At 61.9% G+C, this 444297-nt stretch carries 406 protein-coding genes, 5 tRNA genes, 2 pseudogenes and 1 riboswitch (1 of these 414 cut by a window edge); of the genes and pseudogenes, 234 read left to right on the top strand and 179 right to left on the bottom strand.

All coding sequences use genetic code 11. From position 1 onward, the window contains the following. The 8 genes from GJV18_RS18585 to GJV18_RS12485 form a co-directional block, all read left to right on the top strand. Window positions 1–183, top strand: a 183-nt coding sequence (locus GJV18_RS18585) for a hypothetical protein (protein WP_218571995.1), incomplete at its 5' end; no start/stop codon positions are given. Window positions 184–208: 25 nt separating this feature from the next. After that, on the top strand, window positions 209–994 hold the full coding sequence (locus GJV18_RS12515) for a dienelactone hydrolase family protein (protein ID WP_160345896.1): 786 nt from the start codon (window positions 209–211) through the stop codon (window positions 992–994). 82 nt (window positions 995–1076) lie between these two features. Beyond that, window positions 1077–1541 carry a DUF3859 domain-containing protein gene (locus GJV18_RS12510; protein WP_160345894.1) on the top strand — a complete coding sequence of 155 codons (465 nt, stop codon included), beginning with the start codon at window positions 1077–1079 and terminating at the stop codon, window positions 1539–1541. Between the two features lie 128 nt (window positions 1542–1669). Beyond that, complete coding sequence (locus GJV18_RS12505) at window positions 1670–2119, top strand: YcgN family cysteine cluster protein (protein ID WP_160345892.1); 450 nt, start codon at window positions 1670–1672, stop codon at window positions 2117–2119. A 39-nt stretch (window positions 2120–2158) separates the two neighbouring features. Further along, window positions 2159–3385 (top strand): hypothetical protein, encoded by a 1227-nt coding sequence (locus GJV18_RS12500; protein WP_160345890.1) that lies wholly within the window; start codon window positions 2159–2161, stop codon window positions 3383–3385. Between the two features lie 50 nt (window positions 3386–3435). Next, window positions 3436–4320, top strand: coding sequence for a LysR substrate-binding domain-containing protein (locus tag GJV18_RS12495; protein WP_160345888.1), 885 nt, complete (start codon window positions 3436–3438; stop codon window positions 4318–4320). A 97-nt stretch (window positions 4321–4417) separates the two neighbouring features. Continuing rightward, window positions 4418–5527, top strand: coding sequence for an agmatine deiminase (gene aguA / locus GJV18_RS12490; protein ID WP_160345886.1), 1110 nt, complete (start codon window positions 4418–4420; stop codon window positions 5525–5527). A gap of 10 nt (window positions 5528–5537) precedes the next feature. Beyond that, entirely contained in the window at window positions 5538–6623 is a 1086-nt protein-coding gene (locus tag GJV18_RS12485) for an extracellular solute-binding protein (RefSeq protein ID WP_160345884.1), read from the top strand. A gap of 50 nt (window positions 6624–6673) precedes the next feature. On the opposite strand, the gene GJV18_RS12480 is transcribed toward GJV18_RS12485, so the two are convergent. From GJV18_RS12480 to GJV18_RS12460, 5 genes are all read right to left on the bottom strand, one after another. After that, entirely contained in the window at window positions 6674–7144 is a 471-nt protein-coding gene (locus tag GJV18_RS12480; RefSeq protein WP_160345882.1) for an RNA methyltransferase, read from the bottom strand. A gap of 156 nt (window positions 7145–7300) precedes the next feature. Further along, window positions 7301–7669: a YajD family HNH nuclease gene (locus GJV18_RS12475; RefSeq protein ID WP_160345880.1), complete on the bottom strand. Its 369-nt coding sequence runs from the start codon at window positions 7667–7669 to the stop codon at window positions 7301–7303. A 54-nt stretch (window positions 7670–7723) separates the two neighbouring features. Beyond that, the gene (locus GJV18_RS12470; protein WP_160345878.1) at window positions 7724–8197 is read right to left on the bottom strand and encodes a Crp/Fnr family transcriptional regulator; all 474 of its coding nucleotides are present in this window, start codon (window positions 8195–8197) and stop codon (window positions 7724–7726) included. Window positions 8198–8311: 114 nt separating this feature from the next. Beyond that, entirely contained in the window at window positions 8312–9937 is a 1626-nt protein-coding gene (locus tag GJV18_RS12465; RefSeq protein WP_160345876.1) for a methyl-accepting chemotaxis protein, read from the bottom strand. Between the two features lie 164 nt (window positions 9938–10101). After that, window positions 10102–12186, bottom strand: a complete 2085-nt coding sequence (locus GJV18_RS12460; protein WP_160345874.1) for a S9 family peptidase — start codon at window positions 12184–12186, stop codon at window positions 10102–10104. A gap of 146 nt (window positions 12187–12332) precedes the next feature. On the opposite strand from GJV18_RS12460, the gene GJV18_RS12455 reads away from it, so the two are divergent. The 4 genes from GJV18_RS12455 to GJV18_RS12440 are packed head-to-tail and all read left to right on the top strand — an operon-like array spanning window position 12333 to window position 14591. Beyond that, window positions 12333–12803, top strand: coding sequence for an MFS transporter (locus GJV18_RS12455; RefSeq protein WP_160345872.1), 471 nt, complete (start codon window positions 12333–12335; stop codon window positions 12801–12803). A 37-nt stretch (window positions 12804–12840) separates the two neighbouring features. Beyond that, entirely contained in the window at window positions 12841–13284 is a 444-nt protein-coding gene (locus tag GJV18_RS12450; RefSeq protein ID WP_160345871.1) for an HIT family protein, read from the top strand. Continuing rightward, window positions 13277–14065, top strand: a complete 789-nt coding sequence (locus GJV18_RS12445) for a class II glutamine amidotransferase (protein ID WP_160345869.1) — start codon at window positions 13277–13279, stop codon at window positions 14063–14065. The genes GJV18_RS12450 and GJV18_RS12445 overlap by 8 nt, the downstream gene beginning before the upstream one ends. After that, window positions 14058–14591, top strand: a complete 534-nt coding sequence (locus GJV18_RS12440) for a DUF2937 family protein (protein WP_160345867.1) — start codon at window positions 14058–14060, stop codon at window positions 14589–14591. The genes GJV18_RS12445 and GJV18_RS12440 overlap by 8 nt, the downstream gene beginning before the upstream one ends. Before the next feature lie 52 nt (window positions 14592–14643). Here GJV18_RS12440 and GJV18_RS12435 read toward each other — a convergent pair whose 3' ends face one another. The 3 genes from GJV18_RS12435 to GJV18_RS12425 all read right to left on the bottom strand — a co-directional run bounded on the left by GJV18_RS12435 (window position 14644) and on the right by GJV18_RS12425 (window position 17328). Beyond that, on the bottom strand, window positions 14644–15069 hold the full coding sequence (locus GJV18_RS12435) for a GNAT family N-acetyltransferase (RefSeq protein WP_160345865.1): 426 nt from the start codon (window positions 15067–15069) through the stop codon (window positions 14644–14646). Between the two features lie 96 nt (window positions 15070–15165). Further along, entirely contained in the window at window positions 15166–16344 is a 1179-nt protein-coding gene (locus GJV18_RS12430; RefSeq protein WP_160345863.1) for a vWA domain-containing protein, read from the bottom strand. 138 nt (window positions 16345–16482) lie between these two features. Beyond that, complete coding sequence (locus tag GJV18_RS12425) at window positions 16483–17328, bottom strand: AAA family ATPase (protein WP_160345861.1); 846 nt, start codon at window positions 17326–17328, stop codon at window positions 16483–16485. A 213-nt stretch (window positions 17329–17541) separates the two neighbouring features. Here GJV18_RS12425 and cysK point away from each other — a divergent pair, with 213 nt between their 5' ends. Further along, entirely contained in the window at window positions 17542–18516 is a 975-nt protein-coding gene (cysK, locus tag GJV18_RS12420; protein WP_160345859.1) for a cysteine synthase A, read from the top strand. 82 nt (window positions 18517–18598) lie between these two features. Here the strand turns inward: cysK and gliR are convergent, their stop codons facing one another. Further along, complete coding sequence (gene gliR / locus GJV18_RS12415) at window positions 18599–19621, bottom strand: AraC family transcriptional regulator GliR (protein ID WP_160345857.1); 1023 nt, start codon at window positions 19619–19621, stop codon at window positions 18599–18601. Window positions 19622–19759: 138 nt separating this feature from the next. Here gliR and GJV18_RS12410 point away from each other — a divergent pair, with 138 nt between their 5' ends. From GJV18_RS12410 to GJV18_RS12400, 3 genes are all read left to right on the top strand, one after another. Next, window positions 19760–21355, top strand: a complete 1596-nt coding sequence (locus GJV18_RS12410) for an FAD-binding oxidoreductase (RefSeq protein WP_160345855.1) — start codon at window positions 19760–19762, stop codon at window positions 21353–21355. A 2-nt stretch (window positions 21356–21357) separates the two neighbouring features. Further along, entirely contained in the window at window positions 21358–22938 is a 1581-nt protein-coding gene (locus GJV18_RS12405; protein ID WP_160345854.1) for a glycerol-3-phosphate dehydrogenase/oxidase, read from the top strand. 67 nt (window positions 22939–23005) lie between these two features. Continuing rightward, window positions 23006–24565 carry an FGGY-family carbohydrate kinase gene (locus GJV18_RS12400; protein WP_160345852.1) on the top strand — a complete coding sequence of 520 codons (1560 nt, stop codon included), beginning with the start codon at window positions 23006–23008 and terminating at the stop codon, window positions 24563–24565. Window positions 24566–24651: 86 nt separating this feature from the next. Here the strand turns inward: GJV18_RS12400 and GJV18_RS12395 are convergent, their stop codons facing one another. Next, window positions 24652–25350, bottom strand: a complete 699-nt coding sequence (locus GJV18_RS12395; protein ID WP_160345850.1) for a pirin family protein — start codon at window positions 25348–25350, stop codon at window positions 24652–24654. Window positions 25351–25627: 277 nt separating this feature from the next. Here GJV18_RS12395 and GJV18_RS12390 point away from each other — a divergent pair, with 277 nt between their 5' ends. Further along, window positions 25628–26563 (top strand): chemotaxis protein CheV, encoded by a 936-nt coding sequence (locus GJV18_RS12390; RefSeq protein ID WP_160345848.1) that lies wholly within the window; start codon window positions 25628–25630, stop codon window positions 26561–26563. 12 nt (window positions 26564–26575) lie between these two features. Here the strand turns inward: GJV18_RS12390 and GJV18_RS12385 are convergent, their stop codons facing one another. Next, the gene (locus GJV18_RS12385) at window positions 26576–26986 is read right to left on the bottom strand and encodes a DUF1499 domain-containing protein (RefSeq protein WP_218571993.1); all 411 of its coding nucleotides are present in this window, start codon (window positions 26984–26986) and stop codon (window positions 26576–26578) included. A gap of 76 nt (window positions 26987–27062) precedes the next feature. On the opposite strand from GJV18_RS12385, the gene GJV18_RS12380 reads away from it, so the two are divergent. Next, a complete protein-coding gene (locus GJV18_RS12380) occupies window positions 27063–27869 on the top strand; it encodes an MOSC domain-containing protein (protein ID WP_160345845.1) in 807 nt (268 codons plus the stop codon). Window positions 27870–27919: 50 nt separating this feature from the next. Here GJV18_RS12380 and GJV18_RS12375 read toward each other — a convergent pair whose 3' ends face one another. Next, window positions 27920–29845: a transglycosylase SLT domain-containing protein gene (locus GJV18_RS12375; protein ID WP_160345843.1), complete on the bottom strand. Its 1926-nt coding sequence runs from the start codon at window positions 29843–29845 to the stop codon at window positions 27920–27922. Between the two features lie 229 nt (window positions 29846–30074). On the opposite strand from GJV18_RS12375, the gene GJV18_RS12370 reads away from it, so the two are divergent. Both GJV18_RS12370 and GJV18_RS12365 read left to right on the top strand, forming a co-directional pair. Next, a complete protein-coding gene (locus tag GJV18_RS12370) occupies window positions 30075–32000 on the top strand; it encodes an ATP-binding cassette domain-containing protein (RefSeq protein ID WP_160345841.1) in 1926 nt (641 codons plus the stop codon). A gap of 44 nt (window positions 32001–32044) precedes the next feature. After that, window positions 32045–32731, top strand: coding sequence for a DUF6901 family protein (locus GJV18_RS12365; protein ID WP_160345839.1), 687 nt, complete (start codon window positions 32045–32047; stop codon window positions 32729–32731). Between the two features lie 42 nt (window positions 32732–32773). On the opposite strand, the gene GJV18_RS12360 is transcribed toward GJV18_RS12365, so the two are convergent. Beyond that, on the bottom strand, window positions 32774–33214 hold the full coding sequence (locus tag GJV18_RS12360) for a universal stress protein (RefSeq protein WP_160345837.1): 441 nt from the start codon (window positions 33212–33214) through the stop codon (window positions 32774–32776). 87 nt (window positions 33215–33301) lie between these two features. Here GJV18_RS12360 and GJV18_RS12355 point away from each other — a divergent pair, with 87 nt between their 5' ends. Further along, window positions 33302–33739, top strand: coding sequence for a hypothetical protein (locus tag GJV18_RS12355; RefSeq protein WP_160345835.1), 438 nt, complete (start codon window positions 33302–33304; stop codon window positions 33737–33739). A 95-nt stretch (window positions 33740–33834) separates the two neighbouring features. Here the strand turns inward: GJV18_RS12355 and GJV18_RS12350 are convergent, their stop codons facing one another. Continuing rightward, window positions 33835–34650: a hypothetical protein gene (locus GJV18_RS12350; RefSeq protein ID WP_160345833.1), complete on the bottom strand. Its 816-nt coding sequence runs from the start codon at window positions 34648–34650 to the stop codon at window positions 33835–33837. Between the two features lie 478 nt (window positions 34651–35128). Here GJV18_RS12350 and fadB point away from each other — a divergent pair, with 478 nt between their 5' ends. The 6 genes from fadB to GJV18_RS12320 all read left to right on the top strand — a co-directional run bounded on the left by fadB (window position 35129) and on the right by GJV18_RS12320 (window position 42533). Then, on the top strand, window positions 35129–37276 hold the full coding sequence (fadB, locus tag GJV18_RS12345; RefSeq protein ID WP_160345831.1) for a fatty acid oxidation complex subunit alpha FadB: 2148 nt from the start codon (window positions 35129–35131) through the stop codon (window positions 37274–37276). Window positions 37277–37306: 30 nt separating this feature from the next. Then, a complete protein-coding gene (gene fadA / locus GJV18_RS12340; RefSeq protein ID WP_160345829.1) occupies window positions 37307–38482 on the top strand; it encodes an acetyl-CoA C-acyltransferase FadA in 1176 nt (391 codons plus the stop codon). Window positions 38483–38566: 84 nt separating this feature from the next. Beyond that, a complete protein-coding gene (locus tag GJV18_RS12335; protein WP_160345827.1) occupies window positions 38567–38803 on the top strand; it encodes a DUF1653 domain-containing protein in 237 nt (78 codons plus the stop codon). Window positions 38804–38928: 125 nt separating this feature from the next. Next, a complete protein-coding gene (gene topA / locus GJV18_RS12330) occupies window positions 38929–41538 on the top strand; it encodes a type I DNA topoisomerase (protein WP_160345825.1) in 2610 nt (869 codons plus the stop codon). Between the two features lie 79 nt (window positions 41539–41617). Beyond that, on the top strand, window positions 41618–42133 hold the full coding sequence (locus GJV18_RS12325; protein ID WP_160345823.1) for a DUF6586 family protein: 516 nt from the start codon (window positions 41618–41620) through the stop codon (window positions 42131–42133). Between the two features lie 166 nt (window positions 42134–42299). Further along, window positions 42300–42533, top strand: a complete 234-nt coding sequence (locus GJV18_RS12320; RefSeq protein WP_160345821.1) for a hypothetical protein — start codon at window positions 42300–42302, stop codon at window positions 42531–42533. A 92-nt stretch (window positions 42534–42625) separates the two neighbouring features. Here GJV18_RS12320 and sulA read toward each other — a convergent pair whose 3' ends face one another. Together sulA and lexA are read right to left on the bottom strand one after the other, a co-directional pair. After that, window positions 42626–43153: an SOS-induced cell division inhibitor SulA gene (sulA, locus tag GJV18_RS12315; protein WP_160345820.1), complete on the bottom strand. Its 528-nt coding sequence runs from the start codon at window positions 43151–43153 to the stop codon at window positions 42626–42628. Window positions 43154–43163: 10 nt separating this feature from the next. After that, entirely contained in the window at window positions 43164–43775 is a 612-nt protein-coding gene (gene lexA / locus GJV18_RS12310) for a transcriptional repressor LexA (protein WP_160345817.1), read from the bottom strand. A 270-nt stretch (window positions 43776–44045) separates the two neighbouring features. Between lexA and GJV18_RS12305 the strand changes: the two genes are divergently transcribed. From GJV18_RS12305 to GJV18_RS12140, 34 genes are all read left to right on the top strand, one after another. Next, window positions 44046–44753 (top strand): TetR/AcrR family transcriptional regulator, encoded by a 708-nt coding sequence (locus GJV18_RS12305; protein WP_160345815.1) that lies wholly within the window; start codon window positions 44046–44048, stop codon window positions 44751–44753. A gap of 50 nt (window positions 44754–44803) precedes the next feature. Next, window positions 44804–45340: a L,D-transpeptidase gene (locus GJV18_RS12300; RefSeq protein ID WP_160345813.1), complete on the top strand. Its 537-nt coding sequence runs from the start codon at window positions 44804–44806 to the stop codon at window positions 45338–45340. Between the two features lie 14 nt (window positions 45341–45354). Next, entirely contained in the window at window positions 45355–46353 is a 999-nt protein-coding gene (nagZ, locus tag GJV18_RS12295) for a beta-N-acetylhexosaminidase (RefSeq protein WP_160345811.1), read from the top strand. A 10-nt stretch (window positions 46354–46363) separates the two neighbouring features. After that, window positions 46364–47101: an S-methyl-5'-thioinosine phosphorylase gene (locus tag GJV18_RS12290; protein WP_160345809.1), complete on the top strand. Its 738-nt coding sequence runs from the start codon at window positions 46364–46366 to the stop codon at window positions 47099–47101. Between the two features lie 471 nt (window positions 47102–47572). After that, complete coding sequence (ihfB, locus tag GJV18_RS12285; RefSeq protein WP_160345807.1) at window positions 47573–47857, top strand: integration host factor subunit beta; 285 nt, start codon at window positions 47573–47575, stop codon at window positions 47855–47857. A 336-nt stretch (window positions 47858–48193) separates the two neighbouring features. Next, window positions 48194–49990, top strand: a complete 1797-nt coding sequence (locus GJV18_RS12280; RefSeq protein WP_160345805.1) for an ABC transporter ATP-binding protein — start codon at window positions 48194–48196, stop codon at window positions 49988–49990. A 22-nt stretch (window positions 49991–50012) separates the two neighbouring features. Then, window positions 50013–51011 (top strand): UDP-N-acetylglucosamine 4,6-dehydratase (inverting), encoded by a 999-nt coding sequence (gene pseB / locus GJV18_RS12275; protein ID WP_160345803.1) that lies wholly within the window; start codon window positions 50013–50015, stop codon window positions 51009–51011. A gap of 3 nt (window positions 51012–51014) precedes the next feature. Then, entirely contained in the window at window positions 51015–52181 is a 1167-nt protein-coding gene (pseC, locus tag GJV18_RS12270) for a UDP-4-amino-4,6-dideoxy-N-acetyl-beta-L-altrosamine transaminase (RefSeq protein WP_160345801.1), read from the top strand. Continuing rightward, the gene (locus GJV18_RS12265) at window positions 52171–52710 is read left to right on the top strand and encodes a GNAT family N-acetyltransferase (RefSeq protein ID WP_160345799.1); all 540 of its coding nucleotides are present in this window, start codon (window positions 52171–52173) and stop codon (window positions 52708–52710) included. Before pseC ends, GJV18_RS12265 begins: the two co-directional genes overlap by 11 nt. After that, window positions 52697–53572, top strand: coding sequence for an aldo/keto reductase (locus GJV18_RS12260; protein WP_160345797.1), 876 nt, complete (start codon window positions 52697–52699; stop codon window positions 53570–53572). Before GJV18_RS12265 ends, GJV18_RS12260 begins: the two co-directional genes overlap by 14 nt. Beyond that, window positions 53569–55596 (top strand): aminotransferase class III-fold pyridoxal phosphate-dependent enzyme, encoded by a 2028-nt coding sequence (locus GJV18_RS12255; protein ID WP_160345795.1) that lies wholly within the window; start codon window positions 53569–53571, stop codon window positions 55594–55596. The genes GJV18_RS12260 and GJV18_RS12255 overlap by 4 nt, the downstream gene beginning before the upstream one ends. A gap of 5 nt (window positions 55597–55601) precedes the next feature. Continuing rightward, complete coding sequence (gene pseG, locus GJV18_RS12250; RefSeq protein WP_160345793.1) at window positions 55602–56696, top strand: UDP-2,4-diacetamido-2,4,6-trideoxy-beta-L-altropyranose hydrolase; 1095 nt, start codon at window positions 55602–55604, stop codon at window positions 56694–56696. An 8-nt stretch (window positions 56697–56704) separates the two neighbouring features. Continuing rightward, window positions 56705–57226 carry a UDP-4-amino-4,6-dideoxy-N-acetyl-beta-L-altrosamine N-acetyltransferase gene (gene pseH / locus GJV18_RS12245; protein WP_325065253.1) on the top strand — a complete coding sequence of 174 codons (522 nt, stop codon included), beginning with the start codon at window positions 56705–56707 and terminating at the stop codon, window positions 57224–57226. A 2-nt stretch (window positions 57227–57228) separates the two neighbouring features. Then, window positions 57229–58284 carry a pseudaminic acid synthase gene (pseI, locus tag GJV18_RS12240; protein ID WP_160345789.1) on the top strand — a complete coding sequence of 352 codons (1056 nt, stop codon included), beginning with the start codon at window positions 57229–57231 and terminating at the stop codon, window positions 58282–58284. A 59-nt stretch (window positions 58285–58343) separates the two neighbouring features. Beyond that, window positions 58344–59462, top strand: a complete 1119-nt coding sequence (locus tag GJV18_RS12235) for a polysaccharide pyruvyl transferase family protein (RefSeq protein WP_160345787.1) — start codon at window positions 58344–58346, stop codon at window positions 59460–59462. A 2-nt stretch (window positions 59463–59464) separates the two neighbouring features. Beyond that, window positions 59465–60805 (top strand): surface carbohydrate biosynthesis protein, encoded by a 1341-nt coding sequence (locus GJV18_RS12230; protein ID WP_160345785.1) that lies wholly within the window; start codon window positions 59465–59467, stop codon window positions 60803–60805. A 20-nt stretch (window positions 60806–60825) separates the two neighbouring features. Next, window positions 60826–61575 (top strand): glycosyltransferase family 2 protein, encoded by a 750-nt coding sequence (locus tag GJV18_RS12225; protein WP_325065252.1) that lies wholly within the window; start codon window positions 60826–60828, stop codon window positions 61573–61575. An 11-nt stretch (window positions 61576–61586) separates the two neighbouring features. Then, window positions 61587–62444, top strand: coding sequence for a hypothetical protein (locus GJV18_RS12220; RefSeq protein ID WP_160345782.1), 858 nt, complete (start codon window positions 61587–61589; stop codon window positions 62442–62444). Between the two features lie 31 nt (window positions 62445–62475). Then, window positions 62476–63174: a hypothetical protein gene (locus GJV18_RS12215; RefSeq protein ID WP_160345780.1), complete on the top strand. Its 699-nt coding sequence runs from the start codon at window positions 62476–62478 to the stop codon at window positions 63172–63174. Window positions 63175–63181: 7 nt separating this feature from the next. After that, entirely contained in the window at window positions 63182–63889 is a 708-nt protein-coding gene (locus tag GJV18_RS12210; RefSeq protein ID WP_160345778.1) for a ParB N-terminal domain-containing protein, read from the top strand. A 157-nt stretch (window positions 63890–64046) separates the two neighbouring features. Further along, window positions 64047–64844 carry a glycosyltransferase gene (locus tag GJV18_RS12205; protein ID WP_160345776.1) on the top strand — a complete coding sequence of 266 codons (798 nt, stop codon included), beginning with the start codon at window positions 64047–64049 and terminating at the stop codon, window positions 64842–64844. Between the two features lie 20 nt (window positions 64845–64864). Further along, window positions 64865–65875 carry a UDP-glucose 4-epimerase GalE gene (gene galE / locus GJV18_RS12200; protein ID WP_160345774.1) on the top strand — a complete coding sequence of 337 codons (1011 nt, stop codon included), beginning with the start codon at window positions 64865–64867 and terminating at the stop codon, window positions 65873–65875. 69 nt (window positions 65876–65944) lie between these two features. After that, window positions 65945–67084, top strand: a complete 1140-nt coding sequence (locus GJV18_RS12195; RefSeq protein WP_160345772.1) for a glycosyltransferase family 4 protein — start codon at window positions 65945–65947, stop codon at window positions 67082–67084. Then, on the top strand, window positions 67084–67791 hold the full coding sequence (locus tag GJV18_RS12190) for a ParB N-terminal domain-containing protein (protein ID WP_160345770.1): 708 nt from the start codon (window positions 67084–67086) through the stop codon (window positions 67789–67791). Before GJV18_RS12195 ends, GJV18_RS12190 begins: the two co-directional genes overlap by 1 nt. Window positions 67792–67875: 84 nt before the next feature. Continuing rightward, window positions 67876–68472: a hypothetical protein gene (locus GJV18_RS12185; protein WP_160345768.1), complete on the top strand. Its 597-nt coding sequence runs from the start codon at window positions 67876–67878 to the stop codon at window positions 68470–68472. Between the two features lie 88 nt (window positions 68473–68560). After that, the gene (locus GJV18_RS12180; protein ID WP_160345766.1) at window positions 68561–69634 is read left to right on the top strand and encodes a phosphotransferase; all 1074 of its coding nucleotides are present in this window, start codon (window positions 68561–68563) and stop codon (window positions 69632–69634) included. Window positions 69635–69776: 142 nt separating this feature from the next. Next, window positions 69777–71684 carry an acyltransferase family protein gene (locus GJV18_RS12175; RefSeq protein WP_160345764.1) on the top strand — a complete coding sequence of 636 codons (1908 nt, stop codon included), beginning with the start codon at window positions 69777–69779 and terminating at the stop codon, window positions 71682–71684. Continuing rightward, complete coding sequence (locus GJV18_RS12170) at window positions 71681–72787, top strand: glycosyltransferase (RefSeq protein WP_160345762.1); 1107 nt, start codon at window positions 71681–71683, stop codon at window positions 72785–72787. Before GJV18_RS12175 ends, GJV18_RS12170 begins: the two co-directional genes overlap by 4 nt. A 150-nt stretch (window positions 72788–72937) precedes the next feature. Continuing rightward, window positions 72938–74281: a UDP-glucose dehydrogenase family protein gene (locus GJV18_RS12165; protein WP_160346109.1), complete on the top strand. Its 1344-nt coding sequence runs from the start codon at window positions 72938–72940 to the stop codon at window positions 74279–74281. A gap of 16 nt (window positions 74282–74297) precedes the next feature. Next, window positions 74298–75305 carry an NAD-dependent epimerase gene (locus GJV18_RS12160; RefSeq protein WP_160345760.1) on the top strand — a complete coding sequence of 336 codons (1008 nt, stop codon included), beginning with the start codon at window positions 74298–74300 and terminating at the stop codon, window positions 75303–75305. Window positions 75306–75337: 32 nt separating this feature from the next. Beyond that, on the top strand, window positions 75338–76297 hold the full coding sequence (locus GJV18_RS12155; RefSeq protein WP_160345759.1) for an NAD-dependent epimerase/dehydratase family protein: 960 nt from the start codon (window positions 75338–75340) through the stop codon (window positions 76295–76297). Window positions 76298–76359: 62 nt separating this feature from the next. Further along, on the top strand, window positions 76360–76911 hold the full coding sequence (locus GJV18_RS12150; protein ID WP_160345757.1) for a sugar transferase: 552 nt from the start codon (window positions 76360–76362) through the stop codon (window positions 76909–76911). A gap of 87 nt (window positions 76912–76998) precedes the next feature. After that, on the top strand, window positions 76999–78990 hold the full coding sequence (locus tag GJV18_RS12145) for a polysaccharide biosynthesis protein (protein ID WP_160345755.1): 1992 nt from the start codon (window positions 76999–77001) through the stop codon (window positions 78988–78990). Between the two features lie 237 nt (window positions 78991–79227). Next, window positions 79228–79551, top strand: coding sequence for a ComEA family DNA-binding protein (locus GJV18_RS12140; RefSeq protein WP_160345753.1), 324 nt, complete (start codon window positions 79228–79230; stop codon window positions 79549–79551). A gap of 359 nt (window positions 79552–79910) precedes the next feature. Here GJV18_RS12140 and GJV18_RS12135 read toward each other — a convergent pair whose 3' ends face one another. Then, window positions 79911–80312 carry a hypothetical protein gene (locus GJV18_RS12135; RefSeq protein WP_160345751.1) on the bottom strand — a complete coding sequence of 134 codons (402 nt, stop codon included), beginning with the start codon at window positions 80310–80312 and terminating at the stop codon, window positions 79911–79913. A 151-nt stretch (window positions 80313–80463) separates the two neighbouring features. Here GJV18_RS12135 and GJV18_RS12130 point away from each other — a divergent pair, with 151 nt between their 5' ends. The 6 genes from GJV18_RS12130 to GJV18_RS12105 all read left to right on the top strand — a co-directional run bounded on the left by GJV18_RS12130 (window position 80464) and on the right by GJV18_RS12105 (window position 85117). Then, window positions 80464–80862: a hypothetical protein gene (locus tag GJV18_RS12130; RefSeq protein ID WP_160345749.1), complete on the top strand. Its 399-nt coding sequence runs from the start codon at window positions 80464–80466 to the stop codon at window positions 80860–80862. A gap of 82 nt (window positions 80863–80944) precedes the next feature. Beyond that, on the top strand, window positions 80945–81289 hold the full coding sequence (locus GJV18_RS12125) for a hypothetical protein (RefSeq protein WP_233280093.1): 345 nt from the start codon (window positions 80945–80947) through the stop codon (window positions 81287–81289). After that, window positions 81276–82700, top strand: a complete 1425-nt coding sequence (locus GJV18_RS12120; RefSeq protein WP_233280092.1) for a TolC family protein — start codon at window positions 81276–81278, stop codon at window positions 82698–82700. Before GJV18_RS12125 ends, GJV18_RS12120 begins: the two co-directional genes overlap by 14 nt. A 16-nt stretch (window positions 82701–82716) precedes the next feature. After that, window positions 82717–84129, top strand: coding sequence for a multicopper oxidase family protein (locus GJV18_RS12115; protein WP_160345747.1), 1413 nt, complete (start codon window positions 82717–82719; stop codon window positions 84127–84129). 19 nt (window positions 84130–84148) lie between these two features. After that, window positions 84149–84643, top strand: a complete 495-nt coding sequence (locus GJV18_RS12110; protein WP_160345745.1) for a cupredoxin domain-containing protein — start codon at window positions 84149–84151, stop codon at window positions 84641–84643. Between the two features lie 147 nt (window positions 84644–84790). Then, the gene (locus GJV18_RS12105; RefSeq protein WP_160345743.1) at window positions 84791–85117 is read left to right on the top strand and encodes a copper-binding protein; all 327 of its coding nucleotides are present in this window, start codon (window positions 84791–84793) and stop codon (window positions 85115–85117) included. A gap of 215 nt (window positions 85118–85332) precedes the next feature. On the opposite strand, the gene GJV18_RS12100 is transcribed toward GJV18_RS12105, so the two are convergent. Beyond that, window positions 85333–85701 carry a glutaredoxin family protein gene (locus GJV18_RS12100; RefSeq protein ID WP_160345742.1) on the bottom strand — a complete coding sequence of 123 codons (369 nt, stop codon included), beginning with the start codon at window positions 85699–85701 and terminating at the stop codon, window positions 85333–85335. Between the two features lie 125 nt (window positions 85702–85826). Between GJV18_RS12100 and GJV18_RS12095 the strand changes: the two genes are divergently transcribed. Next, on the top strand, window positions 85827–86063 hold the full coding sequence (locus GJV18_RS12095) for a DUF3820 family protein (protein WP_160345740.1): 237 nt from the start codon (window positions 85827–85829) through the stop codon (window positions 86061–86063). A 363-nt stretch (window positions 86064–86426) separates the two neighbouring features. On the opposite strand, the gene GJV18_RS12090 is transcribed toward GJV18_RS12095, so the two are convergent. Then, on the bottom strand, window positions 86427–86966 hold the full coding sequence (locus GJV18_RS12090; RefSeq protein WP_160345738.1) for a CsiV family protein: 540 nt from the start codon (window positions 86964–86966) through the stop codon (window positions 86427–86429). 11 nt (window positions 86967–86977) lie between these two features. After that, the gene (gene mfd, locus GJV18_RS12085) at window positions 86978–90424 is read right to left on the bottom strand and encodes a transcription-repair coupling factor (RefSeq protein WP_160346107.1); all 3447 of its coding nucleotides are present in this window, start codon (window positions 90422–90424) and stop codon (window positions 86978–86980) included. 137 nt (window positions 90425–90561) lie between these two features. On the opposite strand from mfd, the gene GJV18_RS12080 reads away from it, so the two are divergent. Next, a complete protein-coding gene (locus GJV18_RS12080; RefSeq protein ID WP_160345737.1) occupies window positions 90562–92028 on the top strand; it encodes a glyceraldehyde-3-phosphate dehydrogenase in 1467 nt (488 codons plus the stop codon). 134 nt (window positions 92029–92162) lie between these two features. Here the strand turns inward: GJV18_RS12080 and GJV18_RS12075 are convergent, their stop codons facing one another. Beyond that, window positions 92163–92729, bottom strand: coding sequence for a chalcone isomerase family protein (locus GJV18_RS12075; RefSeq protein WP_160345736.1), 567 nt, complete (start codon window positions 92727–92729; stop codon window positions 92163–92165). Between the two features lie 276 nt (window positions 92730–93005). Here GJV18_RS12075 and GJV18_RS12070 point away from each other — a divergent pair, with 276 nt between their 5' ends. From GJV18_RS12070 to GJV18_RS12020, 11 genes are all read left to right on the top strand, one after another. Continuing rightward, window positions 93006–94343, top strand: a complete 1338-nt coding sequence (locus GJV18_RS12070; RefSeq protein WP_160345735.1) for a Na(+)-translocating NADH-quinone reductase subunit A — start codon at window positions 93006–93008, stop codon at window positions 94341–94343. Window positions 94344–94346: 3 nt separating this feature from the next. Further along, complete coding sequence (locus tag GJV18_RS12065; RefSeq protein WP_160345734.1) at window positions 94347–95558, top strand: NADH:ubiquinone reductase (Na(+)-transporting) subunit B; 1212 nt, start codon at window positions 94347–94349, stop codon at window positions 95556–95558. Beyond that, a complete protein-coding gene (locus tag GJV18_RS12060; RefSeq protein ID WP_160345733.1) occupies window positions 95551–96339 on the top strand; it encodes a Na(+)-translocating NADH-quinone reductase subunit C in 789 nt (262 codons plus the stop codon). Before GJV18_RS12065 ends, GJV18_RS12060 begins: the two co-directional genes overlap by 8 nt. Further along, entirely contained in the window at window positions 96336–97010 is a 675-nt protein-coding gene (locus GJV18_RS12055) for an NADH:ubiquinone reductase (Na(+)-transporting) subunit D (RefSeq protein WP_178113436.1), read from the top strand. The genes GJV18_RS12060 and GJV18_RS12055 overlap by 4 nt, the downstream gene beginning before the upstream one ends. After that, window positions 97010–97618, top strand: a complete 609-nt coding sequence (nqrE, locus tag GJV18_RS12050; RefSeq protein ID WP_160345729.1) for an NADH:ubiquinone reductase (Na(+)-transporting) subunit E — start codon at window positions 97010–97012, stop codon at window positions 97616–97618. The genes GJV18_RS12055 and nqrE overlap by 1 nt, the downstream gene beginning before the upstream one ends. A 15-nt stretch (window positions 97619–97633) precedes the next feature. Then, entirely contained in the window at window positions 97634–98860 is a 1227-nt protein-coding gene (nqrF, locus tag GJV18_RS12045) for an NADH:ubiquinone reductase (Na(+)-transporting) subunit F (protein ID WP_160345727.1), read from the top strand. Window positions 98861–98862: 2 nt separating this feature from the next. Next, complete coding sequence (locus tag GJV18_RS12040) at window positions 98863–99888, top strand: FAD:protein FMN transferase (protein WP_160345725.1); 1026 nt, start codon at window positions 98863–98865, stop codon at window positions 99886–99888. Beyond that, on the top strand, window positions 99885–100112 hold the full coding sequence (gene nqrM / locus GJV18_RS12035; RefSeq protein ID WP_160345723.1) for a (Na+)-NQR maturation NqrM: 228 nt from the start codon (window positions 99885–99887) through the stop codon (window positions 100110–100112). Before GJV18_RS12040 ends, nqrM begins: the two co-directional genes overlap by 4 nt. A gap of 121 nt (window positions 100113–100233) precedes the next feature. Then, window positions 100234–101628, top strand: a complete 1395-nt coding sequence (sthA, locus tag GJV18_RS12030; protein WP_160345721.1) for a Si-specific NAD(P)(+) transhydrogenase — start codon at window positions 100234–100236, stop codon at window positions 101626–101628. A gap of 268 nt (window positions 101629–101896) precedes the next feature. Further along, window positions 101897–102634 carry a DUF599 domain-containing protein gene (locus GJV18_RS12025; protein WP_160345719.1) on the top strand — a complete coding sequence of 246 codons (738 nt, stop codon included), beginning with the start codon at window positions 101897–101899 and terminating at the stop codon, window positions 102632–102634. Beyond that, the gene (locus GJV18_RS12020) at window positions 102631–103023 is read left to right on the top strand and encodes an MAPEG family protein (RefSeq protein ID WP_160345717.1); all 393 of its coding nucleotides are present in this window, start codon (window positions 102631–102633) and stop codon (window positions 103021–103023) included. Before GJV18_RS12025 ends, GJV18_RS12020 begins: the two co-directional genes overlap by 4 nt. A 57-nt stretch (window positions 103024–103080) precedes the next feature. Here GJV18_RS12020 and GJV18_RS12015 read toward each other — a convergent pair whose 3' ends face one another. Beyond that, entirely contained in the window at window positions 103081–103557 is a 477-nt protein-coding gene (locus tag GJV18_RS12015; RefSeq protein ID WP_233280091.1) for a hypothetical protein, read from the bottom strand. Between the two features lie 2 nt (window positions 103558–103559). Here GJV18_RS12015 and GJV18_RS12010 point away from each other — a divergent pair, with 2 nt between their 5' ends. The 4 genes from GJV18_RS12010 (at window position 103560) to htpG (ending at window position 107781) form a co-directional block, all read left to right on the top strand. After that, window positions 103560–104036 carry a PaaI family thioesterase gene (locus GJV18_RS12010; RefSeq protein ID WP_160345715.1) on the top strand — a complete coding sequence of 159 codons (477 nt, stop codon included), beginning with the start codon at window positions 103560–103562 and terminating at the stop codon, window positions 104034–104036. Continuing rightward, window positions 104033–104479 carry a PaaI family thioesterase gene (locus tag GJV18_RS12005; RefSeq protein WP_160345714.1) on the top strand — a complete coding sequence of 149 codons (447 nt, stop codon included), beginning with the start codon at window positions 104033–104035 and terminating at the stop codon, window positions 104477–104479. The genes GJV18_RS12010 and GJV18_RS12005 overlap by 4 nt, the downstream gene beginning before the upstream one ends. Window positions 104480–104526: 47 nt before the next feature. Beyond that, window positions 104527–105777, top strand: coding sequence for an MFS transporter (locus tag GJV18_RS12000; RefSeq protein WP_160345713.1), 1251 nt, complete (start codon window positions 104527–104529; stop codon window positions 105775–105777). Between the two features lie 99 nt (window positions 105778–105876). Beyond that, window positions 105877–107781: a molecular chaperone HtpG gene (gene htpG / locus GJV18_RS11995; RefSeq protein ID WP_160345711.1), complete on the top strand. Its 1905-nt coding sequence runs from the start codon at window positions 105877–105879 to the stop codon at window positions 107779–107781. A 68-nt stretch (window positions 107782–107849) separates the two neighbouring features. On the opposite strand, the gene GJV18_RS11990 is transcribed toward htpG, so the two are convergent. Together GJV18_RS11990 and GJV18_RS11985 are read right to left on the bottom strand one after the other, a co-directional pair. Beyond that, the gene (locus tag GJV18_RS11990; protein ID WP_160345709.1) at window positions 107850–108572 is read right to left on the bottom strand and encodes a 1-acylglycerol-3-phosphate O-acyltransferase; all 723 of its coding nucleotides are present in this window, start codon (window positions 108570–108572) and stop codon (window positions 107850–107852) included. A gap of 211 nt (window positions 108573–108783) precedes the next feature. Further along, window positions 108784–109473, bottom strand: a complete 690-nt coding sequence (locus tag GJV18_RS11985) for a crotonase/enoyl-CoA hydratase family protein (protein ID WP_160345707.1) — start codon at window positions 109471–109473, stop codon at window positions 108784–108786. Window positions 109474–109772: 299 nt separating this feature from the next. Here GJV18_RS11985 and GJV18_RS11980 point away from each other — a divergent pair. Further along, window positions 109773–109862 (top strand) — tRNA-Ser (locus GJV18_RS11980). An 84-nt stretch (window positions 109863–109946) separates the two neighbouring features. Here GJV18_RS11980 and GJV18_RS11975 read toward each other — a convergent pair. After that, the gene (locus GJV18_RS11975; RefSeq protein WP_160345705.1) at window positions 109947–110975 is read right to left on the bottom strand and encodes a patatin-like phospholipase family protein; all 1029 of its coding nucleotides are present in this window, start codon (window positions 110973–110975) and stop codon (window positions 109947–109949) included. Between the two features lie 106 nt (window positions 110976–111081). On the opposite strand from GJV18_RS11975, the gene selD reads away from it, so the two are divergent. From selD to GJV18_RS11955, 4 genes are all read left to right on the top strand, one after another. Then, window positions 111082–112116 carry a selenide, water dikinase SelD gene (selD, locus tag GJV18_RS11970; RefSeq protein ID WP_160345703.1) on the top strand — a complete coding sequence of 345 codons (1035 nt, stop codon included), beginning with the start codon at window positions 111082–111084 and terminating at the stop codon, window positions 112114–112116. Continuing rightward, a complete protein-coding gene (mnmH, locus tag GJV18_RS11965; RefSeq protein WP_160345701.1) occupies window positions 112116–113216 on the top strand; it encodes a tRNA 2-selenouridine(34) synthase MnmH in 1101 nt (366 codons plus the stop codon). Before selD ends, mnmH begins: the two co-directional genes overlap by 1 nt. Before the next feature lie 65 nt (window positions 113217–113281). Then, entirely contained in the window at window positions 113282–113560 is a 279-nt protein-coding gene (locus tag GJV18_RS11960) for a hypothetical protein (protein WP_160345699.1), read from the top strand. 3 nt (window positions 113561–113563) lie between these two features. Further along, entirely contained in the window at window positions 113564–114172 is a 609-nt protein-coding gene (locus GJV18_RS11955) for a flavin reductase family protein (RefSeq protein ID WP_160345697.1), read from the top strand. A 3-nt stretch (window positions 114173–114175) separates the two neighbouring features. On the opposite strand, the gene GJV18_RS11950 is transcribed toward GJV18_RS11955, so the two are convergent. Beyond that, window positions 114176–116860, bottom strand: a complete 2685-nt coding sequence (locus tag GJV18_RS11950; protein WP_160345695.1) for a cation-translocating P-type ATPase — start codon at window positions 116858–116860, stop codon at window positions 114176–114178. 174 nt (window positions 116861–117034) lie between these two features. Here GJV18_RS11950 and GJV18_RS11945 point away from each other — a divergent pair, with 174 nt between their 5' ends. The 5 genes from GJV18_RS11945 (at window position 117035) to GJV18_RS11925 (ending at window position 122565) form a co-directional block, all read left to right on the top strand. Continuing rightward, the gene (locus GJV18_RS11945) at window positions 117035–117952 is read left to right on the top strand and encodes an AAA family ATPase (protein ID WP_160345693.1); all 918 of its coding nucleotides are present in this window, start codon (window positions 117035–117037) and stop codon (window positions 117950–117952) included. Next, window positions 117949–118902 (top strand): DUF58 domain-containing protein, encoded by a 954-nt coding sequence (locus tag GJV18_RS11940; RefSeq protein WP_160345691.1) that lies wholly within the window; start codon window positions 117949–117951, stop codon window positions 118900–118902. The genes GJV18_RS11945 and GJV18_RS11940 overlap by 4 nt, the downstream gene beginning before the upstream one ends. Further along, on the top strand, window positions 118899–120899 hold the full coding sequence (locus GJV18_RS11935; RefSeq protein WP_160345689.1) for a transglutaminase TgpA family protein: 2001 nt from the start codon (window positions 118899–118901) through the stop codon (window positions 120897–120899). The genes GJV18_RS11940 and GJV18_RS11935 overlap by 4 nt, the downstream gene beginning before the upstream one ends. Window positions 120900–120918: 19 nt before the next feature. After that, window positions 120919–121683, top strand: coding sequence for a CHAD domain-containing protein (locus GJV18_RS11930; protein WP_160345687.1), 765 nt, complete (start codon window positions 120919–120921; stop codon window positions 121681–121683). Window positions 121684–121767: 84 nt separating this feature from the next. Continuing rightward, window positions 121768–122565 carry an acyl-CoA thioesterase gene (locus GJV18_RS11925; RefSeq protein ID WP_160345685.1) on the top strand — a complete coding sequence of 266 codons (798 nt, stop codon included), beginning with the start codon at window positions 121768–121770 and terminating at the stop codon, window positions 122563–122565. Between the two features lie 77 nt (window positions 122566–122642). Here the strand turns inward: GJV18_RS11925 and GJV18_RS11920 are convergent, their stop codons facing one another. Both GJV18_RS11920 and GJV18_RS11915 read right to left on the bottom strand, forming a co-directional pair. Next, window positions 122643–124124, bottom strand: coding sequence for a methyl-accepting chemotaxis protein (locus GJV18_RS11920; RefSeq protein ID WP_160345683.1), 1482 nt, complete (start codon window positions 124122–124124; stop codon window positions 122643–122645). A gap of 274 nt (window positions 124125–124398) precedes the next feature. Beyond that, on the bottom strand, window positions 124399–125208 hold the full coding sequence (locus GJV18_RS11915; RefSeq protein WP_160345681.1) for a TatD family hydrolase: 810 nt from the start codon (window positions 125206–125208) through the stop codon (window positions 124399–124401). Window positions 125209–125409: 201 nt separating this feature from the next. Between GJV18_RS11915 and GJV18_RS11910 the strand changes: the two genes are divergently transcribed. Then, entirely contained in the window at window positions 125410–126798 is a 1389-nt protein-coding gene (locus GJV18_RS11910; protein WP_160345679.1) for an MltF family protein, read from the top strand. 105 nt (window positions 126799–126903) lie between these two features. Further along, window positions 126904–127338 carry a DoxX family protein gene (locus GJV18_RS11905; RefSeq protein ID WP_160345677.1) on the top strand — a complete coding sequence of 145 codons (435 nt, stop codon included), beginning with the start codon at window positions 126904–126906 and terminating at the stop codon, window positions 127336–127338. Window positions 127339–127390: 52 nt separating this feature from the next. On the opposite strand, the gene GJV18_RS11900 is transcribed toward GJV18_RS11905, so the two are convergent. Both GJV18_RS11900 and GJV18_RS11895 read right to left on the bottom strand, forming a co-directional pair. Next, the gene (locus GJV18_RS11900; protein ID WP_160345675.1) at window positions 127391–128407 is read right to left on the bottom strand and encodes a lipase secretion chaperone; all 1017 of its coding nucleotides are present in this window, start codon (window positions 128405–128407) and stop codon (window positions 127391–127393) included. A 45-nt stretch (window positions 128408–128452) separates the two neighbouring features. Beyond that, window positions 128453–129397, bottom strand: coding sequence for an alpha/beta hydrolase (locus tag GJV18_RS11895; RefSeq protein ID WP_160345673.1), 945 nt, complete (start codon window positions 129395–129397; stop codon window positions 128453–128455). Between the two features lie 556 nt (window positions 129398–129953). Between GJV18_RS11895 and GJV18_RS11890 the strand changes: the two genes are divergently transcribed. Continuing rightward, on the top strand, window positions 129954–130259 hold the full coding sequence (locus tag GJV18_RS11890; protein WP_160345671.1) for a class I SAM-dependent methyltransferase: 306 nt from the start codon (window positions 129954–129956) through the stop codon (window positions 130257–130259). A 20-nt stretch (window positions 130260–130279) separates the two neighbouring features. On the opposite strand, the gene greB is transcribed toward GJV18_RS11890, so the two are convergent. Genes greB through GJV18_RS11875 form a run of 3 tightly spaced genes read right to left on the bottom strand, consistent with a single transcriptional unit; the run spans window position 130280 to window position 133998 of the window. After that, the gene (greB, locus tag GJV18_RS11885; protein ID WP_160345669.1) at window positions 130280–130777 is read right to left on the bottom strand and encodes a transcription elongation factor GreB; all 498 of its coding nucleotides are present in this window, start codon (window positions 130775–130777) and stop codon (window positions 130280–130282) included. 33 nt (window positions 130778–130810) lie between these two features. Next, window positions 130811–133315, bottom strand: a complete 2505-nt coding sequence (locus GJV18_RS11880) for an ABC transporter permease (RefSeq protein WP_160345667.1) — start codon at window positions 133313–133315, stop codon at window positions 130811–130813. Beyond that, window positions 133315–133998 carry an ABC transporter ATP-binding protein gene (locus tag GJV18_RS11875; RefSeq protein WP_160345665.1) on the bottom strand — a complete coding sequence of 228 codons (684 nt, stop codon included), beginning with the start codon at window positions 133996–133998 and terminating at the stop codon, window positions 133315–133317. Before GJV18_RS11875 ends, GJV18_RS11880 begins: the two co-directional genes overlap by 1 nt. 10 nt (window positions 133999–134008) lie before the next feature. Between GJV18_RS11875 and GJV18_RS11870 the strand changes: the two genes are divergently transcribed. The 3 genes from GJV18_RS11870 to GJV18_RS11860 all read left to right on the top strand — a co-directional run bounded on the left by GJV18_RS11870 (window position 134009) and on the right by GJV18_RS11860 (window position 135978). Next, a complete protein-coding gene (locus GJV18_RS11870; protein WP_160345663.1) occupies window positions 134009–134614 on the top strand; it encodes an arylesterase in 606 nt (201 codons plus the stop codon). Between the two features lie 57 nt (window positions 134615–134671). Continuing rightward, complete coding sequence (locus GJV18_RS11865) at window positions 134672–134947, top strand: hypothetical protein (protein ID WP_160345661.1); 276 nt, start codon at window positions 134672–134674, stop codon at window positions 134945–134947. An 80-nt stretch (window positions 134948–135027) separates the two neighbouring features. Then, window positions 135028–135978 (top strand): L,D-transpeptidase family protein, encoded by a 951-nt coding sequence (locus GJV18_RS11860; RefSeq protein WP_178113447.1) that lies wholly within the window; start codon window positions 135028–135030, stop codon window positions 135976–135978. A 107-nt stretch (window positions 135979–136085) separates the two neighbouring features. Here the strand turns inward: GJV18_RS11860 and oprI are convergent, their stop codons facing one another. After that, window positions 136086–136337 carry an outer membrane lipoprotei OprI gene (gene oprI / locus GJV18_RS11855; protein WP_090242095.1) on the bottom strand — a complete coding sequence of 84 codons (252 nt, stop codon included), beginning with the start codon at window positions 136335–136337 and terminating at the stop codon, window positions 136086–136088. A gap of 308 nt (window positions 136338–136645) precedes the next feature. On the opposite strand from oprI, the gene GJV18_RS11850 reads away from it, so the two are divergent. From GJV18_RS11850 to GJV18_RS11840, 3 genes are all read left to right on the top strand, one after another. Continuing rightward, window positions 136646–138028: a GntP family permease gene (locus GJV18_RS11850; RefSeq protein ID WP_160345657.1), complete on the top strand. Its 1383-nt coding sequence runs from the start codon at window positions 136646–136648 to the stop codon at window positions 138026–138028. Window positions 138029–138120: 92 nt separating this feature from the next. Next, window positions 138121–139392 carry a hypothetical protein gene (locus GJV18_RS11845; RefSeq protein ID WP_160345655.1) on the top strand — a complete coding sequence of 424 codons (1272 nt, stop codon included), beginning with the start codon at window positions 138121–138123 and terminating at the stop codon, window positions 139390–139392. 35 nt (window positions 139393–139427) lie between these two features. Further along, window positions 139428–139709, top strand: a complete 282-nt coding sequence (locus tag GJV18_RS11840; RefSeq protein ID WP_160345653.1) for a GNAT family N-acetyltransferase — start codon at window positions 139428–139430, stop codon at window positions 139707–139709. A gap of 51 nt (window positions 139710–139760) precedes the next feature. Here GJV18_RS11840 and GJV18_RS11835 read toward each other — a convergent pair whose 3' ends face one another. Next, entirely contained in the window at window positions 139761–140495 is a 735-nt protein-coding gene (locus tag GJV18_RS11835; RefSeq protein ID WP_160345651.1) for a phosphoadenylyl-sulfate reductase, read from the bottom strand. 188 nt (window positions 140496–140683) lie between these two features. On the opposite strand from GJV18_RS11835, the gene thrH reads away from it, so the two are divergent. Next, window positions 140684–141301 (top strand): bifunctional phosphoserine phosphatase/homoserine phosphotransferase ThrH, encoded by a 618-nt coding sequence (thrH, locus tag GJV18_RS11830; RefSeq protein WP_160345649.1) that lies wholly within the window; start codon window positions 140684–140686, stop codon window positions 141299–141301. A gap of 120 nt (window positions 141302–141421) precedes the next feature. Here thrH and GJV18_RS11825 read toward each other — a convergent pair whose 3' ends face one another. Continuing rightward, window positions 141422–141667: a helix-turn-helix domain-containing protein gene (locus tag GJV18_RS11825; protein ID WP_160345647.1), complete on the bottom strand. Its 246-nt coding sequence runs from the start codon at window positions 141665–141667 to the stop codon at window positions 141422–141424. An 83-nt stretch (window positions 141668–141750) separates the two neighbouring features. Next, window positions 141751–143103, bottom strand: a complete 1353-nt coding sequence (gene pabB, locus GJV18_RS11820) for an aminodeoxychorismate synthase component I (RefSeq protein ID WP_160345645.1) — start codon at window positions 143101–143103, stop codon at window positions 141751–141753. Window positions 143104–143265: 162 nt separating this feature from the next. Between pabB and GJV18_RS11815 the strand changes: the two genes are divergently transcribed. The 7 genes from GJV18_RS11815 (at window position 143266) to GJV18_RS11785 (ending at window position 154070) form a co-directional block, all read left to right on the top strand. Further along, window positions 143266–145980: a LuxR C-terminal-related transcriptional regulator gene (locus GJV18_RS11815; protein ID WP_233280090.1), complete on the top strand. Its 2715-nt coding sequence runs from the start codon at window positions 143266–143268 to the stop codon at window positions 145978–145980. Then, complete coding sequence (locus GJV18_RS11810; protein ID WP_160345641.1) at window positions 145977–148700, top strand: LuxR C-terminal-related transcriptional regulator; 2724 nt, start codon at window positions 145977–145979, stop codon at window positions 148698–148700. Before GJV18_RS11815 ends, GJV18_RS11810 begins: the two co-directional genes overlap by 4 nt. A gap of 213 nt (window positions 148701–148913) precedes the next feature. Continuing rightward, complete coding sequence (locus GJV18_RS11805) at window positions 148914–149348, top strand: DUF6160 family protein (protein WP_160345639.1); 435 nt, start codon at window positions 148914–148916, stop codon at window positions 149346–149348. 163 nt (window positions 149349–149511) lie between these two features. After that, the gene (locus tag GJV18_RS11800) at window positions 149512–150270 is read left to right on the top strand and encodes a C39 family peptidase (RefSeq protein ID WP_160345637.1); all 759 of its coding nucleotides are present in this window, start codon (window positions 149512–149514) and stop codon (window positions 150268–150270) included. A gap of 37 nt (window positions 150271–150307) precedes the next feature. Then, on the top strand, window positions 150308–151312 hold the full coding sequence (locus tag GJV18_RS18660; protein ID WP_407692341.1) for a transporter: 1005 nt from the start codon (window positions 150308–150310) through the stop codon (window positions 151310–151312). 17 nt (window positions 151313–151329) lie between these two features. Further along, complete coding sequence (locus GJV18_RS11790; RefSeq protein WP_160345635.1) at window positions 151330–152922, top strand: outer membrane protein transport protein; 1593 nt, start codon at window positions 151330–151332, stop codon at window positions 152920–152922. A gap of 8 nt (window positions 152923–152930) precedes the next feature. Further along, window positions 152931–154070 carry a MalM family protein gene (locus GJV18_RS11785; RefSeq protein WP_160345633.1) on the top strand — a complete coding sequence of 380 codons (1140 nt, stop codon included), beginning with the start codon at window positions 152931–152933 and terminating at the stop codon, window positions 154068–154070. A gap of 56 nt (window positions 154071–154126) precedes the next feature. On the opposite strand, the gene GJV18_RS11780 is transcribed toward GJV18_RS11785, so the two are convergent. The 3 genes from GJV18_RS11780 to rloA are packed head-to-tail and all read right to left on the bottom strand — an operon-like array spanning window position 154127 to window position 157189. Beyond that, complete coding sequence (locus GJV18_RS11780) at window positions 154127–155113, bottom strand: alpha-L-glutamate ligase-like protein (protein ID WP_160345631.1); 987 nt, start codon at window positions 155111–155113, stop codon at window positions 154127–154129. 4 nt (window positions 155114–155117) lie between these two features. Then, window positions 155118–156644, bottom strand: a complete 1527-nt coding sequence (rloB, locus tag GJV18_RS11775) for an osmotic stress tolerance membrane protein RloB (protein WP_160345629.1) — start codon at window positions 156642–156644, stop codon at window positions 155118–155120. Between the two features lie 5 nt (window positions 156645–156649). Further along, window positions 156650–157189, bottom strand: a complete 540-nt coding sequence (rloA, locus tag GJV18_RS11770) for a retropepsin-like aspartic peptidase RloA (RefSeq protein ID WP_160345627.1) — start codon at window positions 157187–157189, stop codon at window positions 156650–156652. 281 nt (window positions 157190–157470) lie between these two features. On the opposite strand from rloA, the gene GJV18_RS11765 reads away from it, so the two are divergent. The 5 genes from GJV18_RS11765 (at window position 157471) to prpF (ending at window position 164195) form a co-directional block, all read left to right on the top strand. After that, window positions 157471–158208: a GntR family transcriptional regulator gene (locus GJV18_RS11765; protein WP_160345625.1), complete on the top strand. Its 738-nt coding sequence runs from the start codon at window positions 157471–157473 to the stop codon at window positions 158206–158208. Further along, window positions 158205–159089: a methylisocitrate lyase gene (gene prpB, locus GJV18_RS11760; protein ID WP_160345623.1), complete on the top strand. Its 885-nt coding sequence runs from the start codon at window positions 158205–158207 to the stop codon at window positions 159087–159089. The genes GJV18_RS11765 and prpB overlap by 4 nt, the downstream gene beginning before the upstream one ends. Window positions 159090–159121: 32 nt before the next feature. Further along, window positions 159122–160276: a bifunctional 2-methylcitrate synthase/citrate synthase gene (gene prpC, locus GJV18_RS11755; RefSeq protein ID WP_160345621.1), complete on the top strand. Its 1155-nt coding sequence runs from the start codon at window positions 159122–159124 to the stop codon at window positions 160274–160276. A 14-nt stretch (window positions 160277–160290) separates the two neighbouring features. Beyond that, window positions 160291–162900, top strand: coding sequence for a Fe/S-dependent 2-methylisocitrate dehydratase AcnD (gene acnD, locus GJV18_RS11750; protein WP_160346103.1), 2610 nt, complete (start codon window positions 160291–160293; stop codon window positions 162898–162900). A gap of 107 nt (window positions 162901–163007) precedes the next feature. Next, window positions 163008–164195 (top strand): 2-methylaconitate cis-trans isomerase PrpF, encoded by a 1188-nt coding sequence (prpF, locus tag GJV18_RS11745; RefSeq protein WP_160345619.1) that lies wholly within the window; start codon window positions 163008–163010, stop codon window positions 164193–164195. A gap of 67 nt (window positions 164196–164262) precedes the next feature. Here prpF and ppsR read toward each other — a convergent pair whose 3' ends face one another. Beyond that, window positions 164263–165081: a posphoenolpyruvate synthetase regulatory kinase/phosphorylase PpsR gene (gene ppsR / locus GJV18_RS11740; protein WP_160345617.1), complete on the bottom strand. Its 819-nt coding sequence runs from the start codon at window positions 165079–165081 to the stop codon at window positions 164263–164265. Window positions 165082–165258: 177 nt separating this feature from the next. On the opposite strand from ppsR, the gene ppsA reads away from it, so the two are divergent. From ppsA to GJV18_RS11700, 8 genes are all read left to right on the top strand, one after another. Next, on the top strand, window positions 165259–167631 hold the full coding sequence (gene ppsA, locus GJV18_RS11735) for a phosphoenolpyruvate synthase (protein WP_160345615.1): 2373 nt from the start codon (window positions 165259–165261) through the stop codon (window positions 167629–167631). 201 nt (window positions 167632–167832) lie between these two features. Then, entirely contained in the window at window positions 167833–168849 is a 1017-nt protein-coding gene (locus GJV18_RS11730) for an alpha/beta fold hydrolase (protein ID WP_160345613.1), read from the top strand. A 94-nt stretch (window positions 168850–168943) separates the two neighbouring features. Then, a complete protein-coding gene (gene rraA, locus GJV18_RS11725) occupies window positions 168944–169432 on the top strand; it encodes a ribonuclease E activity regulator RraA (protein ID WP_160345611.1) in 489 nt (162 codons plus the stop codon). Between the two features lie 21 nt (window positions 169433–169453). After that, window positions 169454–170434, top strand: a complete 981-nt coding sequence (locus GJV18_RS11720) for a zinc transporter ZntB (RefSeq protein ID WP_160345609.1) — start codon at window positions 169454–169456, stop codon at window positions 170432–170434. A gap of 57 nt (window positions 170435–170491) precedes the next feature. Next, the gene (locus GJV18_RS11715) at window positions 170492–170737 is read left to right on the top strand and encodes a CrfX protein (protein ID WP_160346101.1); all 246 of its coding nucleotides are present in this window, start codon (window positions 170492–170494) and stop codon (window positions 170735–170737) included. A 2-nt stretch (window positions 170738–170739) separates the two neighbouring features. Next, the gene (locus tag GJV18_RS11710; RefSeq protein ID WP_160345607.1) at window positions 170740–171555 is read left to right on the top strand and encodes a mechanosensitive ion channel family protein; all 816 of its coding nucleotides are present in this window, start codon (window positions 170740–170742) and stop codon (window positions 171553–171555) included. A 93-nt stretch (window positions 171556–171648) separates the two neighbouring features. Next, the gene (sigX, locus tag GJV18_RS11705; RefSeq protein ID WP_160345605.1) at window positions 171649–172239 is read left to right on the top strand and encodes an RNA polymerase sigma factor SigX; all 591 of its coding nucleotides are present in this window, start codon (window positions 171649–171651) and stop codon (window positions 172237–172239) included. A 108-nt stretch (window positions 172240–172347) separates the two neighbouring features. Beyond that, window positions 172348–173340 carry an OmpA family protein gene (locus GJV18_RS11700; protein WP_160345603.1) on the top strand — a complete coding sequence of 331 codons (993 nt, stop codon included), beginning with the start codon at window positions 172348–172350 and terminating at the stop codon, window positions 173338–173340. A gap of 154 nt (window positions 173341–173494) precedes the next feature. Here the strand turns inward: GJV18_RS11700 and cobA are convergent, their stop codons facing one another. From cobA to GJV18_RS11645, 12 genes are all read right to left on the bottom strand, one after another. After that, window positions 173495–174232 carry a uroporphyrinogen-III C-methyltransferase gene (gene cobA, locus GJV18_RS11695; protein WP_160345601.1) on the bottom strand — a complete coding sequence of 246 codons (738 nt, stop codon included), beginning with the start codon at window positions 174230–174232 and terminating at the stop codon, window positions 173495–173497. Window positions 174233–174296: 64 nt separating this feature from the next. Next, entirely contained in the window at window positions 174297–177005 is a 2709-nt protein-coding gene (locus GJV18_RS11690) for a nitrate reductase (RefSeq protein WP_160345599.1), read from the bottom strand. 79 nt (window positions 177006–177084) lie between these two features. Further along, complete coding sequence (nirD, locus tag GJV18_RS11685; protein WP_160345597.1) at window positions 177085–177411, bottom strand: nitrite reductase small subunit NirD; 327 nt, start codon at window positions 177409–177411, stop codon at window positions 177085–177087. Further along, complete coding sequence (gene nirB, locus GJV18_RS11680; RefSeq protein ID WP_160345595.1) at window positions 177408–179864, bottom strand: nitrite reductase large subunit NirB; 2457 nt, start codon at window positions 179862–179864, stop codon at window positions 177408–177410. The genes nirD and nirB overlap by 4 nt, the downstream gene beginning before the upstream one ends. Before the next feature lie 328 nt (window positions 179865–180192). After that, a complete protein-coding gene (locus GJV18_RS11675; protein WP_160345593.1) occupies window positions 180193–181860 on the bottom strand; it encodes a bifunctional protein-serine/threonine kinase/phosphatase in 1668 nt (555 codons plus the stop codon). Window positions 181861–182099: 239 nt separating this feature from the next. Continuing rightward, a complete protein-coding gene (locus GJV18_RS11670; protein WP_160345591.1) occupies window positions 182100–183311 on the bottom strand; it encodes a nitrate/nitrite transporter in 1212 nt (403 codons plus the stop codon). A gap of 690 nt (window positions 183312–184001) precedes the next feature. Continuing rightward, window positions 184002–184148 carry a hypothetical protein gene (locus GJV18_RS18530; protein ID WP_178113435.1) on the bottom strand — a complete coding sequence of 49 codons (147 nt, stop codon included), beginning with the start codon at window positions 184146–184148 and terminating at the stop codon, window positions 184002–184004. 152 nt (window positions 184149–184300) lie between these two features. Beyond that, window positions 184301–184744, bottom strand: coding sequence for a thioesterase family protein (locus GJV18_RS11665; protein WP_160345589.1), 444 nt, complete (start codon window positions 184742–184744; stop codon window positions 184301–184303). Between the two features lie 172 nt (window positions 184745–184916). Then, window positions 184917–185711 carry an ABC transporter ATP-binding protein gene (locus tag GJV18_RS11660; RefSeq protein WP_160345587.1) on the bottom strand — a complete coding sequence of 265 codons (795 nt, stop codon included), beginning with the start codon at window positions 185709–185711 and terminating at the stop codon, window positions 184917–184919. 14 nt (window positions 185712–185725) lie between these two features. Further along, the gene (locus GJV18_RS11655; RefSeq protein ID WP_160345585.1) at window positions 185726–186718 is read right to left on the bottom strand and encodes an ABC transporter permease; all 993 of its coding nucleotides are present in this window, start codon (window positions 186716–186718) and stop codon (window positions 185726–185728) included. A gap of 56 nt (window positions 186719–186774) precedes the next feature. Further along, window positions 186775–188139: a CmpA/NrtA family ABC transporter substrate-binding protein gene (locus GJV18_RS11650; RefSeq protein ID WP_160345583.1), complete on the bottom strand. Its 1365-nt coding sequence runs from the start codon at window positions 188137–188139 to the stop codon at window positions 186775–186777. A gap of 405 nt (window positions 188140–188544) precedes the next feature. Beyond that, complete coding sequence (locus GJV18_RS11645) at window positions 188545–188859, bottom strand: transcriptional regulator (RefSeq protein ID WP_160345581.1); 315 nt, start codon at window positions 188857–188859, stop codon at window positions 188545–188547. A 207-nt stretch (window positions 188860–189066) separates the two neighbouring features. On the opposite strand from GJV18_RS11645, the gene GJV18_RS11640 reads away from it, so the two are divergent. Next, window positions 189067–189459 (top strand): hypothetical protein, encoded by a 393-nt coding sequence (locus GJV18_RS11640; RefSeq protein WP_160345579.1) that lies wholly within the window; start codon window positions 189067–189069, stop codon window positions 189457–189459. 165 nt (window positions 189460–189624) lie between these two features. Here the strand turns inward: GJV18_RS11640 and alaC are convergent, their stop codons facing one another. From alaC to GJV18_RS11595, 9 genes are all read right to left on the bottom strand, one after another. Further along, window positions 189625–190851, bottom strand: coding sequence for an alanine transaminase (gene alaC, locus GJV18_RS11635; RefSeq protein ID WP_160345577.1), 1227 nt, complete (start codon window positions 190849–190851; stop codon window positions 189625–189627). A gap of 222 nt (window positions 190852–191073) precedes the next feature. After that, window positions 191074–191652, bottom strand: coding sequence for an ANTAR domain-containing response regulator (locus GJV18_RS11630; RefSeq protein WP_160345575.1), 579 nt, complete (start codon window positions 191650–191652; stop codon window positions 191074–191076). A gap of 1 nt (window position 191653) precedes the next feature. Continuing rightward, window positions 191654–192850 (bottom strand): CmpA/NrtA family ABC transporter substrate-binding protein, encoded by a 1197-nt coding sequence (locus GJV18_RS11625; RefSeq protein ID WP_160345574.1) that lies wholly within the window; start codon window positions 192848–192850, stop codon window positions 191654–191656. Between the two features lie 335 nt (window positions 192851–193185). Then, the gene (gene fabI, locus GJV18_RS11620) at window positions 193186–193980 is read right to left on the bottom strand and encodes an enoyl-ACP reductase FabI (protein ID WP_160345572.1); all 795 of its coding nucleotides are present in this window, start codon (window positions 193978–193980) and stop codon (window positions 193186–193188) included. 22 nt (window positions 193981–194002) lie between these two features. Next, entirely contained in the window at window positions 194003–195619 is a 1617-nt protein-coding gene (locus GJV18_RS11615) for an ABC transporter ATP-binding protein (RefSeq protein WP_160345571.1), read from the bottom strand. A gap of 1 nt (window position 195620) precedes the next feature. Then, the gene (locus tag GJV18_RS11610; protein ID WP_160345569.1) at window positions 195621–196640 is read right to left on the bottom strand and encodes an ABC transporter permease; all 1020 of its coding nucleotides are present in this window, start codon (window positions 196638–196640) and stop codon (window positions 195621–195623) included. 1 nt (window position 196641) lies between these two features. Then, the gene (locus GJV18_RS11605) at window positions 196642–197727 is read right to left on the bottom strand and encodes a microcin C ABC transporter permease YejB (protein WP_160345567.1); all 1086 of its coding nucleotides are present in this window, start codon (window positions 197725–197727) and stop codon (window positions 196642–196644) included. Next, window positions 197727–199592, bottom strand: a complete 1866-nt coding sequence (locus GJV18_RS11600) for an extracellular solute-binding protein (protein ID WP_407692340.1) — start codon at window positions 199590–199592, stop codon at window positions 197727–197729. The genes GJV18_RS11605 and GJV18_RS11600 overlap by 1 nt, the downstream gene beginning before the upstream one ends. Continuing rightward, window positions 199589–201421, bottom strand: coding sequence for an extracellular solute-binding protein (locus GJV18_RS11595; RefSeq protein ID WP_160346098.1), 1833 nt, complete (start codon window positions 201419–201421; stop codon window positions 199589–199591). The genes GJV18_RS11600 and GJV18_RS11595 overlap by 4 nt, the downstream gene beginning before the upstream one ends. A 102-nt stretch (window positions 201422–201523) precedes the next feature. On the opposite strand from GJV18_RS11595, the gene GJV18_RS11590 reads away from it, so the two are divergent. Next, a complete protein-coding gene (locus GJV18_RS11590) occupies window positions 201524–203011 on the top strand; it encodes an HDOD domain-containing protein (RefSeq protein WP_160345565.1) in 1488 nt (495 codons plus the stop codon). Window positions 203012–203017: 6 nt separating this feature from the next. Here GJV18_RS11590 and GJV18_RS11585 read toward each other — a convergent pair whose 3' ends face one another. Both GJV18_RS11585 and gloB read right to left on the bottom strand, forming a co-directional pair. Further along, window positions 203018–204595, bottom strand: a complete 1578-nt coding sequence (locus GJV18_RS11585; RefSeq protein WP_160345563.1) for a lytic transglycosylase domain-containing protein — start codon at window positions 204593–204595, stop codon at window positions 203018–203020. Window positions 204596–204694: 99 nt separating this feature from the next. After that, complete coding sequence (gloB, locus tag GJV18_RS11580; protein ID WP_160345561.1) at window positions 204695–205501, bottom strand: hydroxyacylglutathione hydrolase; 807 nt, start codon at window positions 205499–205501, stop codon at window positions 204695–204697. Window positions 205502–205564: 63 nt separating this feature from the next. On the opposite strand from gloB, the gene GJV18_RS11575 reads away from it, so the two are divergent. The 7 genes from GJV18_RS11575 to nudC all read left to right on the top strand — a co-directional run bounded on the left by GJV18_RS11575 (window position 205565) and on the right by nudC (window position 213560). Beyond that, window positions 205565–206326: a class I SAM-dependent methyltransferase gene (locus tag GJV18_RS11575; protein ID WP_160345559.1), complete on the top strand. Its 762-nt coding sequence runs from the start codon at window positions 205565–205567 to the stop codon at window positions 206324–206326. A gap of 21 nt (window positions 206327–206347) precedes the next feature. Further along, window positions 206348–206800 (top strand): ribonuclease HI, encoded by a 453-nt coding sequence (rnhA, locus tag GJV18_RS11570; protein ID WP_160345557.1) that lies wholly within the window; start codon window positions 206348–206350, stop codon window positions 206798–206800. Beyond that, entirely contained in the window at window positions 206793–207530 is a 738-nt protein-coding gene (gene dnaQ / locus GJV18_RS11565; protein WP_160345555.1) for a DNA polymerase III subunit epsilon, read from the top strand. The genes rnhA and dnaQ overlap by 8 nt, the downstream gene beginning before the upstream one ends. Before the next feature lie 169 nt (window positions 207531–207699). Then, the gene (locus tag GJV18_RS11560; RefSeq protein WP_160345553.1) at window positions 207700–209970 is read left to right on the top strand and encodes an Orn/Lys/Arg family decarboxylase; all 2271 of its coding nucleotides are present in this window, start codon (window positions 207700–207702) and stop codon (window positions 209968–209970) included. 216 nt (window positions 209971–210186) lie between these two features. Beyond that, on the top strand, window positions 210187–210999 hold the full coding sequence (locus GJV18_RS11555) for a crotonase/enoyl-CoA hydratase family protein (RefSeq protein WP_160345552.1): 813 nt from the start codon (window positions 210187–210189) through the stop codon (window positions 210997–210999). Between the two features lie 50 nt (window positions 211000–211049). Continuing rightward, window positions 211050–212729 (top strand): ferrous iron transporter B, encoded by a 1680-nt coding sequence (locus tag GJV18_RS11550; protein ID WP_160345550.1) that lies wholly within the window; start codon window positions 211050–211052, stop codon window positions 212727–212729. Beyond that, window positions 212730–213560 (top strand): NAD(+) diphosphatase, encoded by an 831-nt coding sequence (gene nudC / locus GJV18_RS11545; RefSeq protein WP_160345548.1) that lies wholly within the window; start codon window positions 212730–212732, stop codon window positions 213558–213560. Between the two features lie 5 nt (window positions 213561–213565). Here nudC and GJV18_RS11540 read toward each other — a convergent pair whose 3' ends face one another. Beyond that, the gene (locus tag GJV18_RS11540; RefSeq protein ID WP_160345546.1) at window positions 213566–214354 is read right to left on the bottom strand and encodes a TSUP family transporter; all 789 of its coding nucleotides are present in this window, start codon (window positions 214352–214354) and stop codon (window positions 213566–213568) included. 100 nt (window positions 214355–214454) lie between these two features. Here GJV18_RS11540 and GJV18_RS11535 point away from each other — a divergent pair, with 100 nt between their 5' ends. Next, window positions 214455–215102, top strand: a complete 648-nt coding sequence (locus tag GJV18_RS11535) for a hypothetical protein (RefSeq protein WP_160345544.1) — start codon at window positions 214455–214457, stop codon at window positions 215100–215102. Window positions 215103–215159: 57 nt separating this feature from the next. Here the strand turns inward: GJV18_RS11535 and GJV18_RS11530 are convergent, their stop codons facing one another. The 4 genes from GJV18_RS11530 to GJV18_RS11515 all read right to left on the bottom strand — a co-directional run bounded on the left by GJV18_RS11530 (window position 215160) and on the right by GJV18_RS11515 (window position 218320). Then, window positions 215160–215927 carry an SDR family oxidoreductase gene (locus GJV18_RS11530; protein ID WP_160345542.1) on the bottom strand — a complete coding sequence of 256 codons (768 nt, stop codon included), beginning with the start codon at window positions 215925–215927 and terminating at the stop codon, window positions 215160–215162. Window positions 215928–215963: 36 nt separating this feature from the next. Beyond that, window positions 215964–217031, bottom strand: a complete 1068-nt coding sequence (locus GJV18_RS11525) for a phosphotransferase family protein (protein ID WP_160345540.1) — start codon at window positions 217029–217031, stop codon at window positions 215964–215966. A 208-nt stretch (window positions 217032–217239) separates the two neighbouring features. Next, window positions 217240–217554: an SCP2 sterol-binding domain-containing protein gene (locus GJV18_RS11520; protein WP_160346096.1), complete on the bottom strand. Its 315-nt coding sequence runs from the start codon at window positions 217552–217554 to the stop codon at window positions 217240–217242. Window positions 217555–217609: 55 nt separating this feature from the next. Continuing rightward, window positions 217610–218320 (bottom strand): histidine phosphatase family protein, encoded by a 711-nt coding sequence (locus GJV18_RS11515; RefSeq protein WP_160345539.1) that lies wholly within the window; start codon window positions 218318–218320, stop codon window positions 217610–217612. A 211-nt stretch (window positions 218321–218531) separates the two neighbouring features. Between GJV18_RS11515 and sohB the strand changes: the two genes are divergently transcribed. The 3 genes from sohB to GJV18_RS11500 are packed head-to-tail and all read left to right on the top strand — an operon-like array spanning window position 218532 to window position 221180. Then, window positions 218532–219551, top strand: coding sequence for a protease SohB (gene sohB / locus GJV18_RS11510; RefSeq protein WP_160345537.1), 1020 nt, complete (start codon window positions 218532–218534; stop codon window positions 219549–219551). A 23-nt stretch (window positions 219552–219574) separates the two neighbouring features. Continuing rightward, window positions 219575–220564: a YhdH/YhfP family quinone oxidoreductase gene (locus tag GJV18_RS11505; protein ID WP_160345535.1), complete on the top strand. Its 990-nt coding sequence runs from the start codon at window positions 219575–219577 to the stop codon at window positions 220562–220564. A gap of 34 nt (window positions 220565–220598) precedes the next feature. Next, entirely contained in the window at window positions 220599–221180 is a 582-nt protein-coding gene (locus tag GJV18_RS11500) for a TetR/AcrR family transcriptional regulator (protein ID WP_160345534.1), read from the top strand. Between the two features lie 73 nt (window positions 221181–221253). Here GJV18_RS11500 and GJV18_RS11495 read toward each other — a convergent pair whose 3' ends face one another. Together GJV18_RS11495 and GJV18_RS11490 are read right to left on the bottom strand one after the other, a co-directional pair. Continuing rightward, entirely contained in the window at window positions 221254–221751 is a 498-nt protein-coding gene (locus GJV18_RS11495; protein WP_160345532.1) for a DUF934 domain-containing protein, read from the bottom strand. Further along, the gene (locus tag GJV18_RS11490) at window positions 221735–223393 is read right to left on the bottom strand and encodes a nitrite/sulfite reductase (protein ID WP_160345530.1); all 1659 of its coding nucleotides are present in this window, start codon (window positions 223391–223393) and stop codon (window positions 221735–221737) included. The genes GJV18_RS11495 and GJV18_RS11490 overlap by 17 nt, the downstream gene beginning before the upstream one ends. Before the next feature lie 589 nt (window positions 223394–223982). Here GJV18_RS11490 and GJV18_RS11485 point away from each other — a divergent pair. After that, on the top strand, window positions 223983–224984 hold the full coding sequence (locus GJV18_RS11485) for an ABC transporter substrate-binding protein (protein ID WP_160346094.1): 1002 nt from the start codon (window positions 223983–223985) through the stop codon (window positions 224982–224984). On the opposite strand, the gene GJV18_RS11480 is transcribed toward GJV18_RS11485, so the two are convergent. Then, on the bottom strand, window positions 224981–225202 hold the full coding sequence (locus GJV18_RS11480) for a DUF2970 domain-containing protein (RefSeq protein WP_160345528.1): 222 nt from the start codon (window positions 225200–225202) through the stop codon (window positions 224981–224983). The genes GJV18_RS11485 and GJV18_RS11480 overlap by 4 nt on opposite strands. A 213-nt stretch (window positions 225203–225415) precedes the next feature. Between GJV18_RS11480 and GJV18_RS11475 the strand changes: the two genes are divergently transcribed. Both GJV18_RS11475 and GJV18_RS11470 read left to right on the top strand, forming a co-directional pair. Further along, window positions 225416–225853, top strand: a complete 438-nt coding sequence (locus GJV18_RS11475) for a hotdog fold domain-containing protein (protein WP_160345526.1) — start codon at window positions 225416–225418, stop codon at window positions 225851–225853. 16 nt (window positions 225854–225869) lie between these two features. Continuing rightward, window positions 225870–226373, top strand: a complete 504-nt coding sequence (locus tag GJV18_RS11470; RefSeq protein WP_160345524.1) for a cytochrome C — start codon at window positions 225870–225872, stop codon at window positions 226371–226373. Between the two features lie 9 nt (window positions 226374–226382). Here the strand turns inward: GJV18_RS11470 and GJV18_RS11465 are convergent, their stop codons facing one another. Further along, window positions 226383–227420, bottom strand: coding sequence for an RNA methyltransferase (locus GJV18_RS11465; RefSeq protein WP_160345522.1), 1038 nt, complete (start codon window positions 227418–227420; stop codon window positions 226383–226385). Window positions 227421–227470: 50 nt separating this feature from the next. Further along, the gene (locus GJV18_RS11460; RefSeq protein WP_160345520.1) at window positions 227471–228052 is read right to left on the bottom strand and encodes a hypothetical protein; all 582 of its coding nucleotides are present in this window, start codon (window positions 228050–228052) and stop codon (window positions 227471–227473) included. A 133-nt stretch (window positions 228053–228185) separates the two neighbouring features. Here GJV18_RS11460 and GJV18_RS11455 point away from each other — a divergent pair, with 133 nt between their 5' ends. Next, a complete protein-coding gene (locus GJV18_RS11455; protein ID WP_160345518.1) occupies window positions 228186–228488 on the top strand; it encodes a DUF1883 domain-containing protein in 303 nt (100 codons plus the stop codon). A gap of 103 nt (window positions 228489–228591) precedes the next feature. Here GJV18_RS11455 and metH read toward each other — a convergent pair whose 3' ends face one another. Further along, complete coding sequence (gene metH, locus GJV18_RS11450; RefSeq protein WP_178113433.1) at window positions 228592–232308, bottom strand: methionine synthase; 3717 nt, start codon at window positions 232306–232308, stop codon at window positions 228592–228594. Between the two features lie 166 nt (window positions 232309–232474). Between metH and GJV18_RS11445 the strand changes: the two genes are divergently transcribed. The 4 genes from GJV18_RS11445 to GJV18_RS11435 all read left to right on the top strand — a co-directional run bounded on the left by GJV18_RS11445 (window position 232475) and on the right by GJV18_RS11435 (window position 238894). Further along, window positions 232475–234754, top strand: a complete 2280-nt coding sequence (locus GJV18_RS11445; RefSeq protein WP_160345516.1) for a fatty acid cis/trans isomerase — start codon at window positions 232475–232477, stop codon at window positions 234752–234754. A gap of 85 nt (window positions 234755–234839) precedes the next feature. Next, the gene (gene nfuA, locus GJV18_RS11440; RefSeq protein WP_160345514.1) at window positions 234840–235424 is read left to right on the top strand and encodes a Fe-S biogenesis protein NfuA; all 585 of its coding nucleotides are present in this window, start codon (window positions 234840–234842) and stop codon (window positions 235422–235424) included. 307 nt (window positions 235425–235731) lie between these two features. Further along, window positions 235732–236556, top strand: a complete 825-nt coding sequence (locus GJV18_RS18770) for a hypothetical protein (RefSeq protein WP_325065251.1) — start codon at window positions 235732–235734, stop codon at window positions 236554–236556. Then, window positions 236501–238894, top strand: coding sequence for a putative bifunctional diguanylate cyclase/phosphodiesterase (locus GJV18_RS11435; protein ID WP_325065256.1), 2394 nt, complete (start codon window positions 236501–236503; stop codon window positions 238892–238894). The genes GJV18_RS18770 and GJV18_RS11435 overlap by 56 nt, the downstream gene beginning before the upstream one ends. Before the next feature lie 6 nt (window positions 238895–238900). Here the strand turns inward: GJV18_RS11435 and GJV18_RS18525 are convergent, their stop codons facing one another. The 3 genes from GJV18_RS18525 to xthA form a co-directional block, all read right to left on the bottom strand. Next, complete coding sequence (locus tag GJV18_RS18525) at window positions 238901–239077, bottom strand: hypothetical protein (RefSeq protein WP_178113432.1); 177 nt, start codon at window positions 239075–239077, stop codon at window positions 238901–238903. 62 nt (window positions 239078–239139) lie between these two features. Further along, window positions 239140–240513: a substrate-binding domain-containing protein gene (locus GJV18_RS11430; protein WP_160345510.1), complete on the bottom strand. Its 1374-nt coding sequence runs from the start codon at window positions 240511–240513 to the stop codon at window positions 239140–239142. 197 nt (window positions 240514–240710) lie between these two features. After that, window positions 240711–241523, bottom strand: a complete 813-nt coding sequence (gene xthA, locus GJV18_RS11425; RefSeq protein WP_160345508.1) for an exodeoxyribonuclease III — start codon at window positions 241521–241523, stop codon at window positions 240711–240713. Between the two features lie 144 nt (window positions 241524–241667). On the opposite strand from xthA, the gene GJV18_RS11420 reads away from it, so the two are divergent. The 8 genes from GJV18_RS11420 (at window position 241668) to GJV18_RS11385 (ending at window position 257606) form a co-directional block, all read left to right on the top strand. After that, entirely contained in the window at window positions 241668–242309 is a 642-nt protein-coding gene (locus GJV18_RS11420) for a GNAT family N-acetyltransferase (protein WP_160345506.1), read from the top strand. A gap of 65 nt (window positions 242310–242374) precedes the next feature. Beyond that, window positions 242375–244105 (top strand): autotransporter assembly complex protein TamA, encoded by a 1731-nt coding sequence (locus tag GJV18_RS11415; protein ID WP_160345504.1) that lies wholly within the window; start codon window positions 242375–242377, stop codon window positions 244103–244105. Continuing rightward, on the top strand, window positions 244102–247767 hold the full coding sequence (locus GJV18_RS11410) for a translocation/assembly module TamB domain-containing protein (protein ID WP_160345502.1): 3666 nt from the start codon (window positions 244102–244104) through the stop codon (window positions 247765–247767). The genes GJV18_RS11415 and GJV18_RS11410 overlap by 4 nt, the downstream gene beginning before the upstream one ends. A gap of 187 nt (window positions 247768–247954) precedes the next feature. Further along, window positions 247955–248455: a thiol peroxidase gene (gene tpx / locus GJV18_RS11405; RefSeq protein ID WP_160345500.1), complete on the top strand. Its 501-nt coding sequence runs from the start codon at window positions 247955–247957 to the stop codon at window positions 248453–248455. A 158-nt stretch (window positions 248456–248613) separates the two neighbouring features. After that, entirely contained in the window at window positions 248614–249813 is a 1200-nt protein-coding gene (locus tag GJV18_RS11400) for an MdtA/MuxA family multidrug efflux RND transporter periplasmic adaptor subunit (protein ID WP_160345498.1), read from the top strand. Further along, a complete protein-coding gene (locus GJV18_RS11395; protein WP_160345496.1) occupies window positions 249810–252902 on the top strand; it encodes an MdtB/MuxB family multidrug efflux RND transporter permease subunit in 3093 nt (1030 codons plus the stop codon). The genes GJV18_RS11400 and GJV18_RS11395 overlap by 4 nt, the downstream gene beginning before the upstream one ends. Window positions 252903–253035: 133 nt before the next feature. Continuing rightward, window positions 253036–256140 (top strand): multidrug efflux RND transporter permease subunit, encoded by a 3105-nt coding sequence (locus GJV18_RS11390; protein ID WP_160345494.1) that lies wholly within the window; start codon window positions 253036–253038, stop codon window positions 256138–256140. A gap of 71 nt (window positions 256141–256211) precedes the next feature. Beyond that, the gene (locus GJV18_RS11385; protein WP_233280167.1) at window positions 256212–257606 is read left to right on the top strand and encodes an efflux transporter outer membrane subunit; all 1395 of its coding nucleotides are present in this window, start codon (window positions 256212–256214) and stop codon (window positions 257604–257606) included. Window positions 257607–257776: 170 nt separating this feature from the next. Here GJV18_RS11385 and GJV18_RS11380 read toward each other — a convergent pair whose 3' ends face one another. The 4 genes from GJV18_RS11380 to GJV18_RS11365 form a co-directional block, all read right to left on the bottom strand. Continuing rightward, window positions 257777–258235 (bottom strand): nuclear transport factor 2 family protein, encoded by a 459-nt coding sequence (locus GJV18_RS11380; RefSeq protein WP_160345490.1) that lies wholly within the window; start codon window positions 258233–258235, stop codon window positions 257777–257779. A gap of 14 nt (window positions 258236–258249) precedes the next feature. After that, entirely contained in the window at window positions 258250–258756 is a 507-nt protein-coding gene (locus GJV18_RS11375) for a disulfide bond formation protein B (RefSeq protein ID WP_160345488.1), read from the bottom strand. A gap of 46 nt (window positions 258757–258802) precedes the next feature. Continuing rightward, on the bottom strand, window positions 258803–259327 hold the full coding sequence (locus GJV18_RS11370) for an O-acetyl-ADP-ribose deacetylase (protein ID WP_160345486.1): 525 nt from the start codon (window positions 259325–259327) through the stop codon (window positions 258803–258805). Between the two features lie 152 nt (window positions 259328–259479). Beyond that, window positions 259480–259683, bottom strand: a complete 204-nt coding sequence (locus GJV18_RS11365; RefSeq protein ID WP_160345484.1) for a hypothetical protein — start codon at window positions 259681–259683, stop codon at window positions 259480–259482. Window positions 259684–259946: 263 nt separating this feature from the next. Here GJV18_RS11365 and katG point away from each other — a divergent pair, with 263 nt between their 5' ends. After that, the gene (katG, locus tag GJV18_RS11360; RefSeq protein ID WP_160345482.1) at window positions 259947–262157 is read left to right on the top strand and encodes a catalase/peroxidase HPI; all 2211 of its coding nucleotides are present in this window, start codon (window positions 259947–259949) and stop codon (window positions 262155–262157) included. A gap of 122 nt (window positions 262158–262279) precedes the next feature. Here the strand turns inward: katG and GJV18_RS11355 are convergent, their stop codons facing one another. Continuing rightward, window positions 262280–262777, bottom strand: a complete 498-nt coding sequence (locus GJV18_RS11355; protein ID WP_160345480.1) for a DUF2938 domain-containing protein — start codon at window positions 262775–262777, stop codon at window positions 262280–262282. An 81-nt stretch (window positions 262778–262858) separates the two neighbouring features. Here GJV18_RS11355 and GJV18_RS11350 point away from each other — a divergent pair, with 81 nt between their 5' ends. After that, window positions 262859–263275, top strand: a complete 417-nt coding sequence (locus GJV18_RS11350) for a helix-turn-helix domain-containing protein (protein WP_160345479.1) — start codon at window positions 262859–262861, stop codon at window positions 263273–263275. Window positions 263276–263292: 17 nt separating this feature from the next. Here the strand turns inward: GJV18_RS11350 and GJV18_RS11345 are convergent, their stop codons facing one another. After that, window positions 263293–264291, bottom strand: a complete 999-nt coding sequence (locus GJV18_RS11345; RefSeq protein ID WP_160345477.1) for an LLM class flavin-dependent oxidoreductase — start codon at window positions 264289–264291, stop codon at window positions 263293–263295. A gap of 132 nt (window positions 264292–264423) precedes the next feature. On the opposite strand from GJV18_RS11345, the gene GJV18_RS18930 reads away from it, so the two are divergent. Beyond that, the gene (locus GJV18_RS18930) at window positions 264424–264693 is read left to right on the top strand and encodes a DUF1993 family protein (RefSeq protein WP_160345475.1); all 270 of its coding nucleotides are present in this window, start codon (window positions 264424–264426) and stop codon (window positions 264691–264693) included. Here the strand turns inward: GJV18_RS18930 and GJV18_RS11335 are convergent, their stop codons facing one another. The 4 genes from GJV18_RS11335 to GJV18_RS11320 all read right to left on the bottom strand — a co-directional run bounded on the left by GJV18_RS11335 (window position 264694) and on the right by GJV18_RS11320 (window position 271646). Then, entirely contained in the window at window positions 264694–266082 is a 1389-nt protein-coding gene (locus GJV18_RS11335; RefSeq protein WP_160345473.1) for an efflux transporter outer membrane subunit, read from the bottom strand. It abuts the gene before it with no gap. Beyond that, on the bottom strand, window positions 266079–269258 hold the full coding sequence (locus GJV18_RS11330; RefSeq protein WP_160345471.1) for an efflux RND transporter permease subunit: 3180 nt from the start codon (window positions 269256–269258) through the stop codon (window positions 266079–266081). Before GJV18_RS11330 ends, GJV18_RS11335 begins: the two co-directional genes overlap by 4 nt. An 87-nt stretch (window positions 269259–269345) precedes the next feature. Continuing rightward, complete coding sequence (gene mexE, locus GJV18_RS11325) at window positions 269346–270584, bottom strand: multidrug efflux RND transporter periplasmic adaptor subunit MexE (RefSeq protein WP_160345469.1); 1239 nt, start codon at window positions 270582–270584, stop codon at window positions 269346–269348. Window positions 270585–270731: 147 nt separating this feature from the next. Beyond that, window positions 270732–271646: a LysR family transcriptional regulator gene (locus tag GJV18_RS11320; protein ID WP_160345466.1), complete on the bottom strand. Its 915-nt coding sequence runs from the start codon at window positions 271644–271646 to the stop codon at window positions 270732–270734. A gap of 205 nt (window positions 271647–271851) precedes the next feature. On the opposite strand from GJV18_RS11320, the gene GJV18_RS11315 reads away from it, so the two are divergent. The 5 genes from GJV18_RS11315 (at window position 271852) to GJV18_RS11295 (ending at window position 277897) form a co-directional block, all read left to right on the top strand. After that, entirely contained in the window at window positions 271852–272874 is a 1023-nt protein-coding gene (locus GJV18_RS11315; protein ID WP_160345464.1) for a zinc-dependent alcohol dehydrogenase family protein, read from the top strand. Between the two features lie 162 nt (window positions 272875–273036). Beyond that, a complete protein-coding gene (locus GJV18_RS11310) occupies window positions 273037–273933 on the top strand; it encodes a universal stress protein (RefSeq protein ID WP_160345462.1) in 897 nt (298 codons plus the stop codon). A 28-nt stretch (window positions 273934–273961) separates the two neighbouring features. After that, a complete protein-coding gene (gene fdhF, locus GJV18_RS11305) occupies window positions 273962–276055 on the top strand; it encodes a formate dehydrogenase subunit alpha (RefSeq protein WP_160345460.1) in 2094 nt (697 codons plus the stop codon). After that, window positions 276042–277061, top strand: a complete 1020-nt coding sequence (locus GJV18_RS11300) for a 4Fe-4S dicluster domain-containing protein (protein ID WP_160345458.1) — start codon at window positions 276042–276044, stop codon at window positions 277059–277061. The genes fdhF and GJV18_RS11300 overlap by 14 nt, the downstream gene beginning before the upstream one ends. Next, on the top strand, window positions 277058–277897 hold the full coding sequence (locus GJV18_RS11295; RefSeq protein ID WP_160345457.1) for an FAD/NAD(P)-binding protein: 840 nt from the start codon (window positions 277058–277060) through the stop codon (window positions 277895–277897). Before GJV18_RS11300 ends, GJV18_RS11295 begins: the two co-directional genes overlap by 4 nt. Before the next feature lie 70 nt (window positions 277898–277967). Here the strand turns inward: GJV18_RS11295 and ftsH are convergent. The 5 genes and pseudogenes from ftsH to gorA form a co-directional block, all read right to left on the bottom strand. Further along, window positions 277968–279786 (bottom strand): annotated as a pseudogene (gene ftsH / locus GJV18_RS11290) (ATP-dependent zinc metalloprotease FtsH). A gap of 79 nt (window positions 279787–279865) precedes the next feature. After that, window positions 279866–280738 (bottom strand): vitamin K epoxide reductase family protein, encoded by an 873-nt coding sequence (locus GJV18_RS11285; RefSeq protein ID WP_218571989.1) that lies wholly within the window; start codon window positions 280736–280738, stop codon window positions 279866–279868. Between the two features lie 199 nt (window positions 280739–280937). After that, window positions 280938–281315 (bottom strand): VOC family protein, encoded by a 378-nt coding sequence (locus tag GJV18_RS11280; RefSeq protein WP_160345455.1) that lies wholly within the window; start codon window positions 281313–281315, stop codon window positions 280938–280940. Continuing rightward, window positions 281315–281938, bottom strand: a complete 624-nt coding sequence (locus tag GJV18_RS11275) for a trimeric intracellular cation channel family protein (protein ID WP_160345453.1) — start codon at window positions 281936–281938, stop codon at window positions 281315–281317. Before GJV18_RS11275 ends, GJV18_RS11280 begins: the two co-directional genes overlap by 1 nt. Window positions 281939–281945: 7 nt before the next feature. Next, on the bottom strand, window positions 281946–283304 hold the full coding sequence (gene gorA / locus GJV18_RS11270) for a glutathione-disulfide reductase (protein ID WP_160345452.1): 1359 nt from the start codon (window positions 283302–283304) through the stop codon (window positions 281946–281948). Between the two features lie 89 nt (window positions 283305–283393). On the opposite strand from gorA, the gene GJV18_RS11265 reads away from it, so the two are divergent. Beyond that, window positions 283394–283816 carry a VOC family protein gene (locus tag GJV18_RS11265; protein ID WP_160345450.1) on the top strand — a complete coding sequence of 141 codons (423 nt, stop codon included), beginning with the start codon at window positions 283394–283396 and terminating at the stop codon, window positions 283814–283816. 44 nt (window positions 283817–283860) lie between these two features. Here the strand turns inward: GJV18_RS11265 and galU are convergent, their stop codons facing one another. The 8 genes from galU to GJV18_RS11225 form a co-directional block, all read right to left on the bottom strand. Further along, complete coding sequence (gene galU / locus GJV18_RS11260; protein WP_160345448.1) at window positions 283861–284700, bottom strand: UTP--glucose-1-phosphate uridylyltransferase GalU; 840 nt, start codon at window positions 284698–284700, stop codon at window positions 283861–283863. A gap of 169 nt (window positions 284701–284869) precedes the next feature. Next, window positions 284870–284956, bottom strand: a tRNA-Leu gene (locus GJV18_RS11255). Between the two features lie 393 nt (window positions 284957–285349). Continuing rightward, a tRNA-Cys gene (locus GJV18_RS11250) sits at window positions 285350–285423 on the bottom strand. Between the two features lie 40 nt (window positions 285424–285463). Further along, window positions 285464–285539, bottom strand: a tRNA-Gly gene (locus GJV18_RS11245). A 65-nt stretch (window positions 285540–285604) separates the two neighbouring features. Next, the gene (gene pgsA, locus GJV18_RS11240; protein ID WP_160345446.1) at window positions 285605–286165 is read right to left on the bottom strand and encodes a CDP-diacylglycerol--glycerol-3-phosphate 3-phosphatidyltransferase; all 561 of its coding nucleotides are present in this window, start codon (window positions 286163–286165) and stop codon (window positions 285605–285607) included. 33 nt (window positions 286166–286198) lie between these two features. Beyond that, window positions 286199–288037, bottom strand: coding sequence for an excinuclease ABC subunit UvrC (gene uvrC, locus GJV18_RS11235; RefSeq protein ID WP_160345444.1), 1839 nt, complete (start codon window positions 288035–288037; stop codon window positions 286199–286201). Continuing rightward, window positions 288024–288668 carry a response regulator transcription factor GacA gene (gene gacA, locus GJV18_RS11230; protein WP_160345442.1) on the bottom strand — a complete coding sequence of 215 codons (645 nt, stop codon included), beginning with the start codon at window positions 288666–288668 and terminating at the stop codon, window positions 288024–288026. The genes uvrC and gacA overlap by 14 nt, the downstream gene beginning before the upstream one ends. A gap of 138 nt (window positions 288669–288806) precedes the next feature. Then, a tRNA-Ser gene (locus GJV18_RS11225) sits at window positions 288807–288896 on the bottom strand. Window positions 288897–289028: 132 nt separating this feature from the next. On the opposite strand from GJV18_RS11225, the gene GJV18_RS11220 reads away from it, so the two are divergent. The 7 genes from GJV18_RS11220 (at window position 289029) to GJV18_RS11190 (ending at window position 293334) form a co-directional block, all read left to right on the top strand. Beyond that, window positions 289029–289697, top strand: a complete 669-nt coding sequence (locus tag GJV18_RS11220; protein WP_160345440.1) for a Bax inhibitor-1/YccA family protein — start codon at window positions 289029–289031, stop codon at window positions 289695–289697. Between the two features lie 185 nt (window positions 289698–289882). Next, window positions 289883–290275, top strand: coding sequence for a sulfurtransferase complex subunit TusD (gene tusD, locus GJV18_RS11215; protein WP_160345438.1), 393 nt, complete (start codon window positions 289883–289885; stop codon window positions 290273–290275). Between the two features lies 1 nt (window position 290276). Then, complete coding sequence (tusC, locus tag GJV18_RS11210) at window positions 290277–290636, top strand: sulfurtransferase complex subunit TusC (protein WP_160345436.1); 360 nt, start codon at window positions 290277–290279, stop codon at window positions 290634–290636. Beyond that, complete coding sequence (gene tusB, locus GJV18_RS11205; RefSeq protein ID WP_160345434.1) at window positions 290636–290935, top strand: sulfurtransferase complex subunit TusB; 300 nt, start codon at window positions 290636–290638, stop codon at window positions 290933–290935. Before tusC ends, tusB begins: the two co-directional genes overlap by 1 nt. Then, on the top strand, window positions 290932–291267 hold the full coding sequence (locus GJV18_RS11200) for a TusE/DsrC/DsvC family sulfur relay protein (RefSeq protein WP_160345432.1): 336 nt from the start codon (window positions 290932–290934) through the stop codon (window positions 291265–291267). The genes tusB and GJV18_RS11200 overlap by 4 nt, the downstream gene beginning before the upstream one ends. Next, window positions 291264–292247 carry a glycosyl transferase family protein gene (locus GJV18_RS11195; RefSeq protein ID WP_160345430.1) on the top strand — a complete coding sequence of 328 codons (984 nt, stop codon included), beginning with the start codon at window positions 291264–291266 and terminating at the stop codon, window positions 292245–292247. Before GJV18_RS11200 ends, GJV18_RS11195 begins: the two co-directional genes overlap by 4 nt. An 88-nt stretch (window positions 292248–292335) precedes the next feature. Beyond that, on the top strand, window positions 292336–293334 hold the full coding sequence (locus GJV18_RS11190) for a glutathione S-transferase family protein (RefSeq protein ID WP_160345429.1): 999 nt from the start codon (window positions 292336–292338) through the stop codon (window positions 293332–293334). Window positions 293335–293347: 13 nt separating this feature from the next. On the opposite strand, the gene cysG is transcribed toward GJV18_RS11190, so the two are convergent. The 6 genes from cysG to GJV18_RS11160 form a co-directional block, all read right to left on the bottom strand. Then, the gene (cysG, locus tag GJV18_RS11185) at window positions 293348–294742 is read right to left on the bottom strand and encodes a siroheme synthase CysG (RefSeq protein ID WP_160345427.1); all 1395 of its coding nucleotides are present in this window, start codon (window positions 294740–294742) and stop codon (window positions 293348–293350) included. A gap of 162 nt (window positions 294743–294904) precedes the next feature. Beyond that, window positions 294905–296185, bottom strand: a complete 1281-nt coding sequence (serS, locus tag GJV18_RS11180) for a serine--tRNA ligase (RefSeq protein WP_160345425.1) — start codon at window positions 296183–296185, stop codon at window positions 294905–294907. Between the two features lie 94 nt (window positions 296186–296279). Beyond that, a complete protein-coding gene (gene crcB / locus GJV18_RS11175) occupies window positions 296280–296660 on the bottom strand; it encodes a fluoride efflux transporter CrcB (RefSeq protein ID WP_160345423.1) in 381 nt (126 codons plus the stop codon). Beyond that, entirely contained in the window at window positions 296657–297982 is a 1326-nt protein-coding gene (locus GJV18_RS11170) for a replication-associated recombination protein A (RefSeq protein WP_160345421.1), read from the bottom strand. The genes crcB and GJV18_RS11170 overlap by 4 nt, the downstream gene beginning before the upstream one ends. Window positions 297983–298000: 18 nt before the next feature. Continuing rightward, a complete protein-coding gene (gene lolA, locus GJV18_RS11165) occupies window positions 298001–298627 on the bottom strand; it encodes an outer membrane lipoprotein chaperone LolA (protein WP_160345419.1) in 627 nt (208 codons plus the stop codon). Window positions 298628–298655: 28 nt separating this feature from the next. After that, the gene (locus tag GJV18_RS11160) at window positions 298656–301088 is read right to left on the bottom strand and encodes a DNA translocase FtsK (protein ID WP_160345417.1); all 2433 of its coding nucleotides are present in this window, start codon (window positions 301086–301088) and stop codon (window positions 298656–298658) included. Window positions 301089–301280: 192 nt separating this feature from the next. Between GJV18_RS11160 and trxB the strand changes: the two genes are divergently transcribed. The 4 genes from trxB to infA all read left to right on the top strand — a co-directional run bounded on the left by trxB (window position 301281) and on the right by infA (window position 304056). Continuing rightward, window positions 301281–302231 (top strand): thioredoxin-disulfide reductase, encoded by a 951-nt coding sequence (gene trxB / locus GJV18_RS11155; RefSeq protein ID WP_160345415.1) that lies wholly within the window; start codon window positions 301281–301283, stop codon window positions 302229–302231. Between the two features lie 52 nt (window positions 302232–302283). Then, entirely contained in the window at window positions 302284–302964 is a 681-nt protein-coding gene (gene aat, locus GJV18_RS11150; RefSeq protein ID WP_160345412.1) for a leucyl/phenylalanyl-tRNA--protein transferase, read from the top strand. Between the two features lie 54 nt (window positions 302965–303018). Then, window positions 303019–303726, top strand: a complete 708-nt coding sequence (locus GJV18_RS11145; RefSeq protein ID WP_160345410.1) for an arginyltransferase — start codon at window positions 303019–303021, stop codon at window positions 303724–303726. Window positions 303727–303837: 111 nt separating this feature from the next. Further along, window positions 303838–304056, top strand: coding sequence for a translation initiation factor IF-1 (infA, locus tag GJV18_RS11140; protein WP_002553999.1), 219 nt, complete (start codon window positions 303838–303840; stop codon window positions 304054–304056). 107 nt (window positions 304057–304163) lie between these two features. Here infA and clpA read toward each other — a convergent pair whose 3' ends face one another. Then, window positions 304164–306434, bottom strand: coding sequence for an ATP-dependent Clp protease ATP-binding subunit ClpA (gene clpA, locus GJV18_RS11135; protein WP_160345409.1), 2271 nt, complete (start codon window positions 306432–306434; stop codon window positions 304164–304166). A 29-nt stretch (window positions 306435–306463) separates the two neighbouring features. After that, window positions 306464–306826 (bottom strand): ATP-dependent Clp protease adapter ClpS, encoded by a 363-nt coding sequence (gene clpS, locus GJV18_RS11130; RefSeq protein ID WP_160345407.1) that lies wholly within the window; start codon window positions 306824–306826, stop codon window positions 306464–306466. Between the two features lie 224 nt (window positions 306827–307050). Between clpS and cspD the strand changes: the two genes are divergently transcribed. Further along, window positions 307051–307314 carry a cold shock domain-containing protein CspD gene (gene cspD, locus GJV18_RS11125; protein WP_160345405.1) on the top strand — a complete coding sequence of 88 codons (264 nt, stop codon included), beginning with the start codon at window positions 307051–307053 and terminating at the stop codon, window positions 307312–307314. A gap of 70 nt (window positions 307315–307384) precedes the next feature. Here the strand turns inward: cspD and icd are convergent, their stop codons facing one another. Further along, complete coding sequence (icd, locus tag GJV18_RS11120) at window positions 307385–308641, bottom strand: NADP-dependent isocitrate dehydrogenase (protein WP_160345403.1); 1257 nt, start codon at window positions 308639–308641, stop codon at window positions 307385–307387. A 322-nt stretch (window positions 308642–308963) separates the two neighbouring features. Between icd and GJV18_RS11115 the strand changes: the two genes are divergently transcribed. From GJV18_RS11115 to GJV18_RS11060, 12 genes are all read left to right on the top strand, one after another. Continuing rightward, window positions 308964–309404 carry an NUDIX hydrolase gene (locus GJV18_RS11115; protein WP_160345401.1) on the top strand — a complete coding sequence of 147 codons (441 nt, stop codon included), beginning with the start codon at window positions 308964–308966 and terminating at the stop codon, window positions 309402–309404. A gap of 58 nt (window positions 309405–309462) precedes the next feature. Continuing rightward, window positions 309463–310575 (top strand): tRNA 2-thiouridine(34) synthase MnmA, encoded by a 1113-nt coding sequence (gene mnmA / locus GJV18_RS11110; protein ID WP_160345399.1) that lies wholly within the window; start codon window positions 309463–309465, stop codon window positions 310573–310575. Then, on the top strand, window positions 310572–311192 hold the full coding sequence (gene hflD, locus GJV18_RS11105; RefSeq protein ID WP_160345397.1) for a high frequency lysogenization protein HflD: 621 nt from the start codon (window positions 310572–310574) through the stop codon (window positions 311190–311192). The genes mnmA and hflD overlap by 4 nt, the downstream gene beginning before the upstream one ends. A 1-nt stretch (window position 311193) precedes the next feature. After that, complete coding sequence (locus GJV18_RS11100) at window positions 311194–312054, top strand: DMT family transporter (protein WP_160345396.1); 861 nt, start codon at window positions 311194–311196, stop codon at window positions 312052–312054. A gap of 229 nt (window positions 312055–312283) precedes the next feature. Further along, window positions 312284–313654, top strand: a complete 1371-nt coding sequence (gene purB / locus GJV18_RS11095; RefSeq protein ID WP_160345394.1) for an adenylosuccinate lyase — start codon at window positions 312284–312286, stop codon at window positions 313652–313654. Window positions 313655–313731: 77 nt separating this feature from the next. Beyond that, the gene (locus GJV18_RS11090; RefSeq protein WP_160345392.1) at window positions 313732–314898 is read left to right on the top strand and encodes a ribosomal protein uL16 3-hydroxylase; all 1167 of its coding nucleotides are present in this window, start codon (window positions 313732–313734) and stop codon (window positions 314896–314898) included. Then, window positions 314891–315316: a GNAT family N-acetyltransferase gene (locus GJV18_RS11085; protein ID WP_160345390.1), complete on the top strand. Its 426-nt coding sequence runs from the start codon at window positions 314891–314893 to the stop codon at window positions 315314–315316. Before GJV18_RS11090 ends, GJV18_RS11085 begins: the two co-directional genes overlap by 8 nt. Window positions 315317–315324: 8 nt before the next feature. Next, window positions 315325–315966 carry a DUF7931 domain-containing protein gene (locus tag GJV18_RS11080; protein ID WP_160345388.1) on the top strand — a complete coding sequence of 214 codons (642 nt, stop codon included), beginning with the start codon at window positions 315325–315327 and terminating at the stop codon, window positions 315964–315966. Next, window positions 315963–316772 carry a secretin N-terminal domain-containing protein gene (locus GJV18_RS11075; RefSeq protein ID WP_160345386.1) on the top strand — a complete coding sequence of 270 codons (810 nt, stop codon included), beginning with the start codon at window positions 315963–315965 and terminating at the stop codon, window positions 316770–316772. The genes GJV18_RS11080 and GJV18_RS11075 overlap by 4 nt, the downstream gene beginning before the upstream one ends. A 500-nt stretch (window positions 316773–317272) precedes the next feature. Continuing rightward, window positions 317273–318868 (top strand): isocitrate lyase, encoded by a 1596-nt coding sequence (locus GJV18_RS11070; RefSeq protein WP_160345384.1) that lies wholly within the window; start codon window positions 317273–317275, stop codon window positions 318866–318868. Window positions 318869–319126: 258 nt separating this feature from the next. Continuing rightward, the gene (locus GJV18_RS19000) at window positions 319127–321271 is read left to right on the top strand and encodes a methyl-accepting chemotaxis protein (protein ID WP_160345382.1); all 2145 of its coding nucleotides are present in this window, start codon (window positions 319127–319129) and stop codon (window positions 321269–321271) included. A 99-nt stretch (window positions 321272–321370) separates the two neighbouring features. Beyond that, a complete protein-coding gene (locus GJV18_RS11060; protein WP_160345380.1) occupies window positions 321371–321961 on the top strand; it encodes an NADPH-dependent FMN reductase in 591 nt (196 codons plus the stop codon). A gap of 6 nt (window positions 321962–321967) precedes the next feature. Here the strand turns inward: GJV18_RS11060 and GJV18_RS11055 are convergent, their stop codons facing one another. Genes GJV18_RS11055 through GJV18_RS11040 form a run of 4 tightly spaced genes read right to left on the bottom strand, consistent with a single transcriptional unit; the run spans window position 321968 to window position 324584 of the window. Further along, a complete protein-coding gene (locus tag GJV18_RS11055) occupies window positions 321968–323287 on the bottom strand; it encodes a sensor histidine kinase (protein ID WP_160345378.1) in 1320 nt (439 codons plus the stop codon). Continuing rightward, window positions 323284–323952 carry a response regulator transcription factor gene (locus GJV18_RS11050; RefSeq protein WP_160345376.1) on the bottom strand — a complete coding sequence of 223 codons (669 nt, stop codon included), beginning with the start codon at window positions 323950–323952 and terminating at the stop codon, window positions 323284–323286. Before GJV18_RS11050 ends, GJV18_RS11055 begins: the two co-directional genes overlap by 4 nt. Beyond that, window positions 323953–324231 (bottom strand): PepSY domain-containing protein, encoded by a 279-nt coding sequence (locus GJV18_RS11045; protein ID WP_233280166.1) that lies wholly within the window; start codon window positions 324229–324231, stop codon window positions 323953–323955. Window positions 324232–324278: 47 nt separating this feature from the next. After that, window positions 324279–324584, bottom strand: coding sequence for a PepSY domain-containing protein (locus GJV18_RS11040; RefSeq protein WP_160345372.1), 306 nt, complete (start codon window positions 324582–324584; stop codon window positions 324279–324281). A 179-nt stretch (window positions 324585–324763) separates the two neighbouring features. Between GJV18_RS11040 and GJV18_RS11035 the strand changes: the two genes are divergently transcribed. The 5 genes and pseudogenes from GJV18_RS11035 (at window position 324764) to GJV18_RS18915 (ending at window position 328132) form a co-directional block, all read left to right on the top strand. Next, entirely contained in the window at window positions 324764–325843 is a 1080-nt protein-coding gene (locus tag GJV18_RS11035) for a patatin-like phospholipase family protein (protein WP_160345370.1), read from the top strand. Window positions 325844–325870: 27 nt separating this feature from the next. Continuing rightward, the gene (locus tag GJV18_RS11030) at window positions 325871–326692 is read left to right on the top strand and encodes a hypothetical protein (RefSeq protein WP_160345368.1); all 822 of its coding nucleotides are present in this window, start codon (window positions 325871–325873) and stop codon (window positions 326690–326692) included. Window positions 326693–326877: 185 nt separating this feature from the next. Next, entirely contained in the window at window positions 326878–327147 is a 270-nt protein-coding gene (locus GJV18_RS11025; RefSeq protein WP_160345366.1) for a hypothetical protein, read from the top strand. Window positions 327148–327255: 108 nt separating this feature from the next. After that, a pseudogene (locus GJV18_RS11020) lies at window positions 327256–327496 on the top strand (DUF1272 domain-containing protein). A gap of 369 nt (window positions 327497–327865) precedes the next feature. Then, the gene (locus tag GJV18_RS18915; RefSeq protein WP_407692359.1) at window positions 327866–328132 is read left to right on the top strand and encodes a hypothetical protein; all 267 of its coding nucleotides are present in this window, start codon (window positions 327866–327868) and stop codon (window positions 328130–328132) included. A 455-nt stretch (window positions 328133–328587) separates the two neighbouring features. Here GJV18_RS18915 and GJV18_RS11015 read toward each other — a convergent pair whose 3' ends face one another. Continuing rightward, window positions 328588–329817 (bottom strand): acyl-CoA dehydrogenase, encoded by a 1230-nt coding sequence (locus GJV18_RS11015; protein WP_160345364.1) that lies wholly within the window; start codon window positions 329815–329817, stop codon window positions 328588–328590. 163 nt (window positions 329818–329980) lie between these two features. On the opposite strand from GJV18_RS11015, the gene GJV18_RS11010 reads away from it, so the two are divergent. The 8 genes from GJV18_RS11010 (at window position 329981) to GJV18_RS10975 (ending at window position 340631) form a co-directional block, all read left to right on the top strand. Beyond that, a complete protein-coding gene (locus GJV18_RS11010; RefSeq protein ID WP_160345362.1) occupies window positions 329981–330907 on the top strand; it encodes a LysR family transcriptional regulator in 927 nt (308 codons plus the stop codon). A gap of 147 nt (window positions 330908–331054) precedes the next feature. Next, entirely contained in the window at window positions 331055–331456 is a 402-nt protein-coding gene (locus tag GJV18_RS11005) for a MerR family transcriptional regulator (protein ID WP_160345360.1), read from the top strand. Between the two features lie 29 nt (window positions 331457–331485). Further along, on the top strand, window positions 331486–332649 hold the full coding sequence (locus GJV18_RS11000; RefSeq protein ID WP_160345359.1) for an isovaleryl-CoA dehydrogenase: 1164 nt from the start codon (window positions 331486–331488) through the stop codon (window positions 332647–332649). A 103-nt stretch (window positions 332650–332752) separates the two neighbouring features. Then, a complete protein-coding gene (locus GJV18_RS10995; protein ID WP_160345357.1) occupies window positions 332753–334360 on the top strand; it encodes a carboxyl transferase domain-containing protein in 1608 nt (535 codons plus the stop codon). Window positions 334361–334450: 90 nt separating this feature from the next. Then, on the top strand, window positions 334451–335251 hold the full coding sequence (locus tag GJV18_RS10990) for a gamma-carboxygeranoyl-CoA hydratase (RefSeq protein ID WP_160345355.1): 801 nt from the start codon (window positions 334451–334453) through the stop codon (window positions 335249–335251). Continuing rightward, window positions 335248–337215 (top strand): acetyl/propionyl/methylcrotonyl-CoA carboxylase subunit alpha, encoded by a 1968-nt coding sequence (locus GJV18_RS10985; protein WP_160345353.1) that lies wholly within the window; start codon window positions 335248–335250, stop codon window positions 337213–337215. The genes GJV18_RS10990 and GJV18_RS10985 overlap by 4 nt, the downstream gene beginning before the upstream one ends. A 218-nt stretch (window positions 337216–337433) precedes the next feature. Further along, window positions 337434–338336: a hydroxymethylglutaryl-CoA lyase gene (locus GJV18_RS10980; protein ID WP_160345351.1), complete on the top strand. Its 903-nt coding sequence runs from the start codon at window positions 337434–337436 to the stop codon at window positions 338334–338336. 339 nt (window positions 338337–338675) lie between these two features. Then, window positions 338676–340631 carry an acetoacetate--CoA ligase gene (locus tag GJV18_RS10975; protein ID WP_160345349.1) on the top strand — a complete coding sequence of 652 codons (1956 nt, stop codon included), beginning with the start codon at window positions 338676–338678 and terminating at the stop codon, window positions 340629–340631. A gap of 80 nt (window positions 340632–340711) precedes the next feature. Here GJV18_RS10975 and GJV18_RS10970 read toward each other — a convergent pair whose 3' ends face one another. Continuing rightward, window positions 340712–341929, bottom strand: a complete 1218-nt coding sequence (locus tag GJV18_RS10970; protein ID WP_178113431.1) for a PilT/PilU family type 4a pilus ATPase — start codon at window positions 341927–341929, stop codon at window positions 340712–340714. A 148-nt stretch (window positions 341930–342077) separates the two neighbouring features. On the opposite strand from GJV18_RS10970, the gene GJV18_RS10965 reads away from it, so the two are divergent. The 3 genes from GJV18_RS10965 to GJV18_RS10955 all read left to right on the top strand — a co-directional run bounded on the left by GJV18_RS10965 (window position 342078) and on the right by GJV18_RS10955 (window position 344388). Then, entirely contained in the window at window positions 342078–342356 is a 279-nt protein-coding gene (locus tag GJV18_RS10965; protein ID WP_160345348.1) for a peptidylprolyl isomerase, read from the top strand. A gap of 3 nt (window positions 342357–342359) precedes the next feature. Then, complete coding sequence (locus GJV18_RS10960; protein WP_160345346.1) at window positions 342360–342707, top strand: MmcQ/YjbR family DNA-binding protein; 348 nt, start codon at window positions 342360–342362, stop codon at window positions 342705–342707. 94 nt (window positions 342708–342801) lie between these two features. Beyond that, the gene (locus GJV18_RS10955; protein WP_160345344.1) at window positions 342802–344388 is read left to right on the top strand and encodes an ABC-F family ATPase; all 1587 of its coding nucleotides are present in this window, start codon (window positions 342802–342804) and stop codon (window positions 344386–344388) included. Window positions 344389–344715: 327 nt separating this feature from the next. Here the strand turns inward: GJV18_RS10955 and GJV18_RS10950 are convergent, their stop codons facing one another. The 3 genes from GJV18_RS10950 to GJV18_RS10940 all read right to left on the bottom strand — a co-directional run bounded on the left by GJV18_RS10950 (window position 344716) and on the right by GJV18_RS10940 (window position 347542). Beyond that, a complete protein-coding gene (locus GJV18_RS10950) occupies window positions 344716–345435 on the bottom strand; it encodes a DUF1294 domain-containing protein (protein ID WP_160345342.1) in 720 nt (239 codons plus the stop codon). A gap of 353 nt (window positions 345436–345788) precedes the next feature. Continuing rightward, window positions 345789–346424, bottom strand: coding sequence for a peptidase C39 family protein (locus GJV18_RS10945; RefSeq protein WP_160345341.1), 636 nt, complete (start codon window positions 346422–346424; stop codon window positions 345789–345791). A gap of 149 nt (window positions 346425–346573) precedes the next feature. Continuing rightward, a complete protein-coding gene (locus GJV18_RS10940) occupies window positions 346574–347542 on the bottom strand; it encodes an alpha/beta fold hydrolase (RefSeq protein WP_160345339.1) in 969 nt (322 codons plus the stop codon). Window positions 347543–347741: 199 nt separating this feature from the next. Here GJV18_RS10940 and dusA point away from each other — a divergent pair, with 199 nt between their 5' ends. After that, window positions 347742–348728: a tRNA dihydrouridine(20/20a) synthase DusA gene (gene dusA, locus GJV18_RS10935; protein ID WP_407692339.1), complete on the top strand. Its 987-nt coding sequence runs from the start codon at window positions 347742–347744 to the stop codon at window positions 348726–348728. A 41-nt stretch (window positions 348729–348769) separates the two neighbouring features. Beyond that, window positions 348770–349696 (top strand): transaldolase, encoded by a 927-nt coding sequence (gene tal / locus GJV18_RS10930; protein WP_160345336.1) that lies wholly within the window; start codon window positions 348770–348772, stop codon window positions 349694–349696. Window positions 349697–349756: 60 nt separating this feature from the next. Here the strand turns inward: tal and rssC are convergent, their stop codons facing one another. Continuing rightward, window positions 349757–350239: an anti-sigma factor antagonist RssC gene (rssC, locus tag GJV18_RS10925; protein ID WP_160346087.1), complete on the bottom strand. Its 483-nt coding sequence runs from the start codon at window positions 350237–350239 to the stop codon at window positions 349757–349759. Between the two features lie 8 nt (window positions 350240–350247). Next, window positions 350248–351432: a two-component system response regulator RssB gene (rssB, locus tag GJV18_RS10920; protein ID WP_160345334.1), complete on the bottom strand. Its 1185-nt coding sequence runs from the start codon at window positions 351430–351432 to the stop codon at window positions 350248–350250. A 216-nt stretch (window positions 351433–351648) separates the two neighbouring features. On the opposite strand from rssB, the gene GJV18_RS10915 reads away from it, so the two are divergent. Continuing rightward, on the top strand, window positions 351649–351948 hold the full coding sequence (locus GJV18_RS10915; RefSeq protein WP_160345332.1) for a PilZ domain-containing protein: 300 nt from the start codon (window positions 351649–351651) through the stop codon (window positions 351946–351948). A gap of 56 nt (window positions 351949–352004) precedes the next feature. Here GJV18_RS10915 and GJV18_RS10910 read toward each other — a convergent pair whose 3' ends face one another. Further along, a complete protein-coding gene (locus GJV18_RS10910; RefSeq protein WP_160345330.1) occupies window positions 352005–352706 on the bottom strand; it encodes an MlaA family lipoprotein in 702 nt (233 codons plus the stop codon). Between the two features lie 248 nt (window positions 352707–352954). Here GJV18_RS10910 and GJV18_RS10905 point away from each other — a divergent pair, with 248 nt between their 5' ends. Beyond that, a complete protein-coding gene (locus tag GJV18_RS10905; RefSeq protein ID WP_160345328.1) occupies window positions 352955–353653 on the top strand; it encodes an HAD family phosphatase in 699 nt (232 codons plus the stop codon). Window positions 353654–353777: 124 nt separating this feature from the next. Further along, window positions 353778–354044, top strand: coding sequence for a DUF4404 family protein (locus tag GJV18_RS10900; RefSeq protein ID WP_160345327.1), 267 nt, complete (start codon window positions 353778–353780; stop codon window positions 354042–354044). 48 nt (window positions 354045–354092) lie between these two features. Here the strand turns inward: GJV18_RS10900 and queF are convergent, their stop codons facing one another. The 5 genes from queF to GJV18_RS10875 all read right to left on the bottom strand — a co-directional run bounded on the left by queF (window position 354093) and on the right by GJV18_RS10875 (window position 357414). Then, a complete protein-coding gene (queF, locus tag GJV18_RS10895) occupies window positions 354093–354923 on the bottom strand; it encodes an NADPH-dependent 7-cyano-7-deazaguanine reductase QueF (protein WP_160345325.1) in 831 nt (276 codons plus the stop codon). 27 nt (window positions 354924–354950) lie between these two features. After that, window positions 354951–355652, bottom strand: a complete 702-nt coding sequence (gene pyrF / locus GJV18_RS10890) for an orotidine-5'-phosphate decarboxylase (protein ID WP_160345323.1) — start codon at window positions 355650–355652, stop codon at window positions 354951–354953. 66 nt (window positions 355653–355718) lie between these two features. Then, a complete protein-coding gene (locus GJV18_RS10885) occupies window positions 355719–356180 on the bottom strand; it encodes a DUF3291 domain-containing protein (RefSeq protein WP_160345321.1) in 462 nt (153 codons plus the stop codon). A 25-nt stretch (window positions 356181–356205) separates the two neighbouring features. After that, on the bottom strand, window positions 356206–357135 hold the full coding sequence (locus GJV18_RS10880) for a DMT family transporter (RefSeq protein ID WP_160345319.1): 930 nt from the start codon (window positions 357133–357135) through the stop codon (window positions 356206–356208). 48 nt (window positions 357136–357183) lie between these two features. Next, entirely contained in the window at window positions 357184–357414 is a 231-nt protein-coding gene (locus tag GJV18_RS10875) for a DUF1127 domain-containing protein (protein WP_160345317.1), read from the bottom strand. A gap of 96 nt (window positions 357415–357510) precedes the next feature. Between GJV18_RS10875 and GJV18_RS10870 the strand changes: the two genes are divergently transcribed. Next, window positions 357511–358365, top strand: a complete 855-nt coding sequence (locus tag GJV18_RS10870) for a LysR family transcriptional regulator (RefSeq protein ID WP_160345316.1) — start codon at window positions 357511–357513, stop codon at window positions 358363–358365. Here the strand turns inward: GJV18_RS10870 and GJV18_RS10865 are convergent. Then, window positions 358355–359110 carry a sulfite exporter TauE/SafE family protein gene (locus tag GJV18_RS10865; RefSeq protein WP_160345314.1) on the bottom strand — a complete coding sequence of 252 codons (756 nt, stop codon included), beginning with the start codon at window positions 359108–359110 and terminating at the stop codon, window positions 358355–358357. The genes GJV18_RS10870 and GJV18_RS10865 overlap by 11 nt on opposite strands. A gap of 103 nt (window positions 359111–359213) precedes the next feature. On the opposite strand from GJV18_RS10865, the gene GJV18_RS10860 reads away from it, so the two are divergent. Beyond that, window positions 359214–360188 (top strand): LysR family transcriptional regulator, encoded by a 975-nt coding sequence (locus GJV18_RS10860; RefSeq protein ID WP_160345312.1) that lies wholly within the window; start codon window positions 359214–359216, stop codon window positions 360186–360188. Window positions 360189–360281: 93 nt separating this feature from the next. Here GJV18_RS10860 and efp read toward each other — a convergent pair whose 3' ends face one another. The 11 genes from efp to GJV18_RS10805 all read right to left on the bottom strand — a co-directional run bounded on the left by efp (window position 360282) and on the right by GJV18_RS10805 (window position 370439). Then, the gene (efp, locus tag GJV18_RS10855) at window positions 360282–360857 is read right to left on the bottom strand and encodes an elongation factor P (RefSeq protein WP_160345310.1); all 576 of its coding nucleotides are present in this window, start codon (window positions 360855–360857) and stop codon (window positions 360282–360284) included. Between the two features lie 47 nt (window positions 360858–360904). Further along, window positions 360905–362035 (bottom strand): elongation factor P maturation arginine rhamnosyltransferase EarP, encoded by a 1131-nt coding sequence (earP, locus tag GJV18_RS10850; RefSeq protein WP_160345308.1) that lies wholly within the window; start codon window positions 362033–362035, stop codon window positions 360905–360907. A gap of 134 nt (window positions 362036–362169) precedes the next feature. Then, window positions 362170–363246: an AI-2E family transporter gene (locus tag GJV18_RS10845; RefSeq protein WP_160345306.1), complete on the bottom strand. Its 1077-nt coding sequence runs from the start codon at window positions 363244–363246 to the stop codon at window positions 362170–362172. A gap of 77 nt (window positions 363247–363323) precedes the next feature. After that, window positions 363324–364121, bottom strand: coding sequence for a DUF4892 domain-containing protein (locus GJV18_RS10840; RefSeq protein WP_233280088.1), 798 nt, complete (start codon window positions 364119–364121; stop codon window positions 363324–363326). 8 nt (window positions 364122–364129) lie between these two features. Further along, window positions 364130–364792: a glutathione S-transferase family protein gene (locus GJV18_RS10835; RefSeq protein ID WP_160345303.1), complete on the bottom strand. Its 663-nt coding sequence runs from the start codon at window positions 364790–364792 to the stop codon at window positions 364130–364132. A gap of 51 nt (window positions 364793–364843) precedes the next feature. Continuing rightward, window positions 364844–365707 carry an alpha/beta fold hydrolase gene (locus tag GJV18_RS10830; RefSeq protein ID WP_160345301.1) on the bottom strand — a complete coding sequence of 288 codons (864 nt, stop codon included), beginning with the start codon at window positions 365705–365707 and terminating at the stop codon, window positions 364844–364846. After that, window positions 365704–366513 (bottom strand): alpha/beta fold hydrolase, encoded by an 810-nt coding sequence (locus GJV18_RS10825; RefSeq protein WP_160345299.1) that lies wholly within the window; start codon window positions 366511–366513, stop codon window positions 365704–365706. Before GJV18_RS10825 ends, GJV18_RS10830 begins: the two co-directional genes overlap by 4 nt. A 315-nt stretch (window positions 366514–366828) precedes the next feature. Next, entirely contained in the window at window positions 366829–368484 is a 1656-nt protein-coding gene (locus GJV18_RS10820; protein ID WP_160345297.1) for an AMP-binding protein, read from the bottom strand. Between the two features lie 108 nt (window positions 368485–368592). Continuing rightward, window positions 368593–369054, bottom strand: a complete 462-nt coding sequence (gene sixA, locus GJV18_RS10815; RefSeq protein ID WP_160346085.1) for a phosphohistidine phosphatase SixA — start codon at window positions 369052–369054, stop codon at window positions 368593–368595. Further along, window positions 369051–369398, bottom strand: coding sequence for a DUF4389 domain-containing protein (locus GJV18_RS10810; protein ID WP_160345296.1), 348 nt, complete (start codon window positions 369396–369398; stop codon window positions 369051–369053). The genes sixA and GJV18_RS10810 overlap by 4 nt, the downstream gene beginning before the upstream one ends. 18 nt (window positions 369399–369416) lie before the next feature. Continuing rightward, entirely contained in the window at window positions 369417–370439 is a 1023-nt protein-coding gene (locus GJV18_RS10805) for an NAD(P)H-dependent glycerol-3-phosphate dehydrogenase (RefSeq protein WP_160345294.1), read from the bottom strand. A 277-nt stretch (window positions 370440–370716) separates the two neighbouring features. Between GJV18_RS10805 and GJV18_RS10800 the strand changes: the two genes are divergently transcribed. The 3 genes from GJV18_RS10800 to fabB all read left to right on the top strand — a co-directional run bounded on the left by GJV18_RS10800 (window position 370717) and on the right by fabB (window position 374542). Then, entirely contained in the window at window positions 370717–372606 is a 1890-nt protein-coding gene (locus tag GJV18_RS10800) for a response regulator (RefSeq protein WP_160345292.1), read from the top strand. A 187-nt stretch (window positions 372607–372793) separates the two neighbouring features. Further along, on the top strand, window positions 372794–373309 hold the full coding sequence (gene fabA, locus GJV18_RS10795; RefSeq protein WP_160345290.1) for a 3-hydroxyacyl-[acyl-carrier-protein] dehydratase FabA: 516 nt from the start codon (window positions 372794–372796) through the stop codon (window positions 373307–373309). Window positions 373310–373321: 12 nt separating this feature from the next. Further along, window positions 373322–374542, top strand: a complete 1221-nt coding sequence (gene fabB / locus GJV18_RS10790) for a beta-ketoacyl-ACP synthase I (RefSeq protein ID WP_160345288.1) — start codon at window positions 373322–373324, stop codon at window positions 374540–374542. Between the two features lie 66 nt (window positions 374543–374608). Here the strand turns inward: fabB and GJV18_RS10785 are convergent, their stop codons facing one another. The 3 genes from GJV18_RS10785 to rnd are packed head-to-tail and all read right to left on the bottom strand — an operon-like array spanning window position 374609 to window position 376978. Continuing rightward, entirely contained in the window at window positions 374609–375541 is a 933-nt protein-coding gene (locus GJV18_RS10785; protein WP_160345286.1) for a D-2-hydroxyacid dehydrogenase, read from the bottom strand. Between the two features lie 13 nt (window positions 375542–375554). Then, window positions 375555–375848, bottom strand: coding sequence for a YcgL domain-containing protein (locus tag GJV18_RS10780; protein ID WP_160345284.1), 294 nt, complete (start codon window positions 375846–375848; stop codon window positions 375555–375557). Next, window positions 375845–376978 (bottom strand): ribonuclease D, encoded by a 1134-nt coding sequence (gene rnd / locus GJV18_RS10775; RefSeq protein WP_160345282.1) that lies wholly within the window; start codon window positions 376976–376978, stop codon window positions 375845–375847. Before rnd ends, GJV18_RS10780 begins: the two co-directional genes overlap by 4 nt. Window positions 376979–377115: 137 nt before the next feature. Between rnd and GJV18_RS10770 the strand changes: the two genes are divergently transcribed. Beyond that, the gene (locus GJV18_RS10770) at window positions 377116–378174 is read left to right on the top strand and encodes an SMP-30/gluconolactonase/LRE family protein (RefSeq protein WP_160345280.1); all 1059 of its coding nucleotides are present in this window, start codon (window positions 377116–377118) and stop codon (window positions 378172–378174) included. A 57-nt stretch (window positions 378175–378231) separates the two neighbouring features. Here the strand turns inward: GJV18_RS10770 and GJV18_RS10765 are convergent, their stop codons facing one another. Beyond that, the gene (locus tag GJV18_RS10765) at window positions 378232–378912 is read right to left on the bottom strand and encodes a spermidine synthase (protein ID WP_160345278.1); all 681 of its coding nucleotides are present in this window, start codon (window positions 378910–378912) and stop codon (window positions 378232–378234) included. Window positions 378913–379048: 136 nt separating this feature from the next. Between GJV18_RS10765 and GJV18_RS10760 the strand changes: the two genes are divergently transcribed. The 3 genes from GJV18_RS10760 to GJV18_RS10750 all read left to right on the top strand — a co-directional run bounded on the left by GJV18_RS10760 (window position 379049) and on the right by GJV18_RS10750 (window position 381308). Then, entirely contained in the window at window positions 379049–379903 is an 855-nt protein-coding gene (locus GJV18_RS10760; protein ID WP_160345276.1) for a sulfurtransferase, read from the top strand. A 211-nt stretch (window positions 379904–380114) separates the two neighbouring features. Continuing rightward, complete coding sequence (locus tag GJV18_RS10755) at window positions 380115–380594, top strand: hypothetical protein (RefSeq protein ID WP_160345274.1); 480 nt, start codon at window positions 380115–380117, stop codon at window positions 380592–380594. A gap of 96 nt (window positions 380595–380690) precedes the next feature. Then, complete coding sequence (locus tag GJV18_RS10750; RefSeq protein ID WP_160345272.1) at window positions 380691–381308, top strand: response regulator; 618 nt, start codon at window positions 380691–380693, stop codon at window positions 381306–381308. Here the strand turns inward: GJV18_RS10750 and GJV18_RS10745 are convergent. From GJV18_RS10745 to GJV18_RS10645, 22 genes are all read right to left on the bottom strand, one after another. Beyond that, window positions 381277–383052 carry a hybrid sensor histidine kinase/response regulator gene (locus tag GJV18_RS10745; RefSeq protein ID WP_160345270.1) on the bottom strand — a complete coding sequence of 592 codons (1776 nt, stop codon included), beginning with the start codon at window positions 383050–383052 and terminating at the stop codon, window positions 381277–381279. The genes GJV18_RS10750 and GJV18_RS10745 overlap by 32 nt on opposite strands. A gap of 12 nt (window positions 383053–383064) precedes the next feature. Then, window positions 383065–384135, bottom strand: a complete 1071-nt coding sequence (locus GJV18_RS10740; RefSeq protein ID WP_160345268.1) for a lipase secretion chaperone — start codon at window positions 384133–384135, stop codon at window positions 383065–383067. A gap of 87 nt (window positions 384136–384222) precedes the next feature. After that, window positions 384223–385149 (bottom strand): esterase/lipase family protein, encoded by a 927-nt coding sequence (locus GJV18_RS10735; protein ID WP_160345266.1) that lies wholly within the window; start codon window positions 385147–385149, stop codon window positions 384223–384225. A gap of 121 nt (window positions 385150–385270) precedes the next feature. Further along, window positions 385271–385819: a glutathione peroxidase gene (locus GJV18_RS10730; protein WP_160345264.1), complete on the bottom strand. Its 549-nt coding sequence runs from the start codon at window positions 385817–385819 to the stop codon at window positions 385271–385273. A gap of 97 nt (window positions 385820–385916) precedes the next feature. Next, window positions 385917–386042, bottom strand: coding sequence for a hypothetical protein (locus GJV18_RS18735; RefSeq protein ID WP_267904548.1), 126 nt, complete (start codon window positions 386040–386042; stop codon window positions 385917–385919). Next, window positions 386039–387247 carry an MFS transporter gene (locus tag GJV18_RS10725; RefSeq protein ID WP_407692338.1) on the bottom strand — a complete coding sequence of 403 codons (1209 nt, stop codon included), beginning with the start codon at window positions 387245–387247 and terminating at the stop codon, window positions 386039–386041. Before GJV18_RS10725 ends, GJV18_RS18735 begins: the two co-directional genes overlap by 4 nt. A gap of 73 nt (window positions 387248–387320) precedes the next feature. Next, window positions 387321–388055: an adenosylcobinamide-GDP ribazoletransferase gene (locus GJV18_RS10720; protein ID WP_160345261.1), complete on the bottom strand. Its 735-nt coding sequence runs from the start codon at window positions 388053–388055 to the stop codon at window positions 387321–387323. Next, window positions 388055–388630 carry an alpha-ribazole phosphatase family protein gene (cobC, locus tag GJV18_RS10715; RefSeq protein WP_160345259.1) on the bottom strand — a complete coding sequence of 192 codons (576 nt, stop codon included), beginning with the start codon at window positions 388628–388630 and terminating at the stop codon, window positions 388055–388057. Before cobC ends, GJV18_RS10720 begins: the two co-directional genes overlap by 1 nt. Beyond that, on the bottom strand, window positions 388627–389682 hold the full coding sequence (cobT, locus tag GJV18_RS10710; protein ID WP_160345257.1) for a nicotinate-nucleotide--dimethylbenzimidazole phosphoribosyltransferase: 1056 nt from the start codon (window positions 389680–389682) through the stop codon (window positions 388627–388629). Before cobT ends, cobC begins: the two co-directional genes overlap by 4 nt. Beyond that, complete coding sequence (gene cobU / locus GJV18_RS10705; protein WP_160345255.1) at window positions 389679–390200, bottom strand: bifunctional adenosylcobinamide kinase/adenosylcobinamide-phosphate guanylyltransferase; 522 nt, start codon at window positions 390198–390200, stop codon at window positions 389679–389681. The genes cobT and cobU overlap by 4 nt, the downstream gene beginning before the upstream one ends. An 87-nt stretch (window positions 390201–390287) precedes the next feature. Continuing rightward, on the bottom strand, window positions 390288–391748 hold the full coding sequence (locus tag GJV18_RS10700) for a cobyric acid synthase (RefSeq protein ID WP_160346081.1): 1461 nt from the start codon (window positions 391746–391748) through the stop codon (window positions 390288–390290). Between the two features lie 8 nt (window positions 391749–391756). Next, window positions 391757–392746: a threonine-phosphate decarboxylase CobD gene (gene cobD / locus GJV18_RS10695; protein WP_160346079.1), complete on the bottom strand. Its 990-nt coding sequence runs from the start codon at window positions 392744–392746 to the stop codon at window positions 391757–391759. Between the two features lie 7 nt (window positions 392747–392753). Further along, window positions 392754–393662 carry an adenosylcobinamide-phosphate synthase CbiB gene (cbiB, locus tag GJV18_RS10690; protein ID WP_160345254.1) on the bottom strand — a complete coding sequence of 303 codons (909 nt, stop codon included), beginning with the start codon at window positions 393660–393662 and terminating at the stop codon, window positions 392754–392756. A 25-nt stretch (window positions 393663–393687) separates the two neighbouring features. Continuing rightward, entirely contained in the window at window positions 393688–394344 is a 657-nt protein-coding gene (bluB, locus tag GJV18_RS10685) for a 5,6-dimethylbenzimidazole synthase (protein ID WP_160345252.1), read from the bottom strand. Continuing rightward, window positions 394341–395645: a cobyrinate a,c-diamide synthase gene (locus tag GJV18_RS10680; protein ID WP_160345250.1), complete on the bottom strand. Its 1305-nt coding sequence runs from the start codon at window positions 395643–395645 to the stop codon at window positions 394341–394343. Before GJV18_RS10680 ends, bluB begins: the two co-directional genes overlap by 4 nt. Continuing rightward, window positions 395645–396256, bottom strand: a complete 612-nt coding sequence (gene cobO, locus GJV18_RS10675) for a cob(I)yrinic acid a,c-diamide adenosyltransferase (protein WP_160345248.1) — start codon at window positions 396254–396256, stop codon at window positions 395645–395647. The genes GJV18_RS10680 and cobO overlap by 1 nt, the downstream gene beginning before the upstream one ends. Beyond that, a complete protein-coding gene (locus tag GJV18_RS10670) occupies window positions 396256–396825 on the bottom strand; it encodes a hypothetical protein (RefSeq protein WP_160345247.1) in 570 nt (189 codons plus the stop codon). Before GJV18_RS10670 ends, cobO begins: the two co-directional genes overlap by 1 nt. A 24-nt stretch (window positions 396826–396849) precedes the next feature. Further along, the gene (gene btuB, locus GJV18_RS10665) at window positions 396850–398721 is read right to left on the bottom strand and encodes a TonB-dependent vitamin B12 receptor (RefSeq protein ID WP_160345245.1); all 1872 of its coding nucleotides are present in this window, start codon (window positions 398719–398721) and stop codon (window positions 396850–396852) included. A gap of 118 nt (window positions 398722–398839) precedes the next feature. Next, window positions 398840–399066: riboswitch (cobalamin riboswitch) on the bottom strand. Window positions 399067–399107: 41 nt separating this feature from the next. Then, a complete protein-coding gene (locus tag GJV18_RS10660) occupies window positions 399108–400304 on the bottom strand; it encodes a cation:proton antiporter (RefSeq protein WP_160345243.1) in 1197 nt (398 codons plus the stop codon). 68 nt (window positions 400305–400372) lie between these two features. Beyond that, window positions 400373–401035, bottom strand: coding sequence for a class I SAM-dependent methyltransferase (locus tag GJV18_RS10655; protein WP_160345241.1), 663 nt, complete (start codon window positions 401033–401035; stop codon window positions 400373–400375). Between the two features lie 16 nt (window positions 401036–401051). Next, window positions 401052–401942, bottom strand: coding sequence for a hypothetical protein (locus GJV18_RS10650; RefSeq protein ID WP_160345239.1), 891 nt, complete (start codon window positions 401940–401942; stop codon window positions 401052–401054). Between the two features lie 92 nt (window positions 401943–402034). Continuing rightward, window positions 402035–402865 carry an undecaprenyl-diphosphate phosphatase gene (locus GJV18_RS10645; protein ID WP_160345237.1) on the bottom strand — a complete coding sequence of 277 codons (831 nt, stop codon included), beginning with the start codon at window positions 402863–402865 and terminating at the stop codon, window positions 402035–402037. A gap of 313 nt (window positions 402866–403178) precedes the next feature. Here GJV18_RS10645 and GJV18_RS10640 point away from each other — a divergent pair, with 313 nt between their 5' ends. The 4 genes from GJV18_RS10640 to GJV18_RS10625 are packed head-to-tail and all read left to right on the top strand — an operon-like array spanning window position 403179 to window position 406588. Then, the gene (locus GJV18_RS10640) at window positions 403179–404813 is read left to right on the top strand and encodes a methyl-accepting chemotaxis protein (RefSeq protein ID WP_160345235.1); all 1635 of its coding nucleotides are present in this window, start codon (window positions 403179–403181) and stop codon (window positions 404811–404813) included. A 7-nt stretch (window positions 404814–404820) separates the two neighbouring features. Continuing rightward, the gene (locus GJV18_RS10635) at window positions 404821–405435 is read left to right on the top strand and encodes a hypothetical protein (protein WP_160345233.1); all 615 of its coding nucleotides are present in this window, start codon (window positions 404821–404823) and stop codon (window positions 405433–405435) included. A 56-nt stretch (window positions 405436–405491) separates the two neighbouring features. After that, window positions 405492–406055, top strand: coding sequence for a nicotinamide riboside transporter PnuC (gene pnuC, locus GJV18_RS10630; RefSeq protein ID WP_160345231.1), 564 nt, complete (start codon window positions 405492–405494; stop codon window positions 406053–406055). Further along, window positions 406055–406588 (top strand): AAA family ATPase, encoded by a 534-nt coding sequence (locus GJV18_RS10625; protein ID WP_160345229.1) that lies wholly within the window; start codon window positions 406055–406057, stop codon window positions 406586–406588. Before pnuC ends, GJV18_RS10625 begins: the two co-directional genes overlap by 1 nt. Here GJV18_RS10625 and GJV18_RS10620 read toward each other — a convergent pair. Further along, window positions 406574–407038, bottom strand: a complete 465-nt coding sequence (locus tag GJV18_RS10620; protein ID WP_160345227.1) for a DUF3429 domain-containing protein — start codon at window positions 407036–407038, stop codon at window positions 406574–406576. The two genes, GJV18_RS10625 and GJV18_RS10620, sit on opposite strands and share 15 nt — an antisense overlap. A 145-nt stretch (window positions 407039–407183) precedes the next feature. Between GJV18_RS10620 and GJV18_RS10615 the strand changes: the two genes are divergently transcribed. Genes GJV18_RS10615 through queD form a run of 3 tightly spaced genes read left to right on the top strand, consistent with a single transcriptional unit; the run spans window position 407184 to window position 410659 of the window. Further along, window positions 407184–409055, top strand: coding sequence for a di-heme-cytochrome C peroxidase (locus tag GJV18_RS10615; protein ID WP_160345225.1), 1872 nt, complete (start codon window positions 407184–407186; stop codon window positions 409053–409055). A 34-nt stretch (window positions 409056–409089) separates the two neighbouring features. Then, complete coding sequence (locus GJV18_RS10610; protein ID WP_160345223.1) at window positions 409090–410244, top strand: catalase family protein; 1155 nt, start codon at window positions 409090–409092, stop codon at window positions 410242–410244. A gap of 58 nt (window positions 410245–410302) precedes the next feature. Then, window positions 410303–410659, top strand: a complete 357-nt coding sequence (gene queD / locus GJV18_RS10605) for a 6-carboxytetrahydropterin synthase QueD (RefSeq protein ID WP_160345221.1) — start codon at window positions 410303–410305, stop codon at window positions 410657–410659. A gap of 86 nt (window positions 410660–410745) precedes the next feature. Here the strand turns inward: queD and sucD are convergent, their stop codons facing one another. The 9 genes from sucD to sdhC form a co-directional block, all read right to left on the bottom strand. Then, window positions 410746–411633: a succinate--CoA ligase subunit alpha gene (sucD, locus tag GJV18_RS10600; protein WP_160345220.1), complete on the bottom strand. Its 888-nt coding sequence runs from the start codon at window positions 411631–411633 to the stop codon at window positions 410746–410748. After that, window positions 411633–412799 carry an ADP-forming succinate--CoA ligase subunit beta gene (gene sucC / locus GJV18_RS10595; protein WP_160345218.1) on the bottom strand — a complete coding sequence of 389 codons (1167 nt, stop codon included), beginning with the start codon at window positions 412797–412799 and terminating at the stop codon, window positions 411633–411635. Before sucC ends, sucD begins: the two co-directional genes overlap by 1 nt. A gap of 216 nt (window positions 412800–413015) precedes the next feature. Further along, window positions 413016–414452 (bottom strand): dihydrolipoyl dehydrogenase, encoded by a 1437-nt coding sequence (lpdA, locus tag GJV18_RS10590; protein ID WP_160345216.1) that lies wholly within the window; start codon window positions 414450–414452, stop codon window positions 413016–413018. A 66-nt stretch (window positions 414453–414518) separates the two neighbouring features. Beyond that, window positions 414519–415742, bottom strand: a complete 1224-nt coding sequence (gene odhB, locus GJV18_RS10585) for a 2-oxoglutarate dehydrogenase complex dihydrolipoyllysine-residue succinyltransferase (RefSeq protein ID WP_160345214.1) — start codon at window positions 415740–415742, stop codon at window positions 414519–414521. Window positions 415743–415808: 66 nt separating this feature from the next. Continuing rightward, complete coding sequence (locus GJV18_RS10580; protein ID WP_160345212.1) at window positions 415809–418640, bottom strand: 2-oxoglutarate dehydrogenase E1 component; 2832 nt, start codon at window positions 418638–418640, stop codon at window positions 415809–415811. Between the two features lie 250 nt (window positions 418641–418890). Continuing rightward, a complete protein-coding gene (locus tag GJV18_RS10575) occupies window positions 418891–419598 on the bottom strand; it encodes a succinate dehydrogenase iron-sulfur subunit (RefSeq protein WP_160345210.1) in 708 nt (235 codons plus the stop codon). 11 nt (window positions 419599–419609) lie between these two features. Beyond that, window positions 419610–421382 (bottom strand): succinate dehydrogenase flavoprotein subunit, encoded by a 1773-nt coding sequence (gene sdhA / locus GJV18_RS10570; RefSeq protein WP_160345208.1) that lies wholly within the window; start codon window positions 421380–421382, stop codon window positions 419610–419612. A 3-nt stretch (window positions 421383–421385) separates the two neighbouring features. After that, complete coding sequence (gene sdhD, locus GJV18_RS10565; protein ID WP_160345206.1) at window positions 421386–421754, bottom strand: succinate dehydrogenase, hydrophobic membrane anchor protein; 369 nt, start codon at window positions 421752–421754, stop codon at window positions 421386–421388. Beyond that, window positions 421748–422122, bottom strand: a complete 375-nt coding sequence (sdhC, locus tag GJV18_RS10560) for a succinate dehydrogenase, cytochrome b556 subunit (RefSeq protein ID WP_160345204.1) — start codon at window positions 422120–422122, stop codon at window positions 421748–421750. The genes sdhD and sdhC overlap by 7 nt, the downstream gene beginning before the upstream one ends. 364 nt (window positions 422123–422486) lie before the next feature. On the opposite strand from sdhC, the gene gltA reads away from it, so the two are divergent. Continuing rightward, entirely contained in the window at window positions 422487–423761 is a 1275-nt protein-coding gene (gene gltA / locus GJV18_RS10555) for a citrate synthase (RefSeq protein WP_160345203.1), read from the top strand. 87 nt (window positions 423762–423848) lie between these two features. On the opposite strand, the gene GJV18_RS10550 is transcribed toward gltA, so the two are convergent. Beyond that, window positions 423849–424511: a thiopurine S-methyltransferase gene (locus GJV18_RS10550; RefSeq protein ID WP_160345201.1), complete on the bottom strand. Its 663-nt coding sequence runs from the start codon at window positions 424509–424511 to the stop codon at window positions 423849–423851. Window positions 424512–424686: 175 nt separating this feature from the next. Between GJV18_RS10550 and GJV18_RS10545 the strand changes: the two genes are divergently transcribed. Then, the gene (locus GJV18_RS10545; RefSeq protein WP_160345199.1) at window positions 424687–425457 is read left to right on the top strand and encodes a DODA-type extradiol aromatic ring-opening family dioxygenase; all 771 of its coding nucleotides are present in this window, start codon (window positions 424687–424689) and stop codon (window positions 425455–425457) included. 80 nt (window positions 425458–425537) lie between these two features. On the opposite strand, the gene GJV18_RS10540 is transcribed toward GJV18_RS10545, so the two are convergent. Further along, complete coding sequence (locus GJV18_RS10540) at window positions 425538–426746, bottom strand: ammonium transporter (RefSeq protein ID WP_160346077.1); 1209 nt, start codon at window positions 426744–426746, stop codon at window positions 425538–425540. Window positions 426747–427178: 432 nt separating this feature from the next. Between GJV18_RS10540 and GJV18_RS10535 the strand changes: the two genes are divergently transcribed. The 4 genes from GJV18_RS10535 to GJV18_RS10520 all read left to right on the top strand — a co-directional run bounded on the left by GJV18_RS10535 (window position 427179) and on the right by GJV18_RS10520 (window position 433928). After that, window positions 427179–428342: an EAL domain-containing protein gene (locus GJV18_RS10535; RefSeq protein WP_160346075.1), complete on the top strand. Its 1164-nt coding sequence runs from the start codon at window positions 427179–427181 to the stop codon at window positions 428340–428342. A 132-nt stretch (window positions 428343–428474) separates the two neighbouring features. Beyond that, window positions 428475–429806: a deoxyguanosinetriphosphate triphosphohydrolase gene (locus GJV18_RS10530; protein ID WP_160345196.1), complete on the top strand. Its 1332-nt coding sequence runs from the start codon at window positions 428475–428477 to the stop codon at window positions 429804–429806. Window positions 429807–429811: 5 nt separating this feature from the next. Then, complete coding sequence (locus GJV18_RS10525) at window positions 429812–430873, top strand: FUSC family protein (protein ID WP_160345194.1); 1062 nt, start codon at window positions 429812–429814, stop codon at window positions 430871–430873. A 103-nt stretch (window positions 430874–430976) separates the two neighbouring features. Beyond that, the gene (locus GJV18_RS10520; protein WP_178113430.1) at window positions 430977–433928 is read left to right on the top strand and encodes an HD domain-containing phosphohydrolase; all 2952 of its coding nucleotides are present in this window, start codon (window positions 430977–430979) and stop codon (window positions 433926–433928) included. A 48-nt stretch (window positions 433929–433976) separates the two neighbouring features. On the opposite strand, the gene GJV18_RS10515 is transcribed toward GJV18_RS10520, so the two are convergent. Further along, a complete protein-coding gene (locus tag GJV18_RS10515; RefSeq protein WP_160345192.1) occupies window positions 433977–434318 on the bottom strand; it encodes a YggL family protein in 342 nt (113 codons plus the stop codon). Window positions 434319–434539: 221 nt separating this feature from the next. Here GJV18_RS10515 and dacB point away from each other — a divergent pair, with 221 nt between their 5' ends. Continuing rightward, window positions 434540–435985: a D-alanyl-D-alanine carboxypeptidase/D-alanyl-D-alanine endopeptidase gene (dacB, locus tag GJV18_RS10510; protein WP_160345190.1), complete on the top strand. Its 1446-nt coding sequence runs from the start codon at window positions 434540–434542 to the stop codon at window positions 435983–435985. A 118-nt stretch (window positions 435986–436103) separates the two neighbouring features. Here dacB and GJV18_RS10505 read toward each other — a convergent pair whose 3' ends face one another. Continuing rightward, window positions 436104–436577 carry a MarR family winged helix-turn-helix transcriptional regulator gene (locus GJV18_RS10505; protein ID WP_160345188.1) on the bottom strand — a complete coding sequence of 158 codons (474 nt, stop codon included), beginning with the start codon at window positions 436575–436577 and terminating at the stop codon, window positions 436104–436106. A gap of 113 nt (window positions 436578–436690) precedes the next feature. Here GJV18_RS10505 and GJV18_RS10500 point away from each other — a divergent pair, with 113 nt between their 5' ends. From GJV18_RS10500 to GJV18_RS10485, 4 genes are all read left to right on the top strand, one after another. Then, the gene (locus tag GJV18_RS10500; protein ID WP_160345186.1) at window positions 436691–438460 is read left to right on the top strand and encodes an N-acetylglutaminylglutamine amidotransferase; all 1770 of its coding nucleotides are present in this window, start codon (window positions 436691–436693) and stop codon (window positions 438458–438460) included. Window positions 438461–438631: 171 nt separating this feature from the next. After that, a complete protein-coding gene (gene ngg / locus GJV18_RS10495; protein WP_160345184.1) occupies window positions 438632–440371 on the top strand; it encodes an N-acetylglutaminylglutamine synthetase in 1740 nt (579 codons plus the stop codon). Window positions 440372–440559: 188 nt separating this feature from the next. Then, complete coding sequence (locus GJV18_RS10490) at window positions 440560–441750, top strand: osmoprotectant NAGGN system M42 family peptidase (protein WP_160345182.1); 1191 nt, start codon at window positions 440560–440562, stop codon at window positions 441748–441750. An 82-nt stretch (window positions 441751–441832) separates the two neighbouring features. Continuing rightward, a protein-coding gene (locus tag GJV18_RS10485) for a hybrid sensor histidine kinase/response regulator (RefSeq protein ID WP_160345180.1) crosses the window boundary here: on the top strand, window positions 441833–444297 show its 5' portion. The gene runs 286 nt beyond the window's last position; the window shows 2465 of its 2751 coding nt (coding positions 1–2465); it begins with the start codon at window positions 441833–441835; its stop codon lies off the right edge, out of view.

Raw genomic sequence — 444297 nt, 5'->3', positions numbered from 1 at the left:
GAGCACGACCTTGCCAAGGTCGGGGTCGCGAGTTCGAGTCTCGTTTCCCGCTCCAATATAGAAAACGCCCCTGTCGCAAGACAGGGGCGTTTTTGTTTGCGCGCCGTTTTCTCGATTTACATTTGGCGGCATTTAAATCCATCTGCTTCCTTGGCTTTGCCCGCCCAGCCGCTATGGTTCTGAGGGTCCGTAATTCAAGGAGGTGGCCATGAACAAGTCATTCTGTGCGGTGCTGTTGGCGGGTCTGGTGGGCGCTGCCGAGGCGGCCGTGGTGGTCAAGCCGGTGCCCTACGAGATTGAAGGTGAAGCCTTCGAAGGCCTGCTTATTTATGATGATGCGGTTACCCAGCCGCGCCCGGGGCTGCTGATGGTGCCCAACTGGCTGGGCGTCACCGAGGCGTCCGCGGAAAAGGCTGCCCGTGCCGCGGGTGACAAGTACGTGATATTCATGGCGGACATGTACGGCAAGGCCGTGCGCCCCAGCAACCCCGATGAGGCCCGCGCGGCTGCCACGGCGGTGCGCAGTGATCGCGCACTGATGCGCAAGCGGGCTCAGGCTGCGGTGGAGGTACTCAAGGCGCAAACCAGCCAGGTAGCGCTGGACAGCAGCAAGCTGGGCGCCATCGGTTTCTGCTTTGGTGGCGGTGCGGTACTGGAACTGGCCCGCTCCGGGGCCGATCTGCAGGGCTTCGTCTCCTTCCATGGCAATCTGGATACGCCCAACCCGGCCGATGCGCAGAACATCAAGGCCCCGGTGCTGGTGCTGCACGGCGCCGATGACCCGGCTGTGCCCCAGGAACAGGTGGATGCGTTCATCGCTGAGATGAAGGCGGCCCAGGTGGATTGGCAACTGGTCAGCTATGGCGGCGCGGTGCATTCATTTACCAACCCGCTGGCCAATGTGCCGGGGCGTAACGAGTACCACCCTGTGGTGGCCGCACGGGCGTTCAAAGCCATGAACGATCTGTTCGATGAGCGATTCGCCGCGCCCTGAATCGGCTGGCAACAAACAGGCTGTCATGTCCCTGTCATGGCCATGTCATAGGCTTGCGCCAACCCAAAACAAGGAGTTGGATATGCGATACAGCCTGTTAACAGCATTGGCCGCTGGCATTCTGCTGGCCGGCCAGGCCCTGGCCGAGGTACGAGTGGTGGGCGAGGTGGAATACGGGGTGTTTACCACTCAGTATCAGGATTTTAAGCCGGGCGAGCGGGTGCTGAGCCGCAGTGCCCAGCCGATTGAGCGCACCGAGATAATCCCGGCCAAGCTGGGCACCAAGTTCGGCATGCGCTACAGCCTGCAGGGCAAGGTGCAGGATGACGTGCCCCTGACCCTGTTGTACCTCACCCCGGGCGTGGTCACCCCCGAGGGCACTCGCCATGACAAGTTCGTGGTGCAGCAGAGCATGGCGGTGGGAGCGCCCCTGGACGTGATGGCCTTCGAGTTCACCGAACCCCATGAGATCGTGCCCGGCGAGTGGCAGTTCATGGTGTTTCAGGAGGATCGCAAGTTGCTGGAGCAGCGCTTTATCGTGCGCTGATCTGGTACCTTCCTGCCCGCCAGGTTGCGGGCAGCAGCCTGCGGGGGCGCCATTGGGCGCGCCAGCCTTGGCCGCGCAAGGGCGGCGCGCTAGACTGCCGGGCTTTCCGCCCCCACCTCAGTACCGCCATGGCCGCCAAAGTCGAACCTTTCTGGAAACGCAAAACCCTCGCACAGCTGAATCAGGAAGAGTGGGAGTCGCTGTGCGACGGCTGCGGCCTGTGCTGCCTACAAAAGCTCGAAGACGAGGACGACGGCAGCGTCTACTACACCCGGATCGCCTGCAAACTGTTGGATCTCGACACCTGTCGCTGCACCGATTACGCCAACCGACGCCAGTTCGTGCCCGACTGTATCCAGCTCACCGCGGAGCAGGCCGACCAGTTTCAGTGGCTGCCGCCGACCTGCGCCTACCGCCTGGTCAGCGAGGGCAAGGATCTGCTGCTCTGGCATCACCTGGTCTGTGGCGACCCCGAACAGGTGCATAAACAGCGCATTTCCCAGGCCGGGCGCATGCTGAGCGAGAACAGCGTGGCCGAGGACGACTGGGAAGAGCACCTGATCTTTCGCGCCGGCTAAGCTTGAGCGATACCCCCTTTCTGCCTGATGGAGTGCTGCATGCCGATTCGTCGCCTGATGCTGGCTGTTTTCCTGCTGAGCCTGAGCCCTGTGTTGTGGGCCAAGAAGGTCGATCTGGACTATCGGGTGAAGTTCCTGCCGGACAGCGACCAGGCCGAGGTCAGCCTGACCCTGGCCGACACTGCACTGATCTACAGCCTGACCTTCAACCTGGGTGAGGAGGGCGCTTACAGCGACTTCGTCGCCGACGGCGAGTGGCATCAACCCAGTCCCGAGCAGGGGCAGTGGTTGCCGGCCAAGGGCCGCGCCAGGCTGAGCTATCGGGTGCGCATCAGCCATGAGCGCAAGCCGGGCCGCTATGACGCGCGCATGACCCCCGACTGGGCGCTGCTGCGTGGCGATGATCTGGTGCCGGCGGTGAAATTGCGCCAGGAGGTGGGCACCGAACTGGTGGCGCGCCTGCAGTTCGACCTGCCCAAGGGCTGGAAAAGTGTCGAGACCGAGTGGCCGCGCATCGGCAAGAACAAGTTTCGTATCGACAACCCGCTGCGCAAGTTCGACCGCCCCACCGGCTGGATGATCGCCGGCAAGCTCGGTACCCGCCGGGCCAGGCTGGGGGAAACCGAGGTGACCATTGCCGCGCCGATAGGCGAGGGCATGCGGCGCATGGACACGCTGACCCTGCTGACTTTCGTCTGGCCGGAGTTTCAGGCCGTGTTTCCCCGTGATCCGGGCAAGCTGCTGATCGTCGGTGCCGGCGATCCGATGTGGCGCGGTGGCCTGTCGGCGCCCAACTCCTATTACATGCATACCGATCGTCCGCTGGTCAGCGAGAATGGCACCAGTTCCCTGGTTCACGAGTTGGTGCACGTGTTCAGCCGTATTCGTTCCCAGGAGCGCAGCGACTGGTTGGTGGAGGGCCTGGCCGAGTATTACGCCATCGAGCTGGTACGGCGTGCCGGTGGCCTCAGTGAGGATCGCTATCAAAGGGTGCGTCAGCACCTGATCAAGTGGAGCAAGCCGGTCAAGAGCCTGCGTACCAACCGTTCCACGGGAGCGGTCACGGCGCGGGCCGTGCTGCTGCTGCAGGAGCTGGATCGGGAAATCCGCCAGAAGACCAAGGGCACGACCCAGCCGCGTTCGCTGGATGATGTCACCCGCGGCCTGATGCGCCTGGAGAAGGCCAGCACCCAGGACTTTATCGAGATCAGCGAAAACGTCATGGGCGATCGTTCCAAGGTGCTGAACACGCCACTGTTGCGTTAGCGGCGGGCCTCGGTAAGGATGCGCGGCAGTTGCCCACATCTGGAGCCTTTATGCGCCGCTTGCCATCTCTTACCGCCCTGCGCACCTTCGAGAGCGCCGCGCGTCATGCGCATTTCGGTCGCGCTGCCAGTGAACTCTGTGTCACCGACAGCGCCGTCAGTCACCAGATTCGTCAGCTCGAAGAGCAACTGGGCACTGCGCTGTTTGTGCGTGAGGGCCGCCACATTCGCCCAACGCCCGCGGCGCAGCGCCTGTTGCAGCGGGTGCAGCAGGCGTTCGAGCTGATCCTGGATGCCTGCGACGAATTACGCGACCCCGGCTCCCAGGCCGTGGTGCGAGTCGCGGTGACTGCCGAACTGGCGCAGAAATGGCTGGTCAGCCGCCTGGCTGATTTCAGTGCGCGCCATCCGCAGATTACCCTGCATCTGCATGAGCAGCCGCTGGAGGCCTGCGTGCCGGGGCCGGAGATCGACCTGGCGATTACCTACGGCACCGGCCCGGAGGACGCCAGCGCCTATTTCGTGCGGCCCCTGCCGACTCTGCAGTTCTTTCCGGTGTGCAGCCCGCGCCTGTTCAACCAGGGCGGCCTCAAGCAGCCGCGGGATCTGGCCCGTCACTGCCTGCTGCATGACGATCAGGATGGCAAGACCTGGACCGCCTGGCTGACCAGCCATGCCGGCGATATCCAGCCGGCACGTCACCTTTATCTGGGCCATGCCGGCCTGACCCTGGAGGCGGCCGCCCAGGGCCAGGGCGTGGCCATGGGCGATAACCTGACCGCCGCCGAGGATCTGGCCAGCGGTCGCCTGGTGCGACCCTTCAGTGCCAGCGTGGCGTCCCTTGGGCAGTATGCCCTGGTGGCCGAGCGGATTCGTCTGGACAAGCCGGCGGTGCAGGACTTCATAGATTGGCTGGGTGATCATCTGGTTGATTGATGAATTGAATTCAGCTTTTCCGTAAAAATCGTCGTTGGCGAGCGGCGCGAAACGCCGCGTACTGTGCGCACATCTTCCATGCAAAAAGAGGTGTGCCATGGCGCGTTCCCTGACTTCCATCCCCAAGGCCGACGGCTTTCGCCTGCCCGGTGAGTTCGAACCCAAGGCCCGCTGCTGGCTCGGCTGGCCGGAGCGTCCGGATGTGTGGCGCAACGGCGCCAAGCCGGCGCAGAAGGTCTGGGTCGAGATCGTCAGCGCCATTGCCAGCAGCGAGCCGGTGACCGTCTGTGCTTCGGCTGCCCAGTACGCCAATGCCCGGCGTCTGCTGCCGGAGCAGGTGCGGGTGGTGGAAATGACCTGCAACGACACCTGGTTCCGTGACAGTGGCCCGGCCTTTCTGGTCAATGATCAGAGCGGCGAGGTGCGTGGCGTGGACTTCGAGTTCAATGCCTATGGTGGCCTCGACGGCGGCCTTTACTACCCCTGGGACAAGGACGATCAGATTGCCCAGAAGATCCTCGAGATCGAAGGCTATGACCGCTATCGCGCGCCCTTTATCGCCGAGATGGGCGGCATCCAGAGTGACGGGCAGGGCACCCTGCTGACCACCGAGCAGTGCTTGCTCAACCGCAATCGCAACGCTCATCTGGGCAAGGAGGAGATGACCCGCCGCCTTTCGGACTATCTCGGTGCCGAGCAGGTGATCTGGCTGCCGCGCGGCTGCAAGTTCGATGAAACCGACGGTCATATCGATGACCTGGCCTGCTTTGTCCGCCCCGGGGTGGTGGTGATGCAGTGGACCGACGATCGCAGCGACCCGCAGTGGGAAATCTATCAGGAGGCCTACGATATCCTGCGCAGCGTCCGCGACGCTCGCGGTCGCAGCCTGCAAGTGTTCAAGCTGCCACAGCCACAGGTGCTGCGCTGGACGGCCGAAGAGGCCGAGGGCCTGGATCAGGTCGACGGTACCCATCTGCGCGAGGCCGGCACGCAGATCTGCGCCTCCTATATCAATTACTACGCCGGTAATTCGGCCATCGTCCTGCCGCTATTCGATGATCCCAATGACCGGGTGGCCCAGGCCACTCTGGCCGAGCTGTTCCCCCAGCACCGCATCATCGGTATCGACAACTCGCGGGAAATCCTGCTCGGTGGCGGCAATGTCGCCTGCATCACCATGCCGCAATACGCCGCGCCCCAGCGCTAGGAGGTGACCCATGCGTGCATCCCTATTCTGTCTGGCCCTAGGGCTCAGTGCCGCCGTGCAGGCGGCGCCGCAGACCAAGCAGGTCAATCTGTATATCTGGAATGAATACCTGGCTGCCGACACCCTGAGCCGTTTCGAGGCCGAGACGGGTTACAAGGTGGTGGTGGACTATTTCGACTCCCTGGAAACCGTGGAAACCAAGCTGCTGACCGGTCGTAGCGGTTATGACCTGGTGCTGACCGCCGGCCAGCACCTGAGCAGGGGTATCGCCAGTGGCGCATTGCAGCCGCTGGATAAAAGCCGGCTGCCGCATTTCGCCGGCCTGGGGGACGAATTTGTCGCGCATATGGCCGCCTTCGATCCGGGTAACCGGCATGCTGGTATCTATGCCTGGGGTACCACCGGCATTGGCTACCAGCAGCAGGCCATCGAGGCGCGTATGAGTGACGCGCCGACCGACAGCTGGGCCATGCTGCTGGACCCTGAGGTGGTGGCGCGCTTTGCCGACTGCGGGGTGAGCTTTCTCAATGATCCCAACGAGGTGTTCGCGGCGGCCTTCCGTTACCTGGGGCTGGATGTCAACCGGCAGAACCTGGATGACCTGAAACTCGCCGAGGCCCATCTGGCCAAGGTGCGCCCCTCGATTCGTTATTTTGATAACGACCGCAATATCAGCGATCTGGCCAATGGCAATATCTGCCTGGCCATGGCCTGGAATGGAAATGTTTCCTTGGCGGCGGCCCAGGCCGAGGAGGCGGGCAAACCCCATCGCCTGCATTACCGCATTCCTCGCGAAGGCACCTTGCTGTGGTTCGATGCCATGGTCATCCCCAAGGATGCGCCCAACCCGGCGGGCGCCCATGCGCTGCTCGACCACCTGATGCAACCATCGGTGATTGCTGCCATTACCAACAGCATCTATTACGCCAATGCGGTACCAGCGGCGGATGAGCTGGTGGATCCGGCCATTCGCCAGGACCCTGGCACCTACCCGCCGGCTGCCGTGCGCGCCAGCCTCTACACCAAGAACGATAACAGCCAGGCCTTTAACCGCGCCCTGACGCGGGCCTTTAGCCGGCTGAAATCGGGTATGTAGGGTGCGCCGCCGCGCGCTCAGTCCTGTGTTGAGTGGGACGGGCGCGTGGCCTATTTGAATTTGGGTCCAGACTTGGTGTTATTACCCTTGGCCATGCGGTCATAGAGCACCACGTTGACCGTGGCCGCCAGGTTCATGCAGCCCTCGGTGGGGATATAGATGACGTCCTCGCACCAGGCGCGAATGTCGTCATTGAGCGAGCCGTCTTCCGGGCCGAAGATATAAATGGCGCGATCCGGGTGGGTGTACTCGGGCAGCGGCCTGGCGCCTTCGACCAGTTCCACGGCGACCGGGGTGCAGCCCAGGGGGATGATTTGCTGCAGGTCGGCAACGCCGATCAGCGGGATATCCATATGGATGCGCTTGGTGTCGGTGACAAAGTCGCGGGCGCGTTCATAGCGCTTGCCGGTATAGAACACCGAATTGACCCCATAGCAGCCGGCTGCGCGCATCACTGCGCCGACGTTTTCCGGGGATTTGGGGTTGAATAACCCGATGCAGCTGTATCGCTTGTTTGCCACGAACCTGGGCCTGCAGACAAAAGGGCGGGCAGTATAAGGCCTGGCGGCGTTGTGGTCAGGGCCATCGGATAAAGTGAGCAAGCGCGTAGGGTGCGCCGTGCGCACCAAGATTGGCGCGGGTCTTCGGTGCGCACGGCGCACCCTACAGGCTCCCGCTTAATATTTATTTTTTAGCCGGGCAGCCAGATCAGCAAAGGGGTTGTGGGTGGCCTGCGCGGTTTTTGGCGTACTCAGTGAGCCTTCGCCGAAATACTGCTGGTCGGTGTAGCGCGAGTGCTCGTTGTCATGACAGTACAGGCACAGCAGCTCCCAGTTGGAGCCATCCTGGGGGTTGTTGTCGTGGTTGTGGTCACGGTGGTGCACGGTCAGCTCGCACAGGCGCTTGCCGGAGAACTCGCGGCCACAGCGTCCGCAGACATGCGGGTACATCTTCAGGGCCTTGTCGCGGTAGCCTTCTTCGCGCGAGCGCTGGGCCTCTGCAAGAATGCGGTCGAGTTTGCTGGTGTCGGTTTTCTGCGTGCTCATGACGGTGTCCAGAGGTGACAATGTTGGCAGTCTAAACGGCGCATGCAGGGCCGGCTATAGCTGCTGTTCCACCAGCAGGCCGTCGGCCATGCGCAGGCGTTTGGACATGGCAATGGCGATGGCGCGGATCACCTTGGCGGCGGTCTTGGGCATCTCAGCCAGCATCTTTTCCAGGGAGTCCCTGGCCAGGATCAGCAGGCTGCAATCGCTGACCGCGATACAACTGGCCGAACGCCGCTCGCCATCGAGCACCGCCATTTCCCCGAAGGCCCGGCCCTTGCGCAGCTTGGCCAGTTCAATGGCCTCGCCACTGGAGTTGAGCTTGTGCACGGCCACCGCGCCTGCATGGATGATGCACATAAAGGTGCCGGCATCGCCCTCGGCGAAGATGCTTTCCTCGGGCTGAAACTTGCCGATGCTGAAATAACCGGCGGCGCTGATCAGCTCGTTAGGCGTCAGGCTGTCGAACAGGCCGCAGTCGAGCAACATATCGCGGATTTCATCGATCAGATGGGAACTGCAGGGCATGGTCGGCGGGCCTGGCTGGTGGGATAACTTGACCTTAGCCGGCCTGGCCAATGCTTGCCAGAGACATTGGTCGCAGGCATCCCCGCCAATACGGGGACGCCTGTGGCGCGGCTTCTAGAAGCTAAAGCGGCGCATGACGCCCTGCAGACGCCCGGACATGGACTGCAGGGCCTGAATGGCCTGGACGATGCCGCCCTGGGCCGCGGAGTTTTCCTCGACGATCTGCGCCACCCGTTCCACGCTCATGGCCACCTGTTCACTGGCGGCACGCTGTTCCTGCAGGGAGGTGGAAATCACGCTGACCGCCTGCAGGGATTCGTCCAGGGCCTGGCGGATGCCGCCCATGGAACCTGCCGCCTGATCCACCAGGCGGGTGCCGATGCTGACCCGCTCACAACCGGCGGCCATGCTGTCCTTGGCCTTGTGCATGCCACTCTGGATGGCATCGACCAGGGCGACGATCTCGGTGGTGGATTGGGCGGTGCGCCCGGCCAGGCCACGCACTTCGTCGGCCACCACGGCAAAGCCACGGCCCTGTTCGCCGGCCCGGGCGGCTTCGATGGCGGCATTGAGGGCGAGCAGGTTGGTCTGCTCGGCGATGCCGCGAATCACATCGACAATGGCGCTGATATTGCGCGACTGGTTGGCCAGGGTTTCCACGTCCTCGGCGCTTTGTCTGACCAGTTCGGCGATCTTGTGCATTTCCTCGGTGGCCCGGGCCATCACGGCCGTGCCCTCATCGGTGAGGTGCCCGGCCTTCTTCGCCATGTCATAGGTCTGTTGGGCATTCTCGGCGATATGGTTGATGCTCACCGCCAGCTGTTCGACGGTGGCGGCCATGGCCGAGGCGGTGTCGCTCTGCACATTGGCGCTGCTCAGTACCTGCTCGGAGGAAGCCGCCAGTTGCAGGGTGGCGCATTCGATTTCTTCCGAGGCCTGACCAATATTGCCAATCATGTCCTTGAGCCCGGTGCGCATGCTCTGTACCGATTTCATCACCCCGGTCATCACCTGATTGCCCAATGTCTTGCCGCCATCCAGACGGCCTTCGGCAATGCGTGCACTGATGGCTTCCAGTTCGCCGGGTTCGGCGCCCAGCTGGCGGTTCATCAGGCGGATAAAGTACAGCGCCTGGGTCAGGCCCAGCAGCAGGGCCAGCAGCAGCACCACGCTGCTCAGTTTCAGGTTGTCGGCATAGGTGGCTTCACCCAGTTCGTATTGGTGCTTGGCCTCTTGCAGCTGTACCTCGATCAGCTCGGAAAACTTGGCTGACAGCGGATCAATCAGGGGGTACAGACGGGTTTGTGCGAAACGCTCAATGGCGGCTGAATCGCCCCGATAAAGCAGGCTCTGCAGCTCGTTGAGGGGTTGCCGGGCTTGCTCCATCAGCGGGCTGATCTGGGTGATCAGGCGCTGCTCGTCGGCGATCAGTTCGGTGGCCAGGTAAGCCTGCCAGGTGCTTTCTATTTCACGCTGGGCCTGTTCGATCAACTGCTGGGCGTCCTGGTTGCTCAATTCGCCGCTGCGCGCCTTGTGGGTGGCGTCGACGATATTGACCGCATAGAGGTCGGCAATCAGCTTGAGGTCGCGTAGCGGCACCACGCGATCCAGGTAGACGGTTTGCAAGCCGCGTACGGTGGCCTGCAAGCCGTACAGGCCCAGGCCGCCCACGCAGAGCAGGCTGAGCAGCAGGCAGGTGGCGAGCAGAAACAGATGGGTGCTGATCTTCCAGTTTTTCATCACGGGTCTTCCTTGTAGGTGCGTGCATGGCGAGTGGCCAGCGTTGCACCCAGCGTAGTCGAGGTTTCAAGACAGGGCGGTTAAAACCGCCCAAGTGGTCAAGTAAATTTTCGACTGAGAAAACCCGGGCTTATGCCGGAAATCATCGACTCAACAGAGCCTCGTCAATGCGCTGCCAGGCCCAGCACCTTGAGGATAAAGGCGTACTCCAGGGCTGCATCTTTCAGCGCCTGGTAGCGTCCACTCATGCCGCCATGGCCGGCCTCAAGCTCGGTCTTGAGCAGCAGCAGGTTGTCATCGGTCTTGCTGGCGCGCAGCTTGGCGACCCATTTGGCCGCTTCCCAGTACTGCACCCGGCTGTCGTTGTAGCCGGCCACGGCGAGGATGGCCGGGTAGGCCTGGGCGCGCACGTTCTCGTAGGGCGCATAGGCCTTGATCCGCTCGAACACCTCGGGCTCGCTGGGGTCGCCCCATTCGTCGTATTCGGTCACGGTTAGCGGCAGGTCGGGGTTCTGCATGGTGCCCAGGACATCGACAAAGGGCACCTCGGCGATGGCCGCGGCGAACAGCTCCGGGCGCTGGTTGAGCACGGCGCCGATCAGCAGGCCGCCGGCGCTGCCACCGCTGATGCACAGTTGCTGGCTCGTGGTATAGCCCGTGGCAATCAGGTGTTCGGCGCAGGCGATAAAGTCGCCGAACGTATTGGCTTTATGTTCCAGCTTGCCGGCGCGGTACCAGGCCTCGCCCAGTTCGCCACCGCCGCGAACATGGGCGATGGCGAAGACAAAGCCGCGTTCCAGCAGGCTCAGGCGGGCGTGGGAGAACCAGGGGTCGAGGCTTTCGCCGTAGGCACCGTAGCCATAGAGGTAGAGCGGGGCAGGCTTTTTGACCCTCTCCCCCAGCCCCTCTCCCGCTTGCGGGAGAGGGGAGCGATCGAACAGCTCACGTCTGGCCACCAGGCTGATGGGCACCTGGGTGCCGTCGGCGGCCGTGGCCCACAGGCGTTGGCTGACATAGTCATCGGCATCGAAAGGGCCCTCGACCGGCGTCTGCTTGAGGACCTGCTGTTCACCCGTGGCCAGGTGCAGCTGGCGAATCTGCGCCGGGCGATTGAGCGCCTCGTAGCGCAGGCGGATCACCGCGCTGTCGAACTCCAGGCTGTCCTGTACATAGAGGCTGTAGGCCGCATCCGGCAAGTGCACGCGGTAGGAAGCCTGGCCCTCGGGCTGCACCTCGATAATCGGCAGGCCGCCTTCACGCAGGCTGAGCACCAGAGCCTGCTGGTTGAGGCTGACGCCTTCGAGCATCACTTGGGCATCATGGGCGCGGATTTCCTGCCAGTGCTCGCGCTCGGGCGTGGGCTCGGCGGCCTGGTACAGGGCGAAGTTGATGCCACTCTGGTTGCTGCGAATCAGCCAGCTCCACTGGCCCTGGTAGCGGCCGTGATCGATATCGTATTCATGGCCTTCCTGGCGCGGGGCCACGCAGCGGAAGGACGCCTGCGGTTGATCCGCATCCAGCACCCAGGCTTCGCTGGTGGTCTTGCTGCCCAGTTGCAGGATCAGCTGGCGCTCGGAGCTGCTGCGGTAGCAACTGAGAAAGAAGCGCCCGTCCGCCTCGTGGAACACCAGTTCGGCTGCGTCGCTGCCCAGGCAATGGCGATACAGCTTGTGCGGTCTGTGGGTGTCATCCAGTTCACCGAAGAACAGGGTCTGGCTGTCACCCGCCCAGGTCATGCTGCCATCACAGTCGGTGAAGGGCAGTTCGATCAGGCTGTCATCGGCCAGCTCTTTGACAAACAGCTGATAGGTTTCCTCGCCGCTGGTGTCCAGGCTATAGGCCAGGCGCTGGTGATCGGGGCTGATGCTGAAGGCACCAAGCGATATAAAGCCGCCTGCCGCCAGAACATTGGGGTCGAGCAGCAGCTGCTCGCTGGCCTCATCGACCTTGAGCGATCCATCGGCCGGGCGCAGGCAGCGATAGTGGCGCGCATATTCATCGCCGGCGGTGGTGCGCTGGTAATAGAGGTAGGGGCCCCAGGGGGTGGGCAGGCTCAGGTCGGTTTCGCGGATGCGCCCGCGAATTTCCTCGAACAGTTGTTCGCGCAGCTCGGCCTGCTCGCTCAGTTGCGCCTCCAGGTAGGCGTTTTCTGCCTTGAGATGGGCCAGCACTTCGTCGCTGTCACGGTTTTCCAGCCAGCGGTACGGATCGGCGGCGTTTTCTCGGCGGGCGCTAGGGGCGGACAACATGGCACAACTCCACAGGTGGGCGGCGTCAGGGACGCCGTAACAGGCAAAAGCCGTTATCATAAGCGCCAGTTTGTTCGTCGGCTGAGGAAAATGGTGCCACTGGCCATTGCCCTGGGTCGAATCCGCCTCAAGAGAAGCCACGCGCAATGATTGAAAATGACTACTTGCTCGCCTGGAGCGCCTATCTGATTGCGGCCCTGGGCTGCCTGCTGGTGTGGTTGCGCATGACCGGTTGGATGTGGCGTTACCTGCGTGAGCCGCTGCGGGTGCTGGTAGCTGTGTTGCTGTTCAGCCCGACCATCGTTGATCCGGCCAAGGATGCCTTTGCCCCGGCCATTGCCATTGCAGCTCTGGATCTGCTGTTTCAGGTCGGCAACAACGTCTGGCGTGCGGCCTCGGATCTGACCATGTACAGCCTGCTGGCCCTGGCGCTTTACCTGGTGTTTGTGGCGGTGCGTTGGCCGCTGGAGCGCTGGTGGAAAGGGCGCGCTGCTGATGCTTCCGGCAACAGTGACGACCGGCGCACCCTGCGTGAGCGAATGGCCGAAGACGATGATGAGCCGCAACCCTTCACCGCCCGCGATGGGCGCCAGCGACTGGAGCCGCGGTTGAAATAGCGGCCGGCGGCCGGCTGGATATTCACAAGGAGAGTCTATGCACTGCGTGTTCTGTGCCATCGCCGATAACCAGCTGCCGGCCCAGCGTATCCATGAAGACGAGCACTTTATCGTGCTGCTGGATATCTTCCCGCTGCGCCCGGCCCATGTGCTGATCGTCAGCCGCGAGCACGCGCCCTTGCTTGACGACCTGTCCGACGCCGCCCGCGACCGCCTGATGCAACTGACCCAGCGCATGGCCAGGGTGCTACGCGGTGCCGGCTATGGCGTCCAGGGCATCAACCTGCTGCTCAACGATGGGCCGGCCTCCAACCAGCATGTGCCGCACCTGCATCTGCACCTGATTCCCCGCCGCCCCGGTGACGTGCCGCAGCTGTTGTGGCGCGCGCTGACCCGCTTTATCCCCCTTGGCCGCAAACGTATCGAAGCGCGCCTGGCGCGCGAGGCGCAGCAGTTGCGTGAGGCCTTGCAGCATGTGTGAGCTGCTCGGGATGAGCGCCAATGTGCCCACCGATATTGTCTTCAGCTTTACCGGACTGATGCAGCGCGGCGGGCGCACCGGCCCGCATCGCGACGGCTGGGGCATCGGCTTCTATGAAGGCCGTGGCCTGCGCCTGTTCCAGGACCCGCGGGCCAGCAGCGAATCCGAGGTGGCGCAGCTGGTGCAGCGTTATCCGATCAAGAGCGAAGTGGTGATCGGCCATATCCGCCAGGCCAATGTCGGGCGCATCTGCCTGGCCAATACCCATCCCTTTGTCCGCGAGCTGTGGGGCCGTAACTGGTGCTTTGCCCATAACGGTCAGCTGGCGGGTTTCAGTCCGGATCTGCGTTTCTATCGCCCGGTGGGCGATACCGACAGCGAAGCGGCTTTCTGCGACCTGCTTAATCGCCTGCGAGCCGTGTTCGAGGAGGCGCCTGAGGTCGCGGCGCTGCTGCCTGTAATGCTCGAAGCCTGCGCACTCTATCGCCGGCATGGGGTGTTCAACTGCCTGCTAAGCGACGGTGACTGGCTGTTCAGCTTCTGCTCCAGCAAGCTGGCCCATATCACCCGGCGCGCGCCCTTTGGCCCGGCGCACTTGAAGGATGCCGATATGCAGGTGGATTTCCAGGCCGAGACCACGCCCAATGATGTGGTCACCGTGCTGGCCACCGAGCCCCTGACCGATAACGAAGACTGGACGCTGTATCAGCCGGGCGAATGGCGCCTGTGGCGTGGCGGCGAGTGCGTTGCCCAAGGGCAGTTGGAGAATGCCGATGTTTAGAAGCTATCTGCGTCTGGCCCTGTTTGCCCTCGGCCTGCTAGTGGGCGTGCAGGTGCCGGGCTTTATCGACGATTACGCCAAGCGGGTCGAGGCCCAGCGTCTGGAGTCCCAGCGTGGCCTGGAAGGCTTCGAGACTACCGCCCGGCGTTTCTTCAAGGGCGATCTGGCTGCTCTGGTGGCCCACTACCAGGCCAGCCAGGACCCGGTCATGCGCAGCGATGCGGCCAGTATCGAGGTGCTGGTGCAGCGCGCCCAGTGGCTGGAAACCGAGTGGCGCGCCATGCAGGGGCCCTGGTATGGCCAGGCCTGGCACCTGCTGGTGGCAGCGGACCGCGAACTGCTGACAGCGACCTACAGCGCCTACCGCTATCAGGTGCTGCTGGCCCCCGAGGCCATCGCCTGGGGCATCAGTTGCGCGCTATTGCTGGCCTGGCTGCTGGAGTTGATGGGCCTGGGCATCGGCTGGGTGCTGGGGGTAGGGCGGCCGTCCAGCCAGGATGCCTATGCGCGGCGGCACTGGCGCTAGCAGGCTGTTGAAAAACTGCCTGCGTGGGCAATCCTGCGTTAAAAACGGCCTGCTAGGGCTTGAGGGTTTTCTTCAGGTAATAGCGCTGGTGGCCGGGCGGGCAGTCCTCCAGCACGCCCATGATCTGGAAACCCTGTTTCTGATAGAAGTCCGGCGCCTGGAAGCTGTAGGTGTAGAGAAATACCCCCACACAGCCACGCTTGTGTGCTTCGGTCTCGGCGGCCTGCAACAGCTGTGCTCCTAGCCCCTGACCACGCTCCTGGCCATCGAGCCAGAGGTAGTCGATATACAGCCAGCCCATGCCGCTGTGGCCAAACATGCCGCCGACTACCCGATCGCCGCGCCGTGCGTAGAGCTGGAAGTCTGTGTAGGCATAGTCGCCGATCTGCTCGGCATTGAAGGCCTCAAGGCCCTCGCGTACCACGGCCATGGCGTGCTCGTCAGCGCCCTGGCTGAGTTGGTAAGTGCTATTGGACATGATCAGTCTTTATCCGGGTTCGAGGCGGCGATTGCAGCAGAAGGCCAGGCGTGCGGCAAGCCATAACGACAACGGGCCCCGCAGGGCCCGTTGTGCTTATTTGGAGAGAAACTTCATACCTTCTTCCAGTCCCTGCAGGGTCAGGGGATACATCTGGTCGTTGACCAGTTCGCGGATCAGCCCGGTGGAGGCGGTGTAGTTCCAGCTGTCCTTGGGGTAGGGGTTGATCCAGACCAGCTTCTTGTACTTCTCCATAAAACGCTTGATCCACACATAACCCGGCTCCTCGTTCCAGTGCTCGACGCTGCCGCCGGCCTGGGTGATCTCGTAGGGCGCCATGGCCGCGTCGCCGACAAATACCACCTTGTAGTCCGGGCCGTACTTGTGCAGCAGATCGTGGGTGGAGAAACGCTCGCTGGTGCGGCGCAGGTTGTTCTTCCACACCGACTCGTACACGCAGTTGTGGAAGTAGAAGTATTCCAGGTGCTTGAACTCGGTCTTGCAGGCGCTGAACAGCTCCTCGCAGACCTTGACGTGGGCGTCCATCGAGCCGCCGATATCGAACAGGATCAGCAGTTTGACCGCGTTGCGCCGTTCCGGGCGCATCTGGATATTGAGTAGGCCGCCGTCTTTGGCGGTGTGGTCGATGGTGCCGTCCAAGTCCAGCTCGTCCTGGGCGCCCTGGCGGGCGAACTTGCGCAGGCGGCGCAGGGCAACCTTGATATTGCGTGTGCCCAGTTCGACCTGATCGTCGAGGTTCTTGTACTCGCGCTGATCCCAGACCTTGACCGCCTTGCCCTGGCGCTTTCCGGCGTCGCCGACGCGAATGCCCTCGGGGTTGAAGCCGCCGGAGCCGAACGGGCTGGTGCCGCCGGTGCCGATCCACTTGTTGCCGCCGGCGTGGCGTTCCTTCTGCTCTTCCAGGCGTTTCTTGAATTCCTCGATCAGCTTGTCCAGGCCGCCCAGGGATTCGATCCTGGCGCGCTCCTCGTCGGTCAGCGAGCGTTCGAATTCCTTGCGCAACCACTCATCGGGGATCAGCGCCTCGATATGCTGGTTGAGGTTTTCCAGGCCCTTGAAGTAGGCACCGAACGCGCGGTCGAACTTGTCGAAATGCCGCTCGTCCTTGACCAGGATGGCTCGCGAGAGGAAGTAGAACTCATCCATATCGGCGAACACCACGTTGTGTTTCAACGCGTTGATCAGGTCGAGCAGCTCGCGCACCGACACCGGCACCTTGGCGGCGCGCATTTCGTTAAACAGGTTAAGCAGCATGGCTGCGCCCTCTTGGCATCTGGGGACAATTCCCTCTCCCTGGAGGGAGAGGGCTAGGGAGAGGGTGGGGCAGGCGACACGCAGTCGCTAATACCCTCTCCCCCGGCCCCTCTCCCGCAAACGGGAGAGGGGAGGCAATCAACGACTGGCGCGGCGGCTCATAAACGCCAGGCGCTCCAGCAGCTGCACATCCTGCTCGTTCTTCACCAGCGCACCGGCCAGCGGCGGGATGGCCTTGGTGGGGTCGCGTTCGCGCAGCACCGCTTCGCCGATATTGTCGGCCATCAGCAACTTGAGCCAGTCCACCAGCTCGCTGGTGGAGGGCTTCTTCTTCAGGCCCGGCACCTTGCGCACGTCGAAGAACACGTCCAGGGCTTCGGCCACCAGGTCCTTCTTGATGCTGGGGTAGTGCACGTCAACGATCTTCTGCAGGGTGTCGCGGTCGGGGAAGGCGATGTAGTGGAAGAAGCAGCGGCGCAGGAAAGCGTCCGGCAGTTCCTTCTCGTTGTTCGAGGTGATGATGATGATCGGGCGCTGCTTGGCCTTGATCGTCTCGTTGGTCTCGTAAACGTAGAACTCCATCTTGTCGAGTTCCTGCAGCAGGTCGTTGGGGAACTCGATATCGGCCTTGTCGATCTCGTCGATCAGCAGGATCACCCGCTCATCGGACTCGAAAGCCTCCCACAGCTTGCCCTTCTTGATGTAGTTCTTGACGTCGTGGACCTTGTCCGAGTCCAGCTGCGAGTCACGCAGGCGGCTGACCGCATCGTACTCGTACAGCCCCTGGTGGGCCTTGGTGGTGGACTTGATATGCCAGGTGATCAGCTTGGCACCGAAGGCATCGGCCAGTTGCTCTGCCAGCATGGTCTTGCCGGTGCCCGGCTCGCCCTTGACCAGCAAGGGGCGTTGCAGGGTGATGGCGGCGTTGACCGCGAGCTTGAGGTCGTCGGTGGCGACATACGACTGGGTGCCTTCGAACTTCATCGGTAGATCCTCGGAACGCTAACGCGCGGGGCCATACCCGCGGGTTCAGTAATTGAAAGGCAGACTATAACGCCAGAGCCGATGACTGTGAACGCGGACGACTTATTCAGTCACTGAATGGCGAGTCACGCCTTGATTGTCGCCGTGCTGGACGACAAGCGGCACTGCCCTTAGGCTGGTTCTTCTTTCCAATCCGCGCACAAGGAAACCGCCATGAGCCGCATCTTCGCTGACAACGCCCAAGCCATCGGCAACACCCCGCTGGTTCGGATCAACCGCCTGGGGCCAGCGGGCGTGACCATCCTGGCCAAGATCGAAGGGCGTAACCCGGCCTATTCGGTCAAGTGCCGTATCGGCGCCAGCATGATCTGGGATGCCGAAGAACGCGGTGTGCTCAAGCCCGGCATGACCATCGTCGAGCCGACCTCGGGCAATACCGGTATCGGCCTGGCCTTTGTCGCCGCCGCCCGTGGCTACAAGCTGCTGCTGACCATGCCGGCCTCCATGAGCCTGGAACGGCGCAAGGTGCTCAAGGCCCTTGGTGCCGAGCTGGTGCTGACCGAGCCGGCCAAGGGCATGAAGGGCGCGATCGAGAAGGCCGCGGAGATCGCCGCCTCCGACAGCAATACCTACTTTATGCCGCAGCAGTTCAACAACCCGGCCAACCCGGCGATCCACGAGAAGACCACCGGCCCGGAAATCTGGAACGACACCGATGGCGCCATCGACGTGCTGGTGGCCGGCGTCGGCACCGGCGGCACCATTACCGGGGTGTCGCGCTATATCAAGAACACCTGCGGCAAGCCGATTCTTTCGGTGGCGGTGGAGCCGGTGTCCTCGCCGGTGATCAGCCAGACCATCGCCGGTGACGAGGTCAAGCCCAGCCCACACAAGATCCAGGGCATTGGCGCGGGTTTTGTGCCGAGCAACCTGGATCTGGCCATGGTGGACCGGGTCGAGCAGGTGTCCGATGACGAGGCCAAGGCCGTTGCCCTGCGCCTGATGCGCGAGGAAGGCATCCTCTGTGGGATCTCCTGCGGCGCCGCCATGGCCGCGGCCCTGCGCCTGGCCGCCGAACCGGCCATGCAGGGCAAGACCATCGTGGTGATCCTGCCGGATTCCGGCGAGCGCTACCTGTCGAGCATGCTGTTCAGCGATATGTTTACCGAGCAGGAATTGCAGCAGTAAGGGATTGCATGCCTCAGTGATCAAGCCGCTTTCAGGCGGCTTTTGGGTAGGGTGGATGGCGCTTTACCCATCCGCCATGGTGTTAACTGTTGCGCCGGCTCTCGCGAAACTCCCCCGGCGTCTGTCCGGTCCAGGTCTTGAAGCTGCGGTGGAAGGAGCGTGATTCGGTAAAGCCCAGGTAGCTGGCGATATCCTGAATCGCCAGGTCGCTGCGCAGCAGGTAATGCTCGGCCAATTCCTGGCGCAATTCATCGAGAATCTGCTGGTAGCTGGTGTCGGCCAGTTGCAGGTGGCGCTGCAGGGTGCGCACCGTCATATTGAATTTTTCTGCCACCCGTTCCTTGCGTGGCAAACCATCCTTGAGCAGCAGACGCAGGGCGTTCTTCACCCGTTGCGGCAGCGGCTCGTTGTCGTCCAGCCCGGCCATCAGGGTCAGCGCGTGTTCTTCCAGGGTGCGCAGCAGGTTGGCGTCGGCCTGGCGCAGCGGTACAGCGAGGTATTCCAGAGGCACGATCAGGGCATTGCAGCTCTGCTCGAAGCGGATCGGGCAGCCGAAAATCTCTTGGTACTCGGCAATATCGACGCCCTCAGGCAGGGCATGCTCGAACCACACCTCCCGCGGCGAGCTGTCGGAGTCGGAGATCCAGCGCGCATAGAGCAGCCAGGAGGCCAGTACGTTTTCCACCATATGCCGGCGGATCGGTTCTGCCTGATGACGACAGGTCCAGATCAGCTTGACGTGGTATGTGTCGGCCTCGACCCGGCTGACGCCCATATCGCCCACCAGCTTCTCGTACGGCACGATGCGGCTCATCGCCTCGCCGAGGGTGGCGCAGTTCATGGTGATATAGCCCAGCACGCTCCAGGAACCCGGCTGCACAAAACGCGCGCAGTGCAGACCGAACAGCGGGTCATTGGAGGCGCGCAGCAGGTGGGCGAGCAGGCGCTCATGGGTTTCGCTGGGGATGCGCTTGCCGTTGTCGGCCAGGTCCTCGGCCTTGATGCCGGCCGCCTTCAGCGCCTGATCGATATCCAGACCCAATTGCTCGGCATGGCGCAGGTACTTGAGTAGGGAGGGGACGGAGGTGTAGCCAAGGTTTTCCATAAGTTGTTCTTGTTCTGAGTGCTTATTCGGAATGTCTTGATTGGCGATAACGCCTGGCTCGATACGACAGTGACGCCGTGCAGCGGCTGGCTAGTATAGGCAGCCATCGAGGGTGACTGAAATATCCGGGAGATACAGATGCGACGTTGGAACGGCTGGGGTGATGAAGCAACCGTGGTGGAACTGCCGGCCCATGGCGAGGCGTTTCTGGCCGAACTGATCGGCCCCGGCCAGGTGCTGGCCGATGCCAGCCTGGAGCAGGTGCTGGCCCAGGTGCCGGCTTCGCGTCTGCAGGCCCATCCGCTGATCAGCCTGAATGCCGAAGACCGCGTGCGACATGCCCGTGGCCAGAGCCTGCCGGACTGGCTGGCGATGCGCTCCGGTGATTTCGGCGTGTTTCCCGATGGCGTGGCTTACCCGGAAAGCGCGGCGCAGATCCGCGAGCTTTTGGCCTGGGCCAGCCAGCAGGACCTGATCGTGATTCCCTACGGCGGTGGCACCTCGGTGGCCGGCCATATCAATCCGCAGGCCAGCAGCAAGCCAGTGCTGACGCTGTCGCTGGCGCGCATGAGCAAACTGATCGAGATTGATCACGACAGCCTGATCGCCACCTTCGGCCCCGGCGCCAACGGCCCCCAGGTGGAAAGCCAGCTGCGCGCCCAGGGCTATACCCTCGGCCACTTCCCCCAGTCCTGGGAGCTGTCGACCCTCGGCGGTTGGGTCGCCAGCCGTTCCAGTGGCCAGCAGTCGCTGCGCTACGGGCGCATTGAGCAGCTGTTCGCGGGTGGCAAGGTCGAGACCTTCGCCGGCACCCTGGATATTCCAACCTTCCCGGCCTCGGCCGCAGGTCCGGACCTGCGCGAAGTGCTGATGGGCTCGGAAGGGCGCTTCGGCATCATCTCCGAGGTCAAGGTGCGCATCACCCGCCTGGCCGAGCAGGAAAACTTTTATGCGGTGTTCCTGCCCAGCTGGCAGCAGGCGCTGAACGCCATTCGCAGCCTGGCCCAGGCGCGGGTGCCGCTGTCCATGCTGCGCCTGTCCAACGCCATCGAAACCAAAACCCAGCTGGCCCTGGCCGGCCATCCGCAGCAGATCGCCTGGCTGGAGAAATACCTGGCCCTGCGCGGCGCCCGCGAGGGCAAGTGCATGCTGACCTTCGGCGTCACCGGTAGCCGCACACAGAACGCCGCCTCGCTGAAACAGGCGAAGAAGCTGCTGAAGAGTTTTGACGGCGTATTTACCGGCACCTTGCTGGGCAAGAAGTGGGCAGAAAACCGCTTCCGTTTCCCCTACCTGCGCCACGGCCTGTGGGCCGCTGGGTATGCGGTGGACACTCTGGAAACCGCCACCGACTGGAGCAATGTCGACAGCCTGCTGAACAAGGTCGAGGCCAGCCTGCGCAACAGCCTGAGCGATGAGGGCGAGCAGGTGCATGTGTTTACCCACCTGTCCCACGTCTATAACGAGGGGTCGAGCATCTACACCACCTACGTGTTCCGCCCAGGCAATAGCTACGCCGAGGCTATGGCGCGCTGGCAAAAACTCAAGCACGCCGCTAGCCAGACCATCGCCGAGAACCGCGGCACCATCAGTCATCAGCACGGTGTCGGCCGCGATCACGCGCCTTACCTGCCGGTGGAGAAGGGCGAACTGGGCATGGCCACGCTCAAGGCGCTGGCCGGGCATTTCGACCCGGAGCAGCGCCTGGCACCTGGCGTGTTGCTGCAGGATTGATGATGAGCCAGTGGAACGCCGCCTGGCGTGAACAGGCCTTGCCTGAGCTGGCCGCCCGCGACTGGGATTTGATTGTGGTCGGCGGCGGCATCAGCGGTGCCGGGATTCTGCGGGAAGCGGCGCGGCGCGGCTGGAAATGCCTGCTGCTGGAGCAGCGCGACTTCGCCTGGGGCACTTCCAGTCGCTCGTCGAAGATGGTTCACGGCGGCCTGCGCTATATCGCCAAGGGCCAGTTTGGTTTGACCCGCGATTCGGTACGCGAGCGCCAGCGTCTGCTGCAAGAAGCGCCGGGGCTGGTCGACCCCTTGAGTTTTATCATGGCGCATTACCAGGGCGGCTTTCCCGGCCCCAAGGTATTCGGCGGCCTGCTGGCGGTGTATGACGCTCTGGCCGGCAAGCGCAATCATCTGTACTACCCGTTGCAGCAGCTGCGCTATCTGGCACCAGGTATCAAGGAAGACGGCCTGCTCGGCGGCACACGCTTTTTCGATGCGGTGACCGACGATGCGCGGTTGGTGCAGCGGGTGCTGGGTGAGGCGCGTGCCGAGGGTGCTGAAGCGCTCAATGGCATGCGGGTGGTCGAGCTGCTGCGTGAGGACGGGCGGGTCACTGGCCTGCTCGCCGAGGACAGCGAAACCGGCCTGCGCTACGGCTTTAATACCCGCGCCGTGGCCCAGGCTACGGGCACCTGGGCCGATCAGTTACGCAAAAAGACTGGCCTGGAGCATATCCGCCCACTGCGTGGCAGCCACCTGCTGTTGCCGGCCTGGCGCCTTCCGGTGGCCCATGCCTTTAGCTTTATGCATCAGCAAGACCGTAGACCGGTATTTGTCTTCCCCTGGGAAGGGGCGACGGTGATTGGCACCACCGATCTGGATCACCCGGCGCCATTGGCCGAAGAGGCGCGGATCAGTCCGGATGAGGTCGATTATCTGCTGGCGGCCTGCGCTCAGCAGTTTCCCGCCGCCGGTATTCAAGCTGCGGATGTGCTGTCGACCTGGGCTGGTGTACGCCCGGTGGTCAGCGACGGCGCGCCGGGGCGCAAACCTTCGGATGAAAAACGCGAGCATGCGCTGTGGGTCGAGCCCGGCTGCGTGACCCTGGCCGGCGGCAAGCTGACCACCTTCCGCCTGCTGGCGCTGGAGGTGCTGCAGGCCTGCGCGGCCATGGTCGGTCGTACTGTGGATGATCAGGGTGCGGCGACTTTCGCTCCCGTGCCCGCTCAGCCGATGCCCGTGCTAAGTCCGGCCCAGCAGAAGCGCCTGATTGGTCGTTATGGCCGGGCACTGCCGCAGCTGTTGGCGCTGAGTGAGGAGTTGGGTGTCGAACAGGTGGCCGGTACGGACACCCTGTGGGCCGAACTGGCCTGGGCGGCCGAGCAGGAACTGGTGCTGCATCTGGATGATCTGCTGCTGCGCCGCACCCGTCTGGGTTTGTTGCTGGCGCACGGCGCGGCGGCCGAACTGCCGCGTATCCGCGCGCTGTGTCAGGCACGGCTGGGCTGGGATAACGCGCGCTGGCAGCAGGAAGAGGCCGATTATCTGGCGTTGTGGCAGCGCTGTTACAGCCTGCCAGAACCGTAGGGTGCGCCGCGCGCACCGAGAACAAGGCGGTGCGCATGGCGCACCCTACAGAGCTAAGGATGATGTCTTGAGCGATAAAAACTATCTGCTGGCCATCGACAATGGCACCCAGAGCATCCGCGCGCTGCTGTTCGATCTTCAGGGCAACCTGCTCGGCAAGGGCAAGGTGGAACTTGAGGCCTATTACTCCAAGCAACCCGGCTGGGCCGAGCAGGACCCCGAGTATTATTGGGCCAGCCTGGGTGAGGCCTGTGCGCAGCTGTGGCAGCAGGTGGATATCGACCGCAGCCAGATCCGCGGCGTGTCGCTGACCACCCAGCGCGGCAGCCTGATCAATGTTGACGCCCAGGGCATGCCGCTGCGCCCGGCCATGCTCTGGCTCGATCAGCGCCAGGCCGAGGTGCGTGAGCCGATCAAGGGGCCCTGGGGCTGGCTGTTCAAACTGGCCGGGGTGCAGGCCACGGTGGATCATTTTCGCGCCCAGGCCGAAGTCAACTGGATCGCCCAGCATCAGCCGGAGATCTGGGCCAAGACCCACAAGGTGCTGCTGCTCTCGGGCTTTCTCACCCATCGGCTGTGCGGCAGGTTCGTCGATTCCCTGACCAGCTGCGTGGCCTACCTGCCGTTCGACTACAAGCGCCTGCAGTGGGCCAAGGGCAGCGACTGGAAATGGCAGGCGCTGCCGGTGCGCCGCGAGCAGTTGCCCGAGCTATACAAACCCGGTGAACTGCTTGGCCATATCAGCGCGGCGGCCAGTCACCATACCGGCATCCCCGAAGGCTTGCCACTGGTTGCCGCTGGGGCCGACAAGGCCTGCGAGGTGCTCGGCGCTGGCGGTGTGGAGTCGAGCACGGCCTGCCTGTCCTATGGCACCACGGCGACCATCAACACCACCCGCAGCCGCTACCTGGAAACCATCCCGCTGATGCCGCCCTATCCGGCGGCGATTCCCGATCACTTCAATACCGAGGTGATGATTTACCGCGGCTTCTGGATGGTCAGCTGGTTCAAGCAGGAGTTCGGCCTGCGCGAGATGCAGCGGGCCAAGGAGCTGGGCGTCGAGCCCGAGGCGTTGTTCGATGAGTTGGTCAACAGTGTGCCGGCCGGCTCCATGGGCCTGATGCTGCAGCCCTACTGGTCGCCGGGCATCCGCGAGCCGGGGCTGGAGGCCAAGGGCTCGATCATCGGTTTTGGCGACGTGCACACCCGCGCCCATATCTACCGGGCGATTCTGGAGGGGCTGGCCTATGCCCTGCGCCAGGGCAAGGAGAAGATCGAGAAGCGCTCGGGCACGCGAATCACCCGCTTGCGCGTTTCCGGCGGCGGCTCGCAGAGCGATGCGGCCATGCAACTGACCGCCGATATCTTCGGCCTGCCGGCCGAGCGTCCGCACTTGTATGAAACCAGCGGCCTGGGCGCGGCGATCAACTGCGCCGTGGGCCTGGGTCTGTACCCGGATTACCCCACGGCCATTGCCGCCATGACCCGGGTAGGGCGGGTGTTCAATCCCGATCCCGAGGCGCAGCACACCTATCAGCAGCTCTACAGCCAGGTCTACCAGCGCATGTACAAGCAGCTGAAGCCGCTGTACCAGAGTATCCGCCGGATTACCGGCTACCCGGCTTGAGGCAGGTAGCGGGCGTCAAACGGACCAGGGGTTGGCGCCCCTCTCCCTGAGGGAGGGCAGGGAGAGAGGGCTTAGGGTCTACACCGCTAGCCCATATCCACCAGCACCAGTTCGCTGTCTTCCAGGGCGGTGATGCGCAGTACGGCTTCATCCTTGATCGCCACGCCGTCGCGAGCCTCGGCCTTGATGCCGTTGACCTCGAAGCGGCCGCTGGCACCTACCAGATAGGCTTTGCGCTTGCTCCCCAGCAGATACTCGGCACTCTGGCCCTTGGCCAAAGTGGCGGCGGCCAGACGTGCGTCGGCACGAATCGGCAGGGCGTCGCCGTCCTCGGCATAGCCGCTGGCCAGGGTAACGAAGGCGCCGGCGCGCTCGCCCTTGGGAAACGGCTTGCTGCCCCAGGATGGCGGCAGGCCCGCCTGATTGGGCTGGATCCAGATCTGGAACAGCCGGGTCGGCTGGTCTTCCAGGTTGAACTCGCTATGGCGGATGCCGCTGCCGGCGCTCATCACCTGCACGTCGCCGGCTTCGGTACGGCCCATATTGCCCAGGCTGTCCTTGTGGGTGATGGCGCCCTGGCGGATATAGGTGATGATCTCCATATCCCGATGCGGGTGGGGTGGGAAGCCCGAATGCGGCGCGATTTCATCGTCATTCCAGACCCGCAGGCTGCCCCAGCTCATCCGCTCGGGGTCATAGTATTCGGCAAAGGAGAAATGGTGATGGGCATCCAGCCAGCCATGCCGGGCTGCGCCAAGCTGGGCAAAGGGGCGTACTTCGATCATCGGCATATCCTCATCAAGGGGCGATGCAAGGATGATCTATCAGTTTATGAATAATAAAAAATCAAAAAATGCGGTTTTAATATCTACTAAATCGATTTTTTGGCGGCGGTCACGCGTTTCTTGCCTGCTCAAGGCCTGCCGCTGCTCTGCATCTGGTGCCTACCTTCGCCCTGGTGCATGATGGCCCGGCGCCATATGGCTTTAGTGTTGCGGGCATTAGCCGATATGCTGGTGTATCTGAGCTAGGCTCAATAGGCAGACCCATCTGGAGTAAGCAATGGCTGGCATTCTCGACTCGGTAAACCAACGCACCCAGCTGGTGGGTGAGAACCGCCTGGAAATCCTGATGTTCCGCCTGGCGGGGCGGCAGCTGTTTGCCATCAACGTGTTCAAGGTGCAGGAAGTGCTGCAGATGCCCAAGCTGACGCTGATGCCCCAGCGTCATCGCTTTGTCTGCGGGGTGGTCAATCTGCGTGGTCAGACCCTGCCGGTGATCGACCTGTCCCAGGCCATCGGCATGCGTCCGATCGTACCGGATGAGCGCAGCACCATTATTGTCACCGAGTACAACCGTTCGGTGCAGGCCTTTCTGGTGGGCAGTGTCGACCGCATCCTCAACCTCAACTGGGAGTCGATCCAGCCTCCGCCCGGTGGTGCCGGACGCCAGCATTATCTGACCGCCATTACCAAGGTCGACGAGCAGATCGTCGAGATCATCGATGTGGAAAAGGTGCTGGCCGAGATCGTGCCGATGAGCACCAAGGTTTCCGAGGAAAAGCTCGGCGACCCGTTGCTGGAAAAGGCTCGTGGCCGTGAAGTGTTGCTGGTGGATGACTCCAGCGTGGCCCTGACCCAGCTGCGCGATACCCTCTCGCAGCTGGGCATGCGTCTGCATATGGCCAGTGACGGGCTCAAGGCGCTGAACCTGCTGAAACAGTGGGCGGACAGCGGCGAGGTGATGACCGACAAGCTGCTGATGATCTTCACCGATGCGGAAATGCCCGAGATGGATGGCTACCGCCTGACCAGCGAGATCCGCAACGACCCTCGTCTGAAAGACCTCTATGTGGTGCTGCACACCTCACTGTCCGGCAGCTTCAATGACGCCATGGTGAAGAAGGTCGGCTGCGACAACTTCCTCTCCAAGTTCCAGCCCGACAAGCTGGTGGATGTGGTGCGCGAGCGCCTGCTGCTGGACAACCCAGGCCAGTAAAGGCGCTGTCCATCATTCCGAGGGTTGGGCCGCCAGCTGTTGGCGCAAGTGTTCGATGCGCGTGCGGTTGGCCCCCAGGTCCGAATAGCCCAGGCGCGAAGCCGAGCGTAGATCGACTGCTTGCGCGCCAATGACAAATTCCAGGTCATCGACAAAACGCATCAGGCGGCTGGTGTATTCGGCGCGCAGGTAACCTTCCTGCTCCTGTACCAGGCTCATGCGTGGCTCGCTTGCCAATACCTGCTTGAGCAACTGCTGGGTGCGTTCGGCTGAGCCCTCGAGGGCCAGAGGCTCGATATAGTGTTCGCCGCTGGCCTGGCTGCTGACGCAGTTGGGTGAGCTGGGGCAGGGTGCCAGGCGCCCGTCGCGCACGCCCAGGTTGTCCGGGACGCTGCCACTGCAGGCGGTTAACAGCGTGAGCAAGGGCAGGGCCAGCCATGGCTTGTAGGGTTTACAGCTTGTCCGTATAAGGGCTTTTTGCCAAAAGGAAGGCTGGGTCATGCCGCATCTCTCCGGGTTGTACCGCTATCCAATGAAGTCTGCTGCCGGTCAGGTCTTGCAGAGTAGCCCAGTCGATGGGTTGGGGCTGCTGGGCGATCGCCGTTGGATGGTAGTCGATACGGCGAGTGGGCGGTTTATTACCCAGCGTCTTTTGCCGCAAATGGGGCGCATACAGGCTCATTGGCAGGCAGAGCATTCGCTGCTGCTGAGCGCGCCGGGTATGCCCGAGCTGGCGGTGGCTGTACCGGATGCGACCGCCGAGCTGCGTGATGTCAGTGTCTGGAGCGACAGTCTGCAAGTGCCGGATGCCGGTGACGCGGCAGCGACCTGGCTCAGCCGCTGGCTTGGCCGCGACTGCCGGTTGGTCTATGTGCCCCTGGCCAGAGCCAGACAGGTGGCGCCAGCCTATGCCGAGGTCGGCGATAAGGTGGCTTTCGCCGATGGTTTTCCCCTGTTGCTGATTGGTCAGGCCTCGCTGGGTGACCTGAGTGCCCGTGTCGGACGGCCGCTGGAGATGCTGCGTTTTCGACCGAACCTGGTGGTGGCCGACAGCGCGCCCTACGCTGAGGACGGCTGGAAGCGTATCCGCATAGGTGGGCTGGAGTTCCGCGTCGCCAAAGGCTGTTCACGCTGCATCATGACCACCCTGGATCCACACACCGGCGAGCGCAGCGCCGACCGTGAACCCCTGAGTACTCTGAAACGCTATCGCGAGCGCGATGGTGAGGTGTACTTCGGCCAGAACCTGATTGCCTGCGGTAGCGGGCACTTGCAGCTGGGTATGCCGGTAGACGTGTTGGAGTAGGGTTAAGGCGGTGGGCCAGTGTCGCGCCCTGCCGCCAGCCTGTTACCACATTACTGATCGAAATAGCGCTCGTGCCAGGCCACTAGCGGCTGCGGGGCGTTGAGCTTGTCACCGTAGATCACCGAGTAGGACAGCACGTTCTGCACATACTGGCGGGTTTCGTCGAAGGGGATGTTCTCCACCCAGACGTCATAGGGCAGGTGGTCGGCGCCACGCAGCCACTGACGCACGCGGCCGGGGCCGGCATTGTAGGCCGCGGAGGCCAGTACCCGGTTGCCGTTGAACTGGCCATAGATCTGGCTCATGTAGGCCGTGCCGAGCTGGATATTGATATCCGGGCGCAGGGCCTGCTGTGGCGAGGACAGGGGGATGCCGAAACGTTTGGCGGTTTCCTTTGCGGTGCCTGGCATCAGCTGCATCAGGCCCATGGCCCCGGCATGGGACTTGGCGTCGGCCATAAAGGCGCTTTCCTGGCGGGTAATGGCGAATACCCAGCTGGAGTGGATATCACGATTCTTGGCCTCGCGTACCAGGTGCTCGCGGTGGGCCATGGGGAAGCGCACTTCCAGGTCGTCCCAGTACTGGGCGGTACTGATGGTGCGAATGGCCGGGAAATACCAGCCCTTGTCATAGGCCAGGCGCGCCTGGGCCACGGTTTCGTCACGACTGAACAGGCGGCTGGCGTGATACCACTCGCGGCGGCTGTCGTCGATCTGTCCGCGCTCATAAAACTCCATCGCCCGGCGAATACCGGCGGCATTTCGCACCTTTTGCACGGTTTTCGGGCTGAGCTGCAGCGGTTTGTTGTTGAGCTGATAGGGCGCCTGCACCTGATCGGCGGCCATAAAACCATAGAAGTCGCGCTCCCCGGCCAGCTGCTGGTACAGCGCCTTGGGCTCCTGGCTGTTGGGTTGAGCCAGTTGCAGGCTGCGCGCCTGCCAGTAGCGCCAGCGGTTGCTGTTGCTCAGATCCTGGGGCATCTGTCGGGTCAGCTGGTTGGCTTCATTCCAGCGGCCCAGGCGCAGCAACAGGCGTGTGCGCCATTCGCTGACGCTGTTGTCGCGCAGCTGTGGATCGTATTGAGCCATGATCTGCAGGCCGCGGGGGTCGAAGCGTTTGGCCAGCAGGGTGCCGATATCCCGGGCAATGGCGGTCTTTTCCTCGGCGGAGAAGGGCATGCGCTTGCCGTAGGTGTCCAGCAGGCTCAGGGCCTTGTCCGGCTCCTGGCGGAACAGGCGGCGCAGGCCCAGGCTCACCACATCGGCCATGGCCGCATCGGCGGGCTGGAAGCGTTGGGTCTGGCTGAGAATGGCGGGTTTTCTGGCCACCTCCAGCATCAGCTGGCCATGTTTCTTGAGGCTGCTCAGGTCGCGGCTGAGAAAGGTCATCAGGCCGGTATTGCGTGCTTCGGCCGCCAGTTTCAGACGCTGCCAGCGCATTTGTTCGGTGAGATGGCCGGCGGCGGCCCAGCGGGCGAACAGCGGGTCGCAGGCATTGGGCTGGGACTTGCCCACCAGCCAGAGATTCTGTGCGGTGGCATGACCTTCCTTGAGCATGCCGTGCCTGAGCTGATATTCGCCATACAGGCAATCCAGTTCGGTGAAGTTGAGGCTGGGGTCGTAATGATTGGCGAACGTCTGCCATTCGCCGCGTTCTGCCAGCCAACGCAGCCAGCGCAGCTTCATCCAGCCGATTTGCGGCAGGTCGCCATGCTCGGTCAGGAATTTTTCGATTTCGTCATTGCTGGCCCATTTCAGGCGGGCGGTCAGCTCGTCATAGGCCAGATAGGGCGTCAGCGGGTAATCTCGCAGGGCGCTGGCATAGCGCTGGTAGGGGGCCTTGTCACCTTTGGCCAGGGCGGCTTTGGCCTGGTCGTAATACTGGCGCTGCTGCGCCAGAGTGGCGGCCTGGGCCGCAGAGGTGCCGAGGCTGACCAGCAGCAGGCAGGAAGCAAAACTGAATAAACGGCTGCGCATGATGATTCCAGGAGAAGGGACGCTCTATCTCGCTAGCTTAGTCTTATGCACGGGGTAGGAGAAGGGTGATGCAGTGCGGGTTTGTGAGCGAAAATTGCCTGCGATGGCACAGTGCTTCTAGGTTAGAATGCGCGCCCGGTTTTATGGGGCAGGTTGCGCCCATAAACGTTTTTCGGGTGAGTGGGGCCTTGCAGGCTCGGGCTCACCCCGCAGCTGCTTGAGGCAAGACATGACCCTGCTCAAATTGACCGATGTTTCCCTGGCTTATGGCGCGATGCCGCTGCTGGACAAGGTGTCCTGGCAAATCGCCCGGGGCGAGCGGGTGTGCATCATCGGCCGTAACGGCACCGGCAAGTCGAGCATGCTCAAGCTGGTCAAGGGTGTGCAGCTGCCCGATGACGGTTCGATCTGGCGCGCGCCTGGGCTGAAGATCGGCGAATTGCCCCAGGAACTGCCCCAGGCGGACGAACGTACGGTATTCGATGTGGTGGCCGAAGGTCTGGATGGCGTCGGTGCGCTGTTGGCCGAATATCACCACCTGAGCCAGAACATCCACAACGAGGCGGATCTGGACAAGCTGATGCACGTCCAGCAGGACCTCGAAGCCCGCGATGGCTGGCGCCTGCAGCAGCTGGTGGACAGCACCCTGAGCCGTCTGCAGCTGCCTGCCGACAAGACCTTGGCCGAACTGTCCGGCGGCTGGCGTCGTCGGGTGCTGCTGGCTCAGGCGCTGGTGTCAGAGCCGGACCTGTTGCTGCTCGATGAACCGACCAACCACCTGGATATCGGCGCCATCGCCTGGCTGGAAGAGGCCCTGAGCGATTTCCAGGGTGCCGTGCTGTTTATCACCCACGACCGGGCCTTCCTGCAGAACCTGGCCACGCGCATCCTGGAACTGGATCGCGGCGGCCTGATCGACTGGAACGGCGACTACGCCAGCTTCCTGGTGCATAAGGAGGCGGCGCTGGCCGCTGAAGAAACCGCCAACGCCCTGTTCGACAAGAAGCTCGCTCAGGAGGAAGTGTGGATTCGCCAGGGGATCAAGGCCCGCCGCACCCGCAACGAAGGCCGTGTGCGCGCCCTCAAGGCCCTGCGTGCCGAGCGCAGTGAGCGCCGCGAGCGCACCGGCAAGGCCAATATCCAGCTCGATGCCGCGGAGAAATCCGGCAAGCAGGTCATGGTGCTGGAACACGTCAGCTTCGCTCATCCGGGCGGCCCTGCACTGATCAAGGACTTTTCCATGGTCCTGCAGCGCGGTGACCGCATCGGCCTGCTGGGGGCCAACGGCACCGGCAAGACCACCCTGCTCAAGCTGATGCTCGGTGGCCTGCAGCCGACTGCGGGCAAGGTCAGCGAAGGCACGCGCCTGGATGTGGCCTATTTCGATCAGCTGCGCCATCAGCTTGATCTGGAAAAGACCGTGATCGACAACATCGCCGAAGGCCGCGACTTTATCGAAATCGACGGTCAGAGCCGGCATGTGCTGAGCTACCTGGGCGATTTCCTGTTCAGTCCGCAGCGGGCCCGTACGCCGGTCAAGGCGTTGTCCGGCGGTGAGCGGGCGCGCCTGTTGCTGGCCAAGTTGTTCAGCAAACCGGCCAACCTGCTGGTGCTGGACGAACCGACCAATGACCTGGATGTGGAAACCCTGGAGCTGCTGGAAGAGGTGCTGTCCAACTTCCCGGGCACCGTGCTGATGGTCAGTCACGACCGGGCCTTCCTCGACAATGTGGTGACCAGCACCCTGGTGTTCGAAGGCGACGGCAAGGTGCAGGAGTTTGTCGGCGGTTATCAGGACTGGTTGCGCCAGGGCGGTTCGCCACGCTTGCTGGGCGTCGGCGAGAGCAAATCGGGCAAGGCCGAGCTGGCCTCGGCAGTGGTTGCGGCGCCGGTTGTCGCCAATGAGCCCGAGGTTGCTGCCTCACCTGCCGCGACAAAGAAAAAACTGAGCTACAAATTGCAGCGCGAACTGGAAGCCATTCCGGGGCAGATCGACAGCCTGGAGGCGGAGCTGGCCAGGTTGCAGGCCCAGGTGGCCGAGCCGGCCTTTTACCAGCAGGCCGCGGAGCAGACCGCTGCAGTGTTGGCGCGCATGCAGGCCGTGCAGCAGGAATTGGAGCAGTTGGTGGAGCGTTGGGCCGAACTGGAAGGCTAGCGTGCCGGGTTGGCCCCTAAAATAAGAAGTCTGGCGGAGATAGCATGACCATCGAATACCGTATAACCCTCGATGACAACCACCAGTTCAGCTACGGGATCGAGCTGGATCGTGGCTACAGTGTCGAGGCGGCCAAGGCCGCACCGGCCTGGACTCGTCTTGAGCATCAGCAGTGCAGCAATTGCCCCTTGAGTCGGGACAATTTCAGCCACTGTCCGGCGGCGGTCGACTTGCATCGGGTGATTGAAGACTTCCAGGGGCTGCCAGCCTTCAAGAAAGCTCAGGTCTGGGTGCGCACGCCAGAGCGTGAGTACAGCAAGCAGGTCAGCCTGGAAGAGGGGCTGCGCGCCCTGCTCGGGGTGATCATGGCCACCAGTGCCTGCCCGGTGCTGGGCAAGCTGCGGCCCATGGCGCAGAATCATCTGCCCTTTGCCAATAATCAGGAGTTTGCCCTGCGTACGGTGTCCCTCTACCTGACGCGGCAGTATTTCAACTTCCGTGAAGGGCGCCATGCAGACTGGGAGCTCAAAGGCTTGGTGCGCATGTTCCAGCAGCTGCAATTGGTCAATCAGGCGTTCTGGCAGCGTATTCATGACACCTGCGAGGGGGATTCCAACCTCAAGGCCTTCCTGACGTTCTTCTCCATGGCCTCAAGCATGACCTACTCCCTGGAGACCCAGTTGCAGAAAATCCGCCCGCTGGTGATGAGTTCGGGGGAGAACAGCGACTAAGTGCGGTGCATAGCCAGGGCTATGCACCGCCCGGGGCTGACCTTATTCGGCTTTCTTCAGGCGTACGGCCAGCACGTCACAGGGTGCACCGTGCAGCACGTCATTGGCGGTTGAGCCGAGTAGAAGGGCCAGGCCATGGCGGCCGTGACTGCCCACTATGATCAGATCACAACCCTGTTCTTCGGCCAGGCGATGGATTTCCTGGCGCGGTTGACCATAGGCCAGATGCCGCTGGTCGGCGCTGACATCCGGGTATTTCCCCGCGAAGCTGTTCAGTTGTTCGCGGGCCTGATCGAATTGCTGTTGCTGGAGCATCGACAGATCCATGGGGACATCGCCACCAAAGGCCATGGCCATGGGCTCGACGACATGCACCACGGACAGCTTGGCGCCGCTGCTGGTCGCCAGCTTCTGCGCGCGATGCATGACCGGGTCGCATTCCTCGGTAAGGTCGACGGCGACCAGAATATGCTGATAGGGCATGGGTGACTCCTTATTCGGGGGATCCTTTAACATCAATTATGGCTGGCCTGGGCACAGATGACAGGTTTTCGCCCTTGAGACAAGTCAATGAGCCCCTGGATACCGATTCTTCTGATCGCTTTTGCCCTGAGTCCGCTGGCCTGGTTGGTGCCGTCACGGCGCCAGCGTGGCTTGGCCGATGTGCGCACGCAGGCCAGGCGCATGGGCTTGGCCATGCACTTGATGCCTCAGGACTGGCCGTACTGGCTGGATTTCTTGCCGCCAAGCCCCTGTCCGCAGTACTACAGCGCCGGCCGGCGTGCGCGTCAGGACTGCTGGTGTTACTGGCAGGCCGAGCCGGGCAAGTGGCTGGACAAATGGCGCGAGCCCTGCAGCGATGCTGAACTGCTTGAGTGGCTGCAGCGTTTGCCTGCCGACGTCTACAAGGCCGAAGCCGATGCCCAGATGGTGGCACTATGCTGGGGAGAGCGCAGCTCGGCGGATAGCCTGCAGCTGATTGCCGATTTTCTAAAAGCGCGGGCCTGATGCAGGGTGCTTTCAGCGCTGCAAAAGAAAGCCCGGTACCAGGACCGGGCTCGGTAATCGGCCAGGCAGGCCGGTAAAGCGGATTCGGGGCTGCGCTAGAGGGTTGCGGCAGCGTACTGGGCGGCGATTTCTTCAATGCCCTGGATGATGGTGGCAGAGTACTTGTGCACCAGAAAGGGCACGCTATTTTCGTTGTAGTTGATCAGTGACTTTTCAATATAGCGCCATTTGGTGTTGACGCTGTCCCAGCTCTGGCGAAGTGCGGCATTATTTTGCGGAGCCCGCTCCAGGCTGGTCATTTTGCTGGCGAACTCCTTCACCAGCTCCTCGATAGGGCGTGCATCCCCGCCGATAAACGTGGCGCCGACAGATGCGCTGCGGGCGGCATAGTCCACTGTAATGGCCTGCATCAGTTGGCTCTGCTCGCGGCTGCGCTGGGTCAGGGGCGGTACACTGTAGCCGCTTTCCTGTTGCAGCTTGCTGTACAGCTCCTGGCTCAGCCCCATCAGTTGCTCGTTGCTTTCAGCCAGGTCGGCCACCGGCTGGAGGTCTGTATAGCCCTGGGTTCTGAGGGCTTCAGTGAGGGCGATAAGTGCGTTCTTGTAGCCGTCCCAGTCTTGCTCAAGCTGAGCCCTCAGACTCTGCGAATCCTGCCCGGGAATGGCCTTGAGTGCATTCAGGTGGCTTTGCGCTTGAGTCAATGACTCATTGATCATGCGTGCATAGCGTTGATCACCTTCCATGCTGTTGAGCATATAAAAGTCGCCCAGGCTTTTTTGCATGCTCAGGCGCAGCTGATGCAGTTGCAATAGATCCTCAGCCGGTTCGGCGGCCTGGCTGGCGGGGCTGGCAAATGGGAGGGCGATAGCCAATAAGGCGCTCAAGGCGATGACAAGCGTGCGGCTCGACATTAAACAACTCCGTATGCCCTGCTGGGCTTCTTTGTTTTTGTTGTGCGTACAGGCGCTCTAGAACGTCCGTATTGAGACGACTGTACCTGCAGCAAGGCTATTAATCCAGGCAGCGCCGCGCAGCAATTTTGCGCGATGATTTTGTTGAATGCCTGAATATCGGCGCTGATGATCGCGTATTCGCGCCAGCTGTAGATCTGCTCCCTGGCTGTGCTGAATGTAATTTTTTGTACGGCAAATCAGCCACTACAGGCCAATTGACAACGCGCAGCTTTTCCTTGAAGGTGTGCACACCCAAATCAAACGGGCGTATGAATTGAGCGTTTGTCTCTTAAGACCGCGCCTTTACAGCCCGATTATCGCGTCGGCGGGTGTGCCAGGCTGATTGGGGCTACTCTGAGACGGCTGTGCCGTCGGGGTGGCTCGCTGGTTGGCTCCGATGTGTACTGTTCAGCTTCCATACCGTGGAGATCAGTTGATGATTTACGAAGGTAAAGCCATCACGGTTAAGGCTCTTGAGAGCGGCATCGTCGAATTGAATTTCGACCTCAAGGGTGAATCCGTTAACAAGTTCAACCGTCTCACCCTGACCGAACTGCGTCAGTCCGTGGACGCCATCAAGGCTGACGGTTCGATCAAGGGCGTGATTGTCACCAGTGGCAAGGACGTGTTTATCGTCGGCGCCGACATCACCGAGTTCGTCGACAACTTCAAGTTGCCGGATGCAGAGCTGGTGGCTGGCAACCTCGAAGCCAACAAGATCTTCAGTGATTTTGAAGACCTCAATGTTCCGACCGTAGTCGCCATCAACGGCATCGCCCTGGGCGGTGGTTTTGAGATGTGCCTGGCAGCCGACTATCGCGTCGCTGCTGAGACTGCCAAGGTCGGTCTGCCGGAAGTCAAGTTGGGCATCTACCCGGGCTTCGGCGGCACCGTGCGTCTGCCGCGTGTTATCGGTACCGATAACGCCGTCGAGTGGATCGCTGCAGGCAAGGAAAACAAGGCTGCCGACGCCCTGAAAGTGGGTGCAGTCGACGCCGTAGTGGCCGCCGACAAGCTGCAGGCCGCTGCGCTGGACCTGGTCAAGCGCGCCATCTCCGGCGAGCTGGACTACAAGGCCAAGCGTCAGCCCAAGCTGGAAAAGCTCAAGCTCAATGCCATCGAGCAGATGATGTGCTTCGAGACCGCCAAGGGCTTCGTGTCTGGCCAGGCCGGCCCGAACTACCCGGCCCCGGTTGAAGCCATCAAGACCATCCAGAAAGCCGCCAACTTCGGTCGCGACAAGGCCCTGGAAGTCGAGGCTGCTGGCTTCGTCAAACTGGCCAAGACCTCGGTTGCCGAGAGCCTGATCGGTCTGTTCCTGAATGACCAGGAACTGAAGAAGAAGGCCAAGCACCACGACGAAATCGCCAAAGACGTGAAACTGGCCGCCGTACTCGGCGCCGGCATCATGGGTGGCGGCATTGCCTACCAGTCGGCCTCCAAGGGTACCCCGATCCTGATGAAGGATATCCGCGAAGAGGGTATCCAGATGGGTCTGAATGAGGCGAGCAAGCTGCTCGGCAGCCGTGTTTCCAAGGGGCGCATGACCCCGGCGAAAATGGCCGAAGCCCTCAACGCCATTCGCCCGACCATGTCCTACGGTGATTTCGGCAACGTCGATATCGTGGTCGAAGCCGTGGTCGAGAACCCCAAGGTCAAGCAGATCGTGCTGGCCGAAGTGGAAGGCGTGGTGCGTGAAGACGCCATCCTGGCCTCCAACACTTCGACCATTTCCATCAGCCTGCTGGCCCAGGCGCTCAAGCGTCCGGAAAACTTCGTCGGCATGCACTTCTTCAACCCGGTGCACATGATGCCGCTGGTTGAAGTAATCCGTGGCGAGAAGTCCAGCGAAGTGGCCGTGGCCACCACCGTTGCCTATGCCAAGAAGATGGGCAAGACCCCGGTTGTGGTCAACGACTGCCCGGGCTTCCTGGTCAACCGCGTACTGTTCCCGTACTTCGGCGGCTTCTCCAAGCTGCTGGGCTTCGGTGTCGACTTCGTGCGCATCGACAAGGTCATGGAGAAGTTCGGCTGGCCCATGGGCCCGGCCTACCTGTCCGACGTGGTCGGTATCGACACCGGTCACCATGGCCGCGACGTGATGGCCGAAGGCTTCCCGGATCGCATGGCCGTTGAAGGTCGTACCGCGGTTGACGTGATGTACGAAGCCGACCGACTGGGTCAGAAGAACGGCAAGGGCTTCTACGCCTACGAAATGGACAAGCGCGGCAAGCCGAAGAAGGTCATGGACCCTCAGGCTTACGAACTGCTCAAGTCCATCGTTGTCGAGCAGCGTGAAGTGACCGATGAAGACATCATCAACTTCATGATGATCCCGCTGTGCATGGAAACTGTACGTTGCCTGGAAGACGGCATTGTTGAAACCGCTGCCGAAGCCGATATGGGCTTGATCTACGGCATCGGCTTCCCGCCCTTCCGTGGTGGTGCGCTGCGTTACATCGACTCCATCGGTGTAGCCGAATTCGTCGCCCTGGCCGACAAGTATGCCGAGCTGGGCGCGTTGTACCACCCGACTGCCAAGCTTCGCGAAATGGCCGCCAACGGCCAGAAGTTTTTCGGTTGATCGCGCAACGACTAGAGCGAGAGTGAATTTATGAGCCTGAATCCTAGAGATGCAGTGATCGTCGACTTCGGCCGTACCCCGATGGGTCGTTCCAAAGGCGGCATGCACCGCAACACCCGTGCCGAAACCATGTCGGCACACCTGATCAGCGGCGTGCTGGCACGCAACACCAAGCTGGACCCGGCTGAAGTCGAAGACGTGATCTGGGGCTGCGTCAACCAGACCCTGGAGCAGGGCTGGAACATCGCGCGCATGGCGTCGTTGATGACCCAGATCCCGCACACCAGCGCCGGCCAGACCGTGAGCCGCCTGTGTGGTTCCTCCATGAGCGCCCTGCACACTGCCGTGCAGGCCATCCAGACCGGCAACGGCGACGTCTTCGTCGTCGGCGGTGTGGAGCACATGGGCCACGTCGGCATGATGCACGGTGTCGACCCGAACCCGCACCTGTCGCTGTACGCGGCCAAGGCCTCCGGCATGATGGGTCTGACTGCAGAAATGCTCGGCAAGATGCATGGCATCAGCCGCGAGCAGCAGGACGCATTCGGTGAGCGTTCGCACCGTCTGGCGCACAAGGCCACCGTCGAAGGCAAGTTCAAGGATGAAATCATCCCGATGCAAGGCTACGACGAGAACGGTTTCCTGAAGGTCTTCGATTTCGACGAAACCATTCGTCCGGAGACTACCCTGGAAAGCCTGGCGGCCCTGAAGCCGGCGTTCAACCCGAAAGGCGGCACCGTGACTGCGGGCACTTCCTCGCAGATCACCGACGGCGCTTCCTGCATGATCGTGATGAGCGCTCAGCGTGCTCAGGATCTGGGCATCCAGCCGATGGCCGTGGTTCGCGCCATGGCCGTGGCCGGTGTGGATCCGGCGATCATGGGTTACGGCCCGGTGCCGTCCACCCAGAAGGCGCTCAAGCGTGCTGGCCTGACCATGGCTGACATCGACTTCGTCGAGCTCAACGAAGCCTTCGCCGCCCAGGCCCTGCCTGTGCTGAAGGACCTGAAACTGCTCGACAAGATGGAAGAGAAGGTCAACCTGTACGGCGGCGCGATTGCCCTGGGTCACCCCTTCGGTTGTTCCGGTGCCCGTATCTCCGGTACCCTGCTCAACGTGATGAAGCAGAATGGCGGTACCTTCGGGGTGTCCACCATGTGCGTTGGTCTCGGCCAAGGCATCACCACCGTCTTCGAACGCGTCTAAGCTTTACTCGCGTCAGTTGATGGAAAACCGGGGCCCAGTGCCCCGGTTTTGCATTTTTGTCATATAGCTTTCAAGGAGCCTGCCATGCAGCTGCAACCCGGCCTTTATCGCCACTACAAAGGTCCTGAGTACCGCGTAATTGGCGTGGCACGGCATTCGGAGAGCGAGCAGCAGATGGTGGTCTATCAGGCGCTTTACGGTGAATACGGCCTGTGGATTCGACCCCTTGAGATGTTTTGCGAAAGTGTCGAGGTGGACGGTGAGCAGGTTCCGCGCTTTGCTTTGATCCAGGCGGAACCGGCGCTTTTCAGCAAACCTTAGGGTGCTGCGCCGGTGTACCGCGCTTGACCTCGACTTGACCACCACTATATATAGCGGTGCCGCGCTTGCTGGCTTCAGCTGTGCTTGCCGTTTCTTTTTATCGAATTTCAGGAATTTTCCAATCCATGGGTAAATCGCTGGTCATCGTGGAATCCCCGGCCAAGGCCAAGACCATCAACAAGTACTTGGGCAACGAGTACGTGGTGAAGTCGAGCATCGGCCATATCCGTGACCTGCCCACCAGTGGTTCGGCAAGCACGGCCAAGGAGCCGGCCAAGCGCGGCAAGGCCGCTGCGGGCGAAGCGCCGGCCCTGTCGCCCAAGGAAAAGGCCAAACGCCAGCTATTTGCCCGCATGGGGGTCGATCCCGAACATGGCTGGAAGGCCAAGTACGAGATCCTTCCGGGCAAGGAAAAGGTGGTCGAGGAATTGCGCCGTCTGGCCAAGGATGCCGACACCATCTACCTCGCAACCGACTTGGACCGCGAGGGGGAGGCCATTGCCTGGCACCTGCGCGAATCCATTGGTGGTGACGACAGTCGTTACAAGCGTGTGGTATTCAACGAAATCACCAAGAAAGCCATCCAGGAAGCCTTCTCCAAGCCTGGCGAGCTGGATATCAACCGGGTCAATGCCCAGCAGGCGCGGCGCTTCCTCGACCGCGTGGTGGGCTATATGGTCTCGCCGCTGCTGTGGGCCAAGATCGCCCGCGGTCTGTCCGCCGGTCGCGTGCAGTCGGTAGCTGTCAAGTTGGTGGTGGAGCGCGAGAAAGAGATCCGCGCCTTCGTCCCCGAAGAATATTGGGAAGTGCACGCCGAGCTTGGCACGGCAAAGGGCGCCAATGTGCGCTTCGAAGTGGCCCGCGAGAACGGCGCTGTCTTCAAGCCGCTGAACGAAGCCCAGGCCATGGCGGCCCTGGCCACGCTGAAAGCGTCCAGCTACAGCATCAGCAAGCGCGAAGACAAACCGACCAGCAGTAAGCCTTCGGCACCTTTTATTACCTCCACCCTGCAGCAGGCGGCCAGTAACCGCCTGGGCTTTGGCGTGAAGAAGACCATGATGATGGCCCAGCGCTTGTATGAAGCTGGCTATATCACCTATATGCGAACCGACTCGACCAATCTCTCGGCCGATGCCGTGAGCATGGTGCGTGATTTTATCGAGGGTGAGTTTGGCAAGAAGTATCTGCCGGCCAATCCCATTGCCTACAGCAGCAAGGAAGGCGCCCAGGAGGCCCACGAAGCGATCCGCCCGTCCGACGTCAATCTCAAGCCGACCCAGTTGTCGGGCATGGAGCGTGACGCCGAGCGCCTGTATGACCTGATCTGGCGTCAGTTCGTGGCCTGCCAGATGCCGCCGGCCGAGTACCTGTCCACCACCGTTACCGTCACAGTGGCGCAATTCGAGCTGCGCGCCAAGGGTCGCATCCTCAAGTTCGACGGTTACACCCGTGTGCTGCCGCAACTGAGCAAGCCGGGCGATGACGATGTGCTGCCGGAAATGAACCAGGGCGAGAGCCTCAAGCTGGTCAAGCTCGATCCCAGCCAGCACTTCACCAAGCCGCCGGCACGTTACTCCGAAGCCAGCTTGGTCAAGGAAATGGAAAAGCGCGGCATCGGCCGCCCCTCGACCTATGCGGCGATCATTTCCACCATTCAGGATCGCGGCTATGTGACCCTGCACAACCGCCGTTTCTACTCGGAGAAGATGGGCGACATCGTCACCGAGCGCCTCGGCGAAAGCTTCTCCAACCTGATGGACTACGGCTTTACCGCCGGCATGGAAGAGCACCTGGATGATGTGGCCCAGGGCGAGCGCGAGTGGAAGCATCTGCTCGACGAGTTCTATGGCGATTTCAAGAAGAAGCTGGAAGTGGCCGAGGCAGGTGAGGGCGGTATGCGCGCCAACCAGCCGACCCTGACCGATATCCCGTGCCGCGACTGTGGCCGGCCCATGACCATTCGTACCGCCTCCACCGGCGTTTTCCTTGGCTGCTCCGGCTACGCGTTGCCGCCGAAAGAGCGTTGCAAGGCGACCGTCAATCTGGTGCCGGGCGATGAAATCGCCGCGGATGACGAGGGCGAGTCCGAGTCCCGCGTGTTGCTGGGCAAGCATCGTTGCCAGAAGTGCGGCACCGCCATGGATGCCTACCTGCTGGACGAAACCCGCAAGCTGCATATTTGCGGCAATAACCCGGACTGCTCCGGCTATGAGGTGGAGCAGGGCCAGTACCGGATCAAGGGCTATGAAGGCCCGAGCCTGGACTGCGACAAGTGCGGCAGCCAGATGCAGCTCAAGACCGGGCGTTTTGGCAAGTTCTTCGGCTGCACCAACAGCGAATGCAAGAACACCCGCAAGCTGCTCAAGAGTGGCGAGGCCGCGCCACCGAAGATGGACCCGGTGAAGATGCCCGAACTCAAGTGCGAGAAGGTCAACGACACCTATATCCTGCGCGACGGCGCCTCGGGTCTGTTCCTGGCCGCCAGCCAGTTCCCGAAGAACCGCGAAACCCGTGCGCCGCTGGTGTTGGAGCTGATCCCGCACAAGAGCGAGATCGATCCCAAGTACCACTTCCTGCTCGATGCACCGGCCAAGGACCCGGACGGCCGTCCGGCGGTGATTCGCTACAGCCGCAAGACCAAGGAGCAGTACGTGCAGACCGAGGTCGACGGCAAGCCCAGCGGCTGGCGCGCCTTCTTTGACGGTGGCAAGTGGAAGGTCGAAGACAAGCGCTGATCTTCTCCTGGGGGTATGCGCCCCCAGCTTGCGACACGGTTATAGTGCTTGGATAGGTAGCCGCAGTGGAGGGCATACCATGGCCAACGAACGTTACACCCGTACCAACCAGAAGCTTTTCTACGCAGGGCTGGCCCTGGAGTCCTGGGCCAAGGCCGAGGACGGGCAGGCGATGAACGCCCTGGCCCTGATCCAGGCTGAACGTGAAGCAGCTCTGTTTCATCTGTACGGCGCGCTGCTCGGACTTTGCCACGAAATTGCCGGTTATTATCGCCTGCCAGACAGCGCTGTGCCTCAGGCCGAGCACTACCTGCGGGCGGACATTCTGGTTTCCGCGCCGAGTCAGGAGCTGGGCGAACTGGTCGAGCTGGCGCAATCTACCGATAGCTGGCTGGCGCAGTTGCTTAAGGCCTATGCCGGACTGCATCGCCCGCCTCAGGAAGGTCGCACTGCCAAGGCCGATCCGGCCCTGATCAGCGCAGTTTCTCTGGATGTGGTCGACGAACCACCGCTCTCTCGTCAAACCCTGGAAGACTGGCGCCAAGCGCTCAAGTCCCTGGCCCGGCGCTTTCGGGAAACCTTAAGCGAGTGGTAATCGTAACGGGCGCCGGTGATGCACTGCATAAACAGTGCATGGCGTAAAAAACCACAAAGCGTTTTCCGCCTACCCCTGGCCAGTGAAACTGGCGCCATCCGACAGAGCGCTGGGGCTGTCCGGTTGCGGCTGTTACAATGCGCGCCTTTCGTGGAGAGCCCAGCCTATGCCTACATCCTTCTTGGAAATTGTCGAACTGCCTGACGGGCGCATCGCCCTGCGCCGCGCCGAGGATGAGGAGTCGCTGGTGGTGTTGGATTTTTCTGTCGAAGCCAAGGCGTTTCTCCAGGGCCAGCATGTGGAGGTGGCCAAGGCCATGTTCAATGTCGGTGTGCAGATGGCGGGCCATCTGGCAGAAAACAACTTTCAGCATGACGAAGGCCCGCGGGTCCTACATTAATCAGGGTTTCACTGTAGGGTGCGCCGCGCACCTGGGCGGCTCTGGCGTTGTGTATCACCTTGCGATATGACCTGCGGCAGGCCCTCAGGGCCTTAGCCTAGGCTGATATTCAGGCTTTGCGCCTGGCCTTGCTGTGCAGCCTGTTCCAGAGTCTGGCGGGCCTTGGGCTCCAGCGGGTTCAGCCAGCTGACCACGGTATGGCTACGGCCCAGTTCCAATGCATGTTGAGCCAGTTGCAGCGGGCTTTGCTCGCCGCGGGGGTGCAGCAGCAGGATGCGTTCACGATTAAGGCCGGCTTCACGCAGCCAGTTTTGCGTCAGGCTGCTGGGCGGAGCAATCAGGGTGAGCCAGCGTTTGTCCTGATTGTCGCTGAGCTCGCGCAGGATAGGGGCAAGCAGACTCAGGCAGTTTCCCGCTGCGCCACGCAGCACAATCTCACTGAACGCCGGCGTCTCTTCGACTGGCTGGGGTGTCGTGAAGACACCGTTGTCGTCGAATCTGAGCGCATCCTCCAGCCATGGATTTCGAGGGCTTTCAGCCTTGGCGGAAGGGAGGGCTGAGGCGACGAAGGCCTCGAACAATGACAACTGCGTACGGTTCAGTGACTGCGGGAACTGCATAGATCCTCCACTAGCGGCGGATAACGCCAACGCTCAAACCTTCGATAATCAGATCCTGCTCTTCGAGGTTGACCTCGATAGGGGCGAATTCAGGGTTTTCGGCAATCAACCAGACCTTGTTGCCCTCACGCTTGAAGCGTTTGACCGTGACTTCGTCGTCGATGCGCGCTACGACCACCTGGCCATTACGGGCTTCACGGGTGGTATGTACGGCCAGCAGGTCGCCATCAAAAATGCCGATGTCTTTCATGCTCATGCCGCGCACCCGTAGCAGGTAGTCGGCTTTGGGTCGGAAAAAGTCCGGGTTGATATGGCAGGCATCTTCAATGTTCTGCTGAGCCAGAATGGGCGCGCCTGCGGCTACGCGACCGATGACGGGCAAGCCCTGGTCTTCCTCGGCATTAAGTTCGAAGCCGGGAATGCGAATGCCCCGAGAGGCACCTGGCGTCATTTCGATCGCACCCTTGCGCGCCAGCGCCTTGAGATGTTCTTCGGCGGCGTTGGGTGATTTGAAACCGAGCTTCTGCGCGATCTCTGCGCGGGTGGGCGGGTAGCCGTGGTCTTCAAGGCACTCTTTGATAAAGGCGAGAATCTCGGCTTGGCGTGGCGTCAGTTTAAGCATGGTCGGCTCTGTTTTTTTGTACAGTAACTGGGATTATATACAGTGATGGGTGCTTGGCAATCTTTCCTTTCTGATCTGTACTGCAGGTGAAGCTGCAGGCATTGGTTTTCATGGCGTGTAACCTCAGTCGAGCGAGGTTCGTCTAGTCTTGACCCGACGCTTTTTTCCAGCGCCAGTGACTGCTCGGCCATAAGGTGGTTTGTCCGACTTGACAAGGCGGGCGGCTGAAACGTATGTTTCAAACAAGTGTTTGTTCAGATGAAAAGAGTCATGGCCCAGTCGGAAACCGTTGAACGCATTCTCGATGCAGCAGAGCAGTTGTTTGCTGAGAAAGGTTTTGCTGAAACCTCTCTGCGTTTGATCACCAGCAAGGCTGGCGTCAATCTGGCAGCGGTGAATTACCACTTTGGGTCGAAGAAAGCCCTCATTCAGGCGGTGTTCTCGCGCTTTCTTGGGCCGTTCTGCGTCAACCTGGAGCGTGAGCTGGATCGTCGCCTGGCCAAGCCTGATACCAAGTTGAGCCTTGAGGAGTTGCTCGATCTGCTGGTTGAGCTGGCCTTGGCCGTCAAACCACGCAGCGGCAATGACCTGTCTATCTTCATGCGCCTCTTGGGGCTTGCCTTCAGTCAAAGCCAGGGCCACCTGCGCAAGTATCTGGAGGAGGTTTACGGCAAGGTCTTCCGTCGTTACATGTTGTTGGTGCACGAAGCGGCGCCGCGTATTCCACCGCTTGAGCTGTTCTGGCGCGTGCACTTTATGCTGGGTGCGGCGGCGTTCAGCATGTCCGGTATCAAGGCCCTGCGCGCCATGGCGGAAACCGATTTCGGGGTCAATACCTCGATCGAGCAGGTGATGCGTCTGATGGTGCCTTTCCTTGCGGCAGGTATGCGCTCGGAAAGCGGTTTGACCGATGAGACGCTGATCAGCGCGCAGCTCAAGCCGCGTGTCAAAACTGCAACGGCGCCCAGCAAAGTTTGATGCCGTATCTGGGTGGGCGCGGCGGATGCTATCCGCTAAGCTAGCCCACCATGACGCCCCTCGACTTTCTCCATATCTCTCTCGCGGATCAGTGCCTGTATGGCTTTGCCGGCGGGCAGTTGCGGCTGCGTTTGCCTGTTTCCACCGCACTCAATGGACCAGGTGAGCTCAATGGCTCCGGTTGTACCCCCAGGGGGCGGCATCAGGTACGAGCCAAAATCGGTGAAGGGCTGCCGCTGGGGGCGGTATTGCGAGGGCGGCGCTGGACGGGGGAAGTGTGGTCGCCCCAGCTGCATGAGCAGTTTCCCGGCCGCGACTGGATTCTGACCCGCATTCTCTGGCTCAGTGGTTGTGAGCGGGGGCGTAATCGTCTCGGTCAGGTCGACACCTTTCGCCGCTATATCTACTTGCATGGCACTCCGGATACCGAGCCCATGGGCGTACCCCGCTCCCATGGCTGCATCCGCCTGCGCAATCGCGACCTGATGGAATTATTTGCCCGTGTGCCTGTTCACTGTGCTGTGCAGATCGATGAAGCAACCTGCCCGCTGGGCATTGGCACCTCTTGTTTAAGCATTAAGGAATGACTGTGGGTTCAAGCATGCAAGGCTCATTGATGCTGGATATCGCGGGTACTTGGCTGACTGCGGAGGATCGGCAGATCCTGCGTCAGCCCGAGGTCGCCGGTTTGATTCTGTTTGCGCGCAACATCGAATGCCCACGTCAGGTGCGCGAGCTGGCGGCCAGCATAAGAGCCGTGCGTCCTGATCTGTTGTTGGCCGTGGATCAAGAGGGCGGGCGGGTGCAGCGCCTGCGTCAGGGATTCGTCCGCTTGCCTGCGATGCTTGCGATTGCCGATAACATCAATGCCGAGGCATTGGCCGAGCATTGTGGCTGGCTGATGGCCACCGAAGTGCTGGCTGCAGGGCTGGATCTGAGTTTTGCTCCGGTGCTGGATCTGGATCACCAGCGCAGTGCGGTGGTCGGTAGCCGGGCCTTTGAGGGCGACCCCCAGCGTGCCACACAACTGGCCGGTGCCTTTATTTGTGGTATGGCTGCGGCCGGCATGGCGGCCACGGGCAAGCATTTCCCCGGCCACGGCTGGGCCGAGGCGGATTCTCATGTGGCCATTCCGGTGGATGAGCGCAGCCTGGAACAGATTCGTGCCGTGGACTTGCAGCCCTTCGCTCAGCTAAGCACGCAATTGGCTGCGGTCATGCCGGCTCATGTGATCTACCCTCAGGTAGACAGTCAGCCGGCAGGTTTCTCCAGGCGCTGGCTGCAGGACATTCTGCGGGGCGAGCTGGCCTTTAAGGGCGTGATCTTCAGTGATGATCTGTCCATGGCTGGCGCGCATGTGGTGGGGGATGCAGCCTGTCGTATTGAGGCAGCACTTAGCGCCGGCTGTGATATGGGCCTGGTGTGCAATGATCGTGGTGCTGCCGAGCTGGCCCTGGAGGCTCTGCAGCGCCTTAAGGTGGTGGTGCCGCAAGGGCTTGGACGTATGCGTCGGCAAGCCTTTCCGGGTGTTGAGTATCGACAAAACCCGCGTTGGCAGGAGGCGATGGGCGCCTTGCGTGCAGCGCAATTGATAGATTAAGGAAGAGTGCATGACTGTCTACGCCATTATCGGTGGTACGGGCCTGACCCAGTTGGATGGTTTGACCATTACCGCTGCCTTGCATCTGGATACGCCCTATGGCGCGCCATCGGCGCCTATTCTTAAGGGTGAATACGCCGGGCATGAGGTGTTGTTCCTTGCCCGGCACGGCCACCCGCACCGCATTCCGCCGCATCAGGTCAACTACCGCGCCAATCTCTGGGCGCTGCGTGAGGCTGGGGCTAAGGCCATTGTGGCGGTCAACGCAGTTGGTGGGATTCATGCGGCCATGGCAACCGGGCGTTTCTGTGTGCCGCATCAGATCATTGACTATACCTCCGGGCGTGAGCACACCTTCTACGAAGGCGAGCTGGAGCATGTGACCCACGTCGATTTCGGTCAGCCCTACGACGCCGAGCTGCGTAATAAGCTGCTGGACGCCCTGCATGCCTGTGGCGCCGACTTTACCGATCTCGGTGTCTATGGTTGTACCCAGGGGCCACGTTTGGAAACAGTGGCAGAAATCGCCCGACTGGAGCGCGATGGTTGCGATATCGTCGGCATGACCGGTATGCCTGAGGCTGTCCTGGCTCGCGAACTGGCCCTGCCATACGCCTGCCTGGCACTGGTGGTCAATCCAGCCGCTGGCAAATCCGGCAAGGCCATCACCATGGCTGCTATTGAGCGCGTGCTTGAAAATGGCATGAGCCAGGTCAAGACAGTCCTGGCTCGTGTGTTGACCAGCTGATTTCAACCATTAGCAGTGCTGAAACTTGTGTTGTGTTGGTGCCTGTTTGCTGGGGTCCGGCGTACCGGCGATAGTATCTAGGGAGCGTCAGCAAGCTGGCTCCATAGTTCGTAATGCCGGTCGCGCAACCACTACTGGCACAGCACAACCTTAATAGCTGCCCCTATTAACCCCTTCTGCCGCTTGCGGGGGGGGGGCTGTGGAGGGGCAGGCAGCAGCGGCAACGCAATATTCCAGGGTGCCCACAGATCCTGCATTTTCAGATCTGCCCGCTGTAGGCTTCAGTTTGCTGCCGATCCCTGTGAGCCCGCCAGCCATTGGCGCCGTTCATGCACAGCATAAAAGCCAGTCAGGGCATTTTTCAGTGTTGCCGATTGCAACGTCTGCGCTCAACAGGCTGTTCATTCCCTTCGCGTCATGCTAAAACCGATTCATCTAGTGATCTAGCCGCTTGAAAAAGAAGGGAAAACCATGACCAAGTCGGAGTTGATCGAACGCATCGTTACCCATCAGGGGCAGCTTTCCAACAAAGATGTCGAGTTGGCCATCAAGACCATGCTTGAGCAAATGTCCCAGGCTCTGGCCACTGGCGATCGTATCGAGATTCGTGGTTTTGGCAGCTTTTCGCTGCACTATCGTGCGCCGCGAGTAGGGCGTAACCCCAAGACTGGGCAGTCGGTCAGTCTGGACGGCAAGTTTGTACCGCATTTCAAACCGGGTAAGGAACTGCGTGACCGGGTCAATGAAGATGAATAGCGCTTGTTGTTGATGATCGTTGATACGGTTGGGCTGCAGTTTGCGATTTAGACTGCGCTAAAGGCTGCGTTTTTCGGTCTCGTCCTTATTTTCTTCCCATCTATAGCCTCCTACGTGTCTTCTAGCTGCTGGATCTTCACGCGCCGGGTCTCAACAAAAAAGGTCTGTTGGGGGCGCGGGCGGCATGCGACAATCGCCCTTTAAAACCTAAGGCTGCTCTCGATTTCAGTTGATTGCATACCCTGGGGGCTAGCTCCCGCAGCAGGCAATGTGTGCAACAGTCACTTGGCTCCTGCTTGGGAGTCATGGTGCGTGTTTTTGTCAATCGAGGTGTGAATGTTTGCCGTGTTCAAAAAGCTGAAGGCATTGCTCAACAAGCAAGAGCGGCGCCGTGTCCAGCTTCTTTTCTTTCTTATGCTGGCGACGGCTTTTGTCGAGGTAGTGGGCGTTGCCTCCATCATGCCGTTCGTGGCAGTGCTGGCCAACCCGGAAGTGGTTGAATCAAATGCTTATCTAGCCAAGGCATACCAGTGGTCGGGGCTGGCAGATACCCGCACTTTTATGTTTTTACTGGCAGGCTGCGTTCTTGTGGTTTTTGTTGTCAGTTTGGCACTCAAGGCACTGAACACTTACGCGATCATGCGCTTTACCAATATGCGCGCCCATGCTTTTTCCTATCGACTGCTTACGGGCTATATGGCTCGTCCTTACAGTTTTTTTCTGGGGCGCAACACGGCTGACCTCAGCAAAACGCTGTTTTCTGAAGTCAATGAAGTAATTGGAGGGGTACTTATCCCTTCGCTAAAGTTGGTTTCTGGTGTTGTGGTGGCTGCCATGATGCTGGGCTTGCTACTGATGGCCGACCCCATGTTGACGGTTATTGCCGCAGTTGTGCTTGGCGGCGCCTTCGTGGTGATTTATGCCTCCAGTCGTGCCTACCTGAAGCGTTTGGGCAAGTTACGAGTAGAGGTCAACAAGCAACGATTTGTTATGGCCAACGAAGCGCTCAATGGCATTAAAGAATTGCGCCTTATGGGGCGTGAGCAAAATTACCTGGTGCGTTTTGCTGACGCTTCAGAGCGCTATGCCAATTATCAGTCCATTAATAAAGTTTTTGCTGATATCCCGCATTTTGGCATCCAGGCTGTGGCCTTTGGCGGTATCCTGGTTCTAGTGATGTATCTGATGTCCGTGCATGGTGGCTTGCAGGAAGCGTTGCCTGTTATCGCGCTATTCGCCTTTGCTGGCTATCGGATGCTTCCGGCTTTTCAGGAAATCTTCAAGAACAGCACGCAATTGCGGTTCTACGGCGCCGCTCTCGACAGCCTGCATGCAGACCTGTCAGAGGCACCTGCTCAGTTGGCCAAGCCACGCTTGCAGTCGGGGCTCGGGTTGCCTCGGCTAAGCGGTGACATCTGCCTGGATGCTGTGACCTATTGCTATCCTGAAGTTGCCAAGCCGGCTATCAAAAATCTGAGTTTGACCATTGCCAAAGGCTCGAGTATTGCCTTTGTAGGCTCCACTGGCGCAGGTAAAAGTACAGCAGTGGATCTGGTGCTGGGTTTACTTGAGCCGCAGAGCGGCGAGCTGCGGGTTGCTGGGCAAGCTCTGCGCAGTGAGGCCTTGCAGGCGTGGCAGCGCAATATTGGTTACGTTCCACAGAGTATTTATCTGGCCGATGCTAGTCTTGCCGAAAACATTGCCTTTGGCATACCTGCACAGTTGGTCGACATGGTCGCTGTCGAGCGTGCCGCCCGGGCAGCGCATATCCATGAGTTCATCAGTGAACAATTGCCGCAAGGCTACGATACGTCGGTCGGTGAGCGAGGGGTGCGTCTCTCCGGTGGTCAGCGCCAGCGTATTGGTATCGCCCGTGCGCTTTATCATGACCCCGAAGTTGTAGTTTTCGATGAGGCCACCAGTGCACTGGATAATGCGACCGAGGCTGCCGTGATGGAAGCCATCAACGAATTGGCAGGGCACAAAACAATCATCCTGATTGCCCATCGTCTGACCACCGTACAGCACTGTGATGCAGTGTATATGCTCGATAAGGGTGAGCTTGTGGCTCAGGGTACTTATGAGAGCCTCATAGCTGGCAGCGGTGAGTTCAGCCGCTTGGTCAACGCTTAAGTCTGAATTGGAGCAGCAAGCAGTGTTCAATGACAAAACCATTCTGATAACCGGCGGTACTGGCTCTTTCGGCAACACCTTTGTGCCAATGACGCTGGCCAAGTACAACCCTAAGAAAATCATCATCTTCTCTCGTGATGAGATGAAGCAATGGGAGATGGCCAAGAAGTTTGAGGGGGATAACCGCGTACGTTTCTTTATTGGTGACGTACGCGACAAGGAGCGTCTTTACCGTGCCCTTGACGGCGTAGATTACGTGGTGCATGCCGCGGCCACCAAAATTGTCCCGACTGCCGAGTACAATCCATTCGAGTGCATCAAGACCAATATCAACGGTGCCATGAACCTGATCGATGCCTGCATCGACAAGGGTGTGAAGCGCGTTGTTGCGCTGTCTACCGATAAAGCCAGCAGTCCGATCAACCTCTATGGCGCCACCAAGTTGGCCTCAGACAAGCTCTTCGTGGCGGGTAACTCTTATGCCGGTGGGCATGAAACCCGTATGGCCGTGGTGCGTTATGGCAACGTAATGGGCTCGCGGGGCTCGGTCATCCCCTTCTTTATGTCCATCAAGGACAAGGGTGAATTGCCTATCACTGATGAACGCATGACACGCTTTATGATCTCACTGGAAGAGGGTGTGGAGCTGGTCTGGCATGCCTTCGAGGACATGGAGGGCGGTGAAATCTATGTGAAGAAGATCCCCTCGATGAAAGTGACGGATCTGGCGCGCGTGGTTGCACCTGAGGCCAAACAGAAGGTGGTAGGCATTCGACCGGGCGAGAAGCTGCATGAGCAGATGATCAGCGCTGAAGACGCCTACTACACCTATGAGTACCCGGAGCATTTCAAGATCCTGCCGGTGATCAATGATTGGGCGACTTGCCCCAAGCGCATCAAAGATGGCAAGAAAGTTCCGGAAGGCTTCGTCTACGCCAGTGACAACAACACTGAGTGGATGAGCGATAAGGCCCTGGAGCAGTGGATCGAGCAGAACCGCGAAAAGATCGGGAGCATCTGACTCATGATTCCCTACGGGCGCCAGGATATTATCCAGGCGGATATTGATGCCGTGGTGGCGGTGTTGCAGTCTGATTTTCTGACCCAGGGGCCTCAGGTTCCGGCTTTCGAAAGAGCTGTGGCTGAATACTGTGGGGTTAGCCATGCTCTGGCTGTGAACAGTGCCACTTCGGCCCTGCATATCGCCTGTCTAGCCTTGGGGCTAGGCCCTGGAGACCTTCTCTGGACGAGCCCCATCACCTTCGTTGCCTCCGCCAACTGCGCGCTATATTGCGGCGCTGAGGTGGACTTCGTTGACATAGATCCGCGCACCTACAACCTCTGCCCACAGGCGTTGGAGCGCAAGCTGATCGAGGCTGAGAGCCAAGGGCGCCTGCCCAAGATTGTGGTGCCGGTGCACCTGTGTGGCCAGCCCTGCGATATGCAACGCATTCATGAGCTGGCTCAGCGCTTTGGCTTCAAGGTCATTGAAGATGCCTCCCATGCTATTGGCGGGCGCTACCAAGGGCAGGCCATCGGTAGCTGCCGCTACAGCGATATCACCGTTTTCAGCTTCCACCCGGTAAAGATCATCACCACAGCGGAAGGCGGAATGGCGTTGACCAGTGATGCCGCGCTTGCCGAACGCATGGCTTTGCTGCGCAGCCATGGCATCACCCGTGATCCGGCACAGATGACCCATGAAGCTGATGGGCCCTGGTATTACCAGCAGATCGAACTGGGTTTCAACTACCGGATGACCGAACTGCAAGCTGCACTGGGTTTAAGTCAGCTGCAACGCCTCGATCAGTTTGTTGCCCGGCGCCATGAGCTGGCGGCACGCTATGACAGCTTGCTGGCGGAGTTACCGGTGGTGACGCCCTGGCAGCACCCGGATAGCTATTCCGGTCTGCACCTCTATGTAATCCGCTTGTGCCTTGACAAGATCGGCCACAGCCATCGGCAGGTGTTCGAGGCCCTGCGTGAGCAGGGTATAGGCGTTAATCTGCATTACATCCCTGTGCATACCCAGCCCTATTACGCCCAGATGGGTTTTTCCAACGGGGACTTTCCCGAGGCCGAACGCTATTACGCTGAGGCGATCAGCTTACCTCTATTTCCTACAATGACTAGCCTGTCTCAGGACTTGGTAATTGAGGCGCTCAAAAAAGGTTTGATGAATGGTTGCTGAAGGGCGGGTTTATCTTCGGGCACTTACAGTAGCTGATGTTAGTCCTGAGTATGTTGGCTGGCTGAATGATGCTGATGTCAATAGGTATATGGAAATCCGGCATTCCATTAATACTGAAGAAAGTTGTCGCGATTTTGTTCGGTCTATGGATGATGATCCAAATTCTTTTTTGTTTGGAATCTATTCTGCTTTTGATGATCGCCACATTGGCAATATAAAAATCGGCTTTATTAACTGGTTGTATAAAACCGGGCAAATAAGTTTTTTTATTGGTGATAAAAGTTGTTGGGGGCGTGGTTACGCGTCTGATGCAATTTCACTGGTAACCCGTTTTGGTTTTTGCGAGCTTGGCCTAGAGCGTCTTGAAGCCGGTTGTTATGAAAGTAATTTGGCTTCGCTAAAAGTTTTGATGAAGTGTGGCTATTCGGTAGAAGGGTTTTTTCGGAAAAGCTTTATTTTAGATGGTCGTAGGGAAAGCTGTTTCTGGCTGGCTTTGCTAAGAAGCGAAACAGTTTATGCGTCCAGTTAAATTAGCGTTGGGCACAGTTCAGTTCGGCGTGAACTACGGTGTAGCAAATCGTCAGGGGCAGGTTGGCCTGGACCAGGCGCGCGAGATAGTCACAGTCGCTCGCAGCAGTGGGCTTGATACCCTCGACACTGCAATCGCCTATGGGCAGAGTGAGGCCACCCTAGGGCAGCTGGATCTGATGGATTTCAAGCTGATCACCAAGTTGCCAGCTTTGCCTGATGACTGTACTGATGTACCTGGCTGGGTCGAAATGCAACTGGCAGGCTCCTTCGAGCGCCTGGGGTGTAGCCGTATTCACGGGCTGTTACTTCATCGCCCTGAGCAACTGCTGGACGGGCAGGGGGCGGCCCTTTACCGCACATTGAATGAGCTTAAGCGCCAGGGGCTGGTAGAAAAGGTTGGCGTGTCGATCTATGAGCCGCAGGAGTTGGATCGCCTTTTTGACGACATGCACTTCGACCTGGTTCAAGCCCCCTTTAATGTGCTGGATACGCGTCTGATCGACTCTGGCTGGCTGCAGCGTTTGCCGGCCTTGGGCTGCGAGCTGCATGTGCGTTCGGTGTTTATGCAGGGTTTGCTGTTGATGCCCGTAGCCGAGCGGCCTGCCAAGTTTTCCCGGTGGGCTCCCTTGTGGCAAGAGTGGGATAACTGGCTGCAGGCCTCCGAGCTCACGCCTGTGCAGGCCTGCTTGCGGCATGCTCTGGCATTTGCAGAGATTTCTCGAGTCGTAGTCGGGGTCGATAGTGCCCGGCAACTAGAGGAAATCGTGCAGGCTGCCTCTGGAGAACTGCCCGAAATCCCGAGTACATTGCGCAGCAGTGATCCTGATCTGTTGAATCCCTCGCGCTGGAATCAGTTATGAAGATTGTTGCCGTCGTCCAGGCCCGTATGGGGTCGACCCGTTTGCCTAACAAAGTGATGAAGCCTGTCGGCGGCACAGCCATGATCGAGTTGTTGTTAGCTCGTTTGGCCCGTGCCCAGCATCTTGATGAGATTGTCCTGGCGACTTCAACTGATCCGCGTAATTTGCCTCTGGTCGAACATATTCAGGCCCTCGGCTATCGCTGTGTGCGAGGCAGCGAAGATGATGTGATGTCGCGCTATCTGCTAGCCGGTCATGAAACTGCCGCTGATGTATTGGTGCGTATCACGGGCGATTGCCCTTTAGTTGACCCAGAGTTGGTTGATCAGGCCGTAAGCCGCTTTATACAAGCGGATGTCGATTACCTGAGCAACGTCAAACCGGCAACTTATCCAGATGGGCTGGATATCGAGGTATTTCGTTTTTCGGCCTTGCAGCGAGCGGCGCAGGAAACCGACAGCGCCTTCGACCATGAGCATGTAACACCCTATCTACGGGAGTCGGGCCACTTTAGTCAGGCTAGCGTCGAGCACAAAGAGGATCTCTCAGGCTTGCGTTGGACGGTTGATGAGCCAGCGGATTTTTCGGTGATAGAGCGCGTCTTCGCGTATTTCTCACCCGATAGGCATTTTACCTGGCAGCAGGTATTAGAACTGCAGCGCACACAGCCACAGCTGTTTGCGGATAACCACCAATTGAAACGAAACGAAGGAGCGGTGATGGGCACCGGTCAGAAATTGTGGAAACGCGCCAAGCAGGTCATCCCTGGTGGCAACATGCTGCTGTCCAAACGTGCGGAAATGTTCCTGCCCGAGCAATGGCCAGCCTATTTCAGCAAGGCCAAGGGCTGTCAGGTCTGGGATCTGGATGGTAATGAATATACCGACATGTTCATCATGGGCATTGGTACCAACACCCTGGGCTATGGTGATCCGGAAGTCGACGATGCTGTGCGACGTACCATCGACAGCGGCAACATGTCGACCTTCAATTGCCCTGAAGAGGTCTACCTGGCTGAAAAGCTGATTGAAATCCACCCGTGGGCCGACATGGTACGTTTTGCCCGTTCAGGCGGCGAGGCCAACGCCATTGCCATTCGTATTGCCCGGGCAGCCTCAGGGCGCGACAAGGTTGCCATTTGCGGTTATCACGGCTGGCATGACTGGTACCTCTCGGCCAACCTCGGCGATGACAAGAACCTGGCCGGTCACTTGCTGCCGGGACTGGAGCCTAAGGGCGTGCCTGCCAACCTGCGCGGCACGGTCTTCCCCTTCAACTACAACAACTTTGCTGAGCTTCAGGCGCTGGTGGACAACCACGATATCGGCGTGATCAAGATGGAAGTGTCGCGTAACAGTGGCCCTGAAGATAACTTCCTGCACAAGGTCCGCCAACTCGCTACCGAGCGTGGCATCGTGCTGATTTTCGATGAATGTACTTCGGGCTTTCGTCAGACCTTTGGTGGCCTGCACAAGCTCTATGGCGTTGAGCCCGACATGGCCATGTTTGGTAAAGCCTTGGGTAATGGCTATGCCATCACCGCCACCATCGGCCGTCGCGAAGTCATGGAAGCGGCGCAGAGCACGTTTATCAGCAGCACTTTCTGGACCGAGCGAATCGGCCCGACTGCCGCACTCAAGACCCTTGAGGTCATGCAGCGGGTCAAATCCTGGGAAAGCATCACCCAGACTGGCCTGGATATCACGACCAAGTGGCAGGCGCTTGCGCAGAAGCATGGCCTGTCGATCAGCACCAGCGGTCTGCCTGCGCTGACCGGGTTTGCTTTCAATAGCCCTGATCATCTTGCCTACAAGACGCTGATTACCCAGGAAATGCTGGCCAAGGGTTACCTGGCTGGCACCAGCGTCTATGTCTGCACTCAACATACGCCAGCCGTAGTCGAGGGGTATTTCGGCGCCCTTGATCCGATCTTCGCTTTGATCAAGGAATGTGAGGAGGGGCGCTCTGTGCAAGAGCTACTCAAGGGGCCGGTCTGTCATGGCGGTTTCAAGCGCTTGAACTGACCTCTATGAAGATTGCCTTCCGGGTTGATGCTTCCCTGCAAATGGGCAGTGGCCATGTCATGCGTTGCCTGACTTTGGCCAGTGCCCTGCAGCGCCGCGGCGCAGAGTGTCATTTTATCTGCCGCCCACATCCGGGCAATTTGATGCAGTCAATCGCCGCAGCCGGATACCCGGTGCATGAGTTGGCGCCGGCCGACGGGGCGATTGATCCACCGGGGCTCGTAACTCCTGCTCATATCTCCTGGTTAGGGGTATCTCAGGACGAGGATGCCAGGCAAAGCGGCGAGGTGCTGCAGGCGCTTCAGCCTGACTGGCTGATTGTTGATCACTATGGGCTGGATGCTGCCTGGCAGCGCCTGCTGAGGCCCTATTGCGGAAGGCTGATGGTGATTGATGACCTGGCAGATCGGCCACATGTATGCGATCTGCTGCTGGATCAGACCTTTGGCCGTGATCAAGCCGATTACCAAGCCTTAGTCCCGGAAAACTGCACCTTGCTCTGTGGCTCCGGCTATGCCCTGTTACGCCCGGAGTTTGCACAGTATCGCCCAACCACTCTGGCGCGGCGTCGTGCAAGCGCGCGCGCGGAGCAACTGCTGATCAGCATGGGCGGAGTTGATCAGGCCAATGCCACAGCTGTCGTCCTCAATGTGCTGGCCGGGCTTGCGCAGGCATCAGCGCTGCATATCAAGGTCGTCATGGGCAGTCAGGCGCCATGGCTGGCTGCTGTGCGTGAGCTGGCTGCGCGTTTACCGCTGCAGGTCGAGGTGCTGGTTGACCAGCGAGACATGGCCGGCCTAATGGCGCAGGCAGATCTGGCCATTGGTGCAGCCGGCTCGACCGCCTGGGAGCGCTGCTGTCTGGGCCTGCCCAGTATCATGGTGGTGCTCGCTGACAACCAGCGCGCCGTGGCTGCAGGTCTAGAGTCTGTTGGGGCTGCCCGGATTATTGCCAGCGTCGATTCAATCACCCGTGAGCTGCCCGGTCTATTGGCTCCTCTGCTTGAGCGACCCGAGTTAGCTCGACAAATGAGCGAAGCTGCGGCCCAGGTGAGCGATGGATGCGGTGTCCAGGCAGTCCTGCAAGCACTCCAGGTGTGAGGTGATTTTTGAGTCAATCTAATTCGCAGTTGCGCCTCGTCCAAGAGGAGGATTTGCCGATGCTGCTGAACTGGCGTAACCATCCCGATGTACGCCGTTTTATGTACAGCCAGCATGAAATAAGTCTCGTAGAGCACACCCGCTGGTTTGCCGGTGCGTCGGTCGATCCGACTCGCCACCTCCTGATCTACCAAGTGGCGGATCAGCCGCTCGGTTTTGTCAGTTTCCGCCAGTTGCGCGGTGCTCTGGTGGCCGAATGGGGTTTCTACCTGGCCCCTGATGCGCCGCGAGGCACCGGCAGCGCCCTGGGGCGTGAGGCGCTGGACTATGGCTTCACTCAACTTGGCCTGCACAAGGTCTGCGCTGAAGCCTTGGGTTACAACGAGCGTTCTCGTCACTTCCACGCCAAGCTTGGCTTCGTGCAGGAAGGCATATTGCGTGACCACTATTTCGACGGCAGCCGTTATCATGCCGTCCATTGTTTTGGGCTTCTGGCCAATGAGTGGTCACGGAGCGCTTCGGAGAGTTGAGCATGTCAGTGCATCCCAGCATCAGTATCGCCGGTCGGCGGATCGGCCTGGACGAGTCGCCTTATATCATTGCCGAGCTATCTGCCAACCATAACGGCAGCCTGGATATGGCCAAGCGCATCATGGCAGCAGCCAAGGCCGCGGGGGCGGATGCGATCAAACTGCAGACTTACCGGCCCGACACCATCACCCTGGATTGCGACTCGGCGGACTTTCAGATCCACGGCGGTCTGTGGGATGGCAAGACGCTCTACAAGCTCTACGAAGAAGCGCATATGCCCTGGGAATGGCACGCGGAGCTGTTCGAGCATGCGCGGCAGCTAGGCATCACCACCTTTAGCTCGCCCTTCGATAGCACGGCGGTGGACCTGCTTGAAGACCTCAATGCGCCGGCTTACAAGATCGCCTCTTTCGAGGCGGTCGATCTGCCTCTGATCCGCTATGTGGCCGCCACCGGCAAGCCCATGATCATCTCCACCGGGATGGCCGATATCGAGGAAATTCAGGAAGCCGTTGATGCCGCCCGCGCCGGTGGCTGTAAGGAACTGGCCATCCTGCACTGTGTCAGCGGCTATCCGGCCCCGGCTGAAGATTACAACCTGCGTACCCTGCCGGACATGATTGAACGTTTTGGTTTGGTTACCGGCTTGTCTGATCACACCCTGGACAACACCACGGCCATTGCCAGTGTGGTGCTCGGTGCATCTATCATCGAAAAGCACTTTACACTCGATCGCAGTGGCGGCGGCCCGGACGACAGCTTCTCCCTGGAGCCGGCCGAGCTTGCTGCGCTGTGTCGTGACAGTCGCACCGCCTGGCAGGCACTGGGACGTGTGGATTACGGACGCAAATCCAGCGAGCAGGGCAATGCCCAGTTCCGCCGCTCACTGTATTTCGTCAAGGAAGGCAAAGCTGGAGAGCTGATCACCGCCGATATGGTGCGCAGCGTAAGGCCAGGCTTCGGGCTGCCGCCCAAGATGCTGGATCAAGTGATCGGCAAGCGTTTGGCCAAGGAGGTGAACTTTGGCCTGCCAGTCACATATGACTCATTAGTGTGATATGAGCGTTTTGGCTAAATGCAAGATACTTTTAATGTTTTTTTGAATGTCATGGTGCAATGAAAATTAATTCTCCTTTGGTAAGTGCATGGGTCGGGCGCGGGAATTTTGGTGATGAGCTCCTCGCTTATGGGCTTCGGCTGGAGTTTTATCGAACTCAAAGTGTGGAGGCTGTTACCTATTATGAGAAAGGAGAAGCTGAGATCTATCATGATGTTAATGAACCTTCGATTGCATGGCTAAATGTTGCAGATGGTGGGCGCTTGAGTCGCCTCCGTAAACGCTATTTCCAGTCTTATAAGAGCTATGATGGATTGTTTTTTGGCGGTGGTTCGATTCTGCACTCTGCGAATAGTATTGCTTGGAAGCATGAAGTATTACGGCGATACCGGAAGGGACGTGCGTCATCGAAATCACTAGTGTCAGCAGTAGGCGTTTCTATAGGCCCTTTCCCGGATATTCATGCTGAACGTCAGGTTGTAGCATTTTTGAAGGAACTGGATATTGTTCATTGCCGCGATACGGCATCTTTCGATTTTGTTCGGCAGCTGGATGTCGGAGGAGAGATCATAAATGGAATCGATTTGGCTTTTTCGGTCAAGGCGCTGAGGCCTGATTTATTTGTTTCAAATGTAAAGACTGATAGAGTTGGTGCGTCTTTTATACTTAATCCGAAGCTGTTATTGGCCGAGCAGGAAGAGCAGTTTTCTAAAATGTTGAGTCTGGTCAATTATTTGACTATGTCTGGATCTGAGGTGCTGTTGGTGTCGCTGTACTCTGGTGCCAAATATGCAGATGATCGGCTGCATCGGCGCTTGCGCGAATCTGCTAAGCACCCTGAAAGAGTTCTTCTGCATGACTATCAGGGGGACTTGCAGGGAACTATAGCTCAAATTTCTTCCTGCAGTTTTTATCTGTCGATGCGGTTGCATGGATTGGTCACCGCTTATTTGGCCGGGGTACCGATTATGCCGTTGAATCGTCATCCAAAGGTTTTGGAATTCTGTAGCGCTATTGGTAGTGAAACTGGTGGATGCGATTTTTCTATGCCTCTCGATGAAATCTTGAGAAGTTTACAGAATAGGCTTTCTAATAAAGTATCTGATTATTTTTCATTCGGGGATAGTGGTTACTATTCTTCTGCTGATGCTTTTTCTGCAGCAATCGATGGTGTTTGATCATGGCTGCTAGAAGTGCTAAACCGACTATTTATCTTCCTGTTGAAATTAAGGCGCGAGAGCTTAAGGCTAAGGTGTTGCTGAGTGTTCTTGCTACTCGGGCGGGATTTCGTGTTTACCTTGGTACTAAGCGGTCAATTGATCGATTGGTTTTGAGGAAGTCTTCTAGAGACGGTATTTATTTTTACAAAGGTGGTAAGCCTTTGTCGGTGCTGGAAGAAATTAAGAAGAAAGTTGACTCTTTTGTTGTGCTTGATGAAGAAATGGGTCCTGCTATTCATGATCTTGAGATGTATTGCAGGCGCCGCATCTATCCAGGTACTGAGCACTTGATTGATGGCGTTTTTGTTATTGGTGATGGTCATAAACAGAAACTTGAATTGGTGCGTCCTCAGCTTTTAGGGCGTATTTTTGCATCAGGATGGCCGAGAGTTGATTTGTGGCGTCCTGAGTTCAAATTTCAGTATTTCCATAGCGTAGAGTCTATTCGTTCTCGTTTTGGTAATTTCATCTTGTTTTCGTCTGATTTTGGCTTCTTGTCAGAGGAGAAAATTCATTCTGAGATTGAGCGCTTGCAGTCTATTGCTACGTCTGAAGCTGATTTGGAGAGCTTTAGTCAGTTGGCTTGGGCTGCTTTTAAAGACTTTAAGGATTTTCTCGATTTAATGAGGCGTGTGGATGCTGATGACGCCTTTCCGCCTTTGGTAATAAGACCTCATCCTGCGGAAGACTTATCTATTTGGGATTCGGCGCTGTCTGAGTTAAAGAAGGTGAAAGTGGTTTATGAGGGTGAGATAAGTCCTTGGTTGTATGCATCTTCTGGTCTTTTGCATCGGGGTTGTACTACTGCGGTGCAAGCCTGCGTGGCTGGTATTCCATCTGTTTATTTGTTGGGCAAGAACTCCAAACCTAAGAGCGAAAGCTTTACGTATAAAGTTTCTACTCCGGTTTCTTCTTATGAAGACCTTTTGGCTGAATGCGATCTTATGTTTTCGGGGGAGGCAAGGATAAATGAACTTGATCTTTCTGATGTCATATCTGTCGATAGTGAGTTGGCCTCGTCAAAAATACTAAGCCAACTTCAGCAATTGGAAACTACCCCTGCGTACGCTTTTAATATCGGATTTTTTTTAAAGAAATTTCGCATGTTAATTGGCTACTTGAATGAGTATCGCGAAATGAAGGGCTGGGGTTTGGAGAGGGATAAACTGGCTAAGGCTAAGCGTAAAATGCTGGGCGGTATACATGAGTTTGAAATTGCCGATGCTGTATTTTGCTTGTTTCCAGATTTTTCTGGGACCGTCATTGAGCGAGATTTTAACTTAGTCGAGATAGATGTTTGAGCTGGTCTTGAGGGGTCAATGTGCTTAGAAATATTAGTATTTCAGTTGTTATCCCCACCTGTGACCGTGGCGCTCTGTTGCAGCGTTCGCTGGACTGCGTATTGACGCAGAGCGTAGCCGCGACGGAAATCATTCTGGTCGACAATGGCCGTGAGGATGCCTGTACTCAGGGGCTGGATCCGCGGGTGCGGGTGTTGCGCACGGCGCCGCGCATCGGCCCGGGGCGGGCGCGCAATGTAGGGGCGCAGGCAGCAACCAGCGAGTTGGTGGCGTTCCTCGATGATGATGATCTGTGGCAAGCCGATTATCTGGAACGGGTGCTGGAGCGCTTCCAGGCAAGTGCCGCCGATGCGGTGTTAGCCCGTTTGCTGCGTCAGGCCGAGGGCGCCGTGGCGCAGCCATACAAGTTGCTACCCAATGATGCCGAGGCGCAGCGCCAGGTGTTCTGGTGTAACCCGGGCTTTGGCGGGCAAAACCTGACGATTCGCCGTGATGTGTTCCTGGCCTTTGCTGGTTTCGATGAGAGCATGCCAGCCTCTGAGGACCGTGACCTGGCCGCTCGCCTATTGCTTGCCGGTAAGCGCCTGGTGGCCGAACCGCAGGCGGTGGCTATTCTTTGCGACCACCAGGGGGGGCGGGCGCGGCACAGCCTGCTCAGGGGCAACTGGGCCTTCTTTCGTAAGCACTGGCGCAATATGCGCCCTATTGAGCTGTATCGGGCACTGAAAGTGCTGATCAAGCGGCGGCTGCTGTTGGCTCTTGGCCGCTGACGGGGATTTTTATGAAGCGCTATTTCGAGAATCTGTGCGTACGCGCCGGTCGCCGTTTACAGGCCCTGGGGCAACAGCGCGCCTTGCGTAGCTTCCCCGGTAGCATCCGCGTGGCTGGCATGCAGATTACGGGACTCAGGCCTTTGGGCGGCTTTCAGCAGCCGGGTGTGACCAAGGCTGGTCGTCTGTCCTTTGCCGGCTATTGCGAGGGGCGCAAGGTTAAGGTCTATAGCGCCTATGGACCGGCGCAGATTGCCTTGCGCCAGGCCGTGCAGGGGCTGGATCTGGATGGCTGTGGCTTTACCGAGTTACTGGCTGTGGACGATGAGTTGGTAGTGGAAGCCTGGGTTGAAGGGTGCAGTGTGACGCAGCTGCCCGGCGATCAGCAGTTGGCCGCAGCCGAGCGCGTGCGCCAGTTGCTGCATGAGCTGCATCACGGCAAGGCATCGCTGGCACTGGCGACTGCGCACGATCAGGCCTTCTGTTACCTGCAGGATTATCTGCTGGTACGCCTCGGCGTATGGCGGCATTGGAGCCTGGTGGCCGATTTTCTCCAGCAATGGCAGGCCCGCTATGCCGAGCTCGGTGAGCGGCTGCCGGTGCGCTTGAGTCACCCCGACCTATCGGCGGCCAACCTGGTGCTGGAGCAGGGCAGCGGACGATTGCTGATCATCGATAACGAGCTGCTGGGGGTTGGCCGTGGCTGGATACTCGATGGGCGCAATTCATTGCTGCATGCTGATCTATGCAACGAGGGTGGGCAGCCGGTGCCGGATGATTTTGTGCAGATGACCTGGCGTTTGCGGCAGCTCGGTTCGGCGCTGGATGCCAATGATTTCTCCCGGGCCCAGGCGCTTTGCCAGGCCTGATGGGGCTGGGTCTCAGATAAGGAATGTGTGAATGATAAAGGCCCTGCGTGCCTGGCTGGTGCAACAGCTGCGCGACCCTCTACGCCAGCAGTTGGCCGAGCAGCTGCTGCTGGAGGTCCCACCTGCTGCCGTTGCCGATTACGCCTTACCTCCTTATGTGCGGCACAAGCGGGTGAATCACCCTTTGCTCAAGCGTGTGTGGCGCAAGAACCCGCTGTACCGCTGGGTGGCGGCCCGTGCGCCATTGCTCCTGCCTGGGGATTGGGATATCGAGACCAAGCCTTTTCGGCAGATGCCTACCTATGTCTTTCTGGCTGATTTGCAGGCTTGCGCCTTTGACTACCGGCGCACGGCCTATTTCCAGCAGTTGCTGGGTGAGCTGCATGCGGGTCGAGTGCGCGCCTACAAGGCGTTGCAGCTGGACTCTGAAGAGGCGCTGGAGCGGTTGTTCCAGGGTTATGTGCAGGTGTTCAGGAGCATGTCTGCCGATGGCTACCGGCCTGAGAAGGCGGTGGACGCCATTTGCGTGATGGTGGGGCGCGATGGACGGCTGATCAAGGAGGAGAAGGGCCGGCACCGCCTGGCTATTGCCCAGTTGGTTGGCGTACCCAAGGTGCCGGTGTTGATTCGGCATATCCATCCGGGTTGGCTGGCTTCTTTGGGTGAGGATGCTGCTCGGCCGTCGGCTGCTGCGGTTCGTCGGGCGCTGCAGGCGTTATCACTTGAGTGAGAAGCGAATGAAGGCCTGGCTGCGAACATGGCGCGACCGCCTGCGGGTGCTGGCGATGAGTGCCAGCCATGCGCTGCGCGCAAGGTTGTTAGGCACTCAGAGCCTACAGGCGTTGCGGGTGCCCAATCTGCTGCTGCCCGCGGTGATTTATATCGACCCAAGCCGCGTGGAGTGGTCCGCCAGTGTGGCAGTCAAGCCAGACCGTGGTAATGCGCTGTTCCATCCCGGAGATTGGGATCTCGCAGTCCGCCCGATGCAGGACGTGGAGGTGCAAGACCCCAAATACACCACCTGTCGACAATTGCTGGAAGGACTCTGCCCCGAGGCAACTGATGAATATCAACTGATCATGCAGGCCGTGGTGCAGCAAGGCAGTTATCGCGGCTGTAGCAGTGCCGAGGATGTGCAGGCACATCTCCAGGCGCGCAAGCGTTTCTACCAGCTCATGGCTGAAAAAGGCTACAAGAGTCAGCGTGAGTTGGGGGGGAGCGCTTATGCCGGTGAAATTCAGTGTGCCTTGGACCGTGAGGGGCGGCTGATCAAGATCAACGCCGGCAATCATCGTTTTGCCGCCGCCCGGCAACTGGGTATCGCGCGTATCCCTGTGCATCTGTGCCTGATTCATGATGTGCACCGCGAATCGCTGGAGGCAGCAGGTGGCCTGGCAGCTCTACGTGCGTTTATTTCTGAGGTAGAGAAACGCTATGGCGGTTAGGGCGAGGTCAATACCTGTGTGCTCGCTGTTGCGCTGTTTAGGTGCGACAGGCTGTCTGGGTTAACATAGCCGACCTTTGCGGCCTGCCAGCTAAAAGTAGGGGCATGGGCTTCCTATGCCGCCCTCAGCTATCCATTTTTTAAGGGTTTAGGAGTTTATGGGGCTCTCGGTTCTACTGTCGGTGTATATCAAGGAAAAGCCGGATTACCTGCGGGCCTGTTTTGATAGCCTGTTGGCCCAGAGTCAACCGGCCGATCAGGTGGTGCTGGTGGAGGATGGCCCCCTGACCGGGGCGCTGCTGCAGGTTATCGACGACTATGCTGCTCGCCTGCCGCTGGTGCGGGTACGTCTTGAGCAGAACCAGGGGCTGGCGCGGGCGCTTAATCATGGCCTACAACACTGCAGTCATGACCTAGTGGCGCGTATGGATACCGATGATGTGGCCTTGCCTCAGCGGTTCGAACGGCAGTTGGCCTATATGGCTGCGCATCCTGACGTAGATGTGGCCAGCGCCTGGATCGAAGAGCGTAATCAGGGCATGGAGCAGGTCTTCCATCTGAAGAAACTGCCCGAACACCATGAGCAATTGAAGGGTTTTGCCAAGAAGCGCAGCCCATTCAGTCATCCGGTGACGATTTTCCGCAAGCAAGCTGTGCTGGATGTTGGCGGTTATCCTCAGGTGTTTCCTGAGGATTATGGGTTGTGGAGTCTGATGCTGGTCAGAGGCTATCGTTTCGGCAATATCCCTGAGGTTTTGCTGTATATGCGTACCGATGAGGATTTTATTGCTCGCCGCGGCCTGACTTTCTTCAAGGGTGAAATAGGTCTACTGCGCTTTCAGCGGCAAATCGGCTTTCTCAGCCCCTTGGAGTATTGGCTCAATCTCGGCTTGCGTGCGGCTATTCGCTTGCCTCCGCCTGCTGTCAGGCGTTTTCTCTATCGTTATTCACGATGACTGCTAAAGATGAGGGTGCAATGATTCTGGTCACCGGCGGTGCCGGTTATATCGGCTCCCATGCTGTTGTTGAGTTGCTGGAGGCTGGTCATCAGGTTCTGGTCCTGGACAACCTGGGCAATAGCAAACAGGAGTCGCTGCGGCGAATCGAGCGCTTGACCGGCAAAGCCTGTGTTTTTGTCGAGGGAGATGTGCGGGATCAAACTCTGCTCGAGGCGTTGTTTAGCCGCTACCCGATTTCGGCAGTGTTGCACTTCGCCGGCCTGAAAGCCGTAGGAGAGAGCGTGAGCCAGCCTTTGCGCTACTACGATAACAACCTGGGCGGAACCCTGGCGCTGTGCCGGGCGATGGCTGCTGCCGGGGTGTTTCGTCTGGTTTTCAGCTCCTCAGCTACGGTGTATGGCGAGCCCGAGCAAATGCCAATAGCCGAGTCTTGCCCCACTGGTATGCCCACCAACCCTTATGGCCGCTCGAAGCTGATGGTTGAACAGGTGTTGGCTGATATGGCGGCTGCAGATGAACGCTGGTCGGTGGCAATCCTGCGTTATTTCAATCCTGTGGGGGCCCATGCAAGTGGCATGATCGGTGAAGATCCCAAGGGTATTCCCAATAATTTACTGCCTTATATCAGTCAGGTGGCGATCGGCAAGTTGAGTGAGCTGGCGGTATTTGGCAATGATTACCCAACCCCAGACGGCACAGGGATGCGCGATTACATTCATGTTGTGGACTTGGTCAAAGGGCATCTGGCTGCCCTGGATTACTTGGCTAGGGAGCAGGGTGTTCACGTCTGGAATCTGGGTACGGGGGTGGGGTATTCGGTGTTACAGATGATTCGTGCCTTCGAGCAGGCCAGTGGTTGCCCGATACCTTTCAAGGTGGTGCCGCGACGTGCCGGAGATATTGCCCAGTGCTGGTCCGATCCTGACAAGGCCCGTCGTGAGCTGGGCTGGCGGGCTCAGCTGAGTTTGCAGGATATGATGGCCGACACCTGGCGTTGGCAGTCGAATAACCCTAACGGTCTTGAATAGCGCGCCCTGTCCATGATCTTCAGCCTGCCTAGCAGCTAGCGGGGGCAGCAGAGTTCTGGTTTTAAATCTATGAAGCTTGTTTATCTGGCGCAGTCCGAGGTGCCCTCGCAAACGGCCAACAGTGTGCATGTGATGAAGATGTGCGATGCCTTTGCTGCCCAGGGTGTTGAAACCAGTCTGTGGCTGCCTGGTTGGCAAGCCGAAGTCGATACGACGCAGGCATATGAGTTTTATGGCGTGCAGCGCCGTTTCCAATTGCGCTGGCTACCGGTAGTTCCCTGGCTCAAGTCGTCTTATGCCTATGCGTGGCAGGTGTGGGTGCACTTGGCGCTCGGCAAGGAGCAGGCTGACCTGGTCTTCTCGCGCTCCTTGCTTGGGGCGGCGGCCGCTCTGCTGGCTGGGCGCGAACTGGTTCTGGAAGTGCATGAGCCCATGCGTCATTCCGGACGCTTGCAGGGGCTGATGTTCGACTGGATCGTGCGGCATAAACGCTTCCGCAGGCTGGTCGTCATTACTCATGCGCTCAAGGACTGGCATCTGCAGCATAACTTGCTGCCAGAGGCGCTGATTCTGGTGGCCCCCGATGGTGCGGACGTGCCACCGGAGCTTGAGCCTCAAGTGCTTGGCTCGGGTCAGATACGTTTGCAGCTCGGGTATGTCGGCAGTTTGCATCAGGGTAAAGGCGTGGAGTTGCTGCTGCCGCTGGCTAAAGCGCTACCGGACGTAGATGTGCATGTGGTGGGCGGTTCGGGTGAGCAGTTACAGGCCTGGAAGCGTAAGGCCGAGGGCATTTCCAATGTGCATTTTCATGGCTTCATGAAGCCGGCCCAGGCCCACGGTTTTATGCTCGGCATGGATGCTTTACTTGCGCCCAATCAACGGGTGGTCAAGGGGGTTGGCGGCAGTGATATCGGACGCTGGACATCACCTTTGAAAATCTTCGAGTACATGGCGGCGCGGCGGCCCATTCTTGCATCTGACTTACCCGTGCTAAGAGAGGTGCTGGACGATGGCCGCAATTGCCTGCTGGCTGATGCCGAAAACGTTGAGGCTTGGTGCGCCAATGTGCATCGTCTTCAAGCTGAGGCTGGTCTGGCCGCGCGCCTGGCGGACAACGCGTATGCCGACCTGCAGGGGCGGTTCAGTTGGGCGTGTCGGGCGAAGGGGTTGTTGTCGGCCGTTATGGCTACAGAAGAGCAGGTGAGTTGATGCGCAGCTGGTTGAGAGATCGCCTAGCTTGTGCTGAGGCCCGTGCCAATGCCTGGCTCTTCCTGTATGGCCAGGGTAACCGTGTCGAGAACCTTAGCCGGCTGCGTGTTCCCAATGCCGTGCTATTGCCTTGTATCTTTATTGATCCGATGAAGATTGAGTACAAGTGCAATATCCGTGGTGAGGCCCAGGCTCGGCGTACGCTGTTTCGTGATGGCGACTGGGATGTGCGGCGCAAGAGCTTTGCCGAAGTCGATTCCACTGATCCACGCTACATCAGTTGTGCCGAGTTGCTGGGGAGCATGCCGGTGGAGCAGACCTTGGAGTTTCAGCTGTTGCAGGAGCGTTTGCTGCAGCGCGGTGAAGCCCGAGGTATGAGGACGCTTGAACAACTTCGCGATTACTTGCAGGCCGTGCGTGGCCTGTATAGACAGGTGGCAGCGGATGGGCGTTTACGTACCCAGGATGAGTTGGGCCTCTGCCGCTACGGTGGTGAGATAAACTGTGCCGTCGGGCGTGATGGTCAGTTACTCAAGACTGATGATGGCAATCATCGCTTTGCCTTGGCCCGTCATCTGAAATTGCAAGAGGTACCTGTGCAGATTTCCGTCATACACAGCGCTTGCCATAGGCATCTGCCTGTATCGGACAAGGGGAGCTCTGCAGTCAATGCCTTTCTGAAGCAGCTTCAGGAGCGTTACGCTTAGCCGTTTATCGGCTGACTTGGGATGTGCCTGCATTACAGGGGCGTCAACTCAGTGCCATTACTTATCAGGGAGCCGTATCAGGCAATGCGCATTTTTTTGCTGTTCTATCTTCGCGATCTGTTTAACTTCTGCCGATTTGGTTTCAACTCGCCAAGGGCGTTGGCACTGATGTTCGTCGACCCACGAGCCATCCAGCTTGTGCAGGCCCAGCGTCTGCACAAGCGTAAAGATGCCGGGCGGGTTGTGGCCGGGGATTGGGATAGGTGTGTTGAACCGTTAGCGGCTATGGATAAACACCGGGTGATTTACCAGAAGGTCAAGCAGAACCTGTCCTGGGAAGAAGCGGGCATTTTTGAAATTTACAAGGACACGCAGAAGTATCCTTTGCAGGAGAATATTGCCCGGCACAACAAACTTTCCGAATTGATCGAGTATTTGCGCCAGGGCGGAAAATTCCTGACCCGGCGGGAGATCCAACCAGGTAATTTTCGAGAAGATGGTGGGGTGTTGGTACATGTGGGGCGTGAGGGGGAGTTGATCTTCTCTGGTAATGGCTACCATCGCCTGGCCATAGCGCAGGCCCTGGAACTGCCCTCTATCCCGGTTGCATTGGGCGTGGTGCACGCCGAGGCCGTGAGGTCGGGCAAGCTCCGTGAGCTTATGCAGCACCCTCGTGCCTGAACAAACGGCGCTGTGGATGTGTAGCGCTTATAAGGCTGTAAACAGGTTCTTGGGCTAGGTGCCGCCCTTACGCTGAGATGGAGTGCTAATGGAAGTTCGCGGAGAGAGTGCCGCTGAGGTGCTTGGCCTGCTTGATGCTATTGAGCAGGAAGTAGCCAGTATTACGCCGGTTGAGCGCCTGCGCACCGCCTATATGCATGCTGAGGGATGGGTGCATATTGGTGCTCACCTTGCCTGGCTTGCGGATATCCAAGTATGGAAGGCGGCTATCAGAATCGCACTGCAAGGTAGCCCGGTTACTGCTTTCAAGCATCTGTTAGGTGGCTGCGTAGTCGGGCGTACGCGGGTGCAGGCGAGCAGTATCAATATCAAGAATAATATCCTGGCGCTTTATCCTGACCTTGGTCTGGTGTGCAAGGTGCACCGCAGTCAAGGGGTGCGTGATCACCAGGCGTTGTTCAACGAGTACCAGACTCTGCAGATGCTTTCGACCATCGATGGAGTAAATGCACCCCGCCCGCTGGAATTCAATGATCGCTATGCCCCCGCATTATTGATGAGCTTTCAGGCCGGCTGTGGCCCCACACGTGGGCATTGGGAAGAAGCTGCGCTCGCCTTTGCCCAGCAGTTGTTTAGTGTTTATGAGCATGTAGGGGTTGAGGTTTCATGCCTGAGAGATGATGCGGTTTATGCCCGTTATCTGGATGGTGGGATGCAGTATTTGCAGGGGCAGGGCTGGACCGCTGATGAGGCCGAACTTATTTGCGGTGTGCTGGCCAGGTATGCGGATGAGCCTGTATTGAGTTCACGAATTCATGGTGATGCAGGGTTAGGTAATACATTGCAGGCTGCTGATGGTCAGCTGCAGATACTGGATTGGGAGTTAAGTCGTTCGGGGCTGATTGCGCACGATATGTGCAAGCTGATCGCTGATTGTGAGGTGGTGCGCCCGGTTTATGTTTCTTGGCGTGCAAGTTATTTGCAGAGCGGTGAGGCGGGGACTCTAAGAGAGTTGGCCGTGGTCGATTTGTTAATTCGTTTGGACCTTCATGACGCCCGCGATTATTTTGTTCAGCGTTCCGCCGGAGACCTGGCTTATGTTGATATGAAGTTGGGGTTGATTCGGACGCGAGTGCGGCAGTTATGTGAGGGGCTTGGCTAGCCTGTGATCCTGTTCTAGGTGCTTTTGACAAGTGGTGTCGTGGGTCTTGAGCCTTGTTCTGCGAGGGGGCTTTAGCATTTCTTGATGGCTAATTTTGTGTGCTACGAAGTTCCCAGTATATTTTTTACAATAGCGAGTATTTATGAAGTTTCGCTCTGATATTAATGGGTTGCGTGCTGTAGCCGTCTTGGTTGTGGTGTTCTTTCATTTTGCCGTACCAGGGTTCACTGGTGGCTTTGTGGGAGTGGACGTTTTTTTTGTGATTTCCGGCTATTTGATGGCGCAGATCATCTGTAGCCGCTGCGAGCAGGGCAGTTTTTCCTTCTATGACTTTTATATGGCGCGGGTGCGGAGGATTTTTCCTGCTTTAATCGCGATGTTGGCGGTGGTTCTGGTTTTCGCAGGTTTTGTTCTGCTGCCTACAGAGTACAAGACGCTTGGGCAGCATGCGCTTGCCTCTATTGGGGTGGTCTCCAATATTGTCTACTGGCGTGAGTCGGGCTATTTCGATGAGGGCGCTCTGGATAAATGGTTGCTGCATACTTGGTCGCTTTCTGTTGAATGGCAGTTCTATCTTGTTATTCCGCTGGTATTGGTACTGGCATTGCGCTGGTGTCAGGGGCATTACCTCAAGCCTTTGCTGTGGTTCGGTTTTCTCAGCTCTCTTGCCTTGTGTGGTTTGGCGCCGGTGCGCTATGAAACAGCTGCCTTTTATCTACTGCCAGCCCGGGCCTGGGAGTTTCTTCTGGGTGCTTTGCTGTATGTCTATGCGCTTCGTTTACAGTGGCTGCAGCGTCCGTCTTTCCTGTATCTAGGGCTTGTACTGATTTTACTTTCCAGTGGATTGTATTCGGAGGCCTTGGTCTATCCGTCTTTCTGGCCCTTGCTCCCGACCCTGGGAGCGGCTTTAGTGATCGGCTCGGCTGCGTCATCACTAGTGCTGGATAACCGGGTTATGCAATTTCTCGGTAAAACCTCCTATTCACTGTATCTCTGGCATTGGCCAGTGCTGATCGCCGCTGCGCACTTTGGATTTGAATTAGGAGGGCTGGCGCCGCTCTGGTTATTCGTCATTTCATTGTTTCTGGCTTGGTTGTCCTTTTATTTTGTTGAGGAGTGGGTGCGGAACGGGGGGCGGCGGACGCCTGGGGGGCGGGTGCGCTTTGGGCGCGACGGGGGCGTGCTGGTCTGTGCAGGGATGATTGGCCTAGCTGGGGCTTTGGTGTATCTGAGCGAAGGGCTGCCGATGCGCCTGCCGACGCAGATCGTGGTGATCGCCGAAGAGGCGGAGAGTAAGAATCCTCGGCGCGAAGAGTGCTTCCGGCCAGGTAAGCGTCTGGAGTATCCAGAGTGCCGTCTTGGCGTCTCTACACAGGAGCCAGCCTTGGTGTTTTGGGGGGATTCGCATTCCGATGCGACCTTTACCGGGTTTGCCGAGGCTGTCGAGCAGGCCGGGCAGAGTGCTATCTACTACGGGCGTTCCGGCTGTGGACCCACCTTGTCGATGAGTTTGGTCGAATTGGATGATGAGCGGGACCTGGCCGAGTGCCTGGAGTACAACCAGGGAGCGTTTGATCGTATTGCAGGCAACGTTGCAATTACCGATGTCTATCTCGTTGCACGCTGGTCGGCGGAGAAGTATGCCCAGGGGCATGCTGACTTCTCAGGACTTATGTGCAGATTGAGCGAAGCTGGAAAGCGTGTACATGTCATGGCGCCCGTGCCTGTTTATGCCGTGGAAGTGCCTGACTATCTAGCCCGTGGGTTGATGCGTGGGCAATCACTGAGCGAACTTTTAGAGCCTCTGGTGCAGTCCCCGGCTGAGTATCGCCAGAAACAGGCCTTTGCCTTTGCGCAGTTTGGTGACGCTGAACGTTGTGCGGTTCAAGTGCTCGATCCATTGCCGCACCTCTGCCCGCAGGGGCGCTGCCTGCCAGTGAGGGATGGGCTGCCTATCTACTTTGACGGTGGTCATCTGAGTGAGCGAGGTTCGAAACTGTTGACTCCGATGTTTTTGCAATCCATCACGGCTGCTGGAGATGCGCCTTGATCATTCTCTATGTGGTGTCGACGCTTGAGCGTTGCGGGCCAACCAATCAGCTGTTTGGCATCGTGAAAAACCTTGATCGTCAGCAGTTCACCCCGGTGGTGTTGACCCTTTCGCCTGAGGGGCATGATTCACGTTGGGAGGATTTTGTTGCCCTGGGTGTTGATGTCCAGACGTTAGGGCTGGGGCGCGCGGAGGGGCTGTTAAAGGGCGCAGTGGTGCTGCGCAAGCGTGTTGCTTCAATTGCGCCGGATCTGTTGCATACCCAGGGGCTTCGTGCCGACAGCATGTGTGTGCGTTTGTTTGCTGGGCATATTCCTCAGGTAGCGACCCTACGTAATTATCCGTTCAAAGACTACGTGATGTCTTTCGGGTTTCTTCAGGGGCAGCTCATGGCGCGATGGCATTTGCATCATCTGCGCCAGGTATCGGCAGTTGCATTGGTTTCCAATGCCATCAAAGCCATGGTCGGTGTGCGATTGCCGCATGCGCGGGTGGTGCAGAATGGTGTCGATATGGACCGCTATCGTGTTTTGACTTTGGCGGACAAGGCGCGCATGCGGGAAACTCTTGGGTTGCCTGCCCAGGTGAGGGTGTTCATGTCGGCAGGGCTTCTCGATCAGCGTAAGGATCCGCAGACCCTTGTCGAGGGTTTTCTTGCTGCTGCTCGTGAAGATGATCTGTTACTGATGCTCGGCGATGGTGTGTTGCGTGAGAGCCTACAGGCCCGGTATGAGGGCTGTAAGCAGGTACGGTTTCTTGGCCATGTTGGTAATGTTCAGGCTTTCTTGCAATCTAGCGATTACTTCATTTCCACCTCCCTGGCTGAGGGGCTGCCCAACTCCGTACTGGAAGCGCTTGCCTGCGGCTTGCCGTGTCTGTTGAGTGATATTGCCGAACATGGCGAAATCATTGGCAAGACGCCATTGGCTCATCTGTTGTTCAAGGTCGCTGATGTCGAAGCGTTGGCTCAATGTCTGCGGGCCCTGTGCGATACCCGTTATGAGGCTGAGCGTGCTGCAGCCGTGGAGATTATCAAGGCAGGATTCAGTGCTGCCCGCATGTCTAAGCACTATCAATACCTCTATAGGGAATTACTGGCTTAGGGGTGCGTTTAGCCTGCTATGGGTCATGGTTCCTACGTTCACTGTTGGGGCAGCGCTGGTACTGTGCACGCCTAGCCACCTTGCCGGGCACGCTCCCCAGTGGTCTGCTGTGGTATCTTTGCAGCATTTTTCAGTTGGGATGAAGCCTCTATGAATATCACTGTCTTCGGCACTGGTTATGTTGGACTGGTCACCGGGGCTTGCCTGGCCGATGTTGGTCATCAGGTCATGTGTGTGGATGTCGATCAGGCCAAGATCGAGGGGCTTAAACAGGGCATCTTACCGATTTACGAGCCCGGCCTGGATACCATGGTGCTGCGCAATCACGCCGAAGGGCGTTTGCGATTTACCACCGATGCCGCCCAGGGCGTGGCGTTCGGTGAGGTGCAGTTTATTGCGGTGGGAACGCCACCGGATGAGGATGGCTCTGCCGATCTTAAGTATGTGTTGGCCGTGGCGACCACCATTGCGACCCATATGACGGGTTACAAGGTGGTAGTGGACAAGTCGACAGTGCCTGTGGGGACAGCTGACAAGGTCAAGGCCACCATCACTCAGGTGTTGGAGCAGCGTGGCCTGAGTTTGCCGTTTGATGTGTGCTCCAACCCGGAGTTCCTCAAGGAGGGTGCGGCGATTGAGGACTTTACAAAGGGCGCCCGTATCGTTGTAGGCACTGACAGTGAAGCCGTGTGTACGCGCATGCGCGAGTGTTACGCACCTTATAGCCGTAACCATGACAAGTTGATTTTCATGGATGTGCGCTCTGCCGAACTGACCAAATATGCTGCCAACGCCATGCTGGCGACGAAAATCAGCTTTATGAACGAGATGGCGCAGTTGGCCGAGCGCCTGGGCGCTGATATTGAACATGTACGCCTGGGCATAGGTTCCGACCCGCGCATCGGCTTTCACTTTATTTATCCAGGGTGCGGTTACGGCGGTTCCTGTTTTCCCAAGGATGTCCAGGCGCTGGCACGTACTGCACAGCAGATCGGCTATGAGGCCGAGTTGTTGAATGCCGTGGAGGCGGTCAATGACCGGCAGAAAACCGTACTGTTCAACAAGCTGCATGCTGCTTTCGATGGTCAGTTGGCCGGCAAGACCATCGCCCTGTGGGGCTTGGCCTTCAAGCCTAATACGGACGATATGCGTGAGGCGCCTAGCCGCGAGTTGATGGAGGCACTGTGGGCCAGTGGCGCCAAGGTGCAGGCTTTCGATCCTGAGGCAATGAAGGAAACGGCGCGTATCTATGGTGAGCGTGACGACTTGCGCCTGCTGGGTAGTCGTGAAGAAGCCCTGCAAGGCGCGGACGCACTGGTTATCTGCACGGAATGGAAGCAATTCCGTACTGTCGATTTCTCCTGGCTCAAGGCCCAGTTGAACAGCCCCGTTGTGGTTGACGGGCGTAATCTATTCGACCCTCAGGCAGTCAAGGCTGCAGGGCTGATGTATTACGCCATTGGCCGTGCCGACTCGCTGCGCCCCGTACTCTGAAAGCAGGATAGAAATTATGAAAGTTCTGGTGACGGGCGCTGCAGGTTTTATCGGCTTCCATGTGTGTCGTTATCTGCTTGAGCGTGGTGATGAGGTTGTGGGTATTGATAACCTCAACGACTACTACGAAGTGGAACTCAAGCATGCGCGGCTAGCTGAGTTGGCGCCTTACCCAGCATTTAGCTTTATTCGTATGGATATTGCTGACCGCGAGGCGATGGGTAAGCTCTTTGTACAACAGGGTTTCAATCGGGTGGTGCACCTGGCAGCTCAGGCTGGGGTGCGTTATTCCCTGGAAAACCCTCACGCCTATGCCGACAGCAATCTGGTTGGCTTTCTCAATGTGCTTGAAGGCTGTCGGCAGATGGCGGTCGAGCATCTGGTGTATGCCTCCTCCAGCTCGGTTTATGGGGCTAACGAGAGCATGCCCTTCAGTGTGCATGACAATGTCGACCACCCTGTATCGCTCTACGCCGCGACCAAGAAGGCCAACGAGCTGATGGCTCACGCCTATAGCCACCTGTATGGCCTGCCGACTACCGGACTGCGGTTCTTTACCGTGTACGGTCCCTGGGGGCGTCCGGACATGTCGCCATTCCTTTTTGCCCGGGCAATCCTCGAAGGTAAGCCGCTCAAGGTTTTCAACTATGGTAAGCACCGCCGCGACTTCACCTATATCGACGATATCGTTGAAGGGGTGGTGCATTGTTTGGATCGCGTTGCCTTGCCTAATGTGCAGTGGTCAGGTGCCGAGCCAGATCCCGCCAGCAGCAAAGCACCTTGGCGGGTCTATAACATTGGCAACAGTGAACCAGTGGAATTGTTGACCTATATCGAGTTAATTGAGAAAGCTCTCGGAAAGACCACGATCAAGGAGTTGCTGCCGTTGCAACCCGGCGATGTGGAACATACCTATGCCGATGTGGCTGATTTAGTGCGTGATACGGGCTATACGCCGAAGATGTCGGTTGAACAGGGTATTCAGCAATTCATTGACTGGTATCGGTCTTTTTATCAGTTCTAAGGTCGGTGATCTCTTGGTTTAGGGAGGCGCAAATGCCATATCCGCGTGAGGGGCGCCAGCGCTGTCTGGTTACAGGGGCCAATGGTTTTATTGGTTCGGCACTGATGCAGTACTTGCCGGAGCGCGGAATTGACGTGCGTGGAGTTACTCGTCAACCGGTTGTACCAGCAGGCTGTGTTCGAGTGGCTGATCTTGGGCCAAATACGGACTGGCGTGAAGCGTTGGAAGGCTGTGACCGAGTGATCCACTGCGCAGGCCGTGCGCATGTTCTGAATGAGTCGCTTGCCAATCCTCTACAGGAGCTGCGTAGAGTTAATGTAGAAGGGAGTCTGGCATTGGCCAAGCAAGCACTGGAAATGGGGGTTAGGCGTTTTGTCTTTTTAAGCTCCATTGGTGTAAATGGTGGAAGTGCAGAGGTACCATTCAAAGAGACAGATTTACCCGCTCCCCACACGCCTTATGCACAGTCCAAATTTGAGGCTGAGCAGGCTTTACGAGACTTATTGCATGATCAGCTGATGGAGTTAGTGATCATAAGGCTCCCTTTAGTTTATGCAGCTCATGCACCTGGAAATTTTTCTCGTTTGTTAGCGTTGGTAAACCATAGCGTGCCTTTACCGTTGGCCAGTCTGCAAAACAAACGAAGCATGCTCGCTTTGAGTAATCTTTTGAGTCTTCTTGAGGTATGTTTATATCATCCTGCTGCGGCCAGAGAGTTGTTTTTAGTGGCTGACGGCGACGATGTTTCTACACCGCAGTTGATTCGCTTTCTGGCAGAGGGGATGGGTCGAAAAGCTCGATTATTACCGTTGCCGACGGCTCTGCTTTCTATCGGGGCGCGAATTATTGGGAAGCAGGCTCTCTACACTCAACTGTGCGACTCGTTGCAGATAGATAGTTCGAAGGCGCGGCTTAAACTCGGCTGGAAGCCGCCCTGTCGAGCACATGATGCACTGCTGGACAGTGGTCGTGGCTATTTCAGAGGCAGTTGAGCAATAACGGGTTGTGGATGCGACCTATTTTTGTAAATGATGAATTCCAGTGTGAATAGTTGATGATTCGTTTTCTTGACATTTTATTTTCATTTATTGGCTTAGTTTTGGGCTTTCCGATATTGATGGTGGTCTATTTCTTGGGGCTTCTAGATACCGGTTCGCCGTTGTTTCTTCAGGAACGTGTCGGACGCCATAAACGCCCATTCACCTTGGTTAAATTTCGGACGATGGCTCTGAATACCGAGTCTGTAGCCAGTCATCTGGCGTCAACTGCTTCCATAACGCGAATGGGTGGTTTTTTGCGTCGATCCAAACTGGATGAGTTACCACAGCTATGGAATGTGCTCAAGGGTGAGATGAGCCTAGTTGGACCTCGACCAAACCTATTCAGTCAGCACGACCTTATTGCCGAAAGAGATTCGCGCGGGGTTTATGCTGTCCGACCCGGAATTACTGGGGTTGCTCAAATTAGTCATATTGATATGTCGACACCACAACTGCTGGCAGAAACTGATGCTCAAATGATTTCCTCGATGTCGCTCGTGCTTTACTTCAAGCTGTTGGTGCAGACAGTTCTTGGGAAAGGGAGGGGGGATCGTGTCAAGAATTGATCCACTGTATTTCCTTCGCTCAATTGTGACAGCTCGCGTGCCATTTCATTCTCAGTTTGCAAGGTTGCAACTGATGGTTGTAATGAAATGAAAGAACTTAAACGCATGTTGTTGGCGCTTCCAAGGCGTACGAAGCGTTTGCTTCAGCTACTTGTCGATACCGGGTTAATCTGGCTCGCACTATGGTTTTCATTCGCTATAAGACTCGGCGATTTTTGGGCTGCCGAACCATTCGCCGGACATGCTTGGTTGTTTCTGATCACGCCGGTTATTGCCCTGCCTATCTTCATTTATTTCGGTATGTATCGTGCGGTTATGCGATATGTTGGGTCTGATGCACTGATTTCGATTGCTAAAGCAGTTACCTTGTCTGCCTTGGTCTTGGCCCTTGCTGTTTACTGGTATCGAGGACCTACAGCTTTGGTGCCACGCTCTATGGTTTTCAATTATTGGTGGCTTAGCTTATTGATGCTGGGCGGTTTACGCCTAGCTATGCGTCAGTACTTTATGGGGGGATGGTTTGAGCCCGATAACAAGGTTTTGCATGATGAGCGTGTCGCTTTGCCCAGAGTCGCAATCTATGGTGCAGGAGCGGCTGGGAATCAACTGGTAGCTGCCTTGCGTCTTGGCAGGGCCATGCGGCCTGTGGCGTTTATTGATGATGATCCCGGCATTGCCAATCGCACTATAGCTGGGTTGAGAGTTTATACGGCTAAACATATCCCACAGATGCTTGAGGAGACTGATGCTGACGAAATTCTGTTGGCCATGCCCTCGACGTCGCGCGGCAGGCGCCGGCAGATTCTCGAGGCATTGGAGCCATATCCGCTGCATGTGCGCAGTATTCCCGGTTTTATGGATTTGGCCAGTGGCCGGGTCAAAGTCGAAGATGTTCAGGAAGTGGACATCGCTGATCTGCTCGGGCGTGACCCCGTTCCTCCCAGGCAAGCTCTTTTTGAGCGCTGCATTCGCGCTCAAGTGGTCATGGTTACCGGGGCCGGCGGGTCCATTGGTTCTGAACTGTGCAGGCAGATTCTGGCCAACAAGCCAACAGCGCTTCTTCTGTTCGAGCACAGCGAGTTCAATCTATACAGCATCCACAGCGAGCTTGAGGCTCGTATCAGGCGTGAGTCCTTGCCGGTACGTTTGGTGCCTATTCTAGGGTCTATTCGCAACGCTGACAGGTTATTGGATGTGATGCGCACCTGGCATGTGAATACCGTCTATCACGCGGCGGCCTATAAACATGTGCCGATGGTTGAGCACAATATCGCCGAAGGTGTGTTGAACAACGTGCTGGGTTCGCTTTACACCGCCCAGGCCGCGATCAAGGCCGGGGTAGAGCATTTTGTGCTGATTTCCACTGATAAGGCGGTACGCCCCACGAACGTGATGGGTAGTACCAAGCGCTTGGCTGAGCTGGTATTACAGGCGCTCAGCCGTGAGGTCGCGCCGCACCTATTGCATGATGACCAGCCTGTGCATCAGGTCAACAAGACCCGTTTTACGATGGTCCGTTTCGGTAATGTGCTGGGTTCTTCAGGGTCGGTTATTCCGCTGTTTCATGAGCAGATCCGCCGGGGGGGGCCTGTTACCGTAACGCACCCGAATATCACGCGCTATTTTATGACTATCCCTGAAGCCGCGCAGTTGGTGATTCAGGCTGGTGCTATGGGCGAGGGTGGGGATGTCTTCGTGCTGGATATGGGCGAACCGGTGAAGATTGCCCATCTGGCCGAGAAAATGATTCATCTGAGTGGCCTGAGTGTGCGTTCGGAGCAGAACCCACAAGGTGATATCAGTATTGAGTTCACCGGGCTGCGGCCAGGGGAGAAACTCTATGAGGAGTTGCTGATTGGCGATAATGTCAGCCCGACCGAGCATTCGATGATTATGCGTGCTGATGAGGAGCACTTGTCCTGGAATGCGTTGAAAAAGCTTCTGGATGAGTTGCTGGCGGCAGTACAGCGTGATGACTATGAGCGGGTTCGCCAGCTGCTGCGCGAGGCCGTCAGTGGCTACGCCCCAGAGGGTGAGATTGTTGACTGGATTCATATGCAGCGGCGTATCGAGCCCTGAGGCTGCATTTAAGAGGCGCTGTGCGCATCAGGTTGCGTGGCCAAGATTAGTTGCATAACACTCCCTAAAGGCTTTAAGTGCGGTTCAGGCGGTGATCGCGTCACAAAGTATCCACCGCGTTTGGCAGTTTTGCCGAGGCGATTTGACAGATCAATTTCAGCGTCTAGTTTTTTTCATGCGCGGAGCAGGAAGTCCCGCGCAAGCAATACGACAAAAACTTTGAAAAGGACTTTGATTATGCTGAATGCAAAACTCTCTTCTCTGCTGTTCGCCCTGTTAGCTTCCGTATCCCTTGCTGTATCGGCTGCGGAAGTACCCAACAAACCTGCCAGCGACGCCAAGACCGTTCAGGTCGCCAGCGTAACTACTGTGAATATCAACAATGCTGACGCGGCTACGCTGCAGCGTGAGTTGAATGGCGTGGGCAAGGTCAAGGCTGAAGCTATTGTGGCTTACCGTGAGGAGCACGGCCCCTTTGCTTCGGTGGACGAACTGCTTGAGGTGAAAGGCATTGGTGCAGCCACGCTAGAGAAGAACCGCGATAAGTTGAGCGTTCACTGACTTTGCTGGGTTCTTCGCTCAAAGAAGGCCGGTTGATTAACCGGCCTTTTTGTTTGTGGATGTTTTGGGGATGGGCAGCGCTGGGGGGAGCCGAAATGGTCGTTTTCCCGCGAGGGCGCAAATCCAGAGCCACCTTAGCGCCTGGTCTCCCCTCTGCAAGGGAGACCGTAGGATGGGTTGAGCGAAGCGATACCCATGCTGTGCCGCGCTTATATCGGTGGGCCGCTGCAACCCCTGATGGGTATCTCAGGCTCAACCCATCCTACGCATTGGGCGCTAGCGGTTCGGGACGATGCAACACAGGGTGGGTGCATGATTTTTGTGTGTAGGTGTTTGGCAAATGGTCTTGCCAGGCTGCCTTAAAGATCGCGAAACAGGTCGTGGGCGTTAAGCAGGTCGTAGGCAATTTCGGGGCGCCTTTCCAGGCTGCGACGGATGGCGGTGCGGATGGACTGGCGGGTTTTGCGGCACAGGCCTGGCTGTTCCATAACCTGAATATCAATACCGCGCATGCTGCGTACTTCGTTTGCCCCTGGGGCGACTGATACCTGAATGCCCAGTTGTTGCTGCATGCGCTGTTGCATGTGTTTCAGGTCATCCAGGCTTTGGATAGTTTCCAGGCGATCGAGCAGGCGTTTTTCTTCCTTGCGGTTGAGCATCAGGATGCGCAGGTCGCTGCCTGCGATCTGTGGCAGTTGCTCCAGGCTGCAGTCGCAGACACCGGGGGGGCAGGGGTTGCGGATCGGCAATGGGCTGTTCATAAGTCTCGATCATAGCCATAGCCAGGGTGCTTTGCCCATGTTCTGAGTGCGCGCGAGGGGTGGGCAGATGAGCCCAGGGCATCCAGGCATGGACAATAGCGGCAATCGGTGGATAATCCCGTTCATTGTTCTTTCGAGCTTGCCTGTTGCCATGCGCAAACTGCGAACTGCCCTGATCTGTATATTGATGGTGGCCTTGCCGATTCAGGCCATGGCTGCGCTTGGCATGCAACTCTGCGCGGTGACGGCTCAGGATCAGCCCAGCAGTCAACTGATGGCGGCTCACCACCCCGGCGCGCTGATGCATGATCAGTACGCACTCGGCAGCCATGGTCGTCACCACTCTGGTGGTAATGCCCTGCCTGCCAGTGTGGCGGATACCAGCCTGTGCAGCCTTTGCGCCTTTTGTGTGGGCGCGGTGGCCTTGAGCAGTGCGGTGCCCAGCCAGCCACCACTGCAGAGCAGTGAGCCAGGGTTGCCACGCCTGACTCGTTTTGTCGCTTTTGTTGCCGAAACGCCGGAACGCCCCCCACGTATCTTTCTCGCCTGAGTCCAATGCGCTGAATTAATCGCGCCTTACTGACCTGCGCCTGCTCGGTATATGCCGAGGGCGTTTGCTGCGAGAAATGACCATGTTGCCTATACCCGTTGCCCTGCGGCGCATCTGCGTCGTGCTGGGGCTGTTGGCGCTGCCTGCTGGCGCCTGGGCCAATGAGCCCGATCCCCTGGATGCCGATGCGTCTGCATCATCGTTGACCTATCAATCCCCCTTGGCGCGTTACCAGAGCTGGCGCGAGCAACCGCTTGCAGATTGGCGTGAGGCCAATGAGCTGGTTGGCCGAATCGGTGGCTGGCGCACCTATGCCCAGGAACCTTATAGCGAGCCGCCCGCAGCAGAGCCTCAGGCCACCCAGCCCACGACACCGGTCGAGCCGGATATGACGCCTATGGAGCACCAACACCATGGCCATCATTAAGGAGCGGCGTATGCACGGTTATTTACGGTTGCTCGGCCTGGGCGCCGGGCTAGTGCTGCTGGCCGGTTGTGCCCGTTTTAGCGATGACGGCGGTTTTGCGGCGGTGCAGCAGGTCAGCCAGCAGCATCTGGATAAAGAGGTGGTCTGGGCCCGGGATAAGGCTGGGCAGGACACGATCACCCAGCGTGTCGCTGAGTTGCTGGCCGCGCCGCTGGATGTGGAGGCCGCCGTGCAGGTGGCGCTTCTGAACAACCGCGGCCTGCAGGCGCGCTTTGACGAGCTGGGCATTGGTGAGGCCGAGCGGGTGCAGGCTGGGCGTCTGCCCAACCCCGGTTTCTCCTTCGGCCGCATGGTGAAGGGCAGCGAGGTCGAGTACGAGCGCGGGCTGCATTTCAACCTGGTGCGGCTGATCGCCATGCCCATGGTGGCGGGGATGGAGGCGCAGCGTTTCGAGCAGTTGCAGCGCCAGACCAGCCTGGCCATGTTGGAGTTGGCCAGTGCCACGCGCAAGGCCTGGTACAACGCTGTGGCGGCCGAGGAGGGCTTGCTCTACGCACAGCAGGTGCAGGAAGCGGCCGAGATCGGTGCTGAACTGGCGCGGCGGTTGGCGGCGGTGGGTAACTACAGCAAGCTGCAACAGGCCCAGGAGCAGAATTTCTATGCCGAAGCGGCGCTGGGTCTGATCCATGCCGAACGGGCGCGGGTGCAAAGCCGTGAGCAGTTGGCTCGTTTGCTGGGGCTGTGGGGTGAGCAGGTCGCCTTCCAGCTGCCCGAACGCCTGCCCGAATTGCCCAAGGCCGCCGAAGCACAGGAGGCCGTGGAGCGTCTGGCCATGAGCCAACGTCTGGATATCCAGGCCGTGCGCCTGGATGCCGAACGTCTGGCGCGCAACCTGGGCCTGAGCCGTACCACGCGCTTTATCAAGGTGCTGGAGCTGGGCGTGGCCAATAACCGCTCCAACGAAGAGCCGACCCAGCGTGGCTATGAGATCAGCGTCGAGCTGCCGCTGTTCGACTGGAGTGGGGCCAAGGTGGCGCGGGCCGAGGCGCAGTATCGTCAGGCGCTCAATCGCGCCGCCGAGACGGCGATCAATGCCCGTTCTCAGGTGCGTGAAGCCTACCTGGGCTACCGCGCCGCCCACGATATTGCCCGGCATTACCGCGATGAGTTGCTGCCCCTGCGCGCGCGCATCGCCGAGGAGCAGCTGCTGCAGTACAACGGCATGTTTATCAGCACCTTCGACCTGTTGGCCGATGCGCGCCGGCAAATCCAGGCCGTGCAGGGTTACCTGCAGGCCCAGCGCGACTTCTGGTTGGCCGAAGCCGATCTGCAGATGGCCCTGCTGGGCAGCGCCGATATCACCCCCAGCGCGGCCCCAGCTGCCGCCAGCGAAGCCCCCGCCGGGCATTGATCGAGGAGTTTTGAGCATGGTTTCACGACGCGATTTCTTTCTCGGTGCCAGCGCCATTGGCGCGGCGGTGGCCACTTCGGCGGTCAGCCGGGTGGCTATGGCGGCCCTGCCCGAGCCGGTGCTGCAGGCCAGCGCTGATACCCAGCCGCCGCTGCAGCCGAGCAGCGGGCGGCCCTATAACCCGGTGGTCACCCTGAACGGCTGGACCTTACCGTGGCGCATGAATAATGGGGTCAAGGAGTTCCATCTGGTGGCAGAGCCTGTGGTGCGCGAGCTGGCACCGGGCTACAAGGCCCACCTGTGGGGCTACAACGGCCAGTCGCCGGGGCCGACCATCGAGGTGGTGGAGGGCGACCGGGTGCGCATTTTCGTCACCAACAAACTGCCCGAGCACACCAGCATCCACTGGCACGGCCAGCGTCTGCCCAATGGTATGGACGGTGTGGCAGGGTTGAATCAGCCGGCCATTCCAGTCGGCAAGACCTTCGTCTACGAGTTCGTGGCCCGCCGCCCCGGAACCTTTATGTATCACCCACATGCCGACGAGATGGTGCAGATGGCCATGGGCATGATGGGCTTCTGGGTCACCCACCCCAAGGAACACCATCCGCTGATCAACGAGGTGGACCGCGACTTCTGCTTCCTGCTCAGCGCCTACGACATCGAGCCCGGCGCCTACACGCCGAAGATCATGCAGATGCTCGACTTCAACCTGTGGACCTTCAATAGCCGGGTCTTCCCGGGGATCGATCCGCTGGTGGTGCGGCACAACGACCGGGTGCGCCTGCGCGTGGGCAATCTGACCATGACCAACCACCCGATCCATGTGCATGGCCACGAATTCGAGGTGACCGGCACCGATGGCGGGCCGACCCCGGTGGGCTCGCGCTGGCCGGAGGTGACTGCCGATGTGGCGGTGGGGCAGATGCGTCAGCTGGAGTTTATCGCCGACGAGGAGGGCGACTGGGCCCTGCATTGTCACAAGAGCCATCACACCATGAACGCCATGGGCCACGATGTGCCGACCCTGGTGGGGGTGGACCACCGCGACATGACTCGGCGCATCACCAAGCTGATCCCCGATTACATGGTCATGGGCGAGCGCGGCATGGCCGATATGGCCGAGATGCAGATGCCGCTGCCGGACAACACCGTACCGATGATGACCGGCGACGGCCCCTTCGGTTCGGTGGAGATGGGTGGCATGTTCACCGTGCTCAAGGTGCGCAAGGGTCAACCGGCCGGCGACTTCCGCGACCCGGGCTGGTTCAAGCATCCGCCGGGCACCGTGGCGCGGGAATGGACGGGCGCACTGGGCGAGCCTGCGCGCAGCAACCAGGCTGGGGGGCAGTCCATGCCGCGCCAAGAGGCTGTTGGCGAGACGGTGGAAGTACAGGTGCGCAAACCCAGCGGCCATGCCGGTCATTGAGTGGGATCAGGAGAATGCTATGAACAGATTTATCCATGTTGCATGGGTGCTGGCCCTGGCGGGGCCGGTTTATGTAACCCCAGCACTGGCCCACGGTGAGGCTGATGGGGCGGTCAGGTCGGTACTCAAGGAGCAGGTGGCCTGGGGCATTGCCGGCGAGGCCGTGCAGGTCACGCGTAGCGTGGAAATCCGCATGAACGACCAGATGCGCTTCGAGCCGGATCTGCTCGAAGTGCGCCTGGGGGAAACCCTGCGCCTGGTGCACCACAACGACGGTCAGGTGATGCACGAGTTTGTCCTGGGCACTCAGCAGGAGCTTGAGCAACATGCCGAACTGATGGCGCGATTTCCGGATATGGAGCATGACGAGCCGTATATGGCGCATGTCGCACCGGGACAGCGTGGCGAGATTATCTGGACCTTTAACCGTGCCGGCGATTTTGATTTTGCCTGCCTGATCGCCGGCCACTACCAGGCCGGTATGCGCGGCAAGGTGCGGGTGCTCGCCGATTAAGTGCGGCGCATTGGCAGCCCTGATTGCGCCTGGGCTTATCAGGGCTACGGCATGGCATGTGCGGCGTAGCCCGGACAGGCCTGCGTTGTTTGGGGAAATAGAGCGATTTCAAGGCGACAGGGTCGCCATCACTGAAGGAGAAATACCATGAAAAAACTACTGATTGCCGGTCTGCTGGGCAGCTGCTTGAGCCTGAGTGCGCACGCCAGTGACGAACATGCCGGCCACCATGGCGCGGTGCAGACTGAGGCGAGCATGAGCCAGGGGGAGGTGCGCAAGGTGGATATGGCGAGCGGCAAGGTCACCCTGCGTCACGGCCCCATCGCCAACCTGGGTATGCCGCCCATGACCATGGTCTTTACCGCCAAGGACAAGAGCCAGCTGGAAGGCCTGGCAGTGGGGGACAAGGTGCAGTTTGCCGCGGACAAGGAGGGTAGCCAGTATGTGGTGACTGAGCTTAAGGCGGCAGACTGACCAGGGGGCGGTATTCGTAGGCTGGGTGAGGCGCATGCCACCCTTGCCGAGCATCCCGCCACTCGGGCCGCGGCGTAACCCAGCATCGACGCAACAGGTTCTATCGCTTGGTGGGTTACGCGCCGCTATCGCATTGGGATGATCGAGCAGTGTTTGGCGGCGCTAACCCGCCCTACAAGAGCGGCGTATAGCGCGTAATGGGGGCATAGCCTTTTTTAAGCGGCGAAGCGCTGATCCAGATAGGCGATGATCGCCTTGGACTCGTATAGCCAGGTGCTCTGGCCGTTTTCTTCGATGCGCAGGCAGGGCACCTTGATCTTGCCGCCTTGCTGTTCCAGCTCACTGCGCGCCTGGGCGTCGTTCTTGGCGTCGCACAGGGTCAGGGGCAGGTTGAGGCGGTGCAGGTTGCGACGCACCTTGACGCAGAAGGGGCAGGCGTGGAACTGATACAGGGACAGGCTGCTGGCGGCCTGTTCCACGGCGGCTTGCGCCTCAATCGTGCGCTTGAGTTTGCGCGGGCGGGTGATGAAGTCGATAAAGATGATCAGCTGGCCGAGGCCGATGCGCAGTGCCTTGATAAGCATCCGGGTTACCTTGGGGATATTTAGGGGGAAGAAAGGGGGCGCAGCTTACCCGAGTTTGCCCGCCCTGGCCCAGGCTCTGGGCGAACGGCATAATTGGCCCCCCCACGCCCCAGTCGGAATCTGTGATGAAACCTGAAGACTTGCTGCTACTGGTCAGCCGGGAAATGCCTTTTGGCAAGTACAAGGGGCATCTGCTCGCCGATCTGCCGGGGCACTACCTCAACTGGTTCGCCCGCGAAGGCTTTCCCGCAGGCGAGATCGGCCGGCTGCTGGCCTTGATGCAGGAGATCGACCATAACGGTCTGTCGGGCCTGCTCGATCAGTTGCGCAGCAAACCGCGCGCGTCTCTGCGTGGGCGTTGAGGGAGCTGATCCGTTCGCGCCCCGGTAGTCGGAGGCAATCCGGGAAGGATGTTTCTGATGCAGGATTTCCTCTGGATTTTGTTCGCGGGATTTAAGCCATGACGTCCCAGCTTGTTCCGCTTCTATCGCTGTATGCTGGTTGGCGCAGCAGCAGGCCCGTCTTACAGCAATATGGGTTCCCCGTAGCGCGTGGGCCTATGAAATAGGGTTGCTGCTTGGTAAGCGTGGCTCGAATTACCTCGGGGGCTGAGCTGTGCGATTGCTTGTCAGCGCAGGTGCTTGCAATGGGATGGGAGGCTGGGGGGTGTATCGGTATCGGACAATGAATCAGGGCGTCGGCTGACGCCCTTCTGGCGGCTTGACTTATTGCGCGCTGATGCGGATCAGCAGGCCCAGGCTGCCGTTGTCGAGAAAGGTCAGCTCGTTGTTTTTCAGGCGGATGCTCTGCTTGATGCGTTCGCTGTCACTGAGTACGCCGGCTTCGAACTGGTTGACCCAGATATCGCTGTCCAACTCGATATAACGGCCCTGCTTGAGGCTGATGGTGCCTTGTACCGGATAGTGCCCGAAGCTCTCGCTGTCACTATTGATGGCGATGCGGCTGGGCGCTGCGTCACCGACGCTCTGGGTCCAGGCCTGGTGCAGCAGCACCTGGTAGCCGTTGCCCGGGCTGAGTTTGGCGGCTTCGCTGTTGAGCGCGGTGCTGCGGCTATTGCTGCTGTCTACTGGCAGGGCATTTTGCGCCCAGTTGTCCGGTGGCAGTTGCCCGGCGGAAATCAGCTCGCCGGATTGGCGAAAGACAATGGCCTCGACCTGATACAGGCGCTCGGCCAGGGCCGAGGTGCTGCACAGCAGCGTCAGCAGAATGATGGGGTAGAGCAGTGGGTGGCGGCGTAGGCGCATGGGTCAGTCCTTTAGCTTGAGGGGGTCAGGCGCTCGAACAGCGCTTCCAGGGTGTTGAATCGCTCTTCCGGGCGCTCCATGGGCACCTGGAATTTGAACAGGGTGGCGCCTTCGAACTTGTAGCGGTTCGGCGCGCTTTGGATCAGCTTGATCAGGGTCAGCGGGTCGACGCAGGTGTCGGCGGCGAACTCGATACGTCCACCCTGTGGCCCGGCGTCGACCTTCTTGATGCCGAGCTTTTCCGCCTGCAATTTCAGCAGGGTCAGGCGTACCAGGTGCTTGGTCGGCTCGGGCAGCAGGCCGAAGCGGTCGATCATCTCCACCTGCAGCTCCTTCAGGCCGTCCTCGTCGGTGGCGTTGGCGATGCGCTTGTAGAGAATCAGGCGCGCATGCACATCCGGCAGATAATCCTCGGGGATCAGCGCCGGCACCCGCAGGTTGATCTCCGGGCCACCGCCGAGCGGCTGGTCCAGATTGGGCTGCTCACCTTTCTGGATGGCCTTGACCGCCCGTTCCAGCATTTCCATATAGAGGGTGAAGCCGACTGCCTGGATCTGCCCGCTCTGGCCGTCGCCGAGCAGCTCGCCGGCACCACGGATCTCCAGGTCGTGGGTGGCTAGCACGAAGCCGGCGCCCAGATCCTGGGCGCCGGCGATGGCTTCCAGGCGGCGCTGGGCGTCTTCGGTCATCTGCTTGCGGGGCGGGGTGAGCAGGTAGGCATAGGCCTGGTGATGGCTGCGCCCCACGCGGCCGCGCAGCTGGTGCAGCTGGGCCAGACCGAACTTGTCGGCGCGCTCGATGATGATGGTGTTGGCACTGGGCACATCGATGCCGGTTTCGATAATGGTGGAGGCCACCAGCACGTTAAAGCGCTTGTGGTAGAAGTCGCCCATCACCTGTTCCAGCTCGCGCTCGCGCATCTGCCCGTGGCCGATGCCGATGCGCGCTTCCGGTACCAGTTCGGCCAGGTCGCTGGCGCATTTTTCGATGGTTTTCACATCGTTGTGCAGGTAATACACCTGGCCGCCGCGCAGCAGTTCGCGCAGCAGGGCCTCCTTGATGGTCGGGTTGTTCTGCTCCATGACGAAGGTGCGCACCGACAGCCGGCGCGCCGGCGGGGTGGCGATGATCGACAGGTCGCGCATGCCGGCCACGGCCATATTCAGGGTTCTGGGAATAGGAGTCGCCGTCAGCGTGAGGATATCCACCTCGCTGCGCAGGGCCTTGAGCTGTTCCTTCTGACGCACGCCGAAACGGTGTTCTTCGTCGATGATCACTAGGCCTAGGTTGTGGAACTTCACATCGTCCTGCAGCAGCTTGTGCGTGCCGATCACGATGTCGACCTTGCCCTCGCTCAGCTGGTGCATGGCCTCGCCGACTTCCTTCGCACTCTTGAAGCGGCTCATCACCTCGACCTTCACCGGCCAGTCGGCAAAGCGGTCGCGGAAGCTGTTGTAGTGCTGCTGGGCGAGCAGGGTGGTGGGCACCAGCACCGCCACCTGCTTACCGCCATGCACGGCGATAAAGGCGGCGCGCATGGCCACTTCGGTCTTGCCGAAGCCGACATCACCGCAGACCAGGCGGTCCATGGGCTTGGCCGCCAGCATATCGTCGCGCACCGCATCGATGGCGGCCTGCTGGTCCGGGGTTTCCTCGAAGGGGAAGCCGGCGCTGAAGGTGGCGTAATCGACGCTGGGGTCCTGGAAGGCATAGCCTTCCCGGGCCGCGCGGCGGGCGTAGATATCCAGCAGCTCGGCGGCCACATCGCGCACCTGCTCGGCAGCCTTGCGCTTGGCCTTCTGCCAGGTTTCCGAACCGAGGCGGTGCAAGGGCGCCAGGGCATCGTCGCTGCCGGTGTAGCGGGCGATCAGGTGCAGGCTGGCCACCGGCACATAGAGCTTGGCTTCTTCGGCGTACATCAGGGCGAGGAATTCGGCGGCCTGGCCGTCGAACTCCATGGTCACCAGGCCCAGGTAGCGGCCCACGCCATGGTCGATATGCACCACCGGCGCGCCTTCGCGCAGCTCGGTGAGGTTCTTGATCACGTTGTCGCCGCCGTCGCGAGCCTTTTCCCGGCGCCGCCGCTGCATGACCCGCTGGCCGAACAGCGGGCTTTCCGCCACCAGGGCCAGGTTGTCCAGCAGTAGACCGTCGTCCAGTGGGGCGATACAGATGCCTAAGCGCTCGCTGCTGGCCACAAAGGCCGGCCAGCTATCGAACTCCCGGGGCTTGAGCTTCAGCCTGGCCAGCAACTCCAGCAGCACTTCGCGTCGGCCGGCGGATTCGGCGCAGAACAGAATCCGCGCCGGATGTTCCTCGATAAAGCGCCGCAGGGCGGCCAGGGGCTCGCTGGCCTTGGCCTGGATCGCCAGGTCCGGCAGGGGCTGGGCGTTAAAGCGCAGGCGACCGACACCTTGTTCGATATCGTCCTGGCTGATCACCACGCGCGGCCAGTTCTTCAGGCGGGCAAAGCAGTCTTCCACCGGCAGGAAGATATCGGCCGGCGGCAGCAGTGGGCGCTCCGGATCCACCCGGCGTTCTTCATAGCGACCGCGGGCGTCGGTCCAGAAGTGTTCGGCGGCCTTTTCGATACCGGGCAGGGAGAATACCTGGGTATCGGCCGGCAAGTAGTCGAACAGGCTGGCGCTTTCCTCAAAGAACAGCGGCAGGTAGTACTCGATGCCGGCCGGGGTGATGCCGGTAGAGAGGTCCTGGTAGATCGGGCAGCGACGGAAATCAACGTCGAAGCGCTCGCGAAAGCGCCCGCGAAAATCGGTGACGGCCTTTTTCTCCAGGGGGAATTCCTTGGCCGGCAGCAGCTTGATCGACTCGACCTTGTCCACCGAGCGCTGGGTCTCGGGGTCAAAGGTGCGCAGGCTCTCGATCTCGTCGTCGAACAGGTCGATGCGATAGGGCGTGGTGCTGCCCATGGGGAACAGATCGATCAGCGCGCCACGCACGGCGAACTCGCCATGTTCATACACCGTATCGACGCAACGGTAGCCGGCGGCCTCCAGCTTCTCACGCATCTGCGCCACATCAAGGCGCTGGCCGACCTGCATGACCAGGCTGCTGCCGAGCAGAAAGCGCTTGGGCGCCAGGCGGTGTAGGGCAGTGGTGATGGGGACTACCAGGATACCGTGCTGTAGATCGGGCAAGCGGTAGAGGGTGGCGATACGCTGGGAGATGATGTCCTGGTGCGGCGAGAACAGGTCGTAAGGCAGGGTTTCCCAGTCGGGGAAATGCAGCACCGGCAGATCCGGGGCGAAGAAGCTCAGTTCTTCCTGCAGGCGTTCGGCGCTCTGGCTGTCGGCAGTCAGCAGCAGGGTAAAGCGGCGGGCGCAGCTCGCGGCTTCGGCAATCGCCAGGCTTAGCGCAGCACCGGGCAGGTTGCCCCAGTGCTGTTTTCCGGCGGTGGCCGGCAGGGCGGGTAGGCGCAGTACGGACGCGGTCGGCACAGACACAGGCAGCTCACGGTCAGAACACAGGGCCGCCGATTGTAGCGGGCCTTTATGTGTGGTGTCAGTTACGACAGTCGTGCATTGCTCAGGCGCGCATGCGCCGTCATAATGTAGCCCCTTTTTTCAGCCCCTACATGTGGAAGGTACTGCCCGTGACTCAGAAGCCCGACCAGTGTCTCGGTGAGTGGATCGATCGAGAAGCCCTTGCGGAAGCGATGATTCCGATGATTGGCCAACTCTACCGTAACAACAACGTGGTCACCTCGATCTACGGACGTGGTCTGATCAACCGTTCGGTGATCGACATTCTCAAAGCCCACCGCTTCGCCCGTCACCGCCTGGCTGACGACGCCGAGTTGTCGGTGCACGACACCTTCCCCATCCTCAAGACCATGAGCGAGCTCAAGCTGGGCGCTGCCTCGGTGGATCTGGGCAAGATGGCTGGCAAGTTCAAGGCCGAAGGCAATGGCCGCAGCCTGGAGCAGTTCGTCAAGGATGAGCTGGCCGAAGTAGCCGGCAAGCAGAACGGTGCCGGTCGCGAAGGCACCGATGTGGTGCTCTACGGTTTCGGTCGTATCGGTCGCCTGCTGGCACGTATCCTGATCGAGAAGACCGGTGGTGGCGACGGCCTGCGTCTGCGCGCCATCGTCGTGCGCAAGGGTGCCAGCAATGACCTGGTCAAGCGCGCCAGCCTGCTGCGCCGCGACTCGGTGCATGGCAAGTTCAATGGCACCATCACCATCGATGAGGAAAACAACACCCTCACCGCCAATGGCAATCTGATCCAGGTGATCTACGCCAAGTCGCCGACTGAGGTGGACTACACCCAGTACGGCATCAAGAACGCCCTGCTGGTGGACAATACCGGTGTATGGCGTGATGCCGAGGGGCTGGGTCAGCACCTGGCCTGCCCGGGTGTCGACCGCGTGGTGCTCACCGCGCCGGGCAAGGGCGCGCTGAAGAACATCGTGCATGGCATCAACCATGGCGAGATCAGCCCGGAAGACAAGATCATCTCCGCTGCTTCCTGCACCACCAACGCCATCGTGCCGGTGCTGAAAGCGGTGAACGATCAGTACGGCATCGTCAACGGTCACGTTGAAACCGTGCACAGCTACACCAACGACCAGAACCTGATCGACAACTTCCACAAGGGCAGTCGTCGTGGTCGCAGTGCTGCGCTGAACATGGTGATCACCGAAACCGGCGCCGCCACTGCTGCTGCCAAGGCCCTGCCGGTGCTCAAGGGCAAGCTGACCGGTAACGCCATTCGCGTGCCGACGCCGAACGTGTCCATGGCCATCCTCAATCTGAACCTGGAGAAGGCCACCAGCCGCGAAGAGATCAACGAGTACCTGCGCCAGATGGCCATGCACTCGGATCTGCAGAAGCAGATCGATTTCGTCAGCTCCCAGGAAGTGGTGTCCACCGACTTCGTTGGTTCGCGCCATGCCGGTGTGGTCGATGCCGAAGCCACCATCTGCAACGACAACCGTGTCGTGCTCTATGTCTGGTACGACAACGAGTTCGGTTACAGCTGCCAGGTGGTGCGCGTGATGGAAGACATGGCCGGGGTCAACCCGCCAGCCTTCCCGCGCTAAGTGCAGGCAAAAATAAAAAAAACGGGAGCTTCGGCTCCCGTTTTTTATGGGCTGCCATCCCTGGCGGCCACCCTGCGGGCCATCGCTATGCGACGTTAAAAATGGCTCCCGGCCATTTCTTATGGGCGAAGCGTTTATTCGCGGCTGGCCAGCAAATTGTCGCGCAGTTTGTCCGACAGCCCGTTGGGTGCCAGCCAGATGCCCAGGTAGGCCCTGGCCAGCAGTGGGTCGGCGCTGTTAAAGAGTGTTTCGCCGTTGCGTTCGAGGGTCAGTCCCCTGTCTGGATGGTAGGCGAGGGCATAACGGTCGCCGCTGCGGATGTCGGCAAAGTGTTGATGCAGGGCGTCCACCAGTGGGCGCAGGCGTTCCAGGGTTTCGTTGTTGTGTTGACGTTCCAGGGTGACCCAGGCGGCCTTGATCACGTCTTCGCGCTTGATGTCGCGAAAATAGTACAGCTCCAGGCGCTGGCTCAGTCTTTCATCAACGGCGATGTCCGGGCGGGTGTCGGGTGCAGCGTAGAAGGCTGCGGCATACACATCTACCCATAAATAGGTCAAAACGTCCTGGTTCTTGAGTTCCAGTGCGTTTTGTTCGAGCTGCACCTGGCGGGTGAAGTTGGCTTCGCGCAAGCGTTCGTTGCCCAGGGCGGGGAGGGCAAGGCCGAGCAACAGAGTGATCGCGAGTATCGGGGTGATGTGCATTGGCTTATACCAAAGTTGTACAGACTTTCTCTATTTGGCGGTTTTATTGCCTTGAGTCAATGCTTTATCTGTTGCGTACCATTACCGAAATGTCAAAAAAAGCAAGCGCTTGGGTGGCCAGGGGCGGGGTGCCTCTCTATAATCAAACGGATTTTTTACCCAGGTTAGGCATCATCATCCAGGCCAATAACATCGGGTCTTGGATGGGGCGTTATTGCTCTTGATTGTCCTGGCTATCCTATAAAAAGTTTTATAAATCAGTGGTTAGGCAAACCTATGATCAAACTAAAGCATGGGCTTGATTTGCCCATAACGGGTGCTCCGGCCCAGCGTATCGAGGCCGCCAGGCCCGTGCGCAGTGTCGCTGTCATCGGCTTCGACTATCACGGGATGAAGCCGACGATGGAAGTGCAGGTCGGTGACCGGGTCAAGCTCGGTCAACTGTTGTTCACCGACAAGAAGACTCCGGGCGTGCGCTATACCGCGCCTGGCGCCGGTGTCATCAGCGCTATTCATCGCGGCGAGAAGCGGGTGCTGCAATCTCTGGTGATCGATCTGGAAGGTGATGAGCAGGAAGTCTTTGCTCAGTATTCCGCCGATCAGCTGGAGTCACTGAGTGATGCCCAGGTTCGTGAGAACCTGCAGCAGTCGGGCCTGTGGGCCGCCCTGCGTACCCGTCCGTTCAGCAAGGTTCCCGCGCTGGATGCCGTGCCCAGTTCGATCTTTGTCACCGCCATCGACACCCATCCTCTGGCTGCCGATCCGGCTGTGGTGATTGCCGAACACGCTGTTGATTTTGAAAACGGCCTGAAAGTGCTGGGCAATATTGCCAAGGTCTTCCTGTGCAAGGCTGACGGTGCCAGCCTGCCCGGCGAGAAGTTGGCCAAGGTGCAGAGCGAGGCCTTTGCCGGTCCGCATCCAGCTGGTCTGCCGGGTACCCATATCCACTTCCTCGACCCGGTCAGTGTCAGCAAAAGCGTCTGGCAGATTGGTTATCAGGATGTGATTGCAGTGGGCAAGCTGTTCACCACTGGCCAATTGTTCGTTGAGCGTGTTGTTGCCCTGGCGGGCCCGGTGGTTGAAAAGCCACGCCTGGTGCGCACCCGCATCGGTGCCAGCCTGCAGGAACTGACAGCTGGTGAGCTGGTTCCGGGTTTCAATCGCGTGATTTCCGGTTCGGTCTTCGGTGGCCGGACTGCCCAGGGGGCTTTTGCCTATCTGGGCCGTTATCACACCCAGGTGTCCTGCCTGAGTGAAGGTAACGATCGCGAAATGCTGCACTACCTGCGTGCCGGGGTGAACAAGCACTCGGTGCTCAATGTGTTCGTCTCCAAGTTGGCCGGCTCCAAGCTGTTCAACTTCACCACCACCACCAATGGCAGCCCGCGCGCCATGGTGCCGGTGGGTAACTACGAAGCAGTGATGCCACTGGATATCCTGCCGACTCAACTCTTGCGCTACCTGATCGTCGGTGACACCGAGATGGCCCAGAAACTGGGTTGTCTGGAGCTCGACGAAGAAGACCTGGCGCTGTGCACCTATGTCTGTGCCGGCAAGTACGAATATGGCCCGATCCTGCGGGATAACCTCGCCCGCATTGAGAAGGAGGGTTAAGTCATGGGTATCCGTGCATTCCTCGATAAAATCGAGCACAACTTCGAGAAGGGCGGCAAATACGAGAAGTGGTATGCCTTGTATGAAGCCATCGACACCTTCTTCTATCGCCCCGGCAGCGTAACCAAGACCACGGCTCACGTGCGTGACGGCATCGACCTCAAGCGCATGATGATCACCGTATGGCTATGCACCTTCCCGGCCATGTTCTTCGGCATGTGGAACACCGGCTATCAGGCCAACCTGATCTTCGCCAACAGCCCTGAGCTGCTGGCTGCTCAGGAGGGCTGGCGCTTCGCCCTGATCGGCTCGCTGGCCGGTTTTGATCCGAACAGCCTGTGGGATAACTTTATCCAGGGCGCTGCCTACTTCCTGCCTGTCTATGCGGTGACCTTCATCGTCGGCGGTTTCTGGGAAGTATTGTTCGCCTCGATCCGCAAGCATGAGGTCAACGAAGGCTTCTTCGTCACCTCCGTGTTGTTCGCCCTGATTCTGCCGCCAAGCATTCCGCTGTGGCAGGTGGCCCTGGGTATCAGCTTCGGCGTGGTGATCGGCAAGGAAGTGTTCGGGGGGACCGGCAAGAACTTCCTCAACCCGGCGCTGACCGGCCGTGCCTTCCTGTTCTTCGCCTACCCGGCGCAGATGTCCGGTGATGCGGTATGGACCGCGGTGGACGGCTTTGCTGGCGCCACTTCGCTGAGTCTTGCCGCTTCCGGTGGTATCGAGAATGTGGTCAACAACGGCATCACCTGGATGGACGCCTTCGTCGGCACCATTCACGGCTCGCTCGGCGAGACCAGCACCCTGGCCATTGCCATCGGTGGCCTGGTGCTGCTGATCACCAAGATCGCCGCCTGGCGCATCGTCGCCGGCGTGATGCTGGGCATGATCGGCCTGTCCCTGCTGCTCAACGCCATTGGCTCGACCACCAACCCGATGTTCGCCATGCCCTGGTACTGGCATCTGGTGGTGGGCGGCTTCGCCTTCGGCATGTTCTTTATGGCCACCGACCCGGTGTCGGCGTCCATGACCAACACCGGCAAGTGGATTTTCGGTGCCCTGATCGGGGTGATGGTGGTGTTGATCCGCGTGGTCAACCCGGCCTTCCCCGAGGGCATGATGCTGGCGATCCTGTTCGCTAACCTGTTTGCACCGCTGATCGACCACTTTGTCGTTCAGGCCAATATCAAGCGGAGGCTGGCACGTAATGTCTAGTCAAAAAGAATCTACCGTCCGCACGCTGACGGTGGCCCTGCTGGTGTGTCTGGTGTGCTCGGTATTTGTTGCCGGTGCCGCCATCGCACTGAAACCGACCCAGGTGGAAAATCGCCTGCTGGACAAGCAGCGCAGCATCCTGGCCATCGCCGGCCTGGGTGAAGCGGGCATGTCCGCGTCCAAGGTCAAGGCGCTGTTCAACAGCACCATTACCGCCAAGCTGGTGGATCTGGAAAGCGGCACGTTCTCCGATGCCATGGACCCGATCACCTTCGATCCGCTCAAGGCCGCCAAGGACCCCAAGCTGTCCAGTGCGCTCAAGGGCAGCGATGACATCGCCGGGATCAAGCGCCAGGAGCGCTACAGCACCGTGTATATGGTGGAGAAGGACGGTCAGGTGGAAACCCTGATCCTGCCGGTGCGCGGTTACGGTCTGTGGTCGACTCTGCATGGCTTTATTGCCGTCAAGGGCGACCTCAATACCGTGGTTGGCATGGGTTTCTACCAGCACGGCGAAACTCCTGGGCTGGGCGGTGAAGTGGACAATCCGAAGTGGAAGGGCCAGTGGCCGGGCAAAGCCCTGTTCGATGAAAGCGGCAAGCTGGCCGTGGAAATCATCAAGGGCGGCGTCGATCCGCAAAATCCGCAAGCCGTGCATCAGGTCGATGGCCTGGCCGGCGCTACCCTGACCAGTAAAGGGGTGGATAACCTGCTGAAGTTCTGGCTGGGCCAGAACGGCTTCGGACCGTTTATCGCTAACCTGCGTGCAGGGGAGGCTTGATCATGTCGCAGCCGACTATTAAAGAAGTCCTGCTCAATCCGATTTTCAACAACAACCCCATCGGCCTGCAGATCCTCGGGATCTGTTCGGCCCTGGCAGTGACCTCGAACCTGCAGACCGCGCTGGTGATGTCCGCCGCGCTGACCCTGGTGACCGGTTTCTCCAACCTGTTTATCTCGATGATCCGCAGCCAGATCCCCAGCTCGATCCGCATGATCGTGCAGATGGTGATCATCGCCTCGCTGGTAATCGTGGTGGATCAGGTGCTCAAGGCCTATGCCTTCAGCCTGTCCAAGCAGCTCTCGGTATTCGTCGGTCTGATCATCACCAACTGCATCGTGATGGGCCGTGCCGAGGCTTTCGCCATGCAGAACCCGCCGGTGCTGTCGTTCTTCGACGGGATCGGTAACGGTCTGGGCTATAGCGCCATGCTGATCGCCCTGGGCATTATCCGTGAGCTGTTCGGCGCGGGTAAGCTGATGGGTTACGAGATCATTCCGGTGATCAACGATGGTGGCTGGTATCAGCCCAACGGCATGCTGCTGCTGCCGCCTTCGGCTTTCTTCCTGATCGGCCTGTTTATCTGGGCCATCCGTAGCTGGAAGAAGGATCAGGTCGAGAAGAACGCCTACAAGATGGCGCCTCAGGTATCCAGCAAGGAGGCCTATTAATGGAACATTACATCAGCCTGTTCGTCCGTGCGGTGTTCGTTGAGAACATGGCGCTGGCGTTCTTCTTGGGTATGTGTACCTTTATCGCCATCTCCAAGAAGGTGGAAACCGCTATCGGTCTCGGCATTGCCGTAGTCGTGGTGCTGGGTATCACCATGCCGGTGAATAACCTGATCTACACCAACATCCTCAAGGATGGTGCCCTGGCCTGGGCCGGTCTGCCTGATGTGGACCTGTCCTTCCTCGGCCTGCTGACCTTTATCGGCGTGATCGCGGCCATCGTGCAGATCCTGGAAATGACCCTGGATAAGTACGTACCTGCGCTCTATAACGCCCTGGGTGTGTTCCTGCCGCTGATCACCGTGAACTGCGCCATTATGGGTGGCTCGCTGTTTATGGTCGAGCGTGACTACAACCTGGCTGAGAGCACCGTTTATGGCGTTGGCGCCGGTGTTTCCTGGGCGCTGGCCATCGCTGCCCTGGCGGGTATCCGCGAGAAACTCAAGTACAGCGATGTACCGGCTGGCCTGCAGGGTCTGGGGATCACCTTTATCACCATCGGTCTGATGTCGTTGGGCTTCATGTCCTTCTCCGGCGTGCAGCTGTAAGGAAAGGATGAGCAGATGATCAATTACGAGATATTCCTTGCCATCGGCATGTTCACCGCCATTGTGCTGGTGTTGGTGCTGATCATTCTCGCGGCGCGCGCCAAGCTGGTGTCCAGCGGCGATGTGAGCATCGAGATCAATGGCGAAAAAACCATCGTGGTACCGGCCGGCGGCAAGCTGCTGCAGACCCTGGCCGACAACAACATCTTCCTGTCCTCTGCCTGTGGCGGCGGCGGCACCTGCGCCCAGTGCAAGTGCGTCGTCGAATCCGGTGGCGGCGAGATGCTGTCCACCGAAGAGTCGCACTTCACCAAGCGCGAGGCCCGCGAGGGCTGGCGCCTGTCCTGCCAGACCCCGGTCAAGCAGGACATGAAGATCGAGGTGCCGGAAGAAGTCTTCGGCGTGAAGAAGTGGGAGTGCACCGTCGAGTCCAACCCGAACGTGGCCACCTTCATCAAGGAGCTGACGCTCAAACTGCCGGAAGGCGAGAACGTCGACTTCCGCGCCGGTGGTTACGTGCAGCTGGAATGCCCGCCGCACACCGTGTACTACAAGGACTTCGACATCCAGGAGGAGTATCGCGGCGACTGGGACAAGTTCAACCAGTGGAAGTACGTGTCCAAGGTCGAGGAGACCGTGATCCGTGCCTATTCCATGGCCAACTACCCGGAAGAGCGCGGCCTGGTGAAGTTCAACATCCGTATCGCCTCGCCGCCCCCAGGCAAGGACGATCTGCCGCCTGGCAAGATGAGTTCCTACGTGTTCAGCCTCAAGCCGGGCGACAAGATCACCGTGTACGGGCCTTTCGGTGAGTTCTTCGCCAAGGACACCGATGCCGAGATGGTCTTTATCGGTGGTGGTGCCGGCATGGCGCCGATGCGCTCGCACATCTTCGACCAGCTCAAGCGCCTGAAATCCAAGCGCAAGATCAGCTTCTGGTACGGCGCGCGCTCCATGCGCGAAGCCTTCTACGTCGAAGAGTACGACCAGCTGCAGGCCGAGAACGAAAACTTCAAGTGGCATCTGGCGCTGTCCGACCCGCTGCCGGAAGACAACTGGACTGGTCTCAAGGGCTTTATCCACAACGTACTGTACGAGAACTACCTGAAGGACCACCCGGCTCCGGAAGATTGCGAGTTCTACATGTGCGGCCCACCCATGATGAACGCCGCAGTGATCAAGATGCTGACTGACCTGGGTGTCGAGCCGGAGAATATTCTCCTCGACGACTTCGGCGGCTAAGCATGAAGTGTGCGGTACTCCAGCCCGTTATCGCTGTCGCCCTGGCGGCAGCCCTAACGGGCTGCTTGCATTCTGACAAGGTCGAAGAGTTCGGTGGCCCGACCATGGGCAGCACCTACTCGATCAAATATGTCCGCACTCAGGGCGTGGCCCCGCTGGCTGAGCTCAAGGCTGCGACCGAGGCGATTCTTGCCGAGGTGGATGTGCAGATGTCCAGCTACCGCAATGACTCCCTGATCGAAACCTTCAACCGGGCTCCGGCTGGCACCTGTCAGGCGATGCCGGAAGGTATTTTGCAGCTGGTGGCCAGTGGCAAGCAGCTGGGCGAGGAGAGTGCTGGGGCTTTTGACCTGACCCTGCGTCCGCTCCTTGATCTGTGGGGGTTCGGTCCGGGTGCTCGCATCGAGCATGCGCCTGATGCTGACCAACTGGCGCAGGTGCTTGAGCAGATCGGCCAACGTCACCTGCGTATCGAGGGCGAGCAGCTGTGCAAGGATCTGCCGCTGCAGGTGGATTTCAACAGCATCGCGGCTGGGTATACGGTGGACCGGGTGATCCGGCGTCTCGGCGAACTGGGTGTCAGCAGTTATCTGGTGGAGGTCACCGGGGAGCTCAAGGCAGCAGGGCGCAAACCGGATGGCAGCCACTGGCGTATAGGTCTGGAAGCGCCCCAGGAGGGCGAGCGGGTGGCGCAGCGGGTGCTCGAACTCGACGGTTACGGTATTTCCACTTCGGGGGATTACCGCAACTACTACGAAGAGGACGGCAAGCGCTATTCACACACCCTGAATCCCCGTACCGGCAAGCCGATCGAGCACCGGCTGGCGGCCGTGACCGTGGCGGATCCATCGACCCTTCGCGCCGATGGCTTGTCTACTGTGTTGTTGGTGCTTGGTCCGGAGGAGGGCCTGGCTTACGCTGAACGCAAGGGGATTGCGGCATTTTTCGTGACCCGTGCCGATGGCGGCTTCGTCACACAGGGCAGCACGGCATTCGAGCAGCTATTTGCTGCAGGAGCAGAGCAATGATGTATCTGACGGTTTTTCTATTTATGGTGCTGGTGGTTGGCATGATGGCCATCGGCGTGATCATGGGGCGCAAGCCCATTGCCGGTTCGTGCGGCGGTATTGCCAATCTGGGCATCGAGAAAGAGTGCTCGATCTGCGGCGGAAGCCGTGAGAAATGCGAAGAGGTCAATCGCGACAAGGCCGAGGCGACGACCGATCTGGCCTACGACGCGACCAAACGCTAATCGTCAGCGGCCAGCCCCAGGGTTAGGCTGCTGCGACTGAGATTTTGTCTGCCAGGCGCGTGGCGCCTGGCCCTGCCGCAAACGCAGCATAAGCGTTTCGGTATGATCTGAAGGAGTAATCATGGCGGTCTATAACTACGACGTAGTGGTGCTGGGCTCGGGGCCTGCGGGCGAGGGCGCGGCGATGAACGCGGCCAAGGCCGGGCGCAAGGTAGCCGTGGTCGACAGCCGCCGCGAAGTGGGCGGCAACTGTACCCACTTGGGCACCATTCCGTCCAAGGCGCTGCGTCACTCGGTGCGCCAGATCATGCAGTTCAACACCAACCCGATGTTTCGCCAGATCGGTGAACCGCGCTGGTTTTCCTTTCCCGATGTATTGAAGAGTGCCGAGCGGGTGATCGCCAAGCAGGTCACCTCGCGCACTGGCTATTACGCCCGTAACCGTATCGATGTGTTCTGCGGCACCGGCAGCTTCGCCGACGAGCAGACCATCGAAGTGGTTTGCCCCAACGGTGTTGTGGAAAAGCTGGTGGCCAAGCAGATCGTTATCGCCACCGGCTCGCGTCCCTATCGCCCGGCGGATGTGGATTTTCATCACCCGCGGGTCTATGACAGCGACACCATTCTGAGCCTGGGACACACTCCGCGCCGGCTCATCATCTACGGTGCCGGGGTAATCGGCTGCGAGTATGCCTCGATCTTCAGTGGCCTGGGGGTGCTGGTTGACCTGATCGACAACCGCGATCAGCTGCTCAGCTTCCTCGACTCGGAAATCTCCGACGCCCTGAGCTACCACCTGCGCAACAACAACGTGCTGATTCGTCACAACGAGGAGTACGAGCGCATCGAGGGCCTGGACAACGGGGTCATCCTGCACCTGAAATCCGGCAAGAAGATCAAGGCCGATGCCCTGCTCTGGTGTAACGGCCGTACCGGCAACACCGATCAGCTGGGCCTGGAGAACATCGGTATCGCGGTCAACAGCCGTGGGCAGATCGAGGTGGACAAGCACTACCGCACCGAAGTGCCGAACATCTTCGCCGCGGGCGATGTGATCGGCTGGCCGAGCCTGGCCAGTGCCGCCTATGACCAGGGCCGTTCGGCCTCGGGCAATATTGTCGAGAACGACAGCTGGCGTTTTGTCGATGACGTGCCCACCGGCATCTACACCATTCCCGAGATCAGCTCAATCGGCAAGAACGAGCGTGAGCTGACTCAGGCCAAGATTCCCTATGAAGTGGGCAAGGCCTTCTTCAAGAGCATGGCGCGTGCGCAGATTTCCCACGAGCCGGTGGGGATGCTGAAGATCCTGTTCCACCGCGAGACTTTGGAAATCCTCGGCGTACATTGCTTCGGTTATCAGGCCTCGGAAATCGTGCATATCGGTCAGGCGATTATGAACCAGACGGGCGAGGCGAACAGCATCAAGTACTTCGTCAACACCACCTTCAACTACCCGACCATGGCCGAGGCCTATCGGGTGGCGGCGTTCGACGGGCTCAACCGGCTTTTTTGAGCGGCTCCGGCCGGTGGCCTGAGCCGGCTGGAGAGGATGGCTTGAATGGCTCTGCCGAGTGGCGCTGGCCTAATCGGGAGAGTTTTTAAGCCCCCAGGCCTAACGCCCGGACTCGCTTCGTGGCACATAGAAATGCCCGTATCGCAGGATACGGGCATTTCTATTTACGGAATCAGTGCTCAGGCATGCTGCCCGCAATTGCGGGTCATGTGCCAAGGCCGCTCAGCTGTTGCTCTGGCTATAATGCAGCCCTGCTAAGGAGTGCTCCATGTTGCTGATTGATCAAATGTTCTGGCCCCATATGCTGGCGGCCGTCTGGTTTGTCGTCTGCTGGGCCGGTTATACCCGTTATGCCCAGGCCAAGGGCCGCACCACGCCTTGTCTGGCCAGCGTGCTGCACCTGTATCGGGAAGACTGGATGCGGCGCATGCTGCTGCGCGACAACCGCATCGCCGATGCCAATGTGATCGGCAATCTGGAGCGCAATGCCTCCTTCTTCGCTTCCAGTACCCTGATTATTCTCGCCGGCATCCTCACCGTGCTGGGGGCTTCGGACAAGGCGGTGTCGCTGCTGGCGGATCTGCCCTTTGTGCAGGCCGCCACCCGGGAGATGTCCGAGGTCAAGCTGCTGTGCCTGGGGGTGGTGTTTGTCTACGCCTTTTTCACCTTCAGCTGGTGCATGCGCCAATACAACTTTGCCGCGGTGCTGGTGGGGTCGGCACCGATGATCGGCGAGCGGCATGTCACCGAGCAGGAGCGCAAGGCCTTTGCCGAACGCACCGCACGAGTGATTTCCATGGCGGCCCACCAGTTCAACCAGGGGCTGCGCGCCTATTACTTCGGCATGGCAACGCTGGCCTGGTTTATCAGCCCCTGGTTCTTCATGCTGGTGACCACCGGCGTGGTGCTGGTGCTGTATCGCCGTGAGTTCCATTCCGATGTGCTGGAGGTGATGGTCTATACCCAGACCCCGACCTTCGACACCGCCAAGGAGAAAAGTGAATGAGCCTACCGTTCTGGTGCATCTTTATCAGTGCATTGCTGATCTTTCTGGCCAAGGCGCCTGTGGCCAAGGCCATGGCTGAGGAGGGCGGCGGGCGTTATGACAACCGCCACCCCCGTGCGCAGCAAGCGCGCCTGAGTGGCTTCGGTGCCCGGGCCTTGGCGGCTCACCTGAACAGCTTCGAGGCCTTTCCCTTGTTTGCCGTCGGCGTGCTGATGGCCCATGTCACCCAGACCCATGGCTTGCTGGTGGATGGCTTGGCCGTAACCTTCGTTGTGGCGCGTGTACTGTATCTGCTGTGCTATTGGGCCGATCTGCACTGGCAGCGCAGTGTGGTCTGGGTGATTGGCCTGCTTAGCAGCCTGCTGCTGATGCTGACGCCAGCGCTCTGATCCATGACCACAAACGACAAGGCCCGCACAGTGCGGGCCTTGTTCTAAGCGCGGGGATTATTCACCGTCAACGGCGTCCTTCATTTTCTCCCCGGCCTCTTCGATGGCTTCACCGGCATCTTCAGCCGCTTCTTCGATCTTTTCCCCGGTGGTGGGTTCATTACCCAGCACTTCATCGACCTTGTCCGCGGCGGCCTCGGCACTTTGCTCAACCGCATCGCCCATGGACTCAACGGCCTCGGCGGCGGATTCCTGAGCCGACTTCATTTTGTCTTCCGCTGTCTTTTCGCAGGCAGCAAGGCCCAGGGTAGCAGCGAGCAGGAGGGTATAAGTGAGAGCTTTTTGCACGGTCGGTACTCCTTGTAGATGATCTGACTGACCAGGCTGGCCTGGCAGAACCATCTGGATTGCCAGCACCTGGGTAAAGTTCCCCAGCGCGTGACTCTTTGTCGGTATCCAGTCACGGTCTTGATGCTTCGACCTCGTCTGGGCGCTATCATGCGCGCCCTTCGTGTAGCAGTTGTGGATATCCATTCATGAGCGACTCCCCCATTCTTGAACGGGCGCAGCGTTTTCTCTCGGTCTTGCGCCATTGCCAGGTATTAGGCATGAGCGTACACAGCGCCAAGCCGGACGGGCTGATCCTGCGCTTGCCCTATAGTCCGCAGATCGTCGGCAATCCGGAAACCGGGGTGATTCATGGCGGCGCCATCACCACCCTGATGGACACCACCTGTGGCATTTCCACGGTCTGCGTGCTACCGGAATTCGAGATCTGCCCGACGCTGGATCTGCGCATCGACTATATGCACCCGGCCGAGCCGCACAAGGATGTGTTCGGGTTTGCCGAATGCTATCGGGTGACGCCCAATGTCATCTTCACCCGCGGCTATGCCTATCAGGATGACCCCAGCCAGCCGATCGCCCATGTAGTGGGCGCCTTTATGCGCATGGGCAAATCCGCCCAGAGTGGCAAGGGCGTGACGGCCAGCATTCAGGGAGGTGGCCAATGAGCACACTGAACCTCAATGAACTGGTACGCCAGGCCCATGAGCAGAACAATTATGACCCGCTGATCAGCCTGATCCCCTATGCCAAATTGCTGGGTATCGAGTGTTTGCGTCTGGGCGACGATATGGTCTTTCGCCTGCCGGCCAATCAGGACTGCATCGGCAACCCAACCCTGCCGGCCCTGCACGGCGGGGTGATCGCCGGCTTTATGGAGCATTCGGCCATGCTCCATCTGCTGATGTTTATGGGCATCCCGCATTTGCCGAAAATCATCGACTTCTCGATAGATTACCTGCGCGCCGGGCATTATCGTGACACCTTCGTGCAATGCCAGGTCTGGCGCCAGGGGCGGCGCGTGGCCAATGTGGCCATTACCGCCTGGCAAACCAACCAGACCGAGCCCATTGCCACGGCCCGGGCGCACTTCAAGGTGGATGAGCCCTGAGTTCGCAGGCCAAACGGATAAGCCAACCCCATAGATAAGGACGGAAAATGGATGCGCTGCTGATACTGGGCGGAGTGTTGTTGATTCTCTGCGGTCTGGTCTGGCTGGTCATGCGCGCCTTTTCCACCAGTCTGTTGTGGGGCTGGGGCAGCCTGATCCCGCCGCTGACCCTGTTCTATGTGCTGCGCCATTGGCGCAAGGCGCGCTCGCCATTGGGGCTCAGTGGTCTTGGGTTTATTCCCCTGATCGTGGGGCTGACGCTTTTGGCCAATCAGGACGCCCAGCGCCTGCAGGCATTGCTCAGCCTGCAGTGGTTGCAAGCCGAGGTGCCGCCACCGGCGGAGCTGGCCATCGACCTGCAGGGCGAACTCTATGGGCGCCCCTTCCAGCCGCAGCAGGGTGAGTTGATCGACGGTGTATTGAGTCTGCGTGAAGGCCGTGATTTCTTTGCCCAGAGTGAGTTGACCATTCGCCTGCCTCAGCCGCAGCCCGGTGCGGTACGCCTGGATGTGCTGCCGGCCGATGAGGGACAGTTGCCCGAGGTGGAGATCAGCTGGCTGCTGCCGGAGCAGGATCTGCCCGAAGCGCGCCGTCTGAGTCGTGGCTACACCCTGCACCTTAATCTGCAGCCCCTGGCGCCGAACAAACTGGTGGGAGATTTTCACCTGTTGTTGCCCGCACAGTTCAAGACCAGCCTGAGCGGTAACCTGGAGCTGTATACCAATGGCTTGCGCTACAAGGGCGATGCGGTGGATCGCCATTTCGATTCGGCGGATACCCTGGCCTATGTGATCCATGACTACCTGCAGCGGCGTTTTGCGACGCGTCAGGTGCGGCTGGACAAGCTGCCTGTGCCGCGCCTGCCGGCCAAGCAGCTGGATCTGAGCGTACGAGCAGAGATTGAGGGTGAGTGGCAGGAACTGCCGCTGTTGCTGAAAAAGACTGATAACCGTGGCTGGTGGGTTGAGGCCGATCACTTCCCGCCTTTGCCGGCCGCCGTACAGCCTGTGTTGGCCACAGCTGTAACCCCGGCTCGCAATGAGACTGTGGAACGCAGCAGCCGGCCACTGGATCGGCGCCTGCGCTTCAGTCTGGATGCGTTACTGCGTAGCCCCAACCGTTATCAGAATCTGACCATGCGCGTGCAGACCGAGCGCGGCAACAGCGCCGAGGGGCGTTTTCAGGGCATCGAGGCGGACGGCCGCATTCTGTTGCGCCAGCGCCTGAGCGGGCAGGGCGAGATCAGCTATCGCCTGCGCCCGGAAGAAGTCGTGCGCATCGAGTTGCTTGAGCCCTGATTGCCCTCGGTAGCAAGCCCTTGAAATCCCAGGCATTGCCCCCACCTGTTAGACATTCGCCGAAACCCGGCCTCGTCAACCATGTGGAGTGAGATGACCATGAGTGTGGAAACTCAAAAAGAAACCCTGGGCTTCCAGACCGAGGTGAAGCAGCTGCTGCACCTGATGATCCATTCGTTGTACTCGAACAAGGAAATCTTCCTGCGCGAGCTGATCTCCAACGCCTCCGATGCGGTGGACAAGCTGCGCTTCGAGGCGCTGGCCAAGCCTGAGCTGCTCGAAGGTGGCGCCGAGCTTAAGATCCGCGTCAGCTTCGACAAAGAGGCCGGCACCGTCACCCTGGAAGACAACGGCATCGGCATGAGCCGCGAGGAAACCATCGCGCACCTGGGCACCATCGCCAAGTCCGGCACGGCTGATTTTCTCAAGAACCTGTCCGGCGACCAGAAGAAGGACTCGCACCTGATCGGTCAGTTCGGTGTGGGCTTCTACTCGGCCTTTATCGTCGCCGACAAGGTCGAGGTCTTTACCCGGCGCGCCGGCCTGAGCGCTACCGAAGGCGTGCACTGGGCTTCCAAAGGTGAGGGCGAGTTCGAGATCGCCACCCTGGACAAACCGGAGCGTGGCACCCGCATCGTCCTGCACCTGAAAAAGGGTGAGGAGGAGTTCGCCGACGGCTGGCGCCTGCGCAACATCATCAAGAAATACTCCGACCATATTGCCCTGCCCATCGAGCTGCCGAAGGAGTTCCATGGCGAGGAGAAGGACAAGCCCACCGAGCCGGAGTGGGAAACCGTCAACCGCGCCAGCGCCCTGTGGACCCGTCCGCGTACCGAGGTCAAGGACGAGGAGTACCAGGAGTTCTACAAGCACGTCGCCCACGACTTCGAGAACCCGCTTTCCTGGAGCCACAACAAGGTCGAAGGCAAGCTGGAATACACTTCCCTGCTCTATGTGCCGGGCCGCGCGCCGTTCGACCTGTATCAACGTGACGCCTCCAAGGGCCTCAAGCTCTATGTGCAGCGCGTCTTCATCATGGATCAGGCCGACGAGTTCCTGCCGCTGTACCTGCGCTTTATCAAGGGCGTGGTGGACTCCAACGACCTGTCGCTCAACGTCTCCCGCGAGATTCTGCAGAAGGATCCGGTGATCGACTCGATGAAGTCGGCCCTGACCAAGCGCGTGCTGGATATGCTGGAGAAGCTGTCCAAGGACAAGCCGGAAGATTACAAGAAGTTCTGGAAAAACTTTGGTCAGGTACTCAAGGAAGGCCCGGCGGAAGACTTCGCCAACAAGGAGAAGATCGCAGGCCTCCTACGCTTCGCTTCCACCAGCAGCGAGGGTGGGGAGCAGTCGGTTGCCCTGGCCGATTACCTGGGCCGGGTCAAGGAAGGTCAGGACAAGATCTACTACCTGACCGGCGAAAGCTTTGCCCAGATCAAGAACAGCCCGCACCTGGAAGTCTTCCGCAAGAAGGGCATCGAGGTGCTGCTGCTGACCGATCGTATCGACGAGTGGCTGATGAGCTACCTGACCGAGTTCGATGGCAAGCACTTCGTCGACGTGGCCCGTGGCGACCTGGATCTGGGCAAGCTGGACTCGGAAGAGGACAAGAAGGCTCAGGAGGAAGTGGCCAAAGCCAAGGAAGGGCTGATCGAGCGCCTGAAAGGCGCGCTGGGCGAGCAGGTGGCCGAGGTGCGCGTGTCCCATCGCCTGACCGACTCGCCGGCGATTCTGGCCATTGGTGAGCAGGACCTGGGCCTGCAGATGCGTCAGATCCTCGAAGCCAGCGGGCAGAAGGTGCCGGAGTCCAAGCCGATCTTCGAGTTCAACCCCAGCCATCCGCTGATCGAGCGCCTGGACGGCGAGCCGGACGAAGATCGCTTCGCCGATCTGTCGCATATCCTCTTCGACCAGGCCGCCCTGGCTGCGGGCGACAGCCTGAAGGACCCCGCCGCCTATGTGCAGCGCCTGAACAAGCTGCTGGTGGAACTCTCGGCCTGATAGTGGCTGGATGAAAAAAGCCCGGGCAGTGCCCGGGCTTTTTTCGTTCTGCTGTTGAGCTACACCGATCAGGCGGCTTCCAGCTGCTGATCCATGGCGTCGATGCACTGCTGCATCTGGGTGCGGCAGTCTTCCAGCAGGCGTGGCAGATCATCCTGGCTCAGGCCCGCAGTGGCGATGGCGGGCAGGGCGCGGATCATGATCTGGCCGCTGTTCCAGCGGTTCAGCTGCATATGCTTGACGTAGGTGCTGACGCACACCGGAATAATCGGCACGCCTGCAGCGATGGCCATCTGGAAGGCGCCTTTCTTAAACGGCAGCAGGCCCTGGCCAAGGTTGCGCGTGCCCTCGGGAAAGACCCAGATCGAGGTGTCCTTGTGCTTCAGGGTATCGGTGGTGGTCAGCATGGCCCTTTTCGCCTGGGCCGCATTGCCGCGATCGAGCAGCACATTGCCGGCCAGCCAGTACAGCTGACCGAAAAAGGGCACCCATTTCAGGCTCTTCTTGCCGATGCTGACGGTGCGTTCCGGCACCACGCTGCCCAGTACATAGAGGTCGTAGTTGGACTGGTGATTGGCGACTATCACCGCCGAACGCTGGTGGCCCAACAGGCCCTGCACATCGCGCTTGAGCTTGAGGCGCAACAGCCAAAGGGCTGGCAGGCTGTAGAGCCTGGCGCACAGACGGCTGTTATCCGGGTTGAACGGGCGGCACAGGCCTAGGAGCAGGCCAAGCACGCCGGCGAGGATAAAGTGCACGCCCATGGCCAGCATGCGCAGAAGAAAAAGCATTGAGGTACGCCCGTCACAATAAAGGCCGCGCAGTGTACGGCTGTGCACTGCATCGGGCAAATGTGTCGGATTACCGGTGGTATATCCGCGCCGATTAACTCCACCCGGACGTTAGCTCTGCAGCCCTCGGGTATAGCCCCGGGCACGTCCGTAGAGAGCTGCAGAATGCACAAGCCCGGCACTTGGCCGGGCTTGTGTGCTACGCGGGTCTTTAGCCCAGGTGCTGCTTATCCAGCTCGATGGCCTGATCCAGTGCCTCAAGCAGACCTTTGCGCACTTTCAGCTTGGTGTTCTTGTGCGCGGTCATATTGATCTTTTTCATCTGCTGGGCCACGGCTTGAGCGGTGGCCAGCAACTGCTCGGCCGGCACCACCTTGTCGAGGAAGCCAGCGTCCACGGCGCCCTGGGGGTCAAACATCTCGCCGTTGATCACCGAGCGGTGGAAGGCCGACTTGCGCAGGCGGTCACGGGCCAGTTCGATGCCGGCGTGGTGCATGGTCATGCCGATCTGCACCTCGTTCAGGCCGATGCTGAAAGCCCCTTCGACGCCAATGCGGTAGTCGGACGAAAGCAGGATAAAGGCGCCCTTGGCCACAGCATGGCCAGGGCAGGCGACGATGATCGGGAAGGGGTGAGCCAGCATGCGGCGGGCCAGGCTGGAGCCAGCGGCTACCAGATTGATGGCGTTCTGCGGGCCGGAGGTCATCACCTTGAGGTCATAACCGCCGGACAGGATGCCCGGCTGACCGGTGATGATCACGATGGCCTTGTCCTGCTCGGCGCGATCAAGGGCCGCATTAAAGGCGGTGATCACGTCCGGGGAAATGGCGTTGACCTTGCCATTGCTCAGGGTCAGGGTGGCAATGCCGTCTTCGAGTTGATAGCTGATCAGGTCGCTCATGGTCGGGTTCCTTGTGCTGAAGTGGGGCAGACGTTACTCATCCGCGTCGGCCAGGTAAAGCACGGCGGCTGACTGGCTGGTCAGCGCTCTTGGGGCTTATCTGTCAGGAAACGGCCTCCAAGTTAGCGCAGCGCCTGTCTAAAGGTTGCTGTCAGTATGCCGGGCCTGATCCGCTGTATAGCCTATGGCCGCTGCCGCATTTCATAAGCGCATGAATCTTTTGAAAAAAACTTTTGCTTTTGGGAAAAGGTTCGGCTAGATTAGCGCGCCTCGACAGACAGCAATGCCTGACGAGATCCGGTGAAGTGTCCGAGTGGTTGAAGGAGCACGCCTGGAAAGTGTGTATACGGGAAACCGTATCAAGAGTTCGAATCTCTTCTTCACCGCCACTTTCAAAAACCCCTGAAGGCTGAAGCCTTCAGGGGTTTTTTGTTTTCTGAGCGGTGTATTTGTCCGCGTTGGGCCGGCGCCTGCTAGTGATTCTCCCCGCGCTCATAGCGATCCAGGGTGTCGCTGGCCACCTGGCGGCCAAGCATGATCAGTTCCGGCGCCTTGTAGAACTCGAAGAAGCGGCAGGCGCGTTTGGGCACGTTGATCAGGATGTCCGGCGGGTAGCCGGCGATCTTGTACTGGGCCAGGGAGGTTTGCATCACCTCGAAGCTCTGGTTGATCAATTCCAGCAGTGAGGCAGGGCCGCTCAGGTCGGCCAGTCGCGAGCCGCTGGCGGATTTGGGCATGGCGGCCTTGTCCAGGGCGGGGCGGGCATGTTGCTGCCAGGGGTTGATGGCGGTTTCGGTCAGTTGGTTGGCGGCGTTTTCGAGCAGCAGCAGTTGGTCGTCTTCCCCCGGTTTGCGCTTGAAGCTGGGCAGGCGCGAGCCCAGGTTGTTCATCAGCTGGTCGATGCGTCCCTTGAGCGCCGCCGGGCGTTCGATTACCGGCAGCTCATAGTGTGGGCCGCTGGTTGAGTTGAGGTTGACCGCGACGATCAGGTCGCAGTGGCTGGATACCACCGGCACGATGGGCAGGGGGTTGAGCAGGCCGCCATCGACCAGCATGCGCTTGCCCTGCACCACCGGAGTGAACAGGCTCGGGATCGCCGCGGAGGCGCGCATGGCCTGGTGCAAACAGCCTTCCTGAAACCAGATTTCCTGCTGGTTGGTCAGGTCGGTGGCCACCGCAGTGAAGGGGATGGGCAGGGCTTCAATGTCGATTTCACCGACGATTTCGCGGATCTGGCCGAATACCTTTTCGCCGCGGATGGCGCCCAGGCGGAAACTCACATCCAGCAGGCGCAGTACATCCAGATAATCCAGGCTCTGGGTCCAGTCGCGGTATTCGTTCAGCTTGCCGGCGGCAAAGATGCCGCCCACCACCGCGCCCATGGAGCAGCCGGCGATGCAGGCGATCTCATAGCCACGGGCCTGCAGCTCATCAATCACGCCGATATGGGCATAGCCCCGCGCACCCCCGGATCCCAGTACCAGCGCGATACGCTTGCTCATAAATAATCCCCCGATTTTCTTGTTGCAACATACGCCCGGCATTGCCCGCCGCCAAGGCGCGATTTGCTAGAATCGCCGGCCCGTCGACCCGCATACGAGCGTTGCAATGAGCGAGCCCATACGTTTGACCCAATACAGCCATGGTGCTGGCTGCGGCTGCAAGATTTCCCCCAAGGTGCTGGACGTGATACTGGCCGGAAGTGGGGCGCAGAATCTGGACCCCAGGCTCTGGGTGGGCAATGCCTCGCGCGACGATGCGGCTGTCTACGGTATCGACGAGGCGCGTGGGGTGGTCTCCACCACCGACTTCTTTATGCCGATTGTCGATGATCCCTATGATTTCGGCCGTATCGCCGCGACCAACGCCATCAGCGATATCTACGCCATGGGCGGTGACCCGCTGATGGCCATCGCCATTCTTGGCTGGCCGGTGAATGTATTGCCGCCGGAAGTGGCCCGTGAGGTGATTCGCGGTGGCCGTGCAGTCTGTGACGAGGCCGGCATTGCCCTGGCCGGCGGTCATTCCATCGATGCCCCCGAGCCGATCTTCGGCCTGGCGGTCACCGGCCTGGTGGACAAACGCCATATGAAACGCAACGACAGCGCCACGCTCGGTTGCCGGCTGTACCTGACCAAGCCCCTGGGTATCGGCATCCTCACCACCGCCGAGAAGAAGGCCCTGCTGCGCACCGGGGATGTGGGCCTGGCCCGGGACTGGATGTGCACCCTGAACAAACCGGGCTCGCGTTTTGGCAAGCTTGAGGCGGTGCGGGCCATGACCGATGTCACCGGCTTCGGTCTGCTCGGCCATTTGCTGGAAATGGCCGAAGGCAGCAATCTGACGGCCCGTATCGAGTACGCCAAGGTGCCGCGCCTGCCGGGCGTCGACTATTACCTGGAGCGCGGCTGCGTACCCGGCGGCACCCTGCGCAACTTCGACAGCTATGGCGAGCGCGTGGCGCCGCTGAGTGAGGAGCAGAAGCAGTTGCTCTGTGATCCGCAGACCAGTGGCGGGTTGCTGGTGGCGGTGGCGCCCGAGGGCGAGGCCGAGTTTCTTGCCCTGGCCGCCGAGCTGGGCCTGGCGCTTGAGCCCATCGGCGAGTTGCAGGAGCGACAGCGTTACGCCGTCGAGGTGATCTGATGCGCGAGAACAGCAGCGACTACCGCGAACTCTTTCTTAACGATGTGCCGATGATGGACATGCGCGCTCCGGTGGAGTTCGCCAAGGGCGCCTTTCCGGGGGTGGTGAATCTGCCGCTGATGGATGATGGCGAGCGGCAGAAAGTGGGCACCTGTTACAAGCAGAAGGGCCAGCAGGCGGCCATCGAGCTGGGGCATCAGCTGGTTTCAGGTGCCATCAAGGCCGAACGGATCAATGCCTGGGCCGCATTCGCCAAGGCCCATCCGGAAGGCTATTTGTACTGCTTTCGCGGTGGTCTGCGCTCGCAGATCGTCCAGCAGTGGCTCAAGGAGGAGGCGGGCATCGACTATCCGCGGGTGCTCGGTGGCTACAAGGCCATGCGCAGCTTTCTGCTTGAGACCATCCAGCAGGCCGTGCAGCAGTGTGACTGGGTGCTGGTGGGCGGCATGACCGGCACCGGCAAGACCGAGGTGATCGCCGCCCTGAACAACAGCCTGGATCTGGAAGGCCACGCCAATCATCGCGGCTCCAGTTTCGGCAAGCGGGCCAGCGCGCAGCCATCGCAGATCGATTTCGAGAATGCCCTGGCCGTGGATATCCTGAAAAAGCGCGCGGCGGGTATCGAGCACTTTGTACTGGAAGACGAAGCGCGGCTGATCGGCCGGTGTGCTCTGCCCCTGGAGTTGCACCAGGCCATGCAGCAGCTGCCCCTGGTCTGGCTGGAGGACAGCCTGGCCAGTCGCACCGAGCGGATTCTGCAGGCCTATGTGGTGGAGCTGTGCGCCGAGTTCGTCGACCAGTTGGGCGAGGAGCAGGGTTTTGCCGCCTATGCCGAGCGCTTGCAACAGAGCCTGGAAAATATCCGCAAGCGCCTGGGCGGCGAACGCTACCAGCGTCTGGCGGCGATCATGCAGCAGGCCCTGAGCGAGCAGGGCGCCAGCGGCGCGGTGGATACCCATCGCGGCTGGATCGAGGCGTTGCTGCTGGAGTATTACGACCCCATGTATGTGTTCCAGCGCGAAAGCAAGGCCGGGCGTATCGAGTTCGTCGGCGAGCAGGCGGGGCTGGTGGAGTATCTGCGCCAGCGGCGCGCAGGTTGAACACGGGCACTTTTACCGGATTTATGCGTCTTATTGCCTATCCGATCCACAAGAGGCTACACCCCATGAAGTTGTTGATGCTGTTGCCCGTGATGTTACTGGTATTAAGCGGTTGTGCCGGTAAGACGGCCTACCGGGACAGTTGCGCCAACCAGCTGGATGCCGCCTGGCGCGAGCTGGATATCGCCAAGGCCGATGGTTTTGCCGGCACGGTGAGCTACTCCAAGGCGCTGTCGCTGTTGACGGCGGCCAAGACCCAGCAGCAGTTCGAGGCCTACCGCGGCTGCACCGCCAAGTCCGAGCGGGCGCGTTTCTATATTCGTGAATCCCGGGCAGGGCGCTAAGCGATGCTGCTCGACTTTGCCGCGCTCACGCCCTTGGAGCGCTACCGCTGGCTGGCCTCCACCATCACCCCACGCCCGATCGCCTGGGTGTCGACCCAGTCGCCGGACGGGTTGAGCAATCTGGCGCCGTTCAGCTTCTTTCAGGTGATCAGCGACGATCCGCCGACCCTGCTGGTCAATGTCAATCACCGGGCTGACGGCAGCCTCAAGGATACCCTGCTCAACGTTCAGGCCACGGGCGAGCTGGTGATCCAGCTGGTGTCGTTCGAGCAGGCCGAGGCGATGAATGCCAGTTCGGCGCAGCTGGCCCACGGCCAGAGCGAGTTCGAGCATTGCGGCATTGCCACGGCGCCTTCGCAGCGGGTGGCGCCGCCGCGGGTCGCCGTGGCGGCGGTGGCGTTTGAGTGTCGCGTGGCGCAGATCCTGCCCTATCCGCCGACTGCCGCGAACTGCAATCTGATCTTTGCCGAAGTGCTGCTGGCCCATATCGATGATGCCGTGCTCAATGAGCAGGGCCGCATCGATCCGGCGCGCCTGGATCTGATTGGTCGCCTGGGCGGCGCCTCCTATACCCGCACCACCGAGCGTTTCGATCTGCAGCGGCCGGGTTGAGGGTCAGCGCTGATAGCGGCGCAACAGCCATTTCTCGCTTTCCACCAGGGCGCAGGTCAGCAGCGCCAGCCCCAGGCACAGGCCCCAGGCCGCCAGCGGCAGGCCTGCGGTGGCGAACAGCGCCTGCAGCACGGGCCAGTGACTGAACAGTCCCTGCAGGCCACTGATGCACAGCACCATGCTCCAGACCATGGGATTGTCACGCCAGCCGAAACGCGCCGGCGCCAGCAGGCGGCGGCTGCTGAACAGATAGCCGATTTCGCAGGCGATGATGGCGTTGACCGCCAGGGTGCGGCTGGCCTCCAGGCTCCAGCCCTGCTCCTGGCTGAGGTGGAACAGACCGAGGCTGGCCAGGGTCATCAACGCGGCGATAAACAGCACGCGCCAGAGCAGCTCGCCGCTGAGCAGGGGCGCGGCCGGGTCCCGTGGCGGGCGCTGCATCAGGTCGTCCTCGGCGGGCTCGAAGGCCAGGGCCAGGGCCAGGGTCACGGCGCTGATCATATTGACCCAGAGAATCTGCAGCGGGGTGATCGGCAGCACCAGGCCCAGGGTGATGGCTACCAGCAGGATCAGGGCCTGGCCGGCATTGGTCGGCAGGATAAACAGGATGGACTTGCGCAGGTTGTCATAGACGGTGCGGCCTTCCTCGATGGCATGGGTGATGGTGGCGAAGTTGTCGTCGGCCAGCACCATCTGCGCTGCCTCCTTGGCCGCCTCGGTGCCCTTGATGCCCATGGCCACGCCGATGTCGGCACGCTTGAGCGCCGGTGCGTCGTTGACGCCGTCGCCGGTCATGGCCACCCGCGCCCCGCTGGCCTGCAGGCGCTGCACCAGGCGCAGCTTGTGCGCCGGGCTGGTGCGGGCGAAGACGCAGGTGTGCGGCAACAGGCGGTCCAGTTCGGCGTCGCTGAGTTTGTCCAGTTCGTTGCCGGTCAGGGGCTGGCCGCCGCTCAGGCCCAGGCGCGTGGCGATGGCGCTGGCGGTGCCGGCATGGTCGCCGGTGATCATCTTCACCGCGATGCCGGCACTGTGACATTCGGCGATGGCGGCGATGGCTTCCTCCCGGGGCGGGTCGAGCATGCCCACCAGACCCAGCAGCACATAGTCGCCATTGAGGTCTTCGTAGTTCAGTTCATGCTGCGGCGCCGCCAGCGGTCGCATGGCCAGGCCGAGCATGCGCAAACCCTGACTGGCGCCGCTGTTCAGGGCCTGATGCCAGTGGCGGATGTCCAGGGCTTCGGCGCGGCCGTCGCGCCACTGGCGGTTGCACACTGCAAGCAGGCGCTCCGGGGCGCCGATCATATAGATCAGGCCGTGATGGGCGTGATCGTGGTGCAGGCTGGCGGTGCAGCGCTGCTCGGAATTGAAGGGGATGGCATCGACCTGGGGCAGCAGCTGCGCTTCATGGCCGTGCTGCAAACCAAGCTTGCCGGCCAGGGTCAGCAGCGCCGCCTCGGTGGGGTCGCCGGTAATGCCCCAGCCCTGGTTGTTGCTGAACAGGGTGGCATTGTTGGCCAGCAGGCCGGCGCGGGCCAGTTCAAGCAGATCGTGAGACTGGGCAATATCGCAGAGCTGGCCGTCGTCGCAGTGCAGCTGGCCTTCGGGGGCATAGCCGACGCCATCGACCCGGTAGCAGTGGGCTGCGGTAAACACCTGCTGCACGGTCATCTCGTTGCGGGTCAGCGTGCCGGTCTTGTCCGAGCAGATCACCGTCACCGCGCCCAGGCTTTCCACCGCCGGCAGATGGCGGATGATCGCCCGGCGCCTGGCCATGTGTTGCACGCCCAGGGCCAGGATAATGGTCAGCACTGCCGGCAGGCCTTCGGGGATGGCCGCCACCGCCAGCCCCACGGCGGCCATCAGCATCTCGCCCGGGCTGTAGTCGCGCAGGCCGACGCCGAGGATAAAAGTGAGGGCAGCCAGGCCCAGGATGATCAGGGTCAGCAGCCGGGCAAAGCGGGCCATATCCGCCAGTAGCGGGGTCTGCAGGCCGTCGACCTGCTCCAGCATATGGCTGATCTTGCCCAGCTCGGTGTGTCCCGCGGTGGCCACCACCACCCCGGCGGCGCTGCCGGCGCTCACCAGGGTGCCGGAATAGGCCATGCAACTGCGGTCGCCCAGGCTGGCCTGGGCGACGACGGCGTCGGGCTGCTTGTCCACCGGCAGGGATTCGCCGGTCAGGGCCGCTTCCTCAATGCGCAGGTCGCGGGTTTCCAGCAGGCGCAGATCCGCCGGTACCCGGTCGCCGGCTTCCAGCAGCACCACATCCCCGGGCACCAGTTGTTCGGCGCTGATGCTTTGCACCTTGCCGTCGCGTCGTACCCGGCTTTCCAGGCTGAGCATGCGCTGGATCGCGCGCATGGCCTGCTGCGCCTTGCCTTCCTGGATAAAACCGACGCAGGCGTTGATCAACACCACACCCAGGATGACTGCAGCGTCGAGCCACTGGCCCAGCAGCAGGGTGACCAGGCAGGCCGCCAGCAATACGTAGATCAGCAGGTTGTGGAACTGCAGGGCAAAGCGCTTGAGCGGACCGGCGCTCTTGCGTGCCGGCAGCTGATTGGGGCCATGCTCGGCCAGGCGCTGGGCGGCTTCCGGGCTGGCCAGGCCCTGGGCATCGCTGGCCAGTTGCTGGAGGCTGTGTTCGGCCGGCTGGCTGTGCCAGTCATGGGCGTGAGGGGCTGGCATGGGGGACTCCACTGTGACTCGGACTTCAGCCTAGTCAGGATCAACACCGCTAATCTTGGCCTGGGTCAATTAATGGGCCAGGCGGGCGAACAAGTTCGTCAGCAAACGTGTCATGCGCCTATGCGCTCGCCATGGCGCGCAGTAGCATCGAGGGTCTGTCATAAGGAGTGAGCCATGCGCGTCAAACTGGATGCTGTGCTGCAGTCGGTCAATCAGGTTCTGCTGGGCAAGGAACCCCAGGTGCGACTGGCCCTGACCTGCCTGCTGGCCCGCGGTCATCTCTTGATCGAAGATCTGCCCGGCATGGGCAAGACCACCCTCAGCCAGGCCCTGGCCCGCGTGCTGGGCCTGAGCTTTCAGCGTATTCAGTTCACCTCCGACCTGCTGCCCGGCGATATCCTCGGCACCTCGGTGTTCGACAAGGATACCGGGCAGTTCGTCTTCCATCCCGGGCCGATCTTTGCCGAACTGCTGCTGGCCGATGAGATCAACCGGGCCACCCCCAAGAGCCAGAGCGCGCTGCTGGAGGCCATGGAGGAGGGCCAGGTGACCATCGAAGGGGCGACCCGGCCGCTGCCCGAGCCGTTCTTTGTGATCGCCACGCAGAACCCGGTGAGCCAGGGCGGCACCTTCGCCCTGCCGGAGTCGCAGCTGGACCGCTTTATGATGCGCCTGTCCCTGGGCTACCCGGGCAAGGCGGCGGAGAAGGCCCTGCTGTTGGGCGATAGCCGGCGCAACCTGTTGCCGACCCTGCAGCCGCTGCTGGATCACCGCGAGCTGGCGCAGATCCAGGCGCAGATTCCCCAGGTGCGGGTCAGTGATGCCCTGGTCGACTATGTGCTGCGCCTGGTCGAAGCCACCCGCACCCAGGCCCAGTTCGCCTGGGGCCTGTCGCCCCGGGCCAGCCTGGCGCTGCTGGCGGCGGCACGGGCCTGGGCCTATCTCGATGGCCGTGACTATGTGATCCCCGAGGATGTGCAGGCGGTATTGCCCTCGGTGGTCAGTCACCGCCTGCGCGAGCAGGCCGATCCGGCCGGCCACGGCGGCGGCAGCCTGGTGCAGTGGCTGCTGCGTGAGGTGTCGGCGCTTTGATCGCCCAGCTCAAACCCCGCTGGAACCGCTGGCTGGCCCGGCGCATTCCAGCGGCGACCAGCGTGCGGCTGAATCAGCGGCGCATCTTTATCGTCCCCAGCCGGGTCGGCCTGGCCTTTATGCTGGCGCTGTTATTGATGCTGCTGACAGCGATCAACTACCAGAACAGCCTGGCCTATGGCCTGACCTTTCTCCTGGCTGCGGTGTTTGTCGTGGCCATCCTGCATACCTACCGCAACCTGGCCGGGCTGGTGCTCAAGGCCGCGGGGGCGCCGGCGGTGTTTGCCGGTGAGCAGGCGCGCTTCAACGTGCGCCTGGAAAGCCGCGAGCGGCCGCACCAGGCCATTGCCCTGGGCTGGCCGCCGGCTCCCTTACAGATCCAGGACGTGGCCGGCGGTGGCCTGAGTGAAGTGCAATTGACTGTGCCGGCCGAGCGCCGTGGCTGGTTGCGCCCGGGCCGGCTGCGGGTGGAGAGCCGCTTCCCCCTGGGCATTCTGGTGGCCTGGAGCTGGGTCGACCTGGATCAGGCGGTGCTGGTCTATCCTCGCCCCCTGGCGGGTGAGTTGCCCCAGTCCATGGGACTGGACGAGGATCAGGAGGAGGGCAGTCGCGCCCACGGCCAGGGCGCCGACGACTACCAGGGCCTGAAGAACTACCAGCCCGGCGACTCCAAGCGGCGCCTGCACTGGAAGGCCTATTCCCGTGGCCAGGGCCTGCTGGTCAAGGATTTCGCCAACCTCAGCGGGCGCGACCCGCAGCTGGATTTCGAGCAGCTGGGTGGCGATGTGGAAACGCGCCTGTCGTTGCTCTGCGACTGGGTGCTGGAGCTGTCCGAGCGCCAGCAGCCCTTTGCCCTGCATCTGCCGGGTTTTCATGTGCAGGTAGCGGGCGGCGAGGCCCATCGTGAGGCCTGTCTGCGTGCGCTGGCGCTGTTCGGGGTGGCGCGATGAGCGCGTTGCAGACGATTCCGCGGATCAGCCTGAGCTGGCTGCTGGTAGCCCAGGTGCTGGTGATCATTCCCCACCTGGGCCATCTGCCGCCCTGGATCATCGTGCTGTGGCTGGGCTGCGCGGCCTGGCGTATCCAGATCTACCGCATGCGCGCCGGCTACCCCAATGCCTGGGCCAAGGCCGGGCTGATTGTGGCCGTGGTCGTCGGCGTGCTGCTATCGCGCGGCAGCCTGATCGGTCTGGATGCCGGGGTGGTGGTGCTGATCGCCGCCTTCGTGCTGAAACTGCTGGAAATGCGCAGCCGGCGCGATGCCCTGGTGCTGATCTTCCTCGGCTTCTTCGCCGTGGTGACCTCCTATCTGTTCAACGACAGCATGCTGGCCGCCCTGTTCAGCCTGTTGCCGGTCACGGCGCTGCTGGCGGCGCTGATCGGCCTGCAGCAGAGCGCCCTGGCGGCGCAGCCCCTGGCCACTCTGCGCCTGGCCGGCGGCTTGCTGCTGCAGGCGGTGCCGCTGATGCTGCTGCTGTTTGTGTTCTTCCCGCGCATGGGCCCGCTGTGGTCACTGCCGCTGCCCAAGGATCGCGCCACCAGCGGGCTGGCCGAGAGCATGACGCCGGCGGATATCGCCGAGCTGAGCCGTTCCCCGGCCCTGGCCTTTCGCGCCAGTTTCGAAGGCGCCACGCCGCCGCGCAGCGAGCTGTACTGGCGCGCCCTGACCCTGGAACACTTCGACGGTCGGCGCTGGTCGCAAGCCGGCGCGGCGCAGCTGGAGCGCCAGCCCAGCTGGGAAAAGCGCGGCGCCAGCCTGAGCTACAGCATCATCATGCAGCCCAATTCACAGCGCTGGCTGTTTGCCCTGGACGTGGCCGAGACCGGCCTTGAAGGCACCCGGCAGCTGAGTGATTTTCGCCTGCAGCGGCGTCAGCCGGTGGAGCGGGTGTTGCTGTATGAGGCGGTGTCCTGGCCCGAGTCGCTGCGCCAGATGCAGCTGGATGCGGCCAGCCTGCGGCGCAATCTGCAGCTGCCCGCAGAGGGTGAGCCGCGCAGTCGCGCCTGGGGCGCCGAGCTGGCGCGCCAGTACCCTGAGGCCGAGCAGCTGGTGGCGGCGCTGCTGAGCCATTTCAACCGCGAGCCCTATGCCTATACCCTGCGCCCGCCGGCGTTGGGGCCGAACAATGTCGACGATTTCCTGTTCGAGACCCGCAGTGGGTTTTGCGCCCACTACGCCGGGGCCATGGTCTTTGTGCTGCGCGCCGCCGGCATTCCGGCCCGCGTGGTGGCTGGCTACCAGGGCGGTGAATTCAACCCGTCGGGCAACTATGTGCAGGTGCGTCAGTTCGATGCCCATGCCTGGGTCGAATACTGGCAGCCCGGGCGCGGCTGGCGCAGCGTCGATCCGACCTTCCAGATCGCCCCGGAACGCATCGAGCTGGGCCTGGAAGAAGCCCTGGCAGCCGAACAGAGCTTTCTCGAAGACTCGCCGCTGTCGCCCTTGCGCTATCGCCAGCTGGGCTGGCTGAACCAGTTGCGTCTGAGCTGGGACAACCTCAACTACGGCTGGCAGCGCTGGGTGCTGGGCTATCAGAGCGCCCAGCAGCTCAAGGTATTGCAGCGTCTGCTGGGGCGTATCGACAGCCGTTCGCTGATTCTCGCCCTGGTCGGCGGTGGCGGTCTGCTGCTGGGCCTGCTGGCGTTGTGGCTGTTCAAGCCCTGGCGCCGCGAAACGGACCGGCAGCAGCGGGTGTTCCGCGCCTTTGAGCAGCTGTTGGCGCGCCATGGTCTGCGTCGTCAGCCAGGGGAAGGAGCCCGCGACTTTGCCCAGCGCGCGGCTCGGGCGTTGCCGCATCAGCGCGCGGCAATCATGGCCTTTGCCCAGGCCTTTGAAGCGCAGCGCTATGCCGGTGAAGCGGGCTCGCCACGCCAATTGCGGCAACAACTCAGGGCTTTGCGCCGAGCCCTGCCTTGGCGCCTAAGCCGAATTGAGGGCGAACATTGATGCTTATGGGGGATGCCGCATGACGGCCATTGCCAATCAGCTGCTGAGCCAGGTCCTGCGCCTGCAGGTGCGCCTGCTGGCCTGTCGCGAGCGCCTGGCCGCACAGACCGACCCGGAGGCGCTGCATGACCTGCGTATTGCCCTACGCCAGTTGCGCAGCCTGTTGCGCCCTCTGGTGGATCTGCCCTGTTGCGCTGCGTTGCAGCAGCGTGCTGCCGCCCTCGGCCGATTAAGCGGCCCCCTGCGTGATCTTGAGGTATTGGCCGGTGAGCTGCAGCGCCGTGGTTGGCCAGCGGCTGCAGCGGTTCGGGCCGCACAGCTGGCGCCCGGTTATCGCCAGTTGCTGGCCAGTCCGGCCCTGGATGAACTGCTGCAGGCCCTGGATAACTGGCCAGGGCAGTGGCACCAGGCCGCCGCCTGCGGCCAGTTGCGTGGCCTGAACAGAGCCATTCGTCGCCGTCTGCACAAGGATCGCCAGCGTTTGCTGCAGGCACTGCAGGATCCGGCGCACGACCGCCATCGTCAGCGTTTGCTGATCAAGCGCCTGCGCTACGGGGCCGAGCAGTATCCGCGTCAGGCCCAGCTTGGGACCGAGCTGTCCGGCTGGCTTAAGCAGGCCCAGAGTGTCCTGGGCGATTGGCATGATCACTGGCAATGGTTGCTGCGCGCCGACAGCGAGCCTGACCTGGCGCCCTATCGGCTGAGCTGGCAGCAGGCCATGGCGCTTGAGGCTCGGCGCGCCGACCGGCTGCTGGAAAAACTGGTAGAAAAACTTTCTAACTGAGCCTCGGCTTTGGCCGAAATGCCCTGTGTCCGGGGCGATTCTTTGCCCTAAGATCGCTGGCGAGTTAAAGCCTGTGAGGTGGTTATGCAGTTTTCCGAATTGATTGCGGCGGTGCGCAGCAAGCCGCACAGCCTGCAGGTGCCAGAGCAGTGGGCCCAGGGCCGGGCCAGTTTTGGTGGCCTGATGGCGGCTTTGGTGTACGAAGCCATGCGCGCCCAGGTGCCGGCCGGACGGCCGGTGCGCTCCCTGGCCATCACCTTTGTCGGCCCGGCCGAACCCGAGGTGCCGCTGAGTTTCGAGGTGGAGGTGCTGCGCGAAGGCAAGGCGGTCAGCCAGGTGCTGGGCCGTGCCGTGCAGAACGGCCAGGTGGTGACTCTGGTGCAGGGCAGCTTCGGTGGCAGCCGCGAATCGCGCATTCAGGTCAGCGCCGAGCCTGCGCCCCAGGCGCCAGCCGCCGAAGCGTGCCAGGAATTGCCCTATATCGCCAATGTCACCCCGGCCTTTACCCGTTTTCTGGCCATGCGCTGGGCCTTCGGCGGCATGCCTTTCAGCGGCAACAAGGCGCGGGAAATGGGCGGCTGGGTTCGTTTGCGCGAGCAGAGCGAGGTGCAGAGGGTGGATGAGAGCCATCTGCTGGCCCTGGTGGATGCCTGGCCGCCGGCGGTGTTACCGCATCTGACGACGCCGGCACCGGGCAGCTCGCTGACCTGGACCATCGAGTTCGTCCAGCCTGTGGCCGAGCTGAGCACCCAGGACTGGTGCCTGTACCGCGCACAGATCGAACACGCCCAGGATGGCTATGGTCATGTGGCGGCGGCGCTGTGGAGCCCGGCGGGCGAGCTGCTGGCCATCAGCCGGCAGACCGTGGCGGTATTTGGTTAGGTCCCGTAGGGTGCGCTGCGCGCACCCGTGTTTTGCAGTCAGCGTTGGTGCGCACAGCGCACCCTGCGAGCCGATGTTTACAGCTTGAGCTGACGAATCGCCTTGTTCAGCTCGCCGGCCAGTTCCGCCAGTTCGCCGCTGGTGGCGGCGGACTGGCTGGTCTGATTGACGGTTTGCTCGGTGACGTCGCGGATGCGAATCACCGCGCGGTTCATCTCCTCGGCCACCTGGCTCTGCTGCTCGGCGGCCACGGCGATCTGGGTATTGCTCTCGCGCATATGGGCCACTGACCCGGTGATGGCGTTCAGGGCTTCGCCGGCCTCGTCGGCCTGCTTGACGCACTCGTCGGCCTTGATCGAACTGTCCTGCATAAACTCCACGGCGTCGCGGGTGCCGCTCTGCAGGGTGTTGATCATCTGGGTGATTTCGTCGGTGGAGTCCTGCACCCGCTTGGCCAGGTTGCGTACCTCGTCGGCCACCACGGCGAAACCGCGGCCCATTTCCCCGGCGCGGGCCGCTTCGATGGCGGCGTTGAGGGCCAACAGGTTGGTCTGCTCGGCAATACCGTGGATCTCGTTGACCACGCCGCTGATCTTCTGGCTGTCGGCGGCCAGGCGTTCGATCATCTGCGCGGTCTGCTGCACGCCGCTGGACAGCCCGGCAATCGATTGAGCCACCTTGTTGACCACTTGCTGGCCGCTGCAGGCCAGTTGCTCGGCGGTCTTCGACTGGTCACGGGTATCGGCGGTGTGTTCGGCGATATGGTGCACGGTGGCCGACATTTCGTTGATGGCGGTGGCGGCCTGTTCGGTTTCGCTCTGCTGCTCCAGCATGCCCTGGCGTACCTCGCGCATGCTCACGGCCAGGCGTTCAGCACCCTCGTCCAGGCGTGCGGCGGACTGCGCGACGATGCACACCACACGCTGGTAGCCGGCCTGCATGGCGTTGAAGGCACTGGCCATCTGGCCCACTTCGTCGCGGCAATCCAGGGGCACTCGGGCACTCAGATCACCACTGCGTTCAACCTGCAGCATCACATCCTTGAGGGTATTGAGGTGGCTGAGCAGAAAACGGATCAACAGCTGCGAGGCGGCCAGCAGGATCAGCATCAGCACCGCCACCACCACGGCATAACTGAAGGCGCGCTCGAAGAACAACTGCAGCAGGCTGGGAGCCTGGGCCAGTACGGCGATGCGCTGGCCATCGGCGCGCACCAGCACCTCGGCGCCGATCAGCTGGGTCTCGCCACTCAGGGTTGCGGCGGGCATCTCGACCCAGCCGCGGGCGCGGCTGAGCAGGGCGCCCTGATTATTGGCCAGACGCGGGGTGCTGCCTTCGGCAAAACTGATCAGCTGCGCGTTGCTTGGCAGGGGCTGCTCGGCCGGCCACTGGGTGAGCAGACTGGCCTGTTGCTGGGCGGCCTGCTTGGCCAGGTCGCGCTGCACCTGTTGCTCCAGTTGCAGGGCATAGAGCACCAGCAGCAAGGTGGTGAAGAAGGCGACCGCATTGACGGCCCAGAACTTGTATTTGAGGGAAAGATCGCTAACCCAGTTGCCCATGGTGATGTCTTCTGTCAGTGGCGGGGGATGCACTTTGGCAAAGTGCCAGCAGTATCGGGCAAAGCGGCCCGAGGGCCGTTGATCTCCATCAACTTTGCCTTGCAGTCTGTAACGACCCGGATACCAAAGACTTTAGCGGGCTGTTGAAAAACTACCTGCGTGGGCTATCCGGCGTTAAAAACGGCCTCAAAATGCTCATGTACAACTCGTACACTCCGCTTTTTCGGCCGCTTTTTCCTTGTCTTGCCTGCCTCGCCTACGTTTCAACAGCCGGCTAGCCGCTGAACTCGGGCAGGCGGAAAAAAGCCCGGGCGCAGGCGGTGCTGTGGGCGGCCAGTTGTTCGGCGGTTTCACCGCGATGGCGCGCGACCTCGTTGAGCACCTCGATCAGATAGGCCGGCTCGTTGCGGCCGCTCTTGGGCTTGGGGCGCAGGCTGCGCGGCAGCAGAAAAGGCGCATCGCTTTCCAGCATCAACCGGCCTGCCGGGATATTGCCCACCAGCTCATGCAGGTGGGTGCCACGGCGCTCGTCACAGATCCAGCCGGTGATGCCGATATGCAGATCCAGATCCAGATAAGCGAACAGGGCGCGCTTTTCCCCGGTAAAGCAGTGCACCACCAGGGCCGGCAACTGATCGCGATAATGGCGGACGATGGCCAGCAGACGCTCGCTGGCATCGCGCTCATGGAGAAACACCGGCATCTGTAGCTGCACCGCCAGGGCCAGCTGTTCCTCCAGTACCTTTTCCTGTTGCGGCCGTGGCGAGAAGTCGCGGTTGAAGTCCAGGCCGCATTCGCCCACGGCCCTGACCCGCGCCTCGCCCAGCAGGGCCTTGAGCCGGTTTTGGCTGTCGACGCTCCAGCTGCTTGCATCGTGGGGATGGATGCCAGCGGTGCTGAACAGGCGCTCACCGCGCTCGTCGAGTTGCTGACACAGCTCCAGCGCCTGCTGGCTTTCCTCCAGGCTGGTGCCGGTCAGCAGCATCTGCTGCACGCCGGCTGCATAGGCTCGTTGCAGCAGCCCTTCGCGGTCGTGGGCCAGGCTGGGGTGGGTCAGATTGACGCCAATATCGATCAGTTGCATGGGGCTACCCGCTCAATGAGCGGCGCAGCATAGCAGAGGCGTTCGTGCAACTTTAAGCCCGCCTGGTCTGTCGTTTATGTGCGCTTGACCGGTGCGCTGCACGGGTGGCTGTGCCAAGCTTCGCAACCTTGATGCCGCGGGAACTGTCGACGGTTGCGCGCACTCTGAATGATCCCTTTATTGCCACAGGCCGGAGCCCTGATGTTGCGAGCCCTGCTACTGCTGTGTCTGGTGTGGCTGAGCTGGCCGGTGGCTGCGCGGGTCGGCAGCGCCTTGCCTGGCCCGGCCAATATGGCGGCCAGTCGTGATCTGGCAAGCATTCGCAGCAGTGGCGAGCTGCGCGTGCTGGTCAATCAGAGTCGCAACAGTTCGGGGCAGGTCAAAGGCCAGGCGATCGGTATCGAATACCAGCGCCTGCGCGCTTTTGAGCAGTATCTCAACCGCACGGCGGGCGATGGTCGGCGCCTGAGCTTGAAGATCATTCCCAAGGCCAAGGATCAGCTACTGGCCGCCTTGCTGCGTGGCGAAGGCGATCTGGTGGCGCCGGGGGAGCTGTTGAGCAAGCCGCCGGGCAGTCAGCTACGCGCCAGTGCGCCGCTACGCCGGGATGTGCCGCTGATCATCGTTTCGCGCCAGGCCGATCGTCGCTACCAGAGCCTTGAGCAGATGTCCGGGCGCAGCCTGGCCTTGCCCCGCGGCAGCGTGGCGGCCGAATCCCTGCGTCTGCTCAACCAGAACCTGATCGAGCAGAAGCGCTCGCCCGTGGTGCTGGAGTGGGGCGATGCCAGCCTGGCGGTGGAGGACGTGCTGGAGATGGTGCAGGCGGGGATCTTCAGCATGACCGCGGTGGAGCTGCCAATCGCCGAACGCTGGGCCAAGGTCATGCCCAGGTTGCGCCTGGAGCGCCATCTGCAACTGGCCGGGGAAGGCGCCATGCATTGGTATCTGCGCCGCGATGCGACCATGCTGGGGGCCAGTGTCGACCGCTTTATCAAGGGCTATCGCGAGCCGGCCGATCAGGATGTGGCCCTGCAGCGGGTCTACCGGCGCCTGTATCGGGTGCAGTACCCCCTGGGACGGGTGGAGCGCCAGCGCCTGGAAAAGGTGCGCCCGGTCTTGCAGCGCCATGCCCAGCAACAGGGCTTCGACTGGCTACTCCTGGCTGCCCTGGCGTTCAAGGAGTCGACCCTCAACCCCGCCGCTCGCGGGGCGTCCGGGGCCACCGGGCTAATGCAGGTGACGCCGGGGGCGGCGCGCAGTGTCGGGGTCAGTGATATTGCTTCGCTGGAGGGCAATGTACTGGCCGCCAGCAAATACCTGGCGATGATCCGGCGCAACTTCTTCAACAGCCCCCAGCTCGATGAGCGCGAACGCCTGGCCTTTGTCCTGGCCGGCTACAACATGGGCCCTCAGCGGGTGCAGAGTCTGCGGGCCGAGGCGCGCCGACGTGGGCTGAACCCCAATCAGTGGTATTTCCAGGTGGAGCGGGTGGCCATGGAGCAGATGGGCATGGGGGTGGTCAGCTATGTGAATAGCGTGAACAAGTATCACCTGGCCTATCAGCGTGAGCGCTATTTGCTGGAACCTTAAATAAATCGATTTATTTGATTTATTAAAGCGTATTTATGCGCTTTTTATATTCGATTATTGGGCTATTCTCTGTTCACCAACTCCCAACAAGAAGGGCCACTGCACATGAACAACCTGATCAAATCCCTTGCTGCAACCCAGGCCGGCTATGGCCTGACCATTCTGCGCATCATCGCCGGTATCACCTTTGCCGCCCATGGCGCGCAGAAGTTGTTCGGCTGGTTCGGCGGCTACGGCCTGGCCGGTGTGGCCCAGTGGATGGAAAGCATCGGTCTGGCGCCGGGCTATCTGATGGCCCTGCTGGCCGGCAGCGCCGAGTTCTTCGGTGGCCTGGCCCTGATTGTCGGCCTGCTGGCGCGTCCTGCCGCGGCGGTGCTGGCGGTGACCATGCTGGTGGCCATCGTTACCGTGCACCTGGCCAACGGCTTCTTTATGAGCAACAACGGCTACGAATTCGCCCTGGCCCTGCTGGCCATCAGCCTGGCAGTGATGATCGAAGGGGCCGGCAAGCTGTCGCTGGATCGTCGTATCGCCTCCTGAACACAGATTGCAGCCATGACACAGGCCCTCCTTGCGAGGGCCTTTGCGTTTTCTAGTTTGCGCGTGTCGAGGCCAGTTGTGCGGCGGCCTCCAGGCGCAGGCGTTCGCGCTCATCGAAGTTGGCTTCGATCAGGCGCTCGATGGCACGACTCTTTTCCTGTTGGCTCAGGCCACTGTTGGCTTCGATGGCGGCTTTCTCCGACTGGTACTGGGCGATGCGCCTGGCCCAGTGCTGGCGTTTCTGGTCCAGGGCTTCCAGGCGTTGGGTGGCTTCGCTGCCGACCAGTTGCTGACGTAACTGGCGGATCTGGGCCGCACTGGCACCGGCGGCCTTGAGCTGTGCGGTCTGCTGGCGCAGCTCGTTCTGCAGCTGCGGTAGCACGGCGTCCTGCATCTCGGCGGGCAGGCTGTTGCGCAGTTGGTCGACGGCTGCGGCCTTGGCCGCATCATCCAGGCGTGGATCATGAACGATGGCCAGGCGTTGCAGGTTGAACTGGTTATAGGCTTCCTCGCGGGCGAAGAAGGCCTGTCGGGTCGTATTGTCAAACAGGCGCGCGCGCAGGGCCTGCACGGCCAGTTCGCGCTGGCGCAGGGCGTCCAGGCTGGCCATTTGCGGCAGGTCACGCTCCAGCAGCACCAGTTCGCGTTTGTACAGCAGGTACTGCTCCAGCAGGGCCAGGGCTTGCTGCCTGGCCGGCTCGGCCAACTGCCTGGCGATATAGCCCTGCAGGCGTTCGACGCTGGCCTTGAGGGGTTCTTCGCCTACGGCGGCGAGAAAGTAATCGAAGATACGCCGGATATCCTCGCTGACCAGCAGGTTGCCGGCGGCATCCAGGCGAAATACCCCGTCCACCTCGGTGCCGGCAAAGGAGGCGGGCAGCGGCTTGAGGCTGGGGGCGGGTTGAGACTTGGCTGCAGTGCTTGTCCTGGCGCTGCTGGCAGTCGTTGCCGTCGATTGTTCCAGCAGCGGCTGTTGCGGCGCCTGGCCCGGTTCGGGTTGCTGCAGGTACAGCAGCACCGCAAGGCAGGCGGCAAAGGGCAGGGGGGAAAGCAGCAGGAGTTTTTTCACGGCGATGCTCGGCACGAAAAGGGGCCCGCAGGGGCCCCAGAGGGATTACAGACCGTCGTTTTTCAGGCGGTTGGCATGCTGGCGATAAACGCTTACCGGGTCGGTTTCGAACAGGCTAGTCAGGCCGAAGGCCTGGTTGACCTCGTCCAGGTGGTTCATCCGGTAGTTGTCGCGGATCACCTTGCCCATGCGCGAACTGCACCGCCCAACCAGTCCGTCGTTGGCTTCGCTGCCAAAGGTCAGGGAGCTGGCGCCGAGCAGCAGGTCGCTGGGGTCGAGAATATTGGTCACCGGGCTGGTGCCGCTCCAGGAGTAATAACGCACGCCATTCACGCTGTAGGCGCCTTCACCGCAGGCGGTGGTGGGGATGCCCTGAGGGAACTTGGCATTGAAGCGGGCTGCGCCTTCGCTGTTGAGTGATTCCAGCGAGCCCAGAGCGTTCTGTGGGCTGGTGCTGGAGCTGCCGGAGAGGAAGTTGATCAGCATGCCAAGGCCGTTGACGATGCCGGCCAGCAGGGTTTCCCCGGCCGAGCCCGGGGGGACCTGGCGGATAAAGTCGGCGGTGGCCGAGCCCTTGTGCGGCGCACCGACGCTGGTGGCCGAGGCCACAAGATCCGGGCGAATGGCTGCTACATAGCGGATGGTCGGGCCGCCGTGGCTGTGGCCGATCAGGTTGACCTTGGGCTTGCCACTGATGGCGACGATATCTTCGACCTGTTCCAGCAGCTGCTCCCCCCGGGCTTCGGAGGTGTCCAGCTGGCTGACTTCGGTGATATAGACGCTGGCGCCATCACGGCGCAGGGCTGATGGAATGCCGTACCAGTAATCGACACCCAGCAGGCTGTCGAAGCCGAGCATGCCGTGGGCCAGGACGATGGGGTATTTGGTCTGGGTGTAGCCGGAGGAGCCGAACCAGAAGGCATTGGCCTGGGTGGTGGCCATCAGGCCGGCACCTAGGCAAAGGGCAAGCAGGGTTTTCTTGTTATTCATCAGTACGCTCGCAGTAGGTGAGTCGGGCAGTGCGGGCATTCCATGCGACCTGCTACCTCCGTCCCGGAGGCAAATTCGGGCCAGCGTGGTATCGCAGAAAACATGCCAGGTGACGTGCCTGGCGCGGGGATGGCTCTAAAACGCTTGTTTGATCCCGATGCCGGTGTTGATCCGGCATCGGGCTGTGCTTGCCGCTGTTACGGGGCGAAACCGCCAGGCCGGTGGATTCGCCACAAATAGCCCTGAGCCAAGGCCCAGAAAAGCGCTTGAGCAGGGGTAAATCCAGGCTGTTTTGTCATGCGGCCAATCAAAGGATGGGGCAAAGGATGGGGGCACCTCTTGCGCCTTGAAAAGCTGCTTGTTGACAGTCCCGCGCAGGGTTCATAGGATGCCGACTCATGCGCCGATTTAAACAGCTACTTGCGGGGCGCCGGGTGACCTGTCATGCACAGAACCCTGAGAAGTTCTCACCGAGGCTTCGAAATACCGCTAAAGCGCTGGTTCGGTGTCGCCTCTCACCGCTGCCCAGCGGGATTCACGAGGCGGAGACACACAGATGACCTGTCCCCAACCCCATATTCGTCTGGCCCCCATCACCAGTGGCCCGTTGCGCAACCCGAGAATTCTGCTGGGTGGCAGCCATCAGCCGACGCTTTTGCGCTACCTCGACGGCTGGCCCAAGCGCTGGGGCGCGCCCTCCACCTTTATGATCCAGTTCACCCATGACGGTGAATCCCTGAGCCGTTTTGCCAGCGACAGTTTCGATCTGGCGGTGATTCAGGCGCCCAGCGCCGAACAACTGGAAGACGGGGTGCGCCAGCTGGTGCGGGTGGCGCGCCAGGGCCTGATTACCCGGCGCTGATGGATGGGACCTGAACTCTCTCAGGGGTAGTCGATCGCTACCACATACCAGAGCCTGTCACCGGTCGGGGTCTGCACCCGTACCTCGGCGTCCAGGCTCTTGCCGACCAGGGCGCGGGCCAGGGGCGAGTCGATGCTGATCAGGTTCTGCTTCAGGTCCAGTTCGTCCGGGCCGACGATGCGGTAGCGCGCCTCGTTGCCGTCCTCATCTTCCAGGGTTACCCAGGCGCCGAAATAGACCTTGTCCGGATCGCTGGGGCGGGCGCTGACCACCTTGAGGTTTTCCAGGCGCTTGGTCAGAAAGCGCACACGGCTGTCGATTTCGCGCAGCATCTTCTTGCCATAGGTGTACTCGGCGTTTTCCGAACGATCCCCCTGGGCAGCAGCTTCGCTGACCGCCTGGGTCACCTGGGGGCGGCGCACATGCCACAGCTCATGCAGCTCGGCGCGCAGGCGCGCCTCACCTTCCGGGGTGATCAGGGGCGTGCCGGCACTGCGGGGTGGACGATAGCGGCTCATAACTCAACCGATAGGCAAGGGGCGCTGAGTCTATCAGCCCTCACGCAGCACCGTCAGCGGGCTGATATTCAACGCCCGGCGGGTACCCAGCACGCCGGCGCCGGCCACCAGCAGGGCGCCCAGCAGCGGCAGCACAAGCAACCAGGGGTGGGGCTGCCAGGCCAGGTCGAAGGCAAAGCGATAGAGCAGGTAGCTGATAAGCTCGCAGCCCAGGGCGGCGAGCAGGCCACTGGCGGCGCCCAGCAGACCGAACTCGGCGCGCCGGGCCCTGATCAGCAGCCCCCGTTCGGCGCCCAGAGCGCGCAGCAGGGCGCCCTGGCGGATGCGTTCGTCCAGGGTGGCCTGCAGGCCGGCGAACAGCACGGTCAGGCCGGCAGCGAGAACGAACAGGAGGACAAACTCGATGGCCAGGGTGACCTGGTCGAGGATGCTGCGCAGTTGCGCCAGCAGGGCCTCGACCTGCAGCAGGGTCACGGCGGGGAAGGCGCGGGCCAGCTCCACCAGCTGGCGCTCCTGATTGGGCGGCAGGTAGAAGCTGGTCAGGTAGGTGGTCGGCAGATCCTGCAGGGTGCCGGGCTCGAAGATCATGTAGAAGTTGGGCTGGAAGTTGTTCCAGTCCACCTTGCGCAGGCTGGTCACGCGGGTTTCGCGGTCGAGTCCGCCGACGCTGAAGGTCAGACGATCACCCAGCTGCAGCTTGAGGCTCTCGGCCAGTTCCGATTCCACCGACACTCCAGGCAGCTCGTCGGCGGCCTGCCCGGACCACCAGGCGCCAGCGATCAGCTGGTTGTCAGCGGGCAGTTCGGCGGCCCAGGTCAGGCTGAGGTCGCGGCGAATGGCACGCTCGCCCTGGGATTCCTTGCTCACAAGCTGACGGACCGGCTCGCCGTTGATCAGGGTCAGGCGCCCCGGCACCACGGGAAAGAGTGGCGCGGGATGGGGTGACAGCTCGGCCAGGCGATCCGCAAAGGCCTGTTGCTCGGCCGGCAGGATATTCAGGGCGAAGTGATTGGGCGCCTGCTCCGGCAACTGCTCCTGCCAGGTGTCGAGCAGTTCGCCGCGCAGCAACGCGATCAGGCTCATGGCCAGAATGATCAGGCCAAAAGCCAGGCTCTGTCCGGCGGCGGCCAGAGGGTGGCGCAACAACTGGCCCAGGCCCAGGCGCCAGGGCAGGGCGGCATCGGCCAGCAGGCGGCGCAGGCTCTTCAGGCCGAGCAGCAACGCGCCGCCCAGTAGCAGGGCGGTAACCAGACCGCCACCGAGCAGGGCCAGGGTCAGTTGCAGATCCAGGCTCAGGCGCCACATGATCAGGCCCAGAGCCAGCAGGGCTGCGCCATACACCAGCCAGGCGCTGGCCGGCAGCGGTAATAGATCGCGGCGCAGAACCCGCAGCGGTGGCACGCGGCCAAGGGCAGCCAGCGGCGGCAGGGCGAAACCGGCCAGGGCCACCAGGCCGGTGGCCATCCCGGCCAGGGCCGGCCAAAGACCACCGGGAGGGATTTGCGCCGGCAGCAGATCCCCTAACAGGCTGAACAGGGCCAGTTGCGCCAGCCAGCCGAGCAGGGCGCCGGTCAGGCTGGCCGCCAAACCGAGCAAGGCCAGTTGCAGGCTGAACAGGCCCAGGGCCTGCCGCCGCGACAGCCCCAGGCAGCGGAGCAGGGCGCTGGCGTCAAAGCGCCGGGCGGCGAAGCGGGCCGCCGACAGGGCCACGGCCACCCCGGCCAGCAGCACCGCGGCCAGGCTGGCCAGGTTCAGGTAGCGTTCGGCCCGGCCCAGGGCGTTGCCGACCTGACGATTGCCGTCGCGGGCATCTTCCAGGCGTTGATTGGGCGCCAGGCTGGGGCTGACGGCCTGACGAAAACGGGCCAGGGCATCGCGCTCGCCGCGCCACAGCTCCTGGTAGCGCACCCGGCTGCCGGGCTGAACCACGCCGGTGGCCGGCAGATCGTCCAGATGCATCAGCAGGTGCGGGGTGAGGCTGTAGAAATCGCCGGCTTCGTCCGGCAGGTAGGTCAGCACCCGGGTCAGGCGCAGGGGCTTGGCGCCGACCTCGATCATATCGCCGGGTTGCAGGTCCAGGGCCACGAACAGCCTGGCCTCGGCCCAGGCTTCACCGGGTTGCGGGCCGGGGCCGGTTTCTTCAGCCTGATAAAGGGCTGCGGCACTTTTCAGGGGGCCGCGTAGCGGATAGTCGTTGCTGGCGGCCTTGACGCTGGCCAGCTGGATGCCACTGTCGCTGGCGATCACGCTGGAAAACTCCACCAGGTGGGCATGTTCCAGGCCCATTTGCTGCGCCAGCTGCAACTGTTCGTCAGGGTTGGGCGAGCTGCTGGTCAAGCGCAGATCGGCGGCGAGGAATTCGGTGGCGCGCAGCAGCATGCCGTCGTTCAGGCGCGCACTGAAATAACCGATGGCGGTGCTGGCCGCCACGGCGATCAGCAGGGCGAAGAACAGCACGCGCAGTTCCCCGGAGCGGGCATCACGCAGCAGTTGGCGGCTGGCCAGGACCAGCAGGCGGGACAGCGGCATATGCGGCATCAGGGCTCCACCCGGTCTACCAGATGGCCGCCCTCTAGGCGGATCAGGCGCTGGCAGCGGTGCGCCAGGCGTTCGTCATGGGTCACCAGCACCAGGGTGGCGCCCTGTTCCTGATTCAGCTCGAACAGCAGGTCGCTGATGCGCTCGCCGGTGTGGCTGTCCAGGTTGCCCGTGGGTTCGTCGGCGAACAGCACCGCAGGTTCGGCGGCAAAGGCCCGGGCAATGGCCACGCGCTGTTGTTCGCCACCCGAAAGCTGGCGCGGGTAGTGGCTCAGGCGCTGGCCCAGGCCCACTCGTTCGAGAAGCGTGCGAGCCCGTTGGCGGGCATCGGCATGGCCTTCGAGCTCCAGCGGCAGCATGACGTTTTCCAGGGCATTGAGGCTGTCGAGCAGCTGGAAGGACTGGAATACAAAGCCCACCTGCTCGGCGCGTACCCGGGCGCGCTGGTCTTCATCCAGTTGGCCCAGGTCTTGGCCTGCCAGCAGCACCTGGCCTGAGCTGGGCAGGTCGAGGCCGGCAAGCAGGCCGAGCAGGGTGGATTTACCCGAGCCGGAACTGCCGACAATGGCCAGGCTGTCACCGGAATTCAGTTCAAGGGAGAGGTCATGGAGTATGGTCAACTCACCTTCCGCGCTCGTGACCACTTTGCTAAGGTTTCGCGCGGTGAGAATACTTGAGCTCATGGAGATTCCAATGCGTGCATGGTTGATCAGTACTGCCCTGGCCCTGCTGCTGTGTGCGCAGAATGCACTGGCGGGTACGCTGCTGGTCGTCGGCGATAGTATCAGCGCCGCTTTTGGCCTGGATACCGGCCAGGGCTGGGTTGCCCTGCTGGAGGAGCGCCTGGCCGAGCAGGACTACCCCCATCAGGTGGTCAATGCCTCCATCAGTGGCGACACCAGCTCGGGGGGCGCCGCGCGCCTGCCGGCGCTGCTTGCGGAGCATCGACCGAGCCTGGTGATCATCGAACTGGGAGGCAACGATGGCCTGCGTGGCCAGCCCCTGGCGCAATTGCAACAGAATCTTGCCAGAATGATCGATGACAGCCGCGCCAGCGGGGCGCAGGTGTTGCTCCTGGGCATGTTGCTGCCGCCCAATTACGGGATGCGTTACACCACGGCTTTCGCTCGGGTGTACGAGAGCCTGGCCCATGACAAGCAGGTGGCCTTTGTCCCCTTCTTTCTCGAAGGCGTGGGCGGGGTGCCGGGCATGATGCAGAACGACGGCATTCATCCCACTGCCAAGGCCCAGCCACTGATGCTGGAAAACCTCTGGCCGACCCTGAAACCTTTACTCTGACAGGCTTTTCTGCGCCGGACGTTTCGGCTAATGTGGCGGCCCTTACTGGAGCCCTCGATGCCGCGCCCCGCCTGGTCCTTGCATGCCTATCAACTGATCGAGCCCGACGAGCAGCTTGACCTGTTCGCCTGCCGTGAAGTGCGCGTTCATCTGCTGGCTCGTCAGCTGGAGCTGGGCGGTTTTGCCGACCGCACCTTGTGCGGCGGCTTGCTCCCGGCGCAGCCGATCTGGCGTGATCTGAACCGGACCATGCTGCGCGACAAGCGCCTGTGCCCGGCCTGTGCCGAAGTTCTCAATGCCCAGCGCCGAGGCGAGCGGCCACCCCTGGCCTGACTCGCAACGCCAGTGAGCGGGCGCGGGTGTACAATCCCTGAGTCAATTTGTCAGCCATAACCCCTAGGAATTTGCAGATGCTGTGCCCTGTCTTTGCTGTCAGTCGTAGCCTGTTGCTCGCTTCGGTCTTTGCGGTCGGCACGGCCCAGGCCTTGGAGTTGCCCCTGCCGCCACCTGGCGAGGATGTCGTCGGCCAGGTACAAGTGATCAAGGCCAAGTATGAAGATACCTTCGCTGATCTGGGCTCGGCCAATGACCTGGGCTATCTGGAGATGGTTGCGGCCAACCCGGGTGTCGACCCCTGGCTGCCGGGCGAGGGCAGTGAAGTGATCTTGCCCACCCGCTTTATCCTGCCGCCTGGGCCACGGGAAGGCATTGTGATCAACCTGGCCGAATACCGTTTGTATTACTACCCGAAGGGTCGCGATGTGGTTTACACCTACCCGCTGGGTATCGGGCGTGAAGGCTGGAGTTCACCGATTGCCTCCGGACGTGTGACGGCCAAGACGCCGAATCCCGGCTGGACTCCGCCCCAGTCGATTCGTGATGAGCATGCGGCTGAAGGTGACCCGTTACCGGCCTATGTGCCGCCAGGTCCGGACAACCCCCTGGGTCCGTTCAAATTTACCCTGTCGATGCCGGGCTACCTGATTCATGGGTCAAACAAGAAGTTCGGCATTGGTATGCGCGTCAGCCATGGCTGTTTCCGCATGCTCAACCACAACGTTCTGAAGTTGGCTGAGCTGGTCCCGGTGGGCACTTCGGTGCGCATCATCGATGAGCCCTACAAGTTCGGCCGTAGCGGCGGCAAACTTTATCTGGAAGCACATGCACCGCTGCAGGATGAAGGTCAGCCTTCGGTGGTGGATAAGCACTCCGCGGTGATCAATGCGCTGCTCAAGCGTGACGGCATGGATGAGTTGCGTCTGGACTGGGATATGGTGCGCGAAGTGGTTGCCGCAGAGGATGGCTTGCCGGTGGCCATTGCCCAGGTCGAGGAAGTGATCGCCAGTCGCGAACCCGGCAAATAAGTTCCTGCAGCAAATTAGCCGTCGTGCGCGTAGTCCGACGGCTTTTTTATGCGCATAAAAAAGCCGACCCGGTCACCCGGGTCGGCTTCTCATAGCCTTGGGGGCTATTACTTGCGGCTGGCTTTTTCCAGCATGCGCAGAGCGCGCTCATTGGCTTCATCAGCAGTCTGCTGAGCCTTCTGAGCAGCGGCCATAGCGTCATCAGCCTTGCGATAGGCTTCGTCGGCACGGGCCTGAGCGCGAGCAGCTGCATCTTCAGTTGCAGTCAGACGAGCTTCAGTTTCTTTGGACATGCTGCTGCAACCGGTAGCCAGAACTGCGGCCAAAGCCAGAGCAGAGAATTTCAGAACGTTGTTCATCGTGTTCCCCTTGAGGTGGAGTTTTTCCATAAAAGCAACTTCCCGATGGTAGGAAATTAGCCGGCGTACATACTACCCGTAACTTTTAGTAAGTAAATGGAGTCTCAGCAAGGCCAGCCTGTTTTTTTTCATAACGTTCATGCTGGCCATAGCTTAATAAGTGCGGTTGATCAAAAAGCAACCAGCTTACAAATGCTAACGGATGATGGCGTCACTTTGTTGGTATAAGAAACGCTGTTATTGAGTCTGCTGCTGGTGCGCTGTGCTGGCCATACCTGGCCATACAAGTATAAGAAGGGAGTGCAAGGATGTTGGGTAATCTGGGGTTGTTTGTCGGGCTCGCATTGCTGATGTGGATGGCCTTGCGTGGGGTCAACATCTTTATTGCGGCGCTGTTCTGTTCATTGGTCGTGGCGCTGAGTAATGAGTTGCAGGCGCCTCAGGCCTTGCTCGAATACTTTCCCTTCGGCCCACTGGGGGCTTTTACCTTCGCCGGCAAGTTTTTTGTGTTGTTTCTCTGCGGCGCCATATTCGGCAAGGTCATGGCGGCCAGCCAGGCGGCCAGCAGCATTGCCCAGGCCATTACCCGCAGTTTGGGGACCCAGCGCACCCTGTGGGTGGCCATGTCGGTCTGTGCATTGCTGACCTATGGCGGCGTGGTGGTGTTCGTGGTGATTTTCACCATGTACCCCCTGGGTATCACCCTGATGCGCGAGGCCAATCTGCCCAAGCGTCTGTTCTGCGCGGCCACGGCCCTGGGGGCCGGCACGTTCACCATGACCGCCTTGCCAGGCTCGCCTTCGATTCATAACGTGATTGCCGCCAGTGCACTGGGTACCGATCTGTTTGCCGGTGCCTGGATTGGCTTGCTGGCCAGTGCAGTGATGATCGTGCTGGGCATGGCTTATGTGCAGCGTGAGTGGCGCCTGGCCCGTGAGCGTGGTGAGGGCTTTGACGCCAATGCCCAGGATCTGCGCATGGAGCAGTTGGCGGGCACTCCGGGCTCGGGGCCGCACTGGGGGGCTGCGGTAGTGCCTATTGTGGTGGTGCTGGGTGTGATCATGCTGCCGCGTCTGCTACTGCTCAGTGGTGGGGTGACAGCGGGAGAGGGCGTGCTCGGGCAACTGGTCGGCTTTAGCCAGAAACAACCGATCATCTGGCCCAGTCTGGCCCTGGTGATCGCGACACTGGTGGCTATCCTGCTATTCCCGGCCCTGCGCCGTAACACCGTGGCCTTGCTCGGTCAGGGTGCGGACGATTCGATCATGCCGCTGCTCAATACGGCTGCGGTCATCGGCTTTGGCGGTGTGGTGACTCAGACAGCGGGCTTCGGTCAGTTCGCCCAGTGGATTCTGACCGTGGATCTGCCGCCGCTGTTGTCGATCTTTGCTTCGGTCAGTGTGGTGTCGGGGATTGTGGGTTCATCTTCAGGGGGCTTGCAGATCTTTATGCAGACCCTGGCGCCCAAGTATCTGGAGATGGGCGTGGAGCCCGAGGTATTGCACCGTGTGGCCGCGGTGGCCTCCGGTGGCCTGGACTCCCTGCCGCACTGTGGCGCGGTGATTGCCATGTTGATGATTATGGGCTTGACCCATAAACAGGCCTACAAGGACATCTTTATGGTCACCGTATTAATTCCCATGATCGCGGTACTGCTGTGCATCGGCGTGTTGAGCCTGATGGCAGGGTAATGACCCTGGCTGCCCTGTGGCAGAGCTGATAAGCTGCCCGCCGTTTTCGCAGCGGCGGTAGTGGCTGTTTGCGGCCTATCAGGGATGAGTGCATGGCGAAGTTGATTAAGTGGGGCCTGCTTGCGGTACTGGCGATTGCATTGTTGATCAAGCTTTCGCTGTGGTTGTCGGTGCGTTCGATCATGGCAGATGCCACGGCGCAGCTGTCGCCGATCATGAACATCAGTTATGGCGGTATCACCTCGTCCTTCGATGGCCGGGTTGGCCTGGAAAAGGTCAGGATCGTCGTGCCGGCCATACGCGACAGCCTGCAGATCGAGCATGCCGAGTTGAAGTTCAATGGCCTGGGCGAGTTGCTCAGCTTCAAGGAGCGGCTGGCGGCGGGCAAATTTCCCGAGCAGATGGCCGTTAGCATCCAGGGTCTGGAGCTTGAGGCGCACGGCCCCTTTATGCAGCAACTCTACGACACGCCGACGCCGCGCAGTCTGTTCACCTCCATGGGTGAAGTGGTCTGCGGCAAGGTGAAGCGCATCGGTACTGTCGACCTGCTGGACATGGGCTATCGCACCCTGGAGACCGACGGGCAGTTCTCCTACCAGTTTCAGCCGGGCTTGCAGAAACTCAGCTTCAACCTGACCTCCGATACCCGCGATATGGGCGAGTTGCGGCTGGGCTTTACCGTGGCCAATATGCCGGAGCGTCCGGTGGATCTTCGCCTCAATCCACCGCGGGTTGAGCGCGTGACCTTCGAGCTCAACGATAACCAGTATCAGCGCAAGGTTCAGGACTACTGTGCCGGCAAAGAGGGGCTGGATCGTGAAGCCTATGTGCAGGCGGTGGTGGATAAGTTCGACCGCGTTCTGCGCAGCCAGCGCATTGCCCTGAATCAACCGGTGCTCGATGCCTATGCCCGTTACCAGGCCGACCCGCAGTCGCTGCGTATCGAGCTTGAACCGACCGAGGGGCTGATTTGGGATGGCTTGCAGTTCTTTGATGCGGACGATGTGTTGACCATGTTGCGCCCCGTGGTGCTGGTCAATCAGCAGGCCGTCGACTCCCTTGGGTTTGCCTGGGTCGATCCGAATAAAACCCGCAAGACCGATCAGGACAGTGACTCAGCGCCTGCTGCCGCGCCGGTTAAGCCGGTTTCTGAGGCGGGGCAGGAGCGCTTTGTCAGCGTGACGGGGCTGGGCGATCATATTGGCAAACGCTTGCGCTTTGTCACTTATGATGGCATGTACTACCAAGGCACCCTGACTCGGGTAACCGACGGCAAGGCTTACCTGAGTCTCCACGGCGGCAATGGCACGGCGGAAATGTCGCTGCGCCTGGAGAAAATCAATAAAGTGAAAGTGCAGTTTTAGCGAGCGTGCAGTTTGGGTTTACGAGAGGCGTTACGATGAGCGAAGGGTTGTCCATTCACCACGATGTGCCAGGGCACCAGTTCGAGACCACGGTTGATGGGGATCGGGCCTACCTGGCTTACATGGATCTGGGCAAGCAGACCCTGGATATCTATCGCACCTTCGTGCCCAACTCCTTGCGTGGTCGCGGCATTGCCGCGGCGCTGACCGAGCATGCGTTGCAGTATGCCGAACGTCAGGGGTATACGGTGATTCCCTCCTGCTCCTATGTGGAGCGTTATATGCACAGGCGCCAGCGCTTGACCCAGCCGGGGTGAGCACCAACAAAAATGCCAGTCAGTGACTGGCATTTTTGTTCTCAGCTGGGCTCAGTTTTTCGCGATCAGGTTGCCGGCGTGCAGGCCGCATTCTTTTTGCGTGGCTTCCTCCCACCACCAGCGACCTTCGCGCTCGTGCTGGTTGGGCAGCACCGGGCGGGTGCAGGGCTCGCAACCGATGCTGATAAAGCCGCGCTCGTGCAGGGGGTTGAAGGGGATTTCCAGCATGCGGATATAGGCCCAGACTTCCTCGCTGCTCATCTGCGCCAGGGGGTTGAACTTGTACAGCGGATTGCGCTCGGTGGAAAAGGCCCCATCGACCTCCATGGTCGCCACCTGGCTGCGTGTGCCGGGGCTCTGGTCACGGCGTTGGCCGGTGGCCCAGGCCTTGACGGTACTCAGTTTGCGCTTGAGCGGGGCGATCTTGCGTACCCCGCAGCACTCGCCATGACCGTCCTTGTAGAAGCTGAACAGGCCCTTTTCCTTGACCAGTGCCTCAACTGCCGCCGCTTCCGGGCTGAGCACCTCGATGGCGATGCCATAGTGCTCGCGTACCTGCTCGATAAAGCGGTAGGTCTCCGGATGCAGGCGGCCGGTGTCCAGGCTGAACACCTTGACGTTCTTGTTCAGCTTCCAGGCCATATCCACCAGCACCACGTCTTCGGCGCCGCTGAACGACAACCAGAGTTCGTCGCCGAACTGCTCGAAGGCGAACTTGAGGATGTCCTGGGGAGACTTGCTGGCGTAGAGCGTCGCCATCGCGGCGACATCGAAGGGGTGGCTCATCGGGCTGTATTCCTGATTATGGTGACGTCTGGCGTCTTGTGCGGCGATGGTAGCAAAAGCCTGTTATGCGGCTAAATAACGATGTGCAGCAGTAACCCTTTGTTTTGGCTATAAGCGCCGCGTTGCACTGCCAGGGGCGAGCGGCTAGAGTGCCGCCTTCTCTATTGAAGTGGCGTGAGGAGTGTCCTGTGGAAATCGCGTGTCTCGACCTGGAAGGCGTACTGGTCCCGGAAATCTGGATCGCCTTCGCGGAAAAAACCGGTATCGAGTCGCTCAAGGCGACCACCCGGGACATCCCCGACTATGACGTGCTGATGCAGCAGCGCCTGCGCATCCTCGACGAGCATGGCCTGAAACTGCGTGATATCCAGGAAGTGATCGCCACCTTGAAGCCCCTGGAAGGCGCAGTGGAATTCGTCGACTGGCTGCGCGAGCGCTTCCAGGTGGTGATCCTCTCCGACACCTTCTACGAGTTTTCCCAGCCGCTGATGCGCCAGCTGGGCTTCCCGACCCTGCTGTGTCACAAGCTGATTACCGATGAAACCGATCGGGTGGTGAGCTACCAGCTGCGCCAGAAAGACCCCAAGCGCCAGTCGGTGATTGCGCTCAAGAGCCTGTATTACCGGGTGATTGCCGCCGGTGATTCGTACAACGACACTACCATGCTCAGCGAAGCTCATGCCGGTATTCTGTTCCACGCCCCGGACAATGTGATTCGCGAGTTTCCGCAGTTCCCCGCCGTGCATAGCTATGCAGACCTCAAGCAGGAATTCCTCAAGGCGTCCAATCGTCAGCTGAGTCTGTAACCGGCTAAGTGCTGTGAAAATAACCGCAAGCCCTGTGCTTGCGGTTTTTTATTGCCTGCCATATGTGGGCGTTCGCCTCAGGGCGTCACCATGGGCGATTAAAGGTTACGTCGGCAGTTTTCAGGTCTGCTGTTCGGCGCGGTAGGTCGAGGGTGACCGCTTCTGCCAGCGTTTGAAGGCACTGCGCAAGTCGGTCATGTCGGTGTAGCCCAGGCTGCAGGCAATTTCTTCCACACTCATATGCCTGATCTTCAGGTTCTCCAGCGCCAGGCTGGTGCGCACCCCGATATCGCGTTCGATCAACTCCTGGCGTAAGTAAGTGCTGTTCATCACCGCATAGCCCAGCAGGCCATGGGTGTTGACCACCAGGCGCTCGCCCAGCAGCAGGTCAAAGTGGCCGGTGCTGTGCTGGTGCGCTGAGCGTGATCGGGCAGGGGCCGCAGCTCTGCTCAGCGACCCAGTTGTTCCAGGGTATCGAGCAAGACTTTGACCTTGGTGATGGACTCCTGGTACTCGGCCTGCCATTCGGAGTCTGCGACGATGCCGCCGCCGCCCCAGCAGCTGATCTGACCGTCCTGGGCCAGCAAACTGCGGATGGCGATGGAGCTGTCCATCTCCCCGCGCACATCCAGATACAGCAGCGAGCCGCAGTACAGGGCGCGGCGGGTCGGCTCCAGCTCGTCGATGATCTGCATGGCGCGGATCTTCGGCGCCCCGGTAATGGATCCGCCGGGGAAGCTGCCGGCGATCAGGTCCAGGGCGTCGCGGCCCTCGGCCAGTTCGCCGGTCACCGCGCTGACCAGATGGTGCACATTGGGATAGCTTTCCAGGGCGAACAGTTCCGGCACCCGCACCGAACCGATACGGCAACTGCGTCCCAGATCGTTGCGCAGCAAATCGACAATCATCAGGTTTTCCGCGCGATCCTTGCTGCTGGCCAGCAAGTCCCGGGCCTGGGCGGCATCTTCGCCGGCATCGGCACGGCGCGCCCGGGTGCCCTTGATCGGCCGGGTTTCCACCCGTCCCTCGCTGATGCGCATAAAACGCTCCGGTGACAGGCTGATAATGGCGCCGCCGCCGGGTAATGCCTGAAAACCGGAAAAAGGTGTGGGGCAGGCGGCGCGCAGTGCCTGGTAGGCTGCCCAGGTTGAGCCTTGGTAGGGCGCGCGAAAGCGCTGGGCGAAGTTGACCTGATAGCAGTCGCCCGCTCGGATATAGGCCTGGATGCGTTCGAAGGCCTGACGATATTGCCACTCGCTCAGGTCAGCGCTGAAGGGCGCCAGCAGACGAAAATCGGTGGGCGTGACAGGGGCGCCGGGCTGCATGAATAGCGCCTGAATGCGCTGGCGCTCGGTCGCAGCCATGGCCGGATGGAACATCAGCTGTGAACAGCGGCGCTCATGGTCGGTAATCAGGGCCCAGGCATACAGACCGAAGCGCGCATCGTCCAGATTCAGATCATCCTCGGCCAGGCTGGGCAGTTTCTCCAGGCGGCGGCCAAAGTCATATCCCAGGTAGCCAATCAGTCCGCCGACAAAGGGTAAAGCCTGGTCGCTGGGTGCGCAGGCCTGGCCCAGTGTAGACAGGGCGTTACGCAGGCGCTGGAGGAAGTCGTTGGCCGATTCGGCGGGAGCGGGTGCCAGTGATGCCAATGGCCAGGCGCTGAGAAGGTCATAGCGTCCACGCTGTGCGTCGGGCCGGCCAGCGTCCAGCAGTACAGCGCCAGGTGCCTGGGCGATGTGCTGGAAATAGGCAGCCGGATCGGGCTGGTAAGGCAGGCTCTGTACTAGGCAGCTGGGCATCAGAGGGGGTTCGTGGCGATCTGGAGGGCGATTGTAGAACGTCGCCAGCATTCATCCTAGAGCTTGCGCGTGGGTTTACTCGGGCGCCGTCTGCTCATTAGTATGGAGGCAACCCGGGCGTTGCATGATGTGCAAAATAATAACTATTACGGGATCAAGGCCTTGAATGATTTACCCGATCAGGCTGCCGACAGCCTGCTGCGCTCGAAGCTGACGCCACCTCAGGCTTCAGTTGATTACCTGATTCGGCCCCAACTGGATGCTGCCATCTCAGCCAATCCCCATGCGCGGGTGCTGCTGATCTCGGCCCCGGCCGGCTTCGGCAAGACCAGTACCCTGGTGGCGCTGGCTCAGGCACGTCAGGCCTCGGGCAGTCAGGTGGCCTGGTTGTCCCTGGGCGCAGAAGATGATGAGCCTGCGCGCTTTCTGCAACAGCTGGTCGACGCCCTGGCACCTTGTATTCCAGGGGTGGGGCGCGAAGCCGTGGCGTATCTGCAGAACACCATGCAGGTGCCGGTGGCGGCCGTGATGGAAAGCCTTCTGGTCGACCTGGCGCAGCTGGATCGTCCGCTGTTGCTGGTGCTCGATGACCTGCACCTGATTCAGGACAGTGAATTGATCACTGCGCTTAACCGACTGATCAAGTTTGCCCCCCCGACCCTGACCCTGGCCATTGGCAGTCGTTCCCAGCCCAGCCTCAATCTGGCCACGCTCAGAGCCAAGGGCCTGCTGGTGGAAATTGGCGAGCAGCAATTGCGCCTGAGCAAGGCGGAAACCGCCGCCTACTTGGCCCGTGCCGGGTTGGAGCTGGATGCAGTCGCCCTGGGCGCAATCTACAGCCAGACCGAAGGCTGGATGGTGGCCGTGCATCTGGCCAGTCTATGGCTGCGCAATCAGCCCCAGGCCAGTATGCAGCTCGCCGAAATGGGCACCGATCAGGCAGCGGTAGGGGCCTATTTGCTGCGTGGCGTATTCGAGCAACTACCGGCCGACAAGCAGGAACAGCTGCTTTGCCTGGGGGTGGCCCAGCAGCTGAGTGGCGAACTGGCCGGGGCCTTGTGCGGGCGCACCGATGGCCAGGTGCTGCTGGAAGAGCTGGAAGCCCTGCAGTTGTTTCTCTTGCCTCTGGATCGCGAGCGCCAGTGGTACCGTTTCCATAACCTGTTTGCCGACTTCCTGCGTGGCCGTCTCAAGGAGCGCGACCCCGAGCGTTTCAAGCAGCTGCACTTCAATGCCAGCATGTGGTTTACCAATCACCATATGCAGAATCTGGCCATCGAGCATGCCTGCCAGGCCGAAGATCCCGAACTGCTGGCCGCGCTGCTCGATGGCTGCGCCCTGGAGCTGATCAACCGTGGTCAGCTGCACCTGATCTACAAGTGGCGTCAGCAGGTGCCCGACGCGATTGTCGAGCGTTATCCGCTCTTGGTGCTGGTGGATGTCTGGACCCGGGCGGCTGAGCTGGGCTTGGCTGAAGCCAACCGCCTGCTGGATGAACTGCTGCAACGCTGGGGACAGACTGGCAGCAGCGGGCCGCTCAACGAACAGCTGCTCGCCACCCTGGCTGTCAAGGCGGTGATCGCCCTGCAGAAGGATGATCTGGCCAGCTGCGTGGCTCTGACCCGCCGGGTCGAGCAGCATCTGGGGCAACATAGTGCTTTTCTCGAAGTGGCCATTCTGATTGTCGGCGCCCTGGCCAACGTGATCATGGGGCTGCCGGAGGCCGGTCGGCGCCTGTTGGCTCTGGCCCAGCAGCGCAATCATTTTCTCGAAGGGCGTTATCTCGGCATGCAGCTGGCCAATGTTGAGATCCTGCTTTGTCTGGAGCAGGGCCAGGTCAAGCAGGCCGAGCTGCTGTTTGGGCAGATGCGTGCACGCGTCCTTCCCTGGTTCGCCGAACGGGCCCGAGCGTTGGTGCTGCCGACCATCAGTGAAGCGCTGATCGCCTATCACCAGGGGCGCCTGGAAGGGATCGAGGAGCGCTTGCGCTGGGCGTTGGCCACTGTGGATGTCATTAACCCCATCGATCTTTATGCCCAGGGCATGCTGTGCCTGGCTCGCACCCAGCGTATGCATGGCAATGCCAAGGAATCCTTCGCCACCCTGGTGTTGATGCAGAACCTGGCGGCACGCAACCAGTCCTGGCGTTTCTACGCTGCGGCGGTGGCCGAGGAGGTGGGGCAGATTCTCCAGGAACCGGCCGGCGATCGCCTAAAGCGCGCCGAGCAGCGCTTCAAGGCCGTGGAGTGGAGCAAGCTGGCCGAGCACTATCAGCATATGCACTGCAATCCAGTGCTCTGGGCCCAGGGTCTGACCCGTATTCGCCTGCAGCAGGCGCGCGGCCATTACAGCGAAGCCTTGCATGAAATCACCCAGCTGCGCGGCATGCTGCTGGATAACTGGCATGGTCTGCAGCGTTTGCGTCTGGACTTGCTGGCGGCCCTGAGTTACCAGCGCCTGGGTTATCAGGAACGGGCCCAGGGGCTGCTCCTGCAGTGCCTGGTCGGCGCCGAGCGCGAAGGCTTGCGCAGTCTGTTTGCCGAAGAGGGCGAAGCAATCCGCCAACTCCTGCAACTGCTTGAAGCCGCCGAGCGGCAGCCTGCACTGCAGGGGTTTATTCGTACCTTGTTGGCCAGCTGGCCGGGTAGCGCCGCCGGACCGGCTCAGGAAAGCCTGGATGAGGGCCTGACCGAGCGCGAGCGCGAGGTGGTCTGCCTGGCAGCCCAGGGCATGTCCAACGAGGAAATCGGCCAACAGCTGGCCCTGGCCCTGGGCACGGTCAAATGGCACCTGCACAACATCTACGAAAAGCTCAAGGTGCGTAATCGCACCCAGGCCATTCGCCGCGCCCGTGAATTGAGGTTGCTGGAATCATGACGAACCAAGCCTCTGCAGCGCCCAAGACGCTGCCCCTGTTGCCGACCAAGCTGTACCCCACCGACACACAGGATCGTCCGCTATTGCCGCGTCAGGTCCTGCTGGACCGTCTGTTCGAGGCCCGCAAGCAGCGGCTGATCATGCTCAGTGCGCCGGCCGGGTTCGGCAAGAGCACGGTGCTCAGCCAGTTTCGTCTGCGGTTACAGCAGGACGGGGCCCTGGTCGCCTGGCTGTCCTGCGATGAGTCCGACAGTGAACCGCAGCGCTTTCTGCAGTACCTGATTGCGGCCATTGCCTTGCAGCTGCCCGGCTTCGGTCAGGGCACCAAGCAGCTGTTACGCAGCGAAGTGAGCCTGTCCAATGACACCTTGCTGGAGTCCTTTATCGACGAGCTCGGCAAGGTCGAGCGCGATCTGTACCTGATGTTTGATGATGTCCACCGCATCCGGCATGCCGAACTGGGCACGTTGATTCATTACTTCCTGACCCAGGCGCCGGCCAATGTGCGGATGATTGGCAGCAGCCGCTATCAGCCGAGTTTTCTTGAGGCGCAGTCCGCTGATGCGCCCTGGGCGCTGTGGGTCAAGGCCAGTGATCTGCGCCTGACCCGCGAAGAAACCCGCACCTATTTCCATGAGCTCAAGGGCATCGACCTGAGCGACGCCGAGCTGGCCCAGTTGCATGGTCGTACCGAGGGCTGGATCACCGCCTTGCATCTGGTGGCCCTGGCGTTGGCCCGGCACCCGGATCGCACGGCGTTTCTGGCTGGGCTGTCGGGTACGGAGCGGGATATCGCCGACTACCTGGCCGAAGATGTAGTCGATAGCTTGCCGGCCGATCAGCAGCGCTTTCTCGATCAGACCTCGGTACTGGATGAGTTCAATGCCGAGCTGTGCAATGCCCTGACCGGCCGCACTGATGCCGAGCAGATGCTGCAGCGCCTGCACAAGGAGCAGTTGTTTCTGATTGGTTTGGATGAGCAGGGCACCTGGTTTCGCTATCACCACCTGTTCGCCGAGTTTCTGCAAGGGCGACTGGCGCGCCAGGGGGATAGCGGCAATCTGCTGCATGCCGCTGCCCGCTGGTGTGAGCATCATGAGCTGTATGACAAGTCAGCCAAGTATGCCTTGCGTGCCCGTGACTACAGCTTCGCCGCTGGTCTGCTCGAGCGTCAGGGGGCCAATCTGATAGCGGCTAATCGGGTCTATGGCATCCTCGCCATCCTCAAGGATATTCCCGCCGAGGTGATGCGCGAGTACCCGGTATTCCAGATCTTCTATGCCTGGCAGCTGGCTTTCGAGCAGCGTTATGCCGAAGCCGAGGCGTTGATCGAAGATGTCAGCACCCGCCTGCTGGAGGGGCGTGGGCAGCCGATCCATTTCGGCTTGGCCATGCTGCTGGCAGTGGCTCAGGTGCTCAAGGCGCTGGTGCTGCTGTATCAGGACAAGCTCGAAGCCTGTCTCAAGGTGGCCCGGCACTGGCTGGCGCTGGTGCCGGATAATCAGCCGGTGTTTCGCGCCAGTCTGTCTTGCGTGCAGGCTGCTGCCTTTGCTCTGTTGGGTGAATATGGCAAGGCCGGAAAGTCGATTGCTGTGGCCGAGGACAGCCTGCGCCAGCAAGGCAGTGCCTATTTGCAGGCGGTGGTCAGCCTGATCCAGGCACTGATCTGCAAGGAGGTCGGCCAGCCCGAGCAGGGTTGTCAGCAGGCCGAGCGCGCACGGGCCGAGGTGGAGCGTGTGTTCGGACGCCGCAGTCGGGTTGGTGGGCCGCTGGCACTGGCTTATGCGGACCTGCTCTACGAGCAGGATCGGCACGCGGCCATTCTGGCCGAATTGCCTCTGGCCACCACCTGGCGTGATGTGGCAACGCCGATTGAATTGATCAGTCGCGGCAAGTTGGTGATGGCCAGGGCGCGCTTTTTTGCTGGCGAGGCCGAGCAGGCGCTGGTTGAGCTGGATGCATGGCTGTCCGGTCTGCAAGGCTCCGGGTATGAGCGGGTGTATGCCCTGGGGATGGGCTGCAAGGTGCAATTCCTCTTGTGGTTGCGCCGCGCCAGTGATGCCGAACGCATCTGTCTACAGATGCAGCAGCATCTGGCGGTGCTGCCAGCCGGACGCTTTGCCGATGCGGAAATGGCACAGGCTCTGGCCGAGGCTCGCCTGGCGTTGACCGAACGGCGGGCCGACAAGGCACAGGCTGTATTGGACGCCTGCCTGGCCAAACAGACGGCGGAGCACCATCGGGACCGTCGCTTGCGTCTGACCTTGTTACTTTCTGTGGCGCACTGGCGCAAAGGTAACAGCGAAAAGGCCTTTGCTGCGCTGGAGAAAACCCTTGTCGATGCCTGGGGCAGTGGTTACAGGCGTCTGTTTCTGGATGACGCCTTATGGCTGCTGCCGCTGCTGGATGCCTGGCTGGAGGCAGAGCCCCAGCAGCTGAGTCTGTGGCAGGGCTTGCGTGAGCAGTTGCGGGAACAGTGCCGCAGACTCAATGTAGACTCCGAAAAAATTGAAGAAAATCAGGATGTTAGTCATCGGGAACGGGAAATCCTGCGATTTGTCGCGGCGGGTCTGTCAAACCGTGACATCGCACAGGCTGTGCACTTGTCTGAGGCCACCATCAAGTGGCACCTGCATAACCTGTTCGCCAAGCTGGGTGTGCGCAGTCGCACCCAGGCGGTACTCAAGGGCAAGAGCCTGGGGTTGTTGAGCAGCGCGTAAAGTTGCCATCCCTTGGATGGGCTGGCAGTGAGGGGGAGGGTCAGTAACTTAGGCTCCAGGACGAGAAGCTACGGCTTCACGATTCCAGCTCGGTGCGACTAGGGAAGCAGCACCGAACCTGGTAGGAGGCGCGAGCCGCTGAAGTTGTGGATAAGGGACTTTATCCATTGCGTGCCGGGAACACCCCAATAGTGACCTGTGGAGAAAACAACAATGAAAACCCTCAAGCAACTGGCTCTGGCTACCGCTGTTCTGGCTGTTCCGTTTATGGCTCAGGCCGAAATGCAGGCTCTGGATGATGGCGCTCTGGCAACCGTGACCGGTCAGGACGGCATCAGCCTCTCCGGTAGCTTCAACGGCACCATTGGCAGCCTGGTCTACACCGATAACGATGCCAACGGTGGTTCCCTGCGTATGGAAACTGTTGCTTTCAATGGTTTCAATATTGATGACAACGCTCCGGTCATGGTTGACGTCGTCACCAACGGCAGCGGCACTCAGCAACTGCAGATCAGCCTGCCGACCATCACCGGTCAGCTGAGCGTTGGCGCCATCAAGGTGGGTGATAGCTCTGCTGCCAGCATCGGCTCCCTGGCAGTGAACGACATGAACATGGCAGGCACCACCATCAAGGTCTGGGGTCACTAAGTTCAAGCGGTAACCTGTTATGGCAAAAGTCTTATCGACTTGCTCTCGATAAGACTTTTGTCTTTGCCGCTGTGCCATTTCTGGTGTCAGTCTGCGGGCTGTCGTGGCACGACGTTAAACATTGCCCCCGGCATTTTTTTGCGACTCGGAGTTTGCTAGGCGCATGATCGAAATTCTTGTGGGCAGCCTGATTGGTGTGTGGGGCTTTACCGAAGCGGTGGAAACCAAGGCACCTGCCCCCGGTACCGTCAATATCACTCAGCCCGTTACGGCCATGCCATTACGGGAGTCAGTGGTGATTGAACCGCTGAGCCAGCAGCAGTTTCGCAATGTGATTCGCCAGGCCTATGACTACAGTTGCGGGTCTGCGGCATTGACCACGTTGCTGGATTATTTTCTCGGCAGAAACCTGGAAGAGCGCCAGGTGATGGAGGGGCTGCTGCAGTTCGGTGAAGCCGACAAGATTGTCGAGCGCCGTGGTTTTTCCCTGCTGGACATGAAGCGCTTCGTCACCGCGTTGGGCTACAAGAGTGGCGGCTTTCGCGCCAGCTTCAATGATCTGGATGGTCTTGAGCACCCGGCCATCGTGCCGATCGAATACGCCGGGTTCAAGCACTTCGTGGTAGTGCGTGATGTCTACAACGACCATGTATTTGTGGCTGACCCGGCCCTGGGCAATATCAGCTTTACCCGTACCCGCTTTGAAGAGGTCTGGGATCAGAATGTGCTGTTCGTGATCTTTCCCAATGGCAATGAACCACCCAGTGCCCTCGCGCTAAGCGAGCGTGATTTGCGTCTGGTGGATGATCGGACGGTCAGCCTGTTGGCCTTTCGCGAGTTTCCCCAGATCACCAAGTTTATTGATAACCAGGCCACCGAGTTGGGTTCAGGTGGCGACATCCAGTACATACGTCGCAAGTAATTGCCCGGCATAAAAATAATTATTGGGGGCTGTGCCAATGAGGGTTGTAAAGGGTATTTGGCTGGCCACGTTGATGTGGGCAGGCTCTACGGCCGTGAATGCCGAGCAGGCATCGGTGGAGCAGGCGCGTGATGCCCTGAGCAAGCAGGAAGACGATGCCGACAGTGCCAAGGCTCTGGAAGAGGTATTCCAGGCTGCCGAGAAGAGCTACACCCTGCTCAAACAGGGGGAGCGTACCCTGACCTACGGTTTCGACTACTCGCTGGTGCGCGATACGGTGATCGAGACCGTGCGCACCGGCAATAATGTCTTCAGCGTGGTAGGCCAGAGTGAAGCGCAGCACACCTTCACCAACTCCTTTACCTTCGATTACGGCGTATGGGACAACCTGACTTTCAGCATGCGCCTGCCCATGGTGGCCAAGTACGATACCGAGCGCGAGCTGGACACCTATAGCCTGGGCGATATTTCCGCCAGTCTGCGCTGGCAGCCCTGGAATGCGGCCCGCGGCAAGCCAGTGACCACCCTCTACGCCACCCTGGGTCTGCCCACCGGTAACAGCCCCTACGACATCAACTCGCAAACCGATCTGGCAACTGGGAGTGGTTCCTACAGTCTCGGGGTAGGGGCCAATGTCTCGTATCTGATCGACCCGGTCGTGCTGTTCGGCTCCCTCGGTTATACCTACAACATGCCGATCAAGGATATCGGACAAGTACGCGGCGGCCGCTTGCTTGAAGAGGTCGATCCCGGCTCCAGTTTTTCTCTGAGCATGGGTTTTGCCTATGCCCTGTCCTATGACGTGTCACTGGCTACGTCCTACCAGATGAGTCACTCGCTCAAGCCGACCTTCAGCTTTGCCGATGGCGAACTGGAGGGCAGGGGGCAGACCAGTGCGGTGATGAATTTCTCGCTTGGGCTGCGTACCTCGCCGGAACGTATCGTCAACGTCAATGCCGGTTTTGGCATGACCGAAGATTCACCCGATGTGCTGTTGGGCTTTTCCATGCCCTTGGACATCAAAGGCCTCAAGACGCAATAGTCACGGGTGATGAGCGAATGAACATTTCAATCTCGCCGCTGGCTCTGGCGGTGGCATTAGTGCTGCTGCTCGCCACGAGCAGTGCCCAGGCGCAACTGGCGCAGAACCTGACCATCGGCAATCCCAAGGCCATGGCCCTGGGCAATGCGGTGACCGCTGACTTCACCGGCATGGACTCGGTGCACTACAACCCTGCGGCATTGACCAAGCTCAAGGGGCGGCAGACCACAGTCAAGTTCATCACCGGGATCATGGATATTCGTGCCGACTTCGATGCACCGGCGGATTACGGCAGCAACTTTATGGGGCTCAAGGGCGATAGTGTGGCCAACTCCAGCAGCAAGGCCAGTGCCGCCATGATGTACCTGCCGGGGCTGGGTGGCGCCACCGAACTGCCCGTATTGTTCGCCCCCCTGGCGGGGTTGTCGATCAACCCGCCGGGTTCCAAGCTGACCTTCGCCACCAATATGTATACGCCCCAGGCACTTGGCTTTGCCCGTGAGGATGATGATCCGGCACGTTATCAGGGCAAGGAATTGGTGATGCAGCGTCTGACCTATTTCTCGCCGTCACTGGCCTATCAGGTCAACGATGAACTATCGGTGGGACTGTCCGTAGGTTTCTCTCATCAGGCCATGGCCTTGAACCAGGATTTTCGCGCCCCGGGGATTCTTACCGGCTTTGTTGGCGTGGCCCAGGATGCGTTGTGCATCGTAGATGGCAACCCCTTCGAGATCTTTCTGAATATCTGTGGCGGTGAACTGGGGCCCTTTACCGATATTGCCAATATCGATATCGATATGCAGCAGACCCTGTCGCCAACCTGGAATGTGGGGTTTCTCTGGGAGCCCAATGACTGGTTCGCCTTGGGCGCCGTGTACCAGAGTGAAGCCAAGATGCGCCTGAAAGGGCGCTATGTGGTGGACTACTCGAAAGACTGGCAGGGTTTCTGGCAGGGACTGGATGCGTCCTTTATCGGGTCTGTATTCAGCAGCCTGACCCCGGATGGGGTATTCGACAAGGAAGTGGGCAATGTGTCGATGAACATGACCTACCCGGCGCATTTTGCCGCCGGTTTCAAGGTCAAGCCCCATTCGCGCTGGCAGATCAATCTGGATGTGAAGTGGACCGACTACAAGGTCTGGGACCAGTTCGAGCTGGAGTTCGATCGGCAGCTGGATGTGCTGACCATCGCCAAGCTGTTCTCGCCGCAGAATGCCACGTCGACCAGCATCATTCTCGATCGTGGCTACGAGTCGGTATGGAGCTGGGCGGTGGGGGTGGAATATCAGGTCAACGACCGCCTGAGCCTGCGCATGGGCTATGAGCCGCGCCCCTCGGCGATCCCGGCGAACAAGGCCGATGTGCTGGCGCCTCTGGGCGATGCCGAACTCTACGGTCTGGGGCTGGGATATCAGTGGGACAAGGACACCGTGATTGATGTCGGCTTCAACTACCTGGTGAGCAAGCAGGACATTCCGGCGCGCTCCAGTTGCAACGTCAACTGCTCCAGTATCGACAGCATGGTCTACAACCCCTACGCTGACCTGGATATTTCCACCAGCGTAAAGGCCTATGTACTGGCGCTGACCTATCGCACGACTTTCTAGGCTGCCCGATGCGAGTATTGCTGCCCCTTTGCTGCCTGTTGCTGCCTGTTGCCGAGTTGCATGCAGCCGGGCGTTATCTGACCTGGGTGGATGATCAGGGGCGGGTGCATAACAGTTTTGTCGATCAGGACTTCAAGCATCACCGGCAACAGGCAGAGCAGCGTATTGAGCAGAGTGATCAGGCACGCCTGGGGCCGGGCGCCAGCTGGCCGCGTCAGGACAGTGCCAGCGAGAGCAAGCGGCGCTATTTCACCTGGGTCGATGCCAGCGGCAACCTGTACAACACGTTCCATGCCGGCAGCCAGTTGCAGCCCGATCCCCGTGATGGTGTGCTGGCCAGTGGCGAGTCGACCAGCGACTACATCAGTTCCGATGTTCTGGAGGGGCGGGCGTTCGAGCGCGGTGAGGGGGATGGCCGCTACTACACCTGGGTCGACGATCAGGGCCGCACTCGCAATTCATACCTGCTCCAGGCCCGTAATACTGGGGTGTCTACGCCAGCGACCCAGGGCAGTTATAGCGAAGGGCGGGAGATTGCCTTCAATGGCAAGCCGGTATTGCTGCCGGGGCTCGATGGTCAGCCAACCCCGGCCATGCAGGCGCTGCTGGCGGGAAGCCAGGCAGATGATGACGCACCTTACCAAGCCCTGCTGAGTCGGTGTTGCGGACAGTTGAGCGAGGACAGCTTTAGCCAGCTGAGCCGTGAAGAGCCGCGTTATGAGGAACTCAACCGCTTCTCCCCGCGCCTGGATTTCCCCATGGGCAGCAGTTACTACGCGGCTCTGCGCCTGCCAGCCTCGCGAATGGAGTATGGGTTGCGGGTACGCAGCTTTGCCAACAAACAGCTGGTTTATCCTTCCTTGCTGTTTCTCGATGAAAGCAAGCAGCCTACTCGCCTGGTCAGTGAGGCGGTATACAAGCTGCATCCGGAGACCTGGCACCGCTATGCCTTTATCGAGGGCACGGTCAAGGTCAGGCCGGGGGAGCGTTATGTCCTGCTGCTGACCACAGAGGATGATCGCAAGCGCCAGACCTTGGACAATAAACCCTTCAAGCGTCCCCTGCAGGATCTCGACGTCAATGACGCGGGCATGCAGGCCCATGCCCATGTCGAAGAAGGCGCCTTCGAGCTGGCCATCGTGCGTTGAACTGACAGGTATAAAAAAGCCCGGCGAGCCGGGCCTTTTCATGGATAGGGTGCTACTCAGAGCTGCGCAATGGGTACATGGCCAAAGCACTGCTGGGCAAAGCGCATCCGTTCTTCCGGACTTTCCTGAATGCCTTTTTTCTTGAGCTCGGCCAGATGCGCTTCCACGGCATGGGTGCGCTTGGTCAGGCCACAGTCATTGGCAATCTGAATGTTCAGACCGGGGCGGGCATTGAGTTCCAGAATCAGTGGACCTTTTTCCTGATCCAGAACCATGTCCACACCGATATAGCCCAGCCCGCACAGCTCGTAGCAACCTGCCGCCAGCTTCATAAAGCCGTCCCAGTTGGGCAGTTGCACGCCATCCACCGCGTTGGCGGTATCCGGGTGCTTGCTGATCTTGTTGTTCAGCCAGGTACCCCGCAGAGTCACCCCGGTGGCCAGGTCGACGCCAACGCCGATGGCCCCCTGGTGCAGGTTGGCCTTGCCGCCGGATTGGCGCGTCGGCAGGCGCAGCATGGCCATGACCGGATAGCCCATCAATACGATGATGCGAATATCCGGCACACCTTCGTAGCTGATGCTTTTGAAGATCGGGTCGGGAATCACCCGGTATTCGATCAGCGCCCGATCACGATGGCCGCCCAGGGAATAGAGCCCGGAGAGGATGCTGGAGATCTGTTGCTCGATCTCCTCGTGACTGATGATCTTGCCGGAAACTGTCTTGTAGCGTTCCTCGAAACGGTCGGCGATCACCAGAATGCCATCGCCACCCGCACCCTGGGCGGGTTTGACGACGAAGTCGGTGCGCCCGCCGATGATCGAGTCGAGCTTGTCGATTTCCTTCTCGGTGGAAATCACCCCATACATTTCCGGCACATGGATGCCAGCTTCGATGGCACGCTGCTTGGTGATGATCTTGTCATCCACAATGGGGTAGAGGTGCCGTTTGTTGTACTTCAGCACATAGTCCGCATTGCGCCGGTTGATGCCCATGATGCCCTTGGCTTCAAGGGCCTTCCACGTCTTGATCAGGCCGAACATGGTCTTAGTCCTTGAGGAAGGCTTTGAAGCGGAACAGCTCGGTCAGGCGGTAGCCGCGGTAGCGACCCATCGCCAGCATAAAGCCCACCAGAATCATCAGCACGGCCGGGAAGGTGAAAATAAAGTACACCAGCTCCGGTACGCTCATCAGCAGATGGGCGAGGGTGGCGGCGAACAGGGTGCCCAGGGCGACCTTGAAGGCATGGGTGCCACCGCGCTCTTCCCAGGTGATGGACAGGCGCTCGATGGTCATGGTCAGAATCACCATGGGGAACAGGGCGACCGACAGGCCGCGCTCCAGGCCCAGCTTGTGGCTGAACAGGCTGATGGCGGCAATCAGTACCACGACAAAGGTCAGCACAACCGACAGGCGCGGCAGCATCTGTAATTTGAGGTGCTCCAGATAGGAGCGCAGTGACAGCCCCAGGGCGGTGATCACGGTAAACAGGAAGATGCCGAAGCCCAGCTGGGTTTCACGGAAGGCCAGGGCGATCAGCACCGGAGTAAAGGTACCGAGTGTCTGCAGGCCGCCGAGATTGCGCAGGATCAGGATCACCAGTACGCCGATGGGGATGACGATCATCACCTGGAAGGTCTGCTGGGTGGACAGCGGCAGGCCGTACAGCGAGTACTCGAGGAAGTCGGCGTCGGTGTTCTCGTCGGTCAGCTTGGCCAGGCGAATGGCATTCATTTCGCTGTTGTTCAGGCTGAAGCTGACCTGAGCCTGACGACCGCCTTCCAGATTGACCAGCGGCTCGTCGCCGGTCCACCAGACAAGGCGATCAGCCGGCAGCCCCTGCTGGCCGGATTCGGGATGGAAATACAGCCATTGTTCGCCATTGAAACTGCGCAGCCACAGCTCCGGGCTCTGCTGGGTTTCGGCGATCAGGCGAATGGTGTGCAGGCGCTCCATGGGGACATGGGCAATGGACAGCAGCAATTCGATGACCCGCGCCTTGTTGACCGGCGAGTTGTCGCCGCCCAGCAGCAGCTTGACGTTGTCATCATTGCGGTTGTTGACCCGCTTGATGGTCTCGCTGATAAAGGTTTCGACGTCCGCCGAGTGCTGACGAATCGGCGCCAGCAGGGCGTCGGCAGCGATTTTCTCGGGGCCTTCCAGAGGAATTCGCTCGCGGAAGATGGGACCGCGGGCCTTGGTCTGCTCGTCGCTGTAACGCTTGGTCAATACCAGGCGGTAGTACAGGGTCTGTTTGCCGTTGGCGCGACGCGACGACCAGGTCACCTTGCGGTTGCCGTCGGTACGGTTGACGCTCACCCCATAGTTGTTGGAGATAAAGCTCTCATTGAGGCTGACGTAGTCCTGATTCAGCGGCGGCACAAACATCTGCAGCTTTACCGGCTCGCGGGGAGTCGCCAGGAACTCGACCTTGGCGTCGATATTCCACAGGTCGTCAGTTTCATCTTCGGTCACCGGAATGCCGAGGATGAAAATCTGGTAGCCGGTGATCAGCACGCCCAGGCTCACCAGAAGAACGATCAAAATTTTCAGATGCAGATTAAGAGAGCGCATGGGCGTTACTCATCAGGGGTTGCGTCGGGGGTGCAGGCCGGTTGTCCGGCTGCATATTTAAGACTGGGGTCGACCAGTGCAGTAAAACGTTTCAGGGCCTCCGAGCCAATCAGAAGCGGGTATTGGAAGGCACTGCGGTCGGTAAGGTTCACTTCGATATTCTGCAGCGAACGCCCCATGCAGATATTCATCTCGATCACGGGGCGTGCCGTATAGGTCTTGTTTTCCTCTGGGTCATAGTCACCGGCGCGTCGTTTGATTTTGCTGATGCGTGCCAGTGGCCGTTCAATCGGATGCTTGTGAGCATCATCCACCGCCAGATAAAAGCGCACCCAGGGCTCGCCATCACGCTTGAAGCGTTGAATATCTCGGGCACTCAGTGAGGCGGTCTTGGCACCTGTATCGAGTTTAGCTGCCAATTGCAGATCGAGGTCGAACAGGCGGACATATTCGTTCAGGCCATACACGGCTTTCTCCGTGGCTGAACTCAGGCCAGGCAGTGCGCACAACAGGCACATAAGAAGCAGAGTGGGTTTGAGCGTCATAAGACCTTATCGGGGCAGCGACTTAGATCATTCAGATTAGCAAGCTGCACAGGCTGAATGCACCTGCTTGACTGTCCGCTCGTGGAGGCGCTGCAGGGCGGCGCATTCTAACATGGGCTTTTTCAACGGTGACAGGCGCTTATAGAGGATTTTGCAAGTGCTCTCGGGCATTGCTGGCCAAAGGTCTAATGAGCAATTGTCGACAATCCTTGTGGTTTGTTTGACATTAACCTTGTCGATGGGTAATTTCGCTGCTGTATAAAGACTTGGTGTCGACAATTATGCAAGGTGAATCCTCTGTAGCCGAAGCCGCCGGGGTAGACAGCGAAACCCTGTCCGAGCACGTTTTCCGGCGTATCCAGGCCGCTATCGTCAAAGGCGAGATAGCGCCCGGCAGCAAGATCTCCGAGCCCGAACTGGCGCGCACCTACGGGATCAGCCGCGGCCCCCTGCGTGAGGCGATTCATCGCCTGGAAGGTCAGCGCTTGCTGGTGCGTATTCCCCATGTCGGGGCGCGGGTGGTGTCGCTGTCCCATGACGAACTGATCGAACTGTACGAGATCCGCGAATCCCTGGAGGGCATGGCCTGTCGTCTGGCGGCCGAGCGCATGAGTCAGCAGGAAATCGATGAGCTGCGCCGGGTGCTGGATCTGCATGAGCAGGACGAGGCCTTCAAGGCCGGCGTCGGCTACTACCAGCAGGAAGGCGACTTCGATTTCCATTACCGCATCATCCAGGGCAGCGGCAACCAGACCCTGGTGCGCATGCTCTGTGGCGAGCTGTATCAGCTGGTGCGCATGTACCGCCTGCAGTTCTCCGCCACGCCCAGCCGGCCGCGTCAGGCCTTCAATGAGCACCACCGTATTCTCGATGCCATCGCCGAACGAGACGGCGAGCTGGCCGAGCTCCTTATGCGCCGCCATATCGGCGCCTCCAAACGCAATATCGAGCGTCACTTCGCCATCAGCGCGGGGCAGGGCGCACTTTCCAAGACAGCCAACACCCGAGGTGAGTCATGAGTCAGCTTTCTCCAGGTCAGCGTTTCCGTCAGGCCCTTGCCGAAGAGCATCCCCTGCAGGTGATCGGCGCGATCAACGCCAACCATGCCCTGCTGGCCAAGCGCGCCGGTTTCCGTGCGATTTACCTGTCCGGTGGCGGCGTGGCGGCCGGTTCCCTGGGCCTGCCGGATCTGGGTATCAACACCCTGGATGACGTGCTCACCGACGTGCGCCGCATCACCGATGTCTGCGACCTGCCGCTGCTGGTGGATATCGACACCGGTTTCGGCCCCAGCGCCTTCAATATCGAGCGCACCATCAAGAACCTGATCAAGGCCGGCGCTGCCGCCGCGCATATCGAGGATCAGGTCGGTGCCAAGCGCTGTGGTCATCGTCCGGGCAAGGAGATCGTCTCCTGCGAGGAAATGGTCGACCGCGTGCGCGCCGCCGCCGACGCCAAGACCGACCCGGACTTCTTCCTTATCGCCCGTACCGATGCGATCCAGGCCGAGGGCGTGGACGCGGCCATCGAGCGTTGCCAGGCCTATGTCGAGGCCGGTGCCGACGGCATCTTCGCCGAGGCGGCCTATGACCTGCCCACTTACAAGCGCTTCGCCGATGCGCTGAACGTGCCGGTACTGGCCAATATCACCGAGTTCGGCGCCACGCCGCTGTTCACCCGCGACGAACTGGCCTCGGTCGGCGTGGCCATCCAGCTCTACCCGCTGTCGGCCTTCCGTGCGGCGAACAAGGCAGCGGAAACTGTCTACACCGCCATTCGCCAGCAGGGCCATCAGCAGGATGTGATCGAACTGATGCAGACCCGTGCCGAGCTCTACGACCGCATCGGCTACCACGCCTTCGAGCAGAAGCTTGATGCGCTGTTCGCCGCCAAGAAATAACAACAAAGTAACCGGATTCGAGGAGACAAGAGATGAGCGCCGAAACCACTACCGGCTTCAAGCCGAAAAAATCCGTCGCCCTGAGCGGCACCGCCGCCGGCAACACCGCGCTGTGCACTGTCGGTCGTACCGGCAATGACCTGCACTACCGCGGCTATGACGTCCTCGACTTCGCCAACCGCTGCGAGTTCGAGGAAATCGCCCACCTGCTGGTGCACGGCAAGCTGCCCAACGTCGCCGAGCTGGCCGCCTACAAGGCCAAACTCAAGGCGCTGCGTGGTTTGCCTGCGGCGCTCAAGGCGTCGCTGGAGCAGCTGCCGCCGTCCGCCCACCCGATGGATGTGATGCGCACCGCCGTATCGGTGTTGGGCTGCGTATCGCCGGAGAAGGACGACCACAACCACCCAGGCGCACGCGACATCGCCGACAAGCTGATGGCCTCGCTCGGTTCGGCGCTGCTGTACTGGTACCACTTCAGCCACAACGGCAAGCGCATCGAGGTGGAAACCGACGACGACTCCATCGGCGGTCACTTCCTGCACTTGCTGCACGGTGAGAAGCCGCGCGAGTCCTGGGTGCGCGCCATGCACACCTCGCTCAACCTGTACGCCGAGCATGAATTCAACGCCTCCACCTTCACCTCACGGGTGATCGCCGGCACCGGCTCCGACATGTTCAGTTGCATCGCCGGTGCCATCGGCGCGCTGCGCGGGCCCAAGCATGGCGGCGCCAACGAGGTGGCCTTCGAAATCCAGAAGCGCTACGACAATCCGGACGAAGCCGAGGCCGATATCCGCGCCCGGGTGGAGAAGAAGGAAGTGGTGATCGGTTTCGGTCACCCGGTCTATACCGTCAGCGACCCGCGCAACAAGGTGATCAAGGACGTGGCCCGCGAGCTGTCGGCCGAGCAATCGAATACCAAGATGTATGACATCGCCGAGCGCCTGGAAAGCGTGATGTGGGAGATCAAGAAGATGTTCCCCAACCTCGACTGGTTCAGCGCCGTCAGCTACCACATGATGGGCGTGCCCACCGCCATGTTCACCCCGCTGTTCGTCATCGCGCGCACCTCGGGTTGGGCGTCGCACGTGATCGAGCAGCGCATCGACGGCAAGATCATTCGCCCCAGCGCCAATTACGTCGGGCCGGAAGATCTCAAGTTTGTGCCGCTCAAGGACCGTCCATAACCATGAACAGCCAACTGAATACTCAATACCGCAAGCCCTTGCCCGGTACCGCGCTGGACTACTTCGACACCCGTGAGGCGGTGGATGCCATCGCCCCTGGTGCCTACGCCAAGCTGCCCTACGTCTCCCGCGTGCTGGCCGAGCAGTTGGTGCGCCGCTGCGAGCCGGACGCCTTGACCGATTCGCTCAAGCAGCTGATTGAACGCAAGCAAGAGCTGGACTTCCCCTGGTACCCGGCGCGCGTGGTCTGCCACGACATCCTCGGGCAGACCGCACTGGTGGATCTGGCCGGCCTGCGTGATGCCATCGCCGAGAAGGGCGGGGATCCGTCCAAGGTCAACCCGGTGGTGCCGACCCAGCTGATCGTCGACCACTCCCTGGCCGTGGAAGCCCCGGGCTTCGATCCGGATGCCTTCGCCAAGAACCGCGCCATCGAAGACCGTCGCAACGAGGACCGTTTCCACTTTATCGAGTGGACCAAGACCGCGTTCAAGAACGTCGACGTGATCCCGGCCGGCAACGGCATCATGCACCAGATCAACCTGGAGAAGATGAGCCCGGTGATCCAGGCGCGCGGCGGCGTGGCCTTCCCGGATACCTGCGTGGGTACCGACTCGCACACCCCGCACGTCGATGCCCTGGGCGTGATCGCCATCGGCGTCGGCGGTCTGGAAGCGGAAACCGTGATGCTCGGCCTGCCGTCGATGATGCGCCTGCCCGACATCGTCGGGGTCAAGCTGATTGGCAAGCGCCAGTCCGGCATCACTGCCACCGATATCGTGCTGGCCATCACCGAGTTCCTGCGCAAGGAGCGCGTGGTGGGTGCCTGGGTCGAGTTCTTCGGCGCGGGCGCGGACAGCCTGTCGATCGGCGACCGCGCGACCATCTCCAATATGTGCCCGGAATACGGCGCCACTGCCTCGATGTTCTATATCGACCAGCAGACCATCGACTACCTCAAGCTGACCGGTCGCGAGCCGGAACAGGTGGCGCTGGTGGAAAACTACGCCAAGACCACCGGTCTGTGGGCCGATGCGCTGGTCAGCGCCGAGTACGAGCGCGTGCTCGAATTCGACCTGAGCACCGTGGTGCGCAACCTGGCAGGCCCGTCCAACCCGCACAAGCGTCTGCCGACTTCGGCGCTGCAAGAGCGCGGTATTGCCGACGAGGCCAAGCTGGCCGCCGGCAAGGCCGAAGAAGCCCAGGGCCTGATGCCAGACGGTGCGGTAATCATCGCCGCCATCACCAGCTGCACCAACACCTCCAACCCGCGCAACGTGGTGGCCGCAGGCCTCTTGGCGAAAAAGGCCAATGCCCTGGGCCTGCTGCGCAAACCCTGGGTCAAGACCTCGTTTGCCCCGGGTTCCAAGGTCGCCAAGCTGTACCTGGAAGAGGCCGGTCTGCTGCCTGAGCTGGAGCAGCTCGGCTTCGGCATCGTCGGCTATGCCTGCACCACCTGCAATGGCATGTCCGGTGCGCTGGATCCGGTAATCCAGCAGGAGATTATCGATCGTGACCTGTACGCCACTGCCGTGCTGTCGGGCAACCGCAACTTCGACGGTCGTATCCACCCCTACGCCAAGCAGGCCTTCCTGGCTTCGCCGCCGCTGGTGGTGGCCTACGCCATCGTCGGAACCGTGCGCTTCGATATCGAGCAGGATGTGCTGGGTACCGACCAGAACGGCAACCCGATCACTCTGAAGGATCTGTGGCCGAGCGATGAGGAAATCGACGCCATTGTTGCCTCCAGCGTCAAGCCGGAGCAGTTCAAGCAGGTCTATATCCCGATGTTCGATCTGGGGACTATCGAGGAGGCCGAGAGCCCGCTGTACGACTGGCGCCCGATGTCCACCTACATCCGCCGTCCGCCGTACTGGGAAGGCGCCCTGGCTGGCGAGCGCACGCTCAAGGGCATGCGACCGCTGGCAATCCTGCCGGACAACATCACCACCGACCACCTGTCGCCGTCCAACGCCATTCTGGCCAGCTCGGCAGCGGGTGAGTACCTGGCCAAGATGGGCCTGCCGGAGGAGGACTTCAACTCCTATGCGACTCACAGGGGCGACCACCTGACCGCGCAGCGCGCCACCTTCGCCAACCCGCAGCTGGTCAATGAAATGGCCGTGGTTGACGGAGTGGTTAAGAAGGGTTCGCTGGCCCGGGTCGAGCCGGAAGGTCAGGTGATGCGCATGTGGGAAGCCATCGAAACCTACATGAACCGCAAGCAGAACCTGATCATCGTCGCCGGTGCCGACTACGGTCAGGGCAGCTCGCGGGACTGGGCGGCCAAGGGCGTGCGTCTGGCAGGTGTGGAGGTGATCGTCGCCGAGGGCTTCGAGCGCATCCACCGCACCAACCTGGTGGGCATGGGCGTGCTGCCGGTGGAGTTCAAGCCAGGCACCACTCGCCTGACCCTAGGCCTCGACGGCACCGAAACCTATGACATCGAAGGCGAAGTATCGCCGCGCTGCGACCTGACCTTGGTGGTCAATCGCCGCAACGGTGAAGTAGTCAAGGTGCCGGTGACCTGCCGACTGGATACCGCTGCCGAAGTGCATGTGTACAAGGCCGGCGGTGTGCTGCAGCGCTTCGCCCAGGACTTCCTCGAAGGCACGGTGGCCTGATTTTGTAGGGTGGATGGCGTTTTTCCATCCACCGTACCGGTTCCATGGTGGATCGGTGAAGCGTGATCCACCCTACAGTCCACTCATACTCCAGCCAGGACTCAATCATGGCGCAACAACCCCAGATCAAGATTCCCGCCACCTATATGCGTGGCGGCACCAGCAAGGGCGTGTTCTTCCGTTTGCAGGACCTGCCGCAACGCTGTCAGATGCCGGGCGCGGCGCGCGATAAACTGTTTATGCGGGTGATCGGCAGCCCTGATCCCTACAGCGCGCATATCGACGGCATGGGCGGCGCTACCTCCAGCACTTCAAAGTGCGTGATCCTGTCGAAAAGCAGCCAGCCGGATCACGATGTGGATTACCTCTACGGCCAGGTTTCCATCGACAAGGCATTTGTCGACTGGAGTGGCAACTGCGGCAATCTGTCTACTGCGGCCGGGGCCTTTGCCATCCATGCCGGGCTGGTCGACCCGGCGCGCATTCCGGACAACGGTGTGTGCGTGGTACGCATCTGGCAGGCCAATATTCAGAAAACCATCATCGCCCATGTGCCGGTCAGCAATGGCCAGGTGCAGGAAACCGGCAACTTCGAACTGGATGGCGTGACCTTTCCGGCCGCCGAGATCGTGCTGGAGTTTCTCGATCCGTCTGATGACGGCGAGGAGGGCGGCTCGATGTTCCCTACCGGCAATCTGGTCGACGATCTGGAAGTGCCCGGCGTCGGGACTTTCAAGGCCACCATGATCAGCGCCGGTATTCCCACAGTGTTCGTCAACGCCGAGGACATCGGCTACCAGGGCACCGAGCTGCGCGAAGCCATCAATGGCGATCCGGCGCAGCTGGCGCGCTTCGAGCAGATTCGCGTGGCCGGCGCCCTGCGCATGGGTCTGATCAAAACGCCTGAAGAGGCGGCTACCCGCCAGCACACACCGAAGATCGCCTTCATCTCGCCGCCCAAGAGCTACCAGGCCTCCAGCGGCAAGCAGATCGAGGCCGGTGAGGTGGACCTGTTGGTGCGGGCGCTGTCCATGGGCAAGCTGCATCACGCCATGATGGGCACCTGTGCGGTGGCCATTGGCACGGCTGCGGCGGTGCCGGGCACCCTGGTTAACCTGGCGGCCGGTGGTGGAGCGCGCGAGGCGGTGCGTTTCGGTCATCCATCCGGCACCCTGCGGGTCGGCGCACAGGCGGCTCTGGTCGACGGTCAGTGGACGGTGACCAAGGCCATCATGTCGCGCAGCGCGCGGATTCTGATGGAAGGCTGGGTACGGGTGCCGGGCGACTCTTTCTAGCCCTCAGAAACTGGAAAAGGCTCGAAGTTGTCGAGCCTTTTCTTTATAGATCAATCAGTTGATCAGGTTACTTGAGGCGACGTTCAACACCTTTTTCCACCAGAATCTTGGCGGAAATCTCCTCCACGGAGAAATGGGTGGAGTTGATGAAGTTGATGTTCTCGCGGCGGAACAGGTTTTCCACCTCGCGGACTTCGAACTCACACTGGGCGAAGCTGGCGTAGCGGCTGTTGGGTTTGCGTTCGTGGCGGATGGCGGTCAGGCGATCCGGGTCGATGGTCAGGCCAAACAGCTTGTCCTTGTACTTTTTCAGGGCTGCCGGCAGCTGCAGGCGCTCCATATCGTCTTCGGTCAGCGGGTAGTTGGCGGCGCGGATGCCGTACTGCATGGCCATATACAGGCAGGTGGGGGTCTTGCCGCAGCGAGACACGCCAACCAGGATCAGGTCGGCCTTGTCGTAGTAGTGGGTGCGCGCGCCGTCGTCGTTGTCCAGGGCGAAGTTCACCGCCTCGATACGCTCCATATAGTTGGTGCTGGAGCCGATGGAGTGGGACTTGCCCACCGAGTAGGAGGAGTGACTGGTCAGTTCCTGCTCCAGGGGGGAGAGGAAGGTGGAGAAGATATCAATCATAAAGCCTTCGGACTCGGCCAGGATCTCGCGAATATCCTGGTTGACGATGGTGTCGAAGATGATCGGGCGGGCACCGTCCTGCTCTGCCGCCTTGTTGATTTGTTGTACCATGGCGCGGGCTTTTTCCACGCTGTCGATATATGGCCGCGTGAGTTTGGTGAAGTCGATGGTTTCGAACTGAGCCAGCAGGCTTTGACCCAAGGTTTCGGCGGTGATGCCGGTGCCGTCGGAGATGAAGAAAGCGGTTCGTTTCATTTGCACCATGGGCCTTAAGCTGGGAAGGATTCTTGGCTATCATAGGCCCGCCTTTGCAGGGCCGAACTGGCTGGCATTGTTACTTATTTTCCAGGGCCAGGCCACAATCGTGCGGGCATGTACCGCCGAACCATCCAGCTCCTGAGTTTTTCCAACACCGTTAGTGGAGAGATCACCTTGGTAGAGTACGTAGTTTCCCTCGATAAGCTCGGCAATCACGATGTTGAGCATGTGGGGGGCAAGAACGCATCCCTCGGCGAGATGATCAGCAACCTGGCAGGTGCTGGCGTTTCGGTTCCCGGCGGCTTCGCCACTACGGCCCAGGCCTACCGTGACTTCCTCGAACTGAGCGGCCTGAATGCGCAGATCCATGACGCTCTGGATGCCCTGGATGTCGACGACGTCAATGCCCTGGCCAAGACCGGCGCGCAGATCCGTCAGTGGGTAATGGATGCGACGTTCCCGGCCGAGCTGGACAAGCAGATCCGTGAGGCTTTCGTCGCCATGAGCGGTGGCAACGACAATATGGCCGTGGCCGTGCGCTCTTCCGCCACCGCCGAAGATCTGCCGGATGCCTCGTTTGCCGGTCAGCAGGAAACCTTCCTCAATATCCGCGGTGTGGACAACGTGATCCGTGCGGCCAAAGAGGTATTCGCTTCGCTGTTCAACGACCGCGCCATCGCCTACCGTGTACACCAGGGTTTTGACCACAAGCTGGTCGCCCTGTCCGCCGGTGTGCAGCGCATGGTGCGCTCGGAAACCGGTACCGCCGGGGTGATGTTCACACTCGATACCGAATCGGGTTTCCGCGATGTGGTGTTTATCACTGGCGCTTACGGCCTGGGTGAAACCGTGGTGCAGGGGGCGGTCAACCCCGACGAATTCTATGTGCACAAGAGCACTCTGGAAGCCGGTCGTCCTGCCATCCTGCGCCGCAACCTGGGTAGCAAGGCGATCAAGATGGTCTATGGCGATGAAGCCAAGGCCGGTAAGTCGGTCAAGGTTGTCGATGTGGATCGCGTCGATCGCGCCCGTTTCTGCCTGACCGATGCCGAGGTCAGTGAGCTGGCCAAGCAGGCCATGATCATCGAGAAGCACTACGGGCGGCCGATGGACATCGAGTGGGCCAAAGATGGCGACGATGGCAAGCTGTATATCGTCCAGGCTCGCCCGGAAACCGTGAAGAGCCGTTCCAGCGCCAACGTCATGGAACGCTACCTGCTCAAAGAAAAGGGCACCGTACTGGTTGAAGGCCGCGCCATTGGCCAGCGCATCGGCGCCGGCAAGGTGCGGGTGATTCACGATGTGACCGAGATGGACAAGGTGCAGCCCGGTGACGTGCTGGTCTCCGATATGACCGACCCGGATTGGGAACCGGTCATGAAACGCGCCAGTGCCATCGTTACCAACCGTGGCGGACGCACCTGTCACGCGGCGATCATCGCACGCGAACTGGGTATCCCGGCGGTAGTCGGTTGCGGCAACGCCACCCAGGTGCTGAAAGACGGTCAGGGCGTGACCGTGTCCTGCGCCGAGGGTGATACCGGCTTTATCTTCGAGGGTGAGCTGGGCTTCGACATCCGCAAGAACTCGGTGGACGCCATGCCCGAGCTTCCGTTCAAGATCATGATGAACGTCGGCAACCCGGATCGCGCCTTCGACTTCGCCCAGCTGCCCAATGCCGGCGTGGGCCTGGCCCGTCTGGAATTCATCATCAACCGCATGATCGGCGTGCACCCCAAGGCGCTGCTGAACTTCGCCGGCCTGCCGCCCGAGATCAAGGACAGCGTGGAGAAGCGCATCGCCGGTTACGACGACCCGGTCGGCTTCTATGTTGAGAAGCTGGTCGAGGGCATCAGCACCCTGGCCGCCGCCTTCTGGCCGAAGAAGGTCATCGTGCGCCTGTCGGACTTCAAGTCCAACGAATACGCCAACCTGATCGGCGGCAAGCTCTACGAGCCGGAAGAAGAGAACCCGATGCTGGGCTTCCGCGGCGCCTCGCGTTACATCAGCGAATCCTTCCGCGACTGCTTCGAGCTGGAATGCCGCGCGCTGAAGAAGGTGCGCAACGAAATGGGCCTGACCAACGTCGAGATCATGGTGCCTTTCGTGCGTACCCTGGGTGAAGCCAGCCAGGTGGTCGATCTGCTGGCGGCCAACGGCCTGGCCCGTGGCCAGGACGGCCTGAAGGTCATCATGATGTGCGAGTTGCCGTCCAACGCGCTGCTGGCCGAGGAGTTCCTCGAGTTCTTCGACGGCTTCTCCATCGGCTCCAACGACCTGACCCAGCTGACCCTGGGCCTGGATCGTGACTCCGGCATCGTCGCCCATCTGTTCGATGAACGTAATCCGGCGGTGAAGAAGCTGCTGAGCAACGCCATCCAGGCATGCAACAAGGCCGGCAAGTACATCGGCATCTGTGGCCAGGGGCCGTCGGATCACCCGGATCTGGCCAAGTGGCTGATGGAGCAGGGCATCGAGAGCGTCTCGCTCAACCCCGACTCGGTACTCGATACCTGGTTCTTCCTGGCCGAAGGTCAGGCGCGCTGAGTTCGAGCGTTACTCCGAGCCAAGGGCAGGCGTGATCCTGCCCTTTTCTATACTCAGTACCTGCATAAGCTTTATCCCTGGGGCGGGCGCGGCAGAACGCTCCTAGTGTTTTGCTGATCTGCCGTTCATGGCGCCCACTCTTCGGGTCGTCGCTGTGCGACGTTAAAAATTTCTCCCGGCAACCTTTGTAGCAGAGCGACGATGCAAAGCAGCAGTAAGCTTTTCCCAGTAACCCTGATCAGCGCAGAGCTGCGAGGCGATCTCTCTGAGGATGTCTATCGCCTCAAGCCCGGTAACAGCCCCGATGCCAGTGTCGAGTTGGCACTGACCCGGCTCGGCCGTGCCGATCGCGAAACCACGCGCGGCGTGCCGGTGGTGCTGATTCCGGGCAGCTTCTCCAATCGACGCTTCTGGTATTCGCCGAAATCAATTGGCCTGGGGCCTTATCTGGCCCGTGCCGGTTACGATGTGTGGATTGCCGAAATGCGTGGCCATGGCCTGTCGCCGCGCAACCAGCGCTACAAGCACAACAAGGTCAGCGATTATGTGCGTTATGACCTGCCGGCCATTGCCGATTTTATCCATGAGCAGAACCCGCAGCCGGTGCACTGGATGGGGCACTCGTTGGGCGGCATCATCCTGGCCGGCGCTTTGGGTGGACACTACCTGCAGCAGACGCGCGTGGCATCGGTTGTGCTCTTTGGCAGCCAGGTCAGTCGTATCTACTGGCCGCTCAAGGTGCCGCCGGTGGAGTGGGGGAGTCGTCTGCTGCTCAAGAGTTTTTCGGTGATTTCCGGGCCCAGGCTCAAGCGTGGTCCGGAAGACGAGCCCATCGGCCTGGCTCTGGAAAGCCTGCGCTGGCATGGCCTGCTGGGCCGTTTCGGCGATGCCGATAAGGACTGGTGGGCGGGGCTGATCGATGTGCAGGTGCCCGTGATGGCGGTGGCCGCCGAGGGCGACCATCAGGACCCGGCCTGGGCCTGTCGCAAGCTGATGGAGCAGTTCGGCTCGCCGCTGCGCGAGTTCCTCTGCCTGGGCAAGAAGCAGGGTTTCAGCAGCGACTTCGGTCATGTCGAGATGCTGGTCAGCAAGCAGGCACAGCTGGAGGTGTGGCCACTGGTGGAGCAGTGGGTGCGCAAAAGCCCCGAAGTGGCCGCGCAGCTTGCCATGCAGCCGGATCGCGATGAGGCGTCAGCTGTATCTGCGGATCAGGCATAAGGGCATGCCCATTCACGTTATGACGATGGCGGCTCTGCTAGTCTAGGCCGACTCCGGTTTAATCCATTCAATCAAGAACCTTGAGGAACTAGCCATGCATTACATCACCCCTGATCTGTGCGATGCCTACCCGGAACTGGTGCAGGTGGTTGAACCGATGTTCAGCAACTTCGGCGGTCGCGACTCCTTTGGTGGCGAGATCGTCACCATCAAGTGCTTCGAAGACAACTCCCTGGTCAAGGAGCAGGTCGAGCAGCCGGGCAAGGGCAAGGTCATGGTGGTTGACGGCGGCGCCTCCATGCGCCGCGCGTTGCTGGGCGACATGCTGGCCGAGAAGGCTGCCAAGAACGGTTGGGAAGGCATTGTCGTATATGGCTGCGTACGCGATGTGGATGTTCTGGCACAGACTGATCTGGGTATTCAGGCCCTGGCCAGCCATCCGATGAAGACCGACAAGCGTGGTATTGGCGACCTCAATGTCCCGGTGACCTTTGGCGGCATCACCTTTCGTCCGGGCGAGTACCTGTATGCCGACAACAATGGTGTGATCGTTTCGCCTTCCGCGCTGCAAATGCCGGAGTAAGTGACGTTGCCGGAGAGTCGCATGACCACTGATGGGCTGGTGCACGCCTTTGTCCTGGATGGCCAGGGCGGCGCCTGCAGCCTTGACTATGAGCAGCTGCAGACACTGCAACTATCTGAGCAGGAGAGCCTGTGGCTGCACTGGGATCGGAGTCACCCGCAGAGCCAGCAGTGGCTGCGTGAGTACAGCGGGTTGGGCGAGTTTGCCTGTGACCTGATGCTGGAAGAGAACACACGGCCACGCCTGCTGCCGTTGCCCGAGCACGAACTGCTGTTGTTTCTGCGCGGGGTCAACCTCAATCCCGGGGCTGAACCGGAGGATATGGTGTCGGTTCGCATCTTTGCCGATGCGCGGCGAGTCATTTCCCTGCGTCTGCGGCCGTTGCGTGCAACCGATGCGCTGATCGCGGCGCTGCTGGCGGGCCGTGGCCCAAAGAGCCCCTCCGAGCTGATTCTCGGCCTGGCTGATTACCTGACCGAGAAAGTGGACGGTTTGCTGGTCGAGCTCAGTGAGCAGGCCGATGAGCAGGAAGAGCTGATCGATGCTGGGCTAAGCCAGTCGCCCGATCATGCCTTGCTGTTGCAGATGCGCCGGCGTGCCGCCGGTTTGCGACGCTTTCTGGCGCCCCAGCGGGACATCTTTGCGCAGTTGACCCGCCATCAGCTGCCCTGGTTTGTCAGTGATGATGCTGACTATTGGAATGAGCTGAACAACCGCCTGACCCGCTACCTGGAAGAGCTGGAGCTGATCCGCGAACGGGTCAGCCTGGTACTTGAAGCGGAGAACCGGCGCATGGAGCAGCGCATGAACCATAACCTGTACCGCTTCGGCATTATCGCCGGGGTGTTTCTGCCGCTGACCTTTGTCACGGGGTTGCTCGGCATCAATGTCGGCGGTATCCCGGGGGCGGACAACCCTTTTGCCTTCTGGGTGGTGTGTGCCCTGATGGTGGTCACGGCGCTGGGTCAGTGGTGGTTGCTGCGGCGACTGCGCCTGGCGTGATGTGACTCTGTATGCCATCGATTCGTCTAGCCGTGACAGCCTGCGAGGTCCGTTATGATGCACGACCCCTTTGAAGAATCATTACGCGATCTACTCAAGTCATCCGAGTCAAGCCACGACGACGATGCCTGCCTGCATCGTGTGCTCAAGACTGCCAATCGCCAGGTGGGTGCAGGTGATCTGTTTGCGCTGATGGGCCACTGCCTCGGTGCATTGATGATCGCGATCAACAGTGGCGCCGGCCATATTGCGCCTGTCTCCCGTAGCAAATCTTCCGAATCCTCTCCTGATAAGGCTGACTAAGCATGGAATTTACTCAAGTTCTGGTCGACGCCATGGCCAGCGTCTGGTCCCCGATTGCCGCCTTTATCCCGCATCTGTTCGGGGCCATGGTGGTGGTGCTGCTGGGTTTTGTGGTGGCCAAGTTCCTTGACACCCTGTTGTCCAAACTGCTCGGCAAGATTGGCCTGGACCGCTTGATGGCCGGTACTGGCCTGACCAAACTGCTGAGCCGGGCTGGCATCCAGGTGCCGGTCTCGACCCTGATCGGCAAGATCGTCTACTGGTTCGTGTTGCTGATCTTCCTGGTCACCGCGGCCGAGTCCCTGGGCCTTGAGCGCGTTTCCTCGACGCTCGACACCCTGGCGCTCTATCTACCCAAGGTGTTCGGTGCAGCCCTGGTGCTGCTGGCCGGTGTGCTGCTGGCGCAACTGGTCAGCGGCCTGGTGCGTGGCGCCGCCGAGGGCGTGGGCTTGGACTATGCCCATGGCCTGTCGCGGGTGGCTCAGGGCCTGGTGATCATCATCAGCATCTCGGTGGCCATCGGTCAGCTGGAGGTCAAAACCGAGCTGCTCAACAACGTCATCGCCATCGTGCTGATTTCGGTGGGGCTGGCAGTGGCCCTGGCACTGGGGCTGGGCAGCCGGGATATTGCCAGCCAGATCCTGGCCGGTATTTATGTGCGCGAGTTGTATGAGGTCGGGCAACTCGTGCAGGTTGGAGATGTCGAAGGGCAGATCGAGGAGATTGGTACGGTCAAGACCACGTTGCTGACCGACAGCGGCGAGCTGGTTTCGGTAGCCAATCGTACCTTGCTCGAACAGCAGGTCAGCAGCCGCTAAGGCGTCAATCCCTGCTATTGTATGTGGCCACCGCAGCATCGGCTCAGACCCCGATGCTAGTGGCTTTTGTCCTGACTGTCGGCCCGACTCGTTTTGAATAAAGCCCAGCTTGCCTCTTTGCGTTATGACCCCCGCGAACTCACTGACGAGGAGTTGGTGGCGCGTGCCCATGACGAGCTGTTTCATATCACCCGCGCCTATGAAGAGTTGATGCGTCGTTATCAGCGCACACTCTTCAATGTCTGTGCCCGTTATTTAGGGAACGAAAGAGACGCTGACGATGTCTGTCAGGAAGTGATGCTAAAAGTTTTATATGGCCTGAAAAACTTTGAAGGTAAATCAAAGTTTAAAACCTGGCTGTATAGCATCACCTATAACGAGTGCATTACGCAGTACCGCAAGGAGCGGCGTAAACGTCGCCTTATTGACGCCTTAAGTTTGGATCCTTTGGAAGAGGCTTCCGAGGAGAAGGCACCAAAGGTTGAAGATAGAGGCGGTCTGGACAAGTGGTTGGTGCATGTGAATCCGATCGATCGGGAAATTCTGGTGCTGCGTTTTGTTGCAGAACTGGAGTTTCAGGAAATCGCCGACATCATGCATATGGGCTTGAGTGCAACCAAGATGCGCTACAAAAGAGCCCTGGATAAAATGCGCGAAAAGTTTACTGACACCTCCGACGTTTAGTTCAGTCTCTCCCACTGTTTTAGCCACTGCGGCTCTGCTAGACTCGCCGCCGTTTTGCCCACGCCTTAGTGCGGCAATTCAACTAATCACCATGTAGGGATTTAATTGATGAAACTGAATAACACCTTTGGCATTGTCATTGGCTCTCTGGCCGCGGCTTCCTCGCTGAGCGCAGTGGCGCAAGGTCAAGGCGCGGTCGAGGTGGACGTTTTCGGCAAGCGCGCCTTTACCGAAAGCAACCGTGACGCCACTGACGGCAACCTGTTCGGCGGCAGCATCGGTTACTACCTGACCGATGACGTTTCCCTGAACCTGTCCCACGGCGTTTACAAGAGCATTCGCTCCAACGACACCCTTCCGGGTTCGACCCATGGCCGCGAGAAAATCGACGGTCAGCTGAGCTCCCTGGAAGCCGTTTACCACTTCGGTACCCCGGCCGCCCAGAGCCTGCGTCCCTACGTGTCGGCCGGTTTCGCTCATCAGAACCTGGACAACACCTACAGCCGCGGTCGTGACGAAAGCACCTTCGCCATGGTCGGTGCCGGCGCCAAGTATTACTTCACTGAAATGTTCTTCGCCAAGGCCGGTGTGGACATGCTGCACAACCTGGACACCGAGAACACCGAGTGGCAGGCCGGCCTGGGCCTGGGCATGAACTTCGGTGGCGGCAGCAAGCCGGCGCCGGCTCCGGTGGCCTACGAGCCTGAGCCCGTAGCCGAGCCCGCTCCGGTTGAGGAAACCCTGGAAGTGGTGCGTGTTGAGCTGGACGTGAAGTTCGATTTCGACAAGGCCAACGTCAAGCCGGAAAGCCATGGCGATATCAAGGCCCTGGCCGACTTCATGAACCAGTACCCGCAGACCACCACCGTGGTTGAAGGTCACACCGACTCCCGTGGCAGCGATGCCTACAACCAGAAGCTGTCCGAGCGCCGTGCCAATGCCGTGCGTGAAGTGCTGGTCAACCAGTACGGTGTCGATGCTGCCCGCGTTAACGCTGCAGGTTACGGTGAGTCCCGCCCGGTTGCCGACAACGCCACTGACGCTGGCCGTGCCATCAACCGCCGCGTAGAAGCTGAAGTGGAAGCCCAGATCAAGCAGTAATGCTTCTGGTGCTTCAAGAGAAACCCGGCCTCGGCCGGGTTTTTTCTTGCCTGAACAAAGGCCTGCTTGCTGTGACAACGGCAAATGTCACAGACGAAAAAAAGCCCGCTGTGGGGGCAGCGGGCGAAAACAACTCCGCAGGAGCGCGAAGCGGTTAGGCTCGGAGGGCTTCCAGCTGCAGCTGGGCCTGGGCGGCGACTGCGCCGATCACCAAAATGGCCGGGCTTTTCAGCTGAAAGGCTTGGGCATCCTGCTGCATGGCGGCCAGGCTGCTGCGGCACTCGCGCTGCTGGGGCAGCGAAGCGTTTTCAATCATGGCCACCGGCATCGTGGCGGGCATGCCGCCAGCCAGCAGGCCATCACGGATATCCGCCAGCTTGGCCACGCCCATATAGACCACCAGGGTGGTGCCGCCCTGGGCCAGGGCGCTCCAGTTCAGGCTGCTGTCGTCCTGGGTATGGGCGGTGATCAGGGTCACGCCGCGGGCCACGCCGCGCAGTGTCAGGGGGATGCCACACTGGGTGGCGCCGGCGAGACCTGCGGTAATGCCGTTGACCAGTTCCACTTCGATACCGTGCTCGCTCAACCAGTCGGCTTCCTCGCTGCCGCGGCCGAAGATGAACGGATCGCCGCCTTTGAGGCGTACCACGCACTTGCCCTGGCGCGCATAGCGCAGCATCAGGCGATGGATAAAGGCCTGGGGTGTGGAGCGGCAGCCGCCGCGCTTGCCCACCGAGACGATACGGGCGCCCTGGCAATGCTCCAGCACCGCCGGGTTGACCAGATCGTCGATCATCACGATCTCGGCCTGGTTCAGGGCCTTTACCGCCTTGAGGGTCAGCAGCTCCGGGTCGCCGGGGCCGGCGCCTACCAGCCAGACTTTTGCATTCATATCCTGTACCTCGCAGGGTGCGCCGTGCGCACCAAAATATTGGGGGCGGTGCGCACAGCGCACCCTACGCCTGTATCGCCGCAGGCGCTTGGGCGAGCAGGCGCTTGATTTCCGGGACACAGGAGCCGCAGCTGGTGCCGCACCTGAGTTCCTGCTTGAGACCATCTAGATCCAGACCGCGGGCGATGCCGGCACAGACTGCGCCTTCGCTGACGTTCAGGCAGTTGCACAGGGTCTTGCTGCGTGTCGTGCTGCTGGCGGCGCCCGGCGGGGTGGTCAGCGGCGCCAGCAGCCAGCGACGCAGGTCGGCATCGGCGCTGCCTGCTTCCCACAGGCCCTTGAGCCAGTCGCGGGCGACGGTTTCCCCGGCCAGGCGGATGGCGGTGATGCGTCCGTCCTCGATGCGTACCCGCTTGCCCACCGCCCGGCGCGGGTCGTCATAGGCCAGCACTGGGCCCTGATTAAGGCCCAGCAAGCGGTCGATCTGCGCCAGCCACTCGGGCTCGGGGGCCACGGCGCAGGCGGCGTTGATCAACAGCGCAGGGCGCTCGCGGCCGGTGAGGGTCAGACTGGCGTAGGCAAAGTCGTCGAACAGTGGACGCAGGGCCTGGAAGCGCTGCTGCACATTGCCTTCGACCAGGGCGAAGAAGGTCCAGGGCAGCTCGACCTTGTCCACCTCGACGCCGGCATGCTTGAGTTCGGGTTGCTTGGACAGCGGATCGAACGCCGGCTGAGTCAGTACATTGGTGCCCAAACCCTTGAGAAAGCGATCACCCCAGTGCATGGGCAGGTAAGCCTGGCCTGGGCGAATCCCCTCGTCGGCCTGCACCGGTAGGATCAGGCTGCCGCGGCGGCTGCGCACCTTGATCAGATCGCCGGCCTGCAGGCGGCGGCGGCGCAGTTCATCCGGGTGCAGGCTGAGCACGGCTTCCGGAACATGGCCGAACAGCCGCGCGGCGGTGCCGGTGCGGCTCATGCCGTGCCAGTGGTCGCGCAGGCGTCCGGTGTTGAGGGTCAGGGAGTAGCGGGTTTCGCGCTTCTCCTTGGCCGCGCGATAAGGCTCGGCCTGGAACTGCGCACGTCCGTTGGCGGTGGGAAAGCGGCCATCGCCATACAGGCGTGGTGTGCCGCTGGTGGCGCCGGCCGGGTACGGCCATTGCTGGGGACCTTGGTTGTCCAGCACCGCGTAGCTGAGCCCCGAGAGATCGAGGTCGCGCTGGGCGGTCAGGTGTTTGTACTCCTCGAACAGCTCTTGCGGGCTGTCGAAGGTGAACAGGCTTGGCAGGCCGGGGCGTAGCAGGTGTTCTAAACGACGGGCGAAATCTGTCGTGATGGCCCAGTCCGGCCGCGCCTCTACGGGCGCTGGCACGGCGCGGCGCACATGGCTGACGCGCCGCTCGGAGTTGGTCACAGTGCCTTCCTTCTCGCCCCAGCTGGCGGCGGGCAGCAGCAGGTCGGCATAGTGGCAGGTCTCGGTGGTGAAGAAGGCTTCCTGCACCACAACAAAGGGGCAAGCGGCCAGGGCTTCGTGCACCTTGTTCTGATCCGGCAGCGATTGTGCTGGGTTGGTGCAGGCAATCCACAGCGCCTTGACCTTGCCCTCGCGCACTGCCTCGAACAGCTCGATGGCGGTCAGGCCTGGACTCTCCGGCAGGCTGTCGATGCCCCAGTACTGCGCCACTTCGGCGCGATGCTCGGCATTGCCGGCATCACGGTGGCCCGGCAGAAGGTTGCTCAGACTGCCGGTTTCGCGCCCGCCCATGGCATTGGGCTGGCCGGTGAGGGAGAAGGGACCCGCGCCAGGGCGGCCGATCTGCCCGGTTGCCAGGTGCAGGTTGATCAGTGCGCTGTTCTTGGCGCTGCCGCTGCTGGACTGGTTGAGGCCCATGCACCAGAGCGAGAGGAAGCTGGGGGCGCGGCCGATCAGCATGGCGCATTGCAGCAGGCTGTCCTGGCTGATGCCGCACAGCTCGCTGACCATCTGCGGGTTATAGCCGTGCACCAGAGTCTTCAGGGCGTCGAAGCCTTCGGTGTGGGCGTCGATATAGCGCCGATCAATCAGGCCTTCCCACAGCAGGATATGCAGGATGCCATGCAGCAGGGCCACATCGGTGCCAGGCAGGATGGCCAGGTGCAGATCGGCCAGCTCGCAGGTGTCGGTGCGCCGTGGGTCGACCACTATGATCTGCATCTCCGGGCGGCGCGCCTTGGCTTCTTCCAGGCGGCGGAACAGCACCGGGTGGGCATAGGCCATATTGCTGCCGATGATCAGCAGGCAGTCGCTCTGCTCGATGTCCTCGTAGTTGCACGGCGGGGCGTCGGCGCCCAGGCTGCGCTTGTAGCCGACCACCGCCGAGCTCATGCACAGGCGCGAGTTGCTGTCGATATTGTTGGTGCCGACCAACGCCCTCGCCAGCTTGTTAAAGGCGTAGTAGTCCTCGGTCAGCAGCTGGCCGGAGATATAGAAGGCCACGCTGTCCGGGCCGTGTTCGCGGATGGTTTCGGCGAATACATTGGCGGCGTGGTCCAGGGCACTGTCCCAGTCCGTACGGGTGCGGGCCAGGCCCTTGCCCAGGCGCAGCTCGGGGTACAGGCCGCGGGCGTCGAGGTCGCCGGTCAGGTGCAGGCTGGCGCCCTTGCTGCAGAGTTTGCCGAGGTTGGCCGGGTGATTCGGATCGCCTTGTACGCCGAGGATCTGCTCGCCGTCATGTTCGAGCAGCACGCCGCAGCCGACACCGCAGTAGCAGCAGGTTGAAGCGGTGATTTGGCTCATGATTCAGGTTCTCCCCGGTAGGAGCGGCCCATGGCCGCGAGCGCTGTTCGCGGCCATGGGCCGCTCCTACGAGTAGGATTTACGCGCACTTCTCGGCGCTGTTCAGGGCCAGCTGTACGCGGCCGTTTTCCACCCGGGCGTGGTGCCGGTGGGCACAGCCCACATCCGGCGCCACGGCCTCGCCACTGTCCAGCTCGATCTGCCAGTTGTGCAGCGGACAGGCCACGCGCTTGCCGAAGATCAGGCCCTGGGACAGCGGCCCACCCTTGTGCGGGCAGCGATCATCCAGGGCGAAGACTTCATCGTTACTGGTGCGGAAGATGGCGATATCGCCTTTCGGCCCGGCAACAATGCGCGAGCCCAGCACGTTGATTTCTTCCAGGGCGCAGATATCCAGCCAGTTCATACGGTGGCCTCCTCAAGTTGCACGACCTTGATCGGTTCGAATTCTTTCTTCAGCAGCGGCTGTTCGATGCGTTCCTTCCACGGGTCCTGCTCGAACGACAAGGCGAACTGCAGGCGCGCGGCCAGGGCCTTGCGGTTGGCTTCGTCTTCCAGCACCGCCTTCTTGATGTGCTCCATGCCGACGCGCTGCATGTAGTGCACGGTGCGCTCCAGGTAGAAGGCCTCCTCGCGGTACAGCTGGAGGAAGGCGGCGTTGTACTCGCGCACTTCCTCGGCGGTCTTCACCTTGACGAAGAACTCGGCCACCTCGGTCTTGATCCCGCCGTTACCGCCGATATACATCTCGAAGCCCGAATCCACACCGATGATGCCGACGTCCTTGATGCCGGCCTCGGCGCAGTTGCGCGGGCAGCCGGAGACCGCCAGCTTGACCTTGTGCGGCGACCACATATTGAACAGGTCATGCTCCAGGTCGATGCCCAGCTGGGTGGAGTTCTGTGTGCCGAAGCGGCAGAACTCGCTGCCCACGCAGGTTTTCACCGTGCGGATGGACTTGCCGTAGGCGTGGCCGGAAGGCATATCCAGCTCCTTCCACACCGCCGGCAGGTCTTCCTTCTTGATGCCCAAGAGGTCGATACGCTGGCCGCCGGTGACCTTGACCATGGGCACCTTGTACTTGTCGGCAACATCGGCAATGCGGCGCAGCTCGGACGGGTTGGTCACGCCGCCCCACATACGCGGCACCACCGAGTAGGTGCCGTCCTTCTGGATATTGGCGTGGGCGCGTTCGTTGATCAGACGCGACTGTGGGTCGTCCTTGGCTTCGCCCGGCCAGGTGGAAATCAAGTAGTAGTTGAGCGCCGGGCGGCAGGTGGCGCAGCCGTTGGGCGTGCTCCAGTTAAGGAAGGCCATGGCCTGGCTCAGGCTGGTCAGGTGCTCATCGCGGATGGCTTTGCGGATCTGCCCGTGGTTGAGATCCGAGCAGCCGCAGATGGCCTTCTCGCTCTTGGGTTTGACATCTGCTGCGCCACCCACGGTGCTGATCAGGATCTGCTCGACCAGGCCGACACAGGAGCCGCAGGAGCTGCCGGCCTTGGTCTGCTTCTTCACATCATCCACCGAGAACAGGCCGTTTTCCTGGATGGCCTTGACGATGGTGCCTTTGCACACGCCGTTGCAGCCGCAGATTTCCATGCTGTCGGGCATATTGGCGGTCTTGTCGGCGCCCTGGTGGCCGACGTCGCCGATGGCGTTCTCGCCGAACATCAGGTGGTCGCGGATCTCGCTGACGTTGTGGTTCTCGCGGATCTGGCGGAAGTACCAGCCGCCGTCGGCGGTGTCGCCGTACAGGCAGGCGCCGACCAGCACGTCGTCCTTGATCACCAGCTTCTTGTACACGCCGCCGATGGGGTCGGAGAGGGTGATGGTCTCGGTGCCTTCACCGCCCATAAATTCGCCGGCGGAGAACAGGTCGATGCCGGTGACCTTGAGCTTGGTCGAGGTCACCGAACCCTGGTAGCGAGCAAAGCCGAGCTGGGCCAGGTGGTTGGCGCAGACCTTGGCCTGCTCGAACAGCGGCGCCACCAGGCCGTAGGCGATACCGCGGTGGCTGGCGCATTCGCCGATGGCGTAGACCCGAGGGTCGTAGGTCTGCATGGTGTCGTTGACCAGGATGCCGCGGTTGCAGGCGATGCCGGCGCTCTCGGCCAGGTCGCTGTTGGGGCGGATGCCGGCGGCCATCACCACCAGATCGGCGGGGATCACCTCGCCATCCTTGAACTTCACCGCGCAGACGCGGCCTTCGCCGTTGTCCAGCAGTTCGGCGGTGTGCTTGGGCAGGAGGAACTTCAGGCCGCGATCTTCCAGGGATTTTTGCAGCAGCTCACCGGCGGTGCGATCCAGTTGGCGCTCCAGCAGCCAGTCACCGATATGCACCACGGTGACGTCCATGCCGCGCAGCTTGAGGCCGTTGGCCGCTTCCAGGCCGAGCAGGCCGCCACCGATGACCACCGCGTGTTTATGGGTCTTGGCGGTGTCCATCATCATCTGGGTGTCGGCGATGTCGCGGTAGCCGATCACACCCTCCAGGTCCTTGCCCGGAATCGGCAGGATAAAGGGATTGGAGCCGGTGGCGATCAGCAGGCGATCGTACTCGGCCTCGCTGCCATCGTCGGCGATGACCAGGCGCTTCTTGCGGTCGATCTTGACCACCTTGCGCCCGAGCAGCAGCTTGATGTCGTTTTCCGCGTACCAGTTCAGATCGTTGAGCACGATCTCCTCGAAGGTCTGCTCGCCGGCCAGCACGGGGGAGAGCAGGATGCGGTTGTAGTTGGGGTGCGGCTCGGCGCCGAACACGGTGATGTCGTAAAGGTCGGGGGCGAGCTTGAGCAGCTCTTCGAGGGTGCGCACACCCGCCATGCCGTTGCCGATCATCACCAGCTTGAGTTTTTGCATGCCGGCCATCTCCTGAGTCATTGATCACGGAATAAGTGGCTGCCATAAGTGACAGGCCAGAAAACAAAAAAGGCGTCCCGCCAGTTACCTAGCGAGGACGCCTTTGTCCAAGTCCCGTTCTATCGGGAAGTGCAGCCTTCTACGTTGAGGGCCGCGCTTTTATTACATTGTGTCTGGGCTAATGCAGACCTTGTGCCAACTTGTGCCAGCTTATGAAAAGCCGCGTTTTTCTGGCTTTTCAGCCACTTGCATGGGGCTTTCGGGCCAAGGGCTGCACCTTTATCAGGCGCCTTGCGCTGCTTTGGTGCGTGCGCCAGGGTGGTGCGCGCTATTTAAGCAGCCAGAACAGCAGGGCCAGATTCAGCAGCAGGGAGGCCAAGGCCACGCTGCGCCAGACCAGCAACGGCTCGCGCTCCAGCAGCGGCCGCGGCGCGCTACTGAGGGACTGGCGCTCACCGCTCTCCAGGGCCAGCAGCCATTCCTCGGCGGTTTCAAAGCGCCGCGCCGGGTCGGCGGCCAGAGCGCGTGCCAGTACTTCATCGAGCCAGGCTGGCAGATCCGGGCGATAGCGGCTGGCCGGGGTCGGCTGGCCGAAGCGCGGGTGCTGGAAGGCCTCGATCTCGCCATAGGGGTAGTGGCCGGTGAGCATGTGGTAGAGGGTCACCCCCACAGCGTAGAGATCCTGCTGGGCGCTGGGGGCGCTGCCGCTGAAGGCCTCCGGGGCGATATAGCTTGGGGTGCCGGGCAGGCTGTGGGCTTCATCGCGGGACAGACCGGGGCAGTAGGCCAGGCCGAAGTCGAGCACGCGTAACTCGCCATCATCGCCCCACAGCAGGTTTTCCGGCTTGATATCGCGATGCAGGATATTGCGCCGGTGCAGCAGGCCGACGGCTTTGATCAGGCGCGGGGCGATATCCAGCCACTCGGCCAACTGCAGCGGGCCGCACAGGCGCAGGTGCTCGGCCAGGGTCTGGCCGCTGTAGGCGCGCTGCACGTAATACAGATGCTGGCGCTGGGGCACGGGGTGCAGCTCGGGAAAATGCCGCCCGGCCACCCGGCGCAGAAACCATTCCTCCAGCAGCAGGGCCGGGCCGGCCTGGGGATCATGGGCGCGACTGGCGGGCAGGGTCTTGAGCAGCCAGCTGCGTTGCTGTTCATCGCGCACCCGGTAGACCAGGGACTGGCGCGACTCGGCCAGCAGGCGCTCGATCTGCCAGCCTTCGAACAGGCTGCCCTCGCGCAGGCGCGGCGGCACCGACCAGTGGCTGAGCTGGGCCAGGGTGTCGGCCAGGTCGTGCTCGGGCAGGGCATCGATGCGCACCAGCAGGGCGCTGGCATTGTCCTGGCTGCCGGCCTGATGGGCGGCCTCGACCAGGGCTTGGCTGGCGGCCTGCAGATCTTCATGCTGCTGCAGGATGCAGGCGATGGCGCGGTCGTCCAGGCTGGCCCAGACGCCGTCGCTGAGCAGCACGAAGCATTCGCCCAGGCGCAGCTCGCCATCCAGATAGTCCATCACCAGATGCTGGTCCAGGCCCATGGCGCGCTTGAGCACATGCTGCATGCCAGGCTGCTCCCAGACATGCTCCTCGCTGATCGGCTCCAGCTGCCCGGCCAGCCAGCGGTAGACCCGGCAATCACCGACATGGGCCAGGGTAAAGCGGCGGCCCCTTACGACCAGGGCACTGAGGGTGGTGAGCAGCGGCTGGCCGCCGCTGCCGGCCAGCAGCCAGCGGTTGTGGGCCACCAGCACGCGGTCCAGGGACTGGCTGACCGCCCAGGTTTCCGGGGTGGAGTAGTAATCCAGAGCCAGGGCCTGCAGGGTGGCGCGTGAAGCCAGGCCACCATCGGCGCACTGGCTGACGCCATCGGCCAGGGCAAACAGATAACCCTTGCTCGCGGCCAGGGCTGGGGCCGGGGTGACCAGGCGCATGGCGTCCTGGTTTTCCGCCCGCGGGCCGGTGGCGCTGGTTTCGCCGAAGCTCAGTTGCAAGGCCATGACGAGGTTCCTGGATTGCTTGAACGAGAAGGGCTGAGGCAAAGGCGGGGCCAGACCCCGCGGCACGAGCGCGTTGTTGCCAACTTCACCCGCCTTTCCTGACCAGTGCAATGCCGCGCGGCCGATCGGTCCCGCCTTTGCCTCAAACCTTCATCTCGGGCGCAGGGTGGATCACGTTTTACCGATCCACCGTGATCATCAGGTGGATGAGAAAAGCGTCACCCACCCTACGTATCGGGTCAGACCCGGGCGGCGGTCACGGCCGCACTGCCCCAGGTGGTGCGCCAGCGCTTTTTCACCCCATACAGGCCGAACCAGGCCAGCACGCCGAGGCTGGCGAACAACCACAGGCCCAGCTGGTAGTCGCCGGTGTGCTGCTTGATGGCGCCGAGGCCCGCGGCCAGGAAGAAGCCGCCGATGCCGCCCGCCATGCCGATCAGCCCGGTCATCACGCCGATTTCCTTGCGAAAGCGCTGCGGCACCAGCTGGAACACCGCGCCGTTGCCGGCACCCAGGCCGAGCATGGCGGCGACGAACAGGGCCAGGGCCGCGGCGGAGCTGGACAGGTTGAAGCCCACGGCAGCGATGCACAGCGAGGCCAGGGTGTACATCATCAGCAGCGAACGGATGCCGCCGATGCGATCGGCCAGGGCGCCGCCCAGGGGACGCAGCAGGCTGCCGGCGAAGACGCAGGCGGCTGTGTAGTAACCGGCGGTCACCGGATTGAGGCCGTACTGGTCGCTGAAATAGCCGGGCAGGGCGCTGGCCAGGCCGATAAAACCGCCGAAGGTGACGCTGTAGAAGAACATAAACCACCAGCTGTCCCGATCCCCCAGGGCCTTGAGGTAGTCGCCTGCGGACTTGGGCTGTGCACGCTCGGGGGCATTCTTGGCGACGAGGGCGAAGATCAGCAGGGTCGCCAGCAGCGGGATCAGCGCCCAGCCGAACACGTTCTGCCAGCCGGACAGCGCCGCCAGACCCGGGGCGAACAGCGCCGCCAGCACGGTGCCAGAGTTGCCCGCGCCGGCGATGCCCATGGCCTTGCCCTGGTGCTGCGGCGGGTACCACTGCGAGGCCAGCGGCAGGGCGACGGCAAAGGCGGCGCCGGCGAAACCGAGAAACAGACCCAGCAACAGGGCTTGCTCGTAGCTGCCGATACCGATCTGCCAGGCGCAGAACAAGGCCACGATCACCACTACCTGGCCCAGTAGGCCGGCGGTTTTCGGCGACAGGCGGTCGGCGAGAAACCCCATCAGCAGGCGCAGCACGGCGCCGGCGAGGATCGGCGTGGCCACCATCAGGCCACGTTGCTGTGCATTGAGGTCAAGATCGGTGGCGATCTGAACCGCCAGGGGACCGAGCAGGTACCAGACCATAAAACTCAGGTCGAAATAGAGAAAGGCGGCGAACAGCGTCGGTGCGTGGCCGGATTTCCAGAAACTTGTATTCATCGAACACCTCATTCGGCAGTAAAGGGTCCCGGCCGGGTGCGACGCACCGTGGTCGTGGACACGGCGGCCGCAACCCGCCGGGGAGGTGCGGTGCTTGTGGCGCCACACCCTGGGGCCTGTGGCCTGTTCACGGGGGCAAACAGGTTCTGGCCGCAGCTGGGTTGAGTAGGTACAGGCGCAAGCCCTGGATCACAGGTCAGGCACCGGCCCCGAACACTGGGGCGTAAAACGCAAAACGCCGCATAAGCCGTGCGCCCGGGGGCGTGGTCTATGCGACGTCTTTGTCGTTTATGGGCAGCCGCCATTGGCTACTTGTAAGAGGGTATTAGCAAAAGCTGCGCCAACTTGTGGCGAGGGGTGAGAAAAAATCGGGCAACGCCCAGGGCGCGTCGATACCTCATGGCCCAGAAAGGCGCGAGACAGCCTGGGTGTGCGCTTGCAGGGAGCATGGGCCGGGGCTTTGCACGAAATGCCTGATAGCTGGGCGGTGAGCGCAGGGCAGGTTGCTCAATTGCGTCAGCGACCCTGCCGGACCGCACTGCGCTGGGGCGTGATGGCGCTTAGCTGCGCCTGGGTGCTGCAAAATAAGGCGTCGACCCGTGCGCCGCACCGGGATGGCGCGTAGTCGGAACCCGAGTCGTCCGCTCGGATCATTGCAGGCCAGAGTGCTGGCCTTGGGTGGTGCTGGCGCTACAGGGGTTGTGCGCTACAGCGCTGCTGGGTATGGACTTGGCTGCCGTCGGCGGCCTGGGTGGGGAGCGGGAGGGTGAGAAGGGCGATGGCGAGCAGACTGCTCATGCGCCCGGCCCGGCGGATATGGCTGCGCTTGGAGGGCATAGCGATTCCCCTGCTTGTTGTTATGTCCTAAGGCGTAGCAGAGCAATCGGAGGTTGTCACGTGAGATCGGTGAATTTAGATGAAGAATGGCAGAAACGGGCGATCAGGCTGGAGTTCGCGGAGAACTGGCGGCTATCCGGCCAGTTCTGTGGTCAGCCTAACCAGTTGACCTTGGGGAACTTGGCACTGAAGGCGGCGGGCATGGGCACTACCTTGCTCAGCTGGTAGTTGAAGAAGACAAAACCGGATTTGGCCATCGCCACCAGGGTGCCATCGGCGGGGCGGGTGATGCGGAAGGTGATATCGCCGCCGTAGGGGTTGAAGTCCATCACCCCGACTTCAAAAAGCAGCTGATCCCGGGCATGGGCTTCGGCGCGGTAGGTGGTGGCCAGATCGGTGACGATAATGCCGACACCATCGGCGCTGGTTTCCTCGATGCCGAACTCGAACAGAAAGCGCGCCCGGGCCTCGGAGATCATCGAAATCATCGAGTCGTTGCCCAGGTGGTTGGCACCATTGATATCGGTGACCCGCACGGTGAGCTGGGTGCTGTAGCAGTACTGGTCGTCGGGGAAATTGAGGGTCAGGCGGGCCATGGTCGAGTCTCAGTGGATAAGGCGGACAGTTTACCGGGGCCATGGTCCGTCTGCGCAAAAACCAGCTGTCATGGATAACAGAGAACGCGCAGTGAATGGGTAGGGTGCGCCGTGCGCACCAGCGCAGCGGCGGGTCACAGGTGCGCATGGCGCACCCTACGGTTCCGGGCTTTTAGGCCGCAGGCCGGTGCTGGCGCTGATAGAGAAACTCCAGCACCGCCGCGCGGTACTCGTGGTAGCGGCTGTCGTGGGCCAAGGCCATGCGCTCGCGCGGGCGCTCCAGCTCGACCTTGAGGATATCGCCCACGGTGGCCGCCGGGCCGTTGCTCATCATCACGATGCGGTCGGAGAGCAGCACCGCCTCGTCCACGTCATGGGTGATCATGATCACGGTGTTGCCCAGTTCGGCGTGGATCTCCATCAGCGAGTCCTGCAGGTGGGCGCGGGTCAGGGCGTCCAGGGCGCCGAACGGCTCATCCATCAGCAGCACCTTGGGCTGCATGGCCAGGGCGCGGGCAATGCCGATGCGCTGCTTCATGCCGCCGGAGATTTCGCTGGGGCGCTTGTGCTTGGCGTGGGTCATATGCACCAGGGCCAGGTTGTGCTCGATCCACTCGCGCATCTCGCGCCGGGATTTCTGCCCCTGGAACACCTGGCGCACCGCCAGTTCGACGTTCTCGTAACAGCTCAGCCAGGGCAGCAGGCTGTGGTTCTGGAACACCACGGCGCGCTCCGGGCCGGGCTCGTCCACTTCGCGGCCGTCGAGGATCACGCCGCCGTTGGTGGCCTGGTACAGGCCGGCGACTATGTTGAGCACGGTGGATTTGCCGCAGCCGGAGTGGCCGATCAGGGAGACGAACTCGCCCTTGGCAATCTTCAGGTTGACGTTCTGCAGGGCGCAGAACAGCCCTTTGTCGGTGGGGAAGTCGATGCCCACGCCGGTCAGTTCGAGGTGTGTTTGGCTCATGATGGTTCTCCTGATTAGCGCAGTACGGCGTTCTTGTCCCAGCTGAACAGGCGCTGGAGCAGGAGCATCAAACGGTCGAGGGCGAAGCCGATCAGGCCGATAACGATCACCGCCACCATGATCCGGCCGAGGGAGTTGGAGCTGCCGTTCTGGAACTCGTCCCAGATGAACTTACCCAGGCCCGGGTTCTGCGCCAGCATCTCGGCGGCGATCAGCACCATCCAGCCGGTGCCGAGCGACAGGCGCAGGCCGGTGAAAATCATCGGCAGGGCGGCCGGCAGGACGATGCGACGTACGTGGGTCAGGGATGACAGGCGCAGCACCTTGCTCACGTTGTTCAGGTCCTGATCGATGCCGGCCACGCCGACGGTGGTGTTGATCACGGTCGGCCACAGGCAGCACAGCGCCACGGTAAAGGCCGAGGTCAGGAAGGACTTGGCGAACAATGGGTCGTCGCTGACGTAAAGGGCGCTGACCAGCATGGTCACCAGGGGCAGCCAGGCCAGGGGTGAGACCGGCTTGAATACCTGGATCAGCGGGTTGATCGCGGTGTAGATGGTTTTGCTCAGGCCGCAGACGATGCCTAAGGGGATGGCGATCAGCGAGGCGATGACGAAGCCGGCCATCACCGTGTACAGGCTGGTAAAGATCTGCTGCACGAAGGTCGGCTTGCCGGTATAGGGGCGAGTCTTGATCTCGGCTTCCGGATTCTTTGCCAGCAGTGCGGCGTTGCGTTTCTCCTGGCGCTCGTAGAAGGCGCTGGCCTTTTCCTTTTCACGCAGGTGAGCGCTGACCAGGCCGCCGAATTGTTCGGACACCTGCAGCGGGCCGGGGAACTGGCCGAGGCTGGTCTGGATATTGTTGGCCAGGCCTTGCCAGCACAGGAGAAACAGCAGGATGCCCAGCAACGGCAGAATAATGGGCGGTGCCCAGCGCTTGATCAGCGCCGTGGCGCGGGCCGCCTTGAGGGTTTCTTGGATCGGGGTGGCGATGTTGGGGTTGCTCATCGTCCTGTCCTCTTGAAATCGGGGGAGGGAACCGGCCAGCCGGCTCCCGGGATGGATCAGAGCGTGGTGTCGCCTTTCAGGCCGATCTGGAACTGCTGCAGATAGGCGTTGGGCTGACGGCCGTCATAGACCACACCGTCGATGGTGTCGGCCAGCGGTGCGCGGAAGCCGTCGGTGTCGGCCGGCGGGAAATCACCGGCCTCGGCCTTGCCTTCGGCGACCAGCTCGGCGGCGGCTTCGCGGTAGATTTCTGGCAGGTACACGCGCTTGGCCATGTCGAAGTACCAGCTGTCCGGCTTGGCATCGGCGATTTGCCCCCAGCGGCGCATCTGGGTCAGGTACCAGACCGCGTCGGAGTAGTAGGGGTAGGTGGCGTGGTAGCGGAAGAACACGTTGAAGTCCGGTACTTCGCGCTTGTCGCCCTTCTCGAACTCGAAGGTGCCGGTCATGGAGTTGGCGATCACCTTGGCGTCGGCGCCGACGTATTCCGGACGGGAGAGGATTTCCACCGCCTCGGCGCGGTTGGCGTTGTCCCCCTCATCCAGCCACTTGCCGGCACGGATCAGCGCCTTGACCACGCGCTTGTGGGTCTCCGGGTTGGCTTCGGCCCAACTCTTGGACACACCGAAGACCTTTTCCGACATGTTCTTGCGGATGGCGTAGTCGGCCACCACCGGCACGCCGATGCCCTTGAATACCGCCGCCTGATTCCACGGCTCGCCAACGCTGTAGCCATGAATGGTGCCGGCTTCCATGGTGGCCGGCATCTGCGGCGGCGGGGTCACTGAGAGCAACGCCTGGGCGTCGATCTGGCCGCTGATATCGCCCTTGTGCGGGGCGTAGTAGCCGGGGTGAATACCGCCGGCCGCCAGCCAGTAGCGCAGCTCGTAGTTGTGGGTGGAGACCGGGAACACCATGCCCAGGTTGAAGGCCTTGCCGCCGGCGGCGAACTGGTCGATCACCGGTTTCAGGGCATCGGCCTTGATCGGGTGCACCGGCTTGCCGCCTTCCATGGGCACATGCTTCTTCATCTCCTCCCACACCGCGTTGGACATGGTGATGGCGTTGCCATTGAGGTCCATGGTGAAGGCGGTGACCACCTCGGCCTTGGTGCCGAAACCGATGGTGGCGCCGATCGGCTGGCCGGAGAGCATATGGGCGCCGTCCAGTTCACCGTCGATCACCCGATCCAGCAGCACCTTCCAGTTGGCCTGGGCCTCCAGGGTGACGTACAAACCCTCGTCTTCGAAGAAACCCTTTTCATAGGCGATGGCCAGGGGCGCCATGTCGGTGAGCTTGATAAAGCCGAACTTCAGTTCCTCCTTCTCCGGCTCCGCGGCCATGGCCAGGGGGGCGAGTAGCAGGCTGGCGCTGCAGGCCAGGCGAACAAACAGCTTCTTCAACGGTATGCGGTGATGCATGGCAATTCCTCAGTTCTCAGAAACGAAAAAAGACGTCGCAGACAACCCACTGCCGAGAGGCAGCGCTGGGTGTCTTTGACGTCTTTGTCAATTCGTCCCGATCACCGCCGTTGGCGACCCGAAGACGTGTAAGTGTTGCTGAGGAGGTATAAGCAAGGGGCTTGCCAGTTTTTATGCAGTGGTTCGAATGTCTGCGCTGGAACCTTTGAAATGACCTTGGCTTTATAAAATTAATCCTTTTTAATCATTGGCCTAAGCAATCTATCTAATGCTGGTTGTCGGGTAGAGAAATCGCCTGACACGCCAACCGGGTGCCCAGTATTCAGCACCTTGGTGCACGTGCTGGGCCATTGCTGTGCACCCGCCTGGCGCCTGGGCCAGCTTTAGTGCTAACCGAGGGCTACTTTAGGAAGCCGGCTGGGCCTGACGCTCCTCGACATAGTCCCTGAGCCAGTGCAGCACCTCCACGGCTTGCCAGCGGCCTGGATCGAACAGGGCATAGGCCAGCCCCTGGTAACCCACCACGTCCAACTGCCTGTGGTAGCCGGCGCGCTGCAGCAGGGCTTCGATTTCTGCAAAGCAGGTGTTGAAGTGCACCCGGTTGAACGGGGTCTTGCCTTCGGTGACGATGCCTTCCAGCTGCAACTCATCGACCATCAGGCGGACCTTATCCAGCGGCATGCGATTGACCCGGTGTTTTAGCTGCAATACGTCGAGCATCCCGATACTCCTGTTTGACGTCCTGGTGGGATCAGTGAGCGGGTGATGAGCGCTGATCCGGTGACGACAATAGGTTAATCGAAAAATACTGTACAAATAAACAGTATTCGATAATAGTAAGACCCAGACCTCACTGACATTCACTCGAACGCCCAGGTCGCCGATGGCTACATCGGCCTTGGGGCGACTGCAGAGGAGTACTGGGTAATGCAACAGATACTGATGACAATCCTGCTATGCACAGTGCTTGCGGGTTGTGCGCAACCGCAGCTGGAACAGCCAAGGGTCAATGGCAGTTATCTGGTGATCGAGAATGACCAGGCCTGGGCCGTGCTGGTCGAAGATGGCCGGCGTATCGAGGGTCAGGGTCGGGTGGTGGATATGATCAAGCCCAATACCCAGTCCCAGGTGGCGGCCAGCTATGTGGTGGAGTTACCCGGTTGTGGGCGGGTGCAATGGCTGAGCGAGCGCTCGGATGTAGCTGATGGCACTACCAGCCTGATGTCCCTGCACAACAACAGTGCGCAGCTGGGGAGCAGCGGTTGCGTGGTAGCCGAGGGGTTAAGCCGGGTATGGACCGTGCTGGATTATTCCGGCTGATAATTTAAAGTCTGCTGCGCGTCGGCCCTGCGGCGTTAAAAACAGGCTCGGAATGCTCATGTACAAAAGTACACTCCGCTTCCTCGCCTGTTTTTGCCTTGCAGGACTCTAGCTCGCGAGACTTTGAGAAGCTTCTAAGAGCATCCTTTGGAACTCTCTGCTTGTTTACTCGTCGGCCTTGGCCTTTTTTGCCGGCAGCAGGCCATCGGCGCGAAACATCGTTTTGATCCCGCGAATGGCCTGACGGGTGCGGTCCTGGTTTTCGATCAGGGCGAAGCGCACATGGTCATCGCCATAGTCGCCAAAGCCGATACCGGGAGAGACGCAGACCTTGGCTTCGCTCAAGAGCTTCTTGGCGAACTCCAGCGAACCCAGGTGGGCATAGGCCGGCGGGATCTTGGCCCAGACGTACATCGAGGCCTTGGGGTTTTCCACCATCCAGCCCAGTTCGTGCAGGCCCTTGACCAGCAGGTTGCGGCGCTGGCGGTACTGCTCGGCGATATCGCGCACGCACTGCTGGTCGCCTTCCAGCGCGGCGATGGCCGCCACCTGCAGTGGGGTGAAGGTGCCGTAGTCGTGGTAGCTCTTGATCCGCGCCAGGGCGCTGACCAGCTCGGGGTTGCCGACCATAAAGCCGATGCGCCAGCCGGCCATGTTGTAGCTCTTGGACAGGGTGAAGAATTCCACGGCGATGTCCTTGGCGCCTTCCACCTGCATGATCGAGGGGGCCTTCCAGCCGTCGTAGACGATATCGGCATAGGCCAGGTCGTGGATCACCAGTACGTCATACTGCTTGGCTAGGGCCACCACGCGCTCGAAGAAGTCCAGCTCCACGCACTGCGCGGTGGGATTGGAGGGGAAGCCGAGGATTATCATCTTCGGCTTGGGGATCGACTCGCGAATCGCCCGTTCCAGCTCATTGAAGAAGTCCACGCCGGGAATCAGCGGCACCGAACGTACCTGGGCGCCGGCGATCACCGCGCCGTAGATATGAATGGGGTAGCTGGGGTTGGGCACCAGCACGGTGTCGCCGTGATCCAGGGTGGCCAGCATCAGATGGGCCAGGCCTTCCTTGGAGCCGATGGTGACGATGGCCTCGCTTTCCGGGTCGATCTCGACGTCATAGCGATCCTGATACCAGCGCGAAATCGCCCGGCGCAGGCGCGGGATGCCGCGGGAGGTGGAGTAGCCGTGGGTGTCTTCACGCTGGGCGACCTGCACCAGCTTCTCGACGATATGCGGCGGCGTGGCGCCGTCCGGGTTGCCCATGCTGAAGTCGATGATGTCCTCGCCACGGCGGCGAGCGGCCATCTTCAGCTCGGCGGTGATATTGAACACATAGGGGGGTAGACGATCGATGCGCGCAAAGCGGCGCTTGGCGTTATCAGCCATGATTTCCTCGCGGTACGTAAGCGCCCGGAACCGTCCGAGCGACGTTGGCCAGTGCGCTGGCCAGGTGGCGAAGATAAGGGTGGCGGCTATGTTCTGTCGAGAGGCTTGATGGTTGCTTTGGCTTAACCGGCGGGACAAGAGTTAAGCCGGGCGATTTCTGTAGGAGCCGCTTCTAGACGCAGATCGCCAGCAAGCTGGCTCCTACAGGTACAGGGCGCGCGATCAGCCGCCGAGCATATCGTGCATGGCGATAATCTGTTCGGCCACCTGGGCCAGCTTCTGCTGGCGGCTCATGGCCTGGCGGCGCATCAGGGTGTAGGCCTCTTCTTCGTTGCAGTTCTTCATCTTCATCAACAGGCCCTTGGCCAATTCCACACGCTTGCGCTCGGCCAGCTGGGCATCGCGGGCCTGCAGTTGGGCGCGCAGGGCCTGGTCGCTCTCGAAGCGGGCCATGGCCACGTCGAGAATCGGCTGCAGGCGCTCGGCGTGGATGCCTTCGACGATATAGGCGCTGACGCCGCTCTGGATGGCCTGGCGCATCACGCCGGGGTCGTGCTCGTCGGTGAACATGACGATGGGCCGTGGCTGGTCGCGGCTGACCAGCACCACCTGTTCCATCACGTCACGGCTGGGGGACTCGGTATCGATCAGCACCACGTCCGGGCGCACCGCCTCGACCCGCTCGGGCAGGTCGATGGTCAGGCCGGATTCGTCGATGACCTCGAAGCCGGCTTCGATCAGGGCGCTCTTGAGGCGACCGACCTTTTTCGGGGTGTCATTGATCAGCAGGATGCGCAACATCTTAGCGACTCTCCAACCGGGCACTGGCCGGAGCATCGGCCAGGGCATGCAAGTCGAAGCTGCGGGCATAGGCGGCGGGGTTGCTGCCATCCCAGGTCTTGCCATCGAGCAACAGGCTGCTGCGCATGGCGGCCGGCACCTCGATATCCAGGGCTTCGGCGGCCTGACGATACAGCTCCAGCTGTTGCACCTGCTGGGCGATGGTCAGGTAGTCGGGGTCGTCACGCAGCAGGCCCCAACGGCGGAACTGGGTCATAAACCAGATGCCATCGGACAGGTAGGGCATGTTCACCACCCCTTTAGCATGGAAGCGCAGCGGGTGGGCGTCCAGCCAGGCATGGCCCAGGCCATCCTGGTAGCGTCCGAGAAAGCGCGGCTGGATGGCCGATAGCGGGGCATCCACATAGTCGCAGGCGCTGATCAGCTGGGCGGTGCTGCACTTGTTGTCTTCGCTCTCATCGATAAAGCGGCTGGCCTCCAGTACGGCCTTGATCAGGGCGCGGGCGCTGTTGGGGTGCTGTTGGACAAAGGCGCGGGTGCAACCCAGGACTTTTTCCGGGTGATCGGGCCAGATCGACTGGCTGGTGGCCAGGGTGCAGCCGAGCTGTTCATCCACCGCCTGGGCGCTCCAGGGCTCGCCGACGCAGAAGCCGTCGATGCGCCGGGCCTTGAGGTGGGCGAGCATTTGCGGCGGAGGCACCACCACGCTGTCCACATCCTCCAGCGGATGAATGCCCTGGCTGGCCAGCCAGTAATACAGCCACATGGCATGGGTGCCGGTGGGGAAGGTCTGGGCAAAGGTCAGGCGCGCACCGCTTTGGTGCGCGCGTGCATGCAGTGCTTCGCCGCTGCTCACGCCGGCATGCTGCAGATCCGGCGACAGGTTGATGCTCTGACCATTCTGGTTGAGCCCCATCAGCACCGCCATATCGGTGGCGGCTGCGCCGCCCAGGCCCAGTTGTACGCCGTAGATCAGGCCATACAGGCTGTGGGCGGCATCCAGTTCGCCGCTCAGCAGCTTGTCGCGCAGGGTGGCCCAGGAGGCCTGGCGCTGCAGGTTGAGGGTCAGGCCATGCTTTTCGGCGAAGCCCTGGGTGGCGGCCACTATGATCGAGGCGGCGTCGGTCAGGGCCATAAAGCCGATATTCAGTACGCGCTTTTCCGGTGCATCGCTACGGCTGATGTCATGCTGGGTCATTGCACTGTTCCTGGATTCAAGGCGAAAAGGCGCCGCTCACTGGCCGTGGCTTGGCCAGTGACGCGACACCGTTGTCAGAGCTCGATTCCGCCGTTGGAAAGGACTCGTTTGTGCCTACCCAAGCAAGGCATATGCCAGCCCTTGACGGCCATGGCCAGACCGGTTGGTCGAATAAACATGGTGCATCGCGAAATCCTGGGGGAAAGTGCGTTGGCAGCGCGTAGCCCGGATAAGCCCCGGCGCAATCCGGGTTGCCAGGCATGGGTAACGGGGCAGAAACGACAAGGCCCCGAACCAGTCGGGGCCTTGTCGCGTTTGGGCGTTGCCGGGAGGGATTAGTCCTCCATGGCACCCATGGCGGTGGTGTTGAAGCCGCCGTCGACGTACATGATTTCACCGCTCACGCCCGAGGCCAGATCGGAGCAGAGGAAGGCGCCGACGTTGCCGACTTCCTCGATGGTGACGTTGCGGCGCAGCGGGGTCTGCTTCTCGTTGGCGGCGAGCATCTTGCGGAAGCTGGCGATGCCGCTGGCGGCCAGGGTGCGGATCGGGCCGGCGGAGATGGCGTTGACTCGGGTGCCCTCCGGGCCGAGGCTGCCGGCCAGGTAGCGCACGCCAGCTTCCAGGCTGGCCTTGGCCATGCCCATGACGTTGTAGTTGGGCATGGTGCGTTCGGCGCCCAGGTAGGACAGGGTCAGCAGGCTGCCATTGCGGCCTTTCATCATTTCGCGACCGGCCTTGGCCAGGGCGACGAAGCTGTAGGCGCTGATATCGTGGGCGATGCGGAAGCCTTCACGGGTGGTGACCTCGGTGAAGTCGCCGTTGAGCTGGTCGCCCGGGGCGAAACCGACGGAGTGGACGATGCAGTCCAGGCCGTCCCACTTCTTGCTCAGGGCGTCGAAGACGGCGGCGATTTCCTCGTCGTTGGCCACATCACAGGGGAAGCACAGCTCCGGGCTTGAGCCCCAGCCGCTGGCGAAGTCTTCGACCCGGCCCTTGAGCTTTTCGTTCTGGTAGGTGAATGCCAGTTCGGCACCTTCACGGTGCATGGCGGCGGCGATGCCCGAGGCGATCGACAGTTTGCTGGCCACGCCAACGATCAGTACGCGCTTGCCGGTAAGAAAACCCATTGTGCTCTTCCTCTTCCTGATTTCAGGTATTAGCAGCCGTGGGCGCCATAAATGCGGCTTCCAGCAGCTGCTGCGTATAAGTGTGCCGGGGCGCGGCAAAAATCTCGTCCGCGACCCCCTGTTCCACCACCTGGCCTTGCTTGACCACCATCAGTTGATGGCTGAGTGCCCGTACCACCGCCAGGTCATGGCTGATAAACAGGTACGTCAGGTTGTACTTGGCCTGCAGTGAACGCAGCAATTCCACCACTTGGCGCTGTACGGTGCGGTCCAGAGCCGAGGTCGGCTCGTCCAGCAGTATCAGCGCCGGTTTCAACACCAGGGCCCGGGCAATCGCAATACGCTGCCGTTGGCCACCGGAAAACTCATGGGGGTAGCGGTGCCGGGTTTCCGGGTCCAGTCCTACTTCCACCAGGGCGTCGATGATCGCCTGTTCCTGCTCCGCCTCGCTGCCCATCCTGTGGATGCGCAGACCCTCGCCAACGATCATGCCCACCGACATGCGCGGGCTGAGACTGCCGAAGGGGTCCTGAAAGACCACCTGCATCTGCCGCCGCAGAGGCCGAACCTCATGCTGCGACATGCCGTCCAGTGCCTGGCCCTGAAAGCGGATGGCGCCCTGGCTGCCGAGCAGCTTGAGGATCGCCAGCCCCAGGGTGGACTTGCCGGAACCGCTTTCGCCGACGATGCCCAGGGTCTGGCCCTGGGGCAGGCTGAAATTGATGCCGTCCACCGCCTTCACATAATCGACGGTGCGCTTGAGCAGCCCCTTTTTGATCGGGAACCACACGCGCAGGTTGTCGACTTCCAGCAGCGGCTTACCGGCTGCAACCTCCACCGGTCGGCCGCTGGGCTCGGCACCGAGCAGCTCCTTGGTATAGGGATGCTGCGGCGCCTGGAACAGTTGTTCACACGACGCCTGTTCGACGATGCGTCCGCGCTGCATGACACATACGCGGTGGGCAATTCGTCGAACCAGGTTGAGATCGTGGCTGATCAGCAGCATGGACATGCCCAGACGCGCCTGCAGATCCTTGAGCAGGTCAAGGATTTTCAGCTGCACGGTGACGTCCAGGGCGGTGGTCGGCTCGTCGGCAATCAGCAGTTCCGGTTCATTGGCCAGGGCCATGGCGATCACCACGCGCTGGCGCTGGCCGCCGGAGAGCTCATGGGGGTAGGCCTTGAGGCGCTTGTGCGGTTCGGGGATGCCGACCAGGTCGAGCAGTTCCAGGGTGCGCGCGGTGGCGGTCTTGCCGCTGAGGCCCTTGTGCAGGCCGAGCACCTCGTTGATCTGCTTCTCGATCGTGTGCAGCGGGTTGAGCGAGGTCATGGGCTCCTGGAAGACCATGGCGATGCGGTTGCCGCGAATGCCGCGCAATTTGTTTTCGTCGAGCTTGAGCAGGTCCTTGCCAGCGTAGTGAATCTGGCCATTGGGGTGGCGGGCCAGGGGGTAGGGCAGCAGGCGCAGGATGGAGTGGGCGGTGACCGATTTGCCCGAACCGCTTTCGCCGACCAGGGCCAGGGTTTCGCCGCGCTTGATATCGAAGCTGACGCCTTCCACCACCCGCTGGCTCTGGCTGCCGGTGACGAACTCCACGGCCAGGTCGCGCACTTCGATGAGGTTGTGTGATTCGGTCATCTTATTTCCTCGGGTCGAAGGCATCGCGGGCAGCTTCGCCGATAAACACCAGCAGGCTGAGCATCAGGGCCAGCACGCTAAAGGCGCTGATGCCCAGCCAGGGCGCCTGCAGATTGGACTTGCCCTGGGCCACCAGCTCGCCCAGGGAGGGTGCTCCGGCCGGCAGGCCGAAGCCGAGGAAATCCAGGGCGGTGAGGGTGCCGATGGCGCCGGTGAGGATAAAGGGCATAAAGGTCATGGTGGAGACCATGGCGTTGGGCAGGATATGGCGGAACATGATGGCGCCGTTCTGCATGCCCAGGGCGCGGGCTGCGCGGACGTATTCCAGGTTGCGCCCACGCAGGAACTCGGCGCGCACCACATCCACCAGGCTCATCCAGGAGAACAGCAGCATGATGCCCAAGAGCCACCAGAAGTTCGGCTGCACGAAGCTGGCCATGATGATCAGCAGATAGAGCACCGGCAGGCCGGACCAGATTTCCAGCAGGCGCTGCCCGGCCAGGTCCACCCAGCCGCCGTAGAAGCCCTGCAGGGCGCCGGCAAACACGCCGATCAGCGAGCTGGCCAGGGTCAGGGTCAGGGCGAACAGCACCGAGATACGAAAGCCGTAGATCACCCGGGCCAGCACGTCGCGGCCCTGGTCATCGGTGCCCAGCCAGTTGTCGGCCGAGGGCGGCGCGGGCGCCGGCACCTGCAGCTCGTAGTTGATGCTGGAATAGCTGAAGGGGATCAAGGGCCAGACCATCCAGCCGTCCTTGGCCTCGATCAGCTCCTGGATATAGGGGCTCTTGTAGTCGGCCTGCAGGGGAAACTCGCCGCCGAAGGTGGTTTCCGGGTAGCGCTTGAGTACCGGGAAATACAGCTCGCCGTCGTAGCTGACCACCAGAGGCTTATCGTTGGCGATCAGCTCGGCGCCGAGGGTGACGAAGAACAGCGCGAGGAAGATCCACAGCGACCACCAGCCGCGCTTGTGGGCCTTGAAGCGGGCGAAACGCCGTTGGTTGATGGGGGACAGTGTCATCTCAACCCTCCCGGCTTTCGAAGTCGATGCGTGGATCGACCAGGGTATAGGTGATATCGCCAATCAGCTTCACCACCAGGCCCAGCAGGGTGAAGATAAACAGGGTGCCGAACACCACCGGATAATCGCGGTTAATCGCCGCCTCGAAACTCATCAGGCCCAGGCCATCGAGGGAGAAAATCACTTCGATCAACAGGGAACCGGTAAAGAAGATGCCGATAAAGGCCGAGGGGAAGCCGGCGATGATGATCAACATGGCGTTGCGGAACACATGGCCGTAGAGCACCCGGTTGTTGCTCAGACCCTTGGCCCGGGCGGTGACCACATACTGCTTGCCGATCTCGTCGAGAAAGCTGTTCTTGGTCAGCAGGGTCAGGGTGGCGAAGCTGCCGATCACCAAGGCAGTGACTGGCAGGGCCAGGTGCCAGAAATAGTCGAGAATCTTGCCGCCCAGGGGCAGTTCGTCAAAGTTGCTGGAGGTCAGGCCGCGCAGGGGGAACCAGTCCCAGTAGCTGCCGCCGGCGAACAGCACGATCAACAGGATGGCAAAGAGAAATGCCGGAATGGCGTAACCGACGATAATCATCGAACTGGTCCAGACATCGAAGGCGCTGCCGTGGCGGGTGGCCTTGGCGATGCCCAGCGGGATGGAGATCAGGTAGGTGATCAGGGTGCTCCATAAGCCCAGGGAGATGGACACCGGCATCTTTTCGATGATCAGGTCGATCACTGCGGCATCGCGGAAGAAACTGGTGCCGAAATCCAGCTGGGCATAGCTTTTCAGCATGAGCCAGAAACGTTCCGGGGCCGGCTTGTCGAAGCCGTACATGCGCTCGATCTCGGCCACCAGCTCGGGGTCCAGGCCCTGGGCGCCGCGGTAGTTGGAGCTGGCACTGCCAACCTCCGCGCCGCCGCCGGAAATACGCCCGGTGGCGCCGCCGGTGGCGGCATCGAAGCCTTCCAGCTTGGCGATCATCTGTTCCACCGGCCCACCGGGGGCGGCCTGGATGATGATGAAATTGATCAGCAGAATGCCCAGCAGGGTCGGGATGATCAGCAGCAGGCGCCGCAGGATATAGGCCAGCATCAATTGTCACCCTCACTGGTGCTTGCCTGTTCGTTGCTGCCATCTGCGGGGGCCGCGTCCGTTACCACGGGTGCCGTGCTGCGGTCGTACCACCAGGTCATCAGGCCGTAGTCGTACTGCGGCGGCACGGTCGGGCGCTGCAGGTGGCGCCAGTGGGCGATGCGCCAGCTGTCGACATAGTAGTTGGGTACCACGTAATGGCCCCAGATCAGCACCCGGTCCAGGGCGCGGGCATGGTCGATCAGGCTCTGCCGCGAGTCGGCGCCGATCAGGCCATCCACCAGCGCGTCGATGGCCGGGTCTTTCAGGCCCAGGTAATTGCGGCTGCCGGGGTTGTCGGCGCTGCTCGAATGCCAGTACTCGCGTTGCTCATTGCCCGGTGAATTGGACTGGCCCCAGACCATGGAGGTCATGTCGAAATCCCGCGAGCGCATGCGGTTGATGTACTGCGAGGCGTCCACCCGGCGGATCTGCATATCGATGCCCAGGGCCGCCAGGTTGCGCTTGAACGGCAGGATCACCCGCTCCAGATTGGCCTGGGCGATGATGAATTCGAAGGCCAGGGGCTGGCCCTGGGCATTGACCATCTGGTCGTTCTCCACCCGGTAGCCGGCTTCCTGCAGCAACTGGTAGGCGCGCCGGGCCTGGTCGCGGATGATGCCGCTGGCATCGCTGACCGGCGGCAGGTAGACCGGGCCGAAGACCTCGTCCGGCACCTGGCCACGCAGCGGTTCCAGCAGTTTCAGCTGGGCTTCGTCCGGCTCGCCACGGGCGGCCATTTCCGAGTTCTCGAAGTAGCTGTGGCTGCGCTTGTAGGCCCCGTAGAACAGCTGCTTGTTGGTCCATTCGAAGTCGAACAGCAGGGCCAGGGCCTCGCGCACGCGGCGATCCTGGAACATCTCGCGGCGCAGGTTGAAGGCGAAGCCCTGCATGCCCACCGGATTATGGTTGGCAATGGCTTCCTTGATGATACGGCCGTCGCGCAGGGCCGGGCTGTCGTAGCCGGTGGCCCAGTCCTTGGCCGAGTATTCCAGATTGAAGTCGAAGCGGCCGGCCTTGAAGGCTTCCAGGGCCACGGACATATCGCGGTAGTAATCGACATGGATCACATCGAAGTTGTACTGACCACGGGCCACCGGCAAGTCCTTGGCCCACCAGTCCTTGACCCGCTCGAAACGCAGGCTGCGCCCGGCCTCGACCTGTGTCACGCGATAGGGCCCGCTGCCCAGGGGCGGCTCCAGGCTGGTCTTGTCGAAGTCGCGCTTTTCCCACCAGTGCCTGGGCAGGATCTGGATCTGTCCGAGAATCAGCGGCAGCTCGCGGTTGCCGTTGTGCTTGAAATCGAAGCGTACGCGGCGTTCATCTTCGGCAACCACCGCCGCTACATCGGCGTAGTAGTGACGGTAGGCCGGGTGACCCTTCTCGGTCAGGGTGGTGAAGGTGAACACCACATCGTCAGCGGTGACCGGGGTGCCATCGTGAAAGTGCGCCTTGGGATTCAGGTGAAAGCGCACGAAGCTGTTGTCCGGGGCCTTCTCGATCTTTTCCGCGAGCAGACCGTATTCGGTAAAGGGCTCATCCGGGGAGTGATAGGTCAGGCTGTCATAGATCAGGCCAAGCTGGTCACCGGCATTACCCTTGGCGATAAAGGGGTTGAGGCTGTCGAAACCGTTGAGGCCAGCCAGGCGCAGGGTGCCGCCCTTGGGCGCATCCGGGTTGACATAGTCGAAGTGGCTGAAGCCCGCCGGGTACTTGGGGGGCTCACCGTACAGGGTCAGGGCGTGCTGGGGAGCAGCCTGGGCGGCGCAGCTCAACAGGGCCAGCAGGGCACCACTGAAGTGGCGACGGAGTAACGCCATGCTCATTGTGCAGTCTCCAGATCTTTCAGCCACCAGGCACGCAGGCCCAGGGTGTAAGGCGGGGTAGTGACGAAGGCGAACCGGTTGCGGTAGGCCAGGCGATGGTAGTCGATATACCAGTTGGGAATGGTGTATTGCTGCCACAACAGCACCCTATCCAGCGCGCGGGTGGCGGCGACCTGCTCATCACGGGTTTGGGCCGAGAGCAGCTTGTCGATCAGGTCATCCACCACCGGGCTTTCGACCCCGGCGTAGTTCTTGCCGCCCTTGATCCGCGCCTGGCTGGAGTGGAAATACAGCGACTGTTCCAGGCCCGGGCTCAGGGTCTGCGGCAGGGTCAGGGAGATCATGTCGAAGTCGAAGTTGTCCAGGCGTTGCTTGTATTGGGCGCGGTCCACGGTACGGATGGTGACCTGCACGCCGATACTGGCCAGATTGCGACTGAAGTGCTGGAGGATGCGTTCCAACCCCGGATTGACCAGCAGGATTTCAAACTCCAGGCGCTGGCCTTCACGATTGAGCAGCTGCTGGCCCACCGGCTTCCAGCCCGCCTCGGCGAGCAGTTGCAGGGCACGGCGCATGGTTGTCCGGGGGATACCCCGACCGTCGGTCTGGGGCATGCTGAAGGGTTCGCTGAACAGGCGTGCCGGCAAGGCTTTGCGATGGGGCGACAGCAGCAGCCATTCGGCCCCCTCGGGAATGCCCCGGGCGGAAAATTCGCTGTTGGGGTAATAGCTGCGTGAGCGGGTGTAGGAGTCGCTGAACAGGGCGCGGTTGGCCCATTCGAAGTCGAACATCAGGCCCATGGCCTCACGCACCCGGGCATCCTGGAAGACCGCGCGGCGACTGTTCATAAACAGGGCCTGGGTCTGGGTGGGAATCTGGTGGGGAATCTCGGCGCGGATCACATCGCCGCGCAGGCGCGCCGGGAAGTTGTAACCGGTGGTCCAGTTCTTCGCCTGTTGCTCGATATAGAAGTCGAACTGGCCGGCCTTGAAGGCTTCGAAGGCCACATGGCTGTCGCGGTAGAAGTCCACCTCGACCCGGTCGAAGTTGTACTTGCCCTTGTTCACCGGCAGATCCTGGGCCCACCAGTCCTTGACCCGCTCGAAGGTCAGGCTGCGCCCGGGGCTGACCCGGGTAATGCGATAAGGCCCACTGCCCAGGGGCGGCTCAAAGGTGGTGGCCTTGAAGTCGCGGTCTTTCCAGTAATGCTGAGGCAATACCGGCAGCTCGCCCAGGCGCAGGATCAACAGGGGGTTGCCCGCGCGCTTGAAGACAAAACGGATACGCTGGCGGTTGAGAATGTCGACCCGCTTCACTTCCTGCAGGCTGGTGCGGTACTGCGGATGACCGTCCTTGAGCAGCAGGCGATAGGAAAAGGCCACGTCGTAGGCGGTAATCGGTTTGCCATCATGAAAGCGGGCTTCCGGGCGCAGGTTGAACACCACCCAGCTGCGGTCCTCGCTGTATTCGACGCTTCGGGCGATCAGGCCATAGCTTGAGGCAGGCTCATCACCGGAGGGGTCGTACATCCCGGTGCCGGCCATCAACGGCTGATTGAGTTCGTTGATCCCATATTGCAGGAAATTGGCCGTGGCCACCGGGCTGCTGCCCTTGAAGCTGTAGGGGTTGAGGGTATCGAAGGTGCCGGAGGCCATCAGCCGCAGCGTGCCGCCTTTGGGCGCATCGGGGTTGACCCAGTCGAAGTGCCTGAAGCTGGCGGGGTACTTGAGCGTGCCGAATTGCGCATAGCCATGGCTTTCGCTGACTGCGCCGATTGCGGTGGATAAGCTCAGGGTCAAGCCGAGAAACAGCGAGAGGAGGGGACGTATCAAGAGAAATATCCGATCCGTGGCGTTATATGGGCTTCTTGTCGGGTACAGTAACAGCTTGTATGGGCAGGAAAAAGATCAGTTTTTGCGGTGCCTGGCCACATGTTGACTACACTTTTTTCTAATAACAACGAGGTCGCAAACTTGGGCGCAGCTTGTCACGGTTTACAGTCATGGATTGAACGTTTAAACGAAGCCGAATTACCCGCCCTGGCTGCGGTGGTGCAGGATTTGCATCGATTAGCCCAGCATGAGAAGTCTTCGGTCAAGCAACTGGCCGATGTCTTGCTGCGTGATGCCTCGCTGACCTCCAAGGTACTGCGCATTGCCAACAGCGTCTATTACAACCCGTCCCAGGAAACCATTCGCACCATTTCCCGCGCCATTGTCTTGATCGGCTTTAACAACGTGCGGCAGATCGGCATGTCGGTCAGCCTGATCGATGGTCTGCTGGGTTCCGCGCCGCGGGATCAGTTGCAGGAGTTGCTGGCGCGCTCGTTTCACGCGGCGGTACAGGCTCGCAATATGGCCGGCTATGTACTGACGCGCCACGATGAAGAAATCTTTATTGCCGGGCTGCTTTACCACCTGGGCGAGTTGGCCTTCTGGGGTTGCGGTGGTGACCAGGCTGATCGCCTGGCCAGTATCCTGTCTCAGCCCGGAGTGGACAGCGACGAGGCGGTGCAGGAGGTCTTGGGTACCAGTTTCCGCCAGCTGACTCAGGGTTTGGTCAAGAGCTGGAACCTGGGCGATATCCTGAGCCTGGTGCACAACAGCGCCAACCGTCATGATCCGGCCGTGCGCGCGGTGAGCCTGGGCGCCCGCATCAGCGAGGCGGCGCTGCTGGGCTGGGAGTCGCCGGAAATGGAAAAGCTGGTGGCGGAAATGGCTGGCTTTACCGGGGTGAGCACCGAGGAAGCCATGCAGCAGGTGCTGGCCAGCGCCGACGAGGCTGTCAAGGTGGTGGCCACTTTTGGCGCCAGCCAGTTGGGGCGGCTGATTCCCAATACCGACCCCGAACAGATTCGCTTGCAGCAGGAGGAGCGCAAGGCGCGCCTGCTGCAGCCTGATCTGCTGGTATTGCAGCAGGCACTGCAGGATTTGGGCTTGATGGTGGTACGCCGCGGAGATGTCGGCAGTATCCTGGATACCCTGCTAAAAGGCCTGCATCAGGGCGCCGGGCTGGAGCGTGTACTGCTGGTGGTGCTGGCCGACAACCACAGCTGTTTCCGCCCCAAACGGGTGGTGGGTGAGGGCACCCAGGCCTGGCTGGACGATTTCGTGCTGCCGGCCCACCAGTCGGAACAACCGCATATTTTCAGCTATGTGCTGCGCAATAAGGAGCCACTCTGGATGGGGGTTCCAGCCAGTTACAACCTCAATGAGCTGGTCACTCTGCCGATTCGTCAGCGTTTAGGCCAAGGCATGTTCTTTATCGCCCCACTGATGGCGGGTACGCGAGAGATCGGCGTGGTCTATGCCGACAGTCGAGTCTCGGGGCGAGCCTTGACCCATGAGCAGTTCGTTGCCTTCCAACGCTTTACGCAGCTGACCGGGCGCTGCCTGGAGGCCTTGAGCAAAAAGGCCTGAGCAGGGTCAGCGTGGCACGTACAGAGTCAGGGTCTGCCCTGGCTTGAGGGTTCTGCCGGCACCTGGGTTCCAGTTTTGCAGGTTCTTCATCGGCACCTTGAAACGCTTGGCAATCAGGTACAGCGAGTCGCCCTGGCGCACCTTGTAATAGGTGGCGTTGTCGCTGCGGCTGGCGGTGCGCGAAGCGCTACCGGCCTGCAGCGTCAGCACCTGACCGACGCGCAGATTGTTGCCCGAGAGCCGGTTCCAGCGCTGAATATCCTTGACTGCGACCTTGTGGGTACGCGCGATTTGCCAGAGGTTGTCGCCGTTTTTCACCCGGTAGGTGCGCGTGACCGGCAGGTTGTTGGTGCTGGCAGTAGCACGGGCCGGCAGTGTTTCCCGTATACGGCTGTTAGCTTCGGCCGGGATGCTCAGGATCTGACCGATACGCAGGGTATTACTGCTCAGTCGGTTGATGTCCTTGAGGGTGGCGACCGTCAGTTGATGGCGACCGGCAATGCTGTGCAGGCTGTCGCCCGCCCGCACTCGATACTGCTGCCAGTCAACCAGCTCCTGGGGTTTGAGCAGTGCCAGGTTGGCGGCCAGCAACTCGGCTTTGTCGGCAGGTACCAGCAGGTGCTGGGGGCCATCGATGGTGATGCCTTTCTTGAAGGCCGGGTTAAGCAGGTACAGTTCATCTTCGTCCAGGTCGGCCATGTCGGCGACCCGGGCCAGGTCCATGCGCTGCTTGAACGGTACCTTCTCGAAATAGGGCTCGTTGGCGATAGGTGCCAGGTTCATGCCATAGGCCTCGGGGGCCATCACCACCTGGGACAGGGCGAGCAACTTGGGCACATAGTTCTGGGTTTCACTGGGCAGCGAGAGGTTCCAGTAGTCGGTGGGTAGCCCCAGCTTCTGGTTGCGCTCGATGGCACGGCTGACCCGGCCCTCTCCGGCGTTATAGGCGGCCAAGGCCAGCAGCCAGTCGCCGTTGAACATGTTGTTGAGGTACGAGAGGTAGGTGATGGCTGCGTCGGTGGACGCCATCACATCGCGGCGACCGTCATACCAGTTGGTCTGGCGCAGGTTGAAGCTGCGTCCGGTCGAGGGGATAAACTGCCACAGACCCACCGCATGGGCATGGGAATAGGCCAGGGGGTTGTAGGCACTTTCGATCATCGGCAGCAGGGCCAGCTCCATCGGCATGTTGCGCGCTTCCAGGCGCTCGACGATAAAGTGGATATAGGGGCTGCTGCGCTCACCGACCTTGGCCACAAAGGATGGGTTGCTGACAAACCACAGGCGTTGTTGCTCGATGCGCGGGTTGAGGGTAATGCTGTCTTGCAGCTGATAGCCGGCGCGCACCCGCTCCCAGATATCAGTTGGCTCTTCTTCCTGAGTCGGTTTCAGCCTGCTGTCACTTAGCCACTCGACCTCGCGCTCCAAACCCACGGCCCGATCGGTGTCGCGCCCGGGATCTTCCAGGTTGTGCTCGCCCAGGCCCTGACAGCCGGCGAGGGTTGCGCAGAACAGCACTACAAGAGCCCGTCGGCTCTGCATAAATGCCTTAAAATTCAAGGTATTGCGTGCTGTTAATGGCATGTGCTCGGGTGTTCTTCCTAGCAAAAAGTTCGGGGGATTCTAGGAATCGATGCCGGGATGGTCAAGTTTTAACCAGTTATTTGCGCAGCTGTCGACGCTTTAGAAATGATCTTTCCAGGCCCGCAAGGCAGCAAACACCTGGCTGGGCGAACGTTTGGCCGGGCCTTCGCGCTCGTCGATTTTTTTCTGCACGGCTTCGCTCTCGGTGCGCAAAAAGGGATTGCTGGCTCGTTCCAGCGCCAGGTTGGAGGGCAGGCTGATGCGTCCCTCCTGTCGCCAGGCTTCGACCTCCTGCAGGCGCGCCTGTATCTGGCGGTTATTGGGCTCCACTGCCGCAGCAAAGCGCAGGTTGCTCAGGGTGTATTCGTGGGTGCAATAGATCAGGCTGTCGTCGGGTAGCGCGGCCAGGCGCTGCAGGGATGCGTGCATCTGCTCCGGGCTGCCCTCAAACAGGCGTCCGCAGCCCGCTGCGAACAGGGTATCGCCACAGAACAGCCAGTGCTGCTCGGGTTGAAAGTAGGCGATATGGCCCAGGGTGTGGCCGGGCACCTCGATTACCTTGAAGTTGTGGCCCAGTACATCGATACGCTGACCTTCAGTCAGGGCCAGGTCGCAATGGGGGATCTGCTCCTTGGCTGGCCCCACGACCCGCGCACCGCTATGAGCCTTGATGCGTTCGATGCCACCCACATGATCGAAGTGATGGTGCGTGATCAGGATATCGCTCAGTTGCCAGCCCGGATGACCCTCAAGCCAGTTCAATACAGGCTGTGCATCGCCGGGGTCGACCACCGCGCAGCGCTGGGCAGCAGGATCTTGTAGCAGCCAGATATAGTTGTCGTTGAAGGCGGGCAGGGCGTCGATCTTCAGCATGGTGGATTCGCCAAACGGGGAACAAAGGTGCATCTTATCCTGAAAGTCCGACGCGAGCCGACACGGCCCGCAGGGCGCTTTGTGGAGCGCATGTACATGACTGAACATCCCTTTGCCCAGGCTGACAGCCAGTGGCTGGACCTGATCGGTGAAGCCCGCGCCTGGTTCGAGACCCCCCAGGGGCAATTGCTGCTGCAGGATCAGCAGCGCCTGCTGGAGGAAGAGTTGGCGCGCTTCTTTGGCGGCTATCTGGTGCATTACGGCCCCGGCGGCCAGCCCATGGCCCAGGCCACGCAGATTCAGCGCAGTGTGCGTCTGGGAGCGCCTTTTGCCGGGGTGGAAATTGTCTGTGAGGAGCAGTCCTGGCCGCTCGGTGAGCATGCCGCCGATGTGGTGGTGCTGCAGCATGGGCTGGATTTCAGCCTGTCGCCCCATGGTCTGCTGCGTGAAGCCGCACGCAGTGTGCGACCGGGCGGGCATCTGCTGATTGTGGGCGTCAACCCCCTGAGCGCCTGGGGCACGAAGCGTCTGTACAGCCGCGATGCCTTCCGACGTGCGCGCTGCATCGCGCCGGGGCGGGTCAGTGACTGGTTGCACCTGCTGGGCTTTGCGCTGGAGAAACGCCGCTTCGGGTGCTATCGTCCGCCGTTTTCTTCGCCGGCCTGGCAGGCTCGTCTGCTGCCGCTTGAACGCTTTGGTGGCCGTTGGCAGGCCCCGGGCGCCGGCTTCTATCTATTGGTGGCACGCAAGCTGGTGATGGGGCTCAGGCCCCTGCAGCAGAGCCGCCGTCAGCCAATGGGTAAATTGATTCCCATGCCGGTGGCCAAGGTCAGCCAGCGGGATCTGAAATCGCCCTGAATTGTATGGAAATGATGTTTGATGAGTGAGCAGGTGGAGATATACACCGATGGGGCCTGCAAGGGTAATCCGGGTGTGGGTGGCTGGGGAGCCCTGCTGGTGTGCAAGGGGGTGGAAAAGGAACTCTGGGGCGGCGAGCCCAATACCACCAACAACCGCATGGAACTGATGGCCGCGATCTGTGGGCTGATCGCCCTGACCCGGCCCTGCGAAGTGCGCCTGATCACCGATTCGCAGTATGTGATGAAGGGCATTCAGGAGTGGATGCCAAACTGGAAAAAGCGCGGCTGGAAGACTGCCAGCAAGGAGCCGGTAAAGAATGCCGATCTGTGGCAGGCGCTGGATGAGCAGGTCAATCGGCACAAGGTCACCTGGCAGTGGGTGCGGGGGCATACCGGTCACCCGGGTAACGAGCGGGCCGATCAGCTGGCCAACCGTGGTGTCGATGAAGTGAGGGCAAAAAAGCATGCGTAGCGTCGTGTTGGATACCGAAACCACCGGTATGCCGGTGGCCGATGGTCACCGCATTATTGAAATCGGCTGTGTCGAGTTGATGGGCCGACGCCTGACCGGGCGTCACTATCACGTCTACCTGCAGCCTGATCGCGAGATCGACGAAGGCGCCATCGCGGTGCACGGCATCACCAATGAGTTCGTGCAGGACAAGCCACGCTTCAGGGAAGTGGCCGACGAGTTCTTTGACTTTATTAAGGGCGCCCAGCTGATCATCCATAACGCGGCGTTCGACGTTGGCTTTATCAACAACGAATTCGCCCTGATCAAGCAGGACGACCGCGCCGACATCAGCGAGCATTGCTCGATCCTCGACACCCTGCTGATGGCTCGTGAGCGGCACCCGGGTCAGCGCAACAATCTCGACGCTTTGTGCAAGCGTTATGGGGTCGACAACTCCGGCCGGGAACTGCACGGCGCCTTGCTCGATGCCGAGATCCTGGCCGACGTCTACCTGGCCATGACCGGTGGTCAGACCCACCTGTCCCTGGCGGGCGAGGGCGCCGACAGCGATGGCAGCGGTCGCCAGACGGCCAGCCCGATCCGCCGCCTGGCGGCCGAGCGAGCGCCCACGCGGATCATTCGTGCCAGCGCCGAGGAAATCGCCGCGCACCAGGCGCGCCTGGCAGCCATCGAGAAAGCGGCTGGAGCGCCGGCGCTGTGGTCCCAGCAGGAGACCGGCGAGGCCTGATGCTCGGGGTCTGTTGCCGTTTCAGCGCAGCCGCGCACGAAACAGCAGCTGACCCCAGAATTGCGACCTTTTCTTATAGCCTGACGCTGCGGGGGTTCCGCCGGTTGCGGCGAGTCTCTACTCTGGCATGACGGGCAGGCTGGGGCCTGTCATTTCCAGGGACGTCACAATGTATAAAGACCTCAAATTCCCCGTCCTGATTGTGCACCGCGACATCAAGGCCGATACCGTGGCCGGTGATCGGGTGCGTGCCATTGCCCATGAATTGGAGCAGGACGGCTTTCAGATCCTTTCCACCGCGAGTTCCGCGGAGGGGCGCATCGTCGCCTCCACCCACCACGGCCTGGCCTGCATCCTGGTGGCCGCCGAAGGGGCGGGGGAGAACAAGCACCTGCTGCAGGACATGGTGGAGCTGATCCGCGTGGCGCGCCGGCGTGCGCCGCATCTGCCGATCTTCGCCCTGGGCGAGCAGGTGACCATCGAGAACGCGCCGGCCGAGGCCATGGCCGACCTGAACCATCTGCGCGGCATTCTCTACCTGTTTGAAGACACCGTGCCTTTCCTGGCCCGCCAGGTGGCCCGCGCTGCGCGCAACTATCTGGACGGCCTGCTACCACCTTTCTTCAAGGCCCTGGTGCAGCACACCTCGGAGTCCAACTATTCCTGGCATACCCCGGGTCATGGCGGTGGCGTGGCTTATCGCAAGAGTCCGGTGGGGCAGGCGTTTCACCAGTTCTTCGGGGAAAACACCCTGCGCTCGGACCTCTCGGTATCGGTACCGGAGCTGGGTTCGCTGCTCGACCACACCGGCCCCCTGGCCGAAGCTGAAGCCCGCGCCGCGCGTAACTTCGGCGCCGATCACACCTATTTCGTGATCAATGGCACCTCCACGGCGAACAAGATTGTCTGGCACTCCATGGTTGGCCGCGATGATCTGGTATTGGTGGACCGCAACTGCCACAAGTCGATCCTGCATTCGATCATCATGACCGGTGCCATTCCGCTGTATCTGTGCCCGGAGCGCAATGAGCTGGGCATTATCGGGCCGATCCCGTTGAGCGAATTCAGCCGTGAGTCGATCCAGGCCAAGATCGCCGCCAGCCCCCTGGCCCGGGAGCGCGGCATCGACAGCGCCACGGCCAAGGTCAAGCTGGTGGTGGTGACCAACTCCACCTATGACGGCCTGTGCTACAACGCCGAGCTGATCAAGCAGACGCTGGGTAACAGTGTCGAAGTCTTGCATTTCGATGAGGCCTGGTACGCCTATGCGGCCTTCCACGAGTTCTACTCCGGCCGTTACGGCATGGGCACGGCGCGCACCGAAGATGCGCCGCTGGTGTTTACCACCCATTCCACCCACAAGCTGCTGGCGGCTTTCAGTCAGGCCTCGATGATCCATGTGCAGGATGGCGGGCAGCGCCAGCTGGACCGGGATCGCTTCAACGAAGCCTTTATGATGCACATCTCCACCTCGCCGCAGTACGGCATCATCGCGTCCCTGGATGTGGCCTCGGCCATGATGGAAGGCCCGGCCGGGCGTTCACTGATCCAGGAAACCTTCGATGAAGCCCTGAGCTTTCGCCGTGCCCTGGCCAATCTGCGACAGAACCTCGCTGCCGATGATTGGTGGTTCAGCATCTGGCAACCGCCCCAGGCCGAGGGTGCCGATGATGTGCGCACCGGTGACTGGGTGCTGCAGCCCCGGGCCGACTGGCATGGCTTTGGCGAGGTGGCCGAGGACTATGTGCTGCTCGATCCGATCAAGGTCACACTGGTCACCCCGGGCCTGGAAGCTTCGGGTGTGCTGGGCGAGCAGGGCATCCCGGCGGCGGTGGTCAGCAAGTTCCTCTGGGAACGTGGCCTGGTGGTGGAAAAGACCGGCCTGTATTCCTTCCTGGTGCTGTTTTCCATGGGCATTACCAAGGGTAAGTGGAGCACCCTGCTGACCGAGTTGCTGGAGTTCAAACGCAGCTACGATGCCAATATGCCGCTGAGCGAGGTGTTGCCATCCATAGCGCAGGTCGGTGGTGCTCACTATCAGGGCATGGGCCTGCGCGACCTGTGTGATGCCCTGCATGCCTGCTACCGGGAAAATGCCACGGCCAAGGCCCTCAAACGCATGTACACGGTGCTGCCGGAGGTCGCGATCAAGCCGGCTGATGCCTACAACCAGTTGGTGCGTGGCGAGGTTGAAGCGGTGCCGGTGCAAGCGCTGGAAGGGCGTATCGCTGCCGTGATGCTGGTGCCTTATCCGCCAGGCATCCCCCTGATCATGCCGGGTGAGCGATTTACCCCGGCGACCCGCGCGATCATCGATTACCTGGCGTTCGCCCGCGACTTCGATCAGCGTTTCCCGGGTTTCGATACCGACGTTCACGGGTTGCAACGGATAGAAGAGGGCGAGGGCTATCGCTATACGGTCGATTGCATCAAGGCCTGAGGCTGGATACGGGCGGCACCTTGGCAGAGGTGTCGCCCATTCTGTTTAAAGTCCTCAGATCAAATGCTTAGCTTGGATATTCAAAACTAGGCTTAACTCTAGTGGTGCATCACACTGGCCAGCATCGACATTTATGCTTTGCTTGTTATAGTTGGCTCGTTTAACTCATAAGAATATCTATATGCGCTTGCGCGCCATCTGCTGAGGATTACTGCCGTGTCCGACTACAAAGCCTTTAATGTCGAGTTGGCAGACAAGGTCGCCCATGTGGTGATCAACCGCCCCGAGAAGATCAACGCCATGAATGCGGACTTCTGGAGCGAAATCATCGACATCTTCCGTTGGATCGAAGACACCGATCAGGTGCGGGCAGTGGTGATTTCCGGAGCGGGCAAACACTTCTCCTCGGGCATCGACCTGATGATGCTGGCCAGTCTGGGCAGCAAGATGGGGCCGGATGTAGGCCGCAATGCCCAGATGCTGCGACGCAAGATCCTCGAACTGCAAGCCTCCTTCAATGCCGTGGACAACTGCAGCAAGCCGGTGCTGGCGGCCATTCATGGCTATTGCCTGGGTGGCGCCATCGACCTGGTATCGGCCTGCGACATGCGCTACTCGACGGTTGATGCGCAGTTCTCCATCAAGGAAATCGACATCGGCATGGCTGCCGACGTCGGCACCCTGCAGCGTCTGCCGCGCATCATCGGTGACGGCATGATGCGCGAACTGGCTTACACCGGGCGCACCATCGATGGCGTCGAGGCTCAGCGTATCGGCCTGGTCAACCGCACCTATGACAGCCCCGAGGCGCTGCTTGATGGCGTGATGGGCATTGCCCGTGAGATTGCCGCGAAGTCGCCAATTGCGGTGCGTGGCACCAAGGAAATGATTCGCTATATGCGCGATCACAGGGTCGACGACGGCCTCGAATACATTGCCACCTGGAATGCCGCCATGCTGCAGTCGGTGGATCTGCGGGTGGCCATGGCCGCCCATATGAGCAAGCAGAAGCCGGAGTTCGCCGACTGATGCTGTCCTTCCCACGGTCTTTCATTGCAGCGCGGGAGGCGCATTGATCCATGGCTTCTGGCGCGAGTTCCCTCAGTCTGGTTCGCGATGAACTCTTCACCACTATGGAAGAGGCAGAGTCGAGCCTTGAACAGTTTATCGCCGACCGGCATAACGGCAGCCTGCTGCAACAGGCGGTGGAAAATCTGCACCAGGTGCGTGGCACCCTGAACCTGGTCGAACTGGCCGGTGCTGAGTTGCTGGCCCAGGAAGTGCTGGATCAGGCCACCGATATCCCCACCGGCGCCGGCAACGAGCGCGACACCCAGCTCTCGGCCCTGAGCAATGCCCTGCATGTGCTGCGTCGCTATCTGGAGCATGTCGAAGCCAATCGCCAGGAAATGCCGGAACTGCTGCTGCCGGCGATCAATGATCTGCGCCAGGCCGGGGGGCAGGCCCCGCTGGCGGAAAGCTTCTTCTTCAGCGTACGTCTCGACCACCCGCGGCCGCGCACAGCTCCTGTGGCGCTGGATGCTGCTGCCAAGGAAAACGAAGGGCGACGCTTGCGGCATATGTATCAGGTCGGGCTGCTGGGCTTTATCCGTGAGCAGAACGTTCAGGCCAGCCTCAAGTTGATGGGCCGTGCCCTGGGCCGTCTGGATAGCCTGTTCGCCAATGAGCCTCGCGGCCGCCTGTGCTGGATCGCTGCGGCTGCGGTCGAAGCCCAGCTGGAAGGGCAGCTGTTGCCACGCAAGGCGCGCAAGCAGCTGTTCTCGCGTATCGACCGCGAGCTCAAGCAGCTCCTGGTCAATGGCCAGTATGAAGCGCCACGCAATCTGCTCAAGGAACTGCTGTATCTGGTGGCCCTGGCCGATACCCGGGGCGCATTGGTCGCGCCGATCCGCGAGATCTTCGCCCTGACCTCGCTGCCTTTTACCGATCACCTGCTGGAAGAGGAATACCAGCGTCTGGCGGGGCCTGGCCAGTCGGTCATGCGTTCCCTCAGTGCGGCCATTCGTGAGGAGTTGGCTAGCGTCAAGGATATGCTTGATCTGATCGAGCGCGGCACGGTCAATGCCGATAGCCTGAGCAATCTGCATGCCTTGCTCGGCAAACTGAGCAAGACCCTTGGCATGGTCGGCCTGAGTTCTGCGGGCAATTCCCTGAATGCCCAGTTGCCTGTTGTCGGCGCCTGGCGTGAAGACAGCCCGCCACCGCCCCAGGAGCTGCTCAAGCTGGCCGATGCGGTGCTCTATGTCGAAGGTATGGTGGCCAGTCTGGAAAAAGGCCAGGGGCGTGACAGTCGTCCGAGTCACACGCAGCCAGGCGATGAGGCCGAGTCGTTCGCCCAGCATCAGCTCAACGAGGCGCGCATTGTGGTGGTGGACGAGGCCCAGGCCGGTCTGGCCATGGCCAAGCGAGCGATTACCTCCTATCTGGAGTCATCCGGTGAGCGCATGCACCTGTCCAATGTGCCCGTGAGCCTGCAGGCTGTGCGCGGGGGGCTGTGGTTCCTCGGCCAGGAACGCGCCGCCATGCTGGTGGGGGCCTGCGCCGAATACATCCAGAAGCAGATGTTCGATGCGCAGCAGATGCCTTCCGAGCAGATGCTGGAGACACTGGCCGATGCCTTGAGCAGTCTTGAGTACTTCCTCGAAGCCGGCGCGGTGATGCGTCCGGAAACCCAGCCCAGCGTGCTCGATCTGGCCGAGGAAAGCGTGCGTGCCCTGGGCATTGCGGTGGCTGCCTAAATGATTTCACGTTGGCAGCCGGCCCTGCTCGATGCTGGGCTGGCCGGCGGCTGGGCCTTGGTGCACTGCCAGCAGCATTTTCTCTGTGACAGCAACGGCCTGCTGTTTCCGCGGGAATGGTTGAAAAAGCAGGATCTGCCGATCTTGGCCGAGCACGGCGTCGGTCATTTCGACGGTGATGCCGTCTACCTGCTGGAACTGCAATATCCTGCGGATATACCCGGTTGTGCCTGGCAAAGCCTGCGACAGTTTATGTTGCAGGGCGATGCCGACACCTTCCGTATGCTCGGCTATACCACCCAGATTGGCACCTGGGCGCGCCAGCATCGCTTTTGTGGCAGCTGTGGCAGCGCCATGCAGGCTGTTGCGGGCGAGCGCGCCATGCACTGTCCGGCCTGTGACGTGCGCCATTACCCGCGGCTGTCGCCGAGCATGATCGTGCTGGTGACCCGCGGCGACGAGATACTGCTGGCCCGTTCGCCACGTTTCGTGCCTGGGGTCTACAGCACCCTGGCCGGCTTCGTCGAGGCGGGGGAGTCGGTCGAGCAATGCGTGGTGCGCGAGGTGCGCGAGGAAGTCGGGGTCGAGGTCGGTCAGCTGCAATACATCGGCAGCCAGGGCTGGCCGTTCCCCCACTCACTGATGCTGGGTTTTCATGCCGAATATGTCTCGGGCGATATCCAGATGCAGGTCGATGAGATCGAAGACGCCCAGTGGTTCAGTGTGCACCAGTTGCCACCCCTGCCGGCCGCTCGCTCCATTGCCCGTTATCTGATCGATCTCTATGTGGCGCGCCAGCTGGGGCTGCCAGAGCCCGCACTGCACGCATAGATCCGCTATAGACCCTGGCCAAACCAGTGCTGCCAGGCCAGCCGGGCGGTCAGGGCCAACACCACCAAAATGAACACCGGGCGGATAAACTTCGAGCCGCCCTTGATGGCCGTGCGTGCACCGATAAAGGCGCCGGCCATCAACGCCAGCCCCATGCTGATGCCGAGCAACCAGGCCACCTGGCCGCTGATGATAAACACCATCAGGGCGCAGGCGTTGCTGACGAAGTTCATGCTGCGCGCCACGCCGCTGGCGCGTAGCAGGTCCAGGGGATAGAGCAGCAGGCTGCTGACGGTCCAGAAGGCGCCGGTACCGGGGCCGGCCACGCCATCGTAAAAACCCAGGCCCAGGCTTTGCGGCCACTGCCTGCGGGTGGCAATGGGCTGGTCGGTGGTGGGGCCGGTTTCCGGTGTGCGACCGAACAGTAGGTACAGGCCGCAGGCGAATACCACGGCGGGCAGCATCTGGTTGAGCCAGGCCGAAGGCAGCCATTGCGCCAGGGCGGCGCCGAGCAGGGCGCCGATAGCGGTACCGATCAGAGCGTTACGCCATTGCCCGGGGTTGAACAGTTTGCGTCGATAAAAGGTGTAGCTGGCCGTGGCTGAACCAAAGGTGGCGCACAGTTTGTTGGTACCCAGTACCAGATGCGGGGGCAGACCGGCGGTGAGCAGGGCGGGGATGGTGAGCAGGCCACCGCCACCGGCGATGGCATCGATAAATCCGGCGGTAAAGGCCACCAGGGCCAGGACCAGCAGAATGCCGGGCTCGACGCCGAGTTCAGGGATAAAGGGCATTAAAAAGACGTCCTGTGTCTGATTGTGTGGTGCTTGTGCTGTTCGCACACAGTCGTGCTGCGCATAATGCCGGGGTTTTCAGTAATAAGGAATTGACTCGATGCAGTACCAGGGGCTGGTGTGGGTGTTGGCATTGATGGGCGTGCTGACCTCGTTGATCGCTGCACGCATATTGTTCAATCGTCACTGGTTTTTTGGCTGGCTGCGTGGCACCTGTGGCCTGGCGTTTCTTGCCCTGGCCGGGTTGATTGGTCTGCTGGCCTGGGACGTTGCCAGCTATCGGGCGCTCCCTCAGGACAAACCCCTGGCTACTCTCAGCTTCAAGGCTGAAGGCCCCTATTACCGAGTTGATCTGTTGCAGGGCGCGCAGGAGGACAGCGTGCTGCTGGAGGGGGATCTGTGGCAGCTGGATGCACGCTTTATGCGCTGGAAAGGTCTGGCACAGTTGATTGGTCTGCAGCCTGGCTATCGTCTGCAGAAGCTGTCTGGGCGCTTTCTGTCTATCGAGCAGCAGAATCTGGCGCAGCGCACTCGCGTCGAACTGGCCCGCAGCCCCTATGGGGTCGACCTGTGGCGCTGGTTGCGGCTTGGCCAGCGCGATCTGTTTATCTTCGATGCCCAGGCCGTCCGCGTGAACTACCTGCCGATCGCCGATGATGCGGTCTACAGCATCAGCCTGACGCCCACCGGGCTGCTCGCCGAGCCGATGAACCAGGTGGCGCGCCAGGCCCTGCAGAACTGGCAGTAGCTGCGCGGCAACAAACAAAAAGGGACCCTATGGTCCCTTTTTTACTGGGTGTATGGCTTAGGAGAGGAAGCCGCCATCCACATTCAGCGCCACACCGGTGGTGTAGCTGGAGGCTTCGCTGGCCAGGTACAGCACGGCGCCGGCCATCTCGCTGGGGGCCGCCACGCGCTTGAGCGGGATGCGGGTCAGGGCGAGGTTGAGGATGGCGTCGTTCTTGGTCAGGGCCGAGGCAAACTTGGTGTCGGTCAGACCCGGCAGCAGGGCGTTGCAGCGGATGCCGAACTGCGCGCATTCCTTGGCGAAGACCTTGGTCATGCTGATCACCGCGGCCTTGGTCACCGAGTAGATGCCCTGGAACTCGCCCGGCGATACGCCATTGATCGAGGCGACGTTGATGATCGAACCACCACCGTTCTGCTTCATCAGCTTGCCGCCTTCGATGGACATAAAGTAGTAGCCGCGAATATTCACATCGACGGTCTTCTGAAACGCACCCAGATCGGTGTCCAGCACGTTGCAGAACTGCGGGTTGGTGGCGGCGTTGTTGACCAGGATATCCAGGCGGCCGAACTGCTCCTTGATCTGCGCGAACACGTTGCTGATCTGCTCCATTTCGCCAATGTGGCAGGCGATCGCAGTGGCCTGGCCGCCGTCGGCGATGATGGCGTCGGCGACTTTCTGGCAGTCGTCGATCTTGCGACTGGAGACGATCACATGAGCGCCTTGCTGGGCCAGCAATTTGGCGATGGCCTCACCGATGCCACGGCTGGCGCCGGAGACGAAAGCGATCTTGCCGTCGAGGTCGAACAGTTGGGTCTTGGACATGGATTTTTCCTTCTAGGGTAAGGCCTGTCCGGCCATTTACAGCTGCGATTTGTTGATGACCTGCAGGCTCATCTGTTCCAGCAGTTTGTTCATCTGCACGAACTGGGCGAAGCGCTTGTCCTGGGTCTGGCCGTGGTAATAGCGGTAGTAGATCTGCTGCACGATGCCGGCCAGGCGGAACAGGCCGTAGGTGTAGTAGAAGTCGATGCTCTTGATCTGGATGCCGGCGCGCTCGGCGTAATAGTCGGCGAACTCCTGGCGGGTCAGCATGCCTGGGGCGTTGCTGGGCTGGCGGCGCATCAGTTGCACCGGTGCCGGGTCGGCCGCCTCGATCCAGTAGGCCAGGGTATTGCCCAGGTCCATCAGCGGGTCACCGATGGTGGTCAGTTCCCAGTCCAGCACGCCGATGATCTGACTCGGGTTCTGCGGATTGAGGATGACGTTATCGAAGCGGTAATCGTTGTGCACGATGGCCGGCTTGTGATGATCGGCGGGCATCTTGTCCTTGAGCCAGGCCTTGACCGGCTCCCACAAAGGGGCGTCGGGGGTCAGGGCCTTGTCGTAGCGGTCGCTCCAACCGCCGATCTGGCGCTGCACATAGCCCTCGGGCTTGCCCAGATCGCCCAGGCCACAGGCCTGGTAATCGACGTTGTGCAACTCGACCATCTTGTCGATAAAGCTCTTGCACAGCTCGCGGGTTTGCTCAGGGCTGAAATTCAGCTCGGCCGGCATGTCCGAGCGCAGGATGATGCCGTTGACCCGCTCCATGACATAGAACTCGGCACCGATCACCGACTCGTCGGTGCAATGCACATAGGCCTTGGGGCAGTAGGGAAAACCGGCGTTGAGCTGATTGAGAATGCGGTACTCGCGGCCCATGTCATGGGCCGATTTGGCCTTGTGGCCGAAGGGCGGGCGGCGCAGAACGAACTCCTGCTCCGGGTATTCCAGCAGATAGGTCAGGTTCGAGGCACCACCGGGGAACTGGCTGATACGCGGCTCGCCAGTCAGGCCGGGGATATGAGCCTTGAGGTACTGGTCGATGACGGCGGCGTCGAGTTCTTCGCCTGCGCGGATATGGGTGGACTGGTCAGTAAGCGCCATGTTTATCCCTTCTGCTTATGATGGGTGCCCAAGATTATTGGCTAATCTAATGCTGCTGCTGGTGTCCCACAAGCAATACAGGCCGTTATAGGTCGGGGTGTTGGCCCGCAATCAGGCTGCCTGATGGGTGCTGTCCAGAAAGCTGCAGGTATAAAAAAACCGGAGCCTGGGACTCCGGTTTTCTTGATATCGGTGCTGCCTGTGCCGCTTAAACCGGGAACAGTTCGCCCAGCTTCATGGCCAGCATCATGTCGCCTTCGGCGCGCAGCTTGCCAGCCATAAAGGCCTGCATGCCGTCGGTTTCGCCGCTGGTGATGCCTTTCAGGGTTTCGGTGTCCATGATCAGGGTCACGTTGGCGTTGGCATTGTCGCCTTTCTCAACGGCGCAGGTGCCGTCCTTGACGATCAGGGCGTAGTTTTCGCCGTCTTCGATGTTGAACTGGAATACCAGATCCAGGCCGGCAGCGGCGCTGGCGTTGAACTTGGACTGCATGGTGGTGACGATGTCTGCAACGCTCATGATGTCTTCCTTTATTTTCAGGTTTTTCTCGCGCCCGTGAGGGAGCAGTGGGCCGGACTCAGCGATAGGTGATGAGTTCCGGCGCCTTCAACAGCTGCAGGTGCACATGGCTGTTGAAGGAAGCCAGGCTCACTTGGCTGCCGCGAAACTTCAGGCAGCTTAGCGAGGTATTGACGATTTGCCAGTTCAGCTCGAACGCCTGGGCCGGGGCGATGCCGGTAACCAGGTGGAGCAGGGCGGTAATGGTGCCGCCCGAGGTGAACACGGCGATATTCTGTTTGCTGTGGGCCTGACTCAGCAGACGGTCGAGGCCAGCTTGTACCTGCTCGACAAAGGCTTGCCAGCTCTGCAGGCCGGGTTGCTCGTACTCGCCACTGATCCAGCGGCCGATCAGCTTGGCGAACAGCCGCTGGAATTCGGCGCGGTTCTGCGCGGCATTGCGCAGCACGTGCAGGGCTTCGGGCTCTTCCGGCAGCAGGTCGGGGAGCAGGGCGCGAATCACCGCATCGGCATCGAACTCATTGAAGGCGGAATCGATCTCCAGCTGGGGCACGGCGATGGCCGCGGCACCGAGCTGTTGCAGGGCAGCGTTGGCGGTGTGCTGCTGGCGGCGCAGGTCGCCACTGAGACTGCGATCCAGGCGAGTACCGAGTTGGGCCAGGTGGCTGCCCAGTATTTCGGCCTGGCGAATACCAATGGGCGATAGCACATCGTAGTCGTCGGCGCCGAAGGAGGCTTGGCCATGTCGAATCAGGTAGATGCTGCCCACGTGCGCAGGAGCTCCCGGTACGGTGAAAGTTTGGCGAGGGTAGGGGCAATCTTGGGCCGCTGTCAACGTAAAAACATACGCTTGTTTGAATTGTCTCAGGCAAGTGGATCGATAGCCTGGCTTGCTGGCCGATCCCCACCGGGCTGGGTATGCTTGGGCTTTGGCCGGGCCCGTATCCACGGGTGCCGGTATCAGGACAAGGGGAACATCAGTGGAGTTTTTTGCCGAGTACATGGGGTTTCTGGCCAAGACGGTTACCCTGCTGGTCGCCATCATCGTACTGCTGGTGACGATCGCCGCATTGCGCGGCAAGGGGCGGGGCCTGAGTGGGCAACTGCAGGTGAGCAAGCTCAATGATTTCTACAAACAGTTGCATCAGCGCCTGGAACAGTCGGTACTGAACAAGGATCAGCTCAAGGCGGCACTCAAGGCCGAAGCCAAGGCGGCCAAACAGGACAAGAAGGCCGGCAAGAGCAAGCCGCGGGTGTATGTGCTGGATTTCGATGGGGATATCAAGGCCTCGGCCACCGATCACTTGCGCCATGAGATCACCGCGCTGCTGAGCCTGGCCACGCCTGAGGATGAGGTGGTGCTGCGCCTGGAAAGCGGCGGCGGTATGGTCCACAGTTATGGCCTGGCCGCCTCGCAACTGGCGCGTATTCGCCAGGCGGGGGTGCCGTTGACCGTATGCATCGACAAGGTCGCGGCCAGCGGCGGCTACATGATGGCCTGTATTGGCGAGAAGATTATCTCGGCGCCTTTTGCCGTACTCGGGTCCATCGGCGTAGTGGCGCAGCTGCCCAATGTGCACCGCCTGCTGAAGAAACACGCGATTGATTTCGAGGTGCTGACCGCCGGTGAATACAAGCGCACCCTGACCGTGTTCGGCGAGAACACCGACAAGGGGCGGGAGAAATTCCAGGAAGACCTGGAAACCACCCATGAGCTGTTCAAGGGCTTCGTGGCCCGTTACCGGCCGCAACTGAATATCGACGAAGTGGCCACAGGCGAGGTCTGGCTGGGCCTGGCGGCCCAGGACAAGCAGCTGGTCGATCAGCTTGGCACCAGTGATGAGTACCTGGCCGAGCGGGCGAAGTCGGCCGAGCTGTTCCACCTGCACTTTGCCGAGAAGAAATCCCTGCAGGAGCGCGTCGGCCTGGCGGCCAGCACCGCCCTGGATCGTTTTGCCCTGACCTGGTTGAGCCGCCTTAATCAGCAGCGCTTCTGGTAATCGCCCACAGACAGAGGATGAGTATGAACAGCTTCAGTGCATTGCAGGCTCGCGAGAATGCCGCGGGACAGTTCGAGCAGGTGGTGGTCCAGCGTCAGATCGATGATCTGCCGCCGGGTGATCTGCTGATCCGGGTTCAGTATTCCTCACTCAATTACAAGGATGCCCTGTCCGCCAGCGGCAACCGCGGCGTGACCAAGAACTTTCCCCATACTCCCGGTATCGATGCCGCCGGTGTAGTGGAAGCTTCGGCGGTGCCCGAGTTCAGTGTCGGGGATGAGGTGATCGTCACCGGTTATGACCTGGGCATGAATACGTCGGGTGGTTTCGGCCAGTACATCCGTATTCCCGCGGCCTGGGCGCTGAAGCGGCCTCAGGGCCTGTCTCTGCGCGAAGCCATGATCCTCGGCACTGCTGGGCTAACTGCCGCGCTTTGCGTCGACAAACTGGAGCAGGCTGGGGTGACACCTGGTGCGGGTCCCATTCTGGTGACGGGTGCCAGTGGCGGAGTTGGCAGTGTGGCGGTGGCCTTGCTCAATCAGCTGGGCTACAGCGTGACGGCCGCCACCGGCAAGGTTGAGCAGGCCGGGTTGCTCAAGATCCTGGGTGCCCAGGAGGTGATCGGACGCAGCCAGTTGCTGGAGGGCAGCGAACGCCCACTGCTCAAGGAACGCTGGGGTGGTGCGGTGGATTGCGTGGGTGGCGATATCCTGGTCAATCTGCTCAAGTCCCTGCGTTATGGCGCCAGCGCGGCCTGCTGCGGGCTGACGGCCGGGGTGGCGCTCAATGGCAGCGTGCTGCCCTTTATCCTGCGCGGGGTCAACCTGTTGGGTGTTGATTCGGTGGAGTTGCCGCTGGTGGTCAAGGCATCCATGTGGGACAAGCTGTCGCTGCAATGGAAGTTGAACCTGGAGCCGCTTGTCACCGAGGTAAGCCTGGCACAGCTGCCAGAGGCCATGGCGCGGATTCTCGCCGGTCAACAGGTGGGCAGGGTGTTGGTCAGTCTGGGCTGAACGCCTGCCATCCGCGTTATTGCCAAGGAGTCCCATGGCTCGCAGTTCCCGTAAAGATGAGATTCTCCAGGCTGCTCTGGCCTGTATCAGTGAGGTGGGGGTGGATGCCACCACCATCGAGATGATTCGCGATCGTTCCGGCGCCAGCATCGGCAGCCTGTACCATCATTTCGGCAACAAGGAACGTATTCTGGCGGCCCTGTACATGACCGGCACGGCGCAGTATGCCGAGTTGCTGGAGCAGGGCTTTGCCCAGGCCGACAGCGCCGAAGCTTGCGTCAAACTGCTGGTGACCAGCTATATCGACTGGGTGGCGGCCAACCCCGAGTGGGCCCGGTTCGTCCTGCACAGTCGCAGCCGGGTCGAGGCCAGCGAGGTGGGTGAGCAATTGCGCGAAGCCAATCAGCGCCACTACGGGCGTATCCAGCAGGCCCTGGCGGGTTACCGCGAACAGGGCCTGTTCAAGCCCATGCCGGTGGACTGCTTTGCCTCGGTGATTATTGGCCCAACCCATGACTTTGCCCGTAACTGGCTGGCAGGGCGTACCCGCACACCGTTGGCCGATTGCCGTGAGCTGTTTGCTCAGGTGGCCTGGGACAGTGTGAGAGCCCTCTGAAGCGCGGTCTCGGACAATCGCCAACAAAAAGCCCCGCCTATCCTGGATAGGCGGGGCTTTTTTACAGCGGGTTTCAGGCGCGGCGGCGGAACAGCGGCTGCGGCTGGTCAGCGGAGGCCTGGTAGACCTCGCTGAACTCCTCGAAGGCCTTGAGGGCATCGACCGGGTCTTTGTCTGCACGCAGGGCAAAGGCATCGAAACCGACGCGCTGGTAGGAGAACAGCTGGTCGCGCAACACATCACCGATGGCCCGTACTTCACCCTTGTAGCCGTAGCGGGTGCGCAGCAGGTAGGCGGTGGAGCAGTGGCGGCCGTCGGTAAAGGCGGGGAAGTTCAGCGCGATCACCTGGAAGTTATCCAGCTGATCGGCGATTTCCTCGATTTCCTCACCGGCATCCAGCCATACGCCCAGGCCGCCGTCGCGGGCTTTCAGCGCTTTGCTGTGCTCGACCCAGAGGGCCAGCGGTACGATCAGGTCGTCGCAGTTGGACAGCTGATCCAGGGTGGTGTCCTTGGGCAGCAGGTGCCAGGTTTCGTCCAGGATCTGGCCGTTCTTAATGATTCGCTGCATATACACGCTCCTTGAACGGGTCGACACCGATACGACGGAAGGTGTCGAGGAAGCTTTCCTCTTCGCTGCGCTGCTCGACGTAGACCTGGATGATCTTCTCGATAACATCAGCCATGTCCGCTTCGGCGAAGGAGGGGCCGAGGATCTGCGCCAGGCTGGCGTCACGGCCGGCGCTGCCGCCCAGGGAGACCTGGTAGAACTCCTGGCCCTTCTTGTCCACGCCGAGAATGCCGATATGGCCAACGTGGTGGTGACCACAGGCGTTCATGCAGCCGGAGATGTTCAGGTCGATATCGCCGATGTCGAACAGGTAATCCAGATCATCGAAGCGGCGCTGGATGGCTTCGGCAATCGGGATCGACTTGGCATTGGCCAGGGAGCAGAAGTCGCCGCCCGGGCAGCAGATGATATCGGTAAGCAGGCCCACGTTGGGGGTGGCGAAACCATGCTCGCGCAACTCGCCCCACAGGGTGAACAGCTGCTGCTGCTCGACATCGGCGAGGATGATGTTCTGGTTGTGGCTGTTGCGCACTTCGCCAAAGCTGTAGCGATCGGCCAGGTCGGCGATGGCATCGAGCTGCTTGTCGGTGACATCACCCGGCGCCACGCCGGTGGGCTTGAGCGACAGGGTGACGGCCACATAGCCGGGCTGCTTGTGCGCCACGGTGTTGCGCTGACGCCAGCGGGCAAAACCCGGGTGCTGGGCGTCGAGGGCGGCGAGTTCGGCGTCCTGGTCGCTCAGGGCCTTGTATGCCGGGTCGATAAAGTGGGCGGCCACCCGAGCCACTTCGGCTTCGGTCAGGGTGGTGGGGCCGTCTTTCAGGTGGGCGAATTCGGCATCGACGCGCTGGGCAAATACATCCGGGCCCAGAGCCTTGACCAGAATCTTGATGCGCGCCTTGTACTTGTTGTCGCGACGGCCATAGCGGTTGTACACGCGCAGGATGGCGTCGAGGTAGCTGATCAGGTGCTGCCAGGGCAGGAATTCGTTGATAAAGCTGCCAACGATCGGGGTACGGCCCAGACCGCCGCCCACGGAGACGCGGAAGCCCAGCTCACCGGCGGCATTCTTCACCGCTTCCAGGCCGATATCATGCACCTCGATGGCGGCGCGATCACTGACCGCCCCGTTGACCGCGATCTTGAACTTGCGCGGCAGGTGGGTGAACTCGGGGTGGAAGGTCGACCACTGACGGATGATTTCGCACCAGGGGCGCGGATCGACGATCTCGTCCTTGGCCACACCGGCAAACTGGTCGGTGGTGGTGTTGCGGATGCAGTTGCCGCTGGTCTGGATGGCATGCATCTGCACGGTGGCCAGTTCGGCCAGGATGTCCGGTACGTCTTCCAGATCGGGCCAGTTGAACTGCACGTTCTGCCGGGTGCTGATATGGGCATAGCCCTTGTCGTAGTCGCGGGCGATCTTGGCCATCATGCGCACCTGGGCCGAGGACATCAGGCCATAGGGCACGGCAATTCGCAGCATGGGGGCGAAGCGCTGGATATACAGGCCATTTTGCAGGCGCAGCGGGCGGAATTCCTCGCCGGAAAGTTCACCTGCCAGATAACGGCGGGTTTGATCGCGGAACTGCTTGACGCGGTCCTCGACGATTTTCTGATCGTACTGGTCGTATACGTACATGGAGTGTCCTGTTATCAGGCTGCTTATCGGGCCTGGCATGGGCCCATTACAGCAAATCAGCGCGCACGGCCGCGCACTCCTGGCGGAGCCGAAGGAAGATACCAGCTCAGGGTTATGCGCAAAAGTGATGTTTCAATATATGGAAAGAACTTAAAGAGATAAGAAAGGGCTTTGGAATAACGCGCTCCTTGAGAAAGCCCCTTGGCTGGTCTTAACTGAGCAGGCGTTCCAGATATAAATACAACAAAGGAGGAGCCCATGACCGACCATAGTGAGTCCGAGCAACGTGACAGTGCGGTGGATGCCAAGGCAATCTTTGCCCTGATCCTGATTGTGGTTGCCACTGCGGTGTTCTGGGTCAGCCAGCAGTAGCCGGTGCCCGCACCAAACGGGGGCTGAGGGTGCGCAGGTGCCGTCAGCCCTTTTCTATTTAAAGACGGCCGGCGCTACCCGGGCCGCATATGCCTCTATAATCCGCACCGCTTTTGTGGAGGTGCGCGTGTCCCGATCCATCCTTTGCGGCATTCTGCTGTTGTTCAGCCTGGCGCTCTCCTGGCAGGCCAGGGCGCAGAGCGTTGCACCTGCCTCCATGGTGTTTCTCAATCCCGGCTTTTCCGGCGAGCCGTTCTGGGTGGGTTATAGCGACTTCATGCAGGCCGCGGCGGCGGATCTTGGCGTTGAGTTGACCATTGTCTACGGTGAGCGCGATCCCCAGCGCATCCTGGCCAATGCCCATGCCGTTCTGGCTGGCCCCGAGCTGCCGGATTACCTGATTTTCGCCAACGAGATGTACCTGGGGCCTGAACTGCTGCGCCTGTTCGCCGGTACTCCGGTCAAGCTGTTTGCCCTGCACAGCACCCTGACTGCCGATCAGCGTGCGCTCGCCGGCGGTCCACGGCAGCAGTATCGAAACTGGATCGGCAGCCTGGTGCCCAATGATGAGGAGGCGGGGTACCTGATGGCCAAGGCATTGTTCGCCAAGGTCGGAGAGGAGCCCGTCAACCTGCTGGCCTTCTCGGGTGTGCGTCATACGCCATCGGCCACCTTGCGTGAGGCCGGGCTGCACCGGGCTCTGGCCGAGCATCCGCAGGTCAGGCTGCAGCAGTTGGTATACGGTGAGTGGCAACGCCTGCGCGCCTATGAGCAGGCCCAGCAACTGCTGCAGCGCTATCGTGATGTACGCCTGGTCTGGTCGGCCAATGACGAGATGGCTTTCGGCGCCATGCAGGCCGCGCTTGAAGTGGGTAAACAACCTGGCCGGGATATGCACTTCAGCGCCCTGAACAATTCAGTCGAGGTGTTCCAGGCGCGTATTCGCGGGGATATCGACGTACTGGCCACGGGTCACTTCACCCTGGGCGGTTGGGCGGTGGTGATGCTGCATGATCATCACGCCGGGCAGGACTTTGCCGAGCGCGGCGGCAAGGATCGCGTGGCCAGGCTGTTTACCCTGGTAGACAGGCGGCAGGCGGCCCAGTTACAGGGGCGCATAGCGCGCAAGGGCTATGGCATCGACTTTCGGCGTTTCAGCGCCGTGTATCAGCCGCAACTCAGCGACTACAACTTCTCCATCGAGGCTTTGCTGCGTTAGCCGATGCCGGCTACATGCAGCACCAGCCTGACCACCCCATAGATGGTCAGCACAAATACGCCGGTAAACAGCACCCCCAGGATAATAAAGTGGCTGGGCTTGCCTCGGCTGAAGTCGCGACTGCGATTCTTGCCACTCTGTACCCCCAATGCAGCGGCCAAGACGCTCTGCAGCATTTCCTTGAGGGTCAGCGGCTTGTCATTCTGTTCTTCGTCCATTGCTCACCTGCCGATTGATGAATGGCGCCGGACTGATCGCGCCAGGCTTTCCTGCAGCCTAGCCCAATGTGCAGGCGCTGAGCCATGGCACCTTGGCCCAGTGGTTCTGACGAGGACCAGGCTTATTGGAAAATAATTCTAGAAATATATTCTAGTGTTCGTATACTGGCCCGGCGCGCGCTTTATTACCGCCCACGTTTACAGGAAGAGCCAATGAGCCAGACCTTGCAGTTGTACAAGTCCCTGGGGGCCGAGCAGTTCAGCGCCGGTGTCGCCCAGCTAGCGCCGTATTTCGCCACTATCCAGGCCAGTTTTGTCGAGTTGCGCCAAGGCTATGCGGAAGTGACCTTCGCCAAGCGCCGCGAGGTGCTCAACCATATAGGTACGGTGCATGCGATTGCCCTGTGCAATGCCGCCGAACTGGCCGCCGGTACCATGACCGACGCCTCCATCGCCAAGGGCCATCGCTGGATTCCCAAGGGCATGACCGTGGAATACCTGGCCAAGGCCGATGGTGACATTCGTGCGGTAGCCGATGGCAGCGCGGTGGATTGGAATGCCACCGGTGAGTTGAGTGTGCCGGTGCTGGCCTATGTGGGTGACAAGCCGGTGTTTCGCGCCGATATCACCATGTACGTCAGCCAGGCCTGAGGTGGGGGGATGCACGATGACCCTTAACGACGGCACTTACCGCTGGGCCAGCCTCTGGCTGCTGCTGTTGATCCTGGTTGCTACCGCCAGTCTGGACAGTGCCATTGCCGAGGAACAGCCGGTGTCCGCAGAGATTCAGCGCGGGCGTTACCTGGTGATGACCAGCGGCTGTAACGACTGCCACACCCCGGGCTATCCGGAAGCGGCTGGACAGGTTGACGAACAGCTTTGGTTGACCGGTACGGCTCTGGGCTGGCGTGGCCCCTGGGGCACCACCTATGCCAGTAACCTGCGCCAGGTGGTGCAGCGGGTCGATGAGCAGCAGTGGCTAAGCCATGCCCGCAACAGCTGGCGACCGCCCATGCCCTGGTTCAATCTGCGCGATATGGCCGATGCCGATCTACTGGCTATCTATCGCTATATCCGTCACCTGGGCGAGGCTGGGGGCGCGGCGCCGGCTTATGTGCCGCCGGATCAGGAACCGGCTGGGGTCTATGTGCAGTTTCCGCCAGCGCCCTGAGTCCGGTCTTTAGCCTGGGGTCGCCTGACTGCGCTTGCTGCGTAGCTGGGCGGCGCGGGCGCGCAGCTGGCCGCAGCCGCCGTCGATATCCTGGCCGGCGGAATTGCGCACCTTGGTCAGCACGCCGCGGCTGTGGAGGTAACGGACGATCTGCACGATGCGGTCGCCATCGGGGCGCTGAAATTCATCGGCTTCCAGGCTGTTGTAGGGGATCAGGTTCATGATCGCGTATTTGCCCTTGAGCAGGCGCAGGATGCCGTCCATTTCGGCCTGGCTGTCGTTGATGCCCCTGAGCAGCGTCCACTGATACTGGATCGGGTAGTCGATCTGCCGGGCATAGCGCTCGCCCAGTTCCACCAGCTCCTCGGGGTCGATGCGCGGGGCGCGAGGGAGCAACTGCTGGCGCAGCTCGGCATCGGTGGTGTGCAGCGACAGGGCCAGGGCCGGTTTGATGCGCTGCTCTGGCAGGCGCTCGAACACCCGCGGGTCGCCTACGGTGGAGAACACCAGATTGCGCTGGCCGATACCGCCGTCAGTACCGAGCAGGTTGATCGCTTCGAGTACGTTGTCGAGGTTATGCGCCGGTTCGCCCATGCCCATAAAGACCACTTTCTTCACCGGGCGAAAACGCCGGGCCAGGGCCACCTGCGCGACGATCTCGGCGGTTGACAGCTGGCGCAGCAGGCCGCTCTTGCCGGTCATGCAGAACACGCAGCCCACCGCGCAACCGACCTGGCTGGACACGCACAGGCCGCCTCTGGGCAGCAGCACGCTTTCCACCATCTGCTTGTCGGCCAGTTCCACCAGCAGCCGTGCCGAGCCATCTGCCGCAGGGTGTTCGGAGGCCAGGCGGGCCAGCCCGTGCAGTTCGCTGCTCAGTTGGGGCAGGGCATCGCGCACGGCCATGGGCAGAAAGTTCTCGGTCTTCTGGTTGCGCGTGCCGGTATCCAGCGGCTTGCCTTGCAGCCAGGCACGGCTGATCCGCCCGATATGCATGGGTTTGGCGCCGAGGTCGGCAAGGCGTTGGTGGAAATCTTCGATCTGCATGGGGCGCGCATGCTACCACCGGCCGCGTTCCGGGCGTAGGGTCAAACGCTTTAGGGTGTCGAGGGCGCAATCACCAGCCAGAGCTGGGCATCGAAGGGCAGCTTGCCCTGGGCGCCAGCGGGCAATGGCTGCGGCAGGTCGGCCTGCTCAGCCACCAGCACTTTTTCCACCGATACACTGAGCAAGCGGTAGCCCGCCTGTTCCAGGCTGCTGTGCAGCGTCTGCAGGGCTTCGCTCTGGCTCAACAGTTGCGCGACCAGCTGGTTGTCCTGGCCATTTCTGGCGGAGCCCAGGGTGGCGTCCCACTGCGCCGAGCGGGCGGCTGCATCGAGCAGGGCACTGACCAGCCAGGGGTAATGCAGCAGGCGTCCGAGAAATAGCGAGCGTGGCTGTATGTCTGCCCGTCCGGCGGCATGGGTCAGCCCCTGATCCAGCAGCGCCTGCAGGCGACTGGCTGAAACCGTACAGGCCTCAGTCGTGCGCACTTGCAGACTGGCCGGGTTGGCGGCCTCAAGGCTGAGCGGGCAGCCGTTCTCATCCAGGCGGGACAGGGTTTCGGCGCCGGCCGTGCCGGTTTGCAGCACAGCCAGAGCCGCAGTCAATCCACGCGCTAACCAGGCAGCCTTGCTCATCTCAATCATCCTGTGGAGAGGGGCGATGGCTGCAAGCATATAACCTGCCCGAGGTTTCAGTTCTTGTTGCCCAGGGAGCTGGCGCCGCATACTAGCGGCCTGATTTGCCTGACCTGGCTGTGCGGAGCGTTACATGAAATATATCCACCAACGTGAACACCTGAACGAAGACGATATCGTTGTGATCGAGTGTTCGCAGACCTGCAACATTCGCCTGATGAACGATGCGAACTTTCGCAGCTTCAAGAATGGCGGCCGGCATACCTACCATGGTGGTGCATTCGACAAGTTCCCGGCCAAGATCACCGTGCCCAGCAGCGGCTTCTGGAACATCACCATCGACACCGTGACCCGTCGCCCCATCAGCGTGACGCGCAAGCCGACCCTGAAACACACGATCAAGATTATCCGCCGCTCCAGTTCCAGCTTTAGTTAAGCAACGGCTGTAAACCAAGAGGCCCGCTATTTAGCGGGCCTCTTTATAAGTGGCTGATCAGCCCCGTAGGGTGGAAAACCGCGAAGCGTTTTCCACCGAGGCCTTAGCTGTCATAGCCAAGGTTCGGCATCAACCAGCGTTCCGACTGATTCAGATCCTGGCCCTTGCGCGCCGTATAGCTTTCCACCTGATCCTTGTCGATCTTGCCCACGGCAAAATACTGCGCCTGGGGGTGGGCGAAGTACCAGCCGGAGACGGCGGCGGCGGGGAACATGGCGTAGTGCTCGGTGAGGAACACGCCGCTCTTGCCGGCCTTGTTGAACTCGGCCGCAGGATCGAGCAGCTTGAACAGGGTGGCTTTCTCGGTGTGATCCGGGCAGGCCGGGTAGCCGGGGGCCGGGCGGATGCCCTTGTAGGCTTCCTTGATCAGCTCCTCGTTGGAAAGCTGCTCGTCGGCGGCGTAGCCCCAGTAGTTTTTGCGCACCTGCTCGTGCAGCCACTCGGCACAGGCTTCGGCCAGGCGATCGGCCAGGGCCTTGACCATGATCGAGTTGTAGTCGTCGCCGGCATCCTGGTAGGCCTTGGCCACTTCCTCGGCGCCGATGCCGGCGGTGGTGATAAAGCCACCCACGTAGTCGGTGACGCCGCTGTCCTTTGGCGCGACGAAATCGGCCAGGGAATAGTTGGGCTTGCCGTCCGGCTTGATGGTCTGCTGGCGCAGGTGATGCAGGGTGGCCAGCTTCTCACCGTTATCGCCATAGACTTCCAGATCATCGTCCTGCACCTGGTTGGCCGGCCAGAAGCCGAATACGGCGCGGGCGCTGATCAGTTTTTCGTCGATCAGTTTCTTCAGCATGGCCTGGGCGTCGGCATACAGCGCGGTTGCGGCTTCGCCCACCACTTCATCGGTAAGGATGCGTGGGAACTTGCCGGCCAGGTCCCAGGAGATAAAGAAGGGCGTCCAGTCGATGTACTCGGCCAGGGTCGCCAGGTCGATATCTTCCAGCACCTTGACCCCGGTAAAGCTTGGCACGCTGGGTTGGTAAGCCGTCCAGTCGAACTGCGGCTTGTTGGCTACCGCTGCGGCATAGCTCAGGCGCTCGGTGCGGGCGCTGCGGTTGGCGGTGCGCTCGCGCACGTCGATGTATTCCAGACGGGTGCGTTCGACAAAGTCGGCTTTCAGCTCTTTCGACAGCAGCTGGGTGGCCACGCCCACGGCGCGGGAGGCGTCGGTGACATAAACCACCGCATCGTTCTGGTACTTGGGTTCGATCTTCACCGCCGTGTGGGCTTTGGAGGTGGTGGCGCCGCCGATCATCAGGGGCAGGGTAAAGCCCTGGCGCTGCATTTCGCGGGCGACATGCACCATCTCGTCCAGCGACGGAGTGATCAGGCCGGACAGGCCGATGATGTCGCACTTCTCGTCCTTGGCCACCTGCAGGATCTTCTCCGCCGGCACCATCACGCCCAGATCGACGATATCGTAGCCATTGCACCCTAGAACGACGCCGACGATATTCTTGCCGATATCGTGCACATCGCCCTTGACCGTGGCCATCAGGATCTTGCCCTTGGCTTCCGGCTTGTCGCCTTTCTCGGCTTCGATAAAGGGAATCAGGTGGGCCACGGCCTGTTTCATCACCCGGGCGGACTTGACCACCTGGGGCAGGAACATCTTGCCGGCGCCGAACAGATCACCGACCACGTTCATCCCGGCCATCAGCGGCCCTTCGATCACCTCGATGGGCCGTGCACACTGCTGGCGGCACTCCTCGGTGTCTTCGACGATATGGCTGGTGATGCCCTTGACCAGGGCATGCTTGAGGCGCTCGACCACACCCCAGCTGCGCCATTCCTCGGTTTCGGCTTCCTTGACGCTGCCGTCGCCCTTGTAGTTGTCGGCAATCGCCAGCAGCGCTTCGGTGGCGCCGGCATTGCGGTTGAGCACCACATCTTCCACGGCGTCGCGCAGCTCCGCTGGGATCTCGTCGTAGATCTCCAGCTGACCGGCGTTGACGATGCCCATGGTCAGGCCGTTCTGGATCGCGTAGTAGAGGAATACCGAGTGGATGGCCTCGCGCACCGGGTTGTTGCCACGGAAGGAGAACGACACGTTGGACACGCCACCTGAGCTCAAGGCAAAGGGCAGCTCATCACGGATATAGGCGCAGGCTTCGATAAAGTCGACCGCGTAGTTATTGTGCTCCTCAATGCCGGTGGCCACGGCAAAGATATTCGGGTCGAAGATGATGTCTTCCGGCGGGAAGCCCACCTCGTTGACCAGAATGTCGTAGCTGCGCTTACAGATTTCCTTCTTGCGCGCGGCGGTATCGGCCTGGCCGGCTTCGTCGAAGGCCATCACCACCACGGCGGCGCCGTAGCGCTTGCACAGGCGCGCGTGGTGCTTGAACTGCTCGACGCCTTCCTTCATGGAGATGGAGTTGACGATGCCCTTGCCCTGGATGCACTTGAGACCTGCCTCGATCACTTCCCACTTGGAGGAGTCGATCATGATCGGCACGCGGGAGATATCCGGCTCGCCGGCAATCAGGTTGAGGAAGGTGACCATGGCCGCCTGGGAATCGAGCATGCCCTCGTCCATGTTGATGTCGATCACCTGGGCGCCGGCTTCCACCTGCTGCAGGGCCACTTCCAGGGCCTCGGTGTAGTTCTCCTCGCGGATCAGCCGGGCGAACTTGGCCGAACCGGTGATATTGGTGCGTTCGCCAACGTTGACGAACAGCGAGTTGCGATCGATGGTAAAGGGCTCAAGACCAGACAAGCGGCAGGCCTTGGGAATATCCGGGATCACCCGTGGCGGGTATTTGCTCACCGCTTCGGCAATCGCCTGGATATGCGCCGGCGTGGTGCCGCAGCAGCCGCCGACGATGTTCAAGAAGCCCGAGGCGGCGAACTCTTCCACCACCGCGGCCATTTCCGCCGGGCTTTCGTCGTACTCACCAAAGGCATTGGGCAGGCCGGCGTTGGGGTGGGCGGAGACAAAGGTGTCCGCCTTGGCCGCCAGCTCTTCCAGGTAGGGGCGCAGGTCCTTGGCCCCTAGGGCGCAGTTCAGCCCTACGGAGATGGGGGTGGCGTGACGCACCGAGTTCCAGAAAGCTTCGGTGGTCTGCCCCGACAGGGTGCGGCCGGAGGCGTCGGTGATGGTGCCGGAGATCATGATCGGCAGTTCGAAGCCTTGCTGCTCGAAGACTTCCTGCACGGCAAAGATTGCCGCCTTGGCGTTCAGGGTGTCGAAGATTGTTTCGATCAGAATCATGTCCGCGCCGCCTTCGATCAGGCCGCGGGTGGCTTCCACATAGTTTTCCACCAGTTCGTCGAAGGTGACGTTGCGGTAGCCGGGGTTGTTCACATCCGGGGAAATGGAGCAAGTGCGGCTGGTCGGGCCTAGGACGCCTGCGACAAAGCGCGGGCGATCCGGGGTTTCCAGGGTCTTGGCGTCGGCCACTTGGCGGGCCAGGCGCGCGCCTTCGACGTTCAGCTCATACACCAGGCTTTCCATGCCGTAGTCGGCCTGGGACACCTGGGTGGCGTTGAAGGTATTGGTTTCCAGAATGTCCGCGCCGGCATCCAGGTAAGCCTTCTCGATGGCGCCGATCACATCCGGGCGGCTCAGGATCAGCAGGTCGTTATTGCCTTTGACATCCTGCGGCCAGTCAGCGAAGCGCGCGCCGCGGTAGTCGGCTTCTTCCAGCTTGTAGCTCTGGATCATGGTGCCCATGCCGCCATCGAGGATCAGGATGCGCTCGGAGAGGGCCTTCTGCAGGGCTTGGAGGCGGGCATTGCGATCGGACAGAGACATGGAGAGAACTACCTGGCACGGGTGAAAAAAGAGCGGCGATGATAGCAAAGCTGCACGCTTTTGCAGTGCCATGGCTATTTGCATGAATTCAGCTCATGTTGATCGATTCGCTTATCGGTCTGCAGGCCCGCTAGAATCCGGGATTCAGACGAATCAGGGATCGACCATGGATAGCCGCCTTCTTCTCAGCCTGTGCCTGTGGCTCATCAGCCCGGTGCTGCTGGCTGAGCCTTTGTCATACAGCCGCGACATCCAGCCGATCTTCAGCAAGAACTGCGTGGCCTGCCATGCCTGTTATGACGCCCCCTGCCAGCTCAACCTGGGCAGCGCCGAGGGGGTTGGGCGGGGCGCTCACAAACTGCCGGTGTATGACGGTATTCGTACCCAGGCTCAGGCTACCACCCGGCTGTTCCTCGATGCCCATGCTTCAGAGGCCTGGCGGCGCAAGGACTTTTTCTCGGTACTGGACGGGCAGGGCAGCCAGGCAGCGCTGCTGGCGCGCATGCTGAAACTGGGGCATCAAGCGCCGCTAACCACCAATGCCAAGCTGCCTGACGAGCTGGATATCAGCATCAAGCGCGATAACCAGTGTCCGCTGCCGGAAGAGTTCGATGACTACGCCCGCAACAATCCCATGGCCGGGATGCCCTTTGCGGTCACCGGGCTCAGTGCCGCTGACTACGACACCCTGCAGCGCTGGCTGGCTCAGGGGGCGCCGCTGGATCAGCACATGCGGGTGCCCAGTATCGCTGAACGCAAGCAGATAGCCGCCTGGGAGGCGCTGCTCAATGCGCCTGGCGCCCGTGAGGCACTGGTGGCGCGCTGGCTGTATGAGCATCTGTTTCTCGCCCACCTGCATTTTGATGAGGGGGAATCCGGGCACTTCTTCCAGCTGGTGCGCTCACGCACGCCTAGCGGTCAACCGCTGGACATCATCGCCACGCGCCGGCCCAATGACGATCCGGGCAGCCAGTTCTACTACCGCCTGCGCCCCGTGCAGGGGGTGATCGTACACAAGACCCATATCACCTATGGGCTCAGTGAAAAGAAGCTGGCACGGGTACGTGAGCTGTTCTTCAGCGGCGACTGGCAGGTAGACGCGCTGCCGGGCTATGGCCTGCAACGGCGGGCCAATCCCTTCGAGACCTTTGCGGCGATTCCAGCCCAGGCGCGTTATCAATTTATGCTGGATAACGCCGAATACTTCGTGCGCACCTTTATCCGTGGCCCGGTATGTCGCGGGCAGATCGCCACCGACGTGATTCGCGATAATTTTTGGGTGATTTTCCAGTCCCCGGAGCAGGACCTCTATATCAAGGATGCCGATTATCGTCAGCAGGCCACGCCGCTGCTGGCCATGCCCGGGCAGATCGACGAGATCATTGATCTGCCCCTGCTGTGGCGCAACTACCGCAACAAGCGCAACCTGTATGAGGCGCTACGCAAGCAGCGTTACGCCGAGGCGCCAGCGCCCAGCTGGTCGCATATCTGGGCGGGCAACGACAATGCCCTGTTGAGTATCTTTCGCCAACATGACAGCGCTTCGGTGCGCAAAGGCCTGATCGGTGAAATGCCGCAGACCCTGTGGTGGATGGACTATCCACTGCTGGAGCGCACCTACTACCAGTTGGTGGTGAACTTCGATGTGTTCGGCAATGTTTCCCACCAGGCGCAGACGCGGCTGTATTTCGATTTGATCCGCAATGGCGCCGAGGTCAACTTCCTGCGTCTGATGCCGGCGGACAGTCGCAAGGCCTATCTCAGTGACTGGTATCAGCACAGCGGCAAGCTGAAGCTGTGGCTGGATTATGAAAGCATCGACCACAACACCCCCACGGCCCTGCGTCTGCAGGGCAGCGATCCCAAACAGGATTTCCTGCACAGGCTGCAGGAGCGCTATGGCAGCCTCAATGTCCGGCCGGATCCGATCAATCGCTGCAGCGGTGCCCATTGCCATCGCCAGGGTATTGATCCCGATCTGCAGCGCGCCGAACAATCGCTGAGCCGCCTGGCAGCCAAGCCGGCCGCTGCGCTCAGGGTGATCGAGCAATTGCCCGAGGCGACCCTGCTGCGTATCGAACTGGCCAACGGTCAGCGCGAGGTCTACAGCCTGCTGCGCAACCGGGCCCACAGCAACGTGGCCTTTATGTATGGCGAGGCGCTGCGCTACCAGCCAGGGCTGGATACCCTGACGGTCTATCCCGGAGTACTGAGCAGCTACCCCAACTTTATTTTCAACCTGGAGGGGGAGGCTGTGCCGGAGTTTGTCGCAGCACTGGAGCAGGCCAGGGATGCCGCCGCATTTGAAAAAGTGGTCGAGCGCTGGGGCATCAGGCGCAGCCATCCCGACTTCTGGTTCTATTTCCACGATCTGGCGACTCATATCCGTGAGACCGAGCCGCTGGAGGCGGGCATATTGGATATGAATCGCTATCAGAACCTGTAAATGGCTATTGCCTTACTGAATTACTAGGACTTTGCCCGTGGCGGCGCAGTGGCGTACACTGCGCCCATGTTTGTGAGGAGTTGCCATGAGCGCCATTACCATTACCGACGCTGCCCACGATTACCTGGCTGATCTGCTGAGCAAGCAGAACACCCCGGGTATCGGCATCCGCGTATTTATCACCCAGCCGGGCACCCAATACGCCGAAACCTGCATTGCCTACTGCAAGCCGGGCGAGCAGAAGCCGGAAGATACCGCCCTGGGGCTGGCCAGTTTCACGGCCTGGATCGATGCGGTGAGCGAACCGTTTCTGGAAGATGCCGTGGTTGATTACGCCACTGATCGGATGGGCGGCCAGCTGACCATCAAGGCACCGAACGCCAAGGTGCCCATGGTCAACGAAGACAGCCCGATCAACGAGCGTATCAATTACTACTTGCAGACCGAAATCAATCCCGGTCTGGCCAGCCATGGCGGCCAGGTCAGCCTGATCGACGTGATCGAGGATGGTATCGCCGTGCTCAAGTTCGGCGGTGGTTGCCAGGGCTGCGGCCAGGCCGATTACACCCTCAAGGAGGGCATCGAGAAGACCCTGCTTGAGCGTATTCCCGAGCTCAAGGGCGTGCGTGATGTGACCGATCACAGCAACAAGGAGAATGCCTACTACTGATAGGCATGCTGAAGCGCAAAGACACCTGAGAAGGTGCCTTTTTTGGTTCTGTCGCCACTAGTTGTCCCCCCCTCCTTTAAGAGCCGATATATCCGCGAAATTTGTGGTGAAAGCGCTCTTACAGAAGCCGAGTCGGCGCATCAATACCTAAGGATTTATTGCAGGCAAGTTATTGCAGGCCAGCTGACGGACAAGCCTGTGCAAAGCCTGGCCGGGGTCTATAGTGATGAGGCGCTAGCAGTAACAGTACAGGATGTAGGGGGTTGCACATGCAGATGCACGCGCGTTCTGTGGTCACGGATGCCCTGTGCCAGGCGGTTTCCACGCATCTGCCTGCCTGGAGGCCCTTTTCGATGCCACCCAGACAGCCCTGAAAGAGCAGCGCCTGCAGGCCCGCAGCAATGTCGAGGTCCAAGGCTGTGAAGAGTTTCTGCGCCTTTGCATTGCCCACCGTGGGCGAGTGGTTGCCCAGACCATTTCGGCCATTCTCGATCTGCTCCCCGTTGGTATCACACCCCAGGCCACGGCTCCTTCCAGTGAAAGCGAGTGGCAACTGGTGGACGATGCCGAAGTGGAGGAAATGCTCGAAGCCAGGCGCCTGGTGCGCCAGCTGCGTGAACAGCTGGGTACCCTGGAATGGCGCAGTTGTGCCCGTCTCAATGCCACCACCGGCGCCCATGCCAGGGACCGGGAAAGCCCGTTGTCCCTGGAGTTCATGATCCGCTGCCTGCAGGCGCGTCTGCACCTGCGCGAACAGCTGCCGGTGGTGCGCGAGCACTTTTATGCCGTGGCGGCGCGGGAATTGGCCGTGGTACTGCAGGCCTACTTCAAGCAGCTGGATACGGTTTTTGCCGAGTTTGAGATCGAACCGCGGGTCGAACCCGATGTGCATCCGCTGCTACAGCGCCAGCGTGAGCGGCGTGCAGCCCTGAAACCGGATGCGCCTTACCAGGCGATTCAACAGCTGCGGGCGGTGGAGGGCGGCAACGGCCAGCCAGGCAGTATCAGCGAACCTAACGCGGGGCGGGCGCTGGCAGCGCAGCAGTGCGCCAGCCCAGGGTTGGTCAGCCGAGCAACTGCTGCAGCAGCTCGGTCAGAGCGGCCTGGAGCTGTCGCGGCGACAGAACGATGACGTGGCGGTGGTGGCCGAGTTGTTCAAGCATATCGATCAGGAAGCCCAGCTGGCCCAGGACATCAAACCGGCATTGCGCCGGCTGCTGTTGCCTGTGACTCAGGCTGCCTTGCTGGAGCCGGCGGCCTTTGCCGATGCGACCCATCCGGTGCGGGCGACCCTGGATAAGCTGATGCGCCTGTGCGATTACTCCGAGCCCCCCAACCATGTACTGGAAAAGCGAGTGCAGCAGCTGATCGACGGCATCGTCCAGGACTACCAGGGCGATAGCAGCGTCTTCAGCCGCTGTAACGAAGAACTGGAACAATTGCTGGCGGTACAGCAGCGGGCCTACAGCAACAATGCCGATCGGGTGCGTCAATACAACCGCGGGCGTGATGCCCTGGAACAGGCCCGCCTGCAGGTTGCTCGGGAGCTGGCCAGGGTGTTCGATCCACTGGCGCCCAAGGTGCTGCTGGACTGGCTGGAAGTGGGCTGGCGCGAACTGCTGGTGCACGAGCTGATCCGCGATGGCGAGGGCAGCGCCGAGTGGCGCGATGACTTGGCCTTGATCCGTCAGCTCAATACCTGGTTGCAAGCCGACATGCTCAGCGACAACGGCAGCGCCGGCACGGTGGAGCGGGCGTATGAGTGCGGACCGATTCTGCAGTTGCTGTGCCAGCGCATGGAGAATTTTCTGCCCGGGCAGTATCGCCACCTGCCGGTGCTCAAGGCGATGCAGCAGCAGTTGTTCGGTGAGCAGCCCGTTGAGCTGGTCGAGGCCCCGGCCGTGCCCAGCGAACCCCTCCTGCTTGGCCTCGACCCGGCCCAGCAACGCTGGCGCGAACGTCTGCAGCAACTGCACGAAGGTGACTGGCTGGTAACGGACAAGGGCCAGCACCTGCAACTGATCTGGGCCAACCCGGCTACCGATCACTATGTTCTGGTCGATCGCCAGGGCCGCGAGGCGGGCAGCTTTACGGCGCAGGCCCTGATGGAGCAACTGGCGACCGGCTGGATCGGCACGCCGCCGCCGGAAGGCCATGGAGTGATTCAGGATCACTTGGAAGACATCGTCGGCCAGCTCTACCGTGATATTGCCTACGCCCGCAGTCATGACGAGCTGACCGGTCTGTTCAACCGTCGCAGTTTCGAGGCCGCGGTGGCCCAGGCCCTGGCCGCGAGCGAGCCGAGTGCCTTTATCTACGCCCATATCGACCAGTTCAGTGTGCTCAATTCCAGCTTTGGTCCACTGGCTGGCGACACCTACCTGAAGCAGACGGCCAGCCTGCTGGGGCAGCTGTTGCCCACCAATGCCACCTTGGCGCGGATCGGTGGCGTGGACTTCGCCGTGGTGCTGCCACAGACCGATGGCGCCGCGGCACGGCTGCAGGCCGAAGCCCTGCGCGCCGCGGTAGAGGCCAATCCACTGGAGTGGCAGGGGCACTCCCATAGCGTCAGCATGAGCCTGGGGATTGTGCTGAACAGCGACTGTCACGACGTGATCAACCTGTTCCGTGACCTGCAGATGGCCTGCAATACCGCCAAGGAGGCCGGACGCAACCGGGTGCATGTCTACAGCGACGAGATCGACGGCGCCCGCACCGGGCTGATGGCCATTGCCGGGCGGGTGGACGATATCGTCGAGCGTGGCGAGCTGAGCCTGCGCGTCCAGCAAATCGCGCCGACCCTCGAGAGCGAGGGCCTGCTGCCTCATTACGAGGTGCTGCTGGTGATGGAGAACGAGCTCAAGCTGCTCGACTTCATCAGTGCCGCCGAACGCTATAACCGCATGACCAAGGTCGATCGCTGGGTGCTGAAGCGCATTTTTGGCGAGCTGGCTCAGCACCCTGATATCTGGCAGCGCTGCAGCGTGCTGTCGGTCAACCTATCCGGCAGCAGCCTGAACGACGACCGCTTGCTGGCCTTTATCGAGGCGTTGTTCGAGGACCATGCCATACCGCCGCAGCGCATCTGTTTTGAACTGACGGAAACCGCGGCAGTGGCCAACCTGACCAAGACGGCCGATCTGGTGCGTTACCTGCAACGCCTGGGCTGCACCTTCTCCATCGACGACTTCGGCACCGGTTTTTCGTCCTATGAATACCTCAAGCGCCTGCCGGTGGACTACGTGAAGATCGACGGCAGCTTCGTCAAGGAAATCGAGCGCTCGCCCAGCGACCTGGCCATGGTCAAGTCGATCAACGAAATTGCCCATGTGCTGGGGCGCAAGACCATTGCCGAGTACGTGGAGACCGCCAGCATCCGCCAGTGCCTGACCGATATGGGCATCGATTATGTGCAGGGCTACGGGGTGCAGATGCCGCTGTCGCTGGACAGCTTCCTGGGGCGCGGGTGAGGGCCGTTAGTGGGGCTTGTGGCCGTCCTGGTTGAGCTGGTTTAGCCACAGCAGGCGGTGGTGCAACTGGGCGGCAAAGGCGCGAGCGGCCAGCTCCTCATGGAAGGTCAGGCCGCGTGAACCCATGCGTACGCGCCAGAGGGTCTGGCCACGCTGTTGCACCCGTTCGATCTGTACATCCATCCCCTTGCCCTCATCGTGCATGGCTCAAGGTTACGCCATCAGGGCCGGGAGCGGGAATGGCGTCAGTAAACCCAGACCTCGACCCGGCGGTTTTTCAAGCGGCCATCGCCCTGATCATTGGCCGCCACCGGCAGCTCGTCACCCAGCCCGATGATGTCACGGAAGATCACCCCGGCCTTGGCTAGCTCGCGCCGCACCGCCATGGCCCGCAGCTTGGACAGCAGTTCGGCTCGGGCCGGATCGGCCTTGGCATCGCCGAACCCCACCAGCACCAGCTTGTTGCGCAGCTTGTCCTGCTCTTGCAAGTAGCCGAGCAGGCGCTGCAGGTCACGCTGGGCCTTGCTGTCGAGGGTCGCACTGCCTTCCTGGAAGCGGAAATTGACCGTCAGTCGCTTGGCCTCCTGGGCCAATTGCTGATAAGCCGCAGGCATGCCCGGCTCAACGGTGACCTGCAGGGGCTGCACGGTCTGGGCGATAAAGCCGTTCTGCTCGACGATCGCCTGGCCCTGTGGGCTATGGGCGAACTGGATCAGGGCGCGGGCCCAGGGGTTGTCCTGCTCGGGCGTGCTGTAAAGAAACAGGCGGCGCGACAGGGGGTAGTCCTCGGTGGCGATCAGACTGGCGCTGGCCGGCATGGCCTGGGATTCACCGGCGGCGATGGCCAAGGCGCGAGCAGCGCGGATATAGGGCAGGCCGATAAAACCGATGGCCTGGGGATCACGACTGACCCGGTCGGACAGCTCTTCGCTGGACTCAAAGCGCAGGGCGCTGTCTGCCAGCTCCTTGGCAAAAGCCCCCAGCACCAGCTCCTGAAAGGTATCGAAGGTGCCGGAATTGTTGTCCCGGGCGTACAGGCGGATGCTGCCGGCTGGCCCGCCGAGCTGTGCCCAGTCATTGATCTCGCCAGCAAATACGGCCGCCAGCTGATCGTTGCGCAGGGCCTGCAGCGGATTGCTCGGGTGGACGATAATGGCCAGGCCGTCGAGGGCGATCACCTGCTCGGCTTCGGGGCTGCGCAGATTGCCCAGCGCGGCCAGTTTGCTGGCTTCGCTGTCCTTGATTGGCCGTGAAGAGGCTGCCAGCTCAGCATGGCCTTGCTCCAGCGCGGTAAAGCCGGTGCCGGAACCATGGGCTGCCACTTCGACGCTGACGCGCCGGCCTTCGTTGTTGAATCCGATTACCCGCTGTTCATTGGCGGGTTCGCCGGCTTCCAGGCGAATACCGGTAAAGCCCTGTTGCTCAAACAAGCCCTTGACCAGAGCCGGCCCCAGGCGCGCGCCGATGGTGTTGGAGCCCTGGATGCGCAGCACGCTATCGTCTGTCGGCAAGTTGGCCCAGGCCTGCCAGGGCAGCAGGTAACAGAGAAAGGCGATCAGCAGGGTGCTGGTGGTCAGCCCCCAGGTATCGCGGATGTGAGCGGACGGGTGGCAGGGCATGGAACGGGCACCTTGTGGCAGGAAAGTGCCGCGACCATAAGACAAAAAAGTGACTGAAATATGACAGGCGCCTGAGTCAGAGCCTCTAGCTCAGGCTTGTCAGCCGTAACCCGGGTGTTGGCAGGCTGTTGAAATACGCAGGTGGTTTTTCAACAGCCCTGTTGCTGCACCAGGGCCGGCGCTTGCGTCACCAGCGCTCAGCCCAGTTCCAGCCAGATCGGCGCATGATCCGAGGGCTTGTCCATACCGCGCAGTTCATAGTCGATGCCGGCGTCCTTGAAGCGTGCCTGCAGGGCCGCCGTGGCCAGAATCACGTCAATGCGCAGGCCACGCTTGGGCTCGTCCTCGAAGCCCCGGCTGCGGTAGTCGAACCAGCTAAAGCGGTCGTTCACCTGCGGGTTGAGGGCGCGGAAGCTGTCCACCAGGCCCCAGTTCTTAAGGGTCGCCAGCCACTCGCGCTCTTCCGGCAGGAAGCTGCACTTGCCGGTTTTCAGCCAGCGCAGGCGGTTCGGTTCACCGATGCCGATATCGCAGTCTTCCGGGGAGATATTGATATCGCCCATTACCACCAGGGCCTGCTCGGGGCTGAATTGTTCATTCAGCAGCTGCTGCAGGTCGGCATAGAAACGTTGCTTGGCCGGGAACTTGGTGGGGTGGTCGCGGCTTTCGCCCTGGGGGAAATAGCCATTCATCACCGTCACCGGGTTGCCCTGGGCGTCGGCGAAGGTGCCATAGATAAAGCGCCGCTGGGCATCCTCGGCATCACCCGGGAAGCCCTTGTGCAGACTCAGGGGCTTCTGGCGCGAGAGCAGGGCCACGCCGTAATGGCCTTTCTGGCCGTGGTAGTGCACCTCATAACCCAGCTGGCGGATTTCCTCGTAGGGGAACTGCTCGTCGGCCACCTTGGTTTCCTGCAGACCGATTACATCCGGCTGGTGCTTGTCGATGAGTGCGGCCAGTTGATGGGGGCGGGCACGCAGGCCATTGATATTGAAGGAGACGATTTTCATCCGGGGCAATCCGAAACGCTGGGCGGGAGGGGTGGATGCTAGCCCATCGCGGCCCATGCCGGCCAGCTGCCTGGCGCCATGCCGGTGGCGGTGCTAACGTGGCTCAAGGTCCCACAATTAAAGAAAAAACAGAGGTCCGTGAGCATGCCCAACAGAATTGCAGAAGTCCGTTTGCTCGATGGCGGTTATGCCCGTGAGGCCCGCTCGCTGCTGTATCACGCCTATCGTCATGACCCGACCTTCGCCTATCTGTTCGAGGCCGAGCGCCCCGGTTTTGACCAGCGCGTTAGGGCCACGGTGCGCGAACTGGTGCAGCAGCACTTCAGCGAGGACCTGCCGGCCCTGGGCCTGATGATCGACGACCGTCTGATCGGTATGGCCCTGATCGCGCCACCGCAGCGGCGCATGGACATTACCGAGAGCTGGGCCTGGCGCATGCGCATGCTGCTGACCACCGGCTTTCGTTGCACCAGGCGCTACCTGGAATACCACGACGCGGTGCTCGCCTGCCTGCCGCCGGGGCCTTACCACGTACTGCCGCTGCTCGGGGTGCACCCCGAGTTCCAGGGCCAGCACTATGGCGAGCAGCTGCTCGAAGCGCTGCACAACTGGTGCGCCGAAGATGCCAGTTCCCAGGGCGTGGTGCTGGACACCGGCAATGAACACTACCTGAACTTCTATCAGCGCCAGGGCTATGAGGAAGTTGGCGTAGTGGCGGTGGGGCCGGTGGTCGAGCATGTGTTCTTCCACCCCAATCCGCAGCCGGCGGTCAGGGCCAGTGCCTGATTCATAAGCAGCGGCTGGCGAAAAAACCGCGCAGAAGCGCTGGCAGGCCGTGCTAGCATCGCTCAATGTCAATGCGTCGCACCTGCAGTACGGGATTACTGCTTATTCTTCTGTCCACCAGTCTGCTGGCCGCGGAGGCGCGTCTGCAGGTGCGTGTGCAGCCCAATAACGGCGCGCTGCAGGACAATATCGAAGCCTATATCGGCACCCTGGGCGAGCGCGACGCCCTGGCCTTGCAAGGCATGCGCCGGGTGGCCGAGCAGCGCGCACAGAAGGCCGCCCAGGCCCTGGGTTACTACCGGGCGCAGATCAGCAGTGAAGTCAGCGATGGTTCGCCCGCCACCCTGCGTCTGCGGGTGCAGGCAGGTGAGCCGGTGCGCCTGAATCAGGTGCTGGTGCGCATTGACGGCCCGGCCGCTGCACTGGCGGGTTTCAGCGTGCCTCGCAGCCGCCAGCTGCAGCCCGGCGCCCAGCTCAACCATGGTCATTATGAAGCGGCCAAGCGCCGTATCCTCAACCAGGCCGCACGATATGGCTTTTTCGCTGGTCGCTTTACCCAGCAGACGCTGCGGATCGATCCGGATGCCGGCATCGCCGATATTGCCCTGGTGTATAACAGCGGCCCTCGGTATCGCCTGGGTGATGTTCGCTTTAGCGGTGATAGCGAACTGGACCCAGGGCTGTTGGAGCGCATGCTGCCATTCCAGGCCGACACCCCCTATGACTCCGAGCTGATCAACCAGCTGTATCAGAACCTGCGTTCAAGCGGCTATTTCGAGTCGGTACAGGTGGACGCCAACCCGAGCAGCGCCGAGGCCGAGCGCATTCCGGTGCAGGTGCAGCTGAGCATGCGCAAACCGCGCAGCGTGGGTTTTGGTCTCGGCGTGTCCACTGACGTGGGGCCCCGTGGCCGCGCCAACTGGACCCGCCACTGGGCCAATCCCCAGGGCCACAGCTATGGGCTGGAAATGGAGCTGTCGGCGCCGCGGCAGAATGTCGGCCTGTGGTACGACATGCCCGGTGATCCGCCACTGACCGACAAGCTGAGGGTCGCCGGTGGCTATCAGTTTGAAGACCTGGCCGACAGCGATATCGACAGCCGGCTGCTCACCTTTGGCCCCGAGTGGCACAGCCGCCTGGATAACGGCTGGCAACGAGTGCTGTCGCTGAAGTGGCAGCATGAGCAGTACGACTTCGGCGACGACAGCGGCAGCAGTAACTTGCTGATGCCCGGGGTCAGCTACTCCCTGCTGCGCAGCGACAGCCAGCTCGATCCCAGCCATGGCTACCGTATCCAGTTCGACCTGGCCGGCGCGCTGCAGGGTGCCCTGTCGGATAACGACCTGCTGCACGGCAATATTCAGCTCAAGGGCCTGACCACCCTGGCCGGGCGTCATCGCTTTCTCGGTCGGGTGCAGTTCGGCGGTACCGAAGCCAGCGGCTTTGCCAATGTGCCGCCGTCGCTGCGCTTCTTTGCCGGTGGCGATCAGAGTGTGCGCGGTTATGACTATCAGAGCCTGTCCCCGGAGAACAGCCAGGGCGACAAGGTTGGCGGTCGCTACCTGTTCGCGGGCAGCCTCGAATATCAGTACGGCTTGGCCGAGCGCTGGCGCCTGGCCACCTTTGTTGATCAGGGCAACAGCTTCAACTCGCTGAACTTTCCAACGCTAAAGAGTGCTGTGGGCCTGGGCCTGCGCTGGGTGTCACCGGTCGGGCCGCTGCGCCTGGACCTGGCCCACGCCCTGGACGATGAGGGTGGCATACGCCTGCATTTCTCCATGGGGCCGGAACTGTGAACGGGTTGCGCCGTGCCTGGCTGGCGTCGCTTGCGCTGCTGATACCCGTGGTGCTGGGGCTAGGCTTTTTACTGGGTAATGAAAGTGCCGGCCGCTGGCTGTTGCAGCAGCTGCCGGGTCTGAGCAGCGAGGGCTTTAGTGGGCACCTGGGAGGCAACTGGCAGACCGAGCAGCTGGTTTGGCAGCAGGGTCAGGATCGCATCGAGATCAAAGCCCTGGCGATCAGCTGGTCGCCGGCCTGTCTGTTGCGTTGGCAGCTGTGCATCGAGCGCCTGCAGGCCGAGCGTCTGGATATGCACTTTGCCGCCGACGAGCCTGCTGACAGTCAACCTATTACGCTGCCCGAGCTGTCCTTGCCCCTGAGTCTCAAGCTCGAACAGCTGCAGTTGGGCAGTCTCTGGCTCAACAACGCCGAACAGCTGCGAGAACTTCAGCTAAGCGCCGGCTGGACCGCCCAGGGCCTGCAGATCAAGCGTCTGGCCCTGCTCAGGGACGATCTGACGCTGGAACTGCAAGGCCAGGTCGATACCCGCGGCGACTGGCCGCTGGCGCTGAGCGGTGCGCTGCAGCTGCCCGAGGTGGAGCAGCAGGCCTGGAACCTGGCGCTGCAAGTCAGTGGCAATCTGCGTCAGCGTCTGCAGTTGCAGGTAGAAAGCAGTGGCTATCTGGATGGCCGCCTCAGTGGCGAGGTACAGGCCCTGGCCGAGCACCTGCCGGCCCAGTTGAACCTTGAGGTCGACAGCTTCAAGGCCAGCGCCGAGCTGCCGCAAACCCTGCGCCTGCAGCAGCTGCAACTTACGGCCAAGGGAGATCTGCAGGCCGGTTACCGGATCAAAGGCAGCGCTGGCCTGGGCAGCGAGGCCGAGCCGGTCGCCCTGGCGCTACAGGCCTTACTCAATGCCCAGGGTATGCAACTGGAGCAACTGCGTTTAAGTGCAGAAGATCAGCAGCAGATCGAACTCAGTGGCGAGCTGGACTGGCAGCAAGCCCTGAGTGTGGACAGCCGCTTCAGTTGGCAGGATTTCCCCTGGCAACGCCTTTATCCCATGGAACAGCCGCCTCCCGTGATCCTGCGTACCCTGCAGGGTGAGCTGGCTTACGCGCAGGGCAATTACTTGGGTTATTTCGCCGCCGAGCTGGACGGCCCGGCGGGCGCCTTTAGCCTGCAGAGCCCGCTTAGTGGCGACCTGACCCAGGTCTTTCTGCCCGAAGTGAAACTAGCTGCCGGCCAGGGCCGGGTTGAAGGCCAGGCCCGCCTGGGATTTGCCGGCGCGCTGGAGTGGCAGGCGCAGTTGCAGGTCAGCGGGCTGGACCCGGCCTACTGGCTGGCCGAGTTACCCGGCACCCTGGACGGCACTGTCCAGAGCCAGGGCAGCCTGGTCGATGATCAGCTGCAACTGGACACCGCTATCGACCTTGACGGTCGCCTGCGCGGTCAACCGGCCCGGCTGCAGACCCGCCTGAGTGGTAAGGCGCAGCGCTGGGAACTCAGTGCCTTGCAGCTGCGCCTGGGGGATAACCGGATCGACGGCCAGGGCCACCTGCAGGAGCAGTTGCAGGGACAGTTCAGCTTGCGCCTGCCGCGCCTGGGGCAACTCTGGCCAGGTCTGCAGGGCCGGCTGGAGGGGCAGCTAAAGCTGGCCGGCAGCCTCAGCGCGCCTCAGGGCCAGTTCAACCTCAATGGCCAGCGCCTGGTCTATGGCGAGCAGCGCCTGCAAGCGCTGCAGCTCAGTGCCAGCCTGGATGCCGCCCAGCGTGGCGCGCTCAATCTGCAGGGCAGGGGCCTGGCCAGCGGCGATAGCGAACTGGGGCAACTACGCCTGCAAGGCTCCGGTAACCTGCAGCAGCATCAGCTGGAGCTGAGTCTGAGCGGCCCGCAACTCGATAGCCTGCTGGCCCTGGAGGGCGGCCTCAATCAGGGTGACTGGCGTGGGCGCCTCAGTCGCGGCGAGCTGAGCAGTTCCGGCCAGGACTGGCGCCTGCAGCAGCCGGCCAGCCTGGAGCGTCTGGCCGATGGCCGGCTCAACCTGGGCGCGCACTGCTGGCGTTCCGGCGCGGCCAGCCTGTGTGCGGACAACCAGCGCCTGTTACCCGAGCCCAGTCTGCGTTATCACCTGCGTGATCTGCCCATGACCAGCCTGAGCCGCGCCCTGCCGCAGGACTTCCGCTGGCAGGGCCAGCTCAATGGCGAGTTGCAGCTGGATCTGCCCAGCAGCGGCCCCACAGGGCAGATCGAACTGGATGCCGGCAGCGGCACCTGGCAGGTCCTGGAGCAGGGACAATGGCTGGACTTTGCCTACAGCAGCTTGCGCCTGAGCAGCCAGCTGCGCCCGCAGCGCATCGACAACCTGATCGAGTTGCGTGGGCCGCGCCTGGGCAACCTGTCGCTGCAGGCGCAGCTTGATCCGCGCCCGGCGGCCAAGCCACTGACGGGCAGTTTTCGTCTGGAGCACCTGGACCTGGCCATCGCCCGGCCCTTTCTACCTCTGGTCGAGCGTCTGGTGGGCCAGCTGGACGGCCAGGGGACGCTGTCTGGCACCCTGCTGGCGCCCCAGGTGCAGGGCCAGGTACGCCTGAGTGATGGCGAGATTGGCGGCAGCCAACTGCCCATCGAATTCAGCCAGCTGCAGTTGCAGGCACAGATTCGCGGCAACCAGCTGCAACTGGACGGCAACTGGCGCAGCGGCGAACAGGGCCAGGGCCGCCTGGACGGTGAGCTGCACTGGGCCGAAGGGCTGCGCGGTGAGCTGCAAGTGCGCGGCACTGATCTGCCGCTGCGGGTCGAACCCTATGCCCAGCTGCAACTGGACAGTGACCTGCGCCTGGGGCTGCAGGATCAGCAGTTATCGGTGCAGGGCCGGGTGGATATCCCCCGTGGCGCCATTGCAATACGTGAACTACCGCCTTCCACCGTGCAGGTTTCCCAGGATGCGCAGATAGTCGGGCGCGAGCCGGACACCGCCAGCAGCATGGATGTGCGCATGGATATCGATGTGCAGGTGGGCCGTGAGCGCCTGAGCTTTAGCGGTTTTGGCCTGGATGCCGAGCTGGCGGGGCGTGTGCATATCGGCGACAACCTGGACACCCGCGGCGAGCTGCAGCTGAACAAGGGGCGCTTTCGGGCCTACGGTCAGCGCCTGAATATTCGCCGGGCGCGCCTGCTGTTTGCCGGCCCCATCGGCCAGCCGTTCCTCGATGTCGAGGCCATCCGCCGTGTCGATGGCGTGGTGGCCGGTCTGCGTCTGTCCGGCAGCGCCGAGCAGCCGCGCAGCGAGGTGTTTTCCGAACCAGCCATGAGTCAGGAGCAGGCCCTGTCCTATCTGGTGATGGGCCGCCCCCTGGGGCAGGGCGGTGGTGACAGTGCGATGCTGGCTCAGGCCGCCCTGGCCCTGGGCATGGCTGGCACCTCGCCGCTGTTCACCGGTATTGCCGAAACCCTGGGCATTGGCGACTTTCAGATGGACACCGAAGGCAGCGGCCTGACCACCAGTGTGGTGGCCAGTGGGCAACTTTCCGAGCGCTTGAGCCTGCGTTATGGCGTCGGGGTATTCGAGCCGGCCGGCACCCTTGCTTTGCGTTACGACCTGACGCGCAAGCTCTATCTGGAAGCCGCCAGTGGTCTGGCCAGCTCACTGGATATTTTCTACCGGCGGGACTTTTAGCCCATGGATCCTGTCTGCTGCGCTGCGGACGGCGTTATAAAGCTGCGCGAGAAATGTGCCGCAGCGCGCCCCGTAGTAGTCTGACTTCTCGGTCAGCTTGCTTCGGCAATGCCTGCGCAGCTTGCCAAAGGGCCGATTCCCGCCCTTACTGTTCTACCACTCCCTCACCACCATAAGGATCATGCCCATGGCACAAGTCACTCTCAAAGGTTCCCCTGTCGAAGTCGCCGGCCAGTTGCCGCAAGCAGGTCAGCAGGCTCCGGCTTTCAGCCTGGTGGGCGGCGACCTTAGCGATATCAGCCTGGCCAGCCTGGCCGGCAAGCGCAAGGTGCTGAACATCTTCCCCAGCGTCGACACCCCGACCTGCGCCACCTCGGTGCGCAAGTTCAATGCCGAAGCCAGCCAGTTGGCCAACACCGTGGTGCTGTGCATCTCCACCGACCTGCCGTTCGCCCAGGCGCGCTTCTGCGGTGCCGAAGGCCTGGACAAGGTGATCAACCTGTCGACCATGCGCGGCGCCGAGTTCCTCAAGAACTACGGTGTGGCCATCGCGTCCGGTCCGCTGGTCGGCGTGGCCGCCCGCGCCGTGGTGGTGCTGGATGAGAACGACAAGGTGCTGCACAGCGAGCTGGTGAGCGAAATTGCCGACGAGCCGGACTATGCCGCCGCCCTGGCCGCGCTCAAGTAATACCCTGCAATAGACTGAAACGGCCCGCGATGCGGGCCGTTTTTGTTTATGGCTCAGGCAGTTAGCTCTGTAAGTGAAAGGTAAATAGGCGGTAAAGATGCTTTGCCTGGCGCCCGATAATGCCTATCGTTCAGGCTCGCCAAGGAAGTGATCCCCCCATGCCTGATACTCCGCTCCATACCCCCGCCAAACAGCAGCGCCGCCAATGGCTGCTTGGCCTGATCATGCTGACATTGCTGGCCCTGCTGCTGTGGTGGTTCTGGCCCGCACCCAGTGCCCCGCAACCGGGTGGCCGCTGGCGCGATGGCGGGCCGGTGCCGGTGCGCGTGGCACCGGTCGAGCAGGGCAATTTCAACGTGCAGCTCAAGGCCCTGGGTACGGTGACGGCTTACAACACCGTGCATGTGCGCAGTCGCGTCGAAGGCGAATTGCTCAAGCTGCTGTTCGAGGAAGGCCAGCAGGTCGAAGCGGGCCAGCTGCTGGCGCAGATCGACCCACGGGCCTATCGGATTGCCCTGCAACAGGCCGAAGGCGCTCTGCAGGAACATCAGGCGCAGCTTACCGGTGCCGAGCGTGATCTGGCCCGCTACCGCGGTCTGCATGCCGAACAGTCCATTGCCAAACAGACCCTGGACACCCAGGAAGCCCTGGTCAATCAGCTGCGTGGCGGCCTCAAGAGCCTGCAGGCCCAGGTGGCCAATGCCCGCCTGAATCTGGATTACACCGATATTCGCGCCCCGATCGCCGGGCGTCTGGGCTTGCGTCAGGCCGATGTGGGCAATCTGCTCGGCAGTGGCGACAGCACGCCCCTGGTGGTGATTACCCAGACCACCCCCATCGCGGTGATGTTCAGCCTGCCGGAAGCCGAGCTGCCGGCGCTGGTCGAGCAGATAAGGGCAGGGCGCAAACTGAGCGTCGAGGCCTGGGATCGCAGCGAGCAGCGCCTGCTGGCCACTGGTGAGCTGGAGAGCCTGGACAACCAGATCGATATCGCCACCGGCACGGTCAAGCTCAAGGCGCGTTTCGAGAACGCCGATGAGCGCCTGTTTCCCAACCAGTTCGTCAATATCCGCCTGCAGCTGCAAACCCTGCAGCAAGCAACCCTGATCCCTTCCGCCGCGCTGCAGTTCGGCCCCGATGGCAGCTTTGTCTATCGCCTGGATGATGAGGACAAGGTCTATATGCAGGCCGTGCAGGTGGCGGCCAGTGACGGTGCGCAGACGGTTATCGGCAGCGGCTTGCAGCCGGGTCAGCGCGTTGTGCTGGAAGGCACCGATCGCCTGCGCAGCGGCAATCAGGTTGAGGTCATCAGTGATCCAGCCGGTGCCCCGGCTCAGGTGCAGCAGCCCGCGCCATGAATGCCTCACGCATCTTCATTCTGCGCCCGGTGGCCACCACGCTGCTGATGCTGGCGATCTTCCTCTGTGGCCTGATCGCCTATCGGTTGCTGCCGGTGTCGGCCCTGCCGGAAGTGGATTACCCCACCATCCGCGTGCTGACCCTCTATCCCGGCGCCAGCCCCGATGTGATGACCAGCGCGGTGACCGCGCCCCTGGAGCGGCGCTTCGGCCAGATGGCGGGCCTCAAGCAGATGTCCTCGACCAGTTCCGGCGGCGCCTCGGTGATCACCCTGCGCTTCAACCTGGACATGGGCCTGGATATCGCCGAGCAGGAAGTGCAGGCCGCCATCAGCAGTGCCAGCAACCTGCTGCCCGGTGATCTGCCGGCGCCACCCATCTACAACAAGGTCAACCCGGCCGATACCCCGGTGCTGACCCTGGCCATCACCTCCAAGAGCCTGCCGCTGCCCCAGGTATTCGACCTGGTGGACACCCGCCTGGCGCAGAAGCTGGCGCAAACCAGCGGCGTCGGCCTGGTGACCCTGGCCGGTGGCCAACGCCCGGCGGTGCGCATTCGCGTTAACCCCGAGGCCCTGGCCGCCTATGGCCTGAACCTGGCGGATGTGCGCAGCCTGATTACCGCCAGCAACGTCAACCAGCCCAAGGGCAACTTCGACGGCCCGACCCGGGTGTCGCAACTGGATGCCAATGACCAGCTGCGCTCGGTGGAGGAATACGAGCAACTGATCCTCGGCTATAACGACGGCGCCGCGCTGCGCCTCAAGGATGTGGCCGAGATTGTCGATGGCGCGGAAAACCAGCGCCTGGCGGCCTGGGCCAACCAGAGCGAAGCGGTGCTGGTCAATGTGCAGCGTCAGCCAGGCGCCAATGTGATCGAGGTGGTGGACCGCATCAAGGCGCAGCTGCCCAGCCTCAGCGAAGGGCTGCCGGCCAGTGTCGAGGTCAGCCTGCTGACCGATCGCACCGAAACCATTCGCGCCGCCGTGCGCGGGGTGCAGAACGAGCTGCTGCTGGCCATCAGCCTGGTGGTGCTGGTGACCTTTCTGTTTCTGCGCAAGGTATCCGCCACCATCATCCCGTCCATTGTCGTGCCGCTGTCGCTGATCGGCACTTTCGGTGTCATGTACCTGTGCGGCTTTACCCTGAACAACCTGACCCTGATGGCCCTGACCATCGCCACCGGCTTTGTGGTGGACGATGCCATCGTCATGCTGGAGAACATCGCCCGCCATCTGGAGGCCGGTGAAACGCCCCTGAATGCGGCGCTCAAGGGCGCCAAACAGATCGGCTTTACCCTGATCTCCCTGACCCTGTCGCTGATCGCGGTGCTGATCCCGCTGCTGTTTATGGCCGATGTGGTTGGCCGCCTGTTCCGCGAGTTCGCCATTACCCTGGCGGTGGCCATTGGCATCTCCCTGGTAATTTCCCTGAGCCTGACGCCGATGATGTGCGCGCGCCTGCTTAAAGCGGAAAAACCCGAGGAAGAAGGACGCTTCTACCGCGCCGCCGGGGCCTTTATCGACGCCATGATTGCCCGCTACGGCCTTTGGTTGCAGTGGGTGCTGGCCCGCCAGGGCCTGACCCTGCTGGTGGCGGTGGCCACCCTGGGGCTCACCGTGCTGCTGTATCTGGCGGTGCCCAAGGGCTTCTTCCCGGTGCAGGACACGGGGGTGATCCAGGGCATTTCCGAGGCCCCGCAATCGATCTCCTTCGCCGCCATGAGCGAGCGCCAGCAGCGCCTGGCCGAGGTGATTCTGCAGGACGAAGCAGTGGCCAGCCTGTCGTCCTCCATCGGTGTGGATGGCGATAACCCGACGCTCAACAGTGGCCGCCTGCTGATCAACCTCAAGCCTAGGGCCGAGCGTGATCACAGCGCCAGCCAGGTGATCGAACGCCTGCGCCCGGCGCTGGCGCGCATTCCCGGCATCGAGCTGTACCTGCAGCCGGTGCAGGACCTGACCATCGAAGACCGGGTCAGCCGCACCCAGTTCCAGTTCAGCCTGGAGTCGCCGGATCATGGCCTGCTGGACGAATGGGTGCCCAAGCTGGTCGACGCCCTCAGCCAGCAGCCGCAACTCACCGATGTCGCCAGCGATCTGCAGACCCGCGGCCTGCAGGTATTTCTGCACATCGACCGGGACATGGCCGGGCGCCTGGGCATCAGCATCGCCGATATCGACAATGCCCTGTACGACGCCTTTGGCCAGCGCCAGATCAGCACCATCTACACCCAGTCAAGCCAGTACCGCGTGGTGCTGGAAAGCCGTGATGCCGGCAGCATCGGCCCGGCGGCGCTGCGGCAGATCCATGTGCGCGGCGCCGATGGTCAGCAGGTGGCCCTGAGCAACCTGGCGCGGATCGAGGAGGGTGCCGCAGCGCTGGTGATCAACCATATCGGTCAGTTCCCGGCGGCGACTCTGTCCTTCAACCTGGCGCCGGGGGTGTCGCTGGGCGAGGCGGTGCAGGTGATCGAGCGGGTGCAGCAGGAGCTCAATCTGCCGCCTGGCGTGCAGAGCCAGTTCCAGGGCGCCGCCGAGGCCTTCCGCGCCTCGTTGAGTTCGACCCTGCTGCTGATTCTGGCGGCCATCGTCACCATGTATATCGTGCTGGGAGTGCTCTACGAGAGCTATATCCACCCCATCACCATCCTCTCCACCCTGCCCTCGGCGGGGGTGGGCGCCTTGCTCGCGCTGCTCTTGACCGGCAACGACCTGGGCCTGATCGCCATTATCGGCATCATCCTGTTGATCGGTATCGTCAAGAAGAACGCCATCATGATGATCGACTTTGCCCTGGACGCCGAGCGTAACCAGGGCATGCAGCCGGAAGCGGCGATCTACCAGGCCGCGCTGCTGCGCTTTCGACCGATTCTGATGACCACCCTGGCCGCGTTGTTTGGCGCCATCCCGCTGATGCTGGCCAGCGGCTCCGGCGCGGAGCTGCGCCAGCCCCTGGGCCTGGTGATGGTCGGCGGCCTGCTGGTCAGCCAGGTGCTGACCCTGTTCACCACCCCGGTGATCTACCTGTACTTCGATCGCCTGTCGCGGCGTATGACCGGGCGCAGCTCAGCAGGGGTGGCGGTATGAGCAGCGCATGGCTTTTGCTCCCCTCTCCCGCGTGCGGGAGAGGGGCCGGGGGAGAGGGCGGGTGTAGTGCGGTGCCAGCGACCCTCTCCCCAGCCCTCTCCCATAAATGGGAGAGGGAGCAGGGCGTAGGCTCATGAATCTCTCCGCCCCCTTTATCCGCCGCCCGGTGGCCACCTTGCTGCTGAGCCTGGCCATTCTGCTGCTCGGCGGGGTCAGCTTTGGTTTATTGCCGGTGGCGCCACTGCCGCAGATGGATTTCCCCACCATCACCGTGCAGGCCAGCCTGCCCGGAGCCAGCCCGCAGATCATGGCCTCCAGTGTGGCCACGCCGTTGGAGCGTTCCCTGGGCACCATCGCCGGTATCAGCCAGATGAACAGCCGCAGCAGCCAGGGCAATACGCGGATCATGATCCAGTTCGACCTGGACAAGGACATCAACGCCGCCGCCCGCGAGGTTCAGGCGGCCATCAACGCCGCCAGCGAGATGCTGCCCAGCGGTATGCGCACGCCACCCAGCTACCGCAAGGTCAACCCGTCCCAGGCGCCGATCATGGTCCTGGCCCTGACCAGCGAGGTGCTGGACAAGGGCCAGCTGTACGACGTGGCCGCCACCATCCTGGCGCAGAAACTGGCGCAGATTGCCGGCGTGGGCGAGGTGTCCATCGGTGGCAGCTCGTTGCCGGCGGTGCGCGTGGCTCTGGAGCCGCGTCTGCTGGATCAGTACGGTATTGCCCTGGATGAGGTACGCCAGCGCATTGCCGCGGCCAATATCAAACGGCCCAAGGGCGCGGTGGAAGACGGCCAACGCCACTGGCAGGTGCAGGCCAGCGATCAGCTGGAAAGTGCCGCCGACTACCTGCCGCTGATCATCCGTTACCAGAACGGCGCCGCCGTGCGCCTGGGCGATGTGGCCAGCGTCACCGATGCGGTGGAAGACCGTTACAACAGCGGGTTCTACAACGATCAGGACGCCGTGCTGCTGGTGATCAACCGCCAGACCGGGGCCAATATCCTGCAGACCATCGAGGACATCCGCGCTGAGCTGCCGGCCCTGCGTGGGATGATCCCGGCCAGCGTCGAGCTGGAAGTGGCCATGGACCGCTCGCCGGTGATCCGCGCCACCCTCAAGGAAGCCCAGCGCACGCTGCTGATCGCCGTGGCCCTGGTGATTCTGGTGGTGTTCGCCTTTCTCGGGCGCTGGCGGGCGGCGCTGATCCCGGCGCTGGCGGTGCCGGTCTCCCTGGTCGGCAGCTTTGCCCTGATGTACCTGCTGGGTTTCTCCCTGAATAACTTGTCACTGATGGCGCTGATCATCGCCACCGGCCTGGTGGTGGATGACGCCATCGTGGTGCTGGAAAACATCTCGCGGCATATCGAGGCCGGCGAAACACCGATGGCCGCTGCGCTCAAGGGCGCCCGTGAGGTGGGCTTTACCTTGCTGGCGATGAACCTGTCCTTGGTGGCGGTATTTGTTTCCATCCTGTTTATGGGCGGCATCGTCGAGCGGCTGTTCCGCGAGTTTTCCATCACCCTGGCGGTGGCCATCGTGATTTCCCTGCTGGTGTCCCTGACCCTTACCCCCATGCTCTGCGCCCGCTGGCTAAAGCCCGAAGCGCAACAGCCACCCGGCCGCCTGCAGGCCTGTGGCGCGGCGCTGCAGCAGCGGGTGCTGGCCGGCTATCGGCGCAGCCTGGACTGGGCCTTGCGTCATTCCCTGCTGATGCTGCTGAGCCTGCTGGCAACCGTCGCCTTGAATGTCTTTCTCTATATCAGCGTGCCCAAAACCTTCCTGCCGCAGCAGGACACCGGCCAGCTGATGGGTTTTATTCGCGGCGATGACGGCCTGTCCTTCCAGGTGATGCAGCCCAAGATGGAAACCTTTCGCCGCGCCGTGCTGGCCGATCCGGCGGTGGACAGCGTGGCCGGTTTTATCGGCGGCAGCGGCGGCATCAATAACGCCTTTATGTTGGTGCGCCTGAAACCTGTGGCCGAGCGCGAGGAAAGCGCCCAGGAGGTGGTCAACCGTCTGCGCCGCACGCTGCCCAAGGTGCCCGGCGGGCGCCTGTTTCTGATGCCCGATCAGGACCTGCAGATCGGCGGGCGGGAAGGGCGCAGCTCGGAGAACGAATTTATGCTGCTCTCCGATGACCTGGCACAGCTGCGCTTGTGGCTGCCGCGGGTACGCGAAGCGCTGCGCGCCTTGCCGGAACTGACCGATATCGATGCCCGGGAAGTGGAGGGCGCCCAGCAGATCAGCCTGCAGGTGGACCGCGATGCGGCCAAGCGCCTGGGCGTGGACATGGCCATGATCACTGCGGTGCTCAACAACGCCTTCAGCCAGCGTCAGGTGTCGACCATCTACCAGCCTCTCAACCAGTACAGCGTGGTGATGGAGATCAACCCGCAGTACGCCCAGTACCCGGAAACCCTCGACCAGATCCAGCTGATCACCGCCGACGGCCAGCGCGTGGCACTGTCCAGCTTCGCCCGCTGGCAGCCCAGCCTGGAAGAGGACCGGGTGCACCATCAGGGCCAGTTCGCCGCGGAAAATATCAGCTTCGGCCTGGCCGAGGGCGTCAGCCTGGATCAGGCAAGCGCCGCCATCGACCGCGCCGTGGCGCGCCTGAACCTGCCCACGCAAGTGCAGGGCGTAATAGGTGGCACCGGCGCGGCCTTCCAGCAAACCCAGCAGAACCAGCCGTGGATGATCCTGCTGGCCCTGGTGGTGGTGTATATCGTCCTCGGCGTGCTGTACGAGAGCTATATCCACCCGCTGACCATCCTCTCCACCCTGCCGTCGGCCGGGGTCGGCGCCTTGTTGGCCCTGCAGCTGATGAGCATCGAGTTCAGCCTGATTTCCCTGCTCGGGCTGTTTCTGCTGATCGGTATCGTCAAGAAAAACGCCATTCTGATGATCGACCTGGCCCTGCAGCTGGAGCGCCAGCAGCACCTGAGCCCCGAAGAGTCGATTCGCCAGGCCTGCCTGCTGCGCTTCCGGCCGATCATGATGACCACCCTGGCCGCCATTCTCGGTGCACTGCCGCTGATGCTGAGCAGCGCCGAAGGCGCGGAAATGCGCCAGCCCCTGGGTATCACCATCGTCGGCGGCCTGGTGCTGAGCCAGCTGCTGACTCTCTACACCACCCCGGTGATCTACCTGTATTTCGACCGCCTGCGCCACCGCGTCAATCGCTGGCGTGGCGTACGCACCGATGCTGCTCTGGATAACCCGCTATGACCATGCTGCCAACACCTGTAGGCGCGAGCCCTGCTCGCGAACCCTTTGCCGTGATAAAGCCATTCGCGGGCATGGCCCGCTCCTACCTGGGGCTGCTTACACTCAGCTTATTGTTGGCCGGCTGCGCCATCGGCCCGGACTACCAGCGTCCCGAACTAAGCACCCCGGCGCAGTTCAAGCAGATCGAAGGCTGGACCCAGGCCCAGCCCAATGATGCCCTGGAGCGCGGCAGCTGGTGGCAGCTGTATGGCGATGCCGAGCTGAGTGCCCTGGTCGAGCGGCTGAATATCTCCAACCAGAACCTGGCCGCCAGCGAGGCGCAATATCGCCAGGCCCGTGCCCTGGTCGGTGCAGCCCGTTCAAGCTTTTCTCCCCGTCTGGACAGTAACGCCAGCCGAAGCCGCAGCAGCTCGACCAATGCCAGCGATGGCACCCAAGTGATCGGCAATGGTTACGATCTCAGCCTGAATGCGGCCTGGGAGCTGGATATCTGGGGCAAGCTGCGGCGCAATCTGGAGACCAGTCAGGCCGACTACCAGGCCAGTGCCGCCGAACTGGCCAGCCTGAAGCTCAGCCTGCAAAGCGAGCTGGTACAGAACTACTTGCAGCTGCGGGTGCTGGATGAGCAGCAGCGTTTGCTCGACGCCACGGTGGCGGCCTACGCCCGCTCCCTGCAGCTGACCGAAAACCAGTACAACGCCGGCATAGTGCCTCGTTCCGACGTTACCCAGGCCCTGACCCAGCTGCGCAGCACCGAGGCCCAGGCCATCGACCTGCAATGGCGCCGCGCCCAACTGGAACATGCCATCGCCGTGCTGGTCGGGGTGCCGCCCAGCGAGCTGACCATTGCCGTCAGCGAGCAACTGCCAGCTTTGCCCGAGATTCCTGTGGCGCTGCCTTCACAGCTACTGGAGCGTCGACCGGATGTGGCGGCCGCCGAGCGCCGGGTGATGGCCGCCAATGCCCGTATCGGCGTAGCCGAAGCCGCCTGGTACCCGGACTTGACTCTATCCGCCAGCGGCGGCTATCGCGGCAGCAGTTTTGCTGACTGGATCAGCCTGCCCAATCGCTTCTGGTCCCTGGGCCCGCAGCTGGCGTTGACCCTGTTCGACGGCGGCGCCCGCCGCGCCGAGCTGGAACGCAGCGAAGCGGCCTATGACCAGACCGTGGCCGAATATCGCCAGACCGTACTGGACAGCTTCCGCGAGGTGGAAGACAACCTGGTGCAATTGCGTGTGCTGGAGCAGGAAAGCCAGGTGCAGCAGCAGGCCCTGGACGCCGCCCGTGAATCCCTGCGTCTGATCGACAACCAGTACCGCGCCGGCACCCTGGACTACAACAGCGTGGTCAACGTCCAGGCCACTGCCCTGAACAACGAACGCAGCAGCCTGGATCTGCTGGCCAGCCGCCTGCTGGCCAGCGTGCAACTGATCAAGGCCCTGGGTGGCGGTTGGGAGCAGGAGTAGGAACACTATCTGTAGGGTGGATATGGCTCCGTCTTGTCCACCGCTGAACACCCGGTGGACAAGCCTTCGGCATGTCCACCCTACGGCTGGATAACGGCCTGAATATGTCTAACCAGTGGGTAGGGTGGATGGACGTAGCCATCCACCTTGGGCGCAGTTGGGAACCCACCCTATGGCCGAGTTACCGCCTGAATATGGCTAAACAACGCCTGCTCATCAGCTAAACGCAGGGTCGCGCGCTGTTCAATGTTCATCATCAGGGTAGTGCCAAGAATATCCATGGCCTCGCGGTTGAGGCTGTCGATGCGTGCGCTTTGCCCGTCGGCGGCGATCTCGATCTGCTGGATATCCACCTCCAGTCGGTAGTTCTCCACCCCATCCCAGCCCTGTACCAGCAGCTCGCGGTACTCATCGCGGCCCAGGTGCAGCTCGCCGCCCATATCCGCCGGTGCCTGGATCTGCACCTGTACATCGGCAGTCATTAGCGCCAGCACCGCCTCGACATCCTGGGCCGCCACCGCTGCCTGCATCTGCGTGTAGGCCTGGCGCACCCTGCCTTCGTCCAAGCGCTCGGTGGCCTGGAGCAGCGGAGCGCATAACAGCAACAGGGTCAGCAGTAATCTGGGCATCGTCAGCGTCCTTATCAGCGGGCCGGCCGCAGGCTGCGCCAGGCAGCGCTCAGCACCAGGGCGAACAGACCCAGCACGCCAGCCATGGTCCAGGCGGTAAAGGGGACACCGAACCACTGGTAGTCGTTCTGTCCGCATACCCCGGCGCTCTGGAACACGCCAGGCAGGTACTCGTGCAGCGGCAGGTAGAAGGAATAGAAGGGGAAGGGCGAGCAGCTGAAGCTTTCCAGCACGCCGGTCTCCAGCAGCACCAGGTGGCTGTTGTCGTATACCGCAATACCACTGGCGGCCAGCAGGCCCAGCCAGAACGGCAGGCTTAACCAGCGCAGCCCGGCCGCACCGAGTACCAGCAGCACCAGGCTCAGCACGCCGGCACAGAGCAGCCAAAGGCGAATCTGGATGCACAGGGTGCAGGGTTCCCAGGCAAAACCATGCTGCAGCAGCAGGGCTGTGCCGAGCATCAGAAAGCATGCGGCCGAGATCAGGGCGAGCAGGGTGGCGGGGGCGCTAAAGCGGGGCATCGGATTCTCCGTCTGAAACCAGCTGTCACAGCCAGCCGGCATAGGCTCAGGTGGTTTGGATTGCCTGGCCCAGTAGTTGTCGATAGCGCTCAAAATCGGCGGCAGAAAAACAGCAGAACAGCACCTCTTCAAGCGTTGGGCATTGTTCCAGACAAGCCCGCACCTCGGCCACCGCGATTTGCGCAGCCTGCTCAGCCGGGTAGCCATAGACCCCGGTACTGATGCATGGAAAGGCCAGGCTGAGCAGGCCGTGTCGTGCCGCGAGAGCCATGGCGTTGCGGTAGCAGGCAGCCAGCAACTGCGCTTCATTGTGCTGGCCGCCTTGCCAGATGGGCCCCACCGTATGGATCACATACTGCGCAGGCAGGTTATAGCCGCGGGTCAGCTTGGCCTCGCCAGTGGGGCAGCCGCCGAGCTGACGGCATTCCTCCAGCAGCAGCGGTCCGGCGGCACGATGAATCGCCCCATCCACACCGCCGCCGCCCAGCAGCGAGCTATTGGCCGCGTTGACGATGGCATCGACTTGCAGCGTGGTGATATCGCCCAGCAGGGCGCGCAGTTGGGCAGGCATGGGTGATTCCTAGGTTGTGTACGAAAAGTCGTCGAGCGAAGGTAAGGCGAGGCAAAAACAGGTGAGGAAGCGGAGTTTACGAGCTGTAAATGAGCATTCCGAACCTGTTTTTAACGAAGCATCACCGAGCGCAGGCACTGTTCGTACAGAACCTAGCGCTTGAACAGAGATGCATCCAGCCGATTGAAACAGCGCAGAAGCTGTTCATGGCTGGCTTCGGCAAAGGTCTTCTGCGTCAGTGGCACCAGTACCGCCGGCTTGACCCGGCCAGAGCGCAGTTGGCGCTCCATATAGGCCTGAATCTGCTCGTCACTGACGCCGCTGTGTGGATGCTCAGGGTGCTGCTCGCTGCTCATGGGTTCACCGAAAGAGTACGCGCGACTTTATGGTCACAAAGTTTTGCTTGTATCGCCCAGGCGCCCAACGTCTGCGTCCGGGGCTGCTATACCTTGCAGACGGAAATGGTCGCAAGTGGCCCATAGAGCGCTGCACAAGGGCAGCCAACAGACGCTGCGAGCCTGTCGACTATAACTGCCATTAGCGAATCCTATTTCAATAATCGGCAATCGGAATCCAAGCTGAATCAAGCAGTAGGTGTACTCAACAGAAGGAACGAACCATGTCCAACGAATCGAAATGCCCGTTCGCCGGGGCCGCCAACAAGAACGTGACCGCAGGTGGCGCCCAGACGAACGCAGACTGGTGGCCTAATCAGCTCAATCTGAAGATCTTGCACCAACACTCTGCCAAGTCCGATCCCATGGGTGAGGATTTTGACTACGCCAAAGAATTCAAGAGCCTCGACCTGGATGCCGTGGTCAAGGACCTCACCGCCCTGATGACCGACTCCCAGGACTGGTGGCCCGCCGACTGGGGCCACTACGGCGGCCTGATGATCCGCATGGCCTGGCATGCTGCCGGCACCTACCGCATCGCCGATGGTCGCGGCGGCGCCGGCACCGGCAACCAGCGTTTTGCTCCGCTCAACAGCTGGCCGGACAACGGCAACCTGGACAAGGCCCGCCGCCTGCTCTGGCCGATCAAGCAGAAGTACGGGCGCAAGCTGTCCTGGGCCGACCTGTTTATTCTCGCCGGCAACGTCGCCCTGGAATCCATGGGCTTCAAGACCTTCGGCTTCGGTGGCGGTCGCCCGGATATCTGGGAGCCGGAAGAGGACATCTACTGGGGCGCCGAGGCCGAGTGGCTGGCCACCAGCGACAAGGCCAACAGCCGCTATTCCGGCGACCGCCAGCTGGACAACCCCCTGGCCGCCGTGCAGATGGGCCTGATCTACGTCAACCCGGAAGGCCCGGACGGCAATCCCGACCCGGTGGCCTCCGGTCGCGACGTGCGTGAAACCTTCGCCCGCATGGCCATGAACGATGAAGAAACCGTGGCCCTGGTGGCCGGCGGGCACACCTTCGGCAAGGCCCACGGTGCTGGCGATCCGGCCCTGGTCGGCCCGGAGCCGGAAGCAGCGCCGATCGAAGAACAGGGCCTGGGCTGGATCAACAAGCTGGGCACCGGCAAAGGTGTGCACACCACCACCAGCGGTATCGAGGGTGCCTGGAAGCCCAACCCGACCCAGTGGGACATGGGTTACTTCGACATGCTGTTCGGCTATGAATGGGAACTGACCAAGAGCCCGGCTGGCGCCCATCAATGGGTGGCCAAGGACGTCAAACCCGAGCATATGATCCCGGATGCCCATGACCCGTCGAAAAAGCATCCGCCGATGATGACCACCGCCGACCTGTCGCTGCGCATGGACCCGGCCTACGAGAAGATCTCCCGGCGCTTCCACCAGAACCCGCAGGAATTCGCTGATGCCTTCGCCCGTGCCTGGTTCAAGCTGACCCACCGCGATATGGGACCGCGCACCCGCTACCTGGGCAAGCTGGTGCCCAAGGAAGAACTGATCTGGCAAGACCCGGTGCCGGCTGTCGACCATGCCCTGGTTGATGCCCAGGATATCGCTGCGCTCAAGGCCAAGATCCTCGCCAGCGGCCTGTCCATCGCCCAGCTGGTCAGCACCGCCTGGGCCTCGGCGTCTACCTTCCGCGGCAGTGACATGCGCGGCGGTGCCAATGGCGCGCGCATTCGCCTGGCGCCGCAGAAGGACTGGGAAGCCAACCAGCCGGCGCAACTGGCCAAGGTGCTGGCCAGCCTGGAAAGCATCCAGAAGGACTTCAACGCCTCGGCATCCGGCGGCAAGAAAGTCTCCCTGGCCGATCTGATCGTGCTGGCCGGTAGTGCCGCTGTGGAAGCCGCAGCGAAGAAGGCTGGGGTGGATGTCACGGTGCCCTTTACTCCGGGCCGCACCGATGCCAGCCAGGACCAGACCGACGTCGACTCCTTCGCCGTGCTGGAGCCCAGGGCCGATGGCTTCCGCAACTACGCCCGCAAGGGTCTGGAAGGCGCCGCTGCCGAACTGTTGGTGGACAAGGCTCAGCTGTTGACCCTCACCGCGCCGGAAATGACCGTATTGATCGGCGGCCTGCGGGCGCTGAATGCCAATGTCGGTCAGGCCCAGCACGGGGTCTTCACCAAGCGCCCGGAAACCCTGAGCAACGACTTCTTCGTCAACCTGCTCGACATGGGTACCAAGTGGCAGAAGTCCGCCAGCGAAGGCGTACTGGAAGGTCGCGACCGCAAGACCGGCGACCTGAAATGGACCGGCACCCTGGTGGACATGGTGTTCGGCTCCAACTCCCAGCTGCGCGCCCTGGCGGAGGTCTATGCCACTAGCGATGCACAAGAAAAGTTTGTGCAGGACTTTGTCGCAGCCTGGACCAAGGTAATGAACCTGGATCGTTTCGATCTGAAGTAATCACCCCACTGGGTTGGCCCTGAGTCAACACACTGCGCCCCGGCATGGATAACCCTGTCGGGGCGCAGTCTTATCTGGGGTTGTCCAATTCAGGCCTTGATCCTATGAAAGCCAGGCGCGGGTCAAACACCAAGCGCGACAAGCAGGCTGGCGGACAGATAGAGGCCGAGGCCGAATACGCTGTGGGTGGCGAGGCTTTTCAGGCTGTTCTTCAGCGGCGTGGGCGTGTTGCGTGAGGCAATACCGGCGCCCATCGCCGGTTGAACAAGCAACAGTGGGATTGCCACAGTGCAAACGCCCAAAGCCAGTGCCGGCCACAGGGTGGGCCGCTCGATCCAGGCCATACCGGTAAGGCCAAGCAGCAGTGCAGCAAAGGCAATGCCCGTGGCGTAGTGCATCAACCAGCCCAGGCCGAGCTCGCCGCGGATGGGCTCGGACTGGCCGATGGCACTGTGGCGAATACGCCCGCGCAGCAGATGGCCCACCCAGCGCCCGACAAAGGCAAAGTTGAGGGTGGCAATACCCAGGCGCTGCAACAACAACAGCCAGGCGTCCATCACCAGGGTTGCCCCGGCGCCGAGCGCCAGGGTCAGCAAGAGCGTGTTCAGTAATGGGTTCATCTAGGCCTCACTTGGGTTGACCATGAAGGGGAGTGGGGCCAATCTACAAGTTCAAGTCAACTTGAGGTCAAGAGGCGTTTTATGGATATCGCCGAAGTCGCCAGGCGCTCGGGTTTACCGGCATCGACATTGCGCTTTTATGAGGAAAAGGGGCTGGTGCAGACCTTGAACCGCCAGGGCGAGCGGCGCCGCTTTGCCCCGCAGATACTCGATCAGCTGGCGCTGATTTCGCTGGGGCAGTCCGCCGGCTTCAGCCTGGATGAAATCCGCCTGATGCTCACCAGCAACGGTGAAGCCAATATTGACCGGCAGGCGCTCCTGGCCAAGGCAGCTGAACTCGACGCCACCAGCAAACGGCTGCGCGCCATCAGCCGGGGCTTGAAGCACGCCGCTGCCTGCCCGGCGCCCAGCCACGCCGAATGCCCGACCTTTCAGCGCTTATTGAAAGACGCGGCGGCCAGCGCTCATGCCAGAAAGACCAGCAGGAAAAAGACCTAGCGCCGAGGGCACCACGCCTACCGCAGCCCCGCCACAATCTCGAAGCTGCGCAAACGATGCGCGTGCTGGTACAGATCGCCGGTAAACATCAGCTCATCGGCGCCGGTCTGCTCCAGCAGTATCTCCAGACGTGCGCGCACTTTCTCCGGCCCACCAATCACCGCCAGGCCGAGGAAGTCGCCCACCGCCTGCTGCTCATGGGGCAGCCAGCGCCCGGCCATGCTTTCTACCGGCGGGCGCAGCACCAGGCTCTGCCCGCGCATCAAGGCCAGCACCCGCTGAAAGGCGGTGGTGGCAAGAAACTCGGCTTCTTCATCGGTCGGCGCGGCAATCAGCGGCACAGCGACCATGGCGTAGGGCTTGTCCAGCACGGCCGAGGGCTGGAAATTATCGCGGTACACCCGCAGCGCCTGGTGCAGATAGCGCGGCGCAAAATGCGCGGCAAAGGCATAGGGCAGGCCCTTTTGCGCCGCCAGCTGAGCGCTGAACAGGCTGGAGCCGAGCAGCCAGATCGGCACCTGGCTGTCCATGCCGGGCATGGCGATCACCTGCTGCCCCGGTTGGCGCGGGCCAAGCAGGGCCTGCAGCTCGTCCACATCCGCCGGGAAATCATCGGCGCTGCCCAAACGATCACGGCGCAGGGCGCGGGCGGTTTGCTGATCACTGCCCGGCGCGCGGCCAAGCCCCAGCTCGATGCGCCCCGGATAGAGTGCGGCAAGGGTACCGAACTGCTCGGCCACCACCAGCGGCGCATGGTTGGGCAGCATAATGCCGCCCGAACCCAGGCGCAGGGTCTGGGTGCCGGCCGCCAGATAACCCAGCAGCACCGCCGTGGCCGAGCTGGCGATACCTTCCATATTGTGGTGTTCAGCCACCCAGTAACGGGCAAAACCCAGGCGCTCGGCATGCTGGGCCAAGGCCAGGGAACGCTGCAGCGCCGGCCCGGGGCCGGCTTCATCGTCGCGCATCGGCGCCAGATCGAGGATGGAAAATGGGGTAGTGGCAAGCCGGTTCATACAGCCTCCTAGGATCGTCCCTGGTTAATGGGGGCGTATTGCTGCAAGGGCAAGGCTGATGTGGCTGCGGGGCAGGGTGCAGTGCTATGGACGGACTAAGCTGAGTGTTCCGTACCCAGCCCGGAGCTCAGCATGTCGCTTTCCCTATATCAGGCCTCTATCCCGGTGTTTCTGCATATGCTCGACAACCTTGCCGCCATCCTCGACAAGGCCCAGCAACACGCCCACGACCACAAGATCGACCCCCAGGTACTGCTCAACGCCCGCCTGGCGCCGGATATGTATTCTGGTGTGAGTGCCAGCTGTTGGCCGAAGCCAGCCCTCCAAATAAAAAAGCCCCACGGCAAGGAGCAACTGCCGTGGGGCGGGAAGGGGTTGGACAAACCAACCGGGGGGCTGTAGCTAGGCGCTAATCTGCCAGCCGCCACCCAGGGCCTTGTAGAGGGCGACTATGCCGCGATACAGCTCGACTTCCGCCTGGGCCTGGGCGTCTTCGGCGCTTAGGCGTTCGCGTTCGGCGTCGAGCAGCACCAGAAAGTCCACTTCACCTTCGCGGTAGCGCACGGCGGCCTGTTCGGCAGCGGCGCGGCTGGCTTCCACCTGGCGCAGCAGGGCGAGCAAGCGCTGTTGGCGTTTGCCGTAGTCGCTAAAGGCGTTGGCCGATTCCTCCAGGGCCAGCAGCACCTGCTGCTCATAGTTAGCCAGCGCGCCATCGGCTTCGGCTTCGGCCCCGCGCAGGCGTGCACGCACGCTGCCCAGATCAAACGCCGCCCAGCTAATGGTCGGCGCCAGGCCCCAGGCTTGCGCGTTTGAAGCACCCAGCTGCGAACCACGCCCGGCGGTAAAACCGAGAAAGCCGCTAAGACTCACTCGGGGGAATAGATCAGCCGTGGCCACGCCAATATTGGCCGTTGCGGCCGCCAGCTGCCGTTCGGCGGCGCGGATATCCGGGCGGCGGCGCAGCAACTCGCCAGGGTCGCCCACCGGCAGGGCCTTGGCGATAGCGGGCAGCGGTTTGGCTGACAGATCCACTGGCAGTTGCTCCGGGCGCTGGCCGAGCAGGGTGGCGATGCGGTGCTTGGCGCGCTGCTGTTCGGCCTGCAGTTGCGGCAGGCTGGCTTCGGTGCTGGCCAGGCGAGCGTCACTGCGCAGCACATCCAGCTGGCTACCAACACCAGCTTCACGCAACTGCTCGGTTATGGCGCGGGATTCCTGCTGGTTTTTCAGGTTGGCGCGGGCAATGCGCTCACGCAGCTGTGCGCCGCGCAGACTGCCGTAAGCATCCACAAGCTCGGCAATCAGGCTGACCTGCAGTTGCTGGTAATCCGCTTCGGCCACGTCCAGTTCGGCGTCGCTGGCTTCCAGTTGGCGCTGGATGCGGCCAAACAGGTCCAGTTCCCAGAGCATATCCAGGCCGAGGTCGTAACGTTCGCCGCGCACGCGCTGCTCGGTTACGCCGGGTTGCTGAGCCTTGCCAAACTCACCGCTGGCGCGACTGGTGATGGTCGGCAACTGATCGTTGCCGAGGTCATCGCGGATGGCCTCGGCCGCGCGCAGGCGGGCGAAGGCCACGCGCAGTTGGCGGTTTTCCTTGAGCGAGTGCTCGACCAGTTGATTCAGGACCGGGTCATCGAACTGCTGCCACCAGCTGGCCTCGAAGCGCGAACGATCAAAGTCAGAGGCCTCTGTTGCGCTTAGCTGGGCATCTGCAGTCTGCGGAGCCTGGTAGTCCGGGCCTAAGGCACATGCACTGACAGCCAATGCGAGCAGGGCGGGCATAAACAGCTTCATACCTGCACCTCTTGCAAACGGGCCACTTTCTGCGCTTCACGTTTCTCCACAAAGGCACGGATCAGCACATAGAACAGCGGGGTCAGCAGCAGGCCGAAGAAGGTCACGCCGAGCATGCCGCTGAACACCGCAATACCCATGGCATGGCGCATTTCCGCGCCGGCACCGGAGGACAGTACCAGGGGCACTACACCCATGATAAAGGCGAAGCTGGTCATCAGGATCGGCCGCAGACGCAGGCGGCAGGCTTCCAGCACCGCACTGACGCGGTCTAGGCCTTCTTCCTGTTTCTCCTTGGCGAACTCGACGATCAGGATGGCGTTCTTGCAGGCCAATCCCACCAGTACGATCAGACCGATCTGGGTGAAGATGTTGTTGTCGCCTCCAGCCAGGATCACCCCGGTAATGGCCGACAGCAGGGTCATCGGCACGATCAGGATCACCGCCAGCGGCAGGCTCCAGCTTTCGTACTGGGCGGCCAGCACCAGGAAGGCCAACAGTACGCAGAGCGGGAAGACGAAGATTGCGCTGTTACCGGCCAGAATCTGCTGGTAGGTCAGGTCGGTCCACTCGAAGCTCATGCCGTTGGGCAGTTCTTCCTTGAGCAGCTTGGCGATTGCCGCTTCGGCCTGGCCGGAGCTGTAGCCGGGGGCTGCAGCACCGTTGATCTCGGCGGTGAGGAAGCCGTTGTAGTGCATCACCCGATCCGGCCCCGCGCTGGCGCTGACCTTGAGGAAGGCCGACAGCGGCACCATTTCACCACGGTTGTTGCGCACCTTGAGCTGGCCGATCTGCTCGGGCTCCAGGCGGAACTGCTGCTCGGCCTGCACGTTGACCTGGTAGGTACGGCCAAAACGGTTGAAGTCGTTGGCGTACAGCGAGCCCAGGTAGATCTGCATGGTGTCGAAGATGTCGCTGATCGCCACGCCGTGGGTCTTGGCCTTTTCGCGGTCTATGGCGGCATCGATCTGCGGCACATTCACCTGATAACTGGTGAACACCGACATCGGGTCCAGCTCCGGCAGCGCGCGGGCCTTGGCGATGACGTTCTGGGTTTGCACATACAGCTCGTCATAGCCCAGGTTGCCACGATCCTGCACCTGCAGGCGGAAGCCGCCGATGGTGCCCAGGCCCTGCACCGGGGGTGGCGGGAAGATGGCGATATAGGCGTCCTGAATCTCGCTGAACTGCGCGTTCAGCTCGGCCGCGATAGCCGTGGCGCTCATCGACGGATCCGTGCGCTCATCAAAGTGTTTCAGTGGGGTGAAGACGATGCCGCTGTTTGGGCTATTGGTGAAGCCGTTGATCGACAGGCCGGGGAAGGCCACGGTGTTTTCCACACCGGGGTGCTTGCCGGCGATTGCCGACATCTTCTTGATCACCGCTTCGGTGCGATCCAGGGTCGCGGCGTCCGGCAGCTGGGCGAAGGCCACCAGATACTGTTTGTCCTGGGCCGGCACAAAGCCGGTGGGGGTTGTGGCGAAGCCCAGGTAGGTCAGGCCCATCAAGCCGGCGTAGACGAACAGGGCGATGCCGCTGCCGCGCAGCACGCGTTTTACCGTACCGACATAGCCATGGCTGGCGCGCTCGAACAGGCGGTTGAACGGCGTGAACAGCCAGCCGCCGAACAGCCTGTCGAGCAGCTTGGAAAAGCGGTCTTTCGGCGCGTCGTGGCTTTTCAGCAATACGGCGGCCAGGGCAGGGGACAGGGTCAGCGAGTTGAAGGCCGAGATCACCGTGGAGATGGCGATGGTCAGGGCGAACTGCTGGTAGAACTGCCCGCTAAGTCCGGAAATAAAGGCAGTCGGCACGAACACGGCGCACAGAACCAGGGCCGTGGCAACGATAGGCCCGGTCACTTCCTTCATCGCCTGCTTGGTTGCCTCTAGCGGAGTCTTGCCCAGGCCGATATTGCGCTCGACGTTCTCCACCACCACGATGGCGTCGTCCACCACGATACCGATGGCCAGCACCAGGCCGAACAGCGACAGAGCGTTGAGCGAGAAGCCGAACATATGCATCACGGCGAAGGTGCCGATCAGGGACACCGGCACGGCGGCCAGCGGAATGATCGAAGCGCGCCAGGTCTGCAGGAACAGGATCACCACCAGCACCACCAGCACGATGGCTTCGAGCAGGGTATGCACCACCGCCTCGATGGAACCACGGACGAAGATGGTCGGGTCGTAGACGATCTCGAAATCCACGCCCTGGGGGAAGCTTTGCTTGAGTTCGGCCATGCGCGCGCGCACCGCATCGGAAATCTCGATGGCGTTGGAGCCGGGGCGCTGAAAGACCGGAATGGCGACTGCCGGTTTGTTGTTCAGCAAGGAGCGCAGGGCGTACTGGCTGGAGCCCAGCTCGATACGGGCGATATCTTTCAGGCGAGTGATTTCACCGTTTTCACCGGCGCGGATAATGATGTTCTCGAACTCTTCCTCGCTGACCAGACGGCCCTGGGTGTTGATCGACAGCTGGAAGCTGTTGCCGGCATCCGATGGCGGTGCGCCGAGCGAGCCCGCGGCGACCTGGCGGTTCTGTTCGCGGATGGCGGCCACCACATCGCTGGCAGTCAGATTGCGCGAAGCCACCTTGTTAGGGTCCAGCCAGACGCGCAGCGAGTAGTTGCCCAGGCCGAACAGCTGTACATCACCCACGCCATCCAGGCGCGCCAGCTCGTCCTTGACGTTGAGCGCGGCGTAGTTGGACAGGTAGAGCATGTCGTAGCGGTCGTCCGGCGAGGTCAGGTGCACCACCATGGTCAGGTCGGGCGAGGCCTTGTCCACCGTCACGCCGAGGCGCTGCACTTCACTGGGCAGGGTCGGCATGGTGCGGGTCACGCGGTTCTGCACCTGCACCTGGGCCTTGTCCAGATCGGTGCCAAGGGCGAAGGTCAGGGTCAGGGTCATCCGGCCGTCGGCGGTGCCCTGGGATGACATATAGAGCAGACCTTCCACCCCGGTAATCGCCTGTTCCAGCGGCGAGGCGACGGTTTCACCGATCACCTTGGGATTGGCACCGGGGAAGGCGGCGCGTACCACCACGGTGGGCGGCACCACTTCCGGGTATTCGCTGATCGGCAACTGGAACAGCGAGATGGCGCCGCCGATCAGGATCAGCAGCGACAGCACGGCGGCGAAGATCGGCCGCTGGATAAAGAATTGCGAGAAATTCATGGGAGGGTCCTCGGGCGCTGGTGCGCACGGCGCACCCTACGAATCGGATGATCGGGTAGGGTGCGCTGCGCGCACCAAGGCGTCTGGTCAGCCGCGCGGCTTGCCATTGTTGCTGTCTTGTTTGGCCACCCGTGGGGCATCACGGTCCTCCACGGATTGGCGCAGGCGGGCCAGCTGGGCGAGGGTGGCCTCGTCGGCCATGGGCACGCTTTGCGGATCAACGGTGGAACCGGGGAAGGCGCGCTGCAGACCGTTGACCACGATCTTCTCGCCCTTGGAAAGGCCGCTACGCACTATGCGCAGGCCTTCCAGCTTCGGCCCCAGTTCGATGGCGCGGTACTGCACGGCATTGTCCTTGTCGAGCACCAATACGAACTTCTTGCCCAGATCCGTGCCGACCGCTTCGTCCCTGATCAGCGCGGCGGCGTACTGGCTGCTGCCCACCAGCTTGAGGCGTGCGTAGAGGCCAGGCGTGAAGCGCCCGTCACGGTTATCGAACACGGCGCGGCCACGGATGGTGCCGGTCTGCGGGTTGACCTGGTTATCGAGAAAATCCAGCTCACCCAGGTGTGGGTGACCGTCCTCGCTGGACAGGCCCAGGTACACCGGGCTGGCGTCGCGAGTCTGCCCGCCGGCCTGACGCGCCAGCTCAACGTATTTGAGGAACACGCGCTCATCGGCATCGAAATAGGCGTAGACCCGGTCGGTGCTGACCAACGTGGTCAGCAGGCTTTGCCCGGCATTGACCAGGTTGCCGGCGGTGATTTGCGCGCGGCCGACGCGCCCATCGATGGGGGCGATAACCCGGGTAAAGCTCAGGTTGAGACGGGCGTTATCCAGCTGCGCCTGGATGCCGGCTACTGCGGCCTGGGCTTCTGCGGCGGCGCTGGCGCGGGCATCGGCCAGCTCGGCGGAAATCGCATTGCTCTTGCGCAGACGCTCGCCGCGGCTGGCTTCGCTGGCGGTGCGCAGCGCCTGGGCGCGGGCTTGCTGCAACTGGGCTTCGAGGCGCTTGACCTCGGCCTGGAACGGCCGTGGATCGATCTGGAACAGCAAATCGCCTTTGCTCACCAGGCTGCCTTCGTCGAAGGCGACCTGGTCAATAAAGCCGGATACCCGCGGGCGAACCTCAACGGACTCGGGGGCCTCCAGGCGGCCGGTAAATTCGTCCCATTCGTTGATCGGTTGTTCGATGACTTCGGCCACGCTGACTTTTGCCGCCGGCATCTGTTGCATGGCTTCCGGGGCCTGGCCACAGGCGCTCAGCAGCAGGCTGAGGGCAAGCGTCAGGGGCAGGCCCCAGTTGAGGGTGTTGGACTGTTCCATGAGTGACTCCGCCAGTCGAATGTATAGACGGGCGAAGTGTGCGGCGGGCTGCTGTCGGCCACGAATCGAACGACGCGAAGATAACTATCACGCTGGGTGATGGTTCCAGGGCTTGTATCGATTGCGCGCTAGGTGAACACCGCGCGGCTACAGGCTATCCGGATCGCCACAGAACATCTGGATACGTGAGCGCAGCCAGCGCTCGGCGGGGTCGTTGTCCTGGGCGCCGCGCCAGGCCATGGACAGCTCGAAGGACTGGGTCGGCATGGGTGGGTCTTCGGCACGCAGCCCGCCAGCAGCTGTCAGGGCAGCGGCGGTGTAGTCCGGCACCATGGCCACCAGGTCGGTGCCGGCGAGCAGCTGGCCCAGGCCGTTGAACTGCGGCACGGCCAGCACCACGCGGCGTTTGCGCCCCAGCTTGGCCAGTTCTTCGTCGACAAAGCCGCCCAGATCCCCGGCAAAGGAGACCATGGCGTGGGGGCGGGCGCAGTAGTCGTCCAGGCTCAGGGCTCCGGGCACGCTGTCGGCGCGCAGCACCTTGGGTTTGGAGCGGCGCAGGGTCTTGCGCTTGGCGTTGGCCGGCAGTTCCGCGGTGTAGCTGACCCCTACGGAAATTTCACCGCTGGCCAGCATCGCCGGCATCAGCAGGTAATTGGTGCGGCGCACCACCAGCACCACGCCGGGGGCTTCGGCGCGCAGGCGTTTGATCAGGGGCGGCAGCAGGGCGAACTCGACCTCATCGGACAGGCCGATGCGAAAGACAGTGCTGCTGGTGGCCGGATTGAAGTCGGCGGCGCGGCTGACTGCAGTGGAAATCGAGTCCAGGGCCGGGGAGAGCAGGGTGGCAATCTCCTGGGCGCGGGCAGTGGGTTCCATGCTGCGCCCGGTGCGCACAAACAACGGGTCATCGAACAGGCTGCGCAGGCGCGCCAGGGCCGCGCTGATGGCTGGCTGACCGAGAAAGAGTTTTTCCGCGGCTCGAGTCACGCTGCGTTCATGCATCAGCGTTTCGAAGACGATCAACAGGTTGAGATCGACGCGGCGCAGATCGTTGCGGTTCATCCAGTATCCATTTGGCAAGGGGCGGTTGTGCGCGCGAATCAGGCTAATGCCGAATGCTGGTGGCAGGCAATACATGGCCATAAATGATGCTGGGCGAGCCTATCATCATCGACAGGCATGGCGGCTATCACTCAGGCACTGTGGCATTGCCGGCCTAGCCCGGATAAAGTCCATGGCTATTAGCGGTCAAGCTCTGAGGTTTGCGATGTCGCGCATTATCCGTTTCCATCAGTTCGGCGAAGCCGAGGTGCTCAAGTACGAAGAGCGCGCAACGCCGACGCCCGGCGCCGGTGAGGTGCTGGTCGGGGTGCAGGCTATTGGTGTGAGCTGGTATGACGTGCTGTGGCGGCAGAACCTGGCCCACACCCCGGCGCAACTGCCGGCGGGCCTGGGCCATGAGCTGGCCGGTACGGTGCTGGCGGTGGGGGCGGGCGTGACCGACCTGAACGTGGGCGACCTGGTTGCCAGCTTCCCTGGCCATAGCGTCAATCACTACCCGGCCTACGCCGAGCAGGTGCTGTTGCCGCGCAGCTCGCTGAGCCGCTACCCGGCCAACCTGACCCCGCAGCAGGCCTGCGTGCATTACCTGCCGTCCATGGTTGGCTGGTTCGGCTTTGTCGAACTGGCCCGTCTGCAGCCCGGAGAGACAGTGCTGGTTACCGCCGCAAGCCGCTGCTGGGGGCCCTATATCGTGCAGATGGGCAAGGCCCTGGGCGCCCAGGTGATTGCCGCCACCGAGCATGCCGAGGACAGCGACTTTCTCAAGCAACTGGGCGCCGACCAGATCATCCTCACCGAGGAGCAGGACCTGGTCAGCCGGGTTGCCAAGCTCACCGATGGCAAGGGCGTCAACGTGGTGATGGATGCCCTGGGCGGGCCGCAGATGTGCCTGTTGGGCGATGCCATCGCGCCCCGTGGCCGGCTCATCCTGTTCGACCTGCAGGGCGGCAACGAAACACCGTTCCCGGCCTGCGCCGCGTTTCAGAAAAACATCCAGTTCTTCGTGCATTGCATTGGCAATTTCACCGGCAAGGAGGAGCTGGGCATTCCCCAGGATGCCGCCGCCGTGGCCAAGGCGCTGCAGGGCATCAATCAGCTCACCGCCGACGGTTTGCTGCAGCCTCTGATCGACAAGGTCTATCCTTTCGAGCAGGTGGTGGCGGCCCACCGCTATATGGAAACCTGCCCCAGCCGCGGCCGTGTGGTACTGACGCTGCAGGCCGAGTAGGCCACCTCTCCGGGATAGGCAGCGCTATAGCTGTAGGCCTGAGCCAATGGGCTAGCCTTGATGTACGCCATCCACCGCGACCTTGATGCATATCAAGAGCTTCGCGGCGTAACTGGCGCACCTTGGCAATATAGCGTCGCCCGCCAGCCCCCCGGAGGTGCCATGAGTCAGTACCAACGCCTGCTGTTGATCACCAATGCGCAGATGCATCACGGCGCCGCCTTGCAGCGTGCCATCGCCCTGGCCGAGCACAGCGGTGCTGCCTTGCATATCCTGGCCTTGGTCGAGCCGCTGTCGGCATGGGCCCTGCTTGATCGTGACGTGCAGCAGCGCCTGCACAACGACCATCTGCAAGCCCTGAACAACTGGCTCAAAGACGAAACCGGCCTGCTGCACAGCAAGGGCCTGACCGCGACCTTCGAGATTCTCAGCAGCGACCAACCCCTGGAAGAGATTCTGCAGCATGCCCGGGAGCTGCCGGCGGATCTGCTGATCAAGGATCTGCAGCATGAATCGGCGCTCAAGCGCGCCTTTGTCACACCGCTGGACTGGCAGCTGCTGCGTGATTGCCCGGCACCGGTACACCTGCTGAGCGCGGCTGGGCCGGCCCTGCCGCGCAAGGTGGTGGCCGCGGTGGATCTGCAGGCGGGTAATCCCGACAGCCTGGCCATCAATCAGCAGGTGATCGCACAGGCCCATGCCCTGGCCCTGCAGTGCGACGCCGAATTGCACCTGCTGCACAGCTATGACCTGTCCACCGCCTATCTGGCCGAGGCCGGGGCAGTGGTATCGGCCTGGGCCGATCTGGTCGAGCAGTGGCAGAACGGTCTGTTACAGGCCTTTACCACCCTGGCTGAGCAACATGGCGTACCGGCAGAATGCCGGCATTTTATTCAGGGCCAGCCGATCCGCACCCTGGTCGAGTTCGCTACCCAGCAGCAGGTGGATGTGCTGGTGATGGGCCGGGTGCAGCGCCACGGCTTGGGTCGGTTGCTGGGCAGCACCACCGAGCACCTGCTGTATCGTGCGCCCTGCAGCATTCTGGCGATTGCCCTTTAGTGCATGGCAAGCGGAGGAGGGCGGCACGATGCGCGTGGTTCCCAGTATTTGCAGCTTCTGCGGCGTGGGTTGCGGCATTGGTCTGCGGGTAGAAGACGGCCGGGTGATCGGCGTGGAGCCACAGCCCGGACACCCGGTCAGCCAGGGCCAGCTGTGCGCCAAGGGCTGGGCCAGTAGCTTCGCCATCGATGCCCATGGCCGCCTGACCCAGCCGCTGATCAAGGAACACGGCCAGTTTCGCCCGGCCAGCTGGGACGAGGCCCTGGAGCGGGTCGCCGAAGGCCTGCGCAATGCCCAGGATGAGCGCGGCCCCGGCGGGGTGGGGGTGATCAGCTGCGCCCGGGCCAGCAACGAGGATAACTACGCCGCGCAGAAATTCGCTCGGGCGGTGCTGGGCAGCAACAATATCGACCACTGCGCGCGCATCTGCCACAGCCCCTCGGTGGCGGGCCTGAGCCGCACCCTGGGCTCGGGGGCGATGAGCAACAGCATTGCCGATATCGACCAGGCCGAGCTGATTCTGGTGGTGGGCGCCGATGTCACCGAGAACCACGCCATGATCGGCGCGCGCATGCTGCGCGCCCAGGCCCGTGGCGCCACCCTGATCGTGATCGACCCACGGCGCACGCGCCTGGCGCGCCTGGCCGATATCCATCTACAGCTGCGCCTGGGCAGCAATATCGCCCTGCTCAATGCCCTGCTCAAGATCATCCTGGAGCGCGGCTGGGAGAACACCGCCTTTCTCGCCGAGCGCTGCGAGGATATCGCGCCGCTGCGGGCACATCTGGCCGAACTGAGTCTGGCGCAGTGCAGCGAGCAATGCGGCATAGCAGTGGCCGAACTGGAGCGCGTGGCCTATCTTTTCAGTCAGGTCAAGACAGCCTTTACCGCCTACGGCATGGGCATTACCCAGTTCCAGAGCGGCACCAACAATGTCATCGCCCTGAGCAACCTGGTGCTACTGTGCGGCCAGATCGGCCGGCCGGGCACCGGCATCAACCCCCTGCGCGGGCAGAACAATGTGCAGGGCGCCTGCGACATGGGCTGCCTGCCCAATGTCTATCCCGGTTATCAGGCGGTGGCCGATCCGGCCGTGCGCGCCCGCTTCAGCACTGCCTGGGGTCGCGCCGTGCCCGAGGCGCCGGGGCTGACTTCGCTGGGCATGATGCACGCGGCGCAGCAGGGTGAGCTGCGCGCCTTGCTGATCATGGGCGAAGACCCGCTGCAGACCGACCCGGACCAGAACCAGGTGGCCCGCGCCTTCGCCGCCCTGGACCTGCTGGTGGTGGTCGAACTGAGCCTGACCGCCACGGCCCGCCAGGCCGATGTGTTATTGCCGGCGGCGGCCTTCGCCGAGAAGGACGGCACTTTTACCAACTGCGAGCGCCGCGTGCAGCGTATCCGCCAGGCCATCGCGCCGCCGGGGCTGGCGCGCGGCGACTGGCAGATCCTCGGCGAGCTGGCCCGGCGCATGGACTATGCCGGCATGGCCTGGCGCGACGCCGAGGCGGTGTTCGACGAGATGGCGGCCCTGACGCCGATCTTCTCGGCCATGAACTACCCGGCGCTGGACGCCCACCACGGCCTGCAATGGCCCTGCGACAGCGCGCATCCCCAGGGTTCGCCGATCCTTCATCAACAGGGCTTTCCCATCGGCCGTGCGCGCCTGCTGCCGCTGTCCCAGGTGGAGGTGGCGGAGCTGCCGGATGCCGAGTACCCCTTTGCCTTTACCACTCAGCGCCTGCACTTCCACTACGGCTGCGGCTCGATGACCCGCAAATCGCCGCTGCTGGAACGGGAAACCCCGGCCGGCCTGCTGTTTATCCACCCGGAGGATGCCGCCGAGCTGGGCCTGGCCCAGCACCAGGGCGTGCGCGTGCGTTCGCGCCGCGGCGTGCTGGAGACCCGCATCGAATACCACGACGACTTGCCCCGCGGCACCCTGAGCATGCCCTATCACTTCAGCGAAGCGCCCTGTAACCGCCTGACCAACGACGCCCAGGACCCGATCAGCAAGATGCCCGAGCTCAAGGCCTGCGCCGTGGCCCTGGAAGCCCTGGCCCCGGGGCAGGCGCCGGATATCCATATGGGGACCAGCGAGGTCAGCCATGCACGCCTATAGCCTGGATCGCCCCGAACGCCTGCGTGCCCACCTGGCCGCCCAGCGCCGGCTCTACGAAGTGCGCCCGGACTGCCAGGGCGGGCAGCACTGGCAAACGGTCAGCAGCCAGGATCGCCACGCCTTCGAACCTAGCAGCGAGCTGCCGCCGTTTTCCGCCAAGAGCTTCTTCTTTGGTGAGCGCGAGCTGCTGTTTCGCTTCGATGGCGGCCAGTTCTACTCAGCGCTGCCGCAGGTGGTGCCCCAGGTGCTGTTCGGATTGCACGCCTGCGATCTGCAGGCCGTGGCCTATCAAGACCAGTTCTTCGCCCAGGATGCGCATTACCAGGCGCGGCGCCAGGCTACCCTGCTGGTGGGGCTGGATTGCCTGCACAGCTGCAACGGCGGCTTCTGCAGCGTACTCGGCAGCGGCCCGGCGGTGCAGGCGCAGACGGCCGATCTGATTCTCCTGCCGCCAGCCGAGGCGGGCGCAGACTGGGGCCTGCTGGCGGCCAGCGCGGCCGGGCAACAGGCCTTGCACGGTCTGGACCTGGCCAGCGCCCACGCCGACTGGCCGGCCCAGCGCCAGGCCAACGAGGCGCGGGTGCGGGCGGAGCAGGGCAGCCAGGAGGACATAATCGAGGGCATCGCCCGGCTCAATCTGCAGGCCATCGACGACAGCACCTGGGAAGCGCTGGGCCTGCGCTGCCTGGGCTGCTCCGGCTGCACCTCGGTGTGCCCCACCTGCAGCTGCTTCGCCCCTCTGGACAGGGCCGAGGGGCAGGGCGGGGCGCTGCGCGAGCGGGTCTGGGACAGCTGCCTGTATCAGGGCTTCCAGCAAGAGGCCAGCGGCCACAACCCCAGCGCCACGGCCGGGCAGCGGGTGCAACGGTTCTGGACACACAAGTTCGGCGAGGACTTCCGCCAACGCTTCGACAGCTATGGCTGCGTGGGCTGCGGTCGCTGCGACCGGGTCTGCCCCGGCAGCATCGGCGTGCACGGCGTGATGCATAAGGTGGTACAGCCATGATCGACAGCACCCCACGGCGGCTGCACCTGCTGGAACAGTACGAGGATGGCGAGGACTCGCGGCATTTCAGCCTGCGCATCGAGCAGCCTGCGGCCAGCGATCTGGCGGCCAAGGCCGGGCAGTTCTTTATGCTTACGCTGCCAGGCGTGGGCGAGGCGCCCTTTACCTATGTCAGCCTGCCGGATGCCCAGGGTTGTTTTACCGCGCTGGTGCGCCGCGCCGGGCGCCTGACCCAGGCCCTGTTCGACCAGCCTGCAGGCAGCGTGCTGGGCTACCGCGGGCCCTTCGGCCATGGCTGGCCGCTGTTCTTCAATGCCCAGCCGCTGCTGGTGGTGGCCGGTGGCTGCGGCCTGGCGCCCCTGGCCGGGGTTATCGAACAGGCCAGCCGGCAAGCCATGCCGGCGCGCCTGAGCGTGATCTATGGCGCCCGCCACAGCGGCGCCCAGGTACTGGGCCGCGAGCGGGCGCGCTGGCAGCAGACGTTGCCCTTTATCGAAACCTTCGACCAGGCCGCCCCTGGCCAGCGCCAGGGCACGCCGCTGCTGCATCTGGACGAGGTCTTCGCCGCCGGGCCGCCCGCCGCATTGCTCTGCTGCGGCCCCGAGCCGCTGATGCGCGCCAGCGCCGAAGCCTGCCTGCAACGGGGTTTGCGTGCGGACAGGATCTGGCTATCGCTGGAGCGACGCATGCACTGCGCCGATGGCCTGTGCGGGCACTGCTACCTCGGCAGCAGCTACGTCTGCCAGGACGGTCCGACCTACCGCTACGACCGCTACCTGCAGCTGCTGGGCAGGAGCAGCCCGATCAGCCAGGCGCCGCCGGCGCTGTTCTGCTGACGCCGATACAGGGGAGGGGCCATGGGCAGCCGCCTGGCAGCAACGGCCCTGGCGGCAACCCGGATCGCCTTTAGCCGCCGCTCTTGCCTGTCCTGGGCAGCAGGGCCGGGAACTCCTCCGGGGTCAGGGTTTCCTTCTCAAGCAACAGGCGGGCGCCTTGTTCCAGCACCTCGCGTTGGCCTTGCAGCAGGGCCTTGGCCCGGGTGTAGGCCTCGTCGATCAGGGCCCTGACGCACAGATCCACCTCGCGGGCGGTCTGCTCGGAGTAATCCTTGTCGCGCAGGGCCAGGGCCTGGTCGCCCAGGTAACTGGCACTGTGTTTTTCCAGCACGGCCTGGCCCAGTTCGGCGCTCATGCCGAAGCGGGTGACGATCTGCCGGGCGATATCGGTGACCTTGGCCAAGTCGTCCGCCGCACCGGTGGACACCTCGTCGAACACCAGTTGCTCGGCGGCGCGCCCGGCCAGCAACACCAGCATGCGATCCTTGAGTTCGCGCTGGGTGATCAGAAAGCGATCTTCGGTGGGCCGTTGCAGGGTGTAGCCCAGGGCGCCGACGGAGCGGGGGGATGATCGACACCTTGTGCACCGGGTCCATGCCCGCCAGGCTGGCGGCGGCCAGGGCGTGGCCCATCTCGTGGTAGGCCACCACCTCGCGCTCATGGGGTTGCAACAGGCGACCGCGGCGCTCGCTGCCGATCACGATGCGCTCCACCGCGGCGCTGAAGTCGGCCATGCTCACCGCCTCGGCACCGCGGCGGGTGGCGACGATGGCCGCCTCGTTGACCAGATTGGCCAGGTCGGCGCCGGAAAAGCCGGTGGTCATCCCGGCGATGGCGTCCACATCCAGATCGGCCCCGGCCTGGATTCGCTTGAGGTGCACCCGCAGGATGGCCGCCCGGCCGCGGCGGTCGGCTCGGTCAATCAGAATCTGCCGGTCGAAACGGCCGGCCCGCAGCAGGGCCGGGTCGAGGATCTCCGGGCGGTTGGTGGCGGCCAGCAGCACCACGCCCTCGCGGCTGTCGAAGCCGTCCAGCTCGGCCAGCAGCTGGTTGAGGGTCTGCTCCTTCTCGTCATTGCCGCCTAAGGTGCCGACCCCGCGCATCTTGCCCAGGGCATCCAGCTCGTCGATAAAGATGATGCAGGGCGCCGCCTGGCGCGCCTGCTCGAACAGATCCCGCACCCGGGCGGCGCCCACGCCGACGAACATCTCGACGAATTCCGAGCCGGAGATGGAGAAGAAGGGCACGCCCGCCTCACCGGCCACGGCCTTGGCCACCAGGGTCTTGCCGGTGCCCGGCGGGCCCACCAGCAGAATGCCCTTGGGAATCCGCGCGCCCAGGCGGCTGTACTTGGGCTGATCCTTGAGAAAGGACACCACCTCCTGCAACTCGGCCTTGGCCTCGTCGATGCCGGCCACATCCTCGAAACTCACTCCGGTGTCGCGCTGCACGAACACCTTGGCCTTGGACTTGCCGACATTGACCATGCCGCCCAAGCCCTGCTTGGCCAGTAGGCTGCGAAACAGAAAGGACCACAGGGCGAAGATCAGCAGCATCGGCAACAGCCAGCTGAGCAGGGTGCTCAGGGGGCCGCCTTCGCGGGTGCCGCTGAAACTGGCGCCGGACTCGGCCAGGGCCGTCGCCAGCTCCGGCTCGACCCGCACGGTGGAGAATTGGTGGCGGTTGTTGATCGGCTCCTTGAGCCGGCCGCTGATCTGTTGCTGGTCGATGCGCAGCTCGCTGAGCTGGTCTTCCTTGAGCAGGCGCATAAATTCGCTATAGGGGATGGGCTCCACCGCGCTGCGCGCGCTCCACCAGTTCTGGAACAGCAGTAACAGGCTGAACGCCAGCAGGAAGTACCACAGGTTCCATTGCTGATGCTTGTCCATGGCCAACTCCGCGCAATTTTGCGTCTTTTTAACCCGCCAGGCCGGACCGTGTATTGATACCTATCAACGGGCGGTGGCGCTATTGTTCGGCCTTGAAACGCGAATAACGGGTCAACTCTTCGACGCTAAGCACCTGCTGATAGCGGCGGCCACGGATCACCCAGGTCGGGTAGCCGCTGACATTGGCATCCAGGCAGGCGCGTACCACCAGACCCTTGCTGCCATTGGGCGCACATTCCACATAGGGCAGACGCTTGGCCGAACTGCCGAACAGGCGTTTTTGTTCCTGGCATGCCGGACACCAGAAGGCGCCGTAGAACCGGGCATCGATTCGCTGCAGATGCTCGGCCAGGGCCTGCAGTTGCGGGTCTTCCCGCGGTTCGAGCAGGTCGCTATAGGCCAGCTGCAGCCCACCGATACTCAGCAGCAAGGCCAGGGCACAGCTGCCCGACCAACGCTGCCATTGCGCGCGCTCCAGGCTCTGCGGCCGGCTTAGCCCCAGGCGCACACAAATACCTGCTAGCAGCGTCAGCGACAGCAGGCACCACAGGCAGAAGGCCTTGAGCTGCCACCAGCCCAGCAGCGTCAGGTACAGGCTGATACCCAGACCCAGCACGGCCACCAGGGCCAGACGCTGCCAGCGCAAAGCCTTGGCCGGCAGGCGCCAGGCCATGGCCGCCAGCAGCCCATACAGGGCAAAACCCCAGAGCGCCAGCGGCACCCCGAAGACCCGCGACCAGCGGCTTTGCTGGATCAGCTCGCAGCCGGAATCGGCTGCACAGAAGGCCGGTACACTTTGGCTGAAAGCGCTGTAACTCAGGTAGGCGGTCAGCAGCATGCCAAGCAGCGCCAGAATCAATACGAGCCATTCGGGGCTGTGCCGGCTGCCTTGAGGCGCGGCGGAATTTTTGCTGGCAGAACGGTTGCTTTTCTTGCGTGGATGCTTGCTCATGGTTTGGGCTTGTACAGTGAAGTGGCCCTGAGGCTAGCACTGCGGCTTTAGGCACGCCAAGCTGATAAGGGGCAGAGACCGATTCAACATAAGCGACATTATGCGAAGCGTGATTTACCCAGGGAGTTGAGTTTAATCTCATGGCACCATACTTCGCATAATGTATATTATGTTAAATTAAGTATGCGAGAGCGCTCTCTCAACAATAACGACTAACCTCGATCAGATTGCCATCCGGGTCACGGAAATACACCGATTCGATCGAACCCATGGCGCCGCTGCGAGCCACCGGCCCTTCTTCGATGGCCACGCCCTGTTGCTGCAGATGTGCAGACACCTGAGCCATGCTCCAGCGGGTAATCAGGCACAGGTCGATGGCGCCTGGTGTGGGCGCCTGTGCCTTGGGTTCGAACTCACGGCCGAGCTGGTGCAGATTGAATTTCTGCTGGCCGAACACCAGCGCATCGCGCCCCTGGCCAAACACCTCATGGCGCATGCCCAGCACGCGCCGATAAAAGGCCACCGTGCGCGCAATGTCGGCCACGGTCAGGACCAGATGATCCAGACGCTCGATCATCAGTCTCGATCCAGCAGATGAAAGCGCGGCAACGAGATATGCCAGCGAATGGCCGCGAGGCGGATCAGCAATACCGTCAGCATGGCAAGACCGGTGTCCAGCCAGTGCGGTGTGCCCAGCTCCCGCAGACCAATAAATGCCAGGGCACCGGCAATGCAGGCAGTGGCGTAGATTTCCTTCTGGAAAATCAAGGGGATCTCGTTGCAAATCACATCGCGCATCACGCCCCCCGCTACACCGGTCATGACGCCCATGATCACCGCGGTGCTGTAAGGCACGGCATGCTGCATGGCCACTTCGGTACCGATCACAGTGAAGACTGCCAGGCCAAAGGCATCGGCCAGCAGCAGGCCTTTTTCATGGATGGGCCGGGTCAAGCGAACCCAGATCACCGTGCCGACAGCGGCCAGGGAGGCCACAAGGATATACAGGTCATTGAGAATCCAGCTGACCGGATGGTTGTCGAGGATCAGGTCGCGCAGGGTGCCGCCGCCCAGGGCGGTGATCACCGCGATCACCAGCACACCGAACAAGTCCATGGACTTGCGTCCGGCCATCAGCGCGCCGGTAATGGCGAAGACGGCGACGCCGAACAAGTCGGCCAAATAGAACAGTTGAGCCATATACCCCTCAGGACGCCACAGGTGTGCGCATGGTGACGAACTCTTCGGCAGCGGTGGGATGCACGCCGATGGTTTCGTCGAATATTTGTTTGCTGGCGCCGGCCTTTAGCGCCACGGCCAGCCCCTGGATGATCTCCCCCGCTTCCGGGCCGACCATATGACAGCCCAGTACGCGGTCACTGTCAGCATCCACCACCAGCTTCATCAGGGTGCGCTCCTGGCATTCGGTGAGGCTCAGTTTCATCGGGCGGAAACGGCTCTCGAACACCTGGACCTCATAGCCCTCCTCCCTGGCCTGCTCTTCGCTCAGGCCCACGGTGCCGATATTCGGCAGGCTGAACACGGCGGTGGGGATCATTCGGTAATCCACCGGGCGATACTCTTGCGGCTTGAACAGACGCCTGGCCACGGCCATACCCTCGGCCAGGGCTACCGGGGTCAGTTGCACACGGCCAATCACATCGCCAATGGCCAGGATAGAGGGCTCAGAGGTCTGGAACAGCTCATCGACCTGGATATAGCCGCGCGCATCCAGGTCGACACCGGTGTTCTCCAGGCCCAGGTTATCCAGCATGGGGCGCCGGCCGGTGGCGTAGAACACGCAGTCGGTGTGCAGTACGCGGCCATCCTTGAGGGTAGCCAGCAGGCTGCCGTCGGCCTGTTTGTCTATACGGGCGATATCGGCGTTGAATTGCAGGTCCAGGCCACGTTTTTCCAGCTCCTCGCGCAGATGCCGGCGCACCGCACCATCGAAGCCACGCAGGAACAGTTCACCGCGATACAACAGCGAGGTCTGGGTACCCAGGCCATGGAAGATCGAGGCAAACTCCACGGCGATATAACCACCACCCACCACCAGCACGCGCTTGGGCAACTCGGGTAGATAGAAGGCCTGGTTGGAGTCGATGGCATGTTCGCGTCCGGGAATGTCTGGAACATGCGGCCAGCCACCGGTGGCGATCAGGATATGCCGGGCACTGTAACGCTGGCCATTGACCTCGACGCTGTGGCCATCGAGCAGGCGCGCGTGGCCATCCAGCAGGGTGACCCCGCTACTCACCAGCAGGTTGCGATAGATGCCGTTGAGCCTTTCAATCTCGCGGTTCTTGTTGGCAATCAGAGTCGCCCAGTCAAATCCGGCTTGCCCCAGCGACCAGCCAAAGCCCTTGGCGTGTTCGAAGTCTTCAGCGAAGTGGGCGCCATATACCAGCAGTTTTTTCGGTACGCAGCCCACATTGACGCAGGTGCCGCCCAGATATCGACTCTCGGCCACGGCCACTTTCGCGCCAAAGCCTGCGGCGAAGCGTGCAGCCCGCACTCCGCCGGAGCCTGCGCCTATTACAAACAGATCGAAGTCATAGCTCATAGCAGCCTCCCAAACAGCCGCCAAGCATAACGCAAAGCCCTGGCTTAATCTCAGCCAGCTATGCTTGCCGGAAAGCGGAGAGAACGACCATGCCCCCTGCCCTGACTCACCTGGCTCTGCATGTTCCTGATCTGGATGCCTGCGTAGCCTTTTATGAAAGTTTTTGCGCCATGCGTGTCATCCATCAGCGCGCCGGCAAGGGTTCGCGCATCGTCTGGATGGCAGAGCCGGACAAGGAGCATGAGTTTATCTTCGTGCTCATGCCTGGCGGTCAGGCGCGCAACCTGGCTGCGGACGACTACAGTCATTTCGGTTTTGCTCTGGACAGTCGTGCGGCGGTGGATGCCATTGCTGCCAAGGCTCAGGCGGCCGGCTGCCTGATCTGGCCCCCCAGGGATGAGCCCTATCCGGTTGGCTATTACTGTGGTTTGCGTGATCCGGCGGGTAACTACGTGGAGTTCAGCTATGGCCAGCCCTTGGGGCCGGGTTCACAGCAGATGCCAATCCCCTGAAAGCACAAAGCCACCCGTAGGTGGCTTTGCCGCTCTGGCAAGATTTAGAACGCCTTGCCGGTCTTGTACAGGTGCTCGTAGCAGAAATTGGTGGCCTCGATATAACCCTCGGCACCACCACAGTCGAAGCGCTGGCCCTTGAATTTATAGGCCATCACGCAGCCGTTCTGAGCCTGTTTCATCAGGGCGTCGGTGATCTGGATTTCACCGCCCTTGCCCGGCTCGGTCTGCTCGATCAGCTCAAAAATATCCGGAGTCAGGATATAGCGACCGATGATGGCGAGATTGGACGGTGCATCTTCGGGCTTGGGTTTCTCCACCATGCTGTGCACGCGGTAGATATCGTCGCGGATCATCTCACCGGCGATCACCCCGTATTTCTGGGTTTCCTCGGCGGGTACTTCCTGAATCGCCACGATGGAGCAGCGGAACTGGTTGTACAGCTTGATCATCTGCGCCAGTACGCCATCGCCTTCCAGGTTCAGGCACAGGTCATCGGCCAACACGACGGCAAAGGGCTCGTCACCAATCAGCGGGCGACCACAGAGAATGGCGTGGCCCAGGCCCTTCATCTCCACCTGGCGGGTGTAGGAAAAACTGCACTCGTCAATCAGGCGACGGATGCCGAGTAGATACTTTTCCTTGTCACTGCCCTGGATCTGGTGCTCCAGTTCATAGCTGATATCGAAATGATCCTCCAGCGCGCGCTTGCCACGCCCGGTCACCATGGCGATCTCGCTCAGGCCGGCCTCCAGCGCCTCTTCGACGCCATACTGAATCAGCGGCTTGTTGACGATCGGCAGCATTTCCTTGGGCATGGCCTTGGTGGCGGGCAGAAAGCGGGTACCGTAACCGGCGGCGGGGAACAGACATTTCTTGATCATATGACTCCCTAGATTAGCAATTGCTCACGCAGTCTATCAGCCCATGGAGCTCAAGCAACGGTACAAGGCCAAAGGCTTACTTACTGGGCCTCCGACATAAGAAAGCCGTTCGAAACAAGCGCCTAGGCAGGGAGATTGACTTATTAAGAAGAAACCGCACAGATAAAGATGGTGCCCCGAGCCGGAATCGAACCGGCAAGACCTTGCGGTCGGCAGATTTTAAGTCTGCTGTGTTTACCAATTTCACCATCGGGGCAGTGCGTGGTGCGGCTGGTGATCCGCGTGGGATGCTGCTAGCTGTAGCTTGAACAAGGCCGCACTATATACAGGCCAGGTGTCGCTCGCAAGGCTTGCTATTTCAAATGAAAAAAGCCTCGTAAATCTTTGATCTACGAGGCTTTTATATTGGAGGCTGAGGTCGGAATTGAACCGGCGTTCACGGATTTGCAATCGAACGAGTCACAGACACTCTACTCGACCACCAAACCAGGCCATCCAATCACCAGCCCACCCATTTGCCCACCTTTCGCCCACCTTTTCGCAGAAATGGTGGGAAATAGCTTCGTAGGCCGACATCCTACCGCATGCGGTTCTACATGCAAAACAAAAAAGCCCCAAGTAAATCAACTACTTGGGGCTTTTTGATGTATGGAGGCTGAGGTCGGAATCGAACCGGCGTTCACGGATTTGCAATCCGGTGCATAACCACTCTGCTACTCAGCCTTAAAACTAAACGAGCCGATTTAGACGGCTCGTTGAAATCTGGAGCGGGAAACGAGACTCGAACTCGCGACCCCGACCTTGGCAAGGTCGTGCTCTACCAACTGAGCTATTCCCGCTTGTCGTGTTGACGGGCGCCATTCTATAGCTTCAAGACGCCGCGTCAAGCCCTTGATTCAAAAACTTATTTTTTTTCTGCCGTGGTGCTCAGGTGCGGCCAGGCGGCCTTCAGGTACTGCAGCATGGACCACAGGGTCAGCACCGCAGAGATGATCAGGAGCACGTAACCGAGGATGACCCATGGGGTAAAGGTGGCCGGGTTGGCCAGCAGAATGATCAAGGCCACCATCTGCGCTGCGGTTTTCCACTTGCCCATATTGGAGACGGCCACTTGCGCCCTCGCCCCCAGTTCGGCCATCCACTCGCGCAAGGCCGAGATCACAATCTCACGACCAATGATGATGGCCGCTGGCAGAGTCAGCCAAAGGTTGCCGTGCTCGGCCACCAGCAGCACCAGGGCAACAGCCACCATCAACTTGTCTGCCACCGGATCGAGAAAAGCGCCAAACGGGGTGCTCTGTTCAAGCCGGCGAGCGAGGTAACCATCCAGCCAGTCGGTTGCGGCGGCGATGGCAAACACTGCGCTGGCGGCCCAGTAGCTCCAACTGAACGGGAGATAGAACAGCGCAATGAAGATCGGAATCAGCAGAACGCGAAGAACGGTAAGCAGGTTGGGGATATTCATCGACACAACTGGGCTGCGAGGTGAGCCGGCATTCTACTCGCTGTGTAGGGCGGCATAAATCAACTCGGCCAGCTTTTTACTGATTCCTGGTGCTTTGGCGATTTCTTCGCTACTGGCACGCGTCAGCTCCTGCAGTCCACCGAAGTGATTGAGCAGCTCGCGGCGGCGCTTGTGGCCAACCCCTGGCACCTCTTCCAGGCTCGATGTGCGCCGGGCCTTGCCACGGCGGGCACGGTGACCGGTGATGGCAAAGCGATGGGATTCGTCGCGAATCTGCTGAATCAGATGCAAGGCCGGTGAAGTGCCTGGCAAGGTGAACTCATGGGCCGCGTCATTGAAGTACAGCGTCTCCAGGCCGGGCTTGCGGGTGGTGCCCTTGGCAACGCCGAGCAGGATCAGCTCGGGCACAGCCAATTCTTCAAGCACCTCGCGGGCCATGGCCAGCTGGCCCTTGCCGCCGTCGACCAGCAGGATGTCCGGCAGCTTGCCTTCGCCTTCCTTTATCTTGCTGAAACGGCGGGTCAGGGCCTGGTGCATGGCTGCATAGTCATCACCAGCCGTAACGCCCTCGATGTTATAGCGCCGATAATCTGACTTGAGCGGCCCTTCCGGGCCAAATACCACGCAGGACGCCACGGTGGCCTCGCCGCTGGAATGGCTGATATCGAAGCATTCCAGGCGTTGCGGCAGCTCATTCAGTTGCAGCGCCTCGGCCAGGGCCTCGAAACGTGCGGCGACATGCTGCCGATCAGCCAGTCGCGCACCGAGTGCCTGCTCGGCATTGGTCACCGCCAGCTGCTGCCAGCGCGCCCGTGTGCCACGCACGCGGTGGCTGATGCTGAGCTGCCGACCACGCGACGCTTCAATGGCCGCAACCAGGGTGGCGAAGTCCTCATGTTGCACGTTGACAATCAGCTCGGTCGGCAGGTCGCGCTCGGCACTGCCCAGGTAATACTGGGCAAGGAAGGCCAGGAGCACCTCACTGCCCTCTTCCTCGATGGCCACCTGAGGAAAGAAGTTCTTGCTACCCAGCACTCGCCCGCCGCGCACGCTGATCAGATGTACACAGGCCCCACCCGGGTTGACCATGGCCGCTACCACGTCGACATCGCCATTACCGCCTTCCATGCTCTGCTGATCCTGCACCCGGCGCAGCAGCGCAATCTGATCACGTAGCTCGGCAGCCCGCTCGAAATCCAGCTGCATGGCGGCCTGCTGCATGGCACTGGACAGCTCATCGCTCAGGGCATTGCTGCGCCCATCGAGAAACATCACCGAGTGGCGCACGTCCTCGGCGTATTCCTCTGGCGTGACCAGGTCGACGCAGGGCCCCTTGCAGCGCTTGATCTGGTATTGCAGGCAGGGGCGCGTGCGATTCTTGAAGAAGCTGTCCTCACACTGGCGCACCTGAAAGGTCTTCTGCAGCAGGTTGAGGCTCTCGCGGATAGCGCCGGCACTGGGATAGGGGCCGAAATAGCGTCCCTTCTGCTTCTTCGCTCCACGGTGGATGCTCAGGCGCGGGTAGTCACCGTCGGAGAGAAACACATAGGGGTAGGATTTATCATCGCGCAGCAGAATGTTGTAAGGCGGCCGCCACTGTTTGATCAGCGTCTGTTCCAGCAGCAGCGCCTCGGTCTCGTTGGCGGTGATGGTGGTTTCCACCTGAGCGATGCGGGCCACCAGGGCGGCGGTCTTGGGCGCCAGGCCGGTCTTGCGAAAATAGCTGGCCAGGCGCTTTTTCAGGTTCTTGGCCTTGCCCACATACAGCAGTTTGGCTTCGCCATCGAACATCCGATAGACGCCAGGGCGGCCGCTGCAAGTGGCCAGAAAGGCGCCCGCGTCGAACGCGACAGGTGTATCAGCTGGTGGCATCGATCATGCCGTGACGCACCGCCAGCAAAGCCAACTCCACGTCACTGGTGATCGAAAGCTTCTCGAAGATGCGATAGCGATAGGTATTGACGGTTTTCGGCGACAGGCACAGCTTGTCCGAGATGGTCTGCACCTTCTGGCAACCGGCGATCATCAGGGCGATCTGGATCTCCCGCTCGCTGAGCAGATCAAAGGGGGAGTTGCTGGTTTGCGGCTGGAAGGATTTCAGCGCCAGCTGCTGCGCAATCTGCGGGCTGATATAGCGCTGGCCGTTGAACACTATTCGAATGGCCTGAACCATCTCCTCAAGCGCTGCACCCTTGGTCAGGTAGCCAGCGGCACCGGCCTGCAGCAGGCGGGTAGGAAACGGATCTTCTTCACAGACGGTGACGGCCACCACCTTGAGGTCGGGATGGCTGCGGGTCAGCTTGCGGGTGGCTTCAAGGCCGCCGATGCCAGGCATCTTGATGTCCATCAGGACTACGTCTGGCTTGAGTTCACGCACCTTGAGCAGGGACTGTTCGCCGGACTCTGCCTGACCCACCACCTGCAGGCCATCGATATCGGCCAGCATGCGAGTGATCCCGGTACGCACCAGGTCATGGTCATCGACAACTAGCACCCTGATCACGCGACACTCCATTTTTGCGTCAGCCGTCGTTACGCGGCCTGGTGGATTAACAGGACAGTAATATGACCAGCTTGGCGCACAACCGTCAAAAGGCAAGCGTCAGATAAAGCATGACGTTAAAGACGATCGAGAGGAAATTGGCGGAAGCGGTGAGATTCGAACTCACGGAAGAGTTTCCCCTTCGACGGTTTTCAAGACCGTTGCATTCAACCGCTCTGCCACGCTTCCGGCGTAGGTGCGGGCGGCAATCTTACCCGATCGCAACACACTGTCAAACTCTGCGTGTTGGCATGCCGAACGGCTCTGTTATGATCCAGGACGACCCAGGTCACGGACCTTTAGCCTCTCAGGAGTGTCGCCATGAACGATCACAATTATGCCCTTGACCATGCCCAGGTCGAGCAGCAGGAAGTCAGCCGCGTCTTGCGCAACACATACGGCCTGCTCGCCATTACCCTGGCTTTCAGCGGTCTGATGGCTTTTTTCAGCCAACAGGCCAACCTGCCCTACCCCAATTTTTTTGTGCTGCTGATCGGCTTCTACGGCTTGTTCTTCCTCACCTACAAGCTGCGTAACTCACCTTGGGGGCTGCTCTCCACGCTCGCCCTGACCGGTTTTATGGGCCTGACGCTGGGGCCGATCCTCAACCGTTACCTGGGAATGAGCAACGGCGCCGAGGTGATTGGCTCGGCCTTCAGCATGACCGCTCTGGTGTTCTTTGGTCTGTCGGCCTATGTGTTGACCACGCGCAAGGATATGAGCTTTCTCAGCGGCTTTATCACCGCCGGTTTCTTTGTCCTGCTGGGTGCCATGCTGGCCAGCTTCTTCTTCCAGATCAGTGGCCTGCAGCTGGCTATCAGCGCCGGTTTCGTGCTGTTCTCCTCGGCCTGCATCCTGTTCCAGACCAGCGCCATCATCCACGGCGGTGAGCGCAACTACATCATGGCTACCATCAGCCTGTATGTGTCCATCTACAACCTTTTTGTCAGCCTGCTGCAGATCTTCGGCATCATGGGTGGTGACGACTGATCGTGTGATCGACGAAAAGCCCGCTTGATGCGGGCTTTTTTATGGGCTGCCATCCATGGCACTCCCCCTTCGGATCGGCGCTAGGCGACGTTAAAAACGGCTCCGGGTAGTTTTTTAGGCCTGCAGTACGCCATGTATCCCACTTAGGCTTTATCATTCCGGCAAATCGCCGGACCTGTTTGCTTATGAAATTTGCCATCGCCCTGTTCGCTCCGCCCCATGCCCCTTCTTCGCGCCGTGCCCTGCGTTTTGCCCAGGCGGCATTGGCCGGTGGCCATGAAATCGTGCGCCTGTTTTTTTACCAGGACGGTGTGCACAGCGCGGCCAGTAATCCGGTCTGCCCCCAGGATGAGCTGGATCTGAGTGGCGAGTGGCGCGAGTTTGTCCGTGATCAAGGGCTGGATGCGGTGGTCTGTATCGCCGCCGCCCTGCGTCGCGGCGTACTGGACGCCCAGGAGGCCGAGCGCTACCAACGCTCGGCGGTGAATCTGCAGGCACCCTGGGAGCTGTCGGGCCTGGGCCAATTGCATGAGGCGACGCAACTGGCCGATCGCCTGATCTGCTTCGGAGGGCCTTGAAATGCCTCAGTCGCTGCTGATTATCAGCCGCCAGGCGCCCTGGGCTGGTCCTTCGGCCCGCGAAGCGCTGGATATCGCCCTGGCCGGCGGCGCCTTCGATCTGCCCCTGGCCATGCTGTTTCTTGATGATGGCGTTTTCCAGCTACTCCCTGAGCAGCAACCCACTGCTGTGCAGCAGAAGGATCTGACAGCCAATCTGCAGGCCCTGCCGATGTTTGGCGTCGAAGCCCTTTACGTGGCTGAACGTAGCCTGCAGGAACGTGGCTTGCAGACACACCCCATGAACCTGCCGGTACAGATGCTGGACGACAGCGCCCTGACCGCCCTGATCGACCGCTATGACCAGGTGATCACCCTCTGATGGCTACCTTGCATGTTCTGTCCCATTCGCCCTTTACTGACAGCCGTCTGAGCAGCTGCCTGCGTCTGCTCGGGCCGGATGATGGCCTGCTGCTGTGCGGCGACGCCACCTATGCTCTACAGCCCGGCAGCGCCCAGTGCCTGGCCCTAGAGCTGATGCCGGCAACTATCAGCCTGTTCGCGCTGGACGAAGATCTTGCCGCCCGTGCCCTCAAGACACCCACGCGGGTGCAGGTGGTGGACTACCCAGGGTTTGTCGAGCTGAGCTGCCGTTTTGCCAAGGTCAATAGCTGGTTATGAATCATCTGACAGTGCACGATCAGACTGTGGCGCTGGACAAGGACGGCTATCTGCTGAACCTGGCCGACTGGTCCGAGACGGTGGCTGAGTCGCTGGCGCAGCGTGAAGGTATTGAGCTCAGTGCCGAGCACTGGGAAATTCTCCAGCTCGCGCGTGGTTTTTATGACGAGTTCCAGCTGTCGCCGGCCAATCGCCCGCTGATCAAGTATGTGGCCAGCCAGCTCGGTCCGGACAAGGGCAACAGCCTGCACCTCAATCGCCTGTTCAATGGCGCTCCCGCCAAACTTGCCGCCAAGCTGGCGGGCCTGCCCAAGCCGACCAATTGCCTATGAATCTTGTCACCCCGCCAGAACACCCCTTCGCCCAGTTTGTGCGCATCCTCGGTAAAGGCAAGCGCGGCGCGCGCAACCTGAGCCGTGAAGAAGCCCGCGAAGCCATGGGGATGCTGCTTGACGACAAAGTCGAAGACACTCAGCTCGGCGCCTTTCTGATGCTGTTGCGGCACAAGGAGGAAAGCGCCGAGGAAATGGCCGGCTTTGCCGAAGCGGTGCGCGCACGCTTGCAGGTGCCGCCTCTGCAGATCGACCTGGACTGGCCCAGCTACGCTGGCAAGAAGCGCCATCTGCCCTGGTTTCTGCTGGCGGCCAAGGCCCTGGCCAATAGCGGGGTCAGGATTCTCCTTCATGGCGGCGGCGCCCATACCGCCGGACGCATGTACAGCGAACAGCTGCTTGAACTGCTGCAGATCCCGCTATGCCGCAACTGGCTTGACGTGGAGCAGGCCCTCAGCACCCAGCACCTGGCCTTTATTCCCCTGGGCGACTGGATGCCGCAACTGCAGAAGATGATCGACCTGCGCAACATCCTCGGTCTGCGCTCGCCGATTCATTCGCTGACGCGCATCCTCAACCCGCTTAACGCCCGCTGCGGCCTGCAGAGCATCTTTCACCCCGGCTATCAGGCCGTACACCGCGAGGCCAGCCAGCTACTCGGTGATAGCGCCATCGTGATCAAGGGCGAAGGCGGCGAGATCGAGATCAACCCGGATGCCATCAGTCACCTCTATGGCACGGCCAATGGCCAGAACTGGGACGAGGACTGGCCGGCACTGGCGGCCCAGCGCCATGTCAAACCGCAGTCGCTCAACCCTGCCCATCTAGTGGCCTTCTGGCGCGGAGAAGCCGACGATGATTACGGCCGCCTGGCTGTACTGAGCACCATGGCGCTGGCTCTGCGAGCTTTGGGATTGCCCCGTGAAGAGGCCATGAAGCAGGCGCAGCAGCGTTGGGATGCGCGAAATATATCGATCTAACAAATATTTTCAGGCAGTTATTTCTACTTTTTAATCGATTCAATCCAAATAAACTGATGACCTCACTACGACGCCAGAGGAATCAGGAATGGGATTGTTAATCGAAGGACGCTGGCATGATCAGTGGTACGACACCGCTGCAGATGGTCGTTTCAAACGCGAAAGTGCCCAGCGCCGTCACTGGGTAACGGCCGATGGCAGGCCAGGTCCCAGCGGCGAAGGCAATTTCAAGGCTCAGGCCGGGCGCTACCACCTGTATGTCTCCCTCGCCTGTCCCTGGGCCCACCGCACCCTGATTCTGCGCCAGCTCAAGGGCCTGGATAAGCTGATCGATGTCTCGGTCGTCAGCTGGTTGATGGGGGAGAACGGCTGGACATTCGACACCCGCCATGGCTCCAGCGGTGACGCACTGGATGGCTTCGAGTTCCTGCATCAGCGCTACACCGCCGACGATGCCCACTACAGCGGGCGGGTAACCGTACCTCTGTTATGGGACAAACAGCAGCAACGCATCGTCAGCAATGAGTCTGCGGACATCATCCGCATGTTCAACTCGGCCTTCGATGAACTGACCGGCAATACCCTGGACTTTTACCCGGCCGCCTTGCGTGGTGAAATCGACGCGCTTAACCGGCGCATCTACCCGGCGATCAATAATGGTGTGTACCGCGCCGGTTTCGCCACCACCCAGGCGGCCTATGAGGAAGCGTTCAGTGAGCTGTTCGCCGAACTGGATGTATTGGAAAAACGTCTCGGCGAACAACGCTACCTGGCCGGCGACTACCTGACCGAAGCCGACTGGCGGCTGTTTACCAGCCTGATCCGCTTCGATGCCGTGTATTACGGCCACTTCAAGTGCAACCTGCGCCGCATCGAGGATTACCCGCAGCTCTCCAACTGGCTACGTGAGCTCTACCAATGGCCGGGTGTGGCGCAGACGGTAAACATGGCGCAGATCAGGCAGCATTATTACGGCAGCCACCGCACGCTCAACCCGAATGGCATAGTGCCCGGTGGTCCGGCCCTGGACTTCAATCGCCCCCATGACCGTGCCCGCCTGCCGGGCAAAGGAATCGCAAGGCGCTAGACAGTGCCAGCTATCAGATGCCGGCTTGGCTGCCTTCGAACCAGGCCAGTTTTTCCCTGAGTTGCACCACCTCGCCGACTATCACCAGGGTCGGCGCATGCACTTCATGCTCGGCCACCAGAGCCGCCAGGTTGGCCAGGGTGCCGGTGATCACCCGCTGCTGCTGGGTGGTGCCTTGCTGGATCAACGCCGCCGGGGTGCTGGCGGCGCGGCCATGGGCAATCAGCTGCGCGCAAATCTGCGGCAGGCCCACCAAGCCCATATAGAACACCAGCGTCTGGCTGGGCGCTGCCAGCTCGCTCCAGGGCAGGTTGAAGCTGCCGTCCTTGAGATGCCCGGTGACAAAACGCACCGACTGCGCATGATCGCGATGGGTCAGCGGAATGCCGGCATAGGCCGCGCAGCCGCTGGCCGCGGTAATACCCGGCACCACCTGAAAGGGAATGCCATGGGCCGCCAGTTCTTCGATTTCCTCACCGCCTCGGCCGAAGATAAAGGGATCACCGCCTTTCAGGCGCAGGACGCGCTTGCCTTCCTTGGCCAGGGTGACCAGACGCTGATTGATCTGCTCCTGGGGCAGCGCGTGTTCAGCCCGTTGCTTGCCCACATAGATGCGCTCGGCATCACGCCGGCACAACTCGATAATGGCCGGGGCTACCAGGCGGTCGTAGAGCACCACATCGGCCTGCTGCATCAGACGCAGGGCACGGAAGGTCAGCAGGTCGGGATCGCCAGGGCCGGCACCGACCAGATAGACCTCACCGAGGGTGCGAGGGGTTATACCGTCAATTTTCTCCTCCAGCAGGCGCTGCGCCTCCTGCTGCTTGCCGGCGAATACGCTTTCGGCAATCTGGCCCTGGAACACATCCTCCCAGAACACCCGACGCTGCTGCACATCCGGGAACAGCCCTTTGACCTGAGCGCGAAAACGCTTGGCCAGGCCGGCCAGCTGGCCATAGGTGGCGGGAATCCAGGTTTCGATCTTGGCGCGGATCAGCCGGGCCAGCACCGGCGCATCGCCGCCGCTGGTAATCGCCACAATCAAGGGGGAACGATCGACAATGGCGGGGAAGATCACGCTGCACAGCTTGGGCGCATCCACCACATTGACCGGAATGCCCAGGGCCTGTGCCTGGGCTGAAATCTGCGCGTTGAGCGGCTCGTCATCGGTGGCGGCAATCACCAGGCAGATGCCCTGCAGATCCGCCTCGACATAGCCGCGCAGGTGCAGTTCACCAGCGCCCTGCTCCACCATCAGCCGCAACTCGTCACGAATTTCCGGCGCCACCACCCGCAGCCGCGCACCCGCGTCGCTCAGCAGGCGGGACTTGCGTAAAGCCACCTCACCGCCGCCGACCACCAGCACCAGGCGATCCTGAAGTTTGTGAAAGAGTGGTAGGAAATCCATAGAGCAGCTCCAGGCGGCAAGCCTCATATCACAAGCGGCGCTGTCTTGACCTGCAGCTTGTGGCTGTCGCTTGCAGAAACGTAGGGTGGAAAACCGCGCAGCGTTTTCCACCAAGGAAGGCGTGCGGTGGAAAAGACCTGCGGTCGTTTTCCAGTCTAGGGATCAGCCGATCACTTCGATACCGCCCATATAGGGCTTGAGCACTTCAGGCACGCGAATGCTGCCATCGGCCTGCTGGTAGTTCTCCAGCACCGCCACCAGGGTGCGGCCCACCGCCAGGCCGGAGCCGTTCAGGGTGTGCAGCAGTTCCGGCTTGCCAGTCTCCGGGTTGCGATAGCGCGCCTGCATACGGCGGGCCTGGAAGTCGCCACAGTTGGAGCAGGAGGAAATCTCACGGTATTTGTCCTGGCTCGGCACCCAGACCTCCAGGTCATAGGTCTTGACCGCGCCAAAGCCCATATCGCCGGTGCACAGGGCCAGCTTGCGGTACGGCAGTTCCAGCAGCTGCAGAATCTTCTCGGCATGGCCGGTCAGCTCTTCCAGTGCGGCAAAGGACTGGCTCGGCTCGACAACCTGCACCATCTCGACCTTGTCGAACTGATGCTGGCGGATCATGCCGCGGGTATCACGCCCCGAGGCGCCAGCTTCACTGCGGAAACAGGGGGTATGGGCGACAAACTTCAAGGGCAGCTGCTTGGCGTCGAGAATCTCGCCGGCGACGATATTGGTCAGTGACACCTCGGCGGTCGGGATCAGGTACAGATCGGCCTGATCCACGCGGCTGATCTTGAACAGGTCTTCCTCGAACTTGGGCAGCTGACCAGTGCCCTGCAGCGCCGGCGCCTGAACTAGATAAGGGGTATAGGCCTCTTCGTAGCCATGCTCACTGGTGTGCAGGTTGATCATGAACTGCGCCAGGGCGCGGTGCAGGCGGGCAATCGGCCCGCGCATGATGGAAAAGCGCGCGCCTGAGAGTTTGGCGGCGGTTTCAAAATCCAGCCAGCCATGCTGCTCACCCAGGGCTACATGATCCTGCACCTGGAAGTCGAAGCTGCGCGGCGTGCCCCAACGCGACACCTCAACGTTGCCCTCTTCATCCTCACCCACCGGCACCGACTCATGGGGCAGGTTGGGAATATTCAGCAGCAGGTTGTCCAGCTCGGCCTGAATGGCATCCAGCTCGCGCTTGCCCGACTCCAAGTCGCTGCCCATCTGGTCGACTTCGGCCAGCAAGGGGGCGATGTCTTCGCCGCGCGCCTTGGCCTGGCCAATGGCCTTGGAGCGGCTGTTGCGCTCGGCCTGCAACTGCTCGGTGCGGGTCTGTACGGCTTTGCGCTGGCTTTCCAGGGCTTCGAAACGGGCCACATCGAGGACGAAACCACGGGTTGCCAGGCGCTCTGCGACTTCATGGAGCTGGCTGCGAACGAGTTTGGAATCAAGCATGTTGGGGTCTCAACGAATCACGGAAAGTTGCATGGCAGGGCCATGGCGCAAGATGTCGCGCAGTTTAAGGCTTTAAGGTATGGCTATGCCAATTTCAGTGCAGCAGACGGGCCAGAGCCAGTCCGGCCCAGGCAGCCAGCACTCCGCCGAGCAGGCTGCACAGTAGATAGGCCAGGGCTTCGGGCAGGCGCCCGCCCTCCATCAGCTTGAGCAGTTCCAGGCTGAAGGAAGAAAAGGTGGTAAAACCGCCCAGCACCCCGACGATCAGCCCGGTACGCAGCTCCAGCGGCAGATCGGTACGCAGCAGAAACAGGCCGGAGAGCAGACCGATCAGCAGGCAGCCGAGAATATTGACGCTCAAGGTGCCCAGGTAGAAATGCCGTGGCCAGTGGTTGGCGACCCATGCGGCGGTGAAAAAGCGCAGCAGGCTGCCAACTGCGCCACCGGCGGCCACGGCTAGGGCGACACGAATCATGGCTTTCTCCGCTGACGTGGGCTGGCCTGGTCCTGGGCTCTGAGGCGCTGCAGCTTTTCGCCGATTTTCAGCTCCAGGCCGCGTGGCACCGGCTGGTAGTACTGGCGGGGCTCCAGGGACTCGGGAAAGTAGTCCTCGCCAGCGGCATAGGCCTCGGGCTCGTCATGGGCATAACGGTATTCATCGCCATAGCCCAGTTCTTTCATCAGCTTGGTCGGCGCATTGCGCAGGTGCAGCGGCACCTCCTTGCTGCCCTGCTCGGCGGCATCGCGCATGGCGGCCTTGAAGGCCATATACACCGCGTTACTCTTCGGCGCGCAGGCCAGATATACGATGGCCTGGGCCACCGCCAGTTCACCCTCGGGGCTGCCCAGGCGCTCCTGCACATCCCAGGCATTGAGGCACAGGGTCAGGGCGCGTGGGTCGGCGTTGCCGATATCCTCACTGGCCATGCGCACCACCCGGCGGGCGATATACAGCGGGTCGCAGCCACCATCGAGCATGCGCGCAAACCAGTACAGGGCACCGTCCGGGCTGGAACCGCGCACAGACTTGTGCAGCGCAGATATCTGGTCGTAAAAGGCTTCGCCGCCCTTGTCGAAACGGCGGCGGCTGTCGCCCAGCAGATTAAGTAGCAGGTCACTGCCGATCTCTCCGCCATCCTCGGCCAGGTCGGCGGCATTCTCCAGAAAGTTGAGCAAGCGCCGGCCATCACCATCGGCGGCGCTCAGCAGAATCTTGAAGCTTTCCTCGGGCAGTCTCAGCTGGCGCTCACCAAGCCCCCTGGCATCGCTCAGGGCACGGCTGACCAGCTTGCGCATGGCCGCCTCGTCCAGGCTCTGCAGAACATAGACCCGGGCCCGGGAGAGCAAGGCGTTGTTCAGCTCGAAAGAGGGGTTCTCGGTGGTGGCGCCGATAAAGATCAGGGTGCCGTCTTCCACATAGGGCAGAAAGGCATCCTGCTGGCTCTTGTTGAAGCGGTGCACTTCATCGACGAAGAGGATGGTCTGCCGGCCATACTGCGCGGCATGCTGCTGGGCCACTTCGACCGCCTGGCGGATCTCCTTGACCCCGGACAGCACTGCAGAAATGGTCTCGAAATGGGCATCGGACACCTGGGCCAGCAGCCGCGCCAGGGTGGTCTTGCCGACCCCGGGCGGGCCCCAGAAGATCATCGAGTGCAGCGCGCCCTGCTCCAGGGCTTCGCGCAGTGGCTTGCCACGGGCCAGCAGGTGTTCCTGGCCAACGTACTCGTCCAGAGTGGTGGCGCGCAGGCGAGCAGCCAGGGGCTGGGCAATGGGTGCCTTGCGAAAAAGATCCATGACCCGCCGCCTGACTCCTTATTCCTGAATCACGTCCGCGCCGGGCGGAATCTCGAAGCTGAACAGGCCGTCATCCACGGCCTCGTTCATCTGCACATTGAGAAACAGGATATTGGTACGCTGGCCGATACTGTCCACCAGCTGCATATCGTTCAATACATTGCCACGGAAGGACAGTCGCAGGCTGTCGAACAGGCTGTCCTTGGATTTGGGCTTGAGGATAAAGTCGACCACGCTGCCGCCTTCATTGTGCGTGATGGCGAAGTTCTCGCGGATCTGCGAGACATCGCCGGACAGCAGCAACGCCGGGGTATGGGTCAGACGCTGGTCCAGGGTCTGGATGGTTACCTGTTCCAGGTCCGGGTCATACAGCCAGACCTTCTCACCATTGGACACCAGCAGCTGCTCCATGGGCGCGTCGGTGTGCCAGCGGAACAGACCTGGGCGCTTGAGCACCAACTGGCCAGCGGTTTCCTGCAACTGGGTGCCGGTGCCGTCCAGGGTCAGTTGGGAAAACCGTGCGCTGATGGTTTGGGCCTGGTTGAGCAGGCCAGTCAGGCGCTGCACCGCCACGTCCTCATCGGCCTGGGCCAGCACACTGGACACACTCAGAACACTCAGCAACAACATGCGAATCAGGCGCATGGGACTCCTTTCTAATCGAGGTAAAAAATTAATCACGAACGGGACCTGGTGCTATGACCTCGCGGGAGCCGTTTGTGTTCATTGAACTCACCACACCGGCCATCTCCATGGCCTCAATCATCCGCGCTGCGCGGTTGTAACCGATCTTGAGCTTGCGCTGCACCGCGGAAATGGACGCGCGGCGGCTTTCCAGGACGAAGTTGACGGCCTCGTCGTACAGCGGATCTTCCTCGCTCCCCTCGCCGCCTTCACTGCTGCCGCCTTCGAAGCCACTGCCGGACTCCTCGACGCCGGCGAGGATGTCCTCGATATAGTCCGGCGTGCCGCGCTGCTTCCAGGCCTCGACCACGCGGTGCACCTCATCATCGGAGACGAAGGCGCCATGTACACGGATCGGCAGACCGGTGCCCGGCGGCAGATAGAGCATGTCGCCGTGGCCGAGCAGCTGCTCGGCACCGCCCTGGTCGAGGATGGTGCGCGAGTCGATCTTGCTCGATACCTGGAAGGCCATGCGGGTCGGGATGTTGGCCTTGATCAGGCCGGTGATCACATCCACCGAGGGGCGCTGCGTCGCCAGAATCAGGTGGATACCGGCAGCGCGGGCCTTCTGCGCGATACGGGCAATCAGCTCCTCGACCTTCTTGCCGACGATCATCATCATGTCGGCAAATTCGTCCACCACCACCACGATGGTCGGCAGCGGCTTGAGCAGCGGCGCCTCGTCTTCCATGCTCTCGCGCTTGTACAACGGGTCCGGCAGTGGTGTGCCGGCTTCGATGGCGTCCTTGACCTTGCGGTTGAAGCCGGCCAGGTTGCGCACGCCCATCTTCGACATCAGTTTGTAGCGCCGCTCCATCTCCGCCACGCTCCAGCGCAGGGCGTTGGCGGCCTCCTTCATGTCGGTTACCACCGGGCACAGCAGGTGCGGAATGCCCTCATAGATCGACAGTTCGAGCATCTTCGGGTCGATCATGATCAGCCGCGCCTCTTCCGGCGTGGACTTGAACAGGATCGACAGGATCATGGCGTTGACGCCCACCGATTTACCCGAACCGGTGGTACCGGCCACCAGCAGGTGCGGCATGCGCGCCAGATCGGTGATCACCGGCTTGCCGCCGATGTCGTGCCCCAGGGCCAGGGTGACCGGTGACTTGGCGTCGTCATATTCGGGCGAAGACAGCACTTCGGAAAAACGCACGATCTGCCGGTCTTCGTTAGGAATTTCGATACCGACGGTGGTCTTGCCGGGAATGACTTCCACCACCCGCACACTGATTACGGCCATGGAGCGGGCCAGGTCCTTGGCCAGATTGGAAATGCGGCTGACCTTGACCCCGGGGGCCGGCTGGATCTCGAAGCGGGTGATCACCGGGCCCGGGTGCACCGATTCGACCATGACCTCGACACCAAACTCCTTGAGCTTGATCTCCACCAGGCGCGACATTGCTTCCAGGGACTCGGGTGAGAATTTTTTCTGCACCTTCTCTGCCACATCGAGAATCGAGATGGGGGGCAGGCTGCCGGCCAGGGCACTGTCTTCGAACAGGTTGACCTGTTTTTCCTTGAGCACGCGTTTACTTGGTTCAGGGGCCTTGGGCTCAATTTGGGGCGTGATGACTGGCGCCGGACGCTTCTCGCGCTCACTCATATGCTTGTTCAGCGCCGCTTCACGCTCGATCAAACGCTCCTTGACCCTGGCCTGTTCACGGCGATCAGCCAGAATGGGGGCGGCTACCTCGCTGACCCGCTCATCCACCTCGCGCAGCTGCGCCTTGAGCTGCTTGCGCTGATTGCGCGCATCCCACCAGCGATTGACCAGGGTTTGTACCAGTTCGATCAGATCCAGGGTGATCTTGCCGGTGATATCCATGACCCTGAACCAAGACAGATCGGTGAAGACGGTCAGGCCAAAGAGGAACAGGGCCAGCAGCAACAACGTACTGCCCTCGACATTCAGCGCAGCGGTGGCCAGATCGCCGAGGCTGGCGCCCAGCATGCCGCCACCGGAGCTCTGCATGCCTGCACTGGGCTCGAAGTGGATATGCGCCAGCGCGGCACCGGAGAGGATCAGAAAGATCAAGCCAATGCTGTGCCAGGAAAACAGCCAGCCATTCCAGTGCCAGGGCTGATTGCGGGTGCGAAATACCTGCCAGGTCTTGAGCCCCAGCAGCAACGGGAAGATATAGGCGAAATAGCCCAAGGCGCCAAACAGGGCGCTGGCCAACCAGGCGCCGGCGCTGCCGCCGAAGTTATGCACGCGATCGGTCTGGATGCTGTTGTCCCAGGCCGGATCAGCCACGTTGTAGGTCAGCAGGGTCATCAGCAAGAAGGCGCACAGCGCCGCCAGAGCAATCAGCGCGCCCTCTTTCAGGCGGTATTGCAGCTTATTGCGCCAATCCTGGGGCTGAGCGGTGGTAGTCGGATTCTTCAAAACAGCTTTTCCTGCGCCTGGCGCGTCCATCAGAGGGGCAACGGTGACCCGCGGTATTCTACGTTTTTGACCAGGCACGACCAAACAGCTTAGGCAGCCCGCTGTCTATGCAAGCCTCCCGCAGCGGTCGCGCTTCGGTGTAGCATATCCGCCAGATTCTTATGATGCGGCTCAATTGGAGCATGCATTCTCTTTTGTGACAAAGGCTTATGAGGTGTTTTTATGAGCGAAGTCAAGCATTCGCGCTTGATCATCCTGGGCTCCGGTCCTGCCGGTTACAGCGCTGCCGTGTATGCCGCCCGCGCCAATCTCAAGCCTGTGGTGATCACCGGCATCCAGCCTGGCGGCCAGCTGACCACCACCACCGAAGTCGACAACTGGCCCGGTGACGTGGAAGGCCTGACCGGCCCGGCCTTGATGGAACGCATGCAGAAACACGCCGAGCGCTTCGAGACTGAGATCCTTTTCGACCATATCCACACTGCCGAGCTGCAGAGCCGGCCCTTTATCCTCAAAGGTGACAGTGGCACCTACAGCTGTGACGCGCTGATTATCGCCACCGGCGCCAGTGCCCAGTATCTGGGCCTGCCGTCGGAAGAGGCGTTCTCCGGCAAGGGCGTATCGGCCTGCGCCACCTGCGACGGTTTCTTCTATCGCAACCAGGTGGTGGCGGTGATCGGGGGTGGCAACACCGCCGTGGAAGAGGCCCTGTACCTGTCCAATATCGCCAAGGAAGTGCACCTGATCCACCGCCGCGACAAGCTGCGTTCGGAAAAGATCCTGCAGGACAAGCTGTTCGACAAGGCCGCCAATGGCAACGTCAAACTGCACTGGAACCACACCCTGGAAGAAGTGCTGGGCGACAACAGCGGCGTAACCGGCGTGCGCCTCAAGGACACTGAAACCGGTGCGAGCAAGGAGCTGGCCCTGGCGGGTGTATTTATCGCCATCGGCCACAAGCCCAATACCGAGCTGTTTACCGGCCAGCTGGAAATGCGCGATGGCTATCTGCTGGTCAAGGGCGGCAGCGAAGGCAATGCCACCGCCACCAGCATCGAAGGCGTGTTCGCCGCCGGCGATGTAGCCGACCATGTCTATCGTCAGGCCATCACCTCGGCTGGCGCCGGCTGCATGGCCGCACTGGATGTCGAGAAATTCCTCGACACAAACTGATGGTTCCAGTGGCGGGCCGTTCGGCCCGCCCTGCCCTCCTCCGGCCCTGCCCATGCTGACCTGGCTGCAACGTGATTCACTGGATTTTCCGTCGCTGAACAAGGCCCTGCGCGAGCCCAATGGTTTGCTGGCTGCCGGCGGTGATCTGAGGCCCGAACGACTGATCCAGGCCTACCGCCATGGCTGCTTCCCCTGGTTTCAGGATGGCCAGCCGATTCTCTGGTGGTCACCCGACCCGCGCACCGTGCTGTTCCCGGACGAACTGCATATCTCCCGCAGCCTGCACAAGGTGATACGCCAGGGGCATTTTCGGGTCAGTTTCGACCAGGCCTTCGGCGCAGTGATCCGCGCCTGCGCTGCCCCGCGCAGCTATGCCCAGGACACCTGGATCACCACGCCCATGCAGCAGGCCTATATCGAGCTGCATCGACGCGGCATCGCTCACTCAGTGGAAGTCTGGCAGGACGATAAGCTGGTCGGCGGTCTCTATGGCCTGGCCATGGGTCGGCTGTTCTTTGGTGAGTCCATGTTCAGTCGTGCTGACAATGCCTCCAAGGTCGGTTTTGTCACCCTGGTGCAGCAGCTCAAGGCCTGGGGCTTTGTCCTGATCGACTGCCAGATGCCGACCCAGCACCTGCATAGCTTCGGCGCCCGCGCCATCAACCGGGACAGTTTTTCCGAGCACCTTAGGCTCTACCTGGATCAACCTTCCACGGCTGTGTGGCCCGCCTAGTCGAGTGCGATCTCCTGGCATACACTTTCCGGGAGACGCTCCCGAGAATCGACCATGACCGAGCTGGCCCGCCTCAAGTTTTATGCCACTCAACCGCACCCGTGCAGCTACCTGCCCGAGGAGCAGGCCACGACCCTGTTTCTCGATCCCAGCCAGCCCATGGATACCCAGGTGTATGCCGAGCTCTCGGAAATGGGCTTTCGCCGCAGTGGCGACCACCTCTATCGCCCCCACTGCCAGCACTGTACCGCCTGCATCCCCGCGCGCATCCCTGCGGCGGCCTTTCGCCCCAATCGTCAACAGCGGCGCATCCTCAAGCGCAATGAAGACGTTCAGGTGCGCCCGGTGCGCCCCTGCTTCAATGATGAGTACTACGCCCTCTATGTCCGCTATATAGAGGCGCGGCATGCCGATGGCGATATGTACCCACCCAGCCGCGACCAGTTCTCCACCTTTCTGGTGCGGGATCTGCCCTTCTCGCGTTTTTACGAATTCCGGCTTGACGGGCGCCTGCTGGCCATCGCCGTGACCGACGTACTGCCCAATGGCCTCTCTGCGGTGTACACCTTCTACGATCCGGATGAAGAACGCCGCAGCCTGGGGCGTTTCGCCATTCTCTGGCAGATCGGCGAAGCCCATCGCCAAGGGCTGCACGCCGTCTACCTCGGCTACTGGATCAAGAACTGCCGCAAAATGAACTACAAGACCCAGTACCGCCCCATCGAACTGCTGGTCAACCAGCGCTGGACCGTCCTCACCTAGCTTCGCAACGGCCCACTTGGCGTACAGACCTGTTTTCGGGCACAATGCACGCCGCTTTTGCCTGGCGCCAGTTGCACCGGGCCATTCTTTGGATACCGAGGGCTTTACTGCATGTCGAAAGAAGACAGCTTCGAAATGGAAGGCACTGTCGTCGACACCCTGCCCAACACCATGTTTCGCGTGGAGTTGGAAAATGGGCACGTCGTTACCGCGCATATCTCCGGAAAGATGCGCAAGAACTACATCCGCATTCTGACTGGTGACAAGGTTCGCGTTGAGCTGACACCTTACGACCTGAGCAAGGGTCGTATCACCTACCGCGCTCGCTAATTGCAGCCACTGCCGCAAGCCTGTTCCAAGCCCGGCAGTCGAAACCAATCAAGCGCACATAAAAAACGCCCGGCATTGCCGGGCGTTTTTGTTGCCTACCGTTTAACTCAGGCCATTTCAGCCGTGGTTTCAAAGTCAAAGATCAGCTCACCTTCGCTGATATCGACATGCACCACGCCACCGTGCTCGGCCAGTTCGCCAAAGAGGATTTCCTCCGCCAGCGGCCGCTTGATCTTGTCCTGGATCAAACGCGCCATAGGCCGGGCGCCCATCTGCACATCGTAGCCCTGCTCGGCCAGCCAGTTGCGCGCCGCGTCGCTGACTTCGAGCATGACGCGCTTGTCCTCCAGCTGCGCCTGCAGCTCGGTGAGGAACTTGTCGACGATGCTCTTGATCACTTCGTGGCTCAGGCGGCCGAACTGGATAATGGTATCCAGACGGTTGCGGAACTCCGGCGTAAAGCTCTTCTTGATCACTTCCATTGCATCAGACGAGTGGTCCTGATGGGTAAAGCCGATGGAAGCCCGCGCGGCGGTTTCTGCCCCGGCGTTGGTGGTCATGATCAGGATGACGTTGCGGAAATCCGCCTTGCGCCCGTTGTTATCGGTCAGGGTGCCGTGATCCATCACCTGCAGCAGCAGGTTGAAGACTTCCGGATGAGCCTTCTCGATTTCATCGAGCAAGAGCACGCAATGCGGTGTCTTGGTGATGGCCTCGGTGAGCAAGCCTCCCTGGTCAAAACCGACATAGCCAGGCGGCGCGCCGATCAGGCGCGATACGGTATGGCGCTCCATATATTCGGACATATCGAAGCGGATCAGCTCCACCCCTAGGGCCTTGGCCAGCTGGCGAGCAGCCTCGGTCTTGCCCACCCCGGTGGGACCGGCAAACAGGAAGGAACCCACCGGCTTGTCCGGCGCCTTGAGCCCGGCCCGGGACAGCTTGATGGCCGTGGACAGTGAATCGATGGCGGCATCCTGGCCGAATACCGTGAGCTTGAGATCGCGCTCCAGGTTGCGCAGCAGCTCCTTGTCCGAGGTGCTGACATGCTTGGGTGGAATGCGTGCGATCTTCGCCACGATATCCTCGACCTGAGCCACATCGATGCGGGCAACCCGCTTGTCTTCCGGCTGCAGGCGCTGATAGGCGCCCGCTTCATCGATCACATCGATGGCCTTGTCCGGCATATGGCGGTCGTTGATATAACGCGAAGCCAGTTCGGCAGCGGCACGCAGGGCCTCGTCGCTGTACTCGATATGGTGATGCTGCTCGAAGCGCCCTTTCAGGCCGCGCAGAATACCGATGGTGTCCTCCACCGAAGGTTCGACCACATCAACCTTCTGGAAACGCCGCGCCAGGGCGCGATCCTTCTCGAAGATGCCGCGAAACTCCTGGAACGTCGTGGAGCCGATGCAGCGAATCTCACCCGAGGACAGCATCGGCTTGAGAAGGTTGGAGGCATCCATCACCCCACCGGACGCTGCACCGGCACCGATAATGGTGTGGATTTCGTCGATAAACAGAATGGCATGGGGCCGCTTGCGCAACTCGTTTAGCAATGCCTTCAGGCGCTTCTCGAAGTCACCACGGTATTTGGTACCGGCGAGCAAGGCGCCCAGATCCAGGGAGTAGACCACGCTGTCGGCCAACAGGTCCGGCACCTGATTGTCGACAATCCGCTTGGCCAGGCCTTCGGCGATAGCGGTCTTGCCGACCCCGGCCTCCCCCACCAACAGCGGGTTGTTCTTGCGCCGCCGGGCGAGAATCTGCGCCACGCGCTCCACTTCACCTTCACGACCTACCAGTGGGTCAATTCGCCCCTGGCGGGCCAACTCATTCAGGTTGCTGGCATAGGCATCCAACGGGTTGCCCGAGGTGGCCGATTCACCGCCCTCATCGTCCTGCATCTCCTGCTCGGACTCAGTATGACCACCATGGCCCGGCACCTTGGAGATGCCGTGAGCGATAAAGTTGACCACGTCGATACGGGCAATGCTCTGCTGCTTGAGCAGAAACACCGCCTGGCTTTCCTGTTCACTGAAAATTGCCACCAATACATTGGCGCCGGTCACTTCGCGCTTGCCGGAGCTTTGTACGTGGAATACCGCGCGCTGCAGAACACGCTGGAAACCCAGGGTGGGCTGAGTTTCCCGCTCCTCGTCATGCTGCGGAATCAGGGGGGTGGTGGAATCGATAAATTCCTGTAAATCATGGCGCAGCTTGTCCAGGTTGGCGCCACAGGCGCGCAGCACACTGGCGGCGGCTTCGTTGTCCAGCAGGGCCAGCAGGAGATGCTCAACCGTCATAAATTCATGACGCTTGGTGCGTGCCTCCTTGAAGGCAAGATTGAGGGTTACTTCGAGCTCTCGATTCAACATGGCTTCACCTCTTGCCCAAGTGGCCGGCGTTAACCGTCCTTCTCTATTTCACAGAGTAGCGGATGCTGGCTCTCTCTCGCATATTGATTCACCTGCATGGCTTTGGTTTCAGCAATGTCACGGGTGAATACACCGCAAACTGCCCGCCCTTCCGTATGGACGGCCAACATGATGCGGGTGGCCTGCTCGCGGTTCATGGCAAAGAACACCTCAAGCACTTCAACGACAAAATCCATGGGCGTGTAATCGTCATTGAACAGAACCACCTTATACATGGGGGGTGCCTGCAGAGCCGGCTTGGATTCCTGGACGGCAAGGCCGAAGGAATCGTCCTCATGCTCTGCGGGGCGATCCTGATTGAATGTTAGTCGAATCTGGCTACTTGCATGCATGCTCAATAAGGTTCGTTGATAGGCGAGTGGGGGATGCTAGACAGAGTTTGAACGGCTTCGCAGGCCGTTGCAGCATTGCCTTGACTAACGGCAAAACAGTGTTACAAACAATAGATACCCTGTCCGGGGTATAGGGGTTCCGCGCAGGCTGCTAGGTAAGCGGTCGCACGGAACTGAAGTGGATGATACTCCAGTGATGGAGTCCTTTGCAGAGGGATATCAGCATGGTTAGCGGTAAGGTCAAGTGGTTCAACAACGCCAAAGGCTATGGATTCATCCTGGCCGATGGTCGAGATGAGGACCTGTTCGCCCACTACTCGGCTATCCAGATGGACGGCTATAAAACGCTCAAGGCTGGCCAGCCGGTAAGCTTCGATATTATTCAAGGTCCTAAAGGACTCCACGCCGTCAATATCAGCGCGGCCACTGTCGCCACTGACGCCCCGGTCGCCGCAAGGCAGAGCCAAGGCACAACGGTTGAAGTCTGACTTGGCAGCCTTGCTGGCTGCATAAAAAAGGCCGGTCATATGACCGGCCTTTTTCTTTCGCTTGATTCGCTTACATGTGCGAAATCATGGCATCGCCGAATGCCGAGCAGGACAGCAGGGTTGCACCGTCCATCAGGCGTTCGAAGTCATAGGTCACGGTCTTGGCACCGATGGCGCCATTGGTGCCCTTGATGATCAGATCGGCAGCCTCGGTCCAGCCCATGTGGCGCAGCATCATCTCGGCGGAGAGGATGACCGAACCTGGGTTGACCTGGTCCTTGCCAGCGTACTTGGGCGCGGTGCCGTGGGTGGCTTCGAACATGGCCACGCTATCGGACAGGTTGGCGCCCGGCGCGATACCGATACCGCCCACTTCGGCCGCCAGGGCGTCGGACAGGTAGTCACCATTGAGATTCAGGGTGGCGATCACGTCGTACTCGGCCGGACGCAGCAGGATCTGCTGCAGCATGGCGTCAGCGATGGCGTCCTTGACGATGATGTTCTTGCCGGTCTTGGGGTTCTTGAACTGCATCCAAGGACCGCCATCCAGCAGCTCGGCACCGAACTCGTCACGGGCCACTTCATAGCCCCACTCTTTGAAGGCACCTTCGGTGAACTTCATGATGTTGCCTTTGTGCACGATGGTCAGCGAATCACGATCGTTGTCCACGGTGTACTGCAGGGCCTTGCGCACCAGGCGCTTGGTGCCCTCTTCGGAAACCGGCTTGACGCCGATGCCGCAATTCTGGTCGAAGCGGATCTTGGTTACACCCATTTCCTCTTTGAGGAACTTGATGACCTTCTCGGCTTCCGGGGAGCCGGCTTTCCACTCGATACCGGCGTAAATGTCTTCCGAGTTCTCACGGAAGATGGTCATGTCGACGTCGCCAGGCTTCTTCACCGGGCTCGGCACACCTTCGAACCAGCGCACCGGGCGCAGGCAGACATACAGGTCGAGCTGCTGGCGCAGGGCAACGTTCAGGGAGCGGATACCGCCACCGACCGGAGTGGTCAGCGGGCCCTTGATGGAAACGACGTAGTCACGCACTGCGTCCAGGGTTTCCTGGGGCAGCCAGGTGTCCTGGTCATAGACCTGGGTGGCTTTCTCGCCGGCGTAGACTTCCATCCAGGAGATCTTGCGCTCGCCGCCGTAGGCTTTCTCGACAGCCGCATCAACCACCTTGATCATGACCGGGCTGATGTCGACACCGATACCGTCGCCTTCGATGAAGGGGATGATCGGATTGTTCGGAACATTCAAGGACATATCGGCATTGACGGTGATTTTGTCACCGGTTGCTGGCACCTGGATCTTTTGGTATCCCATGCTGGACTCCGTTGCTTTGTGGTCTGACATTCAGGTGCGCAGATGGCGCACCGAATGGATCTTTTTGGGTCTCGGAAAGGCGAACTATTTTTGTAGTTTTTCTACAGAAAGTCACGCACTTTATCCGCCGAAAACATTGCCCAACCGCGTTATTGTCGACATTCTCTGAATAGCGGAATGTCTTATGTAGTCAAACTACAAGAGCGCTACAAGCCGCTACGGCAAGGTCAATTTAGCCTAGCAGCTCGGCGTCCAATTGCGCTGTGCTGTCAGGCCAAGTGGCCGGTAACCGCTTATTACACGCCCTGTCGAGGAGTATCCGATGCGTTTTACCCCCCATGTCACCGTAGCCACCATCGTCGAAGACCAGGGGCGTTTTCTGCTGGTCGAGGAAATGGCCGATGGCCGCGCCGTATTTAATCAGCCTGCCGGCCACTTGGAAGCCGACGAAAGTCTCATAGCCGCCGCCCTGCGCGAAACGCTGGAAGAAACCGGCTGGGATGTCGAACTGACCGGGGTGACCGGTATCTACCTGTATACCGCGCCCAGCAACGGGGTGACCTACCAGCGCGTCTGCTTTTCCGCCCGCCCACTGCGCCAGCGCCCGCAACATCCGCTGGACGAGGGCATTATCGGCCCACGCTGGCTGAGCCGCGACGAACTGGCTGCCCAGCCCGAGCGCTGGCGCAGCGAACTGGTGCTGCGCTGCATCGACGACTACCTGGCTGGCCCCGCGCACCCCCTGGCCTTGATCCGCGATTAACGGCCCAGGCCCTCGGCCTGCTAGAATCGCCGTCTTTTCCTGTCTGTGTTTATCGCCCATGCAAGATTCAACTGCTAAGCGCGTCATCGTCGGCATGTCCGGCGGCGTCGACTCCTCGGTTTCCGCTCTGCTGCTGCTGGAGCAGGGGTATCAGGTCGAAGGCCTGTTTATGAAGAACTGGGACGAGGACGACGGCACCGATTACTGCACGGCGATGGATGATCTGGCCGACGCCCAGGCCGTGTGTGACCGCATCGGCATCAAGCTGCACACCGCCAATTTCGCCGCCGAGTACTGGGACAACGTGTTCGAGCATTTTCTCGCCGAGTACAAGGCCGGCCGCACGCCGAACCCGGACATCCTGTGCAACCGCGAGATCAAGTTCAAAGCCTTCCTCGACTACGCCCTGTCCCTGGGCGCCGACCTGATCGCCACCGGCCACTATGTGCGCCGCCGTGACACAGACGGTCGTACCGAGCTGCTCAAGGGCCTGGACCCGAACAAGGATCAGAGCTACTTCCTGCATGCCGTCGGCGGCGAGCAGATCGCCAAGACCCTGTTCCCCGTGGGTGAACTGGAAAAGCCGGCCGTGCGCGCCATCGCCGAAAAATACGCCCTGGCCACGGCGAAGAAGAAGGACTCCACCGGCATCTGCTTTATCGGCGAACGCCGTTTCAGCGACTTCCTCAAGCAGTACCTGCCAGCCCAGCCAGGCGATATCGAAACCACCGACGGTCAGGTGATCGGCCGCCATGTCGGTCTGATGTACCACACCATCGGCCAGCGCCAGGGCCTGGGTATTGGCGGATTGAAAAACGCCAGCGACGATCCCTGGTATGTGCTGCGCAAGGACCTGAGCCGCAATGTGTTGATCGTCGGCCAGGGTAACGAACACCCCTGGCTGTTCTCCCGCGCCCTGCTCGCCTCGGATATCTACTGGGTCAACCCGGTCGACCTGTCTGCGCCGCGCCGCCTGAACGCCAAGGTGCGCTATCGCCAGAGCGACCAGGCCTGCACCCTGGAAAAAACCGAATCCGGCTACATAGCTACCTTTGATGAACCGCAGCGCGCCGTTACTCCGGGGCAATCCGTGGTGTTCTACGATGGCGAAATCTGCCTGGGTGGCGGCGTGATCGAAAGCGCCGAAGCCTGGTACGAGGACGCCCGATGAGCCCGATTCAGGAACAACTGGTAGCCCTGGCGGCCGTATTTGAAGCCACGGTGCTGGTCGATCGTATCGCCCGCACCGGCCAGGTCAGCGAGGCGGCCATGGGCTGCATGCTCGGCAGCCTGCTGGTACGCGACCCGCAATCGACCCTGGATGTCTACGGCGGCGACGATCTCAACCTGCGCGACGGCTACCGCGCCCTGGTCAGCGCCCTGGAGCGCGACCCGGCTGCCTTGCAGCGCGACTCGCTGCGCTACAGCCTGGCCCTGCTCAATCTGGAGCGGCAACTGGCCAAGCGCGACGACATGCTGCAGGTAATGGGCAGCCGCCTGGACCAAATCCAGAACCAGGTCGAGCACTTCGGCCTGGTGCACGACAACGTGATCGCCGCCTGCGGCGCGCTGTATCAGGACACCATCAGCACCTTCCGCCAGCGCATCCAGGTACAGGGCGATATGCGCCACCTGCAGCAGACCGGCAATGCCGCCAAGATCCGCGCCCTGCTGTTGGCCGGCATCCGCTCGGCACGGCTATGGCGCCAACTGGGCGGGCACCGCTGGCAGCTGGTGTTCAGCCGCAGCAAGCTGCTCAAGGAACTCTACCCGCTGCTGCGGGGTTGAGATGAGCACACGCTCGGTCAAGCCCCTGCAGGGGGCCAGCCTGCTGGCCCTTTCCGCCTTACTGTTTGCCTTGATGGGGGTGGGCATCCGCGAGGTGTCGAGCAGCGTCAACAACGAGTCGGTGGTGTTTTTCCGCAATCTGGTCGGGGTGCTGTTCTTTCTGCCGCTGATCCTGCTCAAGGGCGTGCGACCACTCAAAACCACCCGCCTGAAATCACACCTGTGGCGCACCACCTATGGCCTGGCGGCGATGTACTGCTTCTTCTACGCCATCGCCCACCTGCCCCTGGCCGATGCCATGCTGTTCACCTATTCGGCGCCGGTGTTCACGCCTCTGATCGCCTGGTGGTGGCTCAAGGAGCCGCTGAGCAAGCGCATGCTGGTGACCACGGGCATCGGCCTGGTCGGCGTGCTGCTGGTGGCCAAACCCTCCGCCGCCTTGCTCGATAGCCAGGCCCTGGTGGGGCTGGCGGCCAGCGTGCTGGCCGCCTTCGCCTTTGTCTCGATCCGCGAGATGAGCGACACCGAGCCGGCCTTTCGTATCGTCTTCTACTTCTCGCTGTTCAGCGCCCTGATCTCCGCCATTCCCATGACCTGGGCCTGGCAGCCCATGCACAGCCATGAGCTGGGCCTGCTGCTGGGCATCGGCCTGCTAGCCACCGCCAGCCAGATCATCATGTCCAAGGCCTATGGCCTGGCGCCGCCTGGGCTGATCGGGCCGTTTGCCTACCTGGCCATTGTCTTCGCCGGGCTGATCGCCTGGCTGCGCTGGGGCGAGACCCCGGATCTGACCTCGCTGATCGGCGCTTCCCTGATCTTTACCGCCAGCCTGCTGTCGATCAGTCGCGGCAAACGCAGCTGAACGGTCATAGTCGATGGCGGCCTGGGCGCCGATTTCATGTATGATATGCGCCCTTTTAAATAGAGGCTGTCTAGGATCTAGCGAGCTAGAGTCATGCAAGGCGAAAACAGGCGAGGAAGCGGAGTGTACTTTTGTACATGAGCATTACGAGCCTGTTTTCAACGCAGCAGGGCCGACGCGCAGCAGATACTAGATAGCCTCTCAAACCGACTGCCCGAGAACGCCCCCTATGCAGCTCTCCTCGCTCACCGCGGTTTCCCCCGTCGACGGCCGCTACGCCGGTAAAACCAGCGCCCTGCGCCCGATCTTCAGCGAATACGGCCTGATCCGTTTCCGCGTCATGGTTGAAGTGCGCTGGCTGCAGCGCCTGGCCGCCCACGAAGGTGTTAGCGAAGTCGCGCCCTTCTCCGCCGAAGCCAATGCCCTGCTCAACAAGCTGGCCGAAGACTTCCAGCTGGAGCATGCCGAGCGGGTCAAGGAAATCGAGCGCACCACCAACCACGACGTCAAGGCAGTGGAGTACCTGCTCAAGGAACAGGCGGCCAAGCTGCCGGAACTGGACAAGGTCAGCGAGTTCATCCACTTCGCCTGCACCAGCGAGGACATTAATAACCTGTCCCACGCGCTGATGCTGCGCGAAGGCCGCGACAACGTGCTGCTGCCACTGATGCGTCAGACTGCCGACGCCATCCGCGAGCTGGCGATCAAGTTCGCCGACGTGCCGATGCTCTCGCGCACCCACGGCCAGCCGGCCTCGCCGACCACCCTGGGCAAGGAACTGGCCAACGTGGTCTATCGCCTGGAGCGGCAGATCGCTCAGGTTGCCGCCGTGCCGCTGCTGGGCAAGATCAATGGTGCCGTGGGCAACTACAACGCCCACCTGTCGGCCTACCCGCAGATCGACTGGGAAGCCAACGCCAAGCAATTTATCGAAGGCGACCTGGGCCTGCAGTTCAACCCCTACACCACCCAGATCGAGCCGCACGACTATATTGCCGAGCTGTTCGACGCCATCGCCCGCTTCAACACCATCCTCATCGACTTCGACCGCGATGTGTGGGGCTATATCTCCCTCGGTTACTTCAAGCAGAAGACCGTGGCCGGCGAAATCGGCTCCTCGACCATGCCGCACAAGGTCAACCCGATCGACTTCGAGAATTCCGAAGGCAACCTCGGCATCGCCAACGCCATCTTCCAGCATCTGGCCAGCAAGCTGCCGATCTCCCGCTGGCAGCGCGACCTGACCGACTCCACCGTGCTGCGCAACCTCGGTGTCGGCTTCGCCCACAGCGTGATCGCCTACGAGGCCAGCCTCAAGGGCATCGGCAAGCTGGAGCTGAACGAGGCGCGCATCGCCGCTGATCTGGACGCCTGCTGGGAAGTGCTGGCCGAGCCGATCCAGACCGTCATGCGCCGCTACGCCATCGAGAACCCCTACGAGAAGCTCAAGGAGCTGACCCGTGGCAAGGGCATCAGCCCCGAGGCCCTGCTGGCCTTTATCGATGGCCTGGACATGCCCGCCGAGGCCAAGGCCGAACTCAAGGAACTGACCCCGGCCCGCTACATCGGCAACGCAGTGGCCCAGGCCCAGCGCATCTAAGCGGCATCAGCCCCCAGACGCCCGGCTGCGCCGGGCGTTTTTATTTACGGCAAATTAATTACTTCAAAGGCTTAGCGATGAATCCTGATACTCCGCTTCAGTTACTGGGTGGTATGACGGCGCGCCAGTTCATGCGCGACTACTGGCAGAAGAAACCGCTGCTGATCCGCCAGGCCGTACCCGGTTTCGAAAGCCCGATCAGCCCGGATGAGCTGGCTGGCCTGGCCCTGGAAGAAGAAGTCGAATCGCGCCTGGTGATCGAGCACGGCGCCCATCCCTGGGAACTGCAGCGCGGCCCGTTCAACGAAGACACCTTCGCCACCCTGCCCGAGCGCGACTGGACCCTGCTGGTGCAGGCGGTCGATCAGTTCGTCCCGGAAGTGGCCGAGCTGCTGGAGCAGTTCAAGTTCCTGCCCAAGTGGCGCATCGACGATGTGATGATCAGCTTCGCCGCACCCGGTGGCGGTGTGGGTCCGCACTTCGACAACTATGACGTTTTTCTCCTGCAGGGCTACGGCAAACGCCGCTGGCAGATCGGCCAGCCGTGCAACTCCGACAGCCCCCTGTTGCAACACGCGGATCTGAAGATCCTCGCCGAGTTCGAATCAACTGAAGAATGGGTGCTGGAACCCGGCGACATGCTCTACCTGCCGCCGCTCCTGGCCCACTGTGGTACCGCTGAGGATGACTGTATGACCTATTCCGTGGGCTTTCGCGCGCCAAGTGCTGCCGAAGTGCTGACCCATTTCACCGATTTTCTCGGCCAGTTCCTCCCCGATGAGGAGCGTTACAGTGATGCTGACGCGCAGCCGACCGACGACCCGACGCAAATCCAGCGCGACGCCCTGGAACGCCTCAAGGCCCTGCTCAACGAACATATGGGTGACGAGCGTCTGCTGATGACCTGGTTCGGCCAGTTTATGACCGAACCCAAGTATCCGGAGCTGATCAACGGCATCGAGATCGACGAAGAAACCTTCCTCACCAGCCTGGAAGACGGCGCCGTGCTGGTGCGCAACCCCAGTGCGCGCATGGCCTGGTCGGAAGTCGGCGAGGACCTGGTGCTATTCGCCAGCGGCCAGAGCCGCCTGCTGTCCGCCAGCCTGCGTGAGCTGCTCAAGCTGGTATGCAGCGCCGATGCCCTGCATATCGACAACCTCGGCGCGTGGCTTGCCGATGACGAAGGGCGTAATCTGTTGGTTGAACTGGTCAAACAAGGCAGCCTGGAGTTTGCTGATGAGTGAGATTCATGTGCGCCTGGCCGATTGGCAGAAGGACAATGCCGAGCTGCGTCGCATCCGCGAAACCGTGTTTATCGCCGAACAGGCGGTGCCACCGGAGCTGGAGTGGGATGCCGAAGACGCCGAGGCCGTGCATTTTCTCGCCTACGAAGGCGACTACCCGATCGGCACCGCACGCCTGCTGCCCGACGGCCATATCGGCCGGGTCTCGGTGCTCAGGGACTGGCGCGGTCTGAATGTCGGCGCTGCGCTGATCAATGCGGTGGTCGCCGAAGCGGAAAAACGTGGCCTCAATCAGCAAATGCTCAGTGCCCAGGTGCAAGCCACGCCGTTCTATGAAAAGCTCGGCTTTGCCATCGTCAGCGGTGAATACCTGGACGCCGGCATTCCCCACGTGGACATGGTGCGCCACAGCAGCTAGAGGCTGAAATGGACGAAGAAAACGCCCCGCGCGAAACAACCGAGAGCAACCAGCCAGCCGAACTGGCCGCTATCGAGTTCGAATCGCCGGGGCGTTTTGCTGTGCATAACCCGAGCGGCCTGCCGGCGGATATCGCCCAGGCCGAACCCGCTCCCTTTGCCCTCGGCGCCCATACCGCGCTGGAACGCTTTAACCAGATCGAACAAGCCCGCGCCCACGCCCTGGCCCTGCTGCAACAAGCCCGGCGTAGCCTGTGCATCTACAGCCATGATCTGGAGCCCTGGCTCTATCACCACAGCAGCGTGCAGCAGGCCTGCAGCCAGTTTCTCCTGGCCAGCCCGCGCAACCAGCTGCGTATCCTTCTGCGTGACAGCAGCCGCGCGGTCAAGGAAGGCCATCGCCTGCTGAGCCTGGCCCGGCGCCTGTCCAGCAACCTGCAGATCCGCAAACTCAACCCGGATTACCCCAACGAGGAGCTGGCCTTCCTGCTGGCCGACGACTGCGGCCTGCTGGTATTGCCCGAGCCGGGGCAGTTCAGTGGCTATGCTCTGTACCAGGATCTGGTCCGCGCTCGCCAGCGGCGCAGCCAGTTCGACCAGGCCTGGGACACCAGCCTTATCGATCTCGACCTGAGGAGCCTGCTGTTATGAGCCTGCGCACGTTGCTGAGTGCTTTTCTGCTGAGCTGCAGCTTGTCCTTGAGCGCCGCCACCGAAGTTATCCCGCTTAACTACCGCACCGCCGACGATGTACTGGGCGTGGTGCAATCGGTGCTGGGCAACGAGGGGCGGGTCAATGCCTATGGCAACCAGCTGATCGTCAATGCCGCGCCGGACAAGATCGCCGAGGTGCGCGAACTGCTGCAGCAACTGGATACCCGCCCCCGGCGCCTGCTGATCAGCGTCAGCAGTGATGAATCCAGTTTTCAACGCGACCAGGGCTACCGCGCCGACGGCACCATCAGCGGTGGCAATGCCGAGATTCAGATTGGCCAGGGCGAAATCAATGGCCGCGATCAGGTGCGCATTATCCAGCGCAGCACCCAGAGCCGCGGTGGCGGCACCCAGCAGGTGCAGGCCACCGAAGGCTATCCGGCACTGATCCAGGTCGGCCAGAGCGTGCCCCTGACCAGCAGCGGTCGCGATATCTACGGCCAGCCCTACAGCCAGACCCAATACCGCGATGTCACCCGCGGCTTCTATGTCACCGCCAGCCTCAGTGGCGAACTGGTGCATATCAGCATCAGCAGCCAGCGCGACCGCCTGAATCCCCATACCCCCGGCCATATCGATGTGCAGAGCACCGACACCCGGGTCAGCGGGCGCATTGGCGAGTGGATCACCCTGGGCGGCGTCAGCGAACAGAGCCAGGGGCAGCAGCGCGATATCCTGCTGCGCCGCTCGACCCAGGGCCGCGAGGATATGCAGCTGCGCGTGATGGTCGAAGTGCTCGATTGAGGGCTCTGCAACCTGACTTGCCGGTCGTCACCAGACTTATGTAGTAGTCACTGAAAAAGCACTACAAATTCATTGACGAACAATTTGAGCAGAGGCATCATGGCCCCGCTCCCGCTAATCAGAGGTGCCGACAAGGACCTCCGAATCGCGCTCCAACTTACCGTCCGAGCCGATTCGCGTTGTAAAGCCCACAAGGCGGTTTGATGAGATGGCGACTGGAACGAAGTTGTCCTGAGGGACGGGGAAGCGTTTGCAGCAGCCTGCATGAATCGCAGCATCGAGCGCCCAACGGCATCCACGAGCCGGCAAGCGACAAATGACCCGCTCATTTGCAGATGCGCCAGTCAGCCGACTGTTTGTTCGTCACCCTCCTCCCGGATCATTTCCGTCCCACGTCGACTTCTCGACATTCCGCAGTGCGCTCACGACAACCTTCCGGCAACACAGGTGTTCAGTGGGGAAGCCGGTGCTCAACCAACACATTTTTTGAAGGATTGACCATGTCCGCATATCAAAACGACATCAAGGCTGTAGCCGCTCTGAAAGAGAAGTTCGGCAGCAGCTGGAGCGCTATCAACCCCGAGTCCGTCGCCCGTATGCGCGCCCAGAACCGCTTCAAGACCGGTCTGGAAATCGCTCAGTACACCGCCGACATCATGCGCAAGGACATGGCTGAGTACGACGCCGACTCCTCCGTCTACACCCAGTCGCTGGGCTGCTGGCACGGCTTTATCGGGCAGCAGAAGCTGATCTCGATCAAGAAGCACCTGAAGACCACCAACAAGCGCTACCTGTACCTGTCCGGCTGGATGGTTGCTGCTCTGCGTTCCGACTTCGGCCCGCTGCCGGACCAGTCGATGCACGAGAAGACCGCCGTCTCCGACCTGATCGAAGAGCTGTACACCTTCCTGCGTCAGGCTGACAGCCGTGAACTGGATCTGCTGTTCACCGCTCTGGACGCCGCTCGCGAAGCTGGCGACAGCGCCAAGGCTGCCGAGATCCAGAACCAGATCGACAACTACGAAACCCACATCGTACCGATCATCGCCGACATCGACGCTGGCTTCGGTAACCCGGAAGCCACCTACCTGCTGGCCAAGCGCATGATCGAAGCAGGCGCTTGCTGCATCCAGATCGAAAACCAGGTTTCCGACGAGAAGCAGTGCGGCCACCAGGACGGTAAAGTAACCGTTCCTCACGCCGACTTCCTGGCCAAGATCGCCGCCGTGCGTTACGCCTTCCTGGAACTGGGTATCGACAACGGTGTAATCGTTGCCCGTACCGACTCCCTGGGTGCTGGCCTGACCAAGCAGATCGCCGTGACCAAAGAGCCGGGCGACCTGGGCGACCTGTACAACTCCTTCCTGGATTGCGAAGAAATCTCCGAAGCCGAACTGGGCAACGGCGACGTTGTGATCAAGCGTGAAGGCAAGCTGCTGCGTCCCAAGCGTCTGCCGTCCAACCTGTTCCAGTTCCGCGCTGGCACCGGCGAAGATCGCTGCGTACTGGACTGCATCACCAGCCTGCAGAACGGCGCCGACCTGCTGTGGATCGAAACCGAGAAGCCGCACGTTGGCCAGATCAAAGGCATGGTTGATCGCATCCGTGAAGTCATCCCGAATGCCAAGCTGGTTTACAACAACAGCCCGTCCTTCAACTGGACCCTGAACTTCCGCCAGCAGGTATTCGATGCCATGGTTGCCGAAGGCAAGGACGTTTCCGCCTACGACCGCGCCAAGCTGATGAGCGTCGAGTACGACGAGACCGAACTGGCCCAGGTTGCCGATGAGAAGATCCGTACCTTCCAGCGCGACGGTTCGGCCCACGCCGGTATCTTCCACCACCTGATCACCCTGCCGACCTACCACACCGCGGCCCTGTCCACCGACAACCTGGCCAAGGGCTACTTCGCCGACCAGGGCATGCTGGCCTACGTGAAGGGCGTGCAGCGTCAGGAACTGCGTCAGGGTATCGCCTGCGTCAAGCACCAGAACATGGCTGGCTCCGACATCGGCGACAACCACAAAGAGTACTTCGCTGGCGAAGCAGCTCTGAAGGCAAGCGGTAAAGACAACACCATGAACCAGTTTCACTAAGAACAGGTTCGCCGACCGAGACCACGATCAAGGTCGAGCGTGTTGAGAAAACCCCAGCAGCGATGCTGGGGTTTTTTTATGTTCGCCCGAAAGTACTCGGCGCATCCTTGAATGAAATACCCGAATCATTGTGCAAAATTACGAACACGGCATACGGATATTTCATTACACTCAGGCTGATCGAGCAGTAACCCGCTAAAGCTCGACCCATTCAGGCCGATAGGCGTTCCAGGCACTCACAATAAAGGGCTTTGATAAATGCTGTTCAATCGCCTCTCCATCCAGCTCAAGATCACCCTGCTCGCCGGCCTGTGCCTGCTGGCAGTCGTTTTTGTATTGGTCGGCAGTTCCGTGCTGCAGGCTTCGCGCAGCTCCGACCTGGTCAAGGACGCCAGCTCGGCGATGCTGGAAGAGTCGGCGGTATTGCGCATGCAGGCTCGCGGCGAGGCCCAGGCCCTGCAGATGCAGCGCTATTTTATGGATGCCTACCAGTATGGTCGTGGCGCCGCGACCCAGGTCCTGTTTATCCGCGAGCAGGCTGAAAAGCGCTTTCTCGATGCCTTCGACCTGCGTGAAGACCTGACCCGCCAGGTGCGCAGCGCCCTGGAGGCCAACCGCAGTCTGCTGGGTATCTATGTCGCATTTGTACCCAATGGTCTGGATGGCAAGGATGAGCTCTTTACCGGCCAGGAAGAACTGGGCAGCAACGACAAGGGGCGCTTCTCCCTGTACTGGTCACAGGATGATCAGGGCGAAATGGCGCTGGAGGCCATGACCGAAGAGAACCTGGCCGACACCACACCCGGCATCAGTGGCACGCCTTATAACGCTTGGTATACCTGCCCCATCGAGAAGCGCCAGGTCTGCCTGCTGGAACCCTATATCGACGACACCGACGGGGTGAAAACCCTGATGACCAGCATTGCCTTCCCACTGGAGCAAGGCGGCAAGGTGATTGGCGTACTGGGCGTGGATATCAGCCTGGCCAGCCTGCAGGAACTGAGTCTGAACGCCCATCGTGGTCTCTTTGACGGCGCTGGTCACGTCAGCATCATCAGCAGCGCCGGCATCCTCGCCGGTCACAGCCGCAACAGCAGTCTCTTGGGTGACAAGCTGGAAAAGCTCTTCCCCGAGCAAGCGCGACAAATGATTGGCCTGATCAGCGGCAATCGTTCGGAAACCCTGCGCCACAATGGCACCTTACAGGTACTCCAGCCCCTGCTGCCGATTCCGGGGTCCACTCCCTGGGGTGTGCTGATCGAGGTGCCGGAAGAAATCCTGCTGGAACCGGCCACGCGCCTGGAAGCTGAACTGGATAGCATGAGTGCGCGCAGCACGGCCATTTCCCTGGGGCTTGGCCTGGGTGCGGGGGTGTTGGGCATTCTGCTGATCTGGCTGACCGCCCTGGGCGTCACCAAACCCATCCTGGGTGTAGCCGCCATGCTCAAGGATATCGCCACGGGCGAAGGCGATCTGACCCGCCGCCTGCAATACGCCAAGCAGGATGAGCTGGGCGAACTTGCCAGCTGGTTCAATCGCTTTCTCGACAAGCTGCAGCCGATCATTGCCGATGTGAAAAACAGCGTGACCGATGCCCGCAGCACCGCCGACCAGTCGGCACTGATTGCCAGCCAGACCAGCGATGGCATGCAGCAGCAGTTCCGCGAGGTGGATCAGGTGGCCACCGCCTTCCAGGAAATGAGCGCCACCGCCCAGGATGTGGCGCACAACGCGGCCCAGGCAGCGGAAGCGGCGCGCACCGCCGACCAGGCCAGCCGCGAAGGCCTGCAGGTGATCGACAAGACCACCAGCACCATCGAGTTGCTGGCCAACGAGATGAATGTGGCCATGCAGGAAGTCGAGGGCCTGGCCAACAGCAGTGAGCAGATCGGCTCGGTGCTGGAGGTGATCCGCTCCATTGCCGAACAGACCAACCTGTTGGCGCTCAATGCCGCCATCGAAGCGGCGCGCGCCGGTGAAGCCGGGCGCGGCTTTGCCGTGGTGGCCGACGAGGTGCGCAATCTGGCCAAGCGCACCCAGGACTCGGTGGAAGAGATCCGCCAGGTGATCGAAGGCCTGCAAAGCGGCACCAAGGAAGTGGTCAGCACCATGCACAGCAGCCATCGTCAGGCCCAGGGCAGTGTGGAGCAGGTCGAACAGGCCGTAGCTGCCCTGCAGCGTATCAGCCAGGCGGTCAGCGTGATCACCGATATGAACCTGCAGATCGCCAGCGCCGCCGAGGAGCAAAGCTCGGTGGCCGAGGAGATCAACCGCAACGTGGCCTCGATTCGCGATGTGACCGAGTCCATTTCAGCCCAGGCCGACGAATCGGCCACCATCAGCCAGAACCTCAACAAGCTGGCCAATCACCAACAGGCGCTGATGGATCAGTTCCGCGTATAGCCTTGTCACTATTTGACTGCCGCGCTGGCGGCTGTTTCCTTGCAACGCAGACTGGCCGGCCGCTAGTCTGCGTTTTTTATTTATTGTCGAGGTTGCTTCATGCTCAATATCGCCCTGGTTGCCGGCTCCAGCCGCAGCAACAGTCAGTCGTCCAAGGTGGCCCGCTTTCTGCGCCAGCGTCTGATTCAGCAAGGGCTGTGCACTCAGGAACAGAGCAGTCTGATCGACCTGGGCTTAGCTCCCCTGCCCCTGTGGCCGGCTGAAGATGCGGGCCCCTGGGACTTGTATAGCCAGCAACTGCAGGCCGCCGATGCCCTGATCATCGTCGCTCCGGAGTGGAACGGCATGGCCTGCCCGGCGATCAAGAACTTCTTCATTTATGCCGGCAAGGCCGAACTGGCCCATAAGCCTGGGCTGCTGGTGGGGGTTTCCTCAGGTATCGGCGGCGCCTATCCGATCAGCGAGCTGCGCGCCTCCAGCTACAAGAACTGCCGGCTGTGCTATTTGCCCGAGCACCTGATCGTGCGCCAGGTGGAGGCCGTGCTGAATACGCCACAGGCGGCCAGCGAAGAGGACCAGCGCATTCGCAACCGCATCGACTATGCCCTGGATATTCTCGGCAAGTACGGCCAGGCCCTGCAGCCGGTGCGCGCCAGCATCGACCTGAGCCAGTTCGCCACCGGCATGTAATGCGCCTCAGGGGGTTCTGTATGGCAGCTCGATGCGCACCTGCAGGCCACCCAGGGCGCTATCGGTGAGCATTATCTGACCGCCCCAGGTATCGACAATATCGCGCACGATACCCAGTCCCAGACCATGGCCGGTGACCTGCTCATCCAGGCGACTGCCCCGGTTCAGCACCAGTTCACGACGTGATGGTTCGATGCCCGGGCCATCATCCTCGATCTGGATGCGACAGCCTGCTGCATGGCTGTCGATAGTCAGCTGCACTCGGCTGTCAGCCCATTTGCAGGCGTTATCCAGCAGGTTGCCGAGCAGTTCCAGCAGATCCTCCCGATCCCAGGGCAGACGCAGATCAGCGCTGGCCTGCCAGCTCAGCTGGAGATGACCACCATGGATCATCTCCAGCGTGGCAAACAACTCAGGCAGCTCCCGTGCGCACACGAAGTGCGCCCCCGGCAGCACTTCGCCTGCCAGACGCGCACGGCCCAACTCCCGGGCAATGCGCTGCTCAATATGCTCCAGTTGTAGCCGCAGCGCGCCCTGCAGTTCGGGGCATTGTCTGAACTCCTCGCGATCCAGCAGGCTGACCAACACCGCCAGCGGCGTCTTCAGGGCATGGCCCAGATTGCCCAGGGCATTGCGTGAACGCTTGAGACTGTCTTCGGTATGGCTGAGCAGGTGATTGATCTGCGCCACCAGCGGCTGCAGTTCATCCGGCACCTGCTCTTCAAGCTGGCTACGTTGCCCCTGCTGCAATTGCATGATCTGCTGGCGGGCCTGTTCCAGAGGACGCAAGGCGCGACGCACGATAAAACGCTGTAACAGCAGAATGACGCCCAGTGCCACACCGCCCAGCAGCAGACCCAGCCGTTGCAGACGCTGGAAACTGTCCAGCACCGGGGTGTAATCCCGGGCCACATGAATACTGATGTCCTGCCCGAAACGCTGATAATCGGCACGCAGAATCAGCCACTGCTGACCTTCCGGCCCGTCAGCCAGGGCCGCTTGCAGACCGGGTTCGGCCGCCTGGGGCAGCTCTCGATCCCAGAGTGAGCGCGAACGCCAGGCCTCGCCGGCAAAGTCGATGCGAAAATACTGGCCGGAATAGGGCCGCTGAAAGCCTGCACTAAGCCGTCGTTCATCCAGCTGCAAACCTTGCGGGCCTCTATAGATGGCGCTCATCAGGGTCTGCGCCTCATTCTCCAGGCCTTCCTGCAGGTAACGGCGCAGGCTGTGATCGAACAGCCACAGACTGCCCTGGGCCAAGATCAGCCCGACCACCAGCAGCACGCCGACCAGACCCAGGCTCAGACGCCGCTGAATCGACCTCAAAGGCCGTCTCCCGTGAAACGGTAGCCCTGGCCGCGACGGGTCTCGATCACCTCGCGGCCGAGCTTGCGCCGCAAGTGATTGACATGCACTTCGATGACATTGGAATCGCGCTCGCTTTCCCCGTCGTACAGGTGCTCGTTGAGCTGAATCTTGGACAGGATCTTGCCGCTGTGCAGCATGAAATAGCGCAGCAGACGAAACTCGGCTGCGGTCAGCTCGATGACCTGGCCATCACGGCTGACGCACTGGCGTGCCTCATCCAGCTGCAAACCAGCCGCATCCAGGGTTGGCTGGTTGGCCAGGCCATTGGCCCGGCGCAGCAGCGCCTGGATACGCAGTTGCAGCTCTTCCGGATGAAAGGGTTTGCTCAGGTAGTCGTCGGCACCGGCCTTGAGCCCCTCGATACGCTCGGCCCAGGAGCCGCGCGCCGTCAGCACCAGCACCGGCGTGCTGAGCCCTGCGCCGCGCCATTCACGCAACACCTCAAGCCCCGGTCTGCCAGGCAGACCGAGGTCGAGAATGATCAGGTCATAGGGTTCGCTGACGCCCTGATAGGCAGCGTCGCGGCCATCGGCCAGCCAGTCCACGGCATAGCCCTGGCGAGTCAGGCTGGCCAACAGTTCGTCGGCCAGTGGTACATGGTCCTCGACCAGCAACAGGCGCATTCAGTCTTCCACCTCGTCTTTGAGCAAGCGCCCGTCACGGGCATCCAGCTCCAGCTCGCGAATACTCCCTTCTGCCGTGATCAACTCGACTTCATAAACCAGGATACCGTCTTCCTCTTCCAGTTCGACTTCCAGCAATTCTGCACCGGGATAGCGCTCGCGGGCCCGCTGGAGCATCTGCTCCAGCGGCAGAATCTGCCCTTCACGCAGCAGGCGCCGCGCTTCGTCATGGTTCAGATCCCGTGCGCTAAGGCTGAAACTCAGCATCAGCATCAGCATCAGCAACAGGCCGGCCAATAGGCCTGGATATCCCGGTTTAAGCTGCATCAATCGTCCTGCTTGTTCTTCAATACTTGGCCAGTGGCCGCATCCAGTTCCAGGTCCCATTGCTGCCCCTGGGCGTCGCGCACCTCGACCTGATAAATATAGCGACCGTATTCTTCTTCCAGTTCGGTTTCCTCGACCACCGCGCCCGGGTGCTGCTCCAGTGCCACGGCGTTGAGTTTCTCGAAGGATTGAATAGTACCGGCATCGCGCAGTTTAAGGGCCTCATCCGGCCCCAGATCACGGGCCTGGGCAACGGATGCAAGGCTCAGGGCAGTGGCGCTGACGAGGGCAAGTAGTGCTTTCATGTGAATCTCCTTGAGGGGTTTGCTTTCGACGAGTCAAGACTAAGACGCTGGACTTAATCCAAGCTGAATTCCTGTGCTGCATCATCCAGCGACCGGTATCGGGATCATTCACCGCCTGAAGTGGCTTGGCCTGCTCCCTGCAGTCCCTATAATCCTCGCCTGCCGTGACGGAGCTCATCATGACTGCATTTCAAATCAAGTCCCCTGCCCTGACCATCAAAGCCGGGCCGCGGGCTTTCCAGCGTATCCGCCAGCAGGGGCTGCAGCCGGGCGATGTAGGGATACTGCCGGGGGCGGCGGGCGGTCCCAAGGCATTGGGGATTCAGGGCCTGGACCTGGCCCTGTTTGGCGACTGGCTACCCCGAGCGCCCCGCGAGCGCGCTCTGATTGGCGCCTCCATTGGCTCCTGGCGTTTCGCCAGCGCCTGTCTGCCGGATGCCGCCGCCGGCCTTCGCCGCCTGGGCGAACTCTATACCGCCCAGCGTTTTGCCAAGGGCGTGAGCATGGCCGAGGTGACCCAAAGTTGCCGCCTGATGCTGAACGAGTTGTTGCAGAGTCAGGACCAGCAGATTCTCAGCAACCCGCACTACCGTCTGAATATCGTGGTGGTCAAAAGCCATGGCCTGCTCCAGCACGATCACCGCGGCGCTCTCGGTCTGGGGCTCGGCTCGGTGATCGGCAACAACCTGCTGGGCCGCGCGCGCCTGGCTCGGCATTTCGAGCGGGTGATCCTGCATGACGGTCGCCAGGCGCCACCGCTCCAGGCGTTGCGCGACTTTCCCTCGCGCTATCTGCCCCTGGACGGCGACAACCTGCGTCACGCCCTGCTCGCCTCCGGCTCCATCCCCATGGTGATGCAGGGCATCCGCGACATTCCCGGCGCCGGTCCCGGCACCTACCGCGACGGCGGCCTGCTCGACTATCACCTGGATCTGCCCTACAGCGGCAGCGATATCGTCCTGTACCCGCATTTCACCGACCGGGTTATACCCGGCTGGTTCGACAAGAGCCTGCCCTGGCGCCGCGCCGACACGGCTCGCTTGCAGGATGTGCTGCTATTGGCGCCCTCCCGTGACTATCTGGCGCGACTGCCTCATGGCAAACTGCCAGATCGCAAGGACTTCAGCCGCTACCTGGGTGACGATGTCGGTCGTGAGCGCTACTGGCGCCAGGCCATGGCCGAGAGCCAGCGCCTGGGTGACGAGTTCCTCGAACTGGCCGATAGCGGCCGCCTGCTGGAGCGCCTGCAACCACTCTGAGCGCTAATATGACCAAGGACGGTACGTGTGAAACTTGCAGTCGCCATTATTCACGGCATCGGCACACAACCCGACGAACGCAACGATGAAGGCCAGCATGCCTTTGCCCAGGGACTGATCGCCGGGCTGCGCCAGCGCCTTGGTGTCGAGGCCGATCAGGTGGCCTTCCAGAGCCTGTACTGGGCCAGCGTGCTGGATAACCGCCAGTACGATTACCTGGCCCGCCTGCGGGACCAACCGGTGCGCTGGCGCTGGCTCAGACGTATCGTCACCCTGTTTCTTGGCGATGCCAGCGGTTACCGCAAGGTCAGCCAGGCCTATGACACCACCTATGAAGAGGTGCATCAGTGCCTGCGCCAGGGCTTGCAAGCCCTGCGCGCCAAGGTGGATGCCGACACTCCGCTGGTGGTGCTGGCCCATTCACTGGGCGGGCATATCTTCTCCAACTTCGCTTGGGATCAGCAGCGCATCAATAAAGCAGAATGCTGCCCGCTGGACCCTTTTCTGGCCCTGGAAACCCTCTGTGGGCTGATCACCTTCGGCTGCAATATCCCTCTGTTTACCTTCGCCTGCGACCCGGTTGTGCCGATTCGCTTTCCCGGCAACTGCCTGCCCAATGCCCTGCGCGAACAGGCGCGCTGGCTCAATCTCTATGCGCCGGCCGATCCATTGGGTTACCCCCTACGCCCCCTGCCCAGCTATGCCGCTGTGGTGGCCGAAGATCGTGCCATGCCGGTTGGCCCCTGGTATGCCCGCCACACCCCCTTGAGCCACTTGGGCTACTGGGGGGATCAACGCTTCCAGAACTATGTAGCCCACCATCTACGCCAGTTGCTGGCCGTATGCTGAGCCGCTGTGAGGCTGCATAAATCGGCCTCTCAGTGGAAAAAATGTGATTTAACGGACAATTTCTTGCATTTTTGTTCAGACGTGTGACTCCGCAGTCATCATCGGTCATCAACAGCTATGACTGGCCAGCGTGAAGCAAGCGCTGGCCCTTGAAGATTTGGGATCAACTCGGAGAAACCGACCCCATGAACGCCCCGCTGCGTTTTAACGATGCACTGCTGATTGCCGACCGCGCCTTTCAACCCTTCCAGTGTGTGGCCTGGGCACCTCAGGATGGCACTGGCAACCTCAGCCTGAGCGTGATTGACCGCACCAGCACCCGTCTGCTCGGCCGCACCCAGCTGTCCAGCAGCACCTACAGCGACCCCGCACAACTGGCCAGCGTGCTGCAGCAATCCCGCGAACAACTGAGCCAGCAGGGTTTTGCCCTGGAGCCGTGGAGCATGCCGGAATAATTCGGCGCTCAGTGCGCGATATGCAGCCCCTGGAAAACAGGGGCTGCTCGCTCTTCCGCCTCTGGCGTTAAGCTGCTGGCTGATTCCTCACCCCAGGGACGAACAGCGATGCTGCAACTGCGCCCCAACTGTGAATGCTGCGACTGCGATCTACCGGCTGATACGCCAGATGCGCTGATCTGCTCATTCGAATGCACTTTCTGTCGTGCCTGCGGTGAAACGCGCCTGCAGGGCGTATGCCCCAATTGCGCTGGCGAACTGGTGCGCCGACCGCGGCGGCCAGCAGGCAAAACTGACGCAGTAACCAGCGTCCAGTCAGCGCGTGCATAAGCCCAGCGGCTGCCCTTAACAGGTAGTTACATCCAAATACAGTGTTTCAAGGGCTAAACTTTATGGCGGGAATCCGCTCGGGAGTTCTTCTCACCATGGATACTCAAGCACTTTCCGTGCTGATTGGCTCAAGTTATCCAACTCTATACCAAGCAGAAACCCGCACTTCATCTGACTTGCAAGAACCACCCACAACCGAGCTTCTTGATAGCTTGACCGCATTACAGAGCTGCCCGTATTGCTAAGCGAAAGCAGAGCACCTTGCCCGATGAGGCTGATCACGCGGTTCACGCCGTTATCGTTGCCGGTCGCCTCGACGGACGAGTTCCGCTGTGTCGAATAGCGGCCTTGTCGCTTGCACTATCCCGAGCGTTAGAAAGCCTATGCCCTGGCGCTGATCAGCGGACTAAGCATTCGCAAGGCGGCCAAACGGTGTGGCATCAGCAAGAACACATCCTTTCTCTGGCGCCATCACTTCCTGGCCTGCGCGGCCCAGCATTATGCTGTACATGAGGCGGGAATCGTTGAAGTCGACAAAACGTTTTTTCCGGTGCCCCCCAGGGTCAGCACAGCAGCCACGTCCCCGCAAAAGGGGTGGCGTCGGCAAAACGCGCGGCACAAGCAGAGATCAGATTCCGGCCATGGTGGTTCGTGATTATGAAGGACAAACCACAGACTTTAAGTTGGAGAAACTGGATGCGAGGCATGTACGAGTAAGCCTTACTGTCGCTGATCGACCTCAGCGCCGACTTGTGTGATGGCGGCGCAGCGATCTACACCAACTTTGTTCACCTTCAGGGCATTATTCACCATGTCCTTCACTCGCGTCCTGGCGATCTGATAAGACAGGGCACTTTCCACATTCAAAACGTTAATACCTAACACAGCCGTCTAAAGACTTTGATGACTCGCTTTCATAATGTCGCTACCCACTACCTCGCGAATTACCTAAGCTGGCGGCGCATGCTTGAGCGTTATCAGCAGCGTATCCAGAAGGTTCACTGCATCCATGAGGTGACTGGGCGCACCATGCAACCTGCTATTGGGACATAGCCTCCCCATGCCGCTTGCCGGGCTCCCGGCAAGCGGCATGGGGAGGCGGCGCTTCGATCAGCGGCTGGCTTTCATCATGTCGCGGGGCATGTACTTGCCGATCTCGAACTTGCCGATGGCCGCGCGGTGCACTTCATCCGGGCCGTCGGCCAGGCGCAGGGTGCGCTGCATGGCGTACCAGTAGGCCAGCGGGAAATCGTTGGACACCCCGGCACCGCCGTGGATCTGGATGGCGCGGTCGATCACTTTCAGCGCCACATTGGGTGCCACCACCTTGATCTGGGCGATTTCGCTGGCGGCGACCTTGTTGCCCACGGTATCCATCATATAGGCCGCATTGAGGGTCAGCAGACGGGCCATATTGATCTCCATGCGCGAGTCGGCGATGTGATCGATATTGCCCCCCAGGCGAGCCAGGGGCTTGCCGAAGGCGGTACGGCTGATGGAACGCTCGCACATCAGTTTCAGTGCACGCTCGGCCATGCCGATAGAGCGCATGCAGTGGTGGATGCGGCCTGGGCCAAGGCGGCCCTGGGCGATCTCGAAGCCACGGCCCTCACCCAGCAGCACGTTTTCGTAGGGCACACGTACGTTCTCGAACAGCACCTCGGCGTGGCCGTGGGGCGCATCGTCATAGCCGAATACCGGCAGCGGACGCAGCACTTTCACGCCCGGGGCGTCCATCGGCACCAGGATCATCGAGTGTTGCTGGTGGCGCGGGCCGTCCGGGTTGGTCAGGCCCATGAAGATCATGATCTTGCAGCGCGGATCGCAGGCGCCGGAGGTCCACCACTTGCGGCCGTTGATCACCCACTCGTCACCCTCGCGCACGGCGCGGGCTTCCATATTGGTGGCATCGGATGAGGCCACGCCCGGCTCGGTCATGGCGAAGGCAGAGCGGATGGTGCCGTCCAGCAATGGCTTGAGCCACTGTTCCTTCTGCGCCTCATTGCCGTAGCGCACCAGCACTTCCATATTGCCGGTGTCCGGCGCTGCGCAGTTGAACGGCTCCGGGCCAATCAGCGAGCTGCCCATGATTTCGGCCAGAGGCGCGTATTCGGTGTTGGTCAGGCCGGCGCCCAGCTCGGATTCCGGCAGAAACAGGTTCCACAGGCCTTCAGCCTTGGCCTTGGTTTTCAGCTCTTCCATGATCGCGGTGGGCTGCCAGCGATCGCCTTCGGCTACCTGCTGCTCGAACACGGCTTCGGCTGGGTAAACATGGGCCTCCATAAACGCGCTGACACGTTCACGCAGTTCCTGGACCTTGGGGGAGTAGGCGAAATCCATGGGCGGCTACCTTCTGACACTGAGTGTGAATGGGTGATTCGGTGAAGTGAAAATGATGCTAGATCAGGGAGTAGGATTTATCTAATCTATTCTCGTCGTGTATAAACATTCATCACCGATATATGTTCAACTGATAGCGATCATCACTCGGAGTGAGCGTGCAATGAATCTGAACAAGGTCGACCTGAACCTCTTCGTGGTCTTCGACGCCATCTACACCGAGGCCAACCTGACCCGCGCCGGGCAGATCGTCGGCATCACCCAGCCGGCGGTATCCAATGCCCTGGCGCGTCTGCGCGAGACCTTCAACGACCCGCTGTTCGTGCGTACCGCCCAGGGCATGGTGCCCACACCCATGGCGCAGAACATCATCGGCCCGGTGCGCAACGCCCTGCAGCAGCTGCGCATCTCGGTGCAGGAAAGCCGCACCTTCAACCCGGCCCAGGCCAACAAGACCTACCGCATCAGCATGACCGACCTGACCGAGGCCATGGTCCTGCCCCTGCTGTTCCAGCGCCTGCGGCGCATGGCGCCCAACGTCAATATCGAGAGCATGCTGGCGCGCCGCCGCGACACCACCAAGGAGCTGGCCGCCGGGCGCCTGGATTTCGCCGTGGACGCGCCGCTCAATACCGACCCCCAGGTGCGCCACGTCAAGCTGCTGGAGGACCGTTACGTCTGCGCCATGCGCCAGGGCCATCCCCTGGCCAAGGACAAGATCAGCCTGGACGAGTACATGGGCCTGACCCATATCCATATCTCCAGCCGTCGCAGCGGTCTTGGTCATGTCGACCTGGCCCTGGGGCGCATGGGTATCCAGCGCAAGATTGCCCTGCGTTCCCAGCATTACCTGATGGCCACCACGGTGCTGCAGAACACCGACATGGCCATGACCGTGCCCGAGCGCTTCGCCCGGCGCAACGGCTTGCACTATATCCCCCTGCCGCTCAAGGATATGGCGCCCCTGGAAACCCACCTGTACTGGCACGAAAGCACCGACCAGGACCCGGCCAACCGTTGGATGCGCGAGCAGATCATCGAGATCTGCCAACAGATTGCCGCCCAGGACAAACAGCCCGAGCCGGCCTGATCCCCTAACGCTTGTCAGCACGCGACGACAATCAAGCGAGGGGCTGACCGGGCCCTCGGCTTCCCCTCTGCAGCGATGGATAACCTTGTGTTGACTAAATGCGGCCGCAAGCTTACGTTAACGTAAAGGTAAACAAGAGCTGCCTTTATGTCCGCCATCACCTACTCGATTTCCGACCTGGCCCGGGAGCTGGATATCACCACCCGCGCCATTCGCTTCTATGAAGAGCAAGGCATGCTCAGCCCTGAGCGCCGCGGCCAGGAGCGCATCTACAGCGCCAAGGACAAGGTCACCCTCAAGCTGATCCTGCGCGGCAAGCGCATCGGCTTTTCCCTGGCCGAGTGCAAGGAGCTGATCGAGCTGTATGACCCGGTGCACGGCAATCGCAAGCAGCTGCACACCTTTATGGCCAAGATCGCCGAGCGTCGCGCCCAGTTGCAGCAGCAACTGCTGGACATCGAACAGATGCAGCTGGAGCTGGATACCGCCGAAGAGCGCTGCCTGGCGGCACTAGCCGAAACCGATAAAAAACAATCCGTTATCTCCTGAACTTAATTCGAACAATTACAGGTGGAACCATGAGCTACCCAACCCTTAACTTCGGTCTCGGCGAGACCATCGATATGCTGCGCGACTCGGTGTATCAGTTCTCACAAGCCGAGCTGGCCCCACGCGCCGCGCAGATCGACCGCGGCAACGAGTTCCCCATGGACATGTGGCGCAAGTTCGGCGACATGGGCCTGCTCGGCATGACCGTGGAAGAGGAATATGGCGGCACCAATATGGGCTACCTGGCCCACGTGGTTGCGATGGAAGAGATCAGCCGCGCCTCGGCCTCGGTCGGCCTGTCCTACGGCGCCCACTCCAACCTGTGCGTCAACCAGATCCGCAAGAACGGCAGCGAGGCGCAGAAGCAGAAGTACCTGCCCAAGCTGTGCTCCGGCGAGCATATCGGCGCCCTGGCCATGAGCGAGCCCAATGCCGGCTCCGACGTGGTGTCGATGAAGCTGCGCGCCGAGAAGCGCGGCGACCGCTACGTGCTCAACGGCAACAAGATGTGGATCACCAACGGTCCGGACGCCCACACCTATGTGATCTACGCCAAAACCGACATCAACGCCGGCTCGCGCGGCATGACCGCCTTTATCGTCGAGCGCGACTTCAAGGGCTTCTCCCGCCATCAGAAGCTGGACAAGCTGGGCATGCGCGGCTCCAACACCTGCGAGCTGGTGTTCGAGGATTGTGAGGTGCCAGAGGAAAACATCCTCGGTGCCGAAGGCGGCGGCGTGCGCGTGCTGATGAGCGGCCTGGACTACGAGCGCACCGTGCTCTCCGGCGGTCCCACCGGGATCATGACCGCCTGCATGGATGTGGTGCTGCCCTACGTTCACGAGCGCCAGCAGTTCAAGCAGTCGATCGGCGAGTTCCAGTTGGTGCAGGGCAAGCTGGCCGATATGTACGCCGGCATGAACGCCTCCAAGTCCTACCTGTACAACGTCGCCAAGGCCTGCGACCGCGGCGAGGAATCGCGCAAGGACGCCGCTGCGGTAATCCTCTACACCGCCGAGATGGCTACCAAAATGGCCCTGGACACCATCCAGCTGCTCGGTGGTAACGGCTACACCAACGAGTACCCGGCCGGCCGCCTGTTGCGCGACGCCAAGCTCTATGAGATCGGCGCCGGCACCAGCGAGATCCGCCGCATGCTGATCGGTCGCGAACTGTTTAACGAAACCAAGTAAGGCGTTTGCCTGCGTAGGGTGGAAAACCGCGAAGCGTTTTCCACCAATGCCGGTGGATGGATAAAGCGCCATCCACCCTACGGATTGAACCGGAGCCAACTCGATGGCCATTGTGCATACCCAGATCAACACCCGTTCGCCGGAGTTTGCCGCCAATAGCGCGGCGATGCTCGCCCAGGTGGGCGACCTGCGCGCCCTGCTCGCCCGCGTCCATGAAGGTGGCGGCGAAAAGGCCCAGCACCGCCACACCTCCCGCGGCAAGCTGCTGCCGCGTGAACGCATCAACCGCTTGCTGGACATCGGCTCGCCGTTCCTGGAAATCGGCCAACTGGCCGCCCATGAGGTGTATGGCGAAGACGTGCCGGCGGCCGGCGTAGTGGCCGGTATCGGCCGTGTCGAGGGCGTGGAATGCATGATCGTGGCCAACGACGCCACGGTAAAAGGCGGCAGCTACTACCCGCTGACGGTGAAAAAACACCTGCGCGCCCAGGCCATCGCCCAGCAGAATCGCCTGCCGTGCATCTACCTGGTGGACTCCGGCGGGGCCAACCTGCCGCGCCAGGATGAGGTATTCCCCGATCGCGAGCACTTCGGGCGGATCTTCTTCAATCAGGCCAATATGAGCGCCATGGGCATCCCGCAGATCGCCGTGGTCATGGGCTCCTGCACCGCCGGCGGCGCCTATGTGCCAGCCATGAGCGACGAGACCATTATGGTGCGCAATCAGGCCACCATCTTCCTGGCCGGCCCGCCGCTGGTAAAAGCCGCCACCGGTGAGGTGGTCAGCGCAGAGGAGCTGGGCGGCGCCGATGTGCACTGCAAAACCAGCGGCGTGGCTGACCACTACGCCGACAATGACGAGCATGCCCTGGCCCTGGCCCGGCGCAGTATCAGCAATCTGAACTGGCGCAAGCTCGGCGTACTGAACAAGCGTGCGCCGATCAATCCGCTGTATAGCGGCGAGGAGCTATACGGGATTATCCCGGCGGACGCCAAGCAGCCCTTTGATGTGCGCGAGGTGATCGCCCGCCTGGTGGACGGCAGCGAATTCGATGAATTCAAGGCCCTGTTTGGCACCACCCTGGTCTGCGGCTTTGCCCATATCCAGGGCTATCCGGTGGCGATCCTGGCCAATAACGGCATTCTGTTCGCCGAATCAGCGCAGAAAGGCGCGCACTTTATCGAGCTGGCCTGCCAGCGCGGCATTCCCCTGCTGTTCCTGCAGAACATCACTGGTTTTATGGTCGGCAAAAAGTATGAGGAAGGCGGTATCGCCAAGCATGGCGCCAAGCTGGTCAACGCCGTGGCCTGCGCCAGAGTGCCGAAATTTACCGTGATCATCGGCGGCAGCTTCGGTGCCGGTAACTACGGCATGTGCGGCCGTGCCTACGACCCACGCTTCCTGTGGATGTGGCCGAACGCACGGATCGGCGTGATGGGCGCCGAGCAGGCCGCCGGCGTACTGGTGCAGGTCAAGCACGAACAGGCCGCCCGCGCCGGGCATGAGTTCTCAGCTGAGGACGAGGCCAAACTCAAGCAACCGATCCTCGAACAGTACGAACGCCAGGGCCACCCCTACTACTCCAGCGCCCGCCTGTGGGATGACGGCGTCATCGATCCGGCGCAAACCCGCGACATATTGGGCCTGGCGCTTTCAGCCAGTCTTAACGCTCCAATCGAGCCGACCCAGTTCGGCGTATTTCGTATGTGACCGTAGGGTGGATGGTGCTTTATCCATCCACCGCTTCGACGCTGATGGTGGAAGGGAAAAGCGTCTTCCACCCTACCCCAGGACCGAGTGATGACTGATTTCAACACCCTCCAGCTTGAGAAAGACCCCCGCGGCTTTGCCACCCTGTGGCTCAACCGCGCAGACAAGAACAACGCCTTCAACGCCGAGATGATCCGCGAGCTGATTCTCGCCCTGGACGCAGTAATGGCCGACAAGAGTCTGCGCTTTCTGCTGCTGCGCGGGCGCGGCAAGCATTTCTCTGCGGGTGCGGATCTAGCCTGGATGCAACAGGCGGCTGGGCTGGATTACAGCGCCAACCTGACTGACGCCCGTGAGCTGGCCGAGCTGATGCACAACCTCTACCAGCTGAAGATCCCCACACTGGCCGTGGTCCAGGGTGCGGCCTTTGGTGGCGCCCTGGGGCTGATCAGCTGCTGCGACATGGCCATCGGCACCCATGACGCCCAACTGTGTCTGTCCGAGGTGCGCATCGGCCTGGCCCCGGCGGTGATCAGCCCCTTTGTCGTGCAGGCCATCGGCGAGCGCGCCGCGCGCCGCTATGCCCTGACCGCCGAGCGTTTTAGCGGCGAGCGCGCCCGGGAGCTGGGGCTATTTGCCGAATGCTATGCCGCCGACGCCCTGGAACAGGCGGTGGAGGACTGGATCAGCAACCTGCTGCTTAATAGCCCGCAAGCCATGCAGGCCAGCAAGGATCTGCTGCGCGAGGTGGGCAGCGGCGTGCTGACTCCGGCCCTGCGCCGCTATACCGAAAACGCCATTGCCCGTATCCGCGTCAGCGCCGAAGGCCAGGAAGGCCTGCGCGCCTTCCTGGATAAGCGCAAGCCCGCCTGGCAGGAGCCACACGCATGAACCTCAAACCTATCGACACCCTGCTGGTGGCCAACCGTGGCGAGATCGCCTGCCGGGTGATGCGCACGGCCAAGGCCATGGGCATCCGAACCGTGGCGGTGCATAGCGCCATCGACGCAGCTGCGCGCCATGTGCGCGAAGCCGATCTGGCGGTGAATCTGGGCGGCGCCAAGCCGGCCGAGAGCTACCTGCTGGTGGACAAGATCATCGCTGCGGCCAAAGCCAGCGGCGCCCAGGCCATCCACCCGGGTTACGGTTTTCTCTCGGAAAACGCTGGTTTTGCCCGCGCCATCGAGCAGGCCGGGCTGATCTTTCTCGGCCCACCCACCTCGGCCATCGACGCCATGGGCAGCAAATCGGCGGCCAAGGCACTGATGGAGGCCGCCGGCGTGCCCCTGGTGCCCGGCTACCACGGCGAACATCAGGACTACGAGACCTTCCGCGCGAGCGCCGAGGTAATCGGCTACCCGGTGCTGCTCAAGGCCGCCGCCGGCGGTGGCGGCAAGGGCATGAAGGTGGTCGAGCGCGAGGCCGAGCTGGCCGAGGCCCTTGCCAGCGCCCAGCGTGAGGCGCAGTCGTCGTTCGGCGACTCGCGCATGCTGGTGGAAAAATACGTACTCAAGCCACGCCATGTGGAGATCCAGGTATTTGCCGACCAGCACGGCAACTGCCTGTACCTGAATGAGCGCGACTGCTCGATCCAGCGCCGGCACCAGAAAGTAGTCGAAGAAGCCCCTGCTCCCGGCCTGTCGCCCGAACTGCGCCGCGCCATGGGTGAAGCCGCAGTCAAGGCCGCCCAAGCCATCGGCTATGTTGGCGCCGGCACCGTGGAGTTTTTGCTGGATGAACGCGGCGATTTCTTCTTTATGGAGATGAACACCCGTCTGCAGGTCGAGCACCCGGTGACCGAGCTGATCACCGGCCTGGACCTGGTGGCCTGGCAGATCCGCGTGGCCCGTGGCGAAGCCCTGCCCATTACCCAGGAACAGGTGCCGCTTAATGGTCACGCCATCGAAGTGCGGCTGTACGCAGAAGATCCGGACAACGACTTTCTCCCCGCCACCGGCGCCCTGGCGCTGTACCGCGAAGCCGCCGCCGGCCCTGGGCGCCGGGTAGACAGCGGCGTCAGCGAAGGCGATGAAGTCTCACCCTTCTACGACCCCATGCTCGGCAAACTGATTGCCTGGGGCGAAAACCGTGAAGAAGCGCGCCTGCGCCTGTTGGCCATGCTTAAGGAAACCTGCGTGGGCGGGGTCAAGACCAACCTGACCTTCCTCGCCCGCGTACTGGCCCACCCGGCCTTTGCCAATGCCGAGCTGGATACAGGTTTTATTCCACGTCACGAAGCACATTTGCTGCCGCCAGTAAGCGAGTTACCGGCCGAGTTCTGGCAACTGGCCGCCGAAGCCTTTGTGCAGAGCGAAGCGCCGCTGCAGCGCCATGACGACTATCACTCGCCCTGGGCCTGTCAGAACGGCCTGCGCCTTGGCCTGCCAGCAGAAGCCGACCTGCACTTGGCCTGCCAGGGCGAGCGTCAAGTTATACGGCTACGCCATGCGGCAGCTTCCATCGTGCAATTGCACGGCGAAATCCTGCAGCTGGAGCGCGGCGGCCTGCGTCAGCAACATCAGGCCATCCGCCGCGGCGATACCCTGTACCTGCACTATGCCGGCGAGCTGCGCAGCATCCAGCGCGTCGACCCAATTGCCGAAGTGGAAGCCAGCCACCAGCATCACGGCGGCCTGACGGCACCGATGAACGGCAGTATCGTGCGCGTGCTGGTCGAGGCCGGGCAGCAGGTTGAAGCTGGCACCGCCCTGGTGGTGCTGGAGGCGATGAAAATGGAGCACAGCATCCGTGCGCCCCATGCCGGCACCGTCAAGGCGCTGTATTGCAGCGAGGGCGAGATGGTTAGCGAAGGCGCGGTACTGGTGGAGCTGGAAGAAGCCAGCGCGTCGGGTTGAAAATCTTAGACACATGGTGGATGGAAAGAGCGCCATCCACCCTACAAAGAATGATGCGTAGGGTGGACATCGCTTTTTCTGGCCACCCAGGCATTCGCAGCGAATAGTCATGGTGGATGTATAAAGCGACCTCCACCCTGCGACTACGCGAACCTCAAGCAACGTAGGATGGCTTGAGCCGCGCGATAGCCATCGCAATAAACAACAACGAGGTAACGATGAACCTACCCAAATCCGCACGCCTGGTCGAAGTCGGCCCGCGCGACGGTTTGCAAAATGAGAAACAGCCGATCAGCGTGGCCGACAAGGTGCGCCTGGTGGACGATCTGTCCGCTGCGGGCCTGAGCTATATCGAGGTGGGCAGCTTTGTCTCGCCCAAGTGGGTGCCGCAGATGGCGGGAAGCAGCGAGGTCTTTGCGCAGATCCAACAGCGGCCGGGCATCACCTATGCGGCGCTGGCGCCAAATATGAAAGGCTTCGAGGCTGCCCTGACCGCCGGGGTCAGGGAAGTTGCGGTATTTGCCGCCGCATCCGAGGCCTTCTCGCAGAAGAATATCAACTGTTCGATCGGCGAGAGCCTGGAGCGCTTTGTACCGTTGATGGACGCCGCCCGCCAGCAAGGCATCCGCGTACGTGGCTATGTTTCCTGCGTGCTCGGCTGCCCCTATGAGGGCGAGGTGCGCGCCGAGCAGGTCGCCAGCGTGGCCAAGGAGCTCTACGCCATGGGCTGCTATGAAGTGTCACTGGGTGACACCATCGGTACCGGCACCGCTGGGGCAACCCGACACCTGTTCAACGTAGTCGGCCGCGATATCCCCCGCAACCTGCTGGCTGGGCACTTCCACGACACCTATGGTCAGGCCCTGGCCAATATCTACGCCAGCCTGCAAGAAGGTATCAACGTATTCGACAGCTCGGTCGCGGGCCTCGGCGGTTGCCCCTACGCCAAGGGTGCCAGCGGCAATGTCGCAACCGAGGATGTGCTCTATCTGCTCAATGGCTTGGGCATCGACACCGGTATCGATATGGGCCGGCTGATCCAGGCCGGCGCCCGTATCTGTGCGGTACTGGATAAGCCCAATGGCTCGCGGGTGGCACGGGCCAGGCAGGCCAACACGTAGGGTGGATATGCCGCAGGCTTATGCAGCATTAGTTTGGTGGACAAGGATTCAGCCTGTCAGCCCCACCCAGGTTGTCAGTAGCCCAGATAAGGCGCGGCACGCGGCGCAATCCGGGAGACAGCCGCAGATTGCGCCAGCTCGTATGGTTTTATTTACGCGCTGTAAAGCACCCGCATCAGGCTCACCGCAGGCTGTGTAAAAACGGTGCACAGCGCCTACAGGCGAAGCGATTAAGGGTCAGGACAAGCGCCCGGATGCCCAGCACAAGCCAAGTGCCAAGCGCTAGGCTTGCCGCAATAAGCCGGCATAGCCCGGTTAACAAGAATTCGAGGAAACACCATGCAACAGCCCCTGTGGACGCCCTCAGCCGAACGTATCGCCGCGACGCGGATGGACGCCTTCCGCCGCTTTGTCAATCAGCGTCACGCTCTGCAACTGGCCGACTACCCGGCCCTGCACGCCTGGAGCGTGGCCCAGCGCGACGCCTTCTGGCAGGCCATTGTCGAGTTCTTCGATATCCGCTTTAGCGCCAAGCCCGAAGCCGTATTGCAGGAAGGCAGCGCCATGCCCAGTGCCCACTGGTTCCCCGGGGCAACACTTAGTTTTGCCGAACAGCTGCTGCGCCGGCGCGACGATCACCCTGCCCTGATCGCCATTGGCGAAGACGGCTCGCGCGAACAACTGAGCTACGCCCAGTTAGCCACCCATGTCGCCGGCCTGCAGAAGAGTCTGCGCGAGGCCGGCGTGGGTCTGGGCGACCGGGTGGCGGCCTTTATGCCCAATACCTGGCAGACAGTGGTGGGCATGCTCGCTGCCAGCAGCCTGGGCGCCACCTGGTCCTCCTGCTCGCCGGACTTCGGCACCCAGGGGGTGATCGACCGTTTCGGCCAGATCGAACCCAAGGTGCTGATCGCCGCTGCCGGTTACCGCTACGCCGGTAAAAATATCGATCTAACTGGCAAGCTCAAAGAAATCCTCGAACGCCTGCCCACCCTTGAGCAACTGATTGTGGTGCCCTACTCCCGGCCTGAAGCACGACCTACTGAGTACAAGTCAGTTGCTCAAGTCAGCCTATGGCAGGACTTCTACCAGGCCGGCGGCGAGCCGGTATTCACCCAGGTTCCGTTCGATCACCCGCTGTATATCCTTTACTCCAGCGGTACCACCGGCGTGCCCAAGTGCATCGTCCATGGCAGCGGCGGCACCCTGCTGCAGCACGTCAAGGAACTGGGCCTACACACTGACCTTTCGGCCGATGACACGCTGTTCTACTACACCACCTGCGGCTGGATGATGTGGAACTGGCTGGTTTCCGGCCTGGCCCAGGGCGCCACCCTGGTGCTGTTTGACGGATCACCTTTCCATCCGGGCAGCGAGCGTCTGATCGACCTGATTGATGCCGAGAACATTTCCATCTTCGGCACCAGCGCCAAATACCTGGCCGCCCTGGAAAAGGCCGGGGCCAAGCCGGGCAGCACGCACCGGCTGCAACGCCTCAAGGCCATCCTGTCCACCGGCTCGCCGCTGTCCCACGAGAGCTTTGAATACGTCTACCGCGAGATCAAAAACGATCTCTGCCTGTCGTCAATCTCCGGCGGCACCGATATCGTCTCCTGCTTCGCCCTCGGCAACCCGGTGCTGCCAGTGTGGCGCGGCGAGTTGCAGTGCAAGGGCCTGGGCATGGACGTACAGGTGTGGAACGACGCAGGCACCCCGGTAACTGGCGAGAAAGGCGAGCTGGTCTGCGCCCAGCATTTCCCGTCCATGCCGATTGGTTTCTGGAAGGATGCCGACGGCAGCAAGTTCCAGGCCGCCTACTTCGACACCTTCCCCGGTATCTGGGCCCATGGTGACTATGCCGAGATCACCGAGCATGGCGGCCTGGTGATTCATGGTCGCAGCGACGCGGTACTCAACCCTGGCGGGGTACGCATCGGCACCGCCGAAATCTACCGTCAGGTGGAAAAGGTCGAAGCCGTACTGGAGTCCATCGCCATCGGCCAGGAATGGGACGATGACGTGCGGGTGGTGCTGTTTGTGCGACTGCGTGAGGGCGTCGAACTAACCGAAACCCTGCAAACCCAGATTCGCCAGGTCATCCGCGCCAACACCACACCGCGCCATGTGCCGGCCAAGATCATCGCCGTGACCGATATCCCGCGCACCATCAGCGGCAAGATAGTCGAACTGGCAGTGCGCAATGTGGTGCACGGCCGGCCAGTCAAGAACACTGACGCCCTGGCCAACCCTCAAGCACTGGAGCTTTATCGCGATCTCCCGCAACTCAAGGACTGACCCGCTCAGATGAGCGGCGATCCAGCCAATGCGAGGTCTTTACCAGAAGCACCGATGGTTGAGCACTGGGCCACAGCTATTTAGATACCGGCACGTCCAGGATCTTCCGGCTCTTCAGGCGTCTCGATTTCCTCCAGCTTGAGTTCCAAGCCCCAGGCTGCGGCAGGTTTGGCCTCTGCTGGAGGTACAACAGGCGCTGCCGCGACCTGCGCCGCCTGGGCGGCAGCATTGGCCGGGTTCTCCCGGTGCAGTTTGAGCTTAAGGCGGACATTGTTCGCGGAATCGGCGTTTTTCACCGCCTCATCCTCGCTGATGGAGCCTTCGTGAACCAGATCGATCAGGGCCATATCGAAGGTCTGCATGCCCAGGTTCTTCGACTTCTCCATGGTCTCCTTGATCTCGGCGAATTCGTTGCGCTTGATCTGGTCGCGAATGGTCGGCGTGCCCAGCAGCACCTCCACCGCGGCGCGGCGCTTGCCGTCGACGGTCTTGACCAGGCGCTGGGAGACGAAGGCCTTGAGGTTGTTGCCCAGATCATTAAGCAGCTGTGGCCTACGTTCCTCGGGGAAGAAGTTGATAATGCGGTCCAGCGCCTGGTTGGCGTTGTTGGCGTGCAGGGTTGAGATGGCCAGATGGCCGGTGTCGGCAAAGGCCAGGGCGTGCTCCATGGTCTCGCGGTCGCGGATCTCGCCGATCAGGATGACGTCCGGTGCCTGGCGCAGGGTGTTCTTCAGCGCCGCATGGAAGCTGCGGGTGTCCACCCCCACTTCGCGCTGGTTGATGATGGATTTCTTGTGCTTGTGCACATACTCCACCGGGTCTTCGATGGTGATGATATGCCCGCCGCTGTTGCGGTTGCGGTAGTCGATCAACGCTGCCAAAGAGGTGGACTTGCCCGAGCCGGTGCCACCGACAAACAGCACCAGGCCGCGTTTTTCCATGATGGTCTTGAGCAATACCTCGGGCAGCTTCAGGTCCTCGAACCTGGGAATGTCCATCTTGATATTGCGGCAGACCATGGACACTTCGTTGCGCTGCTTGAAGATATTGATACGAAAGCGCCCGACACCGGCGATGGAAATGGCCAGGTTCATCTCCAGTTCACGCTCGAAATCTTCGCGTTGCAGGCCATCCATCACACCCTCGGCAATCGCCGCCACCTCACCCGATTTCAGCGGTTCCTGGCTCAGAGCCTTGAGCACGCCATTGAATTTGGCGCAGGGCGGTGCTCCAGTGGACAGGTACAGGTCGGAACCGTCCTGACTGGAGAGGATTTTCAGCATTGCGGTGAGGTCCATGGCGAGCAGATCCGTCGAGGTGGAATAAATAACGTTAGGCCAGAATCAGCGGGCTTTCCGCTCTTTCAGGCCGGCAAACAACTGACGTCATTCTGCTGGCGCAGCCATGCTGGCACAATAGCGCATCGAGCAATCTGAGGAGGCCATCATGGCCAAGGCAATGTGTCGTCATATTCTGGTCAAGACCGAGGCCGAGGCCGCGGCCCTGAAGAAGCGCATCGCCGCCGGCGAGGCTTTCGACGTGCTGGCGCGCAAATACTCCACCTGCCCGTCCGGCAAGAAGGGTGGCGACCTCGGCGAGGTGCGCCCCGGGCAGATGGTGCGCGCCATCGACCAGGTGATTTTCAAAAAGCCCCTGCGCGAAGTGCACGGGCCGATCAAGAGCCAGTTTGGCTACCATCTGGTGCAGGTCTTTTATCGGGATTAAGCCATGACACCTGAGCAAGTCACCGCCTTCTGCCTGAGCCTGCCCGGCGCCCGTGAGGACTATAAATGGGGTGGCGTGCGGGTGTTCTCCGTGGCCGGAAACAAGATGTTCGCCCTGATCCATCTCAGTGCTACAGATGGCCTGGCCTTTAAGGTTGATGACGATCTGTTTCTCGGCTTCTGCGACCGCCCCGGCATACGCCCGGCCCCCTACCTGGCCCGCGCCCGCTGGATCAGCATGGCCGCGCCCTACCCCTTGAGCACGAGCGAACTGCAAGCGCTACTGACCCGCTCCCATCAGCTGGTGGTGGGCAAACTGCCCAAGCGCCTGAAGCTCGGCCTGCTGCTGTAAACCCGCCTGTCCCGTGCGCTGCCCTTTGCGCCCGTAAACCGCTACAATCGCGCCCCTTTCGCGCCCGTGCGCCCGCTTATCTGGACCAAGATTCGTGATCTCCACCGCCAATATCACCATGCAGTTCGGCGCCAAGCCGCTTTTTGAAAACGTTTCCGTAAAGTTCAACAACGGCAACCGTTACGGTTTGATCGGGGCCAATGGCTGCGGCAAGTCGACCTTTATGAAGATTCTCGGTGGTGATCTGGAGCCGTCGGCCGGTCAGGTGATGCTCGAACCCAACGTGCGCCTGGGTAAGCTGCGCCAGGATCAGTTCGCCTACGAAGAGTTCAACGTGATCGACACCGTGATCATGGGCCACGCCGAACTGTGGAAGGTCAAGGCCGAGCGCGACCGCATCTATTCCCTGGCGGAAATGAGCGAAGAAGACGGTATGAAGGTCGGCGAGCTGGAAGGCGAGTTCGCCGAGATGGACGGCTACACCGCCGAATCCCGCGCCGGCGAATTGTTGCTGGGCCTGGGTATTCCGCTGGAGCAGCACTTCGGCCCGATGAGCGAAGTGGCGCCGGGTTGGAAGCTGCGCGTGCTGCTGGCCCAGGCGCTGTTCGCCGACCCGGATGTGCTGCTGCTGGACGAGCCGACCAACCACCTGGATATCAACACCATCCGCTGGCTGGAAAACATCCTCACGGCGCGTAACAGCACCATGATCATCATTTCCCACGACCGTCACTTCCTGAACTCGGTCTGCACCCATATGGCCGACCTGGACTACGGCGAGCTGCGCCTGTTCCCCGGCAACTACGACGAGTACATGACCGCCGCCACCCAGTCGCGCGAACAGCTGCTGGCCGACAATGCCAAGAAGAAGGCGCAGATCGCCGAGCTGCAGACCTTCGTCAGCCGCTTCTCGGCCAACGCCTCCAAGGCCAAGCAGGCCACTTCGCGCGCCAAGCAGATCGACAAGATCCAGCTGGCCGAGGTCAAGCCATCCAGCCGGGTCAGCCCCTTTATTCGCTTCGATCAGAACAAGAAGCTGCACCGCCAGGCCGTGACCCTGGAAAAAATCTGCAAGGCCTTCGATGACAAGGTGTTGTTCAAAAACTTCAGCGTACAGATCGAGGCTGGCGAGCGCGTGGCCATCATCGGCCCCAACGGCATCGGCAAGACCACCCTGCTGCGCACCCTGGTCGGTGAGATAAAACCCGATAGCGGCGCGGTAAAGTGGACCGACAGCGCCGAGGTGGGCTACTACGCCCAGGATCACGCCCACGATTTCGAGGCCGACGACACCCTGTTCGAGTGGATGGGCCAGTGGACCCAGGGCGAGCAGAATATCCGCGCCGCGCTGGGGCGCATGCTGTTCTCCTCCGATGAAATCCAGAAGTCGGTCAAGGTCCTCTCCGGTGGTGAACAAGGGCGCATGCTGTTTGGCAAGCTGGCCTGCCAGAAGCCCAACGTGCTGCTGATGGACGAACCCACCAACCACCTCGACATGGAATCCATCGAGGCCCTTAACCTGGCCCTGGAGAACTACCCGGGCACGCTGATCTTCGTCAGCCATGACCGCGAGTTCGTCAGCTCCCTGGCCACGCGCATCATCGAGCTGTCGGACAACGGCGTGACCGACTTTAGCGGCAGCTATGACGACTACCTGCGCAGCCAGGGTGTGATCGTTTAAGGCGCGTTATGTGTGCCCAATAAAAATCCGCCACTGATCGTAATGCTCTTCACATAAGAAACGGTGGAACGCGATCAGTCCCCTCGCCCCTCCGGGGAGAGGGTTAGGGAGAGGGAGAAGCTGGCGGTTTTGCTGCGTTCCAGCCCTCTCCCCCAGCCCCTCTCCCATAAATAGGAGAGGGGAGCTAAGCGCGCGCGACCTTAACTGAACAGCATTACGCCACTGAGCGGGATTTTTATTGGGCTGCCTAAATTGCACGGAACCGAAGCTCCCGGTAGGCGCCAGCTGGCTGACGATCAACCATCACAACGTTGCGGTCAGCCGCCCTTACAGCGGCAAATAACGCCCCAGCAGCCCACCGAACAGCCGCCCCTGCAACAGCAACCAGTCAGCCCATAGCAGCTGATGGGCGGCGACGATCAGCCAGACCACCAGCTGAAAGGATAGCTTGCGCGTCTTATGCCGAAAGCACTGCTGCGCCACCAGCGCACCGGGCCAGCCGCCCAGCAGCTCAACCAGGTGCAGAGTATTTTCAGGCGTGCGCCAGCGGCCGGCCTGAGCGCTGGACTTGTCCCACCAGTACTGCAGAAAGCTGACCAGGCTGGCGAGCGGATAAAGCGCCAGTACCCAGACAAAGCCATGCTGCCAGAGCAGCTGTAATCCTCCCGTCACCGGCAGCACGCAGAGCACGGCCAGCAGCAACAGTTTGGCGCCGGGATGCTGAATGGCGCCGCCGTTACGTACGGGTTTGGTCGGGCGCGGCCTGGCTTTTTTCGCCGGAGCGGCGGCGGGCTTTTCGGGGCGGGGTTTACGGCGAATGGCTGGACGATCAAGGGCCAGCTCACCTGCGACCCGAACATGCTCGGCGCGGGCACGCCCCTGGGCATCCTTGCCGGCGATATACATGACCTGATCCCCCGCCACCGGGCGACGATCACCACGCATGGCCGAGATATGGGCAAACAGCTCGGTGCCGCCCTGCTCGGGCTGGATAAAACCAAAGCCCTTGTCATCATTCCAGCTGCGCAACAGACCGCGCTGTTCCATGGTCTTCCATCTCAGATCAACAAAGCGCGCATTCTAGGGTCTGTTGGCGCTTCGTCGCGAGCCGCGTTGCCGCGAAAAATCTCGCCAAGCTAGGCGGAGGACGCAGGTAATGGTTGTTCCCTTGCCAAGTCCTCCAACAACGCATGGCGAGATTTTGCGCGCAACCCGAAGGGCCGAGCCAGTTTTAGCGCGATGCTGCGTTTCTCGATGGCTCATTTAGCTGGCTAAACTTCGCATCTCGTGCCTTGCCTCGCGCTAAAACTGGCTCCGGCGCGGCCGCGAACGAAACGTCAACAGACCCTAGCAGAGCCTTGAACCGTGGCCACTCACAGCCTGCTCCAGGCGCCATCCGGTTACTGCGGCCAATACCGGCGCGCCGTGCGCTCGGCGTGCTGGGCGGCCTCTTCCAGCCCCTGGTTGCGCAAGCCGGCGACGCCCGTCTGCCAGCGTGACAGTTCGGCCTGAGCCGGCAGGCGGTGGGTTGGAGTCAGGATCACCGCCCAGTGCCCGGCACTGGCCCAGGCGCTGTCGAAACGGCCCAGCCCGATCAGGGCGCGGCGATTATTGCCGCTACGCAGAATCAGTACTTCCTCGCGACGATCAAACCCCACCAGCACGGCAAACTGCACAGGCCCCATGCCCAGTAGGGGCTTATACGCCAGCAGCACCGGATTACCGGCGGCGACCTGTTGCAGCAGGGCCTCCAGACTGCTCGGCAAGGGATAGACCAACAGCTCATGGTGCTGGGCGGCGAAGGTCAGCCCCGCCGGTTCATCGACGGCACGGCCCGACTCGCTGATCAGCTGATCCAGCAGGCCCGGGCTGCTGATCACGCCCTGGTGATTGAGCAGCATGGCCAGCGCCGAAGGGCCGCCCTGGCTGTCACTCAGGGCAAAGAACGGCACATCGCTCAGCTCAACCCGCTCTGGCAAACCCTGACCATGGGGCGACAGTTGTTTTGGCGCACAGCCGCCCAGTAACAAGGTCACGATCAACATTCCCCAACACAGGACAACCCGCATATCGCCTCCGGCACAGTCTCAAGCTGCGCAGCATAGCGACAAAGCCATCCCGCGCCTGCCCCCTGCCTTGACTATTTATGGCCGCCAGACCGCCATCAAACGGCGTTACACAGTGTTCAAGCCGGATACTGCCGTCCGAGAAAGTCCAACAGCAGCTGGTTGACCTGCTCGGCCTGCTCGTTCTGAATCCAGTGCCCGCAGTCCTTCAGCACATGCTGTTCCAGCTGCCTGACGCGCTTGGGCATCTGCTTGAGGGTATAGGCTTCCAGGGTGCCTACCGGGTCATGGTCACCGAGCAGGAACAGGGCTGGCTGCCCGACCTGCAGCTCGGCCAAGGCCTCGGTGCGCAGCCAGTTACGGTGGAAATTGCGGTACCAGTTCAGCGCGCCATAGAAGCCGCGACCGGCGAAAGTGTCGAGGTAATGGGCAAAGGCCGCCGCGTCGCACCAGGCCGGCAGGCTGCCCGGGTCCTGCATGCCATCGAACAGGCCGGCACCAGCTGGCTTGTCCTGCAGAAAAAAGTCCTTGGGCACCGCGGCCGAGGTGTTGTGCATCATCATGCGCAGGGTGCGGGCCATATCGGCGTCCATTTCCGCCTCGGCCACACCCGGCGTCTGGAAGTGCAGGATGTAGTGAAAACGCCCGGCATACAGCTGCGCCATCAATTCAGTGGCCGGCTGTTTCGGCCGCCCGCCAAAAGGCACCGCCATGGCCACCACGGCCCGCACGCGCTGCGGCTCCAGCAGGGCCAGATGCCAGGCCACTGGCGCGCCCCAGTCATGGCCGATCACACAGCACTCGGTCTGACCCAGCGCGTCCATGGCGCCCTGGATATCGCCGCACAGGGTGATCAGGTCATAGACCTCCGGCTCGCGCGGCGCACTGCTCTTGCCATAGCCGCGCATCTCCGGAATCAGCACCCGATAGCCTGCTGCCGCCAGGGGGGCGATCTGCTTGCGCCAGGAATGCCAGCACTCGGGAAAGCCATGCAGCAACCACAGCGCCCGCCCACCCTGGGGGCCGGCGCTGTAAAGGCTGAGCTCGATACCATTGACCTCAAGCAGCTGATGTTCGAGTGCATGCATAACGTCGCTCCTAAGACGGCTGACCACTATGACAAATACCCGCGCGCAGTGGCGCCCTTAATCGATCAGACGAATACCAAGGCAGGGCTCCGGGCAGACGAATCTGGTAGCATTCGCGCCTTTCCCTTTGCTTGTTCGCTAGCCGCAAATGCCTGCCCACAGGCCACAGCCTAGCGCCCAGACGCCTGCGAGACCCGCCGTGAACAGCCCGCACCAGCCCCTCTCCCGTCGTTTTTCCGTGGCCCCGATGATGGATTGGACGGACAGACACTGCCGCTTCTTCCTGCGTCAGCTGTCGCAGCATGCCCTGCTCTACACCGAGATGGTCACCACCGGCGCCCTGCTGCATGGCAATACCGCGCGCTTTCTGCGCCATAGCGCGGCGGAGTACCCCCTGGCTCTGCAACTGGGCGGCAGCGTGCCGGCGGACCTGGCAGCCTGCGCCAAGCTGGGCGAGGCGGCGGGTTATCAGGAGATCAACCTGAATGTCGGCTGCCCCAGCGACCGGGTGCAGAACAATATGATCGGCGCCTGCCTGATGGGCCATCCGCAACTGGTAGCCGATTGCGTCAAGGCCATGCAGGACGCGGTGAGCATCCCGGTGACGGTCAAGCACCGTATCGGCATCAACGCCCGTGACAGCTATGCCGAGCTCTGTAACTTTGTCGGCACCGTGCGCGAGGCCGGCTGCCGCAGTTTTACCGTGCATGCGCGCATCGCCATTCTCGAAGGCCTGTCGCCCAAGGAGAACCGCGAAGTGCCGCCGCTGCGTTATGACGTCGCCGCCCAGCTCAAGCAGGACTTCCCCGACCTGGAGATCATCCTCAACGGCGGCATCAAGACCCTGGAGGAATGCCAGCAGCACCTCAAGACCTTCGACGGCGTGATGCTCGGCCGCGAGGCCTATCACAACCCCTATCTGCTGGCTCAGGTCGATCAACAGCTGTTCGGCTCAGAGCGCCCGGTGCTGGGCCGCTTCGAAGCGATGCAGAGCATGCGCGGCTATATCGCCGCGCACCTGGCCGAAGGTGGCAGCCTGCACCATATCACCCGCCATATGCTCGGACTGGCCCAGGGCTTCAACGGCGCGCGACGCTTTCGCCAGCTGCTCTCGGTGGACATCCACAAGACAGCCGAACCCATGGCCCTGTTTGATCAGGCGGCGCAATTGCTGCAGGGGCGCTGACTCGGGTAATGTCGGGGCATCTGCAACGACAAGGCTGTGTCATGACCTCCAAGCTGGATCAACTCAAGCAGTTCACCACCGTAGTCGCCGACACCGGCGACCTCGACGCCATCGCCCGGATGAAGCCGGTCGACGCCACTACCAACCCTTCCCTGCTGCTCAAGGCCGCCGCCATGCCGGCTTATAGCGAGCTGCTGAAAGCGGCCCTGGGCGCCGGCAAGAGCGACCTGGGCCTGGCCTGTGATCACTTCGGCGTGGCCGTGGGCGGGGAAATTCTCAAGATCATTCCCGGGCGCATTTCCACCGAGGTGGATGCGCGCCTGTCCTTCGACACCCAGGCCACCCTGCGCCGCGCCGAGCGTCTGATCGGCTTGTATGAAGAAGCCGGCATTGGCCGCGAGCGCGTATTGATCAAGATCGCCTCCACCTGGGAAGGCATCCGCGCCGCCGAACAGCTGGAAAAGGCCGGCATCCAGTGCAACCTGACCCTGCTGTTCGCCTTCGCCCAAGCCCAGGCCTGCGCCGATGCCGGGGTGTTTCTGATCTCACCCTTCGTCGGGCGCATCTACGACTGGTACAAGAAGGCCGAAGGCCGCGATTTTGTCGGTGTCGAGGATCCGGGCGTGCAGTCGGTGACGCGCATCTACAACTACTACAAGGCCAACGCCTACCCCACCGTGGTGATGGGCGCGAGCTTTCGCAATATCGGCCAGATCGAAGCGCTGGCCGGCTGCGACCGCCTGACCATCAGCCCGGAACTGCTGCAGCAACTGGCCGATGATCAGCAGCCCCTGGCCCGCGTACTGAACCCGGGCGCCGCCAGCGAACCTCGGCAGAGCCTGGCTGAGAACCAGTTCCGCTGGGCCATGAACGAAGACGCCATGGCCACCGAGAAACTGGCCGAAGGCATCCGCCTCTTCGCCCGCGATCAGGAAAAGCTGGAAAAACTGCTTACCGCTCAAGCCTGAATGACCTGAATGCAAACGGGGCGCTCAATGAGCGCCCCGTTTCGTTACCCATGCAATCGATCAATGATGTTCGAGAGCGTTGACCAGATCATGGAAGGCTTCACGGTTGGAGTCATTGAGCCCCATCAGGATGCGGTGCGCTTCCAGCACCTTCTGCCGCACCACCTCTTCCGACTGATCCTGGGATGGCAGATCGTCCAGACAGCTCGGGCATGGCACCGGTGTGTCGACGATATTGAAGACCTGATCAAAACCCATGGACTGCAGCAGGCGGGTGATGTCTTCGTGGGTGGTGACCACGGTCGGCAGCAGGCCGATCTTCTGCCGCGAGAGGATCGACAGTTTGGCCAACAGGCCCAGGGTGGTGCTGTCGATGCTGCGGGTTTCGGTCAGATCAATCACGATGGCCGAGAAATTCAGCGCGGTGAAAATCTTCTCGATGGTGGCATCCAGGGCTGAGCAGAGCGTCAGGCGCACTTCGCCGACAAACTTCAGGACGAAAGTGCCGTCTTGTTCGGCGAACTGGATTCGACCGGGGTTGATCCCAGGGTTCATGCAAGGTTCCTGCTTAACACCAGCAAGGCAATATCATCCGGCATCTCGCCCAGATTGGCCAGCCCAAAGGCCTTGCGCAGGCCATCCAGGCTGCCGCCCGCCGCGCTGATCAGCTCGGGCAGCTGCGCTTCCTTCTCTTTCAGGGTATCGCCGGAGAGCAGATCGAGAATGCCATCGGACAGCAGGGTCAGGCTGAAGGCCTCCGGCAGCTGCAACTCATGGTCCTGATAGCTTGCATCGGCGAACAGCCCCACTGGCAGGCCGCGACCTTCCAGGTAGCGGGCCTGGCCCTCGCTGTACAGCACCGGCAGTGGCAGATGGCCGCCGATGCTGTAGGTCAGGCGATTGTGCTGCAGATCGATCACCCCGCCGAGCATGGTCACATGCTTGCCCAGCTTGCAGTTGATCAGCCCGCGGTTGATATGCCCGAGCACCTCGGAAGGCTTGAACTCGGGCATCTCGCCGCCACGACGCGACTCATAGAGCAGGCGCGTGGTCATGAATTTCAGCAATACCGTGACAAAGGCCGAGGAGGCGCCATGGCCGGATACATCGGCCAGATAAAAGGCGATACGGCTGCTGTCGACACGGAAGTAATCGACGAAATCCCCGGACAGATAAAGCGAGGGGATGATCTGGTGGGCAAAGCTCAGGCCGTCGACCTGCCAGGGCGTGACCGGCAGCATGTTCATCTGCACCTGGCGCCCGGCATTCTGGTCTTCCTGCAGCAGATGCAGGCTGGCCTGCAACTCGCGATTGGCGGTTTCCAGCTCATCACGGTAGCGCTGGTTCTCCAGGCGCAGGTTGGCGCGATCCAGGGCACGGCGTACCGAGTGCTCCAGCACGGCCAGGTCTTCCAGGGGTTTGATCAGATAGTCGGCGGCGCCCAGGCGCAGGGCCTCGACCGCATCGCTCATCACGCCGGCACCGGAGACCACGATCACCGGGGTTTCCACCTGCAGGGCGTTGATTCGCCGGATCAGCTCCAGGCCATCTACCTGGGGCATGCGCAGGTCGCAGATCAGCAGATCCGGGGAGGCTTGCTGGAAAACCTCCAACCCCTGCAAACCATTGGCGGCCTGCAGCACATGAAAGCCACTGTCTTCCAGATAGGCCGCGAGGCTCGCGCGCACTACGTCGTCGTCGTCAATTATCAGCAGCGTGGCACTGGTCTTGTGCATGGGGTATCCAGGCAAACTGCGCCGGGTGTGGGTTGGCGTTAGCGCCAGGCCAGCCACCTGAACGCGCGAACTCGGCTTAGATCAAGGCGCAGACGGTACTCCCATCCGCACCTCGATTCAAGCACACGCCGATCGTCGCGCTACGCCTTTACACCTGAAATCGGCCAAGGTTATAAGGGTCGCAGGACAGTCCCGGATAACAAGAGGAAAGTGCCCATGAGCCAAAACGATCGTGCCTACAGCGAGAAACGCGATTACATCCGCATGCGCCTGGAGGCACCCGTCACCCTGCACTATAACGGCCTGGAAGTTTCCGCCCTGTGCCTCGACCTATCGAGCACTGGCATGCAACTGGAAGCCGAAAGTGCGGTGAACATGGGCGACAGGGTGCGCGTGCACATTGCCTCCGACCACAACGAACTGCGCGGCCTGGATGCCGAAGCCGAAGTGGTGCGGGTCGCCACCCTGGAAGACGGTCGGCAGGCACTGGGGCTGGCGATCATTTCCATGTCCTGATCGCGGACAGTAAAAAGGCGGCTTGTTAGCCGCCTTTTTTGTACCTGCGCGGTTAATTAAAAATCGTCTTCAACCTGGCCGTCCTGCACCCGGAACTCACGGTTCTGCAGGTAGGCGTTGCGCACGAAGATATATTTGTCGCCACTGACCATGCGTTCGGCCTTGAGCAGACCGGCACGCAGGTTGATCGCCTCGACACCGCTGACCACATTGCGGGTCGGCACATGATCGATATGCATGGGCGCCGTCAGCATGGCATCCGGTACGCGGCCAAAGGTATCGCGCACGGTGCTTGGCCCCAGCAGCGGCAGCACCACATAGGGGCCGCTGCCCAGGCCCCAGGCGCCCAGGGTCTGACCGAAGTCTTCGTCACTGCGCTGCAGGCCCATCTTGCTGGCTACATCGAAGATCCCCAGCAAACCGAAGGTGGTATTGAAAATCAGGCGACCGGTGTCCACGCCGGCATCATGCAACTTGCCCTGCAGCAGGTTGTTGGCCAGGTTGCGCACATCGCCGATATTGCGGAAGACATTGTCGATGCCCTCTTCCACCGGCTGCGGAGTCACCGCCTGGTAACCCTTGGCCAGCGGCTTGAGGGTGTAGGCGTCGATATTGTCATTGACCCGGAACATAAATCGGTTGTAGCCCTGCCAGGGATCTTCATCGCTGGCCTGCACCAAACTGCTCGTCAGGCACAGGCCGACGGCAGCAAACACACTCATCAATCCCTTGGTCCAACTTGCGGCGATCACAGGCATCCGGGTCACTCCTTGCAAACGGCTGGGCTGCCAGAGGCAGTCATTCAAAGGCGCGCATTATAAAGATCAGTGGGAGGTTTGGGCAGCATAGGCGAGAAAGTCCATGCAGGAAAACCCGCGGGCCGTGGAGCCTCTGCTCTTCTACTCAGGTCGGCCCACAACCTACGGAATTATCCGTAACTCTGCCTTAACCCTAACGTCATCTGCCGTTGTTAGGCTGGGCCGGTTAATTTTCATGGATGTGCCCCATGCCCAACCTGCCCTCTTTCAACGCCCTGCTATTTGGTCTGGGCGGTTGCCTGGTCGATTTCGGCTCCCGCGCCACGGCCCTGGCTCTGCAGCGTCTCGCCCACAGCGATACCGATCCCGGGTTGACTCACTGGTCCGAGCAGAATGCCAGCACAGTGGAACAGCAGGCCTATCTGCAGGCGCTCTGTGAGGTCGCCGATGAACTCAGCGAAGCCACGCCCGGCGCCCTGCCACTTTTGCACCAGCTACACGAGCAGCACATTGCCTGTGCCTGGCTGGATCAACAGCCCCGCGATGCCAGCATGCGCCTGGCCCAGGCCTTGCCCCAATGGCTGCCGGGTATTACCTGGCAACAACATCGGCCCTGGCCCGCACCGGATAGCATCTGGCACAGCCTGATACAACTGCAGGTTGAGCGTCTGGACGGCTGCGTATTGATCAGCGGCGAGCCGAAACTGCTTCAGGCCGGCCTGAACGCGGGGCTGTGGACCGTGGGCCTGGCCACCTGTGGTCCGCTCTGCGGCCTGGCCCTGGGGGACTGGCAGAGCCTGGAAGGCGCTCGGCGTGATCAGTTGCGCAGCCAGGCGACCCTGAGCCTTTACCGCCTCGGCGTGCATTCGGTGATTGATCAACTGACCGAGCTGCCGGCCTGCCTGGCCGACCTGAACCTGCGCCGCAGCAAGGGTGAAAAGCCCTGATTGCGTGCTGCGCCTTGATCCAGGGCAGGCAAAGCCACGGCGCTTGGATTACCCTTGAGTACAGAACAGAACCTTGCGCAGCCGCGCCAGGTCTAATCCATCATGGATCACAAGGGAGAACCTTATGCCTGCAAGCCATCTGCCGCAGCAACTGCAAGAATTGCGTGACCAACTGGCCGAAGGGCCACCGTTGAGCGAGGAAGAGCGCGCCGAGCTGTTCGTGCTGACCCAGGAGATTGAACTGCAACTGGCCCGCCAGGCTGCCGCTGCCCCCGACGCGACCCTGATCGATGGGGTCAACCTGGCGGTGGAGCGATTCGAGGCCAGCCACCCGACCCTGGCCGGCACCCTGCGCAATATCATGCAGAGCCTGGCCAATATGGGCATCTGAAGGCATTGGCAACAAACAAAACCCCAGCGCAAAGGCTGGGGTTTTTCGTTACTGACGCACCTGGCGGCGATTGTCCGGCGCAATGGGGCCGGTACTGCGGTAAGGGTTGATATCCAGCCCACCGCGGCGCACGTAGCGGGCATAGACCGTCAGGTGTTCGGGCTTGAGCAGATTCTGCAGATCGAGAAAGATGCGCTCCACACACTGCTCATGAAAATCCGCATGCTGACGGAAACTCACCAGATAGGTCAGCAGGCTGGCGTGATCCAGGGCCGCGCCACGGTACTCCACCACCACAGTGCCCCAGTCCGGCTGGCCGGTGACCGGGCAGTTGGATTTGAGCAGATGGCTGTGCAGACACTCCTCCACCACTCGGGCCTGATCACAGCGCAACAGCTCGGGGCTGGGCTGGCTGTAGTTGCTGATGGCCACATCCAGCTCATCGATACACAGGCCCGGCGCTGCCGCCAAGCCCTCGGCCGTGACCTCCGCCAGGCTGCGCAGGCGCACCCCTACCGGCTTGCCGGCGGCGGCCGACAGATCCTTGACCAGCACAGCAAGCAACTCTTCCGTGCTGGCGAAAACCGACTGATTGAGCGAGTTGAGATAGAGCTTGAATGACTTGGACTCGATGATATTCGGCGAATCGGCCGGAATGGCGAACTCGCCCATGGCCACCACCGGCTTGCCCGAGGGCAGCAGCCAGGACAGCTCGAAGCAGTTCCAGTAATCCACCCCCTGATAGGGCAGCGTGTCGGCGCTCAGGCCCAGCTCGGCCCACTTCGCGGCCCGGGGAATGGGGAACAGCAGGGACGGCGTGTAGGTAGCGATATATTCGCTGGATTTACCCAGGGGTGAATCTTCGGCAGCAGGATGCATGGCAATTACCTGATTGAACTAAAAAACTCAGGCGCCCAGTTCGGCGACGATAGTGGCCAGCGCCTGGGCCGGGTCGGCGGCCTGGCTGATCGGCCGGCCGATCACCAGATAGTCCGAACCCTGCTCCAGCGCCTGACGCGGGGCGAGGATACGGCGCTGGTCATCCTGAGCGCTGCCAGCCGGCCGGATGCCCGGGGTGACCAGTTGCAGCGCCGGGTGCGCGGCCTTCAGCGCCTGAGCCTCCTGGGCCGAACAGACCAGACCATCCAGCCCAGCCTCGGCCGCCAGGGCCGCCAGACGCAGCACCTGCTGCTGCGGCTCGATATCCAGACCAATACCGGCCAAATCGCTGCGCTCCATGCTGGTCAGCACGGTCACGCCAATCAGCAGCGGCTTTGCGCCACTCAGCTGCGCCAGGGTGTCGCGGCAGGCCGCCATCATGCGCAGGCCGCCGGAGCAGTGCACATTGACCATCCACACGCCCATCTCGGCAGCGGCCTTGACCGCCATGGCCGTGGTGTTGGGAATATCGTGGAATTTCAGGTCAAGGAACACTTCGAAGCCCTTGCCCGCCAGGGCACCGACAATTTCCGGCCCACAGCGGGTAAACAGCTCCTTGCCCACCTTGACCCGGCACAGCGCGGGATCAAGCTGATCGGCCAGGGCCAGGGCGGCATCACGGGTCGGAAAATCCAGGGCAACGATGATCGGGGACTGGCAGGTGGGCATGCGGGACTCTCGGGCAGGACAAAATTCGCCGCGCATTGTAGCCCAAGCCGTATCCAATTACCGCCTTCAGGCCTCGGCCAGCAGCGCCTCAACCCCATAGGGCTGGCGAAAACTGAACGCCTGCGGGCTCGCCCCTCGCTCGCGCAGCAACTGTAGCCGCTCGGCCGCCTCCTCCGGGGTGGGCAGGTGCCCGGCCGGCACCCACCACAACACCATATGCGCCTCGCCCAAGCGGCTGAACCATTCGGCGCGGCGCTTGAGTATCTCGCTATGGGCAGAGCCGTAGACAAAGGCCCTGAGCGACTCGACATCCTGCCAGAGCGACAGGTTGACCAGCACCTCTTCGCCGAACGGACGAATAGCGGTGGCATCCCCCTCCTCGTCCTGCAGGCGCCAGACAAAGCCGGGCGAGGCCTCTGCCAAAGCGTTGATGCGCTCCAGATTGGCGACAAAATCCGCCATGCCCGGCGCCTCCAGTGGGTAAAGCATCCGGGCGATATTCAACTGTGCAAGATGATAAGCAGACATAGGCACTCCTTGTCCCATGGGACGTTCAGTTGCTCGCAGCACGCCAGTGCTGCAGACGGTTGCGCAGCCAGGCATGCTGGCTGACCAGGAGAATCCCCAGCATGACCAGGGCCGCGCCCAGCACGAAGGCCAGACTCAGGGACTCCTGCAGGATCAGTACGCCGAAGGTCACCCCGAACAGCGGGGTCATAAAGGAAAACACTGCCAGGTTGGAGGCCAGGTAGCGACGCAGCAACCAGTACCAGGCCAGGTAGCTCAGAAACGACACCACCACGGCCTGCAGCAGCAGGCTGGAAATACTGACCGGCGTCCAGCTAATCGGCGCCAGCGGGCCGCTTGCCAGGGCATAGCCCAGCAGCAGGACGAAGGACACCAGCAATTGATAGAACAGGGTCAGGGTCGGCGGCGCCTCGGACAAGCGCGAGCCCCGCACCACGACGGTGGTCAGCCCCCAGGACAGGCCGGCGAGCAGGGCCAGGCCATCGCCCAGCAGCATCTGCCGGTTCAGTTCCGCCCAGTCGCCATCCCCACCAAAGGCCAGGACTATGCCGGCAAAGCACAATGCCACGCCAAGCCACTGCAGCCGGTGCAGACGCTCACTGGGCAGCAGCAAGGCCAGGCCCAGGGCAGAAAAAATCGGGGCGGTATAGAGAAACACCGCCATATGGGAGGCCGAGGTGTATTGCAGCCCCTGGGCAATAAAGAAGAACTCCAGGGCAAACAAGGTACCGGCCAGCAGGCCACCGCGCCAGGTGCTGCCCAGCCAGCCGCGCCAGCTGCCCTGCCAGAGCAGCAGCGCGCCCACCAGCACGGCGGCAATGGCCGAGCGCAGGGTCACCTGCAGCAACGGCACGATATCGGCCGCAGCCAGCTTGATCGCCACCTGCTGCAGACCCCAGAGGGCGCAGAGCAGCAGCATCAGTTGGAACAGAAACAGGTCGGCACTCTTGCGCATAACGTCTATGCCACCCGCCCAGGCTTGGCCATGTACACCTCATTGCCCTCAATGTGAACAGGGATCATCCCAAAACGGCCGCTCGGCCTCCTGCAAGGCATCGGCCCGACTCAGACCGATATCCTTGAGCTGGGCATCGCCAAGCATGGCCAGCTGACGCCGTTGCTCGGCCAGCTGCCACCAGCGCTTGAGCTGGCGGCCAAGTCTGCGCCAGGGCTGAGCCAGCTGCAATGGATGGGAAAATGTTGCTGCCAGTGCAAAACCTTTTTGACCTTTCATCTCGTCGCCCTCCTGTGGGGTTGGCGTCAGTCTCGCGCCGGGCTTAAGATCAATCCAACGAATGTTTCTTATTCAATGCATCTTGGAGATTGATGAATGGCCAGCTACCCCAGCATCGACAGTGAGCTGCTGCGCACCTTCGTCGCCATTGCCGATCACGGCGGCTTTACCCGCGCCGCCGAGATGGTCAATCGCACCCAGTCGGCGGTCAGCATGCAAATGAAGCGCCTGGAGGAAGACGTGATGCAGCGCCCGCTGTTCCAGCGCGAAGGTCGCCAGCTCAGCCTCACGGCCGAAGGTCAGCTGCTGCTCGGTTATGCCCGGCGCATCCTCAAGCTGCATGCCGAAGTGCTGAGCAGCCTGCGCCAGCCCCATATGGTCGGCACCGTGCGCATCGGCACACCGGACGATTATGTGATGCGCTTTATGCAAGGCATTCTGGTGCGCTTCGCCGAGAGCTATCCGCTGGTGCAGGTGGAGCTGCATTGCGAGCCCTCGTTCCAGCTGCTGCAACGCCAGGATCTGGACCTGACCGTGGTCACCCGCGAGCCGGGCACGGAGATTGGTCAGCTGCTGCGCCAGGAGCGCCTGGTCTGGGCCCAGGCCAAAGGTAGTGGGTTGCATGAGCGCAGCCCCCTGCCCCTGGCCATGTTCAACGCCCAGTGTTTCTGTCGGGCCTGGGCCTGTAATGGCCTCGACGCCCTGGGCCGTGACTACCGCATCGCCTACACCAGCCCCAGCCTGTCGGCGATCATGGCCGCGGTCAGCGCCGGACTGGCCATCACCGCCCAGCTGCAGAGCCTGATCACCCCGGACCTGCAGATTATCGGTGAGGCCGAAGGGCTGCCGGCCCTGCCCTCCGCCAGCATCGTGCTGCTACGCAACGAACGCAGCCACTCCCAGGTGAGCGAGACCCTGGCCGAGCAGATAGTCGAGGGATTCAGGCTCTAAAACCGAGCAATACGGCACAGAGCAACAGAAAGACGGTAAACAGCACACGCAGCAGACGCTCGGGCAAGGCATGGGCCAGACGTACGCCCCAGCTGATGCTGAGCAGCCCGCCCAGCGCCAGGGGCAGGCCCAGCCACCAGTCGACCTGGCCATGCAGGCCATAGCTGAGCAAGGTTACCGCCGTGCTGGGCGCCGCCAGCGCCAGGGACAAACCCTGCGCCATCACCTGGCTGGCACCGAATACGGCCGTCAGCACTGGCGTGGCCAGCACGGCGCCACCGACCCCGAACAAACCGCCAAGCACGCCCGCCGCACTGCCCAACAACGCCAGCCAGGGCCAGGGCTGACGCAACTGCGTCGTCACCAACGCGGGGCGCTGATACAGGCGCAGCAGGTTGTAGGCCGCCAGGGCCAGGAGAAAGCCGATAAAAGCCTGACGAATCTGCGTGCCAGCAAGCCCCAGGGCCCAGTCCGCCCCCAACCAGGCACACAACAAACCACTCAAGCCCAACGCCAGGGCATGACGTGGATCGATACGATTGCGCTGGTGATAACGCCACATTGCCAACAACACATTGGGCACCACCATCACCAGCGCAGTGCCCTGGGCCAATTGCTGATCCAGACCAAACAATACGCCCAGAGCCGGAATGGCAATCAGACCACCACCAATACCGAACAGACCGCCAAGGGTGCCGAGTAGCAGCCCCAGCAGCAGGTTGAGGGTGAAATCCAGCACGTTCATGACCAGGCTCCCAATATGAGCCCATAGCCTAGTCGCCCGCAGCTGGCAGGGAAACGCATAGCCACGCACAATGGCTAGGCATTCTGCGCACAAGCGAGCCGTTATGAACCCCGATACCCTGACCGAACAGCTCAGCCTGTTTCTCGATGTACTGGAAAGCGGCAGCTTTTCTGCCGCGGCCCGGCGCCATCCCCTGACCCCCTCGGCGGTGGCCCGGCGCATCGATGCCCTGGAGCGCGCCCTCGGCAGCTCACTGTTCAGCCGCAGCACCCATGCGGTGCGGGTCACGCCGGCCGGCCTGGCCTTTGCCGAGCGGGCCCGACGCATTCTTGCCGAACTGCATCTGGCCCGGGCCGAGGCAGTATCGCTGAGCAATGCGCCGGAGGGCCTGATCCGTATCGATGCGCCCTCACCTTTTGGCCGCCGTCACCTGGCACCGGCCATCGCCGAGTTTCTTGGCGCCAACCCGAATCTGGACGTACAGCTACGCCTGATCGACAGTTTTACCGATCTGCAGGGTGAGCATCTGGGCGAGGTGGATCTGGTGTTGCGTATCGGCCCGTTGCCTGACAGCCGTCTGGTCGCCACCGCACTGGCCCCAATGACCCGCATCCTCTGTGCCAGCCCGGATTACCTGCGCCGACGCGGCATTCCGCGCAGCCCCCTGGAACTTGAGCAGCACGACGGCCTCGACTGGGACAGCCTGGCCCCACCCTACGCCTGGCGCTTCGAGGTGGACGGCAAACTGCAACCGTGCAAACCCAAGCGCCAGCGGCTGACCACCAACAATGCCGAAACCCTGTTGTCCAGCGCCCTGGCGGGCCTGGGTATCGCCCACCTGCCCACCTGGTTGTGCAGTGAGTACCTGCTGCGCGGCGAGTTGCTGCCACTGTTTTGCGACAACGGCCTGCCCGCCGCCGAACCCAGCAGCATCTATGCCCTGCGCCTGGAGCGCGAAACCAGCCCGCGTACCCGTCTGCTGCTGAGCTTTCTCAAGCAGCGTTTCGGCTTTCCGCCGCCCTGGGATCAGGCCCTGCAGGCACGCCTGGGCGTGCAGGCAACAAGTCGCCAGCCGTGAACATTCGCAGCCTTACGGCCTTTCTGCTGCACCTGATGACAGGCAATAAAAAACCCGACGCGAGGTCGGGTTTTTAGCGGGCTTAGCCAGTACTTAGGCTTGCGGCGCCTGGGTGCGGCCCTTGTAGGAACCGTCACGGGTGTCGATTTCGATCCAGTCGTCGATATTGCAGAAATCGGCCACTTTCACTTCGGTACCGTTGGACAGCTTGGCCGGCTTCATGACCTTGCCGGAAGTGTCGCCACGGGCGGAGTTTTCGGTGTAGGTGATCTGGCGCACGATGGTGGTCGGCAGATCAACGGAAATTACCTTGCCTTCGAAGAACACGGCTTCGCAGATATCGGTCATGCCTTCTTCGATAAAGGGCAGCACACTTTCCAGGTCCTCGGCGCGCAACTCGTAGGAGTTGAACTCGGGATCCATGAATACATAGTCCTCACCGCTGATGTAGGACAGGGTCACTTCCTTGCGCTCAAGGATGACCGGCTCCATCTTGTCGTCGGCTTTGTAGACGGTTTCAGTCTTGGAACCGTTCAGCAGGTTCTTCAGCTTCATCTTGACGATGGCGCTGTTACGGCCGGACTTGGTGAACTCGGCCTTCTGGATCAGCCACGGCTGGCCATCGATCAGGGCCACGCTGTTGGGCTTCATTTCTTGTGCGGTTTTCATACGAATATCCGAAATGTGCGGGGAGGTACTAATTTCTAGGCCGCGTATCATAGCCAATTTTGGTAAAACAGCACCAGCGCCGCGGCAAGATCCCGCTGCTTGGCCTGCTGATCGCACCAGCGTTCGGCCTGTTCGCACTGCGCCGGCCAGCTCTGTTGCAGGCGTTGCCAGGCATTGGTGATATCTGCACCGGTGTTCCAGGCCAGGAACAGATCGTCCAGGGCAGCGCCTGCAGCTGACGGCATGCCAGCGGTATAGAGCCTTAGAAAGGCCTGGAGTTTTTCCAGATGGGCATCCTCGTCCTGCTGGTAGATATGCCAGAGCAGCGGACGCCCGGCCCACTGGGCGCGGACAAAGGAGTCCTCGCCGCGCACGGCGTTGAGATCGCAGCTCCACAGCAGTCGGTCGTAGTCATCCTGACTGACGAACGGCAACACCTGGATCTGCAGCGAGCCCTTCTGCAGCCTGTCCCCTACCGCCAGTGACGTTCCGGCCCAGTCGCTCAAACTGCTCAGAATACGCCCCTCGGGCACCAGCAACTGGGTCGCCTGCTGATCCGCCACCAGGGCCTCCAGCCAGCCGGGCAATACCGGATTCTCATAGGCAAACAGGGAAATGCGCCGCGCACCGGCCATGGGCTCTACGCCCAGCCTGCGCAGAAATGTCGCGCGGGTCTGCTCGTCCTGCTGCCAGGCCCGGCGCTGCACCAGCAGATCACGCTCACGCAGCAGTCCGCCTGTGGCGGCAGCAAAGCCTGGAAAGAAGAAGAATTTCTGCAGGCCGCCAGGTTGCATCGAGGGCAAGCCGTGGCAGCCTTCGACCCAGTCTTCGGCACTGAGGTACTCCAGATTCAGCCACAGCGGCTTGGCCGCGCGCCGCGCCATGGCCTCGATATAGGCCGGCGGCAGGTGGCAGGCAAAGGCTTCGATCACCACATCCGCGGCGGCCACATCGGGCCACTGCGCCGGCCAGTGGCAGAGTTCCACGCCCTGATGCAGCTGGCGGGATGCGGCGGGGTCGGCACCCGGGCAGATACGGGCAAACGCCGTCAGGTCGTCGACCCACAGGCGCACATCCTGCCCCTGCTCGGCCACCAGTTGGCGGGCCAGTCGCCAGGTCACGCCGATATCGCCGTAATTGTCGACCACGCTGCAGAAAATATCCCAGCTCGCTTTCATCCCCGCCCCCATCAAACCAGGCGCGCAGTGTAACAACCCGCACCGACAAGAGCAGGGCCAGGTGTCGCGCGCCAGCCCGGCCGCGAGAAGCTACAGCCAGCCGTGGCGCCAAACACCAGGCGTGCAGGCCGCCTCTAGCCGCGCATCGGTTTTTCCTCGGCGATCTCGGCCTCAATCTGTGGTGCCTTCTGCGCCACCCAGTCGCTGAGCAGGCTGTAGGCCACCGCCAGCAGGGTCGGGCCGAGGAACAGGCCCATAAAGCCAAACGCCAGGATGCCGCCAAACACCCCGAACAGCACCACAATCAGCGGCAGATTGCCGCCACGGCTTATCAGATAGGGCTTGAGGATGTTGTCCACCCCGCTGATTACAAAGAAGCCCCAGATCAGCAGGAAAATCCCCAGGCCGACTTCACCCTGCCAGAACAGCCAGAGCACTGCCGGCCCCCAGATCAGTGGCGGCACCATGATCAGGCTGAAGCCGAAGGTGAGGATACCCAGCAGCCAGGCCCCCGGAATGCCGGCAATGCTGAAGCCGATCCAGGCCAGCAGCGCCTGGCCCGCGGCGGTGCCGATCACGCCGTTGACCACTCGCTGCACGGTGCCCGCCACCAGTTCCAGGTAATGATCGGCGCGCTCGCCGATCAGGCGCTCCAGCAGGCTATGAACGAACACCGCCAGGCGCGGTCCGTCGCGGTAGAAGAAAAACAGCAGCACCAGACTCAGGGCCAGCTCCAACATGCCGCCGCCGATCTGTGCACTACGTGCCAGCAACCAGTTGCCCAGCTGGCCCAGATAAGGCCGCAAGGTGGCAAGAAAGGCGGCGCCCTGCTGATCGATTGTCGACCAGAGGCTCTGCAGGCTCTCACCCAGCACTGGCACGCTGACCAGCCACAGGGGGGCCGGCGGCAATCCGTCCAGCTGGAAATCCTTGATCAGGGCGGTGACATCCTTGATGTGATCGGCCAGGTTGAACCCCAGCATCACCAGCGGCACTGCCACCAGCAGCGTCCATATCAGGGTCAATAAACCCGCGGCAAGAGACAGGCGCCCACCCAGAAAACGGGTCAACAGGCGCATCACCGGCCAACTGGCAAACGCCAGCACCGCAGCCCAGAACAGCGCCGACCAGAACGGCGCCAAGACCCAGAGGCAGGCGCCCAAAAGGGCGAACAGCAGAATCTGCACCAGTAGACGATCATGCGCAGCCATGGCAGCGACTCCCTGCAGAAAACAAGAAAAGGCTCTGCACCGGGGTACAGAGCCTCTATTCAATACCGCTATGGTGCTTAGCGCAGCAACTTGATGCGCAAGCCTTCCTGAGCGTCTTCACCCAGTTCAAGACGCGCGGCGCGAACCCGCTGTTCCACCAGCGCCTCACGCCAGGATTCGGCCTGCACCCCGCCCAGGCTGACACGCAGGGTGCTGTCCAGATTCAGGCTGCGTGCCAGCAAGGCTGCCCACGCCTCACTGGGCTGGCTGTGACGCTGCAGATTCAGCTCACCGCTGGTGCGCAACTGACGCAGCAGCGTGGCGGGTGTCGGCAATACCTCGGCCAGCGGCGCATCGGCGCGCAGCAACTCGGCATGCAGGTAGGCACGACGATTGCCCCGGGTGATGCTGTACAGCGCCAGCAGGCTGTCTGCCGGCTCGGCCAGGCGCATCAGCACGTAGGCCTGCTGATCATCGGAACCGTACAGGGTGGCGTTGTCGAATACTGCGTTGGCCCACAGGCTGCTGGAGCCACATTCGCGGCCCTCACACCAGTAGAGCAGTTCGGCATGCTGCGCCTGCAGGGTTTCACGGGCCGTGCTGAAGACTTCACCGGCCGTATGGGTGCGCGGCAGCTCATAGGTAAGGGCCGTAAAAGCCCCCTGCACCGCCACTTCGCGCTCGTAACGCAATTTACCGCTGATGCGCCGAATGGCTCCTTGTGGGTAGATGCGTTCCTGCTGGGCGACATCGTGAAAACTGACAATCTGGCTACCGGGAAAGCGCGGCAAGACCTCCAGATCATGGCTGCCGGCCACATCGGCCTGAACGCTGGCTGCGGCCAATAGCAGCACCCATCCACCGACTACACGCATAGGCCGCCTCATTTCATCAACATCGACTGGGCGGCCTTGACCACCCTGTCGCCTTCTTCCTCGCGAGGTGGAACCTGCAGGCCGCGTTGCACCGACGGTCGCCCGGCCATGGCCTGCATCCAGCGTTGCAGATGCTCCAGCCCCTCGACCGAGACACCGGCCCAGTCATGGATACGCACCCAGGGATAGGTGGCAATGTCGGCAATGCTGTAATCGCCGGCCAGGAACTCGGCCTCGCCCAGGCGCCCATCCAGCACCTCGTAGAGGCGGCGGGTTTCATGCTGGTAACGGTCAATCGGCCCTTGCAGCTTCTCCGGGAAATAGCGGTAAAAAACATTGGCCTGCCCCTGCATCGGGCCGACCCCACCCATCTGGAACATCAGCCACTGGATCACCCGTGAACGGCCTTTGGCATCGCTGGGGATCAGCTGACCGGTCTTTTCCGCGAGATACAGCAAAATGGCGCCGGACTCGAACACGGCGAAGTCGTCGTTGTCACGATCGACGATGGCCGGGATGCGGCCATTGGGATTGATCTTGAGAAAGGCCGGGCTCTTCTGCTCCTTCCTGTCGAAGCTCAGCGCATGCAGGCTGTAGGGCAGCTGCAGTTCCTCCAGGGCAATGGACACCTTGTGGCCATTGGGGGTAGCGGCGGTATACAGGTCGATCATGCAAATCTCCATGGCAATCGACCACACCTTTCCCCAGTTGCCTTCGGCAAGTCAAGACGCTTGCAGGAAAGCTTTGAAACAGTCTGCTACCAATTGCGCACCGAATTCGTCATCCAGATGCAGATGATGCCCTCCGGCCAGGCGCACCACCTCCAGGGGCAGCCCGCTGAGCAACTCACTCAGCTGCGGCTGGGCCTGCAGCATGCCCTGCTCGGCCAGCACCAGCTTGCTCGGACACCGCAGCGCCTGCACGAACGCCATAGCGTGGGCCTGGGTCAGGCGCAGCGGCGAGGGCAAGGTGAGACGGCTGTCGGTACGCCAGGTATACCCCCCCGGGACAGGCATCAGCCCCCGCTGCGCCAATAGCTCTGCGGCTTCATAAGTCACAGCACCAACGCCCTGCATGCGCGCCTTAACCGCGCGCTCGAACTCGGCATACACCGGCTTGCGCTTACCGGCCAGCGTAAGCTGCGCGCGCAAGGCTTCGCCCAGCTTGCCCGGTGCAGTGTCGGCCTCGCCGGTATAGGGCATCAGACCATCGATCAGCGCCAGACGCTCAACCCGCTCGGGCATGGCCCCGGCCAGCAACACCGAGACGATCGCGCCCATGGAGTGGCCCAGCAGGGAGAAGCGCTGCCAGCCGAACTGCTCGGCCACCTGCAGCACGTCATGCACGTAATCCCAGATGGCGTAGCTGCCGCCAGCGGGGCGGTGATCGGAATGACCATGACCGGCGAAATCCAGGGCGACGATGCGCAGCCCCGACAATTTCGGCGCCAGGCGGGCAAAGCTGGCGGCATTGTCCAGCCAACCGTGCAGGGCAATCACCGGACGCCCATCCTCGGGGCCGTACAGGTGGGCCGCCAGTTCGATATGGGGCAGGCGCAGGCGCACCTCTTCAAAATTGATACTCATGCGCTGCGCACCTCTTCAGCCTGACCAGACCAACGACTGAACAGTCGACGCAGCAGCGCCGCAGTGTCCTGGGGCCGCTCCAGCGGGAACATATGACCGCCAGGCAGCGTCAGGTACTCGCCCTTGGGCACCCGCTTCACCAGACGCGCATGGTGCGGCAATACCACCCGACTGTGACGACCGCGGACCATGGCCAGCGGCACCTGCAACTGTTGCGGGCGTCCCGGACTGGTATGGGGCACGCTGCGATAGATGCTGATCTCGGTGGCCGGATCGAAACGCAGGCGCAGGCTGTTGCCGGCCGGCTGCAGGCCATGGCGCACATAGGCCTCCAGGCAGTCAGGATCGAAGCGGCGGAACAGGCTCTTGGCAGAGAAATAGCCGCGGGCCTCATCCAGATCACTGAACTCCTCGCGCCGGCCCAGGGTCCGCCCGGCCGGGGTGATGCGATCGATAAAGCCGAAGCGCTTGGCGGCGCGGATCACCACCTGATCGGCCAGGGTCAGCACCGGCGAATCCAGCATTACCACCCCGCGATACAACTGCGGGCACTTGAGCGCCGCATGGTAGTGCAGCACCCCGCCAAGGGAATGGCCCACCCCCCAGACCGGCTCAGCAGCGCCCTGAAGATGATGGATCAGCTCATCGACCAGATTGCTCCAGTTGTCATTGACCGGGAAACGCGGATCGTGGCCATGCTGCTCCAGATGCTGCACCCGATAGTCCGGCTCCAGGGCAGCAAACAGCTTGCCGTAGGTGGCCGAGGGGAAACCGTTGGCATGGGCGAAAAACACGGGCTGAGTCATGGATCTGGCTTCTGTCGAAAGACACGGGAGGGAATTGTCCGGCAGCAATGGCCATGCGGCAATGACAATTCGGCCAGTGAATCAGGGCACAACAGCCAAAGCTGAGGCCAGGAACGCCAGCCGTGCCAAGGCCACGGTGCATGCGAGCACTTAATGCCCCGGCGGTGCATTTCTCTTGCGGGCACGGTGGACAGCCGCGCAATGCAGCGGGCCCGCCCTATTCGTCAGTCAGAGAAATGCTCCAGCCATGGTGATGCGCTTGAGCATGACCTGCGCTTCTTGTGAGGGAGCGCCGGTCATGGACGGCGAGTGCACTCAGTCGTGCCAGAGCACTGTCTCACTGCGCGCTGTCCATTCCGCAAAGCGCTCGCCATAGGCGCCTTCGACCACGTTGCGCTTGATCTTCAGGGTCGGGGTAAGGAAGCCGTTGTCCACCGCCCAGATATCCTTGACCAGCACCAGGCGCTGCAAACGCTCATGCTGGTCGAGACGCTGATTGACCTCCTCCAGCAGTTTTTTCAGGCTGCCTTCCAGCTCGTCCCGGGCCTGAGTGCGCCCCACATCCGAGAGCACACACAGGGCCATGGGCTGAGCCATGCCATCGCCAACCACACAGACCTGCTCGATACGCGGGTGTTCGCCGAGGCGATTCTCGATCGGGGCCGGCGCCACGTACTTGCCCTTGCTGGTCTTGAAGATCTCCTTGATCCGCCCGGTCAGGCGCAGATTGCCCTCGGCATCCTGCTCGCCCTTGTCGCCGGTGCGCAAAAATCCATCATCGGTAAGGGTTTCGGCGGTTTTGTCCGGCGCCTTGTAGTAGCCCTGCATGGTGGCGCCGCTGCGCACCTGCACCTCGCCATCCACGGCGATGCGCACCTCCACCCCCGGGTTGTTCTGGCCGATCCAGCCCTGCTTGAACTTGCCCGGGCGGCAGACGTGGGAATAACCGCAGTTCTCGGTCATGCCATAGACCTCCTGGATCTCCAGGCCCAGACGGCGGTACCAGGTGAGCAGCGTCTCGGGCACTGGCGCCGCCCCGGACAGGGCATAGCGCACCGCATCCAGACCCAGGCCGGCCAGCACCTTCTTGCCGATAAAGCGGCCGATCAGCGGCAGTTTGAGCAGGCGATCGAGCTTTTGCGCCGGCATCTTGCTGTAGACCCCCATCTGGAACTTGGTCCAGATCCGCGGCACGCCGAACATCACGGTCGGCCGCGCGCGCTTGAGGTCTTCGAGGAAGGTATCCAGGCTCTCGGCGAAGAACACCGTCTGCCCGGCATAGAGGGAGGCCAGCTCGACAAACATGCGCTCGGCCACATGACACAGCGGCAGGTAGGAGAGCACCCGGTCATCCTCGCCGACGCCGAACAGCTCGGTGGCATGGCTGGCGGCGAAGCCCAGGTTGCTGAAATTGTGCATAACCCCTTTCGGCGCGCCGGTGGTACCTGAGGTGTAGATAATGGTGGCCAGGTGATCGGCCCTGGGTTTGGGGCTGTCCTGAATCGGCGTGCAGGCTTGCAGGTCATCCCACAGGTAATCGAAGCGCCCCTCGGGCCGCAGCGGCAGGCCGATCACCGTCACACCCTCGGGCACCCCTGGGGCCATGGCTGGCCAGTCGTCCAGCTTGCCGACAAAGGCCAGGCTCGCCTCGGCATGCTCCAGCACCTGACGCACCGAATCGGCTGTGAGATTGGGATACAGCGGCACGGAGACATGCCCGGCCATCCAGATCGCCAGGTCGCTGATGATCCAGTGTGCACAGTTCTTGGAGATGATGGCGATACGACTGCCCTGGGGCAGTTCACGGCTGCGCAGCCAATTGGCCGCACGCCGGGCCTGCTCGCCCACATCGGCCCAGCTCAGTTCCTGCAGCTGGCCCCCCGGCAGCGGTTGAACCATGTAGCGTTTTTGCGGGTGACGGGATTCACGCTGGTAAAACACTTCAAGCGGCAACGGGTATGCATCAGCCACAGGTCTTCCTCCTTTGTTGTTTTTGTGGAGCCAACCAAGCAATTGCTTGGTTGGACTATTCCACGCACAAAGGCGGCTCGCAAGTGAAGAAATGTTTCGGTGTGTAGATCAGCGCGCGGGATGAACAAGCGCCTGCAGGGTCATGCAGCCCGCCGCCCAGCTGTCCCCCGCCAGCAGCGCCAGGCTGGCGGTCTGCATGGGCAGAGCCTGCTGCCGACTGCCGTGCACCAGCAAACCAGCCAGGGCACCGACGAAGGGTTGATGGGTCACCAGCAGCACGGATTCACCTTCGAAGGCATCCAGTTCGGCCAGGGCCTGTTGTGGCGAGCTGTCCGGGGTCAGCCAGGGCACCGTCTGCAGCGGACCGCTAAAGCCCAGTGCCTGCTGCACCAGGGCGGCAGTCTGCTGGGCGCGCACATAGGGGCTGACCAGCATGCGCTGCAAGCCCAGACCGCGTAGCTGCTCGGCGGCGTCACGCACCTGCTGTTCACCCCGCGCAGTCAGACGACGCAAGGCATCGCTGGGGGCCATGGCTTCGGCTTCACCATGACGCAACAGGCAGAGCATCAGAGCTTGGGCTCCTCATCACGCACCGGATGTGGCGCCGGCGGCACGCTGTGCGGTGTTTCGCCCTGGGGCGCTTGCGGCGTCGGCCAATCGGCGAAGGGCCAGGGCTTTTCATCGGTATTGAACGTACCGAAACGGCCAATCTGCGCCAGGTACTGGCTCAGGCTGTCGCCAAAACCGAGCAGGCCGGCATTCGGCGCGCCGTAGAACAGTCGATAACCCAGTTGCACCAGTACCACCACACCCAGCAACAGCTCCGCCAGCTGCCAGACGATGACGAAGATCACCATCCAGAGGATGCGCAGCAGAATGGATTCGCGTTGCAGGTCGTTGCTCTCATCACTCATGACACGCTCCTTGGTCTTTCAGAAACCCGTGGTGGAAATAAAGTCGACATCGGTTTTGGGGTCGCCGCTCATCAAGGCGCCGATCACCTGATCCAGGGTGCGCCCTTCAAACAGGATGGCATGTAGGCCGGCGACCAGCGGCATATACACCTGCAACTCTTCAGCCTTGGCCTTGAGCACCTTGAGGGTGTTGACCCCCTCGGCCACTTCACCCAGACGCTCCACCGCCGCATCCAGACTCAGGCCCTCGCCCAGGGCATAGCCCACCTGATAATTGCGGCTCTTGGGTGACGAACAGGTGACAATCAGATCGCCCACCCCAGCCAGACCGAGGAAGGTCATGGGGTTGGCCCCCAGTTTCACGGCGAAACGGGTCATTTCCGCCAGCGCGCGGGTAATCAGCATGCCTTTGGTGTTCTCGCCCATGCCCATTGCCGCAGCCATGCCGGCGATAATGGCATAGACGTTTTTCAGCGCACCGCCCAGCTCCACGCCGAAACGATCGCTGCTGGCGTAGACGCGGAAGGTGCGGCCATGCAGCACGGCCTGCACCTGGGTGCAAAAGTCCTCGTCCTCGCTGGCCACCACCGCGGCAGTCAGCGCCTGCTCGGCCACTTCACGGGCCAGATTGGGCCCGGACAACACACCGATGCGCGCAGCCGGGGCGATCTCTTTGAGGATCTGGCTCATCAGCATAAAGCTTTGCGCTTCAATGCCCTTGGTGGTGCTGACCAGCAGCTTGCCCGCCAGCTCCCCTGCCACCGGCTGCAGGGCCTGACGCAGGGCGCTGGACGGCAAGGCCACGAAAATCATTGAGCAGGCCTGCAGGCAGGCCAGCAAATCGGTGACCGGTTTGACCCGCGGGTGGATCTTGATGCCCTTGAGGTAGCGTGGGTTCTCTCCGGTCAGGGCGATGGCTTCGACCTGTTGCGGGTCGCGCATCCAGTGCAGCACCTGTTGGCCATTTTCCGCCAGCAGATTGGCGATGGCGGTGCCGAAGCTGCCTCCACCTAGGACGGCGATGGGTTGCTGATCAGTCATAAAGCTTCCATGTCGAGCCAATGGCTTGGCGAAGAACGCACATTATTACGGAGTGACTGCTGCACGGCCAGCCTAAAGCCTGCCGCGCAGGTTGATCGGTGGGGCATCCTGGCAGTCTGCCGCCACTGGCAAAGCGCCCCGGCTCGGTTACCATACAGCCTTTGAAACGCGAACAAGGTTGTTGCGTGCTAGACCTCACCCAAGCTTTTTCTCCGACCGACTGCAGGCGCGTGCCCCTATCTTCATCTCAGGGATCAGCCCCCAGGGGATCCTGCCTGTGAAGTGGCGGCTGAACTGGGATATCCACACCCGTACCCAACTGATCAGCGTTGGCCCCGCCCTGTTGCTGACCCTGTTGCTGACCGGCTATTTCACCTATGCCCGCCTGCAGGATCTGCGTCACGAGCTCAACCACAATGGCCAGCTGATCGCCAGCCAACTGGCGCCGGCCAGCCAGTACAGCGTGCAGTCAGGCAATCTGCGAGTGCTTGAATCCCTGCTGCAGGCCACCCTGAAAACCCCGCACCTGCGCTTTCTCGAAGTGCGTGATGAAGCAGGCGATATCCTGGCCTATGTCGAACAGACTCCGGACAGCGGCCAGGCCAGCAGCCAGGTGGAGATTTTCCAGGCCCATATTCCAGCGCCCCAGGAAGGGATCAGCAGCCGCAATGCGCCCATCGGCCAGGTGGTGGTGGGCATGTCCAACGACGCCTTCAACACCCGCCAGCAGGAGATCCTGCTCAAGGCCACCCTGCTGGCCCTCTTTGCCCTGATCCTGACCTTTCTCCTGGCCCGGCAGTTGGCTCGCCGCCTGTCACAACCCCTGAGCGCCATGGGTGAGGCGGTCAGCGCCATTCAGGCCGGCAATTACCAGACCCGCCTGCCGGAAGTCGGTGAAGGTGAGTTGCGCGCCCTGGCCCGGCATATCAACCGCCTGGCGGTCGGACTGGCCGATGCCAGCGAGCAGCAGCAACGGGCCATGACCCTGCTGATCCAGGCCCGGGAACAGGCGGAACTGGCCAATCGCGCCAAGTCCGACTTCCTGGCGATGATGAGCCATGAACTGCGCACCCCGATGAACGGCGTGCTGGGCATGCTGCAGCTGCTGGAAACCACCGAGATGACCAGCGAGCAGGCCGAGTATGCGGCCCTGGCCAGCGAATCCACCGAGCACCTGCTCAAGGTGATCAACGATATTCTCGACTTCTCCCGCATCGAACGTGGCGCCCTGGAGCTGGAGCGCATCCCGTTCAACCTGCATGAGCTGCTGCAGAGCTCGCTGCAGGTATTCCAGCACAGCGCCCAGCAGCGTGGCCTGGAGCTGCAACTGGAAACCCAGGGCGACTTGCAGGCGCTGGAGGTTCAGGGCGATCCGACGCGCATCCGGCAGATTCTGGTCAACCTGATCGGTAACGCGCTGAAGTTCACCGAGAGCGGTAGCATCCGCGTGATGACCCAGTGGCAGGCACTGGACAACCAGGTGCTGTGGTTCAGCTGTGCGGTACAGGACAGCGGCATCGGCATACCGGCCGAGCGCCTTGAACATATGTTCGACGCCTTTCAGCAGGCCGACACTTCTATTTCAAGACGTTACGGCGGTACCGGGCTGGGGCTGCCCATCGCCCGCACCCTCGCCGAGCGCATGGGCGGTACCCTGCGCGCCCAGAGCGAACCGGGCCAGGGTTCGGTCTTCACCCTGGAGATCCCCCTGCCCTTTACCCAGCACAGCCCAAGCGCCGCCCGCCCTGTACCCACCACAAGCGCCCAGGGTCAGGGCCAGTTGGTGCTGCTGGTGGAGGACAACCCGGTCAACCAGACCGTGATCGAAGCCATGCTGCGCAGCCTGGGCTATCAGGTCAGCCTGGTCGCCGACGGTGCCCAGGCCGTGCACTGCGTCAGCCAGCAGGACTTCGATGCCATTCTGATGGACTGCCGTCTGCCGATCATGGACGGCTACGAGGCCACCCGCCTGATCCGCCAGCTGGCCGGGCGCGCCGAAACACCGATTATCGCCCTGACCGCCAATGCCCTGCAGGGCGACCGCGAAGCCTGCCTGCAGGCCGGCATGAACGATTACCTGGCAAAACCCTTCAAAAGAGCTGATCTGCAGCAAATACTGCAACGATGGCTGGCTCCAAGACCTTCGGCGAGTGGCCAACAGCCGTGATTTGCTGCACTCTGCCTGGCAACCGTCATGAGCCAAATCAAGGCAGTGCACACCTGTACTCGGCACACTGTGACTTTCACCACAACGCAACAGTCTATGACTAGGCTGCTGGCAGGTGCGCCCTGACGCGCCGTCAGCCAGGACGATTCACCCAGCCTCGGCGCATGGGAAATATTGAGGAGCTCGCATGACCAAACAAAACGCCTTCACCCGGGAAGAACTGCTCGCTTGCAGTCGCGGCGAACTATTCGGCCCAGGTAACGCGCAACTGCCCGCCCCCAACATGCTGATGATCGATCGCATCACCCACATCAGCGAAACCGGCGGCAAGTACGGCAAGGGCGAAATTGTCGCTGAGCTCGATATCACCCCGGATCTGTGGTTCTTCGGCTGCCACTTTGAAGGCGATCCGGTGATGCCGGGCTGCCTGGGCCTCGACGCCATGTGGCAGCTGGTGGGTTTCTTCCTCGGCTGGCAGGGCAACCCCGGCCGCGGCCGTGCCCTGGGCTCGGGCGAAGTGAAATTCTTCGGCCAGATTCTGCCGACCGCCAAGAAGGTCACCTATAACATCCAAATCAAACGCACCATCAACCGTTCGCTGATCCTCGGTATCGCCGATGGCAGCGTGAGCGTGGATGGTCGCGAGATCTACAGCGCCGAAGGCCTGCGTGTCGGCCTGTTCACCTCTACCGACAGTTTCTAAAGGACTCATCGCATGCGTCGCGTCGTAATCACCGGCCTGGGCATCGTTTCCTGCCTGGGCAATGACAAAGCCACCGTTTCCGCCAGCCTGCGTGCCGGCAAATCCGGCATCCGTTTCAATCCTGCCTATGCCGAGATGGGCCTGCGCAGCCAGGTTTCCGGCTCGATCGACCTGAATCTGGAAGAGCTGATCGACCGCAAGGTCTATCGCTTTATGGGTGATGCCGCCGCCTACGCCTACCTGTCCATGGAGCAGGCGATCAAGGATGCGGGCCTCAGTCTTGAGGAAATTTCCAACCCGCGCATCGGACTGATCGCAGGCAGTGGCGGCGCTTCCACCTTCAACCAGATGGAAGCCATGGACATCCTGCGCGAGAAAGGTGTCAAGCGCGTCGGCCCCTACCGCGTACCACGCACCATGGGCAGCACCGTCTCCGCCTGCCTGGCCACGCCGTTCAAGATCAAGGGCGTGAACTACTCGATCTCCTCGGCCTGCGCCACCAGCGCCCACTGCATCGGTAATGCCGTGGAGCAGATCCAGCTGGGCAAGCAGGACATCGTCTTCGCCGGTGGCGGTGAAGAAGAGCACTGGAGCCAGAGCTTCCTGTTCGACGCCATGGGCGCCCTCTCCACCCAGTACAACGAAACCCCGGACAAGGCCTCCCGCGCCTACGACGCCAAGCGTGACGGTTTCGTCATCGCCGGCGGTGGCGGCATGGTGGTGGTGGAAGAACTGGAGCACGCCCTCAAGCGCGGCGCCAAGATCTACGCCGAGATCGTCGGCTATGGCGCTACCAGCGATGGCTACGACATGGTTGCCCCGAGCGGCGAAGGCGCAGTGCGCTGCATGCAACAGGCCCTGGCCACTGTTGATACGCCCATCGACTACCTCAACACCCACGGCACCTCGACCCCGGTCGGTGACGTCGCGGAAAGCCGCGCAGTGCGTGAGGTATTCGGCGACAAGGCACCAGCCATCAGCTCCACCAAGAGCCTGTCCGGCCACAGCCTGGGCGCTGCTGGCGTACAGGAAGCCATCTACTGCATGCTGATGATGGAAGGCAACTTTATCGCCGGCTCGGTGAACGTCGATGAAATCGACCCGGAAATCGCCGATCTGCCGATCCAGCGCACTACCGTGGAAAATGCCAAGATCGACACCGTGATGAGCAACAGCTTCGGTTTCGGCGGCACCAACGCCACCCTGGTACTCAAGCGCTGGGCTGGCCAGTAACAGCGACTACGCTGCACGCAAAAACGGCGCCTTCGGGCGCCGTTTTTGTTGGTCTTTGGCAAGGCCTCAGTAGCCCTTGTTGAAATCCACCTCGCCGCGCAGCACCTCGCCTCGTTGCCAACGCTTGAGATTCTGCACAAACAGCTGCACCAGCAATGACGGATCGGTTGGTGCGGCGCTATGGCCAGTCAGCAGCAGATGCCGCGTTGTCCAGAACGGATGCCCGGCCGGCAGCGGCTCCTGGCGACAGACATCCAGCACCGCGCCGGCCAGCAGGCCCTGTTCCAGTGCCTGGCACAGCTCCTGATCCACCACCGCACTGCCACGCCCGGCATTGATCAGCAGCGCCGTAGGCTTGAGCTGGGTGAATAATGCGGCGTTGTAGATGTTCTGGGTGGCCGGAGTATCAGGCAGCAGATTGATCAGGTAATCGGCCTCTGCCGCCAGCCGCGGCAGATCGGCCAACGCCGCCACTTCGAGAAAAGGCGCCAGGTGGCGTGGCTGACTGGCAATGCCGCGCAGCTCGACGCCAAAGGGTGCGAGAAACTGCGCCACCGCCAGGCCAATCTCACCCACCCCGACGATCAGCACACGACGCCCATTCAGGCTTTGCGGCAGGCGGTTGTCCCAGCGCTGCTCGACCTGGGCAGCAAGACGGGCGAAGAGTTCACGCTGATGGGCCAGCAGGTGGCACAGCACATATTCGGCCATCACCTGGCCAAAGATGCCCACCGCCCGAGTCAACCGATAATCGCGCGGCAGATCAGCCGCCAGCAGCGGCGTGATGCCGGCCCAGGTGGATTGCAACCACTGCGGCCGCGCCCCAGTGCGCAGCAATTCGGCCAGCAGATCCGGCTGGCCCAGCCACACAGGGCATTCGGCAGCATGGCTGCGCAGCTCAGCGGGATCGGCCGCGCTGATCAGCTGCAGCTCAGGGGCCTGTTGCTGCAGCAGTTCGGCGTAATGCCGATGCTCCGCCTCGGCTATCAGAATCCGCATTCAGGCGCTCAACTCAGACCGGATCGTTGCGGCGCAGCAACTCTTCCGGCAGGTGCTCGATATAGTCATCTTCCGGCGGCGGCATCTGCAGGTGGTAGCCCTGCTCATCGAGGTTCTCCAGCACCTTGTGGATGTCCTCCCGGGCCAGGGCGCGCTGTGGGGTAAGGATCATCTCGAAGGCCAGTGCTGGTGGACCGAAGGCACTGAGCAGGGCTTCCGGCACGCGCTTGAGGCCATCGGCTTTGAGCACATAGAGGTACATCTCGTTCTTGCGCGGGCTTTTGTAGATCGAGCAGATACGTTTCACGGGGTGTCTCCAGCAGCAGCCAGGCAGTCGAGCAGGGCCTGGCCCATCAGTTCACGGCGCCAGCCGCGCAGGGCATCCGGCAATTGGTAGGGGCCCTTGGGGTAGCCACTCTTGAGCAGGGCCTCCAGGGTCTTCTTGCGCAGCATCAGCTCCGGGGCGATATTCAGCCGCTCAGCTTCACGCTGACCGATAGCGCGCAGTTTCTTCAGCAGCGCCGAGGCCTCCAGCGGCAGCGGCTCGGGCAGAGGCTCGGGCCAATCGGCGGCTGGCGTGGCAGCCGCCTGCTGGATCAGCTTGAGAATAAATTCGCCATCCTGACGCACGGTCTTCGGATGCATGTCCTCGATCCGCGCCAGGCTGACCAGGTTATCCGGCTGGGTGCGCGCCAGGGGCCAGAGCGAATGCTCGCGGATAATCCGGTTGCGCGGCTGGTTGCGTACCCGCGCCTCGCGTTCGCGCCAGGCACACAGGGCCTTGAGCACGGCCAACTGCTGGCGGCTGAGCTTCCAGGCCAGCTTGGCCTCGCGCCAGGCTTCATCTGGGTCACTTTCACGACCCTGGTTGCTGACCAGTTCGGCGCCGTCCTCCAGCACCCAGGCGTATTTCTGCGCTGACAGCTGGGCCTTGAGCGCGGCATAGACCTCGGCCAGATGCAGCACGTCCTCGGCGGCGTAACTCACCTGGGTGGCCGAAAGAGGACGCTGCAACCAGTCGGAGCGGGTCTCGCCCTTGGGCAGCTCGATCGCCAGCACCGCCTGCACCAGGCGCGAATAGCCCATGGAAAAACCGAGGTTGAGGTAGCCGGCAGCCAGCTGGGTATCGAACAGCGGCGCCGGCAGGCTGCCGGTCAGGCGCAGGAAGACCTCCAGATCCTCACTGCAGGCGTGCAATACCTTGACCACAGCCGGATCCTGCAACAGCTCGGCAAAGGGGCTCCAGTCGCCGATCTGCAGCGGATCGATCAGATAGGCCCGCTCGCCCTCACTGACCTGCAACAGGCCGGCGATGGGGTAAAAGGTGTCGACCCGCATAAATTCGGTATCGAGTGCCACAAAGGGCAGGCGGCGCCAGGCGACGCAATGCTGCGCCAGGTCGGCGTCATCGGTAATCCAGTGAATATCAATCGCCACGCGGCTCTCCCTTCAACAATGCCGCGCAGTATATATCGCCACGCCCTATAGCCGGGCATTCACAATATGCCCGGCAGGCTGCAGACGCGTTATTCTGCGCCCGCATGACTGCCCATCACACACAGGGAATAACAACAATGAAGAAGCTGCTTGGCCTGTTCCTGACCCTGCTGGTCGCTGCCGCGCTCTATCTCGTCGTCACCCCCAGCCCCATCGATCCACTGGCCTGGCAGGCGCCCCAGGCTCCGCTGCTGACCGGCGTACTGGAACCCAATGACAGCCTGATGAAGGCCGAATTGCTCGGCCGCGGCCAGGTACACGGCCCGGAAGACACCGCAGTGGACAGCCAGGACCGGGTCTACGCCGGCCTGCATGACGGGCGCATCGTGCGCATCGAAGGTGAGCGGGTCGACACCTTCGTCGACACCGGCGGCCGGCCGCTGGGCATGGATTTCGACGCCAGTGGCCACCTGATCGTCGCCGACGCCTACAAGGGCCTGCTGCGCATCAACCCCGAGGGGCAGATCGAGGTGTTGAGCACCGAGGCCGAAGGCGTGCCCTTCAAGTTCACCGACGATCTGGATATCGCCCGCGACGGCACCATCTACTTCAGCGATGCATCCTCGCGCTTCGAGCAGCCGGATTACCTGCTCGACCTGCTCGAAGCCCGCCCCCACGGCCGCCTGCTCAGCTACAACCCGGCGACCCGGGAAACCCGCGTACTGCTCAAGGACCTGTACTTCGCCAACGGCGTGGCCCTGTCGGCCAATGAGGACTTTGTCCTGGTCAATGAAACCTATCGTTACCGCATCACCCGATACTGGTTGAGCGGCGAGAAAGCCGGCACGCACGACATCTTTATCGACAACCTGCCCGGCCTGCCGGACAACCTGCAGGGCGACCGCAATGGTACCTTCTGGGTCGCCCTGCCCAGCCCGCGCAAGGCCGATGCCGATATGCTGCACCGCTCGCCCTGGGCCAAGGCGCAACTGGCCAAACTGCCGCGGGCCTTCTGGCCCAAGGCCGTGCCCTACGGCTTTGCCATCGCACTCAACGAGCAAGGCGAAATTATCCAGAGCCTGCATGACACCAGTGGCACCCATCTGCGCATGATCACCTCGGTCAAGCCGGTGGGCGACTTTCTGTATCTGGGCAGCCTGGATAATGACCGGATCGGCAAGCTTAAAATTCGTTAGGCCATAAGACTTGCCCGCGCAGCGTCTTCCAACACCGCTGTGCGAGCAGGTTGGCGCCTACTTTTTCTCGGCAATCCAGATGGTATGCCGGGTGCCCTTGTTGCCATGGGCGTAGACCTGCACTTCCTCCACCCTGAAGCCGGCCTTGCGTACTTTGTCGCTGAATACCCGGTCGGCGCTGGCCGACCACACCGCCAGTACGCCCTTGTTGCGCAGCGCCTGATGACAGCGCTGCAGGCCCTGGGCGCTGTACAGCCAACTGTTGCGCTTCTGCGTCAGGCCCTCTGGGCCGTTGTCAACATCCAGCATGATGGCGTCATAGCGCTGCTCGGCATTTTTCAGGCAGTTGGCCACATCGTCCTGGATCACCCGGGTGCGTGGATCGAGGATCGGGTAACCGGCCTTGGCCCCCAGCGGGCCGCGGTTCCACTCCACCACCCCAGGCACCAGTTCGGCCACTTCCACCTCAGCGCCCTTGCCCAGGTTCTGCAGCGCTGCAGCCAAGGTAAAGCCCATGCCCAGGCCGCCAATCAGCACCCGCGAATCAGGTCGCCCGGCGACCTTCTTGCAGGGAATCGCCGCCAGGGCATCTTCTGAGCCGTGCATACGGGTGTTCATCAACTGGCCGCCATCGCCGCCGGCGATCTTGATCACAAAGTCCTCGCCATATTCGAACAGGCACAGTGCTCCATCGCCGCCAGGTATCGGCGCGGTGTCGAGCAAGACAAAACGTTTCATGGATAGCGGCCTGCAAACAACAAGGGACTGCAGCATGCCCGCAAATGCCCCTGTGCGCGAGAGGCAAGCTGCCTATCGAGCCGAGCAGTCACGCGCAGTATGATGCCGGCTGTTGATCTACCCAAGGATACCCGGCATGCCCCTCGCCCAGCTGATAACCGCCCAAGACCTGCAGCAGCGCCTGCACCAGCCCAATCTGCTGATCCTCGATTGCCGCTTTGCCCTCAATGACCCGCACTACGGCCAGCGCAGTTACACCGAAAGCCATATCCCCGGCGCTCTATATGCCGACCTGGAGCGTGACCTGTCCGGCCCGGTACACAAGGGGGTTACCGGCCGCCACCCGTTGCCGGATGCTGAGCAACTGGTCCAGCGCCTGCGCAACTGGGGGCTGAACGAGACCAGCACCGTTGTGCTGTATGACGACGGTGGCGATGCCTTCGCTGCCCGCGCCTGGTGGCTGCTCACCTGGCTGGGCAAACGCGAGGGGGTCTACCTGCTGGACGGTGGCCTGAAAACCTGGCGTGCTGCCGGCCTTGCCCTGAGCCAGGAGGTGCCGGCGGTACAACCCGGTTCATTCAAGGGCCAGCCCGACCCCAGCCTGGTACTCGATGCCGAGCAATTGCAGCAGCGCCTGGGCCAGAAGCAGCTGTGCCTGCTCGATGCCCGCGCCCTGCCACGCTTTCGCGGCGAAGTGGAGCCCCTGGACCCGGTGGCCGGGCATATCCCTGGTGCCCAGTGCGCCCTGTTCAGCGAAAACCTGGGCAACGATGGTTGCTTTCTGCCCGCCGAACAGCTGCGCCAGCGCTTTGCCAAGCTGCTCAACGGGCGCCCGGTGGAGCAGCTGGTGGCCTACTGCGGCTCCGGCGTCACCGCCTGCCACAACCTGTTCGCCCTGTGTCTGGCCGGCTACCCCCTGGCGCCGCTGTATGCCGGCTCCTGGAGCGAGTGGGTGACCGACCCAAACCGCCCGGTGGCCACAGGCGACTAGCGCTGTATATCGAAAACCAAAGCGCTAAGCACCAACTGGAATATAGCCAGGAGCCGGAAGTCGAAAACAATTTAAAAACAGCCCTTTACATTCGAAAGGTCGCACTAGACTTCAAGATAAGCGGCTAAACCCGCTTTCGGTGGGGCCTTTATCAGAACAAGCAGAAGCTGCCAAATGCCCGGCCCCACCGATCACCTTTCGCGAGGGCTCTATGGGAATTGCCGCCTGCGACCTGAGTCAGCATGTAATCCGCCCTACCCTGCTCTACCTGGGGTGCCACTCTCCCGCCGCCGAAGCCCTGCTACTGGGCGCTGCGGCCAGCCAGTCGGGCCTGGGAGCGGCCCTCGACGACAAGCATGGTCATGGACTGTATCGCATCGCCGAACTGCGCCACCAGCAGCTCTGGGATCAGCATCTGGCCCGTGACCCGGATCTGGCCAGCCGGATCCGCGGCCTGGCCAGCCAGCATGCCTTTCTCGCGGCGCCTCATCTGGAACTGACGGTCAACCTGCGCTACGCCACCGCGATTGCCTGGATGCTGATCGAGGCCGACAACAGCCCACTGCCCGCAGTCGACGACCTGCTGGGCATGGCTCGCATCTGGCGTCGGGTATTCAGGCCCCACGGCCGCCCTAGAGACTTTATTGCCGCCTGGCAGCGTTGTGTGGGCAGCCTGAGTCGGGTGGCGTAAAAGCTGTTCAGGCGTGAACCGCTACGGCTGAAAGACGGCTTTTTTGCGGTACACTCGCCAAGCTCGACAACAATAAGAAAAGCTTGCGAGATCGCCATGACCGCCCTATGCAATGCCCTGCCCGAGCAGCTCAGCCTGCTTCTGGTGGACGACCACCGCATCTTCCTCGACGGCCTTAGTCTGGCTCTGGCGCCCCTGTGTGCCGACTTGCAGATTGAAACTGCCGAAAGCGCTGCCGCAGCCCAGGCTTGCCTGCAACAGCAGGATTTCGATCTGATCCTGCTCGACCTGCGCCTGCCCGATATGCCCGGCCTTGAGCTGTTACAGCGCTGGCAACAGCAAGGCTGCCTGACCCCGGTGGCCATCCTCAGCGCCAGCGACTCCACTCTCGATGCCCAAGCTGCGCTGAATGCCGGCGCCCTGGGCTTTATCCCGAAGAGCTCCAACAGCGACGAACTGCGTCAGGCAGTGACCCGGGTGTTGCTCGGTGAAACCCTGCCCGCCCCCGAGTCGGGTGAGCCCAACCCGCTGACCCCGCGGCAGATGGAGATCCTGCGGTTATTGGCCGAGGGCCTGCCGAACAAGTCCATCGGCCGCCAGCTGGGCGTTTCCGAAGATACGATAAAGACCCACCTGAAAACCCTGTTCCAGGCCCTCGACGTGCATACCCGCACTGCCTGCGTCAGTGTGGCGCGCCAGCGCGGTTTGCTTTGAGGGCCGGCAACAATACCACCAGGGCCTGACGCAGGCGCGCCGGCAACAACGGCTTGCCAAGCAGGGTGACATGGGCGGGAATGCAGCGCTCCTGCAACTGCGGACTGATATCGGCGGTGATCAACAAGGCCGGTAACATGCTGCCGGCTGCCTCGCGCAGGCACTCGATGGCACGCAAGCCATCTTCCTTGGCCGCCAGGCGGTAATCACTGATCAACAGGTGCGGTTGCGCCTCGTCCAGACAAGCCAGGGCCTGCTGCAGATCGGCGCAGGCCCACACTTCACACCCCCAGCGGCGCAGCAAGGCGCCCAGGGCATCACGCCCGGCACTGTCGTCTTCGAGCAGCACAACGCGCCCCTGCAGCCTGGCCACAGGTGCTGCCGGCGCCTGCCACTCACCCGCCTCGGCCAGCGGCAGGCGCAACTGAAACCGCGCGCCTTGCCCCGGACTGGAATGCAGCTGCAGGTCGTGATCGAGCAGTTGCGCCAGCTGACGCACGATGGCCAGGCCCAGGCCCAGGCCCCGCTCGGCATTGCGCCCGGGGTTGTCCAGCTGCTGGAACTCCTCGAATACCTGGCCCTGCTCCTGCTCGCTCAGGCCGCGACCATCATCGCCCACTTCCAGCAGCAGCTCGTTCTGCTTAAGGCTGGCCTTGATCCAGACCCGCTGGGCCTGAGCGTGGCGCAGGGCGTTGGCCAATAGGTTGCGCAACATGCGTTCGAGCAGCAACGGATCGCTGCGCACCCAGCACTCATGGCTTTCAAGTTGCAACTGCACACCCTGGGTCAGTGCCTCTGCACGGGTCTCGTCGCACAGCCGCTGCAGCAGCGGGCGCAAGGCAAAGGCCTCGGGCTTGGCCTCGACGCCACCGGGCAGGGTCAAGCGGGTGTAGTCGAACAGCGACTGCAACAGCCGGCTGAGCTGCTCCACCGAGGTGGCCAGACGGCTGCTGATACGCTGAATGGCCGGCTCCTGACCCTGCTCCAGCAGATGCTGGGCATACAGCCCCATGGCATTGAGCGGCTGGCGCAGATCGTGACTGGCCGCGGCCAGCAGGCGCAGCTTGCGTGCATCGTCGGCCTCGGCGCGTTGCCGGGCCAGATCCAGCAGACGCAGGTTAAGCCAGGCACCGCGCTGGCCGTGCTCCTGCATATAGGCGCCGACGCTGCCAATCAGGTTGGCGCAAAACAGAAAAAGCGCCTGATACGCCAGCGGCGCGCTGAAACCTTGCAGCACCAGACCAAGCAACAGAAAGAGGCTGCAGAACCCCCAGGAACTGACCACCACGGTGCGAAAGGAAACCCCCAGCAGCACATAACCAAACAGCAGCACCAGAAACAGACCGTCGTAGGGCATGGGCATGCCCAGGCTCCAGCAGATATGGATGATCAGCACCACCGCCACGGCATTCAGGCTGTAGGCCAGGGCATAGACAGCCTGGGTGGAGCGCGCCGGGCTCTGCGGACGACGGCAGTAGAGATAGGCCAACAGGGTCATGGTAATGGCCAGCAGGCGTAGCGGTGCCAGCAGCAGGCTTACGGTCACCGGCAGCAGCAACAGATCAAGCAGCAGATAGACCAGCTGAAAGACAATCGCGGTGCTGACAATCAACAACAGACGCCGGCGGATGCGCTGCACACGGTGTTCGGCGAACCCCGCCTCCAGCGCCGGGACAAAACACAGGCGGGCGAAGCCGCGGCTTTGCTGAGCCAGCAGCAGGCGCTCTTCCTGCTCCAGGCTCATACCCTCCCCGCCTTACAAATCTGGCGACTGATCGTCCTGCTGTTTGGCGGCAATAGCGTCATAGGTTTCCACCCGGTGTAAATCATCATTGCTGAACAAACGCTGACGCAGACGCTGCTGCTCACGTGCGCGGTCAGCCTGGCTCAGACCATTGGCCTGCAAGCCGGCCAGCTCCTGCTGATACTGGGCATAGCGTTGCTGCCAGGCCTGCTCGCTACGGCGCTCATCGAGCAGGCGCTCGACCGTGGGCGCATCATAGGTCAAGGCGAGGAACTGACGCACCTGCTCTTCGCTGGCGCCCTCTTGCCACAGGCGCTCAGTTTGCGTCTGCTGCTCGATGGCCTGGGCCTGGCGTTCTTCACTCAGGCGCATGGCCTCGGGCAGCTGCTCGCGCAAGCGCTGCTGGGCCAGGGCCTTGGCCTCGTCAGTCAGATCTTCACGCGTCATCAGGGCCAGGTTGTCCAGGGTATAGCGCGAATAGGCTTCTTCGGTGCCGAACAGCGCTTCCACCGCCACGTTGGAGAAATGCTGACGGCGCAACTGCGCCATCTCATTGAACGCTTGTTGCAGAGCCTGCAGCTGGCCCGCCGGATTCGTCTGCTGGCGCGCGCTGAGCGGCCGTTCGAGCATGGCCATGCTGGCGCGCTTGTAGTCCATGTAGTCGCCCAGCAGATTCATAAACTGGCCCAGCGCAGGCTCCTGCAGACGCCCACGGGCATCATCGAGCATGGCCTGCACTGCCGCATCCAGTCCGGAGTGATCGGCGGCGCTCAGGAAGTAATCCATATAGTCACGCACCGCCAGACTCAGGTGCAGATTGCCGGCGCTGTCGGCGCGCAGCTCACCGTCCACTTCGGTGCCCTGCAGGGTGGGCAGTTGGGCTGCAGTGGTCTTGCCGGGCTCAGGTTGCGGCGCCACCAGCAGCGGGGTTGGGATACCGCCAGGCGGCTGGGCAGGCTTGGCTGAAACGCCAATGGCCGGAGCCTGCTTTACAGGTTCCGGCCATTGCCAGTAGAGGGTCAGACCCGTGGCGGCGATCACCGCCAGGGCCAGGACAAACAGATGTCGAGCGGGGAATGGCATAGAGACAACTCCAAAGCGGGCCGCCCTTGGCGTCTGTTTACGATCTGTTGCACGTAAACAGACGCCAGACAGCCCGCAACTTCAGGATTAAATGCCCTTGTTCTTCAGACGGTTGGCATGCTGGCGGTACAGGGTGACCGGATCGCTCCAGCCGCGAATGCCGAACAGGTGGTTGATGGCATCCACATGGTTCATGTTGTAGCTATCACCGATTACCTGACCCAGGTAGGTGGAGCAGACGCCAACCAGGCCGTCGTTCTTCTCGCTGCCGAACACCAGCCCGGTAATGGCCAGGAAAGGATCCACCGCATCGAAGACGTTGGTATAGGAGGTATTACCCGTCCAGGAGAAGTAGCGGATGCTGTGCCCACGCACGTTGTGCACTTCGGTGGATTTGGCGCAGTAGCTGCTGGTATTCACGCCCCAGGGGTGACGACCGTTAAGTGCGGCAGTGCCAGGGGTGGTCAGGGTTTTCAGCGCATCGATGCCGCTTTGCGGATTGCTGCTGCCCGAAAGCAGGTTGATCACCGAGCCCAGGGCATTGGCCAGGGCATTGACCCCACCTTCGATCAGGCCACCCACCGGAATGATGCCACGCAGCACATCAGCCACCTTGGAGCCCTTGTTCACGCCGTTGACCGAAGTCACCGAGGCCACCAGGTCGGGGCGCAGGGACGCAGCGACGCGAGAGGTTGGCGAACCCTGGCTATGGCCGATCAGGTTGACCTTGCCACCATTGGCGCCGGCCCAGGGCACGATCTGTTGAGCCAGGGAGGCGCCGCGTTGCTCGCTGTCATTCAGTGCCGAAACGCTGGCCACATAGACCTTGGCGCCATCGCGTTCCAGGTTCCAGGGAATGGTGTGGAAGTAATTGACCAGCCCACCAATGGTGTTGAAACCGGTGACCCCGTGCACCAGCACGATCGGGTACTTGGTCTTGGTGTAAGTGGCTTGGGCCTCGACGGCGCCAACCAGGGCCGCAGCGGCCAGAGCAGAACAGATAACGCGACGCATGGGGTGCCTCCTTATTTTTCTTGTTTGGCACGCCGGGTAACCGCGTCCGGCGTGCGCACAGTCTAAGGAGGTGATACGGGTGGGCCCATCGCCCAGATGGGTGAGCCGGGCTAACCAGCAGCTAGTTCTGGCTGGCGATGGCCTGCTCTACCGCTGCCAGCAATGCCGGATCGTCCGGCGCGGTTTGGCTGGAAAAACTGGCCACCACCCTGCCCTGGGCATCGACCACATACTTGTTGAAGTTCCAGCGTGGCGCCCGGCTCTGCGCCGCCAGCTCGCGAAACAGCGGGATGGCCTCGGCGCCGGTGATGCGCTGGGGTTCACTCATATTGAAGGTCACCCCGTAATTGACATAGCAGACCTTGGCGGTTTCCTCGCTGCTGTCCGCTTCCTGGCGAAAATCGTCGGACGGCACACCCAATACTTCCAGGCCCTGGCCCTTGTAGCGCTGGTACAGGGCTTCCAGGCCTTTGAACTGCGGGGTGAAGCCGCAGAAGCTGGCGGTATTGACCACCACCAGTGGCTTGCCGGCATAGGTCTGGCACAGGTCGATGGTTTCCTGGCTACGCAGCTTGGTTAATTCGCCCTGCAGCAGTGGCGGGCATTGCTCGGCCAATGCGGAGATGGACACAGCCAGAAGAGCGGCAATCAGCACCAGGGGACGCAGCATGGCAGACACCTCAATGATTTAAGCATTCAGGCTACTCGCCGAACCTTGGGGCAGCAATTTTCGCCTGGTAACAAAATTTCATGCCCGCAAATGCTGCTCAGCACACCCCCATGCCCAGCTGCATAAAGGCCAGCCCGCTCTGGCGCCAGGCCCACCACAGCAGGCCCAGACTGAGCAGCCCCAGCAGTGCCCCCAGGGCACTCAGATAATGTTCACGGATCATGCCGTTACCTCCTGTTCGCGCAGTCGCGCCACCGGCTGCTCGCGCACCGGCCAGTTCAAGGCCGCAGCCAGCAGGCTGAGCAGCACGGCGATCTGCCAGACCAGATCATAGCTGCCGGTGCGATCGAACAGATAACCGCCCAGCCATCCGCCGAGAAAGGCCCCCAGTTGGTGGAAGAGAAAGACGATGCCGCCGAGCATGGACAGGTTGCGCACGCCAAACAGGGTGGCCACCGTGCCGTTGGTCAAGGGCACGGTGGACAGCCACAGCAGGCCCATGGCGATACCAAAGGCATAGGCACTCCAGGTCGTCAGCGGCAGGCTGATAAAGGCCAGGATCACCACCGCCCGGGTCAGGTACAGGGCGCAGAGCAGACGCGGTTTGGACATGCGCCCACCGAGCCAGCCGGCGATATAGGTGCCGAAGATATTGAACAACCCGACCAGGGCCAGCACCGTGGTGCCCACCAGTGCTGGCAGGTGCTGATCGACCAGATAGGCCGGCAGGTGTACGCCGATAAACACCACCTGAAAGCCGCAGACGAAAAAGCCCAGGGCCAGCAGCCAGAAACCGGAATGACCGCAGGCCTCGCGCAGCGCCTCGCTCAGGCTCTGCTCGCCTTCCTGCTTGGCCAGTGGGCGATCCTCGATCATCGCCGCCAGGGGCAGGATCAGCGCCACCAGCAGGCCCAGGGCGAGCAAGGCGGCGGACCAGCCCAGCCAGCTGATCAGGCCCAGGGTACCGGGCAGCATGGCGAACTGGCCGAAGGAGCCGGCCGCCGCCGCAATCCCCATGGCCAGGCTGCGTTTCTCCATCGGCACGGCGCGCCCCACCGCCCCGAGAATCACCGAGAAGGAGGTGCCGGACAAACCCATACCGATCAGTAACCCGGCGCTCAGGGACAGGCTCAAGGGCGAGTCGGCCAGGCTCATGCAGGCCAGGCCGATGGCATACAGCACCCCGCCCACCAGCACCGTGCGCTTGGCGCCGAAGCGGTCGGCCAGGGCACCGGTAAAGGGCTGAGTCAGACCCCAGATCAGGTTCTGCAGGGCAATGGCGAAGGCGAACACCTCGCGGCCCCAGCCAAACTCGCTGCTCATGGGCGGCAGAAACAGGCCGAAGCCATGGCGAATCCCCAGGGACAGCGCCAGGATCAGCGAGCCGCCCAGCAACAACCAGAGGCTGCTGCGTGCCAGTGTTTTCATCCTTTACACCCTCTTGATAATGCCTCGGGCCCAGCCTGACAGCAGTCAAGCTCGGCTAACAGACGACCATCGGTTAACTGGCATGGAGCGCCAGGGCAACCAGTACCCCGCATTCGGTGATTTCCAGCAGTGCCCCGGCCGTGTCGCCGGTGGTGCCGCCCAGGCGGGCCAGCATCAGCCGGCGCAGGCCCCAGAACAGCACTGCCGCCACCAGCAGGGCCAGCAGCGCCGCCTTGCCGGCCACCAGCAGCATCAAAACGGCATGGCCGGCCAGCAGCCAGGGCAGCTGCTGACGTGGCGCATGCTCACTCAGGGCCTGGCCCAGGCCACCGGGGCGCACATAGGGCGTGCTGATAAACAGCAGTGGCAACAGGCTACGCCCCAGCCAAGGGGCCAACAGCAGCAACCAGGGGGTTTGGGTCTGCAGCAGGGCCGCCAGGGCGGTAAATTTGAGCAGCAGCAACAACACCAGCACGATGACGGCAATCGGCCCGCTGCGCGGGTCCTGCATGATCGCCAGGGTGCGTTCGCGATCACCGAAGCCGCCAAGCCAGGCATCGGCGCTGTCGGCCAGGCCGTCCAGATGCAGGCCGCCGCTGATGGCGACCCAGAGCGTCAGCAGCAGGGCCGCCTGCAGCAGCGTCGGAGCGCCGGCTAGCAGGGCTTGCGCCGCCCAGAGCGATACGCCTATCAGCAGCCCCACCAGGGGGTAGTGCAGCAGCGAGCGACCGTTCTGCTCGGGTGTGGGCAGCTGCGCCAGGCGGATTGGCAGGCGGGTAAGAAACTGCAGGGCGATCCAGAAGCTCATCAATAGCGCTCCCACAGTTGATCTTCGGCATCAAGGGCCAGCTGAAAACGCTGGGCATGGGCCACATTGACCTGCAGCAGGCCACTGCGCGGCAGGCCCCGGGCCCGGGCCAGCAGCAGGCGCATCACCCCCCCATGGGTAATCAGCAGCAGGCGCTGGCCAGCATACTGCTCGCGCAGGCGGCGCACGGCGGCCCATACCCGGGCTTCAAACTGCAGCAACGGCTCGCCCGCCGGCGGGGTAAAGGCGTAGGGATCGCTCCAGAAACGGCCCAGGGCCTCGGCATCGGTCTGCATCAGCGAGGCCGAGCTGCGCCCTTCCCACTCGCCAAAATGCAGTTCCTGAAGATCCGCCTCCAGGTGCAGAGGTAGGTCCCGCTGCGCCGCAAGCTCCTCGGCAAAACGCGCGCAGCGCTGCAAGGGCGAGCTGATCAGCCGATCCCAGGGGCCGGCATCAAGCACTGCGGCGCGCAACTGGCTCCAGCCGGCTGCGGTCAGGGCATCGTCCAGGCTGCCACGCAGGCCAGCGCCCTGCTCGGTTTCGCCATGCCGGAGCAGTTCCAGATAGACCGTCATGGCGCCCGCCCCGTCACCGCCGCCTCGGCGAAGGTGGCCATCTCATTGTGCAGGCGGCAGGCCAGTTGCAGCAGCGGCACGGCCAGGGCCGCGCCACTGCCCTCACCCAGGCGCAGGCCCAGCTGCAGCAGCGGCTCGGCCTGCAGGGCCGCCAGCACATGGCGATGGCCGGGCTCGGCACCGCAATGGGCAAACAGCAGCCAGTCGCGGCAGGCCGGATTCAGGCGCACCGCCAGCAGGGCCGCGACGCTGCAGATAAAGCCATCCACCAGGGCCGGGATACCGCGCTGGGCCGCAGCCAGGTAGGCGCCGACCAGGGCGGCGATCTCGAAGCCGCCCAGATAACGCAGCGCCGCCTGGGCATCGGTCAGGGCCGGGCCATGCCGGGCCAGGGCGCGCTCGATCACCACGGTCTTGTGCGCCAGCGCGGTCTGATCCAGGCCGGTGCCGGAGCCGACCAGCGCAGCCACCGGGCAATCCAGCAGCCAGCAGCCCAGGGCCGTGGCCGCCGTGGTATTGCCGATGCCCATCTCGCCGCCGATAAACAGCTGGGCGCCCTGCTCGGCCGCGCGCAGCAGGCTGTCGCGGCCAGCGCCCAGAGCCAGTTGCAGCTGCTCGGGACTCATGGCCGGGGCCTGGCAGAAGTTGGCGGTACCCGGCCCCAGATGCAGATGACGCACCCCGGGCAGCGGCCCCATCGGCACGGCCAGGCCCAGGTCGATCACCTCAAGGCTGGCGCCCAGTTGCCGCGCCAGCACGCTGATGGCGGCGCCACCGGCGACGAAATTGCCCAGCATCTGCCCGGTGACCGCCTGGGGAAAGGCCGACACGCCCTCTGCCACCACGCCGTGGTCGCCGGCAAAGATACTGATCGCCAGGCGCTCCAGACTGGGTCGAGAGGTGCCTTGCAATCCCGCCAACTGGATGGCCAGCTGCTCCAACTGACCCAAGGAGCCCGCCGGCTTGGTCAGCTGCTGCTGACGCTCACGGGCCTGCTGCATAGCTGCCTGATCCGGCGCCTGGCAGGGCGCCTGCCACCACAACGCATTCATAGCGCCGGCCCCTTGAGCAGCATGGGCAAGCCCGCCACGGTAAAAATCACCCGCTCACAACGCTCGGCCAGGGCCTGGTGCAGCCAGCCGGCCTCGTCCACATAACGACGGGTCAGCTCACCCAGAGGCACCACGCCCAGGCCGGTTTCATTGCTGACCAGAATAATTCGCCCCGGCAAGCCGGGCAGGCAGTCGAGCAGCGCCTCACGCTCCTCATTCAGGCGATTCGGGTCGTCCAGCATCAGCAGATTGGTCAGCCACAGGGTCAGGCAATCGACCAGCAGGCACGTGTCCGCACCGGCCAGCTCGCGCAGCGTATGGGCCAGGGCCAGGGGTTCTTCCACCAGGCCCCAGGCCGCCGGACGCCGCGCGCGGTGATGCTGAATGCGCGCCTGCATCTCGCCATCCAGCGCCTGGCTGGTGGCGATATAGGTCACCGCCAGACCGGATTCGACCGCCAGGCGCTCGGCCAGCCGGCTTTTCCCGGAGCGGGCACCGCCGAGAATCAGTTCATGCATAGGTCACCTTGTCCCCCGTAGGGTGGATGTCGCTTTTTACATCCACCATCACGGCGCAAATGGTGGATCGGTAAATCGTGATCCCCCCTACAAGCCACATAACGTTCGCAGCTTTGCCGTATCCAGATGCGCCTCCACCAGATCGGCCAGGCGCTCGATATCCCGTTCGCGCAAAGCGTGGTAGTCCACGGCCTGCACATCGCCCAATCCGGCCCAGCGCAATAGCGCGCTACAGGCCTCGGGCTGTTCAAACAAGCCATGCAGATAGGTCGCCAGCACCTGCCCATCGGCGCTGATGGCGCCATCGGTGCGGCCATCGGCCAGTTGCACCGCCGGATTGTCCAGGGCCGGGCCGCTGCTGATACCGGCATGTATTTCATACCCGCTGACCGCCGCGCTTTCCAGATACAGTTGCCCGCACACAGTGCGCAATTGCTTGTCCGGCGCCAGGGTGGTTTGCAGGGCCAGCAGGCCGAGGCCGTCACTGCTGCCAGGCTCGCCTTCCAGGCCATGGGGGTCGTGCAGGCGCGTGCCGAGCATCTGCAGCCCGCCGCAGATGCCCAGCAGCTTGCCGCCATAGCGCAGATGCCGCTGCAGCGCCGCCTCCCAGCCCTGCTCGCGGAGAAAGGCCAGGTCGCTGCGCACGCTCTTGGAACCGGGCAGGATGATCAGGTCCGCCGCCGGGATGGCCTGCCCCGGGCCGATAAACTGCAGATCCACCTGGGGGTGCAGGCGCAGCGGGTCGAAATCGGTGTGGTTGCTGATGCGTGGCAGCACCGGCACCAGCACCTTGAGGCGCTGCTCGGCCTTGGCCACCTGGCGGGTGGCAATGGCGTCCTCGGCTTCCAGATGGAAATCCATCAGGTAGGGCAATACGCCCAGCACCGGCTTGCCGGTGCGCTGCTCCAGCCAGTCCAGCCCCGGCTGCAACAGGGCGATATCGCCGCGAAAACGGTTGATCACAAAGCCCTGGATCCTGGCCTGCTCCGATGCGCTGAGCAATTCGAGCGTGCCTACCAGATGAGCAAACACCCCGCCCTTGTCGATATCGGCGATCAGAATCACCGGGCAGTCCACCGCCTCGGCAAAGCCCATATTGGCGATATCCCCGGCGCGCAGGTTGATCTCCGCAGGCGAGCCGGCGCCCTCCACCATCACCACCGGATAAGCCACACTGAGGCGCCGATGGGAGTCGAGCACCGCCTGCATCGCCACCTGCTTGTAGTCGTGGTAGGCCGCCGCCTCCATGCGGCTGATGGCGCGGCCATGGATAATCACCTGGGCGCCGGTGTCGCTGCTGGGCTTGAGCAGCACCGGGTTCATATCGGTGTGCGGCGCTAATCCTGCGGCCTGGGCCTGCACCGCCTGGGCGCGGCCGATCTCGCCGCCATCGGCGGTCACCGCGCTGTTAAGCGCCATATTCTGCGGTTTGAACGGCACCACACTGACGCCCTGGCGTTTAAGCCAACGGCACAGCGCGGTCACCAGGGTGCTTTTGCCGGCATCTGACGTGGTGCCCTGCACCATTAGCGTCGCGCCCTGCACCATCGGGGTGGTCATAACAGATCCTTAAGTGTGGCCAAGGCCTGCTGCAAACGCTGCCAACCGGTCTCATCACCGGGCAGGCCGAAACGCAGGCTGGTCGGCTCACTGAACAAACGGGTGAGAATGCCCTGACAGGCCAGACGCTCGTGCAGCTCCGCAGCCTGGAGCGTGCAGCAGAACTGAAATAACGCGCAGCCTCCGCTTGGCGGCAAGCCATAAGCCGTGAGCAACTGAGCCAGACGCTCACCATCGGCCCGCAGGCGCTGACGCTGGCGGGCCTGGGCGGGATAGTCCTGCAGCAATGCCGTGGCCAGTGCCCGGCTGGGGCCAGTCACGGTCCAGGGACCCAGCAAGTCATCCAACTGGCCCAGCAGTTCCTGCTCGGCCAGGACAAAGCCCAGGCGCACCCCGGCCATGCCGAAGAACTTGCCGAAGGAACGCAGCACGATCAGCCCCGGCAGCTGGCTGTAGGCGGCCAGGCTGTGTTCGGGGGTGCAGTCGATAAAGGCTTCGTCCACCAGCAACCAGCCGCCGCGCTGGGCCAGGCGCGCATGCCAGGTCAGCAACTCGCTCGGTTCGATCATCCGGCCACTGGGGTTGTTGGGATTGATCAGCAGCAGCACGTCGAGTCGCTCTAGGGCACGCCCCACCGCGCCCTGGGTCAGCATCTCGACCCGGTGCCCTTCACGGCGCCAGGCCTGGGCATGTTCGGCATAGGCCGGGGCGAGAATGCCTACCCGGCTGCTGCCACGCAGCCTGGGCAACGCCTGAATGGCGGCTTGGGAGCCGGCCACCGGCAACAGGCTGGCCACTCCGTAATAGTCACGGGCGGCGATTTCCAGACCGTCATTGGCCTCTGGCAAATGTCGCCAGGCGGTGTCGGGGATCGGCGGCAAGGGCCAGCCATAGGGTGCGATGCCGGTGGACAGATCCAGCCAGTCGCCCAGGGCAATACCATACTGCAGGGCCGCCTGGCGCAGCCGGCCACCGTGCTCAAGCATGCCCTGCTTAACCATAGAAGACGCCCCAGAGCAGAAGCAGCGTCAGCCAGAGCAGCACACCGCCGTTGAGCAGGTTGAGGGCCCGCTCGATATCCCGGGCCTGGGCCACAGGTCCCTCCCCCAGCACGGGACGCTGATGCACCTCGCCGTGGTATTGGGCCGCACCGCCCAGGCTAACGCCCAGGGCCCCGGCGCCGGACGCCATCACCGGGCCGGCGTTGGGACTGTCCCACTGCGGCGCCTGGCGTTGCCAGCAGCGCAACGCCAGGCCGGTGCTACCCAGCAAGGCATAGGTCAGAGCCACCAGGCGCGCAGGAATATAGTTAAGGGCATCGTCGATCTTCGCAGCCGCCCAGCCGAAGCGTTCGAAGCGCGGAGTGCGGTAGCCCCACATGGCATCCAGGGTATTGCTCAGGCGATACAGCACCACCCCGGGTGCCCCAGCCACGGCAAACCAGAACAGCGCGGCAAACACTGCATCCGAGCCATTTTCCAGCACCGATTCGGTGCCGGCCCGGGCCACGCCAGCGGCATCCAGTTCGGTGGTGTCGCGGCTGACCAGATAGCCGACCCGCTGCCGGGCACCGGCCAGATCACCCAGGCGCAGGGCCAGGGCCACCGGCTGCGCGTGCTCGCCCAAGCTGCGCAGGCCCAGGGCGAAATACAGGGCGATGATGTCCACCGCCCAGCCCAGGCTCGACACCTGGCCTAGCAGCCAGACCAGCATTGTCAGGGGCAGCACCGCGAGGCACCAGGCACTGACCCCATGGCTGCGCCAACCGCCACCGGCCGGGTTAAAGCGCTGCTCGATGCGCGCCGCCAGGCGACCGAAAGCCACCAGCGGATGACCGCGTTTCGGTTCACCCAGGGCGGCATCCAGGGCCAGGGCGGCGAGGATGGTCAGAAATAGAGTCATGAATCTCCAGCAAGCGGGCTCGGCCTTATTTGTCCGAGCGATGGCCCCATTGATTGTCAAACAGCAACTCCGACAACGGCCGCGCCTCGGCCCAGCCCTGCTGCACCAGCATCGGCGCCTCATAAAAGGCCGTGACCGGCCCCAGGCAGAGCAGCGCTATCGGCAGGCTGCTAGGCGGCATGGCCAGCAGCTCGGCCAGGGCCTGGGGCTCAAACAAGGACACCCAGCCCATGCCCAGGCCCTCGGCCCGGGCCGCCAGCCAGAGATTCTGAATGGCGCAGGCGCTGGATGCCAGGTCCATCTGCGGCAGGGTGCGGCGGCCGAATATATGGTCCTCGCGCTTATCCATCAGGGCTACCACCAGCAACTCGGCGCATTCGCCGATGCCTTCCACCTTGAGCTGCATAAACTCGCCACCGCGCTCGCCCAAGGCCTCGGCGGTGCGCAGCCGCTCGGCCTCCACCAGAGTCTGGATGGCCTGACGCAGCGCCGGGCGGGTGATGCGGATAAAGCGCCAGGGCTGCATCAACCCGACACTGGGGGCCTGATGCGCGGCCTGCAGCAGGCGCGCCAGCACCTCGGGCGCCACCTCACCGCCGGCGAAGTGGCGCATATCACGGCGTTCGGCGATAGCCCGGTACACCGCCGCCCGCTCGGCCGGGCTAAAGGCGTGCTCGCTCATACAGCCTCGCTGGGGCAAAACAGCGCGGCCGCCGCCACGGGATTCGACGGCAGGTAGAAGTGAATATAGGAGGCGGTAAGACGCCCCAGTCGATAGACCACCTCGGCGGTGCGCCGGTAATTCGGACACTCGCCGCGCACCAGGGGTTCCAGTTCAGTCTGCAGGGACGAGTAATGGAAGCTATGGCCGCGCAGTGTCCCTTGCGGTAACTGCACCTCCTGCAGGGCCAGGGCCGTCAGGCGCGGCTGCATATGTGCGTTTCCCGGCAGCAGGCCGAGCATGGCGGCGCTGGCGCCCTGCTGGTCGGTCAGCCGGTCGAGCAGATAGAGCATGCCGCCGCATTCGGCATGGATCGGCTTACCGGCCCGATGGTGGGCGCGGATCGCCTCGGCCATGGCCTGGTTGGCCTCAAGCTGGGCCAGGTACAGCTCCGGGTAGCCGCCGGGCAGATAGAGGCTGTCGACCTCTGGCAGCTGCCCATCGTTCATCGGTGAAAAGAAGCGCAGTTCGGCCCCCAGTTCGCGCAACAGATCGAGATTGGCCTGATAGATAAAGGCAAAGGCGGCGTCTCGCGCCACACCGATACGCACGCCCTTGAGCAATGGCGCGATGGCACAGGGCTCAGGCGCGGCAAAGTGAACCGGCGGCGGCAGACTGATATCGGCGCTGGCAGCCAGGGCATCGGCGGCCGCATCCAGGCGCGCATCCAGATCAGCCAGCTCGGCAGCCTGTACCAGGCCCAAGTGGCGGCTGGGCAGCTCGATCTCGGCGCTGCGCGGCAAGGCGCCATACCAGCGAATGGCTGGCGGCAGCGCATCACGCAGGATCTCGCCATGGCGCACGCTGCCCACCCGGTTGCCCAACACCCCCGAGAACGGCAGGTCGGCCTGGTAACTGGCCAGGCCATGGGCCAGGGCGCCAAAGGTCTGGGCCATGCCCGAGCCATCCACCACCGCCAGCACCGGCACACCGAAACAGCGCGCCAGATCCGCCGCCGAGGGCGAGCCGTCGAACAGGCCCATCACCCCTTCGATCAGAATCAGATCGGCCTCCCCTGCAGCCTGCCAGAGGCGCTTGCGGCTTTCGGCTTCGCCCACCATCCACAGGTCCAGCTGGTACACCGGCGAGCCGCTGGCGCGGGCGAGGATCATCGGGTCGAGAAAATCCGGCCCGCACTTGAACACCCGCACCCGCTTGCCGGCGCGACTATGCAGGCGCGCCAGGGCGGCGGTCACCGTGGTCTTGCCCTGGCCGGAGGCGGGTGCGGCGATCAATAGCGCTGGACAGCTTCTCGACTCCATCAGAACTCGATCCCCTTCTGGGCTTTTACGCCAGCCTTGAAGGCATGCTTGACCAGGCTCATCTCGGTCACCGTATCGGCCGCATCGATCATCCCGTCCAGGGCACCACGACCGGTCACCACCACATGCTGCAACAGCGGCCGGGCCTGGATATCGGCGAGCACCGCGTCCAGCTGCAGATAGCCGTATTTCAGGGCGATATTCAGCTCATCCAGCACCACCAGGCCGATGGATTCATCATTCAACAGCGCTCGGGCCACGTCCCAGGCCTGCTGCGCCTTGGCGATATCGCGCTGGCGATCCTGGGTTTCCCAGGTAAAGCCTTCGCCCATCACGTGGTAGCTGACTTCCTCGGGAAAACGACGGAAAAAGGCCTCCTCACCGGTGCTGGCGGCGCCCTTGATAAATTGCACCACGCCAACCTTGATGCCGTGGCCCAAAGCCCGGGCGACCATGCCGAAGGCGCTGCTGCTCTTGCCCTTGCCATTGCCGCTGTGCACCAACAGTAGGCCGTATTCGTCCTGGGCCTGGGCAATCTTCTCGTCGATCAGCGCCTTCTTGCGTGCCATGCGCGCCTGGTGCCGGGCGTAGCGCTCTGCAGACTCACTCATCACTTGGCCTCACTGCGCGGCTGCAGGGCCTGCCAGGAACGGGCGCCGACATAGAGCACCGCCGCCAGACCGACATACAGGGCCAGGCTGCCCAGGTAACGCGGGTAGTACTGGGCGATGCGCTCACCCAGCAGGGCCAGGCTCGGCTCCGGGTAACGGCCGGAGAAGTACAGGAAACCGCCACCGGAAAACAGGTAGCAGACCAAGGCGCTCAGGCACACCACAGCCGCCAGGCTCAGCAGGCTGCTGAAGTGTTCACGGTGCATACGGGCATACAGGCGCCCGCCTAGCCACAGCGAGCCGTAGGCCGGCACCAGCGCCCAGTAGGCCGGCGACATGCACCAGTCACTGACACCCGCCCATTGAATGGCGGCGAAATCCAGCAACGAGGCCTGGATAAACAGCGCCGGGAACACCCAGCGCGGGGTGAGCAGTACCCCGGCGAGGAAGAACACCGCCCAGGAGGCGCTGGGCAGGTTGAGGGTAGCGAAGTGCTGACCACGGGTCATGGCCATCAGCGCCGCCAGGGCGAGGCCGATCAGCAGTTGTGTACGAGGGGTGAGGTTCATCGGGTGAGCTTCCTTTTCAGTGAATTAAAGCGCTTGGTAACGCAGGCTGAAGTGCAGCCCGCGCCCCGGCTGGTTGAAGCCAGCGGCCGTCTGGTACTGGGCATCCAGCAGATTGCTGGCCCGACTTTGCAGGCGCCATTGCGGGCTCAGGCGGTACTCGGCGCGCAGGTCCAGGGTGACAAAGCCATCCAGCTCCACCTGGTTGGCCAGGTCGTCATAGGTGGACTCCTGCACATGCAGGCTGGCGCCCAGGCTAAGGTCGGCAAAGCGCCGGTCGATATCCAGATTCAGCTGCTGCCCGGGGCGGCGATTGAGTTCGCGGCCGTAGAAAGACTGGCCATCGGCCGCCAAGCGTCTGGAGCGGTTCTCAGCGCTCATCAGGCTGTAGTTGGCCTGCCAGTCCCAACCCAGTAGCTCACTGCCCAACATCAGCTCGACACCACGAATGCGCGCCGTATCCACGCCCTGGGCCTGGCTCTGGCCATTTACACGCACGGTGGCGATCAGGTTGTCGATCTGGGTGCGGTAGGCATTCAGCGCCCAGTGGCCCCAGGCATGCCGGCCCGCGAGGCCCAGTTCCAGGCTCTTGCTGGTTTCGGCCTGCAGGTCCGGGTTACCAAAACCGGGGTAATACAGCTGGTTAAACGTGGGCGCCTTGAAGGCCGTGCCGTAGCTCAGGGTCGAGCGCAGGGCCTCGCTCCAGGCAAAGCCATAGGCCAGGCTGCCGGTGTGCTGGCGCCCGAACTGCTGGTCATCGTCACGGCGCAGGGCCAGTTGCCAGTCATGCCGGCCGGCACTGCCCAGGTACTGGGCGAAGTAGCCCCGATTGTCGCGGGAATCCTCGGCATAGGCGGTGCTGCCACTGACTTCATCGTGCTGATAGTCGGCACCGATAATCAGCTGATGGCCTGCGGCCAGGCTTAGCTCGTTCTGCCAGCTGAAGCTGTCGCGACGGCTGTCGAAGCGCGAATAGAAGGCGTCGTCCTGGAAGGCATCGGACTTGTCCTCGCTGCGCCCAGCCTGCAGGTGAACCTGCCAGGGCTCCAGCGGCGCGAAACGCGCCCCCAGGCCCAGCACCTTGGACAGGTTATCGGCGTTGGCGCCGAAACCAGCCGTGCCGGTGCGGTTGACCGAGTCGTAGTCATTATGGGATTTGGCCTGCAGCAAATTGGCGTCCAGCTCCAGTCCACTGGCAAAGCGATAACCGCCGCGCAGGCTGGCCGACAGGTTGCGATAGCCATCGCGGTCTGGCTCGTAGCCGCTGGCCTCCCGGGGTTTGACGTTGATGCCATCGCTATCGCTGCTGCTGACACCCAGGCTGTACCAACCCGGCCCATTGCCGCCGCTGACCCCGGCACTGCCGCTGTAGCTGTCATGGCTGCCGGCGCCGACACTGAAATAGGGCTTGGCGCCCTGCCCCTGGCCCTTGCGGGTGAAAATCTGGATCACCCCACCGATGGCTTCAGAGCCATACAGGCTGGAACGGGGCCCGCGTACCACCTCGATACGCTCGATCAATTCGATGGGCAGGTCCTGAAAGGCCGCGCTGCCGCTGGTCACCGAGCCAACCTTGATGCCGTCGACCAGCACCAGCACATGGTTGGAATTGCTACCACGGATAAACACCGAGGTGGATTTGCCCGGCCCGCCGTTATTGGCCAGGGAGACGCCCGGCACCTTCTGCAGCAATTCGGGTAGCGAGGTGGCCTGGCTCTGCTCGATCTGCGCACGGTCAAAGACCGTCACCGCCGCCAGGCTCCGCTCCATGGGCTGGGCCACCCGCGCCGCGGTGATCAGCAACGGTTGCAGGGCATAGGGATCGGCACTCTGGCCCAGGACAATAGTGGAAAGACCGCACAGCACCAGGGCTGTCGGTTGCAACAGGGACTTGCTCATCGCGCGATAGGCTCCAGCGTCCCGCCCGGACGCTATTGGCTGGATAAAGCACGCGAAGAGCAGACAGCGCACGGCCCGGCACAACGGCCAGATCACACGCCCAGCAACGCCCTCCGCGTACCGTGGACTGCAATAGGCCGGTCTCCGGGCTTACGAGCGGCGCCTGGGGCACCGGGCAACGCACCTTCCCATGCCGGAGCACAGTGGCTGAACGCGTTGCTTTGACTCGTCTACCGTTGCGGGGGCAGCGTCGGCATTGCGGGCGATAAAGGCACCGCGCACCGACTTCCCTGTTTCACCCCTCGTATGCCGAGCATAGGGGGCACCTGTTGCAAGGCGCGCAGGGTAGAGACTTGTGCTACAGGCGTCAAATGCCGACGAGCCCTTTACTGCGGCAAATGCCGGCGGCCAAGACGCTGTGACCAGGGCACCGCACTCAGGCCGTGCAGCAACACACTGAGCAGCACCGTGCAGATGGCAGTGGGGATAAGGGTGTTCTCGGCCTGGAGTGGCACATCCATCAACATGATGGCGAACACCACACTGGCCAGCCCGCGCGGCCCGAACCAGGCGATAAACAGGCGGGTTTCCAACCCCATGCGCGTGCCCAACAAACTGATCCACACCGGCAGGATACGGATCAGGGTCAGGCTCATAAGCGCATAGAGCCATACCTCAGGCGTGGCCAGCGCCCAGGCCATGGGCACGATCAGGGCGCCGAACAACACCCAGGTCAGCACGGAGAGCAGGCTGGAAAATTCCTCGCCCGCCTGCAGCAGATGGTGCTTGCTGCGGCCGAACAGGTAGCCGGCCAGCAACCCGCCTACAAAGGCGGCAATAAAGCCACTGCCGCCCAGAGCCTGGGCCGCGGCGAAACACAGCACCGCCAGGCCCGGCAGGGTCAATTGTGACCAGATCGGCGTCTGCCAGTGGCGCTCAGTGGCCAGCCGGTGCAGCTGCCAGACCAGAAACGCCAGCACCAGCCCGACCACAGAGCCGATGCCCAGTTCGACCAGGAGGAACTCCACAAGTAGCAGTGCCGGCGCTTCGCTGTGGACATCCAGCAGCAGCGTCAGCAATGCCAGCAATACCGGAACGCAGATGCCATCGTTCAAGCCACTCTCGACATTCAGACCTTCACGCACCGGAGCGGGAACGGCGGGATTGCTGACCACACTTTTGCCCAGGGCCGCGTCAGTCGGCGCCAGAATCGTCGCCAGCAGCGCCAGTTCCAGCACAGGCACCTGGGGGAAGAACCACAGCCCCAGTAACCAGCCGGCGCCCAGGGTGAGTGGCAGGCCGATCAAGAGCAGACGCAGGGGCAGGCCTTCGTGGGCCTTGAGCACCCGCAGATTGGCATTGGCAGCATCGCTGAACAGCACCAGCGCCAGGGTCAGTTCCGCCAGCAGGCGCAAGCCGGCATGATTGACCTGCGGTTGCAGCACCCCGAACACGGCCGGTCCCATGAGCAGCCCCGCCAGCATAAAAATCAGCGGCCCGCTGAACAACCGCGACTCCAGGCGCGCCGCAAACACGCTGTAAACGATCAGAAAGGCGGCAAGAACGGCAAGATCCTGATACATCGGCATCCATCAGTGCTGGGTGAGTGGGCGCACGTCCGGCAGTCGGCTGGCGCTCGACAGACCGCGACTCACAGCTTGCGGCAGAGGGTCAGGCCATCGCCCAGGGGCAAGAGCGAGAGATCGACACGGGGATCATCCCTGAGCGAGCGGTTCAATGCCTGAATGGCTTGCGTATCGAGACTGTCCGGCTGCTCTTGCAGCACCCGCCCACTCCACAGGGTGTTGTCGAACAACAGCAGACCGCCGGGGCGCAGCAGCACCAGGGCCCGTTCCAGATAGAGCAGGTAGTTGCCCTTGTCTGCATCGATGAAAATCAGATCGAACGAGGCCCCCTGCCCCTGGCTGATCAGGCTGTCCAGGCTCTGCAGCGCCGGCCCCAGATGCAGTTCGATACGCTCGCGCACACCGGCCTGCTGCCAGTAACGCTCGGCAATGGCGTTATAGGCACCGGCCAGATCACAGCAGAGCAATCGCCCCTGCTCGCCCATGGCCTGGGCCATGCACAGGGCGCTGTAACCGGTAAAGGTGCCGACCTCAAGAATCCGTCGGGCGCCCAGCAACTTCACCAGCAGCGCCATGAACTGGCCCTGTTCGGGGGCGATTTGCCAGTGGGCATTGCTCAGCTGTGCGGTTTCCTCCCGCAATTGCTGCTGCAGCGGCGACTCACGCAACGAGACCTCCAGCAGGTACTGATAGAGACGATCGTCCAGATTCAGAGTGCGGTTGGTCATCTGTTCCAGTTTCCTCTCAGTCAAGGCGCAGCGGCGCTTGCGCGGCCCGCTGCTGCAAGTAGGCCAGCAACTGCGGGCGGTAGTGCTCGAAGACTTCCGCCGGCAACCAGCGCTGATAGATGTTCAGCAGTGGCTGCGGCGTGGCCGCCACCTGTCGCACGGCCTGATCGATACGCCGGGCCATGGCAGCGCCCCAGGCCGTGCGCGGGCAGTAGATACCCAAGGGCACCAGGGCTGCGCTTTCCTTCAAGGGCACGCTGACCAGGGGCTCGCTGAGGCTGAAGTGACGCTGCACTTCGGTATAGATCACCGGGTACTCGAAGATGTAGTCCAGACGCCGATGACTGACCATCAGCAACAGGTTTTCCCCGGCCAGACTGCCGCCCATTGGCGGTAACAGGCCTCTGCTCTGGGCCTCATGCAGGCGTGCACGAATATCCGCCGGATAGACCCGGGTCTTGGCCAGGGCTCCCCGCAGATAAGGGTTGGCCAACAGCCAGTCGAGGCTGACCTGGCCATTTTCGATCAGCAACTGATCGAGGGTCTGCCGGCGTACCAGGACATGCATCGGCGTGGAAACCACATGGGGTACGAAGTAACCGAGGCGATCACGCTCGCCCGTCTGCAACTGACCACTGCTGCACATCGGATCGAGCGCCTGCATGCGCTGTTCGACCCGGGTCATGGGCAGGATCTCATAGGCCATCTGCACATCCGTCAGCTGCGCCTCAAGCAACTGCATGGCCTCAAACAGCACCCCATCAACCAGCTCGCCCTCGCGCACATTGAATGCGCCGGGCAAGGGCACGATGCCCCACACCAGTGGCTGTGACTGCGCCTGCAGCGGCACCGCCAGATAGAGGCAAGCGAGCAGCGTCAGCAAGAAGGATCGAAGGGGCGCGTACACGGTCAAGTCCCTGTGAGCATGGCACCTACAACGCTAGGCCATACCAGGCAATCCTGCCGAAAATCCTCGTCGCAGAGCGCTACGCTGCCTCCTTAGAACTGCATGTCGCTCCAGCCGATCCAGTGAAACTGCCAGGTCGTCAGAATCAACAGGCCAAAACCGATGCGATACCAGGCAAACAGCGCATAGCTATGGCTGCCGATAAACTTGAGCAAGGCGCGCACGGTGAGCATGGCGAAGACAAAGGCGGTGACAAAACCGATAGCAAACACGGCCACATCACTGGCCTGGAACAGTTCGCGGTACTTGTAGCCGGAATAGACCGCTGCCCCCACCATGGTGGGCATGGCGAGAAAGAAGGAAAACTCGGTGGCCGCCTTGCGCGACAGGCCGAACACCAGACCGCCAATAATGGTCGCGCCTGAACGGGACGTGCCGGGAATCATGGCCAGGCACTGGGCGCAGCCGATCTTCAGGGCGTCCTTCCAGGTCATGTCATCGACACTTTCGGCGTGCACCTTATGCTGGCGCCGCTCGGCCCAGAGCATCAGCACGCCGCCGATCACCAGGGCCATGGCCACGGTCACCGGATTGAACAGGTACTGGTGGATCAGATCGGCAAAGGCCACACCCAGCACCACCGCAGGCAGGAAGGCAATCAGCAGATTGCCGGTAAAACGCTGGGCCTGGCGCTCCCGGGGCAGGTGCAACACCACATCGAGAATCTTGCTCCGGTACTCCCAGACCACCGCCAGAATGGCGCCGAGCTGGATGATGATATTGAAGGCCATGGCCCGCTGACCGTCGAAATTGATCAGGTCGGCCACAATGATTTGGTGCCCGGTACTGGAGATCGGCAGAAATTCGGTTACCCCCTCCACTACCCCCAGAATAAAGGCCTGCAGGGCCAACCACAGATCCATCAAGACTCCCTAAAGCGCCACCTTTGGCGCTAGAACGACCGAGTTAAACACAGAGAACGAGAGTAACAGACTGATATTGCAGGTATTGGTTCAACGGCCGACAACCTGAATAAGCCCGGCAGAGGCCCTTCCCAGTACCGGGCCTGCGGCATTGCCGAGGGCTAAACAGCCTGTCACAGGGTCAGACAAAGAGACCGTGGCCCGGGATTGTACAGCAGGTTTTTCCCACCCTCTGGCCTAAGGTCTAACCTATAACGCACAGCCACTGGTTTATAAGAGGCGCCCCAGCGCCCCATACCGAGAGAGCCGCATCATGAACAGCTTACGCAACCTGCCTATAAGCCTACGCCTCTGGCTGATCCTGATCGTCGCCATTGTCATGCTGGGGATCCAGGGCGTCCTGCTGCTGCAACAGCTGCACGAGAATCTGTATGCCGCCAAGGCCGAGAAAACCCAGCACGTGGTACAGAGCGCCAGCGGTATTCTCAAGCACTACCATGGCCTGGAAAGCGCAGGCGAACTGAGCCGTGAACAGGCTCAGAAGCAGGCCATGGAAACCATAAGAAGCTTGCGTTACGCCGGCCAGGAGTATTTCTGGATCAACGACCAGACCCCGGTGATGGTCATGCACCCCACCAACCCCAAGCTGGAAGGGCAGAATCTCTCCGGCTTCAAGGACCCGGACGGCAAGGCCCTGTTCGATGAAATGGTGCAGATCAGCAAGCGCCAGGGCGCCGGCCAGGTCGACTATCGCTGGCCCAAGCCGGGCTCCACCGACCCGGTGCCGAAGATTTCCTACGTGGAGCTGTTCCAGCCCTGGGGCTGGATCATCGGCTCCGGCGTTTATGTCGATGATGTGCAGGCCGAGTTTCGCGCTCTGGCGCTTAACGCCTCCCTGGTAGGCCTGGCCATTGCCGCACTGGTGGCAGGCCTGCTGGCCATTATCCTGCGCAGCATCACCCAGCCGCTGCAGCAGGCGGTCAATGCCATGGCCAATATCGCCAGCGGCGATGGTGACCTGACCCGCAATTTGGACACCCATGGCCGCGACGAGCTGACGACCCTCTCCCGGCATTTCAATGCCTTTACCGACAAGCTGCGCGAAGTGATCCGCCGCTCCCTGGAATCGGCCAAGACCCTGGAACAGGCCGCCCATGATCTCGGCCAGCTGGCCAGCGACGCCCAGCAACACAGCCAGCAGCAGTCACAGCAGATGGAACTGGTGGCCACAGCGGTCAATCAAGTGACCTACGGCGTACAGGATGTGGCCAAGAACGCCGAACACGCCTCCAGCGAGGTGCATACTGCAGAGGAGCAAGCCCAGCAGGGGCAGGAGAATATCGAAGCCAGCCTGCAACAGATCGATCAGCTGTCGGCCACCATCCACGACGCCGTCGAGGTGATCCAGACCCTGGCCCAGGAGAGCACCCAGATCGGCAGCGTACTGGAGGTGATTCGCTCGATTGCCGAGCAGACCAACCTGCTGGCCCTGAACGCCGCCATCGAGGCGGCCCGGGCCGGCGAACAGGGCCGCGGCTTTGCCGTGGTGGCCGATGAAGTACGCCTGCTCGCCCAGCGCACCCAGCAGTCCACGGCGGAAATCCAGGGCATGATCGAACGCCTGCAGACCAACTCCGAAGCCGCGGTCAAGGTCATAGACGCCAGCAGCCAGGCCTCGCAGCGCACCATCGAGCAGGCCAGACAGGCCGGCGAGAGTCTGCAGCAGATCACCAACGGCCTGCGTAACCTGACGGGATTGAATGCATCGATTGCCAGCGCTACGCTGCAACAGTCCCATGTGGTCGAAGATATCAACCAGAATGTGACCGAAGTGGCCGGTTTGGCCCACAATAACGCCCTGGCCGCGGAGCAATCCAGCCAGGCCGGCCACCACCTCGGGCAGTTGGCCGAACAACTCAACAGGCTGCTAGGGCAGTTTCGCGTATGAGGCTTGAATGAGCAGCATGGAACATCAGGAAGTTGATCTCAGCCGCCCGCAGAACCAGGATCTGATCTGGGATCTGGACAATATCGCCCGACGCGAACTGGCCGAGCGCTTTATCAAGCTGTTCGAGAACCGCCTGTGCGTGTTCTCCGAGTCGGTGCAGCAGCTCTACACCAACTACGACCTGCACTTCCCCAGCGACCAGGGGCGCAAGATGGTGGTGCTGCCCAACCCCTACGCCTTCCACGACACCCTGCACGGCATTGACAGCGCTGCCGTACGCAAGACAGGGCTGTGTGTACTGCCCGGCGTGGTGCTGGGCAAGCCTGGCCTGCTGATGACCACCATGTTCAAGGAAGGTGGGCCGGCGCCCAAGACCATGGCCTTCAAGCCGGCACTGGCACAGATCATCAGCAACCAGAAGAAGGCCGGGGACATTTTTCTGCCGATCATGATGAAAGGCGACCTGCGCGAGTTCAATCAGCAGATGCCCTATATCCACCTGCATCGCCTGCAGGTCAATCGCCTCACCCGCCTGTCCACCTTCGAGCGCGACGATATCCAGCAGACCATCACCCGCAAGCTGCTGGCGCTCTATCGTCAGGCAGACAGCCTGAGCTGCTGAGATCGGGGCGCGTTATCGGCTACACTCTGCGCCCCTTTTTGCATACAGCCCAAACCATGTCCCCCATCGAACTGCTGGCCTGCGCCCTGGGCGTCCTGGCCGTCTGGCTGACCGTCAAACAGAACATCTGGTGCTGGCCCATCGGGCTGCTCATGGTGCTGATATACGGCTGGATTTTCTTCGACGGCAAACTCTATTCAAACATGCTGCTGCAAGGGGTCTATGCCAGCCTGCAACTCTATGGCTGGTGGCAATGGACCCGTGGCGGCGACACACAGCATGGCGTCAGCGTCAGTCGCCTGGATAGCCGCGGCCTGCTGCTGGGCCTGGCCAGTGGCACAGCCGGAGCGCTGCTGCTGGGCTATTTGATGGCCACCCATACCGATGCCACCGCGCCCTGGCAGGACGCTACCCTCAGTGCATTCAGCCTGGTGGCCCAAGTGTGGATGGCGCGGAAAAAGCTCGAATGCTGGCCGCTATGGATTGTCCTGGATCTGCTCTATGTCGCCCTGTTCCTGCATTACCAGCTGTACCTGACAGCCGCACTCTACGGCCTGTTCACCCTGCTGGCCTGCAGTGGCTGGCTGACCTGGCGCCGTGACCGCGCCCTGGCAAGCTGATGAAAGTACTGGTGCTGACTGGCCCGGAATCCAGCGGCAAGAGCTGGCTGGCCGCCGAAATCCAGAACGAGTTCGGTGGCCTGGTGGTGGGTGAGTATGTCCGTCACTTTATCGAAGTCGAGCAGCGCGACACCTGCTATGCCGACATCCCGGCCATCGCCCGCGGCCAACTGGCCTGGGAAGACGCCGCCCGGGCCGCCAGCCCCGAATTGCTGATCCTCGATACCCACCTGCTGAGCAATATCCTCTGGAGCCAGACCCTGTTCGGCGACTGCCCAGACTGGCTGCACGGCGAGCTGCTCAAGCGTCAATATGATCTGCATCTGCTGCTTGATCCTCAGGATGTGCCCTGGGTCGACGACGGCCAGCGCTGCCAGCCACAGCTAACCCAGCGCCAGGACTTCCATCGCCGCTGCCAACGCTGGCTGCAGCAGCATCGCCAGGCCTGGCAGCCCATTGCAGGCGACTGGGATGCTCGCCGCGAGCGCACCGTTGCAACACTCAAACGCTGGCTGGCATCAACTCAGAAATAGGCTGGACCAGGCCACCAGCAGACACAGGCTGACAATGGCCGTCAGTGGCATGCGCAGTGCCGGATACCACTGTGGTGCCAACCCCAGGCGCACCGCATGCACGTCGGCCAGATACAAGCCGACAAACCCAACCAGCATCAACGGCAGCGCCGCCAGCAAAGGCATGCCACTGGCGATGGCCAGCCAGCCAAGCAAGGGCGGGATCACCGACAGCCCCAACTGCAGGGGGGCGTCCTCCGATTCCTCTGCGCGCATGGCCAGCCCCCAGTGAATCGCCCCCATAAAGGCCAGAATCACTGCGGCATAATCCAGCAGAGCCCCCAGCACAAAACTGCGCCAGCCCAGGGGCAACACCCAGATACTCAGCGCACCACCGATAAAGGGCAGCAGGCCGAGATAGCCCAGCGCTATGACCAACAACGGCGGTTGGCTCGCAGAAAACGGATGCATCACATACTCCTGTCATGAAATAAACGCCGGTCAGCCAGCCCAGACCCTGCCGAGCGAGCATAGCATTGCGCCATACAATCGTTTGCCACACGGGAATGGGGCTGGGCTAGAATCGGCCGACAAGAGTCTTACAAGGAAGTTCCCGATGCGCTTGCTACGCCGCACCCTCAAAGGCCTGCTGATCATTGCGCTATTGCTGGCAGCTGTCGGCCTCTATTTCGTGGCCCGCCCCAACTTGCCTGACTATGCGCCACCGCAGCAACTGCACTATCTGCCGCAATGGAGTGAAGCGCAGCGCCAGACCTACTACTACACCCCCCAGGGCACCCAGGTAAAAGGCCTGCGCTATGAGTGGTTTACCGCCCTGGAACTGCCGCTCAGCAAGGACAGGTTCGCGACCCCGGAATACCTGGCCCGCTTCGGTTTTCTGGTCGACCCCAAGCAGCAGCCCAGCGCACTCAACCCCGGCAATCTGCCAGTAGGCTTTGCCCGCCACAGCGATGAGCAAGGCCAGAACTACCTGGATATCAGCTGCGCCGCCTGTCATACCGGCGAGCTACGCTACAAGGGCCAGGCCGTGCGCATCGACGGCGGCCCTGCCCTGCACTCCCTGGCCTCCACCGTACCCACCCTGCGTGGCGGCAGTTTTGGTCAGGCTCTGGGCATGAGCATGGCCTTTACCTACTACAACCCGCTGAAATTCCGCCGCTTTGCCAAGCAAGTGCTGGGCGATAACTATGACCAGGGCTACGACCCGCTGCGCGAAGAATTCAAGCAGGTGCTCGATCGCCTGCTCGGCACCGCCTACAACGACTGGCATCGCGGCCTCTACCCCACCGAGGAAGGCTTCGGCCGAACCGATGCCTTCGGTCGTATCGCCAATACCGTGTTCGGCGATGCCATCGACCCCAGCAACTACCGGGTGGCCAACGCCCCGGTCAGCTACCCCCATGTCTGGGATATCTGGAAGTTCGACTGGGTGCAGTGGAACGGCTCGGCCATGCAGCCCATGGCGCGCAATGTCGGCGAGGCCCTGGGCGTGGGCGCACCGCTCAAACTATTGAACGACGACGGCACGCCGGTCGCGGAAGCCGAACGCTATGCCTCCGGTGTGCGCCTGCATGACCTCTACACTCTGGAGGAAACCCTCAAGCAACTGACGCCACCCGCCTGGCCGGAAGCCATCTTCGGCAAGATCGACGTGCCCCTGGCCAGCCAGGGTCGCGCCCTGTTTGCAGAAAACTGCGCTTACTGCCATGCCCCAGATCCGAAAAAGCCGGAGGATCGCTTCGCCCTGGCCCGCGACCCGGAATGGCGCATGCGCGTGGTGCCCACCTCAATAGTCGGCACCGACCCCACCACCGCCAACAATATCGCCGACCACAGTTACGACATCCGCAAACTGGGCTGGACCAAGGAGGAGCTGGGCCGCCTGGACGTGCGCCTGTTCGGCGCCAGCCTGGAAGACGTTGACCTGAGCAACATTTCCAGCGCCAAGGCCCTGGCTTATGTCACTGCCTATGTGGAAAACCGCGCCTACGAAGATGCTGGCATCTCGCCCCGCGAGCGCTGGCGCATGGACGGCTACGGCCTGCCCATCGGCGTGCAGGAAAAGCGCGGCTACAAGGCCCGCCCCCTGGACGGTATCTGGGCCACCCCGCCCTTCCTGCATAACGGCTCGGTGCCCAATCTGTTCCAGCTGCTGTCGCCGGTGTATGAGCGGCAGAGCCAGTTCTGGGTCGGCAACTTCGAGTACGACCCCAAGCAGGTGGGTTATGTCAGCGACAAGTTTCCTGGCGGTTTCCTCTTCGATACCCGCATCACCGGCAACAGCAATCGTGGCCATGAGTTCCGCGCCGGCTGCCGCCAGAACGGCGTGATCGGCCGCGCCCTGGAGCCGGAGGAGCGCTGGGCGCTGATCGAATACCTCAAGGTGCTGGGCAACCCGGCCCTGGAGCAGCAGCTGCAGCCAGTGCCCGCCCAACCCTGGACGCCTGGCCCCAAGTGCCCCGAATGATTGCGCACAACAATAACGATAAGGAATGCACGCCATGCTCACACGATTCTGGCTCTGGCTCGGCCGCCTAGTCGGCAAACTCCTGTTGCTGCTGGCGGCCATCGGCCTGGGTGGCTGGGCCCTGGGCGAAGCCTACTACGGCTGGAAGTTTTCCGGCCCGGTGTCCACGGAAGAACAGGTGCCGCCCGGTGAAGCAGCCCTGACCCAGGCCATCATTGAAGATGCCATTCGCATTGTCGAACAGCACCGCGACAACACCCGGGTGCTGCGCGACGCCCACGCCAAGGCCCATGGCTGCGTCAAGGCGCAGGTCTCGGTGCTGCCCGAGCTGGATGCCGAACTGCGTCATGGCGTATTCGCCGAGCCGGGCAAGACCTGGCAAGCCTGGATGCGTCTGTCCAACGGCAACGCCTACCCACAGTTCGACCGCGCCCGCGATGCCCGCGGCATGGCCATCAAACTGCTCAATGTGCCAGGGGAAAAGCTCACCAGCAGCCCACAGCATGCGCGCGAGCAGGACTTTGTGATGTTCAACAACAGCCAGTTCTTCGTCCGCGATGTGGCCGAATATCGCAGCAATTTCGCCGCCCAGGCCGATGGCAAGAAGGCCCTGGCCTTCTTCCCCAACATCAACCCCATGAGCTGGGAAATCCGCCACCTGTTTATCGCCCTCAAGACCCTGGCGCCCGCCCCGGAAAGCCCGGTGGCCAACACTTACAACTCCATCGCACCGTTCCGCCTCGGCCCCAATGCCAGCAAGTACCGGGTGATCCCCGCCCCCGAGGCCTGCCCGCCCTACCAGTTGCCCGAGCAGAATCAGGACCTGCCCAACTTCCTGCGCGGTGCCCTGTACCAGCAGCTGTCCCTGGACCGCATGCCGGCCTGCTTCACCCTGCAGGTGCAGCTGCAGGATCCAGCTCACTACATGCCCATCGAGGATCCCAGCGTGCAGTGGAGCGAGGCCATCTCGCCCTTTCGCAGCGTGGCCAACATAGTGGTACCGGCCCAGGACTTCGATAGCCGCGAACAGAATCTGTTCTGCGACAACCTGTCATTCAACCCCTGGCACGCCCTGCCCGAGCATCGGCCGATCGGCGGCATCAACCGCCTGCGCAAGGCGGTCTATGAGGCGGTCAGTGCCTACCGTCTGGAACGCAACCAGGCTGGCGCCGCAGGCGCCACGCAGTAATGCAGCGGCTGAACTGGTAATATTCGCCACCAGCTCAGCCGCATCAGCGAGAAACTCCGTGGAACTGTTCAAAGAATTCATCTTCGAGGCTGCCCATCGCCTGCCTCATGTCCCCGCCGGCCACAAGTGCGGGCGCCTGCATGGTCATTCGTTCCGGGTGGCGATCTACATCGAGGGTGAGGTCGACCCCTATACCGGCTGGATTCGCGACTTCTCCGAGATCAAGGCGATATTCAAGCCGCTTTACGAGCGCCTGGATCACAACTACCTGAACGATATTCCCGGCCTGGAAAACCCCACCAGCGAAGTGCTGGCCAAGTGGATCTGGCAGGAACTCAAGCCCCTGTTGCCGGAGCTGTCGCGGGTACGCATTCACGAAACCTGCACCAGCGGTTGCGAATACCGCGGCGACTGACTCGCTAGCCCCGCTCCCAAGAAAGTAGGCAGACAAAAAAGCAAAAGGCCACCCGAAGGTGGCCTTTTGCTTTTCAACAACGCGGTTTAGGCGTTCTTGATTTCCCAGCCAGTCAGCTCGGCCAGGGCCTTGCCGATGTCAGCCAGGGAGCGCACGGTTTTCACACCAGCGTCCTGCAGGGCGGCGAACTTCTCGTCCGCAGTACCCTTGCCACCGGAGATGATGGCGCCAGCATGGCCCATGCGCTTGCCAGCAGGGGCAGTCACACCGGCGATGTAGGACACGACCGGCTTGGTCACGTTGGCCTTGATGTAGGCAGCCGCTTCTTCCTCGGCCGAACCGCCGATCTCGCCGATCATCACGATCGCCTCGGTCTTCGGGTCTTCCTGGAACAGCTTGAGGATATCGATGAAGTTGGAGCCCGGGATCGGGTCACCGCCGATACCGACGCAGGTGGACTGGCCGAAGCCGGCGTCAGTGGTCTGCTTCACGGCTTCATAGGTCAGGGTGCCGGAACGCGACACGATACCGACCTTGCCTGGCAGGTGGATGTGACCGGGCATGATGCCGATCTTGCACTCGCCGGGAGTGATCACGCCCGGGCAGTTCGGGCCGATCAGGCGTACGCCCAGCTCGTCACACTTGACCTTGGCTTCCAGCATATCCAGGGTCGGAATGCCTTCAGTGATGCAGACGATCAGTTTGATGCCGCCGAAGGCCGCTTCCAGGATCGAGTCCTTGCAGAACGGAGCCGGAACGTAGATCACCGAAGCATCAGCGCCGGTGGCTTCCACGGCTTCCTTGACGGTGTTGAACACCGGCAGGCCCAGGTGAGTGGTGCCGCCCTTGCCCGGGGTCACGCCGCCGACCATCTGGGTACCGTAGGCAATCGCCTGCTCGCTGTGAAAGGTGCCCTGGGAGCCGGTGAAGCCCTGGCAGATAACCTTGGTGTCTTTATTGATCAGGACGCTCATTATTTGCCCTCCGCAGCTTTGACGACTTGCTGAGCAGCGTCGGTCAGGCTGGTAGCCGCGATGATGTTCAAACCGCTTTCTGCCAGTACTTTGGCACCCAGTTCAGCGTTGTTGCCTTCCAGGCGTACAACCACCGGGATCTTCACGCCGACTTCTTTCACCGCGCCGATGATGCCTTCGGCAATCATGTCGCAACGCACGATGCCGCCGAAGATGTTCACCAGTACCGCAGCCACGTTGCTGTCGGAGAGGATGATCTTGAAGGCTTCGGTCACGCGCTCTTTGGTCGCGCCGCCACCGACGTCGAGGAAGTTGGCCGGCTTGCCGCCGTGCAGGTTGACGATGTCCATGGTACCCATGGCCAGACCGGCACCGTTGACCATGCAGCCGATGTTGCCTTCCAGGGCCACGTAGTTCAGTTCGAACTTGGCGGCGTGGGCTTCACGCGGATCGTCCTGGGACGGATCGTGGAAGGTCTTCAGCTTGGGCTGACGGTACATGGCATTGGCGTCGATGTTGATCTTGGCGTCCAGGCAGTGCAGGTCGCCGTCGGCCTTGATCACCAGCGGGTTGACTTCCAGCAGGGCCAGGTCATGGTCCTGGAACAGCTTGGCCAGACCGACGAAGATCTTGGCGAACTGAGCAACCTGCTTGCCTTCCAGACCCAACTGGAACGCCAGCTCGCGGCCCTGGAACGGCTGCGCGCCGACCAGCGGGTCAACGGTGGCCTTGAGGATCTTCTCAGGGGTGTCGTGAGCAACCTTCTCGATGTCCACGCCACCTTCGGTGGAGGCCATGAACACGATACGGCGGCTGGAACGGTCGACTACCGCGCCCAGGTACAGTTCCTTGGCGATGTCGGTGCAGGATTCAACCAGGATTTTGCTGACCGGCTGACCATTGGCGTCAGTCTGGTAGGTCACCAGACGCTTGCCCAGCCAGTTGGCGGCGAAGGCTTTGGCGTCTTCCTTGCTCTTGACCAACTTTACGCCGCCCGCTTTACCGCGGCCGCCAGCGTGGACCTGAGCCTTGACGACCCACTCGGTGCCGCCGATTTTATCGCAGGCTTCTGCGGCTTCTTCCGGGGTGTCTACGGCGAAACCCTTGGATACGGGCAGGCCGTATTCAGCGAACAGCTGCTTACCCTGATACTCGTGGAGATTCATGCTTGTCTACCGTCTTCGTTTAGGTATTGCGCATACGGTGCTGCACTTGTGATGCCGCACCACCTGTGACTGCTTTTCCAGCAGTCCGACTGACCTTCCGCGGCCGGTCGAAACCGGACGCGGGCAATCTGCCGTGGTTCTTTCTGCCTGAGCCAGACCCGGCTGGTACACAACGCCAGCCAGAATCAGGCTCAAACACACAACTACTTGTGGGGCTTAGCGCTTCTTGCGATTGGCAATGTGGATGGCATGACCATTCACCGCCAGGGCCGCTTCGTGCAGGGCTTCGGACAGGGTCGGGTGCGAGAACACCATCATCCCCAGGTCTTCGGCACTGGTGCCGAACTCCATGCCGATGGCGCCCTGCTGGACCAGCTCGGCCGCGCTTGGGCCAATCACGTGCACACCCAGTACGCGGTCGGTATTGGCATCGGCAATCACCTTGACCAGACCACCGGTGTCGTTGGCGGCCATGGCGCGGCCGCTGGCAGCGAAGGGGAAGGTACCGACGTTAACGGCAACGCCTTCGGCCTTGAGCTGCTGCTCGGTCTTGCCGACCCAGGCGATTTCCGGGTGGGTATAGATGACCGACGGGATCAGGTCGTAGTTCATCTGTGCCTTGTGACCGGCGATACGCTCGGCCACCATGATGCCCTCTTCCGACGCCTTGTGCGCCAGCATGGCGCCGCGCACCACGTCACCGATGGCGTATACGCCCGGCACGCTGGTCTCGCACTGGTCATTGACGAAGATAAAGCCGCGCTCGTCCATGTCCACACCGCTGTCGGCGGCCAGCAGATCGGTGGTCACCGGGCGACGGCCCACAGCCACGATCAGCTTGTCGAAGGTCAGCTGCTGCTCGCCTTCGGCGTCGGTGAAGTTGACGGTCACCTGCTTCTTCTTCACTTCCGAACCGGTCACACGGGCACCCAGACGGATTTTCAGGCCCTGCTTGGTGAAGGTCTTCAGGGCTTCCTTGGCGACCTGCTCATCGGCAGCCGGGAGGAACTTGTCCAGGGCTTCGATCACGGTCACTTCGGCACCCAGGCGGGCCCATACCGAACCCAGCTCCAGGCCGATCACGCCGGCGCCGATAACGCCCAGCTTCTTCGGTACGCTCTGGAATTCCAGGGCGCCGGTGGAGTCGACGATCACATCCTGATCAACCGGGGCCGGCGGAATGTCCACCGGACGCGAGCCGGAAGCCAGGATCACATGGCCTGCCTCGATGACCTGGGCCTTGCCGTCCTTGTCGGTGACTTCGACCTGCTTATTGGCCAACAGCTTGCCGTGGCCTTCCAGCAGGGTCACGCCGTTGGCCTTGAACAGGCCGGCAACGCCACCGGTGAGGTTCTTGATGATGCTGTTCTTGCGCGCCACCATGGCCGGCACGTCGATGCTCACGCCCTTGGCCTCGATACCGTGGATGGCAAAGCCTTCTTTGGCTTCGTGGTACTTCCAGGAGCTGTCCAGCAGCGCCTTGGACGGAATGCAGCCGACGTTCAGGCAGGTACCGCCGAGGGCAACCTTGCCTTCCTTGTCCTGGTATTTCTCGATGCAGGCGGTCTTCAGACCGAGCTGCGCTGCTTTGATGGCCGCTACATAGCCACCAGGGCCGGCACCGATGACTACCACGTCAAATTTCTGGGTCATAACGTATTCCTTCTCGAATAAACCGGACGGCCCTGGTTACAGGGCCGCCGTGGGAGAAACTGGCTTTTAGATATCCAGCAGCAGACGCGCCGGGTCTTCCAGCAAGTTCTTGATGGTCACCAGGAAGGTCACGGCTTCCTTACCATCGATCAGGCGGTGGTCGTAAGACAGCGCCAGGTACATCATCGGACGAATCACCACCTGACCGTTTACTGCCATCGGACGCTGGATGATGTTGTGCATCCCCAGGATGGCCGCTTGCGGCGGGTTGACGATCGGCGTCGACATCATCGAACCGAAGGTGCCACCGTTGGTGATGGTGAAGGTACCGCCAGTCATTTCGTCGATCGACAGCTTGCCCTCTTTGGCCTTCTTGCCGAAGGTGGCGATACCGTTTTCGATCTCGGCCAGGCTCATCAGCTCGGCGTTACGCAGCACCGGCACCACCAGGCCACGGTCGCTGGACACGGCCACGCCGATATCCTGGTAGCCGTGGTAGACGATGTCATTGCCGTCGATGGAGGCATTGACCGCCGGCAGGCGCTTGAGCGCCTCGACAGCGGCCTTGACGAAGAAGGACATAAAGCCCAGGCGCACGCCATTGTGGGTCTTCTCGAACAGGTCCTTGTACTTCGAACGCAGGGCCATGACTTCGGTCATGTCCACTTCGTTGAAGGTGGTCAGCTGGGCCATGGTGGACTGGGCTTCAACCAGACGCTCGGCAACCTTGGCACGCAGACGGGTCATCGGCACGCGCTTCTCGACGCGATCGCCACTGGCGAAGACCGGGGCAGCAGCCGGAGCAGGGGCGGGCTTGGCGGCCGGAGCAGCCGGGGCGTTCTTCTTCGCTTCGACAGCGGCGACCACGTCTTCCTTGGTTACCCGACCGCCCTTGCCGGTGCCGGCAATGCTGCCCGGGTCGATGCCGTTTTCTTCGGCGATCTTGCGCGCAGCCGGCGACAGGATGGCGTCGTCGCCTGCAGCGGCAGCCGGCGCAGCGGCCTGGGCAGCCACGGGCGCCGCGGCAGCAGCCGGCGCAGCGGCGGCAGCACCGCCCTCACCTAGCATGCCCAGCACTTCGTTGGACAGCACGGTGTCGCCTTCATTCTTGATGATCTGCGCCAGCACGCCATCGGCTTCAGCCAGCACTTCAATCACCACTTTGTCAGTCTCGATGTCGACGATCAGCTCGTCGCGCTTGACCGCATCGCCCGGCTGCTTGTGCCAGGTGGCCACGGTGCCATCGGCAACCGATTCCGGGAAGGTAGGGGCTTTGATCTCGATAGCCATTGTGTGTGTTTCCTTAAATTCGGTTTCAGTCCGGAGGTGGCACCTGCCACCTCCCGGGCGATGGCGTTAAACAGTAAAGGCGTCTTGCAGCAGTTTTTCCTGCTGCTCGGCGTGCATCGAGGCGTAACCACAGGCGGGCGCAGCCGAGCCTTCACGGCCGGCGTACTCGAGGAACAGGGTCTTCTTGTGCGCGGAAGCAACACGGCGCATATGGTGCTGGCTGCAATACCAGGCCCCCTGGTTCATCGGCTCTTCCTGACACCAGACGATGTGCTTGAGGCTCTTGTACGGGGCCAGGGCCTCGGCCAGATCCTCTTCCGGGAAGGGGTAGAGCTGCTCGATACGCACGATGGCGATGTCCTCACGGCCTTCGGCACGGCGCTTCTCCAGCAGGTCGTAGTAGACCTTGCCGCTGCACAGCACCACGCGCTCGACCTTCTTCGCATCCAGCGCATCGGTTTCGCCGATCACGGTCTGGAAGGAGCCTTCGGCCAGGTCTTCCAGGGTCGAGATGGCCAGTTTGTGGCGCAGCAGCGACTTGGGCGTCAATACGACCAAGGGCTTGCGCAGCGGACGGATCACCTGGCGGCGCAGCAAGTGGTAGATCTGCGCCGGCGTGGTCGGCACACAGACCTGCATATTGTGCTCGGCGCACAGTTGCAGGTAACGCTCCAGACGCGCCGAGCTGTGCTCCGGGCCCTGTCCTTCATAACCGTGTGGCAGCAGCATGGTCAGACCGCACAGACGGCCCCACTTGTGCTCACCACTGGAGATGAACTGGTCGAACACCACCTGGGCACCGTTGGCGAAGTCACCGAACTGTGCTTCCCAGATCACCAGCGCATTCGGCGTGGTGGTGGCATAGCCGTATTCGAAGGCCAGTACGGCTTCTTCCGAGAGGAAGGAGTCATACAGCTCGAACTTCGGCTGACCTTCGTAGAGGTTCTTCAGCGGCACATAGGCGTTGGCATCCTTCTGGTTATGCAACACCGCATGGCGGTGCGAGAAAGTGCCGCGGCCGATGTCCTGGCCGGTCATGCGGATCGGATGACCTTCGAACAACAGGGTGGCGTAGGCCATGGTTTCGGCGTAGCCCCAGTTGATCGGCAAGGCGCCTGCGGCCATCTTCTGACGGTCTTCGAGGATCTTCGCCACCTGGCGCTGAACCACGAAGCCTTCCGGGATTTCCAGCAGCTTGGCGGACAGTTCCTGCAGCGTCTTGAGCTCGAAGCGGGTGTCGTGACGCGCGGTCCAGGCATGGCCCAGATAGGGGCGCCAGTCGACGAACAGCTCCTTGTTCGGCTCCTTGACCAGGCTCTTGACCACATGCTGGCCGTTATCCAGGGCGGTGCGGTAGTCGTCGATCTTGGCCTGCACGTCGTCCACCGAATGGCGTACGGCACTGGTCAGGGCATCGGCATAGAGTTCGCGGGTGGTGCGCTGCTTGCTGATCTGCTGATACATCAGCGGCTGGGTACCACTCGGCTCGTCGGCCTCGTTGTGGCCGCGGCGGCGGTAGCAGACCAGATCGATGACCACGTCACGCTTGAACTGCATGCGGTAGTCCACCGCCAGCTGAGTGACGAACAGCACGGCTTCCGGATCATCGCCGTTGACGTGCAGGATGGGCGCCTGAATCATCTTCGCCACATCGGTGCAGTACTCGGTGGAGCGCGAGTCCTGGGGATTGCTGATGGTGAAACCGACCTGGTTGTTGATCACCAGGTGGATGGTGCCACCGGTCTTGTAGCCGCGGGTCTGCGACATCTGGAAGGTTTCCATGACCACGCCCTGACCGGCAAAGGCCGCATCGCCGTGGATGGAAATCGGCAGCACCTTGTCACCGCTGACGTCACTGCGGCGATCCTGGCGGGCACGCACCGAACCCTCGACCACCGGGGAGACGATTTCCAGGTGCGAAGGGTTGAACGCCAGCGCCAGGTGCACTTCGCCACCCGGGGTCATGACGTTGGAGGAGAAGCCCTGGTGATACTTCACGTCACCGGAGGACAGGCCCTCGGTCTTCTTGCCCTCGAACTCGTCGAACAGGTCGCGCGGGTTCTTGCCGAAGGTGTTGACCAGTACGTTGAGGCGGCCGCGGTGGGCCATGCCAATGACGATTTCCTTGGTGCCATAGGAGCCGCTGCGCTGGATGATTTCATCCAGCAGCGGGATCAGGCTCTCGCCGCCTTCAAGACCAAAGCGCTTAGTGCCCGGGTACTTGGTGCCCAGGTACTTTTCCAGGCCTTCGGCAGCGGTCAGGCGCTCCAGCAGGTGCGACTGCACCTCGACGGAAAACTGCGGACGACCGCGCACGCTTTCCAGGCGCTGGGCAAACCAGTTGCGCTGTTCGGAATCGACGATATGGGTGAACTCGGCGCCGATGGTGCGGCAATATGTCTGCTGCAAGGCATCGCGAATTTCGCGCAGAGTAGCCTCTTCCTTGCCGATAAACAGACCACCGGTGCGGAAGGTGGTGTCCAGGTCAGCATCGGTCAGGCTGTAGTGATTGATCGACAGATCAGCGGGCACCGTACGCTGCCAGAGGCCGAGCGGATCAAGCTGAGCAGCTTGATGGCCGCGCATGCGGAAGGCCTGGATCATGCGCAGGACTTCGACTTGCTTCTTTTCGTGCTCACTGCTGACGCTGCCGGCGGACACCGGCTGGGCACGACGCTGATTCTTGGCGAGCAGCACAAAATGATCGCGCACGGTCGAGTGCGAGACATCGGTTGCAGCGCTGCCATCAGTCGGCAACTTCTGGAAGTAAGTGCGCCATTCTTCTGGCACAGCGTTGGGATCGTGCAGGTAGAGCTCATAGAGCTCTTCCACGTAGGCAGCGTTACCACCGGATAGGTGGGCACTGTCCCACATGCGCTGCATCACGCTTTCTTGCATGCTTGGTCACCCTCGGTAAGGGGACACCACCGGCGTGAAAACCGCATGACTGTACCAAGGCGCTTAGGCAGCGACTTGGATAAAGCCACTTCGGCTCCCGCAGATAGTCCGGGCACCAGCCCGGATGCCCCTGCTGGTCGTCGTATTTTTTCGAATAAGAAGCGTGGCTTTGTGAGCTGCGCTTCAAGCTTTACTGGGCGGCCGGACATCCCGGCCGCTCAGGTGTTACAGGTATAGCAAACGGCTTAATTCAGGTACCGCTCTGCAGCAGCATGTTGCGTACGTGACCGATGGCCTTGGTCGGGTTCAGACCCTTGGGGCACACGTTCACGCAGTTCATGATGCCGCGGCAGCGGAATACGCTGAACGGATCATCCAGGGCAGCCAGACGCTCACCGGTCTTGGTGTCACGGCTGTCGGCCAGGAAACGGTAGGCCTGCAGCAACGCGGCGGGACCGAGGAACTTGTCCGGGTTCCACCAGAAGGACGGGCAGCTGGTGGAGCAGCAGGCGCACAGGATGCACTCGTACAGACCATCCAGCTTCTCGCGCTCTTCCGGGCTCTGCAGACGCTCGATGGCCGGAGCCGGCGTATCGTTCTGCAGGAACGGCTGCACCTTCTCGTATTGCTTGTAGAAGATGCTCATATCGACGGCCAGGTCACGAATGACTGGCAGGCCCGGCAGCGGACGAATCACCAGCTTGCCGCCTTTCAGCCCTGCTGCGGACAGCGGGGTGATACAGGCCAGGCCATTCTTGCCGTTGATGTTCATGCCATCGGAGCCACACACGCCTTCACGGCAGGAGCGGCGATAGGAGAAACCCTCGTCCTGTTCCTTGATCAGCGCCAGTACGTCAAGAACCATGATGTCCTTGCCGCCGGTGTCGACCTGGAAGTCCTGCATAAACGGAGCAGCATCTTTCTCCGGGTTGTAGCGATAAACACTGACTTGCAACATATCAGCCACCCTTAATAAGTCCGGACCTTGGGTTCAAACGCTGGAACTGTCTTCGGCGCGAAGTTGACCGAACGCTTGGCCACGCGCTTCTCGCCCGGGAAGTACAGGGAGTGGCACAGCCAGTTTTCGTCGTCACGCTCTTCAAAGTCTTCACGGGCGTGAGCACCACGGGACTCTTTACGAGCCTCGGCAGCGATCGCGGTGGCTTCTGCCACTTCGAGAAGATTTTGCAGTTCCAATGCTTCGATACGCGCAGTGTTGAATGCCTGGCTCTTGTCCGCGATCTTGACGTTCGCGATGCGTGCACGCAGGTCGGCCAGTTGGGTAATGCCTTTTTGCATGTATTCCCCGGTGCGGAACACACCGAAGTAGTTCTGCATGCACTGCTGCAGTTCTTTACGCAGCGGTGCAACATCTTCGCCAGTGCTGCGCTGGTTGACACCAGCCAGACGCGCCAGCGACTGCTCGATATCGGTTTCGCTGGCACCGCGGGTTTCCACGCCTTCTTTCAGCGCTTTTTCCAGGTGCAGGCCAGCGGCGCGACCGAACACCACCAGGTCAAGCAGCGAGTTGCCGCCCAGACGGTTGGCGCCGTGTACCGACACACAGGCTACTTCGCCCACGGCGAACAGCCCTTCGATGATCTTGTCGTTGCCGTTGGCGTCCTGGGTGATGGCCTGGCCATGAATGTTGGTCGGCACACCGCCCATCATGTAGTGGCAGGTCGGGATCACCGGAACCGGCGCAACAACCGGGTCGACATGGGCGAAGGTCTTAGAAAGCTCGCAGATACCTGGCAGACGGCTGTGCAGCACGTCTTCGCCGAGGTGATCGAGCTTGAGCAGTACGTGGTCCTTGTCCGGGCCACAGCCGTTACCGGCGATTACTTCCTTGACCATGGAGCGGGCAACCACGTCGCGGCCGGCCAGGTCCTTGGCGTTGGGCGCATAGCGCTCCATGAAACGCTCGCCATGGGCGTTGATCAGGTAACCACCTTCACCACGGCAACCTTCGGTGACCAGCACACCGGCGCCGGCGATGCCGGTCGGATGGAACTGCCACATTTCGATGTCCTGCACCGGTACGCCTGCACGCAGGGCCATGCCCACGCCGTCACCAGTGTTGATCAGGGCATTGGTGGTGGAGGCGTAGATACGACCGGCACCGCCAGTGGCCAGAACCACGGCCTTGGAACGGATATAGACGGTTTCGCCGGTCTCGATGCAGATGGCGATGACACCGACGATAGCGCCGTCCTGGTTCTTCACCAGATCGACCGCGTACCACTCGTTGAGGAACGAGGTGCCGGCCTTCAGGTTGGCCTGGTACAGGGTGTGCAGCAGGGCGTGACCGGTACGGTCGGCCGCAGCGCAGGTACGGGCAGCCTGGGTCGGGTTATCCGGACCCTTGGACTGGCCACCGAACGGACGCTGATAGATGCGACCCTGCTCGGTACGGGAGAACGGCAGGCCCATGTGTTCGAGCTCGAACACGGCCTCCGGGCCGACGGAGCACATGTATTCGATGGCGTCCTGGTCACCGATATAGTCGGAGCCCTTGACGGTGTCGTACATGTGCCAGCGCCAATCATCGTTCGGGTCGGCCGAAGCGATGGCGCAGGTGATGCCGCCCTGGGCGGATACAGTGTGCGAGCGGGTCGGGAACACCTTGGTGACTACAGCGGTCTTGTGGCCGCCCTGAGCCAGTTGCAGCGCGGCGCGCATGCCGGCGCCACCGCCACCCACGATGATGGCGTCATAAGAAAGAGTGCGAATGCTTGTCATGGATCAGTTACCCCAAAGAATCTGCACGCCCCAGACGAAAAACGCGAACATGGCTAAACCACACGCGGCCTGGAAGAGAAAACGTACTGCAGTCGCCCACTTACCCAGCGCCATAGGCGTCAGGTAGTCGGTGGAAATGGTCCACATGCCTACCCAGGCGTGAACGCTGAGCGCCACCAGGGTCAGCAGGCTGAAGATACGCATGGCGTTGTTGGAGAACAGTGCATGCCATTCGGCATAACCCAGACCTGGGTTGCACACGACATAGCCCAGCAGAAAGAGTACATAAGCCGCGAGGACGACAGCAGATACACGCTGCGCCATCCAGTCATAAAGACCCGAACGCGAAAAATTGGTGACGTTGGTTACCATATCCAAACCCCCAGCAGCAGGATCACGATCGCCGAAACGACGAGAACGATTTGCGAGCCCAGCTTGCCGCCTTCCAGCGTCTCACCAATGCCCATGTCCATGATCAAGTGGCGTACACCGGCCACCAGGTGGTAAAGCAGAGCGGACAACAGACCCCAAATCACGAATTTGGCCAGCGGGCTGGTCAGACATTCCTGCACCTGGGCAAAGCCCTCTTCGGACGCCAGCGACTTGTCGAGGCCATACAGCAGAATGGCGATACCGACAAAGAGGATGACACCGGAGATACGGTGAAGAATGGACGTGTAAGCGGTGACTGGGAGTTTGATCGTCCTAAGGTCGAGGTTTACAGGTCTTTGGCTATTCACGGCTTTTTTATCACACTGAGAGCCCCTAACTATCAGGGCAAAGTTGTCGGGAAGTGCACTGGTCAGGTACCCATCACCCAAGGAGTGACAACCACCAGAATTACGGGCTTAAAACCCTTGGTAGTCGGGCGCAGAGTATAGACAGTTAGGTTACTAATGACAATGCAAAGCCCCCTGCCTAAAAGCGCATTGCACTGCCTTTATAAATGGCGTAAAGGGGCCGCAATTCAGCCCAAAAACCCTGCTCAAACCCTTCTGCCAGCTGGGTTTTCGCAAATTGACTTTCACATTTATCTCACTATAGTGGTGCGGGCCCTGCGTGGGGGGCTGTCTGATGATTTCAAGCATAACTAGGAGGCCACACATGGCTGACAAAAAAGCGCAGTTGATCATCGAGGGCGCTGCCCCCGTCGAACTGCCCGTTCTGACCGGCACTGTTGGTCCCGATGTAATCGACGTGCGAGGCCTGACCGCCACGGGTCGCTTCACCTTTGATCCTGGCTTTATGTCCACCGCCTCGTGCGAATCGAAGATCACCTATATCGACGGTGACAAGGGCATCCTGCTGCACCGCGGCTACCCCATCGAACAACTGGCCGAGCAATCCGACTATCTGGAAACCTGCTACCTGCTGCTTAACGGCGAACTGCCGAACGCAGAAGAGAAGGCCAAGTTCGTCAGCACTATCAAGAACCACACCATGGTTCATGAGCAGCTCAAGACCTTCTTCAACGGCTTCCGCCGCGATGCCCACCCAATGGCCATCATGTGCGGTGTAGTGGGCGCCCTCTCCGCCTTCTACCACGACTCGCTGGACATCAATAACCCGCATCACCGCGAAGTGTCGGCCATGCGCCTGATCGCCAAGATGCCGACCATTGCCGCCATGACCTACAAGTACTCCATGGGTCAGCCGATGATGTATCCGCGTAACGACCTGAACTACGCGGAAAACTTCCTGCACATGATGTTCAACACCCCGTGCGAGATCAAACCGATCAGCCCGGTGCTGGCCAAGGCCATGGACAAGATCTTTATCCTCCATGCCGACCATGAGCAGAACGCCTCCACCTCCACCGTGCGTCTGGCCGGCTCTTCGGGCGCCAACCCGTTTGCCTGTATCGCCGCAGGTATCGCCGCCCTGTGGGGCCCGGCCCATGGCGGTGCCAACGAGGCAGTGCTGAGCATGCTGGATGAGATTGGTGATGTGTCCAATATCGACACCTTTATCGCCAAGGCCAAGGACAAGAACGATCCGTTCAAGCTGATGGGCTTCGGTCACCGGGTTTACAAGAACCGCGACCCGCGCGCCACCGTGATGAAGCAGACCTGCGACGAAGTCCTGGCCGAGCTGGGCATCAAGAACGATCCGCAGCTGGAACTGGCCATGCGCCTGGAAGAGATCGCCCTGACCGACCCGTACTTTATCGAGCGCTCGCTGTACCCGAACGTCGACTTCTATTCGGGCATCATCCTCAAGGCCATCGGCATTCCGACCAGCATGTTCACCGTGATTTTCGCCCTGGCGCGGACCGTCGGCTGGATCAGCCACTGGAAGGAAATGCTCTCCAGCCCGTACAAGATTGGCCGTCCGCGCCAGCTGTACACCGGCTATCCGCAGCGCGACATGAAGAAGTAAGTCGCACGCCGCGCAGCCCCAACCAATGCCCCGCCTGTCGGGGCATTGGCTTTTAAAGGACCGGCAAAACCGGCAGGCACTCCCTGTTCAGCCCCTGGCCAGCCGGTAAACCCGCTCTTCCAGGCGAGTCAGGCCACGCTGCAGAAACCTCCAGTTCTCGCCCTCACTCAGCACATCACAACACTCCAGCGCCTGCAGCTGCCAGCCATCCCCGAACAGCTGCCGCACTTCGCCGTCGGCCACCGCAAAAGGCGGCCCACTCATCTGCTCCTGGGGATAGTCCAGGGTAACCAGAAGTCCCTGGCAAGCGGCAGGCAGCGTCGCACTCAGGTGCGCCACATAGCGGGCACGCATCTCAGCCGGCAAGGCGATCAGCGCCGCACGATCATAAAACGCCCCACAATCACTTAGTTGCTCGGCGTCCAGGGCGAAGAAATCGCCGCAGAAGATTTCCAGGTTGCCGGCTCGGTAGACCTGGAAATCACCTTCGTGAGCGACATGGGGCGTCAAGCCATGCTCCTCGAAGAAATCCTCCACCGCCTTTTGCGCCAGTTCAACCCCCTGTACCCGATGACCCTGGGCAACCAGCCAGCCCATATCCAGGCTCTTGCCGCATAACGGCACCAAAACCCTCGCACCGACCGGCAGATGCAGGCTCGACCAGTAGCGCGCCAGATAAGGATTGATCTCAGACTGATGAAAGCCAATTTCACTGCGCGACCAGCGCGCCTGCCAGAACTCTGCGTGCATAACGACTCCCCAAATGAACGCCCCATGCTGCCGCAAAGCCCGAGCCAGACCAATGGGGTAAATGGCCGCAGCCAGAAAATAAATCGATTCAATCGATTTGTTTACCCGGACTTTTGCGCTTTTTACCCGAAGCAGATTGATCAACCATAGGGTCACTGCCACCCAGGAGCACACCATGCTACCCAGTCTGTTTATCTCTCATGGCTCCCCCATGCTGGCCCTGCGCCCGTCCGCCAGCGGCCCTGCCCTCGCCCAGCTGGCCGCAAGCCTGCCACGGCCCAAAGCCATAGTGCTGGTCTCGGCACACTGGGAAACAGCGGATTTGCAGGTTACCCGCTCATCCGCACCGGGCACCTGGCACGACTTCCATGGTTTCCCCGAGGCCCTGTATCGACTGCAATACCCGGCACCGGGGCTGCCTGAGCTGGCTGAGCGGGTCATTCACCTGCTGGCCCAGGCCAATCTTCCCGCCACCGCTGACGAGCAGCGGCCGCTGGATCATGGCGCCTGGGTGCCTCTGTCACTGATGTACCCCAAGGCCGATATTCCTGTTGTCCAACTGTCCTTGCCCAGTGCCGCCGGACCTGCCCTGCAGACCCGTATCGGCCAGGCTCTGCGCGACCTGCGCAATGAGGGCGTGCTGCTGATCGGCTCAGGCAGCATCACCCACAATCTGCGCGAACTGGATTGGCAGGCAGGCCCATCGAATATCGCACCCGCCTGGGCCCAGGACTTTCGCGACTGGATAGTGGATAGACTGCAACGTGACGACGAGGCAGCCCTGCACGCCTACAGGCAGCAAGCGCCTTATGCCACGCGCAACCACCCAACGGACGAGCACCTGCTACCGCTGTTCTTTGCCCGCGGGGCCGGCGACCGCTTTCAAGTCGAACACCAGGGGTTTAGCGAAGGCACCCTGGGGATGGATATCTACAGCTTTCACTGAAGTTGCAGTCAGCCCGCCGCAACGCACAGAAAAAAGGCGCCCCATGGGGCGCCTTGGCATGATCGGCCAGTCGACTCTTCTCAGTCCGGGTTGACCGCGCCGATCTTGTGCACCGCCAGGTCGGCGCCATTGAACTCGTCTTCCTGACTCAGGCGAATCCCCACGGTCGACTTGAGGATGCCGTACACCAGAAAGCCACCGAGCAAGGCCACCAGCACGCCCAGCGCTGTGCCCACCAGCTGGCTGGCCAGGCTCACGCCGCCCAGACCGCCCAGGGCCTGCTGACCAAAGATGCCGCAGGCGATCCCACCCCACACGCCGCACAGGCCATGCAGCGGCCAGACCCCCAGCACATCATCCACCTTCCACTTCACCTGGGTGGCGGTAAAGGCCCAGACGAACAGCGCACCGGCAATCGCACCGGTAATCAGCGCACCCACCGGGTGCATCAGGTCGGAGCCGGCGCACACCGCCACCAGGCCAGCCAGCGGGCCGTTATGCAGGAAGCCCGGGTCATTGCGCCCCACCAGCAGCGCCGCCACGGTGCCACCGACCATGGCCATCAGCGAGTTGACCGCTACCAGCCCACTGACGCCGTCCAGGGTCTGGGCGCTCATCACGTTGAAGCCGAACCAGCCGATGATCAGGATCCACGAGCCCAGGGCCAGGAACGGAATGTTCGACGGTGCGAAGGCCACCAGGCGCCCGTCGCGATAACGCCCGTTGCGCCGCCCCAGCAGCAGCACCGCGCCAAAGGCCAGCCAGCCGCCCACACCATGCACCACCACCGAACCGGCAAAGTCATGGAAGCCAGCACCAAAACGCGCCTCCAGCCAGGCCTGCAGCCCGTAGTTGCCATTCCAGATCATGCCCTCGAAGAAGGGGTAGACGAAGGCCACGATCAGCACGGTGGCGCACAGCTGCGGGCCGAACTTGGCGCGCTCGGCGATGCCACCGGAGATGATCGCCGGAATGGCCGCAGCAAAGGTCAACAGAAAGAAGAACTTCACCAGGCCATAGCCATGGTTCTCGGTCAGTATGCTGGCCGGCTCCAGAAAGGTGATGCCGTAGGCCACCCAGTAACCGACAAAGAAATAGGCCAGGGCCGACACGGCAAAGTCCGAGATGATCTTCGACAGGGCATTGACCTGGTTTTTCTGGCGCACCGTGCCCACTTCAAGGAAGGCAAAGCCGGCATGCATGGCCAGCACCATGACCGCGCCAAGCAGGATAAAAAGGGTATTGGAGCCGTGAATCAGGGTTTCCACGGCACTATTGATGTTTTCCATCTGCGAAGAAAACTCCGTCATGGGAAATGGCACCAAAGAAGGTCACAAGCAGAAAAAACGCACCATCAGGCAGCGCCTGCTCTGCTGCAACACCTCACGCACACCCCGTATCAGCACCAAAAAATGGCCATACCGGGAACGCTTTCTGGCGCAATTTCTTTAATTATTAATAGGTTATAAGCGCACCATGACATCCTGGCCGCGTCCAGCAGAGCCCCACAACAGGGCACCAAAACCATAGCGCGCACCACACCAATGCAAGCGCTATACCAGCTCCCGTTGCCACACGCCTGCCAGCCGAGCGCCACAATGCGGCCCAGAGCCCGCGGCCACAGCCCTGCGCTGGCGCCGCCGCAATGGTGGCCACATTTTTGCTAGAGCCCTGTATTGCGTGCCCGTAGTGAGGCAGCGTTCAGTTCTAAGGATCTACCGGTGTTCGACGGCCACCCCCTTGCTGTTTTCCAACCTTTTATCGATACCGCTACCGGACACATCGCCGGAGTCGAGGCCCTGGCCAGGCTGCGCACGGCTGATGGCCAGCTGCATTCCGCCGGCCCGCTGTTCGCGGCCGCAAAGACGCCGTCAGCGGCCCTGCGCCGGCTCGATCGAGAAGTGCGCCAGAATGCGCTGGAACGCTTTCAGCAGGCCCCAGCCGACTGGTTTCTCAGCCTGAATATTTCGCCGCGCTGGATCAGCCGTCTGCGTCCGGAGCAACCCCTGCCCAGCCTCAAGCAATTGCAACACAGCGGTATTGACGCGCGGCGCATCGTCTTCGAAATCACCGAGCTGGGCGGTGCCAGTCAGCGTTTGCCCGGCGTGGTGCAGCGTTACCGGGATGCCGGCGCCCGCGTGGCCATCGATGATTTCGGCGCCGGTTACTCCCAGCTGGATCGGGTACTGGCCCTGCAACCCGATATCCTCAAGCTGGACATGCGCCTGTTTCAGGACGCCGCCCGTGGCGGGCCGAGCAGCGAGGTGGTCAAGGCTCTGGCACAGATGGCAGAAAAGACCGGCTGCTGGATCATTGCCGAAGGTGTGGAAACCGAGGCCGAGCTGGATTTCGCCCTGGAGTGCGGGGCGCGTTATGTGCAGGGCTATCTGTTCGCCAGGCCGGAACGGGAGTTCTTTCCCAGCCAGGCCTTCGTCAAGCGCTTTGCCCGTCTGCGCGATCACTATGTGCAGCAGAAGCTGGCCGAGCGCGCCAGCCTGATGACCCTGCGCCAGCAGCTCAGCGAGATGATGAACAGGCTCAAACACTGGGCCGAAAATGGCTCGAAAACCGAGCACCTGCCCACACCTGAGGCCTATCCCTGGCTGCTGCGCACCTATCAGTGCGATCGTCATGGCACCCAGCTGAGCCCCAATCTGGAATGGCGTGATTGCCGCTGGCACAGCGATAACCGCTACCTGGGACACAACTGGTCGTGGCGTCCCTATTTCTACCAGCTGCTGGCCGAAGGCTGGGAGGAGCGCCGCCTGATTCTCTCCAGCACCTATCGCGATGCCACCACCAATCAGTATTGCCTCACCGCGGGGCAATTTATCGATAACGGCAGAAGACTGTTATTGATGGATATCGATGCCGCCGGCTTTTAGCCAATCGGCCTGGGATGACGTGGTAACAGGCAGGCGGCGACCAACCAAGCCGGTATAGCGCCACAGCACTTGCAGCCAGCCGCGGGAACCCCGAAGCTAGGGTCTGTTGCCACGTTATGGCGAGGATCTGATTTGGATTGGCACACCCTGCTCACCCGTGAACGTCTCGGCAAGCCGACCCACAGTGTCGCCGAACTGGGCCGCACCCCCTTCCACAAGGATCACGACCGCATCATCTTTTCTGGGGCCTTCCGCCGCCTGGGGCGCAAGACCCAGGTGCACCCGGTATCGAGCAATGACCATATCCATACGCGCCTGACCCACTCCCTGGAGGTCAGCTGCGTGGGCCGCTCACTGGGCATGCGCGTCGGCGAGATGATCCGCGATGCCCTGCCCGACTGGTGTGCCCCCAGCGATCTGGGCATGGTCGTACAGTCGGCCTGCCTGGCTCACGACATCGGCAACCCTCCGTTCGGCCACTCCGGCGAAGACGCCATCCGCCACTGGTTTCAGCAGGCCGACAGCCGCGGCTGGCTGGATGCCATGAGCAGTGCAGAGCGCAGCGACTTCCTCAACTTCGAGGGTAATGCCCAGGGTTTCAGGGTGCTCACCCAACTGGAGTACCACCAGTTCGATGGCGGCACACGCCTGACCTACGCCACCCTCGGCACCTACCTCAAGTACCCCTGGAGCGCGCGCCACGCCGAAGCCCTGGGTTACAAGAAGCACAAATTCGGCTGCTATCAGAGCGAGCTGCCCCTGCTGGAGCAGATCGCCGGCAAGCTCGGCCTGCCGCAGCTGGACGAACAGCGCTGGGCCCGTCACCCGCTGGTCTATCTGATGGAGGCCGCAGACGATATCTGCTATGGCCTGATTGACCTGGAAGATGGCCTGGAAATGGAGCTACTGGACTACCGCGAAGTGGAGGCCCTGCTACTCGACCTGGTCGGCGATGATCTGCCGGAAACCTATCGTCAGCTCGGCCCGCAGGATTCCAAACGACGCAAGCTGGCGATCCTGCGCGGCAAGGCCATCGAGCATCTGACCAACGCCGCCGCCCAGGCTTTCGTCGAGCAGCAGAGTGCCTTGCTGGCCGGCCAGTTGGGCGGTGATCTGGTCGAGCATATGCATGGTCCGGCCAAACGCTGCGTGCAGAGCGCCAAGGCCATGGCCCGGGAGAAAATCTTCCAGGACAAGCGCAAGACCCTGCACGAAATCGGCGCCTACACCACCCTGGAGATTCTCCTCAACGCCTTCTGCGGCGCGGCCCTGGAGCAGCATGGCGGCCGCACCCCGTCCTTCAAGAATCGACGCATTCTCGACCTGCTCGGGCATAACGCCCCAAACCCGGACCAACCACTGTACGGGGCCTTCCTCCGCATGATCGACTTTATTGCCGGCATGACCGACAGCTACGCCACCGAAATGGCCCGGGAAATGACCGGCCGTTCCAGCCCGGTATAGCGCCCATGACACCCCCGCAGCGCAGCCATTTCCGCTGGCACCCCGGCCCACCGGCCTGGGGCTCGGCCATGATTGCCGGCCTGGGCTGCGCCCTGCCGCTGCTGCTGGGTCTGTTCAGCGCCCACCCGGGATTTCTCTGGGCAGCTCTCGGCGCCTTCCAGGCCGCCCAGGCCAACCCCCTGCACCGCCTGGGCATGCTGCGTATGCTGATGTTCTGCGCCCTGGGTGCCAGCAGCGTGGCCCTCGGCTTCTGGGCGGCCAGCCATGCCTATGCCGGGATTCTGGTCTTTGCCCTGTTCGGTTTCCTGCTGGCCTGGCTGCAACGCTACGGCAGCGAAGCCGGCAAACTGGGCATCAGCCTGGCCATCTGCCTGTGCATCGGCCAGGGCCAGGAAGGCCTGGGCAGCCTCAACAATCCGGCGGCCATCGCCATGCTGTTTATCCTCGGCGGGCTCTGGGTGATGCTGCTGGCTTTCGGCATGCGCGGCCTGCACGGCCTGCGCATGTGGCCCTATATGCCGCGCTTTATCAGCATCTTCAAGGTGCTCAGGCGCTATGCCAAACGCCTGCCGCAACAGCAATGGCGCCTGCACGCCCTGAGCTGCACCCTGGCCTTCGCCCTGGCCGGTCTGATCGTCAACCTGGCCAATCTTGAGCGCGGCTACTGGCTGACCCTGATCGTGGTCAGCACCCTGCAGCTGGATTTCCAGGGCAGCCTGGTGCGCGCCCTGCAATCCATCCTGGTCAGCGTGGCCATCGCCGGCCTGCTGATCCTGCTCGGCTACAGCCTGCAGGATCCCGCTACCCTGGTGGCCATCCTGCTGCCACTGATCGCCCTGTGTCGCGGATTGCAGGCCAACCATTACGGCCTGTTCGTCCTGCAGATCGGGGTGTGTTTCATCCTCCTGGCCGATAGCCTGGCCCTGGACTGGGACAACGCCGAGATGCGCCTGCTCAATGCCCTGTTCGGCGTGGTACTGGCTCTGTTTATCACCCTGCTGGAACACGGCCTGCGCCAGCTACCGAAACGGCACGCCCCCCGCGTCGATCGCCAGTCAAAGCAGTAAACGCACTCAAAAAAGCGTTACATATTCTTTTCGCTTTGACCCTGACCCGCGCTTGGCCTTCACTAAGCTGTGCCTATACCCAACAGCAGGGAAGTTTCAGGCCATGCCCGGAAATATGCGCAAACCGCCACGCCGTATCCCGCTCCATCTGCATATCAGTGTTTTATTCACCATCCTGCTGGTCATTACCGGTGTTGTGCTGGGCATCTTCAACTACCGACAGACCACTCAGATCATCTTCTCCAGCAGTCAATCCCTGTTCCAGCGCATCGAACAGGATGTCCAGCAGGATATTGCCGGCACCTACCAGCCCATCCGCCACCTGCTCGGGCTGCTGGCGCTCAACCAGGCCACCCAGAGCACGACCCTGGATGAGCGCCTGGCCCTGCTCAAACCCTTTGTCCAGGCCCTGCGCGACAACCCCAAGCTGGCCTCCCTGTACCTGGGCTACGAGGACGGGGACTTCTTTATGGTGCGACCGCTGCGCAGTGATGCCCTCAAGACGCGCTTCGATGCACCGGACAAGGCGGCCTATCAGGTCTGGTCGATTGAGCGCAACCGCGCCGATACCGAAGCCAGCTACCTGTTCTTCGATGGCTCGCTGAACCTGATCAGCCGCAGGCAGAAGCTCAAGGAAAGCTTCGACCCCCGTACCCGTCCCTGGTTTCAGAGTGCCCGCGCCGATGGTGGGCAGATCACCACGGCGCCCTATGTGTTCTTTTCCACCCAGGAAGTGGGCACCACCCTGGCCCGGCGTGCCGGCCTTACCACGGTACTGGCCGCCGACCTGACCCTGAATGATCTCTCCGCCACCCTGGCCCAGCACCGGGTGACCGAGCAGACCGAAGTGGTGCTCTACGATCCCCAGGGCAATACAGTGGCCTACCCGGACAGCAGCCGCCTGCTGACCCAGAATGGTGAACTCAAGCTCACCCCCGCGGCCGAACTCAGCCCGCCTCTTGCCGCCTTGCTGACCCGCGATCCGGCGCCAGACGAACAGGTGCTGGAAGATGGCGGACGGCGCTGGATCCTGTCCCGCAGCCATATTCAGGAAGGCGGCCCCCAGGGCCTGCACCTGGCCCTGCTGGTGCCCGAAGACGAGTTGCTGACCGAGGCCTATCGCATTCGCTGGCAGGGTGCCCTGATCACCCTGGCCATCCTGCTGCTGTGCCTGCCATTGGGCTGGCTGACCTCACGCATTATCGTCAAGCCCTTGCGCGCCCTGGTGCTGGAGGCCGAAGCCATTCGCAGTTTCGATTTCAACTACCCCTCCAGCGGTCGCTCCCCCATCCTGGAAGTCGACCAGCTGGCGGTATCCATGACGCGGATGAAGGAAACCATTTCCAGTTTTCTGGAAATTTCCGCCAGTCTTTCCGCCGAAACCCGCTTCGACGCCCTGCTCAAGCGCGTGCTGGAAGAAACCCTGGACATCAGCGAAGCCGACGGCGGCCTGATCTATCTGCTCGACAACGAAACCGGCCTGCTGGAACCCCAGGGCCTGTTTATCAATGGCGAGCAACACAACCTCGACCGCCATGACCTGGGCGCATACGACCTCAAGGCCAACCAGATCCCGGACTGGCTGCGTCAACCGGCCAGTGGCGGCGCCAGTACCGCCACCTCCATCGGCTTCGACCAGGCCGGCGACTTCCGCAAGCTGCTGCAGACCCTCGACAGCCCCCGGGTACATCTGGTCGCCACCGGCCTGCACAACCGCCAGGGCGCCACCGTGGGCCTGTTGCTGCTGGTACACCGGGATCTGGGCGACGAGTCCAGCCTGGCCATGCAGCGCCCCGAACGCATTGCCTTTGTCGAGGCGGTCTCCGGGGTGGCGGCCCTGTGCATCGAAAGCCAGCAGCTGCTGCTGCGCCAGAAACAACTGCTGGATGCCTTTATCCAGCTGATCGCCGGTGCCATCGACGCCAAGAGCCCCTATACCGGCGGCCATTGCCAGCGCGTGCCGGAACTGACCCTGATGCTCGCCGAAGCCGCTGCCAACAGCGACGCTGCGGCCTTCAGCGACTACCAGCCCAGCGATGAAGACTGGGAGGCCCTGCATATCGCGGCCTGGCTGCATGACTGCGGCAAGGTCACCACCCCAGAGTATGTGGTGGACAAGGCCACCAAACTGGAGACCCTGTACGACCGCATCCATGAAATCCGCATGCGCTTCGAGGTGCTCAAGCGCGACGCCTGGATCGCCTACTGGCAGGGCTGCGCCCAGGATGGCGACAACGCCCAGCTGGCCGCCCTGCGCGACGAACTGCTGAGCACTCTGGATGAGGAATTCGCCTTTGTCGCCCAAAGCAATCAGGGCGGCGAGGCCATGGCCGATGAAGACCTGCAGCGCCTGGCGCAGATTGCCTCGCGCACCTGGCTGCGTACCCTGGACGATCGCCTTGGCGTGTCCTGGGAGGAAGGCAAACGCCAGGAGCGTACCGCCAGGCCGGCCCTACCGGTGCTCGAACAGCTGCTGGCGGACAAACCCGAGCACCTGTTCGAGCGTCCTGCCAGTGAGCTGATCCCCGCCGACAACCCTCTGGGCTTCAAGCTGCAGGTGCCCCAATACAAGTTCAACCGTGGCGAGCTGTATAACCTCGGCATTCGCCGCGGCACCCTGACGGAAGAAGAGCGCTACATCATCAACCACCATATCGTGCAGACCATCCTGATGCTCAACCGCCTGCCCTTCCCCCAGCATCTGCAGAACGTCGCCGAAATCGCCGGCGGACACCACGAGAAGATGGACGGCACGGGCTACCCCAAACGCCTGACCCGGGAGCAAATGAGTCTGCCGGCGCGGATGATGGCCATTGCCGATATTTTCGAAGCGCTGACCGCCGTGGATCGCCCCTACAAGAAGGGCAAACTGCTGTCACAGTCCCTGGAGATCATGGCGGGCATGTGCAAGGGCGCCCACATTGACGCTGAGCTGTTTGCCCTGTTCGTGCAGGAAAAGATCTATCGCCGCTATGCCGAACGCTTTCTCGGCCCGGAGCAGATCGACGAAGTGGATGAAGCGGCCGTGCTGGCCAAGGCGGGACTGAGGGGATAACGCAGAAGTGGAACGCTCGGGGCATGCAGGCATGCCCCGAGTCCTGCATCAGGCCTGGTTGATCGGGTTTTCCGGGTACCAGACATCCAGCAGCGGGCTGGCAGTGAAATCGACCAGCTCGTTACGGCCTTTGAGCCAGGCTTCAACAGCTGCGCGCTGCTCTTCGCTGACCGAACCGCGCTTGGCCAGGCACACCAGGCCAAAGTCATCGCCGCCCACATAGCCCAGGCCGTTGGCGGTCATGGCGTCACGCAGGAACTCGCTGAGGAAGCTGTCGATGGCGGCATCGGACAGGTCTTCCTTGAAGTTCAGGTTCAGCTCAAAACCCAGCTCCTGGAACTCATCCACGCAGAGTTTTTTACGCAGACGACGGGAACGGTTAGTAGCCATTGAACAATCCTCAAGAGTGATAACGCGCGGCACTCTAGCAGCTTACGCGCCAGCGCGCCCGTTTCTCTGCCCAAAGGCCCATGCCGGTGATGACAAAAAGTCCTGCCGAAGCGGCGGTGCAGGGCGCTCTCGGCACAGCCTTAAGGCATAATCAGCGGCATCAGGCTGCATCCACGCACCGCTTCTCACTTTTATGCCCCTCACCTGGAGGGTACTGCCCCATGCTTAAAACCCTGTGTCACCTGGCCCTTGCCAGCCTTATCCCCCTCAGTCTTTCCCTGCAGGCCGCCACCACCAGCCTGCCGCCCAAGGTGCAACAGGCGCTCAAGGCCAACAAGATCAGCCCGCAGTCCCTGTCCGTGGCGGCCATTCCGCTCAATGGCCCGGGCCAGAGCACCTTCTTCAATGCCGACATCTCGGTCAACCCGGCCTCCACCATGAAGCTGGTGACCACCTATGCCGCCCTGGAACTGCTGGGCCCCACCCACCAGTGGAAGACCGAGTTCTACAGCGATGGTCCGCTGCGCAACGGTGTGCTCAGCGGCAATCTCTACCTCAAGGGCGGCGGCGACCCCAAGCTGAACATGGAAAAGCTCTGGCTGCTGCTGCGTGACCTGCGCGCCAATGGCGTACAGCAGATCACCGGCGACCTGGTACTGGATCGCAGCCACTTTATCCAGCCCGAGCTGCCCAGCTTCAACGACGACGGTGGCGATGCCCACAAGCCCTTTCTGGTGACCCCGGACTCGCTGCTGGTCAATCTCAAGGCCCTGCGCTTTATCGCCCGTAACGAGGCCGGCACGGTGCACATCGTGGCCGAACCGCCAATCGCCGATATTCAGATCGATAATCGGGTCAAGGCCCTGCCGGCGGCCAAATGCCCGGGCTGGCCGGATGTGCGCTACAACCCGGTGCGCGATGCCGAAGGCACCCGCGTCGTGGTCACCGGCCAGCTGGCCGAAGGCTGCAGCTCACAAACCTACCTGTCACTGCTCGACCATCCCGGCTACGCCGCCGGCGCCATCCGTGCCATCTGGAAGGAACTGGGCGGCAGCATCAATGGCCAGGATCGCCTGGGCCAGGTACCGAGCGATGCCCGCCTGCTGGCCCGCTCCTTCTCCCCGGACATGGTGGAGATCATCCGCGACGTCAACAAATACAGTAACAACACCATGGCCCGGCAGCTGTACCTGAGCCTCGGTGCGCAGTTTCGCAACGAGGCCGATGTCGACGATGGCCGCGCCGCCCAGCGGGTGATTCGCAGCTGGCTGGCACGCAAGGGCATTACCGCGCCCCATCTGGTGATCGAGAACGGCTCGGGGCTGTCCCGCGCCGAACGGGTCAGCGCCCGGGAGCTGGCCAAGATGCTGCAAGCCGCCTGGCACAGCCCCTATGCTGCCGAGTTCATGACCTCCCTGCCCCTGGTGGCGATGGATGGCACCATGCGCCGCCGCCTGCACAGAACGCCCTTGGCCGGCGAGGCGCGGATCAAGACCGGCACCCTCAACAATGTGCGCGCCATCGCCGGCTACAGCCGCGACAGCAACGGCAACAGCTGGGCGGTGGTGGCCATTCTCAATGACCCACGGCCCTGGGGCGCCTCGTCGATCCTCGATCAGTTTCTGCTGGATCTGTACAAGCAACCCAAATCCAGCGTCCAGCGCTGATAGGCCCGATCCGCAGGGTGGATGTCGCCTTGCACATCCACCATTTCCCTGGGATCAAAGCCCGTAGGGTGGATAACGCGAAGCTTATCCACCGCCTACTCGCCTTGGCCGCGCCTACTTACTCCATCTCCCCGCACAGTTCGGCCGCGCGCAACAGCGCGGCGGTCAGGCTGTGCCGCTCCCAATCCGCCAGGGCGGCAAAACGCTGACGAAACTCTGGCGGCAGCAGGCTCGGTGCCTGTTGCACCAGCTCCCGCCCGGCATCGCTGAGCAGCAGCCACTGGCGCCGACGATCCTGATCGTCGCGCTGACGCTGCAACAGCCCCCGCTCCTCCAAACGATCGAGCATGCCCGACAGGGTTGCCGCCGTCAGGCTGACCCGACCGCTGAGGGCGCTGGCGGTCAGACGTGCTTCGCCCGCCAGCACCTGCAGAATCATCAGTTGCATGGGCGTCAGCCCACCGAAACGACTGAGGCGCTTGGCATGCACCTCACCGGCCTGCTGCAAGCGCCGCAGGGCCTGGAACAGCGGCAGTTCGAAGCCCACCACAGATGACAAATCTATTTCAGTAGAAACTATTTTTTCGGACATAACAGCCTTTAAATTCGACTTTAAGCTTTGACATCAAAGCATTTTTTTGGTTTGGTGTAAAAGGTTCGGCAAGCCCGGACAACTCCCCAACGGAAAAACCGGTAAGGATTTATATGTGCGGAATAGCTGGAGAATTACGTTTTGATCGCCAACCGGCCGACCTGGCTGCAGTTGAACGGATCACCCATCACTTAGCGCCGCGTGGCCCAGACGCCCACGGCTTTCACAGTCAGGGGCCGCTTGCCCTTGGCCATCGCCGGTTAAAAATCATGGATCTGGCCGAGGCCTCCGGCCAGCCGATGATCGACAGCACCCTTGGTCTGTCCATGGTGTTCAACGGCGCCATCTACAACTACCCGGAGCTGCGCAATGAGCTGCAGGCCCTGGGCTATCAGTTTTTTTCCGATGGCGACACCGAGGTGTTGCTCAAGGCGTACCACGCCTGGGGCGCCGAAATGCTGCCCAAGCTTAACGGCATGTTCGCCTTCGCCATCTGGGAGCGCGACAAGCAGAGCCTGTTTATCGCCCGCGACCGCCTCGGGGTCAAGCCGCTGTACCTGTCTCGCACCGGTCAACGCCTGCGTTTTGCCTCTACCCTGCCGGCCCTGATGGCCGGCGGTGATATCGGCAAGACCCTGGACCCCGTCGCCCTCAACCACTACCTGAACTTCCATGCCGTGGTACCGGCGCCGCGCACCCTGATCGCCGGGGTGGAAAAGCTGCCGCCGGCCAGCTGGATGCGCATCGACGCCCAGGGCAACTGCGAGCAGCAGACCTGGTGGAACCTGGAGTTCGGCCCGCGCCGCGACGAAGTGGCCTTTGGCCTGGAAGAATGGCGCGATGCCGTTCTGCAGGGCATGCGTGAGGCGGTATCGATCCGTCAGCGCGCCGCCGTGGATGTCGGTGTACTGCTCTCCGGCGGCGTCGATTCCAGCATGCTGGTGGGCCTGCTGCGCGAGGCCGGGGTGGAAAACCTGTCGACCTTCTCCATCGGCTTTCAGGATGCCGGTGGCGAGCGTGGCGACGAGTTCCAGTATTCCGACCTGATCGCCCAACGCTTTGCCACGCGCCATCATCAGCTGCGTATCGGCGAAAACGAGATCATCGAGCAGCTGCCGGCGGCTTTCCGCGCCATGAGCGAGCCCATGGTCAGCCATGACTGCATCGCCTTCTACCTGCTCTCGCGGGAGGTGGCCAAGCACTGCAAGGTGGTGCAGAGCGGTCAGGGCGCCGACGAGCTGTTTGCCGGCTACCACTGGTATCCCCTGGTGGATGGCGCCGACGACGCCTTTGCCGCCTACCGCGCCGCCTTCTTCGACCGCGACCATGAGGAATACGCCGCCTGCGTACAGCCCCAGTGGCTGACCGACGACATGGCCGGGGATTTTGTCCGCCAGCACTTCGCCCAGCCCGGTGCCATTGCCGCGGTGGACAAGGCCCTGCGCCTGGACAGCACGGTGATGCTGGTCGACGACCCGGTCAAGCGCGTGGACAACATGACCATGGCCTGGGGCCTGGAAGCACGCACGCCGTTCCTCGACTACCGCCTGGCCGAACTGTCGGCGCGTATCCCGGCCCGTTTCAAGCTGCCGAACGGCGGCAAGCATGTGCTCAAGGAAGCCGCACGCCAGGTGATCCCCAGCGAGGTGATCGACCGGCCCAAGGGCTACTTCCCGGTGCCCGGTCTCAAGCATCTGGAAGGCGCGACCCTGGGTTGGGTGCAGGATCTGCTGCTCGATCCCAGCCAGGACCGCGGCCTGTTCAACCCGGCCATGCTCGATCGCCTGCTGAGCGATCCCCAGGGTCAGCTGACCCCGCTGCGCGGTTCCAAGCTCTGGCAGATGGCGGCACTCAACCTGTGGCTGAACGAGCAAGGACTGTAAACGCGCAGGGTGGAAAACCGCGAAACGTTTTCCACCTACACGGTGGATGTGAAAAGCGACATCCACCCTACGCTCTGGCACCGCCGTAGCCCGGATGCAATCCGGGGATGTCACGACTCCATTTATGCCCGGACCCGATCCGGGCGTTGCAGACAGCAAAGGACAATTTCCATGCGCGCCACTGCCTTTAACCAACGCCTGCTGCGCGGCCAGTCGCCCTCCTACGAACGGCTGCAGGCCCGTTTTGCCGAAGAGCCGGACAGCGAACTGGGCCAGCCCAGGGCCGTGCACTGCGGCTGGGGCCGCCTGCTGATCGGCCACACCTACCCGGACCCCGCCGCCCTGGCCGCAGCCTTGCTGAGCGAGCAACCCGGCGAGCGGGATATCGCCCTGTATGTCGCCGCGCCGCACCAGGTTCTGGCCCAGGCCCCGCAACAGCTGTTTCTCGACCCCTCCGACACCCTGCGCCTGTGGTTCACCGACTACCGTCCGGCGCGGCGCGGCTTCCGTGGTTTTCGCGTGCGCCGCGCGCAGAACGAGGAAGACTGGCAAGCCATCAACTGCCTGTACCAGATGCGCGGCATGCTGCCCATCGATCCGACCAAGCTCACCCCGCGTCACCAGGGTGGCCCGGTGTACTGGCTGGCCGAGGATGAAGACAGCGGCGCGGTGATCGGCAGCGTCATGGGCCTCAATCACCACAAGGCCTATCAGGACCCGGAACACGGCAGCAGCCTCTGGTGCCTGGCCGTGGACCCGCAGTGCAGCCGCCCCGGAGTCGGCGAGGTGCTGGTGCGCCACCTGATCGAGCACTTTATGAGTCGGGGCCTGAGTTACCTGGATCTGTCTGTGCTGCACGACAACGACCAGGCCAAGCGGCTCTATGCCAAGCTCGGCTTCCGCCCGCTGCAGACCTTCAGCATCAAGCGCAAGAACGGCATCAACCAGCCGCTGTTCCTTGGCCCCGGCCCCCACAGCGAGATGAACCCCTATGCGCGGATCATCGTCGACGAGGCCCTGCGCCGCGGCATTGAGGTGCAGGTGGACGATGCCGCCGCCGGTCTGTTCACCCTGAGCCAGGGCGGCCGGCGCATCCGCTGCCGCGAATCGCTGACCGACCTGACCAGCGCGGTGAGCATGACCCTGTGCCAGGACAAGCGCCTGACCCACCGCGCCCTGTCGCGCGCCGGTTTGAGCGTACCGGCGCAGCGCCTGGCCGGCAGTGCCGAGGACAACGCCGCCTTTCTCGCAGAGCACGGCCGCCTGGTGGTCAAGCCGGTTGACGGTGAACAGGGCCAGGGGGTGGCGGTGGATCTGCGCAGCCCCGGCGAAGTGCAGGACGCCATCGAACGCGCCCGGGTATTCGACCAGCGCGTGCTACTGGAAAGTTTCCATGAAGGCCACGACCTGCGCGTGCTGGTGATTGGCTATGAGGTGGTCGCCGCCGCCATTCGCCGCCCGGCCGAGGTCGTCGGTGATGGTCGGCACAGCATCGGCGAATTGATCGACGCCCAGAGCCGGCGCCGTGAAGCCGCCACCGGCGGCGAAAGCCGCATCCCCAAGGACGGCGAAACCCTGCGTACCCTGCACGGTGCCGGCCTCGACTACAGCAGCGTGCTAGCGGCGGGCCAGCGCCTGGCCGTGCGCAAGACCGCCAACCTGCACACCGGCGGCACCCTGGAAGATGTCACCGCCATCCTCCACCCGGCCCTGCAGGAGGCGGCAATCAAGGCCGCGCGTGCCCTGGAAATCCCGGTGGTGGGCCTGGACCTGCTGGTACCGGCCGCCGACCAGGCCGAGCATGTGTTTATCGAGGCCAACGAGCGCGCCGGCCTGGCCAACCATGAACCGCAGCCGACTGCCGAGCGCTTTATCGACCTGCTGTTCCCCTTGAGCCAGGTGCCGAGCTAACCGATAGGCGCTTGCCCGCCCTGTATCCAGAGCGCCGGACAGGGCGGCGCCACCTCCACCGGCTATGGGCCTGCGTAGGGTGGATGACGCTTTTCTCATCCACCAGAGCGATTGGGGTGGATGGATATCGCGCCATCCATCCGATGAGATGGCCAGCCGCCCAGATGATTTTTGCCAGGAGAAGCCCTATGCAGAAACTCCCCGAACCCGACCTTGACTATCTGCAAAAGGTGTTGCTGGAGATGCTGGCCATCCCCAGCCCCACCGGCTTTACCGACACCATCGTGCGTTATGTGGCCGAGCGCCTGGAAGAACTCGGCATCCCCTTCGAGATGACCCGCCGCGGCACCATTCGCGGCACCCTCAAGGGCAAGCAGAGCAGCCCGGACCGGGCCGTGTCCGCTCACCTCGACACCATCGGCGCCAGCGTGCGCGAAATTCAGGACAACGGCCGCCTGGGCCTGGCGGCGGTGGGCTGCTGGTCCAGCCGCTTTGCCGAAGGCAGCCGGGTCAGCCTGTTTACCGACCACGGCGTGCTGCGCGGCAGCGTATTGCCGCTGATGGCCTCCGGCCACGCCTTCAATACGGCGGTGGATACCCTGCCGATCAGCTGGGATCACGTCGAACTGCGCCTGGACGCCTACTGCAGCACCCGCGCCGATTGCGAATCCTTGGGCATTGCAGTGGGCGACTTTGTCGCCTTCGACCCCCTGCCGGAGTTCACCGAGAGCGGTCATATCAGCGCCCGCCATCTGGATGACAAGGCCGGTGTGGCGGCGTTGCTGGCCTCGCTCAAGGCCATTGTCGACAGCGGCCTGGTTCCCGAAATCGACTGCCATCCGCTGTTTACCATCACCGAAGAAGTCGGCTCCGGGGCGGCGGCCGCCCTGCCCTGGGATGTCAGCGAGTTCGTCGGTATCGATATCGCCCCGGTGGCGCCGGGCCAGCAGTCCAGCGAGCACACCGTCAGCGTGGCCATGCAGGATTCCGGCGGCCCTTATGACTATCACCTGTCACGCCAGTTGCTGCGCCTGGCCGGCGAGCACGAAATCCCGGTGCGTCGCGACCTGTTTCGCTACTACCACAGCGATGCACAGTCGGCGATTACCGCCGGCCATGATATCCGCACCGCCCTGCTGGCCTTTGGCTGTGACGCCACCCATGGCTATGAGCGCACCCATCTCGACAGCCTCAAGGCCCTCAGCCGCCTGCTGACGGCCTACCTGCTCAGCCCGCCGGTCTTTGCCAGCGACGCCCAGCCCGCCCAGGGCTCCCTGGAGCGCTTCAGCCACCAGCTGGAACACAATGCACAGATGGAAAGCGATACCCGTGTCCCGGACGTGGACAGCCTGATCGGCTGCCGTGATCAAGACCCTTGATGGCGCCCGCGCATCCGGGCAAAGTGGCAGCTAACGCGAGGGCGCAAGACTGCCGCCCGGATAAGAACAAAGAGATCGACACATGCCTCGAATCGGGCTGGCCTTGCTGCTGTTCTGGCTTTGCGGCCCTGCCTGGGCGTTGCTGCCCGCCACCCTGGATTCAGACAATCTGCGCCTGACGCTGGGCCCGGCCATGGGCTATCTGGAAGACGCCGAGGGCAACCTGAGCCTGGAGCAGGTCGCCGAACTGTCCGATCAGGCCTTTACCCCGGTGGGGGCGGCCCACGCCAACCTGGGCAAGAATCAATCGGTCTGGTGGTTCAAGGTACGCCTGGACAACCGCCTGGATCAGCCTATCGGCGGCTATCTGGAGGTCAACTACCCCCTGCTCGACCATCTGCAGGTGTTTCTGCAGCCCCCCGACGGCCAATGGCAAAGCCAGGAAAGCGGCGACCGCTACGCTTTTGCCCAGCGCCCGGTGCAGGTGCGCAACTTCTGGTTCCCCCTACAACTGCCAACGGGCGAGAGCAGCCTGCTGATCCGCGTCGACACCACCAGCACGGTGTTCATGCCGCTGTACTTCAGCACCTACCAGGCCAGCGCAGCCAGCCAGGAAAACCTTATGGGCATCAACGGCGCCTTCTACGGCGTGTTGTTTGCCATGTTCTGCTACAACCTGTTCCTGTTCCTCTCGCTACGTGAATCGGCCTACTTCTGGTATCTGGTGTACAGCTTCAATATCGGCCTGTTCGCCGCCAGCTTCGATGGCATGCTGTTCAAGCTGCTGCCCGAACACATCGGCCTGCAGTCAGTGAGCATCTATATCCTGATGTTTATCCACTGCCTGACCGCCGTGCAGTTCAGCCGCCACTTCCTGCATACCCAGCAGTACTTCCCGCGCCTGGACCTGGGCCTGCGTCTGTTTATGCTGCTGGTGGGCGGCTGCCTGGTGTCGGTGCCGCTGATCGGCCTGCAGGCCTGGAATATCCTCGCCAGCCTGACCGTGCTGGCGGTGTCGCTGGTCTTGCTGCTATGCGGTGCCTATGTCTGGCGCCAGGGCCTGCGCTATGGCTCCTACTACATCCTGGCCTGGGGCATTCTGCTGGCGTCCTTTATCGTCGCCACCTCCGGCTCCCTGGGCCTGGAGCTGCTGGGCATGTACGGCGATGCGGTGGTCAAGGTGGGGGTCACGGTGGAGCTGATCACCCTCTCCATCGGTCTGGCCGACCGTATCAACCTGCTCAAGGAGGAAGGCTTCCAGTCACGTCGCGCCGCCGAGCAGGCCGAGTACGAGAGCCTGGCCAAGAGCCGCTTCCTGGCCAAGATGAGCCACGAGATCCGCACGCCGCTCAACGGTGTACTGGGCATGCTGCAACTGCTCAAGGAAACCCCGCTGGATCGCAGCCAGCGCTTCTATGTCGACACCATTTCCAGCTCCGGGCGCTCCCTGATGGCGGTAATCAACGACATCCTCGACTATGCCCGCATCGAATCCGGCAAGCTCAGCCTGGAGCATATCGAGTTCGACCTGGAAGACCTGATTTCGGAAACCCTCAGCCTGTTCACCGGGCAGGCCATCGACAAGCGCCTGCGCCTCTATGTCAGCCTGGAAAACGGTGTCCCCCGGCATATCCAGGGCGATCCCACACGGCTCAAGCAGGTGCTGATGAACCTCTTGAGCAACGCGGTGAAATTCACTGCCGAAGGCCATGTCTCGGTCAATGTCTGCCTGCGCAACGATTCCCACAACCAGCCGCACCTGATCTTTTCCATCAGCGACAGTGGTATCGGCATCAGCGACCAGGCCCTGAGCCAGCTGTTCCACTCCTTCGCCCAGGGCGACTCCAGCACCACCCGCCGCTACGGTGGCAGTGGCCTGGGTCTGGCCATCAGCAAGGAGCTGGTGGAAATGATGGGCGGCCGTATCGAAGTGCAGAGCACACCCGGCCAGGGCACCCGCTTCGCCTTCGATATGCCCCTGGGCGATGCGCCCCTGCAACGCGACCTGCTCAGCGAACTGCTGAAAGGCCGCATGGCCCTGCTCGCCTCCCTCGACGGCCTGGGCCTGGATGCCTTGAGCCGTCTGCTTGGGCGCTGGGGCATGCGCACCGAGCGCTGCCAGAACCCGGACAACCTGGCCGGTTATCTGGAAGACTTCACCACCCCACCGCTGCTGATCCTCATGGCGCCCTGGCCAGGCAGCATCAGCCACTGGCTGGATTCCCTGCGTGACCAGCTCAAGCCCGGCCAGCGCGTGCTGCTGCTCAGCCCCGCCGAACAGAACCTGCAAACCCCGCTAAGCCATGGCCTGCGGGTGGCCAATCTGGCCCAACCGCTCTCGGTGACTGCCCTGCGCCTGGCCCTGCAGGAGCTCTATGAAGAGCACCTGGCCCCGGTGCCAGCCCACCCCTTGCCTCTGCGCGCCGACACGGGCAGCACGCCGAGCATTCTGGTGGCCGAGGACAATCCGGTGAATCAGCTGGTGGTTCAGGGCTTTCTCAAGAAGCGCGGCTATAACGTGCGCCTGGTCGGAACCGGGCTGGCGGC

This window comes from Pseudomonas xionganensis (assembly GCF_009763245.1).
In the GTDB taxonomy this organism is placed as follows: Bacteria; Pseudomonadota; Gammaproteobacteria; order Pseudomonadales; family Pseudomonadaceae; genus Aquipseudomonas; species Aquipseudomonas xionganensis.
The sequence above is the reverse complement of the archived record's forward strand: the minus strand, read 5'-3'. Positions and strand labels throughout refer to the sequence as shown.

Excerpts from the sequence above, each read along its gene's own strand:
- GJV18_RS12515 (WP_160345896.1), top strand. The coding sequence starts at position 209 with ATGAACAAGTCATTCTGTGCGGTGCTGTTGGCGGGTCTGGTGGGCGCT.
- GJV18_RS12510 (WP_160345894.1), top strand. The coding sequence starts at position 1,077 with ATGCGATACAGCCTGTTAACAGCATTGGCCGCTGGCATTCTGCTGGCC.
- GJV18_RS12505 (WP_160345892.1), top strand. The coding sequence starts at position 1,670 with ATGGCCGCCAAAGTCGAACCTTTCTGGAAACGCAAAACCCTCGCACAG.
- GJV18_RS12500 (WP_160345890.1), top strand. The coding sequence starts at position 2,159 with ATGCCGATTCGTCGCCTGATGCTGGCTGTTTTCCTGCTGAGCCTGAGC.
- GJV18_RS12495 (WP_160345888.1), top strand. The coding sequence starts at position 3,436 with ATGCGCCGCTTGCCATCTCTTACCGCCCTGCGCACCTTCGAGAGCGCC.
- aguA (WP_160345886.1), top strand. The coding sequence starts at position 4,418 with ATGGCGCGTTCCCTGACTTCCATCCCCAAGGCCGACGGCTTTCGCCTG.
- GJV18_RS12485 (WP_160345884.1), top strand. The coding sequence starts at position 5,538 with ATGCGTGCATCCCTATTCTGTCTGGCCCTAGGGCTCAGTGCCGCCGTG.
- GJV18_RS12475 (WP_160345880.1), bottom strand. The coding sequence starts at position 7,669 with ATGAGCACGCAGAAAACCGACACCAGCAAACTCGACCGCATTCTTGCA.
- GJV18_RS12470 (WP_160345878.1), bottom strand. The coding sequence starts at position 8,197 with ATGCCCTGCAGTTCCCATCTGATCGATGAAATCCGCGATATGTTGCTC.
- GJV18_RS12465 (WP_160345876.1), bottom strand. The coding sequence starts at position 9,937 with ATGAAAAACTGGAAGATCAGCACCCATCTGTTTCTGCTCGCCACCTGC.
- GJV18_RS12460 (WP_160345874.1), bottom strand. The coding sequence starts at position 12,186 with ATGTTGTCCGCCCCTAGCGCCCGCCGAGAAAACGCCGCCGATCCGTAC.
- GJV18_RS12455 (WP_160345872.1), top strand. The coding sequence starts at position 12,333 with ATGATTGAAAATGACTACTTGCTCGCCTGGAGCGCCTATCTGATTGCG.
- GJV18_RS12450 (WP_160345871.1), top strand. The coding sequence starts at position 12,841 with ATGCACTGCGTGTTCTGTGCCATCGCCGATAACCAGCTGCCGGCCCAG.
- GJV18_RS12445 (WP_160345869.1), top strand. The coding sequence starts at position 13,277 with ATGTGTGAGCTGCTCGGGATGAGCGCCAATGTGCCCACCGATATTGTC.
- GJV18_RS12440 (WP_160345867.1), top strand. The coding sequence starts at position 14,058 with ATGTTTAGAAGCTATCTGCGTCTGGCCCTGTTTGCCCTCGGCCTGCTA.
- GJV18_RS12435 (WP_160345865.1), bottom strand. The coding sequence starts at position 15,069 with ATGTCCAATAGCACTTACCAACTCAGCCAGGGCGCTGACGAGCACGCC.
- GJV18_RS12430 (WP_160345863.1), bottom strand. The coding sequence starts at position 16,344 with ATGCTGCTTAACCTGTTTAACGAAATGCGCGCCGCCAAGGTGCCGGTG.
- GJV18_RS12425 (WP_160345861.1), bottom strand. The coding sequence starts at position 17,328 with ATGAAGTTCGAAGGCACCCAGTCGTATGTCGCCACCGACGACCTCAAG.
- cysK (WP_160345859.1), top strand. The coding sequence starts at position 17,542 with ATGAGCCGCATCTTCGCTGACAACGCCCAAGCCATCGGCAACACCCCG.
- gliR (WP_160345857.1), bottom strand. The coding sequence starts at position 19,621 with ATGGAAAACCTTGGCTACACCTCCGTCCCCTCCCTACTCAAGTACCTG.
- GJV18_RS12410 (WP_160345855.1), top strand. The coding sequence starts at position 19,760 with ATGCGACGTTGGAACGGCTGGGGTGATGAAGCAACCGTGGTGGAACTG.
- GJV18_RS12405 (WP_160345854.1), top strand. The coding sequence starts at position 21,358 with ATGAGCCAGTGGAACGCCGCCTGGCGTGAACAGGCCTTGCCTGAGCTG.
- GJV18_RS12395 (WP_160345850.1), bottom strand. The coding sequence starts at position 25,350 with ATGATCGAAGTACGCCCCTTTGCCCAGCTTGGCGCAGCCCGGCATGGC.
- GJV18_RS12390 (WP_160345848.1), top strand. The coding sequence starts at position 25,628 with ATGGCTGGCATTCTCGACTCGGTAAACCAACGCACCCAGCTGGTGGGT.
- GJV18_RS12380 (WP_160345845.1), top strand. The coding sequence starts at position 27,063 with ATGCCGCATCTCTCCGGGTTGTACCGCTATCCAATGAAGTCTGCTGCC.
- GJV18_RS12375 (WP_160345843.1), bottom strand. The coding sequence starts at position 29,845 with ATGCGCAGCCGTTTATTCAGTTTTGCTTCCTGCCTGCTGCTGGTCAGC.
- GJV18_RS12370 (WP_160345841.1), top strand. The coding sequence starts at position 30,075 with ATGACCCTGCTCAAATTGACCGATGTTTCCCTGGCTTATGGCGCGATG.
- GJV18_RS12365 (WP_160345839.1), top strand. The coding sequence starts at position 32,045 with ATGACCATCGAATACCGTATAACCCTCGATGACAACCACCAGTTCAGC.
- GJV18_RS12360 (WP_160345837.1), bottom strand. The coding sequence starts at position 33,214 with ATGCCCTATCAGCATATTCTGGTCGCCGTCGACCTTACCGAGGAATGC.
- GJV18_RS12355 (WP_160345835.1), top strand. The coding sequence starts at position 33,302 with ATGAGCCCCTGGATACCGATTCTTCTGATCGCTTTTGCCCTGAGTCCG.
- GJV18_RS12350 (WP_160345833.1), bottom strand. The coding sequence starts at position 34,650 with ATGTCGAGCCGCACGCTTGTCATCGCCTTGAGCGCCTTATTGGCTATC.
- fadB (WP_160345831.1), top strand. The coding sequence starts at position 35,129 with ATGATTTACGAAGGTAAAGCCATCACGGTTAAGGCTCTTGAGAGCGGC.
- fadA (WP_160345829.1), top strand. The coding sequence starts at position 37,307 with ATGAGCCTGAATCCTAGAGATGCAGTGATCGTCGACTTCGGCCGTACC.
- GJV18_RS12335 (WP_160345827.1), top strand. The coding sequence starts at position 38,567 with ATGCAGCTGCAACCCGGCCTTTATCGCCACTACAAAGGTCCTGAGTAC.
- topA (WP_160345825.1), top strand. The coding sequence starts at position 38,929 with ATGGGTAAATCGCTGGTCATCGTGGAATCCCCGGCCAAGGCCAAGACC.
- GJV18_RS12325 (WP_160345823.1), top strand. The coding sequence starts at position 41,618 with ATGGCCAACGAACGTTACACCCGTACCAACCAGAAGCTTTTCTACGCA.
- GJV18_RS12320 (WP_160345821.1), top strand. The coding sequence starts at position 42,300 with ATGCCTACATCCTTCTTGGAAATTGTCGAACTGCCTGACGGGCGCATC.
- sulA (WP_160345820.1), bottom strand. The coding sequence starts at position 43,153 with ATGCAGTTCCCGCAGTCACTGAACCGTACGCAGTTGTCATTGTTCGAG.
- lexA (WP_160345817.1), bottom strand. The coding sequence starts at position 43,775 with ATGCTTAAACTGACGCCACGCCAAGCCGAGATTCTCGCCTTTATCAAA.
- GJV18_RS12305 (WP_160345815.1), top strand. The coding sequence starts at position 44,046 with ATGGCCCAGTCGGAAACCGTTGAACGCATTCTCGATGCAGCAGAGCAG.
- GJV18_RS12300 (WP_160345813.1), top strand. The coding sequence starts at position 44,804 with ATGACGCCCCTCGACTTTCTCCATATCTCTCTCGCGGATCAGTGCCTG.
- nagZ (WP_160345811.1), top strand. The coding sequence starts at position 45,355 with ATGCAAGGCTCATTGATGCTGGATATCGCGGGTACTTGGCTGACTGCG.
- GJV18_RS12290 (WP_160345809.1), top strand. The coding sequence starts at position 46,364 with ATGACTGTCTACGCCATTATCGGTGGTACGGGCCTGACCCAGTTGGAT.
- ihfB (WP_160345807.1), top strand. The coding sequence starts at position 47,573 with ATGACCAAGTCGGAGTTGATCGAACGCATCGTTACCCATCAGGGGCAG.
- GJV18_RS12280 (WP_160345805.1), top strand. The coding sequence starts at position 48,194 with ATGTTTGCCGTGTTCAAAAAGCTGAAGGCATTGCTCAACAAGCAAGAG.
- pseC (WP_160345801.1), top strand. The coding sequence starts at position 51,015 with ATGATTCCCTACGGGCGCCAGGATATTATCCAGGCGGATATTGATGCC.
- GJV18_RS12265 (WP_160345799.1), top strand. The coding sequence starts at position 52,171 with ATGGTTGCTGAAGGGCGGGTTTATCTTCGGGCACTTACAGTAGCTGAT.
- GJV18_RS12260 (WP_160345797.1), top strand. The coding sequence starts at position 52,697 with ATGCGTCCAGTTAAATTAGCGTTGGGCACAGTTCAGTTCGGCGTGAAC.
- GJV18_RS12255 (WP_160345795.1), top strand. The coding sequence starts at position 53,569 with ATGAAGATTGTTGCCGTCGTCCAGGCCCGTATGGGGTCGACCCGTTTG.
- pseG (WP_160345793.1), top strand. The coding sequence starts at position 55,602 with ATGAAGATTGCCTTCCGGGTTGATGCTTCCCTGCAAATGGGCAGTGGC.
- pseI (WP_160345789.1), top strand. The coding sequence starts at position 57,229 with ATGTCAGTGCATCCCAGCATCAGTATCGCCGGTCGGCGGATCGGCCTG.
- GJV18_RS12235 (WP_160345787.1), top strand. The coding sequence starts at position 58,344 with ATGAAAATTAATTCTCCTTTGGTAAGTGCATGGGTCGGGCGCGGGAAT.
- GJV18_RS12230 (WP_160345785.1), top strand. The coding sequence starts at position 59,465 with ATGGCTGCTAGAAGTGCTAAACCGACTATTTATCTTCCTGTTGAAATT.
- GJV18_RS12220 (WP_160345782.1), top strand. The coding sequence starts at position 61,587 with ATGAAGCGCTATTTCGAGAATCTGTGCGTACGCGCCGGTCGCCGTTTA.
- GJV18_RS12215 (WP_160345780.1), top strand. The coding sequence starts at position 62,476 with ATGATAAAGGCCCTGCGTGCCTGGCTGGTGCAACAGCTGCGCGACCCT.
- GJV18_RS12210 (WP_160345778.1), top strand. The coding sequence starts at position 63,182 with ATGAAGGCCTGGCTGCGAACATGGCGCGACCGCCTGCGGGTGCTGGCG.
- GJV18_RS12205 (WP_160345776.1), top strand. The coding sequence starts at position 64,047 with ATGGGGCTCTCGGTTCTACTGTCGGTGTATATCAAGGAAAAGCCGGAT.
- galE (WP_160345774.1), top strand. The coding sequence starts at position 64,865 with ATGATTCTGGTCACCGGCGGTGCCGGTTATATCGGCTCCCATGCTGTT.
- GJV18_RS12195 (WP_160345772.1), top strand. The coding sequence starts at position 65,945 with ATGAAGCTTGTTTATCTGGCGCAGTCCGAGGTGCCCTCGCAAACGGCC.
- GJV18_RS12190 (WP_160345770.1), top strand. The coding sequence starts at position 67,084 with ATGCGCAGCTGGTTGAGAGATCGCCTAGCTTGTGCTGAGGCCCGTGCC.
- GJV18_RS12185 (WP_160345768.1), top strand. The coding sequence starts at position 67,876 with ATGCGCATTTTTTTGCTGTTCTATCTTCGCGATCTGTTTAACTTCTGC.
- GJV18_RS12180 (WP_160345766.1), top strand. The coding sequence starts at position 68,561 with ATGGAAGTTCGCGGAGAGAGTGCCGCTGAGGTGCTTGGCCTGCTTGAT.
- GJV18_RS12175 (WP_160345764.1), top strand. The coding sequence starts at position 69,777 with ATGAAGTTTCGCTCTGATATTAATGGGTTGCGTGCTGTAGCCGTCTTG.
- GJV18_RS12165 (WP_160346109.1), top strand. The coding sequence starts at position 72,938 with ATGAATATCACTGTCTTCGGCACTGGTTATGTTGGACTGGTCACCGGG.
- GJV18_RS12160 (WP_160345760.1), top strand. The coding sequence starts at position 74,298 with ATGAAAGTTCTGGTGACGGGCGCTGCAGGTTTTATCGGCTTCCATGTG.
- GJV18_RS12155 (WP_160345759.1), top strand. The coding sequence starts at position 75,338 with ATGCCATATCCGCGTGAGGGGCGCCAGCGCTGTCTGGTTACAGGGGCC.
- GJV18_RS12150 (WP_160345757.1), top strand. The coding sequence starts at position 76,360 with ATGATTCGTTTTCTTGACATTTTATTTTCATTTATTGGCTTAGTTTTG.
- GJV18_RS12145 (WP_160345755.1), top strand. The coding sequence starts at position 76,999 with ATGAAAGAACTTAAACGCATGTTGTTGGCGCTTCCAAGGCGTACGAAG.
- GJV18_RS12140 (WP_160345753.1), top strand. The coding sequence starts at position 79,228 with ATGCTGAATGCAAAACTCTCTTCTCTGCTGTTCGCCCTGTTAGCTTCC.
- GJV18_RS12135 (WP_160345751.1), bottom strand. The coding sequence starts at position 80,312 with ATGAACAGCCCATTGCCGATCCGCAACCCCTGCCCCCCCGGTGTCTGC.
- GJV18_RS12130 (WP_160345749.1), top strand. The coding sequence starts at position 80,464 with ATGCGCAAACTGCGAACTGCCCTGATCTGTATATTGATGGTGGCCTTG.
- GJV18_RS12125 (WP_233280093.1), top strand. The coding sequence starts at position 80,945 with ATGTTGCCTATACCCGTTGCCCTGCGGCGCATCTGCGTCGTGCTGGGG.
- GJV18_RS12120 (WP_233280092.1), top strand. The coding sequence starts at position 81,276 with ATGGCCATCATTAAGGAGCGGCGTATGCACGGTTATTTACGGTTGCTC.
- GJV18_RS12115 (WP_160345747.1), top strand. The coding sequence starts at position 82,717 with ATGGTTTCACGACGCGATTTCTTTCTCGGTGCCAGCGCCATTGGCGCG.
- GJV18_RS12110 (WP_160345745.1), top strand. The coding sequence starts at position 84,149 with ATGAACAGATTTATCCATGTTGCATGGGTGCTGGCCCTGGCGGGGCCG.
- GJV18_RS12105 (WP_160345743.1), top strand. The coding sequence starts at position 84,791 with ATGAAAAAACTACTGATTGCCGGTCTGCTGGGCAGCTGCTTGAGCCTG.
- GJV18_RS12100 (WP_160345742.1), bottom strand. The coding sequence starts at position 85,701 with ATGCTTATCAAGGCACTGCGCATCGGCCTCGGCCAGCTGATCATCTTT.
- GJV18_RS12095 (WP_160345740.1), top strand. The coding sequence starts at position 85,827 with ATGAAACCTGAAGACTTGCTGCTACTGGTCAGCCGGGAAATGCCTTTT.
- GJV18_RS12090 (WP_160345738.1), bottom strand. The coding sequence starts at position 86,966 with ATGCGCCTACGCCGCCACCCACTGCTCTACCCCATCATTCTGCTGACG.
- GJV18_RS12080 (WP_160345737.1), top strand. The coding sequence starts at position 90,562 with ATGTGGAAGGTACTGCCCGTGACTCAGAAGCCCGACCAGTGTCTCGGT.
- GJV18_RS12075 (WP_160345736.1), bottom strand. The coding sequence starts at position 92,729 with ATGCACATCACCCCGATACTCGCGATCACTCTGTTGCTCGGCCTTGCC.
- GJV18_RS12070 (WP_160345735.1), top strand. The coding sequence starts at position 93,006 with ATGATCAAACTAAAGCATGGGCTTGATTTGCCCATAACGGGTGCTCCG.
- GJV18_RS12065 (WP_160345734.1), top strand. The coding sequence starts at position 94,347 with ATGGGTATCCGTGCATTCCTCGATAAAATCGAGCACAACTTCGAGAAG.
- GJV18_RS12060 (WP_160345733.1), top strand. The coding sequence starts at position 95,551 with ATGTCTAGTCAAAAAGAATCTACCGTCCGCACGCTGACGGTGGCCCTG.
- nqrE (WP_160345729.1), top strand. The coding sequence starts at position 97,010 with ATGGAACATTACATCAGCCTGTTCGTCCGTGCGGTGTTCGTTGAGAAC.
- nqrF (WP_160345727.1), top strand. The coding sequence starts at position 97,634 with ATGATCAATTACGAGATATTCCTTGCCATCGGCATGTTCACCGCCATT.
- GJV18_RS12040 (WP_160345725.1), top strand. The coding sequence starts at position 98,863 with ATGAAGTGTGCGGTACTCCAGCCCGTTATCGCTGTCGCCCTGGCGGCA.
- nqrM (WP_160345723.1), top strand. The coding sequence starts at position 99,885 with ATGATGTATCTGACGGTTTTTCTATTTATGGTGCTGGTGGTTGGCATG.
- sthA (WP_160345721.1), top strand. The coding sequence starts at position 100,234 with ATGGCGGTCTATAACTACGACGTAGTGGTGCTGGGCTCGGGGCCTGCG.
- GJV18_RS12025 (WP_160345719.1), top strand. The coding sequence starts at position 101,897 with ATGTTGCTGATTGATCAAATGTTCTGGCCCCATATGCTGGCGGCCGTC.
- GJV18_RS12020 (WP_160345717.1), top strand. The coding sequence starts at position 102,631 with ATGAGCCTACCGTTCTGGTGCATCTTTATCAGTGCATTGCTGATCTTT.
- GJV18_RS12015 (WP_233280091.1), bottom strand. The coding sequence starts at position 103,557 with ATGGATATCCACAACTGCTACACGAAGGGCGCGCATGATAGCGCCCAG.
- GJV18_RS12010 (WP_160345715.1), top strand. The coding sequence starts at position 103,560 with ATGAGCGACTCCCCCATTCTTGAACGGGCGCAGCGTTTTCTCTCGGTC.
- GJV18_RS12005 (WP_160345714.1), top strand. The coding sequence starts at position 104,033 with ATGAGCACACTGAACCTCAATGAACTGGTACGCCAGGCCCATGAGCAG.
- GJV18_RS12000 (WP_160345713.1), top strand. The coding sequence starts at position 104,527 with ATGGATGCGCTGCTGATACTGGGCGGAGTGTTGTTGATTCTCTGCGGT.
- htpG (WP_160345711.1), top strand. The coding sequence starts at position 105,877 with ATGAGTGTGGAAACTCAAAAAGAAACCCTGGGCTTCCAGACCGAGGTG.
- GJV18_RS11990 (WP_160345709.1), bottom strand. The coding sequence starts at position 108,572 with ATGCTTTTTCTTCTGCGCATGCTGGCCATGGGCGTGCACTTTATCCTC.
- GJV18_RS11985 (WP_160345707.1), bottom strand. The coding sequence starts at position 109,473 with ATGAGCGACCTGATCAGCTATCAACTCGAAGACGGCATTGCCACCCTG.
- GJV18_RS11975 (WP_160345705.1), bottom strand. The coding sequence starts at position 110,975 with ATGAGCAAGCGTATCGCGCTGGTACTGGGATCCGGGGGTGCGCGGGGC.
- selD (WP_160345703.1), top strand. The coding sequence starts at position 111,082 with ATGAGCGAGCCCATACGTTTGACCCAATACAGCCATGGTGCTGGCTGC.
- mnmH (WP_160345701.1), top strand. The coding sequence starts at position 112,116 with ATGCGCGAGAACAGCAGCGACTACCGCGAACTCTTTCTTAACGATGTG.
- GJV18_RS11960 (WP_160345699.1), top strand. The coding sequence starts at position 113,282 with ATGAAGTTGTTGATGCTGTTGCCCGTGATGTTACTGGTATTAAGCGGT.
- GJV18_RS11955 (WP_160345697.1), top strand. The coding sequence starts at position 113,564 with ATGCTGCTCGACTTTGCCGCGCTCACGCCCTTGGAGCGCTACCGCTGG.
- GJV18_RS11950 (WP_160345695.1), bottom strand. The coding sequence starts at position 116,860 with ATGCCAGCCCCTCACGCCCATGACTGGCACAGCCAGCCGGCCGAACAC.
- GJV18_RS11945 (WP_160345693.1), top strand. The coding sequence starts at position 117,035 with ATGCGCGTCAAACTGGATGCTGTGCTGCAGTCGGTCAATCAGGTTCTG.
- GJV18_RS11935 (WP_160345689.1), top strand. The coding sequence starts at position 118,899 with ATGAGCGCGTTGCAGACGATTCCGCGGATCAGCCTGAGCTGGCTGCTG.
- GJV18_RS11930 (WP_160345687.1), top strand. The coding sequence starts at position 120,919 with ATGACGGCCATTGCCAATCAGCTGCTGAGCCAGGTCCTGCGCCTGCAG.
- GJV18_RS11925 (WP_160345685.1), top strand. The coding sequence starts at position 121,768 with ATGCAGTTTTCCGAATTGATTGCGGCGGTGCGCAGCAAGCCGCACAGC.
- GJV18_RS11920 (WP_160345683.1), bottom strand. The coding sequence starts at position 124,124 with ATGGGCAACTGGGTTAGCGATCTTTCCCTCAAATACAAGTTCTGGGCC.
- GJV18_RS11915 (WP_160345681.1), bottom strand. The coding sequence starts at position 125,208 with ATGCAACTGATCGATATTGGCGTCAATCTGACCCACCCCAGCCTGGCC.
- GJV18_RS11910 (WP_160345679.1), top strand. The coding sequence starts at position 125,410 with ATGTTGCGAGCCCTGCTACTGCTGTGTCTGGTGTGGCTGAGCTGGCCG.
- GJV18_RS11905 (WP_160345677.1), top strand. The coding sequence starts at position 126,904 with ATGAACAACCTGATCAAATCCCTTGCTGCAACCCAGGCCGGCTATGGC.
- GJV18_RS11895 (WP_160345673.1), bottom strand. The coding sequence starts at position 129,397 with ATGAATAACAAGAAAACCCTGCTTGCCCTTTGCCTAGGTGCCGGCCTG.
- GJV18_RS11890 (WP_160345671.1), top strand. The coding sequence starts at position 129,954 with ATGACCTGTCCCCAACCCCATATTCGTCTGGCCCCCATCACCAGTGGC.
- greB (WP_160345669.1), bottom strand. The coding sequence starts at position 130,777 with ATGAGCCGCTATCGTCCACCCCGCAGTGCCGGCACGCCCCTGATCACC.
- GJV18_RS11880 (WP_160345667.1), bottom strand. The coding sequence starts at position 133,315 with ATGCCGCATATGCCGCTGTCCCGCCTGCTGGTCCTGGCCAGCCGCCAA.
- GJV18_RS11875 (WP_160345665.1), bottom strand. The coding sequence starts at position 133,998 with ATGAGCTCAAGTATTCTCACCGCGCGAAACCTTAGCAAAGTGGTCACG.
- GJV18_RS11870 (WP_160345663.1), top strand. The coding sequence starts at position 134,009 with ATGCGTGCATGGTTGATCAGTACTGCCCTGGCCCTGCTGCTGTGTGCG.
- GJV18_RS11865 (WP_160345661.1), top strand. The coding sequence starts at position 134,672 with ATGCCGCGCCCCGCCTGGTCCTTGCATGCCTATCAACTGATCGAGCCC.
- oprI (WP_090242095.1), bottom strand. The coding sequence starts at position 136,337 with ATGAACAACGTTCTGAAATTCTCTGCTCTGGCTTTGGCCGCAGTTCTG.
- GJV18_RS11850 (WP_160345657.1), top strand. The coding sequence starts at position 136,646 with ATGTTGGGTAATCTGGGGTTGTTTGTCGGGCTCGCATTGCTGATGTGG.
- GJV18_RS11845 (WP_160345655.1), top strand. The coding sequence starts at position 138,121 with ATGGCGAAGTTGATTAAGTGGGGCCTGCTTGCGGTACTGGCGATTGCA.
- GJV18_RS11840 (WP_160345653.1), top strand. The coding sequence starts at position 139,428 with ATGAGCGAAGGGTTGTCCATTCACCACGATGTGCCAGGGCACCAGTTC.
- GJV18_RS11835 (WP_160345651.1), bottom strand. The coding sequence starts at position 140,495 with ATGAGCCACCCCTTCGATGTCGCCGCGATGGCGACGCTCTACGCCAGC.
- pabB (WP_160345645.1), bottom strand. The coding sequence starts at position 143,103 with ATGCCCAGCTGCCTAGTACAGAGCCTGCCTTACCAGCCCGATCCGGCT.
- GJV18_RS11810 (WP_160345641.1), top strand. The coding sequence starts at position 145,977 with ATGACGAACCAAGCCTCTGCAGCGCCCAAGACGCTGCCCCTGTTGCCG.
- GJV18_RS11805 (WP_160345639.1), top strand. The coding sequence starts at position 148,914 with ATGAAAACCCTCAAGCAACTGGCTCTGGCTACCGCTGTTCTGGCTGTT.
- GJV18_RS11800 (WP_160345637.1), top strand. The coding sequence starts at position 149,512 with ATGATCGAAATTCTTGTGGGCAGCCTGATTGGTGTGTGGGGCTTTACC.
- GJV18_RS18660 (WP_407692341.1), top strand. The coding sequence starts at position 150,308 with ATGAGGGTTGTAAAGGGTATTTGGCTGGCCACGTTGATGTGGGCAGGC.
- GJV18_RS11790 (WP_160345635.1), top strand. The coding sequence starts at position 151,330 with ATGAACATTTCAATCTCGCCGCTGGCTCTGGCGGTGGCATTAGTGCTG.
- GJV18_RS11785 (WP_160345633.1), top strand. The coding sequence starts at position 152,931 with ATGCGAGTATTGCTGCCCCTTTGCTGCCTGTTGCTGCCTGTTGCCGAG.
- GJV18_RS11780 (WP_160345631.1), bottom strand. The coding sequence starts at position 155,113 with ATGTTCGGCCTGATCAAGACGTGGAAGGCCCTTGAAGCCAAGGGCATC.
- rloB (WP_160345629.1), bottom strand. The coding sequence starts at position 156,644 with ATGCGCTCTCTTAATCTGCATCTGAAAATTTTGATCGTTCTTCTGGTG.
- rloA (WP_160345627.1), bottom strand. The coding sequence starts at position 157,189 with ATGACGCTCAAACCCACTCTGCTTCTTATGTGCCTGTTGTGCGCACTG.
- GJV18_RS11765 (WP_160345625.1), top strand. The coding sequence starts at position 157,471 with ATGCAAGGTGAATCCTCTGTAGCCGAAGCCGCCGGGGTAGACAGCGAA.
- prpB (WP_160345623.1), top strand. The coding sequence starts at position 158,205 with ATGAGTCAGCTTTCTCCAGGTCAGCGTTTCCGTCAGGCCCTTGCCGAA.
- prpC (WP_160345621.1), top strand. The coding sequence starts at position 159,122 with ATGAGCGCCGAAACCACTACCGGCTTCAAGCCGAAAAAATCCGTCGCC.
- prpF (WP_160345619.1), top strand. The coding sequence starts at position 163,008 with ATGGCGCAACAACCCCAGATCAAGATTCCCGCCACCTATATGCGTGGC.
- ppsR (WP_160345617.1), bottom strand. The coding sequence starts at position 165,081 with ATGAAACGAACCGCTTTCTTCATCTCCGACGGCACCGGCATCACCGCC.
- GJV18_RS11730 (WP_160345613.1), top strand. The coding sequence starts at position 167,833 with ATGCAAAGCAGCAGTAAGCTTTTCCCAGTAACCCTGATCAGCGCAGAG.
- rraA (WP_160345611.1), top strand. The coding sequence starts at position 168,944 with ATGCATTACATCACCCCTGATCTGTGCGATGCCTACCCGGAACTGGTG.
- GJV18_RS11720 (WP_160345609.1), top strand. The coding sequence starts at position 169,454 with ATGACCACTGATGGGCTGGTGCACGCCTTTGTCCTGGATGGCCAGGGC.
- GJV18_RS11715 (WP_160346101.1), top strand. The coding sequence starts at position 170,492 with ATGCACGACCCCTTTGAAGAATCATTACGCGATCTACTCAAGTCATCC.
- GJV18_RS11710 (WP_160345607.1), top strand. The coding sequence starts at position 170,740 with ATGGAATTTACTCAAGTTCTGGTCGACGCCATGGCCAGCGTCTGGTCC.
- GJV18_RS11700 (WP_160345603.1), top strand. The coding sequence starts at position 172,348 with ATGAAACTGAATAACACCTTTGGCATTGTCATTGGCTCTCTGGCCGCG.
- cobA (WP_160345601.1), bottom strand. The coding sequence starts at position 174,232 with ATGAATGCAAAAGTCTGGCTGGTAGGCGCCGGCCCCGGCGACCCGGAG.
- GJV18_RS11690 (WP_160345599.1), bottom strand. The coding sequence starts at position 177,005 with ATGAGCCAAATCACCGCTTCAACCTGCTGCTACTGCGGTGTCGGCTGC.
- nirD (WP_160345597.1), bottom strand. The coding sequence starts at position 177,411 with ATGAACTGGCTGGATATCTGCGCCCTGGAAGAAATCAACGTGCTGGGC.
- nirB (WP_160345595.1), bottom strand. The coding sequence starts at position 179,864 with ATGCAAAAACTCAAGCTGGTGATGATCGGCAACGGCATGGCGGGTGTG.
- GJV18_RS11675 (WP_160345593.1), bottom strand. The coding sequence starts at position 181,860 with ATGGCCTTGCAACTGAGCTTCGGCGAAACCAGCGCCACCGGCCCGCGG.
- GJV18_RS11670 (WP_160345591.1), bottom strand. The coding sequence starts at position 183,311 with ATGAATACAAGTTTCTGGAAATCCGGCCACGCACCGACGCTGTTCGCC.
- GJV18_RS18530 (WP_178113435.1), bottom strand. The coding sequence starts at position 184,148 with ATGCCCTCCAAGCGCAGCCATATCCGCCGGGCCGGGCGCATGAGCAGT.
- GJV18_RS11665 (WP_160345589.1), bottom strand. The coding sequence starts at position 184,744 with ATGGCCCGCCTGACCCTCAATTTCCCCGACGACCAGTACTGCTACAGC.
- GJV18_RS11660 (WP_160345587.1), bottom strand. The coding sequence starts at position 185,711 with ATGAGCCAAACACACCTCGAACTGACCGGCGTGGGCATCGACTTCCCC.
- GJV18_RS11655 (WP_160345585.1), bottom strand. The coding sequence starts at position 186,718 with ATGAGCAACCCCAACATCGCCACCCCGATCCAAGAAACCCTCAAGGCG.
- GJV18_RS11650 (WP_160345583.1), bottom strand. The coding sequence starts at position 188,139 with ATGCATCACCGCATACCGTTGAAGAAGCTGTTTGTTCGCCTGGCCTGC.
- GJV18_RS11645 (WP_160345581.1), bottom strand. The coding sequence starts at position 188,859 with ATGCTCGACGTATTGCAGCTAAAACACCGGGTCAATCGCATGCCGCTG.
- GJV18_RS11640 (WP_160345579.1), top strand. The coding sequence starts at position 189,067 with ATGCAACAGATACTGATGACAATCCTGCTATGCACAGTGCTTGCGGGT.
- alaC (WP_160345577.1), bottom strand. The coding sequence starts at position 190,851 with ATGGCTGATAACGCCAAGCGCCGCTTTGCGCGCATCGATCGTCTACCC.
- GJV18_RS11630 (WP_160345575.1), bottom strand. The coding sequence starts at position 191,652 with ATGTTGCGCATCCTGCTGATCAATGACACCCCGAAAAAGGTCGGTCGC.
- GJV18_RS11625 (WP_160345574.1), bottom strand. The coding sequence starts at position 192,850 with ATGACCCAGCATGACATCAGCCGTAGCGATGCACCGGAAAAGCGCGTA.
- fabI (WP_160345572.1), bottom strand. The coding sequence starts at position 193,980 with ATGGGTTTTCTTACCGGCAAGCGCGTACTGATCGTTGGCGTGGCCAGC.
- GJV18_RS11615 (WP_160345571.1), bottom strand. The coding sequence starts at position 195,619 with ATGACCGAATCACACAACCTCATCGAAGTGCGCGACCTGGCCGTGGAG.
- GJV18_RS11610 (WP_160345569.1), bottom strand. The coding sequence starts at position 196,640 with ATGACACTGTCCCCCATCAACCAACGGCGTTTCGCCCGCTTCAAGGCC.
- GJV18_RS11605 (WP_160345567.1), bottom strand. The coding sequence starts at position 197,727 with ATGCTGGCCTATATCCTGCGGCGCCTGCTGCTGATCATCCCGACCCTG.
- GJV18_RS11600 (WP_407692340.1), bottom strand. The coding sequence starts at position 199,592 with ATGAGCATGGCGTTACTCCGTCGCCACTTCAGTGGTGCCCTGCTGGCC.
- GJV18_RS11590 (WP_160345565.1), top strand. The coding sequence starts at position 201,524 with ATGTTGACTACACTTTTTTCTAATAACAACGAGGTCGCAAACTTGGGC.
- GJV18_RS11585 (WP_160345563.1), bottom strand. The coding sequence starts at position 204,595 with ATGCCATTAACAGCACGCAATACCTTGAATTTTAAGGCATTTATGCAG.
- gloB (WP_160345561.1), bottom strand. The coding sequence starts at position 205,501 with ATGCACCTTTGTTCCCCGTTTGGCGAATCCACCATGCTGAAGATCGAC.
- GJV18_RS11575 (WP_160345559.1), top strand. The coding sequence starts at position 205,565 with ATGACTGAACATCCCTTTGCCCAGGCTGACAGCCAGTGGCTGGACCTG.
- rnhA (WP_160345557.1), top strand. The coding sequence starts at position 206,348 with ATGAGTGAGCAGGTGGAGATATACACCGATGGGGCCTGCAAGGGTAAT.
- dnaQ (WP_160345555.1), top strand. The coding sequence starts at position 206,793 with ATGCGTAGCGTCGTGTTGGATACCGAAACCACCGGTATGCCGGTGGCC.
- GJV18_RS11560 (WP_160345553.1), top strand. The coding sequence starts at position 207,700 with ATGTATAAAGACCTCAAATTCCCCGTCCTGATTGTGCACCGCGACATC.
- GJV18_RS11550 (WP_160345550.1), top strand. The coding sequence starts at position 211,050 with ATGGCTTCTGGCGCGAGTTCCCTCAGTCTGGTTCGCGATGAACTCTTC.
- nudC (WP_160345548.1), top strand. The coding sequence starts at position 212,730 with ATGATTTCACGTTGGCAGCCGGCCCTGCTCGATGCTGGGCTGGCCGGC.
- GJV18_RS11540 (WP_160345546.1), bottom strand. The coding sequence starts at position 214,354 with ATGCCCTTTATCCCTGAACTCGGCGTCGAGCCCGGCATTCTGCTGGTC.
- GJV18_RS11535 (WP_160345544.1), top strand. The coding sequence starts at position 214,455 with ATGCAGTACCAGGGGCTGGTGTGGGTGTTGGCATTGATGGGCGTGCTG.
- GJV18_RS11530 (WP_160345542.1), bottom strand. The coding sequence starts at position 215,927 with ATGTCCAAGACCCAACTGTTCGACCTCGACGGCAAGATCGCTTTCGTC.
- GJV18_RS11525 (WP_160345540.1), bottom strand. The coding sequence starts at position 217,031 with ATGGCGCTTACTGACCAGTCCACCCATATCCGCGCAGGCGAAGAACTC.
- GJV18_RS11505 (WP_160345535.1), top strand. The coding sequence starts at position 219,575 with ATGAACAGCTTCAGTGCATTGCAGGCTCGCGAGAATGCCGCGGGACAG.
- GJV18_RS11500 (WP_160345534.1), top strand. The coding sequence starts at position 220,599 with ATGGCTCGCAGTTCCCGTAAAGATGAGATTCTCCAGGCTGCTCTGGCC.
- GJV18_RS11495 (WP_160345532.1), bottom strand. The coding sequence starts at position 221,751 with ATGCAGCGAATCATTAAGAACGGCCAGATCCTGGACGAAACCTGGCAC.
- GJV18_RS11490 (WP_160345530.1), bottom strand. The coding sequence starts at position 223,393 with ATGTACGTATACGACCAGTACGATCAGAAAATCGTCGAGGACCGCGTC.
- GJV18_RS11485 (WP_160346094.1), top strand. The coding sequence starts at position 223,983 with ATGGTGTTTCTCAATCCCGGCTTTTCCGGCGAGCCGTTCTGGGTGGGT.
- GJV18_RS11480 (WP_160345528.1), bottom strand. The coding sequence starts at position 225,202 with ATGGACGAAGAACAGAATGACAAGCCGCTGACCCTCAAGGAAATGCTG.
- GJV18_RS11475 (WP_160345526.1), top strand. The coding sequence starts at position 225,416 with ATGAGCCAGACCTTGCAGTTGTACAAGTCCCTGGGGGCCGAGCAGTTC.
- GJV18_RS11470 (WP_160345524.1), top strand. The coding sequence starts at position 225,870 with ATGACCCTTAACGACGGCACTTACCGCTGGGCCAGCCTCTGGCTGCTG.
- GJV18_RS11465 (WP_160345522.1), bottom strand. The coding sequence starts at position 227,420 with ATGCAGATCGAAGATTTCCACCAACGCCTTGCCGACCTCGGCGCCAAA.
- GJV18_RS11460 (WP_160345520.1), bottom strand. The coding sequence starts at position 228,052 with ATGAGCAAGGCTGCCTGGTTAGCGCGTGGATTGACTGCGGCTCTGGCT.
- GJV18_RS11455 (WP_160345518.1), top strand. The coding sequence starts at position 228,186 with ATGAAATATATCCACCAACGTGAACACCTGAACGAAGACGATATCGTT.
- metH (WP_178113433.1), bottom strand. The coding sequence starts at position 232,308 with ATGTCTCTGTCCGATCGCAATGCCCGCCTCCAAGCCCTGCAGAAGGCC.
- GJV18_RS11445 (WP_160345516.1), top strand. The coding sequence starts at position 232,475 with ATGGATAGCCGCCTTCTTCTCAGCCTGTGCCTGTGGCTCATCAGCCCG.
- nfuA (WP_160345514.1), top strand. The coding sequence starts at position 234,840 with ATGAGCGCCATTACCATTACCGACGCTGCCCACGATTACCTGGCTGAT.
- GJV18_RS18525 (WP_178113432.1), bottom strand. The coding sequence starts at position 239,077 with ATGGATGTACAGATCGAACGGGTGCAACAGCGTGGCCAGACCCTCTGG.
- GJV18_RS11430 (WP_160345510.1), bottom strand. The coding sequence starts at position 240,513 with ATGCCCTGCCACCCGTCCGCTCACATCCGCGATACCTGGGGGCTGACC.
- xthA (WP_160345508.1), bottom strand. The coding sequence starts at position 241,523 with ATGAAAATCGTCTCCTTCAATATCAATGGCCTGCGTGCCCGCCCCCAT.
- GJV18_RS11420 (WP_160345506.1), top strand. The coding sequence starts at position 241,668 with ATGCCCAACAGAATTGCAGAAGTCCGTTTGCTCGATGGCGGTTATGCC.
- GJV18_RS11415 (WP_160345504.1), top strand. The coding sequence starts at position 242,375 with ATGTCAATGCGTCGCACCTGCAGTACGGGATTACTGCTTATTCTTCTG.
- tpx (WP_160345500.1), top strand. The coding sequence starts at position 247,955 with ATGGCACAAGTCACTCTCAAAGGTTCCCCTGTCGAAGTCGCCGGCCAG.
- GJV18_RS11400 (WP_160345498.1), top strand. The coding sequence starts at position 248,614 with ATGCCTGATACTCCGCTCCATACCCCCGCCAAACAGCAGCGCCGCCAA.
- GJV18_RS11395 (WP_160345496.1), top strand. The coding sequence starts at position 249,810 with ATGAATGCCTCACGCATCTTCATTCTGCGCCCGGTGGCCACCACGCTG.
- GJV18_RS11390 (WP_160345494.1), top strand. The coding sequence starts at position 253,036 with ATGAATCTCTCCGCCCCCTTTATCCGCCGCCCGGTGGCCACCTTGCTG.
- GJV18_RS11385 (WP_233280167.1), top strand. The coding sequence starts at position 256,212 with ATGGCCCGCTCCTACCTGGGGCTGCTTACACTCAGCTTATTGTTGGCC.
- GJV18_RS11380 (WP_160345490.1), bottom strand. The coding sequence starts at position 258,235 with ATGCCCAGATTACTGCTGACCCTGTTGCTGTTATGCGCTCCGCTGCTC.
- GJV18_RS11375 (WP_160345488.1), bottom strand. The coding sequence starts at position 258,756 with ATGCCCCGCTTTAGCGCCCCCGCCACCCTGCTCGCCCTGATCTCGGCC.
- GJV18_RS11370 (WP_160345486.1), bottom strand. The coding sequence starts at position 259,327 with ATGCCTGCCCAACTGCGCGCCCTGCTGGGCGATATCACCACGCTGCAA.
- GJV18_RS11365 (WP_160345484.1), bottom strand. The coding sequence starts at position 259,683 with ATGAGCAGCGAGCAGCACCCTGAGCATCCACACAGCGGCGTCAGTGAC.
- katG (WP_160345482.1), top strand. The coding sequence starts at position 259,947 with ATGTCCAACGAATCGAAATGCCCGTTCGCCGGGGCCGCCAACAAGAAC.
- GJV18_RS11355 (WP_160345480.1), bottom strand. The coding sequence starts at position 262,777 with ATGAACCCATTACTGAACACGCTCTTGCTGACCCTGGCGCTCGGCGCC.
- GJV18_RS11350 (WP_160345479.1), top strand. The coding sequence starts at position 262,859 with ATGGATATCGCCGAAGTCGCCAGGCGCTCGGGTTTACCGGCATCGACA.
- GJV18_RS11345 (WP_160345477.1), bottom strand. The coding sequence starts at position 264,291 with ATGAACCGGCTTGCCACTACCCCATTTTCCATCCTCGATCTGGCGCCG.
- GJV18_RS18930 (WP_160345475.1), top strand. The coding sequence starts at position 264,424 with ATGTCGCTTTCCCTATATCAGGCCTCTATCCCGGTGTTTCTGCATATG.
- GJV18_RS11335 (WP_160345473.1), bottom strand. The coding sequence starts at position 266,082 with ATGAAGCTGTTTATGCCCGCCCTGCTCGCATTGGCTGTCAGTGCATGT.
- GJV18_RS11330 (WP_160345471.1), bottom strand. The coding sequence starts at position 269,258 with ATGAATTTCTCGCAATTCTTTATCCAGCGGCCGATCTTCGCCGCCGTG.
- mexE (WP_160345469.1), bottom strand. The coding sequence starts at position 270,584 with ATGGAACAGTCCAACACCCTCAACTGGGGCCTGCCCCTGACGCTTGCC.
- GJV18_RS11320 (WP_160345466.1), bottom strand. The coding sequence starts at position 271,646 with ATGAACCGCAACGATCTGCGCCGCGTCGATCTCAACCTGTTGATCGTC.
- GJV18_RS11315 (WP_160345464.1), top strand. The coding sequence starts at position 271,852 with ATGTCGCGCATTATCCGTTTCCATCAGTTCGGCGAAGCCGAGGTGCTC.
- GJV18_RS11310 (WP_160345462.1), top strand. The coding sequence starts at position 273,037 with ATGAGTCAGTACCAACGCCTGCTGTTGATCACCAATGCGCAGATGCAT.
- fdhF (WP_160345460.1), top strand. The coding sequence starts at position 273,962 with ATGCGCGTGGTTCCCAGTATTTGCAGCTTCTGCGGCGTGGGTTGCGGC.
- GJV18_RS11300 (WP_160345458.1), top strand. The coding sequence starts at position 276,042 with ATGCACGCCTATAGCCTGGATCGCCCCGAACGCCTGCGTGCCCACCTG.
- GJV18_RS11295 (WP_160345457.1), top strand. The coding sequence starts at position 277,058 with ATGATCGACAGCACCCCACGGCGGCTGCACCTGCTGGAACAGTACGAG.
- GJV18_RS11285 (WP_218571989.1), bottom strand. The coding sequence starts at position 280,738 with ATGAGCAAGCATCCACGCAAGAAAAGCAACCGTTCTGCCAGCAAAAAT.
- GJV18_RS11280 (WP_160345455.1), bottom strand. The coding sequence starts at position 281,315 with ATGATCGAGCGTCTGGATCATCTGGTCCTGACCGTGGCCGACATTGCG.
- GJV18_RS11275 (WP_160345453.1), bottom strand. The coding sequence starts at position 281,938 with ATGGCTCAACTGTTCTATTTGGCCGACTTGTTCGGCGTCGCCGTCTTC.
- gorA (WP_160345452.1), bottom strand. The coding sequence starts at position 283,304 with ATGAGCTATGACTTCGATCTGTTTGTAATAGGCGCAGGCTCCGGCGGA.
- GJV18_RS11265 (WP_160345450.1), top strand. The coding sequence starts at position 283,394 with ATGCCCCCTGCCCTGACTCACCTGGCTCTGCATGTTCCTGATCTGGAT.
- galU (WP_160345448.1), bottom strand. The coding sequence starts at position 284,700 with ATGATCAAGAAATGTCTGTTCCCCGCCGCCGGTTACGGTACCCGCTTT.
- pgsA (WP_160345446.1), bottom strand. The coding sequence starts at position 286,165 with ATGAATATCCCCAACCTGCTTACCGTTCTTCGCGTTCTGCTGATTCCG.
- uvrC (WP_160345444.1), bottom strand. The coding sequence starts at position 288,037 with ATGCCACCAGCTGATACACCTGTCGCGTTCGACGCGGGCGCCTTTCTG.
- GJV18_RS11220 (WP_160345440.1), top strand. The coding sequence starts at position 289,029 with ATGAACGATCACAATTATGCCCTTGACCATGCCCAGGTCGAGCAGCAG.
- tusD (WP_160345438.1), top strand. The coding sequence starts at position 289,883 with ATGAAATTTGCCATCGCCCTGTTCGCTCCGCCCCATGCCCCTTCTTCG.
- tusC (WP_160345436.1), top strand. The coding sequence starts at position 290,277 with ATGCCTCAGTCGCTGCTGATTATCAGCCGCCAGGCGCCCTGGGCTGGT.
- tusB (WP_160345434.1), top strand. The coding sequence starts at position 290,636 with ATGGCTACCTTGCATGTTCTGTCCCATTCGCCCTTTACTGACAGCCGT.
- GJV18_RS11200 (WP_160345432.1), top strand. The coding sequence starts at position 290,932 with ATGAATCATCTGACAGTGCACGATCAGACTGTGGCGCTGGACAAGGAC.
- GJV18_RS11195 (WP_160345430.1), top strand. The coding sequence starts at position 291,264 with ATGAATCTTGTCACCCCGCCAGAACACCCCTTCGCCCAGTTTGTGCGC.
- GJV18_RS11190 (WP_160345429.1), top strand. The coding sequence starts at position 292,336 with ATGGGATTGTTAATCGAAGGACGCTGGCATGATCAGTGGTACGACACC.
- cysG (WP_160345427.1), bottom strand. The coding sequence starts at position 294,742 with ATGGATTTCCTACCACTCTTTCACAAACTTCAGGATCGCCTGGTGCTG.
- serS (WP_160345425.1), bottom strand. The coding sequence starts at position 296,185 with ATGCTTGATTCCAAACTCGTTCGCAGCCAGCTCCATGAAGTCGCAGAG.
- crcB (WP_160345423.1), bottom strand. The coding sequence starts at position 296,660 with ATGATTCGTGTCGCCCTAGCCGTGGCCGCCGGTGGCGCAGTTGGCAGC.
- GJV18_RS11170 (WP_160345421.1), bottom strand. The coding sequence starts at position 297,982 with ATGGATCTTTTTCGCAAGGCACCCATTGCCCAGCCCCTGGCTGCTCGC.
- lolA (WP_160345419.1), bottom strand. The coding sequence starts at position 298,627 with ATGCGCCTGATTCGCATGTTGTTGCTGAGTGTTCTGAGTGTGTCCAGT.
- GJV18_RS11160 (WP_160345417.1), bottom strand. The coding sequence starts at position 301,088 with ATGGACGCGCCAGGCGCAGGAAAAGCTGTTTTGAAGAATCCGACTACC.
- trxB (WP_160345415.1), top strand. The coding sequence starts at position 301,281 with ATGAGCGAAGTCAAGCATTCGCGCTTGATCATCCTGGGCTCCGGTCCT.
- aat (WP_160345412.1), top strand. The coding sequence starts at position 302,284 with ATGCTGACCTGGCTGCAACGTGATTCACTGGATTTTCCGTCGCTGAAC.
- GJV18_RS11145 (WP_160345410.1), top strand. The coding sequence starts at position 303,019 with ATGACCGAGCTGGCCCGCCTCAAGTTTTATGCCACTCAACCGCACCCG.
- infA (WP_002553999.1), top strand. The coding sequence starts at position 303,838 with ATGTCGAAAGAAGACAGCTTCGAAATGGAAGGCACTGTCGTCGACACC.
- clpA (WP_160345409.1), bottom strand. The coding sequence starts at position 306,434 with ATGTTGAATCGAGAGCTCGAAGTAACCCTCAATCTTGCCTTCAAGGAG.
- clpS (WP_160345407.1), bottom strand. The coding sequence starts at position 306,826 with ATGCATGCAAGTAGCCAGATTCGACTAACATTCAATCAGGATCGCCCC.
- cspD (WP_160345405.1), top strand. The coding sequence starts at position 307,051 with ATGGTTAGCGGTAAGGTCAAGTGGTTCAACAACGCCAAAGGCTATGGA.
- icd (WP_160345403.1), bottom strand. The coding sequence starts at position 308,641 with ATGGGATACCAAAAGATCCAGGTGCCAGCAACCGGTGACAAAATCACC.
- GJV18_RS11115 (WP_160345401.1), top strand. The coding sequence starts at position 308,964 with ATGCGTTTTACCCCCCATGTCACCGTAGCCACCATCGTCGAAGACCAG.
- mnmA (WP_160345399.1), top strand. The coding sequence starts at position 309,463 with ATGCAAGATTCAACTGCTAAGCGCGTCATCGTCGGCATGTCCGGCGGC.
- hflD (WP_160345397.1), top strand. The coding sequence starts at position 310,572 with ATGAGCCCGATTCAGGAACAACTGGTAGCCCTGGCGGCCGTATTTGAA.
- GJV18_RS11100 (WP_160345396.1), top strand. The coding sequence starts at position 311,194 with ATGAGCACACGCTCGGTCAAGCCCCTGCAGGGGGCCAGCCTGCTGGCC.
- purB (WP_160345394.1), top strand. The coding sequence starts at position 312,284 with ATGCAGCTCTCCTCGCTCACCGCGGTTTCCCCCGTCGACGGCCGCTAC.
- GJV18_RS11090 (WP_160345392.1), top strand. The coding sequence starts at position 313,732 with ATGAATCCTGATACTCCGCTTCAGTTACTGGGTGGTATGACGGCGCGC.
- GJV18_RS11085 (WP_160345390.1), top strand. The coding sequence starts at position 314,891 with ATGAGTGAGATTCATGTGCGCCTGGCCGATTGGCAGAAGGACAATGCC.
- GJV18_RS11080 (WP_160345388.1), top strand. The coding sequence starts at position 315,325 with ATGGACGAAGAAAACGCCCCGCGCGAAACAACCGAGAGCAACCAGCCA.
- GJV18_RS11075 (WP_160345386.1), top strand. The coding sequence starts at position 315,963 with ATGAGCCTGCGCACGTTGCTGAGTGCTTTTCTGCTGAGCTGCAGCTTG.
- GJV18_RS11070 (WP_160345384.1), top strand. The coding sequence starts at position 317,273 with ATGTCCGCATATCAAAACGACATCAAGGCTGTAGCCGCTCTGAAAGAG.
- GJV18_RS19000 (WP_160345382.1), top strand. The coding sequence starts at position 319,127 with ATGCTGTTCAATCGCCTCTCCATCCAGCTCAAGATCACCCTGCTCGCC.
- GJV18_RS11060 (WP_160345380.1), top strand. The coding sequence starts at position 321,371 with ATGCTCAATATCGCCCTGGTTGCCGGCTCCAGCCGCAGCAACAGTCAG.
- GJV18_RS11050 (WP_160345376.1), bottom strand. The coding sequence starts at position 323,952 with ATGCGCCTGTTGCTGGTCGAGGACCATGTACCACTGGCCGACGAACTG.
- GJV18_RS11045 (WP_233280166.1), bottom strand. The coding sequence starts at position 324,231 with ATGCTGATGCTGATGCTGAGTTTCAGCCTTAGCGCACGGGATCTGAAC.
- GJV18_RS11040 (WP_160345372.1), bottom strand. The coding sequence starts at position 324,584 with ATGAAAGCACTACTTGCCCTCGTCAGCGCCACTGCCCTGAGCCTTGCA.
- GJV18_RS11035 (WP_160345370.1), top strand. The coding sequence starts at position 324,764 with ATGACTGCATTTCAAATCAAGTCCCCTGCCCTGACCATCAAAGCCGGG.
- GJV18_RS11025 (WP_160345366.1), top strand. The coding sequence starts at position 326,878 with ATGAACGCCCCGCTGCGTTTTAACGATGCACTGCTGATTGCCGACCGC.
- GJV18_RS11015 (WP_160345364.1), bottom strand. The coding sequence starts at position 329,817 with ATGGATTTCGCCTACTCCCCCAAGGTCCAGGAACTGCGTGAACGTGTC.
- GJV18_RS11010 (WP_160345362.1), top strand. The coding sequence starts at position 329,981 with ATGAATCTGAACAAGGTCGACCTGAACCTCTTCGTGGTCTTCGACGCC.
- GJV18_RS11005 (WP_160345360.1), top strand. The coding sequence starts at position 331,055 with ATGTCCGCCATCACCTACTCGATTTCCGACCTGGCCCGGGAGCTGGAT.
- GJV18_RS11000 (WP_160345359.1), top strand. The coding sequence starts at position 331,486 with ATGAGCTACCCAACCCTTAACTTCGGTCTCGGCGAGACCATCGATATG.
- GJV18_RS10995 (WP_160345357.1), top strand. The coding sequence starts at position 332,753 with ATGGCCATTGTGCATACCCAGATCAACACCCGTTCGCCGGAGTTTGCC.
- GJV18_RS10990 (WP_160345355.1), top strand. The coding sequence starts at position 334,451 with ATGACTGATTTCAACACCCTCCAGCTTGAGAAAGACCCCCGCGGCTTT.
- GJV18_RS10985 (WP_160345353.1), top strand. The coding sequence starts at position 335,248 with ATGAACCTCAAACCTATCGACACCCTGCTGGTGGCCAACCGTGGCGAG.
- GJV18_RS10980 (WP_160345351.1), top strand. The coding sequence starts at position 337,434 with ATGAACCTACCCAAATCCGCACGCCTGGTCGAAGTCGGCCCGCGCGAC.
- GJV18_RS10975 (WP_160345349.1), top strand. The coding sequence starts at position 338,676 with ATGCAACAGCCCCTGTGGACGCCCTCAGCCGAACGTATCGCCGCGACG.
- GJV18_RS10970 (WP_178113431.1), bottom strand. The coding sequence starts at position 341,929 with ATGGACCTCACCGCAATGCTGAAAATCCTCTCCAGTCAGGACGGTTCC.
- GJV18_RS10965 (WP_160345348.1), top strand. The coding sequence starts at position 342,078 with ATGGCCAAGGCAATGTGTCGTCATATTCTGGTCAAGACCGAGGCCGAG.
- GJV18_RS10960 (WP_160345346.1), top strand. The coding sequence starts at position 342,360 with ATGACACCTGAGCAAGTCACCGCCTTCTGCCTGAGCCTGCCCGGCGCC.
- GJV18_RS10950 (WP_160345342.1), bottom strand. The coding sequence starts at position 345,435 with ATGGAACAGCGCGGTCTGTTGCGCAGCTGGAATGATGACAAGGGCTTT.
- GJV18_RS10940 (WP_160345339.1), bottom strand. The coding sequence starts at position 347,542 with ATGCATGCACTCGAACATCAGCTGCTTGAGGTCAATGGTATCGAGCTC.
- tal (WP_160345336.1), top strand. The coding sequence starts at position 348,770 with ATGACCTCCAAGCTGGATCAACTCAAGCAGTTCACCACCGTAGTCGCC.
- rssB (WP_160345334.1), bottom strand. The coding sequence starts at position 351,432 with ATGCACAAGACCAGTGCCACGCTGCTGATAATTGACGACGACGACGTA.
- GJV18_RS10915 (WP_160345332.1), top strand. The coding sequence starts at position 351,649 with ATGAGCCAAAACGATCGTGCCTACAGCGAGAAACGCGATTACATCCGC.
- GJV18_RS10910 (WP_160345330.1), bottom strand. The coding sequence starts at position 352,706 with ATGCCTGTGATCGCCGCAAGTTGGACCAAGGGATTGATGAGTGTGTTT.
- GJV18_RS10905 (WP_160345328.1), top strand. The coding sequence starts at position 352,955 with ATGCCCAACCTGCCCTCTTTCAACGCCCTGCTATTTGGTCTGGGCGGT.
- GJV18_RS10900 (WP_160345327.1), top strand. The coding sequence starts at position 353,778 with ATGCCTGCAAGCCATCTGCCGCAGCAACTGCAAGAATTGCGTGACCAA.
- queF (WP_160345325.1), bottom strand. The coding sequence starts at position 354,923 with ATGCATCCTGCTGCCGAAGATTCACCCCTGGGTAAATCCAGCGAATAT.
- pyrF (WP_160345323.1), bottom strand. The coding sequence starts at position 355,652 with ATGCCCACCTGCCAGTCCCCGATCATCGTTGCCCTGGATTTTCCGACC.
- GJV18_RS10885 (WP_160345321.1), bottom strand. The coding sequence starts at position 356,180 with ATGTCTGCTTATCATCTTGCACAGTTGAATATCGCCCGGATGCTTTAC.
- GJV18_RS10880 (WP_160345319.1), bottom strand. The coding sequence starts at position 357,135 with ATGCGCAAGAGTGCCGACCTGTTTCTGTTCCAACTGATGCTGCTGCTC.
- GJV18_RS10875 (WP_160345317.1), bottom strand. The coding sequence starts at position 357,414 with ATGAAAGGTCAAAAAGGTTTTGCACTGGCAGCAACATTTTCCCATCCA.
- GJV18_RS10870 (WP_160345316.1), top strand. The coding sequence starts at position 357,511 with ATGGCCAGCTACCCCAGCATCGACAGTGAGCTGCTGCGCACCTTCGTC.
- GJV18_RS10865 (WP_160345314.1), bottom strand. The coding sequence starts at position 359,110 with ATGAACGTGCTGGATTTCACCCTCAACCTGCTGCTGGGGCTGCTACTC.
- GJV18_RS10860 (WP_160345312.1), top strand. The coding sequence starts at position 359,214 with ATGAACCCCGATACCCTGACCGAACAGCTCAGCCTGTTTCTCGATGTA.
- efp (WP_160345310.1), bottom strand. The coding sequence starts at position 360,857 with ATGAAAACCGCACAAGAAATGAAGCCCAACAGCGTGGCCCTGATCGAT.
- earP (WP_160345308.1), bottom strand. The coding sequence starts at position 362,035 with ATGAAAGCGAGCTGGGATATTTTCTGCAGCGTGGTCGACAATTACGGC.
- GJV18_RS10845 (WP_160345306.1), bottom strand. The coding sequence starts at position 363,246 with ATGGCTGCGCATGATCGTCTACTGGTGCAGATTCTGCTGTTCGCCCTT.
- GJV18_RS10840 (WP_233280088.1), bottom strand. The coding sequence starts at position 364,121 with ATGCGTGTAGTCGGTGGATGGGTGCTGCTATTGGCCGCAGCCAGCGTT.
- GJV18_RS10835 (WP_160345303.1), bottom strand. The coding sequence starts at position 364,792 with ATGATCGACCTGTATACCGCCGCTACCCCCAATGGCCACAAGGTGTCC.
- GJV18_RS10830 (WP_160345301.1), bottom strand. The coding sequence starts at position 365,707 with ATGAGTATCAATTTTGAAGAGGTGCGCCTGCGCCTGCCCCATATCGAA.
- GJV18_RS10825 (WP_160345299.1), bottom strand. The coding sequence starts at position 366,513 with ATGACTCAGCCCGTGTTTTTCGCCCATGCCAACGGTTTCCCCTCGGCC.
- GJV18_RS10810 (WP_160345296.1), bottom strand. The coding sequence starts at position 369,398 with ATGAGTGATGAGAGCAACGACCTGCAACGCGAATCCATTCTGCTGCGC.
- GJV18_RS10805 (WP_160345294.1), bottom strand. The coding sequence starts at position 370,439 with ATGACTGATCAGCAACCCATCGCCGTCCTAGGTGGAGGCAGCTTCGGC.
- fabA (WP_160345290.1), top strand. The coding sequence starts at position 372,794 with ATGACCAAACAAAACGCCTTCACCCGGGAAGAACTGCTCGCTTGCAGT.
- fabB (WP_160345288.1), top strand. The coding sequence starts at position 373,322 with ATGCGTCGCGTCGTAATCACCGGCCTGGGCATCGTTTCCTGCCTGGGC.
- GJV18_RS10785 (WP_160345286.1), bottom strand. The coding sequence starts at position 375,541 with ATGCGGATTCTGATAGCCGAGGCGGAGCATCGGCATTACGCCGAACTG.
- GJV18_RS10770 (WP_160345280.1), top strand. The coding sequence starts at position 377,116 with ATGAAGAAGCTGCTTGGCCTGTTCCTGACCCTGCTGGTCGCTGCCGCG.
- GJV18_RS10765 (WP_160345278.1), bottom strand. The coding sequence starts at position 378,912 with ATGAAACGTTTTGTCTTGCTCGACACCGCGCCGATACCTGGCGGCGAT.
- GJV18_RS10760 (WP_160345276.1), top strand. The coding sequence starts at position 379,049 with ATGCCCCTCGCCCAGCTGATAACCGCCCAAGACCTGCAGCAGCGCCTG.
- GJV18_RS10755 (WP_160345274.1), top strand. The coding sequence starts at position 380,115 with ATGGGAATTGCCGCCTGCGACCTGAGTCAGCATGTAATCCGCCCTACC.
- GJV18_RS10750 (WP_160345272.1), top strand. The coding sequence starts at position 380,691 with ATGACCGCCCTATGCAATGCCCTGCCCGAGCAGCTCAGCCTGCTTCTG.
- GJV18_RS10745 (WP_160345270.1), bottom strand. The coding sequence starts at position 383,052 with ATGAGCCTGGAGCAGGAAGAGCGCCTGCTGCTGGCTCAGCAAAGCCGC.
- GJV18_RS10740 (WP_160345268.1), bottom strand. The coding sequence starts at position 384,135 with ATGCCATTCCCCGCTCGACATCTGTTTGTCCTGGCCCTGGCGGTGATC.
- GJV18_RS10735 (WP_160345266.1), bottom strand. The coding sequence starts at position 385,149 with ATGCGTCGCGTTATCTGTTCTGCTCTGGCCGCTGCGGCCCTGGTTGGC.
- GJV18_RS10730 (WP_160345264.1), bottom strand. The coding sequence starts at position 385,819 with ATGCTGCGTCCCCTGGTGCTGATTGCCGCTCTTCTGGCTGTGTCCATC.
- GJV18_RS18735 (WP_267904548.1), bottom strand. The coding sequence starts at position 386,042 with ATGATCCGTGAACATTATCTGAGTGCCCTGGGGGCACTGCTGGGGCTG.
- GJV18_RS10725 (WP_407692338.1), bottom strand. The coding sequence starts at position 387,247 with ATGAAAACACTGGCACGCAGCAGCCTCTGGTTGTTGCTGGGCGGCTCG.
- GJV18_RS10720 (WP_160345261.1), bottom strand. The coding sequence starts at position 388,055 with ATGAGCTTCTGGATCGCCCTGCAGTTTCTTACCCGCCTGCCAATCCGC.
- cobC (WP_160345259.1), bottom strand. The coding sequence starts at position 388,630 with ATGACGGTCTATCTGGAACTGCTCCGGCATGGCGAAACCGAGCAGGGC.
- cobT (WP_160345257.1), bottom strand. The coding sequence starts at position 389,682 with ATGAATGCGTTGTGGTGGCAGGCGCCCTGCCAGGCGCCGGATCAGGCA.
- cobU (WP_160345255.1), bottom strand. The coding sequence starts at position 390,200 with ATGCATGAACTGATTCTCGGCGGTGCCCGCTCCGGGAAAAGCCGGCTG.
- GJV18_RS10700 (WP_160346081.1), bottom strand. The coding sequence starts at position 391,748 with ATGGTGCAGGGCGCGACGCTAATGGTGCAGGGCACCACGTCAGATGCC.
- cobD (WP_160346079.1), bottom strand. The coding sequence starts at position 392,746 with ATGCTTGAGCACGGTGGCCGGCTGCGCCAGGCGGCCCTGCAGTATGGT.
- cbiB (WP_160345254.1), bottom strand. The coding sequence starts at position 393,662 with ATGACTCTATTTCTGACCATCCTCGCCGCCCTGGCCCTGGATGCCGCC.
- bluB (WP_160345252.1), bottom strand. The coding sequence starts at position 394,344 with ATGAGCGAGCACGCCTTTAGCCCGGCCGAGCGGGCGGCGGTGTACCGG.
- GJV18_RS10680 (WP_160345250.1), bottom strand. The coding sequence starts at position 395,645 with ATGGAGTCGAGAAGCTGTCCAGCGCTATTGATCGCCGCACCCGCCTCC.
- cobO (WP_160345248.1), bottom strand. The coding sequence starts at position 396,256 with ATGAGTGAGTCTGCAGAGCGCTACGCCCGGCACCAGGCGCGCATGGCA.
- GJV18_RS10670 (WP_160345247.1), bottom strand. The coding sequence starts at position 396,825 with ATGAACCTCACCCCTCGTACACAACTGCTGATCGGCCTCGCCCTGGCG.
- btuB (WP_160345245.1), bottom strand. The coding sequence starts at position 398,721 with ATGAGCAAGTCCCTGTTGCAACCGACAGCCCTGGTGCTGTGCGGTCTT.
- GJV18_RS10660 (WP_160345243.1), bottom strand. The coding sequence starts at position 400,304 with ATGTATCAGGATCTTGCCGTTCTTGCCGCCTTTCTGATCGTTTACAGC.
- GJV18_RS10655 (WP_160345241.1), bottom strand. The coding sequence starts at position 401,035 with ATGACCAACCGCACTCTGAATCTGGACGATCGTCTCTATCAGTACCTG.
- GJV18_RS10645 (WP_160345237.1), bottom strand. The coding sequence starts at position 402,865 with ATGGATCTGTGGTTGGCCCTGCAGGCCTTTATTCTGGGGGTAGTGGAG.
- GJV18_RS10640 (WP_160345235.1), top strand. The coding sequence starts at position 403,179 with ATGAACAGCTTACGCAACCTGCCTATAAGCCTACGCCTCTGGCTGATC.
- GJV18_RS10635 (WP_160345233.1), top strand. The coding sequence starts at position 404,821 with ATGAGCAGCATGGAACATCAGGAAGTTGATCTCAGCCGCCCGCAGAAC.
- pnuC (WP_160345231.1), top strand. The coding sequence starts at position 405,492 with ATGTCCCCCATCGAACTGCTGGCCTGCGCCCTGGGCGTCCTGGCCGTC.
- GJV18_RS10625 (WP_160345229.1), top strand. The coding sequence starts at position 406,055 with ATGAAAGTACTGGTGCTGACTGGCCCGGAATCCAGCGGCAAGAGCTGG.
- GJV18_RS10620 (WP_160345227.1), bottom strand. The coding sequence starts at position 407,038 with ATGCATCCGTTTTCTGCGAGCCAACCGCCGTTGTTGGTCATAGCGCTG.
- GJV18_RS10615 (WP_160345225.1), top strand. The coding sequence starts at position 407,184 with ATGCGCTTGCTACGCCGCACCCTCAAAGGCCTGCTGATCATTGCGCTA.
- GJV18_RS10610 (WP_160345223.1), top strand. The coding sequence starts at position 409,090 with ATGCTCACACGATTCTGGCTCTGGCTCGGCCGCCTAGTCGGCAAACTC.
- sucD (WP_160345220.1), bottom strand. The coding sequence starts at position 411,633 with ATGAGCGTCCTGATCAATAAAGACACCAAGGTTATCTGCCAGGGCTTC.
- sucC (WP_160345218.1), bottom strand. The coding sequence starts at position 412,799 with ATGAATCTCCACGAGTATCAGGGTAAGCAGCTGTTCGCTGAATACGGC.
- lpdA (WP_160345216.1), bottom strand. The coding sequence starts at position 414,452 with ATGACCCAGAAATTTGACGTGGTAGTCATCGGTGCCGGCCCTGGTGGC.
- odhB (WP_160345214.1), bottom strand. The coding sequence starts at position 415,742 with ATGGCTATCGAGATCAAAGCCCCTACCTTCCCGGAATCGGTTGCCGAT.
- GJV18_RS10580 (WP_160345212.1), bottom strand. The coding sequence starts at position 418,640 with ATGCAAGAAAGCGTGATGCAGCGCATGTGGGACAGTGCCCACCTATCC.
- GJV18_RS10575 (WP_160345210.1), bottom strand. The coding sequence starts at position 419,598 with ATGTTGCAAGTCAGTGTTTATCGCTACAACCCGGAGAAAGATGCTGCT.
- sdhA (WP_160345208.1), bottom strand. The coding sequence starts at position 421,382 with ATGACAAGCATTCGCACTCTTTCTTATGACGCCATCATCGTGGGTGGC.
- sdhD (WP_160345206.1), bottom strand. The coding sequence starts at position 421,754 with ATGGTAACCAACGTCACCAATTTTTCGCGTTCGGGTCTTTATGACTGG.
- gltA (WP_160345203.1), top strand. The coding sequence starts at position 422,487 with ATGGCTGACAAAAAAGCGCAGTTGATCATCGAGGGCGCTGCCCCCGTC.
- GJV18_RS10550 (WP_160345201.1), bottom strand. The coding sequence starts at position 424,511 with ATGCACGCAGAGTTCTGGCAGGCGCGCTGGTCGCGCAGTGAAATTGGC.
- GJV18_RS10545 (WP_160345199.1), top strand. The coding sequence starts at position 424,687 with ATGCTACCCAGTCTGTTTATCTCTCATGGCTCCCCCATGCTGGCCCTG.
- GJV18_RS10540 (WP_160346077.1), bottom strand. The coding sequence starts at position 426,746 with ATGGAAAACATCAATAGTGCCGTGGAAACCCTGATTCACGGCTCCAAT.
- GJV18_RS10525 (WP_160345194.1), top strand. The coding sequence starts at position 429,812 with ATGACACCCCCGCAGCGCAGCCATTTCCGCTGGCACCCCGGCCCACCG.
- GJV18_RS10520 (WP_178113430.1), top strand. The coding sequence starts at position 430,977 with ATGCCCGGAAATATGCGCAAACCGCCACGCCGTATCCCGCTCCATCTG.
- GJV18_RS10515 (WP_160345192.1), bottom strand. The coding sequence starts at position 434,318 with ATGGCTACTAACCGTTCCCGTCGTCTGCGTAAAAAACTCTGCGTGGAT.
- dacB (WP_160345190.1), top strand. The coding sequence starts at position 434,540 with ATGCTTAAAACCCTGTGTCACCTGGCCCTTGCCAGCCTTATCCCCCTC.
- GJV18_RS10505 (WP_160345188.1), bottom strand. The coding sequence starts at position 436,577 with ATGTCCGAAAAAATAGTTTCTACTGAAATAGATTTGTCATCTGTGGTG.
- GJV18_RS10500 (WP_160345186.1), top strand. The coding sequence starts at position 436,691 with ATGTGCGGAATAGCTGGAGAATTACGTTTTGATCGCCAACCGGCCGAC.
- ngg (WP_160345184.1), top strand. The coding sequence starts at position 438,632 with ATGCGCGCCACTGCCTTTAACCAACGCCTGCTGCGCGGCCAGTCGCCC.
- GJV18_RS10490 (WP_160345182.1), top strand. The coding sequence starts at position 440,560 with ATGCAGAAACTCCCCGAACCCGACCTTGACTATCTGCAAAAGGTGTTG.